This is a genomic window from Sphingorhabdus contaminans (genome assembly GCF_007280415.1).
Lineage (GTDB): Bacteria > Pseudomonadota > Alphaproteobacteria > Sphingomonadales > Sphingomonadaceae > Sphingorhabdus_B > Sphingorhabdus_B contaminans.
On the sequence record NZ_VKKU01000002.1, the window covers coordinates 115344 to 566457 of the forward strand.

At 57.0% G+C, this 451114-nt stretch carries 475 protein-coding genes and 4 tRNA genes (2 of these 479 only partly in view); 225 read left to right on the forward strand and 254 right to left on the reverse strand.

What is annotated here, in order from left to right; genetic code table 11:
• From FOM92_RS08690 to FOM92_RS08715, 6 genes are all read left to right on the forward strand, one after another.
• Positions 1 to 1066, forward strand: partial view of a PQQ-dependent dehydrogenase, methanol/ethanol family gene (locus FOM92_RS08690; protein ID WP_143776480.1) — the end only. Its footprint begins 1124 nt before the window's first position; only the last 1066 of its 2190 coding nucleotides appear in the window; its start codon lies off the left edge, out of view; its stop codon occupies positions 1064 to 1066.
• A gap of 328 nt (positions 1067 to 1394) precedes the next feature.
• Complete coding sequence (locus tag FOM92_RS08695; protein ID WP_125231011.1) at positions 1395 to 1733, forward strand: P-II family nitrogen regulator; 339 nt, start codon at positions 1395 to 1397, stop codon at positions 1731 to 1733.
• Positions 1734 to 1779: 46 nt separating this feature from the next.
• Entirely contained in the window at positions 1780 to 3192 is a 1413-nt protein-coding gene (gene glnA, locus FOM92_RS08700; RefSeq protein ID WP_143776481.1) for a type I glutamate--ammonia ligase, read from the forward strand.
• 120 nt (positions 3193 to 3312) lie between these two features.
• Positions 3313 to 4626, forward strand: coding sequence for a M20/M25/M40 family metallo-hydrolase (locus tag FOM92_RS08705; protein ID WP_143776482.1), 1314 nt, complete (start codon positions 3313 to 3315; stop codon positions 4624 to 4626).
• 12 nt (positions 4627 to 4638) lie between these two features.
• Complete coding sequence (locus FOM92_RS08710) at positions 4639 to 5757, forward strand: AraC family transcriptional regulator (protein ID WP_246087235.1); 1119 nt, start codon at positions 4639 to 4641, stop codon at positions 5755 to 5757.
• 81 nt (positions 5758 to 5838) lie between these two features.
• Positions 5839 to 7332, forward strand: coding sequence for a S41 family peptidase (locus FOM92_RS08715; RefSeq protein WP_143776483.1), 1494 nt, complete (start codon positions 5839 to 5841; stop codon positions 7330 to 7332).
• A gap of 59 nt (positions 7333 to 7391) precedes the next feature.
• On the opposite strand, the gene FOM92_RS08720 is transcribed toward FOM92_RS08715, so the two are convergent.
• The 4 genes from FOM92_RS08720 to FOM92_RS08735 all read right to left on the reverse strand — a co-directional run bounded on the left by FOM92_RS08720 (position 7392) and on the right by FOM92_RS08735 (position 10012).
• On the reverse strand, positions 7392 to 7847 hold the full coding sequence (locus FOM92_RS08720; protein WP_143776484.1) for an ExbD/TolR family protein: 456 nt from the start codon (positions 7845 to 7847) through the stop codon (positions 7392 to 7394).
• 22 nt (positions 7848 to 7869) lie between these two features.
• The gene (locus FOM92_RS08725) at positions 7870 to 8412 is read right to left on the reverse strand and encodes an ExbD/TolR family protein (RefSeq protein ID WP_143776485.1); all 543 of its coding nucleotides are present in this window, start codon (positions 8410 to 8412) and stop codon (positions 7870 to 7872) included.
• Positions 8413 to 8502: 90 nt separating this feature from the next.
• The gene (locus FOM92_RS08730; protein WP_143776486.1) at positions 8503 to 9267 is read right to left on the reverse strand and encodes a MotA/TolQ/ExbB proton channel family protein; all 765 of its coding nucleotides are present in this window, start codon (positions 9265 to 9267) and stop codon (positions 8503 to 8505) included.
• Between the two features lie 79 nt (positions 9268 to 9346).
• Positions 9347 to 10012, reverse strand: a complete 666-nt coding sequence (locus tag FOM92_RS08735) for an energy transducer TonB (RefSeq protein WP_143776487.1) — start codon at positions 10010 to 10012, stop codon at positions 9347 to 9349.
• A gap of 258 nt (positions 10013 to 10270) precedes the next feature.
• On the opposite strand from FOM92_RS08735, the gene FOM92_RS08740 reads away from it, so the two are divergent.
• Positions 10271 to 11125 (forward strand): hypothetical protein, encoded by an 855-nt coding sequence (locus FOM92_RS08740; RefSeq protein WP_143776488.1) that lies wholly within the window; start codon positions 10271 to 10273, stop codon positions 11123 to 11125.
• Between the two features lie 10 nt (positions 11126 to 11135).
• Here FOM92_RS08740 and egtD read toward each other — a convergent pair whose 3' ends face one another.
• From egtD to gluQRS, 5 genes are read right to left on the reverse strand one after another with little or no spacing between them, the layout of a single operon-like run.
• Positions 11136 to 12101 carry an L-histidine N(alpha)-methyltransferase gene (gene egtD / locus FOM92_RS08745; protein WP_143776489.1) on the reverse strand — a complete coding sequence of 322 codons (966 nt, stop codon included), beginning with the start codon at positions 12099 to 12101 and terminating at the stop codon, positions 11136 to 11138.
• Positions 12094 to 13332, reverse strand: a complete 1239-nt coding sequence (gene egtB, locus FOM92_RS08750) for an ergothioneine biosynthesis protein EgtB (protein WP_143776490.1) — start codon at positions 13330 to 13332, stop codon at positions 12094 to 12096. Before egtB ends, egtD begins: the two co-directional genes overlap by 8 nt.
• A complete protein-coding gene (locus tag FOM92_RS08755) occupies positions 13329 to 13910 on the reverse strand; it encodes a cob(I)yrinic acid a,c-diamide adenosyltransferase (RefSeq protein WP_143776491.1) in 582 nt (193 codons plus the stop codon). The genes egtB and FOM92_RS08755 overlap by 4 nt, the downstream gene beginning before the upstream one ends.
• Positions 13911 to 13927: 17 nt before the next feature.
• A complete protein-coding gene (locus tag FOM92_RS08760) occupies positions 13928 to 14155 on the reverse strand; it encodes an HIG1 domain-containing protein (protein WP_143776492.1) in 228 nt (75 codons plus the stop codon).
• Between the two features lie 41 nt (positions 14156 to 14196).
• Positions 14197 to 15081 carry a tRNA glutamyl-Q(34) synthetase GluQRS gene (gene gluQRS / locus FOM92_RS08765; protein ID WP_143776493.1) on the reverse strand — a complete coding sequence of 295 codons (885 nt, stop codon included), beginning with the start codon at positions 15079 to 15081 and terminating at the stop codon, positions 14197 to 14199.
• Between the two features lie 118 nt (positions 15082 to 15199).
• Here gluQRS and FOM92_RS08770 point away from each other — a divergent pair, with 118 nt between their 5' ends.
• The gene (locus FOM92_RS08770) at positions 15200 to 15784 is read left to right on the forward strand and encodes an HNH endonuclease (RefSeq protein WP_143776494.1); all 585 of its coding nucleotides are present in this window, start codon (positions 15200 to 15202) and stop codon (positions 15782 to 15784) included.
• A gap of 35 nt (positions 15785 to 15819) precedes the next feature.
• On the opposite strand, the gene FOM92_RS08775 is transcribed toward FOM92_RS08770, so the two are convergent.
• The 3 genes from FOM92_RS08775 to FOM92_RS08785 form a co-directional block, all read right to left on the reverse strand.
• Positions 15820 to 16359, reverse strand: coding sequence for a (2Fe-2S)-binding protein (locus FOM92_RS08775; RefSeq protein ID WP_143776495.1), 540 nt, complete (start codon positions 16357 to 16359; stop codon positions 15820 to 15822).
• A 31-nt stretch (positions 16360 to 16390) separates the two neighbouring features.
• Complete coding sequence (locus FOM92_RS08780; RefSeq protein ID WP_143776496.1) at positions 16391 to 17155, reverse strand: class II aldolase/adducin family protein; 765 nt, start codon at positions 17153 to 17155, stop codon at positions 16391 to 16393.
• A 71-nt stretch (positions 17156 to 17226) separates the two neighbouring features.
• Positions 17227 to 20226, reverse strand: a complete 3000-nt coding sequence (locus FOM92_RS08785; protein WP_246087236.1) for a TonB-dependent receptor plug domain-containing protein — start codon at positions 20224 to 20226, stop codon at positions 17227 to 17229.
• A gap of 339 nt (positions 20227 to 20565) precedes the next feature.
• On the opposite strand from FOM92_RS08785, the gene rpsU reads away from it, so the two are divergent.
• Together rpsU and FOM92_RS08795 are read left to right on the forward strand one after the other, a co-directional pair.
• A complete protein-coding gene (gene rpsU / locus FOM92_RS08790) occupies positions 20566 to 20772 on the forward strand; it encodes a 30S ribosomal protein S21 (RefSeq protein WP_125231027.1) in 207 nt (68 codons plus the stop codon).
• A 111-nt stretch (positions 20773 to 20883) separates the two neighbouring features.
• Positions 20884 to 21519 carry an FKBP-type peptidyl-prolyl cis-trans isomerase gene (locus tag FOM92_RS08795; RefSeq protein WP_143776497.1) on the forward strand — a complete coding sequence of 212 codons (636 nt, stop codon included), beginning with the start codon at positions 20884 to 20886 and terminating at the stop codon, positions 21517 to 21519.
• 24 nt (positions 21520 to 21543) lie between these two features.
• Here the strand turns inward: FOM92_RS08795 and FOM92_RS08800 are convergent, their stop codons facing one another.
• Positions 21544 to 23067, reverse strand: a complete 1524-nt coding sequence (locus FOM92_RS08800) for a fumarate hydratase (protein WP_143776498.1) — start codon at positions 23065 to 23067, stop codon at positions 21544 to 21546.
• Positions 23068 to 23441: 374 nt separating this feature from the next.
• Between FOM92_RS08800 and FOM92_RS08805 the strand changes: the two genes are divergently transcribed.
• Positions 23442 to 23879, forward strand: a complete 438-nt coding sequence (locus tag FOM92_RS08805) for an EF-hand domain-containing protein (RefSeq protein WP_143776499.1) — start codon at positions 23442 to 23444, stop codon at positions 23877 to 23879.
• A 66-nt stretch (positions 23880 to 23945) separates the two neighbouring features.
• On the opposite strand, the gene FOM92_RS08810 is transcribed toward FOM92_RS08805, so the two are convergent.
• Both FOM92_RS08810 and FOM92_RS08815 read right to left on the reverse strand, forming a co-directional pair.
• Entirely contained in the window at positions 23946 to 24650 is a 705-nt protein-coding gene (locus FOM92_RS08810) for a DUF3142 domain-containing protein (protein ID WP_143776500.1), read from the reverse strand.
• A 4-nt stretch (positions 24651 to 24654) separates the two neighbouring features.
• The gene (locus tag FOM92_RS08815) at positions 24655 to 26781 is read right to left on the reverse strand and encodes a PA5441 family protein (protein WP_143776501.1); all 2127 of its coding nucleotides are present in this window, start codon (positions 26779 to 26781) and stop codon (positions 24655 to 24657) included.
• A gap of 568 nt (positions 26782 to 27349) precedes the next feature.
• Here FOM92_RS08815 and FOM92_RS08820 point away from each other — a divergent pair.
• Positions 27350 to 29296 (forward strand): ribonucleoside-diphosphate reductase subunit alpha, encoded by a 1947-nt coding sequence (locus tag FOM92_RS08820; RefSeq protein WP_143776502.1) that lies wholly within the window; start codon positions 27350 to 27352, stop codon positions 29294 to 29296.
• 70 nt (positions 29297 to 29366) lie between these two features.
• Entirely contained in the window at positions 29367 to 30419 is a 1053-nt protein-coding gene (locus tag FOM92_RS08825) for a ribonucleotide-diphosphate reductase subunit beta (protein ID WP_143776503.1), read from the forward strand.
• A gap of 70 nt (positions 30420 to 30489) precedes the next feature.
• Here FOM92_RS08825 and FOM92_RS08830 read toward each other — a convergent pair whose 3' ends face one another.
• The 7 genes from FOM92_RS08830 to FOM92_RS08860 form a co-directional block, all read right to left on the reverse strand.
• Positions 30490 to 30948 (reverse strand): helix-turn-helix domain-containing protein, encoded by a 459-nt coding sequence (locus tag FOM92_RS08830; protein ID WP_143776504.1) that lies wholly within the window; start codon positions 30946 to 30948, stop codon positions 30490 to 30492.
• Between the two features lie 539 nt (positions 30949 to 31487).
• Entirely contained in the window at positions 31488 to 31664 is a 177-nt protein-coding gene (locus FOM92_RS08835) for a helix-turn-helix domain-containing protein (protein ID WP_246087237.1), read from the reverse strand.
• A gap of 287 nt (positions 31665 to 31951) precedes the next feature.
• A complete protein-coding gene (locus FOM92_RS08840; RefSeq protein WP_143776506.1) occupies positions 31952 to 32377 on the reverse strand; it encodes a nuclear transport factor 2 family protein in 426 nt (141 codons plus the stop codon).
• Positions 32378 to 32674: 297 nt separating this feature from the next.
• Positions 32675 to 33286 carry an outer membrane protein gene (locus FOM92_RS08845; RefSeq protein WP_143776507.1) on the reverse strand — a complete coding sequence of 204 codons (612 nt, stop codon included), beginning with the start codon at positions 33284 to 33286 and terminating at the stop codon, positions 32675 to 32677.
• Between the two features lie 140 nt (positions 33287 to 33426).
• Positions 33427 to 33783, reverse strand: a complete 357-nt coding sequence (locus tag FOM92_RS08850; protein WP_143776508.1) for a hypothetical protein — start codon at positions 33781 to 33783, stop codon at positions 33427 to 33429.
• Positions 33784 to 33872: 89 nt separating this feature from the next.
• A complete protein-coding gene (locus tag FOM92_RS08855) occupies positions 33873 to 34367 on the reverse strand; it encodes a thermonuclease family protein (protein ID WP_143776509.1) in 495 nt (164 codons plus the stop codon).
• Between the two features lie 375 nt (positions 34368 to 34742).
• Complete coding sequence (locus tag FOM92_RS08860) at positions 34743 to 35393, reverse strand: SOS response-associated peptidase family protein (protein WP_143776510.1); 651 nt, start codon at positions 35391 to 35393, stop codon at positions 34743 to 34745.
• 62 nt (positions 35394 to 35455) lie between these two features.
• On the opposite strand from FOM92_RS08860, the gene FOM92_RS08865 reads away from it, so the two are divergent.
• Together FOM92_RS08865 and FOM92_RS15935 are read left to right on the forward strand one after the other, a co-directional pair.
• Positions 35456 to 35764, forward strand: coding sequence for a DUF952 domain-containing protein (locus tag FOM92_RS08865; protein WP_143776511.1), 309 nt, complete (start codon positions 35456 to 35458; stop codon positions 35762 to 35764).
• Positions 35765 to 35787: 23 nt separating this feature from the next.
• The gene (locus FOM92_RS15935; RefSeq protein WP_170226834.1) at positions 35788 to 35952 is read left to right on the forward strand and encodes a hypothetical protein; all 165 of its coding nucleotides are present in this window, start codon (positions 35788 to 35790) and stop codon (positions 35950 to 35952) included.
• A 72-nt stretch (positions 35953 to 36024) separates the two neighbouring features.
• On the opposite strand, the gene FOM92_RS08870 is transcribed toward FOM92_RS15935, so the two are convergent.
• The 5 genes from FOM92_RS08870 to lptF form a co-directional block, all read right to left on the reverse strand.
• The gene (locus tag FOM92_RS08870; RefSeq protein ID WP_143776512.1) at positions 36025 to 36252 is read right to left on the reverse strand and encodes a hypothetical protein; all 228 of its coding nucleotides are present in this window, start codon (positions 36250 to 36252) and stop codon (positions 36025 to 36027) included.
• A 109-nt stretch (positions 36253 to 36361) separates the two neighbouring features.
• On the reverse strand, positions 36362 to 37072 hold the full coding sequence (locus FOM92_RS08875) for an NRDE family protein (protein ID WP_143776513.1): 711 nt from the start codon (positions 37070 to 37072) through the stop codon (positions 36362 to 36364).
• Positions 37073 to 37128: 56 nt separating this feature from the next.
• The gene (locus FOM92_RS08880) at positions 37129 to 38280 is read right to left on the reverse strand and encodes a GNAT family N-acetyltransferase (protein WP_425473377.1); all 1152 of its coding nucleotides are present in this window, start codon (positions 38278 to 38280) and stop codon (positions 37129 to 37131) included.
• Positions 38281 to 38291: 11 nt separating this feature from the next.
• Positions 38292 to 39380, reverse strand: a complete 1089-nt coding sequence (lptG, locus tag FOM92_RS08885) for an LPS export ABC transporter permease LptG (RefSeq protein WP_143776515.1) — start codon at positions 39378 to 39380, stop codon at positions 38292 to 38294.
• Positions 39381 to 39383: 3 nt separating this feature from the next.
• A complete protein-coding gene (gene lptF / locus FOM92_RS08890) occupies positions 39384 to 40616 on the reverse strand; it encodes an LPS export ABC transporter permease LptF (RefSeq protein ID WP_143776516.1) in 1233 nt (410 codons plus the stop codon).
• A gap of 123 nt (positions 40617 to 40739) precedes the next feature.
• On the opposite strand from lptF, the gene FOM92_RS08895 reads away from it, so the two are divergent.
• From FOM92_RS08895 to FOM92_RS08905, 3 genes are read left to right on the forward strand one after another with little or no spacing between them, the layout of a single operon-like run.
• Positions 40740 to 41219, forward strand: coding sequence for a DUF2141 domain-containing protein (locus tag FOM92_RS08895; protein WP_143776517.1), 480 nt, complete (start codon positions 40740 to 40742; stop codon positions 41217 to 41219).
• Positions 41220 to 41229: 10 nt separating this feature from the next.
• On the forward strand, positions 41230 to 42198 hold the full coding sequence (locus FOM92_RS08900; RefSeq protein ID WP_143776518.1) for a diacylglycerol/lipid kinase family protein: 969 nt from the start codon (positions 41230 to 41232) through the stop codon (positions 42196 to 42198).
• Between the two features lie 18 nt (positions 42199 to 42216).
• Entirely contained in the window at positions 42217 to 43140 is a 924-nt protein-coding gene (locus tag FOM92_RS08905; protein WP_143776519.1) for a hypothetical protein, read from the forward strand.
• On the opposite strand, the gene FOM92_RS08910 is transcribed toward FOM92_RS08905, so the two are convergent.
• The 8 genes from FOM92_RS08910 to FOM92_RS08945 all read right to left on the reverse strand — a co-directional run bounded on the left by FOM92_RS08910 (position 43121) and on the right by FOM92_RS08945 (position 49018).
• Positions 43121 to 43789: a YoaK family protein gene (locus FOM92_RS08910; RefSeq protein ID WP_246087238.1), complete on the reverse strand. Its 669-nt coding sequence runs from the start codon at positions 43787 to 43789 to the stop codon at positions 43121 to 43123. The two genes, FOM92_RS08905 and FOM92_RS08910, sit on opposite strands and share 20 nt — an antisense overlap.
• Positions 43790 to 43799: 10 nt before the next feature.
• Positions 43800 to 44999: a serine palmitoyltransferase gene (gene spt / locus FOM92_RS08915; RefSeq protein ID WP_143776520.1), complete on the reverse strand. Its 1200-nt coding sequence runs from the start codon at positions 44997 to 44999 to the stop codon at positions 43800 to 43802.
• A 4-nt stretch (positions 45000 to 45003) separates the two neighbouring features.
• Positions 45004 to 45246 carry an acyl carrier protein gene (locus tag FOM92_RS08920; protein ID WP_143776521.1) on the reverse strand — a complete coding sequence of 81 codons (243 nt, stop codon included), beginning with the start codon at positions 45244 to 45246 and terminating at the stop codon, positions 45004 to 45006.
• A 58-nt stretch (positions 45247 to 45304) separates the two neighbouring features.
• Positions 45305 to 46231, reverse strand: coding sequence for an NAD-dependent epimerase/dehydratase family protein (locus FOM92_RS08925; protein ID WP_143776522.1), 927 nt, complete (start codon positions 46229 to 46231; stop codon positions 45305 to 45307).
• Entirely contained in the window at positions 46228 to 47361 is a 1134-nt protein-coding gene (gene proB, locus FOM92_RS08930) for a glutamate 5-kinase (RefSeq protein WP_143776523.1), read from the reverse strand. Before proB ends, FOM92_RS08925 begins: the two co-directional genes overlap by 4 nt.
• A complete protein-coding gene (obgE, locus tag FOM92_RS08935; RefSeq protein WP_143776524.1) occupies positions 47346 to 48398 on the reverse strand; it encodes a GTPase ObgE in 1053 nt (350 codons plus the stop codon). The genes proB and obgE overlap by 16 nt, the downstream gene beginning before the upstream one ends.
• Before the next feature lie 145 nt (positions 48399 to 48543).
• Positions 48544 to 48619 (reverse strand) — tRNA-Ala (locus FOM92_RS08940).
• A gap of 81 nt (positions 48620 to 48700) precedes the next feature.
• Positions 48701 to 49018: a TIGR02300 family protein gene (locus FOM92_RS08945; protein WP_143776525.1), complete on the reverse strand. Its 318-nt coding sequence runs from the start codon at positions 49016 to 49018 to the stop codon at positions 48701 to 48703.
• Between the two features lie 181 nt (positions 49019 to 49199).
• On the opposite strand from FOM92_RS08945, the gene aroA reads away from it, so the two are divergent.
• The 6 genes from aroA to FOM92_RS08970 all read left to right on the forward strand — a co-directional run bounded on the left by aroA (position 49200) and on the right by FOM92_RS08970 (position 54179).
• Complete coding sequence (gene aroA / locus FOM92_RS08950) at positions 49200 to 50570, forward strand: 3-phosphoshikimate 1-carboxyvinyltransferase (RefSeq protein WP_143776527.1); 1371 nt, start codon at positions 49200 to 49202, stop codon at positions 50568 to 50570.
• Positions 50567 to 51199 carry a (d)CMP kinase gene (gene cmk, locus FOM92_RS08955; protein WP_143776529.1) on the forward strand — a complete coding sequence of 211 codons (633 nt, stop codon included), beginning with the start codon at positions 50567 to 50569 and terminating at the stop codon, positions 51197 to 51199. The genes aroA and cmk overlap by 4 nt, the downstream gene beginning before the upstream one ends.
• A 93-nt stretch (positions 51200 to 51292) precedes the next feature.
• Positions 51293 to 51448 carry a hypothetical protein gene (locus FOM92_RS15940; protein ID WP_170226835.1) on the forward strand — a complete coding sequence of 52 codons (156 nt, stop codon included), beginning with the start codon at positions 51293 to 51295 and terminating at the stop codon, positions 51446 to 51448.
• Positions 51449 to 51828: 380 nt separating this feature from the next.
• Positions 51829 to 53535, forward strand: coding sequence for a 30S ribosomal protein S1 (rpsA, locus tag FOM92_RS08960; protein ID WP_143776530.1), 1707 nt, complete (start codon positions 51829 to 51831; stop codon positions 53533 to 53535).
• Between the two features lie 221 nt (positions 53536 to 53756).
• Positions 53757 to 54035: an integration host factor subunit beta gene (locus tag FOM92_RS08965; protein WP_143776532.1), complete on the forward strand. Its 279-nt coding sequence runs from the start codon at positions 53757 to 53759 to the stop codon at positions 54033 to 54035.
• 58 nt (positions 54036 to 54093) lie between these two features.
• Positions 54094 to 54179: transfer RNA gene (locus FOM92_RS08970), tRNA-Leu, on the forward strand.
• 43 nt (positions 54180 to 54222) lie between these two features.
• Here FOM92_RS08970 and FOM92_RS08975 read toward each other — a convergent pair.
• Positions 54223 to 55731 (reverse strand): YifB family Mg chelatase-like AAA ATPase, encoded by a 1509-nt coding sequence (locus FOM92_RS08975; RefSeq protein ID WP_143776534.1) that lies wholly within the window; start codon positions 55729 to 55731, stop codon positions 54223 to 54225.
• A 189-nt stretch (positions 55732 to 55920) separates the two neighbouring features.
• Here FOM92_RS08975 and FOM92_RS08980 point away from each other — a divergent pair, with 189 nt between their 5' ends.
• From FOM92_RS08980 to FOM92_RS09015, 8 genes are all read left to right on the forward strand, one after another.
• The gene (locus FOM92_RS08980) at positions 55921 to 56583 is read left to right on the forward strand and encodes a hypothetical protein (RefSeq protein ID WP_143776535.1); all 663 of its coding nucleotides are present in this window, start codon (positions 55921 to 55923) and stop codon (positions 56581 to 56583) included.
• Between the two features lie 75 nt (positions 56584 to 56658).
• Positions 56659 to 57300 carry a TetR/AcrR family transcriptional regulator gene (locus tag FOM92_RS08985; RefSeq protein ID WP_143776537.1) on the forward strand — a complete coding sequence of 214 codons (642 nt, stop codon included), beginning with the start codon at positions 56659 to 56661 and terminating at the stop codon, positions 57298 to 57300.
• Between the two features lie 20 nt (positions 57301 to 57320).
• Positions 57321 to 57746 (forward strand): VOC family protein, encoded by a 426-nt coding sequence (locus FOM92_RS08990; protein WP_143776539.1) that lies wholly within the window; start codon positions 57321 to 57323, stop codon positions 57744 to 57746.
• Positions 57747 to 57788: 42 nt separating this feature from the next.
• Positions 57789 to 58511 (forward strand): DUF1428 domain-containing protein, encoded by a 723-nt coding sequence (locus FOM92_RS16240; protein ID WP_143776541.1) that lies wholly within the window; start codon positions 57789 to 57791, stop codon positions 58509 to 58511.
• An 80-nt stretch (positions 58512 to 58591) separates the two neighbouring features.
• On the forward strand, positions 58592 to 59392 hold the full coding sequence (locus FOM92_RS09000; protein ID WP_143776543.1) for a VOC family protein: 801 nt from the start codon (positions 58592 to 58594) through the stop codon (positions 59390 to 59392).
• On the forward strand, positions 59389 to 59826 hold the full coding sequence (locus FOM92_RS09005) for a sugar transporter (protein ID WP_143776545.1): 438 nt from the start codon (positions 59389 to 59391) through the stop codon (positions 59824 to 59826). Before FOM92_RS09000 ends, FOM92_RS09005 begins: the two co-directional genes overlap by 4 nt.
• Before the next feature lie 20 nt (positions 59827 to 59846).
• Complete coding sequence (locus FOM92_RS09010) at positions 59847 to 60320, forward strand: VOC family protein (RefSeq protein ID WP_143776547.1); 474 nt, start codon at positions 59847 to 59849, stop codon at positions 60318 to 60320.
• Positions 60321 to 60378: 58 nt separating this feature from the next.
• Positions 60379 to 60849 (forward strand): SRPBCC domain-containing protein, encoded by a 471-nt coding sequence (locus FOM92_RS09015; protein ID WP_143776549.1) that lies wholly within the window; start codon positions 60379 to 60381, stop codon positions 60847 to 60849.
• Between the two features lie 280 nt (positions 60850 to 61129).
• Here FOM92_RS09015 and FOM92_RS09020 read toward each other — a convergent pair whose 3' ends face one another.
• From FOM92_RS09020 to FOM92_RS09030, 4 genes are all read right to left on the reverse strand, one after another.
• Positions 61130 to 61801 carry a glutathione S-transferase family protein gene (locus FOM92_RS09020; RefSeq protein ID WP_143776551.1) on the reverse strand — a complete coding sequence of 224 codons (672 nt, stop codon included), beginning with the start codon at positions 61799 to 61801 and terminating at the stop codon, positions 61130 to 61132.
• Positions 61802 to 62089: 288 nt separating this feature from the next.
• Positions 62090 to 62245 carry a hypothetical protein gene (locus tag FOM92_RS15945; protein ID WP_158902461.1) on the reverse strand — a complete coding sequence of 52 codons (156 nt, stop codon included), beginning with the start codon at positions 62243 to 62245 and terminating at the stop codon, positions 62090 to 62092.
• Entirely contained in the window at positions 62245 to 66411 is a 4167-nt protein-coding gene (locus FOM92_RS09025; protein ID WP_246087239.1) for a translocation/assembly module TamB domain-containing protein, read from the reverse strand. Before FOM92_RS09025 ends, FOM92_RS15945 begins: the two co-directional genes overlap by 1 nt.
• Entirely contained in the window at positions 66408 to 68657 is a 2250-nt protein-coding gene (locus FOM92_RS09030) for an autotransporter assembly complex protein TamA (protein ID WP_246087240.1), read from the reverse strand. Before FOM92_RS09030 ends, FOM92_RS09025 begins: the two co-directional genes overlap by 4 nt.
• Positions 68658 to 69052: 395 nt before the next feature.
• Here FOM92_RS09030 and FOM92_RS09035 point away from each other — a divergent pair, with 395 nt between their 5' ends.
• From FOM92_RS09035 to FOM92_RS09045, 3 genes are read left to right on the forward strand one after another with little or no spacing between them, the layout of a single operon-like run.
• A complete protein-coding gene (locus tag FOM92_RS09035; RefSeq protein ID WP_143776557.1) occupies positions 69053 to 70054 on the forward strand; it encodes a threonine aldolase family protein in 1002 nt (333 codons plus the stop codon).
• Entirely contained in the window at positions 70051 to 70977 is a 927-nt protein-coding gene (locus FOM92_RS09040) for a DMT family transporter (protein WP_143776559.1), read from the forward strand. Before FOM92_RS09035 ends, FOM92_RS09040 begins: the two co-directional genes overlap by 4 nt.
• Before the next feature lie 59 nt (positions 70978 to 71036).
• Positions 71037 to 72521: a WS/DGAT/MGAT family O-acyltransferase gene (locus tag FOM92_RS09045; RefSeq protein WP_143776561.1), complete on the forward strand. Its 1485-nt coding sequence runs from the start codon at positions 71037 to 71039 to the stop codon at positions 72519 to 72521.
• A gap of 55 nt (positions 72522 to 72576) precedes the next feature.
• Here the strand turns inward: FOM92_RS09045 and FOM92_RS09050 are convergent, their stop codons facing one another.
• On the reverse strand, positions 72577 to 73374 hold the full coding sequence (locus FOM92_RS09050; RefSeq protein ID WP_246087241.1) for an esterase/lipase family protein: 798 nt from the start codon (positions 73372 to 73374) through the stop codon (positions 72577 to 72579).
• 92 nt (positions 73375 to 73466) lie between these two features.
• Entirely contained in the window at positions 73467 to 74267 is an 801-nt protein-coding gene (locus FOM92_RS09055) for an SDR family oxidoreductase (RefSeq protein WP_211347427.1), read from the reverse strand.
• 89 nt (positions 74268 to 74356) lie between these two features.
• Between FOM92_RS09055 and pgeF the strand changes: the two genes are divergently transcribed.
• Together pgeF and FOM92_RS09065 are read left to right on the forward strand one after the other, a co-directional pair.
• Positions 74357 to 75121 carry a peptidoglycan editing factor PgeF gene (gene pgeF, locus FOM92_RS09060; RefSeq protein WP_143776562.1) on the forward strand — a complete coding sequence of 255 codons (765 nt, stop codon included), beginning with the start codon at positions 74357 to 74359 and terminating at the stop codon, positions 75119 to 75121.
• Positions 75118 to 76518: an SLC13 family permease gene (locus tag FOM92_RS09065; protein WP_143776563.1), complete on the forward strand. Its 1401-nt coding sequence runs from the start codon at positions 75118 to 75120 to the stop codon at positions 76516 to 76518. Before pgeF ends, FOM92_RS09065 begins: the two co-directional genes overlap by 4 nt.
• A 496-nt stretch (positions 76519 to 77014) precedes the next feature.
• Here the strand turns inward: FOM92_RS09065 and FOM92_RS09070 are convergent, their stop codons facing one another.
• Positions 77015 to 77425: a hypothetical protein gene (locus tag FOM92_RS09070; protein WP_143776564.1), complete on the reverse strand. Its 411-nt coding sequence runs from the start codon at positions 77423 to 77425 to the stop codon at positions 77015 to 77017.
• A gap of 427 nt (positions 77426 to 77852) precedes the next feature.
• Here FOM92_RS09070 and FOM92_RS09075 point away from each other — a divergent pair, with 427 nt between their 5' ends.
• Together FOM92_RS09075 and FOM92_RS09080 are read left to right on the forward strand one after the other, a co-directional pair.
• Positions 77853 to 78554 carry an acyl carrier protein gene (locus FOM92_RS09075; protein WP_143776565.1) on the forward strand — a complete coding sequence of 234 codons (702 nt, stop codon included), beginning with the start codon at positions 77853 to 77855 and terminating at the stop codon, positions 78552 to 78554.
• Positions 78555 to 78740: 186 nt separating this feature from the next.
• On the forward strand, positions 78741 to 80042 hold the full coding sequence (locus tag FOM92_RS09080; protein ID WP_246087346.1) for a cystathionine gamma-synthase family protein: 1302 nt from the start codon (positions 78741 to 78743) through the stop codon (positions 80040 to 80042).
• Here the strand turns inward: FOM92_RS09080 and FOM92_RS09085 are convergent.
• Positions 80039 to 80725, reverse strand: coding sequence for an HAD family hydrolase (locus tag FOM92_RS09085; protein ID WP_246087242.1), 687 nt, complete (start codon positions 80723 to 80725; stop codon positions 80039 to 80041). The two genes, FOM92_RS09080 and FOM92_RS09085, sit on opposite strands and share 4 nt — an antisense overlap.
• A 78-nt stretch (positions 80726 to 80803) precedes the next feature.
• Here FOM92_RS09085 and FOM92_RS09090 point away from each other — a divergent pair, with 78 nt between their 5' ends.
• From FOM92_RS09090 to FOM92_RS09105, 4 genes are read left to right on the forward strand one after another with little or no spacing between them, the layout of a single operon-like run.
• Positions 80804 to 81916 (forward strand): ABC transporter permease, encoded by a 1113-nt coding sequence (locus FOM92_RS09090; RefSeq protein ID WP_143776567.1) that lies wholly within the window; start codon positions 80804 to 80806, stop codon positions 81914 to 81916.
• A gap of 3 nt (positions 81917 to 81919) precedes the next feature.
• Positions 81920 to 82708: an ABC transporter ATP-binding protein gene (locus FOM92_RS09095; RefSeq protein WP_143776568.1), complete on the forward strand. Its 789-nt coding sequence runs from the start codon at positions 81920 to 81922 to the stop codon at positions 82706 to 82708.
• A gap of 42 nt (positions 82709 to 82750) precedes the next feature.
• Positions 82751 to 83731 (forward strand): MlaD family protein, encoded by a 981-nt coding sequence (locus FOM92_RS09100; RefSeq protein WP_143776569.1) that lies wholly within the window; start codon positions 82751 to 82753, stop codon positions 83729 to 83731.
• A 7-nt stretch (positions 83732 to 83738) separates the two neighbouring features.
• Entirely contained in the window at positions 83739 to 84329 is a 591-nt protein-coding gene (locus FOM92_RS09105; RefSeq protein WP_143776570.1) for an ABC-type transport auxiliary lipoprotein family protein, read from the forward strand.
• Positions 84330 to 84385: 56 nt separating this feature from the next.
• On the opposite strand, the gene FOM92_RS09110 is transcribed toward FOM92_RS09105, so the two are convergent.
• Positions 84386 to 84958 (reverse strand): class I SAM-dependent methyltransferase, encoded by a 573-nt coding sequence (locus FOM92_RS09110; RefSeq protein ID WP_143776571.1) that lies wholly within the window; start codon positions 84956 to 84958, stop codon positions 84386 to 84388.
• Between the two features lie 79 nt (positions 84959 to 85037).
• On the opposite strand from FOM92_RS09110, the gene FOM92_RS09115 reads away from it, so the two are divergent.
• A complete protein-coding gene (locus tag FOM92_RS09115; RefSeq protein WP_143776572.1) occupies positions 85038 to 85466 on the forward strand; it encodes a MarR family winged helix-turn-helix transcriptional regulator in 429 nt (142 codons plus the stop codon).
• Between the two features lie 581 nt (positions 85467 to 86047).
• Entirely contained in the window at positions 86048 to 87721 is a 1674-nt protein-coding gene (locus FOM92_RS09120) for an alpha/beta hydrolase (RefSeq protein ID WP_143776573.1), read from the forward strand.
• Positions 87722 to 87782: 61 nt separating this feature from the next.
• Here FOM92_RS09120 and FOM92_RS09125 read toward each other — a convergent pair whose 3' ends face one another.
• Positions 87783 to 88598: a helix-turn-helix domain-containing protein gene (locus FOM92_RS09125; RefSeq protein ID WP_342778195.1), complete on the reverse strand. Its 816-nt coding sequence runs from the start codon at positions 88596 to 88598 to the stop codon at positions 87783 to 87785.
• 79 nt (positions 88599 to 88677) lie between these two features.
• On the opposite strand from FOM92_RS09125, the gene FOM92_RS09130 reads away from it, so the two are divergent.
• Positions 88678 to 90618, forward strand: a complete 1941-nt coding sequence (locus tag FOM92_RS09130; protein WP_143776575.1) for an alpha/beta hydrolase family protein — start codon at positions 88678 to 88680, stop codon at positions 90616 to 90618.
• A 107-nt stretch (positions 90619 to 90725) separates the two neighbouring features.
• Here FOM92_RS09130 and FOM92_RS09135 read toward each other — a convergent pair whose 3' ends face one another.
• The 7 genes from FOM92_RS09135 to FOM92_RS09165 all read right to left on the reverse strand — a co-directional run bounded on the left by FOM92_RS09135 (position 90726) and on the right by FOM92_RS09165 (position 96145).
• Positions 90726 to 91655, reverse strand: a complete 930-nt coding sequence (locus tag FOM92_RS09135) for an MBL fold metallo-hydrolase (RefSeq protein WP_342778177.1) — start codon at positions 91653 to 91655, stop codon at positions 90726 to 90728.
• Positions 91609 to 91821: a DUF2061 domain-containing protein gene (locus FOM92_RS09140; protein WP_246087243.1), complete on the reverse strand. Its 213-nt coding sequence runs from the start codon at positions 91819 to 91821 to the stop codon at positions 91609 to 91611. Before FOM92_RS09140 ends, FOM92_RS09135 begins: the two co-directional genes overlap by 47 nt.
• A gap of 22 nt (positions 91822 to 91843) precedes the next feature.
• Positions 91844 to 92773 (reverse strand): manganese catalase family protein, encoded by a 930-nt coding sequence (locus tag FOM92_RS09145; protein ID WP_246087244.1) that lies wholly within the window; start codon positions 92771 to 92773, stop codon positions 91844 to 91846.
• Positions 92774 to 92948: 175 nt separating this feature from the next.
• Positions 92949 to 93728, reverse strand: coding sequence for an SDR family NAD(P)-dependent oxidoreductase (locus FOM92_RS09150; RefSeq protein WP_143776577.1), 780 nt, complete (start codon positions 93726 to 93728; stop codon positions 92949 to 92951).
• Between the two features lie 19 nt (positions 93729 to 93747).
• Positions 93748 to 94926 carry a zinc-dependent alcohol dehydrogenase gene (locus FOM92_RS09155; protein WP_143776578.1) on the reverse strand — a complete coding sequence of 393 codons (1179 nt, stop codon included), beginning with the start codon at positions 94924 to 94926 and terminating at the stop codon, positions 93748 to 93750.
• Between the two features lies 1 nt (position 94927).
• Positions 94928 to 95488, reverse strand: coding sequence for an SRPBCC family protein (locus FOM92_RS09160; protein ID WP_143776579.1), 561 nt, complete (start codon positions 95486 to 95488; stop codon positions 94928 to 94930).
• Positions 95489 to 95752: 264 nt separating this feature from the next.
• Positions 95753 to 96145: a PRC-barrel domain-containing protein gene (locus FOM92_RS09165; protein ID WP_211347384.1), complete on the reverse strand. Its 393-nt coding sequence runs from the start codon at positions 96143 to 96145 to the stop codon at positions 95753 to 95755.
• Positions 96146 to 96385: 240 nt separating this feature from the next.
• On the opposite strand from FOM92_RS09165, the gene FOM92_RS09170 reads away from it, so the two are divergent.
• Together FOM92_RS09170 and FOM92_RS09175 are read left to right on the forward strand one after the other, a co-directional pair.
• Entirely contained in the window at positions 96386 to 97420 is a 1035-nt protein-coding gene (locus FOM92_RS09170; protein ID WP_246087245.1) for a potassium channel family protein, read from the forward strand.
• Positions 97417 to 99207 (forward strand): SLC13 family permease, encoded by a 1791-nt coding sequence (locus tag FOM92_RS09175; protein WP_143776580.1) that lies wholly within the window; start codon positions 97417 to 97419, stop codon positions 99205 to 99207. Before FOM92_RS09170 ends, FOM92_RS09175 begins: the two co-directional genes overlap by 4 nt.
• 51 nt (positions 99208 to 99258) lie before the next feature.
• Here the strand turns inward: FOM92_RS09175 and FOM92_RS09180 are convergent, their stop codons facing one another.
• The 6 genes from FOM92_RS09180 to lgt form a co-directional block, all read right to left on the reverse strand.
• Positions 99259 to 100038: a succinate dehydrogenase iron-sulfur subunit gene (locus FOM92_RS09180; RefSeq protein ID WP_143776581.1), complete on the reverse strand. Its 780-nt coding sequence runs from the start codon at positions 100036 to 100038 to the stop codon at positions 99259 to 99261.
• Between the two features lie 213 nt (positions 100039 to 100251).
• Entirely contained in the window at positions 100252 to 100614 is a 363-nt protein-coding gene (locus tag FOM92_RS09185) for a hypothetical protein (RefSeq protein WP_143776582.1), read from the reverse strand.
• Positions 100615 to 100893: 279 nt separating this feature from the next.
• Positions 100894 to 102621, reverse strand: a complete 1728-nt coding sequence (locus FOM92_RS09190) for a putative bifunctional diguanylate cyclase/phosphodiesterase (RefSeq protein ID WP_143776583.1) — start codon at positions 102619 to 102621, stop codon at positions 100894 to 100896.
• Positions 102622 to 102789: 168 nt separating this feature from the next.
• Positions 102790 to 103926 (reverse strand): Kelch repeat-containing protein, encoded by a 1137-nt coding sequence (locus FOM92_RS09195; RefSeq protein ID WP_143776584.1) that lies wholly within the window; start codon positions 103924 to 103926, stop codon positions 102790 to 102792.
• 623 nt (positions 103927 to 104549) lie between these two features.
• Entirely contained in the window at positions 104550 to 105620 is a 1071-nt protein-coding gene (locus tag FOM92_RS09200) for a class I SAM-dependent methyltransferase (protein WP_246087246.1), read from the reverse strand.
• Positions 105610 to 106476, reverse strand: a complete 867-nt coding sequence (lgt, locus tag FOM92_RS09205) for a prolipoprotein diacylglyceryl transferase (RefSeq protein WP_143776585.1) — start codon at positions 106474 to 106476, stop codon at positions 105610 to 105612. Before lgt ends, FOM92_RS09200 begins: the two co-directional genes overlap by 11 nt.
• Positions 106477 to 106552: 76 nt before the next feature.
• Between lgt and FOM92_RS09210 the strand changes: the two genes are divergently transcribed.
• A complete protein-coding gene (locus tag FOM92_RS09210) occupies positions 106553 to 108256 on the forward strand; it encodes a class I adenylate-forming enzyme family protein (protein WP_143776586.1) in 1704 nt (567 codons plus the stop codon).
• Between the two features lie 60 nt (positions 108257 to 108316).
• Positions 108317 to 111076 (forward strand): [protein-PII] uridylyltransferase, encoded by a 2760-nt coding sequence (locus FOM92_RS09215; RefSeq protein WP_143776587.1) that lies wholly within the window; start codon positions 108317 to 108319, stop codon positions 111074 to 111076.
• Positions 111077 to 111217: 141 nt separating this feature from the next.
• On the opposite strand, the gene FOM92_RS09220 is transcribed toward FOM92_RS09215, so the two are convergent.
• From FOM92_RS09220 to FOM92_RS09265, 10 genes are all read right to left on the reverse strand, one after another.
• On the reverse strand, positions 111218 to 112342 hold the full coding sequence (locus tag FOM92_RS09220; protein ID WP_143776588.1) for an OmpA family protein: 1125 nt from the start codon (positions 112340 to 112342) through the stop codon (positions 111218 to 111220).
• A gap of 158 nt (positions 112343 to 112500) precedes the next feature.
• The gene (locus tag FOM92_RS09225) at positions 112501 to 112950 is read right to left on the reverse strand and encodes a DUF2793 domain-containing protein (RefSeq protein ID WP_246087247.1); all 450 of its coding nucleotides are present in this window, start codon (positions 112948 to 112950) and stop codon (positions 112501 to 112503) included.
• A 30-nt stretch (positions 112951 to 112980) separates the two neighbouring features.
• Positions 112981 to 115152: a phage tail protein gene (locus FOM92_RS09230; protein ID WP_143776590.1), complete on the reverse strand. Its 2172-nt coding sequence runs from the start codon at positions 115150 to 115152 to the stop codon at positions 112981 to 112983.
• Position 115153: 1 nt separating this feature from the next.
• Positions 115154 to 115567, reverse strand: coding sequence for an NlpC/P60 family protein (locus FOM92_RS09235; protein ID WP_246087248.1), 414 nt, complete (start codon positions 115565 to 115567; stop codon positions 115154 to 115156).
• On the reverse strand, positions 115557 to 116378 hold the full coding sequence (locus FOM92_RS09240) for a DUF2163 domain-containing protein (RefSeq protein WP_143776591.1): 822 nt from the start codon (positions 116376 to 116378) through the stop codon (positions 115557 to 115559). Before FOM92_RS09240 ends, FOM92_RS09235 begins: the two co-directional genes overlap by 11 nt.
• Positions 116378 to 118702, reverse strand: a complete 2325-nt coding sequence (locus FOM92_RS09245) for a DUF2460 domain-containing protein (RefSeq protein WP_143776592.1) — start codon at positions 118700 to 118702, stop codon at positions 116378 to 116380. The genes FOM92_RS09240 and FOM92_RS09245 overlap by 1 nt, the downstream gene beginning before the upstream one ends.
• 3 nt (positions 118703 to 118705) lie before the next feature.
• Positions 118706 to 119284 (reverse strand): tail tape measure protein, encoded by a 579-nt coding sequence (locus FOM92_RS09250; protein ID WP_143776593.1) that lies wholly within the window; start codon positions 119282 to 119284, stop codon positions 118706 to 118708.
• Positions 119277 to 119468 carry a phage tail assembly chaperone gene (locus FOM92_RS09255; RefSeq protein ID WP_143776594.1) on the reverse strand — a complete coding sequence of 64 codons (192 nt, stop codon included), beginning with the start codon at positions 119466 to 119468 and terminating at the stop codon, positions 119277 to 119279. Before FOM92_RS09255 ends, FOM92_RS09250 begins: the two co-directional genes overlap by 8 nt.
• The gene (locus FOM92_RS09260) at positions 119465 to 119779 is read right to left on the reverse strand and encodes a GTA-gp10 family protein (protein ID WP_143776595.1); all 315 of its coding nucleotides are present in this window, start codon (positions 119777 to 119779) and stop codon (positions 119465 to 119467) included. The genes FOM92_RS09255 and FOM92_RS09260 overlap by 4 nt, the downstream gene beginning before the upstream one ends.
• Positions 119776 to 120183 (reverse strand): phage tail tube protein, encoded by a 408-nt coding sequence (locus FOM92_RS09265; RefSeq protein ID WP_143776596.1) that lies wholly within the window; start codon positions 120181 to 120183, stop codon positions 119776 to 119778. The genes FOM92_RS09260 and FOM92_RS09265 overlap by 4 nt, the downstream gene beginning before the upstream one ends.
• A gap of 46 nt (positions 120184 to 120229) precedes the next feature.
• Between FOM92_RS09265 and FOM92_RS09270 the strand changes: the two genes are divergently transcribed.
• A complete protein-coding gene (locus tag FOM92_RS09270) occupies positions 120230 to 120685 on the forward strand; it encodes a hypothetical protein (RefSeq protein WP_143776597.1) in 456 nt (151 codons plus the stop codon).
• Here FOM92_RS09270 and FOM92_RS09275 read toward each other — a convergent pair.
• From FOM92_RS09275 to FOM92_RS09325, 11 genes are read right to left on the reverse strand one after another with little or no spacing between them, the layout of a single operon-like run.
• Positions 120682 to 121083, reverse strand: coding sequence for a DUF3168 domain-containing protein (locus FOM92_RS09275; protein ID WP_143776598.1), 402 nt, complete (start codon positions 121081 to 121083; stop codon positions 120682 to 120684). The two genes, FOM92_RS09270 and FOM92_RS09275, sit on opposite strands and share 4 nt — an antisense overlap.
• A complete protein-coding gene (locus tag FOM92_RS09280; protein WP_143776599.1) occupies positions 121080 to 121274 on the reverse strand; it encodes a hypothetical protein in 195 nt (64 codons plus the stop codon). Before FOM92_RS09280 ends, FOM92_RS09275 begins: the two co-directional genes overlap by 4 nt.
• A 13-nt stretch (positions 121275 to 121287) precedes the next feature.
• Positions 121288 to 121611 (reverse strand): phage head completion protein, encoded by a 324-nt coding sequence (locus FOM92_RS09285; protein ID WP_170226836.1) that lies wholly within the window; start codon positions 121609 to 121611, stop codon positions 121288 to 121290.
• A gap of 13 nt (positions 121612 to 121624) precedes the next feature.
• Positions 121625 to 122164 carry a head-tail connector protein gene (locus FOM92_RS09290; RefSeq protein ID WP_143776601.1) on the reverse strand — a complete coding sequence of 180 codons (540 nt, stop codon included), beginning with the start codon at positions 122162 to 122164 and terminating at the stop codon, positions 121625 to 121627.
• A gap of 22 nt (positions 122165 to 122186) precedes the next feature.
• Entirely contained in the window at positions 122187 to 122792 is a 606-nt protein-coding gene (locus tag FOM92_RS09295) for a hypothetical protein (RefSeq protein WP_143776602.1), read from the reverse strand.
• Positions 122792 to 123244: a hyaluronate lyase N-terminal domain-containing protein gene (locus tag FOM92_RS09300; RefSeq protein WP_143776603.1), complete on the reverse strand. Its 453-nt coding sequence runs from the start codon at positions 123242 to 123244 to the stop codon at positions 122792 to 122794. Before FOM92_RS09300 ends, FOM92_RS09295 begins: the two co-directional genes overlap by 1 nt.
• A gap of 18 nt (positions 123245 to 123262) precedes the next feature.
• The gene (locus FOM92_RS09305; protein WP_143776604.1) at positions 123263 to 123451 is read right to left on the reverse strand and encodes a hypothetical protein; all 189 of its coding nucleotides are present in this window, start codon (positions 123449 to 123451) and stop codon (positions 123263 to 123265) included.
• Entirely contained in the window at positions 123448 to 123789 is a 342-nt protein-coding gene (locus FOM92_RS09310; RefSeq protein WP_143776605.1) for a hypothetical protein, read from the reverse strand. The genes FOM92_RS09305 and FOM92_RS09310 overlap by 4 nt, the downstream gene beginning before the upstream one ends.
• 51 nt (positions 123790 to 123840) lie before the next feature.
• Entirely contained in the window at positions 123841 to 124908 is a 1068-nt protein-coding gene (locus tag FOM92_RS09315; RefSeq protein ID WP_143776606.1) for a phage major capsid protein, read from the reverse strand.
• A 1-nt stretch (position 124909) separates the two neighbouring features.
• Complete coding sequence (locus tag FOM92_RS09320) at positions 124910 to 125293, reverse strand: HK97 family phage prohead protease (protein WP_143776607.1); 384 nt, start codon at positions 125291 to 125293, stop codon at positions 124910 to 124912.
• The gene (locus tag FOM92_RS09325; protein ID WP_143776608.1) at positions 125290 to 125547 is read right to left on the reverse strand and encodes a DUF6127 family protein; all 258 of its coding nucleotides are present in this window, start codon (positions 125545 to 125547) and stop codon (positions 125290 to 125292) included. The genes FOM92_RS09320 and FOM92_RS09325 overlap by 4 nt, the downstream gene beginning before the upstream one ends.
• 37 nt (positions 125548 to 125584) lie before the next feature.
• On the opposite strand from FOM92_RS09325, the gene FOM92_RS15950 reads away from it, so the two are divergent.
• Positions 125585 to 125740, forward strand: coding sequence for a hypothetical protein (locus FOM92_RS15950; protein WP_170226837.1), 156 nt, complete (start codon positions 125585 to 125587; stop codon positions 125738 to 125740).
• Here FOM92_RS15950 and FOM92_RS09330 read toward each other — a convergent pair.
• The 4 genes from FOM92_RS09330 to FOM92_RS09345 form a co-directional block, all read right to left on the reverse strand.
• Positions 125737 to 126858: a phage portal protein gene (locus FOM92_RS09330; RefSeq protein WP_143777785.1), complete on the reverse strand. Its 1122-nt coding sequence runs from the start codon at positions 126856 to 126858 to the stop codon at positions 125737 to 125739. The two genes, FOM92_RS15950 and FOM92_RS09330, sit on opposite strands and share 4 nt — an antisense overlap.
• Positions 126859 to 127112: 254 nt before the next feature.
• On the reverse strand, positions 127113 to 127793 hold the full coding sequence (locus tag FOM92_RS09335; protein ID WP_143776609.1) for a Fe2+-dependent dioxygenase: 681 nt from the start codon (positions 127791 to 127793) through the stop codon (positions 127113 to 127115).
• Between the two features lie 10 nt (positions 127794 to 127803).
• A complete protein-coding gene (locus FOM92_RS09340; RefSeq protein WP_170226838.1) occupies positions 127804 to 130089 on the reverse strand; it encodes a TonB-dependent receptor in 2286 nt (761 codons plus the stop codon).
• A 203-nt stretch (positions 130090 to 130292) separates the two neighbouring features.
• Entirely contained in the window at positions 130293 to 130931 is a 639-nt protein-coding gene (locus FOM92_RS09345) for a glutathione S-transferase family protein (RefSeq protein WP_143776611.1), read from the reverse strand.
• 171 nt (positions 130932 to 131102) lie between these two features.
• On the opposite strand from FOM92_RS09345, the gene FOM92_RS09350 reads away from it, so the two are divergent.
• From FOM92_RS09350 to FOM92_RS09360, 3 genes are all read left to right on the forward strand, one after another.
• Complete coding sequence (locus tag FOM92_RS09350) at positions 131103 to 131306, forward strand: hypothetical protein (protein WP_143776612.1); 204 nt, start codon at positions 131103 to 131105, stop codon at positions 131304 to 131306.
• 68 nt (positions 131307 to 131374) lie between these two features.
• Positions 131375 to 132025, forward strand: coding sequence for a YqaA family protein (locus FOM92_RS09355; RefSeq protein ID WP_143776613.1), 651 nt, complete (start codon positions 131375 to 131377; stop codon positions 132023 to 132025).
• 50 nt (positions 132026 to 132075) lie between these two features.
• Entirely contained in the window at positions 132076 to 132387 is a 312-nt protein-coding gene (locus FOM92_RS09360) for a hypothetical protein (RefSeq protein WP_143776614.1), read from the forward strand.
• On the opposite strand, the gene FOM92_RS09365 is transcribed toward FOM92_RS09360, so the two are convergent.
• Together FOM92_RS09365 and FOM92_RS09370 are read right to left on the reverse strand one after the other, a co-directional pair.
• Positions 132388 to 132807: a VOC family protein gene (locus FOM92_RS09365; RefSeq protein ID WP_143776615.1), complete on the reverse strand. Its 420-nt coding sequence runs from the start codon at positions 132805 to 132807 to the stop codon at positions 132388 to 132390.
• On the reverse strand, positions 132804 to 133172 hold the full coding sequence (locus FOM92_RS09370) for a hypothetical protein (protein WP_143776616.1): 369 nt from the start codon (positions 133170 to 133172) through the stop codon (positions 132804 to 132806). Before FOM92_RS09370 ends, FOM92_RS09365 begins: the two co-directional genes overlap by 4 nt.
• A gap of 27 nt (positions 133173 to 133199) precedes the next feature.
• Here FOM92_RS09370 and lnt point away from each other — a divergent pair, with 27 nt between their 5' ends.
• Genes lnt through trmB form a run of 3 tightly spaced genes read left to right on the forward strand, consistent with a single transcriptional unit; the run spans position 133200 to position 136882 of the window.
• A complete protein-coding gene (gene lnt, locus FOM92_RS09375; protein WP_211347385.1) occupies positions 133200 to 134882 on the forward strand; it encodes an apolipoprotein N-acyltransferase in 1683 nt (560 codons plus the stop codon).
• Between the two features lie 60 nt (positions 134883 to 134942).
• Positions 134943 to 136154 (forward strand): methionine adenosyltransferase, encoded by a 1212-nt coding sequence (metK, locus tag FOM92_RS09380; RefSeq protein WP_143776617.1) that lies wholly within the window; start codon positions 134943 to 134945, stop codon positions 136152 to 136154.
• A 23-nt stretch (positions 136155 to 136177) separates the two neighbouring features.
• Entirely contained in the window at positions 136178 to 136882 is a 705-nt protein-coding gene (gene trmB / locus FOM92_RS09385; RefSeq protein ID WP_143776618.1) for a tRNA (guanine(46)-N(7))-methyltransferase TrmB, read from the forward strand.
• Here trmB and FOM92_RS09390 read toward each other — a convergent pair.
• Entirely contained in the window at positions 136879 to 137433 is a 555-nt protein-coding gene (locus tag FOM92_RS09390) for a hypothetical protein (protein ID WP_143776619.1), read from the reverse strand. The genes trmB and FOM92_RS09390 overlap by 4 nt on opposite strands.
• 147 nt (positions 137434 to 137580) lie before the next feature.
• Here FOM92_RS09390 and FOM92_RS09395 point away from each other — a divergent pair, with 147 nt between their 5' ends.
• Together FOM92_RS09395 and FOM92_RS09400 are read left to right on the forward strand one after the other, a co-directional pair.
• Positions 137581 to 138726: a sensor histidine kinase gene (locus FOM92_RS09395; protein ID WP_246087249.1), complete on the forward strand. Its 1146-nt coding sequence runs from the start codon at positions 137581 to 137583 to the stop codon at positions 138724 to 138726.
• Positions 138723 to 139466 carry a LytR/AlgR family response regulator transcription factor gene (locus FOM92_RS09400; RefSeq protein ID WP_246087250.1) on the forward strand — a complete coding sequence of 248 codons (744 nt, stop codon included), beginning with the start codon at positions 138723 to 138725 and terminating at the stop codon, positions 139464 to 139466. The genes FOM92_RS09395 and FOM92_RS09400 overlap by 4 nt, the downstream gene beginning before the upstream one ends.
• 51 nt (positions 139467 to 139517) lie before the next feature.
• On the opposite strand, the gene FOM92_RS09405 is transcribed toward FOM92_RS09400, so the two are convergent.
• Positions 139518 to 139838, reverse strand: coding sequence for a UrcA family protein (locus tag FOM92_RS09405; protein WP_170226839.1), 321 nt, complete (start codon positions 139836 to 139838; stop codon positions 139518 to 139520).
• 276 nt (positions 139839 to 140114) lie between these two features.
• The gene (gene thiS / locus FOM92_RS09410; protein ID WP_425473379.1) at positions 140115 to 141110 is read right to left on the reverse strand and encodes a sulfur carrier protein ThiS; all 996 of its coding nucleotides are present in this window, start codon (positions 141108 to 141110) and stop codon (positions 140115 to 140117) included.
• An 80-nt stretch (positions 141111 to 141190) separates the two neighbouring features.
• On the opposite strand from thiS, the gene FOM92_RS09415 reads away from it, so the two are divergent.
• The 12 genes from FOM92_RS09415 to FOM92_RS09470 all read left to right on the forward strand — a co-directional run bounded on the left by FOM92_RS09415 (position 141191) and on the right by FOM92_RS09470 (position 153770).
• The gene (locus FOM92_RS09415) at positions 141191 to 142150 is read left to right on the forward strand and encodes a DUF481 domain-containing protein (RefSeq protein WP_143776621.1); all 960 of its coding nucleotides are present in this window, start codon (positions 141191 to 141193) and stop codon (positions 142148 to 142150) included.
• A 16-nt stretch (positions 142151 to 142166) separates the two neighbouring features.
• Positions 142167 to 142601, forward strand: a complete 435-nt coding sequence (locus tag FOM92_RS09420; RefSeq protein ID WP_143776622.1) for a type II 3-dehydroquinate dehydratase — start codon at positions 142167 to 142169, stop codon at positions 142599 to 142601.
• 45 nt (positions 142602 to 142646) lie between these two features.
• A complete protein-coding gene (gene accB / locus FOM92_RS09425) occupies positions 142647 to 143132 on the forward strand; it encodes an acetyl-CoA carboxylase biotin carboxyl carrier protein (protein ID WP_246087251.1) in 486 nt (161 codons plus the stop codon).
• 2 nt (positions 143133 to 143134) lie between these two features.
• Positions 143135 to 144484, forward strand: a complete 1350-nt coding sequence (gene accC / locus FOM92_RS09430; protein WP_143776623.1) for an acetyl-CoA carboxylase biotin carboxylase subunit — start codon at positions 143135 to 143137, stop codon at positions 144482 to 144484.
• The gene (locus FOM92_RS09435) at positions 144484 to 145173 is read left to right on the forward strand and encodes a M15 family metallopeptidase (protein ID WP_170226840.1); all 690 of its coding nucleotides are present in this window, start codon (positions 144484 to 144486) and stop codon (positions 145171 to 145173) included. Before accC ends, FOM92_RS09435 begins: the two co-directional genes overlap by 1 nt.
• A 144-nt stretch (positions 145174 to 145317) precedes the next feature.
• Positions 145318 to 146133: an RcnB family protein gene (locus tag FOM92_RS09440; RefSeq protein ID WP_246087252.1), complete on the forward strand. Its 816-nt coding sequence runs from the start codon at positions 145318 to 145320 to the stop codon at positions 146131 to 146133.
• A 128-nt stretch (positions 146134 to 146261) separates the two neighbouring features.
• On the forward strand, positions 146262 to 147530 hold the full coding sequence (locus FOM92_RS09445; RefSeq protein ID WP_143776626.1) for a metal-dependent hydrolase family protein: 1269 nt from the start codon (positions 146262 to 146264) through the stop codon (positions 147528 to 147530).
• Between the two features lie 12 nt (positions 147531 to 147542).
• On the forward strand, positions 147543 to 148253 hold the full coding sequence (locus tag FOM92_RS09450) for a prolyl hydroxylase family protein (protein ID WP_143776627.1): 711 nt from the start codon (positions 147543 to 147545) through the stop codon (positions 148251 to 148253).
• 96 nt (positions 148254 to 148349) lie between these two features.
• The gene (locus FOM92_RS09455) at positions 148350 to 150167 is read left to right on the forward strand and encodes a DUF885 domain-containing protein (protein ID WP_211347386.1); all 1818 of its coding nucleotides are present in this window, start codon (positions 148350 to 148352) and stop codon (positions 150165 to 150167) included.
• 44 nt (positions 150168 to 150211) lie between these two features.
• The gene (locus FOM92_RS09460) at positions 150212 to 151747 is read left to right on the forward strand and encodes a hypothetical protein (RefSeq protein ID WP_143776630.1); all 1536 of its coding nucleotides are present in this window, start codon (positions 150212 to 150214) and stop codon (positions 151745 to 151747) included.
• Positions 151748 to 151757: 10 nt separating this feature from the next.
• Entirely contained in the window at positions 151758 to 152651 is an 894-nt protein-coding gene (locus tag FOM92_RS09465; protein ID WP_143776631.1) for an alpha/beta hydrolase fold domain-containing protein, read from the forward strand.
• Between the two features lie 60 nt (positions 152652 to 152711).
• Positions 152712 to 153770 carry a fatty acid desaturase family protein gene (locus FOM92_RS09470; RefSeq protein WP_143776633.1) on the forward strand — a complete coding sequence of 353 codons (1059 nt, stop codon included), beginning with the start codon at positions 152712 to 152714 and terminating at the stop codon, positions 153768 to 153770.
• Here FOM92_RS09470 and corA read toward each other — a convergent pair.
• The 4 genes from corA to FOM92_RS09490 are packed head-to-tail and all read right to left on the reverse strand — an operon-like array spanning position 153748 to position 157281.
• Positions 153748 to 154716: a magnesium/cobalt transporter CorA gene (corA, locus tag FOM92_RS09475; RefSeq protein ID WP_143776635.1), complete on the reverse strand. Its 969-nt coding sequence runs from the start codon at positions 154714 to 154716 to the stop codon at positions 153748 to 153750. The two genes, FOM92_RS09470 and corA, sit on opposite strands and share 23 nt — an antisense overlap.
• Positions 154713 to 155234, reverse strand: coding sequence for a DUF1003 domain-containing protein (locus FOM92_RS09480; RefSeq protein WP_143776638.1), 522 nt, complete (start codon positions 155232 to 155234; stop codon positions 154713 to 154715). The genes corA and FOM92_RS09480 overlap by 4 nt, the downstream gene beginning before the upstream one ends.
• Complete coding sequence (locus FOM92_RS09485; protein ID WP_143776640.1) at positions 155231 to 155719, reverse strand: DUF3291 domain-containing protein; 489 nt, start codon at positions 155717 to 155719, stop codon at positions 155231 to 155233. The genes FOM92_RS09480 and FOM92_RS09485 overlap by 4 nt, the downstream gene beginning before the upstream one ends.
• On the reverse strand, positions 155716 to 157281 hold the full coding sequence (locus tag FOM92_RS09490; RefSeq protein ID WP_143776643.1) for a lysine--tRNA ligase: 1566 nt from the start codon (positions 157279 to 157281) through the stop codon (positions 155716 to 155718). The genes FOM92_RS09485 and FOM92_RS09490 overlap by 4 nt, the downstream gene beginning before the upstream one ends.
• 39 nt (positions 157282 to 157320) lie before the next feature.
• Between FOM92_RS09490 and FOM92_RS09495 the strand changes: the two genes are divergently transcribed.
• Genes FOM92_RS09495 through FOM92_RS09505 form a run of 3 tightly spaced genes read left to right on the forward strand, consistent with a single transcriptional unit; the run spans position 157321 to position 161134 of the window.
• Positions 157321 to 160071, forward strand: coding sequence for an ATP-dependent DNA helicase (locus FOM92_RS09495; protein ID WP_143776645.1), 2751 nt, complete (start codon positions 157321 to 157323; stop codon positions 160069 to 160071).
• Positions 160068 to 160613, forward strand: coding sequence for a SixA phosphatase family protein (locus tag FOM92_RS09500; protein ID WP_246087253.1), 546 nt, complete (start codon positions 160068 to 160070; stop codon positions 160611 to 160613). The genes FOM92_RS09495 and FOM92_RS09500 overlap by 4 nt, the downstream gene beginning before the upstream one ends.
• Positions 160610 to 161134 carry a GNAT family N-acetyltransferase gene (locus FOM92_RS09505; protein ID WP_143776647.1) on the forward strand — a complete coding sequence of 175 codons (525 nt, stop codon included), beginning with the start codon at positions 160610 to 160612 and terminating at the stop codon, positions 161132 to 161134. The genes FOM92_RS09500 and FOM92_RS09505 overlap by 4 nt, the downstream gene beginning before the upstream one ends.
• Before the next feature lie 90 nt (positions 161135 to 161224).
• Here FOM92_RS09505 and FOM92_RS09510 read toward each other — a convergent pair whose 3' ends face one another.
• The 5 genes from FOM92_RS09510 to rpmF all read right to left on the reverse strand — a co-directional run bounded on the left by FOM92_RS09510 (position 161225) and on the right by rpmF (position 164166).
• Complete coding sequence (locus FOM92_RS09510; RefSeq protein ID WP_143776648.1) at positions 161225 to 161584, reverse strand: MerR family transcriptional regulator; 360 nt, start codon at positions 161582 to 161584, stop codon at positions 161225 to 161227.
• Positions 161585 to 161590: 6 nt separating this feature from the next.
• Positions 161591 to 161881, reverse strand: a complete 291-nt coding sequence (locus FOM92_RS09515; RefSeq protein ID WP_143776649.1) for an integration host factor subunit alpha — start codon at positions 161879 to 161881, stop codon at positions 161591 to 161593.
• Between the two features lie 95 nt (positions 161882 to 161976).
• Entirely contained in the window at positions 161977 to 162945 is a 969-nt protein-coding gene (locus FOM92_RS09520) for a beta-ketoacyl-ACP synthase III (protein ID WP_143776650.1), read from the reverse strand.
• Positions 162942 to 163961 (reverse strand): phosphate acyltransferase PlsX, encoded by a 1020-nt coding sequence (gene plsX / locus FOM92_RS09525; RefSeq protein WP_143777792.1) that lies wholly within the window; start codon positions 163959 to 163961, stop codon positions 162942 to 162944. Before plsX ends, FOM92_RS09520 begins: the two co-directional genes overlap by 4 nt.
• A gap of 28 nt (positions 163962 to 163989) precedes the next feature.
• Positions 163990 to 164166: a 50S ribosomal protein L32 gene (gene rpmF / locus FOM92_RS09530; protein ID WP_143776651.1), complete on the reverse strand. Its 177-nt coding sequence runs from the start codon at positions 164164 to 164166 to the stop codon at positions 163990 to 163992.
• A 197-nt stretch (positions 164167 to 164363) separates the two neighbouring features.
• Here rpmF and FOM92_RS09535 point away from each other — a divergent pair, with 197 nt between their 5' ends.
• Positions 164364 to 164762, forward strand: a complete 399-nt coding sequence (locus tag FOM92_RS09535; RefSeq protein WP_170226841.1) for an MAPEG family protein — start codon at positions 164364 to 164366, stop codon at positions 164760 to 164762.
• Between the two features lie 6 nt (positions 164763 to 164768).
• On the opposite strand, the gene FOM92_RS09540 is transcribed toward FOM92_RS09535, so the two are convergent.
• Both FOM92_RS09540 and FOM92_RS09545 read right to left on the reverse strand, forming a co-directional pair.
• On the reverse strand, positions 164769 to 165455 hold the full coding sequence (locus FOM92_RS09540; RefSeq protein WP_281285595.1) for an MBL fold metallo-hydrolase: 687 nt from the start codon (positions 165453 to 165455) through the stop codon (positions 164769 to 164771).
• Between the two features lie 40 nt (positions 165456 to 165495).
• On the reverse strand, positions 165496 to 166134 hold the full coding sequence (locus FOM92_RS09545) for a S24 family peptidase (RefSeq protein ID WP_143776652.1): 639 nt from the start codon (positions 166132 to 166134) through the stop codon (positions 165496 to 165498).
• Between the two features lie 120 nt (positions 166135 to 166254).
• On the opposite strand from FOM92_RS09545, the gene FOM92_RS09550 reads away from it, so the two are divergent.
• The 4 genes from FOM92_RS09550 to FOM92_RS09565 all read left to right on the forward strand — a co-directional run bounded on the left by FOM92_RS09550 (position 166255) and on the right by FOM92_RS09565 (position 167991).
• On the forward strand, positions 166255 to 166461 hold the full coding sequence (locus FOM92_RS09550; protein WP_143776653.1) for a hypothetical protein: 207 nt from the start codon (positions 166255 to 166257) through the stop codon (positions 166459 to 166461).
• A complete protein-coding gene (locus FOM92_RS09555) occupies positions 166458 to 166730 on the forward strand; it encodes a hypothetical protein (RefSeq protein WP_143776654.1) in 273 nt (90 codons plus the stop codon). Before FOM92_RS09550 ends, FOM92_RS09555 begins: the two co-directional genes overlap by 4 nt.
• A 644-nt stretch (positions 166731 to 167374) precedes the next feature.
• Positions 167375 to 167719: a hypothetical protein gene (locus tag FOM92_RS09560; RefSeq protein WP_143776655.1), complete on the forward strand. Its 345-nt coding sequence runs from the start codon at positions 167375 to 167377 to the stop codon at positions 167717 to 167719.
• A gap of 59 nt (positions 167720 to 167778) precedes the next feature.
• Positions 167779 to 167991 carry a hypothetical protein gene (locus FOM92_RS09565; protein WP_143776656.1) on the forward strand — a complete coding sequence of 71 codons (213 nt, stop codon included), beginning with the start codon at positions 167779 to 167781 and terminating at the stop codon, positions 167989 to 167991.
• Positions 167992 to 168038: 47 nt separating this feature from the next.
• Here the strand turns inward: FOM92_RS09565 and FOM92_RS09570 are convergent, their stop codons facing one another.
• Both FOM92_RS09570 and FOM92_RS09575 read right to left on the reverse strand, forming a co-directional pair.
• A complete protein-coding gene (locus tag FOM92_RS09570; RefSeq protein ID WP_143776657.1) occupies positions 168039 to 169019 on the reverse strand; it encodes a hypothetical protein in 981 nt (326 codons plus the stop codon).
• Positions 169020 to 169049: 30 nt separating this feature from the next.
• Positions 169050 to 170273: a TIGR04063 family PEP-CTERM/XrtA system glycosyltransferase gene (locus FOM92_RS09575; protein WP_143776658.1), complete on the reverse strand. Its 1224-nt coding sequence runs from the start codon at positions 170271 to 170273 to the stop codon at positions 169050 to 169052.
• Between the two features lie 101 nt (positions 170274 to 170374).
• On the opposite strand from FOM92_RS09575, the gene FOM92_RS15955 reads away from it, so the two are divergent.
• The 6 genes from FOM92_RS15955 to FOM92_RS09600 all read left to right on the forward strand — a co-directional run bounded on the left by FOM92_RS15955 (position 170375) and on the right by FOM92_RS09600 (position 175846).
• The gene (locus tag FOM92_RS15955) at positions 170375 to 170545 is read left to right on the forward strand and encodes a hypothetical protein (protein ID WP_170226825.1); all 171 of its coding nucleotides are present in this window, start codon (positions 170375 to 170377) and stop codon (positions 170543 to 170545) included.
• A complete protein-coding gene (locus FOM92_RS09580) occupies positions 170538 to 171902 on the forward strand; it encodes a putative O-glycosylation ligase, exosortase A system-associated (protein ID WP_143776659.1) in 1365 nt (454 codons plus the stop codon). Before FOM92_RS15955 ends, FOM92_RS09580 begins: the two co-directional genes overlap by 8 nt.
• A gap of 77 nt (positions 171903 to 171979) precedes the next feature.
• Positions 171980 to 173149: a mechanosensitive ion channel family protein gene (locus tag FOM92_RS09585; protein ID WP_143776660.1), complete on the forward strand. Its 1170-nt coding sequence runs from the start codon at positions 171980 to 171982 to the stop codon at positions 173147 to 173149.
• A gap of 184 nt (positions 173150 to 173333) precedes the next feature.
• Positions 173334 to 173792, forward strand: a complete 459-nt coding sequence (locus tag FOM92_RS09590) for a MaoC family dehydratase (RefSeq protein ID WP_143776661.1) — start codon at positions 173334 to 173336, stop codon at positions 173790 to 173792.
• Between the two features lie 24 nt (positions 173793 to 173816).
• Positions 173817 to 174995 carry an acetyl-CoA C-acyltransferase gene (locus FOM92_RS09595; RefSeq protein WP_143776662.1) on the forward strand — a complete coding sequence of 393 codons (1179 nt, stop codon included), beginning with the start codon at positions 173817 to 173819 and terminating at the stop codon, positions 174993 to 174995.
• A 350-nt stretch (positions 174996 to 175345) separates the two neighbouring features.
• Positions 175346 to 175846, forward strand: coding sequence for a pyridoxamine 5'-phosphate oxidase family protein (locus tag FOM92_RS09600; protein WP_143776663.1), 501 nt, complete (start codon positions 175346 to 175348; stop codon positions 175844 to 175846).
• Here FOM92_RS09600 and dgcA read toward each other — a convergent pair.
• Both dgcA and FOM92_RS09610 read right to left on the reverse strand, forming a co-directional pair.
• The gene (gene dgcA / locus FOM92_RS09605; RefSeq protein WP_143776664.1) at positions 175841 to 176836 is read right to left on the reverse strand and encodes an N-acetyl-D-Glu racemase DgcA; all 996 of its coding nucleotides are present in this window, start codon (positions 176834 to 176836) and stop codon (positions 175841 to 175843) included. The genes FOM92_RS09600 and dgcA overlap by 6 nt on opposite strands.
• 128 nt (positions 176837 to 176964) lie before the next feature.
• The gene (locus FOM92_RS09610; RefSeq protein ID WP_143776665.1) at positions 176965 to 178203 is read right to left on the reverse strand and encodes a polyhydroxyalkanoate depolymerase; all 1239 of its coding nucleotides are present in this window, start codon (positions 178201 to 178203) and stop codon (positions 176965 to 176967) included.
• A 152-nt stretch (positions 178204 to 178355) separates the two neighbouring features.
• Between FOM92_RS09610 and FOM92_RS09615 the strand changes: the two genes are divergently transcribed.
• Positions 178356 to 180167, forward strand: a complete 1812-nt coding sequence (locus FOM92_RS09615) for an ABC transporter transmembrane domain-containing protein (protein ID WP_425473380.1) — start codon at positions 178356 to 178358, stop codon at positions 180165 to 180167.
• A gap of 197 nt (positions 180168 to 180364) precedes the next feature.
• On the opposite strand, the gene FOM92_RS09620 is transcribed toward FOM92_RS09615, so the two are convergent.
• Together FOM92_RS09620 and FOM92_RS09625 are read right to left on the reverse strand one after the other, a co-directional pair.
• Positions 180365 to 180814 carry a DUF1465 family protein gene (locus FOM92_RS09620; protein ID WP_143776666.1) on the reverse strand — a complete coding sequence of 150 codons (450 nt, stop codon included), beginning with the start codon at positions 180812 to 180814 and terminating at the stop codon, positions 180365 to 180367.
• Between the two features lie 133 nt (positions 180815 to 180947).
• A complete protein-coding gene (locus tag FOM92_RS09625; protein ID WP_143776667.1) occupies positions 180948 to 181145 on the reverse strand; it encodes a YdcH family protein in 198 nt (65 codons plus the stop codon).
• A 155-nt stretch (positions 181146 to 181300) separates the two neighbouring features.
• Between FOM92_RS09625 and FOM92_RS09630 the strand changes: the two genes are divergently transcribed.
• The 7 genes from FOM92_RS09630 (at position 181301) to FOM92_RS09660 (ending at position 189630) form a co-directional block, all read left to right on the forward strand.
• Entirely contained in the window at positions 181301 to 181468 is a 168-nt protein-coding gene (locus FOM92_RS09630) for a YdcH family protein (protein WP_143776668.1), read from the forward strand.
• Between the two features lie 76 nt (positions 181469 to 181544).
• On the forward strand, positions 181545 to 183809 hold the full coding sequence (gene ptsP / locus FOM92_RS09635; protein WP_211347387.1) for a phosphoenolpyruvate--protein phosphotransferase: 2265 nt from the start codon (positions 181545 to 181547) through the stop codon (positions 183807 to 183809).
• A 95-nt stretch (positions 183810 to 183904) separates the two neighbouring features.
• The gene (locus FOM92_RS09640; protein WP_246087254.1) at positions 183905 to 184906 is read left to right on the forward strand and encodes a helix-turn-helix domain-containing protein; all 1002 of its coding nucleotides are present in this window, start codon (positions 183905 to 183907) and stop codon (positions 184904 to 184906) included.
• Positions 184907 to 185024: 118 nt separating this feature from the next.
• Positions 185025 to 185960 carry a tetratricopeptide repeat protein gene (locus FOM92_RS09645; protein ID WP_143776670.1) on the forward strand — a complete coding sequence of 312 codons (936 nt, stop codon included), beginning with the start codon at positions 185025 to 185027 and terminating at the stop codon, positions 185958 to 185960.
• Positions 185951 to 186898 (forward strand): tRNA lysidine(34) synthetase TilS, encoded by a 948-nt coding sequence (gene tilS, locus FOM92_RS09650; protein ID WP_170226842.1) that lies wholly within the window; start codon positions 185951 to 185953, stop codon positions 186896 to 186898. Before FOM92_RS09645 ends, tilS begins: the two co-directional genes overlap by 10 nt.
• A gap of 145 nt (positions 186899 to 187043) precedes the next feature.
• Positions 187044 to 188990: an ATP-dependent zinc metalloprotease FtsH gene (ftsH, locus tag FOM92_RS09655; protein WP_143777796.1), complete on the forward strand. Its 1947-nt coding sequence runs from the start codon at positions 187044 to 187046 to the stop codon at positions 188988 to 188990.
• Between the two features lie 25 nt (positions 188991 to 189015).
• Positions 189016 to 189630: a DUF3800 domain-containing protein gene (locus FOM92_RS09660; protein WP_143776672.1), complete on the forward strand. Its 615-nt coding sequence runs from the start codon at positions 189016 to 189018 to the stop codon at positions 189628 to 189630.
• On the opposite strand, the gene FOM92_RS09665 is transcribed toward FOM92_RS09660, so the two are convergent.
• A complete protein-coding gene (locus tag FOM92_RS09665; protein WP_143776673.1) occupies positions 189604 to 190866 on the reverse strand; it encodes a DUF3667 domain-containing protein in 1263 nt (420 codons plus the stop codon). The two genes, FOM92_RS09660 and FOM92_RS09665, sit on opposite strands and share 27 nt — an antisense overlap.
• A 92-nt stretch (positions 190867 to 190958) precedes the next feature.
• Positions 190959 to 191303 carry a DNA-directed RNA polymerase subunit omega gene (gene rpoZ / locus FOM92_RS09670; RefSeq protein ID WP_143776674.1) on the reverse strand — a complete coding sequence of 115 codons (345 nt, stop codon included), beginning with the start codon at positions 191301 to 191303 and terminating at the stop codon, positions 190959 to 190961.
• Positions 191304 to 191473: 170 nt separating this feature from the next.
• On the opposite strand from rpoZ, the gene FOM92_RS09675 reads away from it, so the two are divergent.
• Positions 191474 to 192607: a phospholipase D-like domain-containing protein gene (locus tag FOM92_RS09675; protein ID WP_170226843.1), complete on the forward strand. Its 1134-nt coding sequence runs from the start codon at positions 191474 to 191476 to the stop codon at positions 192605 to 192607.
• Between the two features lie 27 nt (positions 192608 to 192634).
• Here FOM92_RS09675 and FOM92_RS09680 read toward each other — a convergent pair whose 3' ends face one another.
• Positions 192635 to 193174, reverse strand: coding sequence for a GNAT family N-acetyltransferase (locus FOM92_RS09680; RefSeq protein ID WP_143776676.1), 540 nt, complete (start codon positions 193172 to 193174; stop codon positions 192635 to 192637).
• 30 nt (positions 193175 to 193204) lie between these two features.
• On the opposite strand from FOM92_RS09680, the gene FOM92_RS16195 reads away from it, so the two are divergent.
• Entirely contained in the window at positions 193205 to 193336 is a 132-nt protein-coding gene (locus FOM92_RS16195) for a hypothetical protein (protein ID WP_281285596.1), read from the forward strand.
• Positions 193337 to 193393: 57 nt separating this feature from the next.
• Here FOM92_RS16195 and FOM92_RS09685 read toward each other — a convergent pair whose 3' ends face one another.
• Positions 193394 to 193792, reverse strand: a complete 399-nt coding sequence (locus FOM92_RS09685) for a glycine zipper 2TM domain-containing protein (protein ID WP_425473381.1) — start codon at positions 193790 to 193792, stop codon at positions 193394 to 193396.
• Between the two features lie 156 nt (positions 193793 to 193948).
• Here FOM92_RS09685 and FOM92_RS09690 point away from each other — a divergent pair, with 156 nt between their 5' ends.
• Complete coding sequence (locus tag FOM92_RS09690) at positions 193949 to 194170, forward strand: hypothetical protein (protein ID WP_143776678.1); 222 nt, start codon at positions 193949 to 193951, stop codon at positions 194168 to 194170.
• A 21-nt stretch (positions 194171 to 194191) separates the two neighbouring features.
• Here FOM92_RS09690 and pyrC read toward each other — a convergent pair whose 3' ends face one another.
• A complete protein-coding gene (gene pyrC / locus FOM92_RS09695) occupies positions 194192 to 195229 on the reverse strand; it encodes a dihydroorotase (protein WP_143776679.1) in 1038 nt (345 codons plus the stop codon).
• A 38-nt stretch (positions 195230 to 195267) separates the two neighbouring features.
• Here pyrC and ygfZ point away from each other — a divergent pair, with 38 nt between their 5' ends.
• A complete protein-coding gene (ygfZ, locus tag FOM92_RS09700; protein WP_143776680.1) occupies positions 195268 to 196002 on the forward strand; it encodes a CAF17-like 4Fe-4S cluster assembly/insertion protein YgfZ in 735 nt (244 codons plus the stop codon).
• A gap of 70 nt (positions 196003 to 196072) precedes the next feature.
• Here ygfZ and FOM92_RS09705 read toward each other — a convergent pair whose 3' ends face one another.
• Positions 196073 to 196441: a septal ring lytic transglycosylase RlpA family protein gene (locus FOM92_RS09705; protein WP_143776681.1), complete on the reverse strand. Its 369-nt coding sequence runs from the start codon at positions 196439 to 196441 to the stop codon at positions 196073 to 196075.
• 158 nt (positions 196442 to 196599) lie between these two features.
• On the opposite strand from FOM92_RS09705, the gene relB reads away from it, so the two are divergent.
• Positions 196600 to 196821, forward strand: coding sequence for a type II toxin-antitoxin system RelB family antitoxin (relB, locus tag FOM92_RS09710; protein WP_246087255.1), 222 nt, complete (start codon positions 196600 to 196602; stop codon positions 196819 to 196821).
• Complete coding sequence (locus tag FOM92_RS09715) at positions 196822 to 197094, forward strand: type II toxin-antitoxin system RelE family toxin (protein WP_143776682.1); 273 nt, start codon at positions 196822 to 196824, stop codon at positions 197092 to 197094.
• Between the two features lie 42 nt (positions 197095 to 197136).
• Here the strand turns inward: FOM92_RS09715 and gyrB are convergent, their stop codons facing one another.
• Positions 197137 to 199698, reverse strand: coding sequence for a DNA topoisomerase (ATP-hydrolyzing) subunit B (gene gyrB / locus FOM92_RS09720; RefSeq protein ID WP_143777798.1), 2562 nt, complete (start codon positions 199696 to 199698; stop codon positions 197137 to 197139).
• A 156-nt stretch (positions 199699 to 199854) separates the two neighbouring features.
• On the opposite strand from gyrB, the gene FOM92_RS09725 reads away from it, so the two are divergent.
• The 3 genes from FOM92_RS09725 (at position 199855) to FOM92_RS09735 (ending at position 202525) form a co-directional block, all read left to right on the forward strand.
• A complete protein-coding gene (locus FOM92_RS09725; protein WP_143776683.1) occupies positions 199855 to 200253 on the forward strand; it encodes a GxxExxY protein in 399 nt (132 codons plus the stop codon).
• A 243-nt stretch (positions 200254 to 200496) separates the two neighbouring features.
• Positions 200497 to 202062, forward strand: a complete 1566-nt coding sequence (locus tag FOM92_RS09730; protein WP_143776684.1) for a class I adenylate-forming enzyme family protein — start codon at positions 200497 to 200499, stop codon at positions 202060 to 202062.
• Positions 202055 to 202525: a DUF2721 domain-containing protein gene (locus FOM92_RS09735; protein ID WP_246087256.1), complete on the forward strand. Its 471-nt coding sequence runs from the start codon at positions 202055 to 202057 to the stop codon at positions 202523 to 202525. The genes FOM92_RS09730 and FOM92_RS09735 overlap by 8 nt, the downstream gene beginning before the upstream one ends.
• 12 nt (positions 202526 to 202537) lie before the next feature.
• Here the strand turns inward: FOM92_RS09735 and coaD are convergent, their stop codons facing one another.
• Genes coaD through FOM92_RS09750 form a run of 3 tightly spaced genes read right to left on the reverse strand, consistent with a single transcriptional unit; the run spans position 202538 to position 204165 of the window.
• Complete coding sequence (gene coaD, locus FOM92_RS09740) at positions 202538 to 203038, reverse strand: pantetheine-phosphate adenylyltransferase (protein ID WP_143776685.1); 501 nt, start codon at positions 203036 to 203038, stop codon at positions 202538 to 202540.
• Complete coding sequence (locus tag FOM92_RS09745; protein WP_143776686.1) at positions 203038 to 203919, reverse strand: polyprenyl synthetase family protein; 882 nt, start codon at positions 203917 to 203919, stop codon at positions 203038 to 203040. The genes coaD and FOM92_RS09745 overlap by 1 nt, the downstream gene beginning before the upstream one ends.
• A 6-nt stretch (positions 203920 to 203925) precedes the next feature.
• Positions 203926 to 204165 (reverse strand): exodeoxyribonuclease VII small subunit, encoded by a 240-nt coding sequence (locus FOM92_RS09750; RefSeq protein WP_143776687.1) that lies wholly within the window; start codon positions 204163 to 204165, stop codon positions 203926 to 203928.
• 119 nt (positions 204166 to 204284) lie between these two features.
• Between FOM92_RS09750 and FOM92_RS09755 the strand changes: the two genes are divergently transcribed.
• A complete protein-coding gene (locus FOM92_RS09755) occupies positions 204285 to 204731 on the forward strand; it encodes a hypothetical protein (RefSeq protein ID WP_143776688.1) in 447 nt (148 codons plus the stop codon).
• 117 nt (positions 204732 to 204848) lie between these two features.
• On the opposite strand, the gene FOM92_RS09760 is transcribed toward FOM92_RS09755, so the two are convergent.
• From FOM92_RS09760 to FOM92_RS09770, 3 genes are all read right to left on the reverse strand, one after another.
• Positions 204849 to 205724 carry a LysR substrate-binding domain-containing protein gene (locus FOM92_RS09760; RefSeq protein ID WP_143776689.1) on the reverse strand — a complete coding sequence of 292 codons (876 nt, stop codon included), beginning with the start codon at positions 205722 to 205724 and terminating at the stop codon, positions 204849 to 204851.
• 265 nt (positions 205725 to 205989) lie between these two features.
• Complete coding sequence (locus tag FOM92_RS09765; protein ID WP_143776690.1) at positions 205990 to 207291, reverse strand: MFS transporter; 1302 nt, start codon at positions 207289 to 207291, stop codon at positions 205990 to 205992.
• A complete protein-coding gene (locus FOM92_RS09770) occupies positions 207288 to 207611 on the reverse strand; it encodes an antibiotic biosynthesis monooxygenase family protein (RefSeq protein WP_143776691.1) in 324 nt (107 codons plus the stop codon). Before FOM92_RS09770 ends, FOM92_RS09765 begins: the two co-directional genes overlap by 4 nt.
• Positions 207612 to 207744: 133 nt before the next feature.
• Between FOM92_RS09770 and FOM92_RS09775 the strand changes: the two genes are divergently transcribed.
• Positions 207745 to 208371 carry a class I SAM-dependent methyltransferase gene (locus tag FOM92_RS09775; RefSeq protein ID WP_143776692.1) on the forward strand — a complete coding sequence of 209 codons (627 nt, stop codon included), beginning with the start codon at positions 207745 to 207747 and terminating at the stop codon, positions 208369 to 208371.
• A gap of 102 nt (positions 208372 to 208473) precedes the next feature.
• Positions 208474 to 209103 (forward strand): hypothetical protein, encoded by a 630-nt coding sequence (locus FOM92_RS09780; protein WP_143776693.1) that lies wholly within the window; start codon positions 208474 to 208476, stop codon positions 209101 to 209103.
• Between the two features lie 756 nt (positions 209104 to 209859).
• Here FOM92_RS09780 and FOM92_RS09785 read toward each other — a convergent pair.
• A complete protein-coding gene (locus FOM92_RS09785) occupies positions 209860 to 210411 on the reverse strand; it encodes a hypothetical protein (RefSeq protein ID WP_143776694.1) in 552 nt (183 codons plus the stop codon).
• A 93-nt stretch (positions 210412 to 210504) separates the two neighbouring features.
• The gene (locus FOM92_RS09790; protein ID WP_143776695.1) at positions 210505 to 211074 is read right to left on the reverse strand and encodes a hypothetical protein; all 570 of its coding nucleotides are present in this window, start codon (positions 211072 to 211074) and stop codon (positions 210505 to 210507) included.
• Positions 211075 to 211264: 190 nt separating this feature from the next.
• On the opposite strand from FOM92_RS09790, the gene FOM92_RS09795 reads away from it, so the two are divergent.
• Entirely contained in the window at positions 211265 to 211600 is a 336-nt protein-coding gene (locus tag FOM92_RS09795; protein ID WP_143776696.1) for a GFA family protein, read from the forward strand.
• A gap of 38 nt (positions 211601 to 211638) precedes the next feature.
• Here the strand turns inward: FOM92_RS09795 and FOM92_RS09800 are convergent, their stop codons facing one another.
• The 6 genes from FOM92_RS09800 to FOM92_RS09825 form a co-directional block, all read right to left on the reverse strand.
• Positions 211639 to 213816, reverse strand: coding sequence for a prolyl oligopeptidase family serine peptidase (locus FOM92_RS09800; protein ID WP_425473382.1), 2178 nt, complete (start codon positions 213814 to 213816; stop codon positions 211639 to 211641).
• Positions 213817 to 214203: 387 nt separating this feature from the next.
• The gene (locus tag FOM92_RS09805) at positions 214204 to 214521 is read right to left on the reverse strand and encodes a hypothetical protein (protein ID WP_143776697.1); all 318 of its coding nucleotides are present in this window, start codon (positions 214519 to 214521) and stop codon (positions 214204 to 214206) included.
• A gap of 159 nt (positions 214522 to 214680) precedes the next feature.
• Complete coding sequence (locus tag FOM92_RS09810) at positions 214681 to 215085, reverse strand: hypothetical protein (RefSeq protein ID WP_143776698.1); 405 nt, start codon at positions 215083 to 215085, stop codon at positions 214681 to 214683.
• Between the two features lie 1159 nt (positions 215086 to 216244).
• Positions 216245 to 217537, reverse strand: coding sequence for a DNA-packaging protein (locus FOM92_RS09815; RefSeq protein ID WP_143776699.1), 1293 nt, complete (start codon positions 217535 to 217537; stop codon positions 216245 to 216247).
• Positions 217534 to 218244 carry a hypothetical protein gene (locus tag FOM92_RS09820; RefSeq protein WP_143776700.1) on the reverse strand — a complete coding sequence of 237 codons (711 nt, stop codon included), beginning with the start codon at positions 218242 to 218244 and terminating at the stop codon, positions 217534 to 217536. The genes FOM92_RS09815 and FOM92_RS09820 overlap by 4 nt, the downstream gene beginning before the upstream one ends.
• A 113-nt stretch (positions 218245 to 218357) precedes the next feature.
• Positions 218358 to 219461: a winged helix-turn-helix domain-containing protein gene (locus tag FOM92_RS09825; protein WP_143776701.1), complete on the reverse strand. Its 1104-nt coding sequence runs from the start codon at positions 219459 to 219461 to the stop codon at positions 218358 to 218360.
• Positions 219462 to 219551: 90 nt separating this feature from the next.
• Between FOM92_RS09825 and FOM92_RS09830 the strand changes: the two genes are divergently transcribed.
• The gene (locus FOM92_RS09830; protein ID WP_143776702.1) at positions 219552 to 220115 is read left to right on the forward strand and encodes a hypothetical protein; all 564 of its coding nucleotides are present in this window, start codon (positions 219552 to 219554) and stop codon (positions 220113 to 220115) included.
• A 13-nt stretch (positions 220116 to 220128) separates the two neighbouring features.
• On the opposite strand, the gene FOM92_RS09835 is transcribed toward FOM92_RS09830, so the two are convergent.
• Both FOM92_RS09835 and FOM92_RS09840 read right to left on the reverse strand, forming a co-directional pair.
• Positions 220129 to 221019: an alpha/beta hydrolase-fold protein gene (locus tag FOM92_RS09835; protein ID WP_143776703.1), complete on the reverse strand. Its 891-nt coding sequence runs from the start codon at positions 221017 to 221019 to the stop codon at positions 220129 to 220131.
• Positions 221020 to 221671: 652 nt separating this feature from the next.
• On the reverse strand, positions 221672 to 221923 hold the full coding sequence (locus FOM92_RS09840; RefSeq protein WP_143776704.1) for a hypothetical protein: 252 nt from the start codon (positions 221921 to 221923) through the stop codon (positions 221672 to 221674).
• Between the two features lie 127 nt (positions 221924 to 222050).
• Here FOM92_RS09840 and FOM92_RS09845 point away from each other — a divergent pair, with 127 nt between their 5' ends.
• Together FOM92_RS09845 and FOM92_RS09850 are read left to right on the forward strand one after the other, a co-directional pair.
• A complete protein-coding gene (locus FOM92_RS09845; protein WP_143776705.1) occupies positions 222051 to 222479 on the forward strand; it encodes a YybH family protein in 429 nt (142 codons plus the stop codon).
• A gap of 94 nt (positions 222480 to 222573) precedes the next feature.
• A complete protein-coding gene (locus FOM92_RS09850) occupies positions 222574 to 223134 on the forward strand; it encodes a hypothetical protein (RefSeq protein ID WP_143776706.1) in 561 nt (186 codons plus the stop codon).
• Between the two features lie 350 nt (positions 223135 to 223484).
• Here FOM92_RS09850 and rplQ read toward each other — a convergent pair whose 3' ends face one another.
• From rplQ to FOM92_RS10035, 37 genes are all read right to left on the reverse strand, one after another.
• Positions 223485 to 223901, reverse strand: a complete 417-nt coding sequence (gene rplQ / locus FOM92_RS09855; protein ID WP_143776707.1) for a 50S ribosomal protein L17 — start codon at positions 223899 to 223901, stop codon at positions 223485 to 223487.
• Between the two features lie 111 nt (positions 223902 to 224012).
• On the reverse strand, positions 224013 to 225074 hold the full coding sequence (locus FOM92_RS09860; protein WP_143776708.1) for a DNA-directed RNA polymerase subunit alpha: 1062 nt from the start codon (positions 225072 to 225074) through the stop codon (positions 224013 to 224015).
• A 154-nt stretch (positions 225075 to 225228) separates the two neighbouring features.
• Positions 225229 to 225618: a 30S ribosomal protein S11 gene (gene rpsK, locus FOM92_RS09865; protein ID WP_125229604.1), complete on the reverse strand. Its 390-nt coding sequence runs from the start codon at positions 225616 to 225618 to the stop codon at positions 225229 to 225231.
• Between the two features lie 75 nt (positions 225619 to 225693).
• The gene (rpsM, locus tag FOM92_RS09870) at positions 225694 to 226062 is read right to left on the reverse strand and encodes a 30S ribosomal protein S13 (RefSeq protein WP_143776709.1); all 369 of its coding nucleotides are present in this window, start codon (positions 226060 to 226062) and stop codon (positions 225694 to 225696) included.
• Between the two features lie 195 nt (positions 226063 to 226257).
• A complete protein-coding gene (rimK, locus tag FOM92_RS09875) occupies positions 226258 to 227163 on the reverse strand; it encodes a 30S ribosomal protein S6--L-glutamate ligase (RefSeq protein ID WP_143776710.1) in 906 nt (301 codons plus the stop codon).
• Between the two features lie 13 nt (positions 227164 to 227176).
• A complete protein-coding gene (locus FOM92_RS09880; protein WP_143776711.1) occupies positions 227177 to 227632 on the reverse strand; it encodes an ATP-dependent zinc protease family protein in 456 nt (151 codons plus the stop codon).
• A 6-nt stretch (positions 227633 to 227638) separates the two neighbouring features.
• A complete protein-coding gene (locus tag FOM92_RS09885; protein WP_143776712.1) occupies positions 227639 to 228334 on the reverse strand; it encodes a hypothetical protein in 696 nt (231 codons plus the stop codon).
• Between the two features lie 44 nt (positions 228335 to 228378).
• Complete coding sequence (locus tag FOM92_RS09890; protein WP_143776713.1) at positions 228379 to 229029, reverse strand: adenylate kinase; 651 nt, start codon at positions 229027 to 229029, stop codon at positions 228379 to 228381.
• Between the two features lie 35 nt (positions 229030 to 229064).
• Entirely contained in the window at positions 229065 to 230441 is a 1377-nt protein-coding gene (gene secY / locus FOM92_RS09895; protein WP_143776714.1) for a preprotein translocase subunit SecY, read from the reverse strand.
• A 184-nt stretch (positions 230442 to 230625) separates the two neighbouring features.
• Entirely contained in the window at positions 230626 to 231138 is a 513-nt protein-coding gene (gene rplO / locus FOM92_RS09900; protein ID WP_143776715.1) for a 50S ribosomal protein L15, read from the reverse strand.
• 119 nt (positions 231139 to 231257) lie between these two features.
• Entirely contained in the window at positions 231258 to 231434 is a 177-nt protein-coding gene (gene rpmD / locus FOM92_RS09905; RefSeq protein WP_143776716.1) for a 50S ribosomal protein L30, read from the reverse strand.
• Positions 231435 to 231439: 5 nt separating this feature from the next.
• On the reverse strand, positions 231440 to 232132 hold the full coding sequence (rpsE, locus tag FOM92_RS09910) for a 30S ribosomal protein S5 (protein ID WP_143777801.1): 693 nt from the start codon (positions 232130 to 232132) through the stop codon (positions 231440 to 231442).
• A 2-nt stretch (positions 232133 to 232134) separates the two neighbouring features.
• Positions 232135 to 232488 carry a 50S ribosomal protein L18 gene (gene rplR, locus FOM92_RS09915; RefSeq protein WP_143776717.1) on the reverse strand — a complete coding sequence of 118 codons (354 nt, stop codon included), beginning with the start codon at positions 232486 to 232488 and terminating at the stop codon, positions 232135 to 232137.
• Positions 232489 to 232491: 3 nt separating this feature from the next.
• A complete protein-coding gene (gene rplF, locus FOM92_RS09920) occupies positions 232492 to 233025 on the reverse strand; it encodes a 50S ribosomal protein L6 (RefSeq protein ID WP_143776718.1) in 534 nt (177 codons plus the stop codon).
• On the reverse strand, positions 233025 to 233420 hold the full coding sequence (gene rpsH, locus FOM92_RS09925; RefSeq protein WP_143776719.1) for a 30S ribosomal protein S8: 396 nt from the start codon (positions 233418 to 233420) through the stop codon (positions 233025 to 233027). The genes rplF and rpsH overlap by 1 nt, the downstream gene beginning before the upstream one ends.
• 12 nt (positions 233421 to 233432) lie before the next feature.
• Positions 233433 to 233738 carry a 30S ribosomal protein S14 gene (rpsN, locus tag FOM92_RS09930; RefSeq protein ID WP_143776720.1) on the reverse strand — a complete coding sequence of 102 codons (306 nt, stop codon included), beginning with the start codon at positions 233736 to 233738 and terminating at the stop codon, positions 233433 to 233435.
• A complete protein-coding gene (rplE, locus tag FOM92_RS09935) occupies positions 233738 to 234322 on the reverse strand; it encodes a 50S ribosomal protein L5 (RefSeq protein WP_143776721.1) in 585 nt (194 codons plus the stop codon). Before rplE ends, rpsN begins: the two co-directional genes overlap by 1 nt.
• Positions 234315 to 234635, reverse strand: coding sequence for a 50S ribosomal protein L24 (rplX, locus tag FOM92_RS09940; RefSeq protein WP_143776722.1), 321 nt, complete (start codon positions 234633 to 234635; stop codon positions 234315 to 234317). The genes rplE and rplX overlap by 8 nt, the downstream gene beginning before the upstream one ends.
• A gap of 2 nt (positions 234636 to 234637) precedes the next feature.
• The gene (rplN, locus tag FOM92_RS09945) at positions 234638 to 235006 is read right to left on the reverse strand and encodes a 50S ribosomal protein L14 (RefSeq protein ID WP_143776723.1); all 369 of its coding nucleotides are present in this window, start codon (positions 235004 to 235006) and stop codon (positions 234638 to 234640) included.
• 4 nt (positions 235007 to 235010) lie between these two features.
• Complete coding sequence (gene rpsQ, locus FOM92_RS09950; RefSeq protein ID WP_143776724.1) at positions 235011 to 235280, reverse strand: 30S ribosomal protein S17; 270 nt, start codon at positions 235278 to 235280, stop codon at positions 235011 to 235013.
• A gap of 10 nt (positions 235281 to 235290) precedes the next feature.
• A complete protein-coding gene (gene rpmC / locus FOM92_RS09955) occupies positions 235291 to 235500 on the reverse strand; it encodes a 50S ribosomal protein L29 (RefSeq protein ID WP_143776725.1) in 210 nt (69 codons plus the stop codon).
• A gap of 1 nt (position 235501) precedes the next feature.
• On the reverse strand, positions 235502 to 235936 hold the full coding sequence (rplP, locus tag FOM92_RS09960; protein WP_143776726.1) for a 50S ribosomal protein L16: 435 nt from the start codon (positions 235934 to 235936) through the stop codon (positions 235502 to 235504).
• 15 nt (positions 235937 to 235951) lie between these two features.
• Entirely contained in the window at positions 235952 to 236656 is a 705-nt protein-coding gene (gene rpsC / locus FOM92_RS09965) for a 30S ribosomal protein S3 (protein WP_143776727.1), read from the reverse strand.
• Between the two features lie 3 nt (positions 236657 to 236659).
• Entirely contained in the window at positions 236660 to 237040 is a 381-nt protein-coding gene (rplV, locus tag FOM92_RS09970) for a 50S ribosomal protein L22 (RefSeq protein ID WP_143776728.1), read from the reverse strand.
• Complete coding sequence (gene rpsS / locus FOM92_RS09975) at positions 237040 to 237315, reverse strand: 30S ribosomal protein S19 (RefSeq protein WP_143776729.1); 276 nt, start codon at positions 237313 to 237315, stop codon at positions 237040 to 237042. The genes rplV and rpsS overlap by 1 nt, the downstream gene beginning before the upstream one ends.
• 3 nt (positions 237316 to 237318) lie before the next feature.
• On the reverse strand, positions 237319 to 238155 hold the full coding sequence (gene rplB, locus FOM92_RS09980; RefSeq protein WP_143776730.1) for a 50S ribosomal protein L2: 837 nt from the start codon (positions 238153 to 238155) through the stop codon (positions 237319 to 237321).
• A 10-nt stretch (positions 238156 to 238165) separates the two neighbouring features.
• The gene (locus FOM92_RS09985) at positions 238166 to 238477 is read right to left on the reverse strand and encodes a 50S ribosomal protein L23 (RefSeq protein WP_143776731.1); all 312 of its coding nucleotides are present in this window, start codon (positions 238475 to 238477) and stop codon (positions 238166 to 238168) included.
• Positions 238470 to 239096, reverse strand: coding sequence for a 50S ribosomal protein L4 (rplD, locus tag FOM92_RS09990; protein WP_143776732.1), 627 nt, complete (start codon positions 239094 to 239096; stop codon positions 238470 to 238472). Before rplD ends, FOM92_RS09985 begins: the two co-directional genes overlap by 8 nt.
• Positions 239097 to 239099: 3 nt before the next feature.
• Positions 239100 to 239948: a 50S ribosomal protein L3 gene (gene rplC / locus FOM92_RS09995; RefSeq protein ID WP_143776733.1), complete on the reverse strand. Its 849-nt coding sequence runs from the start codon at positions 239946 to 239948 to the stop codon at positions 239100 to 239102.
• Between the two features lie 225 nt (positions 239949 to 240173).
• Positions 240174 to 240485, reverse strand: a complete 312-nt coding sequence (gene rpsJ / locus FOM92_RS10000) for a 30S ribosomal protein S10 (protein WP_022672862.1) — start codon at positions 240483 to 240485, stop codon at positions 240174 to 240176.
• A 147-nt stretch (positions 240486 to 240632) separates the two neighbouring features.
• Positions 240633 to 241823: an elongation factor Tu gene (tuf, locus tag FOM92_RS10005; RefSeq protein WP_143776734.1), complete on the reverse strand. Its 1191-nt coding sequence runs from the start codon at positions 241821 to 241823 to the stop codon at positions 240633 to 240635.
• Positions 241824 to 241914: 91 nt separating this feature from the next.
• Positions 241915 to 243987, reverse strand: a complete 2073-nt coding sequence (gene fusA / locus FOM92_RS10010) for an elongation factor G (RefSeq protein ID WP_143776735.1) — start codon at positions 243985 to 243987, stop codon at positions 241915 to 241917.
• 72 nt (positions 243988 to 244059) lie between these two features.
• A complete protein-coding gene (gene rpsG / locus FOM92_RS10015) occupies positions 244060 to 244530 on the reverse strand; it encodes a 30S ribosomal protein S7 (protein ID WP_143776736.1) in 471 nt (156 codons plus the stop codon).
• Between the two features lie 81 nt (positions 244531 to 244611).
• The gene (rpsL, locus tag FOM92_RS10020; protein ID WP_143776737.1) at positions 244612 to 244983 is read right to left on the reverse strand and encodes a 30S ribosomal protein S12; all 372 of its coding nucleotides are present in this window, start codon (positions 244981 to 244983) and stop codon (positions 244612 to 244614) included.
• A 228-nt stretch (positions 244984 to 245211) separates the two neighbouring features.
• Positions 245212 to 245733 (reverse strand): isoprenylcysteine carboxyl methyltransferase family protein, encoded by a 522-nt coding sequence (locus FOM92_RS10025; RefSeq protein WP_143776738.1) that lies wholly within the window; start codon positions 245731 to 245733, stop codon positions 245212 to 245214.
• Entirely contained in the window at positions 245730 to 246761 is a 1032-nt protein-coding gene (locus FOM92_RS10030) for a type III polyketide synthase (RefSeq protein ID WP_143776739.1), read from the reverse strand. Before FOM92_RS10030 ends, FOM92_RS10025 begins: the two co-directional genes overlap by 4 nt.
• A gap of 320 nt (positions 246762 to 247081) precedes the next feature.
• On the reverse strand, positions 247082 to 248455 hold the full coding sequence (locus tag FOM92_RS10035) for an alkaline phosphatase PhoX (RefSeq protein WP_143776740.1): 1374 nt from the start codon (positions 248453 to 248455) through the stop codon (positions 247082 to 247084).
• A gap of 123 nt (positions 248456 to 248578) precedes the next feature.
• On the opposite strand from FOM92_RS10035, the gene gltX reads away from it, so the two are divergent.
• From gltX to galK, 4 genes are read left to right on the forward strand one after another with little or no spacing between them, the layout of a single operon-like run.
• Positions 248579 to 250072, forward strand: a complete 1494-nt coding sequence (gltX, locus tag FOM92_RS10040) for a glutamate--tRNA ligase (protein ID WP_143776741.1) — start codon at positions 248579 to 248581, stop codon at positions 250070 to 250072.
• Positions 250073 to 250092: 20 nt separating this feature from the next.
• Positions 250093 to 250779 carry a uracil-DNA glycosylase gene (gene ung, locus FOM92_RS10045; protein WP_143776742.1) on the forward strand — a complete coding sequence of 229 codons (687 nt, stop codon included), beginning with the start codon at positions 250093 to 250095 and terminating at the stop codon, positions 250777 to 250779.
• Complete coding sequence (locus FOM92_RS10050) at positions 250769 to 251803, forward strand: UDP-glucose--hexose-1-phosphate uridylyltransferase (RefSeq protein ID WP_143776743.1); 1035 nt, start codon at positions 250769 to 250771, stop codon at positions 251801 to 251803. Before ung ends, FOM92_RS10050 begins: the two co-directional genes overlap by 11 nt.
• On the forward strand, positions 251800 to 252954 hold the full coding sequence (gene galK / locus FOM92_RS10055) for a galactokinase (protein WP_143776744.1): 1155 nt from the start codon (positions 251800 to 251802) through the stop codon (positions 252952 to 252954). The genes FOM92_RS10050 and galK overlap by 4 nt, the downstream gene beginning before the upstream one ends.
• A gap of 37 nt (positions 252955 to 252991) precedes the next feature.
• On the opposite strand, the gene FOM92_RS10060 is transcribed toward galK, so the two are convergent.
• Positions 252992 to 254479 carry a S8 family serine peptidase gene (locus FOM92_RS10060; protein WP_246087257.1) on the reverse strand — a complete coding sequence of 496 codons (1488 nt, stop codon included), beginning with the start codon at positions 254477 to 254479 and terminating at the stop codon, positions 252992 to 252994.
• A 170-nt stretch (positions 254480 to 254649) separates the two neighbouring features.
• Here FOM92_RS10060 and FOM92_RS10070 point away from each other — a divergent pair, with 170 nt between their 5' ends.
• The 4 genes from FOM92_RS10070 (at position 254650) to FOM92_RS16030 (ending at position 257475) form a co-directional block, all read left to right on the forward strand.
• On the forward strand, positions 254650 to 255165 hold the full coding sequence (locus FOM92_RS10070; RefSeq protein WP_211347388.1) for an RNA polymerase sigma factor: 516 nt from the start codon (positions 254650 to 254652) through the stop codon (positions 255163 to 255165).
• 13 nt (positions 255166 to 255178) lie between these two features.
• On the forward strand, positions 255179 to 255940 hold the full coding sequence (locus tag FOM92_RS10075) for an anti-sigma factor family protein (RefSeq protein WP_143776747.1): 762 nt from the start codon (positions 255179 to 255181) through the stop codon (positions 255938 to 255940).
• Between the two features lie 113 nt (positions 255941 to 256053).
• On the forward strand, positions 256054 to 256476 hold the full coding sequence (locus FOM92_RS15960) for a hypothetical protein (protein ID WP_170226845.1): 423 nt from the start codon (positions 256054 to 256056) through the stop codon (positions 256474 to 256476).
• Between the two features lie 81 nt (positions 256477 to 256557).
• Entirely contained in the window at positions 256558 to 257475 is a 918-nt protein-coding gene (locus tag FOM92_RS16030) for a hypothetical protein (RefSeq protein ID WP_211347389.1), read from the forward strand.
• A gap of 72 nt (positions 257476 to 257547) precedes the next feature.
• On the opposite strand, the gene FOM92_RS10090 is transcribed toward FOM92_RS16030, so the two are convergent.
• The 8 genes from FOM92_RS10090 to FOM92_RS10125 form a co-directional block, all read right to left on the reverse strand.
• On the reverse strand, positions 257548 to 258855 hold the full coding sequence (locus tag FOM92_RS10090) for an alginate export family protein (RefSeq protein WP_143776749.1): 1308 nt from the start codon (positions 258853 to 258855) through the stop codon (positions 257548 to 257550).
• Positions 258852 to 261056, reverse strand: a complete 2205-nt coding sequence (locus FOM92_RS10095; protein ID WP_170226846.1) for an aminoglycoside phosphotransferase family protein — start codon at positions 261054 to 261056, stop codon at positions 258852 to 258854. Before FOM92_RS10095 ends, FOM92_RS10090 begins: the two co-directional genes overlap by 4 nt.
• A complete protein-coding gene (locus FOM92_RS10100; protein ID WP_211347390.1) occupies positions 261049 to 262893 on the reverse strand; it encodes an ABC transporter ATP-binding protein in 1845 nt (614 codons plus the stop codon). Before FOM92_RS10100 ends, FOM92_RS10095 begins: the two co-directional genes overlap by 8 nt.
• Complete coding sequence (locus FOM92_RS10105; protein WP_143776751.1) at positions 262890 to 264041, reverse strand: glycosyltransferase family 4 protein; 1152 nt, start codon at positions 264039 to 264041, stop codon at positions 262890 to 262892. Before FOM92_RS10105 ends, FOM92_RS10100 begins: the two co-directional genes overlap by 4 nt.
• A gap of 5 nt (positions 264042 to 264046) precedes the next feature.
• Positions 264047 to 265264: a glycosyltransferase family 4 protein gene (locus FOM92_RS10110; protein WP_143776752.1), complete on the reverse strand. Its 1218-nt coding sequence runs from the start codon at positions 265262 to 265264 to the stop codon at positions 264047 to 264049.
• A 20-nt stretch (positions 265265 to 265284) separates the two neighbouring features.
• Positions 265285 to 266520, reverse strand: a complete 1236-nt coding sequence (locus FOM92_RS10115; RefSeq protein WP_143776753.1) for a glycosyltransferase family protein — start codon at positions 266518 to 266520, stop codon at positions 265285 to 265287.
• Positions 266521 to 266875: 355 nt separating this feature from the next.
• Positions 266876 to 266951, reverse strand: a tRNA-Thr gene (locus FOM92_RS10120).
• Positions 266952 to 267083: 132 nt separating this feature from the next.
• Positions 267084 to 267896, reverse strand: coding sequence for a flagellin N-terminal helical domain-containing protein (locus FOM92_RS10125; RefSeq protein ID WP_143776754.1), 813 nt, complete (start codon positions 267894 to 267896; stop codon positions 267084 to 267086).
• Positions 267897 to 268120: 224 nt separating this feature from the next.
• Between FOM92_RS10125 and fliE the strand changes: the two genes are divergently transcribed.
• From fliE to FOM92_RS10210, 17 genes are read left to right on the forward strand one after another with little or no spacing between them, the layout of a single operon-like run.
• Positions 268121 to 268456, forward strand: coding sequence for a flagellar hook-basal body complex protein FliE (fliE, locus tag FOM92_RS10130; RefSeq protein ID WP_143776755.1), 336 nt, complete (start codon positions 268121 to 268123; stop codon positions 268454 to 268456).
• 3 nt (positions 268457 to 268459) lie between these two features.
• Positions 268460 to 270109 carry a flagellar basal-body MS-ring/collar protein FliF gene (gene fliF, locus FOM92_RS10135; RefSeq protein ID WP_143776756.1) on the forward strand — a complete coding sequence of 550 codons (1650 nt, stop codon included), beginning with the start codon at positions 268460 to 268462 and terminating at the stop codon, positions 270107 to 270109.
• Positions 270102 to 271145 (forward strand): flagellar motor switch protein FliG, encoded by a 1044-nt coding sequence (locus tag FOM92_RS10140; RefSeq protein WP_143776757.1) that lies wholly within the window; start codon positions 270102 to 270104, stop codon positions 271143 to 271145. Before fliF ends, FOM92_RS10140 begins: the two co-directional genes overlap by 8 nt.
• The gene (locus tag FOM92_RS10145; RefSeq protein WP_143776758.1) at positions 271138 to 271698 is read left to right on the forward strand and encodes a FliH/SctL family protein; all 561 of its coding nucleotides are present in this window, start codon (positions 271138 to 271140) and stop codon (positions 271696 to 271698) included. Before FOM92_RS10140 ends, FOM92_RS10145 begins: the two co-directional genes overlap by 8 nt.
• Positions 271695 to 273026: a FliI/YscN family ATPase gene (locus tag FOM92_RS10150; protein WP_143776759.1), complete on the forward strand. Its 1332-nt coding sequence runs from the start codon at positions 271695 to 271697 to the stop codon at positions 273024 to 273026. Before FOM92_RS10145 ends, FOM92_RS10150 begins: the two co-directional genes overlap by 4 nt.
• On the forward strand, positions 273023 to 273451 hold the full coding sequence (locus tag FOM92_RS10155) for a hypothetical protein (protein ID WP_143776760.1): 429 nt from the start codon (positions 273023 to 273025) through the stop codon (positions 273449 to 273451). Before FOM92_RS10150 ends, FOM92_RS10155 begins: the two co-directional genes overlap by 4 nt.
• Positions 273448 to 274731: a flagellar hook-length control protein FliK gene (locus FOM92_RS10160; RefSeq protein WP_143776761.1), complete on the forward strand. Its 1284-nt coding sequence runs from the start codon at positions 273448 to 273450 to the stop codon at positions 274729 to 274731. Before FOM92_RS10155 ends, FOM92_RS10160 begins: the two co-directional genes overlap by 4 nt.
• A gap of 15 nt (positions 274732 to 274746) precedes the next feature.
• On the forward strand, positions 274747 to 275352 hold the full coding sequence (locus FOM92_RS10165; RefSeq protein ID WP_143776762.1) for a flagellar basal body-associated FliL family protein: 606 nt from the start codon (positions 274747 to 274749) through the stop codon (positions 275350 to 275352).
• Positions 275349 to 276227 (forward strand): FliM/FliN family flagellar motor switch protein, encoded by an 879-nt coding sequence (locus FOM92_RS10170; RefSeq protein WP_143776763.1) that lies wholly within the window; start codon positions 275349 to 275351, stop codon positions 276225 to 276227. The genes FOM92_RS10165 and FOM92_RS10170 overlap by 4 nt, the downstream gene beginning before the upstream one ends.
• Positions 276224 to 276550 (forward strand): flagellar motor switch protein FliN, encoded by a 327-nt coding sequence (gene fliN, locus FOM92_RS10175; protein WP_143776764.1) that lies wholly within the window; start codon positions 276224 to 276226, stop codon positions 276548 to 276550. The genes FOM92_RS10170 and fliN overlap by 4 nt, the downstream gene beginning before the upstream one ends.
• A complete protein-coding gene (locus FOM92_RS10180) occupies positions 276547 to 276810 on the forward strand; it encodes a FliO/MopB family protein (protein ID WP_143776765.1) in 264 nt (87 codons plus the stop codon). The genes fliN and FOM92_RS10180 overlap by 4 nt, the downstream gene beginning before the upstream one ends.
• Position 276811: 1 nt before the next feature.
• Positions 276812 to 277564, forward strand: coding sequence for a flagellar type III secretion system pore protein FliP (fliP, locus tag FOM92_RS10185; RefSeq protein WP_143776766.1), 753 nt, complete (start codon positions 276812 to 276814; stop codon positions 277562 to 277564).
• A gap of 4 nt (positions 277565 to 277568) precedes the next feature.
• The gene (gene fliQ, locus FOM92_RS10190; RefSeq protein WP_143776767.1) at positions 277569 to 277838 is read left to right on the forward strand and encodes a flagellar biosynthesis protein FliQ; all 270 of its coding nucleotides are present in this window, start codon (positions 277569 to 277571) and stop codon (positions 277836 to 277838) included.
• Positions 277835 to 278620 carry a flagellar biosynthetic protein FliR gene (gene fliR, locus FOM92_RS10195; protein WP_143776768.1) on the forward strand — a complete coding sequence of 262 codons (786 nt, stop codon included), beginning with the start codon at positions 277835 to 277837 and terminating at the stop codon, positions 278618 to 278620. Before fliQ ends, fliR begins: the two co-directional genes overlap by 4 nt.
• Positions 278613 to 279752, forward strand: a complete 1140-nt coding sequence (locus FOM92_RS10200) for an EscU/YscU/HrcU family type III secretion system export apparatus switch protein (protein WP_143776769.1) — start codon at positions 278613 to 278615, stop codon at positions 279750 to 279752. The genes fliR and FOM92_RS10200 overlap by 8 nt, the downstream gene beginning before the upstream one ends.
• 44 nt (positions 279753 to 279796) lie before the next feature.
• Positions 279797 to 281161 carry a flagellar filament capping protein FliD gene (gene fliD / locus FOM92_RS10205; RefSeq protein WP_143776770.1) on the forward strand — a complete coding sequence of 455 codons (1365 nt, stop codon included), beginning with the start codon at positions 279797 to 279799 and terminating at the stop codon, positions 281159 to 281161.
• Positions 281162 to 281211: 50 nt separating this feature from the next.
• Positions 281212 to 281562, forward strand: coding sequence for a flagellar export chaperone FliS (locus FOM92_RS10210; RefSeq protein ID WP_170226847.1), 351 nt, complete (start codon positions 281212 to 281214; stop codon positions 281560 to 281562).
• On the opposite strand, the gene FOM92_RS10215 is transcribed toward FOM92_RS10210, so the two are convergent.
• On the reverse strand, positions 281559 to 282395 hold the full coding sequence (locus FOM92_RS10215; RefSeq protein WP_143776772.1) for an MJ0042-type zinc finger domain-containing protein: 837 nt from the start codon (positions 282393 to 282395) through the stop codon (positions 281559 to 281561). The two genes, FOM92_RS10210 and FOM92_RS10215, sit on opposite strands and share 4 nt — an antisense overlap.
• A 320-nt stretch (positions 282396 to 282715) precedes the next feature.
• On the opposite strand from FOM92_RS10215, the gene ftsE reads away from it, so the two are divergent.
• From ftsE to FOM92_RS10235, 4 genes are read left to right on the forward strand one after another with little or no spacing between them, the layout of a single operon-like run.
• On the forward strand, positions 282716 to 283429 hold the full coding sequence (gene ftsE, locus FOM92_RS10220; protein WP_143776773.1) for a cell division ATP-binding protein FtsE: 714 nt from the start codon (positions 282716 to 282718) through the stop codon (positions 283427 to 283429).
• 9 nt (positions 283430 to 283438) lie between these two features.
• Positions 283439 to 284335 (forward strand): cell division protein FtsX, encoded by an 897-nt coding sequence (locus tag FOM92_RS10225; protein WP_143776774.1) that lies wholly within the window; start codon positions 283439 to 283441, stop codon positions 284333 to 284335.
• Positions 284332 to 284862: a YdcF family protein gene (locus FOM92_RS10230; RefSeq protein ID WP_143776775.1), complete on the forward strand. Its 531-nt coding sequence runs from the start codon at positions 284332 to 284334 to the stop codon at positions 284860 to 284862. The genes FOM92_RS10225 and FOM92_RS10230 overlap by 4 nt, the downstream gene beginning before the upstream one ends.
• A gap of 1 nt (position 284863) precedes the next feature.
• Complete coding sequence (locus tag FOM92_RS10235; RefSeq protein ID WP_143776776.1) at positions 284864 to 285553, forward strand: lysophospholipid acyltransferase family protein; 690 nt, start codon at positions 284864 to 284866, stop codon at positions 285551 to 285553.
• Between the two features lie 24 nt (positions 285554 to 285577).
• On the opposite strand, the gene FOM92_RS10240 is transcribed toward FOM92_RS10235, so the two are convergent.
• Together FOM92_RS10240 and hisC are read right to left on the reverse strand one after the other, a co-directional pair.
• Complete coding sequence (locus tag FOM92_RS10240; protein WP_143776777.1) at positions 285578 to 286483, reverse strand: prephenate/arogenate dehydrogenase family protein; 906 nt, start codon at positions 286481 to 286483, stop codon at positions 285578 to 285580.
• Positions 286483 to 287580 (reverse strand): histidinol-phosphate transaminase, encoded by a 1098-nt coding sequence (gene hisC / locus FOM92_RS10245; protein WP_143776778.1) that lies wholly within the window; start codon positions 287578 to 287580, stop codon positions 286483 to 286485. The genes FOM92_RS10240 and hisC overlap by 1 nt, the downstream gene beginning before the upstream one ends.
• A 150-nt stretch (positions 287581 to 287730) precedes the next feature.
• Between hisC and metX the strand changes: the two genes are divergently transcribed.
• From metX to FOM92_RS10325, 16 genes are all read left to right on the forward strand, one after another.
• Positions 287731 to 288867, forward strand: a complete 1137-nt coding sequence (gene metX / locus FOM92_RS10250) for a homoserine O-acetyltransferase MetX (protein WP_143776779.1) — start codon at positions 287731 to 287733, stop codon at positions 288865 to 288867.
• Between the two features lie 2 nt (positions 288868 to 288869).
• The gene (gene metW, locus FOM92_RS10255) at positions 288870 to 289457 is read left to right on the forward strand and encodes a methionine biosynthesis protein MetW (protein ID WP_143777804.1); all 588 of its coding nucleotides are present in this window, start codon (positions 288870 to 288872) and stop codon (positions 289455 to 289457) included.
• Between the two features lie 191 nt (positions 289458 to 289648).
• On the forward strand, positions 289649 to 289990 hold the full coding sequence (locus tag FOM92_RS10260) for a flagellar basal body rod protein FlgB (protein WP_143776780.1): 342 nt from the start codon (positions 289649 to 289651) through the stop codon (positions 289988 to 289990).
• Positions 289991 to 289992: 2 nt separating this feature from the next.
• Complete coding sequence (flgC, locus tag FOM92_RS10265) at positions 289993 to 290397, forward strand: flagellar basal body rod protein FlgC (protein ID WP_143776781.1); 405 nt, start codon at positions 289993 to 289995, stop codon at positions 290395 to 290397.
• 2 nt (positions 290398 to 290399) lie between these two features.
• Entirely contained in the window at positions 290400 to 290714 is a 315-nt protein-coding gene (locus tag FOM92_RS10270) for a flagellar hook assembly protein FlgD (protein WP_143776782.1), read from the forward strand.
• 3 nt (positions 290715 to 290717) lie between these two features.
• On the forward strand, positions 290718 to 291545 hold the full coding sequence (locus tag FOM92_RS10275; protein WP_143776783.1) for a flagellar hook-basal body complex protein: 828 nt from the start codon (positions 290718 to 290720) through the stop codon (positions 291543 to 291545).
• Positions 291546 to 291616: 71 nt separating this feature from the next.
• Positions 291617 to 292360, forward strand: coding sequence for a flagellar basal body rod protein FlgF (locus FOM92_RS10280; protein WP_143776784.1), 744 nt, complete (start codon positions 291617 to 291619; stop codon positions 292358 to 292360).
• Positions 292361 to 292372: 12 nt separating this feature from the next.
• Complete coding sequence (gene flgG, locus FOM92_RS10285) at positions 292373 to 293161, forward strand: flagellar basal-body rod protein FlgG (protein ID WP_143776785.1); 789 nt, start codon at positions 292373 to 292375, stop codon at positions 293159 to 293161.
• A 1-nt stretch (position 293162) separates the two neighbouring features.
• The gene (locus FOM92_RS10290) at positions 293163 to 293819 is read left to right on the forward strand and encodes a flagellar basal body L-ring protein FlgH (RefSeq protein WP_143776786.1); all 657 of its coding nucleotides are present in this window, start codon (positions 293163 to 293165) and stop codon (positions 293817 to 293819) included.
• Positions 293819 to 294907 carry a flagellar basal body P-ring protein FlgI gene (locus FOM92_RS10295; protein WP_143776787.1) on the forward strand — a complete coding sequence of 363 codons (1089 nt, stop codon included), beginning with the start codon at positions 293819 to 293821 and terminating at the stop codon, positions 294905 to 294907. The genes FOM92_RS10290 and FOM92_RS10295 overlap by 1 nt, the downstream gene beginning before the upstream one ends.
• A complete protein-coding gene (locus FOM92_RS10300) occupies positions 294904 to 295269 on the forward strand; it encodes a rod-binding protein (protein ID WP_143776788.1) in 366 nt (121 codons plus the stop codon). The genes FOM92_RS10295 and FOM92_RS10300 overlap by 4 nt, the downstream gene beginning before the upstream one ends.
• On the forward strand, positions 295266 to 296597 hold the full coding sequence (gene flgK, locus FOM92_RS10305; protein WP_143776789.1) for a flagellar hook-associated protein FlgK: 1332 nt from the start codon (positions 295266 to 295268) through the stop codon (positions 296595 to 296597). Before FOM92_RS10300 ends, flgK begins: the two co-directional genes overlap by 4 nt.
• A gap of 12 nt (positions 296598 to 296609) precedes the next feature.
• Positions 296610 to 297440 (forward strand): flagellin N-terminal helical domain-containing protein, encoded by an 831-nt coding sequence (locus FOM92_RS10310; RefSeq protein WP_143776790.1) that lies wholly within the window; start codon positions 296610 to 296612, stop codon positions 297438 to 297440.
• A gap of 134 nt (positions 297441 to 297574) precedes the next feature.
• Positions 297575 to 298438, forward strand: coding sequence for a flagellar motor stator protein MotA (gene motA / locus FOM92_RS10315; protein WP_143776791.1), 864 nt, complete (start codon positions 297575 to 297577; stop codon positions 298436 to 298438).
• Positions 298438 to 299292, forward strand: a complete 855-nt coding sequence (locus FOM92_RS10320) for a flagellar motor protein MotB (RefSeq protein ID WP_143776792.1) — start codon at positions 298438 to 298440, stop codon at positions 299290 to 299292. The genes motA and FOM92_RS10320 overlap by 1 nt, the downstream gene beginning before the upstream one ends.
• 168 nt (positions 299293 to 299460) lie before the next feature.
• Complete coding sequence (locus FOM92_RS10325; RefSeq protein WP_143776793.1) at positions 299461 to 300492, forward strand: sigma-54 interaction domain-containing protein; 1032 nt, start codon at positions 299461 to 299463, stop codon at positions 300490 to 300492.
• On the opposite strand, the gene FOM92_RS10330 is transcribed toward FOM92_RS10325, so the two are convergent.
• Positions 300489 to 300758: a hypothetical protein gene (locus FOM92_RS10330; RefSeq protein WP_143776794.1), complete on the reverse strand. Its 270-nt coding sequence runs from the start codon at positions 300756 to 300758 to the stop codon at positions 300489 to 300491. The two genes, FOM92_RS10325 and FOM92_RS10330, sit on opposite strands and share 4 nt — an antisense overlap.
• Here FOM92_RS10330 and FOM92_RS10335 point away from each other — a divergent pair.
• Both FOM92_RS10335 and FOM92_RS10340 read left to right on the forward strand, forming a co-directional pair.
• A complete protein-coding gene (locus FOM92_RS10335; RefSeq protein WP_143776795.1) occupies positions 300752 to 300937 on the forward strand; it encodes a hypothetical protein in 186 nt (61 codons plus the stop codon). The genes FOM92_RS10330 and FOM92_RS10335 overlap by 7 nt on opposite strands.
• Positions 300902 to 300988, forward strand: a tRNA-Leu gene (locus FOM92_RS10340). Before FOM92_RS10335 ends, FOM92_RS10340 begins: the two co-directional genes overlap by 36 nt.
• Positions 300989 to 301265: 277 nt before the next feature.
• Here FOM92_RS10340 and FOM92_RS10345 read toward each other — a convergent pair.
• The 7 genes from FOM92_RS10345 to FOM92_RS10375 all read right to left on the reverse strand — a co-directional run bounded on the left by FOM92_RS10345 (position 301266) and on the right by FOM92_RS10375 (position 311927).
• The gene (locus tag FOM92_RS10345) at positions 301266 to 303599 is read right to left on the reverse strand and encodes a prolyl oligopeptidase family serine peptidase (RefSeq protein WP_170226849.1); all 2334 of its coding nucleotides are present in this window, start codon (positions 303597 to 303599) and stop codon (positions 301266 to 301268) included.
• 212 nt (positions 303600 to 303811) lie between these two features.
• Positions 303812 to 306529, reverse strand: a complete 2718-nt coding sequence (locus FOM92_RS10350) for a TonB-dependent receptor (RefSeq protein ID WP_170226850.1) — start codon at positions 306527 to 306529, stop codon at positions 303812 to 303814.
• 111 nt (positions 306530 to 306640) lie between these two features.
• Positions 306641 to 307756, reverse strand: a complete 1116-nt coding sequence (locus tag FOM92_RS10355) for a FecR family protein (protein ID WP_143776798.1) — start codon at positions 307754 to 307756, stop codon at positions 306641 to 306643.
• The gene (locus tag FOM92_RS10360; RefSeq protein WP_211347392.1) at positions 307753 to 308349 is read right to left on the reverse strand and encodes an RNA polymerase sigma factor; all 597 of its coding nucleotides are present in this window, start codon (positions 308347 to 308349) and stop codon (positions 307753 to 307755) included. Before FOM92_RS10360 ends, FOM92_RS10355 begins: the two co-directional genes overlap by 4 nt.
• Before the next feature lie 391 nt (positions 308350 to 308740).
• Positions 308741 to 309376 carry an RNA polymerase sigma factor gene (locus tag FOM92_RS10365; protein ID WP_143776799.1) on the reverse strand — a complete coding sequence of 212 codons (636 nt, stop codon included), beginning with the start codon at positions 309374 to 309376 and terminating at the stop codon, positions 308741 to 308743.
• Positions 309377 to 309775: 399 nt separating this feature from the next.
• A complete protein-coding gene (locus FOM92_RS10370; protein ID WP_143776800.1) occupies positions 309776 to 311491 on the reverse strand; it encodes a recombinase family protein in 1716 nt (571 codons plus the stop codon).
• Positions 311481 to 311927 carry a DUF2924 domain-containing protein gene (locus FOM92_RS10375; RefSeq protein ID WP_143776801.1) on the reverse strand — a complete coding sequence of 149 codons (447 nt, stop codon included), beginning with the start codon at positions 311925 to 311927 and terminating at the stop codon, positions 311481 to 311483. Before FOM92_RS10375 ends, FOM92_RS10370 begins: the two co-directional genes overlap by 11 nt.
• 527 nt (positions 311928 to 312454) lie before the next feature.
• On the opposite strand from FOM92_RS10375, the gene FOM92_RS10380 reads away from it, so the two are divergent.
• On the forward strand, positions 312455 to 312832 hold the full coding sequence (locus FOM92_RS10380) for an IS110 family transposase (protein ID WP_143776802.1): 378 nt from the start codon (positions 312455 to 312457) through the stop codon (positions 312830 to 312832).
• Positions 312833 to 313666: a transposase gene (locus tag FOM92_RS10385; RefSeq protein WP_143776803.1), complete on the forward strand. Its 834-nt coding sequence runs from the start codon at positions 312833 to 312835 to the stop codon at positions 313664 to 313666.
• On the opposite strand, the gene FOM92_RS10390 is transcribed toward FOM92_RS10385, so the two are convergent.
• The 17 genes from FOM92_RS10390 to FOM92_RS10460 all read right to left on the reverse strand — a co-directional run bounded on the left by FOM92_RS10390 (position 313615) and on the right by FOM92_RS10460 (position 332745).
• On the reverse strand, positions 313615 to 314442 hold the full coding sequence (locus FOM92_RS10390) for a hypothetical protein (RefSeq protein ID WP_143776804.1): 828 nt from the start codon (positions 314440 to 314442) through the stop codon (positions 313615 to 313617). The genes FOM92_RS10385 and FOM92_RS10390 overlap by 52 nt on opposite strands.
• Positions 314432 to 317269, reverse strand: a complete 2838-nt coding sequence (locus tag FOM92_RS10395) for an FKBP-type peptidyl-prolyl cis-trans isomerase (RefSeq protein WP_170226851.1) — start codon at positions 317267 to 317269, stop codon at positions 314432 to 314434. Before FOM92_RS10395 ends, FOM92_RS10390 begins: the two co-directional genes overlap by 11 nt.
• A 338-nt stretch (positions 317270 to 317607) precedes the next feature.
• Positions 317608 to 320823 carry a TonB-dependent receptor domain-containing protein gene (locus tag FOM92_RS10400; RefSeq protein WP_170226852.1) on the reverse strand — a complete coding sequence of 1072 codons (3216 nt, stop codon included), beginning with the start codon at positions 320821 to 320823 and terminating at the stop codon, positions 317608 to 317610.
• A 323-nt stretch (positions 320824 to 321146) separates the two neighbouring features.
• Complete coding sequence (locus tag FOM92_RS10405) at positions 321147 to 322244, reverse strand: FecR family protein (RefSeq protein ID WP_143776807.1); 1098 nt, start codon at positions 322242 to 322244, stop codon at positions 321147 to 321149.
• Positions 322213 to 322731 carry an RNA polymerase sigma factor gene (locus tag FOM92_RS10410; RefSeq protein ID WP_211347393.1) on the reverse strand — a complete coding sequence of 173 codons (519 nt, stop codon included), beginning with the start codon at positions 322729 to 322731 and terminating at the stop codon, positions 322213 to 322215. Before FOM92_RS10410 ends, FOM92_RS10405 begins: the two co-directional genes overlap by 32 nt.
• Positions 322732 to 323055: 324 nt before the next feature.
• Positions 323056 to 323619, reverse strand: coding sequence for a hypothetical protein (locus tag FOM92_RS10415; RefSeq protein ID WP_143776808.1), 564 nt, complete (start codon positions 323617 to 323619; stop codon positions 323056 to 323058).
• 157 nt (positions 323620 to 323776) lie between these two features.
• The gene (locus FOM92_RS10420) at positions 323777 to 324361 is read right to left on the reverse strand and encodes an excalibur calcium-binding domain-containing protein (protein WP_143776809.1); all 585 of its coding nucleotides are present in this window, start codon (positions 324359 to 324361) and stop codon (positions 323777 to 323779) included.
• Positions 324362 to 324711: 350 nt separating this feature from the next.
• Complete coding sequence (locus FOM92_RS10425; RefSeq protein ID WP_143776810.1) at positions 324712 to 325488, reverse strand: PilZ domain-containing protein; 777 nt, start codon at positions 325486 to 325488, stop codon at positions 324712 to 324714.
• Complete coding sequence (locus FOM92_RS10430; protein WP_143776811.1) at positions 325485 to 326096, reverse strand: hypothetical protein; 612 nt, start codon at positions 326094 to 326096, stop codon at positions 325485 to 325487. The genes FOM92_RS10425 and FOM92_RS10430 overlap by 4 nt, the downstream gene beginning before the upstream one ends.
• A gap of 577 nt (positions 326097 to 326673) precedes the next feature.
• Complete coding sequence (locus FOM92_RS10435) at positions 326674 to 328626, reverse strand: tetratricopeptide repeat protein (RefSeq protein WP_143776812.1); 1953 nt, start codon at positions 328624 to 328626, stop codon at positions 326674 to 326676.
• A 51-nt stretch (positions 328627 to 328677) separates the two neighbouring features.
• Positions 328678 to 329256 (reverse strand): JAB domain-containing protein, encoded by a 579-nt coding sequence (locus FOM92_RS15970; RefSeq protein ID WP_170226853.1) that lies wholly within the window; start codon positions 329254 to 329256, stop codon positions 328678 to 328680.
• Between the two features lie 107 nt (positions 329257 to 329363).
• Positions 329364 to 329801, reverse strand: coding sequence for a hypothetical protein (locus FOM92_RS15975; protein ID WP_170226854.1), 438 nt, complete (start codon positions 329799 to 329801; stop codon positions 329364 to 329366).
• A gap of 54 nt (positions 329802 to 329855) precedes the next feature.
• Positions 329856 to 330197: a hypothetical protein gene (locus tag FOM92_RS10445; RefSeq protein WP_143776814.1), complete on the reverse strand. Its 342-nt coding sequence runs from the start codon at positions 330195 to 330197 to the stop codon at positions 329856 to 329858.
• Positions 330198 to 330269: 72 nt separating this feature from the next.
• Positions 330270 to 330827 carry a helix-turn-helix domain-containing protein gene (locus FOM92_RS10450; protein ID WP_170226855.1) on the reverse strand — a complete coding sequence of 186 codons (558 nt, stop codon included), beginning with the start codon at positions 330825 to 330827 and terminating at the stop codon, positions 330270 to 330272.
• 258 nt (positions 330828 to 331085) lie between these two features.
• Positions 331086 to 331994, reverse strand: coding sequence for a pyridoxal-phosphate dependent enzyme (locus FOM92_RS10455; RefSeq protein WP_342778196.1), 909 nt, complete (start codon positions 331992 to 331994; stop codon positions 331086 to 331088).
• On the reverse strand, positions 331942 to 332322 hold the full coding sequence (locus tag FOM92_RS16215; RefSeq protein ID WP_342778178.1) for a pyridoxal-phosphate dependent enzyme: 381 nt from the start codon (positions 332320 to 332322) through the stop codon (positions 331942 to 331944). The genes FOM92_RS10455 and FOM92_RS16215 overlap by 53 nt, the downstream gene beginning before the upstream one ends.
• Positions 332323 to 332475: 153 nt before the next feature.
• Positions 332476 to 332745, reverse strand: a complete 270-nt coding sequence (locus FOM92_RS10460) for a DUF3892 domain-containing protein (protein ID WP_143776816.1) — start codon at positions 332743 to 332745, stop codon at positions 332476 to 332478.
• A gap of 908 nt (positions 332746 to 333653) precedes the next feature.
• On the opposite strand from FOM92_RS10460, the gene FOM92_RS10465 reads away from it, so the two are divergent.
• The 3 genes from FOM92_RS10465 (at position 333654) to FOM92_RS10475 (ending at position 340085) form a co-directional block, all read left to right on the forward strand.
• Positions 333654 to 336524, forward strand: a complete 2871-nt coding sequence (locus tag FOM92_RS10465) for a M16 family metallopeptidase (protein WP_170226856.1) — start codon at positions 333654 to 333656, stop codon at positions 336522 to 336524.
• An 80-nt stretch (positions 336525 to 336604) separates the two neighbouring features.
• The gene (locus FOM92_RS10470; RefSeq protein WP_143776818.1) at positions 336605 to 338929 is read left to right on the forward strand and encodes a hypothetical protein; all 2325 of its coding nucleotides are present in this window, start codon (positions 336605 to 336607) and stop codon (positions 338927 to 338929) included.
• Positions 338930 to 338945: 16 nt separating this feature from the next.
• Positions 338946 to 340085 (forward strand): PLP-dependent cysteine synthase family protein, encoded by a 1140-nt coding sequence (locus FOM92_RS10475; protein WP_211347394.1) that lies wholly within the window; start codon positions 338946 to 338948, stop codon positions 340083 to 340085.
• On the opposite strand, the gene FOM92_RS16245 is transcribed toward FOM92_RS10475, so the two are convergent.
• The 3 genes from FOM92_RS16245 to FOM92_RS10485 form a co-directional block, all read right to left on the reverse strand.
• Entirely contained in the window at positions 340082 to 340435 is a 354-nt protein-coding gene (locus FOM92_RS16245; RefSeq protein WP_425473409.1) for a DUF6491 family protein, read from the reverse strand. The two genes, FOM92_RS10475 and FOM92_RS16245, sit on opposite strands and share 4 nt — an antisense overlap.
• A 46-nt stretch (positions 340436 to 340481) precedes the next feature.
• Complete coding sequence (locus FOM92_RS10480; protein WP_143776820.1) at positions 340482 to 340679, reverse strand: hypothetical protein; 198 nt, start codon at positions 340677 to 340679, stop codon at positions 340482 to 340484.
• 326 nt (positions 340680 to 341005) lie between these two features.
• Positions 341006 to 341902, reverse strand: coding sequence for a hypothetical protein (locus tag FOM92_RS10485; RefSeq protein WP_143776821.1), 897 nt, complete (start codon positions 341900 to 341902; stop codon positions 341006 to 341008).
• Between the two features lie 243 nt (positions 341903 to 342145).
• On the opposite strand from FOM92_RS10485, the gene FOM92_RS10490 reads away from it, so the two are divergent.
• Positions 342146 to 342769: an OmpH family outer membrane protein gene (locus FOM92_RS10490; protein ID WP_143776822.1), complete on the forward strand. Its 624-nt coding sequence runs from the start codon at positions 342146 to 342148 to the stop codon at positions 342767 to 342769.
• A gap of 136 nt (positions 342770 to 342905) precedes the next feature.
• A complete protein-coding gene (locus FOM92_RS10495) occupies positions 342906 to 343118 on the forward strand; it encodes a hypothetical protein (RefSeq protein ID WP_170226857.1) in 213 nt (70 codons plus the stop codon).
• 89 nt (positions 343119 to 343207) lie between these two features.
• Here FOM92_RS10495 and FOM92_RS10500 read toward each other — a convergent pair whose 3' ends face one another.
• On the reverse strand, positions 343208 to 343420 hold the full coding sequence (locus tag FOM92_RS10500; protein WP_143776824.1) for a helix-turn-helix domain-containing protein: 213 nt from the start codon (positions 343418 to 343420) through the stop codon (positions 343208 to 343210).
• A gap of 69 nt (positions 343421 to 343489) precedes the next feature.
• Between FOM92_RS10500 and FOM92_RS10505 the strand changes: the two genes are divergently transcribed.
• Positions 343490 to 344293: a hypothetical protein gene (locus FOM92_RS10505; protein ID WP_143776825.1), complete on the forward strand. Its 804-nt coding sequence runs from the start codon at positions 343490 to 343492 to the stop codon at positions 344291 to 344293.
• Positions 344294 to 344305: 12 nt separating this feature from the next.
• Here FOM92_RS10505 and FOM92_RS10510 read toward each other — a convergent pair whose 3' ends face one another.
• From FOM92_RS10510 to FOM92_RS10525, 4 genes are all read right to left on the reverse strand, one after another.
• Positions 344306 to 345031: an RES family NAD+ phosphorylase gene (locus FOM92_RS10510; protein ID WP_143776826.1), complete on the reverse strand. Its 726-nt coding sequence runs from the start codon at positions 345029 to 345031 to the stop codon at positions 344306 to 344308.
• A complete protein-coding gene (locus tag FOM92_RS10515) occupies positions 345003 to 345380 on the reverse strand; it encodes an MbcA/ParS/Xre antitoxin family protein (RefSeq protein WP_143776827.1) in 378 nt (125 codons plus the stop codon). Before FOM92_RS10515 ends, FOM92_RS10510 begins: the two co-directional genes overlap by 29 nt.
• A gap of 82 nt (positions 345381 to 345462) precedes the next feature.
• Entirely contained in the window at positions 345463 to 345804 is a 342-nt protein-coding gene (locus FOM92_RS16250; RefSeq protein WP_425473383.1) for a YegP family protein, read from the reverse strand.
• 74 nt (positions 345805 to 345878) lie between these two features.
• Positions 345879 to 347054: a PrnB family protein gene (locus tag FOM92_RS10525; protein WP_143776829.1), complete on the reverse strand. Its 1176-nt coding sequence runs from the start codon at positions 347052 to 347054 to the stop codon at positions 345879 to 345881.
• A 103-nt stretch (positions 347055 to 347157) separates the two neighbouring features.
• Between FOM92_RS10525 and FOM92_RS10530 the strand changes: the two genes are divergently transcribed.
• The 7 genes from FOM92_RS10530 (at position 347158) to FOM92_RS10560 (ending at position 354035) form a co-directional block, all read left to right on the forward strand.
• Positions 347158 to 347601: an Lrp/AsnC family transcriptional regulator gene (locus tag FOM92_RS10530; RefSeq protein WP_143777807.1), complete on the forward strand. Its 444-nt coding sequence runs from the start codon at positions 347158 to 347160 to the stop codon at positions 347599 to 347601.
• A gap of 445 nt (positions 347602 to 348046) precedes the next feature.
• On the forward strand, positions 348047 to 348379 hold the full coding sequence (locus tag FOM92_RS10535; RefSeq protein WP_143776830.1) for a hypothetical protein: 333 nt from the start codon (positions 348047 to 348049) through the stop codon (positions 348377 to 348379).
• 8 nt (positions 348380 to 348387) lie between these two features.
• A complete protein-coding gene (phhA, locus tag FOM92_RS10540) occupies positions 348388 to 349290 on the forward strand; it encodes a phenylalanine 4-monooxygenase (protein ID WP_143776831.1) in 903 nt (300 codons plus the stop codon).
• 119 nt (positions 349291 to 349409) lie between these two features.
• The gene (locus FOM92_RS10545; protein ID WP_143776832.1) at positions 349410 to 349616 is read left to right on the forward strand and encodes a hypothetical protein; all 207 of its coding nucleotides are present in this window, start codon (positions 349410 to 349412) and stop codon (positions 349614 to 349616) included.
• 337 nt (positions 349617 to 349953) lie between these two features.
• Complete coding sequence (locus FOM92_RS10550) at positions 349954 to 350736, forward strand: DUF5131 family protein (protein WP_143776833.1); 783 nt, start codon at positions 349954 to 349956, stop codon at positions 350734 to 350736.
• A 15-nt stretch (positions 350737 to 350751) separates the two neighbouring features.
• Complete coding sequence (locus tag FOM92_RS10555; protein ID WP_143776834.1) at positions 350752 to 351999, forward strand: three-Cys-motif partner protein TcmP; 1248 nt, start codon at positions 350752 to 350754, stop codon at positions 351997 to 351999.
• Between the two features lie 155 nt (positions 352000 to 352154).
• Positions 352155 to 354035, forward strand: coding sequence for a DUF262 domain-containing protein (locus tag FOM92_RS10560; protein ID WP_143776835.1), 1881 nt, complete (start codon positions 352155 to 352157; stop codon positions 354033 to 354035).
• A gap of 72 nt (positions 354036 to 354107) precedes the next feature.
• On the opposite strand, the gene FOM92_RS10565 is transcribed toward FOM92_RS10560, so the two are convergent.
• The gene (locus FOM92_RS10565) at positions 354108 to 354449 is read right to left on the reverse strand and encodes a UrcA family protein (RefSeq protein ID WP_143776836.1); all 342 of its coding nucleotides are present in this window, start codon (positions 354447 to 354449) and stop codon (positions 354108 to 354110) included.
• Between the two features lie 903 nt (positions 354450 to 355352).
• Here FOM92_RS10565 and FOM92_RS10570 point away from each other — a divergent pair.
• The 5 genes from FOM92_RS10570 (at position 355353) to FOM92_RS10585 (ending at position 359539) form a co-directional block, all read left to right on the forward strand.
• Positions 355353 to 356039, forward strand: coding sequence for a hypothetical protein (locus FOM92_RS10570; RefSeq protein WP_143776837.1), 687 nt, complete (start codon positions 355353 to 355355; stop codon positions 356037 to 356039).
• Between the two features lie 3 nt (positions 356040 to 356042).
• Complete coding sequence (locus FOM92_RS10575) at positions 356043 to 357005, forward strand: DNA-processing protein DprA (RefSeq protein ID WP_143776838.1); 963 nt, start codon at positions 356043 to 356045, stop codon at positions 357003 to 357005.
• Between the two features lie 3 nt (positions 357006 to 357008).
• Positions 357009 to 357521 (forward strand): HAD family hydrolase, encoded by a 513-nt coding sequence (locus FOM92_RS10580; protein WP_143776839.1) that lies wholly within the window; start codon positions 357009 to 357011, stop codon positions 357519 to 357521.
• Between the two features lie 505 nt (positions 357522 to 358026).
• Positions 358027 to 358629, forward strand: coding sequence for a hypothetical protein (locus FOM92_RS15980; RefSeq protein ID WP_170226858.1), 603 nt, complete (start codon positions 358027 to 358029; stop codon positions 358627 to 358629).
• On the forward strand, positions 358616 to 359539 hold the full coding sequence (locus FOM92_RS10585; RefSeq protein WP_170226859.1) for a Kiwa anti-phage protein KwaB-like domain-containing protein: 924 nt from the start codon (positions 358616 to 358618) through the stop codon (positions 359537 to 359539). The genes FOM92_RS15980 and FOM92_RS10585 overlap by 14 nt, the downstream gene beginning before the upstream one ends.
• A 580-nt stretch (positions 359540 to 360119) precedes the next feature.
• Here FOM92_RS10585 and FOM92_RS10590 read toward each other — a convergent pair.
• On the reverse strand, positions 360120 to 361139 hold the full coding sequence (locus FOM92_RS10590) for a MarR family winged helix-turn-helix transcriptional regulator (RefSeq protein ID WP_143776841.1): 1020 nt from the start codon (positions 361137 to 361139) through the stop codon (positions 360120 to 360122).
• Positions 361140 to 361438: 299 nt separating this feature from the next.
• The gene (locus FOM92_RS10595; protein ID WP_170226860.1) at positions 361439 to 362275 is read right to left on the reverse strand and encodes a LytTR family DNA-binding domain-containing protein; all 837 of its coding nucleotides are present in this window, start codon (positions 362273 to 362275) and stop codon (positions 361439 to 361441) included.
• A 241-nt stretch (positions 362276 to 362516) separates the two neighbouring features.
• Between FOM92_RS10595 and FOM92_RS10600 the strand changes: the two genes are divergently transcribed.
• The 3 genes from FOM92_RS10600 to FOM92_RS10610 all read left to right on the forward strand — a co-directional run bounded on the left by FOM92_RS10600 (position 362517) and on the right by FOM92_RS10610 (position 367778).
• Positions 362517 to 364031: a flavin monoamine oxidase family protein gene (locus FOM92_RS10600; RefSeq protein WP_170226861.1), complete on the forward strand. Its 1515-nt coding sequence runs from the start codon at positions 362517 to 362519 to the stop codon at positions 364029 to 364031.
• Positions 364032 to 364100: 69 nt separating this feature from the next.
• Entirely contained in the window at positions 364101 to 366509 is a 2409-nt protein-coding gene (locus tag FOM92_RS10605; RefSeq protein ID WP_143776844.1) for a TonB-dependent receptor, read from the forward strand.
• A gap of 78 nt (positions 366510 to 366587) precedes the next feature.
• Entirely contained in the window at positions 366588 to 367778 is a 1191-nt protein-coding gene (locus tag FOM92_RS10610; protein ID WP_143776845.1) for a serine hydrolase domain-containing protein, read from the forward strand.
• Positions 367779 to 367813: 35 nt separating this feature from the next.
• Here the strand turns inward: FOM92_RS10610 and FOM92_RS10615 are convergent, their stop codons facing one another.
• Genes FOM92_RS10615 through FOM92_RS10635 form a run of 5 tightly spaced genes read right to left on the reverse strand, consistent with a single transcriptional unit; the run spans position 367814 to position 373178 of the window.
• Positions 367814 to 369007, reverse strand: a complete 1194-nt coding sequence (locus tag FOM92_RS10615) for a CaiB/BaiF CoA transferase family protein (protein ID WP_143776846.1) — start codon at positions 369005 to 369007, stop codon at positions 367814 to 367816.
• On the reverse strand, positions 369004 to 369924 hold the full coding sequence (locus tag FOM92_RS10620; protein ID WP_143776847.1) for a hydroxymethylglutaryl-CoA lyase: 921 nt from the start codon (positions 369922 to 369924) through the stop codon (positions 369004 to 369006). Before FOM92_RS10620 ends, FOM92_RS10615 begins: the two co-directional genes overlap by 4 nt.
• Positions 369921 to 370514 carry a 3-isopropylmalate dehydratase small subunit gene (gene leuD / locus FOM92_RS10625; protein WP_143776848.1) on the reverse strand — a complete coding sequence of 198 codons (594 nt, stop codon included), beginning with the start codon at positions 370512 to 370514 and terminating at the stop codon, positions 369921 to 369923. Before leuD (FOM92_RS10625) ends, FOM92_RS10620 begins: the two co-directional genes overlap by 4 nt.
• Positions 370511 to 371854 carry a 3-isopropylmalate dehydratase large subunit gene (locus FOM92_RS10630; RefSeq protein WP_143776849.1) on the reverse strand — a complete coding sequence of 448 codons (1344 nt, stop codon included), beginning with the start codon at positions 371852 to 371854 and terminating at the stop codon, positions 370511 to 370513. Before FOM92_RS10630 ends, leuD (FOM92_RS10625) begins: the two co-directional genes overlap by 4 nt.
• A 4-nt stretch (positions 371855 to 371858) precedes the next feature.
• Positions 371859 to 373178: an alpha/beta fold hydrolase gene (locus tag FOM92_RS10635; protein ID WP_170226862.1), complete on the reverse strand. Its 1320-nt coding sequence runs from the start codon at positions 373176 to 373178 to the stop codon at positions 371859 to 371861.
• Positions 373179 to 373316: 138 nt separating this feature from the next.
• On the opposite strand from FOM92_RS10635, the gene FOM92_RS10640 reads away from it, so the two are divergent.
• The 5 genes from FOM92_RS10640 to FOM92_RS10660 are packed head-to-tail and all read left to right on the forward strand — an operon-like array spanning position 373317 to position 376810.
• Positions 373317 to 373997 carry an isochorismatase family protein gene (locus FOM92_RS10640; RefSeq protein ID WP_143776851.1) on the forward strand — a complete coding sequence of 227 codons (681 nt, stop codon included), beginning with the start codon at positions 373317 to 373319 and terminating at the stop codon, positions 373995 to 373997.
• Positions 373997 to 374866 carry a polysaccharide deacetylase family protein gene (locus FOM92_RS10645; protein ID WP_143776852.1) on the forward strand — a complete coding sequence of 290 codons (870 nt, stop codon included), beginning with the start codon at positions 373997 to 373999 and terminating at the stop codon, positions 374864 to 374866. The genes FOM92_RS10640 and FOM92_RS10645 overlap by 1 nt, the downstream gene beginning before the upstream one ends.
• Complete coding sequence (locus FOM92_RS10650) at positions 374863 to 375777, forward strand: polysaccharide deacetylase family protein (protein WP_143776853.1); 915 nt, start codon at positions 374863 to 374865, stop codon at positions 375775 to 375777. Before FOM92_RS10645 ends, FOM92_RS10650 begins: the two co-directional genes overlap by 4 nt.
• Complete coding sequence (locus FOM92_RS10655; protein ID WP_143776854.1) at positions 375774 to 376358, forward strand: VOC family protein; 585 nt, start codon at positions 375774 to 375776, stop codon at positions 376356 to 376358. The genes FOM92_RS10650 and FOM92_RS10655 overlap by 4 nt, the downstream gene beginning before the upstream one ends.
• Positions 376355 to 376810: a hypothetical protein gene (locus FOM92_RS10660; RefSeq protein ID WP_246087258.1), complete on the forward strand. Its 456-nt coding sequence runs from the start codon at positions 376355 to 376357 to the stop codon at positions 376808 to 376810. Before FOM92_RS10655 ends, FOM92_RS10660 begins: the two co-directional genes overlap by 4 nt.
• 30 nt (positions 376811 to 376840) lie before the next feature.
• Here FOM92_RS10660 and FOM92_RS10665 read toward each other — a convergent pair whose 3' ends face one another.
• Positions 376841 to 377557: a DUF3108 domain-containing protein gene (locus FOM92_RS10665; protein WP_143776855.1), complete on the reverse strand. Its 717-nt coding sequence runs from the start codon at positions 377555 to 377557 to the stop codon at positions 376841 to 376843.
• A gap of 94 nt (positions 377558 to 377651) precedes the next feature.
• On the opposite strand from FOM92_RS10665, the gene FOM92_RS10670 reads away from it, so the two are divergent.
• A complete protein-coding gene (locus FOM92_RS10670; protein WP_143776856.1) occupies positions 377652 to 378338 on the forward strand; it encodes a hypothetical protein in 687 nt (228 codons plus the stop codon).
• Positions 378339 to 378438: 100 nt separating this feature from the next.
• Here the strand turns inward: FOM92_RS10670 and FOM92_RS10675 are convergent, their stop codons facing one another.
• The 6 genes from FOM92_RS10675 to FOM92_RS10700 all read right to left on the reverse strand — a co-directional run bounded on the left by FOM92_RS10675 (position 378439) and on the right by FOM92_RS10700 (position 386466).
• Entirely contained in the window at positions 378439 to 378795 is a 357-nt protein-coding gene (locus tag FOM92_RS10675; RefSeq protein ID WP_143776857.1) for a hypothetical protein, read from the reverse strand.
• Entirely contained in the window at positions 378792 to 380000 is a 1209-nt protein-coding gene (locus FOM92_RS10680) for a class I SAM-dependent methyltransferase (RefSeq protein ID WP_143776858.1), read from the reverse strand. Before FOM92_RS10680 ends, FOM92_RS10675 begins: the two co-directional genes overlap by 4 nt.
• Positions 379997 to 381052, reverse strand: a complete 1056-nt coding sequence (locus tag FOM92_RS10685; protein ID WP_246087259.1) for a nitrilase-related carbon-nitrogen hydrolase — start codon at positions 381050 to 381052, stop codon at positions 379997 to 379999. Before FOM92_RS10685 ends, FOM92_RS10680 begins: the two co-directional genes overlap by 4 nt.
• Before the next feature lie 37 nt (positions 381053 to 381089).
• A complete protein-coding gene (locus tag FOM92_RS10690) occupies positions 381090 to 382646 on the reverse strand; it encodes an FAD-binding oxidoreductase (protein ID WP_143776859.1) in 1557 nt (518 codons plus the stop codon).
• 2 nt (positions 382647 to 382648) lie between these two features.
• Positions 382649 to 383875: an MFS transporter gene (locus FOM92_RS10695; RefSeq protein ID WP_211347395.1), complete on the reverse strand. Its 1227-nt coding sequence runs from the start codon at positions 383873 to 383875 to the stop codon at positions 382649 to 382651.
• A gap of 101 nt (positions 383876 to 383976) precedes the next feature.
• Positions 383977 to 386466, reverse strand: a complete 2490-nt coding sequence (locus tag FOM92_RS10700; protein WP_143776860.1) for a TonB-dependent receptor — start codon at positions 386464 to 386466, stop codon at positions 383977 to 383979.
• A gap of 114 nt (positions 386467 to 386580) precedes the next feature.
• Between FOM92_RS10700 and FOM92_RS10705 the strand changes: the two genes are divergently transcribed.
• Genes FOM92_RS10705 through FOM92_RS10730 form a run of 6 tightly spaced genes read left to right on the forward strand, consistent with a single transcriptional unit; the run spans position 386581 to position 392091 of the window.
• Positions 386581 to 387261: a hypothetical protein gene (locus tag FOM92_RS10705; protein WP_143776861.1), complete on the forward strand. Its 681-nt coding sequence runs from the start codon at positions 386581 to 386583 to the stop codon at positions 387259 to 387261.
• 47 nt (positions 387262 to 387308) lie between these two features.
• Positions 387309 to 388127 carry an HpcH/HpaI aldolase/citrate lyase family protein gene (locus tag FOM92_RS10710; protein WP_143776862.1) on the forward strand — a complete coding sequence of 273 codons (819 nt, stop codon included), beginning with the start codon at positions 387309 to 387311 and terminating at the stop codon, positions 388125 to 388127.
• Entirely contained in the window at positions 388120 to 388629 is a 510-nt protein-coding gene (locus tag FOM92_RS10715; RefSeq protein WP_143776863.1) for a MaoC family dehydratase, read from the forward strand. The genes FOM92_RS10710 and FOM92_RS10715 overlap by 8 nt, the downstream gene beginning before the upstream one ends.
• Before the next feature lie 12 nt (positions 388630 to 388641).
• Positions 388642 to 389817: an acyl-CoA dehydrogenase family protein gene (locus FOM92_RS10720; protein WP_143776864.1), complete on the forward strand. Its 1176-nt coding sequence runs from the start codon at positions 388642 to 388644 to the stop codon at positions 389815 to 389817.
• Complete coding sequence (locus FOM92_RS10725; protein ID WP_143776865.1) at positions 389814 to 391007, forward strand: CaiB/BaiF CoA transferase family protein; 1194 nt, start codon at positions 389814 to 389816, stop codon at positions 391005 to 391007. The genes FOM92_RS10720 and FOM92_RS10725 overlap by 4 nt, the downstream gene beginning before the upstream one ends.
• Position 391008: 1 nt before the next feature.
• Positions 391009 to 392091, forward strand: coding sequence for a CaiB/BaiF CoA transferase family protein (locus FOM92_RS10730; protein WP_143776866.1), 1083 nt, complete (start codon positions 391009 to 391011; stop codon positions 392089 to 392091).
• A 4-nt stretch (positions 392092 to 392095) separates the two neighbouring features.
• Here FOM92_RS10730 and FOM92_RS10735 read toward each other — a convergent pair whose 3' ends face one another.
• The gene (locus FOM92_RS10735; RefSeq protein WP_246087260.1) at positions 392096 to 392821 is read right to left on the reverse strand and encodes a GntR family transcriptional regulator; all 726 of its coding nucleotides are present in this window, start codon (positions 392819 to 392821) and stop codon (positions 392096 to 392098) included.
• A gap of 32 nt (positions 392822 to 392853) precedes the next feature.
• Here FOM92_RS10735 and FOM92_RS10740 point away from each other — a divergent pair, with 32 nt between their 5' ends.
• The 9 genes from FOM92_RS10740 to FOM92_RS10780 are packed head-to-tail and all read left to right on the forward strand — an operon-like array spanning position 392854 to position 401470.
• Positions 392854 to 394071 (forward strand): MmgE/PrpD family protein, encoded by a 1218-nt coding sequence (locus FOM92_RS10740; RefSeq protein WP_143776867.1) that lies wholly within the window; start codon positions 392854 to 392856, stop codon positions 394069 to 394071.
• Positions 394068 to 395291 carry an MmgE/PrpD family protein gene (locus tag FOM92_RS10745; protein WP_143776868.1) on the forward strand — a complete coding sequence of 408 codons (1224 nt, stop codon included), beginning with the start codon at positions 394068 to 394070 and terminating at the stop codon, positions 395289 to 395291. The genes FOM92_RS10740 and FOM92_RS10745 overlap by 4 nt, the downstream gene beginning before the upstream one ends.
• On the forward strand, positions 395288 to 396655 hold the full coding sequence (locus FOM92_RS10750; RefSeq protein ID WP_143776869.1) for a phenylacetate--CoA ligase family protein: 1368 nt from the start codon (positions 395288 to 395290) through the stop codon (positions 396653 to 396655). Before FOM92_RS10745 ends, FOM92_RS10750 begins: the two co-directional genes overlap by 4 nt.
• Positions 396652 to 397839: an amidase gene (locus FOM92_RS10755; RefSeq protein ID WP_170226863.1), complete on the forward strand. Its 1188-nt coding sequence runs from the start codon at positions 396652 to 396654 to the stop codon at positions 397837 to 397839. The genes FOM92_RS10750 and FOM92_RS10755 overlap by 4 nt, the downstream gene beginning before the upstream one ends.
• Positions 397840 to 397850: 11 nt before the next feature.
• Positions 397851 to 398156, forward strand: coding sequence for an REDY-like protein HapK (locus FOM92_RS10760; RefSeq protein WP_143776871.1), 306 nt, complete (start codon positions 397851 to 397853; stop codon positions 398154 to 398156).
• Positions 398156 to 398953: an SDR family NAD(P)-dependent oxidoreductase gene (locus FOM92_RS10765; protein WP_143776872.1), complete on the forward strand. Its 798-nt coding sequence runs from the start codon at positions 398156 to 398158 to the stop codon at positions 398951 to 398953. Before FOM92_RS10760 ends, FOM92_RS10765 begins: the two co-directional genes overlap by 1 nt.
• Positions 398953 to 399819, forward strand: coding sequence for a polysaccharide deacetylase family protein (locus FOM92_RS10770; protein WP_143776873.1), 867 nt, complete (start codon positions 398953 to 398955; stop codon positions 399817 to 399819). The genes FOM92_RS10765 and FOM92_RS10770 overlap by 1 nt, the downstream gene beginning before the upstream one ends.
• Entirely contained in the window at positions 399816 to 400568 is a 753-nt protein-coding gene (locus FOM92_RS10775; RefSeq protein WP_143776874.1) for an enoyl-CoA hydratase/isomerase family protein, read from the forward strand. Before FOM92_RS10770 ends, FOM92_RS10775 begins: the two co-directional genes overlap by 4 nt.
• A complete protein-coding gene (locus tag FOM92_RS10780) occupies positions 400565 to 401470 on the forward strand; it encodes a VOC family protein (RefSeq protein WP_143776875.1) in 906 nt (301 codons plus the stop codon). Before FOM92_RS10775 ends, FOM92_RS10780 begins: the two co-directional genes overlap by 4 nt.
• Before the next feature lie 22 nt (positions 401471 to 401492).
• Here the strand turns inward: FOM92_RS10780 and FOM92_RS10785 are convergent, their stop codons facing one another.
• From FOM92_RS10785 to FOM92_RS10810, 6 genes are read right to left on the reverse strand one after another with little or no spacing between them, the layout of a single operon-like run.
• Positions 401493 to 401957, reverse strand: a complete 465-nt coding sequence (locus FOM92_RS10785; protein ID WP_143776876.1) for a YybH family protein — start codon at positions 401955 to 401957, stop codon at positions 401493 to 401495.
• Positions 401954 to 402928 carry a quinone oxidoreductase family protein gene (locus FOM92_RS10790; protein ID WP_143776877.1) on the reverse strand — a complete coding sequence of 325 codons (975 nt, stop codon included), beginning with the start codon at positions 402926 to 402928 and terminating at the stop codon, positions 401954 to 401956. Before FOM92_RS10790 ends, FOM92_RS10785 begins: the two co-directional genes overlap by 4 nt.
• An 11-nt stretch (positions 402929 to 402939) precedes the next feature.
• Positions 402940 to 403950: a VOC family protein gene (locus FOM92_RS10795; RefSeq protein ID WP_143776878.1), complete on the reverse strand. Its 1011-nt coding sequence runs from the start codon at positions 403948 to 403950 to the stop codon at positions 402940 to 402942.
• Positions 403944 to 404249, reverse strand: a complete 306-nt coding sequence (locus FOM92_RS10800) for a YciI family protein (protein ID WP_143776879.1) — start codon at positions 404247 to 404249, stop codon at positions 403944 to 403946. The genes FOM92_RS10795 and FOM92_RS10800 overlap by 7 nt, the downstream gene beginning before the upstream one ends.
• Positions 404246 to 404560 carry a DUF1330 domain-containing protein gene (locus tag FOM92_RS10805; protein WP_143776880.1) on the reverse strand — a complete coding sequence of 105 codons (315 nt, stop codon included), beginning with the start codon at positions 404558 to 404560 and terminating at the stop codon, positions 404246 to 404248. Before FOM92_RS10805 ends, FOM92_RS10800 begins: the two co-directional genes overlap by 4 nt.
• A gap of 39 nt (positions 404561 to 404599) precedes the next feature.
• Positions 404600 to 405520: a DUF1838 family protein gene (locus FOM92_RS10810; RefSeq protein WP_143776881.1), complete on the reverse strand. Its 921-nt coding sequence runs from the start codon at positions 405518 to 405520 to the stop codon at positions 404600 to 404602.
• Positions 405521 to 405765: 245 nt separating this feature from the next.
• On the opposite strand from FOM92_RS10810, the gene FOM92_RS10815 reads away from it, so the two are divergent.
• From FOM92_RS10815 to FOM92_RS10835, 5 genes are all read left to right on the forward strand, one after another.
• On the forward strand, positions 405766 to 407193 hold the full coding sequence (locus FOM92_RS10815) for an aldehyde dehydrogenase family protein (protein WP_246087261.1): 1428 nt from the start codon (positions 405766 to 405768) through the stop codon (positions 407191 to 407193).
• A gap of 99 nt (positions 407194 to 407292) precedes the next feature.
• Positions 407293 to 407682, forward strand: a complete 390-nt coding sequence (locus FOM92_RS10820) for a c-type cytochrome (RefSeq protein ID WP_143776882.1) — start codon at positions 407293 to 407295, stop codon at positions 407680 to 407682.
• Positions 407683 to 407694: 12 nt separating this feature from the next.
• Positions 407695 to 409077 (forward strand): 3-isopropylmalate dehydratase large subunit, encoded by a 1383-nt coding sequence (gene leuC / locus FOM92_RS10825; RefSeq protein ID WP_143776883.1) that lies wholly within the window; start codon positions 407695 to 407697, stop codon positions 409075 to 409077.
• Entirely contained in the window at positions 409074 to 409694 is a 621-nt protein-coding gene (gene leuD / locus FOM92_RS10830) for a 3-isopropylmalate dehydratase small subunit (RefSeq protein ID WP_143776884.1), read from the forward strand. The genes leuC and leuD (FOM92_RS10830) overlap by 4 nt, the downstream gene beginning before the upstream one ends.
• On the forward strand, positions 409691 to 410320 hold the full coding sequence (locus FOM92_RS10835; protein WP_143776885.1) for an isochorismatase family protein: 630 nt from the start codon (positions 409691 to 409693) through the stop codon (positions 410318 to 410320). The genes leuD (FOM92_RS10830) and FOM92_RS10835 overlap by 4 nt, the downstream gene beginning before the upstream one ends.
• Here the strand turns inward: FOM92_RS10835 and FOM92_RS10840 are convergent.
• Positions 410317 to 411429 (reverse strand): zinc-binding dehydrogenase, encoded by a 1113-nt coding sequence (locus FOM92_RS10840; RefSeq protein WP_143776886.1) that lies wholly within the window; start codon positions 411427 to 411429, stop codon positions 410317 to 410319. The two genes, FOM92_RS10835 and FOM92_RS10840, sit on opposite strands and share 4 nt — an antisense overlap.
• Entirely contained in the window at positions 411426 to 412292 is an 867-nt protein-coding gene (locus FOM92_RS10845) for an isocitrate lyase/PEP mutase family protein (RefSeq protein ID WP_143776887.1), read from the reverse strand. Before FOM92_RS10845 ends, FOM92_RS10840 begins: the two co-directional genes overlap by 4 nt.
• Before the next feature lie 343 nt (positions 412293 to 412635).
• On the opposite strand from FOM92_RS10845, the gene FOM92_RS10850 reads away from it, so the two are divergent.
• Positions 412636 to 415230 carry a TonB-dependent receptor gene (locus tag FOM92_RS10850; protein WP_143776888.1) on the forward strand — a complete coding sequence of 865 codons (2595 nt, stop codon included), beginning with the start codon at positions 412636 to 412638 and terminating at the stop codon, positions 415228 to 415230.
• A gap of 68 nt (positions 415231 to 415298) precedes the next feature.
• On the forward strand, positions 415299 to 416522 hold the full coding sequence (locus tag FOM92_RS10855) for a c-type cytochrome (protein ID WP_143776889.1): 1224 nt from the start codon (positions 415299 to 415301) through the stop codon (positions 416520 to 416522).
• Between the two features lie 90 nt (positions 416523 to 416612).
• Here the strand turns inward: FOM92_RS10855 and FOM92_RS10860 are convergent, their stop codons facing one another.
• Positions 416613 to 417710 carry a DUF3089 domain-containing protein gene (locus FOM92_RS10860; protein WP_143776890.1) on the reverse strand — a complete coding sequence of 366 codons (1098 nt, stop codon included), beginning with the start codon at positions 417708 to 417710 and terminating at the stop codon, positions 416613 to 416615.
• A gap of 141 nt (positions 417711 to 417851) precedes the next feature.
• On the opposite strand from FOM92_RS10860, the gene FOM92_RS10865 reads away from it, so the two are divergent.
• On the forward strand, positions 417852 to 418733 hold the full coding sequence (locus tag FOM92_RS10865) for an alpha/beta hydrolase (protein WP_143776891.1): 882 nt from the start codon (positions 417852 to 417854) through the stop codon (positions 418731 to 418733).
• Positions 418734 to 418753: 20 nt separating this feature from the next.
• Here the strand turns inward: FOM92_RS10865 and FOM92_RS10870 are convergent, their stop codons facing one another.
• Both FOM92_RS10870 and FOM92_RS10875 read right to left on the reverse strand, forming a co-directional pair.
• Positions 418754 to 419122 carry a hypothetical protein gene (locus FOM92_RS10870; protein WP_143776892.1) on the reverse strand — a complete coding sequence of 123 codons (369 nt, stop codon included), beginning with the start codon at positions 419120 to 419122 and terminating at the stop codon, positions 418754 to 418756.
• Positions 419119 to 420351, reverse strand: coding sequence for a class I SAM-dependent methyltransferase (locus FOM92_RS10875; protein WP_246087262.1), 1233 nt, complete (start codon positions 420349 to 420351; stop codon positions 419119 to 419121). Before FOM92_RS10875 ends, FOM92_RS10870 begins: the two co-directional genes overlap by 4 nt.
• Before the next feature lie 158 nt (positions 420352 to 420509).
• Here FOM92_RS10875 and FOM92_RS10880 point away from each other — a divergent pair, with 158 nt between their 5' ends.
• The 3 genes from FOM92_RS10880 to FOM92_RS10890 all read left to right on the forward strand — a co-directional run bounded on the left by FOM92_RS10880 (position 420510) and on the right by FOM92_RS10890 (position 423768).
• The gene (locus FOM92_RS10880; RefSeq protein ID WP_143776893.1) at positions 420510 to 421532 is read left to right on the forward strand and encodes a DUF1838 family protein; all 1023 of its coding nucleotides are present in this window, start codon (positions 420510 to 420512) and stop codon (positions 421530 to 421532) included.
• Positions 421529 to 422893 carry an MFS transporter gene (locus tag FOM92_RS10885; RefSeq protein ID WP_170226864.1) on the forward strand — a complete coding sequence of 455 codons (1365 nt, stop codon included), beginning with the start codon at positions 421529 to 421531 and terminating at the stop codon, positions 422891 to 422893. Before FOM92_RS10880 ends, FOM92_RS10885 begins: the two co-directional genes overlap by 4 nt.
• A gap of 104 nt (positions 422894 to 422997) precedes the next feature.
• Positions 422998 to 423768 (forward strand): IclR family transcriptional regulator, encoded by a 771-nt coding sequence (locus tag FOM92_RS10890; protein ID WP_143776895.1) that lies wholly within the window; start codon positions 422998 to 423000, stop codon positions 423766 to 423768.
• A gap of 11 nt (positions 423769 to 423779) precedes the next feature.
• Here FOM92_RS10890 and FOM92_RS10895 read toward each other — a convergent pair whose 3' ends face one another.
• From FOM92_RS10895 to FOM92_RS10905, 3 genes are read right to left on the reverse strand one after another with little or no spacing between them, the layout of a single operon-like run.
• Positions 423780 to 424928 (reverse strand): FAD-dependent monooxygenase, encoded by a 1149-nt coding sequence (locus FOM92_RS10895; RefSeq protein WP_143776896.1) that lies wholly within the window; start codon positions 424926 to 424928, stop codon positions 423780 to 423782.
• Positions 424925 to 425839, reverse strand: coding sequence for a polysaccharide deacetylase family protein (locus FOM92_RS10900; protein WP_143776897.1), 915 nt, complete (start codon positions 425837 to 425839; stop codon positions 424925 to 424927). Before FOM92_RS10900 ends, FOM92_RS10895 begins: the two co-directional genes overlap by 4 nt.
• 15 nt (positions 425840 to 425854) lie before the next feature.
• The gene (locus FOM92_RS10905) at positions 425855 to 427417 is read right to left on the reverse strand and encodes an FAD-binding oxidoreductase (protein WP_143776898.1); all 1563 of its coding nucleotides are present in this window, start codon (positions 427415 to 427417) and stop codon (positions 425855 to 425857) included.
• A 149-nt stretch (positions 427418 to 427566) separates the two neighbouring features.
• Between FOM92_RS10905 and FOM92_RS10910 the strand changes: the two genes are divergently transcribed.
• Positions 427567 to 429069: an aldehyde dehydrogenase family protein gene (locus tag FOM92_RS10910; RefSeq protein WP_143776899.1), complete on the forward strand. Its 1503-nt coding sequence runs from the start codon at positions 427567 to 427569 to the stop codon at positions 429067 to 429069.
• Between the two features lie 15 nt (positions 429070 to 429084).
• Positions 429085 to 430095, forward strand: a complete 1011-nt coding sequence (locus FOM92_RS10915) for a DUF1838 family protein (protein ID WP_143776900.1) — start codon at positions 429085 to 429087, stop codon at positions 430093 to 430095.
• On the opposite strand, the gene FOM92_RS10920 is transcribed toward FOM92_RS10915, so the two are convergent.
• Together FOM92_RS10920 and FOM92_RS10925 are read right to left on the reverse strand one after the other, a co-directional pair.
• Positions 430092 to 431243 (reverse strand): serine hydrolase domain-containing protein, encoded by a 1152-nt coding sequence (locus FOM92_RS10920; RefSeq protein ID WP_170226865.1) that lies wholly within the window; start codon positions 431241 to 431243, stop codon positions 430092 to 430094. The genes FOM92_RS10915 and FOM92_RS10920 overlap by 4 nt on opposite strands.
• Before the next feature lie 38 nt (positions 431244 to 431281).
• Positions 431282 to 432817, reverse strand: a complete 1536-nt coding sequence (locus tag FOM92_RS10925) for a flavin monoamine oxidase family protein (protein ID WP_143776902.1) — start codon at positions 432815 to 432817, stop codon at positions 431282 to 431284.
• Positions 432818 to 432987: 170 nt separating this feature from the next.
• On the opposite strand from FOM92_RS10925, the gene FOM92_RS10930 reads away from it, so the two are divergent.
• From FOM92_RS10930 to FOM92_RS10945, 4 genes are all read left to right on the forward strand, one after another.
• A complete protein-coding gene (locus tag FOM92_RS10930; protein ID WP_143776903.1) occupies positions 432988 to 434193 on the forward strand; it encodes an FAD-dependent oxidoreductase in 1206 nt (401 codons plus the stop codon).
• A 9-nt stretch (positions 434194 to 434202) separates the two neighbouring features.
• Positions 434203 to 434949: a maleate cis-trans isomerase family protein gene (locus tag FOM92_RS10935; RefSeq protein WP_143776904.1), complete on the forward strand. Its 747-nt coding sequence runs from the start codon at positions 434203 to 434205 to the stop codon at positions 434947 to 434949.
• Positions 434950 to 435040: 91 nt separating this feature from the next.
• The gene (locus FOM92_RS10940) at positions 435041 to 436318 is read left to right on the forward strand and encodes a lipase family protein (RefSeq protein WP_170226866.1); all 1278 of its coding nucleotides are present in this window, start codon (positions 435041 to 435043) and stop codon (positions 436316 to 436318) included.
• A 142-nt stretch (positions 436319 to 436460) separates the two neighbouring features.
• Complete coding sequence (locus FOM92_RS10945; RefSeq protein WP_143776906.1) at positions 436461 to 438683, forward strand: beta-glucosidase family protein; 2223 nt, start codon at positions 436461 to 436463, stop codon at positions 438681 to 438683.
• A 31-nt stretch (positions 438684 to 438714) separates the two neighbouring features.
• Here FOM92_RS10945 and FOM92_RS10950 read toward each other — a convergent pair whose 3' ends face one another.
• Genes FOM92_RS10950 through FOM92_RS10960 form a run of 3 tightly spaced genes read right to left on the reverse strand, consistent with a single transcriptional unit; the run spans position 438715 to position 439707 of the window.
• Positions 438715 to 439140 carry an ion channel gene (locus FOM92_RS10950; RefSeq protein ID WP_143776907.1) on the reverse strand — a complete coding sequence of 142 codons (426 nt, stop codon included), beginning with the start codon at positions 439138 to 439140 and terminating at the stop codon, positions 438715 to 438717.
• 4 nt (positions 439141 to 439144) lie between these two features.
• Entirely contained in the window at positions 439145 to 439459 is a 315-nt protein-coding gene (locus FOM92_RS10955) for a TraR/DksA family transcriptional regulator (protein WP_143776908.1), read from the reverse strand.
• A complete protein-coding gene (locus FOM92_RS10960) occupies positions 439456 to 439707 on the reverse strand; it encodes an HP1242/YdcH family protein (protein ID WP_143776909.1) in 252 nt (83 codons plus the stop codon). Before FOM92_RS10960 ends, FOM92_RS10955 begins: the two co-directional genes overlap by 4 nt.
• Before the next feature lie 230 nt (positions 439708 to 439937).
• Here FOM92_RS10960 and gntA point away from each other — a divergent pair, with 230 nt between their 5' ends.
• The 3 genes from gntA to FOM92_RS16200 all read left to right on the forward strand — a co-directional run bounded on the left by gntA (position 439938) and on the right by FOM92_RS16200 (position 441452).
• Entirely contained in the window at positions 439938 to 440627 is a 690-nt protein-coding gene (gene gntA, locus FOM92_RS10965) for a guanitoxin biosynthesis heme-dependent pre-guanitoxin N-hydroxylase GntA (RefSeq protein WP_246087264.1), read from the forward strand.
• Complete coding sequence (locus FOM92_RS10970; RefSeq protein WP_143776910.1) at positions 440624 to 441241, forward strand: DUF1989 domain-containing protein; 618 nt, start codon at positions 440624 to 440626, stop codon at positions 441239 to 441241. Before gntA ends, FOM92_RS10970 begins: the two co-directional genes overlap by 4 nt.
• Before the next feature lie 79 nt (positions 441242 to 441320).
• Positions 441321 to 441452: a hypothetical protein gene (locus FOM92_RS16200; RefSeq protein ID WP_281285603.1), complete on the forward strand. Its 132-nt coding sequence runs from the start codon at positions 441321 to 441323 to the stop codon at positions 441450 to 441452.
• A gap of 79 nt (positions 441453 to 441531) precedes the next feature.
• Here the strand turns inward: FOM92_RS16200 and FOM92_RS10975 are convergent, their stop codons facing one another.
• Positions 441532 to 441990, reverse strand: a complete 459-nt coding sequence (locus FOM92_RS10975) for a hypothetical protein (RefSeq protein WP_143776911.1) — start codon at positions 441988 to 441990, stop codon at positions 441532 to 441534.
• Positions 441991 to 442180: 190 nt separating this feature from the next.
• On the opposite strand from FOM92_RS10975, the gene FOM92_RS10980 reads away from it, so the two are divergent.
• Together FOM92_RS10980 and FOM92_RS10985 are read left to right on the forward strand one after the other, a co-directional pair.
• A complete protein-coding gene (locus FOM92_RS10980) occupies positions 442181 to 442450 on the forward strand; it encodes a GlsB/YeaQ/YmgE family stress response membrane protein (RefSeq protein ID WP_143776912.1) in 270 nt (89 codons plus the stop codon).
• Between the two features lie 25 nt (positions 442451 to 442475).
• Positions 442476 to 442781, forward strand: coding sequence for a hypothetical protein (locus FOM92_RS10985; protein WP_143776913.1), 306 nt, complete (start codon positions 442476 to 442478; stop codon positions 442779 to 442781).
• 56 nt (positions 442782 to 442837) lie between these two features.
• On the opposite strand, the gene FOM92_RS10990 is transcribed toward FOM92_RS10985, so the two are convergent.
• The 4 genes from FOM92_RS10990 to FOM92_RS15985 are packed head-to-tail and all read right to left on the reverse strand — an operon-like array spanning position 442838 to position 446075.
• Positions 442838 to 443578 (reverse strand): Crp/Fnr family transcriptional regulator, encoded by a 741-nt coding sequence (locus FOM92_RS10990; RefSeq protein ID WP_143776914.1) that lies wholly within the window; start codon positions 443576 to 443578, stop codon positions 442838 to 442840.
• Between the two features lie 46 nt (positions 443579 to 443624).
• A complete protein-coding gene (locus FOM92_RS10995) occupies positions 443625 to 445301 on the reverse strand; it encodes a sensor histidine kinase (RefSeq protein ID WP_143776915.1) in 1677 nt (558 codons plus the stop codon).
• A 28-nt stretch (positions 445302 to 445329) separates the two neighbouring features.
• On the reverse strand, positions 445330 to 445917 hold the full coding sequence (locus tag FOM92_RS11000) for a sigma-70 family RNA polymerase sigma factor (RefSeq protein WP_143776916.1): 588 nt from the start codon (positions 445915 to 445917) through the stop codon (positions 445330 to 445332).
• Positions 445914 to 446075, reverse strand: a complete 162-nt coding sequence (locus FOM92_RS15985; protein WP_170226867.1) for a NepR family anti-sigma factor — start codon at positions 446073 to 446075, stop codon at positions 445914 to 445916. Before FOM92_RS15985 ends, FOM92_RS11000 begins: the two co-directional genes overlap by 4 nt.
• A gap of 228 nt (positions 446076 to 446303) precedes the next feature.
• On the opposite strand from FOM92_RS15985, the gene FOM92_RS11005 reads away from it, so the two are divergent.
• Positions 446304 to 447110, forward strand: a complete 807-nt coding sequence (locus FOM92_RS11005) for a response regulator (RefSeq protein WP_143776917.1) — start codon at positions 446304 to 446306, stop codon at positions 447108 to 447110.
• 214 nt (positions 447111 to 447324) lie between these two features.
• On the opposite strand, the gene FOM92_RS11010 is transcribed toward FOM92_RS11005, so the two are convergent.
• Positions 447325 to 447780: a PA2169 family four-helix-bundle protein gene (locus FOM92_RS11010; protein WP_143776918.1), complete on the reverse strand. Its 456-nt coding sequence runs from the start codon at positions 447778 to 447780 to the stop codon at positions 447325 to 447327.
• A gap of 309 nt (positions 447781 to 448089) precedes the next feature.
• Here FOM92_RS11010 and FOM92_RS11015 point away from each other — a divergent pair, with 309 nt between their 5' ends.
• On the forward strand, positions 448090 to 449541 hold the full coding sequence (locus tag FOM92_RS11015) for a sensor histidine kinase (RefSeq protein ID WP_143776919.1): 1452 nt from the start codon (positions 448090 to 448092) through the stop codon (positions 449539 to 449541).
• A 6-nt stretch (positions 449542 to 449547) separates the two neighbouring features.
• Here the strand turns inward: FOM92_RS11015 and FOM92_RS11020 are convergent, their stop codons facing one another.
• Both FOM92_RS11020 and FOM92_RS11025 read right to left on the reverse strand, forming a co-directional pair.
• On the reverse strand, positions 449548 to 449964 hold the full coding sequence (locus FOM92_RS11020; protein ID WP_143776920.1) for a response regulator: 417 nt from the start codon (positions 449962 to 449964) through the stop codon (positions 449548 to 449550).
• 92 nt (positions 449965 to 450056) lie between these two features.
• Positions 450057 to 451114: the 3' portion of a 3-hydroxyacyl-CoA dehydrogenase NAD-binding domain-containing protein gene (locus FOM92_RS11025; protein WP_143776921.1), read on the reverse strand. 943 nt of this gene lie beyond the right edge of the window; the window shows 1058 of its 2001 coding nt (coding positions 944-2001); its start codon lies off the right edge, out of view; it ends in the stop codon at positions 450057 to 450059.

The window sequence follows — 451114 nt, forward strand, 5'->3', positions numbered from 1 at the left end:
GATGCTGTCGGCAGATCCCTTTATCGACGGCATCACATGGGCCAAGGGCTATGACCTGAAAACCGGGCGGCCGATTGAAAATCCCGAAGCCCGCTATGAAAAGACGGGCAAGCTCTATCTGGCAAACCCGTCACCTCTTGGCGCGCATAACTGGCATCCGATGAGCTATAATCCGGCAACGGGCCTCGTCTACATTCCGGCGCTTTATATCGGGGGTGCCTATATGCCGCCGGCGGCGCCCAATGAACAGGAACGCAAACCGCTGGGCTTCAACACCGGCGGCGCGATGGCAACCGCCGATCTGCCCGACGATGTCAATTTCGTAAAAGCCGTCAAGGCGGCCATCACCGGCAAGCTGGTCGCTTTTGACCCCAGGACGGGTAAGGCCAAATGGACCGTCGACCATCCCGCATCCTGGAATGGCGGCACCATGACGACGGCAGGCAATCTGGTGTTCCAGGGCACGGCCATGGGCGAATTCAGGGCCTATGCAGCCGACAGCGGAAAGCAATTGCTCAACCTCAATGTGCAATCGGGTGTGCTTTCGGGTGCATCGACCTATATGGTCGATGGCGAACAATATGTCGCCTTCCTGACCAGCAAGGGCGGGGCATTCCCGCTTGTGATCGGCTATGCAGGGGCCACCAGCTCGGCCATACCCAATATACCGCGGCTGATCGTGCTGAAACTGGGCGGCAAGGTCGCCCTGCCCGCGCTGCCCGAAACGCCGCCCTATGTGTGGGACCCGCCGGCGAAATTCGGAACGGCTGCGGATATCGCCGCCGGGCAATCCAACTTCCAGCGCTATTGCCTTGTGTGCCATGGGCCGGGTGCGGTCGGGAACGGTGTGTTGCCCGACCTGCGTAAGTCGGCGGCGATTGCCGATGCCGGTACGTGGAAATCGGTGGTCATCGACGGCGTGCTGAAAGGCAATGGCATGGTCAGCTTCGCCGCGGTCCTCACGCCCAAGGAAGCCGACCAGGTGCGCGCCTATGTCGTCACCCGCGCGCACTATGGCAAGGAACATGACGCTGCTTTGGTCGGGGGTGGAAAGCCCGCGCGATAGGCGCTTGTAATGTAGGATCGGATCGGCTGGACTGGGCGGGGACGGTGCAAACCGCCCAGTGGCTTTTGCGAGCGCGGGACAGGCCCAAAAAATTTTTGCCTTGTGCAAAAAAGTGCGCGTAAGCTTCAGCCGGGTTAACAAACGGGGCAGTGCCGCAAAACTGCTGCCCATGAATCGCACATCTGCCTAAATTTTAGGCAGTCCATTTGCCCGATTTCAAACCAGAATCGCGCAAATCCGTCCATCCCAACTGGCACGATCCTTGATAAACAATTGCCATAATCCGAGCGCGGTTTTCTACGCCGTCCGCGCCAATAAGGGGAAAGTCATGAAGAAGATCGAAGCGATCATCAAACCGTTCAAGCTGGACGAAGTGAAAGAAGCACTTCACGAAGTTGGCGTCTCAGGCATCACTGTTACAGAAGCCAAAGGTTTCGGCCGCCAGAAAGGCCACACTGAACTCTATCGCGGCGCCGAATATGTCGTCGACTTTCTACCCAAGGTAAAATTGGAAGTAGTCGTCGAAGATGGTCTTGCCGACCGCGTGGTAGAGGCCATCGCCGCAGCCGCCCAGACTGGTCGCATCGGTGACGGCAAGATTTTCGTCATCCCCGTCGAAACCGCTCTGCGTATCCGCACCGGTGAGCGCGACAACGATGCCGTCTAAAAAATCCAAATCGTCAAAAAAAGACAAGTCAAAGAAGGAAAGCAACATGGGCACGACCGCCAAGGACATTATCAAACGTATTAAGGACGAAGAAATCGAGTGGGTCGATGTCCGCTTCACCGACCCCAAGGGCAAGTGGCAGCATCTGACAATGTGCGCCGGCGTCATTGGCGAAGACGAACTCGAAGACGGTTTGATGTTTGACGGATCGTCTATCGAAGGCTGGAAAGCCATCAACGAATCCGACATGATCCTGAAGCCCGACCTCGACGCCGTTTATGTCGATCCCTTCTCGGCCACGCCGATGATGATCATCTTCTGCGATATTGTCGAACCGTCGACCGGCGAACTGTACAGCCGCGATCCGCGTTCGACCGCAAAGCGCGCCGAAGCCTATCTGAAGACCACCGGCATCGGTGACACCGTTTATGTCGGCCCGGAAGCCGAATTTTTCATGTTTGACGATGTGCGCTTCGAAAACAGCTACAACACGTCTTACTACAAGATCGACGATATCGAACTGCCGACCAACAGCGGCACGAAATATGAAAGCGGCAATATGGGCCACCGTCCCCGTGCGAAGGGCGGTTACTTCCCCGTTGCGCCGGTTGACAGCTGCATGGACATCCGCGGCGAAATGGTTTCGACCATGCTCGAAATGGGCCTGCCCTGCGACAAGCACCACCATGAAGTGGCCTCGGCCCAGCATGAGCTTGGCCTGACCTTCGGCACGCTGACACAAACCGCCGACCGTATGCAGATCTACAAATATGTCGTGCATCAGGTTGCCCATGCCTATGGCAAGACCGCAACCTTCATGCCGAAGCCGATCAAGGAAGATAATGGTTCGGGCATGCACACCCACCTGTCGATCTGGAACGGCAAGACGCCATTGTTTGCAGGTGATGGCTATGCCGGTCTTTCGGAAATGTGCCTCTATTTCATCGGCGGCATCATCAAGCATGCCAAGTCGGTGAACGCCTTCACCAACCCCACGACCAACAGCTACAAGCGTCTGGTTCCGGGTTATGAAGCGCCTGTCTTGCTTGCCTATTCGGCACGCAACCGTTCGGCATCGTGCCGCATTCCTTATGGCGCAGGCGCAAAAGCAAAGCGCGTGGAAGTCCGCTTCCCCGACGCGATGGCGAACCCGTATCTCGCTTATGCGGCGCTGTTCATGGCCGGCCTCGACGGCATCCAGAACAAGATTCATCCGGGCGAAGCCATGGACAAGAATCTGTACGATCTGCCGCCTGCCGAACTGGCCGAAGTGCCGACCGTCTGCGGTTCGTTGCGCGAAGCCCTGGAAAGCCTCGCTGCGGACCATGACTATCTGCTCAAGGGTGACGTATTCACCAAGGACCAGATCGAAGCCTATATCGAACTCAAGATGGAAGACGTCGCCCGTTGGGAAATGACGCCTTCGCCGGTCGAGTTCGACATGTATTACAGCTACTGATCGAACGCATCCGATCGATAGCTGCAGGCCCGGCGGTTGGGGGACCGCCGGGCCTTTTTGCGCTCTTGCGCCTTGGTACAAAGCAGGGCAATCCTATCGCATCCCCAGCCGGAGCACAGAATGAAACCCCTCCATTATCTCAGCGCCCTCGCAATCCTAGCCTTCGCCACCACCCCCGCCTCGGCCCAGCTTTCAAAACCGGAAGCAACGATGGTGAAAACTGTCGACGCCGAATATGAACGCTCCGTGGCCCTGCTCGAAAAGCTGGTAAACCAGAACAGCGGAACAATGAACTTTGCTGGCGTAAAGGCAGTGTCGGAAATGATGCGTGCCGAACTGGAACCGTTGGGCTTCACGGTCGAATGGATCGATATGGCAAAGGCAAAACGGTCCGGCCATCTGGTGGCTAAAAAGTCAGGAAAAAGGGGTGCGAAAAAGCTGCTGCTGATCGCGCATCTCGACACCGTATTCGAACCCGACAGCCCGTTTCAGAAATTTGTCAGAAAAGGCCAGGAAGCCGAAGGACCGGGCGCGGGCGATGATAAGGGAGGCATGGTCGTGATCGTGGCCGCACTGCGCGCCATGCAGGCAGCAGGAACTCTCAAAGACGCCTCGATCGAGATCCACATGACCGGTGACGAGGAAGACTCGGGCGATCCCATCGAAGTGACCCGGGCGCCATTGATCGCAGCAGGTAAGGTTGCTGATGTCGCGCTCGACTTCGAAGGGCTCTCGATAGAAAATGGAAAAGACATGGGCGTCATTGCCCGCCGTTCATCAAACAGCTGGAAATTGGAGGTGACGGGCGTAACCGGCCACAGCTCCCTGATATTTGACGGGACTTATGGTGACGGTGCGGCATTTGAACTGGCGCGCATACTCCACCGCTTCCGTACCGAACTACCGGAACCGAATCTGACCTTTAACGTCGGCCTTATTGCCGCCGGGCAAGAGGCCGTTGTGGACGGAGACGGAGTGCGGGCGGTTGCCAAGGGCAAAACAAATATCATCCCCGGCGTTGCATTGGCTCGCGGCGATTTCCGCACCCTGTCCGAAGACCAAAGCGCGCGTGTTCGGGCAAAGATGGTTGAAATAGTCGCTGCATCCGCCCCCAAGACATCGGCAAAGATCAGCTTCGATCCCGGCAGCTATCCCGCCATGGCGCCAACCGAGGGAAACAAGGCGCTGCTGGGTAAGTTGAACGCAGTCAACCGTGATCTGGGGCTTGGCGAGCAAGCGCCGCTAGATCCGCTCAAAAGGGGAGCCGGGGATATCAGTTTTGTGGCCAACGATGTTGACGGACTTGTCGGCCTTGGCACTTACAGCCGGGGTGACCATGCGCCGGGCGAAACAGTCGATCTGGACAGCATAAAGCGACAGGCCAAACGCGCCGCCATATTGATGACCCGCCTGTCACGCGAAAAGGCGCAGTAGGTCCTGGGCCATATGGCGTTGCTGGACGGGCTTTCCTTTGGATGGCGTACCGCCCTTCTCCTCGTCATGTTCATTCAGCTCTTGTTGCTGGCCCTGTCTTTGACACGGGCGCTGCAAAACAGGATCGCAAATCGTACAATGGCGGTGTTGCTGTTGGTGCTGGCGGGCATTCTGATTCCGTGGATGATCGGCTTTGCAGGCTTTTACGACAAGTGGATGTGGCTGACATTCGCGCCGTTCCAGATCAGCCTTGCCGTCGCACCGCTGTTTTACCTTTATGCTCATGCCATTGTTACCGGGCAATGGTCTGACAAAGGTTATTGGCATCTGGCGCCGGCCGCACTTCAGTTTTTCATCTACACCGCCAGCTTCCTGTTGCCCTTTACATTGAAAATGCAGTGGGCGGATCTGGCGGCACCTGCGTTTACCTGGATCACCAGTATCGGCATTATGGTGGGCCTCGCTTATTATTGCTACGCCAGCTTGCGCCTCCTGCAACATTATCGGGCTGCCCTTGCTGCGGCCCGCTCCGATGGTCATCGCTATGCCGCATTATGGTTGGGCAATGCTATTTTTGCGCTAGCGCTGCTTCTGCTGATCTGGACGAGTTTTCTGGTGTGGGACCTGCTCTCGCCCTTGGGATATAGCGGCCTGATGTGGCTCTATGTCGCCATTGGCGCATTTGCGCTTTACCTCGGCATCGAGGCATGGCGGCATGCGACCCTCGCTTTCCCCCCGATCGACAGTCTTAAAGCCGTCGCCGATACGCTTCCGCCCCCACGCGACTGGATCGAACTTGGCAAACTTTGGGCCGAAAAAGTAAAGGCAGAGGACTGGGCGGCCGATCCCGATTTGTCACTCGCCACGCTGGCACGAAAGCTGGGAACCAACAGTGGCCATTTGTCCCGGGCCATAAATGAAGGACTTGGCGTCAACTTTGCCACCTTCGTCAACGATTTACGGGCACGCAGCGTGGCCGCAATGATGATGCAAGGTCGTCAGGATGATTTGCTCGATCTGGCGCTGGAGGCGGGTTTCAGTTCCAAGGCGAGTTTTAACCGGGCTTTTGCCGCAACCTTTGGCACAACGCCATCGCAATGGCGCAAGCGGCAGGTCTCAAATCATGAATAAATGAAGGATTCAGGATTCTGAGGCGAATAGCGGGAGAGGAATTGCGAAACAGGATTGTCCATTCGCTGAGAGGATCTTCCTATGTTGAACCGTCGCCACTTTCTCGCGCAAGGTGCAGGCGCCGCTATAGCAACCGCAGCTGCCTTCCCAAACCCTGTGCAAGCTGCCAGCCCTCCGTCCACACCAGGTGATATAGCGCTGGTCCGGGAAATCATAAGCACACTCCACCCGGGCCTCTACAGGTACAATAGCCCGAAGGCGATTGAGCAGGCCTTAAACAATCTTGAGAAGATTTGGTCTGACCTGCCCGACTTGTCTTCGCGTTATCTGAACCTTTCGCGTTTTCTGGCAATGATCAAATGCGGGCATAGCTACGCCAATTTTTTCAACCAGACAAAACAGGTGAAGGCCGATCTGTTTGACCGGCGTACCCGGCTGCCTTTTGCGTTCAGATGGATTGGCAATCAGATGGTGGTGACTGAGGACCAGAGCGGCACAAACAGCCTGCCGCGCGGTACCGTCGTAAAGGAAGTCAACGGCATTGATAGCAAGGCCATGCTCGCGCGATTGCTCCCCTATGTCCGCGCGGACGGCAATAATGACGCGAAGCGCCGAGCATTGTTGTCGATGACAGGTAGCGACGAGTTAGAGACGTTTGATATCTTTCACGGCCTGATCTTCGGTGCTCCGGGCAGCAGCAAGGGAGAGCCCAAAGAAGGCTCTCATCGTCTGCGGATGCGTTTGCCAGGTTCAACGTCTGATGTTTGGGTGGATTTGCCAGCTCTGACTCTTTCAGAACGGCAAGCATATTACAAAGCGCCGAACTATCGTGGCGACACCCCGGTGTGGGAATGGACAATGCGTCCCGATGGCATTGCTGTTCTCAAAATGGATGGATGGGCGCTCTACAACAGTACATGGAAATGGGAAGCTTGGCTGAACGACCGGCTGGACAGCCTATCCGGCGCAAAGGGTCTGATTGTCGATATACGGGAAAATGAAGGCGGGCTTGATTGTGGTGATATCCTGCTTTCCCGGCTGGCCGGTAAGGACATCATCAGACCGCGGGCTGACCGCCTTGTCCGTTATCAGAAGACCCCCGAGCATCTGAACCGCTATCTGGATACATGGGATGATAGCTTCCGGAATTGGGGCGATCAGATCGAGCCGTTTAACGATCGCTTTTACAAATTGAAGAGGTGGGAGGACGATGGAATATTGCCAGCCAGAAGCCCGAGAGTCACCACGCCGATGGCGGTGCTGACGAGCGCTCAAAACAGCAGCGCGACATTCCAGTTCGCATCACTAACCAAGCAACTCGGCCTCGGAACTTTGGTAGGTGAAGCAACGGGCGGAAACCAGCGGGGCATAAATGGCGGTGCCTTTTTCTTCGCCCGTCTGCCGGAAACCGGGATTGAATTTGATGTGCCGCTGATCGGCTACTTCCCGCAGGCTCCGATGCCTGATGCGGGCATATCCCCGGACATTGGGGTCCCCCTGACCGCAAAGGCATTCGCAGAAGGTGTTGATAATCAGTTCAATGCGGCCGTCCACCATCTGTTACGCCGCGCATAAAAAAGGCGGCACCTTTCGGCACCGCCCTTTCCATGTCGATTATGCTGTATCGCGGAGGACTACCGGCCCTCGCGCGCTGCCTTGCCAAAGACGCGATATTGTTCGTTGCCGACAAATCCGAATTTGGTGATCCCGCTGCGCTTAACAGCAACCAGTGCCTTATCGACCGTATCATAGGGTGCGGTCGGAGCTGGCTGGAACTGGAGTTCCGGTTCGGGGTTCATAGAAGTTGTCCGAACCAGAAACTGCTCCATCTGCTGCAGCGTAACCGGCGTACCGTTCCACTGGATCGTGCTGTCCGGAAGAATGATGATCTTGTTGATTACAGGATCAATCGGAACTTCAGGTGGAGGCTGATTGGGATCGTTGACCGGAAGGTCGATGTTTACGGCGTGCGAAACCGGGGGGATGGTGATCATCAGCATGATGAGGAGAACGAGCATGACGTCGATCAACGGCGTCGTGTTCATTTCCATCATCGGCTGGCCATCATCTTTACCGCCACTCATTGCCATGATGATTGCTCCTTAGAAATACTTACTGCACGTTCGCGGTTTCGAACGGCGATGAAATGAAGCCAACACGGGCAAAACCAGCCATCTGCATGGTGTAAATTGCACCACCGATGCACCGATAAGGTGTGTTGATATCACCACGAATATGCGCTTCGGGCAGCATCTCAGGGTCGATCAAGCCAGCCTTGGCTGCCTCTTCGCCACCCAGTTTTTCAAACTCGGCTTTCAAATGCTTCGCTGCACGATCCACCAACTCGGTCGAATCTACTGGCGTTACGTTCCAGTAAATGCGGCATTCGCCATTGGGATTTGCACCCTCATAAGCGGGGTCACCCGGATCACGACCAGCCGTGTCAGTCGTCGTCACCGACAGCAACACGTTTTCACGCTTTGCCTTGGTAGGTTCAAACTTCACGACGGGGATATCCATTTTCACCGTCTGGATAGCGACCGGAATAGCGATAAGGAAAACGATGAGGAGCACCAGCATGACGTCGACGAGCGGCGTCGTGTTGATGTCAGACATTGGCGTGTCTTCGCCGCCGCCTCCTGAACTGATTGCCATTGGCCAATCCTCTCTAAATAAATTGGGTCAAAATCGAGAGCCGGAAAATCCGGCGGACGGGCTGTGCCGAAACACAGCCCTAACCCAATCTTACTTCTTTACCGCGCCGGCAGGTGCAGGCTTGCCAGCAGGTGCAGCAGCCGGAACAGCAGGCTTCACGCGGCCACCCGACGAAATGTAACCAAGTACATCGTTCGAGAAGGTCGACAAGCTACGAGCGATCGTCTTGTTACGAGCCTGCAGCCAGTTATAGGCCAGAACCGCAGGAACAGCAACGAACAGACCAATTGCGGTCATGATCAGAGCTTCACCAACCGGACCGGCAATCTTGCCGATGTCGGCCTGTCCGGCGATACCGATCTTGATCAGTGCCGAATAAATACCGATAACCGTACCCAGCAGACCAACGAACGGAGCGGTAGCACCCACGGTTGCCAGGAAAGGCAGACCGCTGGCCAGCTTGTTGTTGATCGATTCTTCCGAACGGGCCATCGCGCCATGCAACCAGTCATGTGCTTCGACCGGATCGGTCAGCAGGCTGTGCTGCTTCTGGGCTTCGATACCGTCGTCGACGACTTGACGGAATGCACTGTTCTTGTCGAGCTTTGCAGCGCCTTCTTCAAGCGTATTAGCGCGCCAGAACTGCGCACGAACCTGCTTAGCCTGGTTCAAAACCTTCTGCTGTTCGAACAGCTTGGTGAACATGATGTAGAACGAGAAAACCGACATGATAACCATCACCGAGAAAATCGCGATGGAGATCGGTCCGCCTTCTTTAAGTGCGGGAATAAGACCGAACTGGGCAGCGGCCTCAGGAGCTGCGGCACCAGCCGCCGTTAGAAACAAAATCGACATTTTAACTACCTCTCAGAAAAATTTACGTTGCTAGCAAAAAGGCCCGGCGCGAAGGCTCCCCCTTTGCCGGGCCATAGATTTATTTCGGTATCTGCCACCGGACGCGATTCGAATAAGTACCGGTAGTGGGGTTACCACTGCCATCCAGGGCCGGATCGAAACGTGCACGACGCGTGACGTTGCTGCAGGTCGCCTGATCAAGATCGGCATGACCGCTGGATGATGTAATCTGGCAATCGGTGACCCGACCATTGGGGCCAACCGTAACACGGAAGCCTGTGGTACCTTCACGCTCTTGCTGCAATGCCCGCGACGGATAGTCGTTGGTATTGGCCCAGTTACCCGGGTTGCCCTTCGGGATCGGATTAGGCCGCTTCGCCACGGGTGGCGGAGGCGGGGGTGGAGCCGATGGTGCAGGCGGCGCAGCCGTCGGTACGATCGGCGCAGCCGGAGGTGGTGTATCTACCGTCCGCACTGTAGGCGGCGGTGTTACTGTCACAACCATTGGCGGAGGAGAGACAACCGGAGGCTCAATCTGCTTCTCAGGCTCTGGTGGTGGCTCTTCTTCTTCTGGTGGCTCTTCTTCTTTCACGTCGACGACGGTCATTTTTTCCTTGATAGCGACGACCGCATCATAGGCGAGGCCAGTCACCAAGGCATAACCGAGGAACGCGTGAAGAAGGATAACAATGATGACAGAAACCAAACGGTTTGTGCTCATCCCATCTTGATCAGCATATGCCATGCGGAAACAACTCTCCTACCTTCAAAACAAAAAAAGCATTCGGGTCCGCACGTTCTAAAGATGCGACCGAAATACCCCCGCGATATCGAAATATTATCTTTTTTAAACTTCGATTCACCGGAGCAATAGCCAAGGCCTTCGGGCCTAGCAACACGGATTCTGCGATTCAGACGCAATTCATGTATAGCGCTTTCATATGGCACAGAACAGATATGGACCAAAGCTGTGCTTGGCGCTGCGGTCCGAAAGGGAATTGGAATGAAATTGTCGCCTCTGAAATATGTTTTTACCGCAATTTTGCTGGGATTTAGCGCGATCAGCACCGCTCAGACGAGTGAATCTCTGCCACCCGCTCTAGCGGTACCTGCTGAAAGTGCCAGCTATGCCGATGTTGCCGATTTAGTCGTTATTTCACCCCTAATCGTCGATGCCACGATCAAAAATTTACGTAAAATTGCGCCCGAACAGGCCGTCGGAGTGCCTGCAACGCTGCAACGTGTACTCGTCGAAGCGGATATTAGCGCTTTGATTCGCGGACAAGAAGGCGTGACCCCTCGGGTGCGCTTTTTGCTCGACGTGCCTAAGGATGCGAAGGGTAAACTCCCCAAGCTGAAGAAGCAGCGGCTGTTTTTGCTCGGGAGCACGGTAGCAGGCAGGCCGGGCGAAATCCGCCTGTCACGTCCTAATGCATTGGTGCAATGGAGCCCTGCCAACGATCAACTCGTGCGCGCCATTACGAAAGAAGCCGTCCAGCTCGATGCGCCCGAGCGCATTACCGGCATAACCAGCGCATTTTATAGCGCCGGAACAGTGCTGGGCGAAGGTGAGACGCAGATCTTCCTGAAAACCGCCAAGGATCAGCCCTTGTCGCTTTCTGTACTCAGCCGACCGGGAGAGGCCAAAAGATGGGCCGTATCAACAGCTGAGGTCATCGATGAATCGGCCACGGCCCCACAGAAATTCACGCTTCTTTGGTACCGCCTTGCGTGCGGATTGCCACGCGCACTTTCACCGGAGCTTGTTGAGGCCGCCGACAGCGATAATGCAGCACGTGCACAAGCCGACTATAAATATATATTGGACAGTTTGGGACCCTGCGGGCGGAAACGCTGAGCTGGCGTAATCAGGGCGCGTCATAGCGTGGCGCGGCCTCCGCGAGGACTAAGGTAAACCATTGCGCAGCATCGCTGAACTCCGCAACGGGAGTCCAGCCGCCAGCCCTCAATAAAATACGCAGACTGCGCAGGTCGAATTTATGGCTGTTTTCCGTATGAATGGATTCACCGGCGCGCATTTCGAAGTCATGGGCCGAAACCCTGAATTGCACGTCACGAACACATCGCAAATGCATCTCTATCCGCGCTTCACGATCATTCCATTCAACATGATGTTCAAAGGCGTCGATAGGAATGGTGCCGTCCAATTCCCTGTTGATACGCGTAAGTAGGTTCAGGTTGAATGCAGCCGTAACTCCTGCGGCATCCCGATAGGCAGGCAACAGAATATCGGTCGGCTTTATCCGGTCAAACCCGATCAAAAGACGCGCGCCCTGCCCCAGATGGTTTCGCATATGCCGCAAAAGGTCGACGCTGCTGCGCGGAACAAAATTACCGATGGTGGAACCCGGGAAAAAGCCGAGCCTTTCTTCACTTGGTTTCGTGGTCGGCAACCGCATGTCGGTCGAAAAATCTGCCTCGATGGGACAAATTGCCAGATCGGGAAATTGGCGCGCCAGTGCTTGCGCCGACGCCCTGAGATATTCGCCCGATATATCCACCGGGATATAAATGTCCGGATCTATGGCTTCCAGCAGCAAAGGGGTTTTCGTTGCGCTCCCTGCTCCAAATTCAACGACTGCCGAGCCGGCAGGGACGAGCGTGGCAAGTTCATCACGATGCTTTGCCAATAATTCAGTTTCGATGCGCGTCGGATAATATTCCGGCAGCCGGGTAATCTCGTCGAACAGATGTGATCCGTGTTTATCGTAAAACCATCGGGCCGGTATGGCTCGACGCGGTCCCCGCAGTCCATCCAGAACATCGGCGCGAAATTGTGGGTCAGCCTGCGGCCTTAAATCAGCTTCAGACATCGCGGGCCAGCCGCAATCCGGTGAATTGCCAACGCTGGTGCGGATAGAAAAAGTTACGGTAGCTCGCACGCACATGACCGCGTGGCGTCGCGCAACTGCCGCCACGCAGCACGAACTGTCCGCTCATAAACTTGCCGTTATACTCGCCAACTGCGCCAGCTGCCGCACGAAAGCCGGGATAGGGCCGATAGGCGCTACCTGTCCACTGCCAGACATTGCCAAACAGCGAATCCGCTCCATCTGCATTGGGTCGTACAGGACCAGCCGCATCCAGCTGGTTGCCTGCGCTCGCGTCCTCAGGCGCTGCGCACACTTCCCACTCCGCCTCGGTAGGTAATCGCGCCCCTGCCCAACTTGCATAAGCGTCAGCTTCGTAGAGACTGATATGGGTTACAGGCGCGCTGGGATCGACCGCGCGCAGCCCGTCCAGACCGAACGACAGCCATCGGCCATCCCGATCCTTCTGCCAATAAAGCGGTGCTTCTACACGCTCGCGCTGCACCCAGGCCCATCCATCGGACAGCCAGTGGCGCGGCTCTGTATAACCATTGTCGTCTATGAACTGCATCCAATCACCATTGGACACTGTTCGTGACGATAGCGCGAAAGGTTTCAAAAAAACTTCGTGACGCGGACCTTCACAGTCAAAGGCGAAATCCGACCCTGCATGCCCGATACTCTGAACCCCTGTCGGACCCGCCAGCCATTGTGCCGTCCGGGTCTGTTGGTCGGGGACTGCGCGCATTACCGGTTCCGGCCAATAGGCAGGGAAAGTGGGATTTTGCGCAAAAAGATGAAGAATATCGGTCAGCAGCAATTCCTGATGTTGTTGCTCATGCTGGATACCGAGCTCCACCAATTCCAATGCCGTTTCAGGTAAATTGTTCCAATGCGCGTCCAGAGCCGCTTCGACATGGGCGCGATATGTCTGCACGACGGTAAGTGACGGGCGTGTGATCAGACCTCGCGCAGCGCGTGCATGCCGCGCACCTTCGGCTTCATAATAGCTGTTGAACAGATAAGCGAAATCATCGTCAAAAGCTTTGTAGCCGGGAACATGATCCCGCAAAATGAAGGTTTCCAGGAACCATGTGACATGGGCCAGATGCCATTTCGCCGGGGAGGCATCGGGCATGGATTGCACCGTCGCATCCGCATCGGAAAGCGGCTTGACCAGATCGATCGTTAGTTTGCGTGCGGCCAAAAACCGGTCGCGAAGTGCCCGCGTCATCGCGACGCGCCCGGCACCCACATTACATCGCCATTTCGTGAGGCGTTGATCACGCGGCACAATACGAAAAGATAGTCCGACAACCGGTTTATATATTCCAGCGCATTAGGATTTATGGAGACGGATTGCGAAGCCGCCACCAGCGCCCGTTCGGCACGGCGCGAAATCGCCCGCGCCATATGCATATGCGCGGCGGGGATACTGCCGCCGGGGAGGATGAAGCTCGTCAAAGCCGGAAGTTCTTCATTCGCCCTGTCGATTGTGTCTTCTAACCATTTCACCTGAGCCGGAATGATCCGCAGTTCCATCGGCGAAGGCTCGAAACTCGAACCAGGCGTGGCAATATCCGCACCCAGATCGAAAAGATCATTCTGGATGCGACGCAGATCACGAACCAAAGCCGTCGCCTTTGGATCGGATTCCAGACATTCAACCGCAACACCTATCGCGCAATTGGCTTCGTCCACTTCGCCAATAGCATGTAAGCGGGCATCGGATTTGGAAATACGCGAACCGTCGACAAGGCCTGTGGTGCCATCATCGCCGGTCCGCGTGTAAATTTTGTTCAGTTTAACCATGTCAGATCACGCAATGCTTATTGCGCACCTGCCACCAGCAAAAGAACTACGACGAGCATGACCGTAATGGCCTGCCACTTCACGCGTGCAAACATCATCTTGTTTTGCATGGCGAGCGATTGCGGAATTCCGTCCTTGTCGAGTTCGGTCGGACGCATATTCGCAAATGCATGCAGGCCACGAATAAGCGCAAAAGCCACCGCACCTGCCGAGGCGATAATCAAGAGTACCAGCAAAATAGTCATCGGGAGAATGTCCTTATGGGGTTGATACCCCTGCCACCTATCTAGGCGCTCGACAGCGAAATGCCAAGCGGAAGCACCCCTTGACGCAAATTATCGATCAATAGCGGGCCATCCTGCCCGGCAAGCCGAAGTGCCGATAGCGGAGGGGAGGATTTGCTCTTCGCCAGTTTTTGCCCCTTGTCATCCAAAAGCAATGGGTGATGCCAATAGAGGGGCTCCGGAAGATCCAACAGTTGCTGCAAAATACGGTGTATCGCGGTGTAGGCAAACAGGTCCAACCCCCGAACCACATGGCTTATTCGGTCTGCGGCGTCGTCGACTGTAGCCGCCAAATGATATGAGGCGGGCGCATCCTTTCGCCAGAGAACAACATCTCCGAACTGCATGGCATCGGCAAAAAAGGTTCCGGCAACCAGGTCCGTCCACTGGATGGGGCCAGACATCGCCAAAGCTTCAGCCATGTTAATACGCCAGCAGAACGGTTTGGTAGGGTCGATGTCCCTGTTGCGGCATGTGCCAGGATAATGCGGACCGTCAGGACCATGTGGTACCGGCTTCAATACCTGCGCCGCCAGAATATCGCTGCGAGTGCAGGTGCACCGATACAATAATCCAAGCGCGTTCAACCGGTCGAGTGCATGTCGATAGCGCTCTACATTTTCAGACTGGTACCGAACGGGTTCATCAGGAACAAGTTCAAGCCATTCCAAATCCGCAACGATGGCCTGCACATGTTCCGGCCTGCTTCGGGTACCGTCAATATCCTCGATACGAAGAAGGAACTTCCCACGCTGGGCGTGCGCAAAGTCGCGGGCGCAAAGGGCCGAGAATGCATGTCCCAAATGCAACGCGCCATTCGGGCTGGGTGCAAAGCGGGTCCGGACTGGCGTTGCGACACTGCTCTCAATGATCGGTAAAAATACCATATTATGTGTTTTTGCCCTCTTGACGTCACAATATGTGCAAATAGGTTGGCAAATGTCAAAATGCTGTAACGCCCATAGGGTTAAAACGGCTATGACAACAGGGGAGAAGGTCTGACTTATGTTGCATACCGGAACTTTCGAGGCCGCTGGCAGAGCAAGGCATCCTGAAAATTGCCCTGCCCTAGTGCTGAACGCAGACTACACTCCGCTCAGCTACTATCCGCTAAGCCTTTGGCCATGGCAGACTGCAATCAAGGCCGTGTTTCTTGACAAGGTAGACATTGTTTCAAGCTATGAGCGCCATGTCCACAGCCCCAGTCTGGACATGAAAATCCCGTCGGTGATTGCGCTGCGCCAATATGTAAAGCCATCTGAATATCCCGCCTTCACCCGCTTCAATCTGTTTTTACGCGACAAGTTCGAATGCCAATATTGCGGATCGGGCGACAACCTGACTTTTGACCATATTGTCCCGCGCAGATTAGGCGGAATTACAAGTTGGGAAAATGTTACGACAGCTTGTCTGCCCTGCAATTTGAAGAAAGGTGGACGGACCCCGAAGCAGGCACATATGCAACTGAACATGGCAGCTATTCGACCAACAAGCTGGCAATTGCAGGATCGCGGTCGTGCATTTCCGCCCAATCATCTGCACGAAACATGGCATGACTGGCTCTATTGGGACATCGAGCTCGAAGGGTAAGCAGTTTACCCTCCCGGTACGATATTTCGTCTCGGCTATTCCGTAACCGTCAAGGCAGGCACGGCCCGCGCTGCATCCTCAGGCGTGATTCCAGGAGGCGGCGCGGCTGCAATGCGTTCTTCACCGCGCATCACCCGGCCTGCACGTTTAATCGCATCACGTAAGCGGGGATAACTGCCACAGCGACACAGATTAGTGATCGCCGCGTTGATTTCTTCGTCCGACGGATTGGTGCTTTTTTTAAGCAAAACCGAAGCGGCCATTATCACGCCCGGAATACAAAATCCGCATTGCGGCACATTTCCCGCAACAAATGCTTGCTGAACCGGGTGGCTCCGATCGCGACTTAACCCTTCAATGGTCGTGACAAAGCGGCCTTCCGCCTCGGCAATCGTCACTAAGCAGGATCGAATGGCTTCCCCATCAATTTCGACCATGCAAGCGCCGCAATCCCCTGTTCCGCATCCATATTTGGTGCCGGTCAAATTCGATGCATCGCGGAGCGCCCAGAGCAAGGGCGTCTGTGGGTCCATCTTGTACTGAACCGGACGATCATTAACGGTGAATTTTGTCATGTAACCGCGCTAGTGGCTGATGGGCTTGCAATCAATCCCGCCAGCTTTTGTCGATTTGGTCCACCTTGCGCACCATCGCGTCAAATTCAACGCGCCCTGAACCACCCGGGGGCGACGCCATATACAGATCCCGTTGATGGACCGCGATCACATCATCCGGCACGGTAATCGGTTTGCCCATTTGCATCGTTGCCACCTGGTGTTCACACGCACGCTGGAGCGCCCAATATTTGATAAATGCGTCCGGCAAGGTCTTGCCCATGACAACTGGCCCGTGATTGCGCAGCATCAAAATGCGTTTATCGCCCAGATTTTGGACCAAACGCACGCCTTCTTCTTCGCGGACGGTTACACCTTCAAAATCATGATAGGCTACTTGCCCGATGAAATTGCAGGCATAGAAGTTAACAGGCTGCAATCCGCCTTCGAGGGAGCATACCGCAACGGTCGCGGTGGTGTGCGTATGGATGATTGCATGCGCATCGGGCAAAGTGCGGTGGAAAAGGCTATGCTGGACAAAGCCGGCCTTGTTCACATGCCAGGGATTATCGGCATCCAGTTTGTTTCCATCGATATCAATCTTGATAAGGCTGGAGGCGGTAACTTCCCCAAAATGCATTCCATAAGGATTGATAAGGAACGCACCTTCTTCATCCGGAACCTTGACGGTAATGTGATTGAATACAAGTTCGTCCCAGCCAAACATTGCGAATATGCGGTAACAGGCGGCAAGTTCCTGCCGCGCGGCCCATTCTGCTTCGCTATATTTACTGTTCGCTCTCAGCTGGGTTGCCATGCTCGCTCTCCTGTTCATTCCATTTGCGTTGCATTATGAAATGAAAGGAGAGCGAGGGCAAGGCTATGTCGTTACATCGTTACTTTTGCACCGACATAAAGGAAACGACCAACGCCCGATGAAATTGGGTAGCTCAATTGGTCAAAGGCCGGCTTTTCATCAAAGATATTGTTGACGCCACCATAGAAGGTGAATTTGTCATCTACATCGTAAGCAAGCCGAACATCATGCTCCCAACGCTCCTTGAAGTAGAAGTAGCGTGGATCGGACAAGTCGGGATTAGCCGCCAACTGCTCGGTCGTGAAACGGCGGGTCTTGCTGAAATAATTGACACCATAGTTGATGTTGAACCCGCCCAATTGCCAATCAATATTGGCGGATCCACGCCAGCGTGGATTATACGCCTCCAACGTGTCATCATCAACGTCGGCGCCTACAGTCGGAACAAAGGTAATTTTGTCCAGATAGCCACCTGTTAGGTTGAAGTTGAACGTTCCGATATTGTCGGTTGGCATACGGTAATTGATTGTAAAGTCACCGCCGGACGTTTCAAATGCGGCAACATTTTCAGGGCCGACGATAAAGCCGTTGCGCTGTAGTGGATCATTTCCGTCTCCCAGCACAAACCCTGTCCCTTGGGCTCGGAATATGTTCTGACAGAACACGTTGTCGATGGTGGGCTGATCTACGCACAACTCGGCTACCTCGGTCGCGCTCGGCGTATTGATCGCACCCTTGATACGAATATTGTACCAGTCAAAGCTCATCGACAGCCCCGGAATAAAGCTAGGACGCAAAACGACGCCTGCCGTCCACGTCTTTGCTTCCTCCTCGCTCAGATTGGGATTGCCACCAGCCAAGCCGCGCCGTGACGTGGTTGCCTGTGGGTCTGTCGAAGGACTGAATGTTGCAATCTGTGCAGGCGTCAGACCCAAACCGGAAAGAATCGCGGTACAGTTAGCTTGGCGGAACTGTGTACCGTCATTAAGTCGCGTAACATCGCACGGATCGGTCACAAATGCGAAGGTCCCAGATTGGGGAGAGAAAAGCTCTCCAATGTTGGGCGCCCTGACGGCTTGTGAGTAAGACCCGCGAAAACGGACATCAGGGATTGGCGCGTAGATACCATCTACTTTCCATGTGGTCGTTTTTCCAATCGTCGAATAGTCGGAAAGCCGGATAGCTGCCGAGAAGGACAATAGGTTGGCAAAGGGCATATCGGCCAGAATGGGCGCGTTAAGCTCAGCAAAAACTTCTTTTACGTCGAATTTGCCGGTGCTTGGCTGCACAGCCGCAAAGTCCCGCAAATCGCCGGACTGGATCAGAGCATCAGGCGTATCGCTGCTGCTTTCTTTGCGATATTCTGCACCCAAAGCGAAGCCCAGCGGGCCACCCGGCAAGGTGAACAGCGCATCGAAATCACCCGAGACCGATCCCGAGACGACATGTTGCGTAATGCGTGAACGATTGGTGTTATTCGCCAGAACAAAATCCAAAGCCTCCTGCGAGGCTACGCCATTACCCAATATGTTGAGGGGACGGCACGGGCTACCTGCGCCGGGGGTGAAGGTAGATGCAGGCTGGTTGAAGTTATTCGGGTCGATATTGGACAATGGGTCCAAGGTAGAACGGCAAACAATTTGACCTGTTGCAGGATCGCGCACCGCATCAAGTGCGGCAAAATAGCGATCGCCGATGAGGTTGCTCGTTTGTGTACCAGCCGCGGTTGTGCGACCGAATACGTAAGAGACTTCGTATCGTGCGTTATCGGAAATATCGCCTTCAACACCCGCTACACCGCGATAGGTTTCACGCTTGATCGACTCCCCGCGCACGCCGAAATCGAAGTTATCGCGCGAAATGAGCGCTCCGTTCGTGGTGTTTGCAACCCCGAAACGATCATTCAGAAAGGCATTGTCTGGCGCCAGATAGGTGAAAAAGTCAAAGCTTGGCTGCCCGACGGAATAGGCGTTTGTCCGCACATATTTTCCTTCGAGAAACACCTTGAACGCCGGTGAGAACTCATAACTTGCCAAGGCGTTTACCGCATGCCGGCGCAACGACGGCTCCAGATCGCCAAAATATCCTGCGGTGGGTGTATTGGAACCCCCTTGGGCGCGGCCGCCGGACGAGGGAATGGGCAAGCCGCGGTCGTACACAAGACCGCTACCAGTAAAATCTGGAATCCCGTCAAGATCGAGGTCGACGGCACCGTCGGGTGCACTGTCTGCCCAGCTCAAATTATTATACAGAATGCGATCCGGTACATTTGGATCATCCGGAAAATCGTCCCGGTTGCGGAAAAGTCCGCGATTCACCTGCGGATCTCCGCTGAAATCCCGGTCAAAGCTGCTCAAACGATCGCGATCGCTGAACTCATAGGCCAGCGCGATGTTTCCGCGGTCGCCGGCGAAATTCTTACCGGCAACAATGGAAAAAAAGCGTGTGCCTGCATCGCCTTTGTCAGAGATGCCCACTTGGCCACGAGCGGTAACGCCGTCAAAATTCCGCTTCAGAATGAAGTTCACAACACCGGATACACCATCGGCACCATAAATCGCGGACGCACCACCCGTCAGAACATCAACGCGTTCAATCAGATCTTGCGGAATGGAATTGATGTCGACTGACGCGGTATTGGGGATGCCGGCAACATGACGTTTGCCGTTGACGAGCACAAGCGTCCGGTCGGCGCCCAGATTTCGCAGATCGAGGCGGTTCACGCCTGTCTCGCCAAGGCCTGCATCAGCCCCGCCGGATAATGAGCCGCCGATAGAAGCCGTCAGCGCGGGATTACGGATAAGCACGTCGGTTACGTTAACTTGACCCGATTTTTCGATGCTTTCTCCCGATACGGCGACGACAGGGTTTGCAACATTCAATTCCGGGCGCGCGATGCGCGAACCGGTAACGACAATCGCTTCGCCTTCATCAGCTTCAGTAGCTTCGGGGACAGGCTGGGTGTCCTGCGACTCTTGCGCGACCGCCATATTCGGCATCAACACAGAAAAGAGCGCCGCAATTGAGACAGACAGGGAGAATTCGCGCATCCGCGCATTATGATTTTTCATCGGGTACTCCAGAAGATAGCTTTATCGTGATCGCTGTCCCCTGAAACATCGCGACAATATTTGCCCGCGAACAAGTTGAGACCCGCAACCTTGATGCCAAATGAACATGGCTCGCCGCTGTTCCATCAATCGAAACATTCTGCGGAACTGTGACATAAATGCACCAAATTCTGCGGGTCTCGTTTTGGTCGAAGCCGCTTTTTGCTTGAATTTGCCCCATCACACGGTTAAGGGGCCGAGCATAACGCCGCACTCGTTTGCGGCAATTTTCGTTTTTAGCCTTACAAAATGGCGGGTTTAAGCCATTTTGCCGATTCGATACCGGAGTGAAGTTTTCTTATGCAGATCATGGTTCGCGATAATAATGTTGATCAGGCCCTACGCGCGCTGAAGAAAAAGCTGCAGCGTGAAGGCGTGTATCGCGAAATGAAGCTGCGTCGCCATTTCGAAAAGCCTTCGGAAAAGCGCGCCCGTGAAAAGGCTGCTGCTGTCCGTCGTGCCCGCAAGATGGAACGTAAACAGCAAGAGCGTGACGGCGCGAAATAAGCGTTATTTGCTCTGAACAGGGAAAGCGCCGCTCCGGCGCTTTTTTTGTGTCTGGAAACCACCGTACATTCTGCTAGTCAGCGCACAACTTTAGCGATCAGGAAATAGTCCATGTCTGTAACCGCCGTTCCCATTCTACCGATCAAAAAAGGTTCGCTCACCAAGTTCTGGATCGGTGCAGCCTTGGTGCTTGCCACTGGCGGTGGACTTGCCTGGTGGGGCACCGCAGATGTTCGGCACGAATTTGGTGACGTGGTCACAACGGAATCGGGACTGCGCTACAAAGTGCTGAAGGCTGGTGAAGGCCCATCACCCACGGATCAGGATGTAGTCTTGATCAAATATGTCGGCCGCCTGAAGGACGGAAAGATTTTTGACCAGAACCCGCAAGCGGCCCTGCCCGTAAACGGGGTGGTGCCTGGTTTTTCGGAAGGTCTGAAAGTCATGCAGCGCGGCGGACAATATCGTCTGTGGATTCCAGCAAGTATCGGATATGGTTCACAAGACCAGCGTAACCCGCAAACAGGCGAAGTTGCGATACCCGGTGGCAGCGAACTGGTTTTCGACGTCGACCTGCTCGAGTTCAAATCACGCGCCGAAGTCGACGCGATGCAGCGCCAGATACAGGAAATGCAAAAGCAGGGCGGTGCTCCTGGCGGCGGACAGGCAAGCGGTGCTCCGCAAGGCCTGCCACCCGAAATTCAGGCGCAAATCGATGCGCAGATGCAGGCCCAACGGACCCAATAACCCTGACAGTGGCTTCGCCGCTCTTTAGGCGGTCGCTAACAGCCCCTCGTCCCTGATCCGCTTCTGCCAATAGGTTGGGGCAAGCTGGTGCACATTGTTGCCCTCACTGTCGACCGCGACGGTGACAGGGAAATCCTGCACTTCAAACTCGTAAATTGCTTCCATACCAAGATCTTCGAAGCCTACGACCTTGCTTCCCTTGATGGCGCGGGCAACAAGATAAGCCGCACCACCCACCGCCATCAGATAGGCGCTCTTATGCTTGGCAATGGCCTGTGTCGCGGTCGGACCACGCTCGGCCTTGCCGACACAGCCGAGCAAACCTTGTTCAAGCATCATGTCCATAAACTTGTCCATTCGCGTGGCGGTGGTGGGGCCCGCAGGACCTACAACTTCCTCACCCACCGGATCGACCGGGCCGACATAATAGATCATCCGACCTTTGAAACTCACCGGCAACTCTTCGCCTTTGGCCAGCATGTCGGCTATCCGCTTGTGCGCCGCGTCCCGGCCGGTCAGCATCTTGCCATTCAGCAACAGCCGGTCGCCCTGTTTCCATGCCTGCACATCGGCAGCAGTCAGCGTATCAAGGTCAACGCGCTTAGCCGCGGCATCAGGTTTCCAGTCAACCTTCGGCCATTCGTCTAGCTTCGGTGCCTCCAGAAATGCTGGCCCCGAGCCATCAAGTGTGAAGTGGGCATGGCGCGTCGCCGCGCAGTTGGGAATCATCGCGACAGGCTTGCCCGCCGCATGGCATGGCGCGTCCTTGATCTTCACATCCAAGATCGTCGACAGTCCGCCAAGCCCCTGCGCACCGATACCCAGCGCATTTACCTTGTCGAATATCTCGATCCGCATCGCCTCAATGTCATTTTGCGGTCCACGCGCCTTAAGCGGTCCCATGTCGATAGGTTCCATAAGCGCCTGTTTGGCGAGCAGCACGCAATGTTCCGCCGTACCGCCAATTCCAATACCCAGCATTCCCGGCGGACACCAGCCGGCGCCCATTTGTGGCAACATTTCGAGCACCCAATCGACAATATTGTCCGATGGGTTCATCATCTTAAACTTCGACTTATTTTCGCTGCCGCCACCTTTGGCGGCAACGTCAACCGTGACTTTGCCTCCCGCAACCAGTTCGACATGCAACACGCAAGGTGTGTTGTCCTTCGTATTGCGACGGGTGAAAGCGGGATCGGCGAGGACCGACGCACGCAGCTTATTGTCTGGATGCAGATATGCACGGCGTACACCTTCATCGACAACTTCCTGCAGTGATTTGGATGTATCGTCCAGTCGACAATCCATGCCCCATTTAACGAATACATTGACGATACCGGTATCCTGACAAATCGGACGATGCCCCTCGGCACACATGCGGCTGTTGGTCAGTATCTGCGCAATGGCATCTTTTGCCGCCGGCGATTGCTCCGCCTCATAAGCTTCCCCCAACGCGTGGATATAATCCATCGGATGGAAGTAGCTGATATATTGAAGTGCGTCGGCTACGCTTTCGATCAGATCGCTCTGGCGGATTTCTACAGTCATTTACAGTTCCTGTCCGATGGTCAGTTGCCATCGCCCTTAACGATCGAATCGTCAGATTCAACCTTTTGCGCATGTCAGGACTCTGTAACGACGCCATTCATCTCGGGTTAAAGAACTGTTCATTTTAAATTCATTTAATAACAAATCTTTTAAATCAAATTACCTCAATTAGGCTTCTATTATCCGATGAAGTGAGTGACTTCATCGGTCGAATTGAAAATTGATCCATTTTTTAATTGGAAATGTGAAACATAGTTTGCATCTTATGCATTAAGCAATGTGATATTGCTCAGAAGACAGTGATATTATCTATTTTATATATTTATAATATAGAACAACAACTGTTCTATATTAAAACTTGCAGGAGATTTTTTATGTTACGCATTTTAACCGCATCCAGCCTTATTGCGTTGGCAGCAATTCCCGCCATGGCGCAACAGTCGGACCCTATGGCGCCCCCCTCGCCCGCCGATGCAACGGGTACGGTGGAGGCTCAGCCGGTTGCTGAGCCAGCACCTGCACCAGAGCCGGCCCCCGCCCCCGCTGCAACGCCCCAAACCCGCGAACAGCAGGTAGCGCAGCTGGTTGATGCTGAATTTCCTGCTTATGACGCCGACAAAAGCGGCGATCTGGAAGAGCCGGAATTCACGAAATGGCTTCTTGCCCTTCATGCAGCAGGCGGCGATGCTAAGTCCAAGGCAATGGACCAGACCGCGAAACTGAAATGGGCGAAAGATGGTTTCGCTGCAGCAGATACCGATAAAAGCAAGAAGATCAGCAAAGCTGAAATGAGCAAATTTCTTCTCGGTTAAACCGCTCCTCTCCCCAAAGTGAAAAGACGGGTCCTGTCTTCGCGAGATGGCAGGGCCCGCATATTTTCATTCAGGATTGAGAAGAAAAACAACATAGCCTTTAAATTCGGAATCTCGGTTCAGGTCGTCCGGTGCCTTCCAAACACCATTTTGCACAAGACCAATGCGGTAAGGCAATTTCAGCCGCGATAGGCTTTTAAGGTAATTTTCATATCCTGGAATCGTATGCCGCCCTTGGTAAGTTTGCAGCACAACCTCATCAACGACGCCCGCCAACCGGTTCAGGTCGGTACTGTCACCTTGTGCACTCCAGTCGAGCAAGCCGGTAATCCCCAAGCGCACGTCCCCCGGTAAGGAAGAACGCAATTCCGCCAGGAACGATGCATAATTGGCCAGTCCCCGGGTCGCGGCATCGAAATCAATCTGAACTCCGACCACATTGTTTCCAGCAGTTTTCCAATTGGTGATATCATCCTTGATCTGAGGTAAAACTTCTTCACCCCAATCGAGCGTTTCAATACGATAGACAATCCATAAGTCAGCATGCCGCACGGCAGGCGTACCTGGTCGTAGAGAGATCAAGCGCGGATTTTTCGCGCCCCTCAGTTCCCCTTGCAATATGTAGATGGTTTTAGCCTGCGTCAGGACAGGTTGGGGGGCAACGCCAGCCCACAGCCAGTAGGAATCATATTCTGCAGCATCAACGCGCCGTTCCGCGGATTGGCACCCCACCAGTGCCAGCGCGAACAGAACCGTTGCTACGCGCTTCATCACATTACCAATAATAACGCAGCTTCTTTGCCCAAACGGAAGCGGGATATTGCTTTTTCAATTGATCGAACCAGGCCTTACGTTGCGACGTTGGTACGTCGGTCGCATCACAACCATTATAGCCCGCCGGGGCATAGCAATAAACGGCTCGATACAAAGCGTAGGCACGGTTTCCAGCCCCTGCTGCCGGATCGGCTATAACCGCCTTATACGCATCAAGGCGTGAAAACCGCTTCCCGGCAAATTGGCTCGGACTGCCACCCAATTCATCCTTTTCCGGCTGGTCATCAAGCGAACGTGTCACGCCATAATATTCCGGGTCCAATCCGTTTAAGCGGATGAATTCCCCTAGACAAAGCAAAGCGGTCGGGTCCTTTGGACGTACAGCCAGATTGGATGCAATCGTCTTAAGCGCCGGGCAAACGAAATCCGCAGAACCTGACCAGCGGAATAGCGCGATATCCGTATAGAGGGGCGATTCATAATCGTCGGCGGCCCGTCGCTTCGCTTGTAGGGGGATCAGCGGGAGATCCCTTAGAAACTCGCTGTAAAAACCGCGCGTCAGGTTTTTGTATAACAGCGTGTAGATGGCCACTTGCTTCTCCCGCGGTGACGCGCCCGACACCGCCAGATCGCGTAGCAAGGAAGGACCAGCCTGATAGCGCAGCAAGATTTCGCGAATATCGGGATCACGGATGATGCTGTTTGCGGCGAAAACTCTTTCAGCCGATCTGGCACGTTCATCGTGCAGCGCTAAAGCGAGTTCTGCGGCACCGCGTTGTTGCGGCAGTGCTGCGACCGACACGGCAGATACCAGTGCTGCACGAGCAGCGGGATCACCCAACGCATCAAGCGCGAGTGCACGCAGCATCAGGCGGCTAAAATCAAGATATCCGCCCGTCGACTTTGCGGCGGGTATCAGAGTTAAAACTTCGGCCGGATTATCCGCGACATAGAAAGCATGTGCCGCTTGCAAATAGCTAAACAGCTCACCCTTGGCTGCAAATGCAGGTTTGAGCGCATCAAGTGCGGCGCGGGTGACCGGTGGTGTGCCATAGTCGGCATATTTGGGATCGTCGGGCCTTCGCATATCGCGCAGCAGGATCACCGCCAGCAGCATGGGGTCTTTTACGTCTTCGGTCTTTAACTGCATTAAAGCTTTGATATCGAATTCCTGCACCAGATCGGGCAGGCTTACATTCCGTTTGGCGGGGTCGCCTTGTGCGAATTGCGTGGCATATTCTGCTGTGAGATCGTCCTTGCGGTTGCCGAGCCAATAGACGCGGCGAAGCAGGCCTCTTGCCGAGACGGCATATTGCCCCGCGGGATAGGCTTTCAGATAGTTTTTAAACTCCGTCTCCGCCGCCCGGATGCGGCTGTCGTCAGCGCCCTTTTCCGAAATGCCGCCATATTCATCAAATGCAGACAAGGTTGCATCATTAAGGGTCGTGCGGGCGAGCATGTAAGTGGATGCCTCCGCCAGCCAGGCCGACGCTTTTGGATCGACCCGTACGAACTGCGCATGCGCAGCAGCAAAGTCGCCGTCATAAAAAGCCGCCGCGCCGACAAGATAAGATGCAAACGCGCGCCCAACCGGCGATTGCACCTGCGCCAATGCTTCTTCGGCAACGGACGCTGCCTTTGTTTCGCCGGAGCATTCAGGTTTCAGCGCCGTGCGCACGGCCGTCAGCGTCGCCTTTTCGGCTTGGGTCAGGCCTTTGGCGCTCGCCACCGCCGCAATGAAGTCCGCGCCGGCGGCCAGATTGCTCATGCAACGGGTGCCAAATGGAAAATCCGTAGCGGTGTTGTCGTCTTTCCCGTTCGCTGGCGATGGCCCGAGCTTCAATGCAAAGCTTGCCCAGTCGAACGGCTCCGCCTCCCCCCGCCGTTCCACAATTTCATAGCTGTAGCGGCTGGCAGGGCCAACGCTGCCATGCCGGTCGTACAGGAGCATGAGCAGATTGACCCGTGTGTCGTTCCCCGGGCTCAGCAAGGCCGTACTGCTGCACCCGTTATAGTCGGTCTGCTTTACCTTCCAGTCGGGGTAGCAGGACGAATCACCGCTCGCACTGGCAGGCGAGGTGCATAAAAAGGTCAGGGCAATCACCAGCGCGGCCAGCATCTGCTTCATATCCATTCCCCTTTTGATTCCCGCAGTGGAATCAGCATGGCCCGCACCCCATATTTTGACAAGATGATGCGAAGCGCCGATCCGAAATCGGGGGATAAAATTCGTCCGGACCCCCGATGGAAAAAATATTTTCCAACTTTGATTTTCCGTCTTGCGCCCAAAAAAAGACTTAGCACATCCACGCGTCGCGCCCTGCGGCACGCTTGAGCCGTGCGACGAATGGAATCACAATAGCGACGAATTGAATGGTAAATTTACCATTTACCCTCTTGCGTCTCAAAATGATTGAGGCACTATAGGTAGCGGTTGGCCGTAGGGGGCATCACCACAGATTGTGCTTAAAGCAGCGGAACGTGATTCCGCCGAGGGGGAGATTTTTTCCGTCGATAAGCTGGGGACAAGTCGAATTTAGTCCCCTGCAGGGTACAAAAAATGGTAAGAGGGGGTTTCGCCCCTGAGTCGAACAAGACGGGAACATTTTTCCGTCTAAAATAATGGGCGGGTTTGGCCGGTGGGGAAGCACCATATGGCTGGTCAAACCGGATTAGGAATGGAGCAACGGGGTTAAATGGATTTCAGAGATACTGGCCAAGGGGCCGAAGATATGGTCGCAGGAACAACGGACGTGCTCGAAAAATTAGCGGTGGAAACAGAAACCACTACCGAAGAAAAGCCGAAGGCGGCAGCGAAGAAAGCTGCGTCCAGCAAAACGGTGGACGAACGGCGCTTTAACGTTGTCACCGATTCATCGCGTGACGCGCTTCTGACCGAATTCGGCAAAGACACTTTGCAGGATCGCTATCTGCTGCCGGGCGAAAGCTATCAGGATCTGTTCGCCCGCGTCGCGGCGGCCTATGCCGATGACGAGGCGCATGCCCAGCGCCTGTACGACTATATCAGCCGCCTGTGGTTCATGCCGGCAACGCCCGTGCTGTCGAACGGCGGCACCGGACGCGGCCTGCCTATCAGCTGCTATCTGAACTCGGTGGACGACAGCCTGGAAGGCATCGTCAACACCTGGAACGAAAATGTCTGGCTCGCCTCGCGCGGCGGCGGCATCGGCACCTATTGGGGCAGCGTTCGCGGCATTGGGGAGCCTGTCGGCCTGAATGGCAAGACCAGCGGCATCATTCCCTTCGTCCGCGTTATGGACAGCCTCACCCTCGCGATCAGCCAGGGTTCGCTGCGCCGCGGTTCGGCGGCCTGCTATCTCGACGTCTCGCACCCCGAGATTGAGGAGTTCCTCGAAATCCGCAAGCCATCGGGCGACTTCAACCGCAAGGCGCTGAACCTGCACCACGGTGTGCTGCTGTCCGACGAATTTATGGAAGCGGTCCGCGACGGTGCCGAATTCAACCTGCGTTCGCCCAAGACCGGCGAAGTGCGCGGCACGGTGGACGCACGCTCGCTGTTCCAGAAGCTGGTCGAAACCCGTCTGGCAACCGGCGAGCCGTACATCATCTTCTCCGACACCGTGAACAACGCGATGCCGAAGCATCACCGCGATCTGGGTCTGAAGGTGTCGACGTCGAACCTGTGTTCGGAAATCACCCTGCCCACCGGCCGCGACCATCTGGGTGGCGACCGCACCGCCGTGTGCTGCCTCAGCTCGCTCAATCTCGAAAAATGGGATGAGTGGAGCGTCGACAAGGCCTTTATCGAAGACGTCATGCGCATGCTCGACAATGTGCTGCAGGACTTCATCGACCGCGCGCCGGACGAGATGGCACGCGCCAAGTACAGCGCGGCGCGCGAACGTTCGGTTGGCCTCGGCGTCATGGGCTTCCACAGCTTCCTGCAATCGCGGGGCGTCGGCTTTGAAAGCGCGCTGGCCAAGTCGTGGAACATGAAATTCTTCAAGCATATCCGCTCGCAAGTGGATGAAGCGTCGATGATGCTCGCCAACGAACGGGGTGCCTGCCCCGATGCGGAGGAAATGGGCGTCATGGAACGTTTCAGCTGCAAGATGGCGATCGCGCCCACCGCGTCGATCAGCATCATCTGCGGCGGCACCAGCGCCTGCATCGAGCCGATCCCTGCCAATATCTACACGCACAAAACCCTGTCGGGCAGCTTCATCGTGAAGAATCCCTATCTGGAAAAACTGCTGCAGGAAAAGGCGAAGGACAGCACCAATGTCTGGAACAGCATCCTTGAAAAGGGCGGTTCGGTCCAGCATCTCGACTTCCTCAGCCATGAGGAAAAGGACACGTTCAAAACCAGCTTCGAGATTGACCAGCGCTGGCTGATCGAACTCGCCGCCGACCGCACGCCCTATATTGACCAGGCGACCTCGCTGAACCTGTTCATTCCGGCCGATGTGGAAAAGTGGGACCTGCTGATGCTGCACTTCCGCGCTTGGGAACTGGGCGTGAAATCGCTCTATTACCTGCGTTCAAAGAGCATCCAGCGCGCCGGTTTTGCAGGCGGAGTGGAGGCGGACAATACCGCCGAAGCCCCGGTGATCGAACTGGCCACGACCACGGACTATGACGAATGTCTGGCCTGTCAGTAAAGCGATAGCATAACGCCCTCCCCGACGCGGGAGGGCACATGAAGAACCCAATTCCTTTGGAGCCGATCCGATGTCCCTTCTAGAAGCCCGTAACAGCTACAAGCCTTTTGAATATCCCTGGGCCTATGATTTCTGGAAACGCCAGCAACAGATCCACTGGCTGCCCGAAGAGGTGCCATTGGGTGAGGATTGCCGCGACTGGGCGCAGAAACTTTCGGATCATGAGCGCAACCTGCTGACGCAGATCTTCCGTTTCTTCACACAGGCCGATGTCGAGGTGCAGAATTGCTACCACGAAAATTACGGCCGCGTGTTCAAGCCGACCGAAGTGAAGATGATGCTGACCGCCTTTTCCAACATGGAAACGGTGCACATCGCGGCGTACAGCCATTTGCTCGACACCATCGGCATGCCGGAAAGCGAATATAGCGCCTTCCTCGAATATGAGGAAATGGCCGCCAAGGTCGATTATATCCACCAGTTCGGCGTCGACACGGACGAGGATATCGCCCGCACGCTCGCCATGTTCGGCGGCTTTACCGAAGGGCTGCAGCTCTTCGCATCCTTCGCCATGCTGATGAACTTCCCGCGCTTCAACAAGATGAAGGGCATGGGCCAGATCGTATCCTGGTCAGTCCGTGATGAATCGCTCCACTGCGAAGGTATCACCAAGCTGTTCCACGCCTTCTGCGCGGAACGCGGATGCCTGACCAAGGCGGTGAAGGAAGATATTATCGACTGCTGCCAGAAGGTCGTCCGTCTGGAAGACAATTTCATCGACCTCGCCTTCGAAATGGGCCCCGTGCCCGGCATGACGGCAAAGGAAATCAAGCGCTACATCCGCTACATCGCCGACTGGCGCCTGGGCCAGCTCGGCCTGCCCGCCATCTACATGGTCGAAGACCACCCACTCCCCTGGCTCGCGCCATTGTTGAACGGCGTCGAGCACGCCAACTTCTTCGAAACCCGCGCGACCGAATACAGCAAAGCCAGCACCCGCGGCGATTGGGGCCAGGTATGGCAGAGCTTCGACAACCGCAAAAAGAAGATCATCGGTGTCGAACCGGAAGCGGAAAATGACAGCGTGGATATGTTTGAACAGGCCGGGGTTGCGGCGGAGTAGTCGGGAATCTTAGTTGACATTTTGTCACAATTGGCTCTAGGGTTGCCCCGTTGAAGTCAGGTGACGCTAGTCAGTCTGAAACGTCAAAGCTCCCGTTTTCTGCGGGAGCTTTGATCGTTTCAGGACCCCGTTCGTAAAGCGATGGGTTAGCCTTTGCTATTCGCGACACCTTTTCTACCAAAGCACTAAGGTCATAGACATTGCTCAAACGGCCTCGATTGTTTGCCCCATATCGAGCGACGCGGGTAATGATGCCCTTGTTTTCCAGCGATAGCAAAGTCCTCTGGACCTGCCTGCTGCTAATGCCGCTGCGTAAGGCCAATGTTTGCTTGCTTGGAAATGGCATCTGCGATTCTCCCCACCAATGAAAAAGAATTTGGCAAAGGATTACGAATTCAGTTGGGGAAATTTGAGAAGCTTCGTCAACGAACTGATTATATGCAATTAAGTGATTCGGGAGTATGGTAAAACCCCCTTTCGCGACGCCGTCACCCCATTTTTTTTGAGTCGATTGATTGATCTTTGCCATAAATGCACCATTTCTGTCTCTAACCTAATGACATTAATGCCCCTACCTGGAGACTAATATGTCTCCCTATATAGACATATCAGTTAATACGCAACATTGATAAGACGCACGATATGGGCGCATTCAAACTCGTACCTCTTGACATGCGCACGTTATTCTTTAAAAGGCAGCGTCGAAGGGGCGTCACCTGACTTCAACAATCAAAGCGCTCCTTCATTCAACCTACGAATGAGGAATTTTAATATGAGTGATTTGAAAAAGCCTGGAGAAAAAGCTGATCGGTCTGGCCAGTATGAAATTACCGGCCCTCGGGGCGGTGGAACTGGCGCGGAGCGGACAGTCACAAGGGGCGAGCCTTTGCCACCCACGCCGGAAAGGGGTCAGCGTTATCGACTTGTCGATCCTACAAAGCACTAAATAATTGGGTGCCCCGAGCGGTAAGCTCGGGGCATTTTACTTAACGCCACCTCACCCAACTACAACTAGCCGCCAAGGCGACAAGTCTGCGCAACCCTCTCCCAATGGGGGAGAGGGACATGTTATCTTTTGAATAACTCGTCTGGAGTTGTTTCAAGCGCTGCTGCGATCCGCATCAGCACTTCTAGGCTAGGGTTACGGCGGCCACGTTCGATGCCACCCGCATAGGTCAGATCAATTCCGCTATCGACGGCAAGTTGTTCCTGCGTCAGGCCCCTCGCCTTACGCAACCGCTTCACATTCTCCCCGATGATGGCTTTCCAGTCCTCCATACACAAGAGAACAAGACCAGTGGACAGAATTACACTAGGGACTATAGTCCCTATTTTCCGTTCATGGTCGAATGAAGGTCGATGCACCACAATCAATGGATAGGCGCCGATAAGAAAAAGCGAGGTAAAGACGTCGCTTTAAAAATCGAAGCCGCGCTGATCCTTATGCTGCAGTTTTGCGCGCTGCTGGCTCTCTTTTTCTAGGCGTGTGAAACAACCCCCTCTCTCCTTAAAGGGAGAGGTTGGGAATTGATTCAGGCCGACATCTCCGCGCTGTTATCCGCACTAAGCATATGTGCCACCAAAGCCGTGTCGACGGATTCGGCCAGTGAGCGTACTTTACCGGAATCGTCAAACTCCCACATATTCAACAGCTCGGTCAGGTGGACCGGGCCGCCGCCTGTGGACACTTCGACATGCAGCCGGACCACGGCCCTGTTGTCGTCCACCACCCAATCTACCCTTTTGACGGTGTGGAATTTGAATGTGTCAATCAACTCGCCAATCGCGGCGCGGGCGTCATTTTTGGCGCGCGATTGTTCGCCCAGTGTCTGGGGTGCGCCCAGCATTTCATAAGTGGACCCGTCGGCCCAGAATTGGTCAAACATTGCCTTGTCGCCGGCGATGCGCGCGGCATAAATCTGGTCGATGGTGTCGAGTATCTGGTCACGGGAAATCATGCTGGTCCTCCCTCCGACTCGATGGCAGGGGGCGTCGAGTCCGGGACAGGATATAGGAAACGGCCCGCCGCGCCAATTGGGGTGGGGTGCGCTTACCGGCTTAATGCCTGCCGCTGTTGGGAATTTTGATTCCCTAAAAGGAAGAAGACACTATTGCGTGACTTTGCGGCTGGGTGCCTTTTGTCTTCTTTCCCTTTTTCCTTCTGGCGAAAGATAATCGGCCACCGGCCGGGACAAAAAAACCGCCGCAGCTTTCGCCACGGCGGTTCTTTTCAGCCGGTGTTACCCGGCGTCAGACTAGAAGCGTACGCCCACGCCGACGACGGCCTGGTGACGATCGAAGTCGGTCTCAAGGTCAAAATCATCTTCGCCGATGTCGATATTCTTGTAGTTGGAATAGCGATATTCAGCCTTGATGAAGCCGCTGGGTCCGAACAGGTTGAATTTCTGCTCGATGCCAGCGCCCAGACGGTAGCCGTCGGTGGTGACGCCATTGTTGTAGATGGTGCCCGCACCATTGTCGAAGCGGCTTTCGAACTTCGCGTTGGTGTAGCCGCCCTTGGCGTAGATCATGGTCGATGGCGACACGGCAAAGCCGAGACGCGCGCCGACATAGAGATCACGGTCGGTGTTCAGGCTGAAGCTGTCGCCTGTGGTGATCAGGTCGTTCGCCGAACCTTTCACATCGGAATCGGCAAATTCGCCTTCGATACCGGCGATCACGCCACCAAGCTGAAAGTCATAACCTGCGTTGACGCCGTACATCAGGTCGCCCTTGCCTTCGCTGACATCGTCATAACCGACGATCCCTTCGATATGGGGGCCGGTGAAGGGCGCTTCTTCCTGTGCGAATGCAGGGGTGATGGCGGCGGAGGAGAGGAGTGCCGCGCCTAGGAGATATTTACGCATTAGATTTTTCCAATTTTTATCAAACCTACCCTGCTGCGTGCAGGGCCGACAAGAAAACGGACGGGTTCCGATAAGGGTTCATGAATATAAAATAACAAGAATCTGTTACTTTATTGCAACAGTCGGCCTTTTACTCCGGATCAAATCGTGTCGTCGGCGATCGTACGGGTACGCCCGTTATCGTCAAAATCGCCAGGTTCCAGGCCGTCTTCGCCCAGCATGCCAGGTTCGTCATCATCGCTGCGCTCACCGCGATAGGCATCCATGTCGATGACCCCGCTGCGCTCCATCTGCTCCATATGATCAACGACATCCTGTGTGTCGTCCGGGATGATCTGTGCCGGATTAGGGGCGCCGCCATGTTCGCTATCTTCGCCCGACAGGTCCGGCGCGCTGCCATGCGTCATGGCTTCACCCGCGACGGTCTGCGCCTGTGTATCTTCGTCCGCCTGCTCGCGGTTTTCAGGGGCGGTTTTGGGGGTGTCGGATGCGGTCATGGCAAAAGCCTCCTTGGCGTGTCGGGGATGACAGCCAAACGCGGCAACAGGGCGGGTGTTCCCAGCGACCTAAATCAGGATCGGGAGTTTTAGCACCAGGGGCGGCGGCCGCCCTGATACCAGCGGGCAAGGCCTTCATCGACCAGCATTTTTCCAAGACTCTGGCCTCCGCGGGTCAGCACGCGTAACTTGCGGCCATAGCGATCCTCGTCGCGGTCAATGGGTTGCAAGGTAAAGGGGCCTGCATTGGCAAGCTGCAAAAGACGGTGAGTCGCAGCCTTGCCCAGCCGGCCCTCTTCGGCGCAGCGGGGCGGGTTGGTTTCGGGTGTATCAATGTCGGCAATGCGGATTTTGACGCCTTCATAATAGAGCGTGTCGCCATCGACGATGCAATTGATGCGCGGTCCTTCGCCGCAAAGGGTGAAGGATGCGCTTTCTGTGTCGTTGCGGGTTGCGGCGTTGGTCGCAGGGGCGGAGAGCGTCCACACACCCCAAAAGGTCGCGGCGCCGAGGACGAGCGCAAGGGGCAGGATCGGCTTGAAGTCGCTGAAGCCGGTTGATGAACGCTTTGTGGAATTCCTCATGCGCCGACTTTGCGCATGAGGAAGTCAAGATTTGGCTAATGCTCAGTCCGGAGCACCCTTATTTTTTGGCAGGTGCGCCAAATACCTTTTTGTCGACATATTCGACAAAGTCCTTCGAAAACGCATCGCGCAGTTCGGCCTTTGCCCGATCAACATCGTCGGCTGTTTTGGGCGGGAAATATTCCAGCGGATTTTTTTGACCCAGATCAAGGAATGCGGCGGCGCATGGGGTTATCCCAAAGCCAACAACCCAAGGAGCCCGTCATGGATGTTTTGCAAATTCCCTATGTTGCCCTGTTTACCGGCATGGTTTCGGCCTTCGCCCTTGCCATGCTGTACGCAACCATATCGGAAGCCTTGCATAAATAAGGCAGGCTATTCCACCGCCATCAACTGGCTTGGAAATGGTGCGACCAGCTTCGCGGCCTCGTCCCATTTCGCCGTCAGCCAGGTCTTGTAGTCAGCCTCCTGCAAGATAACCGGCATCGCCTTTGGATGCAGCGGTGCGACCAGCGGGTTGGGCTCGCAGGTCAGGAAGGCGAACATTTTCTCCCCCTCGGGCGGCGACACCCCTCCCGTCGTCGCCCTACCCACCCGGCGCCAGATGCCTGCAAAGGCCGCAACCGGACGGTCGGTGACCGTGAACCAATGCTCGGCACGCCCCTGTCCCATTTTCGGCTCGGCAAAGCGGGTGAAGGGTACAAGACATCTCTGTTCGGGCTTGGTAAGCATAGAGCGCCAGAAAGGGCTGGCGAGATTGCGGACATTTGTGACATGCTTGGTCACCGTCGTCCCTGGCCGCTTTCCCGGCAACGACAGCGGTACGCCCCACGTCATCAGATCGACCACCGCCCCACGGGCCGCCACATCCTGACGCACAACAGCCGCCTCGCGCCGCGGCCAGATCTCTTCTTCCAGTTCCGTCGCGCGCGGCGGAACGGTCTCGCTCAAGCTCCAGGAAATATATTCGCGCCATGTCTGTAAAAGTGCCTGCGCGTCCGGGTTATTTGCGTAGTGATTGCACATGGAAATTAGTTTAGGGGCTCACCCCGACAACGCAACTCCTTCACTACCGAGCTGGACCTCCGATGCCCGAAACCGCCTTCAAGATTTTCACCGCTGACCAATGGGCACAGTTTCAGGCCGATGGCATATTCCATGGCGCACCCGTCGATCTTGCCGATGGCTACATCCACCTGTCTGCTGCCGACCAACTGCAAGCTACTCTCGACAAGCATTTTTCAGGGCAAACCGGACTCGTGATTGCCGAGGTCGACCTTTCGGTTCTGGGTGATCTTGTGAAGTGGGAAGTGTCACGCGGCGGTGCGTTGTTCCCGCACATTTACGGGGCCTTGCCTGCCAGCGCAATTATCGGTGAACCGGCATTTACCTCCTGAACGATAGCGCCTAGGGCATCGTTATGGCCGATCTTTATCTCAAAGCACTCGAATCCGAACGCCGCAGCCTGTGGGCGACCGCGCGTCTTAAAGGATTGCCGAAGGATTCGCCGGAACGTTTACGTATCGCGGTCCTCGACGCGGACATTGCCGCGCACAAAGCGAAGAGCAAATCGCCCTCCAAATAATTAGGCCCGCCCCGCGGGTTGACGGGACGGGCCTTCCGCTCCTTGGGCACTGCTAGGGGTGCCGCGGGAACTTCAACGCATCCGGAAAAACTCCCGATCTGCGTCCTCATAAGCCTCTGGCTCTGCATCTTGTGACCGATCAACGGGCCGTTCGTCCGCATGGTCATTATCGATATCTTCGCCCGTCGCGGTCATTGCTGCATCGGTGCCAAACTTGCTCGGCCGGACCGGAGGCGATGCTTTTACATGGCCGGTCCCGGCTCTCTGGGCGATGGGTCGCTCTAACGGGGTGGGGATCATCAAAGGTTCCTTTGCTACTCTCGTACAGGAACCAATGCGTGCCGATAGCTTTCGTTCCGGCCTATTCGGCAGGAATCGATTGCAATTCCGACGAACGCCTATTGTGTATTTATTTGCCCGCTGACCAGTCAAAGGCGATGCGTGTTTCACCTGCGGCGGCGCCCTGGGCGTCAAAACGCCGCTCTGAAATGAAACCCGCACCTTGTCGATTGACGGCAATCACCGTGCTGCACCGTGTTCCATAAACAGGATTGCGGATAAATATCTGCTCTGCCGCCGGACTATTATCCGCTTCGTCGGCCAACAGATCGAAAATCTGTTCGGGATGCCCTGCCCCATTTGAAAGCCAGGTCGCAAAGGCCAGCTCCAACCTGTCCTTTCGCGGCCATGGGTCGCCATCCGGCGCGTTTGAAAAAAGCTGGATCCCCGTACTCAAAACACGCCGTACCGCGGCCGGTCGATTGGCAAAATACTCGGCCTGCGCCATATCGCCTATAATGAGATTGAAAGGATTAAAGCCGTCCAGCCCCTCTGGTCGCGTTCCGTCCGCTAGCCAGTCCGCAACAAGAGCCCCGCGCGATTGCTTTGCCGGGTCCGGACCTTGGGGATCACGGATATTGGTAACAACCGCGAAGCGACCCGCCTTGGAAACGCCCATCCAAGTGCCGCCGGACACCAGGTCCCGTCCGGCGATGATCCCCGTGGCATCGGGCCAGATATGGACAGGATCGGAAGCGCGGGCATGATATTCATCCCGGTTACCGGCAACCAGCAAAGGCCATTCAGGATGAACATCCAATCCAACGACGACGACACACATGGCGGTTCCTTCTGCTACAAGCGCGACACAAAGGCCCGTATGACCAAAGGCGTCAGTTAAAGAGCCTTTTCGTATATCCGGTACACTTTATTCACGGTGCCGCCCACGGCTTCACCAACCGATTTCATAGGACCATTACTGGCGAGGACCCAACCGAAGTCCCCCCGGACCGCGCCAAATTTCGAAACCGAGTCGCGACGGATATATTCGACCAGCATCAACGCCAGCTGGCTTGCCATGCGCGTAGACTGAAGCTTTTTGACGACGCCCATCAAGGGCACGCGCATTGTTGTCACCTTGGGTTTGCGGAGCCACCAAAGCAGTTTGGCCCAGTTGAACGGAAACAGGCTGCCGCCGAAATTCTTCAGCTTTTCATTCAGATCAGGGATGGTCATCATGAACGCGACAGGCTCACCGTCGACTTCGGCAACCCGAATAAGGTCTTCATACACGATCGGCTTCAGCTTTTTTCCGGCATAGGCAATTTCGGCATCGGTAAACGGCACAAAGCCCCAATTGTCACTCCACGCATCGTTCAAGATGCTCAGTAAGAGGGCTGCCTCTTCGTCAAACCGGCTTTTGTCGACGCGGCGTATCCGGATTTTATCGGACCGCTCACCCATTGCCACAATACGGTTGCTAAGCTCCGGCAATCCCTTGTCGATGGGCAAGTCATAGGTCAGCAAATCCTGCACGCCTGCATAGCCTGCCGCTTCGATCCATGGGGCATAGGCAGAACTGTTGAAGCCCATCATGACGACCGGCGGATGGTCGAAACCTTCAACCAGCAAACCGGGTTCATCCCACATTGCAAGGCTGATAGGCCCCATCGAACGCGTCATACCCTTTGCCCGCAACGCGTCTTCTGCGCGCGCAATCAGGGCCGTCGCAACTGCAGCATCTTCGGCTTCGAACAACCCCCAGTTGCCGCATCCCGGTCCCATGCCCTGCTCCGGTGGCTGCTTCAGCGCGAGATGATCAATATGGGCGGAAATACGGCCCACGACTTGCCCGGCCCGTTCGGCCAGGAAAAATTCCGCTTCACCATGTTCAAACCACGGATTCTTGCCGGGGGTTATCAATCCGTGCACCTCATCCTTTAATGGCGGCACCCAGTTCGGATCATTGGCATATAGGCGGAATGGAAGGTCAACAAAGGCTTTGCGATCGGTCTTTGTGACGACAGGTCTGATCGTAATTTCGCTCATTCGGTTTTCACTCATTCTTCGGTCCGCACAAGAACCGTCTCGCCAATCAGCAGGAACAGCAGAAACGGACCCCATGCCGCAATCCACGGCGGATATGCCCCCAGATTCCCCATCGCCAATGCAAAGTTATCGGCAACAAAATAGGCAAAGCCGAGTGCCATACCGATGACAGCCCGCAAAAATAGCGCACCTGACCGCGCAAGGCCGAAGGCTGCGACGGCACCCAGCAACGGCATCAACAGGGTCGATAGTGGCCCTGACAATTTGTGCCAGAGAATACCCTCCAGATTATCGGTCCGGCGACCGGCCGCTTTCAGATCCTGAATTGCACCCATCAAAGGAAAAAAGCCCAGACTGTCACCATCAACCTTGATGTAGTTGAAACGATCCGGCGTGATATTCTGCCCGACCGTCAAAGTGGGAAACTTCTTCTCCTCGGTCGTCGCAACGTCAAATGACGTGGCGTTGACGAGCAACCAGGCATCGCCTGTATAGCGCGCTTCGCTCGCCTTGATCACTTGGCGCAAGCTGCCATTTGCCCGCAGGTACAGGCTGACGTCCCCCAGGCGGGTTGCCGTCCCGGCTCCCGTGACGGTGCCAGCCTGGATGAGATCCTGACCTTCGCGTACCCAGACATTGGTTTTGACCCCGGTATCAACGGGAACCGGCCCGTAATCTTCCGCCTGCCAGACTTTTAAGCGTGCAGTATTGGGCGCGACGACCAGATCGTTAAATGTGAAGGAAAGCCCCGCGACTGCAAGGCTGGCAACAAACATCGGTGCCAGAATCTGGTGGGCTGACAGGCCGGCTGCCTTCATGGCAATCACTTCGCTATTCTGGCTGAGCGTTGCGAATGTAATCAAGGTACCCAGCAGGACGGAGAAAGGCAGAAAACGCGCAATGATCTGCGGCGCACGCATCCCGACATAGCGCAAGACATCGCCCTGATCATTGCCCGGAACCGATAAAATCTTGCCGCTTTCACCCAGCAGATCGAGCGTCATCAGGATGAGCACGAGCATCGCAAGCACGGCGAAGCTGCGCAAGAAGAACAGCTTCGCCATGTAAAGGGTGATGTTGCGCGAAGGGAAAAAGTGCATGCGCTATGACTCCGTTTCCGGCATGCCGATGGTCGCGAGGCGCGATTTGCGGCCGAAGCGGAACGTCTTGCGTATCGTCTTTCCAACCTTGTTTGCAAACACCTCAAGCGCACCAATAGGCTGGCCACCCGGGACGTGCGCGATGACATGATACATCCACAGGATCAAACCGGCAAAAAGCACGAAGGGTAACCATAAGGCGACAAAAGGATCGACGATTCCCATACCGCCCACGCCTTCGGCATATTCATTGATCTTGTGGTAGGTGACGACCATCACGATCGACAGGAATACGCCCAGCGCGGACGTTGATCGCTTCGGCGGCACCGCAAGGGCCAATGCCAAAAATGGCAAGAGCAGCATCATCGCTACCTCGACCAGACGGAAGTGGAAATTGGCCCAGGCCTTGTTTCGCTCTTCTACCGGTTTTTGGGCATTGCCGCCGATACGGACAAGTTCTGTGATGCTATACTCGCGATCTTTGCCGCCGCGGGCCCGGAAATTTTCGATGCTGGGCAACGGGATTGGAACATCGTGACTTGTAAAGCTCAAGACACGTGGCGTCTTATAGTTCGGCGCATCATGCACCAACGTGCCTTTTTCCAGCCGCAATAAAATCGTGTCCGGATCATCGGTGCGCAGAAATTGCCCTTTTTCGGCCGATACAGCGATCGATTGCCCGTTCTTGCTTTGGGCATATACGAACATACCCGACAGGCGATTGCCATTGTCCCGGCTTTCTTCAATGCGGACGGTCAAATTTTCGCCAACTTTGTTAAACTCGCCAACCCTTACCTTTGCGCCGAACGCACCCGACCGCAGTTCGAAACGCAATTCTTCATAGAGGTAGCGGGCGCTGGGCTGGATGAATCCGACGATAGCAAAATTGACGACCGCCAATGTTATCGCAAAGAGAAACGGCACCCGCAGCAATCGGAAATAGCTCATCCCCACGGCACGAAAAATGTCGAGTTCTGAAGAGGTTGCAAGGCGGCGGAACGCCAGCAAAATGCCAAGCAACAAGCCGATCGGGATGCCGAGCGACAGATATTCCGGGATCAAATTGGCCAGCATGCGCCATACGACGCTGACCGGTCCGCCTTCGGCCGCGACAAAGTCGAACAGGCTCAGCATTTTTTCCAGCAGCAACAGCGATGCAGCGATGGCGAGTGTCCCGAGCAGGGGCAACATCACGAGTCGGAAGATATAACGGTCAGTGGCGGTAATAAATTTCAACTTATGGTCGCCCTGTTACCCTAATTTGGCCGCAAACTCACCCGATAGACGCTATCAGGTTCAGGGGCAATATCGATGGCGTGCGTAAAGCAAAATCGCCGGAAATACTGTTCCAGGAGTTTTATGATGAATAAGTATGTTGCCCTTTTTGCAGTTTCAGCCCTCGCTTTTGGAGCGGGCACGGCTGTTGCCGGACAGGAAATCAGTAATGACATGTCGCGCTGCGCAGCAGGTAAGGGCCCTGCTGTTCTCGTGAGCGTCCGCGGCGTGAAAGAATCGGCAGGCAAGGTTCGGGTCCAATCCTATCCTGCGACCGGAAGCGCATGGCTTGCCAAAGGACGGTGGCTGCACCGCCTCGAAAGCCGGGCGAGTGCCGGGACAATGAATTTCTGCGTCCCTGTTCCTTCAGAGGGCCGCTATGGCATTGCTGTACGCCATGATCGCAACGGCAATGGCAAGACGGACATCAGCAGCGATGGCGGCGGTTTCTCGAACAACCCCAGCATCAACATTCTGAACCTCGGCAAGCCTTCGGTGGGCAAGGTCGCTTTTCAGGCCGGCCCCGGAGTAACGCAGATCACCATCAACCTGAAATATATGTAACGGAAAATATTTGGCACTGGTAGCGCTCCTTTCGAACCCCAATTCAACCGGCAACAGGTCGCTGCTGCCGATGGTTCGATCCTATTGCGCAAAAAATCCGGACATCTTCCATTATGAGGTGGAGGAAATCGGCCAGATAGCCAAGGCGCTCGAAATGATCGCCCGTGTGAAACCGAAGGTGCTGGTGGTGAATGGAGGCGATGGAACCGTCCAGTCGGCTTTGACCGAGCTTTACCATGGCGGCCATTTTGAAGGCTCGCCGCCACCGGTTGCGGTCCTGCCTAACGGGAAAACCAATTTGATCGCGCTTGATCTGGGCGCCGAAGGTGATCCGCTGGTTGCGCTGGAACGCATCCTTGAAGTCGCAAAAGGCGATTTGTCCCAGCATATTGTGGTACGTGAATTGATCGCCCTCAGCGATGGCAGCGAAGGTGCGCGTCCTGTGCTGGGCATGTTCCTGGGCGGTGCGGGGCTTGCAGAAACAATTCTCTATTGCCGGAACAAAATCTATCCGCTCGGCCTGCCCAATGGCCTCAGCCATTTCCTCGCGGCGATGGCTGTCCTCGTGTCGACCATCTTTGAAATGAAGGTCAGCTTCCTTCCGGCGCGGGCCAAACCGATCAGCGTGTCCTTTATCCGGCAGGGGGAATTGCAGGGCATCTTCTCGGTGCTGATCGTGACGACATTGGATAAGCTATTGCTCGGCGCGCAAGCCGGTGGAGCGCGTAAAGGGCTGATGAAGTTTCTGGCGGTGGACCAGCGGCCTTGGTCGATGCTGAAGATGATTGCTGCTTCCCTGCGCGGCAAATTGGGCCAGCGCACCATGGATGGCGTGCATTTTCAGGAAGGCGATACAATCCGCATTGAAAGCGAAAAAAGCAGCGTCGTGCTGGACGGCGAGGTATTCGTTGCCAGCAAAGGCAGTCCAATCGTGCTACGCTCGACTCCCCCAGTTCCCTTTTTGAAGCTGGCGGCCTAAGTTCGGCGTTCCTATTTTATGCCCTCGTTAGTCCAACTTGTTGCCGACGAACTGGCGGTTCCCGCCCTGCCCGACGTCCATGCCTTTGCAGCGCATATCGCCGCGCAATATCCCAACGCCGCCCGCGCCGTCCTCTTCTACGGATCCTGCCTGCGCAGCGAACAGTTGGAAGGCCAGATGCTCGATTTTTACCTGATCGTTTCGAGCTATGAAGAGGCCTATACGCAAAAATGGCTGGCTAAATGGAACAGGAGACTGCCTCCTAACGTATTTCCATTTGAATATAATGGTTTAGTAGCAAAAGTTGCGATACTTAGCGAAGAAGACTTCCACAATCTAAACCGGCCTGAAGCGTCAGCCGCGTCAGTTTGGGCCCGTTTTTCCCAGCCATCCCGGCTGGTCTGGTCCGCAAACGACGCCGCCCGCACCACCGTCGCCACCGCAATTTCCGGCGCCGCCCCCACACTCCTCAACGCTGCTCTGGCCTTCACTGAACGAGAAGTCGATGTGCTGGACCTTTGGCAAACTGGTTTCCGGATGACCTATGACGCAGAGCTGCGCGCCGAACGAAACGACCGCCCCGCCTCAGTCGTTGAATTCGACCCGGACCGCTATGTCCGCTTCGGGAAAGCCGCTCTCCCTCACACTCCCATCGCCAACGAACTTCGGGGGGAGAAGGTGCACATCCTTCCCGACCCGCAAGGTCGGATAATGCAGGAGCGAAACCGATGGCCTGCATTGCGCCGCAACGGTAAACTCCTGACCATCGCACGCCTCGCAAAGGCTGCCTTCACTTATGCTGGAGGCATCGATTATCTCGCCTGGAAAATTAATCGCCATGCTGGGACACAGATCGAGATCAAACCGTGGCAGAGGCGCTGGCCATTAGTCGCAGCAATGTTTCTGGTGCCTAAACTTCTGGTCAAGGGCGCAGTTCGCTAGCGCCCCCCTTTCGCTCCGCAAACAAAAACATCACGGCAAAAGACCCTGCTATTGCGGACGGCACCCACAAACTTGATATCCCGAATATATTGTATAGCGCAGCACCTATCGCTGCGCCACTTACAAGGCCGAACCATAGTATAAGATAGGGAATCCACGCCAGGCGGTCCCCACCACTCAGCAACGTTGCGAGACCCTGGCCAACTTTAACCAAAGCGCCGGTCATATAAGTCAACCCGAACGATACCGACCCGTCCCGTTCGAAAAGTGTATTCTCAGCGCCCATACAAAATGCGGACAGGCATAAGCCCAAAAGCAACATATTGTGGAGCGCCATTAACGGCGCAACGAATAACAGAACTGAAATAAGGGCAAGAATGAACGCCTGACGCCGAAAAGGTGAACTAAGGGATTTGCGGCCGATCAATGACCCGCCCACTACACCCAGAACAAAGCTGCCAATTAGGGCAGCTACTATCGCAACATAGGGTGCACTTTCAGCAATACCGACACTCAATCTTGTTGAGTTACCGCTCATAAAGGAGAGGAAAAAGCCACCACTGGATAAAAAGCCGATAGCGTCCACCATTCCGGCCATAGCGGCTAAACCGATCGCCAATAAACGTGTGTTCAGGTCAAGCTTCGTCACAGCAGGACAATTAGATAATCCCTACGGCTTTCCCCGCACGTTCGAAACGGTCGAGTATATCTGAAACTTGTTCACTACTATGTTCGGCGCAAAGCGAGCAGCGTAGCAAGGTCATACCTGCGGGAGTAGCGGGCGGACGGGCAAGATTCACATATAGTCCGTTGGCCAACAGCGCTTCCCACATCGCGGCACCTTTTTCGAGGTCGGGCATGATGACGGCGATAATGGCACTTTGAGCTTCTGGCGTTCCGAGCTGAAATCCCAGATCGCGCAGCCCTTTGTGCAAATTTTTGGAATTCTCCCAAAGATGCGCCCGCTTGTTGCTGTTATGCATCAATTTGCGAATGCTGGTTGCTGAGCATGCAACAACTGCCGGGGGTAAGGATGCAGTAAAAACATAGGGTCGGCAAACAAGCCGCATGATTTCGAATTTTGGATGGTTGGAAACGCAAAAACCGCCAACGGTGCCAACACTTTTGCTGAATGTGCCGATGATGAAATCGACCTGGTCCAGAACACCCTGCTCTTCAGCAACTCCGCGGCCATGTTTGCCGATGAAACCCATCGAATGTGCTTCATCCACCAAAACCATCGCACCGGCTGCTTTCGAAATGCGTATCATTTCTTTCAAGGGAGCAACGTCACCAAGCATGGAGTAGACGCCTTCAAGTACAACCAGTTTACCAGCTTCAGCCGGGAGACGTTTTAACCGCTTTTCCAGTGCTTCGACATCATTATGTCGAAATGCCACAATCTCGGCATCACCCATTTTGCATCCGTCGTAAATCGACGCATGGCTGTCGATGTCGAGAATTATGTAATCCCCTTTGCCTGCAATTGTGCTGATAATCCCCAAATTGGCCTGATAGCCAGTGGAGAATACCATGGCATGATCCATATCATAAAATTCTTTGAGCGCGTCTTCGCACTCTTTATGCCCCTGAAAGGTGCCATTCAGAACACGGCTGCCTGTTGTCCCCGCCCCAAAATCATCCAGCGCCTTTTTACCCGCAGCAATAACGTCATCGTCAAATGTCATACCCATATAGTTATAGGTACCGAGCAAAATGGTTTCTTTCCCATTACAGATTGCAACGGTTGGTGACTTCACTTCCTCCATTACAAGGCTGAAAGGGTCTTTAACGCCAGTTGCCAGCAAGCCCTCGCGCTGAGCAATAAGCGCATCGAATTTGGAAAACAGGTCAGTCATATAATCAGTCCGTCAGCTTCGTTACCGCATCGACTAAATGTCCCACATTTTCGATTTCGGCCTGCAAATTCATACTGATAACAATGTCAAAGCTATCTTCGACTTCTGCCACAAAATCCATAACAGTCAGACTGTCCCATTCCAAATCACCGGCGAAAGTCGTCGTCTCGGTGACTTCAACGCCCTTTTTGTTAAACGGCTCAATCAAACCCTTCAAACGTTCAAACATTTCCGCACGATCAGTCATATGGTATCCTTCTATTTTCGTGGGCTATGGCAAGCGAATAAGGCGGCAAGAGGGCAGTTTATAGCCAGCCTTGTGCCTTGTACCAGCGCACGGTGTCTTTCAATCCTTGTCGTGTTGATATCTGTGGCAACCACAACGCAGCAGGGGGCGTCGCGGTTCGGTCTATCGTCCAGTCGGGATGTGACAGATAACTTGCGCGGTCGGGCGTGAGCTTCGCCTTAGATCCTCGAAACAAACGGTCTAAATGTGCTGCTAAAGTCAGCACAAATTTTGGAGCATGCAATGTGGTTACTCGACGGCCAATCGCCCACCCGATCGCGCGTGCAAAAGCCTGGTGGCTCCAACCCTTTTCCAAGCCGTCATCTGGTTCAAAGATCTGGGCTGTTACGTCTTCGTTTTCGGGCAGCAAGGCAACCAGTAGGCGCGCCAAGTCATCTACGTGAATTATCGAAACATTGCCTCGGGGCGGTAGAAGTGCCCATCCCTTTTGCGCAAGGCGGAACATGTCAAACATTTCCGTGTCACCTGGACCGTAGACACCCGGCGGACGAACTATCGTCCAATCAAGCATGCTGGTACCGACCAATTTCTCCGCGCGATATTTACTAGCACCATAAAATGATAATTGCGGATGCTTTGCCGCCAGCGAAGATACGTGAACAAAACGCTTAATACCGCGGTCCTTCGCCGCAGTAATGATTGAAGCAGTACCCCGGACATTTCCGGCTTCAAAACCTGCTTCATCCGGCGCATTTACAACACCGGCAATATGCAAAACTGCATCCGCGCCTTCACATAAATTATGGAGGCTTTGTATATTGTCGAGGGCACCCGATACCCATGTCACTCCATTTTTCTTAGGCTGATCACGCCGGGTAAGTGCGCGAACTTTCCATCCCGCCTCTACCAGCCGGTCAAGAGTAACACGTCCTACAAACCCCGTTGCGCCCGTGACAGCGACCGTATTTCCAACAGAGGATCTCAAAGCAACACCAGTTGATCGCGATGAACCAGAACAGAGCGTGGAACAGTCCCCAAAATAGCTTCGAGTTCTGCCGAGCGGCGACCGCAGATACGCGCTGCATCAATGGCATCATATTCGGAAAGGCCTCTTGCAAAGGCGATTCCGTCGTCCGCACAGATATCAATTACATCGCCACGTTTGAATTCACCCACCACGCGAACCGCGCCTGCGGGAAGCAGGCTTCCACCTGCTAGCAGTGCCTTTATGGCCCCTTCATCTACAACGACCTGGCCCTTGACGGTCAGCCTGCCACCCAACCACGTCTTGCGGGCAGAAGCACCAGTTCGGGGCGTGAAATAAGTCGCGCGCCCACCGTCTGCGAGGACCTGCAGTGGGTGGTCTATCAAGCCTGATGTGATTGCAAGACCTATGCCTGCGCGTGTCGCAATATCTGCAGCATCCAGTTTTGATGCCATCCCTCCCGAACCCATCCCCGAAGAGGAGCCTGCGGCAACCATAATGCGAACATGTCCGTCAATTCGTTCGACACGCGGCAAATGTACAGCGTCTGGTAAGTGCGGTGCGCGGTCGTACAGACCATCAACATCGGATAACAGTATTACCCCGGAAGCTCCCGCAGCCTGCGCAACACGCGCCGCAAGCCTGTCATTGTCGCCGAAGCGAATTTCTTCGGTTGCAACGCTATCATTTTCATTGATGACAGGGACGGCATCCGCACCGATCAAACGATCCAACGTCGCGGCAATATTCAAATAGCGACGACGTTCCTCAAGATCGTCCAACGTCACTAACATCTGGGCAGCTACAAGATTCTGCGCGGCTAATAGTTCCGCCCACATTCCTGAAAGCAGAATTTGTCCTACCGACGCTGAAGCCTGCGCGTCGGCGAGGCTTGCCCTTCCGCCTTTGTCAAACCCCAGCCGGCGCGCACCGAGCGCGATAGCGCCGGACGTAACGATAATGATGCGTTGCCCCACCTGATGGCGAGCACTGATATCGGCAACAAGTGTTTCCAGCCAGGCACGGCGTACGCCACCGTCGGGTTTCACCAAAAGGGATGACCCGACCTTTACCACCAGTAACGGGCACGACTGTTCCAAAAAGGCGGCAGGATTTAGATCGGCGACCATGTCCCATCCTCGGCTATGCCGTCCGCCTTTGCACCTTCCAGTCCGCTCTTTGCTGGCAATGCCTCTAAAACCCGATCAAGCACAAGATCCACGCCTTGACCGGTTGCACCCGAAATCGCGATGACATCTTGAGCTCCAGCGGCACCCAATTGTGCCGAAATGTCGGCCATTAACTCGGTGTCGAGCAAATCGCCTTTATTGAGCGCCACAATTTGAGGCTTCTCGCTAAGACCAGCGCCATATTCAGCCAATTCTTCGCAAACAATATGCCATGCCTCGACAGGATCGTCTTGCGTGGCATCAATTAGGTGAATCAAAATCTGACAGCGTTCTATGTGTCCGAGAAAGCGGTCACCTATACCCACCCCGTCAGCTGCACCCGCAATTAAGCCTGGAATGTCGGCTAATACAAATTCCCGGCTTTTATGTTCAACTACGCCCAGTTGAGGACGTGTCGTCGTGAATGGATAGGCGCCGACTTTTGCCTTTGTGTTCGATACCTGATTGATGAAGGTCGATTTACCCGCATTGGGCATTCCGACCAATCCGGCATCCGCCAACAATTTCAGCCGCAACCAGACATACATTTCCTCGCCAGGCCAACCCGGACCATGCTGTCTAGGCGCACGGTTTGTCGAACTCTTGTAGGATGCATTACCCCTGCCACCGTCGCCACCGCGCAGGAAAACAACGCGTTGCCCAACTTCTGTTAGGTCAAGAAGAAGACTACGCTCTTCATCGTCCGCCAGAACTTGCGTACCCACCGGAACTTGAATGACCAAATCATCGCCATAGGCGCCGTGCCGGTCACGTCCCATGCCCTGAATACCGCGCATAGCCTTGAAATGCTGAGCATAACGAAAATCTATCAATGTGTTCAGACCGGCGACGGCCTCAAATATAATATCTCCACCTTTGCCGCCATTACCGCCGTCGGGGCCACCATATTGTACATATTTTTCTCGGCGAAAACTAACCGCCCCGGGTCCCCCTGCGCCCGAGCGAATGAAAATTTTTGCTTGATCAAGAAAATGCATGGGGTCGCCTTTACGGAAGGTTGGCCGTTTTGGCCAGTGGCGAGCGATTTAATCGCATAATTGGCGCAATGGTGCGCATTGGAACTTAATCGCACCAATAGCATGATGGCCGGGGAACAGGCCGAACATCTAGACTGTGTAGAATTGGTGGAGCCTAGGGGAGTCGAACCCCTGACCTCTACACTGCCAGTGTAGCGCTCTACCAGCTGAGCTAAGGCCCCATCATACCGCAAGCAGGGCGGCTATTTGGTGAGGAGCGCCACTAGCGGGCGCTTCCTCATATATCAAGCACGAAGTTCGACTTAAATGTCGTCGGGTTCATCTTCCCCACTGGCAACGCCAAGATCATCATCACCGCCGAGATCAACATCATTGTCAGGCGACACATCACCATCAACTGCATCGACATCAATATCGAGATCGTCGTCAGCGAGATCGGTATCGTCCTTCTTCTTTTCCACTTCTTCAAATGGAAGCGGTTGCTTGGACTTCAGGACCGGTTCGGGTGTCCACTGGTTACCGCACTCAATGCACTCAACCGGTTCATCCTTGGTGAGATCGTAAAAGCGAGTGCCGCATTTTGGGCAGGTACGCTTGGTTCCCCATTCAGCCTTAATCATGGCAGGCTCAAATCCTTTATAACATAGCTTGGAAAGGGCGAAACACATGGGTGAATCGCCATCAATTGGCGCGGCCTTTGCCACAGCCATGCGGCGCTGTCAAAAACTTCTCCCCAAGGATGCACTCTATAATGATAAGGCGCGTTGACTTCCAGCAACCATAAAAGCAAAGCAGCCAGCTATGCACAGCGCCGTACCACGCCCCGCCACATTCCAGCATTCCGGCCCGCTTCGCGGGACCATCAAAGTTCCGGGTGACAAATCCGTATCTCACCGAGCGATTATGCTCAGCGCTCTTGCCGTGGGAGAAAGCCGCATTTCCGGGTTGCTTGAAGGCGAAGATGTACTTGCGACCGCAGCCGCGATGCGCGCCATGGGCGCGAAAATTGAGCGTACCGGTGAAGGATCCTGGACTGTCCACGGAGTCGGCGTTGGCGGATTGATGCAGCCATCAGCTACTTTGGATATGGGCAACAGTGGCACTTCAACACGCCTACTCATGGGCCTTGTGTCTAGCCATCGGATTTCCGCCACATTCATAGGCGATGCCAGTCTTTCGAGGCGGCCGATGGGTCGCGTGATCGATCCACTCAGTCTTATGGGCGCTGAGTTTACCGCCAGCCCTGGCGGCACGTTGCCGCTAATGGTCCGTGGCCTTGTTCCGGCAATCCCGATACAATATCGTTTACCTGTTGCTTCGGCGCAGGTGAAAAGCGCGGTGCTGCTTGCAGGTTTGAATGCGCCAGGTATTACCGAAGTCATCGAACCGATCCCAACGCGCGACCACAGCGAGCGAATGTTGAGAGGATTTGGCGCAAACCTATCAGTGGAGCTAGCCAAAGATGGCGTACGTCACATCCACCTCATGGGCGAAGCAGAATTGCGGCCGCAAAACATCGAAGTTCCGGGAGACCCTTCTTCAGCAGCCTTTCCCATCGTCGCGGCATTAATCACCCCCGGTAGTGAAGTCACCGTCACCCATGTTGGAATGAACCCTACGCGTAACGGCATATACAAAATGCTGGAGGCAATGGGTGCGAGTTTGAGTTATTCGAACGAACGGGAAGTCGGCGGGGAGCCTGTGGCTGACATCACCGCTCGGCATTCGATACTGCACGGGATTGAGGTACCGCCTGAAGTCGCACCGAGTATGATTGATGAATTCCCAATCCTCTTTGTTGCTGCAAGCGTCGCTCAAGGTCGCACGACAACCAGCGGATTGGATGAACTTCGCGTCAAAGAAAGCGACCGGCTGGCGTTGATGGCTTCAGGATTGCACGCCATTGGGTCCGTAGTGACCGAAACTGAAGACGGGTTGCTCATTGACGGAAGTGGAGGTGAGCCGCTCGAAGGCGGAGCCGCAATCAAGAGCGCACTTGATCACCGCATTGCAATGAGCTTCGCAGTTGCAGGTCAACACTGCTACAAAGGCGTCATAGTCGACGACGTAACGCCGATAGCTACCAGTTTTCCGAGTTTTGAATCCATGCTGATGATGCTGAAAGGCGTTGAAGGTTCGTCCATATCCTCTGATGACTTCGCGCACTCATGATCATTGCGGTTGACGGTCCTACCGCTTCAGGCAAGGGCACCATCGCTAAGGCGTTGGCTGATCATTATGGCCTCCCTTTTTTGGATACAGGTCTTCTTTATCGAGCCGTAGGCTTTCAACTGCTCCGGAATGGCGGTAATCCCGACTCACCGAACGACGCCCTTAAAGCTTGTGAGTTTTCCGAAGATATTCTTGCATACCCAGAACTGCGGGAGGAAGCCATTGGCGGGCTTGCTAGTCGCATATCAATACACCCCGAAGTCCGAGCTGCCTTGAATAAGCGACAGGTCGATTTTGCTCATCAACCTAGAGGCGCTTTGCTTGACGGGCGCGATATTGGGACTGTGATCGCGCCTGACGCTGATGTGAAACTTTTCATAACGGCTTCTGCGATCATACGTGCTGAACGGCGGTATCGTGAAATGAAAACGCGCGGAGTCAATGTCGAGCTTGAGACTATTCTGGCTGACATCCAGGCAAGGGATGCGAGGGATGCGGGTCGAACCACGGCGCCGCTAAGGCCTGCGGTCGATGCTATTGAAATCGACACCAGCAATATGTCAGTCCAAGAAGCGATCCAGTCAGCCATTGCCGCCGTTGACAGCAAGGTTTATCGCAAGTCGCGATAAACCTCGTAATTTGTAATCCCTCTGTCATATCCGCGACGCGGAGATGTAACGTCTTGGGCGTAGACGCTGGCCTCAATCAAGGGGGCAACCATCATGGCGACTTTTGCACAATCACAGACTTTCCCACAAATCACCGCCAGCCCGTTACGGCGGCGCACCAACTGGACGGCTTGGATCAACCTCCTTTTCGGCTCCGCACCTTTGTGGTGGCGGATTATGTTTTGGGCGCAGCGCAACAAGGCTGCCTGACCGTCCTAAATTGTCATTCACCCGAAATTGCTCCTCTCGACGAGATTTCTTGCTTGATATGGGCCTTTTGACTATAGGCGGCCGCGTTCAAGCCGCGATAGCGTCGGTATAGGCCTACCTTTACCGCTCTTTTGTAGCCGGAGTGTTTGCGTAAAGCGCACGATCACTCTGTTCATGGTACCGAGCCCATTTAGCCACACTGACCGATGGTCAAAGTTGAAAAATGGTTGCTGTAGCAAGTTCAGAAGGTCGCACGTTTTCATACAAATACTCTGTTTTTGAATGCTTTATTGCTATTCGGGCAATAGGGCAGCTCTGGTCAAAGACCATCGGAACCAACCGATTGGCCGGAAAAAATGTACGTAAGGAAACTCTAACCTATGGCAACTTCGCCAAACCCGACCCGCGACGATTTCGCGGCACTCCTCGACGAATCGCTTGGTGGCGCCGACGGCGGCTTTGAAGGCCGCGTTGTAAAAGGCACCGTAACCGCGATCGACAATGACCATGCTGTTATCGACGTTGGTCTGAAATCCGAAGGCCGTGTGGCTCTGCGTGAATTCGCAATGCCCGGCCAAAAAGCCGACCTTAAGATTGGCGACGAAGTCGAAGTTTATGTCGACCGCGTGGAAAACATGAACGGCGAAGCAATGCTGAGCCGTGACCGCGCCCGCCGTGAAGCGGCATGGGATGTGCTCGAAGGCGAATTTGAAGCTGGCAACCGCGTTGATGGCGTCATCTTCGGCCGCGTCAAAGGCGGTTTCACCGTCGATCTAGGTGGAGCTGTTGCCTTCTTGCCCGGCAGCCAGGTCGATGTCCGTCCGGTGCGCGACGTCGCTCCGCTGATGGATATTGCACAGCCTTTCGTCATCCTGAAAATGGATCGCAAGCGCGGAAACATCGTTGTGTCGCGTCGCGCCATTTTGGAAGAAACCCGTGCCGAACAGCGTACCGGTCTTATCCAGAATCTCGCCGAAGGCCAGATCATCGACGGCGTGGTCAAGAACATCACCGATTATGGTGCTTTCGTCGACTTGGGTGGCATCGATGGCCTGCTGCATGTCACCGACATCAGCTACAAGCGCATCAATCACCCGAGCGAAGTCATCAATATTGGCGACACCGTTAAGGTGCAGATCGTCCGCATCAACAAGGACACACAGCGCATCAGCCTTGGCATGAAGCAGCTGGAAAGCGATCCCTGGGATGCTGCCGTCAAGAATTATCCGGTTGGCACCAAGCTCAAGGGCTCGGTCACGAACATCACGGAATATGGTGCATTTATCGAGCTGGAGCCCGGCATCGAAGGCTTGGTCCACGTTTCGGAAATGAGCTGGACGAAGAAGAACGTCCATCCTGGCAAAATCGTTTCGACGAGCCAGGAAGTCGACGTCATCGTTCTCGACATCGACATGGAAAAGCGCCGGATTTCGCTTGGTCTCAAGCAAGCTCAGGACAATCCTTGGGCCAGCTTCGCCGAGAAGTTCCCCGTCGGTTCGACCGTCGAAGGCGAAGTCAAGAACGCTACCGAATTCGGTCTGTTCATCGGCCTCGATGGCGATGTCGACGGCATGGTACACATGTCGGATATCGCTTGGGGCATTTCGGGTGAAGAAGCACTGCATCTTCATCGTAAGGGCGAAACCGTCAAGGCGATCGTTCTCGACATCGATGCAGAGAAGGAGCGTATTTCGCTCGGCATCAAGCAAATCGAAAAGGGTGCCCCGTCGGCAGCCGGAGCTTCTTCGGCTGGCGGCCTGAAAAAAGGTGCAACCACCACGGTTACCGTTCTTGAAGTCCGCGATGGCGGCCTTGAAGTGCAGGCTGGTGAAGACGGCGCAACCGGCTTCATCAAGCGCGCCGACCTCGGTCGTGACCGTGACGAACAGCGTCCTGACCGCTTCCAGGTTGGCCAGAAGTTTGACGCCATGGTCACCGGTTTTGACCGTTCGAAGAAGCCCAATTTCTCGGTCAAGGCACTTCAGCTGGCCGAAGAGAAGCAAGCTGTCGAACAATATGGTTCGTCCGATTCGGGTGCGTCACTTGGCGACATCCTGGGCGAAGCGCTGAAAGGCGTGAAGAAGTAAGCCAAACCGGCCGAACAAAAGCTCCCCATTTGGGACAAAAAAGCCCGCTTCTGGAAACAGGAGCGGGTTTTTTGTTATGTGCAAACGACTGCACAGCAAATGCGTTGTAAAATAAATAATAATCTGGCACCTTTTGCTGCGCTCCCGAGCCCGATCCCTTTGGTCGCATGGCTTCGTAAAAACTCGGGTATCGACTTGATAACAAATGAAGGACTTTGCCCATGATCCGGTCCGAGTTGATTAAGAAACTGGAGAGCGAAAATCCCGAGCTCAAAACCGAAGAAATCGAGAAAATTGTCGATTTGTTTTTCAACCAAATTATCCAGCGACTAGCCGACGGCGGGCGCGTAGAATTGCGCGGTTTTGGCGCGTTTTCGACCCGTGAACGTAGCCCGCGCAAAGGCCGCAATCCGCGAACTGGCGCATCGGTCGAAGTCCCTTCGAAGCGCGTTCCATATTTCAAGCCCGGCAAAGAAGTCCGCGAACAGCTAAACAAGTAACGTGCTTCGCCAAAGCGGCTTGACCACAAGGCAATAATACTGTCTTCGACATTCGCGTGCGGATGTGGCGGAATGGTAGACGCTACAGACTTAAAATCTGTTGTCCTTTTGGGCGTGCGGGTTCGAGTCCCGCCATCCGCACCAACCAATCTGTAGCCTTGTAGATTATGCATCGTATCCGGGTCCCTCAATTCCGGGGCGGAGTGCGCCGGTAACTCAGCGCCTCTGCCACATGAATACGCCCCACTGTTTCGGCACCGGCCAGATCGGCAATTGTTCGGGTAACCCGCAATATGCGCGTATAACCTCTTGCAGAGAGGCGCATTGCTTCGGCAGCTTGCGCCAACAATTTCTGTCCTGCCTCATCCGGTGTCGCCCAATTCTTCAGCATTTCACCATCCAGCTCTGCATTGGTGCGCGCCTTTTCGCCTTTTAGACGGGCATCCTGTATCTGCCGGGCAAGCTTGACCCGCCCTGCTACTTCTGCCGAACCCTCTGCAGGGGGTGGAAGCACAAGGTCGGCAGCGCTGACGGCCTGCACTTCGACATGCAAATCGATGCGGTCCAATAAAGGGCCTGAGATTTTTGCCTGATAATCGGCGGCACAGCGTGGGGCCCGGCTGCAGGCGAGCGCAGCATCGCCCAAATGCCCGCAACGGCAGGGATTCATGGCCGCGACAAGTTGGAAATTCGCCGGAAAGGTAACATGGTTGTTGGCTCGGGCGACGCTGACTTCGCCCGTCTCCAGCGGTTGGCGGAGGCTGTCGAGCACTACCCGCTGAAACTCGGGAAGTTCGTCCAGAAAGAGAACGCCCAAATGCGCCAGACTGACTTCGCCGGGCCGGACGCGGACACCTCCCCCGACCAGAGCCGGCATCGATGCGCTGTGGTGCGGGCTTCGAAAGGGTCGTGTTCGCACCAAACGTCCGCCTTCCAGATTCCCGGCAACGGACGATATCATCGATACCTCCAATGCTTCGGCAGGCGTCAATTCGGGAAGTATCCCCGGTAGACATGATGCGAGCAGCGATTTTCCCGCACCGGGAGGGCCTGTCATACATAAATTGTGGCCACCGGCCGCTGCAATTTCCAGCGCGCGTTTTGCGGTTTCCTGTCCTTTCACCATTTTCAGATCCGGACCCGCCACTGGTTCCTGGACAATGGCTAGCTCGGGCGGACGTAAGTGGGATTGCCCCTTGAGATGGTTGAGCAACGCCAAAAGGTCGGGCGCAGCGGCAATTTCGACCTGTCCGGCCCATGCCGCCTCCGGACCCTGAGCCGACGGACATATCAACCCCATCCCGCGCGACGATGCATGAAGCGCCGCAAGGAGAACGCCCGGAGATCCGGCAACTTTTCCATCCAGACCGAGCTCGCCAACAACCACATAGTGGGAAAGCGTTTCGGCATCGACCAGCCCCATCGCCGCCAGCAACGCCAGGGCGATTGGCAGATCATAGTGCGACCCTTCCTTGGGAAGATCGGCGGGCGAGAGGTTGATCGTGATACGCTTGGGCGGCAAAGCCAGCCCCAGCGAGGATATGGCGGCACGGACCCGTTCACGGCTTTCCGCAACGGCTTTATCCGGGAGACCGACCACCGCAAATGCGACCATTCCGGGGGCAATCTGGCATTGCACTTCGACGCTGCGGGCCTCGAGTCCAAGATAGGCCACCGTCGATACAATCGAAACCACGTTTCATTTCCTTCACAATCCGGCTGGCCGTCCAGTGTGGAAAAGTGCGATCTGCGGGGCAATTGTTGGCGGTTGGTATACGAGACATTCGCACATCCGGATTGCTGTCCCAAAAGCAATATATGGCTAAATTTCATTTAACCCTGCCTGCACATCATTTGGCAAAGCCTGGGGTGGCATTTGGATGCCATGAAGCTAGCCGTTGCTTTACGCATGCTCGCCCTTGGCGTTTTCACCCTTGCGCCATCGGGCGGGCATGCCTTTGACAGCTTCAGTGTCGAAACCACCGTAACCGAGTGGGTCGACGATCCGCAACCTGCTGCACCGGCCCGGGAAGCCATCGCCATTTTTGGCCCGTTCCGGGTTCTGTCGCCGCAGCGGATTGAACTGGTTGGCAGCATCGAAACCGATACCCCGGCACAATTTCGCGCCCTTCTGCGGGCCTTTCCATCGGTGCGCCAGATCGACATGATCGATTGTCCCGGGACCGGCGATGACGCGGCCAATCTGGATTTGGCACGGATGGTCCGGAAAGCTGGGATTGCGACCTTTGTTCCCAATGGCGGGTCGGTGCGGTCCGGCGGGGTGGAGCTGTTTCTTGCCGGGGCGGAGCGCCGGGCGGAGCCGGGGGCCGAATTTGCCGTACATAGCTGGGTCGACGAGGAGGGGCTGGAGCCCGATGACTATGCCGAGAGCGACCCCGTCAATCAGGAATATGTCGCCTATTATCGGGAAATGGGCATGAGTGCCGATAATGCGAAGGCGTTTTACGATCTGACGAACAGCGTGCCCCACGACGAGGCGCTATACCTCAAACCCTCTGAAATTGCAAGCTTTATTCCGTTGAACTGACGGCCATTTGTTAACCTGGCTGAAGCCTCAGCCGCTTTTCATTGACACATACCAACTGGTCGGTATGCTTTCCCCATGCCCCCGAGTCGTGCCACCAAAGCCCCGCCCAGACAGGTCCCCGCCGCCGGTTCCGCGCGCGAGCGACTGATCGCCGCGGCCATTGCCACCGTGCGCTACAAGGGCTTTTCCGCGACCTCTGTTGACGAGATTTGTCAGGCTGCCGGCGTCACCAAGGGCGCCTTCTTCCACCATTTCGCCTCCAAAGAGGCGCTCGCCGTCGAGGCAGCCGGTGCGTGGACCGAAATTGCCGAGCAGCGCATCTTCACCCAGCCCGACTGGACCCGTATTCCCGATCCGCTCGAACGCCTGCTCGGCCATATCGACTTCCGCCTGTCGATGCTCGATGGTCCGGCAGAGGATTTCACCTGTTTCGTCGGCACGATGGTGCAGGAAAGCTATAACAGCAGCGATCCCATCCGCGCCGCCTGCGACGCGAGCCTGCACGCCTATGCACTACGGCTGGCCGAGGATATCCAACAGGCTATCGATATCTACGGGATCGCAAGTGGCGTGAGCGCGGTTAGCCTTGCCTTCCATATCCAGGCCGTCCTGCAGGGCGCGTTCATCTTGGCCAAGGCCAATGGCAATCCGGTCATTGCCCGCGACAGTGTCATGCACCTGAAACGCTATGTCGTGATGTTGTTCACACAGAATTGACGGAGAGAAGGAGAGAGGAAATGGCAGAGGAACATGCACCCACCGGCGGACTGACCCCGCATATCCAGATCGGCGACAACCGCGCCGCCGAGGCGATCGATTTCTACATCAGGGCCTTTGGCGCGACCGAGATCCGCCGGATGCTCGCCGAAGATGGCAAGCGCCTGATGCACGCCCATGTCCATATCAATGGCGCGTCGCTGATGCTGCATGACGAATTTCCCGAGTATGTCGACCCGGCCGAAGCCGATGTCGCAGGTGGCAGCGGCCTGACCCTGCATCTGCAGGTCGACGATGCCGACGCATGGTTCGCCCGCGCCGTAGAGGCCGGAGCGACCGCCACCATGCCGCCTGCCGATATGTTCTGGGGCGACCGTTACGGGCAGATCAGGGACCCGTTCGGCTATCGCTGGTCCATCGGCCACCCGCTTGCGCGCGAGGGATAGCGAAGCCTGACAATTTCGGGGGACAACCGAAGGAGAGAAGAGATGTATATCGAAGGATTCGTGCTCGCGGTTCCTACCGCGAACAAGGAGAAATACAGGCAGCATGCCGAAAAGGCGGTGCCGATTTTCAAGGAGTTCGGCATGACCCGGATGGTCGAATGCTGGGGTGAGGATGTCCCCGATGGCACTATGACCGATTTCAAACGGGCGGTGCAGGCAAAAGAGGACGAGACGGTCGTTTTCAGCTGGTGTGAATATCCGGACAAGCAGACGCGCGACGAAGCCGGCCAGAAGATGATGTCCGACCCGCGTATGGCCGAAATGGCCGACTGTCCTTTCGACACGAAGCGGATGATCTATTCGGGTTTTGCGCCCATCCTGTCCGAAGGCAATGACAAGGGCGCAGGCTATATTGACGGCTTTGTCATCCCGCTGCCCGTGGTCCGGCAAGCCGATTATCAGGCGCTGGCCGAAGCGGCGGCTCCGGTGTTCATCGATCATGGCGCCACCGGTGTCGTCGAAACATGGGGCGAAGACCTGATGCGCGGCGAAGTCACCGATTATTACCGTGCGGTCGATGCCGCCGACGACGAAACGGTCGTTTTTTCGTGGATCGCCTGGCCATCCAAAGAGGTGCGCGACATCGGAAACAAGGCGGCGATGGAGGATGAACGCTTTGCCGCCATGGGTCCGGATTCGATGCCCTTTGATGGCAAGCGCATGATCATGGGCGGATTCGTACCGATCGTCGATACGGCACGCTGACTGGAGGAAAGGTATTTGCATGCCGCGGATGCCGCTGTGCATCCCCGGCGGCAGTGCCGTACGAATGGAGGAGAGAGACTATGGCCAACAATCATGGCGATTTTATCTGGTATGAACTGATGACCAGCGATGCCGCAGGCGCGCGGGATTTCTACGCGAGGGTCATCGGGTGGGACATCGACACGAGCAGCGACGCGCCAATGGACTACCGGATGATATCCGCGTCCGACGGGCCCGTCGCCGGGTTGCTGCCGCTGACAGCCGAGATGCAGTCGGGCGGCGCACGCCCCTGCTGGATGGGATATATCGCGGTATCCGACGTCGATGCCTGTGCTGCGGCCATCAAGGACGCCGGCGGCAGCATCCATATGGAGCCGTGGGATATCGAGGGCGTCGGACGCGCGGCCTTTGTCGCCGATCCGCAAGGGGTGATGTTCTACATCATGAAACCGACACCGCCGGCGGACGATCCCGATGCCCAAAGCACCAGTTTTGCCGCCGAAGCCCCAATTGTCGGGCATTGTGCATGGAACGAGCTTTCCACGACTGACCCCAAAGCCGCCAAGGCATTTTACAGTGCGCAGTTCGGCTGGGTACAGGATGGGGACATGGATATGGGCCCGCTCGGCAAATATGAATTTCTGTGGGACGGCGCGAAACGGTTCATGCTGGGTGCCGTGATGCCCAAAATGCCCGAAATGCCGGTGCCGTTCTGGACCTATTATTTCCGCGTGCCCGATATCGATGCCGCCTGCACCGCCATATCCGCCCATGGCGGCACCGTCCTTCAGGAACCCATCGAAATACCGGGCGGCGATTACAGCCTGGTCGCAACCGACCCGCAAGGCGCGGCCTTTGGCCTGGTAGGAGCACGCACATGAACGTACAGACAAACACAACCACCGCCCCCAAATGGCTTTTGTGGGCCGGAATCCTGTTCCTGCTGTGGAACCTGATCGGCGTGGCGGCCTTTGCCAGCCAATGGTCAATGTCGGCCGACGATATCGGAAAGCTCCCGCCGGAACAGCGAGACCTGTGGCTCGCCATGCCGGGCTGGGCATGGGTCGCCTATGCGGCGGGTGTCCTGCTAGGCACCCTGGGGGCCATCGGGATCGTGCTACGCAAATGGTGGGCGCCGCTTGCCTTTGCCTTCAGCCTGATCGCGATAATCGTCCAGTTCAGCCATCCCTTCTTTTACCTTCAACAAAATAACGGCGACATGGCGATGCTCGGCTTTCCCATCTTCATCATCGTGATGGCGATTATCCAATGGCAGTTAGCCCGCGCCTGGCAACGCAAGGGCTGGCTGGCCTGACCCGCCCGAGGAGAGAGAATATGAACAAGAACACAATCTGTGTCTGGTACGACACGCAAGCCGAGGAAGCCGCGCATTTCTACGCGGCGACCTTCCCCGACAGCCATGTGGGCATGGTCCACCGTTCACCACTCGACAATCCCGGTAATAAGGCGGGCGATGTGCTGATGGTCGAATTCAGCGTGTGCGGCATTCCCTGCATCGGGCTGAATGGCGGGCCCGCCTTTTCCCAGACCGAAGCCTTTTCGTTCCAGATCGCCACTGACGATCAGGAGGAGACGGACCGGTACTGGAACGCCATTGTCGGCAATGGCGGCGCGGAAAGTGCCTGCGGCTGGTGCAAGGACAAATGGGGCGTCAACTGGCAGATCACCCCGCGCGTACTGACCGATGCCATGGCGCAAGGCGGCGAAACCGCAAAGCGTGCCTTCGGGGCCATGATGACCATGCACAAAATCGATGTGGCCGCGATCGAAGCTGCCGTGCGGGGATGAAGCCATGACCTTGTGACCTTTGGGGGCACCCGACAAAGACTGAAAAGGACCATAGAATATGACCGCAACACAAGAAAATGGCTGGGAGCTTTCGGTGAGCACCTACATCGCCGCGCCGCCCGAAAAGGTCTGGGACATCATGACCAACCGCATGGAAGAATGGTGGTGCCCCAAGCCCTGGCGGACCGAAATCATCGAACAGCAATGGCATAGCGGCGGGCGTTCCGCGATGGTGATGAAAGGCCCCAATGGCGAGGAGCATCCGCAGGAGGGCATCTTTCTGGAAGTCGTTCCGGGCGTACGTTTCGTATCAACAGACGCCTTCGTGCGCGGCGCGGACGGCAGCCTGATGCCCTCAGCACCCTTCATGCTCGGCATCTGGGAAATCGCGCCCGAAGGCGACGGAACCCGCTACACCGCCCGTTCGCGCCATTGGGACGAGGCGACGACAAAGCAGCATGACGATATGGGTTTCCAGCAAGGCTGGGGCGCCTGCGCGCAGCAGTTGAAGGAACTGGCGGAGAGTTGAAGGGCGTTGGAAAACAAGGCTCTGCCCCCCTTCAGGGGAGAGGGGGCATCACTTCTACCTATCATCTAGCCGTCACCCTGAACTTGTTTCAGGGTCCATCTGGCAGACCAGTCCTGACATATCGGCGGCAGTCACGGCATTTACGAGCCGTGGCGCAGTCATTGCGGCGGTCGGTCCACGCTTAACGATGGACCCTGAAACAAGTTCAGGGTGACGGTTTGGAGTAATAATGGATCGGCTGAACAGGAAAGGGAAAGATAAAAATCAGACCAGCAAAACCCTAAAAATCCACCTGCTCATAATGTTTCGGCGGGGTGATGACCTCCATGCGTTCGGACAGGAGCGGGCGGAAGCTGGGGCGGGATTTGAACATCGCGTACCAGGCCTTGGTCTGCTCATGCCCGGTCCAGTCGATTCCGCCCAGATAGTCGGCGACCGAAATCTGTGCCGCGGCGGCAAGGTCAGCCATGCTCATCACCGATCCCGCCATCCAGGCGCGGTGATCGATGAGATAGTCGACATAATCGAGATGGCCGTTGGCCAGCTTCATCGCCTCGCGCAGCACGCGGCTGTCGGGGGGCTGGCGATCGATCAGACGCTTTTTCATCCGCTCGTGCAGCAGGGGCTGCGTCACATCGCCGTAAAATTGTTCGTCAAACCAGGCGACCAGACGGCGGATCTCGGCGCGATATTGCGCGGTTCCGCTGATCATCGGGTTGGCCGAGACGGTCTCGTCAATATATTCGGAAATGGCCACGGAATCAGCAAGCGTGATGTTGCGTTCCGCATCGCGCATGACAGGGGTACGGCCTGCCGGGTTCATCTGCAGAAAATCGTCGCGCTGTTCCCACGGATTTTCGCGCACCAGACTATAGGGCACGCCCTTTTCCCCCAGCAGCAAACGCACTTTGCGCGAGAACGGACAAAGCGGATATTGATGAAGGTGCCACATAAAGGTCCTGTTAGGGTTGATTAGCGCGAATGGGAAGGGGTCGAGGCGGTATTTTCGTCAAAATGGACGGAGGAAGGCATGTGTCCCCCGTCCTACATCTTTCCCTCTCCCCTTCAGGGGAGAGGTACGCAGTCTTATGGCTTTAGCCATTAGACGGAGTGGAGAGGGGGAGGTGGCGCATTGCCCTCACCGTCGAAGCCCCTCTCCAACTACGCCTAGGCCTGTCGGCCAAGGCTTCGTATCCTCTCCCCTGAAGGGGAGAGGGAGACATATGGATTTCCCCTCCCCTCAACGCTGCTCCCCTGCCTCCTGCTTTTCCTGCTTCGCCCGCGCCGCGTCGATCTTCGCTTCCGCTGCCTTCACCTTTTTCTCGGTCTCGGCATATTGGCTGTCGAAATCCTGCTGGCAGGCACCCAGCAGCAGGAGAAGGCAGAGCGCGCGCATCAATAATCCTTCTTGTAGCGGACGTTGACGTTCGACGTACCGGTGGTGCCGATCTGGCTCAACACCGAAAGTGCGGGCGTCAGGCTGATTTCCAACTGCGTCGCGGTATAGCCGCGTGCGTCGGTGACAATTTCGACATAGACATCGTTGGTGATATACTGGCCGAACGCCACCGCCATTTCGCGGCCCGTTGTCTGGTCCGCGCCCAATATGCGCAGGCGGTTCAGCCCCGTGGCCGATTGCAGCACGCCAAGCGGGTTGAGGCCGCCCGATCCGCCGCGCAGATTGTTGAGCGAGGCGGCAAGCTGCACCGCCTGTATCGCGCTCAATTCGCCGATGGAATTGCCGAACAGGATGCGCGCCATGATCTCGTCCTGCGGCAGCGCAGGGGTGGAGCTGAAGCTGATGTCGGGATTCTGGCCGGTGCCGCGGATATTGACGCGGACCGTTGTGCCGTCGACTTCGCTGGCGGCGGCAATGCGGATGGACGGGTTGGTGGCCGGGCCGCCGTTGAAGCTGATCCGGCCATTTTCAAGTTCGAACGAGCGTCCCGCAAAGCCGAGCGTGCCGCGCACCAGTTCCATTTCGCCCGCAATGCGCGGGGCGTTGCTGGTGCCGGTGACGCGCAGATTGGCGCCCCATTCGGATTCAAGGCCCATGCCGCTCACATAAAGTTCGTCGGGCGCGGTCAGTTTGATGTCGAGTTTCCAGTTGCTCGGCAGCGTGCTGATCGGGTCGGCATCGCCCGACACACGCGGACGGCCCGATGCCGCCTTGCGCCGCACACCGGTCAGGGTGGCGACCGAGGCGGCGCCCTGGCGGATGATCTTGAACCGCGTTTCAGGCAGGCGCAGGGTCCCGCTGATCAGGGCATCGCCGCCCGGTGTGTTGGTGACGCTGATCTGTCCGGTTGCGGTGGTGGAGATCAACTCGCTGCGCGCGACGCGGGCCTGGTTGAGGTCGAGGTCGAGCTGTAACGGGAAGCCCTTGTCGGAGCTGAGATTGACAAAGCCCTTGCCGGTCACGGTCCCCCTGCCCGCATTGGCGGACAGTTCGGTCACCTCCAGCTGGTCATTGGTGAACAGGCCCCGCACGCGCAGCTTGGTCAGGCGCGTGCCATAGACGTCATTTTCGTAAATCAGGTCGTTGGCGCGCACGACGCCGGTCAGGCGCGGGGTCTGCACCCGGCCGGAGAAATCTGCGGCGACGCCGATATTGCCCTCAAGGCTCTGGTCCGCCAGCGCGGCGAGGGAGAAGAGCGTATCGGCAGGGCCGTTATAGCGGATGCCCCCCGACAGCGGCGCGGCGAGCAGGCGCTCGGTCCAGCTTGCATTGCCCGGCGGCAGGGGCCTCAAGTCGATCTGCAGACGGCCCACGGCGGCACCCAGACGGCGGATGATCGCGCGGGCGTTGCCGCCATCGGGCAGCAGGCGGCCGACAAGGCTGATGTCGACCGGCTGCGACCGGGACCCCAAATTGGTGCGGACAAAGCGTTTGATCTCCAGCCGCGCATCGGCGCGGGGGAAGGCGGTAAGGGAGGCTTGCGACCAGTCGATGCTGCCCGTCGCCCTGCCCCTGATGCCAAGGCCCGGCAGGAAGGGGTTGATGACCGCGATGTTCACATTGTCCAGCCGCGACTGAAGCTCCAGCCCGTCGCCATAGCTGCCGGCGAGCTTTACCGTGCCATTGGCGACGCGGATGGTCGACAGCTTGATCTCATATGCGTCGCGCCCGGGCACGATGCGTAACGGGCCTTCCGTCGAAAAATCGATGCTGTTCGCCCGGCCCTTCGCCGCGATGCGCCACAGTTCGGGCGTCAGATCGGCGTTGGCGGCGATGCGGAACGGCACCTGGCTGCGCCCCTCGGCAAGGATCCGGGCCGAACCGGTGCCGCCGCGATAGTCGACCTTCGCCCGCGCCGCCGCCAGCTCGATATCGTTCAGCAGCGCATTTTCGACCTGAACATCGGCGACGATCTGCGGGCTGTCATACAGAATGACGTCCGCCTTCACGATGCCGCGCCCGATGGCGAGCGTCTGTTCCCCGCCTGTCAGGCTGGCATTGTTCGCAACCGCATCGACGACCGCGCGCTGGTATCTGCCTGCGGCCGACAGCTCGATGGTGCCGTCAAAACCAGCGCCCACGCCGTTCAGCGTCCCCTGGAACGGACCCGACGCCGCCTGCTGCACCCGGCCCGTCAGGCCGATCCCGGCAAAGTCGCCGCGCAATATGTCGATCGTCAGCGGCCCGTTGCCCGACAGCACGTCGATATCCCCGCTAATGGGGCCATAGTCGGTGGACCCCGTCAGCGTGATCGCATAGCCGCGCGCGCTGCGGGTTACGAGCCCGACGACATTGGACAGGCCAACGCCAAAGCCCGGCCGCGCCGCCGTGACGCGGGCAACAGGGCGATCGAACGTGCCGGTCAGTTGCACCGCCACAGGGCCATATTGGTTGGAGTATCCCGCACCGTTGAACACAACGCGGCCGCCGTCTGTCACATAGGTGCCATTGCCGCTGTTCAGCCGGAACTGCGGCGCCGAAACGCTGGCCCGTGTGACGCGCAACACGCCGTCGGTGCCGTAGCGGATGCCGGCATTGACGAACATCTGCCCGCCGAGGAATTTCTGCACGCCGGCGCTGAACAATTTTGTGGAGCGCGCCTTGATCGTCCCCACCAGCGCATAGCCCCGGCCCAGCGTGGTTTCGAGATCGACATCGGCAACCACATTGAACAGCCCGACCGAGCTGACTTCAAATCCGTCCACCTTGCCGTTGAGCGCGCCGGTGTAAAAACCCTTCGCCATATCTCCGATGATCAGCGCGGTCGCGTTGATCCGGTCGGAGCGTATTTTCATGTTGTCGGACAGCAGGCGGCCATTGGCGATAGCGATGTCGCCATTCATTCGGACATTGGTGAGCAATCCGCCCGCAATCTGGTTGATACCCGTGACCCGCCGCGCAATGGCATTGACCGGAATCAGGAACCGGTCCTCCTGCCCTTCCGCCTCGCCCGTCACGCGGACATCTTCAAAGGTGGTCCGGTCAAAGGCCAGCCTTTTGGCCGTCGCGGAATAGGCAATGGTGGGCGCGGCAATGGCCCCGTTCAAAAGGGCCTTGCCCTGCACATTGGTGCCGCTGACATTGCTTCCAATAATCGCCGGGCGCAGCAATTTAAGGTCAAGCGCAAGATCGTCGAACGCACCTTGCGCCATGTCGATCCGCCCGCTCGTTCCCAATATGGCCGAAGCCGAACGGACGCTGCCCTTGATGTCGGCAACACGCTGTTCAAAGGATGCCGACAGGTCGATGGTGGCAACCGGCGACAGTCCGCGGACAATCAGGCTGTCTGCCATCACCTTTGCAGGGGCAGTTTCCCCCCTTGCCGTAAACACACCGTCCCGTGCGGTCAGCGCGACGTCCGCCACCTGTTCCGCACCCATGGTCGCGCGCAGGCGGCCATCCCATTTCTGCCAGCTACCGCGCCCGTCGAGCGCCGCCCGCACCGGCACTTCACGGCCGAGAAGACCGGCAACCAGACCCTTTGCCGGGGCATCGACCTTCAGATCAATGTCAAAGCGGTTGTCATCGGGCACGGCATCCAGCTTGAGCGCCAGCCTGTCGCCCTGCGCTGACCCTGCTATTGCCTCGACCACCGCACGCCGGTCGGCAATCCGTGCCTTGCCATCAAGGCGCGCAACCTGTTCTTCGCCCGTCACCGCCTTTGCAAAGACGATGCGGTCCACCCGCAGCCGGTCAATCCGGATGTCGAGATCGGGCAGCATCGGTTCCCCCCGGTCCGGCACCACATTGAAGGCAGGCATTCGCGCCACATTTAGCTCGCGTGCCGTCAGCGCATCGACATCAACCACCCCTGTCAGATAGGCGAAGGGATGCCAGTCGAGCCGGATTTCCGGCGACCGTGCAAAAGCACCCTTGGGGTCGCGAAACTGCACATCGCGCAGCACCGCGCCGCCATAAATGGACCCGTCAATCTTTCCGATCCGGATATTCAGACCATTTTCCAGCACCACGCCTGCGACCTGCCGCGCCACGAATGCGCGGCCTGATTGCGTATCGAGCCAGACATAGGCACCCAAAAGCACCGCCAGCAATACGCCAAACAGGGCAGCTCCCCCAAGGACAAGGCGCCTGCCGAGCGTCAAAATGCCTGCCCGATCGATACATAGACGCTGATCTTGGACTCCCCTGCCCTGCGGTTCAGCGGTGTCGCGATGTCGAGCCGGACCGGTCCGAAATTGGTGTAGAAACGGCCGCCAATGCCAAGGCCGAAGCGCCAGTCGTCAAATTTGGGAATGCTGCTTTCATAGACCTGCCCCGCATCGACAAAGCCCGCGACCCCGAAATTGCCGAAACGATATCGTGCCTCGATCGCGGCTTCGTTCATGCTGCGTCCTCCAATGGGATCGCCATTCAGATCCTTCGGCCCCAGTTGCTGGTAACCAAAGCCGCGGACCGATCCGCCACCGCCGCCGTAAAAACGCCGCGACGGGGCCAGATCATCGCGTCCGGTTCCACTGATCGTCCCGACGCGCCCGCGCGCGGCCAGCACCAGATTGTCGGTCGGCGAATAATAATAGGAGCCGTCCAATATGGCGCGCGCATAAATCCGTTTCCCGCCGCCCAGCGATGCCTCGGGCGACAGGCGCAGATTCAGGCGGTAGCCTTTGGTTGGATTCAGCAAATCGTCCGAACGGTCGAAACCAATCTGTCCGGGCAATGCCGCCACATAAAAGATCCGCCGGTCACGCAGCCCGCGCGCCACATCGAACTGGTCTTCCGATGTGGCCAATATTTCAACGCCGGCCGACCAGGTGAATTTCTTTTGCCAGATGGGCGTCGATGCATAGCTGTAAAAGGCGGCAACCCGTCCGGTATAGGCCTCGAACGCGTCATAATTGCTGTGCAATGCCGACAGCGACATTTCAAAGGTGCGGTCGCGCCGTCCGGCGTTGGACCGCGAAAAACTGACGCTTGCGGCCTGTTCCTGTGTTCCGATCACACCTGCCGCGGTCAGCGCCCCTTCGGGCGGGAACAGATTGCGATGGGTCCAGCTCCCCTCGACCCGCGGACCCTGGCCGGTGCCATAACCGGCACTGATGGCAAGCGTGCGCGCGGGCCCTGCTTCTTGCCGGACAAGCAAATCCGCATAGGGCATGCCGTCGGGCGCCGTGCCCTCGCCAGGAACAGGTTCGACCGACACCGTCGACAACAGGCCGGTTGCGACCAGCGCCGCGCGCAGATCGTCGACCTTGCGGCTGTCATACAGATCCCCTGTCTTGAAACGCCGCAATATCGCGACATGTTCGGCGTCAAAGGCTTCTGTCCCTTCGCTCCTGATCTGTCCGAACACGCTGCGCGCGCCGGGATCAACCGGCAGGGTATAGTCCCCGAGCCCACTTTCGCTGTCGAGCAATATGTCCCGCTGCCCGACCTTGGCAAAGGGATAGCCATTTTCCGGCAGTTTGATCGAGATATTGGCTTCTGCGGCCAATATCGTGTCGGCAACAATTGGGTCACCACTTTTCGGAACAAAGTTGCTGGTAATGAGGTCGGAAGGTTCGACGGGCTTCGTTTCGAAACGGATTTCGCCCAGATAATAACGCCGTCCCGGAACGACATTCAGGGCGACGTTGAGCGGTTCGGACGCCGCCGACCCATTGCCTTCGGCGGCGGCGGCATTGGTCCGCTCGGTCGCCACGCGCACCGTGGCATCGTAAAAGCCTTCGCTGGTCAGGATATCGAGCAGCAATTGCCGGTCTGCCCGCGCACGCTGGCTGACCACCGCACGCGTATCGGCGCGCCCGCCATTGCGGCCAAGCGCCGACAGGTCGTAAAAACGGCGCAACGTGGTGCGGTAGATATTCCCGTCGGCGTCCTGCGCAACGTCGGCATTGGCGCCCGGATCGAGCCCGTTAATTTTCACCACATAGCGCACCGACTGGTTGCCCTCATTTTCCGCGGCTTCGGTCGGCTGTGGGGGTGGTTCGGCGTCGAATGTATCTATGGACGGCAGGGGTTCATCCAGCAGCGGATCGACAACCGGCGGGTCGCTCAGAACCTCGACCGCATCGCCGTCGCGCAAGGCGGGATTTGCACTTTCCTGCGCCGTCTGTTGTGCCTGTTGCCGGGCTTCCTCGGTTGCGGCTGTCTCGTCACGGGCATCCTGCTCGCGCTGCCACTCCTCGACCGATTCCAGCGGCTTGTCGTCAAGGCTGGGGATCGCGGCGTCAAACTCCTCGTCACTGATAATGGGCTTGTTGCGCTCTTCCGATGATGGCGGCGCAGGCGCAGGCGCAACCTCAACACCCTCCGCCGCGCCCGCCGCATTCTGGGCAAGCACGGGGGCCGTCGCAAAAGCGAGATGCAACAGAGCTATGGATCGGATCAAAAACGCATCTCCAGCCACCCAAACGCACGAAATTCAAAAAGGCTCCCTGTGTTTTTCGATAGCTTGGCAAAAAAGAGATGCAACCGCGAAGGATGTTCCTTTGCGCGGATTGCGGTGGATGGAGGGGTTGCGGGTGATGGGGCAGTCCCCCAACGCACCTTCCCCTCTCCCCTTCAGGGGAGAGGATACGAAGCCTTGGCCGAAGGCCTAGGCGCAGTTGGAGAGGGGCTTCGACGGTGAAGGCAATGCCCCACCTCCCCCTCTCCACTCCGTCTAATGGCTAAAGCCATAAGACTGCGTACCTCTCCCCTAAAGGAGAGAGGGGGAGCGCGCATCTCCCCCTTTCCCCACGCTAACCGCTTGACGCCGGTGCGCATTTCCTTTCTTGCGCAATCATGCGTTTTTTCTCTGACAATGCGGCTCCCGTGCATCCCAAAGTGATGCAGGCCATCGCCGATGCGAACCAGATTGATACCGCCTATGATGGTGACCGATGGAGCGCGCAGCTGGATGCCCGTTTTTCCGAAACCTTCGGCTGTGATGTGGCCGTGCTGTGGGTGGCCACGGGCACCGCGGCCAACTGCCTTGCGCTGACATCCTTATGCCAGCCGCATCAGGGCATCATCTGCCACCGCGAGGCGCATATCGAAGTCGACGAATGCGGCGCGCCCGGATTTTATACCGGCGGCGCAAAGCTGATGCTGGTGGACGGTGAAGGGGCAAAGGTCACGCCGCAGGCGGTGAGCGATTTGCTGGGGACGATCCGCAACGATGTGCATCAGGTGCAGGCCGCTGCGCTCTCGGTGACCAATGCCACCGAATATGGCCTGACCTATCGCCCTGCCGAAGTGGAGGCGCTGGGCGATGTATGCCGTGCGCGCGGCCTTGGTTTCCATATGGACGGGGCCCGCTTTGGCAATGCGGTGGCGTCGCTTGGCTGCCATCCCGCCGATGTGACCGTGCGTGCGGGCGTCGATGTGCTGAGTTTCGGCTTTGCCAAAAATGGCGGCATGGGCGCAGAGGCGCTGGTCTATTTCGACCCGGCCCATGCGGACGCGGCGCGCTATCGCCGCAAGCGTGCAGGGCATTTGCAATCCAAAGGCCGGTTCCTGGCGGTGCAGTTGCTGGCGATGCTGGACGGGGATTTGTGGCTGGACAATGCCCGCGCGGCCAATGCGGCTGCAACGGTCATTGCCAATGCCGCACAGGGCCGCCTGCTCTATCCGGTCGAGGCCAACGAGATTTTCGTCCGTCTGACCGCCGCCGAAGCCGCCGGCCTGCGCGCGCAGGGCTTTGACTTTTACGACTGGGGCGAAGGCGCGGCGCGTCTGGTCACGAGCTGGCACCATACAGAGGACGACGTCGCACCTCTTGCCCGCGCGATTGCCGCCCTATGAGCCGTCATGATCCCGAACCCGTCACCGAACCCGGGCTGCTGACGCCGCGCGTCCTCATTCCTTTTCTGTTCGTGTCGCTGATCTGGGGATCGACCTGGTTTGTCATCCGCGATCAATTGAGCGTCGTCCCGTCAAGCTGGTCGGTCACCTACCGCTTTTCCGTGGCGGCCATCGGCATGTTTATCCTTGCCCTCATCATGCGGCAGCCCTTGCGGATTGACCGGGAATTTCTGGGCTGGGCCGCTTTTCTGGGGCTGGTCCAGTTTTCGCTGAATTTCAACTTCGTCTATCTGGCGGAACATCATATCACATCAGGTCTGGTCGCGGTTATCTTTGCCCTGCTGATCATTCCCAATGCGATACTCGGCAAATTGTGGCTGGGCCGCACGATCGGACGGCCGTTCATCATCGGGTCTGCCATTGCCACGGCTGGCGTCGGCTTGCTGATGCTGCGCGAATATCGTGTTGCGCCGGTCGGCGGAACGGAGGTGCTCATCGGGCTGTCCTTCACTATCGCCGCGGTCTGCTTTGCCTCAATTTCCAATGTGCTGCAGGTGACGCCCCGCATTGCGCGTTTTCCCACCGTGACCATATTGGCCTGGTCGATGCTGTGCGGCGCGATCATCAACGCCGCCATCGCGTTCGTCGTTGCCGGTCCGCCGGTCATCGACCCGCGCCCGGCATATCTGAGCGGCGTGTTCTATCTCGGCATAGTCGGAACGGTCCTCACCTTCCCTTTCTATTTCCGCCTGATCCGCGACATCGGCCCCGGAAAGGCGGCCTATACCGGCGTGCTGATTCCGGTGATCGCGATGCTGATCTCGACCGCCTTTGAAGGCTATGAATGGTCGCTGCTCGCCATTTCAGGCGCGGCGCTGGCGATGATCGGGCTCGTCGTCGCCATGCAAACGCGGAAAGCTTAGGACTCGCCTTCGAAATAGAATCGCGATAGCTTCGCTGCCAAACAAGGCAGGAGAGGGCTATGGAGCAATTAAGCGGGCAGGACGCGAGTTTCGTCTATCTGGATACGCCGAACACGCCGATGCATATCGGGTCGGTCGCGATTTATGACCCTTCCACAGCGCCCGGCGGGTTCGTCCGCTTCAAGGATATCCTGCGCCATATCGAAGGGCGCTTGGACAAGGCACGCAGTTTCCGCCAGAAACTGGTGCGCGTCCCGTTCGACCTTGATCACCCCTATTGGGTGGAGGATGCGAATTTCGATCTGGAATATCATGTCCGCCACATCGCCCTGCCGCAACCGGGTGACTGGCGGCAATTGTGTATCCAGGTCGCGCGTCTGCATGCGCGGGGGATGGACCTGACCAAGCCGCTTTGGGAGTTCAACATTGTCGAGGGGCTCGACAATATCCCCGGCATTCCCAAGGGCAGCTTTGCGCTGGTATCCAAGGTGCACCATGCCGCAATTGACGGCATGTCGGGCGTGGAGCTGAGCGCGGCGGTGCATGATCTGGAACCCAAGGAAGTGCCCGAGCCTGCGCCTTCCACCTGGAAGCCGGAGGATGATCCCAAGCTGGGCGAGATGCTGATGCGGACATGGTTCAATTCGGTGACCCAGCCGGTGAAGTTCGCCAAGACGGTGGCCAACACCGTGCCCGGCATTGCGCGGCTGACGAAGGAAATTGCGGGCGGTGACGTCTCGCTGAAATCCACGCGCATGGCGCCGCAGACGATCTTCAATGGCAAGGTCGGCCCGCACCGCGTGTTTGACGGCGTGGTCTATTCGCTCGCCGATATCCGCGCGATCAAGGACCGGATCGACGGCGCGACGGTCAACGATGTGATTCTTGCCATCATCGGCGGGGCGTTGCGCGAATATCTGATGGGCCACGACGCCCTGCCCAAGCCCAGCCTGACCGCCATGGCCCCCATTTCGGTGCGGGCCGAGGGCGAAAAGGAAGCGCTGGGCAACCTTGTCTCGGCCATGATGGTGCAGCTCGGCACGCATATCGCCGACCCTGCGGAGCGGCTGCGCTACATCCATAAGGAAGTGAAGAACAGCAAGGCGATGACCAACGCGGTCGGTGCGCGGACGCTGACCGATTATAGCCAGTTCACGCCCGCCGCTCTCGCCGGACTGGGCGCGCGGCTGTACACGCGGCTTGGCGTTGCGAACCTGCACTCGCCCGCGTTCAACTGCGTCGCCACCAACGTCCCCGGCCCGCGTGTCCCGCTCTATTTTGCAGGCGCGAAGCTGGTGCGGATGATGGGACTGGGGCCGGTGTTCGACGGCATGGGCCTGATCAACACGATCTACAGCTACGGTCCGGAAATCGCCATTTCCTTCACCAGCGACCGCGCCATCATGCCCGACCCTTCGGCCTATGCCGCTGCGCTGCAACGCTCCTTCGAAGCGCTGCGCGACGCGGATTTCAGCGAGGCAAAGCCGGAAAAGGCAACCAAGCCTGCAAAGCCCGCCAAAAAGGCGAAGCCCAAGGCGAAGTAGTTTCTCGCTGAAAAACGCTCCCTCTCCCCATCAGGGGAGGGGCCAGCGCAATCGCTTAGTGCCCCGAGGACGGATATACCAACGCCCGCGCGCCGGTGCGTTCAAAGGGTTTCCAGCCGTCTTCCGGCTGGGCCAGACGGTCCGCAATTGCCCAGAGCACGGCGGGGTTAGCGCCTAGGCCGCAATGGCTGCCGCGCACTTCGATATTGTCCGTCGTGTCCGACGCAGGCTCGCGCGAGTTTTGCCAGGCGACAACGCCATCGTTGCGCGAGAAAATGGCGGTCGACGGCACCGGCGGCACCGCATGGCCTTCGCTGACCTGTTCGCGCATTTTCGGATCGTCGAGCTTTTGCCCCGTCACATATTGATAGGCGCGCCACGCATTGGTGGACTTGGGCGTGCCCTTGATGGGCGAGCCCAGCGAAATCACCTGCCGGATCTTGTCGGGACGGCGGCGCGACAGCATGCGCGCGAACGAACCGCCCAGTGACCAGCCGACAAGGCTGACCTTCTTGCCGGTCTTGGCGTAGATTTCGTCAAGCCGCGCGATCATTTTCTCGCCTTCCTGCCCCACGGCCTTATGGCCAAGGTTGCGGCCCAGTTCCCAATGATAGGGATCATAGCCCAGCTTCTTCAGATAGCTGTGCAGCGGCTTCATCGAAAATTCCGATGCCATGAAACCGGGCAACAGCATGACCGGATGCCCGTCGCCCTTGGGCGCCTGCAACAGGAAGGGCGCGGCCCAGGGCAGCGATCCTGTTTCCAGCAAAGCGCGGGGCAGTTCGCTCAGGATCAGCAAAAGCGAGGGGGCCTTGACGGCGGCATGCGGGTTTTCCGCGGCGATAGTGGCCAAAATAACTCTCCCGAAAACATTCGAAACGGCTGGTCTGTTGCCAGTTTAACGGGAGGCTAGGCCGATAGTTCCGCGTCGGTCAATCCGCTTTTTTATACAGGCGCGGCCAATAGCGCGCTAAGCCCCTGTTTATAATCGCTATATGTGGGTGCCCAGCCCAGCAGGCGCTTTGCCTTGCCGTTCGAAATACGTCGGTTTTCGGCATAAAAGCCCAGCGCCATCGGTGAAAGCTGCGCCTCGTCCAATGTCTGCAGCACCGGCCAGGGCAGGCCCAAAAGGTCGCAGGCATATTCGATCACAGCATTTTGCGATGCCGGCAGATCGTCCGCGATATTATAGACACCGGGCGCACCTGCAAAGGAAGCCATCACTGCGCCGACAATATCATCGGCATGGATACGGCTGAAAATCTGGTCCGGCAGGGCGATCCGGTGGGCCTTGCCCTCGCGCACACGGTCAAGCGCGGATCGGCCCGGCCCGTAAATGCCCGGCAGGCGAAAGACATGCATATCCGGCCGCACCCCCTGCCACGCCAGATCCGCCTCGGCCCGCGCCGTGCGGCGACCCTGACCAATGGACGCGCTTTCATCCACCCATGCGCCGCCGGTATCACCATAGACGCCGGTTGATGACAGATAGCCCGACCATTGCGCCCTGCTGCCCGCGATTTCCGCGCCATAGGACGCCAGCACCGGGTCAACACCCTCGGCCAGCGGCGGCACGCTCGACAGGATATGGGTTGCGCTTTCCAGCGCGTCGAGCACGGCATAACGGTCGTCAAAGGCCACCGCGCCCTCCCCGCTCATCCGCCTTGTGCCGGTGACCCGCCAACCGGCCGTGCGGAGCCGTTCGGCCAGCCGCGACGCGGTGTAGCCCATTCCGAAAATCAGCATATGCCCTGTCATGGCCTGTGGTTCGCAATCTAATGGCTTGCCGTCAAGCGCCGCACTTGCAATGAAGCCCACAGGGAGAAGCAGAAGCAATGAGCGTCGAACTTATCAGGGCACGGATGCTGGGCGATGTCCCGCACGGTTTTCTCGGGCGTGCAGGGGGCGTGTCCACCGGAATCTATGCCGGCCTGAATGTGGGTCTGGGGTCGGAAGACGAGCGCGAGGCCGTGCTTGAAAACCGGCGCCGTGCCGCAGACGCCGTGCTTGCGGGCGCCGACATTGCCCGCGTCTACCAGATCCATTCGCCCGATGTCGTCACGGTGACCGGACCAACCGATGCGGAAGACCCGCCCAAGGGCGACGCGATGGTTACGAACCGTCCCGGCCTGTTGCTCGGCATTGTCACTGCCGATTGCGTGCCGGTCCTGTTTGCCGATGCGCAGGCCGGCGTGATCGGTGCGGCCCATGCCGGATGGAAAGGCGCGATTACCGGCGTTACCGACAACACCCTGTCCGCGATGGAGGCCCTCGGGGCCGACCGCGCCCGCATCCGCTGCGCCATCGGGCCGTGCATAGCGCAGAAAAGCTATGAGGTGGATACCGCCTTTTACCAGCGCTTCGTCGATGAAAATCCGGAAAATGAGCGTTTCTTTGCCGATGGCAAACCCGGCCATTACCAGTTCGATATCGAAGGCTATGTCGCCGCGCGGCTGGCGCAGGCGGGGGTTACGCAAATCGAATGTCTGGGCGAGGATACCTATAGCCAGCCCGACCGTTTCTTCAGCTATCGCCGCAGTTGCCACAAGGACGAGCCCGGCTATGGCCGCCAGATTTCGCTGATCGGCCTGCCCGCATGACCGCGGCCCGAGTGGGATTTTGGGGCGGCCTGCTGGTCTTTGCCGCGATGCTGCTGGCCCCTGTGCCTTCGGGTATGGAGGCATCGGCATGGAATGTCGCGGCGCTCACCATATTGATGGCGACCTGGTGGATGACGCAGGCCCTGCCCCTCACCGTAACGGCGCTGCTTCCCTTTCTCGCTTTGCCGCTGATGGGTGTGCTGACCGCGCAGGATGTGGCCAAGGAATATTATTCGCCGACCCTGTTCCTGATTTTGGGCGGTGCGTTTCTGGCGCTGACCATCGAACGCACCGGCATGCACCGGCGCGTCGCGCTCGCCATCCTTGGCCGTTCGGGGCATAGTGTTCAGGGGCTGATGATCGCCTTCATGGGGTCGACCGCCCTGCTCAGTATGGTGATGTCCAACACCTCCATCGCGCTTATCATGGTGCCGATTGCCATTGCCGTATTGGCGGCAGGCGGCGTGAAAGAGGGGGAGACTGACGGTCTTCCGGGCGCGCTGATCATGGGGGTCGCCTTTGCCGCGAGCATTGGCGGTCTGGGTACGCTGGTCGGTTCGCCCACCAACGCCATCGCGGCGGGGCTGGTTGAAAAGCAACTGGGTATCCAGATCAGCTTCGTGACGTGGATGCAATATGGCCTGCCTATCGTCTTCCTCGGCATTCCGCTCTGCGCCTTCATCCTGATGCGCGTGCAAAAGGTCAGCGCGGGCAGCTTCGACGTCGACGCCGCCCGCGCCGCCATTGGCAAACCGCAGCCCATGTCGGTCGCCGAACGGCGGCTGGTGCCGATATTCCTGCTGGTCATCGGCGCATGGATTGGCCAGCCGCTGATCGAACCCTATCTGCCCAAGGGTGGCATTACCGATGGCAGCATCGCCATTGCAGGATCGCTGCTGCTCTTCCTTATCCCTGATGGCACGGGACGTCCGCTGCTGCTCTGGCAAGAGGCCGACCGTGCGCCCTGGGGCGTTATCATGATGTTCGGCGGCGGACTTGCGCTGGCGGCGGGGATTACCGAATCCGGCCTTGCCGCATGGCTGGGCGAGGCGCTTGAACCCCTGTCCTCGGTCCACCCGGTCATCATCGCCCTCGCACTGACCGCGCTGGTCATCCTGATCACCGAATTTGCCAGCAATGTCGCGACGGCCAGCGGCGTCCTGCCCGTCGTCGCCGGCCTCGTCACGGCCACCGGTGCGGACCCCTGGCTCATGGCCATGGCCGCCTCCATGGCCGCAAGCTGGGGCTTCATGATGCCATCGGGCACCGGCCCCAACGCCATAGCCTGGTCCACCGGCCACATCGCCCTGCCCAAAATGGTCAAGGCCGGATTCCTGCTGGATATTGCAGGGATACCGTTGATTGTCGGGGTGATCTGGGTGGTTGGGCTGCTTTAGGGGTTTGGGGTTTTTGCTAGAAGGAAGAAGGCGGGGGGCTTTTGCCTTGGGTGGCGATTTTAAGGGAGTTAAACACCGGTGAACTCGCGGACGTCTATCCTTGCCAGTTGTTTGCTTTTCTTGATTTCGAACACAGCATGCACCCCAAAGCGCCCGGAAACATCTTCTTATTTCAAGGAAGTGACGGGCCTAAGCATCTGCGAGAGTTCTACGATCAAAAATACAAAACAGGGCGAACACGACCATGAAAGTGAACCCATATATCAAGTCATCATTGTCGCAGACGAAAAATGCTTGCTCGAACTGAATGACCAAATAGCAGAAAAATTCGATGTTTCTTGCGATCTATCAGACAGTAATGGCTGTACATTCACCGACCAGAAGTCGAATTGGTATAAAATTGAGAAAAATTCCGATGGCTCATTATTGTTTAGATTGTCTTTTACATAGAAGCGACATGTGGTGATATGACCGCTCTCGACAATGTTGCGGCCGTCTATTGCTCCAAATTTACAAGCTGACCGTCTGTTTTGATTGTGAAACGCCCCCAACCATATCCTGTTGCTCCCGTCGTGGTGTTGACTTCATAAATGATGCCTGGTCGGATAGGTTGTGCAGTGATCGTTGGCCATTCTGGCTGGGGCTGGCCAAGGAAGCTGCTTCCATATTTTATCGGAAACTTATTGGCACAATCGTCATCGTAACTAACGCTGGCACGCCATGCGCTTTCTCGCTCATCTTCAGCAATTACTTCGATCCTGCGTAAGCATGATGGTTTGCTGTTCGATCTAGGGTCTATCCCGAATGTAATTTGCCCATTTTCAAGCGTCGCAACAACGCCGTATTCATATGAACATCCGCTAAGGATGATGGTGGACCACAAAAGTAATAGTACTCGACGGACCATTGGCTAGCTCCACCAAATCGTAATCTGGCCGATTATGGACGGTACGAAGATCAACAACAACTATCCACGACATTCCGGTTATAACAGCTAGCCGCTTAGCAGATTGAACGCCGCCTTAAGTTCAGCACATTCGTACCCGCTGTTTGGGCTTGGAAAGGTACAGGGCCACCACAGCTTTGTGCCAGAGGATTAGCTGGAAGAAAGAAGAGAAAGAAGAAAGACGGGCCGGATGCGTGATGCCTTTCAACCTACTTTTTCCTTCTTTCTCTTTCTTCTTCTGACGAAAAATCGGCACGACCCATCCACCAGCGCGCGGCCGACTATAAAAGCATGGGTTAGGGACAGTCTTCGGGTGTCTTTGCGCCTTTGTGCGCGACTGTTCCTACACAGCGTTGCCCAACGCATTGACTCGGGGCATAGTGACGGGATGCCTGACACTTTGGATCTGGACCCCGAATGGGGGGCAATTGACCTCCTCGAGGATATTGAAGACACATTCGGCATCAAGATAAGCGATGATGAGGCAGAGAATTGCTGCACTGTTGGCGACGTTTATAACGTGATTTGCGCGCATTTGCCCCAATGGGATCTTCAGGATGGAAATTGCGGGTCTTCGATTATCTTTTACAGGATCAGAAGCGCCCTGCGTCCATTGGAAAAAAGGGAGATACGCCCAACCACAGCGCTGAGCGCAATGGGGCAATCACCGTCCAGAATGTTCCGAACCATCGAGACCGAAAGTGGACTGCGCCTACCCTCCCCGTCCATGACATGGCGGGGCAATATTGGTGTGGTGATACTGACGGCAGGCGTTATCTTCACCGTTATCGCTGTTTTTGCCGCGCTTTGGCTGACCGCAGTTGTTTTGGGCGTGATTGCAGCGATAGGGCTTGCCATTGTGAAAACGGATCCGTGCCGGTTTCCGAAAGGAGTCGAAACGATCGGCGAGCTTGTGAAACGGGCATTGCCCCTAAATGCAACCTTTCTGGTGGAAGCCGGCGGAAGACCGGCCGACCGCTGGTCCATTCTGACGGCGCTCGCAGGGGAGCATGGAAGTTTGCAACCTGCTGCTATTTCGCCGGATACATATCTTCACAGAAAAAGCCTGCAGGACGCATGTGCGGCTTGAAGTCGACGTTCGGTCGCCTATCTCCCCGTGCCTCGAAACTACCCGCACCCTCCTCCAACGGCACACCCCCCCGCATCACACCTCCTTCCTCCTAGCCCCCGCACGTAATTTAGTTTCAATTGTAACAAATAATGTTATGGCATGGGGCAATAGGAGAATCCCGTGACTGATAGCAAAACACCCCCCATCGCCACCCCCGCCTCGCGTCGCAAACCCAAGGCGGATATTGAAACCATTGGCGGCCGCAGGCTGAAGCCGTCGACGTTGATGATGGGGCATGGCTATGACCCCACCCTGTCCGAAGGGTCGCTGAAGCCGCCGATTTTCCTGACCTCCACCTTCGCTTTTGAAAGCGCGGCGGCGGGGAAGAAGTTTTTTGAACATATCACCGGCAAGCGTGAAGGCCCGGCCGATGGCCTTGTCTATTCGCGCTTCAACGGCCCCAATCAGGAGATTTTGGAGGACCGCCTCGCCGTCTGGGACGAGGCGGACGACAGTCTGGTTTTCTCCAGCGGCATGTCCGCCATTGCGACCATGTTGCTGGCGCTGGTCGGGCAGAATGACGTGATCGTGCATTCAGGCCCGCTCTATGCGGCGACCGAGACGCTGATCGCGCGCATCCTGTCGCGTTTTGGCGTGTCCTTCCTCGATTTTCCGGCAGGCGCAACGCGTGAGGAGATTGACGGCATGCTGGACCGGGCCAAGGCGCTGGCTGCCGAAAAGGGTGGCAAGGTGGCGCTGGTCTATCTGGAGAGCCCGGCCAACCCCACCAACGCGCTGGTCGATGTGGAGGCGGTGCGCGCTGCGCGTGATGCGGCCTTCCCGGGCGAGCAGAAACCCGCCATCGCCATCGACAACACCTTTTTGGGCCCGCTGTGGCAGCAGCCGATCAGGCAGGGCGCGGAGCTGGTTGTCTACAGCCTCACCAAATATGCAGGCGGGCATTCCGATCTGGTCGCAGGCGGTGTTTCGGGCAGCCGGGCGCTGATCAACATCATCCGCCCGATGCGCAATGTCATCGGCACGATCTGCGACCCCAATACCGCGTGGATGTTGCTGCGCAGTCTGGAAACGCTGGAGCTGCGCATGACGCGGGCGGGCGAAAATGCGGCGAAGGTCTGCGCCTTTTTAAAGGCGCATCCCAAGGTCGAGGGGCTGGGCTATCTCGGCATGATTGACGATCCGCGGCAGCAGGATATCTACAACCGCCATTGCAGCGGCGCAGGGTCGACATTCTCCCTGTTCATCCGCGGCGGCGAGGCGGAAAGCTTCCGCTTTCTCGACGCGCTGAAAATCGCGAAGCTGGCGGTCAGTTTAGGCGGGACCGAAACGCTCGCCAGCCATCCCGCCGCGATGACGCATCTGTCCGTCCCGCAGGAACGCAAGGACGCGCTGGGCATCACCGACAATCTGGTGCGGATTTCGATCGGGATTGAAGACCCCGATGACCTGATCGCCGATTTCGACCAGGCGTTGGCGCAGGTTTAGCGCCAGTCCAATATCGTCCACCCGTTCGCCTTCGCCATCTGGGTGAGCGGGGCGTGCGGGTTGGTGGCGAAGGGTTCGTCGGCAAAGCCGAGCAGCGGCGCGTCGGAGACATGGTCGGAATAGGCGCGGATGTGGCAGTCTTCGCGCCTGATGCCCTCTGCCTGCATCCATTGCTTGACGAGGTCGAGCTTCGCCGCGTCATAGCAATTATGTCCGTCGATCCGCGCGAGCACATGGCCGCTGCTGTTGGTGGCAAGGTTGGTGGCGATCACATCGTCGAAGCCGAGCCTTCGCGCAATCGCCTCGACATAAAGGCGGTAGGATGCGGTCGCCATGACATGGCGGTATCCCGCCGCCTTCTCCTCCGCCACCCGTTCGCGCAGTTGCGGGTAGACATTCTTGCCCACCACCAGATCGGCGTGGCTTTCCAGATAGCGCGCGAATTTTTCGGGCGGGACGCGGTGGCCGATCAGCAGCATCTGTGCAAATTGTTTCAACCGCCCCCGATCCCAGACCTTCAGCGCATAGAGCGCCAGACCGACAGGCAGCAGCGGCGAAAGGAACAATCGCCACGGCGACTTGTTCAATGCCATATGCAACAGGAAGCCATTATAGGTCGCGCGGCGGGTGACCGTTTTGTCCATGTCATAAATGGCAAGCAGGGTTTTGGCGGAAGTCGTCATGATGTCCCTTCAGGCACAATCCACGCATGAATGTCTACAGACTTGTTATAGTTCGGATTATGCGCCAGTTATACAGATATGGCTGACGCTGCCGACTTTATCCAAGAAACCCTGCCCGACGGCAGCGAAATCGTCCGTTTTTCGGGCAATCTGGCTATCGCATCGATTGGCGATCTGGATGCACGGCTGCACGCCCTTCCCGATTCTGTGGCGCAGATCGATCTCTCAGGCGTCACCCATATCGACACGGTGGGCGCCTGGCTCGTCTACCGCACCGCGCAAAAGCATGGTGCCAAGATCACCAATGCCGACAAGGACGCCGTCCGCCTGATCGAGGCGGTGAGCGGTGTGGACGATTCCGATCCTGTCGCACCGGCGCATGTGCCACCGCTCAGCCGTTTTCTGGGCGAGGTTGGCATGGGTGTCGTCGTCGCCTTTACGACGCTCCTCCATTTTCTGGGCTTTGTCGGACAGGTGGTCAAAGCCTCCGTCATATTGATGCTCAACCCCAGCCGTTTCCGCTGGCATTCGGTGGTGCAGCATTTCGACATGGTCGGCGTCCGCGCGCTCGGCATTATCGGGCTGATGAGCTTCCTGATCGGTATCGTCATTGCGCAGCAGGGTGCGGTGCAGTTGCGGCAGTTCGGGGCCGAGGTGTTCACGATCAACCTGATCGGCCGGCTCACCTTCCGCGAGCTTGGCATTTTGATGACCGCGATCATGGTCGCGGGGCGCTCGGGCTCTGCCTTTGCGGCGCAGATCGGGACGATGAAAATCACCGAAGAGATTGACGCGATGCGCACCATCGGCGTTGTCCCTGCCGAAGCGCTCGTCGTACCGCGCGTCATCGCGGCGGTGATCATGATGCCCCTGCTCGGCATTTATGCATCGTTGATGGCCATCATCGGCGGCGGCCTGCTGTGCTGGATCATCCTCGAAATCCCGCCCGATACCTTCATCATCCGCCTGCGCGAAGTGACGCCGATGACCGATTTCTGGATCGGGCTGATCAAGGCACCGGTCTTCGGCGCGATCATCGCCATGGCCGGCTGTTTCCAGGGGATGCAGGTCGAAGGGAACAGCGAACAGGTCGGCCTCAAGACCACCGCCGCGGTGGTGCAGGCGATCTTCCTCGTCATCGTCCTCGACGCTTTCTTCGCCGTCTTCTTCAGCGAAATCGGCTGGGACTGAGCGATGGCGGACGGCAACATCATTTCGGTCCGGGGGCTGTGCAACAGCTTTGGCGAGCAGATCATCCACCAGGACCTCGACCTCGATGTCCGGCAGGGGGAGATATTGGGCGTTGTCGGCGGATCAGGCACCGGCAAGTCCGTGCTGATGCGATCGATCATCGGGCTGCAGGAACCGACCGCAGGCGATATCCACGTCTTTGGCGAGGAAATGATCGGCAAGGAAGAGGATGAGGCCACCGACGTCCGGCGTCGCTGGGGCGTCCTGTTTCAGGGCGGTGCCCTGTTTTCCACGCTGACCGTGGCCGAAAATGTGCAGGTGCCCTTGCGCGAATTCTACCCCGATTTCAGCGCCGATTTGCTGGAGGAAATCGCCCGCTACAAAATCCATCTGAGCGGCCTGCCGCCCGAGGCGGCGCATAAATATCCGTCCGAACTGTCGGGCGGGATGCGCAAGCGCGCAGGGCTTGCCCGGGCGCTGGCGATGGATCCGGAATTGCTGTTTCTCGACGAACCGACAGCGGGCCTCGACCCCATTGGCGCGGCGAATTTCGACAATCTCACCCGGAACCTCAAGGAAACATTGGGGTTAACCGTGTTCCTGATTACCCACGATCTCGACACATTATATGCCATATGTGACCGGGTCGCGGTGCTTGCCGACCATAAGGTGATTGCCATCGGTCCGATCGAGGATCTGCTGGCGACCGATCATCCATGGATCAAGGAATATTTCAGCGGTCCGCGCGGGCGGGCCGCACGCAGAGGACATGCAAAGCGCGTCGACAAATAGGTCGTGGACAAGCGGTTGCCAGGGAGGCCATAAGACAGGGCGATGGAAACGAAATCCAATTATGTAGTGGTCGGTGCTATCACCCTCTTGTTGCTGGCGCTGCTCGCCGGTTTCACCGTCTGGCTTTCGCGTGCCGGTGAAGGCAGCAAGAAAGAATATGACATCTTCTTCCAGCAATCGGTCAACGGCCTTGCCAAGGGTTCGGGCGTGTCCTTCTCCGGCGTGCCCGTGGGCGAGATCAAGAGCATCGATTTATGGGAACCCGACCCCGATTTTGTCCGCGTCCGCATCACCATCAAGGACGAGGTGCCTATCCTGCTCGGCACGGTTGCCACGATTAACGGCGTCGGTTTCACGGGCGTGTCGGAAATCCAGCTCGATGGCGCGGTCAAGGGCGCACCGCCGCTCCAATGCCCCAAGGACAATCCCAAATCCGCCTGCCCCACGGGCGTTCCGGTCATTCCCACCAAGCCCGGTGCGCTGGGCGAATTGCTGAACAATGCGCCGCTGCTGCTCGAACGTCTGTCGACCCTGACCGAACGGCTGACCAACATCCTGTCGGACAAGAACCAGCAGTCCATCGAACAGATACTCGACAATGTCGAAAGCCTGTCGGGATCGCTGGCGACACAGGCCCCTGACCTGCGTGCCGCGGTGCAGGAATCGCGCCTAACCCTGCAAAAGGCGGGACTGGCAGCAGATGAGCTGGCCAAGGTCGCCGGTACGACCAACCAGTTGCTCGACAGCGATGGCAAGCCGATGATGGCGGAACTGCGCAAGACATTGCGCGCCGCCAATGGCAGCCTTGCCGCGCTGGAAACCACGCTGAACAACGCCAACCCCGCCATCGAAACGCTGAACACACAGACCCTGCCGGAGGTCACACAACTGGCCCGCGACCTGCGTGAACTGTCGGTGTCGCTGAAATCGGTGACCGAGCGGGTGGACCAGAATGGCCTTGGCGGCGTCGTCAGCGCGCCTGCGCTCCCCGATTACAAGCCCGATGGCCGGAAACGGAATTGAGATGACCATGACCAAGACTCTGCGAAACGCCCTCTGTGTCGCCACCGCCGCCCTCGCCCTGTCCGCCTGCGTCAGCTTCGGCGGCAAGGCCCCGCCTTCGATGCTGGTGCTGACATCCGACAGCAGCGTTGCCGGCGGAACGAGCAAAAGCGGTGCCTCGGGCGAGGCTTTGATCGTCCTCTTGCCGGAAACCCCGCGCAAGCTCGACACGAACCGCGTGCCGGTGCAGGTCGACGACAGCAACATCGCCTATATCAAGGACGCCGTCTGGGCCGACAAACCGTCGCGCCTGATGCAGATGCTGCTGATGGAAAATATCGCGGCGAAGAACAACCGTCTGGTGCTCAATGAAACCGACGCAGGCGGCAGGGCGCAATTATATCTGTCGGGCAGCCTTTTGGAATTCGGTCTTGATGAAGCCGCATCCGAAGCCGTGGTCGTTTACGACGCAGTCAAGATCAACCGCGGCCAGACGGTCGAAAAAAAGCGCTTTGAATCGCGCAAACCCGTCACCGCCATCGACGCCCGCGAAGCCGGCCGCGCCCTCAACGCCGCCGCCAATGACGTAGCGGGCCAGATCAGCGCCTGGGTTGGATAGGGTTACGGGTTCGCACAGGGTTTCGAAGGCAGGGGCAATAATGAGCCCTTTTCGGATTAACGGATCGCTTCGATCAGGATTGCCGTGCCATTTTCCGCATCAGCCGATTTGTCGCTGACCGAAGCAAATCCCGCCTCACGCAAGCCATCGGACACTGTGGCTATGAAATGACGCTCGTCACCATAATCCTTGCGCGCCGCCCATGCGTGCGTAATCGTTACGAGGTGGGCACCGGGGCGCAGGACTTTCGCCAATCGTGCAGCGGTCGGGCCAAATGGCCTGCATATCTGCACTGTATGGACAGCGATGGCGCCATCAAACCGGCCTTGGTCATCCGACAGATCGGCGACGGCACATTTCAGCAGTTGCAACCTGCCCGCGCGAATATCTGCCGCGTTTCGTCTTGATGCAGCATCATGCATCACTTGCGACGGATCGACGCCAACAACATGTTGGACGGGCAAGTTGAGCAGATGTTGTAATCCAACCCCGGGACCAAAACCGATCACCAAAATCTTGGAACCCGGCTGCGGGTCCAGTATCCGAACCGCCTCCTCTTCCGCAGCGGCATTCTGGCGCTCCATAACTTTGGCTGCGACCCAGCCAGAAAATCCGTCAAAAGTTGTCATACGCACTCCAATATTGACAACTAAGTTGACATAAACTCCGCTTGCGGAATGTCAACTTGATTGTCATTATTGCGCGGCTATGCCAAATGATCAAACCCAGTTCCTGTTGAACCTGACACGGGCTTACCACTTGCTTGGCGCACTTTCAGACCAGCTCCATTCGGGTCACGGGCTTTCAACGGCAACACGCTCAATCTTGACCTTGCTCGAATTTCGCGGGCCGCTGACCCTTTCCGAAATCGCCCGTGATCGCGCCGTTTCACGGCAATTCATTCAGAAACTGGCGGGATCACTCCTTAAGGACGGCTTTGTCACAACCATGCCGAACCCGGCCAGCAAAAGATCGCCCAAACTTCAGTTGACCGCCAGCGGCCGCCAGTGCGTCGCCGATATTTTTGCTCGTGAACAGGCTGTGAAAGACCGGCTGGCAAAGGCCATCAGCCACAGCGAATTGCAGCGGGTCAACGCCGTTCTGGCGAAGGTGAACGAAGTTCTTACAACGGGATGATTCCTGTTTTCGCATTGTGAATCGCCTTGTCCATTCACAAGCTTGTGCGCTTTTCGCGAAAAGACCGTTCCTTTTCTTTTGCACATCGGCGTGGCGGTGGAGGATAGGTCGTGCCGATTTTTTCGTCAGAAGAAAAAAGGGAAAGAAGGAAAAAAGTAGGTTGAAATACATCCCGCATCCGGCCCGTGTTTCCTCTTTCTCTTCTTTTTCTTCTTTCTTCCACTTAATCCTCTGGCACAAAGTTGATGACCCTGTGCGGGTGCGACCCGAACCAGCAGGTAGGCGTAAGATTAATGAATGGCTGCTTTGAGCTTAACGACCAGTTATCGGGAATGACCGGAATGTTGTGGATTCTGGAGATGCAAGTTTGGGTCGTGCCCCACGATACGCAAGTATTTAGTAATCAACTGTTCTTGTCGGTATTGCTGCTGACAGCAAAATTTCCCATATCCTAATAGTCGGATATTTAGGCCAAACCCACATAACCAGCATTAGATCACCTGCTCCGTGGTTCTGTCCCATTTACTTGCACTTTGATCACTGTTATATATCAGTAATACACACTTGTAACGGGACTCTGCATGTTCGCATCCCTTTTGTTGGCCATGGCAGCGCAGGCTGCTCCTACGGATCCCTTTGCCGCATTACGGGATGCCTATGCCCGACGGGATGCAGGGCTAGCTGCCGAAATTTACACCAATGAAGCTGAAGTTGAATATCGCTATGAAGGTGTGCCCAAGGAAGTTTATGTCGGAAGATCTGCTATTCAGTCTTCCTTCAATAGCTTGTTTGCAAGCGTCGATGCTGCGGACAGACTGGATCTGAATTTTCGATTCATCTCGAAAACTCCTAACGCAGCGGAAGGATATTATCGGCTGAGAGTGGGACGGAAGAATGCAAGCTACGGCAAATTTACGGTCCGTATATCAGCCGACGGCAAATTTGAGCGCGACCTGAGCACCAGCGCGACACGAGAAGATTTCGAGGAAACGCCCGGGCCTGTCGCACTCGCAGCCGATGCCGAAGACCTTGACCGCGAATATTATGCAGCGCTCACAGGCCGCTATCGGTTGCCGGATGGTTGTGCATTGGTTGTGACGCGGTCAGTCGTCAGGTTGTTTGTGCGAAACAGCTGCACCCAGGAATGGCGCGGTCTATCCAGAGTGAGTGGCAGGGAATGGACAGCAGGCAATTTTGCGGTCGATCCCGCTGTTACAAGCCATTACAGATTTGCAGAAATCGCGGACGGTTATAGCCCTTCCCTCACCTTCACGGACAAAGGGGGAAAGGTGCAGCAGGCCTTGCGGCAAGACAGCTACACTACGCAGAATGTTCGCTTTGTCAGTGAAGATGGAACGCTGATTGCTGGTACAGTTTATTTGCCCCTGGGCAAAAAAGGCAGACGGCCAGCGACAGTAATGGTGCATGGTTCGGGTCCGCAGGATCGTGACGGCTTTGCTTCCGTTATTGCCGTGATGGCCGATGCCATGGCGGCTGAAGGACGGATCGTTCTTGCATATGACAAGCGTGGCTCCGGCCTTTCCGGAGGCAATGGCGACCAAGCTAGTTTTGAAACGCTGGCGAGCGATGCGCGTAGCGCAATGCGGATGCTGGCCTTGCGTCCGGATGTGGAACCTTCTAAAATCGGTCTGGCGGGGAGCAGTCAGGCAGGTTGGGTTATCGCAAAGGCAATCGAAGCTGGGGCTGCGCCTGCCGATGTACTGCTTTTGGGAGCTGCAGGCTCCGCATTGTCCGTGCGCCAGCAGAATCTCTACAATACCGATATTCAGATGCGTTGCAGCAATATAGGTCCGGCGGATCGTCGCGTTGCACTAGACCAACAATCTGCATTTTTTGATTTTCTGGCGGACCCCAAACAAGCCGCACGTCTCGACAAGATTACGAATGATGCCTCAGCACGCAAACCAATTGCCGATTGGCTATTTCCAAAAAGCAGCTCCGTAGACCGGTCTGACGGATCGTGGTTCAATGTTCTGGCTATCGACTTTGATCCTTTACCTGTGTGGAAGAGCTATCGCGGGAAGACGCTGTTCCTGTTCGGGGAGTATGATGATGCGACGCCTACGCCCGTAGCTATCAAAAGGCTCCGTGGCAGCAAAATAGTCACGCGCACGCTCGCCTCGGCCCAGCATCTGGGGTTAGTCGCGCAATCGACATGTGCGGCCGGTTTGTCTGAAGTATCCCGGTTTGCGCCTTCATTTTTCCGCTCGCTCTCCGACTATGCCCGTTATTAGAGAGCGACGCCAAATTGATGGGCGGCAACATCTGCGGATCGGATTTGTCAAAGTTCGCGTTTTATGTCTGAAGTGCCTCATTGAAGCCGTTCAATATTGTGTCGCCCGAGAATTTAAGCCGCTTGTAACCTATCGGTGTCATTCCGGTGAACCGATTAAACTCACGGGTGAAATGGGCGTGATCGGCATAGAGAGCACTCGCTTCCCCGATCGAACCTGTAAGATATAAGGTTGTCCATGCCTGTTCTATTCGGAACAGGCCAAGCAACTCTTTTGGGGCTAGGCCGATTTCGTCACGCAGAATGTTGCGGAATTGACGCTGACCCAGATCCAGCTTTCTAGCAAAATGATCGACGGCGCCAAAGGGCAATGCCCGCATCTTGCTATGTAGAGCGGAGAGCGCTCGTGCTCTGCCACCTGTATCTACGTGCCGCAAACGGTTCCATGCCCAATGTTCAAAAATCTGTAAGCGAGCAGGAAAGTCACCTGCTTTCAGCAGTTCATCGACAAGTTTGTTACTGTCCGGAAGCACTTCTTCCAAATTTGCGTCCGCATTTATAAGCGCCGCAAAAGGACAGCCAAGCAGGGCACGCGCACCCAGCGGGGTCAATTGGACAAGAAACCAATCCGTATATGTCCCTACCCGATGTTGGTAGCAGCTCGTTTTAGGTCCGAATACGGTCGCCGTGCGCAGCGGACGCAAAGCCTTGCCTACAGATGTGTTGACGCAGTGATCTCCAAAATTGAAGAAAATCTCGTAGTTCATGTTCGGAAATATGCGATAGGTGGCGGCAGTGCCATAAGCTGTCCTGCCCATTGCATCGGCTATCCAGGGCCGCAGCGCAGTCTGAGGAGCGCATTGCTGATTTCGTCTCACGATTGCCGATTTATTCAAGACGGAGTGCTTTCGCTTACACTATGATGCCTCATTGTGCCACGTCGTGGAAGAAGACAAAATGATTTTCAGCCTGATCCTTGCTGCAGCATCCTTACCGAACGAAACACTTATCCCTTTTGAAACCCTTGCCCGAGGCCCCGCAATTTCAGCCGTGGCCATTTCGCCCAACGGACAGCGCGTCGCGACCATCGAAATGAAAGATGGGCGCGCTTCCATCTTTGAGGGTAACATCGACGGCGACAGACGTTTGATTTACCGTGATCGCGAGAGATCGATCGACAATGTGCGGTGGTCCGCAGACGGCAAATGGCTTTACTTTCTGCAGGATAGTGGTGGGGATGAGGGCTATCACCTGTTCCGGCTTGATCCGGCATATCCGGACGAAGCGAAGGATCTGACCCCATTTGCCGGCATAACTGCCGAACTGGTGGCGACCCCGCCAGGATATGCAGGTCCCCTACTTGTCGCAATGAACAGGCGCGATCCGCAATATCCGGACGTCTATGCTGTAGATTTGGGTAGCGGCCAGGTTACGGAGATATTCCGGAATGAAGGTAACTACACTGAATTTTTCGCGGATCGTCAGGGTGCCATCCGGGCTGCCGGGCGTATAATGGCTGATGGAACATTGGAACTTTGGGGCCGTGAAAACACATCCGACACGTTGCGTTTGCTCTATTCGGCTCCAACACAGGAGCGGTTCAAAGCGCTGGCTATTCATAATGATGGTCGATCAGTTATCGTCAAATCCAACCGCCAGGCGCAGTTTGAGCGGGCGTTATTAGTTTCCTTTTCGGATGGCCAAGTGCGCCCCATGCCTGATGGCGCATGCGGAAATTACGACCTCGACTCCATTATCCAGGATCAGAATGGACCGATGGCTGCACTTTGCACATATATCGCAAGCGACATCGTACCCCTGAATCGTGCTTTTGCAAAAGATGTGCGATCCGCACGCAGATTTCTGCACACAGACAGCATCAGTTTTGAATCCCGATCCAGCAACGGCGAGGCGACCATGTTGTATAGCGATGCAAGCGATCGCCCCGGTCGCTTCATTCTGGTCCGCAACGGAAAGACATCTGTTTTTGCCGAGACCAGGCCAGAGCTTTCCGCCTACCGGTTTGCACAATCCAAAGCCTTCCGCATGCGCGCGCGCGACGGGTTGCCCCTTCTGGGCTATGTCACACGCCCACTTGGTAAAAACAAAGCCGGACCGACAATAGTCGCAGTTCATGGCGGTCCGTGGACCCGTGACGCGGCAGCTTTTGAACGCGAAACGCAGTTCTACGTCAATCGCGGCTACACGGTGATCCAGGTTAACTTTCGCGGATCAACAGGATTGGGGAAGCATGTGTTCGAAGGAGGAATCGGCGAATTTGGCGCTAAAATGTCCGACGATGTGGATGACGCAGTTCTCTATGCTGTCCGCAAAGGTTGGACAGATGCCAGCCATGTCTGCATTCTTGGTGGCTCATATGGGGGATTTGCTGCCCTTACGGCCATTTCACGGGCAGGAAGTGTCCGTTATCGCTGTGCGGTGGCATATGCAGGCCCTTCGGATCTTGAAACGTTGATGCGTGCTTTCCCCCCCAGTTGGAAACCTTTTCTTCCCCGTTCCTGGTATCGCTTTGTCGGGAATCCGGACGTTCCGAAAGATTCGGAAAGGATGGGCGAACGCTCGCCGCTAACACATGTTGACAACATGCAGGTGCCCCTACTCATATTTCAGGGCGCGAATGACCCGCGGGTTCGTCAGGATCAATCGGACAGGATCGTGTGCTCATTGCGTAATCGCACAATCGATGTCGACTATCTGCTTGCCGGGAATGAAGGTCACAGCTTCGCAAATGAAGAGACTTCGCTTGCCTTGACGAGAGCAACCGAAGAGTTTTTCGGCCGACATCTTGGTGGACAAGTCGGAACTCAGACAACAGCCGCCGCGCAGGACGCGCTCGCCGCATTCCGGGAGGCTGGAATGAAAGTCCAGTGCCTATAATTATTTCAGAGATCACCAACGGCTATGCGCCTATCGCATCCTGCATTTCATTAACGGTACACTGCGCATTAGTTGTTTACTGTCGCGAGACAATTTTCGGGGTACAACTACGCCAGATGTTGCGGGCTGTTGGTACTCCCATCCGTCCTCATTAATGTCGTAAGTCGGGAAAATTCGACGGCATCATGTGCACAAAATATTTTCACTTTTGACAGTTCATCAAGCGAGAGACTGCGCAATTTAGCCTGATTGGCAAGTCGTGATGATCGATCAACCTCCATCATCCTTTGATAGCCTCGCATCCCGGGCGGACATGTTCTGCGTCTGCGGCAGATCTCGTCCCGGAAGAAATAGGCGTCGCCGGCGTGAAGTAACCACCCGTTACCGGTATCTATTGCGACGCCTGCATGGCCCCACGTATGGCCCTGAAGAGGGATCAACAATATCTCAGGCGGCAAGCCTTCCAGCCCCCGGACAGCATCGAAGCCGTGCCAGCGTTCGCCGCCCCCCATCGGGTAAAAGTGCCACTTCTGCACTTCGTCCCATTGCTCAGGCAGATACCGGCGCTTGCCCACGACTAACCCACCAGCGCCGATGTCCGCAGCCTCCTTTTCGCGGAGTGTCAGATGAACCTTCGCATTGGGAAAATCCTCCAATCCGCCAGCGTGATCAAAATCGAGATGAGTTACAATGATGTGCCGCACATCTTGCGGATCGAAGCCAAGGGCTCGGACCTGTGCAATGGCTGTTTCTTCATCTCGGAACTGAATTCCGTTAAGAAGACGGAACATAGTTGAAATACGGTGCGGATTCTGGACGTCCCTTGTGCCAAAACCGGTATCCACCAATACCAAGCCATTGGACGTTTCTATAAGCAGGCAGTGACAGACAATATGGGCACGAGATAGGTTGTTACTTGTTCCGTCAAATAATCGCCCGCCAAGAGGACAGCAGGTACCACAGTTGAGATGATGTACCCGCATAATGCGCTTAAGCGGACTTGCTTTTCGCAGCCCGCCGTCGCCAGTAGCGATCATGGGCTGCGAAAGCGAAGGTCTGAACAAATGGTTCGATCAAGCCGATCGCAATCGCCTGGCGCCAGTCTAACGTAAGCGCATAGGCAACAGCAATGGCAACCAGAAGGTGCATGACGGCATAGCTTCCCGTCTTCATACTTAACAAGTCGGCGCTAAAGCTATGCATACAGTCTGCCATTACAAACCCGTCAATCCACAGGAGTCGTTCGGCCGGCACCAGGACCGGCTCCCAGATCGGCTCCTGTCACGGGATCAATTTCCGGATCAGACTGGGTACGCGCAGAGGATAACGCCACAATGTCTGCATCATCGTCGTCTAACAGAACGCTTGCTGTACCTGGCCCGCCGTCCAAAGCCGGGGTCGGACCATCGTCCCTGTCCCATTGCTCCCCACTATTCCACGGGCCTTCAGCGTCACCTTCGCCTTGCGATGCGTTGACATACAGGCTGGCATATTCCTCCATTCCGGGAAGCTTGCCCGGAGGAAAATTGTTCTCGATGGAATAAAGAGCCTTTTCGAAAGACTTCTGGTGCGCGATTTCTCGCGTCATAAGGAAATTAAGCGCATCCTTTATACCCGGGTCATCTGTAATATTGATGAGTCGTTCATATACGATTTTGGCGCGTGACTCGGCTGCAATATTTGATCGTAAATCAACGGTAGGCTCGGAGCGGCTATCCACATAAGCCGCAGTCCATGGAACACCTGCAGAGTCTACTAGAGCCGGACCCCCGCCAAACAATAACGACTCCTTCGCGCTTGTGCTGCTTTGACCTACCATCGCATAAAGTTCGGCCTCGTCGGCCTGAGCTTCTGAAAGCTGTGCTTTTGCGCCCTTATTGAGCATGGCGACAATTGATCCGATCACTTCCAAATGACTTAGCTCTTCGGTCGCAATATCCAGCAGCATGTCTTTCCTGCCTGCATCCTCTTCACCCAGGCCTTGGGTGAAATAACGCATGGCCGCCGCCAACTCGCCATCTGCGCCTCCAAACTGCTCGAGCAACATGCAGGCAAGTCGGGGGTTAGCCTCTGAAACCCGTACAGTATATTGCAGACGCTTATTGTGCATGAACATTGTTGATCTCCTTCTCCATAAGGACACAACAGTGGCCATGTGGGAAAGGTCCCCCCGCTTCATCGCATTTCCGGTTTTTGCGATAGCCCGAGGCTTCTGAAAATCAGATTGGGATCCGGTTCGGGAAACTTATCCGAAAAAGGAGAATGCCGAGCACAGAAGCAACGGCGGCAATTGAAGGCAAAGCGGTGTTCAGGCTATTATGCGCCTATATCTACTCGCCCGATCCGGGCTCCGCCATTTTACGATGCCTTTCAGCCAAAATGCCGACCGGAACCACACCTGACGCTGCTACCTGAAGCTTGTTTTTCCAACCGGAAATAATACGATCTTCACCCTTCATCATAGCGTGCCAACCGTCACGAGCGACTTTGGCGGGGTCGTCCTTATCTTCGTCCTGGCCCACCATTGTATCCAGCATATCCGCCCGTGCGAAAAATTCAGTGTCGGTCGCACCGGGCATCAGCGTAGTAACAGTAACACCGTCAACATCCTTCAATTCGTTACGCAATGCGTCGGTAAAGTTATCGATAAACGCCTTACTCGCATTGTAGACCGCATTGAAGCTTCCCGGAATGTAACCTGCGATAGAGCCGGTCACGAGAACTTTGCCACTGCGACGGGCGACCATTTGCTTCAAAACCTCCTGCAGCATATATACTGTACCTGTGATATTGGTACCGATCGCATGTGCCCAATAATCGAACTCCTGCTCAAGAAAAACACCGCCCGTACCTGTACCCGCATTGGCGCACAGCACGTCAATTTGACGACCATTTAATTGGTTCAGCACCAGATCTACACCAGCTTTTGACGACAGATCTGCTTCAACCGGGAACACATCGACGCCATGCTGTCTAAAATCGGCAGCGGCGGCGTTGATGAGCTTTTCGTCTGCTGCCACGAGCAGATCATAGCCTTCTTCCGCAGCGATTGACGCCAGCTCAAAGCCAATCCCGGTCGAGGCGCCTGTTACCAGTGCGAGCTTTTTCATGTTCGTCTCTCCGTCCAATTTACACCATGCCCGGCTTGAGTATGATTTTCGTCGCCTGATCCTGCTCGTCGTGAAACAGCTTGTACCCTTCCGGAGCTTTTTCCAGCGGCATACGGTGGCTGATGAGGAAGGTGGTATCGATTTTTCCTTCCATAATTGCCGCGAGTAATGGTGCCAGATAACGCTGCACGTGCGTCTGGCCAGTTTTGAGTGTCAGGCCCTTTTCCATGAAGGCGCCCAGCGGAAACTTGTCCACAAATCCGCCATACACAGCTGGCATTGAGACCCGTCCGCCCTTGCGGCAGGCAATGATGGCCTGCCGAATGGCATGCGTGCGATCAGTTCCAAGAAATGTTGAAACTTTGATCTGGTCGATAACATTGTCGGCAAAGAAGCCATGAGCCTCGAGGCCCACGGCATCGATCACAGCATCCGGCCCAATGCCGCCCGTCATTTCCAGCAACGCCTCTGACGTTTTTGTCTCTTCAAAGTTGATCGTTTCGGCACCAAAACCTGCGGCCAGTTCGAGTCTTTTAGGAAAATGATCAATCGCAATTACCCGTTCCGCGCCGAGAATGAATGCGGACTGGATTGCGAACAAGCCTACCGGTCCACATCCCCATACCGCGACAGTATCGCCAGGTTCGATGTCGCAATTCTCTGCGGCCATCCATCCAGTGGGCAAAATGTCGGAAAGGAAAAGCACCTTCTCATCTTCAATGCCATCAGGTATTATAATCGGACCGACGTCTGAAAAAGGCACCCGCACATATTCGGCTTGCCCACCTGAATAACCACCTGTCATATGGCTATAGCCGAATAGTCCAGACATAGGCTGGCCGTAGAGCTTTTCAGCTATATCCTGATTATCCGCCGGATTGCCATTGTCGCACGCTGAAAACTGCTTCTTGCCGCAGTGAAAACAGTTTCCGCACGCGATTGTGAACGGCACTACGACACGCTGGCCTTTTTGCAATGTACTGCCCGGCCCAACTTCGACGACTTCACCCATGAACTCGTGGCCAAGCACATCGCCAGCCTTCATCGTTGGAATATAGCCATCATATAAATGCAGATCGGAACCGCAGATCGCAGTTGATGTAACCTTGATAATAGCATCCCGTGGATTGACGATGCCGGGATCGTCCACGGTATCAACCCGGACGTCGTGCTTTCCATGCCAAGCGAGTGCGCGCATATTATTTTCCTTCTTCGGCAAGCTGGGCTGGGTTGCGGACATTGGTCGCAATTTCACCGGTTTCCATGAGCTGTTTGAGGCGGCGCAAGTCGCGCCGCAGTTGAACTTCGGGTTCACGCTGCATGATCTTGGCCACTATGCGTCCAACAAAACCTGCTGGAGGATCATAAGCCATAACTGCTGTGACCACTGTGCCGCGCTGTCCTTGTGCCGGTACGAATGTGACACGCCCCTCATTGAAGACATCTGCGTCTTCATCGCTCTTCCACGCGATAAGCGCACCATCAACGTCCTCGGTAACCCGGCTGGTCCATTCGATCTGGGTGCCGCCAGGTCCTTTGGCCGTCCATCTGGAAACATCGTCAAGGACGTCAACCGCGATGATGTTATCCATGACGTGCGGCAGGTTTGTAAAATCCCGCCAGAAATTATAAACATCCTGTGGCGGGCGATTTATTGTGATCGCGCGTGAAAAGTGCGTCAGCCCATCGTCACTGCTTGAGCCTTTCGCCGTCGTAGGCGGCGCGTCATCAGCACGTTCATCGTCAAGCATATCAGGCATCGCGAACAATCCTTTAGAGTAGTGATTACAGCAAACGGGACCGGAGCAGCGATGTTCCGACCAAACATCGGGAAGTGGCAAAACAGGCTGACAACCATTCTTTGAACACAAGATGTTGATCGATGGACTGCTTTTGCTTCGGTTCGAACCCGATGGGCTCTCCGGACGTAGCTAACTTCGCTGCATTAGAACTTTTGCTAAACCGAGCTTCAATTTTGCTGTCTTTGCCCTGCGATCAGCGCACTCACCGGAGCCAAGGACCGTCTACCAATAGGGTTTGGCACCATAAGCTCCATAATATGTATAGAAATCGTCTCTGCTTTCGGTATCGTCCCAGCCACTTAATTCCGATACATCCAGTTTTGGAGCGAGGGCTAACAACTCTTCGGTTATGGGCACGATATAGCCATCATCGCGCTCGCTGTACGTCAAGACAGACCATGGAAGAGGATGAAACTTTTCGCCCAATCCCAAGAATCCGCCAAAGCTTAAAATGGCATAAGCGACCTTGCCAGTGCGCTTATCGATTGCGATGTCTTCAATTCTGCCAATTTTTTCGTGTGCCTGATTGTAAACAGCCGAGCCATTAACACGCTTTGCCGGAATAAGTTGATGCTCCACCGAAATGGTAGGCATTTCTTCTTCAAGATGATTCATGACATTTTCCTTCCACCTTGTATGCAAATGCATGGGAAGCGCACGGTGCTGGAACAAGGAGCCTCTTCAGCCGTTCCGGCTTTTGCATCAAGTATTGACTCAACGAGGGCGCGGCAAATTGGTTCCGCGAAAACAGGCAATGATTGGAATTGGTAAGCCAGATTTCGAGGCTGACTGCTGAAAAGATCACGAAGGAGCTGCACTATCGGTCAGGCGAGAAACCAGGGATCTTTTCATCGAGTGATCGAGACAGGCTATTCATTAAAACGCCAACGTTCTTTGACTATCTTGCAGTCACTTCTGGTGCGTGCCTGTTTGGCTTTCGCACTCATGGCAATCGCATTAGCGGGGCATTGGTTTGACCGGGATGGACTCCGAGACAATGTTGATGGGACCATATCATTTATCGATGTTCTATATTTCACAGCGGTCACAATTACGACTGTGGGTTATGGCGACATAGTACCGGTGACGTCGCAGGCTCGTTTATTCGACACGTTCATCGTTACTCCGATCCGGCTTTTTGTTTGGCTGATATTCCTCGGAACAGCCTACACATTCGTATTTCAAAAGACATGGGAGCGAATAAAGACACATATGATCGCAAACACACTTCAACATCATTATGTCGTATGTGGGTACGGCGCGGGCGGTGAATCGGCTGTGACGGAGTTGATACGACAAGGCGTCAACCCCGATATGATTGTTGTGATCGACAGCGATGCTGAACGGATAAATAATGCAATCAAACTAGGCGTCACCACCCTGATCGGCGATGCCACCCACAACGCAACTCTCGGTGTGGCCTGCATTGAACGTGCAAGCGCACTGCTGGTCTCACTTGGTCGGGACGACACCGCGGCACTGGTTGTATTGAGCGCCAGACAATTGAACAGTACCATCCCCATAAGTGCCAGCGTGCGCGCCGCAGAGAATGAAGCATTGCTCAGTCAAGCCGGCGCAACATCGATTATCAATCCCATAAGCTTAGGCGGTCATCTCCTTGCCAGGTCCTCCACCCATAGGGGGACCGTTGACTATATTCGCGATCTCGCTGCAGCAGATGGTACGGTAGCATTGCATGAACGAGAGGTTGGCGACCAGGAAGTTGGGAAAGCACTGCATTCGCTCCGCCCTGGGCTTGGCGTTAGAATATTGCGAAATGGCGAGCCAATTGGCTTTTGGGAAGACGGCGCTCAATCGATAGAAGCAGGAGACTCAATCATTGAGATTGTACCGCTTCCAAACCCGAACGCGACCGGCTCGGAAAAATGATTGAACCTTCGTCGCACGCAATTGCAGCGATCCTGTTAACCGTGACCATGTTCTACGGATTCATCTCCGGGAAGGTCCGGGTTGAGATCATATCTCTGCTGACCATCAGTGCGATAGCTCTTGGCCTCTACACATTTCCTCTACCCGGACAGGCACCCACAGATGGACTGAAACTTGCGTTTGAAGGATTTGGGCATCATGCACTCATTACAATTTGCGCGCTGATGATATTGGGCCGGGGCCTAGTGACAACGGGGGCCTTGGAACCTGCAGCACGACTGTTGATCCAGATATGGAAATTCAATCGGCAAGCGGGTCTCTTTGTCACGCTGGTGCTGGCGATGGGCATGAGTATGGTCGTCAATGACACACCAGTACTTGTCCTTTTGTTGCCCGTCATGTCAGCTATTGCTGCCAGTGGCGGCATGCCCGCTTCAAAAACACTCATTCCAGTCAACAGTGCCGTGTTGATCGGTGGAATGGCGACGACAATCGGGACGTCGACAAATCTGCTCGTAGTGTCACTTGCAAGCGACATGGGTATGGCCCCGATCAGCGTGTTTCACTTTACACCCATTGTTCTGATGGCGGCAGCGATCGCATTACCGTTCATATGGCTGATCATGCCACGCCTGCTACCTGATAATTCGGTAGAAGCGGGACACGCGCCGCGGCGATTCATTGCCACGCTGCGTTTAGGAGGTTGGTCGGCCGAACGTCATCTCACCATCGAGAAGCTACGACAAATACTGCCCGGGGATGTTGAAATCCGTTCTTCCATTCGTGACAACCGGGTTTCGGTGGAAGCTACCCATGATGATCTTGAAGAAGCGATGCGCGCACTGGGCGCAACAGCCGCGCCAACCTGGCTGATGGATCGACTTAAAAGCGGCTATAGCAAAACGGGAGAGGACCTGACCGTCGTCGAACTCGCGATCACACGTGACTCAGGCTTGGTCGGCAAAGTCGTTACAGATGCCAATCTTGCCGAACGCTATAATGTCGCGCTGCTTGGCGTACATGGCGCGAGGCATAGTTGGCATGCACAGCGTTATCCAACCCAGCTCGATCCATTCACTATCAAATTCGGCGAAGGCGACATAATCCTGGCTACAGGTGCTATGCCCGACCTCCAGAATCTCGCACGGACTGAAAATCTCTTAATCCTTGAGGGCGCCAAAGAATTGCCCCGCACCACCAAAGCCCCCCTCGCAACAGCGATCATGGCAAGTGCGGTGATTCCTGCAAGTTTGGGAATTGTGCCCATTGCGATCTCTGCGCTTGCAGGCGCGATTCTGATGTTTGTGACCGGTTGTGTGCGCTTCGACAGAATCGGACGTGCCCTCTCTGCAAATGTCGTTGTACTGGTTGCGGCAAGCATCGCCATTGGCCGGATCGTACTCGATAGCGGCGCTGCTGAATGGCTCAGCAGTCTGTTGGCGTTAGGCCTGCAGATCCTGCCTCCAGCAGGAGTATTGGCCGCTGTTATGTTGTTTGTAACGGTCCTCACCAATTTTGCTTCGAACACCACAGCAGCAGCGGTTGGCACACCTGTAGCTTTCAGCCTTGCGCAAAAACTGGGAATTCCAGTCGAACCATTGGTTCTTGCGGTCCTGTTTGGATGTAATCTCTGCTATGCGACCCCCGTTGCTTATCAGACAAATATGCTGATTATGTCGGCTGGCGACTATAAATTTGGTGACTACACAAAAACAGGGCTTCCACTGGTAGCGCTCATGATCATCACTCTTTCTGGTCTTCTGGTTTATCAATATGGTCTCTATTGACAGGTGATCCTGAGGATTTGAGGACAGTTGCTTCAATCACCAACGGACGGGTTACACATATCGCCTGGCAATCATTTTTCTCGTTTCGGCAATTGCCTTGGCCGGATTTAACCCCTTAGGGCAAGCGTTGGCGCAATTGAAGATTGTGTGGCAGCGGTACAGACGGAAAGGATCTTCCAGTTCGTCCAGACGTTCCCCGGTCATTTCGTCGCGACTGTCTGCAAGCCAACGGTAAGCCCACAGCAACACCGCAGGCCCCAAGAACCTGTCGCTGTTCCACCAATATGACGGGCAGCTAGTCGAACAACAGGCGCAAAGAATACATTCATAAAGGCCGTCCAGCTTCGCTCTGTCTTCGGGACTTTGCAAACGTTCCTTGCCGGATGGTTCGGGTGATACCGTCTGTAACCAAGGCTGGATCGACGCATATTGCGCAAAGAAATGCGTAAAATCCGTAACGAGGTCTTTTATCACGTCCATGTGCGGCAAGGGAGTAATGGTTATTTGATTTCTACAGTCCTCAATCGCCGTAGTGCAGGCGAGCGCGTTTTTGCCATCAATGGTCATCGAACAGGAACCACAGATTCCTTCACGGCAGGAGCGCCGGAAAGTCAGTGAGGAATCCTGTTCACTTTTAATTTTGAACAGTGCGTCGAGCACCATGGGACCACATTTATCCGTATCTACCAGGAACGTGTCAAACCGCGGGTTGTCACCAAAGTCCGGGTTATAGCGGTATATTTTGAACGCTTTTAATGTGTGGCCTTCGGGGTTCGGAAAGATGCGACCTTTTCGAATTTTACTGTTCTTGGAAAGAATAAAATAGGCCATATAGTTATTCCGTTAATGCACGCCTCAACCCTGCGCTCCCACGAACGCATATCATCGACTCGATTGCATTGAGTCCCCGAGGTTCAGTAAATCGAGATTTTCGAACATTTAACGTGCCATCCCGACAAGTTATGCCAAGTCGACGGCGGGGCATGCGGAATTGAACCCAAGGTCAATTGGGCCACTTCGAAGAGCGGCCCAGTTGAAGTCCACCTATTGTCTGGGGGGGGTCGGCTCGCCCGGCTTGTCGTTACCACCATTGTTACCGTCGGTAGTACCCGTACCGTTTTCACGTCCTAACCGATCGGTTGTAGTATCACTCGAATTACCAGTATTAGGAGCATTGGTTGAACCGTTAGTTTGGCCACTTGTGCCCGTGCCCTGCTGTGCCGCACCCGCAGCGCCTGTGTCTGGCTGCGCCATGCCGGCAGCCCCATCTGGATCTGTCGTGGCATCAACGGATGTCGTTCCATTGGTCATCTCAGTATCATCCGACGTTGAACTGTCTGGGGCTTCGGAAGAACAGGCGGCTAGAATCATCATTGGCGCAGCTACAAAAAACATTTCTTTTTTCATGGCATTTACTCCTTTCACGGAGTATTATGAACCATAATGTACATCTATTGTTCCGAAAAACAAAAGTTGTACTTGATAAATATAAAAATTTTTTTTTAAAAATGAGCATCTAGAGAGATGTTTGCAAATTTTGATTACTTATTATGACAGAATAATTTCTGACTTTTAGATATTTATATTTATGATTCCACAAATTTTCTCTATAATATGGCGCTGCTAACGTTTTTGTTTTTTCAGAGAAAACTCTTCATCAGCTTGTATTCGAGGCTGATATCAATTCTAACGGTTCGCCCGCGCTGCCCTTCTTTGAAAGGATTTTTGCGCTTTTGCCAGCGACGAGCGATTGGACCATTTATCGACAATCTCTACCTCGCTCATCGGTCGACCATAGCGATATCCTTGAACCTCTTCGCATCCCAAGCGTACCAAGGCCGCTTCCTGACGTGCTGTTTCCACGCCTTCCGCGATAACTGCCAACCCCAGACTATCGGCCATGCCAATAACGGCACGTACGATCGCTTCATCTCCTGTTTCGCGGTCGATTTTTGCGACAAAGCTGCGATCAATTTTCAGTCGTGTGAGTGGAAATTTTTTAAGTAAGCTCAACGAAGCAAAGCCGGTTCCGAAATCGTCGAACGCAATGCCCATGCCCAACGCACGGAGCTTCTTCAATTCGTTCACTAAACCGTGATTATGGCGCAATACGGTGTTTTCTGTAATTTCTATTTCAAGGTCGGAAGCTTGCACCCCATGGCGTTGAAGGGCGGAAGTTATCACTGGGTAGAGCCGTCCAGTGCGGAGCTGGGAGGGGAACAAATTTACCCCGACCCGGACAGCATCCAAACCGGAACGTTTCCATCTTGCAGCTACTGCACAAACCTGATCGATGATCCAATCCCCCACTTCCTCTGCAATCATGCTTTCATCAAGAACATCCAGAAATATCTGGGGTGTGAGAATACCGTGGACGGGATGGTTCCACCTTAAAAGCGCTTCAACCCCTGCCAGTTCAAAGTCGCGCGCGGAAAATTGCGGCTGGAACCAGATTTCAAATTCGTTATTTGCCAAAGCTTGCCGCAGCTCGTTACTGAGCCTGCGCTTTTGTTCGGACATATTGTGCATTGCTCGGGTAAAAAATGCGCGCACTCCGCCGCCGCGATTTTTTGCGCTGTATAATGCGAGATCAGCATTGGAGAGTAATTGCTCGACATCCTGCGCGTCATGAGGCGCCATTGCGATACCAATGCTGGTGCCTATAAAAATCGACTGGCCAACCAGTTCAAACGGCGGATGCAGGCGTTCGAAAATTCTCGAGACGACATCGTCGATTTCGATTGGGTTTGCGCAGCCATTTAGCAGCACCGCGAATTCGTCACCGCCCAGTCGTGCAACAAATCCGGATCCCGCTACCGCCTTGGTGAGCCTCTCAGCAACCGCCGCCAGCAGCTCGTCACCCCGGGAATGGCCCAGGCTGTCGTTGACATCTTTGAAGCCGTCCAAATCGAGGAGCAACAGCGAACAAGGTCCGAGGGCGAGCTCTTCGGTTATTTTGCTTTGCATAGAATGCCGGTTTGGAAGCGATGTGAGCGGGTCACAATGAGCAAGATATTCTAACCGTTGCTGCGCGATATGCCGGTCCGAAACGTCTTTTAAAAGCGCGCCGAACATCGGCTCGCCGTCTTCGAACCACATCGAGAGGGACAAATCCACGGAGATCTCGTGCCCATCAGCATGAAGCGCTTGAACATCGATCGACTTGCCGCCCAGTTGCGTTTGACCAGATTTTGCCGCTCGTGCCAAACCGGCTGCATGAGCTTCTCTTCTGTCAAAAGGAATGATGATCGAGAGCGGCTTGCCGATGGCGTAGGTGGCGCTAAATCCGAAAAGACGTTCGGCGCCGACATTCCAGGACACAATGATGTTATCTGCATTTGCACAAACAACTGCGGTCGCGGAATTTGCCAGCAGTTTTGCGTAGCGATCCTGAGACTCAGATTTTTCTACCATCAAATCCCCGTTCTTACGGTGGTGAATTTAGTAAATGATCTGGTCTCAGCCCTTATAGCGCTTCAAATGTTAAAATTTGGCAACTCTCCCGTCGCTTTTAACAATATCATACTCGAACAAAGGCGCTGCGAAACGTCTTCGATTAAGATGGGTAAACCCGCTTCGCCATCACCCTTTGGGCAAATGAATAATCCAACTCTGGTCGGTCGGTTCGATCCGCCCCTCCCGATAGCCGCCGGCGAGCAGCGCAGTATGTGGATCGGCGCGAACTAGCGTCATATAATTCCATTGTCCGCCAAGATCATAATCCAGGCGCGTTCCAGCTCCTCGCGCGACGTCGAATATCTCGGGCGACGTATCCCCCGCCGCGACGAGCACGCGATTGCCGGGGAGTAATAGCAGCCCGTCGGCGATCTTGAACCGCGGATCGACAAGGTTGCCTGCAGTGACAAAGCGCCCGGCTACGACATCGAAGCGCTCGACCGACCGCAGTTTGCCCCCATAGTCGCGTATGTCTGATCCGCCAACAATCAACACGTCGCCGTTCGCCAGCCGGACCGCGCCATGTTTATATCGTTCCTGCGCCATCGCATCGGCATAAGTGAACCGTCCGGTGGCGGGATCAAACAGTTCGGCGCTCGCGAGCGCGCGGCGCGGTTCTCGGTCGGGGCGACCGCCCCCGGCAACCAGCACCCGACCATCGGCGAGCAGTGTCCCTGTCGCGCCGCTGCGCGCGGTGATTAACGGTCCCGTCGGTGTCATCTTGCCTGTCTTGGGATCAAAGATTTCGGCGTCGGCGCGCACATCGTCCCCGTCATAGCCTCCCGCGATCAGGATACGGCCATCGGCGAGCGTCACGACCGTCGGCGCGTTGCGCGGAGCAGCCATCGCCGGGCCCGCAATCGATCGGAGGGTCGCAAGGTCAAATATCTCGGTCTCTGCGCTCACCCGCCCGTTGACCCAACCGCCAAGAATTAGCACCCGGTCTCCAGGCAGCGCGGTCGCGGAAGGCTGAATACGCGCCGTGAGCAGATGCCCCGTCGCGATCACCCTCATGTTCGGCGCAGCGATGATATCGACTGTCGCACTTGCTGGACCCGCTTCGCAGCCTAACTGCACGCATCCACCAATCGCAAGCAGTCTGCCTTCACTCGCCGCCAGGAGTTGGTGCGTCGCCCGCGGCGACCCGAGTCCGGGGCCCTGTTCTATTCGAACTTCAACGGAGCCTTTCTCGGCGGCGCCACCACCACCCATACAGGCAGCAAGCACCAGCGTCACGGCGGACAAACTTAACCTATTGCGCATCGGTATCTCCCTTCAGCGTGGCTCCTGCAAATTCAGAACAACGGTCGATTTTCAATGCATGTCGTGCTCAGTCTAACTGGACAGAATTTTGATTCAATGTGCTTGAGACAAAATGAGCGCCGCGTAGACACCTGTTCATTAAGGGTGGTTATCCCGACCAGTGCCATAACAGTCGCGTTATTGAATCAACTGGGGTGCAATCGAGCGGGGTGAAGCATCATTGTATCGAAAATGTGCAATATATGCTGGAATGCTCGTTTCAACGCCTGCACTGATATGTGCGCCAGCGCATGCCCGTAAAGTGACGTTGTCGACATCTGACCTCAAATACATTGTCAACAATGTCGACGTCTATCTCGCGGCACCCAACAATCCATTGCTCATTATTACTAGTGAATGCCCCAATCCCAATTTTGATGCACATATCGGCCCAGTATCCTCCAAGCAGGCAACGGTTGCTGTTTTCCAAGCAGCAAAGCCACGAATGCATTCAACGCGTGTGATAATGTCCAGTTTTTGTAAGCCAAATTTATTTAACCGCTACTTGATCATTACTGCCGACAGTCCGCTACCAACCTTCTTCGTGCCTTAGTGTCTTCGTGCGAACCACACACCAAAAACGGCTAAGCCAAAGGACCGCCGAAACCTTCCGGGGCGGGCCAGTCTGGGGCGTGTGCGGCGAGGACTTTGAAGAGGGTTCCCATTTCGCCCGTTTTGATCAGGCGGTCGCGGGCGGTGAAGATGTCTTCGCGTCTGTCGGGCGACGCTTCGGCAAGTGCAAGAGCGCGTTGGCCGATGCCGAGCGCGGACAGGAATACACCTTGTGTGGTCGGACCGGCCACGACCAGATTTCGCATCCGCGCAAGGTTGGCGAGTTCGAAGAAATTCACATGTGCGGTCAGGTCGCAAGTACCGGGGTCGAGGAACGGATCGGCATAATCATGGGCCTTTACCGCCTGCAAGGTGCTGCCGAGGCCGGGCTGGGTATAGCCATAGTCGATGACCAATATAGCGCCGCCCTGCGTCGCGATACGGTTGGACAGTTCGTACATGATCGCCGCGGCATCGGGCGAGGATTCGAATATGCTGCCGACAGGGGAATTCTGGAATGCGGCGGGGACCGAGCCGTCCATCGGGTAAGAGCCGGGCATGGCCGCAAATTTCGTGCCCCGGTCGCGCACAACCACCCGCTCGCGCCAGCCGGCATGGGTCAGGATAAGCTGCCGGATGGGAAGCGCATCGAAAAATTCATTCGCGACCACCAGCAACGGGCCATCGGTGGGCAGGCTTTCAACCCGTTCGTGGAACGTAGCGAGGGGGACATTCTGCAACTGCTGCGCGCGCAACGCTTCGCTGGTTTCAACAAAATGGACAGGCGGCGCAAATTCGAATTTCGACATGGCACGCAAGGCGTCTGCGGCCAGGGTGCCGCGGCCCGGGCCAAGCTCGACATAATGGCAGTTGCCCGGGCTGTTCTGGCGCAGGTAAAGGTCGGTCAGCCACATGCCGATCAGCTCGCCGAACATCTGGCTGATTTCCGGGGCGGTTATGAAATCGCCCTCCACCCCGAACGGATCGCCCGCGCCATAATATTCGCCGTTCGACGCGCGCATATATTCGGCGACGCTGATCGGGCCGGAACCCTCAATCTGCTTCGCCAGGCGAAGCGCCAGCTGCCCGGTGTCAGGCGACACTGCTGCTGCCCGAAACAGGCTCTACCCGTTTGCGCCGGCCGGAGGCGGTCGCGATCAGGAACAGGCCGATCAGGATCATCGGTATGGTCAGCCACTGCCCCATGCTGAGCCCGCTTGCCTGCACCAGCCATTGCAGTTGCTGGTCGGGTTCGCGGACAAATTCGACCGCAAAACGTGACAGACCGTAGATCAGCGCGGCGGTTCCGAACAGAAAGCCGGGCTTGTACCGCGCGTCGGTCTTGAAAAAGAGCGGCCACATGATCGCCGCCATCAGCAATCCTTCCAGCGCGGCTTCGTACAGCTGGCTGGGATGGCGCGGTTCGGGGCCGCCATTGGGAAAGACAATCGCCCAAGGAACATCGGTCACCCGGCCCCACAGCTCGTCATTCACGAAATTGGCAAGGCGCACGAGGAACAGGCCGAAGGGGATGACGCAGGCAATATAGTCGCACACCCGCAGGAAAGAGAGCTTGTGTTTGCGCGCCAGCAGCCAGATGGCGATAATTGTCCCCAGCGTGCCGCCATGCAGCGACATGCCCCCTTCCCATAATTTGAAGATATCGACGGGATTCTGAAGGATGGAGGGCTGGTAGAAGAAAATATAGCCGAGGCGGCCGCCGACGATGATGCCCAGCGTTGCGTAGAGGATCATATCATCGGCATGTTCGCGCGACATGGGCGCACCGGGCCTGGCAAGCAGCTTGAGAAGAAGCCAGTAACCCAGAAGGATTCCAGCAAGATAGCCCAGCGAATACCAGCGGATCTGGAAAAAGCCCAAATCCAGTGCAACGGGACCCACGCCCAGATTTTCAAACTGGATATAATCGGCAGCAGTTGCAATAATTTCAAACGGCACGGGAAATCCTCAGTAAATTTTGACATTCCTATAGAGCGAAATAGAAGGTGCACAAAGAGTTTAGGAGAGAATCATAATGCCGACCGAATTGGACCTTGCAATCAACGCGACGATCACGCGCCTGATGGAGAATGATGGTCCGCTGACTGTTACTCATGTTGAAAAATATGGCGTGCAGATGCCGATGCTGGCGAAGGCCCCGGCCAATCTGTCGGACTATTTCGCCTTCTTCTGTGCAACCCATGCCGAAAAGGAATTTCTGGTCGACGGCAATTGCCGCCTGACCTTTGCCGAAACCTATGCCGCGGCCCGCGCACTGGCAGGGGGACTGGTCGAAGGCCGCCAGTTGCAAAAGGGCGACCGCGTCGGCATCGCGGCCCGCAACTCGGCCAACTGGATCGTCGCCTATATGGCCATCATCATGGCAGGTGGCGTCGCGACACTGCTGAACGGCTGGTGGCAGGGCGGCGAACTTTCCGAAGGCATCCGCATGGTCGGCTGCCGCTATGTGCTTGCTGATGCCCAGCGCGCCGCGCGCCTCGAAGGGCAGGATATCGGCGATTGCCAGCTTCTGATTTTCAGCCACGACTGCGCGCCGCTCGACGGTCTGTCGGTGCTGACCTCGCAAGGTGGCGGCGCTGAAACCCCGTTGCCGGCGATCGACCCGCTGGACAATGCAACGATCCTGTACACCTCGGGTTCGACGGGCCAGTCCAAGGGTGCCTATTCGGACCATCGCGCCGTTGTGCAGGGCGCGATGAGCTATGTCGGCCAGACGCTCGTCTTCTTCGAATTGCTGAGCGCGACCGGGCAGAGCATGCCATCGCAACCGTCGGCCCTCGTCAACGTGCCGCTGTTCCACGTCACCGCGTCGGTCCCGCTGGTGCTGCAAAGCTTCGCCATTGGCCGCAAGCTGGTGCTGATGCCCAAATGGGATGCCGAAGAGGCCATGCGCATCATCGAGAAGGAACGGATCAGCTATTTTGTCGGCGTGCCGCTGATGAGCATCGAGCTTGCCACCCACCCGAACCGCCACAAATATGACCTAACGAGCTGCACAGCCTTTGCCGCCGGCGGCGCGCCGCGCCCGGTCGACCATGTGAAGAAAATCCGCAAGGAAATGAGCTGGGGTTACCCGCTGCTCGGCTATGGTCTCACCGAAACCAATGGCGTTGGCTGCGGCAACTTCACCGAAAACTATCTGCTCAAGCCCACCAGCACGGGTCCGGCGACCAAGCCTCTGGTCGAGGTGCAGATGCTGGATGATGACGGCAATCCGATGCCGCAGGGCGAACGGGGCGAAGTCTGCATCCGGACCATTGCCAACTTCAACGGCTATTGGGACAATGAACAGGCAACCCGTGACGCCTTTACCGATGACGGCTTCTTCCGCACCGGCGACATCGGCTATCTGGATGAGGACGGCTATCTCTACATCGTCGACCGCAAGAAGGACATCATCATCCGTGGCGGCGAAAATATCAGCTGCCCCGAAGTCGAGGCCGCGGCCTATGAGCATGACTCGATCGTCGAGCTTTCGGTATTCGGGATTGCCGATGACAAATATGGCGAAGTGCCGGGCATTGTCTATTACACCAAGGATGGCGTGCCGCTGCCGGAAGAGGATTTGAAAGCATTTCTCGCCCCGCGTCTGGCGCCGTTCAAAATTCCGGTGCATTATTGGCAAGCGCCCGAGCCGCTTCCGCGTCTCGGCACGCAGAAGATCGACCGCGTTACCCTGCGCCGCGAATATAATGCAAAGGTCGGCACGACAGCCTGATATCGTCCCTCTGCGCGCATTTTGGTTCGACCCGGGAGAAATAGGGGTATAGGAGACCCTATGGCTTCGACAGCGGATCATATAGTTAAGCAGCGCGATATCATCGACCGGAAATCGCTGGCGGAAACGCTCGACGAAATTGCGTCCGAACGCGAAACGCTGACCCAGCGCGCACGCGTGCTGGAACAGTTGCAGACGGCACTGGCGCATGGCCGGGGCGAAATCGACCGCCGGTTGCAATTGCATCCGTCGCAGGGATATCGCGCGGCGACAGAGCAGGCCTTTTTGATCGACCAGATTGTCCGGCTGATCTACGATTATGTCACGGTCCATGTCTATCCCGCGGCCAACCGCTCATCATCCGAACGGATCGCGGTGCTGGCGGTCGGCGGCTATGGGCGCGGGGAAATGGCGCCGCACAGCGATGTCGACATCGCCTTTGTAACCCCGTTCAAACGCAGCTCATGGACCGAACAGGTCGTCGAGGCGATACTCTATCTTCTCTGGGATTTAGGGCTGAAGGTCGGGCAATCAAGCCGTTCGCTCGACGAGACAGTCAAGATGGCGCAAGAGGATCTGACCATCCGCACCGCATTGCTCGAAAGCCGCTTCGTCTGGGGCGACCGCGAGATTTATGAGCAGGCCAGCCGCCGTTTCTGGAACGAAGTCGTTGGCAAGACGGCGTCGGAATTTGTCCGGCTAAAAATGATCGAGCGCGACGAGCGGCACAAGCGTATGGGCGACAGCCGCTATGTTGTGGAGCCCAATGTCAAGGACGGCAAAGGGGGCTTGCGCGATCTGCATACCCTTTACTGGATCGGGAAATATATCCACCAGGTGTCATCCGCATCCGACCTCGTCAGCGTCGGTCTGCTGACCGCGGACGAATATCGGCGGTTTCGCAAGGCAGAGAATTTCCTTTGGGCGGTGCGCTGCCATATGCACGCTATCACCAATCGCGCCGAAGACCGCCTGACCTTTGACCTGCAGCGGGAAGTCGCCGAACGGATGAACTTCGCCGACCGCCCCGGACGTTCGACTGTCGAGCGGTTCATGCAATATTATTTCCTGAACGCGAAAACAGTGGGCGATGTGACCGGCCTGTTCCTCGCGCATCTCGACGAAGCCATGGCGAAGAAGGGGCGGCGTTTTCTGCCGACCTTCACGCGCAAGCCCCGTAAACTCAATGGCTTCCAACTGGACCGCGGCCGCCTGGCCCTGCCGCATGACAATTTTTTTGAAGAAGACCCGGTCCGGCTTCTGGAGATATTCCAGCTTGCCGATCTGCACGGCCTGGAAATCCATCCCCTCGCCATGCGCGCGGCCCAGCGCGACGCCCGGCTGATCGACAGAAATGTGCAACGCAATGCGCGGGCCAATGCGCTGTTTCTGGATGTCTTATGTTCGCCGCGTGATCCCGAAACAGTGTTGCGCTGGATGAATGAATCGACGGTTTTCGGACGCTTCATTCCCGATTTCCGGCGCGTGGTCGCACAGATGCAGTTCGACATGTACCATCACTATACGGTCGACGAACATTCAATACGCGCTATAGGCCTATTGGCGGAGATTGAATCGGGTGAACTAAAGGCAGATCATCCGCTGTCGACCGCGATCATGCGGCAGATTGTCAGTCGCCGTGTGTTATTTGTGGCGACATTGCTGCACGACATCGCCAAAGGCCGTGGCGGAGACCATAGTGTTTTGGGGGCTGAGGTTGCCGAAAATCTATGCCCGAGGCTGGGGCTTAACCCTGCAGAGACAGAAACAGTGGCATGGCTGGTGCGCTACCACTTGCTGATGTCGGCGACCGCTTTCAAACGGGATTTGGCCGATTTCAAAACGATCCTGGATTTCGCCCAGGCCGTTCAGTCGCCCGAACGTTTGCGGCTGTTGCTGGTCCTGACCGTGGTTGATATCCGCGCCGTAGGTCCGGGCGTCTGGAACAGCTGGAAACGGCAGCTATTGTCGGATCTGTATGAGGCAACCGAGGAAGTGCTGCGCCTTGGCCACAAGCAGCGCGGTCGTGAAGAGCGCATTGCCGCTAAGAAAGAGCAGTTGGAAAAGATACTCAATCTGCCCGCCGCCGAGTTTGCCAAGCTGGCAAAGCGCTTGCCCGATGCGTACTGGATTGCCGAACCATCCGACATCATCGCACGCAATGCAAAGCATTTGCTCGCCAACAAGGACGCCGATCTTGCCATCGATGCCTGCTATTATCCGGAGCGTGGTGCGACACTGGTAACCGTTTATGCAGCGGACCATCCTGGACTTTTCTACCGTATCGCTGGCGCCATCCATTTGGCGGGTGGCAATATTATCGATGCACGAATCCATACAAGCAGCGACGGCATGGCGGTCGACAACTTCCTGATCCAGGATCCGCTTGGCCGGCCATTCCGCGAGCAAGGTCAACTGAACCGGTTGTCACGCACGATCCAGGATGCCTTGACCAATCGCGCAAAGTTGATGGCGCAGCTCGATGCAAAGCCGAAAGCCTTGCGCCGTGCAGATGCCTTCAAGATTGCACCATCCGTTTTCATCGAGAACACGGCATCGAACCGCTTTACGGTGGTCGAAGTCAACGCGCTCGACCGTCCGGCGCTGTTGAATAATTTGGCGCAAGCGCTGTTTGAATCCAAGGTCACTTTGCACAGCGCGCATATTGCGACCTATGGCGAACGGGCGGTCGACACATTTTACGTGACGGACCTATTTGGCGGAAAAATTGAAAGCCGGTCCCGACTGAAGTCGCTCGAAGCGCGGCTGATTGATGCTGCGGCTGGCAACCATCTGACCAAAGGCAAAGCTGCCGCATAATCGCACTGCAGGTGGACAAAATCATGCGTGGGCATGATGTGGTGCAGCTACGTACGCGTTCCGAACCACAGCCTTTAACGTAAAAAAAAGGGCCGGTCTTTCGACCAGCCCTTCTTCTTGTCTTGTTCGGTAATCCGAAGATTACATGCCCGAACCCGGACCGTAGGTGACTTCCACGCGACGGTTTTGCGGTTCACGCTCACCATCAGCGGTCTGTACCAGAGGTGCGGTTTCACCGAATGCTTCGGACGAAATCGCGCCACCGGCAACACCCTTGGACTCAAGATATGCACGGACGGTCGAGTTACGACGCTGCGACAGACCGACGTTGTACGTTGCCGTACCCGACTTGTCTGCGTGTCCAGCCAGCATGACCTTCGCATTGCCGCAATTGGCGTACTGGGCAACGGCGTTGTCCAGAACCGAAGCTGCGTCAGGACGCAGGTTCGACTTATCCCAATCGAAGAACACGATATATGGCCCCGAGTTGCAAACCGGCGCAGGTGGCGGCGGCGGGGGTGGCGGGGGTGGCGGGGGTGCAACATAAGGCGGAGGCGGAGGCGGCGGTGCCACTTCCACAGGCTCCGGTGCGCCACCGAAGTTATAAATCAGGCTGCCCATGATGCTGTGCGAGCGGAAACGTGTGTCCACCGAACGGCCCAGACGATCTACAACATTGACATTATCAGCGTTGAAGAAACGATATTTCAGGCCAACATCCCAGTTGTCGCTGATCGGTGCACGAACGCCGGCAAGAGCCTGCCATGCGAAACCGGTGTCCGAATCGTCGAGCCACGAAGGCGCGCCCAATACGGTCTGGAGATCAACGCGAGCAACACCGACGCCACCGCCGACGAAGCCCTGGATGCCGTCATCATCACCAAAGTCCAGAAGACCATTGACCATGAAGCTCAGTGCGTTTGCATCACCGCCAACGTCATAATTGCCGCCAGGTGCGAGTCCGGTCGAAGCACCGCCAGTGATCTGACGGGTCGCGCTTGCGAAGGTCTGTACGTCTGCTTCACGATACGATACTTCTGATTCCAAACGGAAACCACCGAAGTCGTAACCTACAACACCACCAAAATCATAACCGGTGTCATTGTCGAGCGACGCTGCGTCATTAACGCCAGCGATGTCCAACTGCATATCTTCAACAATCATGGCACCGCCATCAACTCCGACATACCACTGGTCGTCGCGGGCCAAAGCCGGTGATGCCAGAGCAGTAGAAGCGAGCGCCAAACCTATGGCTAACTTACGCATCAACTTTCCCCTTTTCTATCTTAGGAACGGAAATTCGAGAACGCAGGTCTATCGATTCTGTTCCATCGATGCAAGCAACTATGTCGTTATACTGTTGCCGAAATGTCGCTATTTGACGAAAAAAGCCCATTTTCGACAGCCACTTTTTACGCGATAGTTCAACGGGTAACATGCCCTAACGACCTGAAATGGTCCAACAGCCGCTTAATCGCCTGACGCGCTTCTGCATCGACGGTTGAACCGCCGGCGGGGTCCGGGATCGCAGGTGCCGCAATCCAGTTTCCATCGACGTGCACAAGATCCGTTCCCGTTGCATTCAGGCGAACCCGCATTCCCTCCGCCGGACGGGCAAAGCGCCAGTCGGAACCAACCCAGATGGCGAGCTGCCCGGACTTTCCCGACCACTCGCCCGTGGCCCCGTCGTCAATCAGCCAGCATTTGCCAGTTGCATCGTCGTCGAGGTCAGGAACTGCCGCAATGCGATCTGCGGCAACCGCATGCAGTAAAGCATCAATGCGAACCAGCGCCTCATTATGCGTCACTTCCTTTTGCGTCTGGCTTGTGACCAGCAATGGCAGGTCAAAACGTGCGGTTTGCAAGGATGGCATAATCTATTCTCCTTATGCGAATTAAATGGTTCAGACGGGCCCTAATTGCAGAGGCCGGGACTCCGCAAAGCGGCCGATCTGGACAATTTCGACCGTCAATCCGGATGACGCGGGAACAGGCAATTCACCGGCATTCAAAGCAAAGGTGGGGACAGCCATTTCCCACTCGCCGACAAGCGCGGCATCTGCAAACAGGCGCACCCGATAGCGTTCTGTATCTTCGGCAATGATCTGATCGACACCGTCTTTCCAGCCATTGTCGATGCGCGATCGCCTGATCCAGCGCGCCGATACTCCCCCGTCCGGGGTGCGCGCAAAAGTGCCATGAACCGGGGCCAACGGTGTCGTTGCCAGTGCGCGAACTTCGACGGACGATGTAACAGGATGACTGTCACCCAGGCCTAATGCCTCGGCCTTTACTACGTCGCCCGATGCAAAAAGGCGCTCGTCGATGATCCGGGCGGTTTCCGGTTCGACCAGAAGGAAAATCGATCCCGCGGGATGCGGTGGCACAGGTTCATCTTGCCCGTGGCATCCCCGCAAAAGATTGGAAAAGCGGTACATACCGCCCCCCAGATCCACGCAATTGCCATAGCGGATAAATTCGCCCCCCAGCCAGACAAGCGGGGCGTCGGGATCAAGGGGTGAACCTGTGCGGTTGGCGATGTCCATATTGCTGTTGAGCATCCGCACCGAAAATCCGGACCGCGCATCGATCAAATGCACCGGATGCGGCGTGAGCGGGTCGAGCGTTGTGCCCATGATCGCCGGCTGCGCCGTAATGCCCAGCTCAATCTGGTTTCCTGCCATATTCAAGGACAGCGCCGCGCGCCGCCAGCCAGTGTCGGTACCGCTCGCAAACAGGGCCACAAGTGGTCGTCCGGGATCATTCAGTCCGAGCGATGGCAATTCGATCGCGGCCAGGCGTGTTTGCCCGGTTCGAACATCGGGCGTCGCGACATGACGGCCCGGGATTGCGAAAGGTTCCGTCGGGCTGGATGCCCCCGGCTCTGCATGCGCCGTTATGCGCGCGGTTCCAAAGCGGCGCTCGACCTCGTCAATGTGCCAGACTTGCCCAGCCGCATCGGCAAAGCTGTCGCCGGGCGAAACTCGTATCCCGCCCGATGCCACATCGCCCGACCAAGCAAATCGCCCGCTTTGCATATGGCATAAACGCTGCTCAACAATCCGCTTAGCTTCGGTCGCATCCAGAACGGCAGGAAACTCGATCACCTCTTCACCCCGTGAAGACACCCCCCGGACACCCCGTTGTAGGCTGATCTGAAAATCACGCTCTGGATCATAATAGCGCAACGTCATGGCTTGCGGGATGCGACCTATTGGTTCGATTGTCTGTTGCGGCAATTCAAACTCTGCGCTGTTTTCGGACAGCGCCGGCACGATATCCGTCCGCACCGCAACCGCAGCCTGCCGGTCGCGAATATGCAGGTCCCGGTCCTGACGAACGCAGTCCAGCGACAAAATGTCAGCGAGATGCACAAGAGGTTCCCGGGCGGATGCACCGGCCAATGCAAAACCGCGCAGCGTTTGCGTGGCTGTTCCCCCCACAGCGCCGCCCGAGGCGTGCTCGAAAATTTCGGTGACGGGGACGGCATCTTCACGTTCGAACAGTTCGAACGTCAGCGACGGGATTCGGTTGCCATATTCGGCAAGCTGAAGATCCTCGAACATCGCATAGGCGATCCCGCGATAGGCGGGGCAATGGCCTGCACCTTCTGCCGATGCCATGAGCGGATCGAGCGGCTGGTCATCATGTCCGGTATATAAACGCAACTGCGTATCGACCTTCAGGTCGCCCGCAGCGCCGCGCAGCAGATTTCCGTCGGCCCAAATCCGGCCGATCCGCGCAACCGGGCGGCAGGACAGCGCGACCGCCATGCTGACCGAATAGCTGTAATTTACCGTCGAAGGCCGTCCCTTTCCGCCGCCGCTTTTCGTCCGCCGCTCCACCAGATCGGTTGCCCATATGACCGTGCCAGCGACGCGCATCACACCGAAAACCCCAGGAATCTGGGTGCCATAGCTGGATGTCTGCACCTCCAGTTCTTTAAGGCGCGGTCCCTGCCGCGCTTTGGGCGCGAACAATATATTGTCCGCCTGACGCCCCAAGGCCGCGCCAATCGCACCGCCCAGGGGGCCGCCAATCGCAGAGCCGACCGCTGTAAGAACAAGCGTTGCCATTTCAATCTCCCACAAGACGCCAGCGGCCGATGACAGGCCAGGGCAGAGATACAGGGTTCAGTACAACACGCCGCAGACCGGCATGCGCGTGGACCAGGCCATGCCCGGTCACGATTGCCAGATGGAATTGCCATGCGGCGGGCTGGCACAGCAAAATGTCACCCGGTGCCGGATTCTCCTGCGCTAAACGGCGGAAAACAGGGCAATCAAAAAAGGCTGTAATGCGTTCCAGATATTGACCGCGGAGGGTATAGCCATCGGGAATCCGATAGTCCGGAATATGCTCTGCCAGAGCCACAGCCACAACGCCGACACAATCCAGCCCTGCACGCGGGCATCTTCCGCCCAGCTTGAAAGGGACACCGACAAGATCAAGCGCACGGCTTGCCACCGTCGCGCGCGCATCAACTGGCACCGGGAAATCGGGTCAACACATCATTGCCCGGCAAAAAGGGTTCGCCCCGGAAGTTCAGGGCATTTCCGAACCGCATGGCGCAGGTTGCCAGTTGCTTGTCGCATCCCTCAAACAGCAGCATGCGGGTTCCAGGCGATGGAGTTTTGCGCGGTGGAGAGGCCAATGTCACGCAGCTTTCATCGCTGCCCAACAGGTCGAAGCATTGCCCACATTGGGGTCCGTCCATGATCCGCAATGTCCCATAGGCAAATGCATTGCGCTCAAAGTGCGGCATGTCGTCCAGATGCCATCGCGAACCTTCCGCCTGTTTCAGGCGCAGTGGGTGGCGAAATCGCGCAGGGTTCAAGCCGCAGGCCGCATCGCAAAAATGTGCGCGGCAGGATGGCGAGGTATAGGGCGCTACCGATCGTTCGAAGACCTGCTTTGATCCCAAAAATTCGGCCCCGAAGGCACTCCCTGAAAAGGAGACCGAGCCCAGCTCGCCAGAGGCGAGCAATTGCGGTTCCGTTTCGGGTTCCATCCAGTCGAACAGGAAGATTTCAAGATAGGCACCATCCCATCGTCCCGCAGCCAGATCGTCGGCCGTAATCGCATCCGACGTAAGCGCGCCGTGCACATCCAGCCCGTCACCATCCAGTCCCAGATTTTCGACGATGGTCGTGGGCTTCAATCCCGGGCTTGCCCGCAAAAGCAAATCCTGGTGCCAGATATCCTTATCATGCGATGTAAATCCCAATGTAACGCCATCGCTCCGCTCCAGACGCCACCCATAGGCCAGCGTTGTAACGCTGTGCTGCACAGCATTTTCCATCAGGGCACCTCTTTCAATTCGATCAGGGGGACCGAAGGAATGTCGCCTGCACCAAAGGTCGCACGGCTGACCTCAAGCCGGTCTTCCCCGAAACGCACCGGCACATCGAAGTAAAAGCCCGCAGTCACCCGTGCTCCTACGGGGGGAGCGGTTGCAAATTCGATGCTGCCAAAATCCACCAGCGCCCAGTCGTCCGTGCGCTCCCCTTCCAGGGCAACCCGAATGCTGCCGGTCCGCGGCCGTGTGATCCGGCGGATCTGCGCCGCGTCCCCATAATGTTTTACCAACGGAAAGACCGTTCTCACCCCATCGCCGAGCCCAAGAAACTGGTCCGACATTGCGGGTTCATCCGTCATGCCGTGCGAGCTGAAATCAAAAGGATCTTCAAAACGGAACCCGATAGCCGGGCCACGGCGTGCGCGGAAAAAGGCAAGCAGGCGGGACAGTTCCTCCTCCGAACGGACACCGGGACCGACATCGTAACTGAGCCGGGCGTCGGACCAGCTGCTGTTGCGCTGTTCATGCCCGGACAATGTCGTCACGATATTTGTGGAGAATTCGGCCGTTGCCATTGCCTCCCGCCCGATTTCCAAGGGAAATATTACATCGTCAAAGGACTGCATCCCGTCTGCCTCCTGCGCCGTTTCAAATAGGGTGAATCCATCGCGCGCCACCTGGGGCAGCGCCCAGATGAAGCATTGTGCTGCATCCCTCGCCAAGGCGCGCTCCGCCGCTTCGGCAATGGATCGCCATTGCAGCCTGTCCTGCGGGGCGAGCACGAAACCTGCAAAGTAATGCTGCTGATCAGGGGCGTAGCCCAGCCGTGCCGACATAAGTGCGACGGCTCTACCGGTAGAGCCATGGTCACCTTTTGTGACCCAGTCATAATCTTCCAACTGCAGCACATCAAAGGCGGGCGCCGCCCATGCGAGCGGGACATTTGCGCGCATTGCCTCCGGCGCCGCAGGATCCATTACGGTGGGCAGATAGACAAGCAAATGGGTCTCGGCACCCCCTTGTCCCGCAGCATCTTTGACAGCGGCGCACATTGCTTCGGTCGAATTGGCCAGCAACTCTCCGGCACGGTCCAGCATCGCCTTTTGGGCATCTGTTTTTGTGCCCGCCATCTGCGAAATCGAAACCAGCTGGTCGCCAAAAGCAGACTGGGCAGCATCATCATAGAGGCAGATCCGGCCATCGGGCATGATCCACCACCACGGCTCGCCAATCTGGAACTTCACCGGCAAACCCGCTCCGGTCTGGATGGCGACAAAGGCACGTGCAACGCTTTGCAGATACCCCATCGCGCCGGCATGCGCGGGCGAAAGCAGGGTAGAAGGCGGCACCCAGCCGGTCAGTGCCGGGTCGCCATTTTCGGCCCGCTGCTTCCAATCATTCCAGCAATGGGAATCCAGCAATTCATAACTGAGCGAGAAGATCAGCTCATATCCCATCTCCTTTGCCCGCGCGGCAAAATCACGATGCCAGGCGGCGCAAGGCGTATTCAGAACGCCTCCTTCAAGGCTGACATAATAGGCACCGTCCAAGGGCTCGAGCCGGAAATAATGGCTCATCCCGACATAATGGTTGATCACCTCGCGATAACCCAGCGCGTGAATCTGGCGGAGCAGGCGTTCGGGTGTCTGGTTGTAGCCATCGTCATAGCCGGTTGCCATTTTGAACCGGTGCTCGGGCAACAGGACTTCGCCCGTCTGGAGCATGACGCCCGCACCGTCGCAACTTATGCCACTCAATTCGACCCAACCCTCGGCAGGGGTCTCCAGATCTGCTGCCACACCGGTATAAGCGGGCGGGACCAGCGACAGGAACATCCTGTCAATATCCCCCGCATAAACGGGATCAGCCTCAGCCGGCAGCAGAAAGCCGCCATCGAGTTCGCTGAATTTCAGGGTGATTTCGGCATCTTCGGGCGTACCGACGGCATAGTTCCACAAGCGGACATACCAGCTTCGAAGGTTTCCTTCTGCATCGCGGCCCGAAAGCGTCAGCGTGGGACCATTGACCGCATCAAGCGGCATCAGCCCGTGGGACCGCCAACGGAAACGGAGCGTCAGCCGCCGGTAATCGCGGTTCGTTTCATAAGCGAGCAAGGGATGGTCCCACTGGTCCTCGCTTTCCCAGATGAGGCCTGCGAGATCGTCGCCTTTGTAAAAGACGGCGTCGGCGCGCAAGGAATCGGGACCCGATGACACCACCGATGCCATCATGGGGCGGGGGAAATTGACGGTCCAGAAACGGGGGTCGAACCGCATCATCGGACTGGTCCGCTGCCGCCGCCGCTTTTCACATAGCCAGAAAGGCATGGCTTACTCCTGTGTCAGAACCTGTCGCAGGGCGCGGGCGACATGGCGGCTGGACCGTTGCAAGGCGTCCGGTGCGCTGCCGCGACCATGGTCGGACACATGGATTGTCAGCCGGACCGATGGCGCAGGTGCGCCCACGCCACCTGTTTCAATCCTTCCGCTCGTTGTCGGTACGAACAGTTCCGGCCCTCGTTCACCCACGCGATAGGCGCGGCCGGGCGAGACAGGGCCACCCGTCGCCCGTCCCGGCGCGCCCAGCACATTGCCGAGCAAGGCACCCAAGCCGCCCAGCAAACCGCCGGCACCGCCCTGCCCGCCGCCACTAATGCTATCGAGGCCAGAGCGGAGCGCCGCTGCGGCGATTTCGGACAGAGCGGACAGGGCCACGCGGCGCAGATCTTCAAAGCCGAACTTGCCGCGTTGGATCGCACCTGTAAGTCCCCGCTCGAGCGCGGAACCGGCGCGCTCCAGTCCGCTGGCGAACGGCCCGTCGAGTTCCGCCCGCATTGTCGCAATATCGCTGGCAAAAGCACGCGTATCCGCACGGACCGCGACCACCAGCCGTTCAATTTCCTCATCCATCGGGGAAAAGCTCCATCAGTTTCTGCAATTCGGCGGAGACGGGCGGGGCCGTGCATGTGGAGGTCGCCACGTCCAGAATGCCCGACAATTCGCGGGGCGTTGCGTTCCAGAAATCAGCAGGGCGCCACCCCAAAATCCAGGCGCAATGGCCGCCCAGCCGCGCTGCATGTTCGGTGAAGGTCATCGCGCGCCCAAAATTTGCGCCAATATGCTTTTGAGCGCAGGTGTCGCCGCCGCGAGGCCCGCGGCCGCAATCGCCTCTGCGAAGTCATTCCGCGAAATGTCGGGCGTGACGTCATGAAGGCAATGCCAGAACAGCGCCACCATCTCGGTCAGCTTCAGTTGACCGCCCGCCGCGCGCTCCGCCAGAGAGAAGAGCGATCCCAACTCCTCTTCGGCAGCGGCGAGTGCTGCAAATGTCGGGCGCAGCATGAATGCAGCATTTTCGGTGCGCACGACCGTTTCACCGCGCGCTTCAATCGCGGGCGCGATCATAGCGACACCACCGGGCCGGAGCTTTCCAGCGCCAGAGTATAAGTGCGCTCCCCATTGAAATCGCCCGCATAATCAAGGCGCGCCACAAGGAATTTGCCCTGCAGCCGTTCGCCACTTTCAAAGCTGAGCTCATAATCGTCGAGCAGGCCCGACAGGGCATTGGTCTTGATCCTGTTTTCCGACGCGGAACCGGTAAACACACCTGCACCGGATACAGATACCGAACGGACTCCGGCCCCCGACAGCAATTCACGCCAGGCACCGGACCCCTTATGCGTGATCACGACGGCGTCGCCGTTGATCGACAATTGCGTGGTCCGCAATCCGGCGACTGTGGTGAAAACCGGCGGCGTTGCGCCGTCTCCGACCTTCAACAGGAAGGTGCTTCCCTTTTCGGCTGGCATGGATATAGTTCCCTTCATAAATATTGAACCGTGGGAGAGACGATTCATGTTGTTTTTGATGATGTTACTCGGTGCTGCCGATGCCTCGACAACGGCGGCGAGCCCCCAGAACGAAGGCCCCGAAATCGTCGTCTGCCCCACTGAACCGACGAACATTCCACCTTTCGGCGAGTCGTGCGCTGCGAAGGCGCAGGCCAAACGGATTTCAGAAATTCTTGCAACGCCAGTCCCGAAGGCCTCACTGCGCGGACAGCGCTACCGGATATCGGGTGATGGCCGGACGATAGTGGAAGAAAGCGGTTATGTTGTGGCTGTCGCCAGCCCCTGCCTCTTGCCAACCGAAGAAAAGCCGAAAGAGCTGCATGCGAGCTTCGAAAAACCTGAGGACAATAAGACGGTAAAAGAGGCCCCAATTCCGCCGGGTTCCTCACAGTCCATCACCAAATGCAAAAGTGAAAATTTCGCAGTGCAATTTAGTGCAGGGCATGGCGCGGGCAATTAAGGCACCGCCAGCATCCTGATCCGGTGCTCCACCAGAGCCGCCCACGGGCCCGCTGCATCGCGCACGATCATAGACCGTAAAAAGGCAACGCTGCCCACATGCCAGCCGGGTATCTCGCGCGGCAGGGCAGCGATGGCGGCTTCCACATGGGTCATCAGGTCCGACATGCGCGCCGCGTCATCCCCATTGTCCCATAATGTGAGCGGCAGGCGTATCTCCTTTCCGATCGCCGTCTTGGTGCTCCAGTCGGTGACAAGGGCATCGCCGATTGCGAGATAGGGAAAGACCGCGCGTGGGGGCGGGCCATCATATATGCCGCTCAATTCGGCCGAGAGGACGGGATGGGCCTGCAACGCCGCGACGATTGCGGACTGGAGTGCGGCAAGCGCGTTGTTCATTTTCCAAAATTCCTGAGTTGGGGATCATCAAGCATCCGGCGCCGCAAACGGCGGCCGGACAGAAGCACTCCGCCCCCTATCGCCTCCACATGCACACCCCCAGGGACGGGCGTTTCGGACAATTTTGCGATGGCATACGTTACCGCACCGGCGGCAACAGTGTCGCCGGCTTTGGCCAGTTTTTCCAACATGGCTTCCTCTCTTTCAGCGCTGCTCTTCGCAGGTCAGTACCATTTGCGCCGGTTCGCGCGGGTCGGTGATGATGGACCGGATGGCGAGGTGTCGGCCGCGCCAGGTCAGACGGGTATGCATGCCCACAGCCTCCCGCTTGCGCATGGTCACCTGCCACCGCGGCATGGCCGAAATGGCATCGGCGCGGACAAGGTCGGACGGCATCAATGGAAACAAGGCAGCCCAGGCAACACCTTCGTAGACATATCTGGCTTTCGCTGCGCCCCGCCCGTCACGGCTTTCCAGACGCGTTTCGAGCAGCACCCGCTCACGCAGGGATCCGGCAAATTCTGTCATGGCGATAGCTCCCTTAATCCACCCGCATCCGGCGCCACGGCATGAGCAAGGCCCGCACGGCAGCAGGCGGCCCGGCATCTTGCGGGGCGTCGCGATGGCTGTGGAAATGGGCCGTCAGCCGCAGCAGACCCAGCCGAAGAGATTCCGGCAGTTCCGCCCAGCTTTCCGACAAGCCCGCAATGCAGGCAAATTCGACCTGGTTCGCTGTGCCGCCATGCAAGATCCGCACATAGGCCTCGTCCTGCGATCCCGGTTCCTTCTGCCAGGCGTCGGGATCGAGGGGGACGCGTGCACCCTCCAGCGTTACGCCCGTTACCCCGGTTACCGAAACAACAGGTGCCAGGTGCAACCTGTGCCAGCCGGAACGCGCACATAAAGTCTCGCGGGCCGGACGACGGATCAGAACAGTCCGCGTGAAATGTTCGGCGTGCGCGATTGCCGCCAGCAGTGCCGCGCCCAGCGACGGATCTTCGTCGGGCCCATCGACACGCAAAAAGGCTCGCGCCTCGTCCAGCATCGCGCTGTCGAGGCCGAGCGGATCAAGGCTCAGCATGTGGTTTTCCTAAGTTAGTGAACTAGATGGCCCGAAAGCCCAACAAAGTGAGGCCACCGCGTATGGTGATGGCGGAAGCCGCGACCTCGCTGCGGAATTGCAACTGCACGGGCCCGCCTGCCGGACCGCACACAACATGGAAACGGGCGAAGAGGGGCGTATCCTGATTGGCCACGCGGGTGGCGGGCGTTACGTTGGTTGTGCTGTTGTCGGCAATTTGTTCGACCACGCCCACGGTTGTCCCGGTCGTGACGGTTGTCATATGTCCGATGACGGTTCCCGACGGAATGTCGAGCGCCATCGCAAGGCCCGTCGTCGCCGCAGCCGACTGGAACGCGCCGAACACTTCGACGATATAACTGCGATCGGGTGCGGCGATGAAGGACAGGCCGGTCACGGGTGCGAGATTTGTGGTGCTGTTCACCACATCGGCCTGCAATCTTTGCCATGTCCATGGATCGCCGCCTTCGCCTTGTCGCGCGAGCGGCTGGTGGCTGTCGGGTCCGGTTCCGACCGTCAGCCGGTCTTCATCGGTGAGAAGGTAAATCTCCCCGCTGCGGAGGTTATGGGCAAGCGAGGCGGCATCAATTTGCGCCCGCGTCCCCCGTTTGTGCATCAGGCGCGGCATCAGAATGTCCCGCAGTCCACATCGCCCACAGCCAGCGTCACAAAGGCGTTGCCTGTATCCTTGCTCCACTGCAGCGACGGGTTGAGCCGGATAACCCCATCGGTTCCATTTGTGCCAAAAATATAACCGGAAACACCCCCTGCGACGACCGCGACTTTTTCGTCGAGGTCGGACGAGGGGATGTTCAGCGCCGCCTTGAACGCGTTGACGGTAATCTTGCCCTCTTTCTGCCCGGTCGCCGATGCGTCGTGCAATATGAGCAAATCCGCCGCGCCATCGACGGCCGCGATCGTCGTCAAATCATCAATTGGCGGCACGACGGGAAGTCTGCTCGTTGGCCCTGTGGCGATATGGAGCGTTCCGCGGTCGGTCGTAAAATGCGCTTCGCCCGCAAGCATGGCTGCGGTAGGCAAATTGGCCTTGAGGCCGCGCTTCATCTGAATTCTTGGCATATTCTGTCCTTTGAATTTTTACTGGAATGTTCCGCAATCGATGGTTTCCGGCAGCTGCCCTGCGGGGCCCGGCGGGCCGATGACCGTCGGGATCGAAACCGTCCCTTCCGGCAACACAGCCCTCGCGGCAAGGATACGATCGTCAAATCCGCGCCAGCGCAGGATCACCGGCGGTTGGGGCTGGCGCCATTGCAAAACCAGCGTCATGCCGACACGCTCTCGCGCAAGGTGAGCGCAATGCCCTCGGTTATCACCACGCCGCCTGCAACCTGCAGCCGCGCATCGGCGACATAGGATCCCGCCGCCAGCCCCGCCGAAGTCGCTGCATCGATCGTAAGAGTCCAGCCCGCAGGAACCGCATCCTGCGCCGCCCGGGGCGCTATGGAAAAGGCCGCGGCAACAGGGGTCGTGGCATCGACCCCCGAACGTCCGGGCGGCACGGCCTTCATATGCGCCGTCACCGCCGAAACCGCGGCGGGATCACCGGCCACGGCATCCAGGGCAAGCTGGATGGTCTCGCCCCGTTGGAATATGTAGGATGTCATGGTGCTTCTCCTGACCCTCCCCACCGCAACGCAGCGGGGAGCATGTCACGGTTAATTGGCGGCAAATTTCATCAGCTTGATCGCTTCGGAATTGGTCACCGCCCCGCCCAGTCTCTTGGTCGCGTAGAAATGGACATAGGGCTTGTTCGAATAGGGATCGCGCAAGATGCTGGTCTCGGACCGTTCCGCAATCAGATAGCCTGCACGGAAATTGCCGAAGGCAATCGACAGGCTGCCCGCCGCGATATCAGGCATATCTTCCGCCTCGACCACCGGATAACCGAGAAGCATATCCGGCTGCCCTGCCGACAAGCCCGGCTGCCAGATGAAGGCCCCGTCGCTGGTCTTGAACTTTCGGATCGTTGCCAGCGTCGATGCATTCATGACCCAGCTCGCGCCCTGCCGGTAGGGGGCACGAAGGCTGTGGACCAGCTCGATCAGCCGGTCCTGGGGGTTGGCCGAGGCAAAGCCGCCCGCCGCACCAGCGGCCACATATTGCAACGTGCCAAAGGGCCGGGTCGCATCGCCTGCGCTGGCAACCGCGCTGCGCAAAAACCCCTTGGGCTTGTTGATCCCGTCACCATTGACGAAAGCTGCCCCCTCGGCCTTGGCAAATTCGGTCGCAATCTCTGCGGCAAGCCAGCCTTCAACGTCAAAGGCCGCATCGTCGAGCATGGCCTGCGTCGCCGCCGGATTGGCATATAGCTCTCCAAAGCTTGGCACAATTTCGTGGAAGGTAGGGGTCGCGGTTTCGGGACGGGTCGCCGTTTCCGATGCCCAGCCCGACGTAATCCCGTTCTGCGTCACCAGCTTGCGGTAACCTGCCGAGCCGACGCGCACCACATTTGCGATACTGCGAATGGGCGAAATATCACGCAAGGTGGCATCGATCACCGCGTCAATTTCCTGCGGCACAGCATAGCCACCATCAGCAGCGACGGTTCCGGTGACGCTTTTCAGCTCCACCTCCGATCCACGGCGTAGATAGCCGTTCACAAAGGCCGCCTTTCCGGCATCGGCAACCTGCGTTCCGGAAAGCGCCGGTCTGGTGACGGCAGCTTCCACGCACGCGTCTTCAAACACCGCATCCAGCGATGCGGCTTTCACTTCATAATCCATGTCATTCTCCTTGGTTGTGGAATTCCTCAACCGCCAGCACCCGCGCGAGCGGCTGCATGGGGTGGGTAACAATGCTGACCTCGAGCAGATCGAGGTCGGTAAGTTCGCGATATACGCCGCGTTGCATGGCGCGGACGCGATAGCCAAATGACAGGCCGGTACCGGCGCGCACGGCTAAGGCTGCGTCATCATCGACCCGCGCAATCACGCGCAGGCCGCGCCTGTCTTCGGAAAGGCTTTCGATCGTGCCGATGCGGCGGGAACCATCATGCTGCCACAGCAACGGCAATCCCGTTGCCGCAGCCCGCCCGAACGCGCCCTTTCGCACCACATCGCCGCCCCGGTCGGGCGCATCGAAAATGGCGGCGTAGCCTGCGATCCTCATTGCAGGACAAGACTTGGCAGGCCCATCTTGACCGCCAGCCCGATCAGCAACAGCGCCAATCCCATCCGGACCAGCCAGCCTATCGCCGCCTTGCGCGCCGAACGCTTTGCGTCCCGCCAGGCGGAGAGCAGTTCCCGCAATTCGCCCATATCCTTGGCAGCGTGGCTGTCGTCCAGCCCCAGCCCTGCCAGCGCACGACGCGCACCACTTTCGGAGGCTTGCTCCAGCAAGCCCGGTAGATTGTCATATTCCATCTGTGATTCCTCTATTTATTTCGGCACGGATTGGGTTATGTTCCCGCAAATGGGCAGGTGGATCTTCATAATCTTGTGCATCGTGGCGCTGGTGGTCGGCGGCTATTGGTTTCTGCAGCATGAGGGCATCCAAAGCTGCAACAATGTGGGTGGCGATTGGGATTATGCCCGCTGGAAATGCAACACGGGTTAGCTAATCCCCAACAACTCGCGTTTCTCGTCAGGGTTCAGAAATTCCGCATTTCCAATCTGCGTCCATAGCCGCTCGCGATCTTCAGACAGCGCCGACAACGTATTGAGATCGACCTCAAATTTCAGACCTTCGAACCAGGGCCGCAGACCTTGTGTGAGCGCGTCGAGCAGCTTATTTGCCAGGGGCAATATTCCCTGTGTCCACAATGCGCGGTTCGCCTCCCGATAATTGGCATAGGTTGCGTCACCCGGCAGGCCCAGCAACACAGGCGGCACCCCGAAGGCCAGAGCAATTTCGCGCGCCGCGGCCTCTTTCAATCCGGCAAAATCCATTTCCGCAGGGGTCAGCGCCATTGCCTGCCAGCTCAACCCCCCTTCCAGCAGCATGGGCCGTCCGGCATTGCCTGCCCCCTGATAGCTTGTGATCAATTCTTCCTTGAGCCGGGCATATTGTTCGGCGGTCAGGGTTCCTGCCTCCCCCGCTTCATAGACCAGCGCGCCTGAGGGGCGCGCTGCATTATCCAGAAGCGCCTTGTTCCAGCGCGTTGCGGCATTGTGGATGGCCATCGCACCGGCAGCGGCCCCCATGGCGCCCATCCCGTAATGATCGTCCAGCGGATGCAGGACACGAAGATGGATTATCTGTTCCACCGCCAGGCGCGATGTCGACCCGGCCACCCGATAAATATAGGCCATCGGCCATCCCCGACTGTCCGCCTCTATCGCGACACGTTCGGGACGTAACGCATAGAGTTCGACCGGCCGCCCGTCCGCGCCCGGCAGAATTTCGACATAGGCGTTTCCGTGAAGGAGCAGATGGGTTGCCACCGTTTCCAGCAGCGCCTGACCACATGTCCGTGTCCGGATCAGGTCCAGCGCCACCGGATCGCAGGGCAGCAACGGGGCCGATGCGACCCCGTCCGTCACCAGGCCAACCGCCCGCTGGGCAATTGCGTTCGAAAGGTAAAGCTCGCGCACCTGCGTCTCGTAAGAACGGGGCCATTCACCAAGCGACGAAACGCCCGCGGTTCGCACCGCCGGCAGCCTGTCCTGTTGCACACGCATTTTCCCCGGACGCAGCAACCCGCGCCCGGCTGATTTCCAGCCGAAGATATTCATGCCTATTCCTTGAAGCGGCGTATCGCCCGGCACGCGCCAAAGAGCCGGACGCATTTGCCGGCCCCAGCGCCCTTTCCCGGGTGCGAATCGCAATTTTCGATGATGCCTATTTGTACCTAAAGAGCGTTACGCTGTCAATAGTAATTTACCGATATGGTTATTTTGAGCAACATCACCAGGCATCGGGCCCATTTTCCGAGGCTATCGCGTGTGGCGCGACCGGCTGGTCGCCTTTTTGAAGGCAGCGCCTGCGGCTAAAGCGCCCAGCGGCGGATGAGATTATGGTAAAGCTGCGTCAGGCGCAGCACTTCGGCATCGCCTGCGCCACGGTCGGCGGTGAGATGCTGGATACTCTGGTCAAGGTCGAACAGCATTTCGCGTGCTTGCGTATCGCGGACCATGGACTGGACCCAGAAAAAGCAACTGATCCGTTCCCCCCGCGTCACCCCGGTCACATGATGGAGGCTGGACGACGGGTAGAGCAGCATATGCCCGGCCGGTAATTTGTACGATGCCTGCCCGAACGCCCCCTGTACGACCAGATCGCCCCCGTCATAACAGTCCGGATCGGTCAGGAACAAGGTGGCGGACAGATCCGTCCGCATCTGCTGCCCTGTCGCGGGATCGACACGGATCGCATTATCCACATGGTCGCCAAACCCGTCGCCCGGACCATAGCGATTGAACAGCGGCGGATAGATGGCGTGGGGCAAAGCGGCCGAAAGGAACAGGCCATTTTGTGCCAGCGCCCGCTGCACAAGGACGCGCGCCTGACGTGCTGCCGCGCCAGCCTCGGGCAATTGCCGGTTATGTTTGGCAAGAGCGGCACCGGGCCCGCTGGTGGCGTTGCCGTCCACCCAATCCGCTGTGGAGAGGGCATGGCCCAGCTCCACAGCTTCATGGGGGGGAAGGACATCGGGGATCGCGATCAGCATGGCGCGAACCTCAAAAGCTGGCGGTGAGTGACAGTGTGGCGGACCGCCCGGGCGCGATATAGGCAAAGGGACTGCCGGAACGGTAGATGGCATCATAATAGACCTTGTCGGTCAGGTTGAGGACATTGACCCGCGCCTCCAGCCCCTCACGCACCTGCCACCGTGCAACCGCGTCGAAGCGCGTATAACCGGGTACAAAGGCGGTGCCGGCCACCTGTGTGCCGCCATAGATCTTGCTTTGATGATAGACTTGCCCGCCAATTTCGACCCGGTCGGTTAATGCATAGGTCGCAAGCAGGGACGCGCTGTACTTGGGGATATTGGCAAAGGGCCGCCCTTCATTTGCGGCATTTACCGAATTGACCAGCTTGGCATCGGTATAGGTATAGCCGCCGAACAGATGCACCTTGTCGCCCAGATTACCCGCAACACCAAGCTCGACCCCGCGCGACCGCAACTTGCCCACCAGTTCGTAGACGCCGGGAGAGGTCTGCTCACGGGCATTTTGCTTGGTGATCTGGAACAGCGCACCTGTCAGCAGCAACTCGCCATTGAAGAGCTCGCCCTTTACGCCGACTTCCAGATTTTCGTTCCGTTCAGGCTCCAGATTTTGGGTCACGGCAGCAAGGCCGTCATAGGCGATGCCGTTGCCGTCAATCTGCTCCCCGCTCGGGTTGGACGACGTGCTGTAGGACGCATAAAGACTGACCGCCTCGACCGGTTTGTACAACCCGCTTGCCTGCCAGTTGAGGAAGCTGACATTGTTGGCCAGCCGTTCAGGCTGCAATCCCGCCGCGTTGCTGGCGTCGGGGTTGAACAGGGCGATGTCATAACTGTCGTACCGCGCGCCCAGGGTGACCGAGAATTTCGGCCCGAATTTGATGGTATCGATCAGATAGACGCCGGTTGATTCCACCCGCGTTTGCGTAGGCCCGGTGACGCCATCGACATAGGATGTCAGCGTTCCGTTCAACAGCGGATCGGGGTTGAGCAAATTGCGGATGAAGGGCGAGACCGAGAGCACATTGCCATTCGCATCCTCGACAAAGGCGGAGGTCAGCAGGCGATGGGCATCGACTTTTTCCAACGCATATTCCGCGCCGAAGACCAGCGTATGCGAAAAGCCTTCAATGCCCAGGCGAATGGTCGCATCGGCAAGGCTCGCCAGATAGCGTGTGTCGGAATAGCGCCGTTGCGCACCGGGCGCGACGGTGAACTGGTCCTCGGGCAGCAGCGTTCCTGTGGCGGGGCATGCGCCTGTGGCGGTGCGGGTAAAGCGGCAGACGGCGCCGACGGGCCCGGCCAGATAGCGGTTATAGGTCTCCCCATAGCGTGTGATACTGCGCAGCGCGAGCGCGTCTATCGGATCATATTCCACCGCAAAGGTGCCGATATCGGAACCATTATAAAGGAAGTCGCGCCCGATCACGCCGTAAAAGTTATCGCGGTCAACCTTATAGGGTTGCTGCGTCGTGCTGTCGAACGGATGCCCCCAGTCCGGCACACCGTCGAGCCGGAAGTGGTAATAATCCGCCGTGACGAGCAGGCCATTGACCGGGTTCCATCCCAGCGCAATGGCCGTCCCCTTCTTCGTGCTTTCCACATAATCGCGGCCCGGCGTGTCGGCCTGATGATAGAGCGTGTTGACCCGCAGCGCGAGGCTGTCGGTCAGCATGACATTGGCATCGATGGTGCCGCGATAGTGGTTTTCGGTCCCGACCGTTCCTTCGACAACGGCAAAGTCATTGCCGATCTGTGGCCGCTTTGACTGGAGGCTGACCAGCCCGCCGGTCGTCCCGCGCCCACCGAAACTGCCCGAGGGGCCTTTGACAATTTCGATCTGCTCGACGCCGAAAATCTCCCGGCTGGATACGCCGGGGTCGCGCAGCCCGTCGATATAGACATCGTTGCGCGCCTCAAACCCGCGGATGAAGATACGGTCGCCAAAGGCATTGCCCCCTTCGCCTGTACCCAAGGTCACGCCGGGAGTGGAACGCACCACTTCGCGAAAGCTGGTCGCGCCAATATCCTCGATCACCTCTTTCGGGATCACCGTGATGCTTTTCGGCGTATCGCGCAACGGTTCGGTAAATTTGCTGTTGGCCGAATTTTCGACCTTATACGGCGCATTCGGATTTGCGTTGGGATTTGCATCGCCATCCCGCTCTCCCGTGACGACAATCGTCCGCCGATCCTCCGATTCCGCCAGATCATCCTCGGCAAGAGCCGGACCAATAACAGAAGCCGAGAGCGCACCTGCCAAAAGGGCACGCGAAACGAGGGCGGGACGAGACATGAACATTCCTTTAGCTGCTTTATTGAGAACGATTCTCATTAATGTGATGTGCAGTTATTAAGAATGATTCTTATTTGCAATACTTATTCCGGCCGGGAGAATGTTTTGCGACGAACGGACATGAAAAACCCCTGCCGGTCGAGGTGCGCCTCGTCCGGCAGGGGCTATGATTTCAGCGGTGAAGCTCAGTCAGCGCTGATCAGTCAACCCAGACCCAGCATCTTCCGTTCGCGACGGATCCAGTCGGCGAAGCTGGGGCGGCTGTGCATGCTGGCGAGATAGGCGGTCAGCTTGGGATAGGTTGCCGCGTCGGGGACATAGCCTGCATGCGCGGCATTGACGAAGGGGCTGGCGACCGAAACGTCGGCCAGCGTCAGGCTGTCGCCAACCAGAAAGCCACCGTCGTCAATAATTCCTTCAAGATAGGCGCAAATCGGACCCATGTCCGTCTCGCCCTTGGCCGCCGCCGCATCATCGCCGGGCTTGCCGACAAATTTGGGGGAGACGATCCGGTTGAAGAACATGGCCCCTGCGGCGGCTGTCAGTATCGTGTCGGCAAATTCGTCGAACCAGATCACCCGCGCCCGGCTTTCCGCATCCGCCGGGATCAGCGGCTTGTCCGTATATTTGGTGTCGAGATAGGTGACGATGGCGGTCGAATCCGAAATGGCAAAGTCACCATCTGCAAAACCGGGCATTTTGCGAAACGGACTGCAGGCGAGGAATTCGGGATTCTGGTCACCAAGGCCAATCGGCACCAATTCCAGCGCCAATCCTTTTTCGGCGGCGAAGGCCAAAACTTTGCGAACGAAGGGGGAAACGGGGGCACCATATAGCTTCATGAGCAACTCTCCTGAGGAACTGGCCGGAATCGGTCCTGTCACCTACATTGGCATATAGGTTTCTTTTTGCAACTCTTTTCAGGGGCGCGGAACAATTTCCCTTCTGGTTCATTTCCCCCGGCAACACCTACAGTTATTGCGGGCGTCCTTCGAACGTCCGGAGGGATAGTGATGGCGACTTTGCTGGATATTGCTGGAAAACCCCTGCCACCGCGCAACCGCGCCAAACGGCGGCTGCAGCAGCAGGATTTGCGTGATCTGACGAAAATCCTGGTGGTTCTGCTGCTGATAATCGTGAGCTATTTTATGGTTGCGCCCGAACGTGATGCGGCTGCGGAAATTCGTGTGGCGGCCAGCGCCAAGGCGCGCGCCTGAAAATACCGCACCCCCAATCTTCCGAAAAATTTGGACAATAGGAACCGCGACGGCTAACGCCCCGCCTGATGTTAAGACGCCTCTATGACTGGATGATGGAAAAGGCCGCTCACGCGCATGCGGAGCGATGGCTGTTCCTGTTCTCTTTCATAGAATCGAGCTTTTTCCCGATACCGCCGCATCCGCTGCTCGGCCTGATGTGCCTTGCCCGACCGGACAAGGCGCTGCGCTACGGAATGGTGTGCACGCTCGCCTCCGTGCTCGGCGGGCTATTCGGCTATGCGATCGGCTTCTTTGCCTATGAAACAATCGGCGTCGGGTTGTTGAAGGCACTCGGCCTGTGGGAGAGTTTTCCCGCCGCTGCCTGTTACCTGCGTGAATTCGGCGCGGAGATAATCCTGATAAAGGGCGCGACACCCATTCCGTTCAAGCTGCTGACGCTGACGGCCGGATTCATCCATATGGACCTGTGGACCTTCATCTGGGCCAGCGTCCTTTCGCGCGCGTTCCAGTTCATGCTGGTCGGTGCGCTTTTCTGGAAATTTGGCCCGCCCATCAAAAGCTTCATCGACAAATATCTGGGCTGGGTCACGGCCGGTTTTCTGGTGCTGGTCGTCGGGGGCTTCATTGCCTTTTCGATGTTGGCAGGTGGCGGTGCGGAAAAGAGCGATAAATGCTCGAACGTTGCCAAAATGCAGCAAATGTCCCCCCCGGCTTAGGGGCTTGTTAAGCAGCGGCGGCTAGAATCGCAGCGGAACAAGGTGGACTTATGGACAACAGCTCTCGCAACATTGTCAGTTTTATCGCGACCGTTACAATTGCCGCTCTCGTCTTGATGGGTGCCCATTTTTACGCCCAAAGCGGGGAAGAGGCTTCGGCGACCGAAGAGGCGAACCCGACGGCCCAGATTCTGCCGCAAAATGCAGTCCCTGCAAAAGAAAGCGACCTTGCCGAAGCGGCGCTGGACGAGGTTGAGGACGATGATTCAGTCGTTCGCGAAGCGGAAGTGACGATCGAGCCGACCGAAGCGATCACCGGCGAACCATCCGCAGAAGTTCAGCCCGTCAACGCGACACCCTGATCAGCGGGCAAACAGATTGGCTTCGTCGCCAAATGCCTTGAACTCGAGGGCATTTCCGCTGGGATCGTAAAAGAACATCGTCGCCTGTTCCCCAATCTCGCCTTTGAAGCGAATATGGGGAGCAATACCAAATTCTATTCCCGCGGCATCGACACGTTTTGCCAGATCCTCCCATTGCGCCATGGTCAGAACAACGCCGAAATGGGGCACGGGCACATCTTTCCCGTCGACCGGATTATGTGTCGACACCGAACGGACCGCAGGATCAAGGTGCGCGACAAGTTGGTGCCCGAAGAAATTGAAATCCACCCAATGATCGGATGAGCGACCCTCTTCACAGCCAAGAATGTCGCCGTAAAAATGCCGGGCCGCCGCCAGGTCATGGACAGGAAAAGCGAGGTGAAAAGGTCTCAGGCTCATTTCGATTGCACCGGTTTGGGTAAGGGTTGGTCCGCCGCCGATGCCGCGGCCAGTTCGCGCAGCATCTGGCGGGTACAGGCATCAAGCACGGCGCCATCACGCGGCTTGGTGGCGCTGGCTTGCGCGGCTTCCTGCATGGCGAGCGCGACGACTTCGCGGGGCTGGCCGGTTTCGAAGACGATCCGGTCGCCGACTATCCCTGCCCAGCGCTTTCCATTTGCCTGCACATCCGTGCCGCCGGCAATGCCGCGCTTTTGCGCATCGGCCTGCACGGCAATTTCCACAACGCAGGCAATGTCGCGCTGGTGTATTTCCGAAAGGGCAGACGGTGCCGCGGGTGCAAGCAGAAGAGCAAAGATAAGCATGAGGTGGCCCTAGCATCTGCTTTCTGAATGCACAGCAACATTGTGCAAAAAGCCGTCATCACCCTGCCTGCTCTGTTGCTTTTGTCCCCGCCCAGAGGCAAAGACGGCGCCGTGCAGAAAATCCCCGCATTCCTTCTGAAATATCCCCGCTGGTCCGCGTTGGTCGCCGGGGCCCTTTCCGCCGCCGGATTTGAGCCACTGGGGCTATGGCCGCTGACCCTGCTCTGCTTCGCGCTGCTGATCCATCTGGTGGGCCAAGCATCGGGTGCGCGGCGTGCGGCCATGCTCGGCTGGCTGTTCGGTGTCGGCCATTTCAGCGCAGGCAATAACTGGATCGCGGTCGCCTTCACCTTTCAGGCGGCAATGCCGATCTGGCTCGGTTATTTTGCCGTGGTCACGCTGGCGCTGTATCTCGCGGTCTATCCCGCGCTGGCGGCAGGCGGGGCCTGGTGGATCCGCAACCGGGTGCAAAACGCAGCGACATCCGGCGCACTATTGTCCCTGATCCTCGCCTTTGCCGGTTGCTGGACGATCAGTGAATGGCTGCGCAGCTGGGTCTTTACCGGCTTTGCCTGGAATCCGCTGGCGGTCATCTGGCAATCGCAGCTCGAACTTGCCCGCGCGGCGAGCCTGCTCGGGACTTATGGTCTTTCGGCGGTCGTCGTGATGACGTCAGGGTTGCTGCTGCTCGCGCTGCACCGGCAGTGGCGGCCTTTGCTGGCGGGGGGTGCGACGCTCGCCGGATTATGGCTGTTCGGTTTGCTCATTCCCGCAACGCCCGGCCCGCTTACCGGACCGCGCCTGACCATCGTCCAGCCCGATATCTCGCAGGCCGACAAATATGAGCCCGGCTATGAAGCCATCAATTTCGCAAAGCTCGCGATGAACAGCCGTCCCCTGCCCGACCAGGGCCCGCGCCTGCTGCTCTGGCCCGAGGCGGCGTTGCCGGATTATCTGGAGGATGGATATCCCTACCGCTATTACCAGTTCCAGCCGGGCGAAAGCGCTGCAGGCGCGCGGGCACGTCTGACAACCCTGATGCAGGACGGCGATGTGCTGGTCACGGGGGCCAACCGGCTCGTCATTGAAAAGGGCCAGTTGGTCGCCGCCCGCAACAGCGTCAGCGCGCTTGATTCCAACGGCACATTGCTGGGCCATTATGACAAGGCGCATCTGGTTCCCTATGGCGAATATCTGCCTGTGCCCTGGCTGCTCCGTCCCCTTGGACTTGCGCGGCTGGTGCCGGGCGATCTCGATTTCTGGCCCGGGCCCGGCCCGCAGACTTTGGCCGTCAAAATCGGTGGGAAGCGAGTGAAGGTGGGTTTGCAAATCTGCTATGAAATCATCTTTTCCGGCCAGGTGGTCGACAGCACGAAGCGCCCCGACTTCATCTTCAACCCGTCCAACGACGCCTGGTTCGGAACCGTCGGCCCACCGCAGCATCTGGCGCAGGCGCGGCTACGCGCGATCGAGGAAGGCCTTCCTGTCGTCCGGGCCACGCCCACGGGGATCAGCGCGATCATCGACGCCGATGGCCGGATCCTGCAGCATTTACCGTTAGGAACCGCAGGGCGTATGGACGCGCAATTGCCGCGTGCGAAGGCGCCGACATTGTTCGCGACCTATGGCAATGTCCTGCCCATCGGATTTGCCTTGCTGCTCATCGCAGGCGCACTGTTACCCCTTGCCCGCCGGGGCTCTTCCCGCTAAGGGCGCGCTTCGATATAAAGAATTCTTTATACGCAGACACAGCCATAGACTGGAAAAACCATGCGCTCCAATTACCTGTTCACTTCGGAATCCGTGTCCGAAGGTCATCCCGACAAGGTCGCCGACCAGATTTCCGACGCCATTGTCGACCTGTTCCTTTCCAAGGACCCCGAAGCGCGTATTGCGTGCGAAACGCTGACCACCACGCAGCTTGTCGTTCTTGCCGGTGAAATCCGCGGCAAGGGCATCATGGACGAAAATGGTAACTGGGCGACCGGCGTCAAGGAAGAGGTCGAAGCGACCGTCCGCCGGACCGTCAAGGAAATCGGTTATGAGCAGGAAGGTTTCCATTGGGAAACGCTGCGCTTTGAAAATAACCTGCACCCGCAATCCGCGCATATCGCACAAGGCGTCGATGCGTCGGGCAACAAGGACGAAGGCGCAGGCGACCAGGGCATCATGTTCGGCTATGCGTCGACCGAAACGCCCGACCTCATGCCGGCCACACTCGATTACAGCCACAAGATTCTGCAGCGTATGGCCGCAGACCGCCATGCCGGCATCGCACCCTTTCTGGAGCCCGATGCCAAAAGCCAGGTAACCCTGCGCTACGACAGCGAAGGCAAGCCGAGCGCGGCGACCGCCATCGTGGTTTCGACGCAGCATGCCAAAGGCTATGATCAGGGCGAGAAAGAAGCAGAACTGCACGCTTATGTGAAAAGCGTTGTCGCCGACATCCTGCCCGCAAGCCTGCTGACCGAAACCGAATATCATATCAACCCGACCGGCAGCTTTGAAATTGGTGGCCCCGATGGTGATGCAGGCCTGACCGGACGCAAGATCATCGTCGACACCTATGGCGGCGCAGCGCCCCATGGCGGCGGCGCATTCAGCGGCAAGGACCCGACAAAGGTCGACCGCTCGGCGGCCTATATCACCCGCTATCTGGCGAAGAATATCGTTGCGGCCGGCCTTGCAACGCGCTGCACCATCCAACTTGCCTATGCCATCGGCGTGTCAAAGCCGCTGTCGCTTTATGTCGACACGCACCGCACCGGTACTGTTGGCGACGACAAGATCGAACAGGCAATCATGAGCATTGAGAAACTGGGCGGCCTTACCCCGCGCAGCATCCGGACCCATTTGGGCCTCAACAAGCCGATCTACCGCAAGACCGCCGCCTATGGCCATTTTGGCCGCAAGGCAGAAGGCGACTTCTTCCCGTGGGAGCGGACCGATCTTGTCGAGGACCTGAAGGCCGCACTTGCGTAACGCCTGACACCAGTCGCGTCGGCATGACTGCCTACAAACCCGGCGATCCCACCACCCTGAACCGCCTGTACGGGCGGTCCAAGGGGAAAAAACTCCGGTCGGAGCAATCCGATCTGGTGGAAAATCTGCTGCCGCAAATCGCGGTGCCGGACGAAGGCGTGCTGACCAGCGAACGCCTGTTTGGCGATGCGCGTTCCATGCATTTCGAAATCGGCTTTGGCGGCGGGGAGCATCTGGCCTACCGCGCCGACCTGTTGCCTGACCATGGCTTTATCGGGTGCGAGCCCTTTGTGAACGGTGTCGCGATGGCGCTAACCCATATCCGCGACGGTGCGTTACGCAATGTCCGCCTGCATATGGGCGATGCGCTGGAAATCCTGCGCCGTGTGCCTGATGGTTCCTTGAGCTTCGTCTATCTGCTGCACCCCGACCCCTGGCCCAAGGCCCGTCACGCCAAGCGCCGGATGATGAATGACGGCCCGGTCGATATGATCGCGGCAAAGCTGAAACCGGGCGGTGAATTCCGTTTCGGAACCGACCATCCCATATATTTGCGGCACGCTCTAATGGTCATGCAACGACATCGGGAGCAGTTTGACTGGCTTTGCAACAAGGCCGACGATTTTCTGAAGCGTCCGGGCGGCTGGCCGGAAACCCGCTACGAAGCCAAGGCCCGCCGTATCGGGCATGAGGTCTGGTATTTCCGCTATCGCCGGCGCGACGCTTAACGCGCTTTGCTGTTGTCCGCTTCGACCTTTTCAACCCATTCAGGGTAAAAGCTCGGCTGCCGTTTCGACCAGCCGGGGGCCGTAGCCGCCGCTTCGCTGATCGACTGGAGAAGCGCCTTGCGCCGTTCGGGCTGCAGATGCGGCATCGATGCGGCGGCGCAGAAGGCCGACGGCAACCAGGGCCGTGCATCGGCACCGATCAGCCGTTCGTACAGAAAGCGGTAGGCAGCAAAACCGTCGAGACGGCTCTGGCCCAAGTCAAAAGCCGACACGGTGATAAGCTGCGTCAGGAAAGGTTCGGCATCCTCGATCGAGCTGGAGACCGGGATCAACGCGCGAATGTCGGGCAATTTGTCGTAAAATTTGTGCTGGGCCTTGATCGTCGTCGCTTCGACCGCATCGCGGGACCACAGGGCAATCGCGTCTTTCCGGTCAAAGGCGACATCAAGCGAGCGGCGGATATAGCGTTGCGTCGCAGCGCTAAAACTGGCGAATTCTTTGATTTCCGCCAGGGTCATCATGCCCGGCCCGTCACTCTTGCTTTTCGTCATGGCACCAATTCCCCTGTCACCATCGAATACCACCATCGCAGATTCATAGTTAATGAATCGTTTACAGCAGCATTGGCAAGAAAAAGTTTCGACCAACTTGACGGGCAATTCGACGAGAAACGCGCAAAAGGGTGCATCTGCGGGAAAATGGGTTATGTAACATCCATGTATTTTGTTCAGCAGCGAAAGGCCCTTGTCGGCCAGCAAATGGCGCTTTTGACCATTATCGGCTTTTGGGCCTTTTACGCGCTGATATTGTCGCTACGTGCGGCGCTGCTCGACTTTCCGGCCCAGTCGACGCTGTTTGAACGCCGCCTGATGGTGGCCGTCGTCGGCATATTCGTCACCTGGGTCATGTATATCGGCCTCAGGATGGCCGACCGGCAATCGCTCGGATTCCGGGTCAGCCTCGCCTTTTTCGGGGCAATCCCCGCCGCGATCCTGCTCGCGTCTGCAAATTTCTATATCTTCAACCTCTATGATCCCATCAGCCTGTTCAAGGACCCGAATGTCGGCCGCACGGTCGAGGATCTCAAAAACCAGCTCGGCCTGTCCTTCTGGCAGGAAATTGCCGATATTTCGGTTACTCATTATTTCTTCCTGATCGCGTGGGCCTCGCTTTATGTCGCCATCGGCTATGCGCGCGAGGTGCGCGAGGCGGAGCGCAAGACATCCCGCTTTGCGCAGGCGGCGCAGGATGCCGAGTTGCGGTCGCTGCGCTATCAGGTCAATCCGCACTTCCTGTTCAATACGCTGAATTCGCTGTCCAGCCTGGTCATCACCGGCAAGCCGAAGGAGGCCGAGACGATGATCCAGAACCTGTCCAATTTTTACCGGACCAGCCTGTCGTCAGACCCGCTGGAAGATGTGACGCTTGAAGAAGAAGTCGATTTGCAGCGGCTCTATCTGGAAATCGAGGGCGTTCGCCACCCCAAGCGGCTGCGGACCAGGTTCGACATTCCGCCGGAGCTGATGCACCAGCATGTACCTGCCCTCATCCTGCAGCCGCTGGTTGAAAATGCCATCAAATATGGCGTGTCCCGTACCACGCGCCCCGTTACCATCACGATTTCGGCGAAAGTTCAAGACGACCATCTGGTCATCAGCGTCGAAGATGATGGCGAGGCGATGGACGTCACGCATGTGGGTGGCAACGGCATCGGCCTCGCCAATGTCCGCGACCGTCTGGAGGCGCGCTATCGCTCTGCGGCAAAGCTGGAAACAGTGGCTTTTTCCGGCGGCGGTTACCGCGCGACACTGACCGTACCCCTCAGCCATAAGGTAAATATATGAGCCGTTTGCGCACCATGATCGTTGACGACGAACCGCTCGCGATCGAGCGGCTCGAAATATTGTGCAGTGAACATCCGGTTATCGAGGTTGTCGGCACCGCCAATGACGGTGTTGCCGCATTGCGCCTTGCCCAGCAACTGACGCCCGACCTCGTCTTTCTGGATATCGGTATGCCCAAGATGGACGGCATCAATGCCGCACGTGCATTGGGCCTGATGGATAAGAAGCCTTCGATCATTCTGGTCACCGCTTATGACAATTTCGCCGTTGAGGCGTTCGACCTCGACGTGGTCGACTATGTGCTGAAGCCCGTGTCCAGCGAACGTCTAGGCCGCGCGATTGCGCGCGCAACGGCAAGCGATGCCGACACAGCGGCATCCGGCAACGGCACCAGCGGGAACAGCGGCAATTATGCCAGCGAATTCTGGGTATCCCACCGCGCCGAACTCATCCGGATCGCAGCCATGGATATTGAACGGATCGAGGCCGAGCGCGACTATATGCGGCTCTACACCGCCGGACGCAGCTATCTGCTGCACCAGACCATCTCGGCCCTGGAAGAGCGGCTGAACCCCGAACAGTTCCAGCGTATCCACCGCAGCCACATCGTCCGCCGCGACCTGATCACGGGTCTGCGCCATGAAGGTGGCGGGGTGTGGCACGCGCTGTTGGGCGAAGACCTGTCGATGCGCATTGGCCGCAAATATCTAGCCGACGTCAAAAAGCTTGCGGGCAAATAAAAAGGGCCCCGGCCATTGCTGGTCGGAGCCCCCACCGTGAAACGTGGTGCATTAGTCGCGCAGGGCGACGCGGCGGCTTTCGGCATAAGCAGCGATGCGCTGTTCCGCCTTCGGCATGGCGCGGGCCATCGATTCCTTTTCGCAGTTATTCTGGTCGATCCGTTCTTTCAACGTGATCGCCCGCGGGCTGGCGCAGACGCGCTGGACAGCCGATTTGACGCGGGTTTTCAGGCGTTCCTGGCCCTTGGCGGTGGACAGGTCGAGATCTTCATGCTGGACCGCGACAGTCTTCCATTCCGCCATAGCAGGGGTCGATAAAGCCAGTGCCGATGCGGCAATCAGTGCAACGTGAAACAGCTTGGGGGTAGCCATTTTGAACATCCTTTTTTTAAAGGCCGCGACGTTATGCCGTCGGCCAGTGGGAGAGGGTGCAGGCGGGCCGACTTCCGTAGCTGGGGAGCAAGTTTGCAAGCCCGTCCTGCAGTTACGTTTCTACCCCCGCTGTGTTGCCCGGGCATTACAGTTTCGATAAAGTGCAAAGACAGTCGATGGTTCGACCAGCGTCAGGGCGAACGCACATAATGGTTCGACCAACGACATATTTTGCAATTTTATTACAAAAATTCCGGCCAGAATGCCGTTCGACGGCTAGATCAGCCCGGCGAGCGGACTTGACGGATCGGCGTACATCCGGCGGCCCATACGTCCGGCGCGGTAGGCCAGACGGCCCGATTCGACCGCAAGTTTCATCGCCGTCGCCATTGCCACCGGATCTTTTGCCTCCGCAATGGCTGTGTTCATCAGCACACCGTCGCAGCCCAGTTCCATCGCCACAGCCGCGTCCGACGCGGTGCCGACACCTGCATCCACCAGAACAGGAACAGATGCGCCTTCGACGATCAGGCGGATCGTCACGCGGTTCTGGATACCCAGCCCGGAACCAATCGGCGCGCCCAGGGGCATGATCGCCACCGCGCCTGCCTCTTCCAGCTGCTTCGCGGCGATGGGATCATCAACGCAATAGACCATGGGCAGAAAGCCTTCCTTGGCCAGCACCTCGGTCGCCTTCAATGTTTCGCGCATATCGGGGTAAAGCGTCTTCGCCTCCCCCAGCACCTCAAGCTTTACAAGATCCCAGCCGCCCGCCTCTCGCGCCAGCCGCAGGGTGCGGATTGCGTCGTCGGCAGTGAAGCATCCGGCGGTGTTGGGCAGATAGGTGTATTTTTTGGGATCGATATAATCGGTCAGCATCGGTGCCTTCGGATCGGACACATTCACCCGGCGCACAGCCACGGTGATAATCTCGGCCCCCGATGCCACCAGTGCGGCCGCATTTTGTTCAAAGTCCTTATATTTGCCGGTGCCGACAATCAGCCGCGACGAAAAAGTCCGGCCCGCGACGGTCCAGCTATCGTCCTGGCCGCCACCTACGAAATGCACAATTTCCAGCATGTCGCCCTCGGCAATGGACACATCGGCAAGGGTCGAGCGCGGGACGATCTCCAGATTGCGTTCCACCGCAACCTTGGCCGGATCCAGACCGATTTCGCGCACCAGATCGGCAACGCTGATTCCGGCCGCCACACGGCGCGGATCACCGTTTAATTGGATGGAAATGCTGTCGGTCATCTGGGAAAGGGCCATTTCGTCTCGCTTTTTCTGATTTGCGCCATATAGGAAGAGTGCAATTGCAATAGCAACCCGGCTTGCCAAAAAGGCGTCCTATGCGACCACGATATGGAATATTTTCACTATTGTTGGCGGCGATTGCATGCCCCGCACCTGCTTTTGCCGAGTTGCCCCCATCCATCCGGCAGATGATGGAAACCGCAGCGCGGGACGGCAATGCGGCGGAACTTGCCACTATCGTCAAATTTGCGCGCCTGACCTATCCGGCCGAAACTGTTGAAATCGACAATCTGCTGCTGACATTGGAAAGCAACCGCGTGCAGCAGGTTGCAGCAGCCCCGGTCGTATCCGCGCCGCCCGCACCCGTGGCCGTGGCTGTGGCCGAGGCTCCCGCGCCGGCACCTGCACCCCCGCCAGTCAAATGGTCCGGACGGGGCGATCTGGGCGGATTTCACACAAGCGGCAATACCGACAGTTTCGGCGTTACCGTCGGGGCCGTCATCAAGCGCACCGGTGCCGCATGGTCCCACCAGATCCGTCTGCGCGGCGACTATCAGGAGAGCGAAGGACGCACGTCGCGCGAATATCTGAACGCGGCCTATCAAAGCGACTGGACCATCAGCGACCAGCATTATGCCCTGGGCATATTGGAATATGAGCGCGATGTTCTGGCAGGGCTCGACCACCGTGCGACGTCCAGCCTTGGGCTCGGCTGGCGGATCGTGCGCGAGGCCGATGTGGCCATTTCTCTGGAGGCAGGCCCCGCATTCCGCCATGACTGGACGCGTGCGGGTGTCGAGCGGTCCAATTTCGCCGGCCGGGGCGCGCTGACCAGCAGCTGGCAGATGAACGACAAGGTGAAGCTGTCGCACAATATGGAACTGGTGGCTGAAGAGAATAGCAACACCATCCGCGCCGTTACAGGCCTGCAGGCAAAGCTGACCGGGCGGATTTCTTCACAGATTTCGTACGACCTGCGCTATCAGGATCGGCCTTTATTGGGCAAAGAGGAAACCGACACCGTGACCCGTATCGGGCTGACCTATGACTTTTGATGGAAGATAAAGCGTTTTGACCGACCTGATCTTTGTATTGAATGGCCCCAATCTGAACCTGCTCGGCACGCGCGAGCCGGAGATTTACGGACATGACACGCTCGACGACATTGCCGCGATGCTGGATGACCATGCGCGCGAGCGGGGGGCCGAGATTGATTTCCGGCAATCCAACCATGAAGGCCATTTGATCGACTGGCTGCACGAGGCGCAGGCCGAAGGGGCAAAGGCGGTGCTGCTGAACGCCGCAGGCTATACGCACACCTCCATCGCATTGCTCGACGCGATCAAGGCCATAAAAGTGCCGGTATATGAGGTCCATCTGTCCGACCCGCACACACGGGAAGAGTTCCGGCATTTAAGCTATGTGGGGATGGGCGCCAAAGCGGTGTTTGCAGGACATGGCGCAAAGTCCTATCAACTCGCGCTGGACGCAGCGTTACAAGTTTGACATTAGGCGCAGCACATTAAAAATTCGGGGCGCAAGGAGCAAAAAATGGCGGCAAAATCAGGCAGCAATGGTGGAATGCAGGTGGATACCGATCTGGTCCGCGAATTGGCCGAAATGCTGAACGATACCGGTTTGAGCGAAATCGAGGTCGAAGATGGCGATCGCAAGATCCGCGTATCGCGCACGATGACCGCCGTTGCGGCCCCTGTTGTGGCGGCTCCTGTTGCGGCGACACCGGCCGCTGCACCGGCGGCAGCCGCACCTGCACCGGCAGCCGAAAGCGCGCCGGCAGTCGCGGCGAATGCGTTGAAATCGCCAATGGTCGGCACTGCCTATCTGACCCCCGAACCCGATGCGGCACCTTTTGTTTCGGTGGGGCAGCAGGTGAAGGCGGGCGATACCGTCATGATTATCGAAGCGATGAAAGTCATGAATCCGATTGTCGCGCCCAACAGCGGCACCGTGACCGCGATTTATGTCGAGAGTGGGCAGCCTGTGGAATTTGACCAGCCGCTCATGGTTATTGCGTAAATATGGGTATTGAGAAAATCCTGATCGCCAACCGTGGCGAGATTGCGCTTCGCATCCATCGTGCCGCGCATGAAATGGGAATTAAAACGGTCGCTGTCCATTCGACAGCCGATGCCGACGCCATGCATGTCCGCCTTGCCGATGAAGCCATCTGCATCGGACCGCCTTCGGCCACGGACAGCTATTTGAACATTCCGGCGATTATTTCGGCGGCGGAAATCAGCCATGCGGATGCGATCCATCCCGGCTACGGCTTTTTATCCGAAAATGCGCAATTTGCGGAAATCGTGGAAAGCCACGACATCAAATGGATCGGCCCCAAGCCCGAACATATCCGCACCATGGGCGACAAAGTCGAGGCGAAGCGTTCCGCAGGTGCCCTTGGCCTGCCGCTCGTTCCGGGCAGCGACGGCGCAATCGAGGATGTGGCCGAGGCCAAAGCGATTGCGCGCGACATCGGTTATCCCGTGATTATCAAGGCCGCATCCGGCGGTGGCGGACGCGGCATGAAAGTGGTGAACAGCGAGGAAGAGCTGGAAAGCCAGATGCAGCAGGCAGGGTCAGAGGCGAAGGCCGCCTTTGGCGATGCGACCGTCTATCTTGAAAAATATCTGGGCAACCCGCGCCATATCGAATTCCAGGTATTTGGCGATGGCAATGGTAATGCCGTTCATCTGGGCGAGCGCGACTGTTCGCTGCAGCGCCGTCACCAGAAGGTTCTTGAAGAAGCGCCCTCGCCGGTGCTGTCCACGGCCGAACGTGACCGTATGGGCAATATCTGCGCCAAGGCCATGGCCGACATGGGCTATCGCGGCGCAGGTACCATCGAGTTTCTGTGGGAAAATGGCGAATTCTACTTCATCGAGATGAACACCCGTTTGCAGGTCGAACATCCCGTGACCGAGATGATCACCGGCCTCGACCTTGTCCGCGAACAAATCCGTGTGGCCGAAGGCAAGCCGCTTTCGTTCACGCAGGATGAAGTGACCTTTACAGGCCATGCGGTCGAATGCCGCATCAACGCCGAAGACCCTGTGACCTTCATGCCCTCACCCGGCACGGTCAGCTGGTACCACCCGCCGGGCGGGCTTTATGTCCGGGTCGATAGCGGGCTGTATCATGGTTATAAGGTGCCGCCTTATTATGACAGCATGATCGCCAAGCTGATCGTATATGGCCAGACGCGCGAAGGCTGTCTGATGCGGTTACGGCGCGCCTTGGGTGAATTTGTGATCGAGGGGATGAAGACAACCATTCCTTTGCACCAGAAACTTCTGGAAGATCCCGATTTCCAGAACGGCAATTACACCATCAAATGGCTTGAAGAATGGCTGGCGAAGGACGCCAGCTAATGCTTTCCCGCCGGCAGGTGGCGCTGGGGCTGGCTCTTGCGCCACTCGCCGGATGCGCCCCTGCCCGGCCGGACAAGGATGTTGCCTTCATTCCCGCAAAACAGGCGAAGTCGCTGGCGGCGACCGACACAGGCCGTCTGGTTGAACTGGTAAAGCTCGATCCCAGCATCCGCCTCGATATGCGCTATGCGACGACGAATAATTTCACCGGCACCGTTTTATATAGCGAGGCACGCGCTTTCCTGACCGCACCTGCGGCCGAAGCGGTCGTCCGCGCCAGCCGCGTTGCCCGGGCCGAGGGCTTTGGCCTCACCATCTTCGACGCCTATCGCCCCTGGCGCGTGACGAAGAAGCTTTGGGATGCAACGCCTGTTGGTCCCAAGAAAGACTATGTCGCGAACCCGAAGCGGGGGTCGAAGCATAATCGGGGATGCGCGGTTGACCTCAGCCTGCACGATCTGGCCACGGGCAAGCTGGTCGAAATGCCGACCGGCTTTGACGATTTTTCGGAAAAAGCGCACCGCGACTATATGGGCGCGAGTGCCGTGGCGCTTGAAAACCGCGCCCGCCTGGAACGCTATCTGGAGGCCGAGGGCTTTGTCGGCCTGTCCAACGAATGGTGGCATTTCGACTTTACGGGGTGGGAGAAATTTCCGGTGCTGGACATTCCGTTCGACAAGGTGGGGTGAAGGTCCTTTGGATCATTCGCGCAATTCTGTTCATCAAAAGGCTTCCTTTCATGAACATGAACTGCGGGTTCAGCCACGCTTCACAACGACTCGGCCATTAACCACTCATGTCGGGGCATTGGGCGCCCGCATCGGGGAATGATCATGAAGAAGATTATTTTGGCAACACTGGCCGCCGCAACGGTGATGACGCCTGTTGTTGCTCAGGCGGCAACACTTCCGGTCGACACCGGACGCAATGCCCTGCAATTGCAGGATGAAGCATCGTTCCAGCGTGGCGAAGGCCGCGATGGCGACGGACGCAGGGGCGAACGGCGTCGCGGTGGCGACGGGCAGCGCGGTGGCAATCAGGGCTGGCGCACCCAGCAGGACGCACCGCCACAGGCACGCGAGGAAGCGCCGCAACCTCAACGCGCACCGCGCAATTGGGCGCAGGAACGTCGCAATGACGACAGGTTCAATCGCCGCAACGGTGGAAACCAGGGTGGTTACCAGCCGGGCGGCTATCAACCGGGCGGCTACCAACAGCGTGACCGCGACGATGATGACCGGCAGCGCAACTGGAACCGTGGCCGCGAAGGCAGCATTGACCGCAGCGGACAGAATTATGGCAACCGTAACTGGGGCCGTGACAATGATTACCGGGGCAACCGCTGGAACCATAGCTGGCGCAACGACCGTCGTTACGATTGGCGCGGCCATCGCGACCGGTACCGCAACTATTATCGCCCGGGACGCTATTACGCGCCGTATCGCGGCCATAGCTACCGGCGCTTCGGCATCGGCATCACCATAGGTTCGGGCTATTTTGGCGAACGTTACTGGATCAACGATCCGTCCTATTACCGCCTGCCGCCGGCCTATGGCCCCTATCGCTGGGTGCGTTATTATGACGATGTCCTGCTGGTCGACTTACGGTCCGGCCGCGTCGTCGACGTCATCTACGACTTCTTCTGGTAAGAAGCCGGTCGCAAGAAAAAGAAGAACCCGGGCGTCCCAGACGTCCGGGTCTTTTTTTTGCCCGATTTTTTTCTTGTAAGATAACGCCAAGCTGCCCAATCTCCCTCCTGTAAAAGAGGGAGAGAATTATGTTCCGTTCCATGCTTCTGGCCAGCATCGCACTGGCCGCCGCGACACCTGCTCTGGCCGAGACGCAGGCGCTCCTCGTCGGCAACCTGATCCCCGACGCGGCGACGGGGCCAACCGGCCCGGCTGTCATCATGGTCGAAGATGGCCGTATCAAGGAAATCAATCGCGGAACAAACATCCCATATAAGGCCGACGTCGTTGTCGATCTGTCCAATTTGACCGTCGTGCCCGGCTTTATCGACCTGCATGTCCACCTGACCGGCGACCCCGGCGGGGATTTCCGCGACGAAGCGGTGGACCCTGACGAATGGGGCGTGGTCATGGGCGTCAAGAATGCCGCGCTGACCGTGAAGGCCGGATTTACCACCGTGCGTGAGGCAGGATCGGCCCAGAACACCGCATTCGTCCTGCGCCGGGGCACGGCAGAGGGCAAGATTGTCGGACCGCGCATTGTCGCGGCCGGACCTGCACTATCGATCGTGGGCGGCCATGGCGATGTCACCGGCTTCCGCAAGGATGTGCTCGCCGCGCTCGATACCGGTTATACCTGCACCGGCCCGGTCGAATGTGCGGAGAAGGTGCGCAAGGCATCGCGACTGGGTGCCGATGTCATCAAGATTACGGCAACCGGCGGCGTTCTGTCGCAACAGGGCCGCGGGCTGGAAGCGCATTTCACCGATGCGGAAATGAAATCCATCGCCGACACTGCCCATTCACTGGGCCTGAAGGTCATGGCCCACGCCCATGGCGCACGCGGCATCGAAGCGGCGGCAGCGGCAGGCATCGATACCATTGACCATGGCACCTTTGCCGATGAAGCAGCCCTGAAGGTCATGAAGGCCAAGGGCACCGTGCTGGTTCCCACGCTGATGGCACTGGAAGGAGTGCGCGCGCGGATCGGCAAAGGCATCTACACACCGACTGTAGAGGTAAAGGCGCGGCAGGCGCTGGAGGCTGCAGGTCGGCAGGTTACACGCGCCAAGGCGATGGGCGTGACCGTGGCCTTTGGCACCGATGCCGGCGTGTTCGAACATGGCAGCAATGGCAGCGAATTCGCCCTGCTGGTAAAGGCGGGCCTGACACCGGCCGAAGCATTGGCGAGTGCCACGACCGTTGCGGCGAAAACTTTGGGCATGGAAAATGAAATTGGCCGAATCGCGGTCGGCTATTCCGCCGACCTGGTCGCCGTCAGCGAAAATCCGCTTACCAATATCACGACACTCGAAAAGCCGTCATGGGTCATGGTAAGAGGCCGCATCGTTCCCTGATTCGGACCCGATATGCTTGCAGAAACGCCCGCCAAAAAGTTCGACGCCAATAATGATCCGGCAAAGCTTGCCCGGATCGGCGCGCATGTCACCAAGCGGCTGAACGCCAACCCGCTGGTGCAGCAGGTCGAGCATCCCGATGCGCAGCTTTATCTGTACCAGGGTTTTTTGAGCAAGGCCGACTGCAAGACGCTCGTCCAGAAAATCGACGCCGATGCTGTCCCGTCAACGCTGTACAAAGGCACGGAACAGGCGGGTTTCCGGACCAGCTATAGCTGCCACCTGAACCGCTGGGACGCCTTTGTCGCCAAGGTCGAGGCGCGGATGAGCGACGTGCTCGGCATCGAGAATGACTATGCCGAAACAATGCAGGGGCAGCGTTATCAGGTCGGGCAGGAATTCAAGGCGCATCATGATTTCTTCCACCCCAGCCAGAGCTATTGGGAGCAGGAAGGCCCCTCGGGCGGGCAGCGCAGCTGGACCGCGATGATCTTCCTCAACGAACCCGAAGAAGGTGGCGCGACCGAGTTTCCGCATCTGGGTCTGGGTGTCCGTCCGCAGACGGGCATGATGCTGATGTGGAACAATATGAACCTTGACGGCACGCTGAATTACAAGACGCTCCACACCGGCACGCCGGTCATCAAGGGCGTGAAGCATGTCATCACCAAATGGTACCGGCAGAATAACTGGCTGGAAATCAATACCCCCAAAGACAGCTAATTGCTGTCTGTCGAATAATGTTTGCGGCTTGAAGCCGTTGGCCGAAAAGAAAAGCCATTGCGGGCTGCCGTCGGCGGCACCAATGTTTATGGAGAAATGCTTGTGAAATCACTGAAACTCATCTTGCTTGCAGGGGCCGCGCTGACGGCACCTTTTGCTACGGCCGCCGTCGCCCAGACTGCACCTGCCGCTGCGACCACGCAGACCGAAGGCCAGCGTCTGGCCGCTTTATTCGCCGCCGATGATGAAGGCAGCCTGAAGCGCAATCCGCTCAACGCCCTGTTCCGCGGCGACATGCGCTATGCCGACCGCTTCGGCGATTTCATCAGCGACGAGTATTTTGCCAATGAACGAAAGGCTGCCGAGGCCAATCTCGAAAATCTGAAAACGATCGACCGCGAAAAACTGAACGCCACGGACAAGATCGCCTATGATGTGTTCAAGCAGAGCCAGGTTGACGCGCTCAAGGGTCTGTCGAAGGAAATCATGGACCTGACCGTGGTCCGTCCGCTGAACCATTTCTTCGGCTTCCACACTTTCTATCCGACCTTTGCCAGCGGCCAGGGCGCGGCGCCGTTCAAAACGGTCCAGGATTATGAAAACAACCTGAAACGCCACAAGGAATTCATCGTGCTGATGGACCGTTCGATTGACCGGTTCCGTCAGGGCATGGCGTCGGGCGTATTTGAAACCAAATTGACGATCACGAACGTCATTGACCAGTTGAATACCCAATTGGCCCAGTCCACCGAAGAATCCCCCTATTTTGGTCCGGTGAAGAAATTCCCCGAAGGCTTCAGCGATGCCGACAAGGCGCGCCTGACCGCCGAATATCGCGACATCATCGAAAAGGGGCTCTACCCCGCCAACACCCGTCTGCGCGACTTCCTGCGCGACAGCTATCTGCCGCTGGCACGCGAGCAGGTCGGCCTGTCGGCGATGAAGGGCGGCGAGATGCTGTACCAGTACCAGATCGAGCAGACGACGACCCTGCCGCTCAAGGCGGACGAGATCCACAAGCTCGGCCTGTCCGAAGTGGCACGGATCAAGACCGGCATGGAAAAGATCAAGAATGAGGTCGGTTTCAAAGGCACGCTGCCCGAATTTTTCGAGCATCTGCGCACCGACCCGAAATTCAAGCCGACCAGCCGGGAAAGCCTGACCCAAGGCTATTATGACATCGGGAAAAAGGTCGACAGCCTGATTTCGACCCAGTTCAAATATCTTCCCAAGGCGCCGCTCGAAATCAAACCCTATGAAGAGTTTCGCGAAAAATACGAAGCCGGCGGCAGCTACCAGAACGGTACGCCCGACGGTTCGCGTCCGGGCACCTTCTATTTCAACGCCTATGACCTGCCCAGCCGCACCACGCCGGGCATGACCACGCTGTACCTGCACGAAGGCGCACCGGGGCACCATTTCCAGATCAGCATCGCACAGGAAAATGAAGCGCTTCCCGCCTTCATGCGCTTTGGTGGCAACACGGCCTATGTCGAAGGCTGGGCGCTTTATGCCGAAACGCTGGGCTATGATATGGGACTGTTTAAGGACCCCTATCAGCGCTTCGGCACCCTGTCGGACGAAATGCTGCGCGCCATGCGTCTGGTGGTCGACACCGGCCTGCACAGTAAGGGTTGGACCCGCGAACAGGCGATCGACTATATGCTCGCCAACAGCGACATGGGCAAAACCGACGCCACAGCCGAGGTCGAGCGTTACATCGCCATTCCGTCGCAGGCCCTGGCCTACAAGATCGGCGCGATCACCATCCTTCGTCTGAAGGACAAGGCGAAGAAGGCGCTGGGTGCGAAATTCGACGTGCGCGAATTCCACAACCAGGTGCTAAACACCGGCGCCCTGCCTTTGGCGGTGCTTGAAAAGAAAATCGACGACTGGATTGCAGCGTCCAAATAAAGACAATAAGCTCCCCCCATCACAGCACATGTGGTGGGGGGCTTATGAAGACTCGGATTGCGGTTGGTTTATTCTGTTTATGGGCACTTTTTCTGCCCGCTACCGCCCGGGCCGAATGGCATGAAGCCAGCAGCGACCATTTCCTCGTCATTGCCGACCAGAAGGAAAAGGATGTCCGCGAATTTACCGAACGTCTCGAACGCTACCACAGCGGTCTGCTGGGGATTTTGAAGCGGCCAAGCGAAAAACCGAGCCCGTCCAACCGCGTTACCATTTTTATCGTCCGCAGCGCCGGGCAGGTGCAAAAACTTGCCGGAGACAAGAGCGGCTGGCTGCAGGGTTTCTATTCACCCCGTGCCGGCGGATCGGTCGCCTTTGCATCGCGTGTGGATACCGACGGCTCCTATATTTCGCAAAGCGAACAAACCCTTTTCCACGAATATGCCCATCATGTCATGCATGGCGCGAGTGAATGGGCCACGCCGCGCTGGTACAGCGAAGGCTTTGCCGAGTTTTTTTCCACCGTCCGTTTTGAAAAGGATGGCGGTATGGGCATAGGTCTGCCCGCAAACCACCGCGCGGCGGAATTGAACTATGCCGTCGACGTCCCCATCGAGGCGCTGCTGGATTCTGCAACCTACGAAAACCGCAAGGTCAAAGGGTATGACGAATTTTACGGGCGCAGCTGGCTGCTTTACCATTATCTGCAAATGTCGGGCACCCGTCCGGGGCAGTTGACCAAATACCGCGCGGCCCTCGCCAATGGGGCGACCGAGTGGGACGCGGCGCAGACCGCCTTCGGTGACCTCAAAGTTCTGGACAAGGAACTGAAAGCCTATCTGAACAAGGGCAAGATGCGCTATCTGCCCATCGCGGCAGACAAGCTGGCCGTCGGGCCGATTACGATCCGCAAGCTCAGCGAAGCCGAAAGCGCCATGATGCCGGTCATTCTGGAATCCAAGCGCGGCGTGGATGCGGAATCCGCCAAAGTCCTGCTTCCCAAGGCGCAGGCGGTTGCCGCAAAATATCCGGATGATCCCGCGATCCTTGCCGCCCTTGCCGAGGCAGAACATGATGCGGGCAATTATACCGCAGCACTCGCCGCCGCCGACAAGGCCCTGCTCGCTGCGCCCACTTTGGTGAACGCCCATGTGCAGAAAATCTATGCGCTGTCGCGTCTTGCCGAAAATGCAACAAATGCCGATGCAGCCTGGAAGAAAGTGACCCGCGCCGTCACGGCTTTGAACAAGATCGAGACCGATCACCCTATTCCGCTCATCTATTATTACCGCAGCCTGCAAATGTCCGGGAAGGACATTAGCGAAGTTGCCGCGCACGGGCTGGAACGGGCGTTGCAGCTTGCACCCTATGACCAGGCCGTGCGCTGGCAAGTGGTGCAGCAATTGATGGATGAAGAAAATTTCGGCGGCGCCTATCGGACGCTGATGCCGCTGGCCAACGATCCGCACAACCGCAGCGAAGACAATCCCGCCATCCCGCTCCTTGCCGAAATCAAGGAGAAATACGAAGCGCAACTGGCGGCGGCGCAACCGCCAGCCCCCGCCAGCAGCGGGAAATAGGGAGAGCGCCATGCCGAGTATGATCGCACGAATAGCCGCTGTTGTGCTGCGCACGACGGGCATCTACCGCAAGCTGTTTACAGGCGGCCCGCAATTTCAGGAAAATATCGCAAAATCCCGCGCCCAGCCGACGCCTGCGCCAAGCGCCAAGGCGCGCGGCAGCCTGAATGTTGCGCAAACAGAGTTTGGCGGCCAAACCATCTGGACCCTTGCCCCCAAGGACCGTGAACCCACGGCCCACATCCTCTTTTGGCATGGCGGCGGATATATCTATCCCGCAGCGGCTGTGCATTGGGACTTTCTGGCGCATATGGCAAAGGTGCACGGTTGGTCCGTGACGGCACCGCTTTATCCTTTGGCACCCGAAAGCAATGCGCAAGCGACCACGCAATGGGCGATGGATTTCACCCGCAGCTATGTCGAGGGGTTGAACGGCAAGCCCTATGTCATGGGCGGTGATTCCGCAGGTGGCGGGCTTACGGCGGCGGTCGCCCAATCGTCCCGAGACGGGGGCCCCGCAGCGGCACAGGCGCTGATCCTGATCTGCCCCTGGCTCAACCTTGACCCCGTGCATCCCGAACAGGCGCAGATCGAGCCGCGCGACGGTATCCTGACCATCAGCGGTATAACCGACGCAGGGCGTGTCTATGCGGCAGACCTGCCCATCAACGATTCGCGGTGCAGCCCGCTCTTCGGCAATTGGGACGGGCTTCCCCCGATCCTCGCCTTTGGGGGCGGCGACGACCTGCTGGTCACCGACGCCCGTGCGCTGAAGGCACGGCATCCTGCCGTCGTCTACCGCGAGCTTGCCGGGATGCTGCACGACTGGCCGATTTTCACATTCCGCGAATCGCGCGCCGCACAGGCCGAGATGGCCGCCTTTTCCGCAAGCGCGGTAACGTAGCGGATTTGGACGCCTCCCGCTTTTGCGCTATGATCGGACCATGAGAAGTGGAGAGTTCCCATGCCCGCGGTAAAAGCCGCAAATCCCCGCCAGATTTTCGGGGCGGAAAAATGGATGCGCATCACGGCGGTCTCGCCCTGGCGCGGGGTCTGGCTGATCGCGCATGCATGGGCGGTAGTGGCCCTCGCCGCCTTTGGCGCGGCCGCGGCATGGCAATGGAGCTGGATTGCCGGCCTTATCGCAACGCCGGTGGCGCTGGCTGTTCTGGGCGGCCGCCAACTGGGCCTTGCCATATTGATGCATGAGGGCGCGCACGGTTTGCTCCATCCCGATCGCAAGATGAACAATTTTCTGGGCCAATGGCTGACCGGCGCAGCGACCGGCAGCGACCTTCACGCCTATCGTGCCTATCATCTGACGCACCACAAATTCACGCAGCAGCCCGAGGATCCCGACCTGTCGCTGTCCGCGCCCTTCCCCACCAGCCCGGCCAGCCTGCGGCGCAAGGCCATTCGCGACCTGACAGGCCAGACCTTTTTCAAGCAGCGTAGCCACCAGTTCGCCGCCGCATGGCGCGGGGTGAAGGCCATTTGGCGGAACGAAAGCGGGGACGCCGCGGCCAAGCGCGACACGAGCGCGGGGCGGATGCTGAACCTACAGAGCCGGTCGGGCATTGACGCGCCTGTGGCCAATATTGACGGCGCCAAGACAACCGCGCGCACCGTAGGCCGTTTCCTGGCTATCCAGCTTATATTGCTCGGGGTCTCTCTGCTCTTCTGGGGATGGTTGCCCTTTGTGCTTTGGCTCGTCGCGCTGGCAACGACGTTCCAGCTATTCCTGCGGATACGCAACATCGCCGAACATGCCTGCACCACCACGGGCAGCGAAGATCCCTTTTCCCATGCGCGCACCACCTATGCAGGGCTGATCGAACGCACGACCGTTGCGCCCTATTGGGTCAATTTCCACAGCGAGCACCATCTGTTCATGGGCGTGCCCTGTTACAGCCTGCCCTTGGCCCATGCCCTGCTGGGCGAGGGGAATTACCATCACCGGATGACAATCGAACTCGATTACCGGTCTGTCCTGCGCAAAGTTACAGCCAGCCAGCCCGTTTGAACCGGATGTAGAGCGTGAGGCAGATGGTCGCCATCACGCCAACGACGGCATAATAGCCATATTCCCAGCGCAGTTCGGGCATGATGTCGAAATTCATGCCGTAAATGCCGGCAATCGCCGTCGGCACCGCAAGGATCGCGGCCCACGCCGCCAGTTGCCGCGTAATCGCGCCCTGCCGCTGCTGTTCCAGAAGGCCGCTCGTTTCGATAACAGATGTCAGCGTATCACGCAGCCCCGCCACACGGTACATGACCCGCCGGATATGGTCGAGCAGGTCGCGGAAATAGGGATGTATATCCACATCAATCTGCGGCAGGTGGAGGTTGAGGAACTGGCTCGCCAGGTCCTCCATCGGGCCCAATATGCGGTGCAGGCGGAACAGCTCGCGGCGCAGGGTAAACAGGCGCGCGGTTTCCGAACGGTTGAGGAAGCTTTCCACCGCATGGTCTTCCATCGCCAGCACTTTTTCTTCCAGCTCGTCCACCACCGGGAAATAACCGTCGACAACGAAATCCAGTATCGCGTGCAGGACATAGTCGGGACCATGCTTCAGCAACCAGGGCGTCGCCTCCAGTTGCGCGCGCAAGGGGGTATGCGCCCGGTCCGACCCATGACGCACGGTGACAATGAACTGCCGCCCGACAAAGATGGCGGTGTTGCCATATTCGATCCGGTCGCCCTTCAGATGCGCCGTGCGCGCGACGAGAAACAGATGGTCGCCATAGGGTTCCATCTTGGGCAAATGGCGGGGGTCCAGCGCATCCTCGACCGCCAGCGGGTGCAGCCCGAAATGCTCCTGAACCCGCTTTACCGTCCCGTCATCGGGTTCGTGCAGGCCGATCCAGATGAAATCGCCCGGCTTTTCGACATGGGGGATGGGCTTCGCAAGATCGATCTCGGTCAGAACTTTGCCGTCGCGGTACAGACGGGCGGCGATCACGCTCAACGGGGCTGCTCCTCGTCGGGCCGTTTCAAGGCGCTGACCTGTTCGATCAGATGGTTGACCTTTTCATGCAGCCGCAGGATTTCCAGCTCCGCCCGCAAATTGACTTCATAGTCATGCGCGGCCGCGTTGCGGTCCTTGTCCGCCTGCCGGTTCTGGCTCATCATGATGATCGGAGCCTGCACCGCCGCAAGGGTCGAGAGCATCAGGTTCAGGAAGATGAAGGGATAGGGATCAAACGCCATCCCCAGCCGGTTCAAAATTTGCGAATTCAGGATCATCCAGCCGAACAGGACGATGGTGAAGGCGATGATGAACCCCCAACTGCCGCCGACCGCCGCCACATGGTCCGACAGGCGCTCCCCAAAGGTCGCGCTCTCTTCGTGGACGACGCCTATGTCCTGCGTCGTTTCGCGTTTGTGGATACGTTCCAGCACACGCCGTTCCGCCGCCGACAGGGCATCGCTGGATTTGCCAAGCAGCTCCAGCGCCAGATCGTCAACGGTCCGCGGCGTCGTCATGCGCATTCATCCAGAACAGGCGATGCCGCCATGCCATCGGGTGCGGCAAAGGTCTGTTTGAAGGTGAATGCGTCGGGCGTGGGGCCCTGCTGGGCCAGCAAGGCGATCTTTGCCAAACCTTCGGCCACGGTCGGAATGTGCCCCACCGGCACCCACCACAAGGCCTGGTAAACGGCCATTTGTTCCAGCCATTCGCGGCGCCGGCGCATGATCGCCAGATGTTCGGGGTTGCGGTAGACAAATGCGCCCAGGGCCGCGACATCGGTCCACACCGACATGTTGACCGCAAGACGGGGATCATCGGGCACCGCATCAATATCTATCGCGTCATTCCCCTCGCCCACCAGCCGCCAGATAAAGCCGGGCGCGGCATCCGCCAGCGCGTTGACGCCGTCGAGGGCATCCATAAACCCCGCATTTGCAGGGTCGTCCTTGGGCAGGGTGAAACGGGCGATGTTGATTTGCGCGATATGATATCCGCTCATGCAAGCGCCTCCGCAATCAGGGCACGGCTGTTGACAATGCCGTAAAGCGCGATGAAGCTGCCCATGCGCGGCCCCGCGCTGGAGCCGAGCAGCGTTTCGTACAGCGCCTTGAACCAGTCGCGCAGATTTTCAAATCCGCCTTCCTTGCCGATTTCGTAGACGATATTCTGGATATCTTCCGCGCTCGTATCCGCGGGCAGCGCCGCCAGCCGCGCGTCGAGCGTCTGCAAGGCCGCGATTTCCACGCCCTCGGGCTTGCGCTTGTGCAGGGTCGGTGCAACAAAATCACGGTTATAGGCAAGCGCGATCGGGATCAGCTCGGCCAGCTCGGGCGAGTTTTCGGCGTTCGCACCTTCGGCATAATTGCCAAGATAGGCCCATACCTGATCCTCGGTGGCACCCGCACCCATGACCCCGACCAGATTCAACAGCAGGCCAAAGGTAACAGGCGGCTGGCCGGTCGGCACATTGCCATTGTGGATATGGTGCACAGGGTTGCCGAGCCGCTTTTCAATCGGCTGTTCATGCCAGGCACTGCGGAACTGGAAATATTCGTCCACCGCCTTGGGCACGACACCCAGATGCAGTTGCTTCGCGCTTTTGGGCTCGCGATAGGCATAGAAGGCCACGCTGTTTTCCGTCCCGTATTTCAGCCAGTCTTCGAGCGCGAGGCCATTGCCCTTGGACTTGGAAATCTTCTCGCCCTTTTCATCGAGGAACATCTCGTAAATCAGGCTTTCGGGCGGACGGCCGCCGAGCACGCGGGCGATCTTGCCCGACTGCACGCCGCTGTCGGTCAGGTCCTTGCCATACATTTCATAATCAATGCCCAGCGCAACCCAGCGCATCGCCCAGTCGACCTTCCACTGCAGCTTTGCCTTGCCGCTCAGGATGGATTGGGTGACCCGTTCGCCTTCATCGTCAAAGGCAATCAGGCCCGCCTCGGCATCGACCACCTCGACCGGCACCTGCAGGACAATGCCGCTCTTTTCACTGATCGGAAGGACCGGCGAATAGGTGGCGGCGCGTTCCTTGCGCAGCGTCGGCAGCATGATGTCCATGATCGCCTGATAATGGCGCAGGACATTTTTCAGCGCCTCGTCAAAGGCACCGCTTTCATATTTGCTGGCCGACGAGATAAATTCATATTCGAACCCGAACTGGTCCAGAAATTCGCGCAGCATCGCATTGTTATGCGCCGCGAAGCTGTCATATTTTTCGAACGGATCGGGTATCCGCGACAAGGGCTTGCCAAGATGTTCGGCCAGCATCGCCTGGTTCGGCACATTGTCGGGCACCTTGCGCAAGCCGTCCATATCGTCCGAAAATTCGATCAGCCGCGTCGGCGCATCGGACAGCGTGGCAAAGGCATTGCGCACCATCGTCGTGCGCAGCACCTCGTTAAAGGTGCCGATATGCGGCAGGCCAGACGGACCATAGCCGCATTCAAACACCAAAGGCACACCGCCCGGCTTTCCCTGCGGATAGCGTTTCAAAAGCCGCCGCGCCTCTTCATAAGGCCAGGCTTTGGATTGGCTTGCGATCTCGCGGAGGTCAGTCACGTGTTGCTCTTTCGTTCTGTTTGCGCCACTCTTGCGCTTATGCAATCCCCCCTAACCTTTCCAGCGCTGCATGCAAGCCATGCCGGTATCTGGATGGCGACTCCCGATGGCGAAGTGCGCACCGTGGGCAAGGGCGAAGCTGTCGGGCGGGCGGCGGAAACGCCGATGGTCATGCTTAACGCGCCGCTGGTGGCGCAGCGGCTGGGCTATGCGGATTTGTCGGGTCTGGATGTGCTGGAACTGTTCGCCTTTGTGCATCCGGCGCGTTTTGTGGTGCCGACGGCCAAGGGGCTGGCGACCGTTTTGGGTATAAAGGCGGACGCTGAGGATGGGGTGTGGAGCGACCAGAAGGTGCCGCATCTCCTTCTTGCCGCGACGCAAAGGCTTCTTGCCACATTGGCCGACCCCGCATGGCCCGAACGCGAGGGGGCGTGGGACAGTGCGCAGGCGTTGATGCGCGTCCGATGGCCATGGGCGAATATCGTGCTGCGCCATCTCGCCAAGCCCGAAAAGCCGGAACGCTGGCTGTTCGCGCGGCTGCCCGAATGGGAGGAGGCAGCACCGCGCACCCCGCCGCGTGTGGTCACGCTGGATCCCGATGCGGTGCAGACGCAACTGGCGTCCCTTGTCGGCAACGGCGCCGAAACACGGCAGGGGCAGCGCGATTTTGCGCAGGCCGCCGCCCGGATCTTTGCGCCCCGTGCGCGCAAGGGCGAACCCAATATGGTCCTGGCCGAGGCCGGAACCGGGATCGGCAAGACGCTCGGCTATCTTGCGCCTGCATCGCTCTGGGCACGCAATGCCGATGGCGCGGTGTGGATTTCGACCTTTACCAAGGCCTTGCAACGGCAACTGGTGCGCGAAGCGCGGCGGATCTACCCCGACCCCGAAACCTTCAGGCAAAAGGTGGTGGTCCGAAAGGGCCGCGAAAATTATCTGTGCCTGCTGAATCTGGAAGATGCCTTGCAAGGTGGCTTTGCCGGTCGTGCGGCGACTTTGGCGCATCTGGTGGCACGCTGGGCCGCCTATACGAGCGACGGCGACATGATCGGCGGCGACCTGCCCGGCTGGCTGACGACATTGTTCCGCCGCAATGGCTCGACGGCACTGACCGACCGGCGGGGCGAGTGCATCTATGCCGGATGCCCCCATTACAAGAAATGCTTCATCGAACGGGCGGCACGCGCATCGGTACAGGCGGATATCGTCATCGCCAACCATGCGCTGATGATGGTCAACGCCGCACGCGGGCGTGACGAGGTCAGCCGCCCGACGCGGATCATCTTTGACGAAGGGCATCATCTGTTTGACGCCGCCGATTCGATGTTCGCCGCCGCACTGACCGGACAGGAAACGGTTGAATTGCGCCGCTGGGTTATCGGCCCCGAGGGCAAGGCGCGGGGACGCAGGCGCGGGCTGGCGGCGCGGCTCGCCGATGTTGCATCCTATGACGAGGAAGGGGGCCTTGCGATCGAGATGGCCCGTATCGCGGCCGAAGCCCTGCCCGGCGATGGCTGGCTGGGCCGTGTTGCCGAAGGGGTGCCGTCCGGGCCGGTCGAGCGGCTGCTGCACGCCATCCGGACGATGGTGTTCGCCCGCGACGAGAGCAACCTTGCCGAAAGCGGCTATGGTCTGGAAACCGAACTGGCCGATCCGCCGCCTGCGGTTGTCGATGCCGTTGCCGACACACAGGTCGCGCTGGAGGCGCTGGCGCGGCCGCTGACCTTGCTGGGCGCGCGGCTGGAGGCGATGATTGCCGATCCGCCCGAATGGCTGGACGGCGGCGCACGGGCGCGGGTCGAAGGCGCGATGGCAAGCCTTGGCTGGCGCATCGATACCGTGCGGGCGTGGATTTCGATGCTGGCGCGGGCGGTTGGCCCTGTTGATGCGGATTTTGTCGACTGGCTCGCCATCGACCGTTTCGAAGGGCGCGACATGGATATCGGGATGCACCGCCATTGGCTCGACCCGATGAAGCCGGTGGCCGAAATCGTCCTGAAACCCAGTCACGGCGTGCTGGCGACTTCGGCCACATTGCGCAGCGGCGGCGACTGGGCCAATGCCGAGGCGCGGACCGGCGCGGTACATCTGGACCACGCGGCTGAACATTTCAGCGCGACCAGCCCCTTTGACTATGCCGCGCAGGCCGAGGTGCTGATCGTTACCGATATAAAACGCGGGGATATGGCGGCGCTTGCGGGGGCCTATGCCGCGCTGATCGGTGCGTCGGGTGGCGGGGCGCTCGGCCTGTTCACCGCAATCCGGCGGCTGCGGTCGACCTATGCGCGGATTGCCGACCGGCTGGCGCGCGATGGCCTGCCGCTTTATGCGCAGCATATCGACCCCATCGATACCGGCACGCTGGTCGATATTTTCCGCGACGATCCGCACGCCAGCCTTTTGGGCACCGATGCCTTGCGCGACGGGGTGGACGTGCCCGGCGCGTCGCTGCGTCTGGTGGTCATGGAACAGGTCCCCTGGCCCCGTCCCGACATTTTGCACCGCGCGCGGCGGCTGTCCTATGGCGGCACCGATTATGACGACCGCATCATCCGCGCAAAGCTGGCGCAGGCCTTCGGCCGGCTGATCCGCAGCGCAGGCGACAAGGGGCATTTCGTGCTGCTGTCCTCGGCCGTGCCCTCTCGGCTGCTGACCGCCTTTCCTGCGGGAACCAGCATTAGGCGCGTCACATTGGAACAGGCGGTTGCGGCGATAAAATCAGGTCTTTCCCCCGTCACAAATATCCGGCAGGACGATGCAAACACCCTGCAAGAAGGTAATCCGATTTGACGCTGACCCTGACCCTGTTCCGCCATGCCAAATCGAGCTGGGACGACACGATTCCCCGCGATTTCGACCGGCCCCTGAACAAGCGCGGTGAAAAGGCGGCGGTGACGATGGGCAAATGGGTCAAGGACAATGGCCTGACATTCGACCATGTCGTCGCCAGCCCCGCCGTCCGCGTCATCGATACTATCGACCAGTTCGTCAAAGGCACGGGCGAGCGGATCGACCCGACATGGGACCGGCGGATCTACCTCGCCTCCTCCGCCACGCTGATGGATGTGCTGCGCGACCAGTCGGACGAGCATAAGGAAGTGCTGATGGTCGGGCATAATCCGGGGATGGAGGATCTGGTTTTCGACATCGTCCCCGACGACGGCAGCTCGCCCTTGCGCGATCTGGTGTGGGAAAAATACCCCACCGCCGCGATTGCTCGGATGGAACTCGACATTGATAGCTGGGCCGATATCGACCGCAAATGCGGGAAGCTGACCCACTTCATCCGCCCCCGCGACCTTGATGCCGAACTGGGGCCCGAGGACGAATGACGCCGATATTCTGGCGCAAGGCCGGACCTGACGATGCCGCGGCGCTCGCCTATCTGGGCGCGGCGACCTTCCTTTCGACCTTTGCCTTCGACCATCCGGGCAAGCCGCTGATCGAACATCTCGATGCCGAGCACAGCGCAGATTATTATGCGGCGAAGCTGGCGCGTGACGATGTCGATATCATACTCGGCGAAACGCCGCTGGGTGCGCCGGTGGGCTATGCCCTTCTCCTGTCCCCGGAACATCCGCAGTACCAGCGGGAGGGGGATTGGGAACTGAAACGCTTTTACCTACTCGGCCCCTGGCAGGGCGGCGGCAATGGCCGGGACCTGATGGCCCGGGCAATTCAGGTCGCCCGCGACCGCGGGGCCCAGCGCCTGCTGCTCGCCGTCTACGAAAGCAACACCCGCGCGGTTGCCTTTTATGAACGGGCGGGGTTCGTCCATATTGGCGAAACCGTGTTCATGGTCGGCGATGTGGCGTTCCAGGACAGGGTGTATGCGAAGGATCTCGCGGGGTGAGATTTGGAGGGTTGGCCGGTGTCCCCCTCTCCCATGGGGAGAGGATACGGAGCCTTGGCCGACAGGCCTAGGCGAAGTTGGAGAGGGGCCTCAGGCCGCCTGTAACGCGGCGTTCAGACGGTCGCGGACGGCGCGCAGGGCGGACAGGTCGACGGAAATGCCCGCGGCGGGTGCGGGTGCGGCCACGGGTGCAGGCGCGGCTTTTGCGCCGCCGGATGTCAGGAACTTCCGCGCGCCCTTGATCGTATAGCCTTCGCTGTGCAGCAAACGGTGGATGGTGTGCAGCAATGCCACATCCTCCGGCCGGTACAGGCGGCGTCCGCCGGCGCGGGTCAGGGGTTTCAGCATCGGGAACTGTTCTTCCCAATAGCGCAATATATGGGTGCGTACGCCCAGTGCCTCGGCCATTTCACCAATGGTGCGAAAGGCGTCCGCAGACTTTTCCGTCATGGCGCTTTACTTGACCTTTTGCCGCATACCCTGGCTGGCGCGGAAGGTCAGCACGCGGCGCGGGGTAATCGGCACTTCGATTCCGGTCTTGGGGTTGCGTCCGATACGCTCGCTCTTGTCGCGCAGGACAAAGGTGCCGAAGCCGGAGATTTTGACATTCTCACCATCGAGCAATGCGGCCGTCATATGACCGAGAATCGATTCAATCATCGCCGCAGCATCCGTGCGAGACAGACCAACCTGTCTGTTAAGCACTTCGGCCAAATCTGCGCGCGTCAATGTACCTGCATCTGCCATTGTACCGTCTCCCGACGTGCGACCCGTCTGTTGAGAAGCAACAGTTATATAACAAAAATATGGTGATGTAAAACGACGATCGTCGAAAAAATGTCCTACATCCGGACGACGGAGGCGCCCCATGTAAAGCCGCCGCCCATGGCTTCGAGCACGACGATATCATCGGGCTTGATCCGTCCGTCCCGCACGGCGACATCCAGCGCGAGCGGAACCGAAGCGGCGGATGTATTGGCATGCTGGTCAACCGTCAGGACGACCTTGTCCGGATCGAGGCCCAGCTTCTTTGCGGTCGCATCGATGATGCGCGCATTGGCCTGGTGCGGCACGACCCAGTCGACATCGGACGGCGAAAGGTCGGCGGCTTCGAGCGTTTCATGCATCACATTGGCAAGATTGGTCACCGCATGGCGGAAAACCTCGCGGCCCTTCATGCGCAGTTTGCCGACGGTCCCTGTCGTCGACGGTCCGCCATCGACGTAGAGAAGCTCATTATGCTGGCCATCGGCGTGCAGCCGTGTGGCCAGTGCACCGCGTGTCCCCACCTCGGCACTCAGCACGATGGCGCCTGCCCCGTCGCCGAACAATACGCAGGTCGTGCGGTCTTCCCAGTCGAGGATGCGGCTGAAGGTTTCGGCGCCGATGACCAGCGCATTTTTCGCCGATCCTGCGCGGATCATGCTTTCGGCAACCGAAAAGGCATAAAGAAAGCCCGAGCATACCGCCGCCACATCGAATGCCACCCCGCCATTGCAGCCAAGCGCATGCTGCACAATGGTCGCCGATGCGGGAAATGTCTGGTCCGGTGTTGCCGTCGCCAGAATGATAAGGTCGATGTCCGCTGCCGTCATCCCCGCCGCATCCAGCGCGTTGCGCGAGGCGAGCGTGGCAAGGGATGCGGTTGTTTCGTCCGGCTCGGCAATGTGGCGGAACCGGATGCCCGTACGCTCGACAATCCATTCGTCCGATGTGTCGACCCGTGCGGCGAGTTCGGCGTTGGACACGCGGTGGCGCGGCAAAGCCGACCCGGTGCCCTTGATCACGGCGCGAAGTGCGGTCTCTGTCACCCGATCTGCACCCGGGCCAGATCCTGCGCGATACGCGCCGTAATATCTTCTTCGACCAGACGCGCCGCCACTTCGACCGCGTTGGCGACGCCCTTGCTGGTCGCGCTGCCGTGGCTTTTGACGACAACGCCGTTCAGGCCCATGAACACCGCACCATTATGGTTGTTGGGATCAAGATGGTGGCGCAGCAACTCGGTCGCGGGACGCGAGACGAGAAAACCGAATTTGGACCGCAGCGAACTGGTAAAGGCGCGGCGCAAAAGATCGGTCACAAAGCGGGCCGACCCTTCAATGGCCTTGAGGGCGATATTGCCCGAAAAACCGTCGCAGACCACAACGTCGCATTCGCCTCGATTTATCTTGTCGGCTTCGATAAAGCCCTGGAAATCCATGTGCAGGCCGCTCGCGTCACGCAGATATTGCGCCGCATCGCGCAGCTCGTCCGTGCCCTTCATTTCTTCGGTGCCGATGTTCAGCAACCGCACCTTGGGCCGTTCAAAGCCGAAGATGATCCGCGAATAGGCAGCGCCCATGACCGCAAATTGCGCGAGATTCTTCGCATCGCAATCGGTGTTGGCGCCGAGATCGAGCACCACCACATCGGTATCCTTCAATGTGGGAAGCAGCGCGGCAAGTGCGGGGCGGTCGATACCGGGCATGGTGCGCAGGGCCAGTTTGGACATGCCCATCAATGCGCCCGTGTTGCCCGCGCTGACGGCGGCACTGACATGGCCTTCCTTCACCGCGTTGATCGCGAGGCCCATCGAGCTTGTCTTGGCCTTGCGCAGCGCCTGGCTGACCTTGTCGTCGCCGGTGACGACATCTTCGGCATGCAGGATTTCGGACGCGGCGCGCAAATTGGGATGGTTGTCGAGCGCGGCCTTGATCGTGGGTTCGTCACCCACCAGCAGGAATTTGAAACTGTCGTGCCGGTGCCGTGCCAATGCCGCGCCCGCCAGCATGACAGGCACGCCTTCATCGCCGCCCATCGCGTCTATGGCGATACGCGGTTTCATCGACACCAGCAATTCTCCCGATTAAGGATTAGGCGACTGCCACCACTTCGCGGCCGTTATAATGGCCACAGGCATCGCACATATGGTGCGGACGCTTCAGTTCGCCACAGTTCGGGCATTCCTGAAAAGCTGCTACAGTCAGCGAATCATGGCTGCGGCGCATGCCACGCTTCGAAGGGGTCGTTTTTCTCTTGGGGACAGCCATCTCGGCACCTGTTCCATTTCAAAATCAATAAGTTCTGGCGCATGATAGGCCAAAAGGCTGGTCGTGGCAAGCAATCGCCAGAATCGGCCTTCATAAACCGCACATGTCCGTGTGAGCGGCGCGCTATACCGCTTTTTCTGTGCTTTGCAAGCCGAGAGATAGCAGTTAAGCGGATGCATCGAACAGGGAGAGTATAGATGCTGAGTTTACCCGTTACACTGACCATCGCCGCCGGCGCTGCTTTTGTGAACCTCTGGCTGATGGTCCGCTGTGGCCAGGCCCGCACCAAAGAGAGTGTTTCGATTGGTGATGGCGGCAATGAATTTGTCATCCGCCGCATGCGCGCGCACGCCAATTTCGTCGAAAGCGCCCCCTTCGTCCTGATCCTTCTCGCCGCGCTGGAACTGACCCAGGGCAGCAGCAACTGGCTCTGGGGTATCGGTATTGCCTATATCGTCGGACGTCTCGCCCACGGCCTCGGCATGGATGGCGGCACCTTTGGTAAGGGGCGGATGGTCGGTACGCTGATCACCATGCTGACCCTGCTCGGCCTTGCCGGCTGGGCCTTGTGGACGGTCTACGCCACCGTCCTTTAAACTGATTCAGCGCGCGGCCAATATGTCGTCGGCGACGAACATATTGGTCTTGCGTTCATAGCCGAACTGGCTGGTCGCGCCATGCCCCGGAATGAAGGTCACATCATCGCCCAGCGGCCATAGCTTCTGCGTGATGGCGTTGATCAGGTCGGCATGGTTCCCGCGCGGAAAATCCGTGCGGCCTATCGACCCCTGGAACAGCACATCGCCCACAATCGCCAGACGGCTGGGCGCGTGGTAGAATACCACATGGCCCGGCGTATGCCCGGGGCAGTGGATGACGTCGAGCGTCAGATTGCCCACCGTTACCGTATCGCCATCCTTCAGCCAGCGGTCCGGCTCGAACGTATGCGCCTCCATCCCCCAGCGCGGTCCGTCGTCGTCCAGCTGGGCGATCCAGAAACGGTCCTCTTCATGCGGCCCCTCGATCGGCAGGCCCAGTTCCTGCGCCAGCATGCCGGTCTGACCACAATGGTCGAGATGCCCGTGCGTCACCAGCAGCTTTTCAAGCTCCACACCCGTTTGCGCCACCGCAGCCTTCAGCTTGGGCAAATCACCGCCGGGGTCGACCAGCGCCGCCTTGTTGGTTTCGGTGCACCAGAATAATGTACAATTCTGCTGCAGGGGCGTTACCGGAATGATGGCGGCTTTCAGGGGCGGCTGCTTGCCGCCGGAGGAAGTTACTGTGGTCATATCCGCCACTGTGGCGAAGCAGCGGACGGCTTGCAAGCCTTCACAGTCGCCGTCCTGCCCAGACAACCCGCCCGATCACCGAAACGGCAGAGCCTTTGACATCGGGCCAGTCCGGATAGGCGGGGTTATCCGACAATATCGATAACCGCCCCGCCGGACCAAGGGCGAGACGCTTGACCATCAGGACATCGTCCAGCCGGATCACATGGATACCGTCGCGCAGGCCGGACATGGCGGCCTGCCGGTCGACCATGATATCATCCCCGTTATTGAGGGTCGGCGCCATGGAATCGCCATCGACGCGGATCAGCGACAGGCTGGCCGGGTCCAGCCCCTGTTTGCGCAGCCATTTTTCGTCAAAGCCGATCTTGCCGGCCAGCGTCTCCCCCTCGTTAATGGCGCCCGGTCCGGCCGACGCGCCGACGGCCAGCTTGGGAATCAGGCACATGCCCGTCTGCGAGGGGCGAGGTGCGATTCCGCCCAGCAAATGTTCCTCGACACCGAAGAAGCGCGCCAATATTCCGCGCTCGATTTCCGGCAGGCGCTTGGGCGTCCCGCGTTTGATATATTGCTGAATATAGGCCGCATTTCGCCCGATCAGTTTGGAAAGGCGGGCATAGTCCTGCCCGCTTTCGATGATCAGGCGATGCAGAACTGCTCGGGGTTCTTCATCAACCATATTTGCTCCACATCGGAAGGAAATTTCCTAGACTTGTAGGATTTCTCCTATCACAAATGTTCTATATTTGTTCCATTTGATTCGGGCAAGGAAAACCCGGTCGCACTCGGAGGAGAATCCATGCACATCAACCGCCTTGTAGAATGTTTCCTGCGCGAAAAAGGCATCGCGCCGACCAAATTGGGCCGCCTTGTCGCCCGCGACCCGCGGCTGGTGCTCGACATGCGCATGGGCCGGGAATTCCGCCCCGAAATGGAGACAAAAATACGGCGCTACATCGCCGCCAACGCCCCCCAACTCGACAGCGGCAAGGATGTACCCGCATGACATTCCAGAAACGGCTGCTGCGCGAACTGGACCGGCTGCTGCCGGACGGCCAATGGCGCGTGGCGCAGGAACGGCCGTGGTTCAGCCTGACCTTTTCCGGCGTCCAGATGACGTTCACGACCACGTCCGGCTGCGCTTACGACGCGCAAAAGGCCGCGGCGGTGCTGGAGGCGCACGAATTCACCCTGCCCGGCCAGATCGTGGCCGACATCGCGGTGGAGGAGGCGGACGGGGAATTGCGGGTGCTGCTGCTGGTGCTGGAGGGGTAGGGGTAAAGTTTTTTCGCTGGTAGGAAGAAGGCGGCATTTTTTCCCAACCCCATGACCCTGAATTTCAAAGCCCCGTCACCCTGGAGCCGAAGGCGTGCAGAGCACAACTTGTTTCAGGGTCTTAGTTTTCAACGTCGCTGGACGAAGACCCTGGAACGTAGTCACCGAAGGTGAAACGAGTTGTGCTCTGCACGCCTTCGGCTCCAGGGTGACGGCTGTATTAAAGTTGAACACCCCCTCTCTCCTTTAGGGGAGAGGATACGAAGCCTTGGCCGAAAGGCCTAGGCGCAGTTGGAGAGGGGCAACGACGGCGAGGTTCGTGCCCGACCTCCCCCTCTCCACTCCGTCTAATGGCTAAAGCCATAAGACTGCGTACCTCTCCCAACGGGAGAGGGGAATATGTCTGCCATTTGGGAATCTAAACCGAAACCGGACTATCAGGACACGACAACGTTGCTGCCGGTCAGCATCCTCGACTTGTTGGAAAAATTTGATAGAGCAGTTCCATGCAATCTGCGCGGCCGACGTCACCGAAATGCTTCTTCACAGCGTGGGTATTGGCTTGGGCGACAGCGGTCTACCTGCCTAGTCTAGTGATTGCGCTGCTATCACTCTCGCCGCTAGCATCCGGTGGAAACCTGTTTTTGGACACCTTCAAAGTGGCGGACGAGGTTTCGCCGGCGGCGAAGCTGACATATGGCTCCCTCTTCGGCGCCTTCTTGATGTTGGCGCGCGCGGGCGGTGCGGGATGTAAGCTGTCAGTCAACGTATTGATCGGTGTGGCCAGTATTGCTCTGGTTGTGGCCCTGCTTCCCGAATACTGGTCGCGTGGCTTCGGTATCGGTTTGACTGGAGTGAGGTTTGACCCGCTCCCGACTGCCATCTATCTGATTGGCGGCGTCGCAAGCGGCGTCGTTTTCTCGCTAACCGAAAAAAAATGCCAGTCGCGCGAGCAGGATCGTGCAATGCGACTGTCACGCAAGGATTGATTGAAACGGCAGGTAACCACAACATTCCAGTCATTCCCGCCTACCGCCCGGCACCCTAAATGCGGCCATTCAGCTCAGGCCTGACCACAGCTTGGTGCCAGAGGATTAAGTGGAAGAAAGAAGAGAAAGAAGAGAAAGAAGAAAGACGGGCGGGACGCAGATCGCATTTCGACCTGTCTTTTTTCCTTCTTTCTCTTTTTTCTTCTGACGAAAAAATCCGCACAACCCATCCGCCCGCGCACGGCATCCGGGGCAACTACATCGCAGCGTGAGGAGCGGCGGGGGGAGCGAGAGTGCCCTGTCGACAGGGCCGGAACGCTTAGCGCGCGGTTCCGTTCATCCGTTTCAGCGTTGCAAGCGCCGCGGCCAGGGCGGAGTCCATATTGTCATCTTCCACGGCGGCTACATCATGCACCACTTCAAGGGCCGGGCGGCCGTCGCGGGTGGGTTCGATGCTGATATCGGCGTCGGCGACATCCTGGATATGCGCGTCTTCGTCCGCTTGGGCGGCGGGCTGCGGCATCGAAAGGATCGCGGCGACGCTTTCCAGTTCGGCAAGCTGTTTCTGCCGTTCGGCAACGGCGGCCTCCAGTTGGGCGACCATTTCGGCGAGTGTCGGCTGCACATCTTCGGCAGCGACGGGGGCCACAGGTGCCACCGGTTCGGGCGCGATTTCGGCGAGGGCCATATCCGCAACAGGCTCCTGCGTCCCGATTTCCTCAGCAGCGGGCTCTTCAGCGGCTGGCGCCAGAGTGACCTCGGTTGCAACATCTGCAAGGTCGAGCACCGGCAGATCCTGTGTTGCGGACAGCGGGCGGCGGGGCGGGGCGTCGGGATGGGCATCGCCGTTGCGCAGCTTGGGCAAATCGGCAAGTTCGGTAATGGCGTCTTCGTCATGCTGCCAGGGCATTTTCGGCAAGGAAAGGGCAGGCATGCGGAAACGGGCGAGACGGTCGGCAAAGCCGGGCTTTTCGTCTTCCTCGTCAATTATCCAGTCCGGCACGGATGGCTCTGCGACGGGAGCAGGTGCGGGACGATGCTTTGCTGCGCCATCAAAGCGGAGCAGCAGATAGGTCAATGCCGACAGGGTGAAGGCACCGGTGCCAAAAGCGATCAAGGCGCGGGCCGTGTCGCCAAGAGGCGCGCGTGCGGCAGGAACCAGTTCGGAAAGTCCGGTCGCGCCGGTCACCGATTCGAGCAGGGTAACAGGTACAAACATTGTCGCAACGGCGGCCATTGTTGCACCCGCCATTGCAATCGCAACGGCTTTAACCTGGCTGTTTGGCACGCTTTTCGGCATTTTGTACTTCCTGTTGGTCCACCCTTGCGTTCACGCCGCTCGGGCAATTGCCTTATCCCCTATCAGCAAATGGTAAACAGGATCGTAACGATAAATATTCTTCTGCCAACTGCGTTCATTCCGGACATAATGCCGCGCCCGGTCGCGCATCGCGTCCCAGCCGGAGCGGTTGGCAAACAGGCGGTCCAGCGCGGCGGCAAGGTCGGCCGGATTATCGGCAGCGAACAGGGTGCCGGTGTCGCCATCCCGGATCAGTTCCCGGTGCCCGCCGACGTCCGATGCCGCAACCAGCCGCCCCTGCGCCATCGCCTCCAGCGGCTTGAGCGGGGTGACAAGATCGGTCAGGCGCATCTTCTTGCGCGGATAGGCCAGCAGGTCGACAAGGCTGTAATAACGCTCGACCTCCTCATGCGAGACGCGGCCGACAAAATGGATACGGTCGGCCCAAGGCGATGCCAGCGATTGCGCGCGCAGTGCCTGCTCCATCGGCCCGCCACCGACCATTAGCAGATGGGCATCATGCGCCATTAACGGCATGGCGGCGATCAGGTCGTCCAGCCCCTCATAATCGTAGAAGCTGCCAATATAGCCGATGACATCCTTGCCCGTCAGGCCAAGCTCGGCGGCGAGCGCGGCGTCGGGCGGCGGCGGTGATCCGAACAGTTCAAGGTCGACGCCGTTCGGGGAAATGGTGATTTTCGACGGCGGCACACCGCGCCCGACCAGATCGCTTTTCAACCCTTCGCAGATGACCGCGACCGCATCGGCATGGCTCACCACATAATTTTCAAGCGCGCGCGTCAGGCGGTATTTGGCCGAACCTTCGCTGCCCGTGCCATTGCCGACCGCCGCATCTTCCCAAAAGGCGCGGATTTCATAAACCAGCGGCAGGCTGAGACGCTGCGCCGCGCGAAAGGCGGCGAGACCGTTGAGGGCGGGCGAATGGGCGTGGAGCAGATCGAACGGCCAGCGCGCGTGCAGCGCGACGATCGCATCGGCAAGCGCGGCGATTTCCCGCCATTCGCGCAAGGGCGAAGGTCCGGACACTTCACCCAAAGTGCGGTGGAAGGTCAGGCCCTCGACCGTCTCTTGCGCGGCATCGGGAAGCTGTCCGTGCTGATACTGCCGCACACCAGTGATTCCGGCGACATCCCACCCGGCGGCAGCCTGCGCCTTCATGATGGCGCGGGTGCGGAACGTGTAACCGCTGTGCAGCGGCAGGCTGTGATCGAGAATGTGGAGTATGCGCGACATGGGCCAAATCCCTGCCAGAAAAGGATTAACGTCACGTCAACCCGGCGCGGATATAGGCAAGCTATGACAGGCGCCGCCCGGCCAAATGGGACATATCCCCGGTGATCGACAATTTTTCGATCCTGCTGAGTCACGCCCTGCTCGCATTTGCGTTGTGGCATCTCATGAACCGGCCCGACCTCGACGTCGAAGATCCGCCGGCACCGGACGAAAAGCCAACCGGATTTGCAAAGCCCCGGCGGCCGGGGCCCGGGGGTACGCCCGATGCGTGACCTGATCTTCGTCGGCTATATCGCGCTCATCATGCTGATGGCGTTCAAGCGGCCATTCCTGTTCACGCTGGTCTACGCCTATGTCGACATCGTGTCGCCGCAACGGCTCAGTTATTTCCTGCTGAACTCGGTGCCGCTGTCGCTGATCCTCTTTGCTCTCGCCTTTCTGGGATTTGCGCTCGGCGATGATAAAAAGGACGTGCGCGTGTCGCCGCGCTGGTTCCTGCTGATCCTGCTGCTCGGCTATTGCGGCTACACCACCTCGGTCGCGGCGGAACCCGTGGCGGCGCTCGACAAATGGAACTGGGTCTGGAAAGCGCTGGTGTTTGCGGCCTTCCTGCCGCTGACATTGCGCACCAAATTGCGGATGGAGGCGACCATTTTGACGATGGTGCTCTGCGCGTCCGCCCTGATTGTGACCGGCGGAATCAAGACCGCGGCGGGTGGCGGCGGCTATGGTTCGCTCGTCATCCTGATCGACGACAATAGCGGCCTGTTCGAAGGCAGTATCGTGTCCTGCGTCGCGATCACCATCATCCCCCTCATCCTCTGGCTCGCCAAACACGGGACGATCTTCAAACCCGACTGGAAAGTGCGCGCCTATGCCGCTTGCCTGATTTTCGCCTGCCTTCTTATCCCTGTCGGGACGCAGGCGCGCACGGGTATTGTGTGCATTGCGGTGCTCGGCATCCTGCTGCTGCGCTATGTCCGGCACCGGATGCTGTATCTGGGCGCGGTCGCGCTGGTCGGGCTGGCCGCCGTGCCGTTCCTGCCGTCCAGTTTCACCACGCGCGCGGACACGATCAAAAATTACAAAGCCGACGAATCCGCCTCCACCCGCCTCGCCGTCTGGGCGTGGACCTGGGAATATGTGAAGGAGCATCCCCTGGGCGGCGGCTTTGACGTCTACCGGCAGAACCGCATCCGCTATGACATGGAACAGCGCAGCAATCCGGACCAACCCGCCGATTTTGACGCACCCGCCGTGCGCGAGATCGTCGACGAAGGCCGCGCCTTCCATTCCAGCTATTTCGAAATGCTGGGCGAGCAGGGCTTTCCGGGCCTGCTGATGTGGCTCATCATCCATCTGGGCGGCGTCTGGCGGATGGAGGTCATCAGCCGGATGTACCGCAAACGCAACCGCCCCGACGAACAATGGATCGCCCCGCTCGCCACCGCCTTGCAGAACAGCCAGATCATCTATCTGGTCGGCTCGCTGTTTGTAGGCATCGCGTTCCAGACCTTTTTCTACATGCTGATCGCGCTGCAGATCAGTTTCGACACCTATCTCGCCCGCCGCCGCAAGGAAGCGGCGTGGCGGCCCTTGACGAGCCGGCGGAAACTGGCCGAGGCCTAAAGGCGAAGGCAGCGCCACGGGAACAAAGCCCCATCAGGCGCATTGTGTGCGGCGAAGAACCCCCTTAAAGCCGAAGCATGACCAAAACGACGCCGACCCCTGCCCCCCGCATCAATCCTGACGCCATTCTCCCCCGCCTCGAAGCCTACTGGACGACACTGGTCACCTGGGTGGAAGGCAATGTTGTCGAGCTTGGAATAGCCGTCGCCGCCGCGGTGGTAGTGTTCCTGTTACTGAGCTGGCTCAAGCGGATCGCGGCCAAGGTCGCGCGGGAAAGCGAGCATCGCGCGGAGCTTAAATCCATCATCGCCCGCACACTTGCGCGCACCAGCAAATTCTTCCGCGTGATGGTCGCGGTCGAGGTCGTCAACCGCTACGCCAACGCGCCCGACATGCTGACGCGCACCGTGGACGTGCTGTTCACCATCGCGGTCACGATCCAGATCGCGGTATGGCTGCGCGAAATCATCTTGGGCCTGATCGAACGGCGGGTGAACGAAGGCCAGCATGAGCGGGACACGCTGGCGAGCGCGATGGTCCTGATCCGCCTGTCCGTCAGCTTCGCCCTGTTCGCCATCGCGGCCATCGTCATCCTCGACAATCTGGGCGTGAATGTCACCGGCCTGATCGCCGGGCTTGGCGTCGGCGGTATCGCCATCGGCCTTGCCGCGCAGGGCATATTTTCCGACCTGTTTGCCGCCATCTCGATCATTTTCGACAAACCCTTTCGCCGGGGCGACACGGTCACCTATGACACGACGACCGCACGTGTTGAAAAGATCGGCATGAAAAGCACCCGCCTGCGCGCATTGACGGGGGAGGAGAAGATCATTGCCAACAGCAAGCTGCTGGAAAAGGAAATTACCAACAACACGCTGACCGTCTATCGCCGGATCACCTTTCCGCTCAGCCTGGTTTACCAGACACCGCCCGAGGTTGCGGCCAAAGTGCCGGTGTTGTTGAAAGAAATCGTGGAAGAGCATGGCTATGAATATATCCGTGCAGGTTTCTTCACTTTCGGACCAAGTTCGCTCGATTTCCAGCTGGTGTTCGATGTCACCAGCGATGACGCCGAAGAGATGTTCGACGCACGTCATGTGATCGGCATCGCAATTGTCCAGCGATTTGCCAGCGAAGGCATCGAATTTGCCTATCCCACGCAGACAACCTTCACCGCCGCCCCGGACGGCACGCTGGTGATGCCTTATGCGCCTGCGGCGGCACCGAAGACCCGGACGAAGAGTTGATGTCTGGATAACGGGCCAGTCCCCACCGACCGACATTTTTTGAGAGAATCACCCGGCCTCCCGCACTGGCCATTTCGCCAGTTGCCGCAACATCCAAGCATGCCGTAACGGCAAATGCGCAGGGGTTGTAAATCGCCGCCAATCGGGCCACGATAGGGCAAAATCAAGCTTAGGAGGAATGCCGATGACCACCATAACCCCCGCCGAACTCGCCACCAAAGTGGGTGAAAAAATCGGCACATCCGAATGGATTCTGGTTGATCAGGAGATGATCAACAAATTCGCCGATGCAACAGGCGATCACCAGTTCATCCACGTCAACGAAGAAATGGCCAAAATGACCCCCTTTGGCGGGACCATTGCCCATGGCTTTCTGACGCTGTCGCTATTCCCCGTCATGTCCGCAAAATCGGACACGCCCCGCGTCGAAGGCGTCAAAATGGGCGTCAACTATGGCGGCAACAAAACCCGTTTCCTTGCACCTGTCCGTTCCGGCAAGCGGGTGCGCGGCCATTTCAAGCTGCTTGAGCTGGTCGAAAAGCGTCCCGGCCAATGGCAGCAGACGCTCGAATTCACGGTCGAGATTGAAGGCGAGGACAAGCCCGCCCTTCAGGCCGAATGGATCAGCCAGTTTTTCGTATAATCTTCTATTCAAGGAACCACTCCCATGCGTGATGCAGTTATCGTTTCCACCGCCCGTACCGCCATTGGCAAAGCCTATCGCGGCGGGTTCAACGCAACCACCGGCCCGACCCTGGGCAGCTATTCACTGAAGGCCGCGGTCGAACGCGCTGGCATCGAAGGCGGCGAAGTTGACGACGTCCTGTGGGGCGCCGCGTTGCAGCAGGGCACACAGGCAGGCAACCTTGCGCGTCAGGTGGCGCTGCGGGCCGGACTGCCGATCTCGGTATCGGGCATGACCATGGACCGCCAATGCTCGTCGGGCCTGATGTCCATCGCCACGGCCGCCAAGCAGATCATCGTCGACAATGTCGACATCATGGCCGCCGGTGGTCAGGAATCGATCAGCCTTGTGCAGACCAAAGAAATGCGGGTGCAGCCCGACCGTGAACTGATCGAAATGCACAACGCCATTTATATGCCGATGCTGCAGACCGCTGAAGTGGTTGCCAAGCGCTATAATATCAGCCGCGATGCCATGGACGAATATGCCCTCCAGTCGCAGCAGCGCACCGCCGCCGCACAAGCCGCCGGCTATTTCGATGCTGAAATTGTTCCCGTCACCACCACCATGAATGTGACGAACAAGGAAACCGGCGAAGTGACCCAGAAAGAAGTCACCATTGCCAAGGACGAAGGCAACCGCGCCGACACCCAGTTGGCCGGACTCCAAGCGCTCCAGCCCGTGCTTGGCCCGGACATGACGATCACCGCCGGCAATGCCAGCCAGTTGTCCGACGGATCGTCGGCAAGCGTGCTGATGGAAGCCAAGGTTGCCGAAAAGAAGGGCCTCAATCCGCTGGGCCGCTATGTCGGCATGGCCGTCGCCGGCACCGAGCCCGACGAAATGGGCATTGGTCCGGTTTTTGCCATCCCGAAATTGCTGCAGCGTTTCGGCCTGAAAATGGACGATATCGGCATCTGGGAACTGAACGAAGCTTTCGCCGTGCAGGTGCTCTATTGCCGCGACAAGCTGGGCATCCCCAATGAACTGCTGAACGTTAACGGCGGCTCGATCTCCATCGGCCACCCCTATGGCATGACCGGCGCGCGCTGCACCGGCCACGCCCTGATCGAAGGCAAACGCCGCGGTGCCAAATATGGCGTCGTCACCATGTGCGTCGGCGGCGGCATGGGCGCAGCAGGGCTGTTTGAAATCTTTTAAGGCGCAATGTGGAGGCGGGCCTGTTTGGGCCTGTCTCCTCCTCCGCTTTGGCGATCAATATGGAATAGGGTCTTGATTTATAAGGCAACTTCCTAAATTAGCCAAAATACAGTCTGGAAGTCATTCCATTTCTTTCTAGAACCCGGTCGCTGTAACGGCCGGGTTCAACCTTTTTTGGGACTGCCTGTTTGGAACGTAGTCACCAGGGTGACGGTCGTTTCGAGTTTCAAGGGCTCCGGGCGGTATAAGCGGATGTCCGATGACCGCCCCCTCTCCCAACGGGAGAGGGGGTCAGGGTGACGGAACCCAAACGCCCTGAGCAGGTTTGCTCTCCTGAAAAGGAGACGAACATGACAAACCATACCGAAATCAAGGAAAAATTCTGGAAGGCGCTGAAGTCCGACCGGACCATGTTTCTGGGCCTTGCCGAGGGCGAAGACGGCCATGCGCGGCCGATGACGGCGCAGCTCGACGATGAAGAGCTGGAAGGTAATCTCTACAGCGGGCCAATCTGGTTTTTCACCTCGACCGAAAACGGGCTTTACCAGAAGATCAACCAGGACGCGCGTGCCATGGCGCATTTCACGTCCAAGGGCCATGATGTGTGGGCGACCGTGCACGGCACGCTGACCACGACACGGGACCCGGTGATCATCGACCGTCTGTGGAACCGCTTTGTTGCGGCCTGGTATGACGGCAAGGACGATCCCAAAATCGCACTCATCCGCCTGGAACCGGAAAGTGCTGAAATCTGGATCGACGCGTCCAGCGTGGTTGCCGGTATCAAGATGCTTCTCGGCATCGACCCCAAGGAAGATTACAAGGACAAGGTTGCCGAAGTCAGCCTATAAAAAGCTTGGCATCGGGGCGACTGTCCCGCCGTCAAAACCGAAATGGTCGGGCCGGTCTTCGGCAAGAAGCGCCGGTCCGTCCAGATCCACCCAGTCCGCCCGTTGCGCGACCAGAAAGGCCGGGCCGACAGCAAGACTGGTGCACAGCATACAGCCGACCATGACCTTAAGCCCGCGTTCCTGCGCGGCGTCCGCAATCTTTAACGCCTCGGTCAGGCCCCCTGCCTTATCAAGCTTAATATTCACCCCGTCATAATAGGGTGCCAGCCGCGCAACATCGGCGGCACTGTGGCAGCTTTCGTCCGCCAGCAACGGCAGGCAAGCCTGCACATCCGCCAGGAGCGCGTCGCGTCCTGCAGCGACCGGCTGTTCGATCATCTCCACACCCAGACCGGCCAGCGCCGCTGCCTCGGCCGCGATATCGAGGTCGCCCCAGCTTTCATTGGCATCGACAATCAGGCGCGCATCCGGTGCACCTGCGCGGACTGCGGCCACGCGGGCGACATCGCCATCCCCTGTCAGTTTTAGTTTCAAAAGGCCGAAGCCGCGGGCGGCGGCCTTGGCGGCGTCCGCCTCCATCACATCCGGTTCGCCGAGCGAGATCGTAAAGGCGGTGACCAGCGGCGCGGGCGCAGCCTCCAGACCGGCATAGCGCCATAAGGGCACGCCTGCCGCCTTGGCCGCCAGATCCCACAGCGCACAGTCGAGCGCATTGCGCGCCGCGCCGGGCGGAAGGAGGTGCTGCACCGCCTCGCGCGCGCCATCCGCGTCCATTGGTTCCAGCTGCGGCAACACGGCCTCGACCTCGGCAAGGCAGCTTTCGGCCGTTTCGCCATTATAATAGATGGCCGTACTCTCGCCTAACCCGAAATGCGCCCCGTCGCTGACGGCGACGACCAGCACATCGACATAGGTCTTGGCCCCGCGCGCGATAATGAATTGCCCTGCAACCGGCCAGCGTTCGACAGCTGCACTTATACGTAGCGCCATGGCCCCACCCCATCTTATCCTCAAGCAGACTGGCCAACTATCGGCGGCAATGCAAGCCGGGTTTCAGTGGGGAAGGTTTTGATTTTTCGTCAAAAGGAAGAAGGGGGGGTATGTATACACCCAACCCCTCAACCGCTATGCGTGGCGATCCAGTCTTCCAGTACGGGCGCAATCCGCTCGCGCCATTTGCTGCCGTTGAAGATGCCATAATGGCCGACTTCGGGTGCCATATGGTATTTTTTGTGGCTGTCGGGCAGGCCGGTTGCGATTTTCAGCGCGGCTTTGGTCTGGCCAAGGCCGCTGATATCGTCGCGCTCCCCTTCGATGGCGAGCAGGGCGATGTCCTTGATGGCGCCGGGGTCGACCAGCTTGCCGCGATAGTTGAATTCGCCCTTGGGCAGCAGGTGGCGCTGGAACACGGTGTCGACCGTCTGCAGGTAGAATTCGGCGGTCATGTCGCACACCGCGCGATATTCGTCGTAAAATTCCTTGTGCCGGTCCGCACTTTCCCCATCCCCTTTGACGAGGTCGGAGAACATGGACCAGTGGCTGATCATATGGTTGCCAAGGTTCATCGACATGAAGCCCGACAATTGCAGGAAGCCCGGATACACCCGGCGCCCCGACCCTTTATAATAGGGGGGCACGGTCGCAATCACATTCTGCACAAACCAGTCGTGCGGACGGCGTGTCGCGTGATCGTTGACGGCGGTGGGCGCTTCGCGGGTGTCGATGGGACCGCCCATCATGGTCAGCGTGCGCGGGCGCAGCGGATGGTCGTTCGCGCTCATGATCGCGGCGGCGGCATAGGCGGGAACCGACGGCTGGCACACGGCTAGCATGTGCGCGCCGCGACCGCCCGCATCGGGACCGATGAATTCGAGCCACTCGATCAGATAGTCGATATAGCTTTCCAGATCGAAGCCACCGCCGGTCAGGGGCACATCGCGCGCATCTTTCCAGTCGGTGATATACACGTCATACACGGGCAGCATCCGCTCCACCGTGCCGCGCAGCAAGGTGGCAAAATGCCCCGACATGGGCGCACAGATGAGCAGACGCGGCTTTTCGGTGCTGCCTTCATAGGTAAAATGCTTGAGCTGGCCGAAGGGCTTGCGCGCTTCGTTGATTTCGGTGACGGGCAGATGCTTTCCGTCAATATCGACAAAATCGAGTCCGAAGGCGGGCTTTCCGCGCGGCATGACCGAATGGGCAAAGACGTCAAGCGCGGAGGCCGCAATGGGGGCAAGGCCGCCATAGCTGAACGGGCCGGTCGCAAAATTGTTCAGGAAATCGGCTTGCTTCTGCGCAATCCAGCCTGCGCCTGCGAGCCAGCTGCGCTGAATATCATAACCGGTGTAAAGCATCAGTACGTCCTTAAAAATATCCGCCGGGCCGTTGCCGGCACCTGCATATCGGGCCCGACATAAGCCTTTATTGTGCATTGCACCATAAAAAACTTAATACTTCCTCCCTCTCCGCAATTGTTTGCCTGTCTGCGCACTGCTAGGCGCTAGGCATGACTGAACAGACCCTTGCGACGGCGAAACCCGCCGAACCTGCCGAAAAAACAGCCCCGGAAACGCCGCAGCCCAGCCGCAAACTGGCGCAGCTGCGGATGGTTGCCCGTTTCGCAAGCCATTATCCCCGCCAGATCCTTTATGCGGCGGTGGCTCTGGCGGTGGCGGCAAGCGCGACGCTGGCGATCCCTGCGGGTTTCCAGCGGATCATCGACAAGGGCTTCATCGCCAATGGCGGCGATATCGACCCCTATTTCCGCTATCTGCTGATGATCGTCGCCGTGCTCGCCGTGGCGACGGCGCTGCGTTTCTATTTTGTGAGCTGGCTGGGTGAGCGCGTGGTTGCCGACATCCGCGTCGCGGTGCAGAAAAACCTCCTCCGCCTCGCGCCGCGCTTTTTTGAAGAAAACCGGCCCGCCGAAATTGCGAGCCGCATGACCGCCGATACCGCTGTCATCGAACAGATTGTCGGCACGACCGTATCGGTTGCCGCACGCAATCTGGTGATCGGCATTGGCGGCATCATCTATCTGTTCACCCTCGCGCCCAAACTGACCGCGGCGCTTCTGATCGGCATTCCGATTGTGGTCCTGCCGATCGTTGTGATCGGCCGGCGGCTGGAAAAGGCGTCGCGTTCCTCGCAGGACCGTGTTGCCGATATCGGTACCATCACCTCGGAAAGCCTGGGCGCGCTGAAGATCGTGCAGGCCTTCGGGCAGGAAGGGCGCGAACATATCCGCTTTTCCGACGCGGTTGAAAACACCTTTGCCGCGGCCAAGCGCCGCATCGGCCTGCGCGCCATGCTGACCGCCATTGTCATCGCCCTGATTTTCAGCGCGATCACCCTGCTGATGTGGGAAGGTGCGCAAGGCGTCGCCGAAGGCACGATTTCGGGCGGCACCATTGCCGCGTTCGTGTTGACAGGCGGGCTCGTTGCCGGTGCGTTCGGGGCTTTGACCGAAGTCTATGGCGATCTGGTCCGCGGTGCAGGGGCCTCGGGCCGTCTGGCCGAGCTGCTGGCGGCAGAGCCCGACATCGCCCCGCCTGCCAAACCCGTCGCCCTGCCCTCGCCCCCGCGCGGACAGCTTGAGTTCCAGAATGTGAACTTCCGCTACCCCACCCGGCCCGAAATATCCGCGCTCGATAATTTCAGCCTGAAGGTCAGCCCCGGCGAAACCGTTGCCGTGGTCGGCCCATCAGGTGCCGGAAAGTCGACGCTGTTCCAGCTGGCGCAGCGTTTCTACGATCCCGAAAGCGGCGCGATCCGCATCGACGGCGTTGCGCTCACCAGCGCGGACCCTGCCGAAATCCGTCTGCGCATGGCCTATGTGCCGCAGGACACGGTCCTGTTCGCCTCCTCCGCGCGCGACAATCTGCGCTATGGCAACTGGCTGGCGGATGACGCGGCCATCTGGCACGCGGCCGAACAGGCGAATGCGGCCAGTTTCCTGCGCGAATTGCCGCAAGGGCTTGATACCTATCTGGGAGAAGGCGGCGCCCGCCTGTCGGGTGGCCAGCGGCAACGCATCGCCATCGCCCGCGCGATCCTGCGTCAGGCACCGATCCTGTTGCTCGACGAGGCGACCAGCGCACTCGACGCCGAAAGCGAACGTCTGGTGCAGGATGCGCTCGACCATCTGATGAAGGACCGTACGACCATCGTCATCGCGCACCGCCTCGCCACCGTGCGTTCCGCCGACCGGATCATCGTGATGGACCAGGGCCGCATTGTCGAAGAAGGCGACCATGTAAAACTGAGCGCCGCGGGTGGCCTATACGCGCGATTGGCGAGTTTGCAGTTCGACGCGTGAGGGGCAAATTTTTGACCTCTCACCTTTAGGGGAGAGGATACGAAGCCTTATTGCTTTAGCAATTAGGCGAAGTTGGAGAGGGGGAGGTCGCGCCCGCACCTCGCCGTTTCTCCCCTCTCCGCTGCGACTAGGCGGCAAGCCGCCAAGTCTCGCTCCTCTCCCCTAAAGGAGAGAGGGGGGGCGAACCCAACAAAACCTCAAAAAGAGGCGCGCAGTCTTTCGATCATCGCGAGCGGCTCGGGGACCGGCATATCGGCGCTGCGCATTTTCTGGCTGAGGCGCTGCAGGCGGAAATAGAGGTCTTCGCTTGCCGCGATCAGGGTGCGGGCTTCTTCGGGGAATCGTTCGACCTGGAACGAGTCGCTGGCCGGCGAATAGCCCAGATCGCGCGCATCGGTCAGGCTGTCATATTGGGAAATTTCGCCCGCAAGAATTGCTTTCTGGTTAAGCAGCCACGCAATGCTGTGCATCAGGCGGGTCGTCACCTTTAACGATTCGCACGAAAAGGCGACGGATACTTCCGGCGAAAGATTGACGGTCATCTGGTCACGGTCAAAATAGGAACGCGCCTCGTCAGCCAGAATCATCGCTTCGGTATAGAGCGATTCCAGCAGTTTCGGGGTGAGTTCGTGATGCAGACTTTCCATCTGCGACCTTATGCCACCGACACTGCGAAATTGTTAGCGCAAATCGGCGCAAAAGCGGGTCACGGGCACAACTGTACCGGGATGAAACGCCTGATAGATAAATGTAAAATGGTTAAAATGGCGAAAAGGCCAATCAGGCAATGATATCCGGCACAAGCTGGTCTTCCAGACGCATGATGCGGTCTTTAAGGATCAGTTTCTTTTTCTTCAGCCGGGCAATCTGCAACTGGTCGACGATCGTCTGCGATGAAAGCGCGCGGATTGCATCGTCAAGGTCGCGATGCTCAACTTTTAACTGTTCAAGCTGCTGCTGGTAACCTTCGTCGTTCATAATCCCCTCTAACCTTATTGGGGTTAACAAGTCATCGTCAAAATAAGACCCATCATCCCAAAGCTACAAATTGGACCGAATTGGGGGAAGACATCGTTAAGCTTTCATGATTTACTCTCGTTCCAAGTCGTCGAGTCTCTTGAAAGGAGAATGAGGTGAACAACAGTCACATGTCCGCATTGCGTTTGAAACATGCCGAACTGGAAGCAAAGCTGGAGCGCGAAACGAACCGCCCGCTGCCCGATACCGGGCTGATACATTCCCTCAAAAAGCAGAAACTCCATTTGAAGGATATGCTCACGCAGGAATCGCTTCCTGCCTGATCCACGGGCTTTTTCCTGGAATAAAATTTGAGCGGGGGTATCGCTTGCGCATCGTGCATCTGCTAGGTGCCGAATAATGGAAAGCGCTACCCGTTCCGCCCGTAACATATTGACCGGCCTGCACGAAGTCATGGCATCCAAAAACCATGCACAGGGCAAGCTGAACCATGTCGTCAATATCATTGGCGAAGCGCTGACAAGCGAGGTTTGCTCGATCTATCTGCTGCGCGACGGTGCGCTGGAACTGTTCGCCACACGCGGTCTGAACGAGGCCGCCGTGCATGTCACCCGTCTGGGCCTGGGCGAAGGTCTGGTTGGAACCATTGCCGAAAATGTCGAGACGCTGAACCTCGACGAGGCCGCCGCGCACCCCAATTTCCGCTATGTCCCGGAAACAGGCGAAGAACGCTTTCACAGCTTTGCAGGGGTCCCCATCGTCCGGTCCGAACGCGCCGTCGGCGTGCTTGCCGTTCAGCATGTCGAACCCCGCAAATATGAAGAGGTCGAGATTGAGGCGTTGCAGACCGTGGCGATGGTCCTGTCCGAACTGATCGCCAATGCCGACCTGATTGACGATCCCGAAGTGGGTTCGGGCATCGAAACCGGCACGATCGTGCTGACCGGCCTGCCGCTGGTCAAAGGGGCCGCCGCCGGTGTCGCCATTTTCCACCAGCCCAATGTCCGCATCGAACACACCGTCGCCGAAGATATCGAGGCCGAACGCCAGCGCGTCTATTCCGCATTCGACAAGATGCGCGAACAGATTGACCGCATGGCGAGCCAGATCGATTTCGGCACCGGCGGCGAACATGAGGAGGTCATCGCGACCTACAAGATGTTCGCCTATGACGAGGGCTGGAGCCGCCGCATCAACGAAGCCATCGACAGCGGCCTGACCGCCGAAGCCGCGATCGAACGGGTGCAGCAGCGCACCCGGATGCGGATGCGGCAGATTGACGATCCGTTGCTCGCCGACCGGATGCACGATCTGGAGGATCTGTCGAACCGGTTGCTGCGCATCGTGTCGGGACAGATGAGCACGGCGGCGCAGCTCGGCCTTAAAAAGGATTCCATCCTGATTGCGCGCAATCTGGGTCCTGCCGAACTGCTGGAATATGACAAGCGCCGGTTGCGCGGGGTCATTTTGGAAGAAGGATCGCTGACCGCGCATGTCGTCATCGTCGCGCGCGCCATGGGCATACCCGTGCTCGGCCGCGTGCGCGGAATCCGCCATAAGGTCCGCGATGGCGAGATGATCCTTCTCAACGCCGATGAAAAAAGCGTCATCGTACGACCATCGGCCAGCACCGAGGAAAGTTTCCAGCACCAGCTGGTCGACCGGCAGAAAAAGAAAGCCCGCTATGCCGCGATGCGCGACGATCCGGCGGTCACGAAGGACGGGCTTCCGATCACCCTGATGATCAACGCAGGGTTGCGCGACGATATGTCGGCGCTGGCAACCACCGGGGCGGAGGGTGTCGGCCTGTTCCGCACCGAATTCCAGTTCCTGATTTCCGCCACCCTGCCGCAGCGCGAACGGCAACAGCGTTTCTACCGCGATGTGCTGGACGCCGCGGGCGACAAGCCTGTGATTTTCCGTACGCTGGACATCGGCGGGGACAAGGCCCTGCCCTATCTGAAGGACGAAACCAGCGAGGAAGAAAATCCGGCGCTCGGTTGGCGCGCATTGCGGCTGTCGCTTGACCATGCAGGGTTGATGAAAACACAGGCCCGCGCCCTGATCGAGGCGTCCGCCGGGCGCACGCTGAACGTCATGTTCCCGATGGTGTCCGAACCCTGGGAATTTGATGCGGCCAAGGCCATTTTCGAAGGGCAGATCGAATTTCTGGGCAAGCTGAAAAAGCAGTTGCCGAGCAAGGTGCGCTATGGCGCGATGCTGGAGGTTCCGGCACTTGCCGAGACGCTTGATGTCCTGCTGCCCAAAATCCAGTTCCTGTCCATCGGCACCAATGATCTGACGCAATTCCTGTTCGCCGCCGACCGTGCCGACCCCCGTCTGGCCGAGCGTTATGACTGGCTGAGCCCTGCGATCCTGCGCTTTATAAAGCGTGTGGTCGACGCCACGGAGGGCTATGGCGTGGATGTCGCCGTGTGCGGCGAAATGGGCGGACGCAGTCTGGAGGCGCTGGCGCTGATCGGACTGGGTATCCGCCGCCTGTCCATCACGCCCGCCGCCGTGGGTCCGGTGAAGGCCATGATCCGTTCTGCCGAGCATGCGGGCATCCAGGCGAAGATGACCGAGTTGCTCGCTTCACCGCCGCAGAATCTGCGCTCTGCCTTATCCGTCTGGGCTACGGCTCAGGGTATCGAAACCGGCTGAATTTACACCCTTTATCGATTGACTTTCATCGGCACGATGCCATTGTCCGGCATCCGCCCGGAGAGGTGGAGGGAAACGGGCCGTGGAGATTTGCAGTGGGTGACGATTCACCGAGCGAGGAAGAATTTCGTTTTCAAACCGTCGGCGAACAGCTGAAGGCGGAGCGTGAGCGTTTGGGCCTTAGCCTTTCCGACCTCGCTGCAAAGACACGGGTGCCCATGCGGCATCTGGAATCCATTGAAAAATCAGACTTTGCCGCACTGCCCGGCTCTACCTACACACTCGGATTTGCCCGTTCCTATGCGCGCGCGGTCGATATGGACCCTGCGAAGGTCAGCAGCGAATTGCGGACCGAACTCGCCCAGGGTGGGCATGAAGGATATCAGGCACCGCTGCAAAATTACGAACCCGCTGACCCGGCCCGCGTCCCGTCGCGTGCGCTTGCATGGACGGCTGCGGCGATTGGCGTTACGCTGGTTATCGCCTATTTCGTCTGGCGCAGCATGGCATTGGGCAGTGGCGGCGACATTTCGATGCCCGCACCTGCCGCCGAAAAAACGGCATCGGCCGCCACCGCCCCCGCCGCATCCTCCAATGCCGAAGGCCCGGTTGTCCTGACCGCGACCGACAATGTCTGGGTGAAGGTCTATGATGCCGACAACAAGCGGCTCTATGAAAAGGAAATGGTGAGGGGTGACAGCTTCACCGTGCCGCAGGATGCCAACAAGCCGATGATCGTGACGGGACGCCCGCAAGTGCTGACCGTGACCGTAGGCGGCAAGGAAGTTCCGCCGCTTGGTCCGGCGGACAAGACCGTTGCCGACCTTGAGATCAGCGCCAAAGCCCTGCTGGCGCGTACTGCGCCGGAAAGCACGGCGACCGGCACGCCCACGGCGACCACAACCACAAGCAGCAACAGCACTGGCAGCAGTACTGGCACCGGCAACCGAAACAGCGGCGCGACGCGCGAACGCCCCGCCGAACGCCGCGCGCCTGCGTCCAGTCCGCCCGCCGAACGCGTCACCGAAAAGACCGTTGAAAAGGCGGCAGAAGCCCCTGCACCCGCAGCACCGGCGGCGGAGAATAGCGGGAATTAAGGCCGATCCTGCATTATCGGATGCCAATCTTTACATTGCCTGTTGCGTTCGGCCTTTATTGCGTGAATCGGGCAAGCTATAGAAAACTGCTTTGGTCGACATTCTGGAGGGTAGCCCGATGATAATGAGAAACCTGCTGTTAGGCAGTGCCGCCTGTATGATGAGCGTGTCCGCACTGGCGCAGGATGCCAATCTGGACGGCCGCGTCGGCAAGCTCGAAAAGGAAATGCGCGCGGTCCAGAGGCAGGTCTTCCCCAATGGCGCGGGCAAGTTTCTGGAGCCCGAGATCCAGTCCCCGACCGCCCAGAAGCCGGCGACATCCTCCTCCTCGACCGCGACCGCCGACCTGCTGGTGCGTGTCGACGCGCTGGAAACCCAACTGGCCGCGCTGACCGGCCAGTTTGAACAGCATGACAATGCCATGCGGCAGATGGAAGCCCGGCTGAAGGCGGTTGAAGCGCAGTTGAAGGCGCAGGCCGATCAGGCCGCCGCAGGGACCGCTTCGGCAGCGCCTGCTGTCACCACCCCTGCCCCGACGCCCGTCGCCACGGCAGCGGCAGCCAAGCCCAAGCCGGCAACAGCCGCACCGGCGGCCGCCACGACCGCCAAGCCTTCGGCCGCCCGGACGGCCGCTGTGGCTGCGGTGGAAAAGCCTGCGACCGGCGATACTTTTGAAGATGGCTACACCTATGGTTTCCGCCTGTGGGAGGCGAAATTCTATCCCGAAGCGCAGGTGACGCTCGAAGAAACGATCAAGAAGCATCCCAAGCACAAGCGCCTGAGCTACGCCCGCAACCTGCTGGGCCGCGCATGGCTTGACGACAAGAAACCGGCGACCGCGGTCAAGGTATTTTACGACAATTACAAGAGCGAACCGCGCGGCGATCGTGCGCCTGAAAGCCTTTTCTTCCTGGGCTCGGCCCTGACCGATCTCGGCAAGACCGCCGAAGCGTGCGAAGCGTTTAGCGAGCTGGCGAAATCCTATCCGGATGTGGCCACAGGGCGCCTTGCCGACCGGATTGCCGGCGGCAAAACACGGGCCAAGTGCAAATAAGCCAGCCGCCCGAATATCTCGACCGTTTCCGGCGGGCGCTGGACAGCTTCGCGCCGGAACCGGATAGCAAAATCCTTCTGGCCATTTCCGGTGGCCCTGACAGTCTCGCGCTCCTGCTGTTGGCGGCAGAGGCGCGGCCGGGGGCGATTATTGCCGCGACCGTCGACCATGGCCTGCGCCCCGAAGCCGCTGAGGAGGCCGATTTTGTCGCGCAAATCTGCGCCCGTATCGCGGTTCCGCACCTGACCCTGCGGCCCGAAACGGCGATTACCGGCAATCTCCAGTCGCAGGCCCGCGCGGCGCGCTACCGCCTGCTGGAACAGGCCGCCGACGGTCAGGGATGCGCCCTGATCGCGACCGCGCACCATGGCGATGACCAGTTGGAAACGGTCCTGATGCGGCTGGCGCGGGGCAGCGGGATTGACGGCATGGCGGCAATCCGCAGCCGCAATGGCCGCATCATCCGCCCCATGCTCGCCTTTTCCAAGGCGGAGTGCGAGGATATTTGCGCCCGCGCGCGTCTTGACCCGGTACGCGACCCCAGCAACACCAATGTCGAATTTGACCGCGTCGCCATCCGACAGTGGCTCGCGCAGGCACCGCATCCCTTCACAATCGCACGTACCAACCGCACCGCCAGCGCCCTGCACGATGCCTCCGACGCGCTCGCGTGGATGGTGCAGAATTTGGTGCAGGAACGGATAGTGGAGGATGGAGACGCCCTCAGCTGCGATGCGTCGGGCCTGCCCCGCGAACTGAGGCGCCGCCTGCTGCTTGCTTGCATCACACGCCTCGATCCCGCGCTGCAGCCAAGGGGGGAGGCCATCGACCATCTGCTCGCCGAACTGGACGCGGGCCGGACCGCGATGATCGGCAATTTGCTGTGCAGTGGAGGGGATCGCTGGACGGTCGCGCCCGCGCCGCCACGGTCGGCATAGCCCCGCACGAGGCAAAGCACAGGAAAGACCGCTTTTCCGTGCAAAATTTGCGCTTCGTTATATTGTCATTCACGCATTCGCGCTTACATTGCCACCATGTCCCCTCGCACTTCGCGATAGGGTTAAGATAATCAAGGCGTAAATGATGAACGACGAACCGGAGTCCAAAGGTAATCCGCTTTTGCGCAACATGGCCATCTGGTCGGCAATCATTGTCGCCATTTTGCTGGTTGCGTCCGTATTTGGCGGCACTTCGGAACCTGCAAAAGGCATCAGCTATTCGACTTTCCGCGAAAAGGTGGAAGCGGGCGAGGTGAAGTCTGTCGCGATTGCGCCCGAACGGATTACCGGCAAGCTTCAGAATGACGAAACCTTCGTCACCATCCCCATTCCCGCCGACAGTGGCCTCTACCCGCTGCTCGATGAAAAGGGCGTCGATGTACAGGGCAAGGCCGAAGAACAGCCCAGCCTGTTGCTGATCCTGCTCTATCAGGCGCTTCCCTTCCTGCTGATCCTCGGCATTGCCTTCTTCGTTCTGCGCCAGATGCAGAAGGGCGGCGGCGCCGGTGGTGCGATGGGCTTTGGCAAGTCCAAGGCGAAATTGCTGACCGAAAAACATGGCCGCGTCACTTTTGAAGATGTCGCCGGCATCGACGAAGCCCGCGAAGAGCTGCAGGAAATTGTCGAGTTCCTCAAGGACCCGCACAAATTCTCGCGCCTTGGCGGTAAAATCCCCAAGGGCGCGTTGCTCGTCGGTTCGCCCGGCACCGGCAAGACCCTGCTCGCCCGCGCGATTGCCGGTGAGGCAGGTGTGCCCTTCTTCTCCATCTCCGGTTCGGACTTTGTCGAAATGTTCGTCGGCGTCGGCGCAAGCCGCGTGCGCGACATGTTTGAACAGGCCAAGAAAAACGCGCCGTGCATCGTCTTCATCGACGAAATCGACGCCGTGGGCCGCAGCCGTGGCGCAGGCCTTGGCAACCAGAATGACGAGCGCGAGCAGACGCTGAACCAGCTTCTCGTCGAAATGGACGGTTTTGAGGCGAATGAAGGCATCATCATCGTTGCCGCCACCAACCGTCCCGACGTGCTCGACCCCGCCCTGTTGCGTCCCGGCCGTTTCGACCGCCAGGTCGTCGTGCCGCGCCCCGACATTGATGGCCGCGTCAAGATCCTTGAAGTGCACATGAAGAAAGTGCCGCTCGCACCTGATGTCGACGGCCGTGTCATTGCCCGCGGCACCCCCGGCTTTTCCGGTGCGGACCTTGCCAATCTGGTGAACGAAGCCGCCCTGCTCGCCGCACGCCGTGGCAAGCGCCTTGTCGCCATGCAGGAATTTGAGGACGCCAAAGACAAGGTCATGATGGGCACCGAACGCAAGTCGATGGTCATGACCGAAGACGAAAAGAAGATGACCGCCTATCACGAGGCCGGCCACGCCATCGTGTCCATCCACGAACCGGCATCGGACCCGATCCACAAGGCAACCATCATCCCGCGCGGCCGTGCGCTGGGTATGGTGATGCGCCTGCCCGAACGCGACAGCTACAGCTACCACCGCGACAAGATGCACGCCAACCTGTCGGTGGCGATGGGCGGCCGCGTCGCCGAAGAGCTTATCTTCGGATATGACAAGGTGTCGTCGGGCGCGTCGAGCGATATCCAATATGCCACCAGCCTCGCCCGCGACATGGTCACCCAATGGGGCATGTCCGACGAAATGGGTCCGCTGCAATATGAAGAGCGGCAGGACGGCTATCTCGGCTATGGCATGTCGCAACGTTCGGCCATGTCGGACGAAACCGCGAAAAAGATCGACGCCGAAATCCGCAAGCTGGTCGAAGGCGGCCATAAGCGGGCGACCGACTTGCTGAAAAAGCATAACAAGCAGTTGCACTTGCTGGCCAACGCATTGCTGGAGTTCGAAACCCTGTCGGGCGACGAGATCAAGGAATTGCTGGCAACCGGCAAGTTCGAGCGGGACGATGGCAAGATCGCCAAGCCGACAAGCATTCCGCAGATCGGCACCGCCATACCCAAGGCCGGCCGCCGCAAGTCCGGCGTTTCGGGCGAACCTAACCCGCAAGGCGCATAAGCACCGACCGGGGGGGTCCGGCATCATGCCGATCTATTGCGATGAATCAGGCGGTGTCGGCCGGGGTGTCATGACCCTAGCCGGCCTGTCCATCGAAGCGGCGGATGCCGAAAGAACCCTCGCCCGTTTCCGCGAAGTCACCGGCCTGACCGGCGAACTGAAGGGAAGCCGTATCGACCTTGCCGAACGCGCCCTTCTTTTAGAAATCCTCGACGACGCCGACTGGTCCGCCACGGTCGGCATTGCCATCTCCGCGCTCGTCCCTGAACAGGGCAGCGACCGGGGCGACCATGATGTCGCCATTTATGTGCAATTACTCGAAGATGTGATCGGCGCCATGATGCCCGCCACCGACGGCTGCGTCAGCGTTTTCATGGACGATGGCCGCTATGGCCCGGAAACACTCGCGCTGGTGCGCAAGGATATCGCGGCGATCATCGGCCCCTGTGGTCAGGCGCAACTGGAACTCAGCCACCGCCTGCCCGGCCTGCAGATTGCCGATGTCATTGCCAACACATTTTTCAACCGCGCCATGGTCACCGACCGGCAGGCGCGCATGGCCGCCATTGTCGCGCCCTATCTGGAAAGCGGAAAAGTCCGCCTGCGCGTTCTGTCAGGTGACGCCCAGACTGACGATTAGCATCGTGAACAGCATCAGGGCCGTCATGGCGAAGACAAGCAGAAAGCACATACGCCAGAACGCGCCGAAGCGCGACGTTTCATAGGCATGGTGGATTTGCCGGTACATGTGGATCGGCGGATAGAATGCGAGCAATACGCCGCCAAAGGGTTCCGTACCCGGCATGCTGATCAATATCGCGCTGAGGCTGCACAGCAGCATCATGAAGGTAATCGAATAGGTCACGAAAACCGCATGGTCGAACATCTTGAACCGCCGCCGCCAGAAAAAGAGCAGCCAGACAAAGGGCACCGAAATGGGGATCAGCGACCAGCTATATTTATAGGCGTTGGACTGGATCTTGTAGAGCAGCAGTTGCGGGTTCTTCTGCGCCGTTTTGACCGCCTTGTTCAGCGCGCCCGATCCGGGGAAATTGAGGTCGGTGAAATTCCAGTTGGCTTCATCCTCAAACCCGTTTTCCAATCCGCCCGCCGCCGTACGCATCACCCGCGCCGCCATTTTTGCACCACTTAGATCGTCTTCCAGTTTCTTGGTCGGCTGGCCGGCTTTGCGGGCCTTTTCAAGGTCATCCTCCAGACGCGCTATGTCCGCATCGATCTTGCGGCGTTCCGCGAGGAGCTGTTCATTGGCGGCTTCCTTCTCCCGCAATTCCCGGCCCCGCCCGTCTTCAAGACTCTGCAGCCGTTCCCGGTTGCGCGCGATCTTGGCGTCGATGCGCTCGGCATCCGAAGGATCAGCCTTTTTCTCCGCCTCTAACAGGGCAATGGCATCTTCGATTTCTTTGCGGTCCGTCTGATATTCCTTGCGAACCCGTTCAATAGACTGCGGCGCGGTGGCCGACGACCCGCCATCGGGGACCAGCCAGTTGAACGTCGCAAAGGTCAGGAACACCGAAAAGAGGAACAGAGCCAGCGGGGAAACAAATTTGGCCCGCTCGCCATGGACATAGCGGCGCGTCAAATCCCCGGGTTTCCACAACAACATCGGCAATGTACGCCAGATCTTGCCGTCAAAATGCAGCACGCTGTGCAGGATATCATGACCGAATTCATGCAAGGTGCGGTGCACATGGGCCTTTTGCCCGCACATATGGCAATGCGCCCCCATCAGGGTCGCGCCGCAATTCAGGCAGACGCGCTCCGTTGCGCTGCGCCCTTCGCCTGCCTCTGGTTCCACGGCGCGGGCAAGCGCCGCACCTGCGATAATATCTGCTGCCCCGGCCAATTCCCCGCTCATGCGGTCTGTTTATCAGCGCGTTCCGGGAATGCCAAAAAGAAAAGGCCCGGACAATGCCGGGCCTCTTGAACTTTTTTTACGGATGGACCGTCTTACCGGTCGTAATCGCGCTGCATGCCAGCGCCCCGTGCGGGGGCGGCTGCGGTCAGGCGAAGTGCCTCTGCCGACAGGCTGATCGAACCGATTTCATCGGCTTCTTCATCTTCGTCCACCTGCACCTTCTGCAGCGACTGGACCAGACCTTCTTTCAGATGTTCCGGACGGATGGTCTCTTCGGCGATTTCGCGCAGCGCAACGACCGGATTTTTATCGCGGTCGCGGTCCAGAGTCAGTTCTGCACCACCGGAAATTTCGCGTGCGCGCTCAGCCGCCAGCAATACGAGGTCAAAACGGTTGGTGACCTTATCAATACAATCTTCAACGGTAACGCGTGCCATGCTGGCTCCTGATTCTTCACAAATTTCGGAAAAGTAGAGCGCACCTAGGGTTTGCCGGTCAAAATGTCAATGAAAACGGCACGTCCCTTGCCGTGGAGAGGCCGAGGCACTACCTCAGTCGGATGGAGGGCCCTTCCCCAGCCGTGCGATTTCCGGGAACGCCATTTCATGTGGCGGACCATGACCTGCATGTTGTCCATGCCCCTGAAGAGCGGCTGGCGGCGATGCATGCGCTGATATCGGCGGCACAAACAAAGCTGCGCATATTCTTCTACATGTTTGCCGACGATGAAACCGGCCGGGAAATATTGGCAGAACTGGTGGCGGCGGCGCAGCGGGGTGTTGCGGTCCACCTCATCATCGACAGTTTCGGTTCGGGCGATATCAGCGACGCCTTTTTCGATCCGCTGGTGCAGGCGGGCGGCCATTACCATTGTTTCAGCACGCGTAAGGGCCTCGGCTATTTCATCCGCAACCACCAGAAAATGCTGATCGCCGATAATGCCCATGCGCTGATTGGCGGGTTTAATATCACCGACCAGTATTTCGGGCGAAAGGGCGATGAAAGCTGGGAAGATCTGGGTCTGGTCGTTTCGGGACCGGAGGTGGAACATCTTGCGGGCTATTTCGACGAACTCGACAGGCTGTCGCAGGGCGGGAAGGTCCGGTATCTGGGCCTGCGTTCGATCATAAGAAGCTGGCGCCCCGGCATTGGCGAGGTGCAGTGGTTGCTGGGCGGGCCGACAAACCGCATTTCACCCTGGGCGCTGACGCTGAAACGCTCGCTTCAGGTGGGCAAAAGGTTTGACATCGTATCGGCTTATTTCTCCCCGTCCCAGACGATCCTGCGCCGGATTGCGCGGGTGGCAAAGCGGAACAAGGGTTCACGCCTGATCATGGCGGGCAAGACCGACAATGGTGCAACCATTGCCGCGGCGCGCGTCCTGTACCGCTATCTCATCAAACGCCGGACGCACATCTACGAATATCAGACCCGTCCGCTTCATATGAAGCTGATGGTCATCGACGATGCGGTCTATATCGGGTCGGCCAATCTCGATGTGCGCAGCCTGTTCATCAATCTGGAAATCATGTTGCGTGTGAAGGACCATGCGCTGGCGACCCATATGCGGGGGCTGATCGACACGCTGGTCGCACAGTCGGAACAGCAGACCACAGCGCTTCTGTCCCGCCGCGACAGCTGGTGGAGCCGTTTCAAGGGCGGCCTTGCCTATTTCCTCGTGAACTCGGTGGATTATACGGTGGGCCGGCGGATCAAATTCGGGTTGTTGCGGAGCCGGTAGTCTGGGCGTTGGGGACAGTCCCTTTTATCACCCCGCACGCGCCTTCCACTCCGCCTTGCTCTGCCCCCACGCACGCACCGGGATATCCTGAAACGGATCGGGCAGCCGCGTTTCGCCCTGGTCATAGGAGCCCAGCCGTTCTGCGAGCGCCACCGATGCGGTGTTTGCAGGGTCGATGGTGTGGATGACATTGTCCCAGCCCAGCACATCGAACGCATAATCGATGCTCGCCACCGCCGCCTCATGGGCATAGCCTTTGCCGGCAAATTCCTGCGCCACGCCCCAGCCGACCTCGGTACCGGGCCAGCCTTCGGGCATCCACGGGCCTGTGCGGCCAATCCATTGGCCGGTATCGCGCAGGATCATCGAGAACATGGCATAGCCGCGCACCTGCCATGCCCCCACCATGGTGCACAGCATCCGCCAGCTTTCGCCGCGGCCTTTGACACCGCCCAGATGGGTCATGGTCACAGGGTCGGCGCAAAAGGCGGCCCAGCCTTCAAAATCTTCGGCAGATGGCGGGCGCAGGATCATCCGTTCGGTGATCAGAAAAGGTCCGGCGCTCATATCTACTCTCCTGCTCGACAGGCGCGCTCTATGCAGCGCGCATCGGCGGCGCACAAGAAAAAGCGGCACCGCCTGTTGAAAGGCGATGCCGCGATCTTCTGCACCGGGCAGATGGGGAGGGGGAATCCCGGTGCAATCTCTGCGGGGGGTTGCCTCGGTTGAAACAACCCCCTCATGAAGCGTCCTGCTAGTGCGACCCGTAGGACTCTTCTTTAACTTTTAACGGCAGCGCGAACCGCCACGGTCGATTTCACGACCCAGCAATGCGCCACCTGCGGCACCCAATATGGTGCCCAATGTCTTGTCGCCACGTCCGGCAATCTCGTTACCGGCAAGGCCGCCTACGGCACCACCGATCAGAAGACCGGTCGTTCCGTCCTTCTTGCGGCAATAGGCACGACCGTCTTCACCGCGCCATACGCGGGTGTTGCGGCTGACACGCTCGTCACGGCGGCCTTCACGATAGCCACGGTTGTAGGCACGTTCGCGGCGGCCATCAAAGGCGCTGCTTTCGGTCACAGTGGCGTGGGCCGACTGTACCTGGAATTGCGGGGCCGCATGTCCGACGGTAGGAATTGCCAACGTTGCGGCGACCAGTGCGATCATTGTTTTCTTCACATTCATTCTCCTTCGTGAACCTTCCGGATCGTAAACCGGCCAACCTGAACATTGGTTGCACGGCTTTTCGACGAAGAGACGAGACGTGGCCACGAAGCGGCCAGAGGAGATTTTTTCGCGCTTGCACCTGCGGACATGCTGTCCCTAAGATGCGTCATGGCTAATGTTATTGCTTTCCTGTTCGGAACCATCGCCCTTATCCTTGCCATTATCGGCTTCATCCCCCTGCTGGGATGGCTCAACTGGCTGATCATCCTGATTGCCGGTGTCGGTGCCGCCTTCGGCGCCGCTTCGGACAAGAATTCGGGGCGCAATTTCTGCTTTGTCGTCATGGGCATTTGCGCGCTGCGCCTCTGGATGGGCGGCGGCATCATCTAAGCTGCCGCGACCGGGGCGTGATCAGCCCCGATAGACCCAGCCCAATATTTCCCCTGCGTGGAACGGGACAATCGTGGTACCATTGGCATCGACCGTATCGGGCACGGTGGTTTCCCCGCGCTCCAGCGTGATCGTCCCCTCATTCAGCGGCAGGCCGTAAAAGCGCGGGCCATTCTCGCTGGCAAAGGCCTCGAACCGGTCGAGCGCGCCTTCTTCGTCGAACACCGTGACATAGCTTTCCAGCGCATAGGGCGCGTTGAAAATGCCCGCACAGCCGCAGGCGCTTTCCTTGGCCGACTGGGCGTGCGGGGCGCTGTCGGTGCCGAGGAAATATTTCGTGCTGCCCGATGTCGCCGCCTTGCGCAGGGCCAGCCGGTGCACCTCCCGCTTCGCCACGGGCAGGCAATAGGCGTGCGGCCTTATGCCGCCTGTGAACATGGCATTGCGGTTGATGTGCAGATGCTGCGGCGTGATCGTCGCGGCGACATTCGGGCCTGAGACATCGACAAAGGCCGCAGCATCGGCGGTCGTGATATGTTCGAACACGATCTTCAGTTCGGGCAGATTGCGGACAAGCCCGGTCAAGGTGCGCTCGATAAACACCGCCTCCCGGTCGAAAATATCGACATGGCTGTCGGTCACTTCGCCGTGGATCAGCAAGGGCATCCCCACGGACGCCATTTTTTCGAGCGCGGGCATGATGCGGGCGATATCGGTCACGCCATGCGCGCTGCCCGTGGTGGCGTGGGCCGGATACAGCTTGGCGGCAGTAAACACGCCCTCGGCAAAGCCCCGCGCCAGTTCGTCGCCCTCAACATCATCGGTCAGATAGGCGGTCATCAGGGGCGTGAAATCGACGCCCTGCGGAACGGCGGCCCTGATCCGGTCGCGATAGGCGGCGCATCCTTCGACGCTGGTCACCGGCGGCGACAGGTTGGGCATGACAATCGCACGGGCAAATTGCCGGGCGGTAAAGGGGACGACCCCCTTCATCACGGCGTCATCGCGGAAATGGAGGTGCCAGTCATCGGGGCGGCGGATCGTCAAGCTGTCAGTCATCTCTTCCCTTTAGGCGAAGCGGACCCTATCTGTCACCCATGTCCAGCCCCCGTTTGTTCGATCGTGCCGTCCTCCGCCTCTCCCCCACCGAGGAAGGCGAAGATGTGCGCGGATTTCTGCAAGGTCTGGTGACCCAGGATACAAAGGGCCCCCTGCCCGCATGGTCCGGCCTGCTCACCCCGCAGGGCAAGGCCCTGTTCGATTTCATCCTGTGGGACGATGGCGCGGATATCCTGATCGATTGCGAGGCGCGCGAGGCCGAGGCACTGGCGCGGCGGCTCTCCATCTACCGCCTGCGCCGCAAGATCGCGATTGGCGTGGACGAAAGTCTGGGCGTCTTCTGGTCGCCGGACGGCACGGGCGACCCGCGCCACGCCGCACTCGGCCGCCGCTGGATCGCGCCCATCGGGGCCGACGATGTCGACGCAAGCGAAGCCTTCCGCCGCCACCGGCTGGCGCTCGGCATCGCAGAAGGCGTGGCCGAACTCGGCAGCGACCAGACGCTCTGGCTGGAAACCAACGCGGCCGAACTGGGCGGCGTGTCTTTTTCCAAAGGCTGCTATGTGGGTCAGGAAAACACCGCGCGGATGAACTGGCGACAAAAGGTCAACCGCCGTCTGGTGGTTGTCCCGCTGGCCGACGCCGACCCCAAAAGGCAGCGTGTGGCCTATCCCGAACTCGGCCTGTCGGTCGAATTACGGCGGGTGGAGGATATGGCGGGGCTGGCTTTGCCGGAGTGGTTGGGGGGTGCTTTGGACCCGGGCGAGGTGTGATTTTTTGGGTGCGGAATTTTTTTCGTTAGAAGGAAGAAGAGAAAAAGCCGCAACCTCGAAGGCACAAACCCTAATCCAGCAACTCCAGCTTCACCCTAGCCGTCCCGCTCCGGTGCATGCCGATCTCGCGCGCTGCGGCGTAGCTTATGTCGATAATCCGCCCTTTGCCCCAGGGCCCGCGGTCGTTGATACGGACGATGACTTCCTTGCCATTGGCCAGATTGGTGACGACCACGCGGCTGTCAAAGGCGAGCGAGCGGTGCGCGGCGGTGAAGCCTGCGGGGTCGAAACGCTCCCCGCTTGCGGTGCGGCTGCCGGCGAATTCATTGCTGTAATAGCTGGCCATACCATCGCCGACATGACGCCTGATGTCCCCCGCCTGCGCCAGAACCGGCAACAAAGCGAGCGCCAGCAACGGCGTGCGAAATCGTGCTTTCATGGACCCCTCCATCGATTCGTCCAATTTACGCCCAAAGCCCCAAACCCGCCAATCCGCCTATCGATATGGCGCGCCAATATTAGGCCGAGGTGAATTGGGGAAATTGCCCGGTGGACGTCCATCCTGTCAGATGCTATACATGTATAGCAAAGGAAATTATGATGTTGGCAATACGGCTAGATGCCGATCTGGAAAGGCGGCTTACCGAGCTGGCCGCGAAAACCGGTCGCACAAAGACCTTCTATGCGCGTGCGGCGATTGAGGCGCATCTTGAGGAATTGGAAGACTATTTCCTCGCCGAAGAGCGTGTCGCCAACTTCCGGCCGGAAAAGTCTGTTTCGCTGGAATCCCTGAAAGCTGAACTGGACAGGAATGTTTGAGTGCCATCTGCCAAATGGACGGTGGCATTTGATCCGGCTGCTGCAAAAGAACTGAAAAAGTTGGGGCGCGAACCTGCGCGTCGCATAATCGACATCCTTGAAACGCGTATCGCAACATTGGATGATCCGCGTGACTTGGGCAAACCCCTTCTTGGCGAATGGAGCGGATACTGGCGTTGGAGGGTCGGTGATTACCGCATCATTGCGCGTATAGAAGACGAACGCATTGTCATATTCGTGGTGCGCGTGGCGCATCGGCGGGAAGTATATTAAATTTCCCGTCTATCTGCGACACACGCACCAACAATCATCTCATCAAACGTCCAGATTGGCCACGTTCAGCGCATTTTCCACGATGAAGTCGCGCCGTGGTTCGACCACTTCACCCATTAATTTGGTAAAGATGTCGTCGGCCACGTCGGCTTGGTCGATTTCGACCTTGAGCAGGCTGCGATGGTTGGGATCGAGCGTTGTTTCCCAAAGCTGTTCGGCATTCATCTCGCCCAGACCTTTGTAGCGCGAGATCGACAGGCCTTTGCGGCCTGCGGCGAGCACGGCGTCCAGCAGTTCGGACGGGCGGGTGATGGCGCCCTTGTTGCCGATGCCTGCTGCGGGCGTCACGGCGCGTTGTGCCTGATCGCCGACGGCAACGATATCGTCGCCATCGCTATCCGTTTCGCTGTCCGGCTCGGCCTCCACCACGGCGGCGTCGCCTGCTTTGACCAGACGTGCCGGCACTTCGTAGCTTGCGCTTTCCTCACTTGCCAGCTTGTGCAGCTTGCGCGCTTCGGCAGACAGAAGGAAGGCCGCCTCGATAATGTGGTGGTCGGTCACGCCGCGCCACAGCCGTTCGAAATGATAGCCGCCATCTTCGGCCACGCGTCCGGTCCATTTGCCCTCGACATCCTGCGCGCCCATCCAGGCGGCGGCCTTGGCAACGGCGGCACTGCGGTCGCTGGCATCGGGGTCGAGCGCACCGGTCAGGGCCATCGCCTCGACAATGGTGGGATCATAACGACGCGGGACAAATGCCATCAGGCTGCGCATCCGGCGGGCATGGTCGACCAGTGCGCCGAGATCCGCCCCGGCACGTTGTCCGCCCGGGCCTTCCAGAACAAGGCCGTTCAGCCCGACCTCGACCAGATGGTCGTCCAGCGCGCGGTCGTCCTTCACATAGATTTCGCTGCGCCCCTTGGCGACCTTGTACAGCGGTGGCTGCGCAATGAAGAGATGGCCGTTTTCGATAATCTCCGGCATCTGGCGGTAGAAAAAGGTCAGCAACAGGGTGCGGATATGGCTGCCGTCGACGTCAGCGTCGGTCATGATGACGATCTTGTGGTAGCGCAGTTTTTCAATGTTGAAATCCTCACGCCCGATGCCGGTGCCCATCGCCTGGATGAGTGTGCCGACTTCCTTGGAAGACAGCATCCGGTCGAAACGCGCGCGTTCGACGTTCAGAATCTTACCCTTTAACGGCAATATCGCCTGATAATGCCGGTCGCGTCCCTGCTTGGCCGAACCGCCTGCGGAGTCCCCCTCGACCAGAAACAGTTCCGATTTTGCCGGGTCCTTTTCCTGACAATCGGCCAGCTTGCCGGGCAAGGACGCCACGCTCATCACCGATTTGCGGCTGGCCTCGCGGGCCTTGCGCGCGGCTTCGCGCGCGGCGGCGGCGTCGATGACCTTCTGGATCACGGTGCGCGCATGGCCGGGATTTTCCTCCAGCCATTCGCTCATCCGGTCGGCCATCAGGCTTTCCAGAGGCTGGCGCACTTCGGACGACACCAGCTTGTCCTTGGTCTGGCTCGAAAATTTGGGGTCGGGCAATTTGACCGAGACAATGGCGGTCAAACCTTCGCGCATATCGTCCCCGGTCAGGGTGACTTTCTCTTTCTTCAGCACGCCCGATTTTTCGGCATAATTGTTGAGCGTACGGGTCAGTGCGGAACGGAAAGCCGCCAAATGCGTACCGCCGTCGCGCTGCGGGATGTTATTGGTGAAGCACAGCACATTTTCATAATAGCTGTCATTCCATTCCAGCGCGACGTCGATGCCGATGCCGTCGCGGTTGGACGAAATGGCAATGGGATCGGCCAGAAGCGCCGTCTTGTTCCGGTCCAGATATTTGACGAATGCCGCAATGCCGCCTTCGTAATACAGGTCATGCTCCTTGATTTCCTCATGCCGCTTGTCGCGCAGCACGATGCGCACGCCGGAATTGAGGAAAGCAAGCTCGCGGTAGCGGTGCTCCAGCTTGTCAAAGTCGAATTCAAGGACATTTTTGAACGTCTCGCCCGACGCCATGAAGGTTACGCGCGTCCCCTTCTTGCCTTCCGGCGCATCGCCCATCACCTTTAGCGGGGCAACGGCGTCGCCATGTTCGAAACGCATCCAATGCTCTTTCCCATCCCGCCAGATGGTGAGTTCGAGAAATTCGGACAGCGCATTCACAACCGAAACGCCCACACCGTGCAGACCGCCCGACACCTTATAGGCATTGTCGTCGGATGTGTTTTCAAACTTACCGCCGGCGTGCAGCTGGGTCATGATAACCTCGGCCGCCGACACGCCCTCTTCCTTGTGCATCCCGGTGGGAATACCGCGGCCATTGTCCTCCACGCTGACCGACCCATCGGGGTTGAGTTCGATCAGAACCAGATCGCAATGCCCGGCCAGCGCCTCGTCAATCGCATTGTCCGACACCTCGAACACCATATGGTGCAGACCCGACCCGTCGTCGGTGTCACCAATATACATGCCCGGCCGCTTACGCACGGCATCAAGCCCTTTCAGCACCTTGATGCTGTCAGCGCCATATTCATTCTGGTTGGGGGAAGCGGCGCTATCGCCGGTACGTTCTTCAGGAGTATCTTGCATCGCAGCACTATAGGGCATGCGGCACCAAAACCCAAGCTAATGCGACCGTTTTCCACATCTATTTGACGTTTAAAATCAGGTGGTTGGCATATCGCGAATGTTGTGCCAGTTATTTCGCTAGAAGAATGAAGAAAAAGAAGAAAAAAGGGTTGGAATATGGGTGGCAATCCGCACGAGCGGCTATTCACCATCGCCTATGATGCAGGTCTTCAGGTACATAAGGAACTTGGACCCGGATTGATGGAATCGGTATACGAAACCATCCTTGCGAACAGGCTGGCGCGCGCGGGACACAAGGTCGAACGACAAAAGCCGATAACAATCGTGGTTGATGGCATTACTCTTCCCGATGCGTATCGGGTGGATTTGTTGATTGACGGCAGTCTCGTGGTCGAATTGAAAGCGCTGGAAAAAATTGCAAATCTGCACATCCGCCAAACATTGACTTATGTGCGATTACTCAATCAGCCGCTGGGAATATTAATGAATTTCGGCAACGAAACTTTCGCTGAGAGCACGCGGCGGATCATGAATAACCACTTCATGGGACGCTGATAACGATTTTTTTGCAGCCCCCGGGTGCAATTTATTTCAATAAAAGAAAAAAGAGGAAGAAGAAGAAGATAGAGAGACGCAGATTATGGAATCTATAATGTTGGGGTAGCGCGAACCAGCTTTTTTCCTTTTTATTCCTTCTTTCTTCTATCCAAAAAACTGGCACTACCCCAGAATTTTTCCTTCTTCCTTCTGACGAAAAAACTGGCACAACCAGACATCCGAAAAACAGCAAGGCATCCAATGACCTTTGATCCGCAGGCCGAACTTGAAAAACCCTTTGGCTCTTACCCCGATCTGATTGCCCATTGGGGGCAGGACCGGCCGGGGCGGGTTGCGCTTGATGACGGGCGGGAGAGTTTGACCTGGGGGGAGGTGTCGGCGCTGGTCGACCGGATGGCGGCGCAGTTGCAACGGGACGGATTGCAAAAGGGGCAGGCGGTTGCGATTCTGGGGACGACCTCGGTCCGTTATGCCCTCGCCTATCTGGCGGCGGTGCGGGCGGGTGGCTGTGCGGCGCCGCTTACAACCTCTGCCGCGCCGGGACAGCTAAACGCCATGATGCGCGACAGCGGCGCGATGCATCTGTTCATCGACGCGCCCAAGCGCGCCGATCTGACCGGGGAAGATCTGCCGTCGCTCAAAACCATCATGCTGGATGCCCCGTTGCCGGATGCGCCCGATATCTTTGGCTGGATGGCAGAGGAAGGCGCGGTGCCGGCGGATAGGGGCTGCACCGCCAGCGACCCGTTCAACATCATCTATTCCAGCGGCACGACCGGCACGCCCAAGGGCATTGTCCATTCGCGCGGGATGCGCTGGAAACATGCCGCCGTCGGGCCCAATGCGGGCTATGGCGAGCCGGAGCAGAAATCGCTGATCTCCACCCCGCTTTATTCGAACACGACGCTCGCGCTCGTCATGCCGACGCTCGCTTATGGCGGCAGCCTCTTCATGATGCCCAAATTCGACGCCGCCCGCTATCTGGAGATTGCGGCGGGGGAACGGATTACGCACACCATGCTGGTGCCCGTGCAGTATAAGCGCCTGATGGAATTTGACGGGTTCGACAGCTTTGACCTGTCGGCCTTCCAGATCAAATATTGCACCAGCGCGCCCTTTTCCGCCGCATTGAAGGCCGAGGTGGTCCGCCGCTGGCCAGGCGCGCTGATCGAGATTTATTCGATGACCGAGGGCGGCGTGGTCTGCCTTTTGCACGCGCATAAATATCCCGACAAGCTGCATACCGTGGGCCAGCCCGCACCGGGCAGCGAGGTGTTCACCATCGACGAGGATGGCAACCGCCTGCCGCCGGGAAGCATTGGCGAACTGGTCGGACGGTCGCCGACGATGATGTCCGGATACCAGAACCAGCCGGAAAAAACGCAGGAAGCAAGCTGGTACGACGAAGAAGGTGGCCGTTGGCAGCGGATGGGCGATATTGGCCGGGTCGATGAGGACGGCTTTGTCGAGCTGGTCGGCCGGGCCAAGGACATGATCATTTCGGGCGGGTTCAACATCTATCCCGTCGATCTGGAGGCGGTGCTGTTGCAGCATCCCGATGTGGAGGAAGCCGCCGTGATCGGCATGCCGAGCGAGCAATGGGGCGAAACGCCCGTCGGCTTTGTCACCCCGGCAAAGGGCGCCACGCTCGACACCGGCGCCGTGCTGGCCGCGACCAATGCGCAGCTTGGCAAAACGCAGCGCCTGTCCGCCCTTTACGAAATTGCCGAAATGCCGCGCAGCCATATCGGCAAGCTGCTGAAAACCGACCTGCGCGATCTGGCGGCGGAGAAGCAGCGTGCATGATGAATTCGGACCCAATCTGACGGTTGTCATCTCGGTCCTTCAGACCGCATTGACCCCGGCATTCCTGCTGGTCGCGGTGGGCAGCCTGCTGAATGTCCTGACGGGCCGGCTTTCCCGCATTGTCGACCGCAGCCGCGATTTGCAGCAACTGCACGGCGTTACCGAAGGCGCCGCGCATCAGCGGGTGGTGAGCGAACTGCGTATCATCGAACGGCGGATGCAGGTTGTCGGGTCATCTATCCTGTTCGCCGTGCTGTCCGCGATCACCGTATGCATCATGATCGCGCTGCTGTTCCTGATGGGGCTGACACAATTTTCAGCGCCGTGGATCGCCGTGTCGGTCTTCATGCTCTCGCTGGCGCTGCTGGCGACCTGCCTGCTGCAATTTGTGCGCGAAATCCGGCTGGCGACGCATGCGATCCATGTGCCGCAGGAATATCTGGAGCTGCCGGAAAAGGGGTGAAGGGACTTCCCCCTACCCCTTATTCTTCGCCACCCGCGCGACCACTTCGTCGCGGATGGTGGGGGTTACGAACTTGCCGATCTCTCCGCCATATAGCGCGATTTCCTTGACGAGGCGCGAGGCGATGGGCTGCAGGGCGACATCGGCCATCAGGAACACGGTGTCGACGCGGTTGTTGAGTTGCCGGTTCATACCGGTGAGCTGATATTCATATTCGAAATCGGTCACGCCGCGAATGCCGCGGATGACCGTGGATGCGCCCACCGATTCCGCAAAATCCATCAGCAGCGAATTGAAACCCACAACGCGGATCGTGGCATCGCCGATGCTCGCCACCTCGCGTTCGACCATCGCGATGCGTTCATCGTCGGAAAACATCGGCGACTTGGCGGCGTTGGTGGTGACGCCAATGACCAGCTCGTCCACCAGCTTCGCGCCGCGGCGGATAATGTCCATATGGCCCAGCGTGATGGGGTCAAAAGTGCCGGGATAAACGCCGATGCGATGGGTCATTAACGGTCCCTCTCCGTAATATAATTGGCAATGGCGCGCAACAGGTCGGCTTCGCTGCCATAGCTTGCCAGATGCTCATTCGCCTGTGCAACCAGCATGGCCGCCTGCTGCTTGGCGCGGTCGAGGCCCATGAGCGAAACAAAGGTCCCCTTGCCCGCATCGGCATCCTTTTGCAGCGCCTTTCCGGCGAGTTCGGGATCACCTTCCACGTCCAATATGTCGTCGGCAATCTGGAAGGCGAGGCCGATATCGCGGGCATAGCCTTTCAAGTGCGCGCGGCCTTCGGGCGGAATATGGCCGAGGATCGCGCCCATCTCCACACTCGCGGCGATCAGGGCGCCTGTTTTCAGCGCCTGCAACCGCGTCACCGTCGGCAGGTCAAAGCTCTTCTTTTCCGCCTCCAGATCCATCATCTGCCCGCCCGCCATGCCGTCAGGACCGCTTGCAAGGGCAAGGGTCGCGATCAGCTCGCTGCGGATGAAGGGGTCGGTGTGGGTGCGCGAGCTTGCGAGGATTTCAAAGGCCAGCGCATGCAGGGAATCGCCGGCCAGCACGGCGGTCGCCTCGCCAAAGGCGCGGTGCACGGTGGGCTTGCCCCGGCGCATGTCGTCATCGTCCATGCACGGCAGATCATCATGGATCAGCGAATAGACATGGATCGCCTCCACCGCCGTCCCCACGCGCAGAGCGACATCGCGGTCGACATGGAACAAAGCGGCGGTCGCGGTGACCAGCAAGGGCCGCAATCTTTTGCCCCCGCCAATCGCGGCATGGCGCATCGCGGCATAAAGCGGGTCGCGCGCATCGCCAGGCAGCGCGAGCAGCCGGTCAAATTCGGCGTCTACATCCGCAGCAATCTGGCTGAGCGCGTCGTGCAACATATCCGGTCAGCCGGCGTCGAAGGGCGTGGTGCCGGCGGGCGTGCCATCGGGCCCCAGCGTGATCGCCTCAATCCGCGCCTTTGCCGCGTCCAGCCGCTGCTGGCACAGCGCGCGCAACTGGTTGCCGCGTTCGTAGAGCGCAATCGATTCGTCGAGCGGCGCTTCCCCGCTTTCCAGCTTGTGGACGATATCCTCAAGCGCACGCAGCGCCTGTTCGAAATTCAGTTCGGGTGCTTCGGAAGACATCCTTCTGCAATGGCGCTCCCTGTTGTTCGGGTCAAGCTTTTCGGGCATTTGCAAAATTCTTTGGCCGACGCATATTTTCGCTTTTCAATGGCGGAAGGCTGCGGCAAACGGGCCGCCTTATGAAAACACCTCTCCTCATTCTCGCCCCGTTGTCCATGCTGGCGTTAGCGGCATGCAACCAAACCGAAACCCCTGCCGCCGGTGAAGCCGACGCAGCCAAAACCACTGCAGCCGCAGAAGAAATCGAAATGCCGCCCGCAATCACCGCATCCGGCACCTATCGCTGTGCCGACAACACCATCCTTTATGTCGACTTCCTCGGCGCGAATGAAGCCGCCGACATCCGCGTCGGCGACAAGGCCGCGACCGCTGTCCGCGTCACCGCCCCTGCCCCCGAAGCGCCCGCCGCCGACGCCGCAGCAACCGACGCCGCGAAGCCCGCTGCCGAAGCGGCCCCTGCTGGCCCGCTAAAGTCCGCCGACGGCGAAAGCACGCTTTCGGGCGCTGGCAAGGAAATCAAGGTCAAGCTCGCCGGAAAAGGCGAACAGACCTGCAAAGGCAGCTAAGCGCTTTTAACAAGATCCACACAACCACGGGGTCGTTCCAACCGGAACGGCCCCTTTTTTATGGGTTGAGGCTATACGGGTGACGGTATTTACAAAAGGAAGGTGGGCAGAGCCCCCTTAAACCCCGGCCTTCAACAGCCAGTCGTGGAAAATCTTCACCGCGCGCTGGCGCAGGGCGCGGGGGCGGCAGACGAACCAGTAGCTGTAGGGGCTTTCCACCTCTTTATCGAACAGCCGGGTCAGGCGCGGGTCGCGGGCGTCGGAAAAGTGGCTGCCATGCATGATGGCAACGCCAAGTCCGTTGGCCGCAGCCTCCAGCATCAAGGGACCACTGTCGATATGGTCGATGGCCAGCGGTTTCAGGCGGGGTTCGCCCATCGCCTCGCGCCAGGCGTCGAATATCATCGGCATGTCGCTATGGACCATGACCGTATGCTTGGTGAGGTCGGACGGGGTTTTGATATCCTGCTCTTTCGCCCATTCTTCCGAAGCGATGGCGTAGACGACATTGCTGTCCAGACGGACGCTGTACAATTTGGGATCAACCTCCGCCGCAATGATGATCGCCGCGTCCACCACATCGCCCAGCAGATTTTCGGCATGGCCCGAGGTATCGACATCGATATGCAATTTGGGAAATGCCTTGCGCAGGGCGGGCAGTTTCGGAATCAGGCGCTGCGTCCCGAACAGCGGCAGCACACCCAGCCGCAGGCGGTATTCACCGCCACGCCCCGCCAGTTCCTCAACCGCCTCGGCCATCGCGTCCATCGCGGGTTCGATCGCGGCCAGCAGGGCTTCACCATCGGCGTTGATGACCATCGCCTGCGCGCGCCGGTCAAAAAGCGGCTTGCCGATGAAATCCTCCAGACCCTTGATCCGGCGGCTGAGTGCAGGGGGCGACAGGGCAAGCTCGCTCGCCGCCGCCTTGGCCGAGCCAAGCTTGGCCACGCGCAAAAATGCTTCCAATGAGCGCAGGGGAGGTAAACGACGCATCACATACTCCTAGGGTCCTGACCCTATTCATTTGTCGCGGTGCAACAAATACGGGTTTTTCATCGCATCCGCCGGAACGGCACGAATTTCATTGCAAAATGACTATTTGATAGTTGCAGAATATGCAACAGTAATTGCGTTGTTCGCACTTGCACAAAAATAAGGTGAGGCGCATATCGGACATGCCTTATAGGCATCCTCTCCTAAAGACTTTTTCAGGGTCGGCTTCGGTCGGCCCTTTTTTTTGCGCTGCAACAGGGCACGGTCAGGCCGGCAGGGTGAGCGTCCGGCGACCCCAGAGGATCAAAAACAGCAAGGCCGCACCGATCAGCAAAAAGGTGGCAGGTTCCCATATGCTGAACAGCGCCACACCCACCGCAGGGGCGAATATATAGGCCGCGCCGTTGATCGAGGCGATCTTCCCCGCGACATCGCCCTGTTCGTGCCGCTGCACCGCGAGCGAGGCGCCTGCGGTAAAACCGGGGCGGAACAGCCCGAAACCGAGCGAGGCAATCGCAAAGCCGGTACTGATACCGTAAAAATCATGGCTGACGCCGGTCAGCACCACGCCAATCAGCGCGAGGACCGATCCCAGCAGCACCGAACTGCGCGCGGCGAGAGACAGCATGGGGATCAGGCCCCATTGCGCCAATAATGTTGCCATCGCCCCGATCAGCATCACCGATCCGCTGGCCTGTACCGCTTCCCACGGTTTATCGTGCAGGCCGAGCCGGTCGCGCACCAGAAAACCGACGACACCCAGCAATATTGCCTGCGCATGGCCACCAATCAGACCCGCCAGCAGCCAGGACAGCATCCGCTCGTCGCGCCAGGGAAGGCGAACCTCGTTTGTGGGCAGCGTCGAATCCAGTGCCTGCCCGTCTTCCTGTTCCGCGTCGGGTGCGTTCATCGACCCTGCATTGGGATAGGCCGCAACCGAACCGCGCGCCGCGAATTTGGGGGTATCGTTGGGCAATTGCACATGCAGCGCAATCAGCACGGCAACACCGAAGACCGCGAACATGATCAGCGGCCCTGCAAGGCCAAATGGCGGGAAAAGCAGATAATGCGCGACCGCCGGGCCGATGACCGTGCCCACGCCAAAGGAGGACGCAAGCATCGACAAGGCCTTTGTCCGCTCCTCCCGCTCGGTTCGTGCCGCGACATAGGCCTGAACGGCTGGCGGCGCGGCAGAGCCGAATCCGCCGTAAAGACTGCGGAACAGGGCAAAAAGGATAAAGGTCGCAACAGGACCGATCCAGCCGGCCAGCCCCATCCACAGCACAAGGCCGCATAATCCCATTGAGGCGACAAAGCCGACGATGCCGACACTCATCAACTGTTTCCGGCCGCGCCGGTCGGACAAACGCGCCCATTTGGGGGCGGTAATGACCCAGAGCAGCGCGGACCAGCTAAAGGCAAGGCTGACCCAGACATCGGGCATGTCGAGTTCGCTGGCGATGGCGGGCAGCGCCGATTGCATCGCTGTATTTCCGGCGGCAGCAACCAGCATTACCAGAAACAGCACGATCACGCGGCTACCCGGAATGGCGGGGACCGCGCTCATGGCTTTACCCAGTCATAGCTGCGCACGACTTCGGCGACGTGCAGGCTGTAATGCGTGTACCAGCGGTCCCGTCCGGCATCACGGATGGCGGCATGGTCGGGATGGTCGCGCCACGCCTTTGCATCGGTGTCGCTGGCCCAGTAACTCACGGTAATGCCAAGGCCATCCGCGCCGCGCACCGACTCCATGCCAAGATAGCCCGGTTGCTCTGCCGCAAGCACGTCCATCGCGTGCGCCGCCTGCGCATAGCCATCCGCATCCGCATCGCTGCGCTGCGCGATAAAAATGACAGAAGTGGAGCCGATGGGAAGCCGTGCCATAACAAGTGCATAGAACCTATTTGCGGAACGGTGCAACCCGCACGGAACATAATCTTGCTTAATGCTGTTGCATAAGCCAGCCTGATTTGCGAGTGCAATGCAACTGTCACAATAGCGTCGCGGAACCCCCTCTATGACCTCATCCACCCTGGCCAAAGCACCGCTGCTGACGCGCGCAAAGACCCGTATCAGCCGCTTTTTTGGTCCCTGGGGCGTGTTTTTCAAAGGTTTTGTGAAGCATCCGGTGATGGTCGGATCGATCATTCCCTCCTCCCAGCGCACGGTCGCCAAGATGCTCGCACCCGTCGACTGGGAAAATACCAAGCTATTTGTCGAATATGGCCCGGGAATCGGCACATTCTGCCAGCCGGTGCTGGACCGCATGCGTCCCGATGCGACCCTGCTGGTGATCGACCTGAATGAGGATTTCATCGTCTATCTGCGCAAGACCATCCGCGACAGCCGCTTTATCGCGGTGCACGGATCGGCCGCCGATGTGAACGAGATTATCGCGCAATTCGGTTTCAAAAATGCCGACTATATCCTGTCCGGCCTGCCTTTTTCGACGCTGCCCAACAATCTGGGCCCGGTGATTGCCGAAAACACCGCCAAGGCACTCCGCCCCGGCGGCGCCTTCCTCGTCTACCAATTCCGCGCCCGCGCCCGCGATTTCATGGAACCCCATTTCCGCAAGATCGACAACGGATTCGAACTTTGGAATGTCCTGCCCTGCCACCTGTTCTGGGGCTGGAAGGAATAGGGCGGCCGGATTTTTGGTTAGGGCTATGAAGCAATTGTTGAAACCGGACTGACCGGACACGACAACATTGCGGACTAATGCTGTGTCCGTTACCTATTTGCAATGAAGCTTATCGGCAAGTCTGGCTTAAACACCGCTTTGGAGGCATGCTATCTGACATTTGCCGCGCCAACCCCTTCTATAATCGAAGGCTGCCCGTGCTGCATTTCAAACCGCGGTGTTGATGTTCTGCTCACTACTCCATTGCGCGAGCTAACCGGCCAGCAATTATGGAAGTATGTGTCAGGCGCGTTCCTCACGATCGGCGGTGAGGAAGACTTCCGTTATTTTCTCCCTCGAATCTTCGACATCTCGGTGCACGACCCTGCTAACGCCAATCATCCCGAAATCGTTATAGGCAAGCTGCAATTGTCTAACTGGCGGAAATGGCCAAAGACTGAGCAGAGTGTAATCGAAGAGTTTTTGAATGTCTGGTTCGATTGGGCAATGGCAAACGACTTGGCAGAGATTGAAGAGGGATGGCTCGGTACGGATACGGAAAGTGTGCTTTGCGGTGCTGCGCGAGCGGGGATACCGCTAAGAAGTTGGTTAGCTCGCTTAGAAGCGCCGTTCGCTTTGCCTGTGCTTTCAGATTTGAAGAAGAGATTTCCGGGTGAACTGTCGGCTTTTTGGGAAGACGCCCCCTCCGGTCTGGCCGAGTTGTCTGCTTTTCTCAATCAGTCGAAAAACTAGCGCCCGCTTCCCACAACAAAGCAGACATTCAAGCAATCATTTCACGCCTTCGATAGCTGCCGTCTGTTTATCGGGTCAACCAAAGGCAGCTTTCCAACGATATGCCATAAAAGCGGACTATCAGGACACGACAACATTGCGGACGTAATCGGCAATGTTATGCTAGTAAGCATGAAGATATTTCGACCATTCGGCGACACTAACAAAGCGTTGCTCTTGATTGGGATTTCGGGAGGTGTAAGTTTTGCGCTTCTTAGCGCACTCATGTTTGCTTTTCGCGCGCAATGCGAGCCAGTCCTTCGTCTCATCTTGGAGCTACTTCCTCGTAAGAGAAGCTTCTACCAATACAATTCTGAAAGCTATTACATTTGGGCGGTTTGTGCTGCTGGGATGTCCCTCATTTGGATTATGCTTATGGTCGTCGCAATCCTCAACAAGCCGCGAGTTGATCGCAGAATTGATAAAAATCTAAAGAGTAAAATAAATCAATCTGCACGAGGTGCGCCGCTCGAACCTCGCTAAATAATATTGCGTAGTAAATTATGATAGAATGCCCGCAAACCACAACATTCCAGACATTACCGTGAGTTTATTGACACACTAAAACCGGACATTCATTCAGGCAAATTAGCAACGCGAGCCACTGTGGTCATCGTTCGACCAATTCCGCACTATCGCTATACCCCCTGACGGCAGCTTGGATTATTTGGGGGCGGCAAGGGGACGGCCTCTTAAAGGAACCGCCCCCGCCTGTCTTCAAATCTCGCGGTCGCCGAACTGGACGAAGTCGACTTCGCCATTGGTTGCGCCGCAGGTGAAATCATCATCCTTGCCGCCGGACAAACGGCCCTCCACCCGCCAGCCTTCGCCGTCGCGGGTGACGTTGCGGATTTCCTCGACGCGCGCGCCGTCGCGTTCGGCGGCGCTGGAGCAGGCCTCTACCGCGCTGGCCACATCATTGCGGCCGGCGGCGTCGGGAATGGTGTCCCGTGTGCTGCTTGGTTCCTCGTCATAGGGTCGGTTGTCAGGATAGTTATCGCTGTCGCGGCGGTTCTTGCTGCCCTTGCTCGCGGCGTCGGCAACAATGGCTATTCCGGCAAGGATTGCGATCCCGGCCAGAATGTCACCGCCATCGACACGGTCGCGATGCCGATAGCGGTGACGTCGGCCCCAGCCATTATATTCGCCGGCCGATTTCAATACGGAAGAACCGCGATCAAGCGACACCGCCGCAAAGGCGGGTGCTGCCGACGTGGCGACGACTGCCGCTGTGCCCACGGCCAGCGCTGATTTCCGAAAATACCCCATATTTGCCTCCTGTTTGGGGGTGCGAAACTCCCCCCTTCATCCGCGCTTAAAGGGTCCAGCCTGTCGCCAGGCTGAACCCCTTTTTGCCTTTAGTTACCGCCAGCGGTCGAGACCGCTATAGTCGATATCGACCACCCGTCCGCGTTCGACATAGCAGGTGAACCGGCCCTTGTCGTATCCGCGTCCGTAACCGCCGCCATAGCCATCCCGGTCATAACGGTCATACCGGTCATAGCCACGGTTGTTGCCGCGCCAGCCGTCCTGCACAACAAGGTTGCCCTTGACGCGGTAGCCATAGCGGGTGCGTTCAATGTCGCGGATCTGCGTCACGTCCGACCGGCTGTAACGGCTGGCCCAGCGCTCGACGCTGTTGACGCACTGGTTCACCGCCGCACGGCCACCGCCGTAACGCGGGCCATAGCCGTAACCGGCGCGGTTATAGTCATAGCGGTCACCGCGGTCATAGCCATAGCGGTCGCGGTCATTGTCCGATGCCGCAATCACCGCAGCAAGTCCGCCGAGCACAACGGCCCCGGCAATGACTTCGCCTGCGCTGATGCCATCGCGATCATAACGGTCGCGGGCCTGTGCGGGGGCGGATACGCTTACCAAAGCTGCAGCAGCAGCCCCGGCGCCTAGCAAGCTTTTGGTTACAAAATTCATCTTCAGTCTCCTGTGCCGTATCGGGCTGTTTCCCGTGCGGACAGATGCTGAATAGGTGATTCGTCTTGACCGGATCCTGAATTGACTTGTCAGCTTTTGTTCAGGAAAGTAATGTGTTTTATGAACAACTCTGTGAAGCCTGCCTTCTATGATGGTTGCACCCCTGCCCAAATACCGATAGCCTGCGGGCATGAGCGTACAGGGAAGCTGCCATTGCGGTGCGATACAGATCAGGGTGCCACACGCGCCGGAATGGGTGGCGGATTGTAACTGCTCGCTGTGCCGCCGCACCGCCTGGCGCACGGCCTATTTCCCGCCGGAGCAGGTGACGGTATCCGGCGAGACCAAGGCCTATATCTGGGGCGACCGGATGATCGGAATCCACCATTGCCCGACCTGCGGCTGCGGCACGCATTGGGCTACGCTTGGCGAGGACTTCGGCAAAATGGGCATCAACGCGCGCCTGCTCGACGATTTCGACGAGGGCGCTGTCGAGGTGCGCAAGCTGGACAATGCAGGGGATTAGGGAGGCTGTCAGGTGACAGCACTCCGCAGGCATTAAATCTACTTCAACTCCAGCCCCGTCCATTTGGCGAGGAAGGCGTAGATGTCGGAATATTCCTCGATCAGCTTGTCCGTCGGCTTGCCCGAACCGTGGCCTGCGCGGCTTTCGATGCGGATGATCTTGGGCCGCGATCCGGTCTTTGCCGCCTGCAGCGCGGCGGTATATTTGAAGCTGTGCCCCGGCACCACGCGGTCGTCGGTGTCCGCGGTGGAGACGATCACCGCCGGATAATCGACGCCCGACCGGATATTGTGATAGGGCGAATAGGTGAGCTGCATCCTGAGGTCCGCCTCTTTTGCCGGGCTGCCATAATCGTCGACCCAATAGCGGCCCGCGGTGAAGCGGTCGAAACGGGTCATATCCATCACGCCGACGGCGGCATGGCCCGCGGCGAACAGGTCCGGCCGCTGGTTCAGCGACGCACCGACCAATAGACCGCCATTGGAGCGGCCCTCAATCGCAAGCTTGCCCTTGGCGGTGTAGCCCTTGGCAATCAGATATTCGCCCGCCGCGGCAAAATCGTCGAACACATTCTGCTTGTTCATCAGACGCCCCGCATCGTGCCAGGGCTTTCCATATTCGCCGCCCCCGCGCAGATTGGCGAGCGCGAAGACGCCGCCCGACTGGATCCACGCCATGCGCGTCGCCGAATAGGTCGGCGTCTGCGAAATGTTGAACCCGCCATAGCCATAGAGCAATGTCGGCGCGCCCTTGCTGAGGTCGAGGCCCTTTTTGTGGACGATGAACATCGGGATCTTCGTGCCGTCCTTCGACGGGTAGAAGACCTGCTCGATTGCAAAATCCGCCGGATTGAAGCTCAGCTTCGGCTCGGCAAAGGGGCTCGACTGGCCCGTGCGGCTGTCAAAGCGGTACACCGCGCCCGGCTGGTTGAAGCTGGAAAAGCCGTAAAAGGTTTCGGGATCCCCCGGCGTACCGGAAAAACCGCTCGCGGTGCCGATGGCGTTCAATGAGATTTCCTTGGCCGGACCACCGGCAAGATTGGTCATCATCGCCATCGATTTCGCGTCCTTGATATAGGACAGGATCAACCGCTCGCCCACAATCTGCGCACGGGTCAGCGTTTCGGCGCGTTCGGCGACAATATCGGTAAAGACCGGCGTCTTGCCCGACAGGTCCACCGACACAACCTTCAGGCGCGGCGCATCCTTGTTGGTCACGAACCAGAGCTTGTTGCCCATTCCCTCGACCAGTTGCCATTCATGCTCCAGCCCCTTGACCAGCGGCGTCGCCTTCCACGACGGTTTCTTGCCGAGCGGCATGATGTGCAGCTCATATTTCTCGTCCGTGCCCTGCGCCGTGGTGATCAGCGCCCATTTGCCGTCATGCGTGACTTGTGCGCTATGGCCATATTCGGGCTTGTCGGGGGTCGCATAGATGGCCTTGTCCTCCGACTGGGGGGTGCCGATCTTGTGGTAATAGATGGTCTGGTTGTAATTGAGCTGCTGGAAAGCGGCGCCTTCCTTGGGCTCGGCAAAGCGCGAATAGAGGAAGCCGTCATTGCCCACCCAACTGATGTTGGTGAACTTCGCCCATTTGATCTCGTCGGACAGGATCTTGCCGGTCGCGGTGTCGAGCACCCGGATCGTCCGCCAGTCGGAACCGCCATCCTGAATTGAGTAGGCGAGCAGCTTGCCATTTTTCGACGGCACCCACGCGTCGAGCGCGGTCGCGCCGTCCTTTGCCCATATATTGGGGTCAATCAGGACACGGTCCTTGCCCGTCAGCCCCTTGCGCACATAGAGCACCGACTGGTTCTGCAGCCCGTCATTTTTCGTGAAGAAATAATTGCCGCCCGCCTTTTCCGGCAGGCCGAAACGTTCATAGTCGAACAGCTTCTTCATCCGCGCGGCCAGCACATCCTTGCCGGGCAGCGTGTCGAGATAGGCATCGGTCACCTTGTTCTGCGCCTTGACCCAATCGGCAACGGCGGGGTTGACGCGGACATCATCCTCCAGCCAGCGATAGGGATCGGGAATTTTGATGCCAAAGGCGGTGTCGACGACATCGACCGTCTTCGTCTGCGGATAGGTCAGGCCGGCCGTCACATCCGCCGCCATATCTGCCCCCATTTCCGCTGTCGCCGCATCATCGGCAAAAGCGCCCTGCGACCCCGCCATCGCCATCAACGCAACCCCCAACCAAAGTGCTTTACGCATTTTTTCATTCCCTATCTCGCAAGAATCTGTCGCCCCACGCCTAATGCGTTGCGCGGCGAAGGCCAATAGTTTCCTTTGGCTTTCCGATGGGGACGGGCTGGTGAACACCCTCTCCCAACGGGAGAGGGGGTGAGTTAACAGTCGCTGCCCTGCGCTGGCGGATAGGTCGTGCCAATTTTTTCGTCAGAAGAAAAAAGAGAAAGAAGGAAAAAAGGAGAGATCGAAACGCATCCGGCCCTTCTTTCTTCTTCTTTCTCTTCTTTCTTCCATATAATCCCCTGGCACTAACCTATAGTCAGGCCCGAACGGGATGAATGGCCGCTTTTATTGTACTGGGCGGGCAGCGGGAATGTCTGGAATGTTGTGGAAAGCGGACTACCCCCGCTTTCAAGTTAGGCAGCCAAACACAGCGTCGTGCCAAAACATTTGTGGGTCGCAAAACCAGTCTCGGTTGGCTTCCGTCTCGAAGCGAGCGAATGGGCGCATATCGAGGCTGTAACGAAAGCCCAGAGCCAGCAGTTGCCAGAGGTCATCTTTCTCTGGATGGCAACTCAAACGAACGACTAGTCCCCGCTCACCTTCACCGTTCACGCTAGAAACGCTGGGGATGCGTTCAAGCCATTCAAAATAAGCGCGCTCATCGGCTTCATGATAAAAGACAACACCGGAGTTCATGTGTTCGAGTGTGAGTAGATCTTCAGTCATTCGCTCAGGTAACAGACCTGAACCGATGTCCGCAATGTTGTCATTTGCCGACAGTCCGGTTTAGCGAATTTGCGGTGTTAGCTGACGTTTCTTGATTCACACCGACTTTTGAGGATCACCAGACCGCCGCCTCCACGAAACAGAATCCAGATTAATTGCTCAATTTTGTGTAGCCCTTCGGCTTCCACCTTTTAAAAGCCTGTCTTCCCAATAGGTTATGTTAGCTTCGTCCTCATGAACAGAATAATATTGGAGAAGACGGTCCGCAGCTTTCATGTCACCGGCCTCAGCGCGCTTCGTGAGCGCGGTAATTTCCTTTTCTGACCACTGCCAGCCGACGCGAATGTCCGGTGCAACTGCTAGATCGCTCTCAGGCATGGCCTCTCTAGCCTTTTGAAGCCGCTCAAGCTTCATTGTCGCTTCTTTATCTCCTGACTGTGCTTTAATCGAAAGCTGTGCCTCTTCTGTTGCACTAAGGTGCTGGTTTTGCGTGGTGCGGTCCGAACAACCAAATGTCGCACTCGCCAATAGCGCCATCGTCGCAGTGGAGTAGAATCGCCTCATGATTTGAACTTCCTCCATCGACCCGGGCCGCGCACGATAGCATACTATAAGTCGTGAACGAACGTCTGCTTTGTTGTCGTTTGCCGACAGGCCGCTTTTATCTCAATTTGTCGAAAAGCTGCCTTTCATTCAGATGATTAACCAACGACAGGTATTGACGGCGTGAAATAGTTGCCTGAATGTCTGGAATGTTGTGGATTTCTGACGTTACATTCGACCGTTTCATGGCTATTCATTCCTAAATGCAGAACCGACCCTACAAACTCAGCAAACATTCAATTTTGGTCGCGTTAAGATTGCTTGCGACTGCAATAATAACTGCATTCATCGGAGCGGTCCTAAACTTCTTTTACAGGAAGTTTTTCGATCCTGAAGCTTACGCCGCAGAGCCGAACGTCATCCGGGCAATCTTCTCATATGCTTTGACAATACCTTTCATCCTATTCGCGTTGATAATCTTAGGCCTGCCTACCTCCTACTTGCTGCGTCGTTTCAGCTTGGAAAACTGGCTAATCTATGCCCTTTTCGGAGCCGCCCTAGGTGTAGGTTTTCTCTACGCGGTGCTTTCATACCTCACTCCTTTCGGAATAGTTGCAGGCGCGATTTACGGTAGCATCTGTGCCATCATTTGGTTTGCCTTGAGCCGAAAGTTCTGATGTCCGCTTTGTTGTCGTGTCCTGATAGTCCGGTTTCGGTTTAGATTCCCAAATAGCAGACATATCCCCCTCTCTCCTTTAGGGGAGAGGTACGTAGTCTTACGGCTTTAGCCGTTAGACGGAGTGGAGAGGGGGAGGTTGGGCATGAACTTCGCCGTTGGAGCCCCTCTCCAACTGCGCCTAGGCCTTTCGGCCAAGGCTTCGTATCCTCTCCACTGAGCCGCAGGCGGCCGGAGGCCAACGGGAGAGGGGAGTCTCACACAAAGACACAAAGGCGCGAAGAAGAGCATCTTTTTTGATCTCCAGCCGTTCCCCTGGAGCCGAAGGCCTGAAGAGCACAAGTTGTTTCACCTTCGGTGATTACATTCCAGGGTGACGGTGCTTTTCTAAGTACTTCGCTTCTTATGACTTCCCTTTGTGCCTTCGTGTCTTTGTGTGAGCAAAATTATCCCAACGTAGCAGCTCCCAGACAGTCTCGAACGCGTTCCCGTTGCCCCCGCGTCCTAAAGCACCCTGATCCGCGGCGTCCGGTTTTTTCCGCGCAGCAGCAGTGCCCAGATCGCCCAGACCATGGCGTCGGCGCGATCGGGGCTTTTGCCTTCGCCTTCATAGCCGCCGGGGACGAGGCCGCTGAGTTCCGTCTCCAGCTCGGGAAATTCACCGGCGAAACAGGCGCGGCCATTTTCGAACAGGGCGGCGACGGGTTCGGCGCGGGCGGCCTTGCCCACTGCGGCATGGACCAGATCCACCGGCAGGGTCGCCGACGCGGCGAGCAGGACGGTGCGGACCATCGCCCCGCCCTGGTTCCGTTCGGCCACCACACGGTCGGCGTCATAGTGGTGCGCCGCCTCGGCCACCGCCCGCGCCCACCCCTCTGGTGAGGCACCGGTCACTGAATGGTCGGCCAGCACATAGGCGATGCCATCGGCGGCAAGTGCGCATACGATGATGCCGCAGGTGCCATTGGCCGAAGTGGGCGGATCGACGCCGATGACGGTGCGGACAATCTCGTGGGGCAAGGCCGCCACCCGGCACCGGGCGATCAGTTCCAGCGGCCACAGGCTGCCCTCGACATCGTCGAACAGACGCCCCTCCAGTTCCTGCAGCGCCAGCCGCGTTCCACCATAATGCGCCTTCATGGCCTCGATAAAGCGCGGGGGCAGATGCGGATTTTCCGACGTTGCCCCGCCCGTCCGCACGCTGTCCGCCGCCTCCAATATCCGGCGCAGCAAGGGTAGCGCGCGGGGCGTGGTCGTGACCGCCGCGCGGGGGAACGTCCCCATGCGCAGGCCCATCTGCATATTGTTCCAGCTATCGACCGGATGTTTCCATTTGGCGAGCTCGTCGGCCCAGGCGAAATGATGCTCCGGCCCGCGCAGCCCTTCGGGATTGGCACCCGAATAGAGTGTCGCCTCTGCGCCATTGTTGAACCAGAGCGTGCGCTGCGCCGCGGACCATTGGGCGATCTCGCCTTCGGACGCCAGCCGCTGCAGGCCGGACGGCCCTTCGACCATCACCCGTCGCGCCTCGTCCAGCGTGGCGGCGACCAGCGCGATGCGGCATCCGGGATGGGCACGCATCTGCGCCAGCACCCATTCGGCCCCGGCCCGCGTCTTGCCAAAGCCGCGCCCCGCCATGATCAGCCAGGTTCGCCAGTCGCTGTCGGGCGGCAACTGCCCTGCATGATGAAAGGTCCGGAAATCGCTGTTGAGCGCCAACGTCGTGCGCTCGTCGAGATGCCCGATCGCGGTGGCGCCATAGGGGCCCTGGACGGCGTTGAAAAAACGCTCGCTCATTTCTGCGCAGCCCGGGCCATGCGTTCGCACTTCTCGATGATTTCTGCCTTCACCTTCTCGACATCGACCGGCGGACGTTTCCGGTCGTAGCGGCGCAGGCGGCCATTCTGACGCAGACGTGCCTCGTAAAGTTGCGCCACACGGATCGCCTGATCGACTGACATGTCCGCAAATTCGGGCAGCGGCGGTTCCTGTTGCGCCAGCAGATTATTGGCCGAGGTCAGCAGCGACAGCGCCAGCCGTTCGGTGGCAAGGGCCACCACCTCGTCCCAGCGCTGGTCAAAGGCGGGCCAGATCTTGCGGCGGTTGTAGAGCGCCGTGGTCGACATGCCGATTGCCCGCGCGGCCTCCCGCACATTGCCTGTTTCGGCGAGCCGAGTGAAAAATTTCTCCTCCACCTCTTCGTTCCAGCGGCCTTCGCCGGTCGCCATGACGCAGGTCTTCCCGCTGCGCGATGACCGGATGGTGCGCGGGCGACTGTCGTTCAGCGCGACATCTTCGGGCACGCGCCCCGCCGCCAGCGCCGCCCGCCCTGCTTCGAGCGCGGCGGCCCATAGTTGGGCGAAATGGGGATTGCGTTTGCGGTACTGATAGGCGGTGGCGTGGTCGATACCGGCGATCCGTGCCGCTTCGCGGACATTGGCGCAGCGGCCGAGCGCACGCAAAAACGCCCGCCGCCACTCAGGTGGCGTGGTTTTGGAAGGCATGGGATTTCCTTTGCTTTTTTGGGAAAGTCAAAATGCGGACGCTGTTGGTCCACTTTTCGTGCGCTTACCTATTTAGCGTCACCATGTCAAGTTTTTTTAACCTATCTGGTTATTCATTCGGATCGGTCGGGATCGCTTCGTCGGTCCATCTGCCGCCATGCCAAAGCCATGGCCCAGACCACGCCTACAACGAACAGCAGGCTTTCGAGCGCACCGGACACCATCGCGCTGACCGGGCCGAAGCCATTTTCGCCCACCAGCGCGCCAATCTGGTCGGGCCGCAGTTGTGATTGCGGCAACATCTGCGCCACCGCGATCAGACTGCCCCCCAGCAATCGTCCGCCGAGCGCGGGGATCGCCACCCCGATCCCGATGCCGATCAACGCGGCGGGCCACAATCTGATCGGTCCGGAACGCCGCGTAAACCACATGCCGAGTCCGACAGCGGCACCGATGACTACACCTTCGATACCGCCGGTGATTGTCACAGGCGAACTCCCGTAGATCAGGCTGAATGCGTCCAGCCCGAGAAGCTTGACCGATCCACCGATGATCATACCCCCCATGGCGCCGGCTGCCATATGGCCGGCCCAGTTCGCCCGCCGCTGCACCGCGGCGGAAAGCCCGAGGCATATGCCTGCCGAACCCAGCATCGAAAACAGAACCGTCAGCGCCGTCATGACCAGGACGACGGCGCTATCGTTCTGGGCGGTCTGGCCCGCTGCGACAAATCCGTAAAAAAGCCCGCCGATGACACCGGCCACGCCGCCCCCGACGACACCCGCGCCCGCCAGCAGCCAATAGCGCGCCCAGTCGAACCTGTATAAAGGCGGCGCCTCAAGAAGCGCGGACCCCGAAAAACCGACAGGCGCAGGGGCGACCTGTATGCTTTCGGGCGCGCCTTCGCTCACTTCGGCGATGAAGCGATAGCCATATTTGGGGACCGTCTCGATAAAGCGCGGGCGGGTCGCATCGTCACCCAGCGCGCGACGCAGCGCCTTGACACATTGGGTCAGCGCCTCATCCGTCACCGGCACGCCGCGCCAGACTTCTTCCAGAAAACGTTCCTTCGACACAAGCGCGCCCGGCGCGCCGACCAGCAGGGCCAGGGCGTCGAAATACCGTCCGCTCAGATCGACCGGCACCCCGTTTCGGGTCAGCAGCCGATTTTCCCGATCAAGCCGGAAAGTATCGAAATATAGGTACGCCGCATCCATTTTTCACCAATTGCTCATGGGCCCATCATGCTGCTCACCCCCTAGTGTGCCATTCCTTTGCCGACAATCACCAAATGGGGCAAAAATTTGATGAACAAGATCGGCGTGGGGGGTCCCGGTCCGGGACGGATTCCAATCTGGCGGATTTTGGGTTGGGGTACCGCAGCGTTGTCGATCTTGACGCCCTGGCTGGCCATGCGGTTCAACCCGGAACTGGGGTTGGAGGCGCATGACTTCATCTTTGCCACCGTTGTCATTGGCATCACCGGCGCCCTTATCGAGCTGACCATTCTCCTCACCGCCAATTGGTTTTCGCGCGCGGGCGGGTTCGTCGCGATCCTTGCGGGCTTTCTGGTCTTCTGGTCGAACCTCGCCGTCGGCATGATCGGCACAGAAGGCAATAGCGTGAACCTGTTCTTCGGTCTCGTCCTGCTGATCGCCATCATCGGCGCATGGCTGTCCAGCCTCCACCGCAATGTCCTGCCCGCCGCGATGCTCGCCGCCGGGACCACGCAATGCGCCATCGGCCTGCTCGCCGGCATATGGGGCAGCGATTTCAAGGGCGGGGTGCTGACCGTCGCGATGTCGACATTATGGTGGATTTCCAGCCTTCTGTTCGCCATCGCCGCCAAGCAAAAGGCGGCGGCGGATTAGGCCCACCCCGCCGTCACGACGCCAGAAAGCGCGCGAGCGACGAGGTGTCGATGGCGCAATGGCCGCCATAAAGCGGATGCCACTCCACCGAAACGCCCCGCTCCGCCGCCTGGGTAGCAAGCTTTTGCGACCCTTCGAAATTGCCATAGGCATCGTACAGACCATTTGCGAGATAGAGCGCCGGATAGGTCGCATCGGCCCGCTTCACCAGTTCCAGCGGAGAAATCCGCTTCCACTCCGCCTCGTCGGCGACATAGCTTTTCGACAATAGCCACACGCCAAAACCGATTTTGGGATCGGCACCCGTCCGTACAAGTGCGGCGCGCATGGCGGACAGGGACGCAAAGGGCGAGATGGTATAGACCCCGGGGCAGAGCGCGGCGACCTTCGCAAAACGCTGCGGATGGCTAAGGCCCGCGATCAGGACATTCAGTCCCCCCATGGACTCGCCCAGCAACATCCGCCGCCGCGGCACGCCGGTGTGCGCATCCATCTCGGGCAACCTCGCCATGAAATCCGCGAGCAGCCCGCTCTCCTCTTTCCTGCCCTTGGGGACAAGCAGCCAGGTCGGACCGTAGGAGACAACCACAACCACCGGCGGCACCATCCCGCTCTGCTGCCAATAGGCCTGCACCATCGCGGTCCAGTAAGTGTCGTCGTTCCAGATATGCGCCTCCAGCTTGCGGCCGTGCAGATGATACACCACATCCGCGCTCGTCCCTCCCTTCGCGCGGTAAATGCAATATGTCATGGACCCCGCCACATGGCAGCTTTTCTTCGCGGGAATATAGGCAACCTTCTGGCTGCCCTGCGGCGCCGTGATTTTCGTCCACGCATACCAGCCGCCAAGAAGGAGCAGCAGAAGGATAAGCCATTTCCGATAGGGCTTGCGCAGCAATTGCATCTCGGCACCGGACCCCTGTTGAAAATGGCGTGATGTGTGACGGCGGATGCTAATGCGTTTGGGCTTTCGCGGCAAGGCAGGGCGGTGCCGGGGCGGGGCGGGGCGGGTGTGGGTGATTTTTTCGCTCAGAAGGAAGAAGGGGAAAAAGGAAGAAGGCGTTGTGGTGTTTCTTGGGCGTCAGGCCCCGCAAAACACATTTTCCCCAACCCGCCGCAAACCTACCCGTCCCGCGTGGATTATTGCGGAGCCGATGCCATCAATCTAATGGCTATGAAATGACGCAGGGCACTAAACCGGTTCAACTTCATCCTCCCGTAGTGCGGTCAAGGTTCATGCAAGTCACCTGCTTCTCAATTGGTGGGATAATATTCTTACTATCCCCGATTTTCCTCGCTGATTGGCGTTTAAGGTCGATGATAGACTGGAAAGAGTTTTGGATACTGCTGGTCGTTTTTTGGGCAAACAGCGCGATGCTTATTCGCTCAGGATATTCTCATCGTCGCCTTAGAGCGCAAGAAATGAGCATGTTGGCAGAGCATGATCGACGCATAGCCGCCTTGTTCGAGACAAGCGATAATTAGCCTATGCTCTAAATGTTGTCATTTCTAACCAGTCCGCTTTGGCGAATGTGTAGCGGAATTGCGAAGTTCAGTTATGTGCCACTGTTTTTGAGTACATCTACATGGTGCCGCATCCACTCTCTCTTGAAGGTTGCATAAGTCTCATTTTTTTGGCGAATGTCGGCATCATCTGCCCAGTGGCTTAGTTGTTGCCACGCAGAAAATTCCACCGAATTAAGATCGAGCGGGTTCGGCACAGCCGCATCCAATTCATCTGGATCAACGTCACCACCGTCTATGACGTGCTGGAGTGTTTCCAGCAAATAAGATTTCACAGCAGTCATTGCGCTAGCATATTAAACTACCGAAGGTTCGCAATGATGACGTTCAATTGCAGTCCGGATTGGCCGATTTGTTGTGGCTAGCTGACATAAAGATGGTAGGGTCCAGTTGTCCGAAGGAGTGTTCCAGATGATTGGTGTACTTACCGCTCTTTCTCTTGTTGCTGCCCCGCTGGCTCCGCAACCCACAGCACCAGAAGCTACTGCCGAATCATTCCTGAAAGCGTTCAAAGAGATGGATGAGGTGCGTTTCGACAATTTCTTCGCGCCGGACGTAACTATGTTTTTTCCTGAAGGCCCATTTCCCGATGACCGGATTGAGGGGCGAGATGCAGTGCTTGCGGCATTCCACAGCTTCTTCAAATTGGTGAGAGAGCGCGGCAGAACCTCTCTTAACATCGCTCCCGTCGAGCAGCAGATGCAAGTATTTGGCGACGTTGCCGTGCTCACCTTTGAACTTCACGGCGAAGAGACGATTGGACGGCGTTCCATTGTATTTAGCAGGCTCGGCGGCGATTGGCGCATCGTTCACTTTCACGCTTCGGCAGTGGATAAGTAGCCTCGAGAACGTCCGCAATGTTGTCGTATCCGGAAAGTCCGGTTTGGCCGCTTTGTTGTGGAAAGTAGACGTTCGCACGGGTAGGCCTCTGCTTATGCGATACATCCTTCCTGCCATCTTGACCTGCACCGTCTTCGTCCTGCCTGCTCAAGCTGAGCCAAACCTTGAACGAGGTTTCGACGGCGCGCTTAAAGGGTGTGAGGAATGGCTGTTGAATCCCGCAAGTTGGATCGACGGAACGGGTCCCTTCATCAAGGCTGTAGGGCTCGGGGAGCAGATGGGCCGTGTTGACAAAGTAGAAGAGGTAAACCTTCCGCCGAAGCCAATGCGACGAGCGAACCACTATTGGCGCATCAACTCCACTTCGACTGCTGGCTATGTTCTTGTGGTGTCCGATCAACTGCCCATGTGTCATATCACGGGCGGCGGCGGCACGGATCTGCAGCCGAGTATCCAGACCGTTTTGTTATCGGCGAACTTCAACGGTCGCTGGGAGCAACTAAAAACCAATTCAGAAGGTGATTTGGTATCGACAACGTTTCGCAACCGGCAAGAGCCCGCACTGTCCATGATCATCAGTCGAGCAAAGCAGGCGGGCCAGAGGCTGGATAGAGTTCAGGTGATCGCAACCGCCACTTACCAAGTGGGTAAGTGACCTACATCAGAAAGCTAGGCTAACGTCCGCAATGTTGTCGCGTCCTGATCGTACGCTTTCGAGCCGGATTTCCCATTAACAGACATCATTCCACTCTCTCCTTCAGACGGAGTGGACAGCGGGAGGTGGGGTGGTCGCTTCACCGTCGCGGCCCCTCTCCAACTGCGCCTAGGCCTTTCGGCCAAGGCTTCGTATCCTCTCCCCTAAAGGGGAGAGGGGGCAAACGACGCCTTCTTCCTTATTCCCTTCTTCCTTCTAGCGAATCCAAAAACCCCCACCGGCCGGCACAACAAAAAAGGGCGGCACCCTTGCCGGATGCCGCCCTTTAAATTCAGTCGTTGAAGCCGGGATTATTCGGCGTCGTCGTCCAGCATTTCGACCGGACCGCTGTCCTGGCCCTTGGCGTCGACATTGCGGTCGACCAGTTCGATGACGCCCATCGGGGCGGCGTCGGAGCCGCGGAAGCCGGCCTTGATCACGCGGCTGTAGCCACCATTACGGTCGGCATAGCGCGGAGCCAGTTCGTCGAAGAGTTTCTTGAGCTGCGTGTCGTCCATCAGACGGCTCATCGCCAGGCGACGGTTGGACAGGCCACCCTTTTTCGCAAGCGTGATCAGCTTTTCAACATAGGGACGCAGTTCCTTTGCCTTGGGCAAGGTGGTCTTGATCTGTTCATGCTTGATCAGCGACGCCGCCATGTTGCGAAGCATCGCGGTACGGTGCGCGGTGGTGCGTTGCAGCTTACGTTGGCCAACTTTATGGCGCATAAATACTTCCTTCGTTTGTAGGGGGGCCGTGTCAGGTACCCCGATCCAGGCCCGCTTGAGGGGGAGCCCATTGCCCTGTTCCCTCTCCCGCAAAGGGAGAGGGGAATTGGTTTAGCCCAGCAGTTCCTGCTCGAGCTTCTTGGCCATTTCCTCGATATTTTCGGGCGGCCAGCCGGGGATGTCCATGCCGAGGCGCAGGCCCATCGACGACAGCACTTCCTTGATTTCGTTGAGCGACTTGCGTCCGAAATTGGGTGTGCGCAGCATTTCGGCTTCGCTCTTTTGCACGAGGTCGCCGATATAGATGATGTTGTCGTTCTTGAGGCAGTTTGCGCTGCGGACCGACAGTTCCAGTTCGTCGACCTTTTTGAGGAGGTAACGGTTGAGCTGGTTCGCGTCCGATTCTTCCGACGATGCCGATGGGGCGGCCATGCCGATCATCGGCGAGCTTGCGGCCATCGAATCTTCGAAGTGGACGAACACCTGCAACTGGTCCTGAAGGATGCGGGCGGCATAGGCCACGGCGTCTTCGGGGGTGACGGTGCCGTCGGTTTCGATCGTCAGGCTCAGCTTGTCATAGTCGAGTTCCTGACCGATACGCGCATTGTCGACCTTGTAGGCGACCTGGCGGACGGGCGAATAGAGGCTGTCGACGGGGATCAGGCCGATCGGCGCGTCGGCCGGACGGTTGGCAACGGCAGGAACATAGCCCTTGCCGGTGTCGGCGGTGATTTCCATGTTCAGCGTCGCGCCGTCGTCGAGATGGCAGATGACCAGATCCGGGTTCATCACCTGGATGTCGCCGGAAACAGCGATATCGCCTGCGGTGACCGCGCCGGGGCCGGTGGCCGAAAGCTGGAGCCGCTTGGGGCCTTCGCCTTCCATTTTCAGGGCGACCTGCTTGATGTTCAGTACGATGTCGGTGACATCTTCACGGACGCCGGCAAGCGACGAGAATTCGTGCAGCACGTTCTCGATCTTGATCGACGTGATCGCTGCACCTTGCAGCGACGAGAGCAAGACGCGACGCAGCGCATTGCCCAAAGTCAGACCAAAGCCACGCTCCAAAGGCTCGGCGACGAAGGTAGCTTTACGCTTCGCATCGCTGCCGGACTTCAGTTCGAGGGCGTTGGGCTTTTTCAGTTCCTGCCAGTTCTTGATATTGACGGACATGGATTTCCCCTAGCTAGGTTGGGACTGAACCGGTTCTTGGTGCACCGTCCGGTCAGGCCGATTGAAACTTGTTTTAAGAACTGCCCCCTTGTCGGGGACCGTCCCTGTGGAGTTTGGGGCCGACCTGTGCGAGCAGGTCCTCCCCAAGCCGAATTCAGACGCGGCGGCGTTTCGACGGACGAACACCGTTGTGCGGGATCGAGGTGACATCACGGATCGAGGTGATCGTGAAGCCCACGGCCTGCAGTGCGCGCAGAGCCGACTCACGGCCCGAACCCGGGCCCTTGACTTCGACTTCGAGCGTGCGGACGCCATGTTCGGCGGCCTTTTTGCCGGCGTCTTCTGCTGCAACCTGTGCGGCATAAGGGGTCGACTTGCGGCTGCCCTTGAAGCCCATGGTGCCGGCCGACGACCAGCTGATGGCGTTGCCCTGGGCATCGGTGATCGTGATCATCGTGTTGTTGAAGCTGGCGTTGACATGGGCAACACCGGCCGAAATATTCTTGCGTTCCCGCTTCTTAATGCGCTGTGGTTCGCGTGCCATAAACTGTGTATCCTAATCTTACAAATCCGTGGAAGCCTCCGGCGGAGAAATAAAATTCCGTCCCCCGGACGGTTTTTATTTCTTCTTGCCAGCAATTGCCTTGGCCTTGCCCTTGCGGGTGCGCGCATTGGTGTGCGTGCGCTGGCCACGGACCGGAAGACCCTTACGGTGGCGCAGGCCACGGTAGCAGGCGAGGTCCATAAGACGCTTGATGTTCATCGACCGCTCACGGCGGAGGTCGCCCTCTACCGTATAACCGGCGTCGATGGTTTCGCGGATTTGCAGAACTTCGGCGTCCGAAAGATCCTGCACACGGCGGCTATGATCAATTCCCAATTTGTCCGCGATCTCGAGCGCCTTTGTGCGACCGATACCGTGAATATAGGTAAGCGCAATGATCACGCGCTTATTCGTTGGAATGTTAACCCCGGCAATACGAGCCAATTTACTTACTCCTGCTCCACAGGTGCCCCGAAAGACTAACCCTATCTCTACGCTGATGATATTCCTAAACTAAAAAATCCAGCGGGCGCAATAAAGCGCTGCTGGCTATACCAGATGTTTGGAATGTCATCGCCACTAACGCGAGTCTCTCAAACTGTCAAGCCGACGATGACATTTATGCAATCCAGGCAGTGCCTATCCATTGCCTTTTGTCTTGGTTTTTCCACGGACCGCATTTTCTTCGATAAACTGGATGATCTTGGTCGCGATATCCTTGCCACATGCCTTTTCGATTCCTTCAATTCCCGGACTGCTGTTGACTTCCATTATTACCGGTCCGTGATTGGATCGCAGCATATCAACGCCCGCCACATTCAGCCCCATGGCCCTTGCTGCTCGGACCGCAGTCGACCGTTCTTCGGGCGTGATCTTGATCGCTTCGGCCGACCCGCCGCGGTGCAGATTAGATCGGAAGTCACCTTCGGCACCCTTGCGTTGCATGGCGGCTACAACCTTGTTGCCAATGACAAAGCATCTGATGTCCGTCGCGTTCGCCTCTTTGATGAATTCCTGCACCAGGATGTTCACATTGGCACTGCGGAAGGCTTCGACTACCGAACGCGCCGACTTCTCTGTCTCGCCCAGGACGACGCCAATACCCTGTGTTCCCTCAAGCAGCTTGATAACGACCGGGGCGCCACCGACCATCTTGATCACTTCGTCGGTCTGCTTGGGGTCATGCGCGAACGCGGTGACGGGCAGGCCGAGGCCCTTTTTCGCGAGGATCTGCAAGGATCGCAATTTGTCCCGCGACCGTCCGATCGCGACGCTTTCATTGAGCGACCAGACATTCATCATTTCGAACTGCCGCAACACGGCGAGACCGTAGAAGGTGATGGACGCACCGATGCGCGGGATGACCGCATCATATTTGCCGAGCTTTTCGCCCTGATAATAAGCCTCCGGCCGGTGGGACGTGATATTCATGGTCACGCGAAGCGTGTTGAGGACATCAATCTGGTGCCCGCGTGCAACCGCCGCTTCCACCAATCTTTGGTGGGAGTATAGGTCGGCGTTTCGCGCCAACATTGCAATTTTCATGTAAGGTTATTCCTTATTGCACTGGCTTGCCCAGCATCCAGCGCCGTTCACTATTTACCAAAAAGCCGCGCCTTAACGCCCGACGCCCAATAAGCAAGGGAAACGCCATTGAACGTCGATTTGCCAAGGTGAGCTGGCCATTCCAGCATAATGTACCGAAACAAAATGTCGCCGATATTACATAACGTTCCTGCCGGTCACCGTTTGAGCTGCGGACAAGGCGCTTATCGATCAATGGTGCTTCGTAACGTTTGGGCTTCTCCCCGGCGTTCAGCCGGAACCAGAATTCTACCCACTTTTCCCCATCCCGGACCAGCGGCTTGACCCGGGTCGCATGGATGGATGACGTCGCAGCTCCGGTGTCCATCTTCGCGTGCACATGGCGGAGGCCGAGGCTCGGGATATCGACCATTTCACACCAGCCAATTTCGACTTTCGCATTTTTCCGAAGTTGACGCCCCCCGACCATATTTCTTTATTTTGGCGCAGGCGCTTGTTCGTCGCCGGTATCATTGTCGCTTTTGACTTCCAGCGCTTTTTCCGTCCCTTCGGCCGGCCCTTCATCCTTCAGATTTTCGACATCCAGCGAAAAGCCATCGACGCTGGCTGTGTCTTCGGTGGCCGAAGCGAAGGGTGTCAGCAGGCGCCGGAACTGGTCACCCAGAACGCTATCCACAGCAGGCGCGATTTCGCTGACCTTGTAGCGCATATAGCCGCCGACCACATAGGAGAAGCTGATCTTGGTGGACTGCCCGTCCTTTGACGGTTCCATGGCGACGGTTAACGTCCCTGTCACCGCCTCGGACTGCAGCGGCCCCAGCCCGCCCTGCATCCGCAGCACTTTCCCGGGCTGGGAAAAAATGACACGCATATGCTCCACGCTGCCGACGGTCTTCACTTTCCCGTCAGCGCCCTTTTCCTGAAACAGTTCGCAAAAGCAGCCATTGGCCTGCGCATCGATATAAAAACCTTCGGTCGAGCCGGACCAGCTGTGCGATTTGTTCCACCAATCTTTCGGCGCAATCAAGCGCTTCCAGATTTCGTCCGGCGACGCCTTGACCGATGCGATATGGACGCTGTTGAATCCGGCATCGGAACTAGTTTTGACCTCTGCAAAGGCGGGCGCCGTAAACGCCAGGTAGCCTGCAGCACATGTGATGGCTTTTCTCATAGTGCAACTTTGCCGCGCCTGATTACGCACGGCAATGGCAAAAATTACTTCTTGCCGATGATTGCTTCTATTTCTTTTGTCACTTCATCGATGGACCGCATGCCATCAATACGCCGGACGAGACCGCGTTCGTCGTAGATGGGCAGGATCGGCGCCGTTTTGGCGCGATACTCCGCCATGCGCGTCCGCACCGTTTCTTCATTATCGTCGGGACGACGCTTGAACTCGGTCGAGCCGCAATTGTCGCAGACACCTTCGACCTTAGGCAGTTTATAACGGTCGTGATATCCCTCGCCACAGGATGCGCAGGTGAAACGGCCGGTGATGCGATCCACCAACGCGTCCTCATCCACGTTCAGTTCAATTACAAAATCAAGGGTGCGTCCACGATCGGCCAGAATCTTGTCGAGCGAATGGGCCTGCGCCGCGGTCCGCGGATAGCCGTCGAAAATCGCGCCCTGTTCATCCGGCATCGAATCCAGCTTATCACAGATCAGATCGTCCACAATCTCGTCGGACACGAGGCCGCCCGAATCCATCACCGCCGCAACACGTTCGCCCAATGGAGTTCCCGCCTTGCGGGCGGCACGCAGCATGTCGCCGGTCGAAAGCTGGGCCATGCCAAAATTATCAACCAGGTTACTTGCCTGTGTACCTTTTCCCGCTCCCGGCGGACCCAACAGGATGATATTCATGAAACGTCTAACCCCCAATCGTTCCGATGGCCCCTTTAGCGGGCGCGACCACCTTTAAGTTTCGCCTTTTTAAGCAAGTCGCCATATTGATGGGCGAGCAAATGGCTCTGGATCTGTGAAATCGTATCGATCGTCACATTGACCAGAATGAGCAGGCTGGTTCCGCCGATGGCAAAAAACTGCTGCTGACCTGTTTGTGCCATCACATAGTCGGGCAGCAAGCAGACAAGTGTCAGATAGGCAGCGCCTAACACGGTAATGCGCGTCAACACATAGTCGAGGTAGGATTCGGTGTTCTTGCCGGGCCGAATGCCAGGAATGAAGCCACCTGCCTTTTTCAGATTTTCCGATGTTTCTTCGGGGTTGAACACAACCGCAGTGTAGAAGAAGCAGAAGAAGATAATGCCCAGACCATAAAGCAGCAGATAAACCGGCTGCCCATGGGCGAGATACTGGTTCAGGGTGATCACAAAATCGCCCATCGCGCTTTCACCGGCGACCTTGTTGCCGCCCAGTTGCGTGATCGTAATCGGCAATAGCAGCAGTGACGAAGCAAAGATTGGCGGGATAACGCCAGCGGTATTGATCTTCAGCGGCAAATGGCTGCGGTCCGCCTGCATCATGCCACGCTGTGTCGCGCGCTTCGGATACTGGATCAGAACGCGGCGCTGGCCCCGCTCCATGAAGCAGATCAAAAGGGTCAGACCGACGAACATGGCGACAAAACCGATAATGACGAAACCGCTGATGGAGCCGGTGCGGCCACCCTCCAGCAGGTTGGCAACAAGCCGCGGAAGCTGCGCCACAATACCCGCCATGATGATCAACGAGATACCGTTACCGATACCGCGCGACGTAATCTGTTCACCCAGCCACATCAGGAACATGGTGCCGCCGATCAGGCTGATCGTGGCGACGATCCGGAACATGAGGCCGGGTTCGACAACCGCGCTGATGCCATTGGCCGCGGCCAGGCTTTCCAGCCCCGCGGCAAGGAAATATCCCTGCAACGCCGTCAGGAAGACGGTGCCGTAACGGGTATATTGGTTAAGCTTCTTGCGTCCGCTCTCGCCCTCTTTCTTGATGGCGGCCAGCGTTGGCGACAGCGAAGCCGCGAGCTGAACAACAATTGATGCGGTAATGTAAGGCATGACACCGAGCGCGATGAGACTCATGCGCTCCAGGCTTCCGCCCGAGAAAGTGTTGAAAATATCCAATACGCCGCCCGCGGCGTTGTTGGCGTAAAGTGCCGCCTGGGCAACAGGGTCTACGCCGGGCAATGGCACAAAGCTCAGCAAACGGAAAATGATGAGCGCCCCGATCGTGAACCAGATACGGTTCTTCAATTCTGTCGCTTGCCCGAACTTCGAAAGATTGAGGTTCGAAGCCATTTGGTCGGCCCGAGATGCCATGTGTTACTTTCCTTATTCCCGGATCAGACGGGCATCGCATTTATCGCGCTGCACCGCCGGACCCCAAATTTCGCCTGACATTCATCGGCTATCCCCCGGAAATGTCAAACCCCGCCAGCCCATATCGGGAAGCGGGGCTGGCATGACAAGAGCGAAGTCGTCGCCGCCTGTCTTATTTTATGCTTTAGGCGCTTTTCGCCGACGATTTTTTCGCCGCCGCTTTCTCGGAAGCCGAAGCCTTCACGAGAATTTCGACCTTACCGCCTGCCTTTTCAACTGCCTCAACAGCAGCTTTCGAAGCACCGGCAACCGCGAAGTTCACCTTCGACGTCAGTTCGCCCTTGGCGAGCAGACGGACACCATCCTTGCCACCACGTGCCAGGCCAGCGGCCTTCAGTGCGGCATGATCGACAACAGCCTTGATGTCGATCTTCTTGGCGTCGATGAATTTCTGGATCATGCCCAGGTTCACTTCGGCATGGTCCTTGGCAAAGATGTTGTTGAAGCCACGCTTCGGGATACGCATGTGGAGGGGCATCTGGCCGCCTTCAAATCCGTTGATCGAAACACCCGAACGGCTGGTCTGGCCCTTTTGGCCGCGACCCGAGGTCTTGCCCTTGCCCGAACCGATACCACGGCCCACGCGCATACGGCGATGGCGGGCGCCTTCATTGTCTTTAATGTCATTCAGTTTCATGTGTTGCACTCGCTTTCGCTTTAATTCGCGCTGGTCCCTGCAAAAGGCAGGGGCGGCGTGCCTTGCGGCACTATTTTCAACAAATCAAGCCCTCCGGCAAAGCGGAGGGCTATGATATTTCAGTTTTGCACTTCGACCATGTGCCGAACTGCACGGATCATACCGCGCACTTCAGGCGTGTCTTCCAGTTCGACAACGCGGTTCAGCTTGTCGAGGCCAAGGCCCTTCAAAGTTGCGCGCTGCGATGCAGGACGGCGGATCGGCGAACCGGTCTGCTTGATTTTAATCTTCGCCATGTCAATTACTCCGCAATAGCTTCGGCGTCGGCTTCAGCAGACTTGCTGCCACCGCGACCCAACAGATCGGCGATTTTCTTGCCACGACGTTGCGCGACCGATTTCGGGCTGGTCTGGTCTGCCAGAGCGGCAAAGGTTGCGCGGATCATGTTGTAGGGGTTCGACGTACCGACCGACTTGGTCACAACGTCTGCAACGCCCAGCGATTCAAATACGGCGCGCATCGGACCACCGGCGATGATACCCGTTCCGGCAGGTGCCGAACGAACGGTTACGTTACCGGCACCGAAATGGCCACGGCCATCATGATGCAAAGTGCGTCCGTCCTTCAGGGGAACGCGGATCATGGCCTTCTTTGCAGCCGCAGTTGCCTTGTTGATGGCTTCCGGCACTTCGCGCGCCTTGCCATGGCCAAAGCCTACGCGACCCTGTCCGTCACCAACGACGACCAGTGCGGCAAATCCGAAACGCTTACCGCCCTTAACGGTCTTCGAAACGCGGTTGATGTGGACGAGCTTTTCGATCGTGCCATCATCTTCTTCCTGTGCAGGACGACGCTCGTCGCGACGGCCACCACGGCCACGGCCTTCGCCGCCACCGCGTCCGCCACGTCCGCGACGCTGACCTTCACCGGCTGCGTCTACGGGTGCGCCGCCGTCAACGACTGGTGCATCTGTCTGGGTATTTTCGTCAGCCATCATCAGAACTCCAATCCGCCTTCGCGCGCCGCATCGGCAAGCGCTTTGACGCGACCGTGGAAGAGGAAACCGCCACGGTCAAAAACTACGCTGGAAACGCCAGCTTTCTGGGCAGCAGCCGCGACGCGCTTGCCAACTTCGGCAGCCGCTTCGGCGGTCGAGCCGTTCTTTGCCTTGGCGCCCTTGTCCAGTGTCGAAGCCGAAGCAACGGTCACGCCCTTGCTGTCATCGATGATCTGGGCATAGATATGCCGGCCGGTACGATGCACCGAAAGACGCGGACGGCCAGCAACCTGGGCCCGCAATTTCGAACGAACGCGAAGGCGCCGCTTTGCAAAAAGAGATAGTTTCGCCATGGCTTACTTCTTCTTTCCTTCTTTGCGGAAGATATACTCGCCGCGGTATTTGATACCCTTGCCCTTGTAAGGCTCGGGCTTTCTCCAGCGACGAATTTCGGCAGCAACCTGACCGACCTTCTGCTTGTCCATGCCCGAAATTTCCACCGTGGTGTTATCGGGCGTCTTGATTTCGATACCTTCGGGAACCGCGAAATCGACATCATGGCTGTAGCCAAGCTGCAGTTTCAGCGTCTTGCCCTGAACATTGGCACGGTAGCCAACGCCGGTGATTTCCAGCACCTTGGTAAAACCTTCAGTCACACCGGTGACGAGATTCTGTACCAATGTACGCTGCATACCCCAGAATGCACGAGCTGCCTTGCTGCCATTTGCAGGCATGACCGACAGACCTTCGTCCTTCATTTCATAGGAAATGAGGTCGCTCATCGGCATCTTCAGTTCGCCCTTGGGGCCTTTCACCGACAATGTGCCTGCATCCATGCTGGCGGTCACGCCGGCAGGAATGGGAACGGGTTTCTTACCAATGCGGCTCATCAGAATACCTCCGCCAGGATTTCGCCGCCAACGTTCTGGGCGCGCGCTTCGGCGTCGGACAGAACGCCCTTTGGCGTCGAAACGATGGTGATACCCAAACCGTTACGGATAACGGGCAGCTCCTGGCTTCCCGAATAGACGCGACGGCCTGGCTTCGAAACGCGGGCAACATGCTGGATCGCAGGCGCGCCTTCGAAATATTTCAGTTCGATACGCAGGCCCAGATGCTGGCCAATGGTTTCTTCGCTGTATCCGCGAATATAACCTTCGCGCTGCAGAACATCGAGAACATGGGCACGCAATTTGGATGCGGGAGAAACGACAGAGTCTTTCTTCGCCCGCTGGCCGTTGCGGATACGGGTGAGCATATCACCCAAAGGATCGGTCAATGACATCTTCTTCTATCCTTACCAGCTCGACTTTGTGACGCCTGGGATCAGGCCCTTATTGGCCAGATCACGCAGTTGGATACGGCACAGCCGGAATTTACGGTAATATGCGCGTGGGCGACCTGTGGTTTCACACCGGTTACGAACGCGATGCGGGTTCCCGTTACGCGGAATTTCCGCCATCTTCAGACGCGCAATCAGGCGTTCGCTTTCGTCGAGCGAAGTGTCCTTCGCCATCGCCTTCAGTTTCGCATAACGACCGGCATATTTCTTTGCCAGCTTCTTGCGACGCTCATTCTTGTTTATGGAGCTCAGTTTAGCCATTATGCAGCCGCCTTTTCTTCAGCTTCTTCTACAGGGAACGGGAAGCCGAACAGCTTGAGCAGTTCGCGCGCTTCGTCGTCCGTGTTTGCCGAAGTCGTTACGATAACATCCATGCCGCGCACCGTTTCGATGGCGTCATAGCTGATTTCTGGGAAGATGATCTGTTCCTTCAGGCCCATGGCGAAGTTGCCACGTCCGTCGAAGCTCTTCGGGTTCAGGCCACGGAAGTCGCGGATACGCGGCATCGCAATGGTGACCAGACGATCAAGAAATTCGTACATCTGGGCGCCACGTAGGGTGACCTTCACGCCGATCGGCATGCCTTCACGCAGCTTGAAGCCGGCGATCGACTTCTTCGCCTTGGTGATGACCGGCTTTTGTCCGGCAATCAGTTCCATTTCGGCAAGAGCGGTCGTAACCTTCTTCTTGTCCTGCGAACCTTCGCCCACACCCATGTTGAGTGTGATCTTTTCGATTTTCGGCACAGCGAAGCGGTTGGTGTAACCGAATTTGTCGGTCAACGCCTTGACGATCGTGTCGTCATAACGCTGCTTCATGCGCGGTGTGTATTTCTTATCAGCCATTGATCGTCTCCCCGGACTTCACGGCCACGCGGACCTTTTTGCCGTCCTTGGTTTCAACGCGAACGCGCGTCGGCTTGCCCGTCTTGGGGTCGGCCAATGCAACATTCGAGATGTGCAGCGGAGCTTCAAAGCGGTCGAGACCACCCTGCGGGTTAGCCTGGCTTGCTTTGCGGTGACGCACGGCAACATTGACGCCGGAAACGACGACCTTGTTGTCCTTTGGCATCACGGCGGTCACTTCGCCCGACTTGCCCTTGTCCTTACCGGCGAGCACGACAACCGTGTCGCCCTTTTTGATTTTAGCGAGAGCCATTGTTATAGCACCTCCGGTGCCAAGCTGATGATTTTCATGTGGTTCTTGGCGCGCAATTCGCGAACAACCGGTCCGAAAATACGGGTGCCAATCGGCTCCTTGTTGTTACCGATCAGAACGGCAGCATTGGAGTCGAAACGGATCACCGAGCCATCGGCACGGCGGATGTCCTTGCGGGTGCGAACGATGACGGCCTTGTGGACGTCGCCCTTCTTCACCTTGCCCCGCGGTGCGGCTTCCTTGATCGACACCACGATGATGTCGCCAACGCCGGCAGTACGACGCTTGGAGCCGCCCAGCACCTTGATGCACTGGACGCGCTTTGCACCGCTGTTGTCTGCGACATCGAGATTGGATTGCATCTGAATCATGGGATCAATCCTCCGTCGTTGCAGCAGCGACCGGAGCCGCGGCAGCGTCAGCTACCAGGCGCCAGGTCTTGTTCTTGGAAATCGGCGCGCACTCTTCGATGCGGACGACTTGGCCTTCCTTGACGACATTGTTTTCGTCATGGGCATGATATTTCTTGGTGCGACGAATGATCTTGCCGTAAAGCGGGTGCTTCACTTTGCGCTCGACGAGAACGACAATGGTCTTGTCATTCTTGTCGGAGACCACGGTCCCGGTGAGAATACGTTTTGGCATGGGTGGCTCCTTATGCCGTCTTTGCAGCGGCGCGTTGGCGCTCGCCCTGCAGGGTTTTGATGCGGGCGATGTCACGACGCACTTCACGGACGCGGGCCGGCTTTTCCATCTGGCCGGTGGCCGATTGGAAACGCAGGTTGAATGCTTCGCGCTTCAGTTCGCCGAGTTGAACGGCGAGCTGGTCGTCTGTCTTGACGCGCAGATCTTCAGTCTTGCTCATCTTATGATGCTCCCAGATGCGAGGTGTCGCCGAGACGCGCCACGACCTTGGTCTTGATTGGCAGTTTCATCGCAGCGCGCTGGAAAGCGACCGCCGCGATCGGGCCAGGAACGCCGTCCAGTTCGAACATGATCCGGCCGGGCTTGACCTTGGCGGCCCAATATTCGACCGAACCCTTGCCCTTACCCTGACGGACTTCGGCAGGCTTCTTCGTGACCGGAACGTCCGGGAAGATGCGGATCCACAAACGTCCCTGACGCTTGATGTGACGCGTAATCGCGCGGCGGGCCGCTTCGATCTGGCGTGCGGTAATCCGCTCGGGTTCCAGTGCCTTCAGGCCGTAGGAGCCGAAGTTCAGGTCCGAACCGCCCTTGGCGTCGCCTTTAATGCGGCCCTTGAACTGTTTGCGGAACTTTGTTTTCTTTGGTTGCAGCATGTCTAGTTCCTAAACTCAGCGGCGATCGGACTGCGGACGGACGCCGGAAGTCTGCGCTTCCATCATCAGCCGGTCGGTTGCCATCGGGTCGTGACCCAGGATTTCGCCCTTGAAGATCCAGCACTTGATGCCGATGATGCCATAAGCGGTGAGCGCTTCGGCTTCGGCATAGTCGACGTTCGCACGCAGCGTGTGCAGCGGAACGCGGCCTTCGCGATACCATTCGACGCGGGCAATTTCTGCTCCGCCCAAACGGCCACCGCAGGTGATCTTGATACCTTCCGCACCCAGACGCAGCGCCGACTGAACGGCACGCTTCATAGCGCGGCGGAATGCGATACGGCGGATCAGCTGGTCAGCAACGCCCTGTGCCACAAGCTTCGCATCGACTTCCGGCTTGCGGATTTCGACGATGTTCAGCGAAACGTCGGCGCTGGTGAACTGGTTGATCTGCTTCTTCAGCTTCTCAATATCCGCACCCTTCTTGCCGATGATCACACCGGGACGAGCTGCGTAGATCGAAACGCGGCAATTCTTTGCCGGACGCTCGATCACCACCTTCGAAATGGCAGCCTGGGGCAGCGTTTCAAAGATGAACTTGCGGATCTTGATATCTTCCAGAAGCATACGGCCATAGTCCGCACCTTCGGCGTACCAGCGGCTGTCCCATGTCCGGTTAATCTGCAGGCGAAGCCCGATAGGATTTGATTTTTGACCCATGACTTATGCCTCTTCTTGGCGCTCGCGCACAACGATGCGCAGGCGGCTGAACGGTTTGAGAATCCGGCTCGACTTGCCGCGGCCACGGGCCATGAAGCGCTTCATGGTCAACGCCTTGCCCACGCTTGCTTCGGCGACGAACAGGCTGTCGACGTCAAGATTGTGGTTGTTTTCAGCGTTGGCGATGGCCGAAGCCAAAACCTTGCGAACGTCCGAAGCCATGCCCTTTGTCGAAAAGGTCAGGATATTCAGCGCGTCTTCGGCCTTCTTGCCGCGGATCAGCGCAGCAACGAGGTTCAGCTTTTGCGCGGAACCACGGATGGTGGTGCCAACGGCCAAAGCCTCGTTGTCAGCGACGCGACGGGGTGCAGATGCCTTACCCATTAGCGTTTGCCCTTCTTGTCTGCGCCATGGCCGTGATAGGTACGCGTAGGAGCGAACTCACCCAGCTTGTGGCCAACCATGTCTTCATTCACCGAAACGGGAATGAACTTGTGGCCATTATAGACGCTGAACGTCAGGCCAACGAATTGCGGCAGGATTGTCGAGCGGCGCGACCAGGTCTTGATCGGAGCAGCTTTCCCGGAATCCTGGGCGGTTTCTGCTTTTTTCAGCAGATAGAGGTCAACAAACGGACCTTTCCAGACGGAACGAGACATGAGTTACCTCTTCTTCTTAGCATGCCGCGAACGGATGATCATCCGGTCGGTCGACTTGTTGCTGCGGGTACGCGCACCCTTGGTTGGCTTGCCCCAAGGCGTAACCGGATGACGACCACCCGAGGTACGGCCTTCACCACCACCATGGGGGTGATCGACAGGGTTCTTTGCAACACCGCGGGTCAGCGGGCGAATGCCGCGCCAGCGGTTACGGCCAGCCTTGGCGAGCGTGGTGTTCGAATTGTCCGGGTTCGAAACGGCGCCAACGGTACCCATGCAGGTGCCGAGGATGTAGCGCTGCTCACCCGAATTCAAACGCACGATAACGCGTCCGCCATCACGACCGACGAGCTGCACATAGGTGCCTGCCGAACGGGCGATCTGACCGCCCTTGCCGGGCTTCATTTCGATATTGTGGCAGATGGTGCCAACCGGCATCTGGCTCAGCAACATGGCGTTGCCAGGCTTCACGTCGGTCTTTTCACCGGCAACAACGCTGTCGCCAACGGCGAGGCGCTGCGGCGCGAGGATGTAGGCGAGTTCACCGTCTTCATATTTCACAAGCGCGATGAAAGCCGACCGGTTGGGGTCATATTCCAGACGCTCGACGGTTGCAGGCATATCCCATTTGCGACGCTTGAAGTCGATCAGACGATATTTCTGCTTGTGTCCGCCACCGATGCCGCGCGAGGTGACATGGCCTTTGTTGTTACGGCCGCCGGTCTTTTTCTTGCCTTCGGTCAGCGCCTTGATCGGGCCGCCCTTGTAAAGGCTGGAACGATCAACGAGCACAAGGCCGCGACGGGCGGGGCTAGTTGGTTTGTAGCTTTTGAGTGCCATTATCCTGCCCTTAAATTCCGGTGGTCACGTCGATGCTCTGGCCTTCTGCCAAAGTAACGATCGCTTTCTTGACGTCCGAACGCGTGTAGGGCTTGCCCTTCCAGCGCTTGGTCTTGCCTTTTTGCACCAGCGTGTTGACGTTCAGAACCTTGACGTCGAACAAGGCTTCAACAGCTGCCTTGATCTGCGGCTTGGTCGAATTGCCGTTCACCTTGAAAACAACAGCATTGTTTTCGGAGAGCAGCGTCGCCTTTTCGGTGATGTGCGGGGCAACGATCACGTCGTAATGACGTACGTCGATTGCTTCTTTTGACTTAGCCATTGAACCGTGCCTCCAGCTTTTCAACCGCAGCGCGGGTCAGAACCAGCGTTTCATGCTTCAGAATGTCATACACATTCGCGCCAACAGCAGGCATCACGTTGATGCCGACCAGATTGGCAGAAGCCATGCGGAAATTGTCATTGACGGTATCACCGTCGATTACCAGCGTGGTCTTGCCGAAGCCGAGCTTGCCAACCTGACCCTTGAGAGCAGCGGTCTTGGCTGCCTTCAGTTCCAGATCTTCCAGAACGATCAATGTGCCGGCCTTGGCTTTGCTCGAAAGCGCCATTTTGAGGCCGAGGCTACGGATCTTCTTGTTCAGCGACGGGTTGAAGTCACGCAAACGGGCACCATGGGCCTTACCACCACCGATAAATACCGGAGCAGCGCGGTCACCGTGACGGGCCGAACCGCCACCCTTCTGGTTGCCGAATTTCTTGCCGGTGCGGGCAACGTCCGAACGCTCACGCGTTGGGCGGGCCGTTCCGCGGGCTTTTTCACGCTGCCAGGTCACAACGCGATGCAGAATGTCGGCGCGCGGCTCAATGCCGAACACATCATCATTCAGATCGATATCGCCCTTGGCTTTGGCGTCGAGGGTTTGAACCTTGAGCTTCATGGTTTAGCCCTCCTTCTTTTCTTCGCCGGCGTCGGCAGCAGGTGCTTCTTCAGCAGCAGCTTCGACAGCGGGAGCAGCTTCAGCGGCAGGCGCTTCGGCTTCTACAGCGGGAGTGTCGGCAACGACTTCCTCGGTGGCGACGACGATTTCTTCTTCCACGACGGGAGCTTCATTGTCGTTCTTCAGCGCGCCGGGGAAAGGAGCGCCTTCCGGGGTCGGAACCTTGACGGCATCACGAACCAGCAACCAGCCATTCTTCGCACCGGGTACCGAACCCTTGACGAAGATCAGGCCGCGTGCGACGTCGGTGCGGACAACTTCCAGATTTTGCTGGGTGCGTTGACGGTCGCCCATGTGGCCGGCCATCTTCTTGTTCTTGAACACCTTGCCGGGATCCTGACGGTTACCCGTCGAACCATGGGCACGGTGGGTGATCGACACGCCGTGCGATGCACGCATACCACCGAAACCCCAACGCTTCATGGCACCGGCAAAGCCTTTACCCTGCGTGTGGCCGGTGATGTCGACCAGCTGACCATCGACAAAATGGTCTGCGGAAAGAGATGCGCCAACCGGCAGAAGGCCGTCGGCATTTTCAACGCGGAATTCGGCAACGCGAGCCTTGGGCTCGACCTGTGCCTTGGCAAATTCGCCACGCTGCGGTTTGTTTACATTTTTCGCTTTACGGGCGCCGGCACCAAGGCGGACAGCAAAATAGCCGTCCTTCTCTTCGTTGCGGGCTCCAACCACTTGGCAGCCTTCCAGCGCCAAAACGGTCACAGGTACGTGACGGCCATCTTCATTGAAGAGGCGCATCATACCCATCTTTTTCGCGATCACGCCAGTGCGCATGATCCATACTCCAACTTATGTCAGAGGCCCGGCTGGCAGGATTGCCAGGAGGGCGTGACGCCTAAATCCAGCCCTGAATTTGAAGCATGCCCCGTCCGGGCTAGGCACCGTTGGCTCAGCATGTGAGCCTTTCGGTAAGACGGGGAACGCAGCCCGGTCAAATCCTTGGAGGATTCTCCGGCGGTATTCCTAATGTCTCACTCCGCACATTGCGGAGGTATCGGCTTACGCCAATTTGATTTCGACATTCACACCGGCAGCAAGGTCGAGCTTCATCAGAGCATCAACCGTCTGCGGCGTGGGTTGCACAATGTCGAGCAACCGCTTGTAGGTACGAACTTCGAACTGCTCGCGCGACTTTTTGTCAACGTGAGGTCCACGGTTCACCGTGAACTTTTCGATACGGGTAGGAAGTGGAATAGGTCCACGGATGAGCGCGCCGGTGCGGCGTGCGGTGTCTGCGATATCGCCTGTCGCCTGATCGAGGACGCGATGGTCAAATGCTTTCAGACGGATGCGAATATTCTGCGTTTCCATGGGTTCACCAAATTCCAAATTCTATCAATATCAAAGAGCCGAAAAACAGCATGTCCGACTTGCCTTTTGGAAGCCGGAGCAGCTGTTTTGAATTTCTTAAAACCGGCCCGCCCGAATCAGAGACCCGGGCGGGATGCGCGGCCTATATTACTTCGAGATTGCGCTGACAACCCCTGAACCGACGGTGCGGCCACCTTCGCGAATTGCGAAGCGGAGACCCGGGTCCATAGCGATCGGTGCAATCAACTTGACCGAGATGGTTACGTTGTCGCCAGGCATAACCATTTCCGTGCCTTCGGGAAGGATAACTTCGCCGGTTACGTCGGTGGTGCGGAAGTAGAATTGCGGACGATAGTTCGCAAAGAACGGCGTGTGACGGCCGCCTTCATCCTTCGAAAGCACGTAGATTTCTGCCGAGAACTCGGTGTGCGGCGTAACCGAACCGGGCTTGCAGAGAACCTGACCACGCTCAACTTCTTCACGGCCTACGCCACGGATCAGAGCACCGATGTTGTCGCCAGCTTCACCCTGGTCGAGCAGCTTGCGGAACATTTCAACGCCGGTAACGGTGGTCTTCTTGGTGTCGCGGATGCCGACGATTTCAACTTCTTCGCCAACCTTTACAACGCCGGTTTCGACGCGGCCGGTCACAACGGTACCACGACCCGAGATCGAGAACACGTCTTCAACTGGCATCAGGAAGGGCTTGTCGACAGGACGCTCGGGCTGCGGGATGTAGCTGTCAACAGCTGCCATCAGCTCGAGGATCGAGTTCTTGCCGATTTCGTCGTCGCGGCCTTCGAGAGCGGCGAGAGCCGAACCCTTGACAACAGGAATGTCGTCACCGGGGAAATCATAGCTCGACAGCAGTTCGCGAACTTCCATTTCAACCAGTTCAAGGATTTCAGCGTCGTCGACCTGGTCAACCTTGTTCATGTAAACGACGAGCGAAGGAACGCCAACCTGACGTGCAAGCAGGATGTGCTCGCGGGTCTGCGGCATGGGGCCGTCAGCAGCGTTCACAACCAGGATCGCGCCGTCCATCTGCGCAGCACCGGTGATCATGTTCTTAACATAGTCAGCGTGGCCAGGGCAGTCGACGTGTGCGTAGTGACGGTTCTCGGTTTCATATTCGACGTGTGCGGTCGAAATGGTGATGCCGCGCTCGCGCTCTTCCGGTGCCTTGTCGATATTGTCGAAGTCGACCTTTTCCGACAGACCCTGGTCAGCCAGAACCTTGGTGATCGCTGCGGTCAGCGTGGTCTTACCATGGTCAACGTGACCGATGGTGCCGATGTTGCAATGCGGTTTCGTCCGCTCAAATTTAGCCTTTGCCATTTTTTCAAACCTTCTTTCGAATAGGGTATAATGTGACCAGTTGGGACGACGCCTGCTGAATCAGGCGCCGCCCTTAATCCTGTTTTGCCAATCAGGCAAGCTTCTCCTTGATTTCAGCCGCAACGTTCGACGGAACTTCATCATAATGATGGAAGATCATCGAATAGTTGGCACGTCCCTGTGTGAACGAGCGGAGCTGGTTCACATAGCCGAACATGTTGGCCAGCGGCACCATGGCTTCGACAACCTGTGCGTTACCGCGGCTGTCTGTACCCTGGATCTGACCACGACGTGAATTCATGTCGCCGATAACGTCGCCAAGATATTCCTCGGGAGTTACAACTTCAACCTTCATGATCGGCTCAAGAAGCTTGATGCCTGCCTTCTGTGCAGCTTCGCGCATTGCGGCACGACCTGCGATTTCGAAGGCGAGGGCCGAAGAGTCGACGTCGTGATAGGCACCGTCATAGAGGGTGATCTCGAAGTCGATGATCGGGAAGCCGATCAACGAGCCTGATTCGGCTGTCTCGCGCATGCCCTTTTCGACCGACGGGATATATTCCTTCGGAATGTTACCGCCCTTGACTTCATCGTTGAAGATGATGCCCGAACCGCGCTCGCCCGGCTTGACCGTGAACTTGACGCGACCGAACTGACCCGAACCACCCGACTGTTTCTTGTGGGTGTAGTCGATGTCGACTTCACGGGCGAGATATTCACGGTAGGCAACCTGTGGTGCACCCACATTTGCTTCCACTTTGAATTCGCGGCGCATGCGGTCGACGATGATGTCGAGGTGCAGTTCGCCCATGCCCTTGATGATGGTCTGGCCCGATTCATGGTCGGTCGACACGCGGAACGAGGGATCTTCAGCCGACAGACGATTGAGCGCGATGCCCATCTTTTCCTGGTCAGCCTTGGTCTTGGGTTCCACCGAAAGCTCGATAACCGGCTCGGGGAATTCCATACGCTCCAGAACGATCGGGAAACGTTCGGCGCACAGCGTGTCGCCGGTGGTGGTTTCCTTCATACCGGCAAGCGCGATAATGTCGCCGGCAAATGCCTCGTCGATATCCTTCCGCTCGTTCGCATGCATTTCGAGCATACGGCCGACCTTTTCCTTCTTGTCCTTGACGGAGTTCAGGTAGGTGCCCTTGGTCAGGGTGCCGGAATAGATACGGATGAAGGTCAGCGAACCCACGAACGGGTCGTTCATGACCTTGAACGCCAGAGCCGAGAACGGAGCATCGTCTGCAGGCGGACGGCTGTCCTTTTCGTCGCTGTCCATCTTCACGCCCTGAACATCGGGAATGTCGAGCGGCGAAGGCAGATAGTCGACAACAGCGTCGAGCAGAGGCTGGACGCCCTTGTTCTTGAACGCCGAGCCGCAGCAGACGGGAACGAACGACTGGTTCAGCGTGCCCTTACGGATTAGCTTCTTCATGGTCGCAACGTCAGGCTCATTGCCTTCCAGATAGGCTTCCATGGCGTCATCGTCCTGCTCGACAACCAGTTCGATCAGTTCGTTACGATATTTCGCAGCTTCGTCAGCGAGGTCGGCGGGGATTTCTTCGTAGAAGAATTCGGCGCCCAGGCTTTCATCCTTCCAGATGATCGCACGGTTTTCGACCAGGTCGACAAGACCCTTCAGATCGGATTCAAGGCCGATCGGAATGTAGAGAACAGCCGGCTTCGCGCCCAGACGGTCGATGATCGACTGCACGCAATATTTGAAGTTCGCACCGGTACGGTCGAGCTTGTTGATGAAGCACATACGCGGAACGCCGTATTTGTCGGCCTGACGCCATACGGTTTCCGACTGCGGCTCCACACCGGCAACGCCGTCGAAGCAGGCAACCGCACCGTCGAGCACGCGCAGCGAACGTTCGACTTCAATGGTGAAGTCCACGTGGCCGGGGGTGTCGATGATGTTGATGCGGTGGTCGTTCCAGAAGCAGGTGGTTGCAGCAGAGGTGATGGTGATACCACGCTCCTGCTCCTGCTCCATCCAGTCCATGGTGGCCGCACCATCGTGCACTTCACCGATCTTGTACGATTTGCCGGTGTAGTAAAGGATACGCTCGGTCGTCGTGGTCTTACCGGCGTCGATATGCGCCATGATACCGATATTGCGATACATATTGAGTGGATGGCTGCGTGCCATGGTCTTTACTCCGAAGTGTGGGCCGCCAATACGGTCCTGTTTAGTTTCCCAGCGTTGCGAACCCGCTGATTATTACCAGCGGTAGTGCGCAAATGCACGGTTGGCTTCGGCCATACGGTGCGTATCTTCCCGTTTTTTGACAGCGTTGCCGCGGTTCGACGCAGCATCCATCAATTCGCCGGAAAGACGGGCAGCCATGGTGGTTTCGCTGCGGTTACGTGCAGCGCCGATCAACCAGCGGATAGCCAAAGCCTGCGCACGCTCGGGACGAACTTCGCAAGGCACCTGATAGGTCGCACCACCGACGCGGCGGCTGCGGACTTCGATACCGGGCTTTACGTTGTCCAGTGCTTCATGGAAGGTCTGCAGCGGATCTTTCTTCGCGCGTGCTTCAACGGTTTCCAGGGCACCATAAACGATACGCTCTGCTGCGGACTTCTTTCCGTCCAGCATCAGGTTGTTCATGAATTTCGAAAGCACGATATCACCGAATTTGGGATCGGGAAGAATGATGCGCTTTTCGGGACGACGACGACGTGACATATTAAATTTCCTTTGTCTCTTTGGACCGTCTGGCTGCGCCGTTGCGCGCCATGCCGGTCCGCCAATGGAAAGCGGGCCGAATTACTTCGGACGCTTTGCACCATATTTGGAACGCGATTGCTTGCGGTCCTTGACACCCTGCGTATCGAGTACGCCGCGAAGAACGTGGTAACGCACACCGGGAAGGTCGCGTACGCGGCCGCCGCGGATCAGCACAACGCTATGCTCTTGCAGGTTGTGGCCTTCGCCAGGGATGTAGGAAATAACCTCGCGCTGGTTGGTCAGACGGATCTTCGCAACCTTACGCAAAGCCGAGTTCGGCTTTTTCGGGGTCGTCGTGTAAACGCGGGTGCAAACGCCGCGCTTCTGTGGGTTTTGGTCCATCGCAGGGACCTTCGACTTGGTCTTCTGCGGCGTCCGGCCCTTGCGGACCAGCTGGTTAATCGTTGGCATATCTTCACCTTAAAAGAAGCGGTTACTTTATGTAGCAAGGCGTTGTTGCGGTGGAGGCGCAGCCTTTAACCCACCCGACCTGTCACATAATGTGCTAGCTAAATTGAGTTTTCACGACCCATGCGAGAATCACACTCATAGTATCGCGAAGGCGCGCCATTAGCGCCGGACCGGCCGTGGGTCAAGGTTCAAGAAAATAATTGCAATTGAAACCTTCCGGCCGCTTCGTCACCCGTCCGATTGCCGTTCCGACAACACCGCCTCCTCAATCCGGATCCGCCACCACAAAAGCGCGGCGTTCAGGATCGAAAAGGTGATCGCCATGGCCGGTGCGCCCAACAACAGGGGTAGCAATGCGATTTCCACCACCACCAGCGCATAATTGGGATGCTTTATATAACGGTAGGGCCCTTTTTTGACCCTCGGGAAATGCGGTGCACTGATGATGCGGGTCGTCCACCAGCGGCCAATACTCGCCAATGTCCAGAAACGGAAGGTCTGGCTGGCAATAAAGGCATTTAAAAGGATGAGGTCAGGCTGCGCCGATGGCACGGCAAACAGCGCAATGGAAATCAGCCATCCGCTATGCAGCACGATGAACAGCGGATAATGGTCCCGCCCATGTTCGCGCCCGCCTTCGCTCAACAGGCGGCGGGTATTGGCATTGGCATAGGCAAGCTCGGCCAGCCGCTGCACCACGACATAGGCCAGTACAATCTGTGCCCAAAGTGGCCAGTCAAGGGGTGTCATGGCCGCAATACCCCCATCGCGCCCACAAAGCCCGGCCCGAGCGCGGTCATCAGCATGGGTTTGGAAACCGGTCCCTTGGCCAGAACCCGTTCCAGCACAAACAACACGGTGGGCGAACTCATATTGCCATTCCTGCGAAGCACGGCGCGGGTTTCGGTCAGGTCATCTTCCAGATAATCGGCCAGGGCATCGACAACACGGCCACCTCCGGGATGGCAGGCGGATTCGCCCAGATCCCCCTTGGCCAAAGACTGGCTGTCCAGAAAAGCATCGCACACCGGCGCAAAGTCGCTGTTCACAAAAGAAGGGATATTCCGGGCGAGCACCAGGTCAAAGCCGGTTTCGCCAATTTCCCAACCCATCATGTCCAGCGTCTCGGGCCAGATATGGCTGGCAAAGGCCGACAGCTCCGGCCCCTCCCCTGCTCCCACAATCGCTGCTGCGCAACCGTCGGCAAACAGGGCCAGCGCCACCATGTCTTTCTTGTCCATGCGGCTATGATCATAGGCGATACTGCACAGTTCGAGACTGACGAGCAGAACGGGCTTTTCCGGCGCGGCGCGGAACAGGTCGGCGGCCACACCAAGGCCGATCGCCCCGCCTGCACAGCCATAGCCGAACAAGGGGACACAGCGCGTGTCGGGCGCAAAACCCATTATGGCAATCATCCGGCTTGGCAGGCTGGGTGTCATCGTGCCCGTGGTCGATACAAAGACAATCTGTCCGATATCGGCAGGACACAGTCCCGCACGGTCGAGTGCCATGTTCGCCGCATCCTGAAACATCCGCGCCGCCGCATCTTCATAGACCTGCGCCCGTCCCGACCAGGACCGATCGCCAAAATAATATTCCGGCGGCATGGCAATGTGGCGCTGTTCTATTCCGGTATTGCCAAGAATATCCGCGAGGCGCGCCGGCAAAGCCTTGCCCTTATCCTTTGCCAATATATCCAGCACCTGTTGCTGGGTCAGCAGATGATCAGGCAGCGCCGTGCCAATGGCGCGAAGACGGGGGGAGAGGTGCGACATATTGTTCAACCGATACACAGGGCCAGGGGAAAGAGCCAATCATTATATAGCATCCGGATGAATAAACATAGTAGTGCAATGTTTGATGTTGGGGGAGCGTTTTGTGAAGTTATTTCTCTCCACCCAAATCCGTCACCCTGAACTTGTTTCAGGGTCCATCGTGCAGCAGCACCCGATGGTGTATGACGCACGCAATCGTGCGTCACTGTGCGGTGGAACGCAGCGACAGCGGAAGTAGCTGAAAAATGGACCCTGAAACAAGTTCAGGGTGACGTGGAAGGGGAGGTAAAACGAGCGGTTGGAGACTGTCCCCAACGTCGCTACCCCCGCACTTTGTGCCAAGGCCCCCGGATCGCCAGCGTCATGGTCGGCGCGTAGAAATTCACGAACATGGTCGATCCGTCGGGCGAAAAGCAGGCGCCGGCAAATTCGGTCTGCACGCGGCTGCGGGCGAAGACATAGGCTTTGCCGTCGGGCGTGATGCCGCGCAGATGGTTGTCCGCAATATCGGTATACTGGTCTTCACAGACCATCAGATGCCCGTTCGGCATGACACACAGATTGTCGCCATAATTATAGGCCGCGGCATCCTGTGATTCATAAAAAAGCTCGATCCGTCCCGGCGCGTCAGATTCGCCGGGGAAGCCCTCGTTCACCGCAGGCACATAGCGGAAGATCTGGCCGAGTTTCATCGCCCCGCCATCGGTGCAGGCAAAATAAAGCTCGCCCTTGCCCCACCAGATTCCTTCGCCACGTGCAAACAGCGTCGCGCCAAGAGCATGGCCGCGCAGCCGCAGATCGTCATCGGGACTTTCGGGATTGTCGAGCGGTATCCAGTTGGCACGCAGCGGTTTGCCGCGCAGCACAGCCGCCCCGGTCCAGTTCCGGCTATCCTTAATTCCGGCCTCACCCAAGGCCAGCGCCTCCAACCGGCCACCTTTGGCAAGTTCCCCGCGCACATTGGGGATGAAGCGGTAGAGCAGGCTGTCGTCCCGGTCTTCGGTCAGATAGACAATGCCGGTGCGCGGGTCGACGCAGGCGGCCTCATGGTTGAACCGGCCCATTGCCTTTAACGGCACAGGGTCGACCAGGCCCTTATGGGCCGAAGGCACTTCAAAAACATAGCCATGATCCTGACCCACGCCCTGCCCGGCGCGCGTGACATTTTCTTCGCAGGTCAGCCAGCTTCCCCATGGCGTGATGCCACCTGCGCAATTGCGGATCGTTCCCGACAGGCTGAGCCATTCGGCCTCTTTCCGGCCGGACTTCAGGTCATATATCAGCGTCGTCGTCCCGCCGGGCAGCGGCATGCCGCCAGCGTCCGCCATCCGGTCATAGGCCCGAACCTCGGCACCAACCTTCCCTGGAAACGGCCCGAAACGCAGATCACGGGGGCTGAGTTCATGGTTGCGGACAAGTGCGACCTTGCCTTTTCCGGCTGCAAAAGCGCCCATTCCGTCTCCGGCATTGGGAACAACAAAGCCGTCGTCCATCACATTGCCGAAACGTGAAATCACCTGATAGGTAAAGCCTTTCGGCAGATCGATCAGATGATCGGGATCGGGCAACAGGGCACCATAACCGGACACCTCGCTGCGCGCCGCGGGTGGCATCTGGGCAAGCGAACGTTGCGCAAGACCCGCAAAGGCGAGACTGCCCAGACCGAAATTGAAACTGCGACGGCTAAATTGCATGATATAACCTCTTGGTTGACCCAGGATCAGGACCTCGGCTTCATGCTATTCGTTGCGAAAGATGACAAGCGTGTTGCACCTTGGTAGAGCGCGGCACATTTTCAATTGAAGGCACTTTTTTCCATGACCGTTCGTACGCGCGTTGCGCCCTCCCCAACCGGTGATCCCCATGTCGGCACAGCCTATATTGCTCTGATAAATTACTGCTTTGCCAAAAAGCATGGCGGCGAATTCCTGCTGCGTATCGAAGATACCGATCAGGCGCGCTCCACCCTGCAATCGGAAAAGATGATCCTGGATTCGCTGCGCTGGCTGGGTCTCAGCTGGGATGAAGGCCCCGATGTCGGCGGACCGCACGGCCCTTATCGCCAATCGGAACGCAGCGCGATCTACACCGAACATTGCGACCGACTGCTGGCCGATGGCCATGCGTTCAAATGCTACTGCACCTCGGAAAAGCTGGCCGCGATGCGACGGCACCAGATCGCGGCAAAGCAACCGCCCAAATATGACGGCACCTGCCTGTCACTGACCGATACCGACCGCGCAAAGCTGGATGCCGAAGGCGTCAGCCATGTCGTCCGCATGAAAATCCCGACCGAAGGGACATGTGTGGTGCACGATACGCTGCGCGGCGAAATCGAATTTGAAAATGCCGTCGTCGATATGCAGGTGCTGATGAAATCGGACGGCTTGCCGACCTACCATCTGGCGAATGTCGTCGATGACCATTTGATGGGCATCACCCATGTGATGCGGGGCGAAGAATGGATTTCGTCCGCACCCAAACATCTGCTGCTCTACCAGTATTTCGGCTGGGAACCGCCGGTGCTGACGCATCTTCCGCTGTTGCGCAATGCCGACAAATCGAAATTGTCGAAACGCAAGAATCCAACGTCAATCCTCTGTTACCAGCGTGCCGGTTACCTGCCGCAGGCGATGCAGAATTTCCTCGGCCTGTTCATCAAGAGCGCGAGCGAAGAGGATGAAAAGACCAGCCTGCAGGAATTGATCGACGGTTTTGACGTCCACAATATCTCGCTCGGCGGGCCGGTGTTTGACACGTCCAAGCTGGACTGGCTCAATGGCCGCTATCTGCGCGAAGAACTGGATGTTGGCCAGTTTCTGGACGCGGTAAAAGCATGGGCATTGAACGATAGCTATCTGACCCCGATTGCCGAAATGGCGCAGGCACGGATTACCAAATTGTCGGATCTCGGCAGCCTGACGGGCATGTTCTTCATGAACCGCATCGACGGCCTGACTGCCGATGCCTTGCGTGACGGCGTGAAGATTGATCAGGACCAGCAGCGCGCGGCCTATACGCTGGCATTGCAGCAATTTGACGGCCTGGTCGAATGGAACAAGGAAGGCGTCGAAACAACCCTGCGCCGTACCGCCGAAGTGCTGGAGGCCAAGCTGAAGGATGTCATCCGGCCGATGTATATCGCGATCACCGGCCAGCCGCAGGGCGTTCCGCTGTTCGATGCCATCGTCCATCTCGGCCGCGACATCATCCGCGAACGCCTGCGCCACGCAATGGAACTTCTGGGTCCCGCCAGCAAGAAAGAGGTCGAGGCCTGGACAGCGTTGCTGGCAGCTGAAAAGACCGATTGAGCGCGGGGTCAGGACCAGCCATGCCTGACATCCAACTCCATGAAAGCTGGAAAGCGCCGCTTTTGCCCGAATTTACTTCGGACTATATGGCAGCGCTCCGGCAGTTTCTGGTGTCGGAAAAGGCAGCGGGCAAGACCATCTATCCCAAGGGCAGCGAATGGTTTCGCGCGCTTGATCTCACCCCGCTCGACAAGGTGCGCGTGGTCATCCTCGGGCAGGACCCCTATCATGGTCCGGACCAGGCGCATGGCCTGTGTTTCAGTGTGAAGCCCGGTGTCCGTCCGCCGCCCAGCCTTGTGAATATCTACAAGGAACTGGAAAGCGATCTTGGCCTGCCCCGGCCGCGGCATGGCTTTCTGGAACATTGGGCGCGGCAGGGCGTGCTGTTGCTGAACAGCGTGCTGACAGTTGAGATGGCCAAGGCCGCATCGCACAGCCAGAAAGGGTGGGAACGTTTTACCGACGCTGTTATCCGGCTGGTCAACGCCAAGCCCGATCCGGTCGTGTTCCTTTTGTGGGGCAGCTATGCCCAGAAAAAGGCCGCCTTTGTCGACAGTTCACGGCATCTTGTTCTAAAGGCCGCGCATCCATCACCTCTGTCGGCCTATAACGGCTTTCTGGGGTGCCGCCATTTCTCGCAAACCAATGCCTTTCTCGAAAAGCACGGACAACCCCCGATAGACTGGAGCCTGCCTGATGTCGTTTGATGACCAGCCGCACCGGCGGTTCAATCCGCTGAACGGGCAATGGGTGCTTGTTTCCCCGCACCGTGCCAAGCGGCCCTGGCAGGGGCAGCAGGATGCACCCGACAACAGCGAGCGCCCCGCCTATGATGCGGGTTGCTATCTGTGCCCCGGCAATGAACGGGTCGGCGGGGTGGCGAACCCGGACTATGCCGATGTGTTCGTTTTCGACAATGACTTTGCCGCGCTGATGCCCGGCAAGGACGCGCCGCAACCTCCGGGCAATCCCCTGTTTCAGGCCGCGCCCGCCAACGGGACCTGCCGCGTCATCTGTTTCTCGCCCGACCATGGCAAAAGCCTGCCGGAACTGGACGTGACCGCGATCCGCCGCGTCGTGGATGTCTGGGCCGCGCAGGAGGAGGAACTTGCACAAGGCCATGCCTATGTGCAGATTTTCGAGAATAAGGGCGCAATGATGGGCTGCTCAAGCCCGCATCCCCATGGCCAGATCTGGGCGACAAACCATGTGCCTGTGGAACCATTTCAGGAAAATATAACGCAATTACAATGGTTTGAAGAACATGAGGCGTCGATGCTGCTGGCCTATGCCGAGGCGGAACGGGCTGACGGCAGCCGCACCGTCGTGGCCAACGACCACTGGCTGGCGGTCGTCCCCTATTGGGCAAGCTGGCCTTTTGAAGTCCTTCTCCTCCCTCTTTTTGCCGCTGCAAGCTTCAGCCAGGTTAACAACGAAAGGCGGGACGCCCTTGCCGATATCCTGAAGGCCATCACCACGGCTTATGACAATCTGTTCCAGACCAGCTTCCCCTATTCCATGGGCTGGCACGGTGCCCCGTCGGCAGAACGCAACGCACCCCATTGGCAACTGCACGCCCATTTCTATCCGCCGCTGCTTCGGTCCGCCAGCGTCCGAAAATTCATGGTCGGCTACGAAATGCTCGCCGAAGCGCAACGCGATCTGACCCCAGAAACAGCAGCGGCACAACTGCGCGCCCAAAGCCCCATCCATTACCGGAGTGCCCCATGACACCAATCGATGCCGATCTCCGTCAACGGGTTACAACGGCCTTTGAAAAGCATTTCGGGACGAACGCCGCCCATGTCATCCGCGCACCGGGCCGCGTCAACCTGATCGGGGAGCATACCGACTATAATGACGGCTTCGTCCTGCCCTGCGCCATTGGCCCGTCGACCATGGTGGCAATTGGCGGCCGCAGCGACGAGCAGGTCCATGTCGTCGCAACCGATTTTGGCGATGCGACCGATATGTTCGACCTCAAAGATATCCGCTCTTCCGAGCAAGGCTGGGCCAATTATGTGCGGGGCATGTTGGATGCCGTTCAAAAGGCGGGGTTTCAGCTTCAGGGGGCGAACATTGCCATTGCGGGCAATATTCCCAAGGGCGCGGGACTGTCGTCCTCCGCATCGCTGGAGGTTGCCGTCGGGCAGGCGATGCTCGCGCTTTGCGAAACGGACATTGACCGCACCCGGCTCGCCCAAATTGCCCAAGCCGCGGAATGCGATTTTGTCGGCACAAAATGCGGCATCATGGACCAGCTCATTTCAGCGCAGGGAAAGGCTGGCCATGCGCTGCTGATCGATTGCCGCAGCTTGGGCTTGACCGATGCGCCCGTGCCCGCCGATCTGGCTATCATGATTGTGCATTCCGGCGTCACCAGGGGTCTGGTGGAAGGGCATTATAACGAGCGCCGCCGCCAGTGCGAAGCCGCGGCGAAGGCCATGGGAGTATCGGCATTACGCGATGCCGACATGGAGATGCTGAATGCGGCAGGGCTCGATCTCGTCACCCACAACCGCGCCCGCCATGTCATTGGCGAAAACCGGCGCACGGTGGAGGCGGCGGCCGCTCTGGAAAAAGGCGATCTCCAACGGCTTGGGATATTGATGGCGGAAAGCCACCAATCCATGCGTGACGATTTCGAAATAACGGTTCCCGCGATAGATCGTCTGGTCGATGTGCTGCAAAATGCCATAGGAACCGAGGGCGGCGCGCGCATGACCGGCGGCGGATTTGGCGGCGCATGCGTGGCACTGATGCCGGTATCGCGTGTTTCCGACGTGCGGGCTGCGGTCGAACGCGGTTACCAGACGCCCGATGGCAAGACAGCAGAAATCATGGTGGAAACAGCAGGTCCGGGCGTCAGCCTGATCGACTGACAAGCGCGGCGGGCAACGCCAGATTTTTGCTCAGAATTCAGGAAATATAGCCCAGCCCGTAGATTTCATCCTTGCCGGGCGCGCCGAGATCTTTGGCGCTTTTGGCGAGAGCAGATATACATTTCGAACGGGTCGTGCTGTTGACCGATTTTGCACAGCGCGCGAGCCATGCGGCAATATGCGGTGTTGCAAAAGAGGTCCCGCTGTAGCTGCCAATGCCGCCGCCCGGTGCCGCCGCCGCGACATCGACACCATGCGCGGACACCGTGATATAGCCGCCCTGATTGGCGTAACGGTAGACCTGCAGTTTTCGGTCGACCGCCGTCACCGCGACGACATTCGGTAGCGCGGCAGGATAGGCGGGCGGAGCCGTCGGGCCGCCATTCCCTGCTGCGGCGACGATGACATGGCCTTTGCCCACTGCCCGCGAAATGAGTTTGTCCAGAATTTTGTTGCGCGGCCCTGCCAGGCTGATGTTGATGACGGGCACATCCTGCCCGACCATCCAGTCAAGGGCACGCACAATGGCATCGGCGGACGTAAAGGGCTTGGCAGAATTGCCGCGGAAGATGTTCGCCGCATAAATCTGGCTGGCCCCGTCACGAGCAAGCAAGGACGCGATGGCCGTTCCATGTTCGGTTGGGCTGCTGGCCTTGCCATCTCCAAAATCCCGCTGTTGCAGGCTGGTGGCGTTCAACACCCGATGTGCGGTTACACCTGTGTCGATCATGCCAATTTTCAGATTGCCCTTGCGGCTGGCAATCTTGCTCTGCTTCGCACCGGCTCCACTTCCCTGGGTGGCGAACTGCATGGCGTAATAATGGGTGAAGTCGAACGCGCCGTCGGCATCAATCGCCCGCATGGTTGCCAGAGCAGTCGCGGCGTCCATGTTTTTGGGAATCGAAAGCCGCGTCACAATGCTGTTCAGGGCAGCCAGCGGCGTGCGCTCAATAACTGCAAAGCCCTTTGCCTGAGCGCTCGTGAGAGTCGTATCACGCAGATCGAGCGCAACTATTTCTCCACGGCGAACCGGGAACCCATGCCGGTCCTGCTCGGGACTCTCCGAACTTGCAAGGTCGCGCATGGATTGGGACGAACCGCGAAGTTCTTCGGCAGCTTCGGCCGCTTCTTCCGCAGCTTCGGCTGCCTCTTCTGCGGCTTCCTCGGCAGCCTCCGCGGCCTCTTTTGCGGCCTCTTCAGCTTCTTTTGCTGCTTCTTCCGCTGCGTCTTCTGCATCCTTTGCGGCGTCTTCAGCTTCTTTCGCTGCGCGTTTTTCCGCGTCGGTCACATCTTTGGCGCGATTCTGTTCGTCCTTGGCTTCACGGCTTTGTTTGCCGGAGAATTCCTTGACTTTCTCTTCTGCGGCGCGCTGCTGCGCCCGGTCAAAATCCCGCTGTTCATTGTGGTCGATGCGGTCCATCCGATCTTCCCGCGAGCCGCCACGCGCATGCAGGTTTGTGCAGGCCAAGGCACAAAGCAACGTCATGGTAATGAGGCGACGTGGTGAGCGTTCGGGATGTGTCATTGTTGCTGTCCGTAAACGGGTGAATGTCTAGCCCCACAACGCTTTATCATAGCAATTATTCCACTGGCCAACGAATAAATAAAAGTCTTATTATCCATGCGCCTAGTAACATTTAATGCCTAACAAGGAATAAAATACACAAGGCGGCGTTTTGGGGAGTGAACGTTAGAGTGCAAAGCAGCAACGGAACCGATCTGGACGTTAAGCCGCGCATAATAGCGTTCCTGCCGCGTTTGCGCCGCTTTTGCATGGCTCTCACCGGCAACAATGACAGCTGCGACGATCTGTTGCAGGAAACAGTAGAAAGGGCTTTGACACGGATAGAGCAATGGCAGGAAGGGACCAGTCTCGAAAGCTGGATGTTCCGCATCGCGCAAAATCTCCACATTGATGCCGTCCGGAAAGGAGCACGGAGGGGTCAAAAGGTGGATATCGACGAACTGGCCGGCCTTTCAGGTGAAGACGGGCGGACAATCGTCGAAACGCGTTCCGAACTTGCGCATGCACAAAAAGCTATGGCGGCCTTACCCGATGAACAGCGTATTGTGCTGGCCCTCGTGGTAATTGACGGACGTTCCTACAAGGAGGTTGCGGATATACTCGACCTTCCCATGGGGACGGTAATGAGCCGGGTTTCAAGGGCACGTCAGGCTATCGACCTCTATCTGAATGGCAAAGCTGCATGAGCGGGGCAAGGACATGAACAGCAAAGAGGACCGGGTGAGCGCCTATCTTGGCGGAGCTATGACACCCACCGAAGCGGCAGCGTTTGAGCTGGAGATGGAAGGAGACGCGGAATTGATTGCGATCGTCGAAAGATGGCAGCGCAATGACGCGTTGCTCAAACAGGCATTTTCAACGCCCGAGGCAGAACAGGTTTCGCCCGCATTGCTGGACCGCCTTGGCCTTGGCGATGCTCCGACAGAGAGCAATGTGATCGCGATGGGCATTCCGGAACCGTCACCGGCAAAGGCGCATAACGATAATGTGCCGTCACCCCGGCGGCGCTGGGCCATCGCAGGATCGATCGCCGCAAGCGTTGCAGTGGCAATTGCCGTTGGTAGTTTCTGGACTGCAAAACCCGAAGGCCTCGGCAGCGAACCCCAATTCCAGACCGCGCTGAACGGGTCCGCATCAGGAACATCCGTCGCATTGAACGACCAGAAAAAGCTGACGCCAATTCTGTCTTTCAAAGCGGAAGATGGCCGTTTTTGCCGTGAATTTGCGTTGGAAGGCCAAGGCGGTGGCGAACAGGGCGTGGCGTGCAAGACCGGCAATACATGGGTGATCGAAGCGCTGGTCAAAGGTGGCGGAACGCTGCCTTCGAACAACGAGATCCGCACAGCCGGCAGTCAGGATGCGGCTTCGCTGGATGCGGCCTATAGCCGCCTGGGCGCGGGCGATCCCCTCAATCGTGAAAATGAAATGCAAGCAATTTCAGAAGGTTGGGCAAAAAACTGAATTTACCGCGCATCAGCGGGAATAATGCCTGACCTTGCCCGTTGTTGATCCGTCGGCACTTTCGTCGACGGTAACAAGCGGGAGACGAAATTTGAAAACACTTTGGAAAATGAGTGTTTGCGCGGCAGTCGCTGGCGCCACCCTGTTTACAGCCAGCAGCCTTTCCGCACGCCGGGGCGCTGACGATCCGGCAGGTCATGTGCGGCAATGCCGCGGTTGCGATGACGGACCTGGCGATGATCGCCGGAGCCGTGGTTCGGATGACAAAGCGGTCAAGGATCGGGGCGACAAGCTGGATCGGACGCAAGATGACCGCAGTGGGCGTCAGTCGCGTCGTTCCGATGATGCAGCTGCAGATGATAGACAAGGACGAGGTCGAGAACGTGGACGTGGTCGCGGTCGCGGTGGTGATGACGCCCCCGGCGATGACCGTCGCGGACGAGGTCGCGGCAGCGACGATCCGAGCTGAGTTTCGGGTCGCCGGGCGGCCCTGGAAAGATAGCTACTTTTCAGGGCCGTTTGACACCAAGGGGTGAGAACCCTTTTTACTTTTTTCTAATTCTTCGACATGAGATGAAGCAATTAAGTTTCAGAACATGTCGTCCGGGGGAATTTATATGATTATGAAGCGTTTCAGGGCCGCCTTGGTGGCGGCTACAGCATTGGCACTTTCCGCTGCCGTTTCCGCGCCCGCATATGCCAACGAACAACAAAAGGCAGATGAGGATTCCTCGCCCGAAAGCTGGCGATTATCGACGGGCCTGAATTATTCGTCGAGAAGCTATGGCGAGATTGACGACACGAAGGTCGTATCGGCGCCCGTCGGCCTCAAATACACCAAAGGCAATTTCAGCATCCGGGTTTCGGTACCCTATGTCCGGGTGGACGGGCCGGGCTCGCTTGTTCAAACGCCCGAAGGTTCAGGCAGCGGCTCCAATAGCGGCTCGGGACGATCGGGGAACAGCGGTCATGGAAGCTCCAATTCGGGTTCCGGAAATTCCGGTTCCGGTGGCGTTGAAATTGACGACAGCACCGGCGTTCCGGTCAGCTCCAAGCGAAGCGGTTTTGGCGACGTTGTTATTTCGGCGACCTATTCCTTTGATCTGGGTTCGGATTTCTACATTGATGCAACCGGCAAGGTCAAAGTACCGACCGCATCGACGGCAAAGCGACTGGGTACGGGCGAAGTTGATGTGACTACCGGTCTTGATTTTGTGAAATCAATCGGCCCGGCAACCTTCTACATTCACGGCCGCCGCAGATTTGCCGGAAAGCCAACCGGCTCGCTGATCCGCAGCACATGGGGTGCAGGTGGGGGAGCGAGTATCAAGGCCGGCGATACCATCACGCTGGGCGCGGACTATGACTGGCAGGAGGCTACTTTTGCCGGCAATCCCGCAAATAGCGATGTGACCGCCTGGGCCAGTGCGCGCCTGAACAGCAAGATGAACCTGTCCATATTCGGTTCCACCGGGCTCAACAGCAACAGCGCCGATTTCGCCGGCGGCATCGGGTTGAGCATCAAGCTCAACTAAACGCGCGCTTTCGGGCACAGCAAAAAGGCAGCTGGCAACGGACATGTTGCCAGCTGCCTTTTTTGTGCCGGTTCAGAAACGGAAGACGACACGGATCTTGGCAAGGATGGCGTCTTTCGATCCGCTTTCAAAACCCTTGCCGGGCATGAACCAGCCGACCTTTGCCTCCAACGCCAAGGGCTTTGCCAGGCGGGTGGAAAAGGCAAGGTCGATTTCGGTGCCAATATCGCGGTCGTCGCCGGTAAGCTCTGCCGAAATAGGCGAACCGCGGACATCATCATCGTCGCGCTTGGCCTGACGGTACCGGTGACCGATAAGTTCCAGGGAGCTGGAAGCGGTGGGCCGGATACCCAGCCCGAGCGTCAATATCTCGATGTTCGACAGGTCGGGATCAAGCGCCTCACCATAATAGCGCACGTTGCCGAGGCCGGTGATGCGGTCTTCATTGTCCTGCAGTCCCGTCTGCCGGAAGGAGCGGTCTGTCGTCGCATCCCCACCGCCTGTTGCGTGGGCGTAGCCGGCAAACAGCGACGGTTTGGCCGGAAGCGGAAGGTGCCAGATCAGTCCGGCGTCTATCGCACGGGCGCGCAGCTTGCGCGTGCCGGAAGTGCCGCTCTGCCGGGCGAGTTCCAGCCAGTGTCCGATCTGCCCCGTCCGCCCTTCGGACTGGATGCCGATGGTCAGCGGGCTGAGGTTGGTGGCCCGCAGGTCGTTCTGCTTGATGGCATAGGCAGACAGATCCCAATCGCGGGTGACTTCATATTCGGCGTGGAATATCCAGTTATCGAACTTGCGCCGCACCGGTTCCTTTTTCAGCAGATTGGCCCGCAGCAATTCCTCCCGCCCCCACATGGCCTCGATCCGCCATTGGCGATGGTCATAAGCGACGCGGATACCGTCAAGGCGGCTGTCATATAGCCATTCGCGGCCATCCTCGACATCCTGCCGGCCAAGCTGAAGCTGGAAATCCTTCGCGAGGAAATCATCGAACAAAATGTTCAGTTCGCGTATTTCCAGCCGCTCGATCGAGTTCCACTTTCCCGTCCGCCGGTCAAGGTCGAAACCTGCCTCGACCGATGCGACAATCTCGATATCGTCATCGGGTGTATACAGCATGTCAACGCGCGCCTCCGGCTGGATGCGGGTCTCGGAATCATTGGTCAACCGGTCGAGATCGACATCATCCAGAAAACTGCCTTCAATCGTCAGCCGGGCACTCAGCTGCAGATCATCTTCTTCGTTCAGCTTGACCGTGTTGTCGCCAAACAGGCTTTCGTCCGGAACCGTCGCCTTGGTCTGGGCCTGCGCGTCGGAAATGGGCAAGAAAGTGGCGTTGGCCATGCAAAAGGCAAAGCCCATGCCGAAAGATTTGCGGATCATTGGGGACTCCTGCGGTAAAGGGGTAATGTGTGAACATGTGCCTGGCACAGCTCCAGCAAGGCGGGTGCGCTTGCCTGGCGTTCGGGCATGCGGTCGCTGATTTCGAGCAAGCGGACGAACGAGAGAAATTCGTAGATGGCTATATTTTCAGGCCGGATGGCGGGATTTTCCCGGCAGGCGCTACGGACGAACTGCCTTTGCCAATCGGCAAATCTTTCGGGGTCATTCCATGCGCGCAGTGCCCATTCTGTCAGGTGAGCGTTGAAATTTCCGATATCGAGTGCGGGGTCGCCGAGGCACAGCAAATCAAGATCGATAAGATAAAGATCCGCGCCATCGTGAAGCAGATGATCGTGATAGAAATCGCGGTGTATGGGCCCGTGGGCAACCGGCAAAAGGCATCCCGCCCGCGCTTCTGCGGCATGGCGTATGTCGGCCACAGCCGGGGCCCATTCGGGACGCCGTTCGGCCAGCATGGTCAGGCGCTGGTCCAATATAGCGAGTTCATCGGCAATCATATGACGCCGCAGCGGACGCACGCCGGACTTGTGCAATGCCGCAATGGCCCGCGCCGCATCCCCTGCATCGCAAGTCAGCGTTGAAAAGGCTTTGCCGGGAACCTTTGCCTGTATCCACATGGCGAGATGCGGAACAAGGGCGATGGGTTCTGCCACCCGGGCGCCCGATTGTCCGTCCGGACCAAAGCCATTGTTCCAAAGTTCCTGCTGCACCGCAAAGCTGCGGCTGTCGGCACCCTTTGCGCGGATTTTTCCGAAAGCGGTGAAGGCACGACCGTCAGAATCGCGCAGTGCATAAGACACCAGACAGCGGCGGCCGGGCTTGTGCCGGACGAGATGTGCCGCCTCGACACGCCCGCCATAGCCCGCCTGCGCCAAGGCGCGGGTGACCGCGACCGGATCCAAAGCTGCGCCAAGTTGCGGCATGGCAGGGTCATCAGGACAGTCTTGCAGGGCAGCAGTAACCGGACACAAGGCCTCTGCCTGAGCCAGCATCGCGGCTATCGCCGTGGGCCAGTCCGCCTGCCGTTCGCGGAATGGCCGTGTGGCAAGGCGGAGCAACCCCAAGGCCATTTGCGCATCCAGATCACGCATCGAAAGCGAACCGCCCTGTGCGCGGTAGCCATCCACCAGCGCATCGCGAAAGGCGTCGCATGCGGCTTTGGGCAAGCCGTCCGCCATCAGATGGGCGAGCATATTGCCGAGATCCCATGCAGCGGGACCAGACACCGCCTCGTCAAAGTCGACGCAGATCGTGTCGGTCCCCTGCAACAAAAATTGCTCCAGATGGCAGTCGCCATGCAGCGCGACCGGTTCGGTACCGGTGTCGAGGGCCGAGGATATGGCATCGGCAAGCGCAAGGGCGCGTTTCCCAAGCCCAGGGCGAAGAGCCGCAATATCAGAGGCCAGAAAGCGTGCGCTCGCCTGTTGTTCGCCGAGGGTGAGGCGGCGAAGGCCGGTGGCCGGCTGGCGATGCAGGGACGCAAGCGCCCATCCGATCTGGCGGGCATTTTCCGGCGTTGCTCGCGCAGCAACGCCGGATACCCAGCGGCTGACGACAGCGCCATGCCGGTCCGAGCAGGAAAGAAATTCGGGAATTTTGAGCGCGCCTGACGAGGCAAAAATCTGCGCCGCATCAAGCGCGCGCGCATAGCTTTCGGCGCTATGCAGTTTCAGCACCGCAACAGGCTGGTCCTGATACCGGACTTGCGCGACAAAGCGACGGCCCGGGCGATAACGCAAGGGAATGATCGTGGCCTCGCGCGGCAGTCCGAGTTTCGCCAGAAGCGGGCCCTGCGCCTCTGCACTCGCCACACGCCACAGCCGTTTCAATTGCGGGTCATTGGGAAAGCACGCCATGCTCAGCGCAAGTTCGGGAAAGAGGATACGGCCCGCGCCAAAGGGCCCGTCAATGCCCTGCTTTTGGGTTACCTTGGCCAGCTTGTCCGCAGCATCCCTTGGCCGCGCGGTAAAGGTGAGCCAGGTCGGCGTGCCATTCACCGACAGGGCAAAACCGGCAACGCAACTGGTTCCGGGTTTGTAGCGCAGATAGATGGACGTCAATGTATCCAGCACCAGATGCGCAAAGCGGTGGCGCAGGAAATCAAGCAGGGCCGCAGGGTCGAGCAGCAACTCCAGTCCGGGCAAGCCCGGGTCGCGATCGACCAGTTCCCGATCAGCCATAGAGAGCATGGACGCCTCCCCTGCCGAAAGGACTGCGATCGGCCTGCATCGCGGAAAATACGCCGCCTTTCGCCAACAACTCCTGCGGCGTACCCTGCTCGGCAACCCGTCCGTCGCTGAGGACCAGAATACGGTCGGCATTGGCGGCAGACGCCATGTCGTGCGTAATCATGATGACCGTCGCCCGCCGGGAAAGGCGGTGGATAGCCTCATTGATCAGCGCTTCATTGTCGGGATCGAGACCATTGGTCGGCTCGTCAAAGACAAGGATCGGGCAGCCACGCAGCGCGGCGCGGGCGATAGCGATCCGCTGCCTTTGCCCCATCGACAAGGATGCCCCGCGCTCGGCCAGTACCGTGTCATAGCCTTCGGGCATCATCGATATGAATTCATGGGCACCCGCCAATATCGCTGCTGCCGTGATATCCGCACTGCTCGCATTGGGGCGTGCCAGCGCGATATTTTCGCGCACGGTGTCGGCCAGAAAGAAATTGTCCTGCTGCACCACCGCAACCTGTCCGCGCAGCGACGCGAGGGTCAGATCGGAAATATCATGTCCGTCAATCTGGATCGTGCCGCCCGACGGCTGGTAAAGGCGCAGCAGCAGGCTGGCGATCGTGCTTTTACCCGTCCCCGAAGGCCCGACCAGCGCAACCAGTTCGCGAGGCGCAATGTCGCAGGTAAAGCCGTTTAGTACCTTGCGGCCATTGGGGTAGGCAAAGGAAATCTGGTTGAAGCTTATATGCCCGGAAAAACGCGGTGCCATATAGGCGTGGGGAGCTTCACAAATCTGCGGTTCTTCCTCAAGCAGATCGGCAATACGTTCGCCTGCCGCGGTTGCTTTGGCGATGCGGCTGGAATTTTTGGCAAAGTCGCGGACAGGGCGGAAGGTGTTTTTAAGATAGGTCAGAAAGACGACCAGATCGCCAGCCGTCAATTCACCCCGCAACACGAGCACCGCGCCATACCACAGCGTCAGGGCGGTTGAGAGCCCAGCGATCAGATCGGTTGCACGCTCCAGACTCGCAGAGAGCCTTTTGGCCTTCACCCCGTCGGTCAGCGCACCGTCATTTTTTGCGGCAAATGCTCCGGCCATCCGGCTTTCGAGCGACAGGGCCTGCACTACGCGAATACCACCCAATGCCTCGGCCGTGGTTGCCGCAATACTGCCTTCGCGCTTGCGCTGTTCACGGCTGACCTGCTGTATCCGGCCGCCGAGCCGGACGGTTGCAAGGGCGAGCAGCGGGAGCGGCGCCAGTGCCACCAGCGCCAGCCGCCAGTCCAGAACCAGCATCACCCCCGCCATGCTGACAAGGATCAGCACATTGGTGGCAAAGGGCAGCATGGCGGTCACCATCGCCTCGCGCATCGAGGATACATCGTTGACCACACGCATTGTGAGATCGCCCGTCCGCGTGGTTTCATGGAAGGCCAGCGACAGGCGCTGCAAATGGCAATAAAGATCGTGCCGCAACTGGCCCAGAACGCGCGACCCCGTCAGCGCAAAGCCGACCGTGGCGAGATATTCGCATAATGCGCGAAGGCCGACGCTGAGCAGGACAAGTCCAGCGCACAGGACCAGCAACGTCATCGGTGCAAGTGCGTCAAGTGCGGCAATTCCGCTGCTAGCCGCAGGGGTGCTTGCGACCACATGGTCGATCACGATTTTCAGCGGCCAGGGTTCCACAAGGCGCAGCACGGTCGCACCGATCAATGCGAGGCCCGCGCCCAGTGCGAGCCGACGTTGGGCACGCAGATAGGGCACGACATGGCGGTACACGCGCGCGAGGCCGGTGCGCAATTCGCCGAAACGGACGGGAGAACGCCGCCGTTTCAACAGGCGACCCTTTCCCCGGCCTGTGCCAGAATCCGGCGCGCGACACTATCCCAACCCAGTTCGGCCAAGGCATGGTCACGTGCCGCCGACCCAAGACGCGTCCGGCTGTCAGGAGAGCGGATGAGCTCGGCCAATGCATGGGCAAGCGCATCCCTGTCACCCGCAGGGCAGAGCAGGCCCGTCGCGCCATGCCGAACCAGTCCGTCAATATCGCCGATCCGGCTGGCAACGACCGCCCGGCCAGCGGCCATATATTCCATGACCTTGAGCGGCGAGAAATAGAAGTCAGCAAGATCGGGATAGGGCGCGACGGCGATATCCATCCGCGCAAGCAATGCCGGTATCGCGGCCGGTGCCACGGCACCTGTCAATTCCGTGCGGTTTGCAAGGTCGCGTTCGGCCAGAGCACGTTCCAGGCCTTCGCGTTCTGGGCCATCACCGACGAGCAATAGACGGAATGGCAAATCCTGCGCTTTCAACATGGCGGCGGCATCGACTAGGATATCCAAACCGTGCCAGGGCTTCAGCGTGCCGACAAAGCCGATGACCGGTTCGGCATGGTGCGGGTTGAACGAAGGCACAAAGCGGGCAGCGTCCACGCCATTGGCGATGATGTCGATTTTCGCACTTTCGACGACTTCGCGTTTCAACCAGTTGGCAACACCGGTGGATACCGCAACAATCCGGTTCGCGGCACCAAAGGCTTCACCGGACAGCATTTCGGCAAGTTCGCGGTGGACCAGTGCACGATGTGTTGCCTGTTCTTCCACCAGCGGGGCGTTGACTTCCAGCACGGAAGGCACCGCATTTTGTTGCGCCCACTTTACCGCCGCGCTGCTCCACAGGGCGTAGCGTTCATACAGCATGTCGAACGGACCGTGGGCATCAAGAAGCGGTGCAATGGCGGCATCCAGATGGACAAGTTCCAGTTCGCGCTCGGACCCTCCGGCAGAGATTGGCTTTGCGAGCTCGACGCAGCGTAAACCTGCAAGATCGGCCGGTGCCTCTCCGCCCCAGCGCCGGGCAAAAAGGGTCACGCCATGGCCGAGCCGGCTTAAAGCCCGGACGATTTCCTGGACGTGGATGGAGCATCCCTTCGTCCCGAATACCGGCACGCCGGGATCGGCGCAGATATAGGCGATGCGCATCGCTGTTATCCCGCCACGCGCCGCAATGCGACCGTTGCGGCGCGGGCGGAAAAGAAATTACGAAGATAGGCGGCATTCTGGTCAACGTCGAAATCACGCTCGATCATTGCACGGGCCTGGGAAGCCAGCCGTTCGCGCATTGCCGGATTTTCAAGGACGAGACCAAGGGCCTCGGCAAGAGCCTCGGGGTTGCGCTGTTCAATGCAGAGGCCGGTTGTCCCGTGTTTCACCACTTCGGGAACGCCGGTCACATCGGTCGACACACAGGGCGTGCCCAGTGCCATTGCCTCGACAAGCACGGTCGGCAGACCGTCACGGTCGCCATCATCGGCAACGATGCAGGGCAGCGCGCTGACGCCGGCGGATTGCAGGGCTGTGATGACATTCGGACGGGGCAAGGCGCCTGCGAGCCGGACCTTGCCGGTAAGGCCGCGGTCTTCGATACGTTGCTCAAGGTCGGCGCGTTGCGGGCCGTCGCCGATAATCTCGCAGGTAAATTCCTGCCCCCGGGCGTGCAGCAGGGCGCAGGCTTCGACCAGCGTGGCAAAGCCCTTTTTTTCAACAAGGCGTCCCACGGCAACAATATGCTTGGGACGGGCCACCGGAGACGAATAGGGAAATTCATCCAGCCACAGGCCATTGTAGATGCGCTGCACATGCGGGGGGTGGAACCCGTAGGTGGTCGCAAGATAGTCCACATTGAAGTCCGAGACCGTCACCACCGCTTCGGCATCCGCCAGTTTCGGATGCAATTTCAGGGGGTCGATATCGGCGTGGAAAATGTCCTTTGCATGGGCGGTTACGCTATAGCCAATGCCGGCAAAGCGGGCGGCCATGCGGGCAACTGTCGTGGCGACGGTGGCAAAATGGGCGTGCAAATGGGTTATACCCGCCTTGCGGGCGGCGATTGCCAGATGGATCGACTGTAGCACGTCAGGCAATTCTTCGCTGCGGAACGCTTCCAGATTTTCCCAGAAACGCGGCAGCGACTTCGCACCATCCTTCAGCGCCGACCACAGACCTTCCGCCTTGGGCGTGCTGTCCGAAATATAATGCACCGGCGAACGCACCTGGCCCAGGATCGACTGGAAATAAGGCTCGTTCACCCGCCGCACGGCAAAGATTTGGACCGGAACCCCTGCCCGTTCATGGGCCAGAATCTCGTTGACGATGAACGTTTCCGAAAAACGGGGATAGCGTTTGACGACATAGCCGATATGCATCGGGTTGATTCCTTTCCGGTTCAGGCAAGCCCGACAGATGCGAGCTGAAGAGGTGGCAGAGCGGTATGTTCGCAGACGCGGCCGCTGGTGATTTCCCCGGCCCATGCGACGATGGCGTCCAGTCCGCCAAAATCGATGCTGGCACGCGCATTGGGCCGGGCTGTGGGCAAGGCCAGCCACCGTCCGATCGCATCGGACGAGGCCTGCGCATCGGGCAGGCAGGTGGCGAGCGCCAGTTCCTCCAGCCGGCGCGCACGGATGAGCTGTTCGGTGCGGGGTGTGGAACGGGGAACGAACAGGGCGGGCAGCCCGGACGCGAGAATTTCATTTGCCGTATTATAGCCCGCCATGGCCACAACCCGGTCCGCACGTCCGAGCAGGGGAACAAGATCGCACACCCCCTCGACAAGCTCCATATCACCCCGTGGCGCGATCATGCGGAGCAGGGCTTCCCGGTTCTCGCCGGGCATCAGGGGACCTGTTACGATGAGACCGCGCATATGGGCGGGCAATGGAGCGGCGGCGAAATGGCAGGCCAGCGCAAAGCCGTCCTGCCCGCCACCTACCGAACACAGCACCGTCTTGCGCGCATCCACGTCGCCACTTTGCGCAGGCAAGCGGCTGGCCGACGACCGGAAGGGGTCGAGATAGCCGGTGTAGCTGGTGATCGCTTTCAGCTCTTCGGGGAAATCGTAAATGTCGGCGGTGGGGTAAACGGACGGATCGCCATATACCCAGATCGCATCATAAAGACGGGATAGTGTGCTGAAATTCCGGCGGCGTTCCCATTCGCGGCGGATCGTTTCGGGATCGTCCAAAATGTCACGCAGGCCGAGCACGCAATGCGTGTTGCCGTCGCGCCGCATCCGTTCCAGCGCGGGCAAAAGTTCGTCCAGCGCACCGCCCGGCACATTATCGGCAATGAAAAGATCAGGCTGGAACCGCTTAAGCGCAAGGTCGATGAGGTCCGCCCGGAAGCGCGTTAGCTGATCGATGCCGATGTTGAGCGACCGCGACGAATATCCGCCGTCCGCATCCTTGCGGTAGGCAGGAAGGACAACGGAATCGATGCCCTGCGGCATCGGAAAGGCACCGCCCTCCCGCACGCCGGTGATCAGAAGCACCGTCGCATTCAGTGGCGGCGCGGCAAGTGCCATCGCAATCAACTGGTTCCGGCGGATATGGCCGAGACCCATGGTGTCATGCGAATAGAGTGCAATGCGCGGATGGGGGAGGCGGATCGGGCTGACGATCATGACCCGAGCCCTGCATCAACCGAGGTCCGACGCGCAGCGCAGCGATACGGGTCCGAGCGCAAAAATGGTCCAAACAGCTTGCCAGCCGTGCCGTTCGCTAAGTCCAGAAGCAAAGGTCGCCCTCCCGCGTTGAAGATTGAATTCGTCAGAATAACAATGCGACAACGAAGGCCCGGATGGATTATTCCCGTAATTTCAAAAGGATCGGGAAATAACTGTCATCAAATTGAAATATTTGGATAGTTTTTCAAAATCGCGCAGGAAATTTGAAACAAAGCAACTGCGTAACGATGCGAAGACGATCCCGGCCGAATGTCGGCCCCACAGCATCTGTTTACGGCAATTGGCTGGAAAATGGTGCCGCCTATAGGATTCGAACCTACGACCCCCGCATTACGAATGCGATGCTCTACCAGCTGAGCTAAGGCGGCGATGGCTGTGTGGCCAAGGCGGCCCGCATAGACATGTGTTCGGGTGAATTCAAGCCTCCATTGCGCACAAGAAAAACCCCGGTGGCACGCCACCGGGGTAGTTTGTTTTGCTAGTTACGTCCCGAGGGCTAATTAACGCAGCAGGTTCAATACGCCCTGCTGGCTCTGGTTGGCCTGTGCCAACATCGCGGTCGATGCCTGGCTCAGGATCTGTGCAGATGCGAGCTTGGTCGATTCTGCCGAGAAATCTGCGTCCTGAATACGCGATTTCGATTCCGTCAAATTGGTGGCGGTCGATGTCAAATTGTTGACAGTCGCGTCGAGACGGTTCTGTACGGCACCGATTTCGGCACGCTGCGTAGCAACGGTGTCAATCGCGGTGTCGAGCAGGTTCAGGGCCGTGCTGGCGCCTGCAGCAGTCGACAGGTCGACAGCGCCAATACCAAGGCCAGCCGCCGTCATGGCAACCAGGTCGATATCAACGGTTTCACCGCTTTCAACGCCAGTCTGGATGCTGATGGTCTTCGCAGCGTCGATCAGAACGGTGCCGTTGAAGTCGGTGCGTGCGGTGATGTCGCCGATCTGTGCGATCAGGGCATCGGCTTCGGCGTCGATGGCAGAACGGTCAGATGCAGCGGCCGTGCCGTTGGCAGACTGAACAGCCAGTTCGCGCATACGTACGAGGATGTTCGAGATTTCGCCCATCGCGCCTTCAGCGGTCTGTGCGAGCGAAATGCCGTCATTTGCGTTACGTACAGCCTGGTTCAGGCCACGTACCTTGGCGTCCATACGGGTCGAAATGGCAAGGCCGGCTGCGTCGTCTTTTGCAGCGTTAATGCGCTTACCGCTCGACAGACGCTCCATTGCCTGGCCCAAGTCACGGTTGGCCATACGCGAAGCGTTCTGAGCGCGCAGGGCGCTTGCATTGGTATTGATTACGGTCATGATAATTCCTTTGCTGTCTCTCAAATGGGGCAGCCCGATTGGTTGAGCAGCCACGCAAAGCAGTAACGGCGGAACCCGCCACAGCTTTAACCTTAACTTGTCGGATTATTGGCGGAGATGATCCCGAAGCCTCTGAAAACCACGTATTTCCTTGGCTTTTCCCGATTTGGCACGAGCATTGCTTATATACCCGCAAAGGCAATTCCGCCTTCGGACCAAAGCATATGTCGACCATTGACCAGAGCCGGTTGCTGCAAATGCGCTCCTCGATATTGAGCCAGAACGGCGCGTTGCAACGTGCTGCCGGGCGGGGTGTGGATACGGGAGAAACCGTCGCCAACGCTCCTTTTGCAAAAACCATGACCGATGCGCTGCAGATGGTGAACGCGCAGCAGGCAAAGGCAAGCGAGCTTTCGGCCGCCTATGAACGCGGCGAAACGCACGACATCGTCTCGGTGATGGTCGAACGGCAAAAGGCGTCCATCGGCTTTGAGGCGACCATGCAGGTGCGCAACAAATTATTGTCCGCCTATCGCGACATCATGAACATGCCGGTGTAATCGATGGCCGATAACCAGATCATTTCTGCAGATGCCGTGCCCGCGGGCGGACAAGTAAGCCGCTTTACCACTCCTTCTTCGATGGGTGGTTTTGGCGCATTGCGCGACATCACCAGCCAGCCTGCCGTGCGCAAGGCGCTTCCTGCTCTGGCCTTGACCGGCGCGATCGGTATCGCCGCCATTTCCTATTTTGCTTTGAGCACCCCTGCACAAGCCCCGCTTTATCAGGGGCTGGCCGAGGGCGACAAAGCCGCCGTAGCAGACGCGCTTCAGGCATCGGGTATCAATTATACGCTCGACCCAGCCACAGGCGCGCTTTCCGTTGATGCGGGCAAAGTGCACGAAGCCCGGATGCTGCTGGCAGGCCAGGGCCTTCCCAAAGCCATGCCGTCGGGCGATGCCGTTATTGCGTCGCTGCCTATGGGATCAAGCCGCGCGGTCGAAGGTGAAACCCTGCGCGGTGCACGCGAGGCCGATCTGGCACGTACGATTGAAGCAATTGATGCGGTGAAGACCGCGCGGGTCCATCTGGCGATGCCCGAACCCAGCGTGTTCGTCCGCGAAGCGCGCGAACCGGCCGCGTCGGTGATGCTCACCCTGCAACAGGGCCGCAGCCTTTCCGAAGCGCAGGTGCGCGCCATCCGCCATCTGGTCGCGTCGTCCGTTCCGGGCCTCGCTGCCGATGCGGTTTCCGTCATCGACCAGAGCGGCGCGCTCATTTCTTCACCCACGGGCAATGCCGATCAGCAGATGTTCCAACTGCAGATGCAGATGGAAGAGCGGTACCGGCAGGCGGTTATCACGCTGTTGACCCCCATTGTCGGCGCCGGCAATTTCTCGGTTGAAGTCAGCGCGGACATTGATCCCAGCGAAACCCAGTCGACGCGCGAGACCTATCCCAAGGATGACCAGGCCCTGCGCAGCGAAACGGGTAACAAGAGTTCCCAGAATGCAACCACGCAGGGTGCCGGCGGCATCCCCGGCGCGCTGTCGAACCAGCCGCCGCCTGCAAGCCAGCTCGCCAACACCCCTCCCGGCCAGAACACGCCACCTGCCAATGGCGAGACGCAGAGCGAGGAAACCTATACCCGCAATTTCGATGTAGGCCGTGAAATCGCCGTCACGCATCAACCCCAGGGCAATTTGCGCCGTCTTTCCGTCGCCGTCGCCCTGCGCGATGTCAAAGGGCAGAAAAAGCCCGGTGCCGCCGACGTTGCCGCATTGGAAGCACTTGTAAAGGGCGCAGTCGGTTTCAACAGCGAACGCGGCGACGTTGTTGCCATTTCGTCGCGCCCCTTTGCCGAGAACCCCGAAGCGACCGTCAATTTCTGGGATGAACCCTGGTTTTTCCCGCTGGTCCAGCAGGTTGGCGCGGTACTCGCCGCCCTTCTCGCTTTCCTGTTCATCGGCCGCCCGATGATCAAGGCCGTCAAGGCACGAGCAGCTGAAGCCAAGGAACAGGCGGAAGTTGAGCAGAAATTGCTTGCCGCCACCGGCCAGTCGCGTGCGCCCGTCCCGGTCACCATTGAAATGATCGAAGCCGCGCCAAGCTATGAAGACCGCGCAAATCTGGTGCGTTCGTTCATCCGCCAGGACCCCGAGCGGGCCGCGATGGTTGTCCGCCAGATGATCCAGGAGCGCGCCGATGGATGAGGATCTGGATTTTCCCGATACCGCTTCCGCCACGCCAGCCCCCCCTGCCATTAGCGGGGAGCTTTCAGCCGCGATTTTGATGATGCTGCTGGAAGATGACGACGCGACGGCAATCCTGCAGCATCTCGCCCCTGACGAAGTCAAGGCACTCGGCAAGGGCATGTTCGAAGCATCCAGTGCCAACGAAAATGACGTAGAGCGCGCGCTGGAAACTTTTGTGTCGAGCAATCGCGACCTGTCGGCACTGGCCGTAGGCGCGCCGGTCCGTATCCGTGAAATGATGCACAAGGCCCTGGGCAATGTGCGCGCCGGCAATATATTGTCGGAAATCGAACCCCAGTCGAGCGCCCCTTCGCTCGATATCCTGCGCTGGATGGATGTGGCGTCGATTTCGGAACTCGTTGCATCAGAGCATCCCCAGGTTGCCGCCGTCATCCTGTCGGTGTTGACGCCCGAAGTGTCGGCTCAGGCCATCGCCGCGCTGGATGAGCCGACACAAACCGACCTTTTGTTCCGCTCGGCAAATCTTTCCTCCATCTCCGCCGATGCGATCGAAGATCTGGAAGCGATCCTGATCAACTATACCAGCCGCAAGGCACATGCACCCGATGTATCGCTGGGCGGACGCAACGAAGCTGCGCGTATCGTCAAAAATCTTCCGCGTCCGACCGCCGAAAAGCTTCTTCGTGCGCTGCGCAAAAAGGATCGCCTGCTGGCCGACGCCATCGAAGAAGAAATGTTCGTCTTCGATGATCTGGCCGCTCTTGATGCCAAGACATTGGGCACCATCCTGCGCAATGTCGACTCCGACCAGATTGCCCTTGCGGTCAAAGGCGCGAGCGAGCTGCTGGGCGAGAAGATGCTCAGTACGCTTTCCGCCCGCGCAGCCCAGACAATCCGCGACGATATTGCCGATATGGGTCAGGTCAAGCGGACCGATGTGGAAGCGGCACAGAAGGCCGTTATCGCGGTCGCACGCCAGATGGCGGCATCGGGCGAAATCCAGATGGGCGGAAAGGGCGACGACTATGTCTGATACCCCCAAACGCGTATCCTTGCTGGCGGCGACGGCACGCGGCACCGGTTTCCGGACCAGCACCATCTGTACCGCACCGCCGCAGGCGGAACCCCGTCCGGATGAATATGCGCGCGGCCTGGCCGATGGTCAGCAAATGGCAGAGGCTGCTTTTGACGCCGAGCGCACCGCATTCCAGAAATTGCTCGCCAATGCCCAGGCTTTCCAGAGCGAGGCCGGCCCCGAACTGTCCCTGCTGCTGCGCGAAACGGTTGTGCGTCTTGTCGGCCAGATCACCGATGGGGTTGTCATCGACGAAGACCTGCTGAACCGGCAGATTGCGCGCGCCGTTGAAATTATCACCGAAGCCGACGAGGCCCGGCAAATCCTGCTTCACCCGGACGACGCCGCGCTTGTCGGCAAATCGGTCGGAAAGCTCGCCGTGCACAGCGACCCGACATTGAGCCGCGCGACCATCCGGATCGAATGTTCGCAAGGCTGGATCGAACATGGCGTTGCCCTTGGCATCGAACGTTTGCGCGAAGCGCTGCATTGCGAGGGGATGGCCGCATGACCTCCCGCCTCGCCCACGCTGCCCGCGCCATATTCCAGTCGCTCAATCTCGAAACCGCCACACCGCGGCGCGTCGGTTCCCTGACCGCTTGCAAAGGCCAGTTTCTGGAGGCAGCCGCCTTCCCCTATCCCGTCGGCACCGCCGTCCGCATTTCGCAAACCGATGGTGGTTTTGTAACCGGCGAAGTTGTCGGCTTTCGGGGCAACAAAAGCATCATCCAGCCATTTTCGCAGCGTCTTTCGGTTGCCACAGGCGCGCGCGTGGTTCCCTGTGGCCGTCATGATCATATCGCCTGCGGCGATGGCCTGCTCGGCCGTATCATTGATGCGCAGGGCGTTCCTCTCGACGGACGCCCGCTGACGGGATGCCATGAAAGCTGGCCGATTTCGGGTGTATCGTCGAGCCCGCTGGTGCGCGGCCGTATCACCCGTCCGATTGACTGCGGTGTCCGTGCGATCAACGGCCTTCTCACGATCGGCGAGGGACAGCGCGTTGCCGTCATCGCCGGATCGGGCGTCGGAAAATCCGTCCTGATGGGGCAAATTCTTGAAGGCATTGATGCCGATGTCATCGTCACCGGCCTGATCGGCGAGCGCGCACGCGAAGTGAGCGATTTCATCGAAACCAAGCTGACCCCGCGCATTGCCGCCAAATCGGTGGTTGTTGCCGTTGCCGCCGATCACTCGCCTTTGCTGCGCCTGCGCGCCGCAATGCGGGCAACGGCGATTGCCGAATATTTCCGGTCGCAGGGCAAGAAAGTCCTGCTCCTGATCGACAGCCTGACCCGGGTTGCCCATGCACAGCGCGAAATCGGCCTGGCCCTGGGCGAGCCGCCAACGATGAAGGGCTATACGCCGTCGTCACTCGCGCTCATCCCGCAACTGGTCGAACGCGCCGGTATCGACAGCCGCACCGGCGGTTCGGTGACTGCAATCTATACCGTGCTCGCCGATGGCGGCGACCTCGAAGACCCCATTGTCGATGCGGCACGTGCCATTGTCGACGGACATATCATCCTGTCGCGGACGTTGGCCGAAAACGGGCTGTTCCCCGCAATCGACGTTGCCCGTTCGCTGTCGCGCATCATGCCTGACATCGTCGATGCCGAACATATGGCCGCAGCCGCCCGGTTCCGCCAGCTCTGGTCCACCCACGAACAGAATCGCGACCTTCTGTTGATGGGTGCCTACACCGCCGGGAATGACATGGTTCTGGACGATGCCATCGCCATGCATGGCGACATGCTGAATTATGTCGGCCAGCCGATGCACAGCTCCATTGATTTTGACGCCTCGCGCTATGCGCTTCTGGAAGGGTTTGGCAAATGACCCAGAATGTCGACCGCCGCGCCCGTATCGTCCGCGTCCGCACCGCCGAAAGCCGGATTGCGCAGATGGAACTTGCCAAGGCCAAGGGCAGTGCCAACCAGATCCGTTCGATCGTCGATCGCATCGTGGCGCTGAACAATGAAAATGTCACAACCTCGGGCGCGACCGATGGCATGTCGCTGGCCGCGATTGCCGAAACACGCGTTCGTCTGGACGCCGCGCTGCGCGCGACGTCAGTGCCGCTGGAACAGGCCATGCAGCGCGTGCAGCGCCAGCAGAAAAACAGCATCCACACCGAACTGCGCGAACAGGGCGCCCGCCGTCTGCTCGAAAAGGCCGAGGTGGAGCGCGCCAAACATATCGAACGGAAGGCCGCCCATGCGCGCTGCCATCCCGGTGCCGGTAACAAAGGGGAAGAATTATGAATCTCGCATCTGTCCTGAATGTCAGTGCGCCGGCAGGTGCCGTGATCCAGAATGCCCATGCGGCCGAAGGCAGCACCGGTTTCGACGCCCTGATGGAAACGGCGACACCTTCTGTTGCGCCCTCCCTTCCGGCGGCAATGCCGAAGGGCGATGCGGCACCGGAATCGCAAAGCCCGGTCGATGCGCTGGTCGCCCTGATGAACAGCCGCGACGCAGGGGCCGTGAAAATGCCGACGACGGCCGCGGCGGCAGCCCTGCCGGCAACGTTGGCCGCGACCGGATTGACGACGGAAGCGGACGCACCGGCTGCCCAGCCTCAGCCAGCCATGGACGCGCCGCCCGCCGTCCGGGACCTCGCCCTGCGCGCGGCGGCCAAGGTCGGCAAGGACGGAAGCGCGGATGCCGAAAAGCCCCGCACCGCTGAACCCGGAAAGGGTCTGGCCGCCGCAAAGCAGGATGGCAAACAGGTCAACCGGCCCGTCACTGCCGCGGTCGCCATGGCTATATCCAAGGATCTCGTCACGCAGACGGACGAAGGCGATGAGGAACTGGCCGAGCCCGAAACGGCAGCCGCGCCGGCCGACGCACCATCCGACATGGCGCCCAAGGCCCAGATCGCGGCCCCCGTCGCCCAGCCGGTCGAAGCCTTCTTCAAGCCCGAAACCGCCCCTGACCGCCCCCGCCCAGAGCTCGGGACCGAAGCCCCAAAAGCATCGGAAGCTTCAGCCAAGTTAACAACGCCGATCAAAACGGTGCAGGTCGAACCATCGGTCCAGGCATTTACCTTGCCAACGCCAGTGGTGGTTTCGGCTGCATCAATGACGGCACCCATCGTCATGGGCCCTGAAAACTTCACCAACCACCAACTCGACCTCGCCAATGACGGCCAATGGATTGACCAGCTAGCCCGCGACATCGTCGCCGTCTCAGGACAGGACGGCAAGCTCCGCTTCGGTCTTTCACCCAGCAATCTTGGCCAGTTGGAAGTTTCAGTCGAAACACAACAGGATGGTGTCAACATACAGCTTCAGGCCAGCACCGAAGCCGCCGCCCGGATTTTTTCGGCAGAACAGCCCAAATTGATTGAAGAATTGCGGCAATCCGGTGTTCGGGTCGCAAATGGCGACCTGCTGGGCGGACAGCAGATGCAGGGTCAACGCGACCAGTCACATCCCCAGAATTCGGCCAGCCGCATACCGACAGACCTGACATCCAACCTCGTTTCCAAACGCACCTCACCGAATAATCAGAATACATCGCCCAATGGGCGTTTTGCATAAGAAGGACCCGAAGAGATGAGCAAGACCAAAGAAAAAGCAGAGGGCAAAGGCGGCAAAAGCAAAAAGATGCTGCTGATTGGCGTCGGCGCTACATTGCTGACAGCAGGTGGCGCCGCAGGCGGCATGTACCTGTCGGGCGGTGTGACCGGAAAGGAAGCGGAAGAGGATCCGAACCGGCCGAAACTGGTCGAACGCAGCGACGAGCCTGCCGAAGCCCCTGCTGAAGGCGAAGAGGGCAAGGTTGTGCTGAAAGAAGGCACGGTGTCCGTCAAAAGCGACAAGCAAAAGGTAGACCCCAAAAAGTTTGAGGTAACCTACGTCGCTTTAGACCAGAGCTTCACTGCAAATCTTGCCGACGGCGCTGGCTTTGTCCAGTTGGGGATCAGCCTTGCCACCTATTATGACGGCAAGGTCGTCCAGAATATCGAACGGCAGTCCGTTCCCATTCGTTCGGCTGTTCTCATGGTCTTGTCGCAACAGGACGCTGCGGTTCTGTCGACGCCACAGGGCAAGCAAATGCTGCAGCGCGACCTGACGCATGCCATCAATGACGTGCTTCGCCAGAAAGAAGGCTTTGGCGGAATCGACAATGTCTACTTCACCAACCTGGTGATCCAGTGACGGCAGTAGCCCCTCAGGCAGTGCATCTCACGCGGAGTGCCAACGAAGCGGCGGAGCTTACCCAGCTTGAGCCGCTGGCGCAGCGCGTGTCGCAGGCTATGCAGCAATTGCTGGCCAACTTCACGAAAGGTGCGTTTACCATTTCGGCCGGTACCGCAAACGCGGCACGCTATCCGGAATGGCGGATTGCGCAAAATCCTTTCGGTGCCGTATTGCGTTACCGCCTTCCTAAACGTGGTGATGAAATGCTCGTTCATCTGCCGGGTTTCCTGATCTGCCAGATAGTCGACGTCTATTATGGCGGCACCGGAAATGTGCAGGCTCGCGGCGAATTTTCCTCCGCCGAAATGCGTTTTGTGGACAGCTTCGGATCGCAACTGGCGCCGCTGTTAAAGGCGGAAATCGACCCGGACCCGGGTTCGGTCATCGAATATACAGGTGCCGAAATTGATTTGCTGCAGCTGAACTGGCCGCGATCGCGTGACGCCATTGTGGTGCAGTCCTTCTTTGCCGAAAGCGAAAAGATCAAACCGACTCCTGTAGGCCTCATTCTGACCACCGATACGGTACGGCTTATGGAAAACCGTCGCAGCGCTGACGAAAATCCCGTCGGCCCGGCCGACGCCGCCTGGAGCGAACGTGTCCGTTCGGCTGCCATGCGCGTCAAATTTCCGGCACGTACCGTGCTGACCCACTGCAACGTGCCGTTCAGCAAGATGCTGACGCTCGCGCCCGGCGATATTTTGCCGCTGTTGCTGCCTGCACAGGTTCCGCTGATCGTTGCCGGTCGTGTTTTTGCACGCGGCACCTTGGGGGAATCCAATGGCCGCGCCGCTTTAATGATTGAGAATATAGAAAAGGAAATGGACCAATGAGTGATATGACTGAAGCCCCAAGCATGAGCGCCGTTGCAGGAGCCATGAGCATGGGCGACAATATGGATCTGCTTGCCGGAATATCTTTGCGGATCTCTGTCGAGGTCGGATCAGCCTCGCTCACCCTTTCCGAATTGCTGCGGCTCGGGGAAGGCAGCGTTGTCGAACTGGATCGTCAAGCCAATGATTTTCTAGATATATTTGCCAATGGTACCCTGATTGCGCGGGGTGAGATTGTCGATGTTGACGGCCGCTATGGTATTCGCGTTGTGGACGTTGTCGCTGCAGACCGCCGTCTCGCAGGGTTGGAGCGCCGGTCATGATCCTGGAATATCTCCTTCGCCTTTTCCTCGTCGTCCCGCTGATCGGTGGTCTGGCCTGGGGCTCCCTTTGGTTGTGGAAGCGTCTTCAGCTCGGACTGCCGGTGAAGCCCGATACAAACCGCCCCGTGCGCGTCGTGGACGCAGTGACATTGGGGACGAACGGCAAGTTGCTGGTTGTGGAGTTTAACGGCGACACCCTTTTATTGGGTGTATCGCGCAACGGCATAAGCAGATTGGCATCGAATTTGCATAGCGAGTAGTATGCGTAAACTCATACTACTCCTCATCGTCGTCTTCACGCTTTTTTCAAGCGATGCCGCCTTTGCCACATCGACGGGCGCAGGGATAGAAAAAGCCCTGCAAACCGTCTCGGGCGACGGTCGTCCGCTGTCCCTTTCGCTGCAAATATTGCTGTTGATGGGGCTGCTGACGGTTTTGCCGTCTCTGATCCTCATGATGACCAGCTTCACGCGGATCATCATTGTGCTGTCAATTTTACGACAGGCGCTGGGATTGCAGCAAACACCGCCCAACCAGGTATTGGTGGGACTTGCACTGTTCCTCAGCATTTTCGTGATGCAGCCTGTGTTCTCCACGATAAACACGCAGGCACTCGAACCCTATGGGCGGGATGAGGTGACATTTGAACAGGCGCTGACCACATCTGCCAATGCCATGCATGGGTTTATGATCAAACAGACGCGCAAGTCCGACCTCGCCCTGTTCAGTCGCATCGCCAAGGCCGGGAAATTTGCAAAGCCGTCGGATGTGCCCTTTTCCATTCTCCTGCCCGCCTTTGTGACGAGTGAGCTCAAAACCGCGTTCCAGATCGGCTTCATGATATTCCTCCCTTTCCTGATAATCGACCTGATCGTCGCCTCGGCCCTCATGTCCCTAGGTATGGTGATGCTGTCCCCGACCATCATTTCCATGCCGTTCAAGCTGCTCCTGTTCGTCCTCGTCGACGGCTGGGCACTGACCATGGGATCACTCGCAAGTTCGTTCGTGAGCTAGAGCCGTGGATCAGGATTACTTCATCGGTATTGCGCAGCAGGCGCTTTGGATATTGGCGCTGGGCTCTGCACCCATATTGATTCCTGCGCTTATCGCCGGCGTGGTGCTGGGCATGGTTCAGGCCGCGACATCGATTAACGAACAAACACTCAGCTTTGTCCCTAAATTGATAATCGTATCCATCGCGCTCGCGATTTTCGGATCGAGCATCATGATATTGCTCGCCGACTTTACGAAAGATATTTTTGCGCAGATTCCGCTGCTTGTCCGATGATCCCACCCGGCCTTGAAAATGTGGAGCAGCAACTCCTGATCTGGATGTTAGCGATGATCCGGCCGGGAGCTGCGTTCATTGCAGCGCCCATGTTCGGCGCAGGGGCTGTACCAATTCAGCTCCGCCTTGTTCTTGCTTTGGCAGTCGGCATTCCCTCCGCAGCGGCTGCCAATATGGCGCTTCCGGCGGCCGGCATTATTTCGGTTCCCGGATTTTTCATGATCCTATCCGAAGTCATCACTGGGCTTGCTCTAGGTTTTGTCATTCAGATCGGTTTCGCCGCTGCGTTGGTGGCCGGCGAAGCGATCAGCAATGCCATGGGCCTTGGTTTTGCATCTATGGCCGACCCCGCCAGCGGACAAGCCAGTCCTGCAGTCGGCCAATTTTTATCGATGCTCGCCATGTTTCTTTTTCTCGCAGCGGACGGCCATCTGGCGCTCGTGTCAATTATCGCGGAAAGTTACCGAGCGCTTCCTCCGGGACAATCGTGGATTTCCTTTTCGGCTATCGGTGGCATAACCAAATTTGGCGGCCTTGCCTTTTCTGCAGGCCTGAGCATCGCGCTACCCGTCGGTTTCGCATTGGTGCTGGTACAAATCATCATGGCCATGATTGCCCGGTCTGCGCCTACCCTGAACCTGTTTGCTGTCGGCATGCCAGCCGCCCTGCTCGCGGGAGTCATATTGTTAGGCATGGCCACTCCAGTCATGGCCGATACCATAAGCCACACCATCCGTATGGCGCTGGAACAGGCAGAATTGCTGGGAGGCGGCGGTGGCTGAGACTCCCGACAAGGACCAACAAACCGAAGCCCCTACCCAGAAGCGCAAAGCCGACGCGTTAAAAGACGGCGATGTCCTCGCTTCCAAAGAGCTTGCAACTGCCGTTATGATGGCTGCAGGCGCCGCGTGGATGGTCGGACTGGGCGGCTGGTTTTTCTCGGCCAGCAAAGATCTGCTTAAAAGCGGATTGGAACTCGACCTTACGGATCCCGATCGCTTTGAACCACTTGACGCACTGGCGGGCCCCCTGACCAGCATCGCAGTCCCGTTTTTCGGGTTACTTGCACTTAGCGTTCTGGCCGCCTTGGCTGCGCCAGCGATGCTTGGATCTCTCGGTATGCGCAGCAAGGCTATGGCCTTTAAGGGTAGCCGAATTAATCCGCTTTCGGGCCTAAAGCGGATTTTTGGAATGCAGGGCCTGATTGAACTCTTCAAAGCAACGGCGAAAGTCGCGGCGCTGGGCTATGCGGGCTACTGGGTCATGGCGACTGATATCGCTGGAATGCCGGGACTTGCGGCCACACATCCGGCTGCAGCCGTTGAAATGCTGGGCGACAAGCTGGTATGGACCATAGTCGTCCTGACTGTGGGTCTGGTTCTTATAGCGGGTATCGACGTTCCTGTTCAATGGCTGCGCCGCAACCAGCGTCTGCGTATGTCCAAGCAACAACTTAAAGAAGAGCTGCGGCAAAGCGATGGCGCTCCCGAACTCAAACAAGCGCAAAGGGCGCGTCAGCAGGAAATGGCGATGTCCTCTGCACGCAAGGGGATGACAGAAGCCAGCGTAGTGCTGACAAACCCGACCCACTTTGCCGTCGCCTTGCGCTATCGTCCCGGGCTCGACATCGCGCCGGTTGTCGTTGCGAAGGGTCGGGGCGAAGTCGCCCAGGCGATCAAGGCCATGGCAAAAGAGAACCATGTCCCCACATTGGAATATCCGCAACTCACCCGCGCCATTTACTTCACTACCCGCACAGGTCGGGTCGTATCGGAAGATCTGTTCGTCGCGGTTGCCGCGATCCTTGCCTTTGTCTTTCGGCTTGAAAGCTCACTTGCGAGCGATCTGGTGAAACCGGTCGTTGAAGTACCGCCTTCGAAACGATTTGACGCAGACGGGCGGCCTTCGGCCTAAATCCTGAAGGTCGGAAGCCGTATTGAAATGCGAAGGATAAGGATATGATCTCGAATATTGCAAATAGCCTAGGCTTTGGTTCGGGCATCGACACATCGCAACTCGTTAAGGATCTTGCGGCCGCTTCGCGTACACCGAAGGTCCAGCGCTTTGATGCACTTTCGCGTGCCAACCAAGCGAAGGTAAGTGCGTTAGCGCAGGCACGCAGCGATTTGGACAGCTTTGCCGACTCGCTCGCCGACCTGTCTGCAGGTGGCACTTTGCGAAGCAAACCCGTCACATCGGACGACAGTGCACTCGCCGTGACCGCCAACCCCGGAACGCTACTGGGCAATTATGCAGGCGAGATTGTCGTGAGTACTCTGGCCCGCGCACAGACAAATTATTCCGGCTACATCGCATCGAGCACTGATCCCGTTGGACAGGGCGGAATGACCTTAACCGTTGGCACAACGACTTATGCCGTGACGATCGACGCAACCAACGATAGCCTGACGGGTCTCGCCAACGCAATCAACGCCACCGGAAGCGGGATAAGGGCGAGTGTTATCAATGATGCAGGCAATTTCCGTCTGGTATTGAAAGGGGAAAGTGGCGCCGCCAAAGCATTCACCCTGACGGCCGATGCGGGTGCCGCCCCCGGTCTCGCGCAATTCACGACGACAACCATGACCGTCGGGCAAACCGCCAGCGACGCGAGTTTCACCGTAGACGGTGTCGCCTATACGCGCGCCACGAACAACTTCAGCGATGTTGTACCCGGCCTGACGATTACGCTCAAAAAAGCGGATCCGCTTGCGCCCATTACGATCGGTGCAACCCGGCCCATCGACACCCTGAAACAAACGCTGAACGATTTCGTTTCGGTCTTCAATACATTGAAAAGGGATACAGAGGCGGCGCGGCAGGCCAATAATGGCAATGCTTCGCTCCGCGGTTTTGAACGTCAATTGAGTGCTTTTATCGCGCAACCGTTGACTACTGATCCAAATATACAGTCACTTTCGGATGTCGGAATTTTCACAAACCGCGATGGGACCATTTCGCTGAACAGCGCAAAGATGGAAGCAGCGCTACGCGACTATCCCGATGCGGTTGAAGCCCTCTTCAATCCACCCCGCGACGGAGTTCGGAACGAAACGACCGATCCAGGCATCACATTTGCGCTTGATGCCCTTCGCGACGCAGCTGTTGGCACAAGCGGGCCCCTCGAACAGGTCCGGGCATCATTGCAGCGCGAGGCAGACGCGATTGCGAAAAACCGCGAGCGTATGGAAGTTCGCGAAGACGCTTATCTTACGAAACTTGAAAAGCAATATGCCGGGATGGACGCACGTATTGCAGCGTTGAAGGCGACGCAGAGTTACCTCGAACAGCAGATCAAGATGTGGTCAAGCAGCGATAATTGATAGCCATGCAGCCACGAACTCATCCCGCAATCGCGAGTCAGCATTATCGCATGCTCGAGCTTAAAAGCCGAGTCGAAAGCGCGAGCCCGCATGGTTTGGTTGGACTCCTCTATGAAGAGTTGATCCGCTCACTCGATCTGGTGCTCCATTCGGTACGGAAGGATCATAACCTTGCCGGAAACAGCCATGTGGCAAAGGCTGTATCTATAATCGTCGCCCTTGAAGGCAGCATCGATTTCGACGCAGGCGGCGATCTCGCGCCGACGCTGGCACGTGTTTATGCGGCATGCCGCAAGGAACTGAACGAAGCGGCCAAAAAGAACGATGAGGCAAAACTGACCGAAGTACGCGATGCGATTAGCGACATCTATTACGCATGGCAGGCACTACAACCCGGTTAGATTACCCAGCCGACACTGATTTGCGAAGCTGCTTGCGGCACATCGAGCCGCGCTTCGCTGAAATCGACTTTTGCACCAGGAGCCAGCGTCCGCACTTTGGCTTTCATTTTCCAGCTATACACCGGTCGTCCGCCGGCATCCTTTAGCGTCACCAGCATTTCCGGAACGGTTTGCGCAGTACTAGTGGGATTGACGATGCTGCCGCTTGCAATAAAGAATGGCGTACCATCCTCACGCTCATTCAATTCCAGATTTTCATTGAGCACAATCTTCAAATCGGGTTCGGAGCGCGCTATGTTCAACTTTGCGCCGAGATCCGGAATACCAAAATACCATGTGAGCCCACCGGCCGTAGCAACAAGCAATGCAAATGCGACCGCTGCTATTGTCCAAAGTTTTGCCGGATTTCGTCGCGGCCGGAACGGTGGCTCATGCGCAAAATGGCTTTGCTGCGACGTATCTTCGAAATAGGAGCCCGCAGCCCCGTATGGCTCGGCAAATTCGCGTTTGCTTTCGGTTTCCTCGTTTGATGCCTCTTCAAAGCGGGTAAAGCTCGGCGGGATTGGCTGGTCAGGTAACTTAGCTGCAGGCGCGAAATCTTCCACAGCCTCTTGCGGCATCGCGCTTGAAAAGGCTTCGGCAACCGGCGTTGAATTCATCGGCGCAAAAACAGGAGGAGCAACTACCGGAGGAGCCGGAGGCGCGGGCGGGATAATGCCATCCTGATACCAGCTATGTTTGCAGTTGGCACAACGAACCTGACGACCGTCTACCCCAATGGCAGAATCCGGAACGACATAACGTGTGCGGCACGAAGGGCAAACAAGCAGCATTACCCCCCATAAACATGAGAGGCCCGATACTTGCAACCCTACTGTCATAAAATGCTGTGGACGGTGGACAAGAATAGTCGAATTTGGCTCCTGTTTTATGCCCCTGCCAGCCTGTTTGCACCCATTCTGCCTTTCCCGACCGGCTGCGGATCAAAACGAAGCAATGGACAAAATCGATCAAATCCTTAGGACGCGTATATGGGCTTTAACCACATGCAGTTCACTTCAGGACAGGATGCCGCCGCAGCCGGTGGAAAGCGTCGTTTCTGCGGCACATATTCCCATCTTGACCGCCAGACATGTGGAGAGTGTTCGGACTGATGCAGAGCGTCGTCGAATTCGACAATGTGGGACTACGCTATGGTACCGGGGCGGAAACGCTGACCGACCTCAGCTTCACGCTTTATCCCGGCAGTTTCTATTTTTTGACAGGGGCTTCAGGTGCCGGGAAAACCTCCCTCTTGAAACTTCTATACCTCGCTCACCGCCCAAGCCGGGGCGCGATCCGGATGTTTGGGCATGATGCAATAACCTTACCGCGCGACCGTTTACCCGGTTTCCGGCGGCGCATCGGCGTTGTCTTCCAGGATTTCCGCCTGGTTCCCCATCTGTCGACGTTCGACAATATCGCGCTCCCCTTGCGGATTGCCGGCATACAGGAAAAGGATCTGAAAAGTCCGGTCACCGAAATGCTGGACTGGATTGGCCTCACCGAACGAGCAGATGCCCGTCCCGCGACGCTTTCTGGTGGCGAGCAACAGCGTGTTGCCATTGCGCGCGCCGTTATCGGCAGGCCAGAAATGCTTGTTGCTGATGAACCTACCGGCAACGTTGATCCCGAGATGGCGCGCCGCCTTTTGCAATTATTCGCTGCGCTGAATAAGTTGGGAACGACCGTTGTTGTGGCGACCCACGACATTCATCTGCTGCAGGAAATCCAGGGTGCACAAATGATGCGCCTCGACAAGGGCCGCCTTTCCGACCCGACCGGCTCGCTCCGTCATCCCCCCCGCCCGCTAGTGTTGAAAAACTAGGCGCCCGCGATGTTGCTTGATTTCGCCCTTCCCGCGCATGATCGCAAATTGATACCTGAGGGCCGCTTGTCCGGACCCATGCCATGGGTAATCGCTATCATGCTATTTCTGACAATTTTGATTGCAGCAATGGGATTAAGCCTTGCTTATGCCATACGTGACGGGGGCAACGACTTGGCTCAGCAGGCGACGGTGCAGATCATAGAACCTGACCCGATCGAGCGCGCCACCCAAAAGGTCGCTGTCAGCAGGCTTTTGCGTGAAATTCCCCAGATAGACTCGGTGAATTCGGTCCCGGATGGCGAGGTTCGCAATCTTTTGAAGCCGTGGTTGGGCAATGATGTAATCGATGCCGATATCCCTGTCCCGGCGTTAATCGACATTCGTTTCAAAAATGCACCGGACGGCGCAACGGTCAGGGCACTTAAACTCCGGCTGGAGGAGGCTGCACCCAAGATACGCATAGATTCCCACAGCAGTTGGATGGCACCCTTTTTCGATCTTATGTCTTCGCTGATCCTCCTCACCTTAGCTATTTTCATGCTTTTGCTGGTTGCCACTTCGGCGGTCGTCATACTCGCTGTGCGCAGCACGTTGAACACGCACCGTAGTACGATAGAAATCATGCATATGATGGGCGGCACAGATTTGCAGGCCGCACGTCTGTTCCAGCGCCGCGTCGCGCTCGACGCGCTGTTGGGCGGCGTGGTCGGTTTTGGTGCGGCCGCTGCGGTCATATTAACTTTGGGTGGACGCATTGCCGCTGTCGAACCGGCTTTGCTGGCCGATGCCACCCTGCCATGGTATGGCTGGCTCATATTGGCGATTATTCCACTTGCTGTCATGTGCCTCGCCATGCTTATGGCCCGTTGGACGGTGGTGTCGGCACTCAAGAAGATGTTATGATCAGACGGATTGTTTCTTTTATTATCCTGGCATGGGTGCTGGGCTTTGCATGGTTTGCGCTGCTTTTGCCGCAGCCCGCCGCTATTGCCGAAACTGATGCTGTTGTGGTGCTTACAGGTGGACCAAACAGGATCGATCGCGGCTTGGAAATTTTGAAGGCGGGCAAGTCACGGAAAATGCTGATTTCGGGCGTAGACCGCGATGTAAAACCAGCCGAACTGGCCGCACAATATCCCGGTTCAGCGCGCTATTTTACCTGTTGCATAGATTTGGGTTTCCAGTCCGTTGATACTCGCTCTAACGCTTTGGAAACCGCACGCTGGGCAACACGAAACAAAGTCAAAACGCTCCGGCTCGTCACGCACGACTGGCATATGCGCCGCGCCCGTTTTGAACTCGACCGCTCCTTGCCAAATGATATCATTGTTACCAACGACGCGGTGTCGACCCAGCCGTCGTTAAACGCGCTGTTCAAGGAATATAACAAATACTGGCTTCGTGCGGTCGCATCGCTTGCGGGAATATGACGTGATCGCAGCAATCCGGACGATCTTCTTTACAATCATCTTTTTCGGCGGCTCCAGTTTTTTTGCCGTCACAGCATTTTTTGGCAGTCTCTTTCATCAAGGATTGATGCGTTGGGCCGTCCGCGGATGGGCGCGTTACCAGTATTTTTGTGCGAAATGGATTTTGGGTATTGATGTTCGGATAGAAGGTTCGTTGCAAGACCGGCCCGTATTATACGCCATCAAGCATGAGAGCATGTACGAGACCATTGATATGCCGAGGGTGTTTGCCCGCCCTTCCGTTGTTGCGAAGCGGCAGTTGTTTGACATTCCTTTTTGGGGAAAGGCGGCGCTTGCTTACGGGATGATCCCTGTCGACCGGGAAGGTGGCGCCTCCGCGCTGCGGGACATGCTCGCCCGTTCTAAAGCACTATTGGCAAATGGCAGGCCCATCATAATATTTCCGGAAGGCACTCGGGTGCGTCATGGTGAAATGCCTCCGCTGCAATCGGGGTTTGCCGGACTTTACAAAATGCTCAACGTGCCTGTCGTACCTGTTGCGGTAAACAGTGGCCGGTTGATGCCCCGCAACCATTGGCTCCGGACATCCGGGACTATTACCTATAAGGTCGGTGAGGAGATCCCGGCCGGTCTTCCGCGTGCCGAGATAGAGGCACGGGTCCATGCCGCGATCAATGCCCTGAATGGTTGATATTCAAAAGGCGCTTTAACGCCTTTAATGCTTACGTCCGAAATCAGGAGCATCGTCGTCCTGACCTTGCTCAACAATGGAGCGCCGGATGTCGCGTGTCCGCGTGAACAGCGCCTCCAATTCGTCGCCCTTGTCATAACGTATAGCCCGTTGGAGCGCGGACAGATCCTCGGAAAAGCGCTGGAGCATTTCCAACACGGCGTCTTTGTTAGACAAGAACACGTCACGCCACATAACGGGATCGCTTGCCGCAATGCGGGTAAAGTCGCGGAAACCGCCGGCAGAATATTTGATAACCTCGCTTTGCGTCACGCCCTGCAGATCATCTGCAGTCCCAACGATCGTATAGGCTATCAGATGTGGAAGATGGCTTGTGACCGCCAGGACCATGTCATGATGCCGCGCATCCATGATCTCGACCTGTGCACCCAGCCTTTGCCAAAATGTCCGAAGAGCCTCCACCGCTGCTTCGGGGGCGCGCTCCGCTGGTGTCAATATGCACCAGCGACCCTTGAAAAGCGAGGCGAAACCTGCATCCGGACCGCTCTTCTCAGTCCCTGCAACCGGGTGGGCGGGTATGATTGTGGCGTTGGGCAGAACCGCCGCCAGTGCTTCTGCCACACTTTGCTTGCACGATCCCACATCGCTTACGACCGCGCCTTCCGGCAAGTCTGCGGCAAATTCCTCGGCAACACGGCCCATCGCACCCACGGGGACGCACAATATGACTAGATCCGCGTCGATAACTGCCGCGCCTGCCGTATCGGTAATGTCGTCGCAAATCGCCAGTGCGTCGGCACGCGCGCGCACCTCAGGATCGGCATCATAGCCTATGATACGCACCGCAGGCATATGCGCCCGCACGGCGCGAGCAACAGACGATCCAATCAGACCGAGACCGACGATAGTCAGGCGCGCGAAAGGCAGCATCAGCCATGCATCTCCAATATGGTGCGCAGCGCCTGAACGAGCCCGCGATTTTCTGCTTCCGTGCCGATGGTGATGCGCAGCCCGTTGCCCAATCCCTGCCCGGGTAACCATCGGACGATATAGCCCGCATCCATCAGTGCCTTGTATACCGTTTCCGCACCGACTTTGCCTTCAAACATGACCATCAGGAAATTCGCCCAGGACGGAACCGCTTTCAAACCATGGTTTGAAAGGGAGGTAATCTCATTTCCCATCCAGTCACGCCATTCACGATTATGTGCGCGGCTGTTCTCGACAAAAGCCTTATCGGACAAGGCGGCGATGGCCGCCGCCTGTCCGGCAGCGGTCACATTGAAAGGCGCGCGGATCCGGTTCATTGTCTCGATCAGATGGGGCTGACCATAGGCCCAGCCGATCCGCTCTGCAGCCAGACCGTAAATCTTCGAAAATGTCCGCGTGATTAGGACATTGCCATGCTGACGAGCGAGATCAAAGGCGGCGGGGCCATCGTCTTCCAGATACTCGCCATAGGCCTGGTCGAGAACCAACACACAGTCCGACGGCAGGCCGGCATGCAAACGAGCCATTTCTGCATCATTGCAATATGTACCGGTCGGATTGTTTGGGTTGGCCACAAATACAACGCGGGTCCGGTCAGTCACCAACGCCAGCAGGGCATCGACGTCCGTGCCAAAATCGCGGTCAGGTGCAACGACCACCGTGGCGGCACATTTGCGTGCTGCAATGTCGTAAACCGAAAAACCATAGCGGACATAGATGATCTCGTCCCCCGCACCGGCATAGCCCATAGCGGCCAGATTCAGCAATTCGTCGGACCCGGTCCCGCAGACGATACGGTCGCTTTCCAATTGATAATGTGCACCCAATGCCTCGCGCAGAGCGTTGCTGGCGGGGTCGGGGTAGCGGGCGAGAGAGGATTTCGCCTCGACCAGTGCAGCAGTTGCATCGACGCTGCATCCCAACGGATTCTCGTTGGCGGACAGCTTGATCAGGACACGTCCGTCGTCGGACTTCGCCTTGCCGGGTGTATAGGCGTGGATTGCATTGATCCACGGTTTGGCTTCTGGATTGTTCATGCGCGCCGCCATAGACGTGGCCGCGCGGGAGCGCAACGCCCTGCCCGACGGATAGCTATTGGACGGATATGCTATCCGCGCTGGAATTTGTCCCGTGGAAAAGTGTAGATATAATGTTGTCACCAGTGTTTACGCTGATATGGCATCCCCATGCATGGGGATGAGCGTTTCGGACTCGATAGGAAGATTCGCCTGCTGGGACCAGTCAAGCTGGACAGTGGTGCCGAATTTGCGCCGGTCGACTTTGCCTATGAAACTTACGGCACTTTGAATGCGGACAAATCGAACGCAGTACTGATTTGTCACGCACTTACCGGCGATCAATATGTAGCATCCAAACATCCCATAACGGGCAAGGATGGCTGGTGGACCCGTATGGTCGGACCGGGAAAACCTCTTGATCCCGCACGGCATTGCATCATCAGCATCAATGTCATGGGCAGTTGCATGGGTTCGTCAGGTCCCGCCAGTATCGATCCGTCTACAGGCGGTCCTTACGGGATGGCCTTTCCTGTTATCACCATTGGCGACATGGTGCGGGCACAGGCGATATTGCTCGACCATCTGGGAATTGAAACATTGTCTGCTGTTGTTGGCGGATCAATGGGAGGAATGCAGGCGCTCAGCTGGGCCGCACTCTACCCCGAGCGTGTCCGTTCTGCCGTCATCATTGCATCCACCGCCCGCCATTCTGCACAGAACATCGCTTTTCACGAAGTAGGGCGGCAGGCAATCATGGCTGACCCGCGCTGGAATAACGGCGCCTATTATGGCCGTGAAGCACCTGCCTCCGGTCTTGCCGTGGCGCGTATGGCGGCACATATTACATATCTGTCCGAAGCCGGATTGACCGAAAAATTCGGTCGCCGTCTCCAGAATCGACCGGACGGAACAATGGGATCCAAAAGTTTCGGTTTTGATGCGGATTTTCAGGTGGAAAGCTACCTGCGTTATCAGGGGCTCAGTTTCGTCGACCGCTTTGACGCGAATTCCTATCTCTATATTACCCGGGCGATGGATTATTTCGATCTGACCGAGCCGCATGACGGCGTGCTGGCCAAGGCCTTTGCGGCTACCAAAGCGCGGTTTTGCCTGATCAGTTTTGACAGCGACTGGCTTTATCCCACATCGGAATCGCGGCGTGTCGTCCATGCGCTGAACGCGGCAGGCGCAGCGGCTAGCTTTGTCGAATTGTCGAGCCCCTTCGGCCATGACAGTTTCTTGCTCGACGCCCCTGAAATGAACCGGATTGTCGACGGGTTTTTACGTGCAGGGGAAAATCTGTGACCATGTTGCGGTCCGATCTTGCGATCATTGCCCGTAACGTACGAAGCGGTTCGCGCATTTTGGATGTCGGCTGCGGCGACGGCCAGTTGATGGCAGCCCTGCGCGATCATAAGCAGGTGGATGCCCGCGGGCTTGAGATCGATCCGGTCAATGTTGCGACAGCAGTTTCGCGCGGTCTTTCCGTCGTGCAGGGAGATGCTGACAGCGATCTAGTCGACTATCCGGATGGCTGCTTCGATTACGTCATTCTCAGCCAGACGCTTCAGACAACAAGACGGCCGGACTTTGTGCTCGACCATATGTTGCGGATCGGCCAGCAAGCCTTTGTTTCTTTCCCCAATTTTGCCCAGTGGAAGATCCGGATTGCCCATATGTTCGGCGGCCGGATGCCCGTGACCGAACAACTTCCGCACCGCTGGTACGATACGCCAAATATCCATCATGTCACGATCGACGATTTCCGAAGCTTCCTGAAAGATCGCGGTGTCGTGATTGAGGGGCAGTGGTTCCTGTCCGGTAACAAGCCACGGAAAAAAGCGCTTGCCAATTTGATGGCGGAACATGCTGTATTCCTGCTGCGCCGGGGATAGCAAAACACGGTCGGCACTTGGCAAAATCAATCCCGAATCAGGCGGTGTCGGTTAATTGACAGTCGGACTTTTGACACCAGAGCCTGACAATATATCCATCTGAAATTATTGCATAATCTGTAAATTGGCACGGCAATTGCTCTACTTCCATCGTGCGCACCCGATTGGTGCACCGATGAAAGGAAACGGTCATGCCGTCATTGGACAATATCTTTGGCATCCATGCCACCGCCCTAAAGCTGCGCGAACAGCGTATGTCGATGCTCGCCTCGAACATCGCGAATGCAGCGACGCCTGGCTATAAGGCACGCGACATCGAATTCTCGTCCGCTTTGAAACTCGCGGAACAGGGGCAATCGTCTGAAGCCGCCATTCAATATCGTATACCTGTCCAACCCTCTTTGGACGGAAACACAGTCGAACTGGCTACCGAACAAACTGCCTTTGCAGAAAACGCGCTCGCTTACCGGTCGAGCCTTTCCTTTCTGCAGGGCCGCATCGGCACGCTGACCCGCGCGCTGAAGGGAGAATGAAGATGGCCGAGAATCTCTCCATCTTCGATATTAGCGGTCGGGCAATGGCAGCACAGCTTGTGCGTTTGAACACCACCGCATCGAACCTGGCCAATGTCGGAACGGTGTCGGGCAACGAAAGCACGGCCTTCCGTTCGATGAAACCGGTGTTTCGCACCGTCATGGGTGAAGCCGGCAAAGCTACCGTGCAGGTTGATCGTATCGACAACAGCAAAAGCGCGCCGGTCAAACGTTATGAACCCGACCATCCGCTGGCCGACAAGGACGGCAATGTTTGGGAAGCTGCTGTCGATAGTGCCGCCGAGATGGTCGAGATGCTCGAAACATCACGCCAGTACCAAAACAACGTGCAGGTCCTTGCAACCGCCAAGGGTCTGATCAGCGAAACCTTGCGGTTGGGACAATAATCATGACGAGCTTATCTGCTGTAAACTCCCGGAACCTGCCGGTCCTGTCCAAGGACATGGCAGAGAAGAAACTGGGCCAAACCGATTTTCTGCGCCTGATGACCACCCAGTTGAAGGAACAGGATCCGTTCAATCCCGTCGATAACCAGGCCATGGTGGCGCAAATGGCGCAATTTTCCAGCGTCGCCGGCATATCCGAAATGAACACCTCGCTGAAATCCATCTCCGACAAGATATCAGCGCAAACCGAACTGTTGGCCAGCATCAAGGCTGCCACCACCCCCGCAGCAACTGCCGCATCTAACCAGGGAGTTTAACCCATGTCTTTCTACACATCACTTTCAGGCTTGAAGGGCGCACAAACCGACCTTTCGGTTATTTCGAACAACCTTGCCAACGTTGGTTCCACCGGTTTCAAGAAAAGCCGTGCCCAATTTGGCGATCTGTTTGCAAGTGCCCCCACCCAGACAACTAAGATGATCTCTGGTCAGGGCACGCGTCTGAATGCTGTGGTTCAGCAGTTCACACAAGGCACGCTGGAGGCATCGGATAAAACACTTGATCTGGCCATTGCCGGTGAAGGCTTTTTCGTATCGCGCGGTGATCCCCCCCGGGCCGCAGTGACCTACACCCGCAATGGCGCATTTCAAGTGAATGCCAACCGGCAGGTCGTGGACACAATCGGCTCAACCCTCCAACTGCTTCCTGTGGATGCGGCCGGGAATGTTACCTCTACAGCCCTTTCAAGTGCCTTTGACTTTGTTCTGCCTGCCAATGCGCCAGGTAATCCAACGGTTGCTTTGGTGAACGTATCGGTCGGGATCGACGGTTTGGTAACCGCGACCTATGCGGATGGTTCGGACGAAGTTCTGGGTAAAGTGGCCATGGCCAGCTTTACTGCGCAGGAAGGTCTGCGCCCGGTTGGCGACAGCCATTGGCAGTCGACCGGCGACAGCGGCCCGCCAGCCATTGATGCCGCAACAAATGGCCCGCTCGGCACCATTCGTTCGGGTGCTCTGGAACGCGCCAATGTTGATGTGACCGAGGAATTGGTCGCGCTTATTTCGGCACAACGTAACTTCCAGGCAAATGCGAAGGCGATCGAGACCGCGTCGAACATGACACAGGCCATCGTGACCATCCGTTGATTTTTTGTCCTCCCGAAATCGTCATCCTGAACCTGTTTCAGGATGACGAACCCGGGACGAAAGGCTGAACTATGGACCGTTTGATCTACACCAGTCTGACCGCGATGCGCGGATCAATGGCCCGCCAGACGGCGATCGCCAATAATCTTGCCAATGCGAACACCCCAGGTTTCAAATCCGATTTGGCCGAGGCCCAATCGCTTTGGCTTGATGGACAAAGACTGGACACGCGCGCTTTTGCCTCGGAAGAGGTGCTGGCAGCGGATATGGTTGCCGGTACCGTCGTGTCGACCGGCCGGGATCTGGATATCGCGATGTCGGGCGACTCCATGCTGGCCGTACAGGCCGAAAATGGCGAGATCGGCTATACCAAAAGGGGCGACCTTCTGCTGTCGTCCAGCGGTCTTCTAACCACAGGTGACGGCCGGCCGGTGCAAGGCACACAAGGGCCCATTACCCTGCCCCCAGCCGACAGCATCAACATCGATGAACAGGGTAACATCTGGATCGTGCCGCAAGGCGGCGATGCCAGCCAACCGCAACAGGTCGACAAATTGCAGATTGTAAGTCCGGCTGGTTCGGATGTCGTCAAAGGTCTTGATGGCCTGTTTCGCGTCAAGGGCGGTGGCGTTCTGCCCGATGATCCAGATGCACGTATAGTCACACGCAGCCTTGAAAGCTCAAATGTTAGCGCCACCGAGGCCCTGGTCAAAATGATCGAGGCAAGCCGCTCGTGGGACACACAACTCAAATTACTGGGCGATGCGCGTGATATGGACGCCGCAACCGCCGATCTCATGTCATTACCGCAATAAGGATTAACGACTATGTCAAACGGAGCCCTACACGTCGCCCGCACCGGTCTGGATGCTCAGAATATGCGCATGCAGGTCATCGCCAACAATCTGGCCAACGTTAACACGGTTGGCTTCAAACGCGACCGCGCAAGCTTCGAAACGCTCGCCTATCAGGCAATGACCGTTGCGGGAGCCGCATCCTCTGCGGAAAACAAATATGCGATCGGCCTGAATCTCGGTACCGGCGTGCAAGTAAACGGTACAGCGCGCATTGATACGCAGGGAACTCTGACGACCACCGGAAACGCCCTTGATGTCGCAATTGAAGGCGTCGGTTATTTTCAGGTGCAGATGCCCGATGGCCGTATCGGATACACGCGTGCCGGCGACTTCAACATGTCTGCCGAAGGAACGCTGGTCACACCGGATGGTATGCCCGTTCAACCCCAGATTCAAATCCCCGAAGGTGCAACTTCCGTGTCCATTGGGGCAGACGGCACCGTGTCGGCCCAGATTGCCGGACAGGCAGACCTCACCGAAGTAGGACGTATTGAAATCGCGCGTTTTGCGAACTCTGCCGGTTTGCAGAATATCGGCAACAACCTGCTTGTTGAAACCCCTGCCTCAGGCGCTCCCCAGGTGGGCGGCGCGGGCGAGGAAGGTCGCGGATCGCTGCGTTCGGGCGCCTTGGAAGCCAGCAATGTCAATGTCGTCGAGGAATTGGTCGACATGATCGAAACGCAACGTGCCTATGAGGTCAACAGCAAGATGATCCAGTCCACAGATGAAATGATGCGCAATGCTACACAGAGCCTCTAAAATGCGCTGGCCCATTGCTTCCCTGCTGACGATCCTCGTCGCGGCGATGCCTTCGGCAGCCAAGGAACGTAAAGTTGTGGAAAGCTTCACGCCGACCGCACCGTCTGTGCCGGCAAATGCGCCTACCAACGGCGCGATTTTCCTTTCGGAAAACTATAGCCCCCTGACATCGGGCGCCCGCGCCAGTCGGATCGGCGACCTACTGACCATCGTTCTGGTCGAGCGTATGAGCGCCACAAAAAGCAATAGCGCCACGACCGGACGTACCGGTAGCGTGGGGTTGACGCCGCCTACGACGGGACCGCTCGGTCTATTTAATCCAAGCGATGTAAATATGAGCGGCGACCAGTCGTTTAAAGGCAAAGGTGAAGCCTCGCAATCCAATGCCCTGTCCGGAGAAGTAAGTGTGACTGTTGCCGCCATCTATCCCAATGGCACGATGCTGGTGCGGGGCGAAAAGCTTGTCACATTGAATCGCGGCGACGAAAAAGTGCAGTTTTCCGGAATTGTCCGTCTCGCCGATATCGGCGTCGACAATCGCGTTCCATCCACCCGCGTTGCTGATGCCCGCATCCGCTATACCGGCAAGGGCGAGATCGCCCGTGGCAGCCAACAAGGCTGGCTGCAGCGCTTCTTCTCCAGAATAAGTCCGTTCTGATGCGCGCGCTGTTCATCCTCATCGCCCTTTTCTTGTCCTGCGCGGTCCAGGCCGAACGGATTAAGGATATGGGCCAGTTCGAAGGCCTGCGCGCCAACCAGCTCACCGGCTATGGTGTCGTCGTTGGTCTCGCCGGAACGGGCGACGACAGCCTCGATTATGCGACGCAAGGGGTCAAAGGCGCGATCTCGCGCTTTGGCGTAAACCTTCCCGCCGGTATCAACCCGGCATTGAAAAATGCCGCCGCGGTCGTCATCACGGCCGAGCTTCCGCCTTTTGCCAAGCCGGGGCAACGTCTTGACGTCACCGTGTCTGCACTGGGTAAAGCCAAATCGCTTCGTGGCGGCACTCTGGTGATGGCCCCGCTTTATGGGGCCGACGGCCAGATATACGCGATGGCGCAGGGCAATCTTGTTGTCGGCGGACTTGGCGTGGATGCAGCTGACGGATCCAAACTGTCGGTCAACATCCCGTCCGCAGGTCGTATCGGCAGCGGTGCGACCGTTGAGCGCAGCGTTGACACAGGCTTTGCAAACAGCCCGCACCTTATGTTCAATCTGGCGCAGCAAGACATCAGCAATGCAGGTCTTGTGGCGGATGCCATCAACCGGCAACTGGGGGGCAATATCGCCCAGGCCGTTGATGGTGCATCAATCCGTATCAACGCCCCCGTCGGGGGTGAAGCACGGATCCGGATGATGGGGATTATCGAGAATATTGAAATCAAGAAGGCGCAGCCACCTGCACGCGTCATTGTCAACGCACGGACAGGTACTGTTGTCATCAATGGAGCCGTCCGCGTCGGACCGGCAGCAGTCAGCCATGGCAAACTGACGGTAAAGGTCGACGAGAATCCCACCGTTGTCCAACCCGCGCCATTCAGCCGCGGACAGACAGCGCTGGAACCATCAAGCGACATTGCCATCCAGGAAAATACAAACCCCGCCTATTTGTGGGACAAGGGTGCTTCCCTTTCGGACATCGTGAAAGCGATCAACAAACTCAATGTCTCGCCGGGTGATCTGGTGGCGATATTGGAAGCCCTGTCACAAGCTGGCGCCCTAAGTGCGGAATTGGTCGTCATATGAAAATTGCGCTCACCCAGGCCAAGCCCGTCAGCCCTGTCGCAAAGCCGGATCCGGCTTTGCGTAAGGCTGCAGAGGCATTTGAGGCGGTAATGCTTCGCCAGATGATGGCCAGCATGCGTCAGGCCAAGTTGGGCGATGATATTTTCGGATCGAGCGCAACCGACAATTTCCGCGAAATGTCGGACGCGAAACTGGCTGATCAAATGGCAGGTCTTCGCCAGTTCGGCATCGCCGATATGATAGAACGCCAGCTGACCAAGGCTGTCCCGGGACAGGCTACACAAACGGTTCCGGCTTCCACAGGCACCAAGGGCGGCGCACTTGCGGCTGCATCTGCCGATAATAAAGGAGCGATCAGATGAGCGATCTTCTCGCCATTGGAGCGTCGGGCATCAAAGCCTATGGCCAGGCCTTGTCTGTTGTGGGCGACAATATCGCCAACGCTCAGACCGAAGGTTATGTCCGCCGTAGCGTCCGGCTGGCGGAAGCCCCTTCCGGGGGTGATATTGTTCTTTCGCGCAACAGTATTCGTCCGGGTGGCGTCCTTGCCGCCGGGGTTACCCGCGCAACAGACCAGTGGTTGATCGACGATGCGCGTATCGCGGGTGGCGAAGCCTCCCGCCAAAGCGCCAAGCTTGATTGGGTCACCGCAACCGAAAGCGTGCTCGCCGATGGCGGCGCCGGTATCGGAAATGCGGTAACGGCGGTTTTCACCGCCGCCGAACAGCTGAGCGGAAATCCCGGCAACGACACTTTGCGACGCCAGTTTCTGACCTCCGTCGATGAAAGCGCGGCCAATTTCCGCCGCACGGCCAGCGCACTTGGTTCTGCCGCCACGGGCGTTGCGACCGAAGCACAGGGCGCTGTCACCCAGTTGAACACCGATCTTTCGGCTCTTTCGCGGATAAATGACGGGCTACGTCGCGCACGTCCCGGATCCAGCAACGAGGCCACCTTGCTCGACGAACGCGACCGCTTGATCGGAACGATTTCAAACGCGACCGATGTCGCAATATCCTATGACGCCCGCGGTGCTGCCATTATCAAGACGGCATCCGGTGATACCCTTGTCGACGGTACAACTACCGCTACCGTTTCGGTCAGTGTGGCCGCAAATGGTACGTTGAGCTTTGGCATCAATCCGGGCGGTACAACGTTATCGCCGGGATCAGGCGCACTTGCAGGGTTACGTGATGCCGCTGACCATATCGCGGATCAACGCAGCGCTCTCGATACTCTTGCGGCCCAGTTTTCGACGGAGCTGAACGCAGCCCATCAGGCAGGCCTCGATGCCAACGGAAATCCTGGCGCAGCGCTATTGAACCTGAACGGGGGTGCCGCCGCTATGGTTGCTGTGGCGCTGACGCCCGATGACGTGGCGGCCGCAAACGGAGCCAGCTTGAATGGCAATATATTGGCATTCAACAATTTGCGCGGCCCGGGTGGCGTTGAGCAGAATATCTCGGCCATGATCGCTGCGCAGGCACAGACAACCGCCGCGGCCCGCGCGCAGGAGGCCGCCGCAAGCAGCCGTCGCGACGGTTCGTTTGCCGCGCGTGATGCCATTGGTGCCGTCGATCTGGATCGCGAAGCCGCCGAACTACTCCGTTTCCAGCAGGCCTATGAGGCTGCCGCACGTACGATTCAGGTGGCGCGCGAGACTATGCAATCCCTTTTGAACATCTTTTAAGATGAGGCCGTGATGATCAACGCAACTGGCAACCGAATGACGCAAGAGATCCAGCGGCAATCCCGCATGGCGAAGCGCATCGCGGACAAGCAAGTCCAGATCTCGACCGGCAAACGCCTTCAACGTGCGTCCGATAATCCGGTGGCAACCACCCGTATAGCCGATCTTGCACGGTCGCAGGCAAATGATACGGCACGCGCAGCGAATATCAGTCTGGGCATTTCCCTGACCTCGCAAGCAGATGTCAGCCTGCGTCAAATGTCAAATCTTCTCGCCCGTGCCAAAGAACTGACATTGGCGGGCGCAAATGCCGCGACCTCGGCGGCAGACCGTGGAACGATTGCACTTGAACTCGCTTCCCTGGCCGATGAAATTGACTCGATGGCGTTGGCAAAGGCAGCAAATGACCAGCCATTGTTTGCAAGCGGTGCCAATATGGCAATCAGGTTTGATGACAATAGTATCTTTGCACCCGTGCCAACGCGCGCAGAGGTCTTTGAAGTCGGCGGCGTGTCCATTACCCAGACCTTGCGCGACACCGCCACCGCAATCGCAGCCGGAAACATGGCGCAAGTCGCAGCCGGTAACACCGCGGTCGATGGCGCGATAAACCATGCTGCTGATATGATCGCTGCGGTGGGTCTGAACGCCGCGCGCCTTGACCGTCTGAACGAGAATAGCGCACAAAGGGCAATAAGCACTGCGGAAGAACGCTCTTCCCTTGAAGATACCGACCTCAGTGCCGCAATTGCGGAACTTAACGGCATGACACTGACGCTCGAGGCAGCACAGGCAGCTTTTGCCCGCATCAACCGCCGCACACTTATGGACTTTCTGAGTTAAGCGCTGGACCGTCAGCCGGCATCGGCATCGGCATTTTGCGTAAAATTGGCATTTTACCTAAAAAAACTACTTAATATCCGACACCTTTCGCCGTTTACCATGATTGATAAACGCGTATAGGGGCCAGCCATTTCATGTTTGCAATAATCGGTATCATTGTCCTTTTGGTCATGGTGTTCGGCGGTTTCGCCCTCACCGGCGGCAATCTCGGGCCAGTGATGCATGCGTTACCGCATGAAATGCTGATTATTGGCGGCGCCTGCATGGGCGCACTCATCATCGGCAATTCGGGTAAAGAGCTGAAAGCTCTGGGCGGTGGTCTGGCAAAGGTCTTTAAAGGCCCCCAGTATAAAAAGCAGGATTATCTGGACTGCATCTTTTTGGTGTCAAAGCTCATGAAGATGCTGAAGACCGAAGGCCCGGTTGCGGTAGAACCCCATATCGAGGATCCCGCAAACTCGACGCTATTTTCCGAATATCCAAAGCTGCTGAAGGACCAGACACTGGTTCACTTGATCTGCGACACATTGCGGCTGGTGGTCGTTTCTTCCGGAACGCTCGACCCGCATGCGGTCGAAGAAGTCATGGATAACAGCATCAAGAACCACCATCACCATGTCGTCAAACCGGCCGAGGGCCTGCAGGGACTTGCAGATGCCTTGCCTGCGTTGGGGATTGTTGCGGCGGTTCTCGGGGTTGTGAAGACCATGGGATCGATCGACAAACCGCCTGCGATCCTGGGCGGTATGATCGGGTCGGCGCTCGTCGGAACCTTTTTGGGGGTTTTGCTGGCCTATGGTCTGGTCGGCCCCTTCGCGAACCGCGCAAAGCAAGTCATCGAGGCCGATGCCGCCATTTATCATGTGGTCAAACAAATGATCATTGCATCACTTCACGGCCACCCGCAGCCGCTCGTCATCGAAGCGGCACGGTCGGGCATAGAACACAGCAACCAGCCGAGCTTTGCCGAAGTGTTTGACGGAATGCGGGGTCGGTAATGGCAAAGTCGAACGAACCTATTCGCCCGGTCATCGTCAAGAAAGTATATGAGGCACCCCATGGCGGTCATCACGGTGGCGCCTGGAAGGTGGCTTATGCCGACTTCGTGACCGCCATGATGGCATTCTTTCTGCTGATGTGGCTATTGGGTGCGACAACTGAAAAGCAACGTAAGGCTCTGGCGGACTATTTCTCCCCCACTTTGGTGGCCAGCAAACAGGACAGCGCCGGTTCGACCAGTTTCTTCGGTGGCGACTCCATCACATCGGTGGACAAATATCCCCACCGCGCCGGCCAGACTGGCACCCGCAGCATGACCATTCCACGTGACGCGACCGGTGGCCCCAAGGAAGCGTCGGGCATTGGACAGGATCGCGCCAAGTTCCAGGAAGTACGCAAATCGATCCTCAACAAATTGGGTGAAAAGAAAGAAATTCGCCGCATCGCAAAAAGCCTGCGCTTCACTGAAACGCGCGAAGGCTTGCGGATCGACATGATTGATGAAGCGAATTTCTCCATGTTCATTTCCGGGACGGACATCCTGACCCCGGATGCGATACGTCTGTTGACCGAAGTCGGCGGAACATTGGCCGAACTGCCCAATGGCCTGATCATACGTGGCCATACCGATGCGCAGCCAACATCCAGCAGGCTGGGCGTCAATAACTGGCAATTGTCAGCAGCACGCGCTGAGGCGACCCGGGCTGCGCTTACACGATCCGGGGTCGCGCAGAACCGGTTTGTCCGGATCGAGGGGGTTGCCGAACGCGAACCCTATATCCGCGAGAACCCTTATGACCCCCGGAACCGGCGTATGTCGATCACTCTTGGATGGCGTACGGTCGCCGAATAGAGCAGAAATGAAATCCAAAATGGATATATCAGTTTACAAAATTTGACACTTTGCAGTGCTTTTAGTCCGTTTCGGATTCGTTAACGCTTGGCGCCGGTTTTGTTAGGATTTCGTTTACCATGATTGACAACAAACGGGGCCAAGGCATTCATCCGACAGGAAAAAAGCATGGTAACGTCAACAGCACAGGCTCCGGCAAAATTTGAAAAGCCGCTCTCTATAGAAGAAATGCTGATCGGCAAGAGTCCTATCATGGGTACCCTGCGCGACATGGTTCGCCGTGTGGCAAATTCTTCGGCGTCGGTCATGATCTGCGGTCCGTCAGGATCGGGTAAAGAGGTCGTTGCCCGCGCAATACATAATGCCAGCCCACGTGCCGCAAAGCCCTATGTTGCCCTGAATTGCGGCGCCATTCCGGCCGAGCTGATTGAATCGGAATTGTTCGGCCATGAACGCGGCGCATTTACCGGTGCACAGACACGCCGCACCGGCCATTTCGAAAATGCAGACAAGGGCACGCTGTTCCTGGACGAAATCGGTGACATGCGTTTTGACATGCAGGTCAAGCTGCTCCGCGTTCTGGAAGACGGTCTTATCTCCCGCATTGGCGGCAACAGCAACATCCCGGTCGATGTCCGCATCATTTCGGCGACCCACCAGAAAATCGACAAAGCGATCTTGGAAGGCCGTTTTCGCGAAGACCTGTTTTTCCGTCTGGGCGTTGTCGTCCTGCAGGTGCCGGATCTCGCCCAACGGGTCGAAGACATCCCCCAGTTAATCGCACATTTTCAAAATGGTCGCACTGGTCAAATCTGCCATTTCGATGCGGATGCTCTGCAACGCCTGTCCATGCACGACTGGCCGGGCAATGTCCGCGAATTGCGCAACGTTATCGAGCGCGCCAACATCCTGTTCGGCGGCGAGACGATCGACGCTTTCGGTGTTGACCAGTTGCTCGGCAAAAGCATGCCCAAGCTGGCACCGTTACCCGTTCTTCCTGCCGCCGAAAGCGCGCCTGTGTCGTTCAATGCACCCATTGACCTGAAGGCTCAGGTTGAGCGGATGGAACTGGAACGTATCCAGATGGCTTTGCAGCATGCCGAAGGTGTCATTTCCGAAGCAGCACGTCTCCTGACCTTGAAGCGCACCACACTGATCGAAAAGATGCGCAAATACCGTCTGGAAAAAATTGCCGCCTAGAAAAATTCGACCAGCGGCACCTGATCCCGTCGCCGATATTGCCGGTCCGGCTGTTTGGTATCGGGCTTACGCGGTTCGGCTGAAACCGGCTCTGCCCGAATGATCTGGACAGTTGCCGTGCCCACGCGGGTCACGCGCGCCGACGATGTCGGTGCATCAGCCGGTGTCGCGGCCAGAAGCAAGGGCAAAAGAGCAAACACCGTAAAAGGTAAACGCTGCTTTAACCATGCTGCGCAAGTGGAATGGCGGGTGAAAGCCCTTGTCATACCCCGAAACAAACGACCGGGCGGATGAAATCTTTAAACTGTTCCGTTCTGCGACAGACTTTCCAGCCTATTTGGGTGCACAAAGCCTGTTGCGTGCGCAGGACCGCTTTGCTAGGGGCGCTCTCCTACCTGTCGAGGCGCGTGCGGCCATGGCGGAATTGGTAGACGCGCAACGTTGAGGTCGTTGTGGGCGAAAGCCCGTGGAAGTTCGAGTCTTCTTGGCCGCACCACATCTAAGCCACTCTTTTTATGTGACTTCTTTTTGAAAAATTGAATGGGATTTTTCGAGGAGTTTTGCGCCCTTTGGCGAAGTGGTTATAGATAGTTGTGGACAGAGAAGGCCCTGCTTTGAACTATTTTCCAATAAATGATGACTTGATTCTCTGGTGGGCGTTTTTCAGGCAAAACAATTGATCTCGCCGCTTCGAATGATTTTGATTATGAACAACCTCTGTACGAAACTACATCGTCATTTGGAGAATCTGCACCAACAGACGCATGAATGAGTCAACATAGTGCCTGGCTCACCTGATTGGCGGCACAAGCCTTGCTCCGCATCGATCTCCAGGATTCATATTGACCCGCCTTGTCAGGGCTATTGTCCTCGACGCCCTGCAGCCAGAAGCGAAACCAGTCGAACGTGGTGCCTTGAGAAGCAAGGCGCTCCAATGGATTCTGCAGGACGTGTTGGCCGTCGGGAATATAAAGAAACGTCACAGGTTTGCCCTGTAGCTTCAGAGAAGCATAGACTTCCCACTCCATAAGAACGGATCCCAGTGTGATCGCTGTCACCATCAAAGGAGCCTTCACCCGATGAAGATTGAAGCCTGGCGCTTCTTCCATCCATTTCTTCAGACCAGGACCGTAAGGCTGAGTGCCATAAACGACCGGCGCTTCACCGTTGTTCCAGATCAGTTCTTGCATATAACTATGGTCGATACCGTCGGTAATCGCTGCGACGGCATAGCGGTCAGGAGAGCGAACCAGCACCGATCGGACATGATGAGCAGTTCGGCTAAAGCCGATCAATCCGACCCGCGCCGCATCCACCAGTCCCATATCCGCCAGTTTATCGATCGCAGCATCCAGTCCGGCCTGAAAGGCCGGAATTTCCTGATCGGTCATCCAGGTCTCAGACCGGTTGTGCATTTGCAGAACAACAAACCCTGCATCCGCCAGTGGGCGACCTGCATAGCCCGACGTAAAGGCGCCATCCGTGAAGAATTCATTGGGAATATAGCCGCTGTGCGTCTGAACGATGAGGGGATATTTGACCCCGCGCTCATATCCTGGAGGCGTCAGCAACGTCCCTTTCCATTGATGCCCCGTCGAATCGCTCCAGACAAATTCCTTCGCGACCGCAGATTTCGACAGATCAACGTCGGGCGTCGGCGTCCAGAGAAACTGATCCGGTTTTCCTGCTTGCTTGAGCCAGAGCGCAGGGGGAACATTAAAATCTTGCTTCAGGACGATGTCGAGCTTGGCAGGAGCCTTTTCAGCCAGTGCGGCCGCGGCGGGCACTTTATTCCACTGCTTGTTCTTCCTCTCGTAAACCAGCCTCGTAGCTGCTGCTCCTTTTGCGGACCACATGACCTCAAGCTGCGCCTTGCCGATAAAGCGGACGCCCGAGACGTACTCAAACGGCTTATCGTTAAGCCCGCTGCGTGATTCCAAGAGGCAACTAAATCCCTTATTGGCGACCTCCACAATCGCCACGGCACAGGGCCGTCGATCCTTCTTAGCATGATCGCCATTCGCTTTTAGAGGGTGGTAAAGGCCCGTTATTACGACCCATTTTCCGTCCTCGGACCAGGATGCAGCAGGTAAATCCCTATAACCAAGGAGCTGAGTGATCGGCGCATTCGCCAGCGGTTCGAACGTACCCTTCTCAAGATCTGCAATGGCATAAATGATAGGCCAACTAAAATGGGGTCGTACCCCTTCCTCCGTCGCCGGCCCGGTAGCAAGCGTCGCACCGGGAATGCGTTCGTAATTCTGCCATTCGGGCGGTGAAGCCGGGGCGGTCGCAAGAACGATCGCATGACGCCCGTCTTGCGAGATCGCCGGATCGAGCAATTCCGTATACTTTGCCGGGTACATTCCTGCGCCAGAGATCGGCCCGACCAATGACGGCCCGCCGTCGGCTGCTAAGATGTATAGATCCGGGTTCATTTGTCCGATCTTGTCCCACTGCTGCGGAACGATAAGTTGCGCCATGTTCGCGCCCGTGATGTCGTAGGCCGATGCATTGACTTGCCTGGTGTCCGGAACGCCCGGACGCTCAACATAGGGCGGGATTGAAGCGAAAACCAAACGGCCGCTGCGCTCCCCAAAAGATGCAACGCCAGACTTCCCATCACTGATCCGTTCAGGTGAACGATCCTTATCGACGTTCAGCCGATAAAGGTCGCGCCTCCCGCCCTCCGCCTCGGCAAGATAATAGATGGCACCGGGGCGGGAACCCCATTTGACGGAACTAATGAGCGAACCATAGTCGCCAGCATAAACTCGGACCTTTCCGGAAACCGTAACCGATCGAATTGGCTGAAACGAATCCGGTTCAAAAGACTTGCCCCCCTTGGCCAAGCCGCTCAAATCGAAAATCAGTAGCTTGGATTCGAGTTGATCCGATGCAATCACACCTCGGGTGGTGACGACCGCGAGATACCGGCCGTCAGGGGATATATTGAGCTTCGCCTCACCGCGACCGCGGGGATAGGGATCGCTGAATCGCGCAAGCTCAATGGAATCCTCCACTGTAAAACTCTCTTGAGCGTTGGCTGCCCCAATGGCACTAATGGAGCCTGCTTGAAGTAGAGTTATAACCAATGCAGATTTCATAGATCTCCGTACATGGCCGGATCCGCCTCTGAAAAGCGGCGCCCGTTCGCCTGTAATGAAACGGATTATCCTGTGCATAACTGTGACCTCTCTACATGAACTATAGTTCTAATTTGTCCGCATGAAACACTCCCTCAAAGGGTGGTGGTGCAGGGTACTGAGAAAGGCGAGTCACGTGTACGAGCGACAACCTGACTCGCGTTTTTCTAGCTCTACCAGTTCTTGACCAATCGAACTGAAAACGTCCGACCAAATGGTGATGCGTTTATATGATCATATGTGGTCGAGCTTGTGCTCTCGAACCGCGGTGGCCGAGCATCAAATAGGTTATTGATGTTCAGAGTGAAACGAAGCCCCTTAGACACAGGGCCTTGCCAAATCTCCCCGAGGTTCACGGAGGTTGAAATGTCCACAGTCGTGAAAGAATCTATCGAACCCACAGGATTAACAAACGAGTTCCGATAGCCGTCAGTGTAATTCACAATCGCGTTGAGAGAATATGCCTCTCTCGTCCAGTTCACCTGACCTTGCAATTTAAAGTCCACGGGCTTGCCAACATCATTCAGCCGTGAAACAAACGGGGCATTGAGGGTGATTTGCCGGTTATGCTTTAATACATAGGCTCCGGACGCGCTAATGGATATATCCCCTATTTCCGTAGCAAATTTGCCTGACACGGAAAAATCAATTCCCCGGATCTTCTCCGACGCTACGTTCGATGTTTTGACATCAAGCACAATAATATCGGGGATGGCGTCCAGTAAATTCTGCGTTGCGGGGTCCCAGGCAATACCAGTAAAATTACCTGAATTTTCTGCAGTTTCGAGAATTTCATTAATTCGCGCGGCACTTGGCGTACGTTCTATCTGATCGACATATATGTCCGGATTAAAAAAGGCATTGAAGACATCAGTGAATGTTGGAAACGCCCGATCTATACGATCATCATAGTTTACTGAAAAGTAGCCAGCGGACAGCGATAACCAGGGAGCGAATTCCGGTTGATAGGCTGCGCTGACTGTCCACGTTTCCGCGCTTTCTGGGCGAAGCCCAGAAGCGTCTCCCTGCCAAACCAGTACATTTGAAAATCCGGTACTTGATTGCGGATCGGGGAGTGGGAATATTTGAAATTCACTATTCGCGCCAAGGTTGATCACGTCGGGCGCGCGAAACGCTGTCGAATATGCCCCTTTTATAGTCAAACCTGCTATTGGTGAATATATGACACCAAAATGCGGGTTAAATGTGTCGCCAAAATCGCTATATCGATCAAAGCGGCCGGCCAAAGAAATATCTAGCGACTGCGAGCCTTGCATAAGTGGAATATTAAGTTCCAGAAAAGCCGACTGCACCGAGCGGGATTGTTTCTGGAACGGCGTGGTTACCACCGTATTGGTAAAGCCTACTCGTTCTAACGCTTCGCTGCGCGCTTCAATTCCAAATGCAGCCTTTGGTGTAATTCCGCCAATCGTGAATAATGGTCCGTCCACGATCGCGGAGAAATCCAATATATCCGATTGTCGTTCACTCGCGCGAGTTTCTGTTCCTGGGCCGAATCTATTAAATATTGTAAGTGTGTCTGATTTTTCGTTAACACGGGAGATTGTGCCTGATATATCGAGCTCCCAATCACCTGATAAAGCTGTACGCGCTCCGCCTGTAATTGAGTATTGCTCTGAAGTAATGGTGTCCTGGGTCGTATCAGGTTTACTTGCCAGAGTGCTTTGAATTGAGAAAAATGAATTACTACGTCGAGTTGAATAAAGGCCGCTCACATAGATTTGCAAAACATCATTTACCGATAATTCACCAGCGACATATGCCGAATGACGGCGCGACGGCTGCTGAGCCTGAAGCGCAAGAAAAGTCTGCGTATCGAACGGGCTAGTGAGCGGTTGCGTATACCCGGCGTTGACAAGGTCGTATTCCCAATCTTCAGAATAATCGTATGCTGCGACAATATTACCAGCGTCGCCGTTTACCCCTACCAGTTGACTGGCCTGAAAGCGTTCACCGCCCTTTTCAGTGGTGCTAAAAAATGCTGTTGTTTCTGCGCCCTCAAAATCTTTGCGGGTTACGAAGTTTACAACGCCGCCAACGGCATCTGAGCCGTAGACTGCCGAACGCCCACCGAAAACGATCTCAATGCTTTTTATAAGGGAGATCGGAAGTACTGATATGTCGACCACGCGACCGCCGATGCTGCCGGCTCGTCGCTTGCCATCCAGCAGTACCAGGGTTGAGTTGGCGCCAAGGCCCCGGAGATTTACGCCTTCGCTGCGACTACTGGCGTTTGCACTCGACAACGGCGTTCCGATATTGGTTCCGAGTGAGCCTGTGCCTGCACTGATGTCCGTAAAATTTTGCGGCACCCGCTGGAACACTTCCGCGACAGAAGAATAACCTGTCCGCTCAAGTGCCGAACGATCTATTGTGATCGAAGGTGCCGCAGTATCAACACCGCGGATGTGAGAACCCGTGACCACAATGTCGTTCTTATCATCATGGTCGGATGATAGCGCTGCCCCTCCGGCATTGGGCGAGGCTTCCCCATTTGAAGACACAGATTCTTCCGAGCCAGCGGCAGCCGCTCTAAACCCGGAACTACTGTCGCCGCCGTTTCCCATTTTCGCAATGGCAATGGCGCCCATTGTGTCAATACGCGCCTGGAAACCAGTCCCGGCTAAAATCTTTTTCAGCGCTGCATCAGCAGATAGATTTCCACGCGCGCCCTTGCTCCGCTTACCCTTTACCTCATCGACCTTATAGATCAGCTGACGGCCGGATTGACGCGCATAGTTATCGAGCGCCGTCTGCATATCGCCTGCCTGAATATCATAGCTCCGAACCTGCGCCTGCGCCGGCATAGCCATTGCAACGATGCATGTCGTAGTTGCAAGTAAGCCGAGAAATTTTTTGCTATCGGTCATTTTCAATCCCTCCCCCGTTAATTTTGGCATTTTGCCATCCTCAATCGGGTCAGACAGGTAACGAGGTAAAAGCCGTAACAAAAAATTCACATAACCTGCATTTTCTGCTCTTCATTCGCCTGAAATAACTATTTGGCCGTCGTGCTCTTCCACATGCAAGCCATAAGCATTGTCGAGCAGGCGAACAAAAGCATCGACATTGGACGCGCGGAATGTGCCACCGATGCGGATTGCTGCGGCCGAAGGCTCGACGATGATCTTCTGATCATTATAGCGATTAAATTCGGCGGCCGCTTCGCCCAGCGACATGCGGTCGAACGACAGCATGCCGTCCCGCCAAGCCAAATTGCTTTCGACGCGTGCGGCCTGCTTGGCGGTTACCAGGGTTGACAGCCCTTGTGCCACAACCATTTCACCGCCGGTAATGATCGTCGTGCGCGGCGCTTCGCCTGATTGGCTCTCATCAACCCGGACACGTCCCTCGACCACTGCGATATAAACCTGATCGCCGTTTCGCCGTACCGAAAACTTGGTTCCAAGAACGGTAACCGTCCGATTGCCTGCATGTACGATGAAGGGAAGCTTGTCGGCGCGCTTCACCTCAAAATAGGCTTCGCCCTTTTCGAGCCAAACTTCACGGCGCTGGTTCGTAATATCGGCGCGAACCAAAGTTTGGGTGTTAAGCTCGATGCGGCTGCCATCTGTCAGTCGTACCATTTTACGCCCGCCTATTGGCGTAGTGAGGGCCTCCGCATCGGGCGGCGGGGCGGAAGAAATCGAAGCCGAGGTATCCGAAAAGACCGCGATGGTGGGATCACTGTTAAATGTCCGTTCCCAAAGTTGCGGTGCAAATGCTACTGTAGAGCCAAAGAGCGCAAGCGAGGCGGCGATAGCCGCTGGGCGCCATAGACGGCGCGGCGATGCCGTTTCCTTTGCTTTTAATGCGACAATATCGGCCGTAGGCGACACCATGTCCCTAGTTTCTGATATAACAATGTTATCGTCAGAACCTTCGCCAATCCCGTCTGATTCGCCAGAGGTCAGTCCCAACGCAGCGATACGGTCTGCTTGCCGCCATGCATGTTCCAGACGCCAATAGGCCGCCTTGTGCGCCATACCGGCATCCATCCAGGCTGCAAATTCAGCTTCCTGCTCAGGCGACCAGTCCGGCTCCTCGCGCCGCATCAACCAGACCGCAGCCTGTTGTTCGATCAAAGCCGCACTCATGGCACGTCCTTTGCCGGCGTGGCGCTCGAACTTGTCTCGGCACGCGCCGTATTTGCTGCGGGTCTCTTGATACGGCCGGAGCCACCCAACATGAAATCCGCTATAGCGCGCATGCCGTTGGTAAGCTGCTTTTCGATTGTATCGATCCCTACGCCCAGATGATCGGCGGTTTCGCGCGTCGTATAGCCTTCAACTTTGCGCAAACGTACAACCTCGCGGCAGCGCGGCGGTAACTGCTCGAGCGCGGCCATTGCACGCCGCAACTCGTCCCGTGCGTTTAAATGGCGTTCGGTTTCCAACATATCCACTTCGTGCCTTACGTCCTCCAGTTCTGCAACATGCTCAATCGAGACTATCTGTGCCCGTCGCGCCGTATTGATCAGCAAGTTACGCGCGATCGTGTAGAGATAAGCCTGCGTATTTATAGGCAGGTCTCGGCGCGCGCCGAGCAGCGCACGCTCGTATATCTCCTGGCGTACATCAGTTACGGCATCGGGATCGCGCAGATTGCGCCGAATATAGTGCGTGAGCGCCCGTTCGAGAGGGAGCACCTCCCGGCAGAACCAGCCATGCAACGCAATATCATCGGACATTTTTATACGTCAATCTTCTCCCAGACTTCCCACATTGGGCAAGATATACCCTTATCTTCCCGGAGTTCACCGCTTTCGTAAATGTTAGACAATCGGCGACGATAAAGCCGTAACATGATCTGCGCGAGGCCTACATCACCAACACCCGATTCAACATTTGTACGCTTGCCCGATCAGACAAAAGGCGCTGGACATTTTCGCTACTGCCCGCCTGTGCACGGCAATTACCTCTATCCCATTGAAATCCGCTACCACGCCTCGTTCAGTGCCGCGTCAGAAACAGCATCAGCGGACCGTGCGAATATATTTTCGCGGCAAGTCTTTGGCGTTTTTGGGGTTTACCTTCCGGGGTCTCAGATCGGCTGCCACGCGGCAGCTGGCTCTTTAAGTTCTAGCAAATATCTTCGTCCGACTCTTCCAGAGCCGCACGCGCATGGCGCACGGCACGGCGCAAATCTTTTTCAATCGCACTTACGCTCACTCCTAATATTTGCGCCGTATCGCGTTGCGACAGGTTTTCGTGACGACGCAATCGAACCACTTCCCGACATCGTTCAGGCAGCTGCTTCAAAGCCTGTTCGATGAGGTCTAATTGCTCGCGCCCTTCTGCCACACGATCCTGAAGAGGCTCAGTTGCATGTAATTCCATACACTCCAGATCATCACGATAGTCGATACGTACTATCTTACGCCGCCTAATGCGGCACAGCACTATACTTGTAGCCGTTTGGCCAAGATATGCTTTCGGATTATCGATAGGAGCCGTGTTTGCGACGCAGAGCAGTCGCTCGAAGCTTTCCTGCACGACATCATCAAGGTCGCCCTCCTTTGGGAACCGGCGTGCGATCCAGTTCTGTAGCCAGTCTTCATAGGGTAGTATTTCTGCAACCAACCATTCTGCCCGGCTCCGGCTCTCTTCACCCGAACAATTGAGGCAATCCTGCTCTCTGTTGTTACTTGCTCCATCTGCACTCGATGCAGCTTCGATGAAGTCATCTTCATTGCGTGCGCTATTGTCCCACGTCATTTTGTTCCTCCCCGGCGACAAATGACCGCCAAAAGGGAAGACACCTCAAATGCGATTTTCCGTTACGGCAACTTGGGGTGTTTCGACCAAATCGCTTTGATGCCCGACAAACGTCGCGGCTGAAAATCGATCGGCGCTGTCCGGAAAAACCACCGATCTCTTAATGTGGGTCTCGACTATTACTTGAAAATCCTAAATGCGCTCTCCTCTCGGTTTGAGCCACAAAGCGCAAACACTGATGATATTGGGCCGGGCGAGTTGAAGCATCCGTTCCCGTTGACGGCAATATTTCCGTCGGCAATCCTAGACCCCAAAGTTCAGGTCGAATACAAACGTGCTGATGGCTGTTAGCCTAGGTGAGCTTTCCGTTTCTTTCCTTTTCCCTTTCTATCCCGAGATTCAATGGGCCGAAGTTTGTGAGGTAAACCCCAGAAAGACCCTTTGATTCTTCCAGCACATCGGAAGCTCCTTACTCAACAAATCACTCTTTTTGAGCGTAACCGGCTGCGTGCCTTCCATAATTGCAGAGATGATATCAGGAGCAAGGCAGGTGATAGCGATGAAGCGTGCCATGTGCGTTCGGCATTTGCCATGACTGGAGGCGAGAGACGACAGCGACTGTCGGGGATTCTCATACACAATTTGCAGTATTTGATGCGCTTCTCGGATTAAACTGACAAGCCTTTGGTTTCTGGGCCGTTGATCTGTCATAGCATCCGAAGCAGGTATAACCAACCTTATGGCGTGGCCTTTACGAACCCTATCAACTTCGCAAGACAGAGTGATTTCTTCCAATTGGGTATTGTGACTTTCAATCTCGAGTAGTTTGAAAAGATCGATTGCGGATAGGGATAGTTCTAGCCGTCGATCGTATATCTTGACCTTGTCGATTAAGTTGGTGACTAACCTTGCGCGATCGATCGCGTTGCCACTCCGAATAATTGCTGCCGCAATATCGGCCTTTCGGAAGACGCGCTGGATAAGCTGTGCGTCGGCGTTGGTCCGCTTTAACAATGCATGGATTTTGGATTGGCTAGACAGAAGCGCGAGGACTTGATCATATACCAGCTTTTCAATGTCCGTCGCCGTAACGCGCCATAACGGCTCAACTGCTTCCCCCGCGCCGTCCACTACGCGGCTGATATAATAACGATAACGCTTAACACCCTTTTTGCTGTGAGTCGGGGTCATAGGTCGGTCGAGACCGTCGAATAACTTGCCAATCAACAGACTTGGATGCGTTTTCGATTTTTTGCTCGCTCCGCCGCTGCTCCGGCTTGCGACGGTGTGTTGGACCGCGTCCCAAAGATCTTCCGGCACGATTGCTGCATGCTCACCGGGGTAAGCGTCGCCTTTATGGACGATCATCCCACGATAAATGCGATTGGACAGTAGATGGTAGATGGTTCCGCGCTGAAACGTGCAACCGCCTTTATGCGGACCACTTGTCCCTTTCTGCACTTTGGTGCGGTAACCCTGCGCGGCAAGCTCTTCGACCAAATCTGATACCGACCCCAACTTGATATATCGACGCATGATATGTCGCACGAGTTCGGCTTCATTCTCATTTACGACCAGTCGGCGGTCTTTAACGTCGTAGCCGAGCGGTACATTGCCGCCCATCCAGATGCCTTTCTTTTTGGAAGCCGCGATCTTGTCCCGGATACGCTCCCCGGTGACCTCGCGCTCAAACTGGGCAAAGGATAAGAGCATATTGAGGGTGAGGCGGCCCATGCTCGTCGTTGTATTGAACGACTGGGTGATCGAGACGAAGCTTGCGCCTTTGCGATCCAGCACATCAACGATCCGGGCGAAATCGGATAAAGATCGGGTGAGGCGATCCATCTTATACAGCAAGATTATATCGACCTTGCCCGTCTCGACATCTGCCATAAGCTTCTTAAGGCCGGGTCTCTCCATGTTTCCTCCGGAGAACCCGCCGTCATCATAACGTTCGGATAATAGTGTCCAGCCTTCATGGCGCTGGCTTAAGGCATAGGCAGCACAGGCGTCATATTGGGCATCGAGACTATTATACTCTTGTTCAAGGCCATCTTCCGTCGATTTCCGTGTGTAAATCGCACAGCGCACCTTCCGTTTTGCGTCAGCCGCCATGTTTTTGCCCCAGTCCAAAGAACCGTGGCCCTGACCAGCGTGTACCTGTTACCATCCGAGCGATCTCGCTCAGCGACCGAAACTTCTCAGCCTCCCATTCGACCGAGCCGTCCTCTGCAACAACCACCGATATGGTTTTGCCCCGCCATTCACGAATAAGGCAGGTTCCGGGGGAGAGTTCAGAAGTTGCATTCTGACCTTGCTTGCGCGCCGAATGACCTTCGCTTTCCATGACTGCTTTGCGCAAGGTGAGTGGCAGGCCACCATAGCGCCGCTCCTGAATCCGATACGCGATCAGACGTCGTTGCAGGCGCACAGGCACCTGTGGCAAGGGAGCATCGCTGAGCTCCGCCCAACGGTCGCGAAGAGCTGAAATACCCATTGCCTCGAGTTCGACAAGCTTGGCTTCGATTCCATTTTTTCGGACACCAGCCATCAAAAACGCTCCGGTCGGCTTTTCAGTAAATAGTACCACATTTCATCGAGGCGTTTGCTTTCAAGGCCAATTCCTCGTTTGCGTAATCCGGCAAATATGCCGTGGGAGCTGTCAAGCGGCCGATCTGTCGCTGCCGGAATATCGGAGATGCTTGCGCCTTCTGGCAACGAGAGTAGGACGAGCGCAGGAGCGTGCTGTATCGGGCATCGTGCGGTGGTCATCGGCGGTCTCCAAGATCAAAGCAGAATTTCTGCTTTTACCACCTAAAACCCGACTGCTTTTTTGCAGTCAGGGCGACTCCATGACTTTGTTTTACTGCTATATTTTTAAGGAAGCAAGTGAATCTTTATGTTCGAGACTCACTTGCAATCCAGACCGCGTTTAAGCAGATACGAATTTATTTTGATCCGCGTTTTGCCTCGGCAGAAAATGGGTCATTTGCATATTTCGCTTGAATGAAACGTATGGAACATTTATAGAACGTCATAGGTAAGAGTCGACATTGGCATAACCAGCAGGAGGTTTCGATGTTCGACGTTATCGGCGTGGATACCGCGAAAAATGTATTCCAGCTTCATGGGGTCGACCATGATGGTGCGGGCATTTTACGCAAGAAGATAACGCGAGAAGAGTTTCTACCCTATTTTCAGGCTCTACCCCGTTCTTGTGTTGGAATGGAGGCATGCGCTGCTTCGCATCATTGGGCACGGCAGCTCACCGCCTTAGGTCATGACGTTAAACTTATACCGGCTCAGTATGTAAAGCCGTTTGTCAAACACGCCAAAAACGATGCTACTGACGCAGCAGCTTTTTGCGAAGCGATGCGTAGGCCGGATATGGCATTTGTTCCCATGCGATCTGCGGAAAACCAGGCTGCTCTGGGCCTGCTGACGATGCGCGACTGATTGATCCGCCAGCGCACAGAATTTATGAACGCCGCATGCGGTTTTATGGCCAAGTTTGGTATTACTGTGCCTCGCGGTCACTGTTACATCGAACCGCTGCTGGAACAATTCGATCTTGATAAAAATATCCCCGATATCGCACGCGAGCTGGGCCATAAATTGTACGACGAATGGAGCGAGCATGAATGCAGAACCAAAGCTGCCGAAGAGCAATTAAAATATTGGGTAGCGCAAAATGAATGGATCCAGCGCCTTGTTGCCATACCAGGGATTGGTCCTGTTGCGGCAACTTTGCTGATCCTTAAAGCCCCCGACCCTCATCATTTTCGTTCCGGCAGGGATTTGGCGGCTTGGGTCTGCGACCGAGACACGAAATACAGCGCTGCATTTGTTCAAGCCCTTCGGGCTTGTTCTACTCCTTACAGTCGCATCCGCAATGCTTTAAAGGCTGAAGGCATCACAACGGTTCAATTGCCGCCACGCTGCATCAATCTTAATGCGTTTGCCGAACGCTTAGTCCGCTCGATCAAGCAGGAGTGTCTGAGCAAGATGATTTCTTCAGTCAGCGACAGCTTCGCTATGTCATCAAGCAATATCTTGAACATTATCACCATGAACGAAACCATCCGGGCCTCGACAACCGCCTTCTGGTGCCATTTTCGGAAGCAACAATTGAGCGAACCAATGTCAAACGGCATCAACGATCGGGCGGTTAGCTCAATTTTTACTATCGGCGGCCTCTCTAACGTCGCCGCGTTTGAGTTTTTGGATATGACGAGGTCTTACAATCGAACATTTTCGAAAAGAACAAAAATGCGTCCACCCTTAGTGTAAAGCAGACTAAGCTGGCTGTCCGTATCGACCAAATAGACGATGAGCTCACCACCCTGGGATTTAGCGATCTGACGAGCATTTGCAGGAAGTGTCAGGACTGGGACGGTCGCTTGCTTTATCGGCGGCGTGCGAGATCCATGGCCCTGACCACAGTTGTGACAGACATCCGACACACCGGTAGACACATTGAGCAGCGCCCAACCGCTATCTAAAGAAGGGTACATTAGCAATTCATCCGTTAGCCATCGGGCCGGGCGGTTTAACTGCTCTCGATTTAAAGGCACATCAAACCATACTGGCCTCCGGGGTTTGGGTCCACTTAAGGATACTATACCTAATCGGACCTTTGCATCATCCCGGTCTAACTCATAAAATGAGAGAATCGAGCCATCAGGTGAAAGGCCCCCTAAATAATAAGTCGCACCAGCATTCGCGGGGAAAACAGATTCTGCAAACGCGGTCGTGCTGAAATCACCCACTGCGGGAATTTTGACTAGGTATAGAAATGTCTGTTGTCGAGCATGATCCGTCTTCGATAGACCACGACGAACTGGTACCCAATTATATGGGCGCGACCATTCGAATACGAACTGACTTGCATCGGAAGTGATCTCTACTCGTCCAACTTTTTGGAATTTCCGGACTTCTTCATAGGTTGCACCTTGCCTTTGGAGAATAGCCCGCCCAAGTCTCTCCTCCTCCTTTGCAACTCCCATCGAAGCTTGCTGGAGAAGCAGAACCCCAAATATTGCGCTAAAAGCCGTTCTAACACTCATGTCTACGTCTCACTTCAGTAGATTTAGATTGCTGAGGTTGCCGAACGCAAAGCCCCCCGGCTCCTCCGTTTTGGAACCGCTTAGTGAGTTCTATCTGGAGATCGTAAATGAACTCCGGATCCTGCTTCAATTGGTCGATTCTTTCCGCGATTGTAGGTTGCAAATTTGAATCAAGATGAAGAGCTCTGGATAAATATTTGATCGCCAGATCTCTATCGGAAGTTTGCACGTAGGCTTCTGCGAGACTTACATACAACTCTGCCTGGTCGGGGAATAATGCCAAGTTCCACAGGAAGTATTTAACTGCTTTTCTAATATCCCTGTTTATATAAAGTTCCTCATAGCCCATTGTGTCAAGCGTTTCGTAACCTCCACCAATGACGCCGATGTCATCCTTTTTCATCTCTAACAGTGCGTCATCTCTCGATGTCACACCTGGCTCGCTGAGAATCGAAACCAGTTCTACTTCATAGCGAGCAGTATTGCTGAGTCCAATCTTGCTCCGATCACCCTGAGGAACGAGTTCCCTGGGCATAACGAAAGTAGCTTTCTCTCCTACATGGAGCAATGCAAGGCCTTCATTCAGACCTTCGCCAACGGCTGCTAATGATCGGTTTCTCCATTTTGGGATAAGAAACAACTTCTGAGCATCAATCGTCGAACCCAACCTTAGTGTAATCGGTCCCGCTCCACCGTGCCGCGTGCTTGCAACCAGCTTACCGTCGTCAGTATAAAGTGAGTAGTGGACTACAACGGTTTCTCCAACGAACGGTTCCCGACCAGTTTTTCGAGAGCGAACCAAGTAAGATAGGCCCGACCTCGTTCTGATAAAGTGCCCTTCAATGGGTGGAGTATCTCTCGCACCCTCAGTAATCCAATTTGTACGGAGCTTTCGCCACCTCTGAAACTGCATTGCTTTTGCGGGGTCCGGATCTTCATGCCCCAACAACCAAAACGACATCCAATCCACCACCGCCTCGATATTAGCGACGCGTTGCTGTGGCAATGCCAATTGATGAGGGGCTTCTGGAAACAGTAGATAATCAACTGGCTTGGCATTCAACATGAAGACACCCATGGTTTGGATGTCTATGGGGTTATATTCTCCCGCCTCGTTGACAACCTTCGGTACATTATTTCGTGAGAAAAGGACAGGCGTCGCAATTCTATCGGCATTGAGGCTGACATCATGTTCCAACCAATATTTCGGGTCATCCCAGGGACTGCGCCTCATAGCGCCTGTCGTCATCGCTGAATATTGAACACCCGTCGCACCCATTATCAAATAATTTGCAAAGCTGTTATCTAAAGAATCGGCGATGAATGCTGCAGACAGCCTGGTCCGGGCGGGATGGGATATGGCGTAGTAGGTATGATAGCCACTACGCGAGAATCCAACAAGGCCAATTCGCGGTGCCGCTTCGGCAATACCTTGATTGATAAGTGCGTCTACTACCGCGTCGATTCGCCGGACAACTTCCGGACCCTCCATCGGCGTACTAAGGGAACCGCCAGCCACTCGAGGTGGAACACGCATCAGGTCCGATGTTTCGATCGTCAGGACAGCCATTCCACGCGCAGCTAGCGCCTGGGCCGCGAACGCTGTGCGCGTGAAGCCATCTGGTAAAAAGAGTTGAGGCAGGAAGTGATAAGGCTGGATAACTACCGGCACTGGCCGTCCAGACCTATATGTCGCCGGAAGTAGCAGCGCACCTTCACGCTCTCTACCATCAAAGTCCCGCCAGCGAAAGCGTTGCGACTGGATAAGATTGACACCTAATAAGGCAGGATCTGGCGGCGTCAGCACTATCTCGCGGCCTGCCTCCGACGCTATCAGAACTGGTGGCGTATTCTCACCTTGCCTAATCCTGAGCTCGAGCGTACCCAGTGGGCTTGTAGGTTCTGATGCTTCCGTAGCATTCTTATCAGTGACGACCTCCCATCCTTTAGGCCGCCGGACCACTTGAATATGTTCTTTTGCTCCTGAACTCTTTACTAAAGACAATATGAGCGTACTTTTGCGCTCAATCCAGACAACAGATTTGATTTTATCACCGGGATCCAAGGAATAGATATTCCTCAGTCCTCCATCCACCATATTGAACACGCTTATGAATTCATTGCCTTCGGAAACTGCCGCACGAACACCCACTAGGATAACCTGAGATCCGTCGCCCGACCAAAACATCCGACGCCCTTCAATGGACGAATGAATGGCAGGCAGTTCTATCACCTCAGTGGGCGCGCGGTCGTGATAAAATTTCTGGATTTTGAATGTTCCTGGAGAGTAAATGGCTGCAACGCTTCCACCCGGCGCAATTGCCGCTTCCTCGTACGCGCCAATTGCATCCCGGCGCCCAGTTTGTTCGCTAACCGAGAAATAACTGTCTACCTGAAAAATGTTGTTGCGTGTCGCAACACTGCCGTCAACCTTATTGCGGCGTATGGAAGCGACGGGATATTCATCAGGAGTAATGCCTTTTGCTCGACTTCTACCAAATAGGAGACGTCCATCTTTGTAGTCAAAGTGCCCCACCCCCTCCGGAGTGTTGCTTAAGTTTGCAACTCGACCGCTCGCAATGTCGAGGCGATACACGTCTCTCTTGCCAGAATTATTCGTACCCAAAAAAAGCACCCCACGATCTCCGTCCCAGCGGGGTCCTACGAGTCCAGAAGTGCCCGTGGTCGACCCGAGAACATCGATCTTTAAACGAGGTATGACGGTTCTTACAGTTCGATTACCGAGAGCAGCGCGCACATCTGCAGTTTCAAACACCTCTAGTGTTGTACGGACCTTGTCTTGTTGAAGATCGCCACTGCTCTGCATCCAAAGAAAGTAGCGCCCGCTCGGGGACGGCAGGATGCCCAATCGCTCACGTCCGGGACTACTAGCCCAAACCTTCTCAGGTGGGTATGCCCAAACCTGCGGGCTGTTCAGGTCCCAAACACCATATCTTACCGCAGCTGAATCCGCCGGCTCCCATGGTCGGCTGGCCGATACATCCACAACTCTGGATTGGTTTGCGCGTGGGGGGTCAGCAAACGCGTAAGTACTCACCAAGCCCAATGCAGGCACGAACCAGATAAAACCCGACCCCTTCCGAGGTTTTGCTTTGCTTTCCATTTTTTCCAAATCGCTGCTATGACGAGAGTTGAACGACGCCCTCAGCGCCCGAAATGCTTTGAAATGCCGAAGCTAAAGCGGCGGAGCCTAGAATCTCCGTAAGGACTGGAGCCACCTATAAAAGACAAAGTCGCTAGCGCTGGTGGTTTCGTATCAAAAATATTCTGGACGCCTCCGTAAATTGTGACCCCATTCCATAGACTATTTTTATTTGTTCGAAGCTGATATCGGAAGCCAATATCATGGTAAATTTGAGACGGAATACGTTCGGAGCCCTGACGTTGAACGGTGATCGTGGCGAGTGAGGGTGTATATAGTGGTGAGCGAACGTCGTAAGACGACGAAACCTGCGAATTCCAATATATGGCCCAGTTGTCATGAGAGAAATCAAAACCGAAATTGCCCCGCCAGTTGAGCGGCCCCCCACGATAACCAACTGAATCAGTTGAAGGTAAAGTCGGGGCATCTTGACGTTTCGAGTCAATATGCTTCGTAAACATTCCGTACATCCGAAGGAGGCCAAATTTAGTCTTGGCTGAATAGTCCACTTGGATATCGATCGCCTTAACTGATGATCGGGCTATATTGATCAAAGACGCATCAATCACCTCAATTAGTCCCCCCTCATATCCCAGCGCGCGATCGGCGTCAGTTATGGGTGCTCGAGTTATGCGCCCGTCAAACAAATCCTCGTTATTGAGGAGGGAGACTATATCAATGTTTCCGATTTCCCTGGTCTTTTTTATACGAAGGAAATCGAGCGAAATTCGGAAGCCAGCAATCCATGGGGGAGCAACGATCGCGCCCAGCGAAATACTCTTTGATTCTTCGGGGTCCAAACTAGGGTTGCCCCCCGTGCGGATTATGAGCGCTTGTGAAAGAGGTGCGTTTTGACGTCGCGGGTCTTGAAAAAATGAGTAGCTCCCTGCTGAGGCGGTGTTTTGATATTGAACAAGTTGATTGATCGAGGCAGGTAGGAATCCAGTCGAATAACTTGCGCGAAAGTGCAGGCCTTTAGCGGGAGACCATTTTACAGCCGCCGTGTAATCAGTAGAGGCGATCTGGGTTGAACGATATTCGACCTCTGAAGGCGGCGTTGAATTGTTGTACCTGTTGGGCACTGCATAGCGAGTCTTGTAGTCATCATGTCGAGCTGATACTTGCAATTCAACCTCCCGCATAAGCGGAATATCATTATCTTCACCGAGAATCGGGAACATAAGTTCCCCGTAAGCGCTTAGGACTCTTTGCGATCTTTCCGGTACAATTTCGGTCGTGATGGTTCCTGTGAAATCATTAGGCGTCGAATCCTTAAATTTCTTCGCTGCCTCCTCCCTTCGCTCGAGTAAAAGTGTGGCTGTGCCGCGCCCCCCTGGCAAAGAGATCGTCTTCCCAGATGACTTCAGCGAGAATAGCTCTTGGGTAGTGCGCGACGGACCAAACTGAGCGATGGCGACGTCTGGAAGATAGGAATCGTAGTTCAGTGGGAAATTTTCCACGTCAGCGATCGGATTAAGCCGCCCATCCCGAAGGGCGGCGATTAGTCCTGATTGGGCTGTGAGAATAGGATACTTTGGGAAGCGGGTGTCGCGTTTAGTATCGCTCCAATGATATTCCCCTATCGCGCTCCATGACGAACCCAGCTTCGCAATGACGCCTGCTGACGCTTGGCGTGAAGTAATCGTAGTTTTCGAATCGCCCGCGAGGCCAAACACAGGTATGGCTACAATGACCGCTTGCTGGAAGGGGTTCGTAGCGGCCGCAGCCGGCAAGGTTATGTTAGCGACGCCGGTGCCAAACGAACTTCTTGAATTATTGGATTGTAGGCCAACATCGGCAAATAGATCGAGGCCAGACTTCAATTCATGACGAATATTCAAGTTTGCCGACCATACCTCAAACCCTCCAGCAAGCGTGCCTTGGCGACCAGCGATGTTATTAGGGATATCGAGGTTAAAGGATCCAGCATTACTTACCAGGGAAGCCGCAGTCGCAGCGTTTCCGCGAGAGAAACCCCCATAACCTTCACTGACGTGCGTGAAAGGTGCATTGAGCGATGCGCCGCCAAGGTCGATATCGAGCACCAAATTGGGAAGGATCGCGCATTGATTGAATGAACCTCCCGCAGCTCGGCAAGCTGCGTCCGAGCCGATGGGAAGGGCGATGATATTGGGAGTAGCTCCAAGCGGAACACCCAGTATCGTTTCCCCGCCGTATCCTAGATTTTTGATCCATAAATTCCGGCCGCGTCGCCATAATTCGTTTTCGTCGACATGTAACGGCTCGGCTTTTGCATACGAGCCGCTTGCCGAAATTCGCGTTCGATTGTCATTAAAGCCGAAGCCACCATTCGCCTCAATCCTGACGCTTTCGCCACCTCCTCGAAATGCGCCTTCGCCGCTCACGCGAACGTCTAGCGCCTCATAATTTCGTTTTCGGATGACGTTGATGACACCCCCCACCGCACCTCCGCCATAGATACCCCCTGCCGTGCTTGGCAGCACTTCTATACGCTCGATCGATGATAGCGGGATCCCATTTAAGTCCCCTTGCGTGAAGACACTTTCGATCCGTGCAGTTTGCTGACGGGGCACGCGTCTACCGTCGACAAGGATTAAGGTTTGCGCAGTGCCCAACCCACGGAGGTTTACCGAACTAATATTGTTTCGGTCCAATCCAATGTCCGATTCGGAATTTTGACTCGCTGACGTGGCCGCAGTATTCATCGGCAGGCGTCGCCGGAGAAATTCGTCCAAGTTCGTAGCTTGGCTATTTTCAATCTCCTCAGATGAAAAAACTACGTAAGGCTGCGCATCATCTTCCGTGCGTCGAATATCTACGTTCTGCGATTTCGACCCCACCACCAAGATTTCTGAAATGCCGCTACTCTGAGCTTCATCCGCCTCAGCGGTTACCGCGACGGGTTCGGGGTCGTTTCCCTCCGCGCTCGGGCCGATTTGCCCAGCCAACGTAAAGGTGCGACCATCGCCCGAAGTGACCCGAATGCCGGTCCCTGAAAGAAGTTTGCCCAGGGCCTGGCGCACCGTCATTTTGCCGCGCACCGCTTTGGTGCGCTTACCCTTGACCACACTCTCGCTCACAAGGATCTGAACATCTGCTTGGCGCGCCAATTCCGGAATGGAGGTCACAGCCGTTTGCGCTGGAACATCGAAATTGCGCTCCTGCGCCACGGCCACGCTTGGTACAGCGATAGCCGAAATGGCGACAGTGGATGCCAAGGCAGTGCGTAAGTTCATGGTCCTCATATCCTATCCCCCCTCAGAGATTTTTCATTTTCTGTTAGGGACGACGCACGGCAAAATCTTATCCGTAAAATGCTCGCAAAAAAAATTTCATCAAAGCGAAATTTCATTAATTGCCGTTATCAAGCTCATGTACTGGACACATCAAGTCTACGAATAGTTCATCTGAAACGATATGCGACACCGCAAAGACGCGTCATAAATCAGACATAGGCGCAAAATCCGGTGCATGTCCTCTCAACCGAAATCATCTTATGGCAGACACGAGGCGGCGAATGGCCTCCCTTCGACGAACAGCGAACTTAGGTGCACCGGACTTAACGCCGGTAGAGCCTAATCTCACCACCTACAAACTGAACATCCGCATCTAATGTCGTCGATGCGGCCCGCGCAAAAGCATCCGGTTCGTCAGTGCGAAAGCGCCCCACGAGCTTTTCAGAAGCAAGAGCCGGATCATCAATACGGATTTGCACCCGGTTATACCGATTGAACTCTTGCGCTGCTTCGCCGAGTGTATCGCCATCAAAGGCCAGTTCGCCTTGCCGCCAGGCGAGACTCCGATTGATCGCCGGAGGATCTTCACTAATTTTGGTTTGGGGCAAGACCGCCGCCACAAAAGCGCGCGAGCCTGCATCAACATAGTCGACATTGTCTTCATCGCCCACACGCCACACGGCGACACGGCCTTCGGTTACTTGAACCGTCACACCTTCGTCGGTCTTCCGCACCGAAAAAGCTGTCCCCACCGCACGTGCGCGCACATCGCCAGCCTCAACCACGAAGGGGCGGTCCGGGTTTTTGGCAACGCGGAACCACGCTTCGCCCTTGGCGAGCGCTACTTTGCGCTCCTTGGGCTTATATTCGACAATAATCTGGCTTTGTGTGTTCACCGAAGCCAGAGAGCCATCAACCAGCGGTACCCGCCTGATTTCGCCGATACGGGTCGCTATCACTTCGCCGCCCGTATTATCTCTCTTTGTTCCCGGCCCCAAGACTGCGCTGCCCGTTACACCGGCCACAAGCGAAGCCGCTAGTGCACCGCCACCCCACCGGAATGCGGCACGCCGGCTGATCGAGGGCCGGACGACTTCGGAAACTTGCATTTGATCATACCGTCGATACTCATCATCGAACTGATCGTCATCCCATTCCTGCCATGAGCTATCACCGCCCGAAAACGCGTCATCCTTCGCGCCGCTTGCGGCACGGCCTAATATGCTGGCACGGTCGAGCATGGCCCAAGCGGACGCCGCTCGGAAATAAGCTCCCCTTCGGCGAACATCATCCCCAAGCCACGCTTCAAGGGCGTGCCCTACATCGGCGCGCGCAACCGGATCATCGCCCGCGCGGTCAAGCCGGGCGACCCAACGCGCCGCCTTGATCTCAATCGCTTCTGCTGTTTCGGTCTTTTCCATGTCGTTCCAATTCAATGCCGGAGCCTTCCCCGGCAGGTTCACTTTCGGCAAGAGCCCGCAAGATTAGCCGCAGGCCCTTTGCTACATCATTTTCCACCGCATGCTCAGCGATGCCGAGACGCTCGGCCACCTGCCGCTGCGGCATATCTTCAATTTTACGCAAACGGACGACTTCCCGGCAACGTTCAGGCAGGGCCTCTATGAGGCTCATGACCCGCGCCAGTTCACGCCGCCCACCAACGATCCGTTCAGGTGAGGGCTCATCGGATGCGTTGCAGTATATATCCAGATCCGCCACCGCCTCGATACTGACTATACGGCTTCGGCGTACACGCTCGATGACAAGCGACCGGGCGGTGGTAAAAAAATAGGCTCGGCCGCTTCGTATGTGATCAACGTCATCAAGTGCGGATATCCGGCAATATGACTCCTGTATCACGTCTTCCAGATCAGCGGGCCCTAGGCTACGACGGAGCCACGCGCGCACGGCTCCTTCATGGGGCAGAATTTCTGCTCCAACCCACGCCATAATTTTGTGGCGATTGGGTCTTTCCACCTCGATCCGCCTCTCCTTCCTACTGAAGTCGACGAATAAGCGCCGGGTTTCCGTAGAATGCGTGCAAATTTTTTTACCCGCCATTCGGCAAGGTGGCAACATGTGCTTAAAGGTCAGAGCGCTTTGCGTATGATTATGGCGACGAAGGACAAACGATTTCACCTCACGAATGAGGAATGTGGTCCCGTCATATATTTTGGATGGCGACCGCAACGCCTGAAATGGGCGATTTTCGGCGCCCAAATTTGGTGGTGGCTAGCTTGGCGAGTTGGCATCCTCTCCAGTTGCAGCTTCATTTGCAGTCGCTTCGTTTTTCTTGGGCTTGATCTGTGCCTCAAATTCGGCAGCGGTTGCAGCTATGCGCGGTCCCTTCGGGCCTTTCGACAATGCAGAAACAGGAAGCGTAGCGTTCTGCTCACCAACTTTAATATAGACGGTTTTGCCTGCGACATTGTCTACCGTGGCAACGACCTGACCTGTGCGGTCATGGATGAAAGCACCCGGAACCAGCAGGGCGAGCAACTCGCCATCGCCTTTGGACTGGACGTCTGCAGCGCGGCTTTCGAGTTCACTCTTGCTCATCATCACTGTGACTTTGCCCGACCGCGTGACAAAGGACGTTCTACCCAAGGTGACTTTGGTGGTGCCTGTATGAATAACGGCAGCGTCTCCAACCAATTTGCGAACAACGCCCAGTTGAGCACCTTCACTGTCGAAAATGACATCGCCTTCGCGCAATTCTGGAGGTTGCGCATAGAGCGGAACGGCGATCGCAAATTTCACTGTGGCCAACGCGATTCTGAAGTTTCTCATTGCCATGTTACTACTCCTCTCTTGGATGGCAGATTCCATTTTCTGCTCTGCCACGCGAACTGTCAATTGCAACTCTGCCCCCTTCAACTTGGAGCGCGTGCGTGAAGGAAACCGATCCCGTTTCCCGGTCTTTCGAATGCTTGGTGTCCAGACGATGCGGTGTTTAGCAAATGCTTTCACAAGGCACTCCGTCATGATCGCGGTCCAGACGCGACAAGCCGCATTGGTTGAGATAAAAATTGGCTTCGCCGCAGCTCGCCATTTCGCCGCAGGTTCGTTTTGTACCGCAAGAGCATGCGGGTGAAGGCAGAGCGCGAAGCGGACCTCCTGTGGGGCGGCGTTCCGGTACACTGCCAAAAAGGGCCTGCGGGCGCGTTACCTGTGGCGGCAGGTGATCACGCACCAGGCTTTGCTTGACCCAGCATTTTTCGAAAGGCGCCCGATCAAGCGCTATCCACGATGCGCTCGTTACCCGCGCACGGACCTGATCTCCGTAGCGGAGCTGCGCAACGACAGGACTATCGGGGTTGGGGGCGCTGCGACAATTGAGCGTCTCGACAGCGACGAAACGAGCTCTTGACGGCATCGCTTCACTTAACGATCCGGCCTCTGCACCGACATCGGTATCGATCGACGCATCCGCGCTGTCGCCTTTATCCGCCCCGGAACCGCATCGACCAATAAGATAGAACAGTGCAAGAGCAGTCAGGACACAACCTAAATTTGCTTGTCCAGACTTTGCCACCATTGGTCCTCCCTTGTTAGTTAGATGCATTAGCGCATCAAATCCGTATTGAGCGATGCTCACGATCATCTGAGCCAGTCCCTCAGGCGAGCGGCAAATACCGTTCTATTCAAGGTTCAGAATGTTGAGTGTTTTTCAAGCTAGAGGAAAGGCGCTGGTAAAGGCCATCAACGCCCAAAAAAGGCTGGCATGTCACCATGCCAGCCTTGAAAGGAGAGGTAGCCGCACCGGACAAGGCGCGGGGTGTTGCAGGAGATGTCCGATGTTGCATGAAGTTAGATGCACATCGCAGATTCTTCCGCAGCAATTTTACCAATATATCTGTGAAAGAAACCCAGTTTTATAAAAGACTTTCAATCATCCGGTGCTTTGGACGAATTGTTTCCATCGCCGTTCAACCAACCCGCCAGTTCTTCAGGAGACAAGGTGCGGTGAAACTCAATCCCAATAAGCTGATCGACCTGCCATTTGACGCTGGCGCTTACAGGTCTCAGCGCCCCCAGTGAAATCTGGACGCGGCTGTCGATCGCCAGATTTTGACGGAAGCAAATTTTGGCGCCACGTTGCGAAATGTCGCATAACTCCATATCCGCCATATAGCCGCCAATGCGAATGACGGCTTTGCGGCTAACCGCAAGCCGGGGAGGGCGTACACGCAAACCTGCTTCATCGGTCCGCGGCTTGGCAAGCAAATGATCAATCGTCATCCAGCTGGCAAATTTGACACCGATGGTATTCCCGTCTTTCCATACCACCTCGCCCTGGACCCTGTCGCCGTCGAGCAAGGAAACCGCGATGAGTTCGCCTACCGAAAAATTCTGGTGGGCATCAATCATCATCCCGCCTTCGGAGATATTGCGTACCACTCCCAGCCCTTCCACTTGGTGTACACGGCTCGACAGGCGGGCTGCACGCATCACGGTTAGGTATCGCTCCTGTCCGCGGCGGTCCGAAGTCAATCCGCTTTCAGAAGCGGCGGATCCGCCCTCAGGCATCGCAGCATAGCTATGCGGCACAGGCGGGGCATTCTCGTCGTCATGGCATGCCCAAGGCACAGCAATCCGGTCCCGATCAGGCCCTTGTTCATGCGACAAGTCATTCGGCTTTTCAAAATGGGGAGGCATAGTCATTTCACCTTCATTCGATAGCGGAGGACAAAAGAGGAAGGCTGGAGAAATGCAGGAGCCATGCTGCCGTTTGGCCGAATGCGAATATGTGTGATAGCTGCGTCACACCCGTCGCTATTGGGCTGAGGTTGATAAGTAAAAGTCGCACCGCCGTCGGACGAAAATTCGAGGCAGTCGGTACCATCGGCATAGCCACCGAAGGGACATTGCAATTGGCTCGCGCGCGGACCTTCTGAAAAACTAACGGGTCCAGATCCCGGCACTCCAAGATCGCCCACGTAGAGGCTCATATGCGCAGGGATGGGATTGGTGATCGTCAGACTGTTTGCGGTCAACCAGAGCAAACCTGCATTTTCGACGCGGGTTTGATATTCAACAAGTGCTGCAGGAACAGCTTTGGCATTCGCAATACTATATCCATCTGCGACCGTTTGGCTCGAAACATGAACAGAAACGTTCGAAAGAAGCTGCGCTTCGGCCGCTGCTCCTGGCAAAAGCAGGCTGCCCAGTAAAGTACCAAGCCGCCGCAGTCCAAGGGACCGAGTGGAACGCGATATCTGGTGACTGCCGTACGGGTCGGAGTGCATCGCCAGATCATCGATCGATCGCATTAGGGCAGGTCCACGATCCATAGCTCACCAGAAGGTGAGCCATTTGGAGCGCCAATAGAACGACGTTCCGACTTTTCGGGGACTTCCCTGACCTGCCGGCGGCGCGGAGTGATGTTTAGTGCGCCAATTTCTCGTAAATGGCGGAGCTCATCCGCGCGCGAGGTAAAAACGGCCGCCCGCAAAATAGTCACTTGAGCGTCGCCATTCTGTTTAGCAGGCGGCCGCGAATTTGATTTTCCAGAGACAAAAAAAGTCTGCGCCGGCAGATCTGGGAGTAGGCCATATGCCGGCGCAGACAGGACAGCCACCACACCCGGGATGGGGGTGGTCAGGACCAGAAATGACCATGGGTGAAATTGGCTGGCTTCCATGAGAGCAAGAATAGCCCGATTGCTGTGGCAAGGCAGTTTGACACCGTTGCACCTTGTCCTGGTTAAAATTTGCAACGTGCGCGCAAGGGTTTGCGCCGTTTCGCTCAATATGAGGCGTAACAGAGTTAACGCGCGTTAACTCTGTTACAGACGAACCAAGAAGCTGTTACGGCTGAATAGAAATGGGAATACGAGATGCACCGAACCTAACGTACGCCGCTTCGTTCCAATAAAGAGAGCACACGTTGCCGTATCTCAGGCGACATGATGACGCTTCGCAACATTCGCTCGTCGCTGCTTCGATCTGCATGGGGCGCTTGTTTGAAGTTCGACCACGACTTGCGGGCTTCGCTTGTCTCTCCAAGGGCTGCGGCTATGAGTGTTTCACACAGGTGATGATATGCCGCGCTTGTTCCGTTTGCATTTTCACTATCTTCGCGAAGGGCATCGAGCCGGTCGGGTCGTCTTTGCCAAATCGCTGCCAGAATGAGCGAAAGCCGCGCATGTGATTCTCCGGGCGTCCGATAGGCAAAAGCCTTATCCAAAATGGCATTGCCTTCCACGTAACCGCAATTCGCTACAAAATTGCCCAATATGGCGAGCAATATCGGATCGAATGGATTGGCTTCCAGCGCATGCACGCTGTGCCTTTTTCCTGGGGCGCACCTTCGGGACACAAAATAAATGCGGGCTAAAGCAAAATGTGCATAAGCTTCTTTCGGATCAGTCTTAACCGCCTGACGCGCGATTTCGAGTGCGTGTGACAATTGGGCGGAGGATGGCCCTCGCCCGCGCTCGGATTCCAGGATATAAAAGGAGTATAGCGCTAAGCGAACAGCATCGAGACGCGCGTCGGATTGCGCTTGGGTTAGGCAACGTGCCAGCATAGCATACACCTTCGCATTGCGGGAAACGAGATAATCCAGATAGCCCAAGAGGCAGCTATATCCCGGACCATAGCGGCCGCCGATCTTGCGTGTTTCGCGTGCGGCAATAACCCCAAACGGCCCAGACAATTGGGCGAGCGATTGCCCTAAATTGTCAGCGAGAGTTTTATCAGATTGAAGCTCTACCCGGGTCGACCAGAACAAATCGGATGTCCGGGCATCGGTCAATCTCAGATACAGCAGTTTACCGGCACTACTATCCTCACTGAGTTGGCCATCGAGACGATATGCCGGCTCGATGGCATCGGCGGTTAACGCGCTCGGATCAGCAAGACGTAACCTTACGATCCACGACCGACCAATAGCATCAGCAAGCTGAGCGTAGACACCGTCAGCTACCGCAGTTGATTGCGGATCAGATGCCGAAAACACCGGCTGTAGCAATAAAAGGGGAGCATCTTTTTCTACCGCAAATGCTTGTGAGGGCTGTGTCCCCGGTCTTTGGATAGAGAAGAGTGTGCTTGCGATGAGGCTCGTGAGGACGAGCCCGCCTGCCAAATATAACCAAGGCCAAAACTTCATCCATATATGATATTGGCTGGGCTGTGGGTTTGGTGCGCTGGCATTTTCGGAATCGATCCGAACATCATATGGAGAGCCAGTAGGATAACCGGCTTTGGTCTGAACGCCCCCTTCGCCCTGACTTTCAAACTCGGAAATGGGCAGCAACTTTCTGCCAGTTCCAGAGATAACATCATTATCAAGTTCGATGTCGTGAGGCATATGGAGGCCAGAGGAAAGAGGACCCTGCTCGGGAATAGTCGATGCCGCAATATGGCTATGGGCGTGTGCAAGTTCCGGATAAGCCTCCTTTAGCGGCCCGAGCCGGACCCTGTAGGAGCCTGGCTTGAGATAGATGCACTGACGTTCCAGCAATCCTTGCCGTGCATAAAAGGCCTCCAACAATTTACGCAAACGTAATATCTGGACGCGGGGATAACTGTCGACTTGAGAATCAAAATCAGGATCACGCCCTAATCCGTCCACGGCGACGCTGTAACTTTTGAGCTGATCGCCAAGCCCTGTAAGCGTCTGCTCAACCAAAAATTCCAAGAGCCGCAATAAAGTCGACGCTTTGGAGAAAAAGCCGCTGGCAACAAGAAAGTCTTTCTCTTCGCGGAGCGCCGCTGCAAATTCTGCCCGCGGTTGCAAATGCGGCTCGGCCCGAGAGAAACTCAAAGGTTCGCCTCCTGGCGTGTCATCCTTACCCATCGTCCTGCCCCTTACATTTATTTTTTAAATCCTGCTTTTGAATTACCCCGGCTAGCGTTTCATCATGCTTAGCACTCCGCTGCGGGTAACGATCAGGTGGTCGTGCACCTTGATGTCGAGTGTGTTGCAGGCAGCTATGATGTTCTGTGTCATCAGGCGGTCATCGGCGCTAGGATGCATCCGGCCCGACGGATGATTGTGCGCCAAGATGATGGCAGTCGCATCATTCAGCAACGCGACACGGACAATTTCACGAGGATGTGCCTGCACGCAGCTAATAGTGCCCTCCCACATGATCTGGTCGAGCAACAGGCGATTGGCAGCATCGAGATACAGCACCCGAAAACACTCCCGAGAGCAACCTGCCATATCAAGTTGCAAGTAACGCCTCAGCGCCTGCGAAGACGACAATATCTGTCCTTGTCGAACCTCGCTGGCGCATGCGTTTAGCAGTAAATCGCTCAAGTCGAGGATCCGCATTGTTGCAGCTTCAGGCAATTCGACCTTCAGCTTTTTTTGGTGGCGGATGTCGAACAGCAAAGCCGCGAGCGACCCGTAGCGCTCCAGAAGTGAATGACTGAACGCTTCCGCTTTACCCCCGCTACTGCTGCGCAGAAGATCAGTTAGCAATCGAATTTCATTGTGGCGCGAGCAGACATCGTCAATTTGCTTTTCCGACGTTGCCGGATCGAGCGTGGCAAAGGTTCGCTCCAAATGCTGAAGGGCTGAAGGCGAACCTATCGAAACGGATCTGGCGGCGCGATCTGCCGGTGTTGGTGCTGTCGGTAAAAGACCACGGCGACGAGGATCAGTAATTGTGGATAAGCCCACATGCCCTGCATGACGCCCATCGCATAAGATAGCAGATCTTTTCCTGCAAAAGTTGCAAGGGGGGTCAGCAATGCCAGCATCTGAAATGCCGCTATCGGGATTGGCCAATATTCTTGACTCCTGAATGTGACAAAAAGAATGACGAGCGTCACTGCAAATTCATTGGCGAACAAAGCCGCGTCGACCGAAAGCCAGTTTCCATCGCTCCGTGCGTGAAACACTGGGGTGAGGAGCGACCCAATTGTTAAAGCAGCGATTATCGTGCGCTCTTCCCATCGCCCTTTCCAGACGATGAGAATGCCACTCGACACCAGCAGAGCTAAATAGATCCATTTAAATGGCATCAGATTTACCCGCCCTGCGCGATGTCGAGGACACGTCCATCGAGCCTATGCGGCTCAAGCAACCTGCGTCAGCGCTGGCTGTTCACGCGCAGCATCTACAAACTTCCACAGATCGCCCGTCATCGAAGGCTTGATACCAATAGCATCACGAAGGCTGGCAAATTCACCATGGGCGGCTACGCTCTTCGCCCGGGCCGCATGAAGTGCAACCATGACGTCTCCCACCAGGGAGACAGCTTCCTGGCCCACCACTGGCGAAAGCTTAGCGCGCTTGCGTGCTACCGGCGTGGCAGCCGTTAATTCGGCCGCGCAGGTCAATGCTTCGTCAATTGCACTTTCAAGTGCGGAAATTTTCTCGGCAACCATTTTGGCTGCAGCAAGGCGGTCATTCAGCATTTTCTTTCTTCCTTTTCTGCGCGAGTTCCTCGCGGCATTGTGACAGACAGAAGCGTAAGTACCGAAAAATCACTAAAACAGCCGTGAAAGTCCCTCCGCTAATCCGACCAACGCACCCATCACCAGAAGTGTGAGAAACATGGTCGCTAATATGCAAAGTGCTCGTCCCCAAACGGTCAGGCGATTTTTACGGTCAGCTTCCAGAAGAACCGAAAAAACGGAACGGGCAGGTGGGGCAGAAACATCGCCGGCAAAATAATGCGCCTGGACTTCCTGAAGCCGCTGCCCGGTTCCATCAGCCGCCGGGTTCCATTCACCAGCTGACGGTTCCTGTTCGCTTAAAATGGCTCCATCGACGAGATGCGGAAATTGATATGCGGTATCTTCGTATATCAACTTTTCGTCTAATGGATTCCGACCAAGAAAGGCGACATAGGCGCGCGCCGCATCGGCCCTAGATTCAACACCCAATTTTTCAATAATGGTACGAAGTCGCTGGTCCACCGTATGATGCGAGATCCCCAACTCACGGGCAATCTGCTTGGAGGATTTTAGTTGCGCAACCCGTACTAAGACATCGATCTGGCGCTCGGTCAGCTCTTCCAGCCCGCCGGGCGTGCGGGCTTTCACAGCAATTTACCTTTGCATGTTGAAATCGGGGTTCCACGCGAATGGCCGACCTGCGCGCAATAATCCTGCAAATTAGAGCTCGATATGGTCATGGATCCGCTCTCCCCCCACAATTCTAGATGCACAAGGTCAAAAGTTCCGTAAGGGCGATGCTCGTGTGTGCTAATTCGTAAAGGGATGTAACACGATTTTACTGTAGGAAACGGTGCATCAAGAATCCGCGCTGCTGCGGCCTATCAACGTCGTTCAATTGGCGCTCTAGAGAGTCTTGGCTTGAATGGTAAAGCCTTCCCTTTCCATGGCGGCGAAGATTCGGCTGCCATGGTCGCGGTCCTCGGTTTCAATCACGATATCGAGCGCCGCGCGCTTGGCATTCAGGGCAAGTGATAGCCGGTCGTGCGCAACATCGACAACATTTGCACCCTGCGCTGCGAGCAATTGTGCGAGCTCAGACAGCGCACCTGGCTGATCAGAGATCGCCACTTCGAACCTCTGCAACCGACCGCTGCGTATAAGTTCGCGAAGCGCAACCGACGAGAGGATCCGAAGATCAATGTTACCACCGGTAAGCGGTGTTGCTACACGCTTGCCTTCAAACACCTGAGGATGTGCCAATATTGCGGCAAGCCCGGCCGCACCAGCACCCTCGACGACCGTTTTCTCTACAGAAAGCAGCAGAGCAATCGCTTGCTCAATTTCGGGTTCTGCAACGATCAGGATGCCGTCGACATTGTGACGGATGATCTGCGCGGTCAGCTTGCCGGTCGTCTTAACCGCAATCCCTTCGGCAATGGTGATGCTGTCGGCCTGATTATCACTATGATCGAGATCGTAGAGCGCATTATACATAGAAGGGTAAGCTGCCGACTGAACGCCAATTATTCGGATTGCAGGATTTATTTCTCGAGCGGCAATTGCCATCCCCGAGATTAGACCCCCACCGCCTATCGGCACCAACAATATATCCAAGTAACCCAGCTGGTCGAGCAGCTCGAGCGCAAGCGTTCCCTGTCCAGCGATGACATAGGGGTCGTCGAATGGATGGATGAAGATCGCCCCGGTTTCATTCGCGTAGGCTTGAGCAGCAGCGTTTGCACCGTCGATGTTAGAGCCCTCAACCCGGACCTCTGCCCCCCGATTGCTGCGTGCGCGAAATTTTGGTTGCAGGTGTTCCTACAGGCATGAAAATCGTCGCTGAAATGCCAAGCCGCGCTGCGTGGTATGCCACACCTTGGGCATGATTACCGGCCGACATTGCACACACTCCGGCCCGGCGCTCGTCCAGACTGAGGTGCAAAAGACGGTTGAGTGCGCCGCGTTCCTTAAACGAGGCTGTAAACTGAAGATTTTCGAATTTGAGGAAGAGTTCGCAGCCCGTGATTTGCGATAAAGTCTCACTTGCAACACAAGGGGTTTGCATAATCTCGCCCTTAAGCCGCATAGCTGCGCTTTCAATATCAGCGAACGTTGGAACGTGGCTCGTACTTGCAAGCATATGATGAATAATCCTGAATAGTTCAGTTGAATAATGGGGTGTCGGCGAGCCCCCAAAAAAAAACCTGCATGTTGAGCCGGGTCGATTTTCACGTCGCGCTGTGCCGCCGGATTCGAACCGAAATGTGAAATCAGCATCCCCGCTTCTGCGGTGTCACAAACAGTCGATCAAGCTCAACAGATGATTATGCGGATAGATGTCGCGCACAGTGGCAAGATAGGTACGGTTACTTTCAGGATGGCGTCGCACCATAACCTCGGTTCGCAAATCATAAACCTGCGTCCAATAAACATGCTGTTCGTTTTCGATTTCGGAAATGACTTCCTCAATCGGCTTGATCCAGCCGGGCCCGCCCAATCGGGCAATTCGTCGATCATTATCTTCTGGATCGCTCCGGATGCAGGTTACTTTATACTCCGCCATCTACTCAACCTAGCATTGTGTCTTCCACACCTAGATGTACGAACGGTCCTGTTCCGCAGCAGAATGGCAAATATTTAGTCAGGCAATTCACAGCGAGGAGATATGCTGGTCGAACACATTTATGCGAATCGAGTCACAATGGCCCGAAGAATGGTTTCTGACACAAAAAATCGAAGTGCTTCATATTTACGTTACGGAAATCCCTCCTACGCGCATCTTAAGGGGTGCCAGCAACTCTTTCCTATTATTCTGGCAAAACCAGAAACGGCAATCGCACTACCTGTCAGATTTTGCTCCCCAGCTCCTCTGCTTGTTGCGCGATTGCCGTTTCGACCTGTCTGGAAATTAAGTTCGCGATTATCCTGACAGGAACTACTATACATCCGCACTACTCATCCAAAATTTTCTTCGTTGAGCGCACCCTTCTTGCGGAAATAGTCCCGACGTGCATCTTCTTCTCTACGGCGACTTCCCAATGCATCAACTGGGAACGCCGGGGACGGCAGGTTTTGGGGTCGCTGGCCCACGGGGGGCATCCTGTATCCCCTGCCACGGAAGGGAACCCGCCGTCCCATCTGGTACCCAATAGCCTTTGCACCCTATCGGACTTCTTGCGGTCATCCGCTACCGACGCCACGACGCTCATCGAGCCTGAATGGCTTTTTGTCGAACCACCGCCTCCCAAGACTGCTTCGCCCAACAACATATGATTTTACAAACAAATCAAAAGCATAACTGCAATTTATGTACGTATGTTTTGCGCGCAAGACAAAATGTTCAAATGATCCGCCGGTACGGAATGCCGCTCCTAGCGCATCTTATGAGCGAAGCCGCAGCGTTGCGCGATGCGGCAGGGCGCTCTTGCTCAATCATCCAAGGGGAATGACCTAATGGCCTGCAATAAAGGCATGATAGCATTATATCTGACAAGCAGCATGGCTTTAGCTGCAAGTCCGGCGCACGCGATGATGGCGGGGCGTCTTGCGAGCTCGCATTTTCCAGGGTCAGAGCGGTTCCACCAAGAAGATCGTGTCGAAAAGTTGGTCTCCAAGGCCGATGTCCGCAGCGCACGGCGCGCAGCGCGCGACGATGCAGGCGTAGCTAAATCAAGCTCCGATGACCCACTTGCCAATCTGGAACTCGATGTCCCTGCGACGAAATTTACACTCAAAAACGGTCTGACACTTATAGTTCACGAAGATCGCTCCGCTCCGCTGGTCGCAGCGCATATCTGGTACCATGTTGGTTCCAAAAATGAGCCCAAGGGCAAGTCGGGCTTCGCCCATCTGTTTGAGCATCTGATGTTTAACGGCTCTGAAAATTTCAACGATGACTTTTTCAAGGCAACACAAAAGATTGGCGCGAGCAATCAAAATGGCACCACTTGGTGGGACCGGACCAACTATTATCAGACGGTACCCAAAGAAGCATTGGACAGCATCCTGTGGCTGGAATCCGATCGCATGGGGCATTTGTTAGGCGCGATTGACCAAGCCAAGCTCGACGAACAGCGCGCTGTTGTCAAAAACGAAAAACGGCAGGGCGACAATCGCCCCTATGCCAAGGCAGACGATCTGATCATTCGTGCGACAACGTCCCAAGGCCACCCTTATGACCACAGCACTATAGGTTCGATGGAAGATTTGGACGCAGCAAGCCTCGATGATGTCAAGCAGTGGTTTCGTGATTATTACGGGCCATCCAATGCCGTCTTAGTGCTTGCAGGCGACATCGATCCTCAAGAGGCGCTTGCCAAAGTCGAGAAATATTTTGGCGACATTGCCCCCGGAACGCCGGTTTCGCAGCCCAAAAGCTGGGTTGAAAAAAGAACCGGAACCGTCCGCGAAACAGCCTACGATCGGGTATCGCAAGCGCGGCTTTACCGCGTTTGGAACGTGTCTGATTATGCGTCTGCTGATACAGACTATTTGCAATTTTTCGGCTATATTCTTGGAAGCGGTAAAAATAGTCGCTTATACAAGCGCTTGGTAGTCGAAGAACAGCTTGCGACTTCCATCGAAGCCGGAATCGATAATCGTGAAATTGGCGGACAATTTCAAATCAACGCGACCGTTAAGCCGGGCGGTAATCTCGCACGGGTCGAAACAATCGTCGATCAAGAATTAAACCGGCTGATCACCGAAGGACCTTCGCGCGAGGAAATGGCGCGGGTGCGTACGAGCGTGCTCGCAGGTTTTGCCCGGAGCCTTGAAAGCATTTCGTCCAAGGCCGCCCAACTTGCCGAAAGCCAAACCTATCTGGATAGCCCTGATGGCTGGAAGGCAGGCTTCAACCGGTTCAAGAGCGCGACCGCTGCCGATTTGCAAAAAGCTGCCAAGACCTGGCTTACCGATGGCGATTATGTCCTTCATATGCTGCCATTCGGAAATCTGACCGCGAGCGCTACGGCAGCTGACCGTAGCAAGATGCCCGAACCCGGCGCTTCTACGCTGGCAAGCTTTCCGTCCATAGAGCGCGCAACGCTCGCCAATGGTCTGAAGCTTATAGTGGCCAATCGTCCTGGTATTCCGCTCGTCAACATGACCATGCTCGTTAAGAGCGGACCGTCCGCGGATTTTGCTAGTATTGTTCCCGGGACTGGTAATCTCGCTGTCAGCTTGATGGACGAAGGCAGCAAAACGCGTAGCGGTGAGAAGATCGCCGAGGATCTTGCCTCGCTTGGTGCAACGCTTGGAACGGGCGGAGGCGGCGATACTTCGACAGTATCGCTTTCCGCCTTGAAGCCGGCATTGGATAAAGCGCTCGATATTTATGCTGATGTCATCCGAAATCCTGTTTTCGCTACCAAGGATGTGGAGCGGGTCAAAGCGCAATTTGCCGCCAACATCACCGCGACCAAGCAAGACCCACGAGGCGCTGCGGGACGCATCACACCACGACTTGTTCATGGCGCGCAAAGTCCATATGGCAATCTCATTAACGAAGCCGATATTGCCAAGCTCGACGCCCCTCAACTAAGAGCGTTCCACGACCGCTGGTTCAAACCTAACAATGCGGTACTGGTGATAGCTGGTGATACAAGCCTTGCTGAGATCCGGCCGCAAATCGAAGCGGCGTTCAAAAATTGGAATGCAGGGGATGTGCCCGCTACCATCGCCCCCACCACGCCTAAGGTGGCCAAAAGCATTGTCTATCTCATCGATAAGCCCGGCGCGCCTCAAAGCGTCATCCGTGCCTCACAAGTAGCCCCTGTGCGATTGACGGGCGACGAAGTAGCACGTGATGCCTTCAATACGGCTTTTGGCGGGTCGTTCACGTCGCGTTTGAACATGAAATTGCGCGAAGAAAAAGGCTGGGCCTATGGCGCAGGAAGCGGCGTAAGTGGCGGCAAGGGCTCGCGGTTATTCTCGGCATCGGCATCGGTGCAGGCCGACAAAACCGCAGAATCGATGGCGGAAATAGCCATGCTCATTAAGTCGGCGACCACGGACAGGAAACTCGATGCTGCCGAACTCGCAAGTGCCAAGGATAATATGGGCCTTGGGCTTTCGAGCGACTGGTCCACTGGCGAAGGCATCTCCAGCTACCTTCTCGACGAGGCCGCAAGCGATTTGCCGACCGACTATTATCGCGGCTATCCCGAGCTGATTTCCGGTCTCAATCTGCCCCAAGTTCAGGCCGCGGGACAGGAGTTGCTTGCAGGCCAGCCGTTAATCTGGGTTGTGGCGGGCGACGCAGCCAGGATCGAACCCAAAATCCGCGCGCTGAATTTAGGACCTATTGAACGGATCGACCCCGACGGAAATCCGGTTCGCTAACACCCATTAGGCAAGCTGGTGCGTACGAGGGGAAGTACTGCGCCAGCTTACCTGATCTTTGGGGGCCGAGGGAAAATCGCATGTACAAAAGCTTCAGCACATACAGCGTGCTTCCGGGCGCGCTCCTGAAATCTGCGTTTCTTTGTGCGCCGCTGTGGGCACAAGACACAAGTGAGCCTCCGCCCGCTGAACCATCATCTGAGGCTGAAATTGTCGTAACCGCACCAACCGAACGCGGCGGTGTAAATGGACAGGGCGTTCCCGATGTTCGGCTCTCGCCTGAAGATATAGCGGCCTATAGCGCGCCTGATATTGGCAGCCTGTTGTCCGAACTTGCTCCGCAAAGCGGCGAGCGCCCCGTACTACTTGTCAACGGCAAGCGCATTTCAAGTCCTAATGAGATTGCCAAACTGCCGCCTGAGGCCATTGAGCGCGTTGACATCTTACCTGAAAATGTAGCCCTCAATTTGGGCTACCGGGCCGACCAGAAGGTCGTCAACATCGTACTTAAGGTCAGTTTTGCGGCGGTCACGGCCCGGGGCTCGCTCACGACACCGACGCAAGGAGGTCAGCTCAGCCATAGCCTTGCGGCCAATATAGTCCGAATTAATCAGGACGGCCGCATGGCGCTTGATATCGAACGCACCCAAAATGATGCCCTAACCAGCGATGAACGAGCCCTTGCCGGCCCCCGCACGCTTGTTCCTGCGCGCACCAGCCTCGCACTTGGCGCCGCGATTAGCAGGCCGGTCGCCGATAATATCAATGCCACCGCAAGTCTGCGTCATCAGCGTAATGAGAGTGATGGCTTCAATGGTCTCGATCCATTCGCAGCGACGCTGCTACGTGGCACTAGTCGCTCGCGCAGCACCGATGCGGCAGTCAATATAAACGGCAAAGAAGGACGCTGGAGTTGGACATTCAACGGCCAAATAGGTCGCTCGGTCACGCACAGTCTAACGGCCCTGCCCGCAACCGGTGCTGGCACTTCTAACATTTTCGCGGTTGCGTCAAAAAGCCTTTCGGGTGCGGCTGACCTCTTCGTCCAAGGCCCGCTGACTGAACTTCCCGCCGGACCCTTAGGCCTGGTTATTCGCAGCGGACTATCGGTAACCGACACCCAGAATTACACTACGAGCGGGGACTTACGAAGCCAAAGCGATATCACCACCCAGATGGGAACCAGCTCTGCTAATTTCTCTTTTCCGGTGGCGAGCCGTGGTAACGAGGTGCTTACAGCGCTTGGCGATCTCATGCTCAACCTCAATTTGGCGCAAGAGCGCAATTTCGGCATCGGTCGGTCGCAAAGTTTGGGTGGAGGATTCAGCTGGGCACCGACGCCTAGCTTACGTCTTTCTGGCACCCTCACGCGTGCGGGTGGTCTGCCTCCTGTAGTTCAGCGTAACGATCCACTCCTCCTTACGCCTAATGTACCGATCTTTGATTTTGCCCGCGGCGAGACGGTGCTGGTCTCGCTCATATCGGGAGGAAATCCTAATCTACGTGCGGATGAACGGCGCAGCTTCGCTCTAAGCGGCAGCTGGAAACCCTATTTTGCGCCCGGCTTATCACTCAATTTTTCTTATAATGCTACAACGGTAGCTGACCCGGTTCGCATTCTAACCGGACCCAGTCCTGAATTTGAGGCCGCCTTCCCAAGCCGCTTTGTACGCGATGCAAGCGGACGTCTGACGAGCATTGATATGCGTGCGCTAAATTTTGCGAGTGCCGCACAGCGCTCGATTAACACGAATGTTTTCTGGGCGCTCCCACTCGGCGGCGACACCATTTCCAGCAAGTCACCTAATGACTTTGATGAGGTGATGGAAATCAACGAAGCATCATATGGCGACGGCCCTAGCCCCAAGCAAGGCATCGGCCAAACCAGAATGACCAGCAATGGGGGCACCAATGGGCGGCGCGGGTTGAGTGGCGGAATGCGAAGTGGACGCTTACTGCTCTCGCTCCAGCATGTCTGGCGGCTTGAAGACAGCCTCACGATCGCAAACGGATTGCCTCCGATCGATCTGCTTGAAGGTTCCGCGCTCGCCGGGACCGGCACCGGACGTCACCAACTAAATGTCCAGGCAAGATTGCGCGTGAGCGCTTTTGGCGCAACGCTTGACGCAAAATGGCAGCAGGGTGGAAGCCTCATCGCTGGTACCGAACGCCTCGACTTTGCTGATCTCTTAAAAGTGAATGCCGGGCTCTCTGCTAATTTGGGCCAAATGGTGCGCGGCCAACATTTGGCCAAAACCCTCCGCGCTGAAGTTCAAGTCAGCAATCTTTTCAATGCGCGCCAGCAGGTCACAGATCGCCTAGGGGCAACCCCCCTGGCCTATGCGCCTGCACTCATTGATCCTGTAGGCCGCAACGTCATGCTGAGCCTGCGCAAACAATTTTAAGCAATAGGAGCCGCTCGTGGAACTAAGCAACGAGATGGGCGATCGAATCTCAGGTAATATTGGCAAAGAGGCAGCGTCAATTAGGCCCGCGATCGATCGTCACTGGGTGGCAGAAGCAATGCGCTGCCTCCATGCAATCCGCGTGGCGGCAGCGCCAACGCCGCTTTTCTCCTTAACGCTCACAGGATATGAAGACAGCCCTATTCTTATCAAGGATGAAACCTGCCATCCATCCGGCAGCCTCAAACACAGACTTGCCCATTCTCTATTTGAATATGGCCTTTGCAATGGCTGGATTGGTCCCAATACGCTGATCGTTGAAGCGTCCTCTGGTTCGACCGCCATTTCAGAGGCCTGGTTTGCAAAAGCGTTGAATCTTCCTTTTGTGGCCGTGGTACCTGCATCGACTTCCCCTGCGAAAATAAGGGCGATCCGCGAAGCAGGCGGACGTGTTGAACTCGCTTGCACCGATTCCGACATGTGTGATGTCGCACGCTTTCTTGCGCAAAGCGAAGGGGGCTATTTTATCGACCAGTTTACTCATGCAGCCCACGCGAGCGACTGGAGAGGTCCGGGCAGTATCGCTCAGGAAATCTGCGATCAGGTCGCGTTGCTCGATTATGCGCAGCCAGCATGGATTGTCACAGGAATCGGAACCGGCGGAACCTGCACTGCTTTTGCACGACACTTCCGCTATCGACCCGGATTTGCCGACAGCAAACTCTGCGTCGTCGATCCGGAGGGGTCCGCGCTCTTCGAAGCTTATTGTACCGGCGACAGGCACGTAAGCGGTCGTAGCAACACAATTGTGGAAGGTATTGGCAACGCTAAAGTACGACCGGGATTCAAGCCTGAAGTGATCGACCATATGGTCGCGCTTAACGATAGCGTCATTGTAGCGACGACCCGCTGGCTGCATCGAACCTTTGGCTTATGCTATGGCCCGTCAACAGGCGCCCATGTTGCCGGCGCATTGATGATGGCTCAGTCCATGCGGCGTAAAGGCGAGAAGGGCTGCGTGGTCGCGCTCGCAGGTGATGCGGGGGACCGCTATGCAGAAACCATTTATCGTGATGCCTGGCTTGAACAGCGTGGAATCAATCTGGACGGTTGGATCAATATCCCTTCCCGACTAGCCGAAATCTCCCTACCCTAAGGCGCAGGTATTCGGCGGATTTCGGTAATCTGGCAGCGCACGGGGCGGTTTCCTGCAGGACTGCGAAAGCGAAGCTCAGCATCATTGGCCAGTGATCCCGTACATAAAGTACGTCCCGAGCGCGTCGTGAGCGCAACCACATTGGTCCAGTCGGCATCGCATTGTCCCCCTGCAAGACTGAGATCGTAACGCTCACCTGATTGGAGTCTTACTCTTACGCGATTTTTGTCCAGCGGTTCAAAGCCATCAACGGTAACGGCGTCGAAGCAACTGCGGTCCGCGACCGAGGTTCGTGGCGGATCGTCGGCAGGTATACAACCTTGTAATAAGGCGAGGCAAAATCCGGGCAGTAACCACGCTCAGCGCATAACACATCGTAATTGACCGCTATGCGCACTATTTGGGCGCACGGCCCCAATGGACATCCGGTACTTCCTTGCACCTCCTGTGTACAAATAGCAGCTTGTCGTTCCACTGACCGTCGAGATGGGTCGAAAGATAAGGTCCGGTTGGCCCTTCGGCGATCCCGATTTCATAGCGCCTTCCTTCCACATAAGTGTGATATTTAAACCGGCCAGACCTGAGTCTCGCCATTATTTCGTCTTGCGTAAATGACCACTCTGGAAAGTCTTTCCCACCATTCCAAAGATTACCGCCAAGCCGCGAGATCCGTTGGCAGGGGTCCTTTTTCCGGCTTTTAGTAACGCATTTAATGCAGAGATTAGGTACTCCATCGACTTTACCAGCGCGCATAAGGGGCGAATTTCAAGATTCAGCTTTAAGGCATCCGGCACAGAAATTACCGGGCCCACCTATGCAAGATGCGCCAACCGCAATTTTCCGTAATCACGTATAAAAAAATCGGGACGATCACACTTCCCGCATGACCATCCCGACTTCTCATATTTGAAAATGTTAGATCAAAAGATCATGATGAACCGAAGCGTCGGTCCTGCATCCCAAACCGAATAATCCTTAGCGATCCGGTCGGATGTGTTGCGTTCGAAAGTGACGCCAATATCGAGCACTCCGCTTTCGGAGACTGCGTAACTTAAAGCTAAGGTCGTCGCCAGGTTGAGATCTTTCCGGCCTTGATTGACCCCGCCTGTATACCATCGGTGCTGGGCGGATTGCTCGGCAAGCCAACCTAATTTTTCACCAAATTGACCCGACAGTGCAACAGCCGCAGAAACCCGGTCCTGCTCAAGAGCACGGAAGCTAGCTTCGCGGCGCGTCGCCGAAAGATCCGATGTCAGCTGCGTGCCACCCCCCAGTTCTAACGTGTTGCCGAGGCCAATCGTAATGTTATGCAATGTTGCCTGCTTGTCGGTAAAGCCGCCGCCATAAACGATCAATGGACTGTAATAGGCATAAGGGCGCACGCCGCCAAGGCTATCGTCAACCAGCCGCATGCCGATACGCGCGCCTAATGTCGAAGCGTCGTAGTCGGACCCTTGGGTGTAAAAATCATGATCGGCATTAAAGCCTGCAAATATCTGGACTGCCCCTGCGCTGCGCCATTCAAGACGAACCGCCGGATTGATATGAACAGATGCCAGTTTAGGGCCATTTTCCACGAGATCGATATTGTTGTTCCATGTAACAGGAGCGGCAAAGTTGAAGGCGATCGTGGAACCATCATTAGCTTCCAGCAGGAAGGCTTGAGCGGCGCTTCCGGGAATGTTGATGTTCCGGTCAATTCGGTCTTGGCGTTGCTCGGCCTTGTCAACTTGATCATCAACGCTTTGCGCAAAGGCAGGCATCGCCGAAAAGGCAAACGCAGCAGCCGCTGCATAGAGTGTGAGCTTATGGTTCAATGGAGAAAATCCTTATCGCGATTTGAATATGATTAGCTACTGGCGCGAAGTTATGGGCGCCGTTGCCAGCAGTTAGATGCATAGCTCTTGGTTTGCCGCAGACTGGCTGACCGAATTGGAAACTGCCGTGACAAATATGCAACGTTGAGCAAGTTGCACTTCCTGAACGAACAAAATTGCGGAATTGATGATGTCGATCGTCTTGTGTTCGGGAAGTAATCACAAGATTGGGGTAGAACATATATGCATCGCATCGTGCGCGCTCTTGTTTGGACAAGCTTATTTGTATCAAATGCACCTATTCTAGCGCAAACGGCAGAAGCGCCGCGAAATGTGGCGATCGCAGATATGCAAGAAGCTGTAGCTCGGTCTTCTGCGTACACGGCTGCCATTGCCCAGATAAAAACGACTTATGCGTCGCAGATCACCCAAGCAGAAACCCGCAGTAAATTATTGTCTGCAGAATTGCAGCCTCTCTTCGCGGCCTATCAAGCGGCCGCCAAAGCCCCTAATCCCAATGAGGCCACACTCTCCAAACAGCTCAACGATCTTCAAAAACGCGAACAGGCAGCTCGCGATGAAATCGCCAAGTTATCGGCTCCTATTGATCGCGCCAATGCATATGCGCAGGAGCAGATTTCAGCGCGCCTCGAAGATGCTGTCAACGCGGCCATGTCTAAAAGGCAAGTCGGCCTTTTGCTGCAGCCGCAAGCAGCTATCAAATCTACAGCAACATTTGATCTCACTAGCGACATCTCTAGCGAACTGAATGCATTGCTTCCCAGCGTCAGTATCACACCGCCGGCAAATTGGCAGCCGGGCAAAGGGGACAGTTCTCAAAACGCAGGCCAAGAAGCAGTTCGTTAAGGCTTACTGATTTTAACACACATAAAGCGACGGGAACTTTTTCACGAGCCATTTGTCTCAATCTATCGCATTACCAAAAACGCACGCGGAGACTGAAATGTCGGACAAAGACGAAATGTACGATTACCATCGGAGAATGACCGATGCCGTGTCGGAAATTTCTGGTGATCCCGATGAGTATGTTTGGGTGATGAATGAAGAGCACCGTCGTCGCTATCGTTATTTCCTCGAGAACATCATGGGATGCTACCCTGACGACAGCGAATCTTTCGGAATCGGGATTATGACCGGTGAACCGGAAAACGGCGAGCCATTTGCTCTGGTAAGGCGTTCCTGGCTGTTTGAATAAAAGTCCGAGCCCCACGCTGGCTCAGATCAACCATACCGATAAACTGACGCCATCTGCAATTTCTCATTGCAAATTGAGCAATATGGATTTCACTCTTCAGGTTTGACCAATTCCATATAATTTACACCCAGAGCCACCGCCAATTCATAAATGGCGACGATTGTTGGATTGCGTCGCCCGTTTTCAATGCCGCTAATATATTGTTGGGTTAAGCCCGACAGTTCTGCGAGCTGCTCCTGCGTCAAACCCTTTTCCCTCCGGATACGGCCCATGTTGTTTCCGACGAGTTTTCGCATGTCCATGCAGAAACTTATGGCTTCCGACGGCATCCGAGTTTATCAACTATAGTTGATATTCTAGAGGAGATGCTTATGCGGTTAGCAACATTTTCGTGGGTCGTCCCCATGCTAGCTTTAGTGAATGTGGCAAATGCGAAGCCTAAAAGCTCAGCTTCGTCACCAAGCGTTTGCGCATCCTATGTCGGTCAGAATGCAACATTTGCGGATTTCGCGAGCGTGTACGCTTCGCTGCCAGAGTTCGAACCAATGACCGAGTTTGAAACAGCGGCGCAGTTCGAAGCGCGAAAATCGAGGTCTGCTCAAACCGGCGCTGCTATAATGTTGAAGATATCCAGAGCCGACAATTACGACGGTTTAATGTACGATGCCGAGAAGCAAACTCTCAGAGTAACGGACGCTACATTTGGTCGTAACAACCATGATTACCAATCACTTCGAAATAAAGTTGAAAGCAAACCCCAATCATTAGCCAGCGACATCGCGTTTGACGTAGCGACAGTCAAAACTCTGCGTGAAACTTATACGGCGGCGAATGGTTTTGGCGCTGCTGTTCTAGTCGAACGAACTATATTCGATACCGATGTCGTTTATGAAGCTCAGACTAAATGGGATAGTGGAGCTTTCCTCGGTCAAAAAGGGTTCACGATTTCCCAGATCCCGCTAGATTCTGCTTCTGCGAAAAATTTCGTCGAAGGTAGCTCGGCGGCGCTTCTGATCATTCCCAAATTCAAAACTACTGGGAAGAGTGTTTCAGGCCCAACCTTCCGTGTCCCAATCGAGAGACACTATAATCAGAAAGTCATTGTCGGAGATATTCAGTGCGGCTTTTTGCTTCGCAGCAATAACACCGTGGCCTTTGCCTTCGCCGCCAAGTGAGCGAGCCGATGTCTACAATTCAATTCCGAAATCAGCCGGGTCAAAAACATAGCGACCACCGCCGGGGAAAGCAGATAGCGCAAGCAACTTCCCGTTATCGTACCGCAAATGCCACGTTTGCCTGAGCTTAGGTTGGCTGGCCTTAAATACTGTCGGATCTAATATGACGATGTTGGCTCCTGCCTTTCGATCACGGGCGGATATAGTTCGAATAAGCTCGGTGCCCGCTTGCCTTGCTGCTCCAGCCAACTCCTGACATCCGTCATAGTCTTTGGGATGCGTCCAAACTTTTATGTCGCTTGCGAAAGGCTCCTGAGTCAAATCGATGGCACACTCGGCACCTACCGCTATGGTAAAGCTCAGATGCTCGCTTGTCGTCGATGGCGGATGCAGCCCCGGTGAACGCGCAAAGAAGCGCAAACGCCAGTAAGCTGTTTCTGCTATCGCAGTGGCTTCATGCTCGCTGCTATAGAATAAGCCTGGCCGCTCATTTGCTCGTCGGAACCGGCTCGCAATGCTGTGCCCATATCTGAATGGTGCCGCTAAGAGATAGTGAAGTCCGCGCGCCGTTTTCGGAAGATTTGGCTTAACTTCATCCGCCAACTCTTCGAGGCGTTGTTGATCTTCCAAATTATCGGTGAGCCTGTTTGTGGAAATCCGATGCTGGGCTTCCACCACCCGCCAGACCACACCTCTATATTCTTGGAACTCAGACGCGAGCGCGGTAGGCGTCCACATAATCACATACCGCGATCAAACCTTTAAAGCTGTCGATCAGTTCAATCGGCTTTGCGTCCAGATCCATATTATATGTAGCAAGCCAACTCTGCGCCGCCGTGTCGTCACTTCCGACGACAGAGTCCAGGCTGCGAAATAGCCGCAGCAAAAACTGGCCTGCTTCAAACGACTTGGACGAAGGATCAAGTTTGGTTTGACCCGACCGGAGACGCGATACTGTGGCTGCAGACAAACCCAAAACCGTGCCCATCTTACTATTGCTCAAGGCCCAAAGATCCGCAATTTTTGCGACTGCGGAACTTAGCAGCACTCCATCGTTATGCTTCTTCGCTGCGATTTGAGGCGTCATAGCAAGCTCCATTTGCACAAATATACTTAAGATTGTTCAAATGAATTTGCAAGTTTTGTGAAGTTTAGAGCGCATATCAGCTTTATCGGCGGCGTCGATCCGTCACTTCCTGCGTTTCCCAAGTCGGATAAGTAGCCGATTTTTGCACCAGACTTATGCCATGCTCGCAGTCAGAAAGATTGTGATAGCCTTCGCCACAATTGGCGATGATTTTTCCGTTGGCGGCTTCAAGTTTCCATCGAAACTGCCTGTTGGCGTCTAAGTAGATTAGAAAGCTTGGATACGGACGTTGAGCCACAATACTTCTCCCCATATTGCTACAAGGACGTAGATGTCTCGAAAGCAAACTTCCGTAATTTAGCTTAGACGACATTGGAGCGACGGTTAGACCGCAGCCGGTGCAACTCCCTATCTTTCGAAACATGGAAACCCAAGAGCATCGAAATATTGAGGGTTTTTAGCACCAGATAAGCGCATGCGCCCCAGATCGAGCTACTACTATGCAGTCAGCAACATTGCCGCCGTTTCATCACGATGCTTCTTCAAATATTTCATAAATGGCGTGCCACCTGTGCCGACTTCGGTATCGTTACCTGCAGATCGCCCACCCTGCTTATGAATATAGCTCGCTGCATATTCGAGATGACGGCTGCGAAAATCAGCGACGGACTGGATCGTCGCGTTGTAAGCATCGACGAGGCCTTTCGAACGATCTTGGCTCACGAAATCGCGCAAAGTTGATTGCGTGCGGACATCATCAATAAACCGCCGATGCGCCGGCGGCCGATAGATATGGAGCTCATCAAGATAGGCACGTAGCGGATCAGCTGCATGGCCGACGCCCAATAAGGCATCCATCGATGGTACTATCGAAGATTGTGATCCTGTCTGCCCGCGAAAGACTTGGGGAGCTCCACCGAACCGGGCGACTCCTTCATAAACAAGTCCATCCTTAAGCGCAGGATTGTCCTTCCAGCCGTGGATATAGGGTCGCACCCTGCGGAAATAGATATAGGGGTCACATTGCTCGGGCATCCGATCAAAAATCGCGTTGATCTCGGCCCAAATCGTGGCCATTTGCTCTAACAAATTCCGCGCCTGATTTGCATCGCTAGCCGCTGCCGCTTCGATAAGCTGCCCGAATAACGCTAAGACTTCCCCCGCCTTAGCTTCGATGGCCACATGGATGAGTACAAACCAGGCCTCGTCTGTGCCTCCGGCGAATTTCTGGATCATGAAAATATTGTCGAGCGCGATAGGTCGCGCAGAATCCATCATTCCCCAATTGTCGAGTACATAACCGCTATACTGCAATAAGGGTTGCTGCCCGAGCCGATCAGCTAGTGCCACGATCGGCACGGCAAGCGTCTCGGGTAACGATGACACTGGCTCTGCAGCCCCCCAAATATAGGATTGCACCAGAAAGGAATAGTGCACCATCGCCATGGTTGCTTCAGCCTCCCCGAGTGTCATGGCATCTTCAGGGGCAAACTGAGGCAGACGATCCCGGAGCACCTCGCGCACCTTGCCTGTCGGAAGAATTTCAGGGAGCCTAAGCGCAATGTCACGGCCCTCACCGAGAACGCCTTCCAACACGACACGTGCGGCATCGTGCGCACATAGGAATCCCCGCTCCGGTGAAATAGTGTAGGACGAAAGATCAGAAAGGCTCATGGATTGGTCTCCGAATTAATTCTGTGCAATAATAGCTCGCTGTTTGTCGAATGTGCTTGCGTATTGACGCGCATTATTTGCTCTGCCACAATAATTGACAGCCATGGATGCGATTGACGACAAGATATTGCGCGCCCTAGAAGCGGACGGACGCATCAGCAATCTGCAACTGGCAGAGCGCGTCGGGCTTTCGCCTTCGGCCTGTCTTCGCCGGGTGCAGTGCCTCGAATCCGAAGGGATTATCGTCGGCTATCGCGCGATATTGGACCGTACCAAGCTTGGCGCCGGCCTGGTCATTTTCGTAACCGTTGGGCTCTCCGGGCAATTGAAACGCGATTCCCAAGCTTTCGAACAAGCGATGATGAACGCGCCCGAGGTCCGTGAGTGCCATAATGTCACGGGTTCAGTGGAATATTTGCTTCGGGTCGAGGTCGCCGACCTTGCCGCCTACAAGACATTTCATTCCGATACGCTCGGAACGCTCCCGCAAGTGAGCAGCATAACATCGCATGTTTGCCTGGCATCATCCAAGGATTTACGTGCGTGATAATTCAGTCATCAACACGGGACGGTATATAGCACAAACAAGGACTCCAGCTTGTCCGCCCCATTCGTACGAGTGGTCCACTGTTACGGAATCCAATCCTCCGACCATCTAAGTTCTTGCCGGGTAAGTGAACCGATCCGGTGGAAGCGGCATTTTCACCTCCTAGTTGGATGCCGCTTCCTTACCCGGCCGAGCCCATAAATGCTGCAAATTTGACATTGCGCAACCAAAGCGAAATTTCGGTTAGCGTGACCGCCGATGTACGATGCTGCAATTTTTCCTCAATCGCTCGTTACGGATTTTCCTTTTTCAAGCATCTAAGCCTTTGAGATGAACACTCGCGCATATCTGAACCTAAGAATTACCATCTGCCGGACATAATCCCGGCTCGTCGTGTGCTGCCATCCGAGCAGCTTAGGTAAAGACATTCGCGAGTAAAATTTTCATGCACAACTACTCTCGTCGCGTACAGCGCCCGCATCCACTGAAAACACCGCGCGATCAATTGATGGATTTCACCATTGAAACGCATATCTGCCCGCAAGTTACGTTACGAGTCCTCGGCCTGCTCACGCAGCAAAATGTCGAGTACGGTACATTGAGTGTCGATCATCAAAAACGCGGCATCGTTATCCAGTTCACAACCAAAGTGCTGCAACCAGAGCACCTGGAGAAACTTCGGGCCAAATTGGAGGCTATCGTGATGGTGCGGGAGGTGACAGTCACGACAGGAATTATTCATGCGTCGGCTAACATGCAATTTCCAAAAGTGGGTTAGGGATTTAGATGGCCGATTTTCAGCACGTGCATGAAGTGCCGCCTGAAGGCGCTAACGCCGATTGGACAATCCCGCAAAATTGGGAAGCCTTCAACGCCGATAATCATCGGATGTGGGATAGGTTGTTCACAAGACAATCTGAATTGCTACCCGGCCGAGCAGCTGACGCCTTTCTGCGTGGAATTGATATGCTAAAACTATCGAACTCAGGCATTCCAGATTATCGCGAACTCAACGCAAGACTGGAGGCAGCGACAGGCTGGACAGTCGTTGCCGTCCCAGGGCTCGTTCCTGATGCGGTCTTTTTCGACCATCTCGCTAACCGACGCTTTCCGGCCGGCAATTTCATTCGATCTCCCTTACAGATGGATTACCTTCAAGAGCCGGACATATTTCACGACGTATTTGGCCATGTGCCCATGCTGACCGATCCTGTCTTTGCCGATTACATGGTTGCATATGGCAAAGGTGGGTTGCGCTCATTGAGGTTTGGTGCTCTCCATCATCTGGCGCGGCTTTACTGGTACACGGTAGAGTTTGGGTTGATTGAGCAGCCCGATGGACTTCGCATCTACGGAGCGGGTATCGTCTCAAGCTACGCTGAAAGCATCTTTGCACTGGATGATCCGAGCCCCAACCGCATTGATTTTGACCTAGTGCGCATCATGCGCACACATTACCGCATTGATGATTTCCAGCAGAATTATTTCGTAATTCCAAGTCTGGAATTTCTACTCAAGGTCACGCTCGAAACTGATTTCGCGCCCCTTTATGCCAACCTCAAAGCTTTGCCGGATATCGCCGTTGCTGACATCGTACCGCAGGACTCAATTGTAACAAGAGGTACCCAAGAATTTGCTGCTTCCCGCAATAAGAAAGTCTGGTTCTATCGTTCAAAGCATGGGCTTTAGGTCATCTTGAACGGCGTCGATGTTGGAGCTGCTCGCAATCCTGATTGCGACACCGACGAGAAACGATAGGATGCGAAGCGAACGAACGACGTGAAACATAATACAGTGAAGGAAACACGATGACTAATTTTTACGAAGCGGTTGAGATACTTAAAGAGACTCTGACGGCGATCCGGAGGGCAGATAAGTTAATTGAAAAGGCGCTTGAAACAAATTCTCACCCTAGCGCCATTAGCGACATGGCGGAATCTTGTTCTCGCTTGAAAGCGAAGCTCGAAGAAGAAATGGAAGAGCTGCAGTCAGCAATTGACACCGGAGGAAGATAAGGCCTCGCGCGACGATCGCCCATTTACGTCTGCGTTTATCGCTGTCCCCTGCAACCATATGTACTCGGCGCGTTTAGCGCTTTCCTAAGGGCGATGTGCGACACTATATCACACCAAATTCCTGCAAGATGCTCGATGATCTGGAAGCGCACTTTGCTAGTTCTGAGCCGACTCCTGCCTGAGTTTCTATTTTACGGAATCAATTCTCTGATCCATCTAATCATCTGAAGGACCGTCCCCTCCCTAACCGATTGACCCATATCTTAGTTTTTGTTCACTTTGCGTTCTAAAGATGCTATGGCTTGATGAGAGTAGAAAAAGGCAAAGTGGTAGGTTCATGGCAGAAACACAGATTGAATGGACCGACGCCACCTGGAACCCGGTTGCAGGTTGCTCGATCGTGAGTGCAGGCTGCACTCACTGCTACGCGATGGACATGGCTCGCCGATTGGAAACAATGAATGTTGCCAAATATAAAGGACTTGCTCGAAAAAGCGGCAACCGATCAGTTTGGACTGGTCTTGTTCGAGAAGATATGAACGCGCTAGATTTGCCACGACGTTGGCGTAAGCCTCGAAAGATATTCGTAAATTCTATGAGTGATTTGTTTCATGAAGGTGTGAGTGACTCCTTCATAATGGAAGTGTGGGAAGTCATGCGTGAGACGCCACAGCACCATTATCAAATACTTACGAAACGTCCTGAGCGCATGGCAGAGGTAGTAAGCAAACTGATTAAAGATGTTTTGCCGAATGTGTGGCTTGGAACAAGTGTTGAAAGCTCTGAGGTGGTAGATCGAATTACCCATCTTCGGAACGTATCGGCAGCTATTCGTTTCATCTCATTTGAACCCTTAATTGGTTCGGTAGGCCAGATAGATCTGACGGATATACATTGGGCAATTGTCGGAGGAGAAAGCGGCCGAAATGCACGACCTATTCGTGAAGAATGGATCGATGAGATCCATAATCAATGCCTAACATATGATACGGCATTCTTCTTCAAGCAGTGGGGGGCGTGGGGCAAGGACAATAAGCGGCGATCTAAAAAGGCGAACGGTCGAGAATACCGTGGACGGATCTGGAATAACATGCCGAACAATTTGTCCGTTACTGCCTAGGTCGGCTTAAGGAGGATGCCTGAGAAAGAATATAAGTGGGTCGAAGGCGCGACGCTAGACGATCATTCCAAGCGAAAACACAAGATTCTGCGCGAGTACTTCTCCAACTATCTCACCGTTCGATGCCAAATTCCGCAGATGAACAGATTTCGTTTGGCAGTCGTCGACGGGTTCGCCGGAGGCGGGCGGTATAAATGCGGTGCGGCCGGCTCACCATTAATTTTTGCCGAAGAATTGAAGCGGTCGTTAGAAGCCGTGAACCTTAAGAGATCAGTCCAAGGACTAGGTCAAATCGACATGGAATGTCTGCTGATAGTAAATGATTTCAGCCGTGACGCAATAGAAACGCTAAAGGCAAACTTAGCGCCAATACAAGCCGAAATAAAATCTGAGGTTCCCAAACTTCATTTGCGAGTTGAATATCTGAATGATGCTTTCGAGACCGCATACTCAACTATTCACCAACTCTTGACAGACGGCTCATATCATAATGTGATCTTCAATTTGGATCAGTGCGGTCACAGTAAAGTCAATCACTCGACTTTGACGCAAATTATGAGATCGTATCGTTCGGTGGAAATTTTCTACACATTCATGATCACTTCATTGCTTACCTATCTGCAAGCGAATGATCCCAAAAAACTTGCTGCGCAATTAAGGCCTTTTGAAATCTCAGTTGAAGAAATCCAAACTCAGACAATTGGAATGAATAAGCAACAGTGGCTAGGTGCAGCTGAACGGATCGTATTTGAGTCGTTCAACGGATGTGCAAAATATGTCAGCCCGTTCTCCATAAATAATCCCGAGGGATGGAGATATTGGCTAATACATCTCGCCAACTCTCACCGTGCACGCCAGGTTTATAACGACCTCTTGCACAACAATAGTTCGGAGCAAGCGCACTTCGGTAGATCGGGATTAAATATGCTATCCTATGATCCTCGACACGATTCCGGGGCACTGTATTTGTTTGATATATCAGGACGAGCCTCAGCTCTCGATCGCTTAATGACTGATATTCCTAGACTCGTTTCTGAGTTTGGAAATGTTGTCCCGGTTGGAGAATTTTACGAGGGTATTTACAATGCTACTCCAGCACACAGTGAAGATATTCACCGGGCAATAATTGATAATCCAGATCTAGAAGTTGTTACGCCAACGGGAGGCGAAAGACGAAGCGTCAAGACAATTTCCGTTGGAGATATCATTCAATTGAAGAGACAAACCAGTTTTTTTCCCGTCTTTTTCGACAAACAGTTTTGATTAGCTCTTGATCGCTGAAAGAGCCTTCAAAGTTGCAATGTTCCGAAGCGATATCACACGCCCGCAGCAAGGAAAAATCGGAAAGTAAGGTATCGTGATTGTGGTCAAAGTGCTGCGATCGCCCTAGAAGAGCAGCAGATTATAAGGAGACCAGCGTGCGCAAGGATACCATTGATTCTGAAGACCTTAGTCTTTCGAAGTTCTTCCAGTCATTCTATCGAGTACCCGACTATCAGCGCGAATATGTCTGGGGTGAAAAGGAAAACAAAGGGCAACGCGGCGATGAGGTTGAGCAGTTTCTTGCTGATATTTACAGCGAGTTTGATCAGCTTTCTGAAAACTATGCGCCCGAATACTTCATCGGAACCGTTGTCGTTTGCGAGGGCAAGGACGGCGTTTATGATCTCATCGACGGGCAACAACGATCCACAACCGTATTCCTCACGCTTTGCGCAATAAGAGATGCACTATCGGATCTGGGTGCTGAGGTTCCAGACACGCTGACTAGTCTTATATCAGCAAGTAAAACTGACCATGTCGGGCAAACAGTAAAACGCCTTCGACTTGATTTACAATATGAGGACGCAAGCAACGTTCTCGTAGAATATGGATTGAATCACGGAGCAAAAGCTCGCCGTGAGGAAACGCGATCTATTCGAAATCTCGCCAATGCATATGAGGCGATCCGGGATTTTCTGCGGGATAAGTTCGGCACCGATGCTGCTGCACACACCCGCTTTTATGGCTACTTCACAAACTTAGTAAAATTGATCCGGATCGAAACTCCGAGCGTCAGCAGAGCTCTTAAAATATTCGAAACGATCAACGATCGGGGTGCGGGCCTGGACGCGATGGACCTACTTAAAAACCTTTTGTTTATGCATGCCAAAGAAGAGCAGTTCGATAAACTCAAATCCGAGTGGAAATCACTCACACAAGAAATCTATGAAGCTCGCGAAAAGCCACTTCGGTTTTTACGTTATTTCATTCTAGCCAATTTTGATGTTGGCGTCTCGAAGCTTCGCGAAGAAGAAATTTACGACTGGTTGATCGATAATAAGCACCAAACCCACCATGAGCAAAATCCGATAAACTTTGCTACGAAGCTGAAAGAGGCTGCACGAGCTTATAAAAACTTCAACTCAAACGAAAGTCCAGCCGGCCGCTTTGAACATGGCTTAGCTAACACCCGCGCACTTGGCGGACCTGCTATCAAACAGCATTTCATTTTATTGTTAGCTGGCCGCCATTTGAGCCAGGAAAATTTCGAACGCTTATGCTTTGGAATCGAAGAAGTTATGTGCGTCTGGTTGATCGCTGGCGTTCCCGCAAAAGAGTATGACGGGGCCCTGATTAGAGCTGCATCGGAACTAAACAAAGTAAGCTCTGATCAAGAGTTCTCAGTGTTCATGGAGAATTTTGTGGATGCGGAGAAATCTCGGCACCGGGTCAAGTTTGTGGAGAAAATGAATACGCTCAAGGCTGGAGATGTTCGTCAATTTCGTTTGAAATATCTGCTCGCTAAATTCACTCAGTTTTATGATCTCGAAGCCTACGGCGAAAATGCCGGTAAAGACAAATTGTCGGACTATCTCGTCCCCAAGATCGAAATTGAACACGTTTTTCCGGAGAATCCAAGTGCGGGAGCGATCGCGGAGTTTGGCGAATTTGATCCCGACGACAACCCCACGCAGCGTTTAGGAAATTTGATACTGCTGGAGAAATCTCCAAACGTAGTCGCGAGTAATGAAGCATATTCGGTGAAGTCTAAAATCTACTCCACGTCCGCTATGCTGCTTACCCGATGCCAAGCTACGAAGCTGTTGGTTGGAGAGAACGACCGAATTACGAAAGCGGTATCTAAGATTGACATAGCTCCGCTCTGGAACCTCGAAGCGGTAAAACGTCGGCAAGATTGGTATGCAGAAGCCGCTTTGGATGTTTGGAATGTGCGGAACGCAAAGGCACCGGTTGCCAATACTGATGCCATGCCGGCTGAGCCAGGCGGTGACGTTGGTATTACCAGCCTCATCTGACCCTACTGATTCAAAGAGCGGCGAGAATATTTGATATCCTCGCCGCAACATTTCCAAACATCTAAGTACAGATTAGCGCTGGTTGATTGCCCGTCCCGCAGCTTTGCCACTTCCACTCCCGGTTTTTCCTGACATCGCCAACCGGACCTGCTCGGCAGCATCCTGACGTGCGGTGCGGCGGCAGTTATTTTCGTGCGCAATTTCGGGCAACGAGCGGCCATTTTGGCGACAAACACTGCGGATTGCGCGGCTAACGCGTTTTTCAAGCTCGGTTGCTCCAGCATCTGTCTGGATATTCAAGTCATCATGATAGACCTTGAAGGTCACGGTTTCTGTTGCATTCGCCGACACGGGTCCGTGTGCAAAGGCGAGCACTGTGGCGCAGGCCACAAGGGTACTGTGAGAGAATTTCATAAGATACTCCAAGTTCGGTGAAAGATTGCGACCCTTAAGATCAGCGTTCCCCACCGCCGTCCCCGACCATAAGATGCGCGAAAGTCTTATTTCCGTAACGTCAATCCAATAAACTATTGTTTGCGCAGATTAGTTACGTGGCTCTTCAGCCGCGACCGGGTGAGCCCGAACTTGCATGTCGATTTCGGTCGCATTTTCCACGGAGTAATTTGTAGTCGCGAACTAAACGACAATCCTCTGACTCAGCTTTTTATAAAAAAAGATACGGGTTGCTTGCGGCTTTTCTATTTCCACTCGTCTTGCCTTGTGTCCGGTCGAAAAGCGATCCGTTCCGGGCGAAAAGGGAAGCGGCGGGCATCTCGTATTTTATTGATTCCTCCATATCAATGATGCCCGTCGTTTCCTGACTTGCCCTCGTCTGAGAACGTAAAAGCAGTTGGGTCGCCCGACGGTAACTTTACGGAGAACGAGTTCTTCTCTCATTGAGGACTGGATGCCAATCTTTTATACCCCGAGAAAATTTGTGACGGTTTTGTTACGGATCGCACACGTTTGTTCATCTAAATACTGCCGGATACGTTAAACGCATTCGGTATAATGGCGGCGCCTCACTACTGGGTCCCTTTCTGTCATCGGCAGTTCCGAGTGCGAGGCGCCGTTTCTTGTTTTGTTCTGAATCTATCATATCAACGACGAAGTCGATTTTTGTCGTATTTGGCCACTGGAGAGTTTCAAAAACTTTTCATTAACGTTGCTAGATTTAGAAAAATCTACAGACAGCATGTCAATTTACGGGAAGTTCATAGATTAAATGCTGTTTCTAGATAATTGGCCGCGGTCACTTGCATTTTAGATAATGAATCACCAAATATTTTCACCAATAATAATTTGAAAAAGTAGAAAATGATCCAATATAATACAGTTGCCGGGTGGATGGAGTTTCCATACCTTACAGTTTCACACGGGCTGACCGCAACCTATGCTATAGCTTACAAGCTGAAAGATAGGAATGGAGAGCACTGGACCGCTCGGTTCAGTCGATTTAAAGAAAAGCGCAATATAGCAGAGTGGGGTGCTGCGACGGTTTTATACAAGGCCGTACCAGCGCTCATCGAACACTTAGCGGTCGATGTTAACCGCACAATTTTTCTTCCCGCGCTGTCTTCAGGAGAGACGCTTGCGGATCCCAACCGTGCAATTCCTTGGATCGCAAAGGAGTGTGCACGTGTTTGTGGCGCAGGATATTCAGACACATCTCTTTCAAAAAACCCGCATCAGAAGATACACACAATTTACAATGCAGATGGACGAACGGCCGAACTAGACAAAGCGAACTATCGAGCGGCAACTATGCCAGCGGACACATTTTTTGTATTTGATGATATTGTCACCCGAGGCGATACTCTATCTCGGATCGCACTCGCAATTCATGCCGCTAATCCTAACAGCACTGTATATGGAATAGCGCTCGCGAAATCCGAAAGTGTAGGTTATTGTCCAAACCCAGATAACAATCAGGTTCCTACTTTGTGGAATAATCTGTGGGAGCAAGGCGAGCAGGCGCACAAAGAGAAATTTTCGAAGGTGTAGAAAATGGCTAGCCTCACAACATCAACGTCAGCAGTCGCTTTTGCAGCACTACTAAGGCTCAAAGGTATTGGTCGTCGTGCCGCGCTACGCATTGTTGACAGTCCAATGCCTGAGATCGATGCACAACAATATCTATTACAGCGAACGCGTGGCGCGAAATTGTCAGAGGATGATGTTATAGCCGCATGGCATAAAGCAGAAGATGACTTGGGATGCTCCGCAGACCATGGAATTAAAGCATTGTCGATTCACGACGAGGGCTACCCCGAACGGCTAAAAAACATCCCTGATCCACCAGTTATTCTCTACGTAAAAGGAGATGTTGCGGGCCTCAAAAGCGAACGAAGCTTAGCGGTAATCGGAACAAGAGAGCCCACGCCATATGGCGAGAAAGTAGCTAAACGCTCGGCCGCTAGTGCTGTTGAAGAAGGCTATGTTATCGTCAGTGGCCTCGCACATGGTTGTGATACGTTGGCCCATGAAGGCTGCCTCGATCAGATGGGGATAGGCATTGCCGTAATGGCACATGGGCTAGACAAGGTTTATCCTGCGGCCAATCGCGGGCTTGCCGCGCGGCTCTTGGATGCAGGCGGTTGCTTGGTAAGTGAATACCCGCTTGGTATGACTCCTATGCGCACTGCCTTCGCGGAGAGGGATAGGATTCAAAGTGGCTTGTCTGACGCTGTGCTTGTTATCGAAACTGACGTAAAAGGCGGCACGATGCATACCGTACGTTTTTCGCGAGACCAAAAGCGCGCTTTAGCCTGTATTAAACACCCCGACATCTGGCGTCACGAAGACAAAACACGCGGTAATCAAATGCTAATCGCAGATCGCTGGGCTGAAGCCATTCCCGATGGAGAGGCGTTATTGAGTTTTCTTCGGAAGCTGTGTGTTCAAGGTTCGGTACGATCAGAGGAACCTTGCCCCACCATACCCAAAACACAGATGTGTTTGGATTTCTAAACGATGGTAATTTTTGACTTCGACCAGACCCTTGTAGATACATCATCCGTTGAAAAATTTCGATCTACGAAAAACTGGGGAGCCGTCATGGCTCAGGCATCTTCGTTGCCTGTCTATGGCGGTATCACCGAATTGCTCGCCGAACTCGACGGTGCAGGCCATACACTCGCTATCGTGACAAAAAGTCCCGACATGGTGCCAAGAGCATTTATTCGAGCGCATAACTGGCCGATCAAGATTGTAGTTGGACACCATCAAGTGCGGGTTAAAAAGCCCAACCCGGAGGGACTTTTACTCGCAATGTCAAAAGCCAATGTCACCCCCAACACAACCTATCACGTTGGGGATCACTCTCAAGATACTGAGGCTTCGAGACGCGCCGGTGTCGTCGCGCTTGGTTCAGCTTGGGGATGCAGCGACATTAGCGACTTGGTGAAGTCCAAACCTGATCGGCTATTTCATACTGTAGACGAACTCGGCGCCTTTCTGAAGAGCGCTGCAGTCTCTATAAGCTAATTTAGCAAATGCGTTGGGGTCAAACACTAGCGCAAATGTTGGTTGAGAAATCGGACCAGTTTCGGAGATGGCCTCATTCTCATTCCTGGCAATGAAATAGTCTTTCCCGCAATTTGATATGAAATCGTATTTGCGTCTTCTTGAGATTGAGAAAGGTTGCCGACAGCTTCCCAAATATACATGTTACGCCAAACGCCATCTAGCCATATACGATCCAGACCTAGAGCAACTGGATTAACCGGTCGCCAGACAGCAACACCACTTCTTCTGTGCTCCACGAATCCGGTTTCGATCCCGAGCGACAGCATTACGTGATGGTTTCTGACCACCCTATCCAATCGCTCTTCGCTGTCACCAATTTGAATTTTATGCCTCGTACTCCGCACGTCAATCTCCGCTTTTTCTCCTTGTATACTTCACTTTGAACAAATAGTGAACTAGGCACTTATAAAAGGTGACAAAATTTTCACACTCATGAGTTTATCTGCAGGATGTGCATAACGATATGCAGTTTCGATTACCGGCATCGTTGATCATTTTTGCAGGGTCATATCTGCCCTTGAGCGTAATCCTGCTTGCCCAAGATTTCGATTACTCAGCTATTGACCGACGGTTGTGTTTTCCAGGTCAGCTGGAAAACTGTATTTTGCCGTTGTCAAATCCAACATTTGCGATCGGCATTTTCGTCGTCACATTGGTATGTTTCATCGCGACATTATCACTACTGAAGTTAGTTGTTCCGAAGCATGACGTGGAGATTACTGAGGCGGAGTATGTTCCGGCCGATCTGATAAATTATACTCTTCCTTACATTGTGTCATTTATGAGCATCGACTATCAAGACTCTGGCAAGTTGGTCGGCTTATGTGTTTTCCTCGGTTGGATGTTTTGGATTACCCATAAGTCGGGCCAGATCATATTAAATCCCGTACTCATTGCACTTAATTGGCGACCGTATAACATTTCCTTTCATTATGTTGGAGCCCCACAAATTCGTCAAACTTTGGCGTTGGTAAATGGAGAACTCGAATTGGGACCACATAAACTGTGGCCCGTACAGAGCATTCAAATCATCAAACCTGCAGGACCTAGCGATGCCGATTCCTGAAAATTTTGCTAACTTTGATATTGATAATGCTGGAGTAACCGTTTGGCTTTTTAAAAAGTCTGGCGGTGGCGCAGGAGCTGCCCCGACATTCTCTGGTCGGTGGATCGCAACAACCGACGAATTGGATGCAGCGTTAAAAAATGCAGTTTTCGATGCACGTGCGCGCATTGAGGAAGTACTTGAGTATGGATTGCTTGCTCAAAACCACGAAGCAAGCGTTCTTGCGATCGACACTTTGGAGACTTTTGCAGACCGTATAATAGCGGCCACGGCCAATCCTTTACCGCAACGCCAGATTCGTAATAACGCCCAAATTAGAAACTCGGAGTTTTATGTTATCAGGCTAACAAGCAACGGCGAGATATTACACGCGATCCATAAAACAGACGCGAGCTGGAAATCTCGAAAGCAATTTCAAGCTATTCAAGCTTTCTTTCATAATGAGACCATGGGTTTACAGGAGGATCCACCTGTCACCCTTTCCCGCAAAGTCGATTTTTTCATTTTTGGCGATCGCATTTATATTGAAAACAAGCGTAGTTTTGAATCAGTATTAAGCTATCGACAGGCGCACGAAGAGGAGTTTGCGGCATTAAGGGCAGAAGAGCCGTTTGCCGCTTTGTTTACAGATATCGCACCGCTCGTGGCATTTGTGGGCACAAACAGGATTCAATTGCGTAGGGTGTGTGCGATCCGTCAAAAAGGTCACTATCGGAATCAAGATTTTATGCAGCGTCTACGCGCGCAGTTTGCAAATTATAACCTGACCATACATTTTGACGAAAATGGTCGGGTTAATCCGACCCTCGAAACATGTGCTGATATCATCACTGCGCTTTTGGACCACCGTCTAACATCCGCATTCTCCGAGAACATTTACGACGTACCAGATGCAACTCGCGTTAACTAAGCTCTGAATATTTGCGGCCATGTTATTTGCTTATTTTAAAAACGGACTTTGGCAACGGTAGGCTTGCCAAGCATCCCACTGAACACATTTTTTGTCGGCCGTTTGCACAAAAGTTTTCTGCCCCCACCGTCGGGGCTGCAAACCTTTCGTCGCTTGCTCGATAGTCAGGGGACCAGATGTGGTCCGCAGCGTCATCGCAGTTCCCACTGCAATCGGCTTCGTCAAAGGTGCCCAATATCAGGTTAGTGGGCAATGCTGAAATGCCGGTTCAAATGACTGGTATCGATTATCAACTTGCCCATGCCCGGAGATGTCAGCCGAGTGGTTGAACGCTGTGCCTATTCTCGCTCAACTTAATTGCAGATTAGACTTCAGCATGCCAAGTCTCGATGCGTGTGAAGAGCATTGCTGAGCGCTTTGTCGGATTCTAAGTTTTGGTCAAAATTGACCGTAATTAAGTGGGGCAAGGATCGCTTCGCGCTCCGCTGAAAATATTGCGCCAAAACATTCTACTTGTCCTGTCGTAGCACCGCTCCTCACTTCAGCATTGATCCTGAAGCTCGAAAAGCCATGTCCTGATCTACAGTTGTTTCACCCAAGTTTCGATTTCCAACTCCGCCCCCGCAATTTTTTGAGGCTCTTTAGCGGCAAATGTCCAGCCGAGCGTTCGAAATACGTTCGGCCAAGCGATGTTGTTAGGAATACGTGCGGTAACATTGATACACCCCGCCGACGCCGCTCTTTGCATCGCCAGTTTGACCATCCCTGCGGTACTTTCAATATCTGTGAAGCCGATTGCACCCCAGAGTCCATTAAGACGCGCCGACGCTTTCTTTTGATCAACAAAAAGCAGGATAGATCCTACCACGCAGCCATGTCTTTCGTAGACAATGATATGGTGATGGGTTCTGTCACACACTTCCGCAAACTGTCGCAGTACGTAACCTTCGATCTGGCTATTGAATCTGAAAGGGAAGGGGCCCCTATAGAAATCAAGCGCATTGCTAATTATTTGCGACACCTCACCAGGATAAGCTGTTCGCCAGCGTTCAGGTTCGTCAGTACCTGCATCAACGAAACGCAGTTTTCCCAAATTCTCTAACGCATCGATAAAAGCTTTCCGCTCAGGACGCAGCATTTGCCCTAGCAGTCGCGAAATGGCATCGTATCGAGCTCTTTCTACCCGCAAAAGCTGTTTCCAGCCCCGTTCTGTCAGCTTGTACGCGGGCCAAGGGCCTTGTGGCGGTTGGCTGATCTCAATTAACCCCTTGGTCTTGAGACTTTTGATGGCGCGACTGAGCTGCCCTCTTTCAATCTGTGTAACTTTACGCAAATTTGCCTGCGTCGACGGACAACCGCGCAGTCTGTGCATTATGCGACCTTCAGCCGGCGCGTATCCATACTGGCTTGTCTCCCGCGATATGGAGTGCATGAGGCCATCGTATTGCGCAGAAAATGAGGCAATGGCAGCTACGGGATTTTCGCTGAACATCATAATTCCCTCGTGATCAATCGTGTTGCTATCAATGTTGATAAAGTCAACGATTTGATAAGCCTTTAGCCGAATAATTGTACAAGTTACGAATTTTTTGAGCGGCAATGGTATTGACCGGCTGCGCAGAAAGTAGCGGCTGACGAAAACTCAGTTTCTGATTATCATTCAAGTGCTTAATATGGTTTTGTAAAGCCGCTAGACTATTTGTATCATGCCAGTCTATACTGCTCCTCGCGCGGTCGCGCGTGCGCGCGCGAGGATTGCGACTCGTACTATAAATGGGAAAATTTTAGAGAGACGATTTTGCACCGGATTGCGCGCCGCACCAAAATCCAAAAACAACTTCATGCCAATGCTGGAGCACAATGCGGAAATGCGTGTCCAATCGCCGCGCGAAGCGGTAGTCACATCAGCGCGCTGGAAACATTTCTCTGGTAAGCTCTTCCGATCGGCACAGTGAATCCATTGCGCAAGGTCAATGATCGTGCGCTGTGGTTTGCGACTTCCTGAGCTGTTACGCACCAGGAACGGTGAACCTGGATACCGCCCAGTCTTTGCATATCTGTGACGGCATCGCGGAAACGATACAGAACCAGATCTTCCCCATGCTCTGTAAAGACACGCACATAATGCAACTCGGCATTCACCGCGATAACCCGGCCGCGCAAAGCGGGCCGAACCTTCTTCATGAAGGCTGGTTGATATGAAACTTGCGGTGCCGAAGGAATTGAAAGGGATGAAGCGTCCGGCTCGGAATGCCAGACAATTCCAAACAGCTTTCCGCCATTACTGCGGCACGCCACCAGATTTATCGTAAGCCACAGCAGTAAAGGGGCAATAGTACTGCTGGCCATCTGCCCGAGTGACAGGTGGGTCAGCGAGCTCAATCCATTCCGTTCAAAACCCCATAAACGGAATACATCGCCAAATGACAGATTGAGAAGCACACTGAAGGGGGCTGACAATCCGAATGCGACCAATAGCACAATGATCAACGGATAACCCCGACGGTGGAGCGGTGCGGCTATCGGCCGCGCTGCCAAATCGTTAAGGAGCCAGCTTGTCACCGACAGAACAGACCAGATGCAAGCCGAAGCTACGCGACGTTCCCCAATGGCTCCTGTCCAGCCAATGATAAAACCGATCGCCGCTGGCGCTACCAGCAAACGGTAAAATTCGGACCGTAGCCGTTCGATATCCGACCCTTGGCCCCCTTGAAAAGGAAAGAGCGCGTTGATCATTCGCCTTGGATAACATCGCGCACCACACATAAGCAATAGCTGCACGAATCTGTGACCGACGAGTGGATAAAATAGTCGTCCGTGCGCCAACACGACGCTTCATGCCGGTGCTTTGGTTGTTCGTGCACACTATGCTGCCGTTCGTGCAATCCCGGTAGTGCAAAGGTTCGGGGACCGTAAAGTCGGACCACAGTTAGGCAATATTGCCCATCTAATATTGCTCTTTAACTGGAGATTACCCTTGTTGACTTCGCGCCGCCAGATTCTTGCCGGATTTGCCGGACTACCGCTAGCACTTAGCGGCCACGCCCTCCGGGCTGAAACTGGCGGCGCTGTTTTCAAGTCTGCTTTGGCGAGCGAACCCCGAAAGGTTGTGATTATAGGCGCAGGCCTCGCAGGGCTGCAGGCTGCACTTTTGCTGAAACAGGCAGGGATTGATGATATCGTCGTTCTGGAGGGTAGCAAGCGGATAGGCGGTCGCGTTTTTACCGCGGACTGGCTGGAAAATGCTCCCGAATTTGGGGCCAGCCAGATCGGTCGCTCTTATGCCCGCGTTCTTGATCTGTGCAACCAGTTCAATCTGAAGCTGATCCCTGAAGACCGCAATCTGCTGACCATGGCCAGCCATATCCGCGGGCAATGGGTCAACGCAGCCGATTGGGCAAATTCGCCGGTCAACAAGATGGTCGGCGAAGAACGCAGCATTCAGCCTGCTTTGACCGGATCGCAATTGATGGGGCGCTATAATCGGCTGAAGGACCCGGTTGACTGGCTTGACCCGGCCTTTGCGGATCTGGATGTGTCGCTAGAGCAACTGCTGAAGCGGCACGGACATTCGGCAGAGGCACTGCACCTTGCCAACTTATCATCGACAGGCAATGATGCTCTCTCCGCATCCTGTCTGTCGATGATGCAGGAGCAAGCGCGTGCACGCATTGACGCACGCTTCGGCAATATAGAACTGGGCAAGGAACAACGGCCTTACGGCTTCGACAATGTTCGTAACGGCACAGGACTTGCCCTCATCAACAATATTGAGGGTGGATGCGAAAGGCTGCCCAAAGCCATGGCATCGGCCTTGGGTGACATTGTTCGAACCGGCAAGACCGTAGGGTCGATAGACATGACCGGCACCCGGGCAGTGATAAACTGCTTGGATGGAAGCAGCTTTACTGCGGACCGCGTCATATCGGCCATTCCCTTCACCAGCCTGCGCAAGATTGCGATCAATCCCCTGCCCGAAGGTGCCCAAGCGGAGGCCATTTCATATCTAGGCTACGCCCACACGACACGTGCCTTCGGTACAATAGTGGAGCCATTCTGGGACGACGGGATTGATCCCTCCTTCTATTCGGATGGTCTGGTCAAAATGTTCTGGGCCCTGCAACGCCGCAATGGCGATAGCCACCATCGTTTCATGGTCGTGATGACCGGGGCAGCGGCGAGCCGGATCGACCAGTTTGCACCGGACGAAGCACTCGCGATGATCGAGGCGGAAATTGCACGTATCCGGCCGTCGACGCGAGGCAAGCTGCGTTTCAGCGGGATTTTCGGATGGCAGAATGTGGGCCTGATAGGCGGATGCCGCCATATGTTTGCGCCCGGCCAGGTCACGCGCTTTGGCAATGCGATGATTGAACCGTTCCGGCAGCTTCATTTTGCAGGCGAACATACGCGCCGGGCCGATTTCGGCATGGAAGCCGCCCTCGAGAGCGGAGAGCGGGCAGCCATTGAGGTCATGGAAAAGGTCGCGTGACGCGGTTCGGGGAACGCGTGACGTGCTTTGCGTACAGAGGTGAATAACTTAATATCCAGGGAGGTTTATGTGAAAAAGTTTAGGGAAAATTATCGCGTCACTGCCGGTATCGGCATTTCGCTTTTGGCCATGATTTCAAGCAATGCGGCGTTTGCGCAAGACGCGGACGCTGAATCCGACGAAACCGAAATCGTGGTGACCGCGCGCAAGGTCAGCGAGAATGTTCTGGACGTACCGCTGGCAATTTCGGCCGTCACAGCGGAACAACTGGAACAGACAGGTGCGCGCAGTCTTGACGAAGTATCCCGGCTAACGCCCGGCTTTAACTTTGAACGCACAATCGGCACCCTCGCCCAGCCGACAATCCGCGGCCAGGCCCAAACCCGCATTACGAACCCGGTGCAAAATGTCGCGACCTTTTTCAACGGCGTCTATCTGCAACGCTCTTATCAGGTCGACAGCGACCTGCTCGATATCGACCGCGTTGAAATCGTAAAGGGTCCCCAGTCCGCACTTTTTGGACGCAACGCCTTTGCCGGTGCCGTCAGCATCGTTACAAAGCGCCCGGATCTGGAAGATTTCCGCGGCCAAATAGAAGCAACGATCGGCAATCATGAGCGGCGCGAACTTCGCGGATCGCTTTCGGTGCCGCTTGGCGGCATTGCAGCCGTCAGCGTTGCCGGATCAATTTCCGATTTTGATGGCACCTGGCGCAACGACAATGTCGGTTCGGCCGCACTGTCCGGCGCGACGCTCGTGACAAAAGGACGGCTGAACGGTTACAAAAATCGCTCGATCCTCGCACAGGTTGCGATTGAACCCATGGATAATGTCCGGATCGACGCTTTCTGGAGTCATCGCAAAATTTTCATCGAAAGTGCTGCAACCTACCAACTTTCCAGCACCTTTGCGATCAGCCGGGGTAACGGCATGAACTGCACACCTTTTGTTGCCCCCCTCAGCCCAGCCCGGAATGGAAATGATGCGCTGTTCTGTGGCGCTTTACCCGCCAGTCCGCCGATTGGCGCAGGCGATCCCCGACTTCCGGGTCTGCTGGTTGACCGCCGGTCTTATGGCCAGGATGGACAGTCCGATGTGGCAGGTGCAACCGTTGCCGTCGATATCACCGATGCGTTGTCGCTGACCTACCAATTTGGGTACACTGATGCCGATGCAACCAATATCGCGACGTTGTCTGCTGACCCGCTAAACGGATCGGCATTCCCGTTTTTCCTTGGCCAAGTGTTGTTTGACGCACGTGGCAATGGTTCCATTACGTCCAAGACCCACGAGCTTCGCGCCCAATATGAAACAGACAATTTCCGGTTGCTCGTCGGTGGATTTGCAGGAACTGTAGACGACTTCAGTTTTGGCGGGACTGCGTTTCTCGCGCCCAATTCAACGACAGACGTTTTCGCGAACATCACCACGCCACTTTCGGGATACGGGGCTACGCAGCGCGATGAGCGGAACCGGGCTGTCTTTGGCCTGGTTTCTTTCAACCTGGCCGAAGGCCTGCGGATCGCGGCCGAGGCACGGCAAAGTTGGGAGCGTGTTACGCAGCAAGGCGTGAATGCCGCCGGCGTACTGACCGGAACTGTTTTCCAGAGAGAGTTTAAGGCATTCACACCGCGCTTTACCGTCGATTACCAGCCCGATGACAACTGGCTGATTTATGCATCGGCCGCCCGCGGGGCAAAGGTTGGCGGTTTCAACGTCCCGACGGCAACAAATCCGCTTACCGCTGATCAGCAAATCTTCCAGCCTGAGTTCAACTGGACTTACGAATTGGGTCTGAAAGGAACCTTGCTTGACCGTGCACTAACAATTGAGGCTGCGGTCTTCCATACGGACTGGAGCAACCTGCAAGGCAACCAGTCGGTCAATCTGGGCCAACCGGCGATCGTCCGCAATTTGGCCGGCGCAAAAGTGGACGGTGTGGAATTTTCCGCCGTCATCCGACCCAGCAGTGCCTTCACCTTCAATCTTGGGGTTGCCTATGCCAATAGCCGTTTTGCCAACGGTACTGTAGACGACACCATCCCGCGCGCCCTTTGTGCGTCGCTCGCCACCTGTCCGACAACCGGTGTTTACTCGAGCAACATTTCCGGTCGCAAACTTCCGCGCGTACCGGAATTGCAAGCAAATGCGGGCGTCCAGTTTCGTCAGCCAATCGGAAGCATTTTTGGTACCGAGGTCGATCTGGTAAGCCGTCTCGACCTGTCTATCACCAGCCGTCAATATACGGATAACACGAATACGGCCTATGTGCCTTCGCGCGAACTGGTAGATGGCAATATCGGATTGAACAGCGATCCATGGTCACTTCGGTTCTGGGCCAAAAATCTGTTCGATCGCAAATATGCAGCTTATGCATTCACGACATTTGCCGGTTCTGGAGCGGGCTCAGGGGTCACATATGGTACTCTGCTTGGAGACCGCAGAACCCTAGGGGCAACAATGTCCTTCAAATTCTGAACCTGACACAAATGGACAGGCGGCCGCACAGGCACGGTCGCCTGTCCAATTCTCATTTTGTAATTCGTTAGGCGGCCGATGACCTCAACCAAAGTTGCTGTTTGGACCTCTTCACTCATCCTGATGGGTCTACCGGCATTCGCAACCGCTTTCGCCGAGCCTGCGGGACCTTCTGAAGAGCAGATCGCTCTGGTCACCGAACGGCGCGCAACATTTCCGGTCCGCACGATTGTTCAATCGGTTGATTGGTACAAGCCGCTGGAACCTGTCGCCGGTCAGCCGCGCCCTTTTCCGAAAGCACAGTCCCTGTCGCCCGCCCAGGCACAACAGCTCGACGAATTTGCCACCAAGTCAGATAGCTTCGCTCTGTTGGTCGCACGGCATGGCAAGCTGGTGTACGAATATTATGCATCCGGCTTTCAGGCCAACAGCCGTTACGACACCGCTTCCATGCACAAGGCCGTTGTCGCCCTGATGGTGGGTGTGGCCGAGAAAGACGGCTTTATCAAATCGGTCGATGACCGTCTCGACCGCTATTTGCCAGAGCTTTCGGCTGATCCGCGTGGCGCAATCACGTTGCGCCAGATGCTGGAAATGAACAGCGGCCTGAAAACGCCACCAATTAGTGACAGTTCCGCAAGCCCGTATTGGCAAACCTATTTCGGAGCCAATCTGACATGGTCAGTTGGCCAGTGGCCCTTTGAACGCCACAAACAAGATGAATTCTATTATGCCAACGCCAACACCCAATATCTGCTCTGGGCGATAGAAAGGGCGTCCGGGCAAAGATATGCAAGCTATCTCTCCGATCGACTCTGGCGACCTATCGGAGCGGGTGAGGCACGGGTTTGGCTGGACAAAGAAGGTGGAAATGTCCGCGGCTTTTGCTGTTTGCAAGCCAGTGCCCTTGATTGGATGCGTGTTGGCGAACTGGTCCGCAATGGTGGAAAATGGCGCGGCACGCCTATTGTCTCGTCAAATTGGGTCGCCCAGATGCTCGCGCCTTCAAAGGCCAATGCGAATTTCGGCTGGAACGTCTGGCGTGGTTCGCCTTACAATCCAAAGCGAACCTATGGCCCCGGAATACCGGCCATTGTCGAAGCGCGCGCGCCGTTCAAACGCGCCGACACCTATTATTTCGACGGCTCCGGCGGACAACGCGTCTATATTATTCCAAGCGAAAAAATGGTCATCGTCCGGATCGGAACTCCGAAAACCGACTGGGACGATTCCTATTTGCCAAATCTTCTGCTGACGGAAAAAAGGTGATGCGTCATATGGTTGGTATCAACACCGGCAACCCATCAGGCAGCTTCTACCGCCCCTGCCGTGACGAACTCCTCAATCTGTTCTTGCGCATAGCCTAGCATTGCGAGAATTTGCCGACTGCTCTTGCCCCACGGCTCTATCTTGTTTTCCGAATTGGGCCGTTTTCCGTTCATCGATAACGGTATTGTAGGCAATTCGGTAATTGTACCATTTTCGAGAGCCGTTCGTTCCAACCCCTTCGAGGCAACCAAATGCGGGTCGTCAAATAGCTCTTCGGGACGCCCGATGGGGGCAAACGGCAAACCGGTTCCTTCCAGCTTCGCAATGATTTCGGAACGGGTATATCGGGCAACCAGTCCGCGGATTTGCGGCATGATCCGGTCGCGAGCCAGCACGCGGTCATTATTCTTGCGCAGACTTTCATCGGCCCAAAGCGCGTCCAGTCCGAACAAGGTGCAGAATTTTTCCCATAAGGCGTCGGTGACGACGCCTATGAAAACCGGATCATCCCGGGTTTCAAACACGTCATAAATCGCCCATGCAGAAATCCGTGCCGGCATGGGTGCAGCCGCTTTTCCGGTCACGGCAAACTGGGCCATATGCTGACCGACCAGATAGACGGTGGTTTCGAATAACGAGGCAATAATCTTTTGCCCCTCACCCGTCCGATGCCGCTCTTCCAGGGCAGCCAGAATGCCGATGACTCCGAACATGCCGCCGGTAACGTCGATGACACTTGCACCTGCCCGAAGGGGTTTGCCCGGCGGGCCAGTCATATAGGCGAGACCACCCATCATCTGCGCAACTTCGTCCAATGCCGTGCGTTCTTCATACGGACCGGGAAGGAAACCTTTTTCCGAACAATAGATCAGCCGGGGGTTACTCTCCCGAAGCCGCTCATAGTCCAGCCCCAGTCGATCCAGCGCACCGGGGCGATAATTTTCTACGAGAATATCGGCACTGTCGCAAAGTTTCCGCGCGATTTCGATGCCGGCTTCGGATTTGAGGTCCAGACAGATGGATTGCTTGTTCCGGTTGTACATCGGGAAATAGCCAGCGCCCGATCCGAGCAGGCGGCGCGTCTGGTCGCCGCCAATCGGTTCCACGCGGATAACTTCGGCGCCAAGACTGGCCAGAATATGACCAACCGCCGGCCCCATCACCATATGCGTAAACTCGACAACGCGTAGCCCGGTAAGCGGCGTTGGTCCTGAGATGGTATCGGTCATGCCTTCCCTCTTGTGTCGTAATCGAGTGTGAGCCCTGCATCGGGCGTGAAACCGTAGAGCGGTTCGTCAGGAAGCGCGGCGGCAACAATCTTGCGAACCTCGAGCAGCTTTTCGAGATCGACGCCGGTGTCATATCCCATGCTGTTGAGCATGAAGACGAGGTCCTCTGTGACGATATTGCCTGACGCGCCCGGGGCGAAAGGACAACCGCCGATGCCGCCCAACGAAGCATCAAGCGTGGTAATGCCTTCTTCCAGCCCGGCAAGGGCGTTCGCCAATCCCAGGCCCCTTGTATTGTGGAGGTGGAGCGTGGTCAGTTTTTCCTCACCCACGGCAGCCTTGACCTTGCGGACCAGACGTTTGACCTGGGCCGGATCGGCATAGCCAGTCGTATCGGAAAGACTGAGTTCTCTGGCGCCAGCAGCTACGGCGGCTTCGGCTAATCGGACCACCCGGTCTTCCGGCACAGCACCTTCCATCGTGCAGCCAAAGGCCGTCGACAGTCCGACCGCAAAATGGATGCTGGCGTCGCCGGCTATGCGCGCAACTTCGGTAATCTCGGCAATCATTTCGGCATGGGTCTTGCGGACATTTTTAATGCTGTGCGTTTCGGACATGCTGAACGGAATCGACATGCCATGCACGCCTGCTTCGGCGGCACGAACGGCGCCTTTTGCATTCGGCACGAGCGCCACCACATTCAGGCCCGGCAGCGCTTTGGCATAGGCGACCAATTCAGCCGTATCGGCAAGTTGCGGCAGAAGGCTTGGCGGTACGAAACTGCCGACTTCAATTTCGCGTACGCCTGCTTCGGCCTCGGCCTTGATCCAGGCCTTCTTGGCGTCGAGCGGCATGATACGGTGCGTTGATTGCAAACCGTCGCGCGGTCCTACTTCCGAAATCAGGATTGCTGTCACGTCCGTTTCTCCAGATATACAAAGGGGCGCGCTATGCGGTCCGCAGCCAGCCAGTCAGCAATCGCTGAGCGATGTTTAAGTGTCAGATCGATCGCATCCAGACCTTCGACCAGCATTATTTTTGCTTCCGCGCCGATGTCAAAAGGATGACCGTTCGCCAACTGATGTGTCAGGTCCACATGAACCATTTGTCCGGCCATCGCGCGAATATCATCCCTGCCCAGTTGCACCGGCAGCACGCCGTTCCGGATACAGTTATTATAGAATATCGGGGCGAAGCTTTCTGCAATAATGCATAAAATCCCCCATTCTTTCAGCGCCCAGACGGCATGTTCACGGCTGGAGCCACATCCGAAATTTGCGCCGGCAAGCAAGATGCGGGCGTCGGCAAACTGCTCCTGATTCAGGACAAAGTCCGGATTGGCCGTCCGTGTGTCCGCATCCAGATAACGCCATGGCGCAAAAAGACCGTCTGCCAATCCCGATTTCCCCGTCGACTTCATTTCGCGCGAAGGAATGATGGCATCGGTATCGACATTATCGATGAAGAGCGGCGCCGCAATGGACGTAACCGATGTAAACGGGGTCATGGCGCAGCGATCCTTCCTGCAAGGGCGCTGGCTGCTACCACCTCGGGACTGGCGATATGGGTGCGAATTCCGGGACCCTGCCGTCCTTCGAAATTTCGATTGGTGGATGAGATCACCCGACTGCCGGCCGGAAAACTTTCGCCGCCTGCGTAAAAGCATAGCGAACAGCCGCTCATCCGCCATTGGAAGCCGGCATCGGTGAATATGCGGTCCAGCCCTTCAGCTTCGGCCGCGCGTTTGACCGCACTGGAACCCGGCACAACCAGCGCCAGCACACCGTCGGCAATTTTCCGGCCCCGGACGATGGCGGCGGCGCGCCTTAAATCGGACAGCCTGCTATTTGTGCAACTGCCGATGAAGGCGACATTGATGGGCGTATCTGCGATCATTTGACCGGGCTCAAGTCCCATATAGTTGAGGGCTTTTTGGTCCGCATCGACGGGGACCGATGCGTTGACAGCAATGGTCTGTCCGGGCGAGGTGCCCCAACTGACCATCGGCGAAATTTCTGTGGCATCAATCCGGATTTCGCTATCGAAACGGGCGCTGACATCGCTGAACAAGTCAGTCCAGTCCGGCAATGGATCGGGTGCGAAGCGACGTCCGGCCAGATATTCGAATGTGACTTTGTCGGGCGCAATAATGCCACTAAAGGCAGCAAATTCGGTCGCCATATTGCACAGCGTCATTCGGGCTTCCATGTCGAGTGCGCGGACCGCATCGCCTGCAAATTCGATGATATGGCCGGCCCCGCCGCCGGCGCCATAGCGTGCCAACAGGGTAAGGATCATGTCCTTTGCGGTGACCCCGGGCTGCAATTGTCCGGCATAGCTAACGCGCATCGTTTTTGGCTTGGACACGCGCAACGTACCCGTGGCCATTGCATGTTCGGCCTCGCTGGAACCGATGCCCCATGCCAGCGCGCCAAATGCGCCTTGGGTACAGGTGTGGCTGTCGGGCGCGATCAGTGTCAATCCTGGCAGGACGATGCCGAGATCCGGCGAGATGACATGTGTGATGCCCTGATCAGGATCGTTAACATCGAAAAGCGTGATACCCGCCTCGCGGCATGCGGATCTGGTTTCAGTAATGAAAGCCTCGCCACCCTTCATCAAAGTGCCGTCGCCGCGTCCCGGACGGGTGTCGACGATATGGTCCATGACCGCAAATACGCGCGCCGGATCAACCAGCTTTCGCCCAGCCTCCGCCATTGATTTCAGCGCTGCGGCACCGGTACGCTCGTGTAGGAATATCCGGTCGATCGCAATGAGTGCGCTGCCGCCCCCTAAGTCAATGATGACATGGCTGTCCCAAATCTTGTCGAAGAGCGTCTGCGTCATGGGCTCAAATCATCCGTTCCGACAGACGGGCAATATGCAGCGCTTTGGCCGCGCTCGAACGGATCAGCGCCAGATGCTCTCGGGCCAATTTGTCGGCGGCCATCGCCGCGGTGTCGATGGAGACCGCATTATCCCGTGCGGTCGCATACCAGGGTTCAAAAACATGAGCCGCGCGGACAATTGCCCATGCCTTCACAAGATGGCCACCGAACCGGTCTGGATTCAAATCGGGATAGAGCAAGTCCGGCTCGCCTTTCGGAAGCGGTTCGCTCTCGACATTCTCCACATTGAAGTGCGCGCAAACAACCGAAATGACCCTTTGCCATGCGTCGTAATCGACAGGTGGCTCCCCTCCCCAGGGGTCGGAGAGGCCGTGACCCGGCAAATCGATTTTCAACCGGCCGGATGCGGACAGCACGTCAAAGCTGCGGCCGGGGGCATGGAGGTGCAGAGTTTTCCCGGCACCTTGCCAATGGATCAACCCGTCAAAACCGCCTGCGGACACATGCAGAAAGCCGGCATCTTCATCGGTCGCGGGTGTAAAAGCCGGTGCGGGATGCTTTTCCAGAAAGTCCGCATTTGCGGCAAAATGGGAAGGCGGGTCGGATTGTTCCTGCGTCGTCCAGCCCGATGGCAAGGCCGGGAAACGCTTCATATGCGCGGTCATCGGATCGCCATGATAACTCGACAAAAACGCCGGCGGCACCGAAGCAGTTGCGGCTGGAACATCAAAGCCGGCCGTCAACGCCGCGCGATATCCGTCGCGATATGAATCGCCGGACGCCAGCAAATCCATGACCATATTCTGGAGGGCCATGGGATCGGCGTGCGGGTTTGGCAAACGGCGGCTATTCTCCGGTTTGAACCATGGAAAATACCAGCTCTGCTCCAGCATCCGGTTCCATGCCCAGACCAGATGCTCTCCAAATTCTTTAGGGGCGAAGGGTGGCAAATAATCTTCGCCGACATCGGCCAGTTCATCCTCGCGGAAACAGGGATAGCCCCCAACGCCCAGGGCCACGAATTTTTCCGGATAACGCCGCAAAGCGTTCATCAGGAAGATGCCCCCGGAATGAAAGCCATAAGCTGCAATGCCCCGAAAGCCTGCCGCGTCGGCAAATGCAATGATCGCATCGGCATAGTCGGCCGTGGACGGTCTTTCGACAGGCAAAGGATCGGATTGTCCGAAGCCCGGAGAATCCGGCGCTATGCAGGTGAAACGCTCGCCCCACTGGCGCATGACCGTTTCATATTCGGCGGATGATCGGGGACTTTGATGAATCAGCAGCACAGGCGGACCATCCCCGCATTTGCGATAATGCACGCGCCTTTTGCTTTCCGCGTTTTTTATGGTCAGATAGTGGCGCGTAATCTTCATAGCGGTAAAGTTGTCCGGACAAATTTCACTCGACAAGCCAATAGTGCGCCTTAAATGTAAGCGCAAGCAAGGGAGTTTTCATAGATGATGCTTTTAGGGACAAGGATGGTCTGTGACGGAAAGACCGCCAGGCAGATATTTGACGAAGTAATGGCAAATCCGGCCCGGAAGAAATTCGGTTTCGGCGAAAAGATTGCCATTGTGAATGTCGATTTCCAGCAAGCCTATACCGCGCTCGACCGTTTCGCGACATCCTATGAAACCGACCCGCGCCAGATCGAATATGCCAATAGCATTTCCCGCCTTGCGCGCGCCAAGGGGATGCCCGTCGTGTGGACTCGCGTGGCCTATATGGAGAATGCCGATGATGCCGGCATCTGGGGCACCCGCACCAACACCCCGGACAGCCTACAAAATATAAAATATGGCTCGGATCGCCATGCTTATGACCCGCGCTGCGAAATTGACGCCAATGATCTGCAGTATACAAAGCGCATGCCCTCGGCCTTTTTCGAGACGCAGCTTGCCAGCTTTCTTGTCTGGCACAAGGTTGATACCGTCGTTGTCACCGGCGGCAGCACATCAGGCTGTGTACGGGCGACCGCCGTGGACTCGCTCAGCCACGGGTACCGTACCATTGTCCCCATCGAAACCTGCGCCGACAAGCATGAAAGCTATCATTTTGCCAATCTGACCGACCTCCAGCTGAAATATGCGGATGTCGAGCCGGTGCAAACCGTCATCGACTGGCTGGAGGCGCGCTGATGCAGGAAGGCGCTTGCGATCCGGGGCTTTATGATTTCCAACCCTATCGGGGCCGCGCCCCGATCCAGTGGCCGGGGGACAAGAAAGTCGCCGTTTGGGTCGCCCCGAATCTCGAATATTATGAAATTGATCCACCCGCCCATCCCAAGCGCAAGGCCTGGACAAAGCCTCACCCCGATGTCGTCGGCTTTGCCCATCGCGACCATAGCAACCGCGTCTCTCACTGGCGTATGGCAGACGTAATGTCCAAGCACGGCTTTCCGGGATCGGTCAGTCTTTCCGTCGCGCTTTGCCAGCATCATCCGGAAATTGTGGCGGATGCACAGGCGCGCGGGTGGGAGTTTTTCAGCCACGGCATCTATAACACCCGATATGCCTATGAAATGGACGAGGGCCAGGAACGCGCCATCATCGAAGACTCAATCCGGACAGTGCGCGAGGCAACCGGACAAACGATCCGCGGCTGGCTGGCCCCGGCATTGACCCACACACCGCGTACTTTGGACCTGATCGCGGAATATGGGCTGGATTACACATGCGACCTCTATCATGACGACCAGCCGCAATGGGTGAAGGTGAAGCAGGGCGAGCTTGTCTCGATTCCCTATAGCCTGGAGGTCAACGACCATTATGGCTTCTTCGTCTATAATATGTCGGGCCGGGAATATGCCGACACGCTTATCCGTCAATATGAACGTCTGGCGGCCGAAGGCGGGACGGTCATGTGCATACCGCTTCATGCCTATCTGATCGGACAACCACACCGCATCGGACCGTTCGAAGAAGCTTTGCGGCACATCGCCGAAGACGGCCGCGCATGGATTGCCCGATCAGGCGAAATAGTCGACGCATGGAGGGCACAACAATGAGCCTTGATCCTTCCTATCTTGACTACCCCAAGCGGCAATATGGTTACGATCATGATCTTTATGGCTGGTCGGCGCTGCACGAACGCTCCCCCATTTACTGGCCGGACGGCAAATCGGTGGCGGTCTTCCTGTGCGTCAGCCTCGAATGGTTTCCGATTACCCCAAGCGACACACCTTTTCGGGCGCCGGGGCACATGCAAACAGCCTATCCCGATTATCGCCATTACACCGCACGCGACTATGGCTCACGCGTTGGAGTTTACCGGCTGCTTGATGCCTTCGCCAAGGCAGGGATCAAGGCAAGCTTTGCGACCAATAGCACCATCGCCGAACGCTACCCTGCGCTGGTTTCGGACATTGTCCGCGAAGGGCATGAGATTATCGCGCATTCCACAGACATGAACGGCACAATTGCGTCCGGCATGCCGGTTGAAGAGGAAAGGACGCTTATTACCACCACGCTCGATACTCTTGAACGGGCGACCGGCGCAAGGCCTTCTGGCTGGCTATCGATCGCGCGGTCGCAAAGCTGGTCCACGGTGGACCTGCTCAAGGAAGCAGGCACCCGTTATTGCTGCGACTGGGTGAATGACGAATTGCCTTACCGATTTCGAAACGGCCTCATAAACCTGCCGCTGAATCATGAGCTTAGCGACCGGCAAATCATCACAGTTCAGCAGCAGTCGGTCGACAGCTACGTCCAGTCAATGGGTGACGCCTTTAGCTGGCTGGCAGGAGAAGCAGAACGGTTTGGCGGGCGTATGCTGCCGCTGCATATCACCCCATATATCATGGCGCTCCCCTACCGGATCGATGCTTTTGAACGATTGCTTGTGGATCTTTCGAACCGTCCTCAATCCTGGTTTGCGAAGGGTAATGCGATTGTCAACGCGTGGGAACAGCAGTCATGAAAAAGGCCTTTTTGCTTGCTATGATTTTCCTGCTGGGCAGTTGTGTCGTTATAAACGAGCCTGCGCGTGTCACGGCAGCATCACCGGGAGTAAAGACGTCCAACGGCGATCTGCCCACGGATATACGCCGTGTAACGATGATTGTGCGCGATATGGAGAACAGCCTGAAACTCTATCGCGATGTCATGGGCCTTGAGGTCAATTATGACGCGGTACTTCCCATGTCCGGCGTTGCACTTCCGGCGGGCGAACCCGGTGCGAAGGCGCGACTGGTGCTCTTAAACGGGAATGATCCTTTCATTGGCTGGATTGGCTTGATGGAATGGGTCGATCCGCGTCTGCCCGACCCGGGGCCCTATCCGGTGCGGATGGGCATCGGAGGGCATGTCATTGTCACACATACGGCCGATGTGGACCGTCGCTGCGCCGAGGCGGCACTTGTTCCCGGTGTTACGGTCACGAGCCCGCCACGCGATCAAATCTACCCCGGACGCAATGGTGCGCCGCCGATCCGCGTCCGGGGATGCAATTTCTTCGATCCAGACGGAACGCTGATCGAACTGAACCAGATGCAGAAATGAGCAACCGTTCCGCCTTGCGGCAGGTCATGCCTGCGATGTTCGCCCATGAAGGTCATTGGGACGGATTTTACCGGCATTTCAGTGCCGATGGCGATCTGCTGGATCAGCACCGCACCACAACCTGGTGTGAACTGCCGGACAGCGGCCCATGGAGTTATATCCAGCACAACAAGCTTTTCTGGGAGGACGGACGTACCGCAGAATATGAATTCGGTGGTGCTTTGGTCGGTGATCGTCTTGTTTGGGATACGGACAGATTTTCAGGAACTGGCTGGCAAAGCCACGAAAACACGATACTTCTGATGCTTGATCGCAAGGATGTGCCGGACAGCTATTATATCGAACTGATCACTCTCGCGCCGGACGGACAAAGCCGTGCACGAACCTGGCAATGGTTCCTGCAGGGCAAAGCATGGAAGCGGACATTATGCGATGAATGGCGCACCGGATAAAATCGAGGCGCCTTAGGGTCAGGACCCTTGTTATCGACGCAGTTCGACCAACTCATACCAGGTCATCATATATCCGCCGACACCGCCTTTCAGAAATATGCAATCCGCATCGTCGGTGATCCACAGATCATAAGGCGGGTGTTCCCCCGCCATTCCACTGTCGCCCGGATCGACAAACTGGAAATGCCGCGCTGCAAATGTGCCCGCTTTCACGGTCACTTCTTCCTGGCCAAGATAGATGCCGTCAATTTTGACATGGGCAATCATGGGCGGGGTTGCGCCGCGATGGTCGGGCGATGGCAGATAGCAGTTGAACTTGTGTCTTTGCCCGACATGGGTCCAGTTGTGCGATCCCAGCATATATCCGTCCGACACAATGGGATGCGTTCCAAACCCGTCGAGCGGCAATTCGGCAATTACCTGCTGTGACAACCGGCCGATCGAGGGGCCGTAACTTTCGCATTCGATGGTCTTGCCGTCAAAACGCATCCAGCCCGTACCCATGAACGCATCGCCTACGGTCAGACGGACATGCAGGTCCATCGGCTGACCATGTTCGTCGATCGAATAGATGATGTCGCGCATGACGGTCGGTTCCGGCTCGTCAATTTCGCAATGGGCGCGCATGGTCACCTTGCCGTCGCTATGGTGGGTGAACATGAATGTTTCATATCCGCGCACCTCATCCAGACGCTCCGGCTTCTTCGACGTATAAACTAACCGACCTTCGACCACCCGATGTTTCATGGTTCGTCTCCTTTGACTTCTTCCTTATCGTGCATTTTTAGCTTGCCAAGCGAAAGTTGTCCGGACAAATTCCGGAAAATTGTCGGAGGAATATATGACGTTTGCAGAATTGGATGTTCTCCGCTGGGTACATATCCTGGCTATGGTCTATTGGCTGGGGGGTGAATGGGGCGTTTTCCAGACCAGCTATAATGTAACAAACTCGGCACTGAGCCTGGAAGAACGTAAACGGCATATGGAAACAGCCTACCGTATCGACATTCTGGCCCGGACCGGGATCGTGCTGCTTTTCCCGCTGGGATTGCACATGGGAAAAATCTACGGCTTTGTTCCCTTTCTGGAAAGCGGCGGCGCTTTGACGGCGATGTGGGTATTTTTCATCGTCTGGCTGGGCATGACCTGGGCGGCGTTTATCAAACGCGAAACAGATATCGGGATCAAGATCACGCGAACCGAGGAATTACTGCGCTATCCATTGATCGCTGGCATCGTCATCTTGTCGGTTATGGCGTTCCTCGGCAACGGTCCTATTTTGTCGACAGAAGGTACATTCTGGTACCCCACCAAAATGATCCTCTATGCCTTCGCGCTTTGCATTGGATTGTTCCTGCGTTTCGTTATGCGCCAATGGACGGTTTATTTCCGTGAACTGGCGGCCGGTCCCAATGCGTCGATACAGGCCAAGCTCGACAAGGAAATCGCCCAGGCACGGATTGCGGCCTATATCTACTGGATCACCATTTCGGGCATCTGCTTTTTGGGCGCTACCAAACCATTTTAATGCGGAGCGGGGGACGCCACCCCGCTACTGTGGGAATCAAAAAAGGGGGACGGCAACCATGGTGCCGTCCCCCTTTTGATTCCAGAGATAGAACCTGCGCTTAGCCGGCTTCCATTTCCTTGACGACATCTTCAATGGGCGGCTCGATTTCCGATAAAGCCTGCATATCCTGCTGAACACCACGCATCACACGGGCAAGATATTCGCGTACGATAAGGTTACGGTCGCGACCCGTTTCCAGATCCGGTACATAGGATTCTATATCGGCGCGGCTGATGGTGCCTTTGGCATCCAGCAACCGCTCCACGGTATCCAGCCGTTCTCGTATGACCGAAACCTCGCCGACCAGAGCCATCAGCATGGAGAGCAGACGGTCATCTTCAGGAGCGAGAAATTGTGGTCGCTTGCCCTTGGCCTTTAACCCCGAACGCGCAATCCAATCTATATCGTCGTTCATTGCGCAGCCTCCGGTTTCCATGCGCCATAGGCGTTCCAGATGGCGGCACGGCCATAATCTTCTGTGGCTCCCTCTGGCGAAGGCGGGAAAATATTCTCATCCACCACGGCCTTCACGCCAACAACAAATTGTCCTTCCCGCGGCAGACCGTGGTCCGCCATAATTTGCTTCAGGTCCAATGCATGCATCGCCGACCAGAAGGGCTCGTTATTGTTGAACGCATCCCAGTCGCGCATGAACTGCTCGAACAAAGGCATTTCATCCGAATATTGGGGTTGCTCGATGTGGAACATCAACCCGCCCCGTTTCAGGACGCGTGCTCCTTCGCCAATGATCTTTGGCAATGCCTTGTTCGAAAGCTCGTGCAGGAACATGGTCGTTTGCACCCAATCAAAACTCTCGTCGGCAAATTCGGCCATTTCTTCGGCGTTCATTTGTTTGAACGTGATGTTCTTGACGCCCAGAGCCTGCGCCCGGGCATGGCCATAACGCAAACTCGGTGCTGCCGTATCGATGGCTATGACCTCGGCATCCGGAAAGGCTTGCGCAATGGGCACGGCATTGTGGCCAACCGTCGCCCCGATATCCAGAATCCGCTTCGGGTTCCAGTCAGGCCGCTCCTTCTTGATCCATGCGGCGACCGCCTGCCCTCCCCCGTCGTTAAGCGCGCCTAGGGCGCCACCCGTTGTGGCAAACAGGCCGCAATCATAATTGGCACCTGCCGACACATCGCCGGGGCGTTCCTCACCATGGTAGCTGCCGGGCATGCAGTGGATATCAACCGCCGCCTGGTAACGCGGCACTTCGACTGCGGGATCAAGCTGCAGGGTTGCGCGGCCTTCATTATACTGACGCGCCATGGAATCGAGTTCATCCAGCTGACGCAGCACGACGGCACGGCCATTTTGCTGCCGCATCTCCATCGAATTGCGCTTCATCGCCGACCAGAAGCGGTGCCAACTGTCTCTGTTCATGGCATGACGGATTTCGTGCCGGTCCACAGGTTCGCGCCCATGCTCCGCCTTGAACGCCGGCAGAACCCTGCGTTCATAGGCAAGTCTGTTTCCGGCCCCCAAATCACCCGAAAGATAGCGGTTGAGATTTGCCAGAAAATTGAACCGTGCCGCCTCGTCATGATTGGGCTTCGGGAACATCTCATGCTGTGTGACCGCGGTATAGGGCGGCGGGACGTCCATCTTGCTCATATCAATCCATCCTTTGCCAGACGCGCAATTGTCGCCTCACTGATTTGTTTAAAATGATCACGGTCGGGTATCTTAATGCCACCGTCCTCGATCAAACTGTTCGACTGGTGGTGAGTATCGGCGGCGTAGACGGCGCTGAACAATGCGTTGCGCTGCCGGCTCAGCATATTGGTCATCCCCGGTTTGCGGCGTGCAGCGCGGAGCGCGCCGAGATCAATATCCGCGAAAGCCGTGAATGTTTCGCCGCTATTCGATTCCGCCAGCACTTTACCCTTCCAATCGACAATCATCGAATTACCGTCCGCCGAAGCTTCGGGCAGTGACGTATTTACTATGCCTGCCGTGTTCGCCGATATGACATAGGTCAAATTTTCGAAGGCCCGTGCCTGTTTTGCGATCATCTTTGGCGTTCTTTGCGGCGATCCGATCTCGGATGTGCTGTGCAGAAAAATCTCGGCACCGCGCAAAGCATGCGCCCGCGCAATTTCAGGGTAGAGGATTTCTTCAGAAGCAATCGCGGCGAGATTGCCTATCTCGGTTCTGGCAACGGGAAACACGCCGTCTATTCCGTAAATGTCGAGATATTTCGACCACACGTCATGCGGCGTTGGGGCGAACATTGAGTTCAGCCGCCGATACCGCAATATGACGTTGCCGTTCGGACCGATCACGAAACAGGTCTGGAAATAGAGCGTCGGGAAATGGGGATCGGTTTCATAGGCATTGCCCGCCAGGAACAATCCCTGGTCTTGGGCAATTTTGCCCATCGCTTCATATTCGGGACCATCGATTTCGAGCGCGGCACGATCGGCAAAATCGGGGATCGATATCCGGCCGGGATAGCTGGTCAGGACATATTCCGGCAAAACGGCAAGCCGGACGGGACTGCCGCCAAATTGCTCGATAAACACAGAGGCCGCGCGGATTTTGGGGCCGATCGATGCGATTGTCTCCATCATCATGGCGCGTGCCGCCGCGCGATCCGGCGCCTGCTCTACCGAACGCGCCGAAAGCTGCATTGCGACGGCGGCATAAGTCGGGGGGGTGTTCACACCATCTGCTCTCCGTATCTGCGCAACGACAGCATCACTATAATCCCAGTGCCCCGGGGTTCATCCGGTTTTCCGGGTCAAGCTGACGCTTCAGTCCACTGAGAAGGGCACGTGCCGCAGGGTCCAGGCTATCCATATAGCGATAGGTTCGTGCAATCTGGAAATGCCCTGCCCCATGTTCAAAGAAGAGGTCGACCAAGCCCTTTTTCAGCTTCCACATCAAGGCATGTGCAGCAGCGTTGTTCTCGCCCGGCGGCAGCTTGGACAAATGCGCGTCTTCCACCAGATGCTCTATCCAGGGGTTGCGTGCATCCGGCCAGTAGATGCACGGTTCGATGATGGCGCCCGCGCCGCCGACGGCAGAGAACAGGGTTCCTGTATGGACACCCAAGGCATCCATTTCTTCGCGGTGCTTATCGAAAAAGGCTTCAATGGCGTCGTAACATTCGACGGCACGGCTATGCGGTAACAGCCCGTGCACCGGTGCCCAGCGTTCGCCTTGCGGACCCAGCACGGAATTGGGCGCAACAAAGGGATTGGCGCGGACAATTTTCGGAATGGTATTGTCGGTCTCTGTTCCGCCATTTGCTTTTGCGATAGCACAGGCCTCGACCAGATCGGCGTCCGCCGATGGCTGATTGCGCCCCTCTGTCAGGATATGGAGCGAGAATTTGGCATCGCTGAGAAAGCTGCGTCCGGCCGCCACGACCTTGACGCCTTCTTTCAACGCCTTGAAAACCGACCCCTGGGCTTTCATCATACCCACCAGTTGCTTGGCATCGGTTGCAAGGCTGTCGCGTTTCATCCGGATCGCATTCAGCTTGGGATCAAAGCCGAAGCATTCTGTCGCCACGCCGGCACGCTCAATGGTGGCAAGCGCGGTCATGACTTCGGCATGGGTTTCGAAGAGAAAACTGGCATAGCCATGGGCCTTTGCCTCGGGGACAAGGCGGAGCGTTATTTCCGCCTTGATACCCAGAGCCCCGGTATCCCCACAGAAAAGTCCGGTCAGATCGGGGCCATAGGATCGAGCAAATTTGGCACCTGTATTGAGGATGGTCCCGTCAGCCAGCACCACATCCATCGAGACGCAGCTGTTGACGCCCATGCCATAGCGCGTTGAACCCCAGAAAATGCAATTCTGGCTCATCCCGCCACCCACGGTTGCGTAGAGTCCGGAAAGTGTGCCCCACATGGGCGTCCGCAAACCCAATGGCTTCAGCGCCTCATATAGTTTTGCCCAGGTACAGCCAGCTTCAACCGTCACCGTCATGTCGGCTTCGCTTATCGCGACGATACGGTCCATCGCCGCAAGATCGAAAAGGACGGCGTTCGGGTGCGGGCTGGTAATGCCACCTGTGTAGCTCATCCCTCCACCACGCGGAATCGCCACCATGCCCGACGCAGCGACGGCGGCCATTGCGCGCGCAAGTTCCTGTTTGTTGTGCGGGCGCACGACCGCCAGCGGCTCGGCGCCGCGTTCGAAGACATCATGCGCATAAAAATCGAGCGAGGCGGAATCGGTAAGCGTCTCGACACCACAGCCCAGCAGCGGTGCCAGATTGTTATGACCCAGAGTCGCAATTGATGCCATGATCAGGATCCTTTCTTGTCCGGATATGGTCCGAGCGCCAGCAGCAGTGCTCCACCCAACACAAAGAGAATCGAAGCTGCCAGCAATGCCGGATCATAGCTGCCCGATTGTACCTTTATCGTGCCGTAAATCACGGGTGAAATTGCCGACATCAGACCAAAGGGCATATAGAGCATCCCGTAAATGCGCCCGAAATGGGCCATGCCGAAATAGCGGGCCGCCAGAAATGCGATCAGGTCGCTTTCCGCCCCTGCCGCAAAACCGAGAAAGAATGCCGCCAGATTGATCATCATCAAATCACTGTCGGTACCCGTCAGCAAATAGCAGGCGATGGCTGGCAAACACAGGACCGGAAAGGCCACCAAAGGCCCCCAAAAACGGTCGAGCATGAAGCCGACACCGATACGACCGACCAGCAGTCCGATACCGACGATGCCCATGATGCCGGCCGCAGCGTTGCGGTCGATCCCATGGTCGGCGACAATGCTGGGCATATGGATATGGGCCCCGCCATATGCCAGTGCGATGAGGAAAATCGAAAACCAGAGAAACCAGAACTGACGGGTACGCACCGCCTCACCAAAGGTCATACCGGCCAGGGTTCCGCTGGCTGTATTCAGTTCGGCGGGCCGTTCATGGGGAGCAGGCTCCCTGAAAAACAGCAGGGTGAAGGGCAGCGCCACGAGCAATGGCAGCAAGGCCACAATCGGAAACATCTCGCGCCAGCCAAATGAGTCGATTGCACCCACGGCAATCCTTGGAACGATCAAGGCGGCGGCACTGGTGCCCACAAGCATGATCCCCAGCGCAAGACCCCGCTGGCGCACAAACCACAAACTCAGTCCGCGGCTCCATGTGACCGGGGTCGACCCGATGCCGACAAGGCCCACGAGGAACCAGAGGAAATAGAATCCGGCGAGTACCGGCGGCGTCAAGTATAGGGATGAGAATGCGAGGACAAAACCGACCAGCGACCAGATTGCAACCTTTCGCACGCCAAACCGGTCGGCAAACCATCCGAAAACCGGTGCCAGAAGCGAAGCCGTAATTCCGAAAATGGTAATTCCGACGCTGACCTGCTGAACATTCCAGCCAAATTCAGCCTCAAGCGGTTTAAACAAAAAACCCAATACATTGAAGGGCAGCGGGGACGCGCCGCACATCGTGCCCAAGAAACCCGCAAGCAGTACTTTCCAGCCTAAGCGGAATTCCGAACGTTGTTCCTGCAAAACGCATCCCCTTGCAAATCGGACTTTACGCTAGCGCAATCTTGTAGCGGCGCAAAGGATGAGGGCGAGTCCGGTACAAACTCGCCCTGGTTGGTATGTGGTCAGAAGTTATAACGTGCCCGGATCATCCATTCCATTGGACGGTTCAGATAGGAATAGTTGGACAGAGCATTCTGGACGAATGACTCGTTGAAGCAGTTTGAACATTCGACCGAAAAGGACATCGCATCCTCCGGTGCTTTCAGCGTCAGGCCGGCATTCACCAGCCAGTGCGCCGCGCTATAAGAGCCAGCGATGAAGTCACCCGAAGTCAAATTGGCCGGGAAGGTTCCGTTGGTTCCCGTAACGCTTCCGGTACGTATGGTGACATTGCTGGTTCCGACTTCACTTTCCGAAGCATAGCTCGCGTTGACAGACGGTGTCAGCGACCAACCACTTGCCCCCAGATCCAACTTGTAGCTGGCTCCCAAGGCGAAGGTCCAGTCGGGCGTACGCACGGGTTCGGCGATGGAGCCATCCGGCGCAACTATGCCCGCACCGCAGTTTGTGGTGCTCGGACCACCGGCGATGCGACCGGCCGCAAGTTCGGCCAGGCAAAGTGCCTGCTGGGCGGCGACGCTACGAACGCCAAAGGCATCGACCGCCGGTGCATTGCGGTCAATCTTATATTTGTCGTCCTGATAACCACCGTTCAGGAACAGCCGCAGATTGTCGACCGGTTCCCAGGTAAGCTCCAGTTCGGCTCCCTTATTTTCATAGTCGGCAAAATTGCGGGTGATGAATGCGAGGCTGCCATTTGCGCGAATAAAGGCGGACGGCGTCTGAAGATCCGTTGTATCCTGATAAAATAGCGTCAGGTTTGCACGGACCTTGCGATCAAACAGGTCGGACTTGATCCCTGCCTCATAACTCCAGACCTTTTCCGGACCGAAAGGAAGCAGCTCATTCGTGGCCGTTCCGCGCGCATTCCAGCCACCCGATTTGAATCCGCGTGTCGCTGATACGAACAGCAGCATATCATCGCTGGGCTTGTAGTTGAGCGCGAATCGCGGCGTCCAAAGCTTTGTCCGCTGTGTCTCGGGAATCGTGACCGCTGCAGGCACGATGGGGGGATTGATGACCAGATTGATGTTGTTGAGGCAGGTCGCCTCAATACTACCATCGTTACAGGACGGGCGGTTGTCGGCAATGTTGAACGTCTTTTCTTCGTCCGTATAACGGATACCGGCGGTCAGCTTAAGCTGGTCGCTGATATTGTAGTCCAGTTGCAGATAACCGGCCCAGGCTTCGGTTTTATTCCGGATAGTGCGGTCGGCCAGCAACAAGGCTGCAGCAGGCGAGAGCGAAAATATATCCGCAAAATCGGTCGTATTGCGTTCGTTGATATAGAAGATGCCGCCAACATAATCGAGCGCACCGCTGCCGACGGAGCCCGACAGTTTCAGTTCCTGGGTAAACTGACGATGGCTGCCATCGTTCAGAATAACAAAACCGCCACGGGTATAACCACGTACCGCCGGGAACGGGGTCGAGATGCTCGGACCACCGCGGCCGTCGAAAAAGTCGACCGCGAATTTCTGGGTCAGGTCGACTACACCGGTAATGAAATTGAGTGACGTATTTTCACCCAGTTCCAAGCCGAGGTTCGACGTGGCGATGGTGGTTTCGGTCCTGTTGCCATGGCCGAAATTTCCCTTGGGACCTTTGATGACCAGCGGCGCATAAGGGGACGGATTGACCGTCTTCGCATCTGCCAGACCGGTCGTTGCAAACCGGCCTTTGCAGTCGGTGGGGTTTAACGGATTGCATTCAAAGTTCAGGATATTTTCGGCATTGCTTACAATATAGGCGGCAGAACCGCGCCATGTCAGCTTGCTATCCCCGCCGATCTTGAATCCAAGGCGGAAACCGCCGCCATCATCGTCGTTGATATCCTGCCCGCGCATGACATTCCGGACATAGCCATCGTCATTCTGCAAGAATCCGCTAATCTTTACGAGGAAGCTGTCCGCTATCGGCAAGTCGATGGACGCGCGAACCAGCCGCCGGTCGTACCGGCCATAACCAATTTCGGCAAACCCGCCCACTTCGGTCCCGGGATCGCGCATGATGACGCTTATGGCACCACCTGTGGTGTTGCGGCCGAATAAGGTTCCTTGCGGCCCACGCAACACTTCCACCCGTTCGACATCAAAGAAGGACAGGTTATTGGCATTCTGCCGCGACAGATAAATGTCATCGACATAGGTTCCGACAGCAGGATCAAATGTCGCAATCGATTCGGTATTCCCCAAACCGCGCAGATAATAGCCGTTTGCGGACCCAAGGCCTGTGTTGTTCATCGCAAACAGGTTCGGCACATATTGCGTCAGTTCCAGCGTGTTGCTGATCCCCTGCGCTTCCAATTGTTCCGAAGAAAATGCCGTGATGGCAATCGGCACATCCTGCACGCTTTCGCTGCGGCGCTGTGCGGTAACGATGATTTCGTCGATACCGGACTGTTCTTCCGCTTCGCTGGTCTGGGCGAAGGCCGGGGTAGCCGACATGACAACCGCGATGGCTGTGGACGCAAATATAGAACGACGAATCATGCTTGTATCTCCTCCAGAACAAAGATTGGCTTGTTCATCCCTGCAATTTATAATTTGTCCGGACAACTTTGATGGAATAAAGCTTTCTGTCAAGAGGTGGATGGGAGATTTAAAATGACGCTCTTGGATTATGCTTACCCGACACTGATTTTTGCGCACCTGTTGCTCTTCGTCTTATGGCTGGGGGCCGATGTCGGCGTTTTCATCCTTGGCCAGCACTTTCGGAAGCGAAACATTTATTCTCTCGACCAGCGGATAGTTTTGTTAAAGTTGCTCGTTCTCGTGGACCTCGTACCGCGCACTGCCTGGGCACTTATGGTCCCGATATCGCTCTCGCTTTCCTATGCCGGTGGCTGGTGGGACTTGCCAATTTTGATAGTGATTTTTGCCTGGGTGATTGCCGCCATCTGGTTGTGGCTGATCTTTGACGCGCACGCGCATGACATGACTCCGAGAGCAAGCCTAAACAGAAAATGGGAGGGTTGGCTGCGCTATTTTCTGTGCGCCGGATATCTGTTTCTTGGGCTTGAATCCTTGCTTACAGCGCATCCGATCGCTGTCGGGTGGCTGGCCGCAAAGGCATTGATGTTCGGTCTGATCTTCGCCGCCGCCATCATGATTGATGTCGCCTTCAAACCGGTCGGGGGACAATTGGCTACCTTGCTGGCCGAAGGCTCAAACGACCAGACAGAACTGCCTTTGCTGAAGACAATGAACCGAACAAGGATCTGGGTTTGGTGTGTTTATCTGTTGCTGTTGGCCACTGCGTGGCTAGGCGTCGTTAAGCCATCGTGATTCAAAAACCGCTTGACTAAAGTTGTCCGGACAAATTTAGGGAAGACATGATTTCGTTTCAATCCATGCTGTTCGTCCCGGGCAACCGACCCGAACGTTTTGCCAAAGCTCTGGCAAGCGGTGCTGATTGTGTATGCATAGACCTTGAGGATGCGGTTCCGGCGGCAGAAAAGGAAAGCGCGCGCAATGCCGCTCTGGCGGCTTCGGCGGATAGTCCGCGTTTTGCCATTCGCATAAACGCCTTGTCGACACGGGCCGGACTGGCCGACATACTGGCGCTTGCCGAAGGTGCCCAGCGTCCCGGACTGCTGTTCATACCCATGGTTGAGTCGCCGGCCGAAATCGCCATTGCCCGATCTGCGTTGGCGGACACATCCGTACATTTTGTACCGCTTATCGAAACAGTGGCCGGATTGGAAAATGCTGGAGCCATCGCGGCCGAGCCGGGCGTTGTTGCTCTCATGCTGGGGGGCGGTGATCTGTCGGCGCAACTGGGCGTATCGTTGAGCTGGGAACCCCTGTTTCTTGCCCGCAGCCGGCTGGTGATGGCGGCAGCGTGTGCCGGCAAACAGGTTGTCGACGTCCCCTTTATCCATATGGACGACGAAGCTGGTCTGATTGCCGAATCGCAGCGGGCAAAGGCGCTCGGGTTTCATGCCAAGGCTGCGATCCATCCTGCCCAGATCGGGCCGATCCATTCGGTGTTCCGTCCCACGGCAGAAGAAATTGCCGAAGCCGAAGAGGCCGAGGCTGCTTTCGCCGCCGCCAATGGCGCAGCGGTGCGATTCAAAGGAAAGATGCTGGAGACCCCAGTGATGGAGCGATATCGTCAAATATTAAAGTTGAAGGATAAACTGGATGCGTGATGGAGTTATCGAAGTAGGCCCGCAACGGTACCGGGAAACCTATGGCCGCTATTTTGAAGAATTTCATGTAGGCGACATTTACGAGCATCGTCCCGGCAGGACCATTACCGAGGCCGACAACACTTGGTTCACCCTGCTGACGATGAACCAACATCCGTCGCATTTCGATGTCGAGTTCGCAAAGCAAACCGAATTTGGCAAATGCCTTGTCGCCTCCCCGCTGACAGTCGCGATCATGACCGGCCAAAGCGTATCCGACGTCAGCCAGAAGGCGGTGGCGAATTTGGGCTGGAAGGAAATCCGCCTGCTGAAGCCCGTTTTTGTTGGCGACACCCTTTACTCGGAATCCGAAGTCCTTGAAAAGCGGGAGAGCGAAAAACGGCCGCAGCAAGGCATTGTGACGATCGCCACCCGCGGAAAGAACCAGAGGGGCGAGGTCGTGTGTGACTTTACCCGGGTCATGCTCATCTGGAAAAAGGGCTTCGGCCCGATGGAATCATAAGGACGCGAACCGATGGCCGAACCCAGTACCGCCCGCCCGGCTCTTGACCCTTACGAGGAAGCCGCGCTTCTCGATGGTATCCAGAAATGGATCGACAAAGAGGTCAAGCCGGTCGTCTTGCATCACGACCATAATGACATCTGGCCAGAAGAACTGGTGCAGCAAATGGCCGAAATGGGCTTGTTCGGCGCCACCATAGGCACCGAATATGGCGGCCTTGGCCTGCCTGCGCAGACCTATGCCAAGATTGTCATGATGATCAGTTCCTACTGGATGGCACTGACCGGCATTTTCAACTCGCACCTCATCATGGCCTGCGCCGTTGAACGCTTTGGAACCCCTGACCAAAAGGCAAAATGGCTTCCCAAATTTGCGAGCGGTGAAATTCGCGGCGGCCTTGCGCTGACCGAACCCAATGCCGGAACAGACCTGCAGGCCATCCGAACCGTCGCCGTCCGGGACGGGGATCATTACGTCCTCAACGGCACGAAAACCTGGATATCCAATTCGGTTAACGGCAGCTGTTTTGCGCTGATCGCCAAGACCGACCCCAAAGCGGAGCCCCGCTATAAAGGCATGAGCTTCTTCATCGCGCCCAAGATGGAGGGCATGTCCGTCGGGAAGAAGTTCGACAAATTGGGATACAAATCCATCGACAGCGCGGAACTGGTTCTGGAAGACTATCGCATCCCGGCTGAAAACCTGATCGGTGGTGTGGAAGGACAGGGTTTCTTTCAGGCAACGGGCGGATTGGAACTCGGGCGGATCAATGTCGCGGCGCGCGGTGTCGGTCTGGCTGAAGGCTCGCTACGCCTTGCAACCGAATATGCCCAACTGCGCCAGACAATGGGTAAGCCGATTTCCGAGCATCAGGCTATCCAGTTAAAGATTGGCGAGATGGTCACCCGGGCGCAGGCTTCCCGCTTGCTCACCATCGAAGCTGCCAAGGCCTATGACCGTGGCGAACGGTGCGACATGGAGGCGGGAATGGCCAAATATTTCGCTTCGGAAAGCGCGGTCGCAAACAGCCAGGAAGCCATGCGCATTTATGGCGGATATAGCTATTCGAAAGAATATGATATCGAACGCTACTATCGCGACTCCATGCTGATGTGCATAGGGGAAGGCACCAATGAAATGCAGCGCATCATCATTTCAAAACAGTGGGTGAAACGGAATCCGGCGTGAGTGTTCGACTACCCCTGCAGGGATTCCGGATCATCAGCGCCGAGCAATATGGCGCGGGTCCGTACGGCACCTTGTTCCTGGCGCAAATGGGGGCAGACGTCATCAAGATCGAACCGCCCAAGGGCGGCGACACGGCGCGCGGTGTAGGCCCCCATTTCCTGCGCGAAGGCGAAAGTCTGTATTTTCAGACATTCAACCTGAACAAGCGGTCTCTGACGCTCGATCTCGCGACGGATCAGGGTCAGGAGGTTTTGCACAAACTTGCCAAAAATGCGCACGCGGTCGCCAATAATCTTCGCGGCGATGTGCCTGCCAAAGTCGGCTTGACCTATGATGCGTTGAAGGAAACCAATCCCGCAATCGTCTGCGCGCACGCGTCGGCCTATGGACGGGACAATGCCCGGGCAAAATGGCCGGGATATGATTATCTGATGCAGGCCGAAGCCGGATTTTGCGCGCTGACGGGGGAGCCCGACGGTCCCCCAGCCCGTATGGGTCTGTCGATGGTCGATTTCATGACCGGCACGCAAATGGCCGTCGGCCTGCTCGCCGCGCTCCTTGATGCGCAACGCACCGGCGTGGGTTGCGATGTCGATGTCGACTTGATGTCCAGCGCGGTTCATCAGCTCACCTATCCGGCGCTTTGGTATATGAACGAAAATGACGTGACCGAGCGGACGCCCCGATCGGCACATCCCTCGGCCACGCCAAGCCAGATGTTCAAGGCGGCGGACGGCTGGATGTTTGTTATGGCGCAGATTCCGAAATTCTGGCCGATTTTGTGCGAACGGATCGGGCATCCCGAACTCATCGCCGACGACCGTTTTGCAAGTCCCAAGGCGCGGCTGGCAAACCGGGCCAAACTTACGGACATTTTGGACTCCATTTTTGGCCAGCAACCCATGGCGCACTGGCAGGCTTTACTGGAAGGATTGGTGCCCGTGGCGCCTGTTTACGAGCTTGACCAAGCGCTTGACAATCCGTGGCTCGATACCATCGGCATGAAGCAGAATGTATCCCATCCGGACCGTCCGGAAATAAAGGTTCTTTCCAGTCCTATCCGGATTGATGGCGAGCGGCTGCCGTCACGCGCGGCTCCTTTGCTCGGTGCGGACAGCACGGCCATCCTGCAAGAGCTGGGATATGATCTGGATGTCATCGCCGACATGCGGCAGGCCGGAGTGATCTGATATGGGCAAGCTGTCGGGCATCAAGGTTATTGACCTGAGCGTATTTCTGCCCGGCCCGATGATGACAATGATGATGGCCGACCAAGGCGCGGAGGTCATCAAGATCGAAACCCAAGCAGGCGACCCCGCCCGGGAACAGGCGCCGTTCGAAGCAGGGCAATCGGTCTGGTTCCGTAATCTTAACCGGGGCAAGAAAAGCATTGTTCTGGATCTGAAAAGCGAGGCAGGCAAAGCGCGACTCTGGGATTTGATCGCGAGCGCCGATGTTTTTGTCGAAGGTTTCCGGCCAGGTGTGATGCAGCGACTGGGCTTCGATTATGAAAGCGTTTCGGCGCGTTATCCCCGCATCGTCTATTGTTCGATTTCCGCATTCGGCCAGCACGGTGCCATGGCCCATCACCCTGCGCATGACATGGCAACACAGGCGCTTGCCGGCTTTCTTTCGGTCAACGATGGTGCGGATGGAACCCCGGTCGTGCCGGGAACGCCCTCGGCTGACATGGCAGCAGGGCTGACCGCGCTGTCGGCCACGTTGATGGCGCTGATCGGGCGCCAGACAAGCGGTAAGGGTGACTACATTGACTGCGCGATGTTCGACAGTCTGCTGCCCTGGTGCGCCCATATCGCAGGCAGCGCCATCATGGGCGGGCCATCGCCGGTTTCATCGCATCAACGTTCGCTTGGAGGTGCCGGTTTTTATCAGGTCTACAGGACAAGCGATGGCAAGCATGTTGTTTTGGGTGGACGCGAAATCAAGTTCGCTGAAAATCTGCTGGGCGCGCTGGGCCGTCCGGATCTGATTGCGCATGCCAGCCGGGAGGCTGGGGAACAGCAGGAATTAATCGCCTATTTGCAGGGTGTTTTTGCAACGAAGAGCAGAGACCAATGGGTGGACTGGTTCGCCGACAAGGATGTCGCTTTCGCCCCGGTACTCAATTTCCGCGAAGCGCTTGACGAACCCCATATTGCCGAGCGCGGATTATGGATCGAGCATGATGGCGCCCACCATATTGCGCCCGCCATCCGTTTCGCGTCGGAGACATGGCATCCCGCACCGGCCCCGGAACTGAATAGCGATGGCTAGCAGATCAGCCGTCAACCTCGATATGCATCGAATAGGCGAACCGGTCGCCGGGATGATGGTTAGCCGAAATTTCGAGGATGTTTCCATCGGCATCCTTGTAACAGCGCACGATCAGCAAACAGGGCGACCTTTTGGGAACGCCCAGGCGTTTGGCGACTTCGCTGCTGGCTGCGACAGCCTGAATATCCTGGGTCACAACCGCAATCCGGATACCGGCCAGCCGCTCCAGTTGCCGGAAGATAGTCTCTTCGCCCGGCGCCACTTTTCTGGCGGCTTCCGCAAGACTTTCGTGGACATAGGCCTCGGTTGTCGCGATCGGCTGGCTCGATCCGCCGCTGGTCCGCAATCCTTTAAAGCGGGTCCAGCGACCACCGGCGACGATACCCGCCTGTTCCGCAATCGCCTTTGGCAAAGGGGCCTCGCCCATTCGTTCGAACTTTGCCTGGGTGTCGCGCGCATATTGCTGGATTTCGCCCACGTTGGACAATGGCTGGTGCAACGCACCGCCGCGCGCAACGGCCGGCTGGATGATGGTTCCCGAACCCCGTTTACGCGCGATCAGTCCTTCGGACTGCAACGCCCGAAGCGCCTCGCGCACAGTAAAGCGCGAGACACCATAGCGTTTGCACAGGTCGCTTTCTGTTGGAAAGCTGTCTTCGGAATATTCACCGGCCAGAATTTCGGCACGCAATTCCTCAGCCAGTTCCTTGTACCGCGGTATACGGGCCAATTCGCTTCTCCCAAATTTGCGGGAGCGCCCGCATGAGCGTTTCCATAAGCCTGATTGAGCAACTCGCCAAGCATTTGATGCGCCCGATTGATGCAGCAACGCGGCACAAGGCACGATTGCATCTGCTCGACTGGCTTGCCTGTGTGGCTGGTGCGCGGGGGAGCAGATTTCGTTCGATGAGCCTGCGGGCCTATCATGGAAGTGAAGACTGGCTGGGAAATGTCCTGGAAATGGATGATGTCCACCGTGAAGGGCGGCTGCATCCGGGGCCGGTAATCTGGCCGGCGGCCCTTTCTGACGCCGATATGGATGACGTGTTGAATGCCGCTATAATCGGCTATGAAGCGATGATTTCTGTCGGCGCGACTTTCGACAACCATCATTATGCGTACTGGCATCCAACCTGCACGGCAGGGGTTTTCGGGGCGGCGGCGGCCTTTATGGCGGATGCAGGGCCTTTGGATACGAACACACTCACCCAGGCGCTTACCTTTGCCGGAACAACTACAGGCGGACTGTGGCAGACCCGACACGAAAATGACGACGCAAAGCAATTCCATATCGCACGCGCCATCGCGGGCGGCAGCGATGCAGCCGGTGTTGCATTGAGAGGCTTACGGGGTCCCCGATTCATTCTGGAAGGCCCACAGGGGCTATATGCCGCCACCTGCCGTGACCCAAATCCCATGGTCCTGACCGAGCAGTGGCGCATTCACGAAGTCAGTTTCAAACCGTGGGCCGCATGTCGGCATGCACATCCCGTGATCGACTGCGCCCTTGAACTACGCGCGGTGGGGAAGCTGCACCCACCCTTCCACGTCGAAACCTATGCCGACGCCATAGCCTTTTGCGATAAGCCCGACCCGGCCAGCGAACAGGCCGCCAAATTTTCGTTGCAGCATGCCGTCGCCGTCATTGCCGCCGGGCGAAATGCGGCCCCTGCCGATTTTACGCCGGATGCGATTGCGGATCTTGCGCCATTGCGGGCGCAGGTAACGGTCAAGGAAGCGCCCGAAATTTCGGCGCGCTACCCTGCGCATTTCGGCGCGCGTCTGAACGGGATGGAACTGGTCGACACACGCGGCGATCCCGAGCGTCCCGTTAGTGAGAGCGACATTATTTCGAAAATGCGCATGCTGGCAGATTGGGGCGGCCTCGACACGGGTGAAGCAGATCGTGCCACAGAACTCGCGCTGACCGGAAATGATGGCGGTGCTATTGGCAAAATGCTGGATAGGTGGCTGGCATGAAACACAGCACGGCCATTCTCAATTTCGCCGCCGCGCCGCATGTCCTGACATCGCTGGTGCGCGCTGACACGCTGCGTCTGCTGACCGATACACTGGCGGTAATGGCCGCTGGCGCTGCATCTCCCGAAGCCGCGCACCTTCAAAAGGCCGGGGTCGACCCGTCATTTGCAAAGGGTTTTGCGGTGCATTGTCTGGAATGGGATGCCGTTCACGAACCGGCCGTCGTACATGCGCTGTCGGTGGTGACCGCAGCGCTTTTGGCCACCGCCGAACGGAATGGCGGAAGCGATCCGGAGGCATTTCTGACCGCACTTGCGGTGGGTGTCGATGTCGCCAGCGGCCTTGGACTTTCCGCAACAGGGCCGATGAAGTTTTTTCGCCCGGCGACGGCTGGCGTTATCGGCGCAGCGCTGGCGGTCGCCCGGCTTGAACGCCTGCCTCGCGCACAGTTCGACGATGTTCTGGGCCTCGCCTACAGCTTTGCAGGTGGTACGATGCAAGCGCATGTTGAGGCATCCATCGCCCTGCCCTTGCAGATCGGGCGCGCGGCGCAGGCAGCGATACAGGCCGTCGACCTTGTGAAGGCGGGGCTCGATGGCCCGCATGACGCACTGGAGGGACCATTTGGCTATGCGGCGCTGCTGGAGCCACTCGATCTTGCACGCTATACCGCCGACCTCGGCAAGGTTTGGCGCATTAGAGAAGTAAGTATCAAACCCTTTCCTTCGGGCCGCGCAAGCCATGGCGCCCTCGGCGCATTGCAGACACTGCGCAGAGACGGTGCCGTCACGATTGAAGCCGTGGCAGCGATCGAACTGTTTGCACCGCCGCTAATCCACAGACTGGTTGGCAGACCTTATAGGTCCGGCGCGGCAATGAGCTATAACCGCTTGTGCCTTGCCTTTCTTGCCCCGCTCATGCTGCGGGACGGGCACATCGATCCGCGGTGCACCGAAACAATCCCTGTGCTCGCTGAAAAAGTGGCGGTGCATCTGGACGGCAATCCCGACGGCAATGCGCTTTCGCCGCAACGGCTGGTCGTTACCTTGAATGACGGGCGCACAATTGAACAGCAGATCGGCGCCAATCTCGGCAGCCCGGATGCGCCAATGTCGCCTGACCAATATGCAGCAAAATATGCTTTATGCCGCACGCTTGCCGGCGCGTGTGATGCCCGCCTTTTTAATGACCCACTCTCCTACATAACGGACCCCAGATGAGCTTTCCGACTTATTTCGAAGCCCTTGATATCAAACAGTTGCTCACGGATTATCCCGTCGGCGACGCCTTTACCGCACGTTACCGGAACATTTCGCGCGACGAACTGCATGCCATGCAGGACAGGCAATTTCGCAAACTGGTGCAGCGTGGCTGGGAAATCGGATTTTACCGTCGGCTATGGGGCGCGCAAGGTATTGAACCGGGCGACATTCAGGGGCTGGAGGATATCACAAAGCTTCCGGTTTACGACAAATCGGATCTGATGGCCTCCATTGCCGACCATCCCCCCTATGGCGATTTTGCAGGACTGGGCGGCAATGACCGGCCGCCTGCAATTCTCCACACCACGTCGGGAACGACGGGACGGCCGCAAACGCTTCTGTTCGGTCCCAAGGGACGGGAGGTCGGCAATCTGCTGGTCGGCCGCATGTACCGCTGGTTAGGACTGTCGCCCGATGACGTTGTCCATTCGGTTTACGGGCACGGGATGATCAATGGCGGGCATTATATCCGCGAGGCGGTGACCCATTTTACCAATTCGATTTTTCTGTCCGCAGGAACCGGAATAGAAACCCGGTCGGTCAACCAGGTCAATTTGATGGCCGATTTCGGCGTCACCGTGATGGTCGGTTTTGTCGACTATATCCGCAAGCTTGCAGAAGTAGCGGAAGCCGAGGGCCTGTTCGACCGGATAAAGCTGCGCATGATCATAGGCCATCTTGGTACGGAAGATCGTGCCTCGACCGAAGCGGCCTGGCACGGGGCAAAGGCCTATGACTGGTATGGGGTCGGCGATACCGGAAGCATCGCGGGCGAAGGTCCGGACCGCAACGGCCTATATGTCTGGGAAGATGCCCAATATCTTGAACTGCTGGATGTCGATAGCGGCAAGCCGGTCGCACAAGGGGAAACCGGCGACATGGTAGTTACCTGCCTCTACAAGGATGAAATCGCGCCCTGCATTCGTTTCAACACCCATGACATCACATATGAACTGGGTGGAAGCGGCGAGATCGCCTTCAAACGGATCGCAGGGTTCAAAGGGCGCAGCGACAATATGGTCAAGCTACGCGGGATTAACCTGTTTCCGCACGCCATCGGCGCCCTAATCGAAAACAGGGCGGACCTGACGGGGGAATATGTTTGCACTGTCGATCGTGATCCGGCCAGCCAGCGTGACGACATGACCGTCCTGATCGAAAGCCGGGGCGGAACCGACAAGGACTTACTGGCCGACATGCTACGCCGCGGCCTTGGCGTCGAGGTGCTGGTTGAACTATGCGCACCCGGCGAAACAGCGGCGCTGACGCAGATCGATGTCCGGCAGAAGCCGATCCGCCTTATCGACAAGAGGGGCGTGTGATCGATTTTGACGCCCTTGAACGCGCCAACGCACCACTGAACGCCTTCACGGATTTTGACCGGGCGGCGGTTGGCGGCACAGGGCCGCTGGCCGATCTGACAATCGGCATAAAGGCCAATATCGCCACGAAAGGTCTGCCTTGGACGGGCGGGATGGCCCTTTTTCGAAACCGCATTGCGGAACGTGACGCCGTAGTTGTTGCCCAGTTGCGTCAGGCCGGGGCTGCGATAATCGGCAGCCTCAATATGGAAGAAGCGGCGCTGGGGGCGAAAACCGACAATCCATGGTTTGGTGCCGTTCAAAATCCGCATCGCCTGAACTTTACCGCAGGCGGGTCATCCGGCGGCAGCGGGGCTGCGGTCGCGGCGGGACTTTGCGATGCGGCGCTGGGGACCGACACCATGGGCTCGATCCGCATCCCGGCGGCTTATTGTGGCATATTTGGGTTCAAACCTGCCTTTGATGCGGTCTCGCAGGATGGTCTGGAAATGACGGCACCTTCGCTGGATACGATAGGCCCCATGGCGCGCGATCTGGAAACGCTGGAACGTGTTGCACGCATTATATCGCGCTTTGGCGAGGAAGATGGCGAAGGGCCTGTCGCGACATTATCGGACTTGGGCCATGTTGCCTGCGAGCCTGCGGTACTGACGGCCTATGGAGCGGCTGTCCGAGCGATTGGCGCACGCGGATCGGTCAACTTGCCGCATTTACCGACCCGCATCCGTTTCGCAGGCTTTATTGCGGCCGCGCGTTTTCTTGCAGGGCATCTGGGACAGGCGGGACCAGAGGACATTTCCGAGCAATTGGCAAAACTGATTAGCTACGGCCCAAAACGCACAGCGGACGATCTTGCCGAAGACGCCCACGTCATGGACGAGACAAAGGCGGCGCTGTCCGATGCCCTGGAAACATATTCCGCAATCGTGCTGCCAACAGCACCGCAGACGGCGTTTCCGCATGACCAAAAGGCACCGGCCAATCAGGCCGACTTTACCTGCCTTGCCAATATTGCAGGGCTGCCATCCATCAGCGTGCCGGCGGGCTGGAGCGCGGACGGACTGCCGGTCGGGGTCCAGTTGATCGGCAAGGCAGGCCATGAAGCCGGGCTGTTCCGGCTGGCACGTGCGCTTGACCATGCGCTTTCGGCCTACCGGCCACCTTCCCATTTTTTTCATCGCTAAGGAGAGAGACTATGCGCATCATCTGCCTGTTTAATCTGAAAGAAGGGGCCAGCGCCGAAGCCTATGAAAACTGGGCGCGGGGCACCGATATACCGGGTGTGAACGCATTGGCTTCGGTCAAGAATTTCACGGTACACCGGGCAACCGGCCTGTTTGGTTCCGATGCGAAACCGCCCTATGACTATATCGAGGTCATAGACATTCATGGGATGGACGGTTTCGTGGCCGATGTGTCCGATCCCGAATTCCAGAAAGTCGCCGCCGCCTTTGGCGAGTTTACGGACAATCCGGCATTCATCCTGACCGAGGATTTGTAATGGCACGTTTCGTAGGCAAAACGATCGTCGTCACAGGCTCCGGAAAGCAGAAAGGGCTGGGGCAAGGGATATTGCAGCGCTTCGTCGACGAGGGTGCCAATTGCGTGGTTTCGGACATTGCCATAGATGCCGAAGCGGAAGCCGTAGCCGAGGAGTTACGCGCCCGCGGGGCAAAGGTGGCGACGATAGCTTGCGACGTCTCCGATCCGGCGCAATGCAATGCCCTGGTCGAAAATACGGTTGCCGCAATGGGGTCGGCTGACATTTTCGTCAACAATGCCGGCATCGGCTTCATGATGAAACCAATGCTGGAGGTAGACCCGAAGGACTGGGCAACGGTTATCGCGGTCAACCTGTCGGGGGCCTTTTACTGCACACAGGCGGCGGCAAAGGCGATGATTGCGGCCGGGAAAGGCGGGCGGATCATCAACATTGCATCGCAGGCCGCGAAGACCGGCTTTCCCCATCTGCCCGCTTATGTATCTTCAAAACATGGCATGGTCGGCCTGACACGCGCATCCGCGGTGGAACTGGGGGCGCATGGCATAACGGTGAATGCAGTTTGCCCCAATCATGTGACCACGGGGCTGGGCGCTCAACAGAATGAGTATTTCTCCAAATTGCTCGGATTCGATACCGTGGAGGCCTATCTGAAGAATATGGCGGCAAAAAATCCGATGGGCCGGCCCGGCCTGCCTTCGGACACCGCAGCGGCCTGCGCCTGGTTGGCGTCGGATGACGCCTTTTATGTTACAGGCGAAGCCATTAACGTGTCGGGCGGGGAGGAAATGCACTGATGCAAGAGGAACGCATCGACTGGCCCGATGGCGCAAAAATGGCGCTTTCTGTTGTCGTTAATGTGGAGGAAGGCAGCGAACAGACCATTGCACGCGGCGACAAGGGGATGGAGCCGGTCGATGAACTGGGAATCTTCATCAAGGCCCCGATCCGCAACTACGCCAATGAGAGCAACTATCTTTACGGGATCAAGGCGGGTGCCCCCCGTGTTGTCAAGCTGCTGCGCGAATATGATATCATGACGAGCTGGACAGTTGCCGCACTCAGCCTTGAAAACCATCCCGAGATTGCGCGTGCGATCGTCGATCTGGGGCATGAACCTGTCAGCCATGGCTGGCGCTGGATCCACCAGTTCAAGTTGAACGAGGAACAGGAGCGCGAGTTTATCCGCAAGGCCGTCTCGTCCATAGAAAAGACCTGCGGAGTCCGGCCCTATGGCTGGCTTTCGCGCTATATGTTGACCGACAACACGCGCCGCCTGCTTATTGAAGAAGGTTTTTCCTACCATATGGATGATTATTCCGGCGACGTGCCCTTTTGGGACCGGGATACCGTGCCCGACAGGCCAATGGTGATCGTGCCCTATCAACTCGACAATAATGACATGAAGATGTGGACCGATCCGGCCATGACGCCCGAACAGTGGCTGGCCTATGCCAAGCGGAATTTCGACCAGGTCTATCGCGAAGGGGAAGAAGGCAGTCCAAAAATGATGAGCCTTGGCCTTCACCTGCGCATTATCGGGCGGCCTGGCCGCATATGGGCACTTGAAGAATTCTTCAAACATGTGCGCAAATTTGACGGCGTCTGGATCACAACACGCAAGGCAATCGCAGATCACTTTGCACAGGCGCACCCCGCATGAGCCTCAGGCTTGAACGCAGTGGCGCGATTGGCCGTCTGCTGGTGGACCGGGCCGACAAGCGCAATGCCTTTACGCAGGCAATGTGGACCCAGATCCCCCTGCTTCTGGACGAAGCCGCACAGGATAAGGAAATCCGGGTGCTGACCCTGCAGTCGGCGCAGCGGGGGATTTTCTGCTCCGGGGCGGACATCTCCGAATTGATGGCCAACAAGGAAAATCCGGACTGGCGCGCCGCAAACCAGGCGGCAATCAACAAGGCACAATATGATCTCGCCAGGTTTCCAAAGCCGGCAATCGCCTTTGTCGACGGGGATTGCGTCGGTGGCGGATGCGGACTGGCGCTTGCGTGCGACATTCGCGTTGCTACCTCCCGTTCGCGTTTCGGGATTACCCCGTCCAATCTTGGGCTGGTCTATCCGCTGCACGATACCAAGCTGCTGGTCGATCTGGTGGGTCCGGGACAGGCAAAGCGCATGTTGTTCAGCGCGCAATTATTGTCCGCTGACGAGGCATTGCGGATCGGACTGATTGAGGAAATCGCCGAAATCAGCGATCCCCTTGCTGAAACCATCGCCGCCAAATCGGCGCACAGCACACGGCAGATCAAGCATTTCGTCCGGCGCATTCTTGACGGTCAGGTTGAAGACGATGCGGCCACACTGCACGTCTTTGCCGATGCCTTCACCGGTGCCGATTTTCATGAAGGTACAAGTGCTTTTGTCGAAAAGAGAAAGCCACGATTCCGATGAGCAGTTACCTGACGCATGGCCGCATCATGGGCGGTGTTGTCGCGACACCCGATTTGCAGGCAGCGCTTCGTGATTATCACCAGCGCCTTGGCTTCCGCCTTGTTGAAACCACAGTTGTGCCGGACGAACTTGCCAGCAGCTGGGGGATTGCAGGACTGGCTGGCAAGCCGATGGCGGTTTTGCAACCGACCAGCGGTGCACATTGCTTTCTCCGGCTTGTGGAACAGCCGCTTCCTCCACAATTTGTTCCCACCACCACATTTGGCTGGGCATCCTATGAGATCACGGTTCAGGATGTATTTGGTTGGCCGGCAAAGCTGGAAGGGAGCGGTTTCGACATCATCGGCCCACCCAAGGAGATTCCGGGCCTGCCGTATTTCGTTGCGATGCAGGTCCATGGTCGCGGTAAGGAAATGCTCTATTTTAACGAGACACGTTCGAACACGCCGTCCACCGATCTGCCCTTCGCCCAATCGCCGATGGATCATATTTTCATCGTTATACTGGCCACGCCAGACCGGGAAGCCACCGTGGCCTGGTACCGCGACCGGCTCGGCCTTGACGTTGGCGACAGCTACACAATCGCCTATTCGATGATCAACAATGCCTTTGGATTGCCTGCCGATACGATGTCATCGTTGACGATGGTCCAGAAGGGCCGCCTGCCAATTGTCGAGATTGACGACTATCCCCCGCAAACCCGTCATCGTGTGGCCGACGCCGGCTGCCTGCCCCCAGGAAATGCGCTTGTGACCGTGGCGGTCGACAATCTTGATGATCTTGATCTGGCGTGGATTGCCCCGCCGCAGAGCCTGGCGGGTCCGCTCTATGGCGGACGACGGTCGGCGACGGTTCACGGTGTTGCGGGCGAATTGCTCGAACTGGTCGAAATCGGGCGATAGTCGGGCCAAATGATTTTAAGGCCTAGCCGGGTCGTTCCGCGGTCACGTCCGGCGTCGTGTTATCCATGTCCCGCCACAATTTCCACCGCCCGTCTATCAGCCGATAGATAAGGAGGCTGCGGCCAGCGGAATAGATTTCGGGCCGCCCCGGAATCTGTGCCCGCATCCAGTATTTCGCGACAACGGTGCCAAGCTTGCCATCCACGCGGATATCTTCGGGCTCGAACCGGAAGGTGACTTTCGCGCCCATATCGCGATAACGGCGCAGATAGGCGATGATAGCGTCCGCACCCTTGGCGGCAGGTGCCTTGTCGCTCATCAGCCATGCATCATCGGCATAAAGTTTCCGCAAAGCGGGCCAGTTCCCTGCGGCGTACAGACTGTTCCAGTTATCGCCTGCGGCAGCCAGTTCGGCCTTTTGGTCCTTGGCGGGTGACGGCGCGGCGATCAGTAGCGCCACAACAAGGGTAAGGGCGTATTTCATCATGGCATCAACACCGTCGATCCGGTGGTTTTCCTGCCTTCAAGATCGATATGGGCCTGCGCGGCATCTTTCAATGCATAGCGCTGTCCGATCGTCACAGTCAGGATTTCGCGCCGCAGCAAGTCCCAGACCCGATCGGCACCGGCCGTGCGTTCTTCGGCCTCGGCATAATAGTCGAACAGCGTCGGTCGCGTATTGAACAGCGACCCCTTCTGGGCGAGGATGCCGAGATTCACGCCCCCAACCGGCGCGTCGGCATTGCCATAATTGACCACCAATCCACGTCGACCGGTGCTGTCGAGCGAGGCCTCCCATGTGGACATGCCAACGCCGTCAAATGTGACGCGTACACCTTTGCCTGCCGTTATTTCGCGCACCTTCGGGGCGACCTGTTCTTGTGTGTAGAGAATGACATGGTCCGCGCCTGCCGCACGGGCTGCATCTGCTTTTTCTGCTGTGCTGACCGTTCCGATTACGGTGGCGCCGATATGTTTGAGCCATTGCACCAGAAGCAGTCCGACGCCGCCGGCTGCGGCATGGACCAGCACTGGCCATCCCGCCTGAACCTTGGCGCATCGCTCCACAAGAAATTCGGTTGTGCAGGCCTTTAGCAAAGCCGCCGCGGCAAGTTCGTCACTGATATCGGCAGGCGTCGCAAACAACGAGGCGGCCGAAACATTCCGCGCTTCGGAATAGGCGCCCATGGTGGGACCGAAGCAGCAAACACGATCTCCCTCGCGCAAATGGCTCACCCCTTCTCCCACAGCTTCGACAACACCAGCCGCTTCAAGACCCAGTCCGGAAGGGAGCGCAATGGGATAGATTCCGCGCCGATGATATGTGTCGATAAAGTTGAGGCCAACCGCATGATTGCGCATCCGTACCTCGCCGGGGCCGGGCGCGGGCAGATCGATGTCGATCCACTCGATAACTTCAGGTCCGCCATTTTCGGTTATTTGCGCGGTAAGAGTCATGTTCCTGGTCCTTAGAAAGCTTCGTAAAATTCGGTGAGGTTGCCATCCGGATCGCGGACGGCAAAAATATTCACCCGATCCCCGGGTGCAATAGCTTTTACCGGAACCGCGTCGGCAGAATAGACCGTTGCTACCCCATTGCTTTCCAGCCGGCTGCGGTAAGACGACAGGCCTTTGACAGGATAGCGGACGGAGATGATGCCGAGATTGGGCGGGCTCGCATATTGCGAAACATCGCCGCCGGAAAAACCGTCAATCTGCATCACTTCAACGCGACCGGTCTCACCCTGGACAGGCTGCAGCGCCGCGGCCGCGCGCCTTATTTCCGGTGTATAGTTGAGCGGGATACCAAAGTTGGAACGGGCAGGCTCAGTAGGTTCGGTGGCGCTGTCAAACAGGATCTGGAACCCGAGCTGTTTTGTATAAAAGTCCCGCGCGACAGCCCGATTTTTGACCATGCGCATAGAATTGAAAGCCTGACTTATGCGCCCGACCCGAAAGGCATCAAAAGGCGGACTGATCCGTTCATATACGGCCAGATTTATGCCATGCGGCCCGGTCAGTACCACATTGCGCAGATCGGACTTTCCAAAGGTGAACCGTACGGGCTCGCTTTCGGCCCACCAGCCGAGTTTGATCGCTGTGTCGAACAATGCCGGCACATTATCGCTGCGGACCATGATGGAATAGATTCCGCCCGAATCCCATGCGCGGGTCGCAAGCCGGATGGGGCGTTGTTCGACGCCCTTGAACGAAACGAAGCGGATGCAGCCCGTTTCCACCTTTGGCGCGCACCAGCGTTCAAATGTCGCCGACGCCTTGTCCGGCAGCTTCCAATAATCGAGTTCCGCACGCGAAACGCGGCCCTTATGTGTCATTCGCCAGCCACCGGCGACTTTGAAAAGCTCCGATGCTTTGTCGATGTGCGTGACGCTTATGACGGCTTCGCTCCAGGGTGCTACCTCCTGCGCGGCGACCGGAGTTGCCATTGCCGCGAAAAGGGCAAACCGTAATGCTACCATGTTTTGCCACCCACCCATTGACCGGCAGCAGCGAGGAAGGGAAAAATCTCCCACTTATCCCAAACGCCGCCTGCAAAATAGGGATCCGAACGCAGCAGCGCCTCTGCCGCGTCCCTGTCCGGCACATGGGCAACCACCATGGATCCGACGAAATTGCCCTCATCGTCCTTAAGCGGCCCCGCCAGGGCGATTTTCTCCATCACCGTTTCGATATGTGCAAAATGGGCGGCCCTGTGCTCTGCTCTTTTTGCTGCGCCCTGCGCGCTGTCCCAAGCCAGAATGGCGAATGTCTGGTTCATGCGTCCGATCCATCAATACGCGGCGCTTCGATCAGGACCACCTGGACGTCGGCGATACCTTCGCGAAGTTTGCGAACCTCGGCATATTCGGGTGAGTTCCAAAAGCGCAGGGCGGCGGCTTTGTCGTTCCATTCGGAAATAACGACCGAGCCGCCATCACCAAATTCTCCTTCCAGCAATTGCGCGCCCGGCGCACGCAGAACATAGCGGCCGCCAAACTGATCGACCAGCTTGGCCGCCGCGACGCCATATCCGCTGATGAATCTGTCGCGATCGGAAATCTTGGCGGATATAATCAGATAGGCGGCCACGCTATTCTCCTCGCATTCCGGTCATTCGCGAACCGATCCTCAATGGGATGTCTTCGGCTTTTCGCCCGTCTTGGCGCGATTTTCATCGACCATTTTCTTGAAAACGGTCCAGGTCGTCTCGTTTGGCCGGGCATCATCACCCGGCGGCGGAGCGATATAGGCCGGATAGTTGAGGCGGATTTCGTCCTTCAACACGGCGGGCAGTTCATCAAAGCTTTTCAGCTTGTTGCCCATGGCGTTGAACACCATCTGCCCCTGCCTGCCCCGCATCTTCATCCAGGGCATCCAGTCCGAAATACGGACCCAACTGACGATGGGGTAAGCGGTTGGATATTTGGTGTTCAGAATTTCTTCCGCATCATAGGCAAAATCGAAAATCTCCATCGCGTGATATTTGCCGCCAATATAATCCTGATAATCGCCCGCCAGAACATTGTGGTAGAACAAGGGCGCTTCAAACGGCGCGAAAATCCAGCGGCCTTCGCGGCGTCCGATGAACTTGTAAGTGGTGCCATCGGCATTGGTGGCAAATTGGGGCCGCTGGTTTACCGGATCATTGGCGATGTGCATCACGTCCACGGTTTCATCTGTCCATGGATTTGTCCATTTGCGCAAAACCTCGCCCGTCTTGGGGTCGAGATACAGCATGATTTCACGGCTGACCAACCGCCAGCCTTTACCGCGCTTGGGATCGTCCACAGTCACGCAGGTGCGGATATTCATGCCTTCACCAAGGAACAGCATACGGTCCGGCTCTCCGGTGACGCGGGAATAGACTTTGCCGGACCAGTGATACACGGCCGGCTTGCCGTCAGCTTCGCCACACTGGGCACGCTTTCCGACTTCAAGAGCATCTTCCGCTTTGCTGAGGTCGAGCATACGGGGCTTTTCCTTCGCCGCCGCAGATGGTGCGACAAAGGCCAAAATTGCCGCGCCAAGCAATAGTGATTTCGATTTCATGCCACTCTCCTCTTTTCCGTTTGCCGGTACAGGCTTTTCCACTCCACACTGGATAGGCGATAAACGCTAGACCAAGACGCAAAAAAAGCAAATATGTCCGGACAACTTTTTATTTGGATTCGAATGGGCCTATGCCATCATAAGCTAGTGTCCGAAGCCCGGAGAGTTTTCGGACAAGGCAAGCCCGGCCTGGGACGATCAGGTAGCAGGCAGGTCGGATTGAACAGGATTGAGGAGTAAAGCCGTTGGCCATCGATGTCGTAAACCCGCGCACGGGGCTCGTCGATTACCAGATTGACGCCACCAGCCGGCAGGCTGTCGCGGACGTGGCCGCACGATTGCGGGCGGCGCAACCGGCATGGAGCGCATTGGGAAGCGCAGGGCGCGCCGCCATTCTGTGCCAATGGGCCGATGCGATCGACGCCAGCAGCCAGCGTCTTGTGGAGAAGCTGAGCGTCGACACAGGACGTGTCGCCATTGCCGGTATCGAAGTGTTCACGGTTGCCAACATGCTGCGCCGCTGGGCCGATATTGGTCCCGATATCATCGCGTCGCTGGATCAGGCCAATGTGCCGAGCGCCATGCCCGGCATCATGATCGGCAGCCGTCATGTCCCCTATTGCCTGTTCGGGGCCATTACCCCATGGAATTTCCCGCTCCTGCTCGGGCTGGTCGATGCGATTCCGGCGCTGATGGCGGGCTGTGCCGCGCTGATCAAACCGTCCGAAATCACGCCCCGTTTTGTGCCTGTCCTGCGCGAAACAATTTCCCGGGTCCCGGACCTCGCCCAGATTCTGGAAATTGTCGAAGGGGGCCCGGAAACCGGCCAGGCGGTTGTGGAGCATGTCGACTATATCTGCTTCACAGGCTCGGTAGCGACAGGGCGCAAGGTCGCCGAAGCAGCGGGCAAGGCGTTCATTCCGGCCAATCTGGAACTGGGCGGAAAGGATCCGATGATCATATTGCCATCTGCCGATCCGGTGAAGGCATCCTCCATCGCCCTGCGTTCATCGGTCGCTGCCAACGGACAAGCCTGCCAGTCGATCGAACGTGTTTATGTCCATCGTTCGATTGCCGAACCGTTCCTGATATCGCTGGTCGAACAGGCCAAAGCGGTGCAACCCAATTATCCGGATATTAGCAGCGGCCATGTCGGCCCCTTCATCTTCCCGCCACAGGCCGCAAAGGTGCAGGCCCAACTAGACGAAGCCATCGCGATGGGCGCAACCTTGCATTGCGGAGGTCAGGTCGAAACGCTGGGCGGCGGCAAATATCTGCGCCCCACCGTGCTGACAAATGTGACGCCCGAAATGGCGGTCATCCGCGACGAGACATTTGGCCCTGTGATCCCTGTCATCTTTTATGACGATATCGAAGATGCCATCGCCCAGGCCAATGACAGCATCTACGGACTGTCGGCCGCCGTAATCGGAGATGTTTCGGAGGCCGAGGCGGTCGGCGCGCGTTTGGAAGCGGGAGCCATTTCGATCAACGACGGATCGCTAACCGCCTTTGTATCGGATGCCGCGAACGAAGCGTTCAAACAATCCGGTCTGGGACCATCGCGCATGGGGAACCCGGGACTGACACGCTTTTTCCGGACCCAGGCGATCATCCGGCAAGACGCCGTCGCCGCAAGCATCGCCGATTTCGCGGAAAATCCGGGGCATTAGACGGTGGCGGTTATCCGACAGGTGATTATCGATTCATTTCCAGCCCATGGCGATGGATCGAACGCCTAATTGGACAAGGTAACGATTGAAAGGTTGACTATGCGCGTCGGACTAACGCTTGGCACAATTGCATTCATTTCGGGGATTGCCGCTTTGACCTCTGCACAAGGCGCGCCCGCCCCCAACAATGCGCTGGGAAAGCGCATGTTCATTCGTTGCGCGGCCTGCCACACGGTAAGCGCGACAGGTCCGCGTAAAGTCGGCCCGCATTTGCAGGGCATTGTCGGACGCAAGGCGGGAGCCGTTGCCGGCTTTAGTTACTCGCCTGCCCTGAAAGCATCCAAGGTCACATGGTCGGAAGAAAGTCTCGATAAATGGCTGCAACGGCCGCAGGCCGTCATTCCGGAGACAACAATGGCATTTGCAGGCATGGCGAAGCCCGAAGAACGCAAAGCCTTGATCGCCTATCTGAAAAAGCCGTCTCCCTGATCTGGAAGGGTAATGGCGCGGACACTTTACGAGAAGCTTTGGCAGAGCCATGTGGTTCGCCATGGCGAAGATGGTCCGGATTTGCTGTATATTGACCGGCAACTTGTCCATGAAGTGAGCAGCCCGAAGGCGTTTCGCATGCTCGCCGAACGCGGATTGCCGATGCGCCGGCCAGCCACGCATCTTGCCGTTGCCGACCACGCCGTGCCGACCGCCCATCGTGGCAAAATGTTCCGGGACAAGCAGGCGCAGGCCCAAGTTGCAGAACTGACCCGGAATGCCCAGAAGTTCGGAATACGCGAACTGGCTCTCAACAGCAGGGAACATGGCATTGTGCATGTGATCGGGCCGGAACTGGGGTTCACCCTTCCGGGTATTTCACTGGTTTGTGGTGACAGCCATACAACCACCCACGGGGCCTTTGGTGCACTCGCCTTCGGCATAGGCGCCAGCGAATGTGGAACTGTCATGGCCACACAGTGTCTCCCCCAATGGCGGGCAAAGACAATGCAGGTCAAACTCACCGGTGCCTTCCAGCCCGGCATATCGGCAAAGGATCTGTCGCTGGCCCTGATCGCCCAAATCGGTTCGGAAGGCGCAAAGGGCTATGCCGTCGAATATTCCGGTCCTGCTGTCGCGCTTATGAACATGTCGGCACGTATGACACTGTGCAACATGACAATCGAGGCGGGTAGCCGCATCGGCCTTGTTGCACCGGATGAGGTAACGTTCGGCTATCTCAAGGGACGCCCAATGGCACCTGTGGGGGAAATGTGGGACCGTGCCGTCGCCTATTGGAGCAGTCTCGTATCGGACCCCGATGCCGAATTTGATCGCGTCCTATCGATTGATCTGGACAGCATCGCTCCGCATGTGAGTTGGGGAACCAGCCCGGATCAGGCCGCTCCGGTCAATGCCGTGATCCCTGCGCCGCGCCATGAAAAGGACCTGAAAGCGCTGGAATATATGGCGCTTACGCCTGGCCAGATGCTGTCCGACATTGGCATAGACCGCGTCTTTATCGGCAGCTGCACCAATGCCCGTATCGAAGATTTGCGGTCGGCAGCTGCCATTTTGCAAGGCCGGAAAATAGCGCCAAGGGTAAAGGCACTGGTTGTGCCGGGTTCTGCCGCCACAAAAGAACAGGCGGAAAGCGAAGGGCTGGACATAGTGTTCCGGAATGCCGGTTTTGAATGGCGCGATGCCGGATGTTCCATGTGTGTGGCCATGAACGATGACCGTCTGGCACCCGGCGAGCGGTGCGCATCGACATCAAACCGGAATTTTGAAGGGCGGCAGGGTCCCGGTGGACGGACACATCTGATGAGTCCTGCTATGGCGGCCGCTGCGGCCGTTTCCGGCCACATTGCCGACGTACGGACGCTGTTGTCATGAAACCTTTTTCACAGGTGCGTGGGCCGGCCATTTCCTTACCCGAAGCCAATATCGATACCGATGTGATTTTCCCCGCACGCTTCCTTGTGATTACCGCGAGTGAGGGGCTTGGACGCTATGCCTTTTATGATCGGCGCTATGACACCGCCGGAAATCCGCAGCCAGATTGCGTTTTCAACCGGCCGGAAATGGATGGCGCACCCATATTGGTTACAGGCGCGAATTTCGGCTGTGGATCAAGCCGCGAACAGGCCGTGTGGGCCATCATGGGCATGGGTCTGACCTGCATTATAGCGCCGAGTTTCGGTGAAATATTTGCGGCCAACTGCATACGCAACGGCATTTTGACCGTCTGTCTCGACGACAAGGAGATCGCGAAACTCCACCTATATGCGGCTGCGGGTGCGGCGCTGAGTGTTGACCTGCAAGGCTGCGCCATCTCGGTCGATGGCGCCATATTTCCTTTTGCCATTGCCGAGCACCACCGGCAGGCCCTGTTGAACGGCTGGGATGAAACCGACACAATTCTCGCCCAGGATGCGGGCGCCATCGCAGATTTCGAGGGAAGGCAAAGGATGACGCAGCCCTGGCTCTATATCCAAGGGGAAAGTCGATGAGCGACGATCTTACCGCCAATTATGCGAAAGCCTATAATGTCAGGGTCGGCTTCGGAGTGCGCCCTGCGTTGATCCTTATCGATTTTTGCGAGGCCTATTTCGATCCGGAATGTGATCTCTTTGCCGATGTCGACGATGTCCTGGCGAGCGCACTCCGCATAAGGGAAGCGGCGCGTGCCGCCGCCATACCTGTCATTCTGACCAATGTCGTCTATCATCCGACTGGTATCAATGGCGGGCGCTTCTTTGAAAAAGCCGCCCCTCTCAAAAACTTCATTCAGGGTTCCCCAATGGGGGCCTGGCCGAAGGGCCTTGTTCCCCATGCCGACGAACTGGTCATTTCAAAGCAATATCCAAGCGCCTTTTTCGCGACCTCCCTTGCATCCACGCTGACCGCAATGGGCGTCGACAGTGTCCTATTGACCGGATTGACGACGAGCGGCTGTGTGCGGGCCTCATGTGTAGATGCGATGTCCCATGGCTTTCGCACCGCGGTCGTGGCTGATGCCTGCGGCGACCGCCATCCTGCACCGCATGACGCCAATCTGTTCGACATGAATGCAAAATATGCCGATGTTGTAAGCGAAGCCGAAACGCTTGAATTTCTGGCTGGTTTACGCGCTTAAGGGACGACCACCTGCCGGATTGCATTGCCGTCGGCCAATATGTCCATCAAAGAATTGATGTGCGACAGCGGTTCGACCGAACTGAGCAGACGGTCGACGGGCAATCTGCCCGCCCGCCACAGGGCAATATAACGCGGGATGTCCCGGCTGGGGATTGAGGAACCCATATAACTGCCCATCAGGGTTTTGCTGTCCGCGACAAGCGATAGCGCAGGAATAGACAGCATCTCCGAAGGATTTGGAAGACCGACCGTCACAATGCGACCACCCCGACGGGCGGCGCCATAGGCCTGGGCAAGTACGGCCGCCTTGCCGACCGTTTCAATCACAATATCGCATTTCGGAAGGTTTGCGGCCTCATCCGGCGCGACCGCAACGGCGGCCCCAAGCTCAAGCGCCAGCGCTCGTTTCTCAGGAGAAGGGTCAACGGCCAGAACAGGCACGCATCCGGCGGCAACCGCACCGAGCAGCGCCGCAAGGCCAACGCCGCCTAATCCGTAGATCAGCAGGGATTCGCCGGGACGGGCCAATGCGGTATTCATGACCGCCCCGACCCCTGTTAAAACCGCGCAACCGAACAGGGCGGCGATTTCCGGCGGTATATCGGCATCTATTTTGACGGCCGACCTTTTGTCGACGACCGCATGGCTGGCAAAAGCGGACACACCCAGATGATGGTGGATATCGCCTGTTTCGCACGACAAGCGCCGCCCGCCTGCCAGCAGACGCCCTTCTCCATTCGCCGCCGCGCCGTGCGGGCAAAGATAGCCCCGGCCCGCATGGCATTCGGGGCATTGGCCGCAGGCAGGCAGGAACACCAGCACGACCCGGTCACCGGGCTTGAATTCCGGATCACCGGCAGTTCCGGTTGCAATGACTGTTGCCGCAGCCTCATGCCCCAGAGCCATCGGCATAGGCCGGGGACGATCGCCGTTGATGACCGAAAGGTCCGAATGGCATATGCCGGCCGCATCGATCCGGACCAGCAATTCCCCCGACCGGGGATGCTCGAGATAGAGTGTTTCCAGCGACAAAGGGGCGTGCTCGGCATAGGGACGCGGCTGGTCACCGCTTTGCCGCAATACCGCCGCGACTGTTTTCTGGCTCATTCTGCGTCCTTCCCCCATTTGCGTTCGAACGCCCAGACATCTTCAAAGCCAATCAGCGAGCAGAATTCGCTGAAGCTGAATAGTCCATCGGGCTGGCCAATGCCCTTTTCCTTCAGATCGAGTAACGCCGTTTCCATTGCCTTGGCTGCGGCCAAGGAGGTCAGCGAAGGATAAATGGCGTAGGCATAGCCGATTTCCTTAAGAACCGATGCCAGCGGCACGGGGCTTGAGCCGCCATTGGACATGTTCGCCATCATAGGCTTGCCAAACAGGCTACAGGCCTTTGCCATTTCCTCTTCGCTTTCCAACGCCTCGGGGAACAGGACATCGGCGCCTGCCTTTTCATAGGCCTCAATCCGGCGCATGGCGCCATCAAAGCCCTCGCTTTGCCGCGCATCGGTCCGCGCAATGATCAGAAAATTTTCCTTGTCCTCCCGGGCATCGGCAGCAACCTTGATCTTTTCGACCATCTCTTCGACCGGGATCAGCCGCCGATAAGGAGTATGACCGCACTTTTTCGGAAATTCCTGATCTTCCAGTTGGATTGCGGTGACACCGGCGGCCTCATAACCCTTTACCGTATGGTGCACGTTCAACAGACCGCCATAGCCTGTATCGCCGTCCGCAATCACCGCCGCATTGCTGGTCTTTACCAGCGTCTCCATGCGGTTCTTCATTTCGGTATAAGTGACAATTCCGGCGTCCGGCAGACCCCATGCCGAAGCGGTCAGCCAATAGCCCGTGCCATAGACCAGATCAAAACCGACCTTGTTGGCCACCACCGCAGCAATCATGTCCTGAATGCCGGGAACGACAAAAAATTTCCCGGATGCGAGTTTGTCACGAAAAATTGTTCGGGCCATTTAGTCGTCCTGTCCATCTCCGGGATTGCCCATAACCAGTTCACTTAGTCTTTTTCAATGCGCGAGCCCGATCTTGCGTCGCTCTAATGCGACGGGAACCGCCTGCAGACTGCGAATTTCGCAGACTATCCGACATGCGGTCGACGCGCGATCCGGCAGTTCCGGTGCCAAAAAAATGGTCGATAGGTGGATATTCACCGGCTAGAGTTGTCCGGACATTTTGATTGTAGATTAGTATCGATCAGGATTAGTATGGCCTAATCCCAAATAAGAATCTGAACATACAATGGGTAATTAATCAAAACACAGAGGGTAAATTTCACAGCAATATACGGAGGGTTAGATGGGAAAAGTTAAGCAAACGGGAGCGCGTGCCTCCTGGCTTTTGGCAGGCGCGGCCTTGGTGTCGGTTCTGCTCGCTTCGCCGGTTTTTGCACAGGATAACGAAGCGGTCGCCGAAGAGGGCGAAGGGGAAATTCTGGTTGTCGGCGTTCGCAAACGTGATGAAGAAATCCAGACTGTTCCCATTTCGATAACGGCATATTCGGCCGAAGGTCTTGCCGAACGGAATATTTCCAACTTTGCCGATCTGGGTAACGCGACCCCCGGTCTGAACGTTACCAGTATCGCTGGTGGCACGACACAACAGATATTTGTCCGCGGTCTTGCGCCTGCAAATACAACCACTGACCTGAACGTCGAGGCGAATGTCGGCACGTTCATAGACGGCATTTATCAGACAAGCCGCAATACACTCGACATGATTTCCGTGCTGGACGTCGGCCAGATCGAAATTGCCAAGGGGCCGCAAAGCGCGCTCTTCGGCCGCTCGACCTTTGCAGGGGCCCTGAGCATCGCGACACGTCGTCCGGCCCGGGATTTCGAAGGAAATATCTCCGCTACCGTGGGTGTCGACGAAGATTATCGCATCAGGGGGTCCGTATCGGTGCCCTTGGGCGACAAAGCCGCGATCCGGATCAGTGGTGGTTATCTCACCTATGATGGCTGGGGCAAGAATGCGGCCGATACGTCCGACAATCTTGGCGGCACCGAAAAATATGCCATCAGCGGTTCCTTGCAGCTGAAGCCGAGCGACAATTTTACGGCAACACTTTCCGGCTTTCTGACGCATTCGGAAACGGAAATGACACCGGTCACACAGGTGCCCATTACCGCCTTCAACTGTGGCACAACCAACGCAACCCTGGGATTGCGGCAGCAAGTTTGCGGCGGTCTGACGGCCAGCAAGGTGAGCAACCTTTCAACCGACATTCCCGATACCCTGGCTAAGGCACGCCAAGTTTCGATGGAACTCGATTGGGAACTTGATGGCGTCCGTATTGTCAGCACCACCGGTCTGACGCGTGCGTCGAACCGGGCCTATAATGACTATGACGGCACTTCGGCAGGGGTCACCATGGGTGTGTGCGGCCTGGGTGCCGGATGCCTGGCATTTGCGCCCTTCTTCGGTGCGCCGGTTCCCTATACCCGGCTGACCAGCGTCAACCTCTATTCAACCGGCCTCGAAAAGGTAAAAACCTTCAGCCAGGAAATCCGTCTGCAATCGGCAAATGACTCGCCATTCCAGTGGATTTTGGGCGGCAATTATTTTGAGCAGAAGATCCCTGTAGCGGCAGGCGGTATCGGTGCGGACTCGCGTGGCCTCGCCGCCAATGAGCGGCTGGTTCAGGTCAATCCGCTCACCTTCCCGGCAACCGGCGTGGGTGGCTATGATTTCACGGCCAACGGCTTCCTCACCACCAACCCCTCATCGGGGCAGCTGTTCTCCAGTTGGTCAAAGGCAAGCACCAAGACGATGTCAATCTTTGCATCCTTGGGCTATGAGTTTGGCAACCTCAGGGTCAATGCCGAAGGTCGTTACAATATCGACCGCAAACGGGCACAGGTCTTTTCGGTCAGCAACCCGACCGTCGCGCCCAATGTCAACCAGTTGATCGTTGGCACCACGGTTCCTGCCGCCGGCCTGTTCCCCGTGACGGGTCCGCTAATCGCCAAAACCTTCGAAAGCTTTGCGCCGCGCGTGACGCTGGATTTCAAGGCCGCCGATGACGTGCTGCTTTACGCGTCGGCGTCAAAGGGTGTTCGGTCGGGCGGTTTCAACACTGCGAACGCGGTCAGCACCACCGGCATTCTGGCCAGCGAAGTTGCCTATGACGAAGAAGCCAACTGGACCTATGAAGCCGGTATCAAGAGCCAGTGGATGGACAAGAAGCTGCTGGTCAATCTCTCGGCCTTCTATGTCGACTGGACCAATGCCCAGGTCTCCAGCTTCACCGAAAATCCGACGGCTGTGAACCCCGTTCGTATCATCCGGAATATCGGCGGCATCAAGACCAAGGGCTTTGAAGCGTTGGTCGAGGTAAAGCCCATCGAGATGCTGGGCATCGGCGGCAGCGTCACATTCTCCGACGTGGAGTTTGGCGCAGGAACATATGACGGCGGCACCGTGACGCAGTGCGTTATCGGTACCGGTGCAGCGGCTACTGCTGCGCCGGGTTGCCCGCCCGTTATCGTTGTAACGACGCCGAGCGGCGCGGTCCGTGCGGTTCCTTCGATCGAAGGCCTGCGCCCCGCGCGTTCGGTGGAGCTGCAATGGAATTTGCACGCAACACTCGATGCGCCGATTTCGGATGAGTGGAACGCATCGGCGCGTGTCGATGTTAATCACACCGGCCCGTCCTTCAACAACATCATCAACACGATTACCTTTGGCAATCGCACGTTGACCAATGTTCGTCTGGGCTTTTCGAATGACCGGTTCAGCATCGCCCTGTGGGGCAATAACATCTTCAATAAGGTGTATGCTGCAAATGCGATCAACCAGCCTCGTGCCGGCCTTCCGGTATCCTTTGTGGTACCGGAAGTTTATCTTGGCGAACTGCGCCGCTTTGGCGTGACCGCTTCCGCCAAATTCTAAGTCTGAAATGGGCGCGCCATAGACCCTATGGCGCGCCCATTTTCTTTTTTTCGGGAAGGGCAAGGGCAGTGACGGAAGCAATATCGGGTCCATCATCCGTTTCGAAACGAATAGAATGGTCCATCATCGCGGTGGCTTTGACCATCGACTTGACGACCATATTCCTGCCCCGCGCCGACAAGGCACTTCCCTTACGCGAAGATCTTCGCAACATTCATATGTTTCTGGGCACGATCCTGTTCATCCTCGTTGCATCGCGGCTGATCCGCTGGATCCGGGGAGACCTCCCACAAACACCGCAGGGAATATCGACTGGAGCCGCCATCTGGGGCATGGTCCTGCTGGCATCCGTTTACATGCTCCAGATTGCCAATCCCATCGTCGGCTTCGTGACGGCATGGGCGCAGTCCGACCTGCCCCTTCAGGCAGGAGGCCATGGCGACATCCTGCATCGCGCAACCTGGCTGTTTTCCGGCTATATGCATTCGGCGATTGCATTCGGGATTACGCTGCTGAAGGTTGCGGTTGTTCTCACCATGCCCTGGCTGCTTTTCCGGCATGGCAAGGGTGCACTGTCCGGACTTCCCGCCGGCCTCGGTTTCTGGGGACTGGCGAGCATGAGCAGCACCGTGTTCGCATTTTCGACCTTCAAATCCTATGAAAATGGTCCGACGGCGGTCGGCATCTTCTGGCTTTTATGCTTTGCCATTTGGGGCCTCGCCCGGCTGTTTCGCCGAAACCGGGCAACTGCGAATGACACGCCCGAACTGGCAAAGGGATGGAAACGCGGCCTCGCTGTCGCGACCGCCGGCGCGATAGCCGCATTTGGCCTTTACGGCCCCTACGCCATGTTCCGCGTCTCGCCCTTTGAAAAGCCGGTCAATGTCGCAGCGGCGGCTGGCGTAACCTCGCACGCTGCTCCCGCAAAAACCGAGATTGTCCAGCCGGAAACCGATTTTGAACGCCAGGTGCGGGCCGAGACATTTAAATGGTGCACCTTCTGCCATTCGATGAAAAAGGGCGGTGCCCATATGGCCGGCCCCAATCTTTATGGAATTTACGGACAGACGATCGCGACCGTTCCGAATTTTCCTTATGGCGACGCTCTGGTTGCACGCGGGAAGCGCGGGGAAAAATGGGACGATGCCGCTCTGGACGCTCTGCTCGCCGATCCTGACAAATTTGCACCGGGAACGACGATGGTCATTTCATCCGGCAACATCACCGATCCGGCACGCCGCAAGGCCATCATCAATATCCTGAAGCGGGAAACAGGCGCAGCGGCGCAATGATGGGATTGAACGGGACCATATTCCTGGACCACGGATAGGTCGAGGTCATAGCGGTTCCGGGCCCTGGCCAGCCCAGTTAGCACTTGCAGACTATCGGCGGTGCGCTCTGGACCAGGCCTTAATCCGCTGCATCACATTGCCGCGGATATCGGCATAGAAAAGCCCGAACTCATGATAATGCAGACTTCCCCCCGGCAGCGGTTCCAGACCAAGTGCCGGATCGGCCTTTGTGACCAGAAAACCATCCTTGCATTCGGCAGCAACGCTAGCGGGCACAAGCGGCTTTAACGCGCCTTCGCCCGCTCCACCCGGAACGGCGCCCTTGCTGGCGCTGGCAATGGCCGCAGGCTTTTTGCGGTCAAAGGTCAGGGGATTTACACAGAGCGGGGTCCGTCCCTCGTCCGTCCCATATTCATGGGCGTAGCGGGTGCCGGCGAAGCGGCGCAACATGGCAAGATCGGCGTCTGTAGTCACGGCATTCCATGCAAGAACGCAGCCTGACTGGTCCGGCCGGTCGCAGGGCACGAGCGATTTGAACGTCCGGCCAAATGCACCTTCGGTAATATCAAGGCCAATGACATAAGCGGCCACCATCCGCTTTTGGACTTTCTGTCCATCAATACGGTTCCGCAGCAAACGCATTGTCATTTCCGCACCTTGGCTATGTCCGGCAATGATGAAGGGCCGCCCCTTGTTTTCATGTTCGATGAAATAATCAAATGCCCTTTCGACATCAGAATAGGCCAAAGCATAGGCCTTGCCACCATCCCCCTGCATCAACCTGTCCTTGGTCGCCAGAAACGAGGCCTGCCGGTATCGCGGGGCATAAATGCGGCAGCATCCGTTGAATAGGGCGGCCTGCCGGCGGATAACGCTGGTGTCCGTCCAGTCGTTCACACTGTTATTGGCAATATCCTGATTCCAGCGATCGGGTGTGCGGTAGGTGGTGGGGTGGATGTAAAAGACATCGACATCCTTCCGCTTCAGTGCCTTGCTCGCGCCCGGCGGAACGGCAGTGCTGACACCCGGAGCATCCGGGCGTGCGGCCCATGCCGCCGGATTGCGATAATCGGGGACGGGGGGTGCCTCCTGACTGTCAAATGCCGGAGCGGTTTGCTGCGCGGGTGATGCCGGGGCGAGCGCGGCCAACAAAATGCCGAAAGAGAGCATCTTATTTGGTATCGACATAGCTTTACCCTCACCGTAATTTTCAAATAGCAACCAAGCAGATTGGACCTGACCCGTTTCATGTGCCAGCGCGAATATCCGATAGATGGATGATCAAATTGTTGGCGCACCGTTGGAAGATTGTAGAGGCACGCTACCGCAATGCACTCCCTTTTTGAACGCCGACAATTTCTGACCGCTCTGCTTGCATTGGGCGCAACTCCTTTAATGGGTGCCGCTCCCCTGTCCTCGCCGCGTAAATCGTCCCTTAAGGTGGCGGGGGACCGAACGGTCGATATCTGGACCTGGAAGCCGCAAAAAAGGTCGCGGGGTGTAATCCTGTTTTTTCACGGCGCTCTTTCCGCACCATGGAAATATGAACGCCTGATCGCATTTTGGGTTGATGCGGGCTTTACGGTTCACGCACCGCTTCATGTTGATTCCAGCGATCATCCCGACAGGGCAAAATATCCGGGCATGGCCAGCTGGCGTTGCCGGATCGAAGATATGCACGCCCTTGCCGATACATATGGGAAGCGGGGCTTTGTTGCTGCGGGCCATAGCTATGGAGGGCTCGGTGCCCTGACGCTGGGGGGCGCGCTGGCCAGCAGGCCTGAGGGCGTGAACAGGCCGCTGGCGGACAGCCGGGCCAGAATGGTTCTGGCATTTTCGCCTCCCGGTCTCATTCCGGCACTTATCGATGCGCCTGGCTATGCTGGTATTTCCGTGCCGATGCTGCTGCAAACCGGAACATTGGATATTCCGCCCGGTGAAAAAAGCTGGGAAGGGCATCTTGCCGCTTATCATTCGGCCCCTGCAAAGGGCGACAAGTTCGCTCTCGTCCTTGAAGGCGTCGATCATTATTTTGGCGGTGGCATATGCCGCCCCGAACTGCCCGGTCCGGTGCAGATGGACCAACTGACCGTTGCCGGCGCCATTTCCGTGCAGATGCTCGACGCCTATATGGCGGGCAACAAGTCCGCCCAAAAGGCACTGCAAAGCCGGTTGGCGGATCGGGGACCGGTTTTATTCAGCCGGAAATAACTAGGGTCAGGACCTGACCTTTAGCCGACGGCAATGTCCGCAATGGTGGACCGATAGCTTTCTTCACTTTCCGCATTGGCCGCTTCATTGGCTTCCTTGCGCGCCAGATAAAAGAGCCGCTCAAGAAAATCCTGTCGCCATGCCTCGCGTGCCTCGAGCGCTTCTGTGTCCAGAACCAGCACCTCAATTTCTTGCGCCATATTGATGCCATGCGCCTTTGCGACCCGTTCCTGGCTGTCCAGCCGGTCGTGCAGCACCGCGATTTCATTCGCGAGGACCATGATCATGGACATCGCCTGATCGAGCCCTTCTGTCGGAAAAAACGCCGGGCGCTTGCCCTTCACGTTCTTGATGACATGCGGCCGGTCTTGTGCTGCTCCCCCCATCATGCCGCTGCCGCCAGGGTTACGGGCTTTTCGCCGATCAACACTTCCCAGCCGCCGCCCGGGGCATATTCGCCGGCCGCGAATTCACGTTCCGCCACGGCTTCTGCTGCTTCATTGGAATAGCCCGGATCTTGCCCGGCAAATTCCATGACCGCCATCGGGGCGGTGTCGAACCGGATTGTCTCGGTCGGAAAGCCTGCTTTCTTCGCCAGTTCGATCTGGTCCATATCGCGCATTGCACCCCAAAATGGCTCATTATTATACCATGTTTCATTGTCCAGAATGAACTGCGTGAACGGGTCCATCAGGTCGAACGGCGGCAGGTCGGCATGGATCATCAATCCGCCCGGCGCCAGCAGCCGCCAGCTTTCGTTGAATATCCGGGGCATCGCCTTACCGCTGGTTTCGTGCAGCAGGATGTGGCTGACAACCAGATCGAAATAGCCATCTTCGAACCGGGTTTCTTCCGCATTCATCTGGGCAAAATTGACATCGAGGCCCATCGCGGCCGCGCGGGCATGGGCGTAGCGCACAACAGGCGCGCCCACATCGATGCCCCACACTTCGGCGTCGGGGAAATATTCCTTATAGGGTAATGTCGCGTGACCGACGGTGCAGCCCATGTCCAATATCCGCTTGGGCCTGAAATCGGGCCGGTTGCGCTTGAGATAGTTACAAACGGAACGGCCCATATCGTCATTATGCGGGCCCATATAACCCATGGCGTACAGATATACGCCGCGATCATACAAGATGCCGACGGACACATCTTCCTGCGTCACTTCCGACGTATAGCCGCCGGGCATGCAGTGGATGTCGAGCGCGGTGACGTAACGGGGCGGGACGAACCCTTCCGGAATATCCAGCGACGCCTGCGATGCCGCGCTGAGCTGCCGCGCGCGTTCAATCAGTTCGGGAAGCTCGCGGTCCACACTGATGTTGGTTGCCTCCCACAGCAGTTCCTGAGCGATTCTGTTGGTCGCCGCATAGGTCTGGAAATAGGAATCCTTCACCATGGCTTTGCGAATATCATAGCGGTCTTTGGGGGGTGATCCGGTTTGCCGTTCGAATGCCGGGGCTACCCGCTGGTTATAAACCGGGTGAAGACCGGGCAAAAGGCGCTGCTGGATAAAGCTTTTGAGGCTTTTTGCGAACTCCTGGCGCGCTGCCTCATCGTGCGTCGCGGTGGGGAGCATTGCATGCTGCGCTTGCTGAAAAGTGTTAAGCATCATCGCCTCCTGAATTTGGCTTAATAGACAATTCCCCGGCGGGGAATGCAAGCGCATGACACCGTCCCTATCCATCCATCGGATAACTGCACCCGGCATGTCTTGCAAATCTCCGCAAACATCGCACTATCCCCGATGACGAGGCATCAAGGGAGAAGCAGATGAGTAATGATCCTACAGGCAGGGGTTTTTCGCGTCGTGAAAGCCTGGGCCTTGCCGGTGCAAGTCTTGCTCTTGCGGCAGCTCCCGCCATCGCGGCAAAGCCCAAAGTCAGCTTCCTCACCAAGATTGATCTGAAAAACCCGCAATGGAACCGCGATACCTATGCGCGTATTGACGGGGAACTGGATGTCACCAAACAGAAGGTCAGCCGTATCAAGGGCAAAGTCTACGGCGTCAGGGACAATGAAAAGATCCGTCCGCTGTTCCAGATGGACGGTTTTTCGGTGGTGCGCACCCTGCGTTTGCCCGATGGCAACTGGCGCCGCATTCTCAAGGAAGTTGTGTTCTACCGCGACCTTGAAACGGGCAAGATCATGGATCGCTGGCGCAATCCCTATACCAATGAAGACGTCAAGGTTGTGCCGATTGCCAATGATCCTTTCAACTATGACATTCGGGACACAAAACCGCAGCCTCCCAGCTATGGCGGGCTGAACAAGGACCAGCGCGCGCCGGAACCGTTTCTGCTCGACTGGAGCGACGGCCCGGAAGGCACGCTGATTCTGGAAACAGGCATCGACCTCTTTTATCCGGCGGCGCTGCAGCCCGACAAATGGCCGCGCGAGTCGGCAGGGGCCTTCAACCGTGTTTCCGAACATTTCCTGTTCTTCGTGCAGCGCAAGGATATCGAGAATCCAAAATTGACCGCCTTGCCTGTCACCGGCAGCTGGTCCCGTATCACCCCATGGCTTCCCTGGATGCTGATGGGGCAGGCGCCGGGCTGCATCAATTATTTTGCCTCCTTTGCCACCGTCTCCAATGGCATAGCCGGCCTGCCCGCCGATCTGGTGGCCGCCGCCAGGGCCATCGATCCCAAATATCTGGAAGCCCCGACGGAGGATTATGGTCCCTCGCTCTCCAGTCTTGAAAATTATGTGAAGACGCAAAAGCCGGCGCCCGTCCCCGAAGGCTGGTCACCGCCGCAACCGCCTGCCCCGCCATCCTTTCCGCCACGCAAGTGAGCATAGCCACAGCCACGGCGGCGGGGTCCAAAGCTAGGATCTCGCTCGGAAGACAGGTCGGCTATGGCGCAGGCCAGATAGCGGGCCAGATTTTCCGCGATGTTCCCTCGCTCTTGCTGCTCTTCTACCTCACCACCGTGGTCGGCATCGATGTCGGAACCGCAGGCGCGGCGATCTTTGTGCCCAAAATGGTGTTCGGGGTCGGCTCCGATATGTTGGTAGGTGTATTATCGGATCGCTGGCGAAACAGGCTCGCCCGGCGCTGGTGGTTGCTGGTCGGTGCCCTTCTGTCGCCGCTTGCAATGATTCTCCTGTTTCATATCCCCCAGGGGAGCGAACTTTTCCGTGTCACCTATGTAGCTGTCAGTTTCAGCCTCTATATGGCTGTCTTCGCTTCATTTTCCGTGCCTTATCTCGCAATTGCCGGTGAATTGGCAGGCAGTGCGCCCGAGCGCACAAAGTTGATGGCATGGCGTCTGGTGTTCACTTCCATCGGCGTTCTGCTGGCCGGCGCGTTGGCACCGATGCTGGCGGAACGGTTCGGCGGTGGTGCGGAAGGATATCAAACCATGTCGCTGGTGCTCGCCGCGATTTGTCCCTTATCCCTGCTCATCGCCTTTTTCGGCATCGGGAAGACTGAGCCGGTTGCCGATACCGGCCTTACCCAAGACAATCTTTTGGCAGCGGCCGCAGGGTTGACTTTCCGTCAGGCTCTCTCGGTTCTGACCCGTCGCCGGTTCGCGATACTTTTCAGCGCCAATTTCCTGCAACTGGTTGGAAGCGGCATGGGTTACGCGTCGCTGCTTTACTTCATAGCCTATAATATGGGCCGGACCGACGCCCTGTCTGTCGTGGGCGGCGTCGTGATGGCAGCCTGTGCCGGCATCATCATGGCACAACCCGTCTGGGTCGCGGCCGCCGGCAAAATCGGCAAAATCCGTAGCTATGTCATCGCCTCGGTGATTTACTCGGCCAGCTACTTTATCTGGATGTTCTGTGCCGAACTCGGCGTTTGGGTTGCCTATGTCCTTGCCTTCACGGCGGCGATCGGAAACTCCGGCTGGGCCATGCTGAGCTTTGCGATGCTCACCGATGTTTCGAGCGACGATGAAGAGCATGCCGGTCTTTACTGTGCGGCGTGGGTTGCTGCCGACAAAATTGCTTTCGCTCTGGGTGGGACGCTTTTGGTCGGCGGCGTTTTGGCTGCATTCGGATTTGACGCCCAAAAGGCTATGAACGGATTGCCGCAAACGGACCAGGCTCTGCTCGGCGTTGCCATCGCATTCGGCCTGTGCCCTGTCTTGCTCAATCTTACAGGCGCTGCGCTTTTGGGGTTCAAAGGCGAAGAAACCCGCGATTAATCGTCAGGTGGATAGTTTATCCGTCAGGCGGATAGAGATGGTAACTGCGCCACTCTTGCGCCAAAATCAGCAATATCACATCATTGCTGAGAGGAGGCGGCAGCATGAAAGGCGTACCCATACAATCCTTTAGCCGGGCGATATCGGCGCTGAAGGCGATAAACCGTCATGGTTCGATGACGATGATGGAGATTTCAAGGGCTGCCAAAGTGCCCTATCCCACCGCCCACCGGATCGTGCAGACATTAATCTACGAGGGATTGATTGAGCAGGAGCCGGCCCGAAAGCGCTACCGGCCGACAGGCTTGGTGCAAACCCTGTCCAGCGGATATCAGCATGACGGCCGGCTGGTGGAGGTTGCACGACCATTGATTGTAGAACTCACACGCAAGGTGGGATGGCCGGTTTCCATCGCCATTCGTGTCGGCAAGAATATGATGTTGCTTGATAGCACCCATGCCAACACCTCGCTGACCTTCGCGCAATATTATCCGGGATTTACTCTGCCCCTGCTTGATAGCGCATCCGGCAAATTGTCGCTCGCCTATGCGGAAGAAGATGATCGCGAGCAGATTTTGAAATGGATGAGTGCGGATCAGGATATCGACCCTGAATATCTGGCCGAGGCGAAAGGTGCGCTTAATCTGGATGGCGTTCGGGAACGAGGTTATGCGCTGCAGGGACGCAATTACTTCAATCACACTCCGGGTAAGACATCGTCGATCGCAGTGCCCATTTTCGCCGACGGCAAATTTGAAGCAGCGATGACTCTGGTGTTTTTCGTATCAGCTATGAAAATCGAAAACGCGTTACAAAGCTATCTGCCGGAGATGCTCGCAACAGCCAGCGCTGTAAGCGCCGAGCTGTCTCAATAATATTTATCACGTCAGACCGGCACCGAGCGGCAGTCATAATCAAACAGCCCAAGTGTTTCCTCGTTTCGAAGATTTGATATCCCGAAGAGATCCGTATCATCGCCTTGCATGCGATCGGCATTGGCGTTGGATTCAGCTTGGATAAAACTCGTCCGCTCGTGACGCGCCTGTACATAGCGTTTCAGTCCTTGGGCTATGCTTGCACTGTCGGAAAGTGCGCGGGCGAGGACAACGGCATCTTCAACCGCGCAAGAAGCTCCCTGACCGAGAAAAGGCGTCATGGCATGCGCGGCATCGCCAAGTAATGTGACACAGTCATCCAATACCCAGTTATCCAGCGGTGTGCGTGCATTGATCGCCCATTTATAATGCGGAACACTTTCCGCCGCCGACACCATTGCCTGGGCCTCGTCGCACCAGCCTTGATAAGTCGCCGCCAAATCGCCCGGCTGGGATTGAATTGTCCAGCCATCATCCGTCCAGCCGTCCTGTCGGGCAAAAAAGACGAGATTTAGCATAGTCGAATTGCGTACCGGATAGCGCGTTATCATGCGGCCGGGGCCGATATGAACACCCGGCCAGTCGGTCACATCACGAAGCCTGTCGGTCACCCGCACAACCGCACGCCAAGCGACATGGCCTGTAAAGTGGGGAGCTTTGGATTCGAATATTTTCCGGACGACCGATTTTACACCATCTGCGCCGACAAGAATGTCGGAAGCAATCCTCTCCCCGGATTCCAGAATTGCTGTTGAACCATCAACTGCCGAAACTGGGGCATTTGCCTGCAATTTCACACCCGCATGCACAGCAGCATCTACCAATATGGCATGGAGGTCGGCGCGATGGATATAGACGTAGGGCGCGCCATATTTTGCACGCGAGTCCGCACGTTCCAGTGTGAACATCGCGCGGCCATCTTCCCAATGCTGTATACGCTGTCGTTTCGGCTCCACACCCGCTTTTGCAATCCGTTCCATTTCGCCGATGAAATCGAACGCCCGCATGGCGTTGGGTGACAAGGTAACTCCAGCCCCGACTTCGCCAAATTGAGGCGCAGCTTCCAGAACCGTGACCTGGAATCCCGTCCGCGCTAAAGCGGTCGCAGCGGTCAATCCGCCAATGCCGCCCCCGACAATACAGATTGAGGACCCGTTCATGCCAATTGCCCCGGGATATGTTCTTCGTGGTGCGCAAGGTACCAATCCGCGATTTCCTCACGAGTGGCCCACCAGACGCCGGGCAGCGATTGCGCATGTTCGATAAACTCACGGATAGCACGCACCCGATGCGCCCGGCCCGAAACGTGAGGATGAAGGCCGACATTCATGATCCGCCCCGTCGTTGCACCCTCTTCATACAGAACATCCAACTCTTCTATCAAAGCCTGGGCGAACTGGTCGGTGGTAAAATTTTTCCGAGTTATGAATGTGAAGTCGTTGATCTCGTTCGAATAGGGCACCGATACGATAGGACCATGCGGGGTGCGCAGCAAATAGGGCTGATCATCGTTCATGATGTCGCAGTAAAATGTGCAGCCCTGCTCTGCGAGGATGTCCGCGGTCTGTAGCGTCCCGCGCAACGATGACGATAGCCACCCCTTAGACTTCCGGCCGGTATGCTTTTCAAATTCGGCTAGTGACGCCAGAATGATGTTACGCTCTTTTTCGGGATCGTGGGCGAAATTGGAAAGTAGTTCGCCCTGTTCCCAATTATGGGTCAGCAACTCCCAACCACGGTCCAATACCGCATCAGTCATTGCTTTTCGCCGCTGAAATGTCACTGCATTCGTCGTGCAGCTCGCCTTGGCGCCCATTTTGTCGAACAGTTCAAAGAGCCGCCAGATACCGACACGCTGGCCATATTCCCGCCAGGTGTAGTTGGGAAAATCAGGCACATTGCCGGGAAGGACATCCGGCAAAATCGCCGGTCCACCCGCATAGTAGGGCTTGTCAGTGTCTTTGGTGAGATCCCATGTTTCCAGATTGAAAGTCAGGATAAGAGCCACACGCGCACCGTTGGGCCATTTCAGCGGATTGCGTTGCGGAAGCGGAATATAATCATAGTCCATGGTAACCAGCCCTATTCAATCAAGCCCGAGTGCAGTTGGATTCATCAGATTATGCGGGTCGAGCGCGGCCTTTGTCGCCAAAACAAGCGCGCGCGCCGTCGGATCCAGCCGATCAAAATAGGGATAGGCCCGGCCAATCTGGAAAAAAGCAGCATCGTTGAGCCGCAAGAGATCGATAAGTTCCTGCTTGAAGCGATGTACTGCGGAGCGCTTTTCATCTGATGGGGGATAGGCGGGAATGTTCGACAGATAATCCGCATCCAGTACCGTATCATGAAACGCCGTTCGAGCGTCCGGCCAGTAAATGGCAACTTCATACAAAAAACCCGTTGCGCCGACGCTGCTGAACATGGTTCCCACCCATATGCCATTGGCTTCCATGAATTCCCAGCGATCGGAAAGAAACTGCACAAATTGTTCATGAAAGGCGCTGACGCGGTCATGGGTCAGAATACCATGTATAGGAACCCAACGTTCGCCCTTGGGACCCAGAATATTGTAGAGAGGCGCAAAGGGCATCGCCCTTACAAAGGCCGGGGTTGTATTCGCGATCTCGGTCGAATGCGGCGCGGCAATCTGCCGTATCCGCGCTGCCTTGGCCGCAACCTCGCTAGAATCTGTTCCTTCAACGATGAAGTGCGCCATATAGTTGGCGGCACGAAGTGCATCTTCGCCCGCCGCTGCCATTCGGAGCAATTGCTTAAGCCCGGCATAGAGGCTGGGTGCAGTCCGGATGATGCCGCGCGCGATACCGATCTTTGCACTGATCCCGGCTTGCTTTCCGATCTGCCCCTGCGACAAAGCCAGATCGACGCCGAAGTGCGAGTCATCGAGCTGCTCCAGCGATGCCTTGCTTACCAATGCGTGATAGTCCTGTAAGGTCGGGCACGCGAAGGAGATAGCTTCAAAGGCAGGCTGCGCCTTCAGCAGCGGCAAGGTCACCGCGGCTTTCAACCCGAATGCCCCGCAATCACCTGTGAACAGTCCCGTCAGGTCCGGGCCGAAAAAACGTGTAGCTTTCGACGCGGCGGTATTGAGTAACTCCCCATCTGCCAGCACGACTTCGATGCCGAGTACCGATTGCGCGGATATACCGTGCCGGCCACTGCCGTGGCTGATGGTATTCTGACTGATGCTGCCGCCTACCGTTGCGGCAATTCCCGAAAAGGGACCCCAAAAAGGCGTTCGCAACCCCAAGGGGTCGAGCGTCGCCTTCAGATTGGCCCAGGTTGTTCCACTTCCGACGCGCACCTGTGCGTTCACATGGTCAACTTCGATGAAATCCAGCCCCGCCAGATCGAACAGGACATGCCCGCCCCGTGGAAAAAGATAGCCGTCTGTGTAGGATGCGCCACCGCCCCTGGGGACCATAGGAACGTGCGCCGCCGCGCAGATTTTCACGGCCTGCTGCAGCGCGGCTATATCATGCGGTCGTACGATACAAATGGGAGCCGCAGCAGATGTGAAAACATCGTGCCGTACAAGTTCGAGCGCAGCGTCTTCCGTGACGACGGAAGCAGGGCCCAGCGCAGACGTCAGAGAGTGAATGACAGCGTTGATGACGACAATCCTTACCAGCTAATCCTGCTTGCGCAGACAGCACAGTCGAGCACGGCACGGCATGCATTAGCAAGAAAATATCCACCCTGCGGCTGTGCCGTGTGATTTTCACTGACTCCGATGCAATTGCTTCATAGATTGCAGGCAAATTCTAGGAGCGCGGAGCGATGACCATAGCATGTCCACCCCTGTCCGAAAGTGTTCGGGCATTCCTTGCCCGACAGGCCGGCGGAACAAGGTTGCTCATCAACGGGGAATGGGTTGCAGCCGGAGGGGAGGCATTTGCGACGGTTGATCCTGCTACCGGTTCGCAACTCGCCATGATTGGCCGATCCACCGATGCCGATGTGGATGCCGCAGTCGCTGCGGCAAAGTCTGCCTTTTCCGCGTGGTCCTCGACCGTACCGGTCGAAAGGGCGCGGATCCTCTGGAAAATTGCAGACCTGATCGAGCAACATGTCGACGAACTGGCCGAGCTGGAAACACTCGACCAGGGCAAGCCTCTTTTTGTGGGGCGCTGGGCCGAAATCCCAGGTGCCATCAACCAGTTCCGTTTCTTTGCCGGACAAGCGATGGCGATCGAAGGAAACACCATCGAAAGTTCGATCAACTACCAGCCGCCGGGCAAGCAGATTTCGAGCTGGACAGTCCGTGAGCCTGTCGGCGTTGTAGCCGCCATCGTACCTTGGAATTCTCCGTTGGTGCTGACCGCGATGAAACTCGCGCCCGCGCTGGCCGCCGGTTGCACTATTGTGCTCAAGCCTGCGGAAGACACGTCACTTACCGCAATCCGTCTCGCCGAACTTATGACCGAAGCCGGTTTGCCGGCGGGTGTTCTCAATGTCGTAACGGGACTGGGTGCAGATACCGGTGCGAAACTTGCCAGCCACCATGATGTCGCAAAGATCGCCTTTACAGGCTCGACAGCGACGGGACGTGCTATTCTTGATGCTGCAAAGACCAATTTCAAGCGTGTAACCCTGGAACTGGGTGGCAAATCCCCCGTAATTGTTTTGCCCGATGCCGATCTGGACCTCGCCATTCCCGGCGTTGCCAATGCCATCTTCTTCAATGGCGGCCAGGTCTGCATCGCAGGTTCACGCGCCTATATACACCAGTCCATCCATGACCAGGTCATTGAAGGTGTTGTTGCCTATGCACAGAATCTGAAGCTGGGCCACGGTCTTGATCCGTCGTCACAAATGGGCCCCCTTGTATCCCGACGCCATGCCGAGAAGGTTGAAAACTTCATCAACGGCGCAAGAACCGATGGCGCCGACGTGCTGACCGGCGGCAAACGGACCGGCGAGGCTGGCGCCTTTGTCGAGCCTACCGTGCTTTCCGGCTTGCGGTCCGATATGGAAATCGTGCGTGAAGAAGTGTTCGGCCCGGTACTTGCCGCACATAGCTTCAACGACACCGATGAAGTTGTCGCTGCAGCAAATGATAGCCCTTATGGACTGGCCGCAAGCATCTGGACACAATCGCTTTCGGACGCGCATCGTCTGGCAAAAGTCATGCAGGCAGGGACCGTGTGGATCAATTGCCACGCCATGTATGATGCGTCTTTACCCATTGGCGGCACCAAATCCTCCGGTTGGGGTCGCGACAGCGGCAAGCTCGCCATGGACAATTATCTTGAATGGAAAACGGTAACGGCCGTGTTTTGAGCAAAGGGGCCTGTCATGTTCTATGAAGCCTTTCATGAAACCGTCAGCAGACGTTCATTTTTTGGTGCTGTAAGCGGAGCGGCTATTTTCGCAGCGGTAACGCCGGCAGTTGCAAAAACAGCTGGAAATGTCCGTCCCCTCGATATCCATGACCCGCGGGAAAATCTGTATGGTTTTGCGAAGATGTGGGGCACCATCGGCGACAAGGCGGTGTTGTCAGGCTACCAGGGCACCCAATATGCGATTGTAGGTGATAAACGAGCAAAACCCCTTTTTGGCTATGCGGGTTTTGGCAACATCCGGAATATCATCCAGCCAGATGGCAGTGTCAAAGTCATGGGAAAAGAATGCGGCTATTTCACCGACCTCAAAAGTGGAGAAATACTGGACCATTGGGACAATCCCTGGACCGGCGAACGAGTGGATGTCTTTGCCTTTCTGAATGACAAGTTTCGAGGAACGCTGGGGCTTGAACGTAAGGTCTTTAAAGTTGGGGATGGCGAAACCGCCAATAACGACACCGGTAACGCCAAGAAGGGAGACCCGTTTCTTCTCCCTTGGCAAATTGTGGGGGACCAGTATCTGCTTGGGTGGGATTATGCCCATGAATACACAAATCCGGTGACACCCGAGGGATGGCCAAAAGCTTCGACTGGACACCGTGTTAATCCTTCTGAGCATTTTACGCTTTTTACGCCGCGCAACGAGATCGATGATCGTTCTATTCTATCGGCCCGTTACCACGCTGGCTTTATGCGCCAAGCTCCTTGGTGGCCTTGGATGCGAATGGGGCAGAGCGGCGTCAAAGGTGTTCTGATGGGACGCATGCACAGTTACAAGATTACAGGAGGCATGGACGATGTTCCCCCGGCTGTGCGCAAACGTGTCGAAAAGGACCGTCCGGACCTGTTCGAAGAACCGACAGATGGCCCTGACTTGGGCGTTATCGGGACGCTGGAACGTTATGCAGAAGACGTACCTCCCGAAGTCCCGGGATATGTGCCAGCCGCAAGACCGCACATTTAGCGCGCGGAAAGCGCTTTCATAATCATGTTGGGAAGCTTCGCATTATCCCATTCGGGACTAGGCGGAGGCGTATCGCCCATGCGCAGGATCGCAAGCTTGTATTTGGGTGACAGATACAGGGTCTGATTGCTGTTGCCGTCAAACAGGAAGAGATCGGGATCAAGATAGGCTTCGCTATGCAAGACCTGCGGACCCGGCCTTCCCGGCGCGCCAAATCCCCGACGCGGCTGCCAGGGGGACCCAAGCCAGATCCCGAGGCCATAATGCGGGTTTTGCGCCGTTCCGGTCCGCATCGCTTTGACATATCCTTTAGGTAGCAATTGCTTGCCCGATGCCTTGCCGTCCGCCAGTAAGAGGAGGCCAAGCCGCAACCAGCTTTCTGCGGGCAGCATCATGCAACAGCCTGAATGCGCGAGCCCGCCGTCACGGTTAACCCAGACAGTTCCACCTTTGGCCCCGATCGGCGCCAGAACATGGTCGCCCACGAATTGCGCATAGCGCATGCCGCTGGCCTTTTCGATCACCAGCGCCACCAGCTCGCTGGGCGCATTGGCGTAAGCGTAGCGTGTTCCCGGCGTGTCGGTCAGCGGATAGTGATCGACGATGTAGCGGCCATGATCCGGATCAAGATAGGCCCGGTTCCAGGGATGATCCGGATCTGGGCTGAACCCTTGATCCAGCAAGCCCGAGCGCATGTCGAGAAGATGCCGGATCTTCATCGCCGCTTTCGCCGTCCCCCGCCATTCCGGAATAAAATCCGCAACAGATTGATCCAGGGACTGGATCATCCCCAGCTTGATCGCCCGTCCGACCGCAATCGCCGTCAGTGGCTTTGCCATCGACTTGGACACCAGAAGGCTGTCCTTATCCTTTCCGCCGAAGAAACGCGCCAGTTCGATTTTTCCGTCGCGCCAGACCAGCAGGGTGGACGATCTGTTTGCCGCAGCATAGGCCTCCGCCTCCGACAATATGGAAGGCGGGATTTTTTTACCGGACGGCCGTTCCGGCAACACGTGATATTCGCGGGCACCTTCAACGCGCTCCAAGGGAGAATAATCAAAATTGGTAGGCGCTCTGCTGAAAGCTTCGAACCGCTGTTTGTAGACAGTCTCTTGATCCGCGTTTCCGGCCGCAGCATGCGCTGGCAATAGTAGCGCCAGAATCGCTATACGGTTCCGCAATTTCCTCATATCTTTTCAAGTATCTCGAGCGCCGCGATTTCGGCCGTCTCCATGGCCGATTCCATGCCTGGTTCCATTCGGCGCAAATGTTCACCCGAAAAATGAACGCGTCCGTGCGGCAGCGCCATATCCTTGGCAAACATCTTGACTTGCCCTGCGGCAAAACAATGTTTGTTTCCGCCCACAAACGGATTTGCTTCCCAACTATAGTTGAAAAGAGGTTGCAAAGCCCCCTTCATCGATGGCCGGCTTTCCTCGAGTTCGCGCATGACAAAGCTCAGTTGATCCTCCGGCTTCATGGCGTGCAAGCGTGTTGCTCCATCACCGTTGAGCCAGACAATGAACGCGCCATGGTCACCTGCGCGGTTGCTGATGACAAAGCCGCGTTCGAAAAAGCGGTCGGTCCAGATCGAGGGAGGGAGGCCATCCGCTTCCCAAAAGGGTTTGAGCACGCGGAAATGGAACTGGGTCGTCGCCGAATAAATCGCGCCGAAGACAGCATTGGCCTGCGCAAGTGGTAATCCCGGGTTAAAACGGATGCGCCGGAGCGCCGAAAAAGGTGCGGCCATGACCATGAACCGGCTGCGCAGACGTTTGCCATTTGCAAGGCGTGTTTCGACTTCATCACCGGCCTGCTCCACGGCGACCACCGGGCTGTTCAGCCTGACGCCGCCCTTGATCGATGCGGCCATCGCCCGTGGCAAGGCATCGGAACCACCCACAATATAGCTTCGGGTTACGGCATTGCCGGCGCCATATTGCGGTTTGGTCGGATCGCGATAGCCTTCCACCTTTATCCGGGCCATGTCGCGAAATATGCTCATGGCAGAAACTGAAGCCAGGCTTGGTCCGTTCAGGTCGACATCTGCCAACCGGATGGCCGCCTCCGAAACGCCGCGCGCGCGCATATATTCAGCCGCCGAAACATCATGCGGGAAATAATCCGGATTCAACCATTCCGCCGGATCTTCGAATGGCAGCCAGTCAAAGAACAAGCGGTTCTGCAGAAGATAGGGCAGGATTTCCCGCTCTTTCCCTTCGGTATGGTTGGCATCGGACCCCGCCCAGTCCTGCGGTAGGATCAGCTTTCCTCCGATATCGAGAACAAATGGTGTGGATTTTGCGCCATCTTCGGTCAATCCGACATTCAGGCGGGTACAGGCATCCCGGATACGTCCATAATAGGGCCCCACCTCGCTGCCACCCAGTTCCGCGGTATAGCCTTCTGCCCGGCCAGTCCGCAGACGCCCGCCAACACGGTCGGATGCTTCCACGACGACGACCTTCAGACCTTGCTGCTCCAGCAACTCGGCGGCGTGCAAACCCGAAAGGCCGGCGCCGACGACAACGACGTCCCATTTATCCGGCGTACCACCTGCCTTTGTTTTGGCGAGCGCAGGTACGGTCCACGATCCTAAAGCGAGAGCGCTGGCGCCAAGAACGGCCCGGCGTGATATATTTTTGGTGTCTATTCCCATAACGACAGCTCCCGCCAAAATGCCATCCGGGCTGTCGCCATTCACCATAGTGGCATGCCGCAACCGGGATATCCCTTACCCGAGACGGTTGTGCATCTCTTACTGTGCTGATTCAAGCGGGATGAGGGTCATGTCTTCGCAAGGCGGATAGATTGGCGAAGCCTTTCCACGTCCGGAAAATACAGTCGCATATTGAAGACTGCTAATTATCCAGAGCCACGGAGCGTCTAATCATGTCTGCAACCGAGCGTTGCCAAGTCGTTATTGCAGGGGCGGGACCCGTCGGAACTGTCATGGCAACATTACTTGCCCAGGCGGGCATTGATACGATCGTGCTGGAGGCAGGCGCGGATTGCGCGCAGGATTTGCGCGCATCGACATTTCATCCGCCTACGCTGGAGATGCTCGACCAGATCGGTATCACGCCGATGCTGATCGAGCGCGGCTTGAAAGCCCCCATTTATCATTGGCGCGACCGCCATTCTGGTGAAGTCATCGAATTTGACCTCACCGAGATTTCGGACGTGACACGCTATCCCTTCCGAATCCAGTGCGAACAATATCATTTGTCGCGGGCACTGGCGGAAGGACTTGAGCGCTATACGTCTGCCGACATTCGTTTTTCCAACCGCTTGCTCGCGTTTGAACAGGATGACGAAGGCGTGTCGGTCCATGTCGAAACGCCCACGGATATCCGGCACATCCGGTGCGACTGGTTAATCGGGGCGGACGGAGCGAACAGCATTGTGCGGAAGTGGCTGGGGATCGAATTTGACGGCTTCACTTATCCCGAACGTTTTCTGTGCCTGTCAACCGATACGGAACTAGGCGATTATCTGCCCAATCTCGCGCATGTAAATTATGTGTCTGACCCTGATGAGTGGCTGGTACTCCTCCGTGTTCCTTCCGTGTGGCGGGTGCTCCTTCCCACAATAGTAGACCAGTCGGACGACGAGCTTCGCTCGGATGAAACGAAGAATACCGTGTTTGACCGTCTTATCGGCAATGGCGCCGCCGTCCGGACATTTCATAGGACCCTGTACCGGGTGCATCAGCGCGTGGCGCAGTCCTTCGTGCAAGGGCGCGTGATGCTGATCGGCGACGCGGCCCATCTTAATAATCCACTTGGCGGTTTCGGGATGAATTCCGGGGTGCATGATGCGTTTAATCTTTTTGAAAAGCTCCAACTGGCCATCAAGGCCGGCAAGCCCAATGGCAGTCTGGCCCAATTTGACCGCCAACGCCGTCAGGTAACACATGCCTTTACGCAAGCGCAAACCATCCAGAACATGGCCTACATGCGGGGCGGCGCGGGTGAAGAACATGCGTTGCGGCGCGCGGACATGCTGGCGCTGCACGATGATGATGACCGCCGGCGCCGATATCTCCTGCGGCAGGCGATGTTCGAAAGTCTCGATCAGGCAGCGGCAATTCAATAGGATCAAATCATGACAGATGTACTGGGCTGGCGAAAACTGATGGGCATAATTGCGCCGTCCACCAATACGGTGGTCCAGCCCGATATGGAAAAAATGCGGCCGGAGGGCGTAACCAACCATTTTTCCCGAATTTATGTGGAAGACCCGGTCGCACTGTCGAATGAGGATTTCATTGCCGGCACGACCGCAATTGCCGAAAATACGATGGATGCAGTCCGATCGGTTATGACATGCAAACCGGATTATCTCGTGCTGGGTATGTCGGCGATTACATTTTACGGCGGGCTGGAAGGAAGCCGGAGCTTCAAGCGCAAGATAGAGGATTATTCAGGTATCGGCGCAAGTACCGGCGCTGAATCCATTGCGGCTGCTCTCAACGCCTATGGCGGCATCAAAAGCGTAAGTTTCGTCTCGCCTTATTATCCCGTCGCCAATGCCGAGGTCCGACGTTTTCTGGAAGAATCCGGCTTTACCGTAAAGCGCGACGTGCCTTTGCAGTGCAGATGCTGGACCGATATCGCAAAGGTCACACCCGACCGGTTGCGCGAAGTTATCGCGCATCTGGATGGTCCCGATGTGGATGCCATCGTTCAGGTTGGCACAAATCTCAGCATGGTTGATCTTGCTGCCGAAAAAGAGGCTGAGCTTGGAAAGCCGGTTATTGCGATCAACAGTGCAACCTATTGGCATGCTCTGCGTGCGTGCGGAATACAGGATCGGATTGACGGTCTCGGAAGATTGCTCTCCGATTTTTAGACTGCAGGTCCGGAATTTCGGCCTCGCGGCTCGATTGGGAAGTTTGACAGGACTTTCGCGAGCTTCAGGTGACTTTGGAGAGAGGCATAAAATGACGCACGGGTTTGGAACACGAACTACCTTTCGGCTCGCATTGGCGGGTTGCCTGCTATCATCGCTGGGAGGCGGCACTTCTTGGGCACAAAGCTTAGGAGACATCCAGACCGCAAAAGCCGGAGAGACAGCAATACCGGCGCCCGACCCGATGCTGGGCGATGGAGGCACTGGTCCTTTTTACCAATGGGATGGTGCCATACCCAATGGTCCGCCGCAGATTATCAAGATCGAACGGTTCCAGTCCAAGCATGCCCTTGCTGAAGCGGCGTTGAGCGAACGCATCATGTATACCAGCCTGGGTGGCCCGGACGGGAAGCAGCCTATCATCGTCACCGGTGCAGTTTACCTGCCCAAAGGACCAAAGCCGGCAGGCGGCTGGCCCATCATTGCATGGGCGCATGGCACAGTCGGTCTGCCCGATACATGTGCGCCATCGTTTAACGGATGGTCCGCGCGGGATGTGGAATATCTGAACAACTGGCTTCGGCAGGGCTATGCAGTGGTCGCATCGGACTATGAAGGCATGGGGACGAACGGACCGCACCCTTATATGATCAGCCGTTCCGCGGCGGTCGGCACGCTGCACGCCGTATTGGCAGCCCAACCGCGCTACCCCCTGTCTAACAATGTCGTGATCGTGGGGCAGTCCCAAGGCGCCCATACGGCTGCAAATAGCGGTCTGATCCAGCAGGAAGTGGCGCCATCGATCAAACTGCGTGGTGTCGTGCTGACCGGCTGGCCAGGCACCATGGAAATGCCGGCCTTGCGGATGGATCAATATGATCCTTGGTCGGTATTCTACATGCGCGCCTTACCCACATATGCTGCAATCGATCCCGACTTCCGGCCCGAAAGCGTCCTGACGCCGGAAGGCCGCAAGACATATGAGACCTTCCTTGCCGGTTGCGGATCCGCCGCAACACGAACGTTCATGGCGCGTGGTCCAGTCGTCAACACCTTGTTCACGCGCGACATCACGCCTCTGGAAACACGCGCTCAACCTTTGCGCGCCTATCCGCCCTTGCGTTTCAAGGTCCCTGTTTTCCTCGGGATCGGTCTGGCAGATGAGCAGACCTTCCCCCGCCCGACATTTGATGCCGCCAAACGCGCCTGTGCGCTGGGCAGTAACATCGCCATCCATATGTATCCCGGCTTCAACCATGCAGGCACCGTCTTGCGTTCGCAGGAGGATTCCCTGGGCTGGGTGAAGGCAGTGTTCGGCGGGAAAAATCCGAAAGGACAGTGCGAAAAAGCGGTCTTCCCGAATGAATGATGCTTATCTGCGTAAGGTTGCGGGCGCAGACAAAAACATTGCCGCGACGGCGATTCCCGATACTAAATAGGAAGGGAAATCTCTGTTGCGTCTGCTTTGTCGGACCGCTCTGGGATTAATGCAATTTGGGGAGGTGCAGCCAATGGCTTTTTTCCGTTCAATGTCGGCTGCATTGCTGGTCATTGCCACCGGCGTTTCGGTTCCCCTGCACCATGCGAACGCCCGGGAGGCCGATAACCGCGAAGCGGCGGCGCAGGAACGCGCTCGCGAAACGGTCAGGAAAATGACGGCGGAAGAAAAAGTCATACTGACACACGGGATCATGGCATTGCCCCTTGGTCCCAACACTCCCCCCATGCCCGAAGATGCGGTTCCGGGCGCAGGATATATAGCGGGCATACCGCGCCTTGGCATCCCGGCCTTACGTGAAACCGATGCAAGCCTCGGCGTTGCCTATGCGGCGGGTCTCCGCAAGGATGATGCAACCGCTCTGCCCTCAGGCCTCGCCATGGCCTCCAGCTGGGATCGCGCACTGGTTGAAGCCGGAGGAAAAATGATTGGCTCCGAAGCGCGGGCCAAAGGTTATAATGTGATGCTAGCAGGCGGCGTTAATCTGATGCGCGATCCGCGAAACGGACGTAATTTCGAATATCTCGGCGAGGATCCTCTGCTGGCCGGCGTTCTTGTCGGGCACGCTATCCGCGGCGTCCAGTCCAACAATATCATTTCGACAATAAAGCATTTTGCCCTGAACGGGCAGGAAACCGGCCGGCATTTTTCCGACATACAGATCAGCGAAGCCAATGCACGGGAAAGCGATCTGCTTGCCTTTCAGATCGGGATCGAGATTGGCCGGCCGGGTTCGGTCATGTGTGCCTATAACCGGGTCAATGGTGAACAGGCATGCGCGCACAACTGGTTGCTCAATAAAGTCCTCAAGGAAGACTGGAATTATCCGGGATTCGTGATGTCCGACTGGGGTGCCGTTCCCAATCTCGACTCTGCCCTTCACGGTCTGGATCAGCAGTCCGGTGAGCAACTGGATGCCGAGGTTTTCTTCGGAAGCAAACTGGCCGATGCGGCCCGGAAGGATCCCACATGGGCGGCGCGGCTTGATGATATGAATGTGCGGATTCTGACGGCCATTTATGCAGCGCAACTGGACAAATATCCGGCGAGCAAGGGCGGCCAGATCGACTATGCGGCCAATGCGCAGATAGCGCAGGAAATGGCGCAACAAGGAATGGTGCTGCTGCGAAACCAGAACAACGTCCTTCCCCTTGCCGCCAAAGGAAAGAATATCCTGGTTGTTGGAGGTTTCGCAACGACAGGGGTCATGTCCGGCGCAGGGTCAAGCCAGGTCATCGGTGCTGGCGGACCGGCGGCCACAATCCCGGTTGGCGGCACCGGTCCTTTTGCCGGTTTTCAGAAGATGAATTTGCATCGCTCTTCCCCTTTTGCGGCATTGACCACCATGGCTCCGCAGGCAACGTTCCGGTACCGTAATGGACGTTCGGTGTCGGAAGCGGTTGCAGAAGCCCGCAAGTCAGACATTGTCCTTGTTTTCGCCAATCAATGGGCAAGCGAAGGTTTTGACCAACCCGACCTCGCGCTTCCCGACGGGCAGGATGCGCTGATCGATGCGGTCGCCGCCGCGAACCCCAACACAATCGTTATACTGCAAACGGGTGGCCCCATTTTGATGCCCTGGCTGAACAAGACGGCCGCCGTTCTGCAGGCCTGGTATCCCGGTATCAGGGGAGGCGAAGCTATCGCATCCATCTTGCTGGGTGACAGCAACCCGTCCGGACGATTGCCAATCACTTTCCCGGCCAGCGAGTCGCAATTACCGCGACCCAAAGTAGACGGCTTTGACTGGCTTGAACCCGACTTTGTGGGACGCGCACCCAAGGGAGCGAAACCATTGCTGGTTGATTATGACATTGAAGGATCCGACCTGGGATATCGGTGGAATGCCCGCAAAGGGCACAGCGCACTTTTCCCCTTCGGCTTTGGCCTCAGCTACACCCGGTTTGAAAGTTCCGATTTCAAGATGAAGGGAATGACGGCCAGTGTTACCGTTCGCAATATAGGCGACCGCGCTGGTTCAACCGTCGCACAACTTTATCTGACCGACACTCCTTCTGGCCCACAGCGCAGATTGGCGGGATTCGAGAAAGTCTCTCTGAAGCCCGGAGAGAGCCGCAAAATTGACATCAGCGTCGAACCGAGAATTGTGGCGGAGTTTAAGGACAAGCACTGGATTATCGCGTCCGGCACCTACACTTTCGCTATCGGGGAGAATGCCGAACAGTTGGTACTAACGGACTCGGTTAAGCTGAACCAGTCAACATTGAAACCCTGAAATCCGCTTAAGTCCGGTTGCGCCTTAGCTGTCATGTCCGCCCCAACCGCGCGACGATCGTTACGAAGAAGGCCGTTGACCATCCCAGTAACAAAAGACCGTTGATACCTTCGATTGCGGCAACCAGACGCCAGCCCGGATTGATGTAACGATCATCAAAGCCGATACCGGCATAGCTGATAGTCGAAAAATAGACGGCGGTTTCAATGTCCGTCACCGCGCCAAGTGCTTCGAACAGAAAGGCGTAGAGCCATATTTCGATGCCGTGCAGCGTGAACAGCCCGACCACCAGCGCAAGCGTGAACAGCATGGCTCGAGCGGACATGGCGGCCAGATGGTGGGCGCGTTCCACCTGGATTTCGTTACGCAAACTGCGTCCCAGCAAGGCAAGACCCGCCCCGTGTATAACCACGGTCAAAAGGACGATAAGTGTCGAGACGAGCAGTTGGGCGAACATCGCCCTACATGCAATCCGCGCACAATGTCGCGGTCGGCATCAACGCCAATCTCGCCGCCGAAATCGGCTCGCCGCAGGACAGGCATTCGCCATAATGCCCCTGGTCCAGACGCCCGAGCGCGGCCCGGACCGATGCCATTTCCTTAAGGACCATGGCGTCCTCAGCCGCCAGTGTATCTTCATTTTCGATCTGGATGGCCTGTTCCTCGGAATCGGCGCTCATAGGTTGTGTAAGCTGCGATTCTATTCGCCCGGCACGCGATTCCAGTTCCCCCAGACGGGCGACAAGTCGGGCGCGAACCTCTGCCTCCGCCGTCATGACAACATCTCGCCGGCGGCAAGTGTGCGTTGTACCCTATCCAGCAGCGACAGGCGTTCTTTCTTCAACTCCTCGGTTCTATCTTCAGAGGCAGGCTCAATCCCGCTGTCGATCCGGTGGATTTCCCGGTTGAGCACATGGTAGCGTTCGGCAAGTGCGGCGAACCGCTTGTCCTGCGTCTTCAACGCATGGATCTGGGCGGCGGCGTGGGGGAATTCGTCGTGTAATTCATGCGGCGTATGGGACATGTGATCTTCCTCTGTTGGAGTAGCTTGGATCATATTGGCCGATCATCCGGCGGCATGCATTGCGCTAGATCAACAACCGACGCCGCAGCGGAATGTTTCGCCATTTCGCGATGGATCGAGGCTCCGCAGCAAGGAACAATCGGCACCGTCCGGGCTTTAGAAAGCTCCAATTGCATAAACAGCCATCCCGAAATCCATTCGGGTCGCAATGAGCCGAACGGAGAAACACGGTGCCTCTTGCTGAAATTGAACATTCTACAACCGAGATTACGGATTTATTCGAAGATTTCGTCCGCGACGCGAGCTTTCCGTGCGTGGGCGCAAAGTCTGCACTGAATAAGGGACAGATGCATTTTGTGGTCGCAGATGACATTCGTTCTGCGTGGGACGACTTACGGATCTGGCCCAAAATCGTCTCGCTTGCCAACTCCTACCGCAATGATCCGGTGCTGTTCCAAACGCTTGTTGTCATATTCCGCAACCAAGACCCGCTCAGCGAACGGCGCTTTGAGCGGGCAATGTGGGACAGATTACAGTCGTTGAGCGACAAGGACGACTGGCTTGGCCAGACGGTCGACCCGCGGATCAGCACGGACCCGGACGACCCGCATTTCGCCGTCAGCTTTGGCGGTGAGGCCTTTTTCGTTGTTGGCCTGCACCCCAATGCCAGCCGGCCCGCACGGCGGTTCAGCCATCCTGTGATGGTATTCAATCTGCACGACCAGTTCGAACAATTGCGCAGCGCGGGACGTTACGACCCGTTGCGCGATACCATATTGAAGCGTGACAAGGCCCTTGCCGGAACGATCAACCCCATGCTGGCGCAGCATGGCGACGCGTCCGCAGCCCGCCAGTATAGCGGCCGCCGCGTCGAAGATGGCTGGGTCTGCCCATTCAGCCGGAAAGGGGGGGCGGCATGAGCAATCTGGAAATCCGTCCCCGGTCCGGCGTCGCGTTTACGATGAACCGGGGTGACATTCTTACCGTCATTGACCCGCTGGGCGAACAGGTTGCCGATCTGGTGGCCTATGCCCAAACGGATATACGTGAAGTGATCTCATCGGGACGGACACTCGACTATGCATCGCGTCTGTTCCTGACCACCGGCGACCCGCTTTATTCCAACCGCAGCAATGTGATGCTGACCATTATCCACGATGATGTCGGTCGTCATGACTTTCTGCTGACCCCCTGTTCGGAAGATACGTTCCGGATCATTTATGGCGATACGCACCCCCATCAGGGATGCTTTGGAAATCTCGCCGACGCCCTGCGGCCTTTCGGCATCGAACCCGATGCCATTCCCGTTGCATTCAACTGTTTCATGCACGTCGCTATCGATGGAAAGACAGGCGAAATTTCGGTGCAGCCGCCCCTCAGCCGCGCTGGCGAAGAAATCCGTTTCCGCGCGGAAATGGATCTGATTATCGGATTGACGGCCTGTTCCGCACTGCAGTCGAACAATGGCTCGTTCAAACCGATATGCTATTCGGTAACACCTGCCGAAGAACTGGTACCAAGCCAACACGCTTAGTCATCGTCCGTGCTGGTTCGGTCTGGTGCAACCTTTTGCTGTGGGTGGAGTTTCCTCTCAATAGCCAGAGGAGACAAAGATGATCCAAGACCCCAAAACGCCCCAACGCCCGGTGGAGGAACCCAATGATTGGCCCGACGAGGTCCCGCCGGACGGGGGTGATACGGACTTTCCGGGCGGGGCCCCTAATGAGCAACCCGACGAAATCTAAGCATTGCTCGCGAGCCACAGAAAAACCCCCGAGAGCACGATGCCCTCGGGGGTTTTCTTTACGCTGCAATACGTGCCTGTTATGCGCGTCCGGGCGTGAACGAAGGCGGATCACTTGCGGGGAAGGATGCGTCCGACATGTCGTCAATATCCTCCCAATCGTCGCCGGGATGGTCCCGCATTGAATCTACGCCGGCATTGCGGGTCTGGTCGAAATTTTCATAATCGGTTTCATCATCCGCAAAGGCGGCAGAGAAATCATCTTTCCATTCATTCGCCTTTGGCAGCCATTGATGCCGTGTCGCGTAAAGACCTGCACCTACGGCAACACCCACCCCGACTGCCGAAACGACAGCAGTCAGCCAGGTCGGCGTTTCCGACGAACGGGCCTTGCCAAAACGGCCGTCACTTTTGCGCTTTTGATTTGTGCGATGCGATTTCGCACTCGAATTCCGGGCGCCGTTCGAAGACTTTCTGGCATGTTTGCTGCCGGTTTTTGTGCCGCTGGAATCTGAATTTGTTCGGGTCGCGGTTACCATTTCTGCTCTCCTACTTTCTGATGGATGGGGAAAAGAGGAAAGCGATGCACGGCCACTTAAGTTCCCGCATCCAGCACCTTTATTGCACGGTCGGTCGCCAAACATGGCATCAATAATTTTCGACTTTCACCCTTAACGGGAACCTAATGCTTCATTGCGGGTTCCCCCAACACCCAAAGGGAGAATGCAAATGAACATCATTATTTTATTGGTAGTTGGCGGCATTATTGGCTGGCTGGCTAGTATTGTTATGCGCACAGACGGGCAGCAGGGTATTTTCCTGAATATTGTTGTCGGTATTGTCGGTGCAATACTTGCGGGTTTCATCATCACACCGCTCATCGGTGGTGCACCTATTACAGAAGGCGCGTTCGACATCATGTCGCTGATCTCGTCTTTCCTTGGTGCCGTCGTCCTTCTCGCGATCGTAAACCTCTTCCGTCGCGGTCGGGTTCGGTAAACATTTCAAACGGAGTGAATTGGCTATGAAAAAGAATATTTTGATCTTGTGCGGCGCAGTTTCCATGCTGGCACTTGCAGGTTGCGATACCCCTGCGGAAAATGCCAACGAAGCGGCCGCTGAAAATCTGGACGCGCAGGCCGATGCCACACGTGAGCAGGCCGACGCGACAGCCGACGCGATGGAAGACAAGGCTGACACCTTGGACACCCAGACTGACGGTGTGGATTCTGCCGCTGAACAGAAAATGGAAAATGATGCCCAAGCTGTTCGCGATAAAGCAGAAGTAAAGGCTGATGCCATGGAAGACAAGGCAGACGCGAAGGACTAATTATCCGGTCTTTCCCTAACTTTCAAAACCCGCTGGCTAAGTCAGCGGGTTTTTTGTCAGTCATCCCGCAGATGGTGGAGATAATTCGGGTTGAATGCGGCCAGTTTTTTAAGCCGTTCAAGATCCTTCACCTCCAATTGTCCCCGACGCAGGATGACATATCCCGTCCGATTGAGTTCCGCGATCGTTCGGCTGACATGGGGTTGCGTCATGCCCAGGGCGTCCGCAATGTCGAGCTGCGTCAACGGGAAATCACATAGCTGTCCCTGCACAAGCCCGACTGTCTTTAGCCGCAGGAAAAGTTCGCAGGCCAAATGGGCAACACTTTCCAGTGCATCGCGTTGCCCCACGCTGACTAGCCATTCGCGTTGGATCGACCCGGTCACCAGCGATTCCCACCACAGCGCGCGCAGCAATTTCGGGTGCGCATCGCTTATCTCTTCAAACTCTTTCGGTGCCAGTCGCGCATAGCGGATCGGCGTGATCGCGGCGATCGAATGGTCCATCGCATTGAGAATATAGACATGCAGGTCGGCGAGATCGCCAGGCAGAAAGAAGGCCAATATCTGGCGTCGGCCATCTTCCATCATTTTGTAACGGCATGCCCATCCATCAAGGAGCAAGTTGACTGTCCGGGGTTCGTCACCTTCGGAAATAATATCCTGTCCCCGGTCGGCATAGGCGACCCGGCGGGACGCCATCTCGTTGATGGCATCCTCGCTGCCGCTGGTGGTACGCATGAATGCGTTCAGTTTGGCGATCAGATACCGTCCGGGATTTTCAAGATTCTCGTCCATGCCGTCCCCTGTTGAGTCTGTTCACCGACCGCGTCCAGAGAACCGGTCAGGACAGCGCGGTCACGGGAAAGTGCAGCGTCGTCGAACTCCCCATGTTGCGGTCGCTGATAAATGTGACGGTGCCATTTAACTGGCTTGCGAAACCCTGCATCAATTGGGTTCCCATGTTACGGGCAAGACCGGCATTCACGTCATATCCCTGGCCATTGTCTTCAATTGACAGAATCGCCTTGTCCCCCACCAAAGCGAAGGTCATTTCGATCTTGCCGGGTGCATTTGTGGGAAATGCGTGACGGAAACTATTGGTGACAGCTTCCACAATGAAGAGAGCCAGTGGAACAGCCGAGTCGACAGGCAGCGAACAATGATCCGCGCGAAAAGACAGGTCGACATGCTGGTTTTCACGATGGGCGTAGCGCAGTTGCTTGCACAATTCCCCCATCAACGTCTCGACGGTCACCGAGGGTTCGGCGCTGTCATTTTCCTGTTCATAGGAAAGCCGGTGGATCAATGCGAGCGCAACGATGCGGGCGCGCGATTGCTTCAACGCCGTCTGCGCCGCGTCATCGGTAACCCGCGACGCCTGCATGGTCAGCAGGCTCGTGACAATCTGGAGATTGTTTTTCACACGATGGTGGACTTCGCGGGTCAGCTTGGTCTTGGTGTCGAGCGCCGCGGTCAATTCTGCGGTCCGGCTATCGATGACCTCGGCCATTGTGTGCAAATCGTCGCTCAGGCCGCGCAATTCACTTGGTGCGGTAGCAAAAGCGGTCCGATTTCCGCTAAAATTGCCTTTGGTGAATTCCTCGCTCAATTGACGCAAACGCGTCAGCCACCGGATAACAAGCCTGTTGGTCCCGAACCAGATCGCGCACAAGGTCAGCAATATGGTCACCAGGGGCATGATGATGCTTGCACGAAACTGGGTGAGCGCAGCTTTCATGATGCGCGCGCGCGGCTCGGCATAGAGTACAAACAGATCGTCACCGCTGAGCTCGACCGTCTGGTACACCCATTTTTCGTTCCCCTGTGTCCGGATCACACCGGAACTGCCTGCCGAAAGTCCTGGCGGAACGGTAAAGGGCATCTTGTCCGTATCGCTGGTAACGAGATTGCCTGAGCGCGATATGATGGCGATAACACCTGTTCTGGCCTCCGGCGCGTCTGATATCGACCGGGCCAGTCGTGAAATATCCAGACCTGCACTGATGGTGCCGTCAAATTCACCCTTATCGTTCAGCACGGCAAGGGCACTGATGATTACAGGTTTGCGCGATACCGTCCCGAAAGTCGGCTGGCTGACCGTTACCACCCGGGACTTTTTGGTATCTTCCCACCATGGCTCTCCGACAAAGGAGAGGCCTTCACGAAAGGGAATGATCGAACATCGCGCCCGGCCGGACGCATCGGTCCGCACGAAATTTATGACCGGATCATGGCCACGAAATCCGGTCCGCAATACTGCGTCGCACCGGTCGGTCATATTACGGATATCCGGATTTGCCGAACCCACCATCAACAGGCGGTTCGAAACCAGAAAAGCATCCCGCTCCCGTTCCGCGACGGCCTTTGCATTGGCGCCAAGCGTCGCCATCGCGGCATTCTGCATGGCGCGCCAGTTCGCAATACTCTGCAGCACGCTGGTGACGGTTATAGGCAGAAGGGCCGCAAGCACGACCATTAGCAAACCCTGTTTCAGGCTGATTGAACGCCCAAAAAACAAAAAATTCCCCTCCACCGATGGCCGCAATTTAGGCGGCCGAAGTCATGGCACCCCTGCCCGCTGTGATATGCCGGTTTTCGACCTGATCGCCTTCATCCAGCCCGTTAATGATGGCCGCTAACGCGGTCCTGCCGCGCGCGAGACGGCTTTTGACTGTCCCCAAGGCACAGCCTGCAATTTCGGCAGCCTCTTCATAGCTGGCACCGCCGGCACCAACCAAAAGCAACATTTCGCGCTGCTCCACCGGAAGCTGCTGCAAAGCCTTTTCGACATCCGACATGTGGATTACGTGCTGTTGCGCGGGCTCCTGAACCAAAATCCGTTCTGCGGCTTCCGGGTCCCAACTGGTCATACGGGCGTTCTTGCGGATGGTCGTATAGAAATGGTTGCGCAGGATCATGTAGATCCAAGCGCGGAAATTGGTGCCGGGTTCAAAACTGTCCCGCGCCGCCCAGGCGCGCATCATGGCTTCCTGCGCGAGATCGTCTGCCAGTTCCCGGTTGCCGCAAAGACCACGCGCAAAAGCGCGCAGCGACGGAATTATATCCTGCAATTGCTGTCGGAATTCAGCGGTCGGCGGTTTGCGTCCGCCATCCTGTTCAACCGGATCGGTCATGATGGCTTTTTGGCCTTTTCTGCCATACGGCTTTCGAGCTGGTCGAGCAGAGAGAGGAAATCATCGGGTACAGGCTCGCTGGCGATGCCATCATGCATCTGCCTCAACGCAGCAGCAATGGGATCGAAATCCGCTTCTACGGCATTTCCTAAGCGCATGGGCTTGCTATCTCTTTTCTTAGAATCCGACAATGCACACTCCACCACCAGTTAAACGGATGGAGCCAGTTGCCATATTCAGGCTTAAAGTTATACAACTGATCGTCATTCCCGCCCCGTATTCGCGCAGTCATCTGGGGCTGTTAATGCGCGGGACAAAAAAAAGTTCCCGCGCATGGAACAAAAAGCGGCGAAATGTGTATTCTCGTTAATAACCGTGGAGGAATCATGTCATTACGTGAGGCGTTAGTAGCCGAATTGCCGTTTTTGCGACGTTATGCCCGCGCACTAACCGGATCACAGTCACTCGGTGACGCAGCCGTTCGAGAAGTCCTTGAGGCTTTGCTCGAGGCTCCAGAAGAGCTGCAGTCGGATAAGCCTGTACGCATCGAATTATTCCGCATCTTCCACCGCCTTTGGCAACCTGCGATGGTCGAACCGCTGGCGTCCAAGGGTCGCAGCGGGGTGATTGCGCAATTTCCGGTCGTCATGCGACAGAGCTTGCTGCTGACCGCGGTGGAAGGCTTTAGCGAAGAAGAGACCGCCACAATCCTCGGGCTTAACTCGGGCGACATTGGCACCTATGTACGCGACGCGCGCACTGCGATTACGGACGCGCTGGCGGCGGATGTCCTGATTATCGAAGATGAATCGATTATCGCCCTCCACATCAAGCAGATTGTTGAATCGCTCGGCCATAATGTCGTGGGCATTGTGCGGACACATAGCGAGGCGGTCGCTGCGGCACGTGAAAAGCATCCGGAACTTGTGCTGGCGGATATCAGCCTGGCAGATGGATCAAGCGGAATTGATGCGGTGAAGGAAATTCTGACCGAGCAGGATGTTCCGGTCATTTTCATCACGGCCTTCCCCGAACGTCTCCTGACCGGCGCGCGCCCTGAGCCGACCTATTTGATTACCAAACCATTTGAGCCGGAAACGGTCATTGCGACCATCGGCCAGGCGCTGTTGCTGCATCGCCAGCAGGGTGATGAAAAAATTACTAGCGATGCCGGAACATTTTCGGAGGCCTGACGTTATACCGCTATATCAACAATCCCCCGCTGGCTACCCACCCCCCCCTCGAAGTTGCCAGCAAATCCCACACCCCGGCTTTAACAGCCGGGGTGTCTTTTTTGGTGTCCCCTATTTTTCGTCTGCGCTCCCATGAAAAACCCTCCCCGCCTGCCGGGCGGAGAGGGTTGTGCTGTGGGAGGCTGCCGGAGAGGTCCAGCGCCTGCCGACGCGGTTAGCGGGCCTGAGTGGCGTGCTTCAGATTGCTCATCTGGTCATGACCCTGCTTCACCGACTGGTAGCAGCGTTCGATGACGGCGCGGGTTTCAGGACTGAAATCGCGGTCGATCAGGGCTTCTTCAAACTTGTGCTTGATATGGTCTTCGCCACGTTCGACTTCTGCAATGATGGCATTGTCGTCATTGCCGGTAATTGCGCTCTTCAGATCCAAGAACGCGCGGTGTGCGCCGGCCAGAACCGACCCGTCTGTTGTCGGCTCGCCGCCCAGTGTGCGGACGCGTGATTGCAGTTCTTCCGTGACGGTTTTGCGTTCGTTGGCGCGGTCGAAAAAGATCGACCGGTACTGGCTCTGCTCCGCATCTTCAGCAGCCGAGCGGTATCCGTCGACACTGTCGATTGTGGTTTTGATAAGATCGTTGAGGGTATCAACTTCGCGTTCATTGGGGGTCATTGTGATATCTCCAAAAGAGTGGGGCTGAGCAGAACGAGCAATCAGGGAACTTGTTTCGTCCAAACGCATTTATTCTATCGTGACCGCAACACATGCTGGAGTGGCACGCCCTCTCAACGCCCCAGCGCATTGGAAAGCTGCGCCTTTTTCCAAAAAGGTTTGTTATGATGAAGACCCTTCATGCGCGGTGACGATTTTGCCAAGGCGCCCGAATATGCCCCAGTCATAAGCAGGCCGCCCTTTATCGTCTATCAGCGCCCGTCCGTAGCAACGGCGAATGTTTCGCCGACGGATGAAGGATAGCATCATATGCTCCATAAAAGGCCCTCGCAAAGCAGTGTAACACCGCACAGCTATTGGCTGGAGCCTGTAAACAGCGCTACGATCAAAGCGACAGATGCTCCCGAAACGCCGGACAATGATGATTTTCGCCTGATCGCCGACAGCATGCCTGCCTTGTGCTGGATGGCCCGCAGTGACGGGTATATTTTCTGGTACAACCGCCGCTGGCACGACTATTGCGGCACCACGCCCCAGGCCATGGAGGGCTGGGGCTGGCAAAGCGTGCATGACCCAGCCGAACTTCCCGGTGTAATGGACCGATGGCAGCAATCCATTGCGAGCGGGCGACCGTTCGAGATGCTGTTTCCCATACGGGGGTCGGACGGCGTGTTCAGGCGTTTTCTGACGCGCATCATTCCGGTGACGAATAACGAGGGCAATGTCGTCCGCTGGATCGGCACCAACATCGAGGTGGAAAGCCAGCTGAACGCCGAAGCGGCCCTGGAGGTGAGCGAAGCGAAGCTGCAGGTCTTGACCGATGCCATGCCGCAGATGGTGTGGTCTACCCTGCCCGACGGCTATCACGATTATTTCAACGCTCGGTGGTACGAATTTACCGGTGTTCCCTATGGTTCCACCGACGGAGAAGGCTGGAATGGCGTATTCCATGCCGATGACCAGGAGCGCGCCTGGGGTCTGTGGCGGCATAGCCTGGAAACAGGAGAACCTTATGAGATCGAATATCGCCTGCGCCACCATAGCGGTGTTTACCGCTGGATTTTGGGCCGCGCGCTGCCGGTGCGCGATGCACAAGGATCTATCACACGCTGGATCGGGACGTGTACCGACATTGATGATGCCAAGCGCAACGCGGCGCTTGCCGAGCTGGTCAGCCGCGAGCTGAGCCACCGCATCAAGAACATCTTTGCCGTCATTGCCGGCCTGATCGGCATCTCGTCGCCCAAAAATGCAGAGGCCGCCGCCTATGCAAAGGAAGTATCGGGACGTATCGCGGCGCTGGGACGTGCGCATAACTTCGCACGGCCGCACGGACCGGAATCGGCAATATTGCAAAATTTCGGTGGTCTGCATGGACTATTGGCGGAATTGATGTTGCCCTATGACCATGCTGAAAAACGGCGCTATGTGATCTCGGGCGAGGATATTGAAGTTGGCGACCGCAGCGCCACGCCATTGGCGCTGCTGATCCACGAACTTGCCACCAACGCCGTCAAATATGGTGCCCTTTCCGACAGTCAGGGTCGCGTCACCATAACGACAACAGTGCATGGCGACCGGGTGGTGATTATCTGGTCCGAAAGCGGCGGCCCCGCAATCAAGGGCGTGCCTGTGCAGAGCGGGTTCGGCACCCAATTGTCCGACATCAGCATCATCAGCCAGTTGGGCGGCGCGATTGACCGTGCCTGGAACAGAGAAGGTTTAAGCGTGACCATTTCGATCCCGCGGGCCCATCTCTAAGCTGCGTCAGTTATAGGCACTCGGAAAAAGACGGAGCGCGGGCGGTGGACTGACGGGTTCCCCGACGCGATGTTTGACGAGGAAATCCAGTACGGTGCCGATGGCATTTTCGTCTACCGGCTTTGAAAGTACGCCAATGGTACCTTTGATCCCGTCGCGCAATTGGGACGCGTTGGCGGTCAGGAACAAGACGGTCGTTCCATATTCCTCGCTCAGTTTTGCGCCAATTTCCGGGCCTGTTGGTCCATCGCGCAGGTTTAGGTCCACCAGCGCGATATCCGGCCTGCGCTGCGCCAATTGCTCGGCGCTCGCCGCGTCCGGGGCGATGCCGATGACTTCGAAACCCATGTTCGACATGATCTGCCGTAGGTTCAAAGCGACGATAAATTCGTCTTCTACAATAAGGATGCGGTTGTCTGTCATAATGGTTCTCAAGCCAATAACGGCGCAAAACCATGTTGGTTCCGCAATCCGGCCCATTTTGCGATGAGAAAATGGGCCGGTTTATTTCGGGTTCAGGCTTTGGCTTTCAGGCTTTCTGCAACTGCGACGCCGTGGCGTTCCAGCGCCTCGACAATCTTGCCCGCGCCTTCAAGATCACCCCAGAACATCGGGCCGCCGCGGTAAATCGGCCAGCCATAGCCGTAAATCCAGACGACATCGATGTCGGATGCCCGTTGTGCTTTGCCTTCTTCGAGGATCTTATACCCTTCATTGACCATCGGATATAATGTCCGCTCGATGATTTCCTGTTCGCTGATTTCGCGTTTGGGCAGGTTGGACGTTGCCCGGAACTCTTCGATAATAGCCAGCGCCTCCGCACTGGGCGTACCGACGCGTTTCGCGTCATAGTCGTAGAAACCCTTGCCGTTCTTCTGGCCAAAGCGACCTGCGGCACACAGGGCATCACGGATTGTTTCAACCCGCGATGGATCACGGTGCCAGCCGATATCAAGTCCGGCCAGATCGCTCATCTGGAATGGCCCCATGGGCATGCCGAAATCGGTATGCACCTTGTCAATCTGTTCGGGCGTCGCACCTTCGAGCAACAATTGCATAGCGGGCTGTTGGCGTGTCGACAGCATCCGGTTTCCGATAAAGCCATGGCAAACGCCGGCAACAACCGCCACCTTGCCGATCTTCTTGCCGATGGCCATTGCCGTTGCCAGCACATCAGGTGCCGTCTTCTCGCCGCGGACAACCTCAAGCAGTTTCATGACATTGGCGGGCGAAAAGAAATGCATGCCCAGCACATCCTGCGGACGGGACGTTGCCGCGGCAATTTCATCGACATTCAGATAGGACGTATTGGACGCCAATATTGCCCCTGGCTTGCAGATCGCATCAAGCTTTCCGAACACTTCCTTTTTCACGTCCATATTTTCGTAGACAGCCTCAATTACGAGGTCGCAATCGGCCAGCGATTCAAGGGTCAGCGACGGGGTCAGCAACGCCATCATCCCTTCGACCTGTTCTGTAGTAAAGCGCCCCTTTGCCGCGCTGGCTTCATAGTTTTTCCGGATCACCCCGACGCCGCGGTCCAGATTTTCCTGCACCATTTCAACGATCGTGA

Bases quoted from the DNA above. Each gene is read 5' to 3' on its own strand.
- FOM92_RS09555 (WP_143776654.1), top strand. From the start codon at position 166,458: ATGACATTCCAGAAACGGCTGCTGCGCGAACTGGACCGGCTGCTGCCG.
- FOM92_RS09790 (WP_143776695.1), bottom strand. From the start codon at position 211,074: ATGAATTTTGTAACCAAAAGCTTGCTAGGCGCCGGGGCTGCTGCTGCA.
- FOM92_RS10990 (WP_143776914.1), bottom strand. From the start codon at position 443,578: ATGGACGAGAATCTTGAAAATCCCGGACGGTATCTGATCGCCAAACTG.
- FOM92_RS10510 (WP_143776826.1), bottom strand. From the start codon at position 345,031: ATGTGGACGCCTACCGCGCTCGCGTCTGAGTTCCAAGAATATAGAGGT.
- FOM92_RS10505 (WP_143776825.1), top strand. From the start codon at position 343,490: ATGCGGTTAGCAACATTTTCGTGGGTCGTCCCCATGCTAGCTTTAGTG.
- FOM92_RS10140 (WP_143776757.1), top strand. From the start codon at position 270,102: ATGGATGAGGATCTGGATTTTCCCGATACCGCTTCCGCCACGCCAGCC.
- FOM92_RS08810 (WP_143776500.1), bottom strand. From the start codon at position 24,650: ATGAAGCGCGTAGCAACGGTTCTGTTCGCGCTGGCACTGGTGGGGTGC.
- FOM92_RS09190 (WP_143776583.1), bottom strand. From the start codon at position 102,621: ATGGTAGAAAAATCTGAGTCTCAGGATCGCTACGCAAAACTGCTGGCA.
- FOM92_RS09765 (WP_143776690.1), bottom strand. From the start codon at position 207,291: ATGAGCGCGGTCCCCGCCATTCCGGGTAGCCGCGTGATCGTGCTGTTT.
- hisC (WP_143776778.1), bottom strand. From the start codon at position 287,580: ATGAACAATCCAGAAGCCAAACCGTGGATCAATGCAATCCACGCCTAT.
- FOM92_RS09575 (WP_143776658.1), bottom strand. From the start codon at position 170,273: ATGTCGCGCATACTCCACATTCTCGATCACAGCCTGCCGCTGCACAGC.
- FOM92_RS10835 (WP_143776885.1), top strand. From the start codon at position 409,691: ATGAGCGACGATCTTACCGCCAATTATGCGAAAGCCTATAATGTCAGG.
- FOM92_RS09415 (WP_143776621.1), top strand. From the start codon at position 141,191: ATGCGACCACGATATGGAATATTTTCACTATTGTTGGCGGCGATTGCA.
- FOM92_RS10760 (WP_143776871.1), top strand. From the start codon at position 397,851: ATGCGCATCATCTGCCTGTTTAATCTGAAAGAAGGGGCCAGCGCCGAA.
- FOM92_RS08705 (WP_143776482.1), top strand. From the start codon at position 3,313: ATGAAACCCCTCCATTATCTCAGCGCCCTCGCAATCCTAGCCTTCGCC.
- tuf (WP_143776734.1), bottom strand. From the start codon at position 241,823: ATGGCAAAGGCTAAATTTGAGCGGACGAAACCGCATTGCAACATCGGC.
- FOM92_RS10940 (WP_170226866.1), top strand. From the start codon at position 435,041: ATGACGCACGGGTTTGGAACACGAACTACCTTTCGGCTCGCATTGGCG.
- FOM92_RS10950 (WP_143776907.1), bottom strand. From the start codon at position 439,140: ATGTTCGCCCAACTGCTCGTCTCGACACTTATCGTCCTTTTGACCGTG.
- FOM92_RS08805 (WP_143776499.1), top strand. From the start codon at position 23,442: ATGTTACGCATTTTAACCGCATCCAGCCTTATTGCGTTGGCAGCAATT.
- secY (WP_143776714.1), bottom strand. From the start codon at position 230,441: ATGGCATCTCGGGCCGACCAAATGGCTTCGAACCTCAATCTTTCGAAG.
- FOM92_RS10390 (WP_143776804.1), bottom strand. From the start codon at position 314,442: ATGAGTGTTAGAACGGCTTTTAGCGCAATATTTGGGGTTCTGCTTCTC.
- FOM92_RS09020 (WP_143776551.1), bottom strand. From the start codon at position 61,801: ATGTGGCACCTTCATCAATATCCGCTTTGTCCGTTCTCGCGCAAAGTG.
- FOM92_RS08775 (WP_143776495.1), bottom strand. From the start codon at position 16,359: ATGACAAAATTCACCGTTAATGATCGTCCGGTTCAGTACAAGATGGAC.
- FOM92_RS09620 (WP_143776666.1), bottom strand. From the start codon at position 180,814: ATGGAAAGTCTGCATCACGAACTCACCCCGAAACTGCTGGAATCGCTC.
- FOM92_RS09295 (WP_143776602.1), bottom strand. From the start codon at position 122,792: ATGCCGCGCCTGATGCACAAACGGGGGACGCGGGCGCAAATTGATGCC.
- FOM92_RS10225 (WP_143776774.1), top strand. From the start codon at position 283,439: ATGTTGCTTGATTTCGCCCTTCCCGCGCATGATCGCAAATTGATACCT.
- FOM92_RS11015 (WP_143776919.1), top strand. From the start codon at position 448,090: ATGCTCCATAAAAGGCCCTCGCAAAGCAGTGTAACACCGCACAGCTAT.
- FOM92_RS09780 (WP_143776693.1), top strand. From the start codon at position 208,474: ATGAAGCTTATCGGCAAGTCTGGCTTAAACACCGCTTTGGAGGCATGC.
- FOM92_RS09270 (WP_143776597.1), top strand. From the start codon at position 120,230: ATGTTGTTTTTGATGATGTTACTCGGTGCTGCCGATGCCTCGACAACG.
- FOM92_RS10785 (WP_143776876.1), bottom strand. From the start codon at position 401,957: ATGATGAAATACGCCCTTACCCTTGTTGTGGCGCTACTGATCGCCGCG.
- FOM92_RS10435 (WP_143776812.1), bottom strand. From the start codon at position 328,626: ATGGGTAAGGATGACACGCCAGGAGGCGAACCTTTGAGTTTCTCTCGG.
- FOM92_RS10415 (WP_143776808.1), bottom strand. From the start codon at position 323,619: ATGGCAATGAGAAACTTCAGAATCGCGTTGGCCACAGTGAAATTTGCG.
- FOM92_RS09325 (WP_143776608.1), bottom strand. From the start codon at position 125,547: ATGGAATATGACAATCTACCGGGCTTGCTGGAGCAAGCCTCCGAAAGT.
- FOM92_RS09690 (WP_143776678.1), top strand. From the start codon at position 193,949: ATGGCTAATGTTATTGCTTTCCTGTTCGGAACCATCGCCCTTATCCTT.
- FOM92_RS10790 (WP_143776877.1), bottom strand. From the start codon at position 402,928: ATGACTCTTACCGCGCAAATAACCGAAAATGGCGGACCTGAAGTTATC.
- FOM92_RS10680 (WP_143776858.1), bottom strand. From the start codon at position 380,000: ATGAGCAAGATGGACGTCCCGCCGCCCTATACCGCGGTCACACAGCAT.
- FOM92_RS10970 (WP_143776910.1), top strand. From the start codon at position 440,624: ATGAGCAATCTGGAAATCCGTCCCCGGTCCGGCGTCGCGTTTACGATG.
- rpmD (WP_143776716.1), bottom strand. From the start codon at position 231,434: ATGGCGAAGATTAAAATCAAGCAGACCGGTTCGCCGATCCGCCGTCCT.
- FOM92_RS10595 (WP_170226860.1), bottom strand. From the start codon at position 362,275: ATGATCAACGCGCTCTTTCCTTTTCAAGGGGGCCAAGGGTCGGATATC.
- rplD (WP_143776732.1), bottom strand. From the start codon at position 239,096: ATGAAGCTCAAGGTTCAAACCCTCGACGCCAAAGCCAAGGGCGATATC.
- FOM92_RS09750 (WP_143776687.1), bottom strand. From the start codon at position 204,165: ATGTCTTCCGAAGCACCCGAACTGAATTTCGAACAGGCGCTGCGTGCG.
- rpsQ (WP_143776724.1), bottom strand. From the start codon at position 235,280: ATGCCAAAACGTATTCTCACCGGGACCGTGGTCTCCGACAAGAATGAC.
- FOM92_RS10645 (WP_143776852.1), top strand. From the start codon at position 373,997: ATGCAGGAAGGCGCTTGCGATCCGGGGCTTTATGATTTCCAACCCTAT.
- fliE (WP_143776755.1), top strand. From the start codon at position 268,121: ATGTCGACCATTGACCAGAGCCGGTTGCTGCAAATGCGCTCCTCGATA.
- FOM92_RS08875 (WP_143776513.1), bottom strand. From the start codon at position 37,072: ATGTGTGTCGTCGTCGTTGGATTGGATGTTCATCCTGAATGGCCTTTG.
- FOM92_RS09335 (WP_143776609.1), bottom strand. From the start codon at position 127,793: ATGCTGATCGCGATCCCCGATGTCCTTCCCCCCCATGAAGCTGTGGAG.
- FOM92_RS10660 (WP_246087258.1), top strand. From the start codon at position 376,355: ATGAGCAACCGTTCCGCCTTGCGGCAGGTCATGCCTGCGATGTTCGCC.
- FOM92_RS08780 (WP_143776496.1), bottom strand. From the start codon at position 17,155: ATGGCAACCCAGCTGAGAGCGAACAGTAAATATAGCGAAGCAGAATGG.
- FOM92_RS09755 (WP_143776688.1), top strand. From the start codon at position 204,285: ATGAAAACACCTCTCCTCATTCTCGCCCCGTTGTCCATGCTGGCGTTA.
- FOM92_RS10400 (WP_170226852.1), bottom strand. From the start codon at position 320,823: ATGAACTTACGCACTGCCTTGGCATCCACTGTCGCCATTTCGGCTATC.
- FOM92_RS11000 (WP_143776916.1), bottom strand. From the start codon at position 445,917: ATGACCGATCCGGTTGAACAGGATGGCGGACGCAAACCGCCGACCGCT.
- FOM92_RS10430 (WP_143776811.1), bottom strand. From the start codon at position 326,096: ATGCGATCGATCGATGATCTGGCGATGCACTCCGACCCGTACGGCAGT.
- FOM92_RS09165 (WP_211347384.1), bottom strand. From the start codon at position 96,145: ATGAATCATCTTGAAGAAGAAATGCCTACCATTTCGGTGGAGCATCAA.
- FOM92_RS10910 (WP_143776899.1), top strand. From the start codon at position 427,567: ATGACCATAGCATGTCCACCCCTGTCCGAAAGTGTTCGGGCATTCCTT.
- FOM92_RS10875 (WP_246087262.1), bottom strand. From the start codon at position 420,351: ATGATGCTTAACACTTTTCAGCAAGCGCAGCATGCAATGCTCCCCACC.
- FOM92_RS08720 (WP_143776484.1), bottom strand. From the start codon at position 7,847: ATGGCAATGAGTGGCGGTAAAGATGATGGCCAGCCGATGATGGAAATG.
- FOM92_RS10150 (WP_143776759.1), top strand. From the start codon at position 271,695: ATGACCTCCCGCCTCGCCCACGCTGCCCGCGCCATATTCCAGTCGCTC.
- FOM92_RS09315 (WP_143776606.1), bottom strand. From the start codon at position 124,908: ATGGATTATGAAGTGAAAGCCGCATCGCTGGATGCGGTGTTTGAAGAC.
- FOM92_RS10460 (WP_143776816.1), bottom strand. From the start codon at position 332,745: ATGGCGGAGTATAAAGTAACCTGCATCCGGAGCGATCCAGAAGATAAT.
- FOM92_RS08870 (WP_143776512.1), bottom strand. From the start codon at position 36,252: ATGATCCCCACCCCGTTAGAGCGACCCATCGCCCAGAGAGCCGGGACC.
- FOM92_RS09400 (WP_246087250.1), top strand. From the start codon at position 138,723: ATGAGCCGTTTGCGCACCATGATCGTTGACGACGAACCGCTCGCGATC.
- FOM92_RS08830 (WP_143776504.1), bottom strand. From the start codon at position 30,948: ATGGCAAAGATCAATCAATCGACTCAAAAAAAATGGGGTGACGGCGTC.
- FOM92_RS10525 (WP_143776829.1), bottom strand. From the start codon at position 347,054: ATGAGCCTTTCTGATCTTTCGTCCTACACTATTTCACCGGAGCGGGGA.
- FOM92_RS16250 (WP_425473383.1), bottom strand. From the start codon at position 345,804: ATGTTTCGAAAGATAGGGAGTTGCACCGGCTGCGGTCTAACCGTCGCT.
- FOM92_RS10210 (WP_170226847.1), top strand. From the start codon at position 281,212: ATGCTCGAGCTTAAAAGCCGAGTCGAAAGCGCGAGCCCGCATGGTTTG.
- FOM92_RS10555 (WP_143776834.1), top strand. From the start codon at position 350,752: ATGCCTGAGAAAGAATATAAGTGGGTCGAAGGCGCGACGCTAGACGAT.
- FOM92_RS10895 (WP_143776896.1), bottom strand. From the start codon at position 424,928: ATGAACGGGTCCTCAATCTGTATTGTCGGGGGCGGCATTGGCGGATTG.
- FOM92_RS10745 (WP_143776868.1), top strand. From the start codon at position 394,068: ATGAAACACAGCACGGCCATTCTCAATTTCGCCGCCGCGCCGCATGTC.
- rplB (WP_143776730.1), bottom strand. From the start codon at position 238,155: ATGGCACTCAAAAGCTACAAACCAACTAGCCCCGCCCGTCGCGGCCTT.
- glnA (WP_143776481.1), top strand. From the start codon at position 1,780: ATGGGCACGACCGCCAAGGACATTATCAAACGTATTAAGGACGAAGAA.
- FOM92_RS08865 (WP_143776511.1), top strand. From the start codon at position 35,456: ATGCCCGAAACCGCCTTCAAGATTTTCACCGCTGACCAATGGGCACAG.
- leuD (WP_143776884.1), top strand. From the start codon at position 409,074: ATGAAACCTTTTTCACAGGTGCGTGGGCCGGCCATTTCCTTACCCGAA.
- FOM92_RS09260 (WP_143776595.1), bottom strand. From the start codon at position 119,779: ATGATCGCGCCCGCGATTGAAGCGCGCGGTGAAACGGTCGTGCGCACC.
- FOM92_RS09840 (WP_143776704.1), bottom strand. From the start codon at position 221,923: ATGACTGCTGTGAAATCTTATTTGCTGGAAACACTCCAGCACGTCATA.
- FOM92_RS10320 (WP_143776792.1), top strand. From the start codon at position 298,438: ATGGCAAAGTCGAACGAACCTATTCGCCCGGTCATCGTCAAGAAAGTA.
- FOM92_RS09815 (WP_143776699.1), bottom strand. From the start codon at position 217,537: ATGAGCGAGCGTTTTTTCAACGCCGTCCAGGGCCCCTATGGCGCCACC.
- FOM92_RS08755 (WP_143776491.1), bottom strand. From the start codon at position 13,910: ATGGTTAAACTGAACAAAATTTACACGCGGACCGGCGATGATGGCACC.
- FOM92_RS09550 (WP_143776653.1), top strand. From the start codon at position 166,255: ATGCACATCAACCGCCTTGTAGAATGTTTCCTGCGCGAAAAAGGCATC.
- FOM92_RS10350 (WP_170226850.1), bottom strand. From the start codon at position 306,529: ATGACCGATAGCAAAAAATTTCTCGGCTTACTTGCAACTACGACATGC.
- FOM92_RS08825 (WP_143776503.1), top strand. From the start codon at position 29,367: ATGTCCCTTCTAGAAGCCCGTAACAGCTACAAGCCTTTTGAATATCCC.
- FOM92_RS08905 (WP_143776519.1), top strand. From the start codon at position 42,217: ATGCCCTCGTTAGTCCAACTTGTTGCCGACGAACTGGCGGTTCCCGCC.
- spt (WP_143776520.1), bottom strand. From the start codon at position 44,999: ATGACTGACCTGTTTTCCAAATTCGATGCGCTTATTGCTCAGCGCGAG.
- FOM92_RS10425 (WP_143776810.1), bottom strand. From the start codon at position 325,488: ATGACTATGCCTCCCCATTTTGAAAAGCCGAATGACTTGTCGCATGAA.
- FOM92_RS08945 (WP_143776525.1), bottom strand. From the start codon at position 49,018: ATGATTAAGGCTGAATGGGGAACCAAGCGTACCTGCCCAAAATGCGGC.
- pyrC (WP_143776679.1), bottom strand. From the start codon at position 195,229: ATGACTGACAGCTTGACGATCCGCCGCCCCGATGACTGGCACCTCCAT.
- FOM92_RS10960 (WP_143776909.1), bottom strand. From the start codon at position 439,707: ATGTCCCATACGCCGCATGAATTACACGACGAATTCCCCCACGCCGCC.
- FOM92_RS10580 (WP_143776839.1), top strand. From the start codon at position 357,009: ATGGTAATTTTTGACTTCGACCAGACCCTTGTAGATACATCATCCGTT.
- FOM92_RS09215 (WP_143776587.1), top strand. From the start codon at position 108,317: ATGGCTTCGACAGCGGATCATATAGTTAAGCAGCGCGATATCATCGAC.
- fliP (WP_143776766.1), top strand. From the start codon at position 276,812: ATGCGTAAACTCATACTACTCCTCATCGTCGTCTTCACGCTTTTTTCA.
- FOM92_RS10380 (WP_143776802.1), top strand. From the start codon at position 312,455: ATGTTCGACGTTATCGGCGTGGATACCGCGAAAAATGTATTCCAGCTT.
- FOM92_RS09250 (WP_143776593.1), bottom strand. From the start codon at position 119,284: ATGGATGAGGAAATTGAACGGCTGGTGGTCGCGGTCCGTGCGGATACG.
- FOM92_RS09480 (WP_143776638.1), bottom strand. From the start codon at position 155,234: ATGACGACGCCGCGGACCGTTGACGATCTGGCGCTGGAGCTGCTTGGC.
- FOM92_RS09665 (WP_143776673.1), bottom strand. From the start codon at position 190,866: ATGAGCGGGGAATTGGCCGGGGCAGCAGATATTATCGCAGGTGCGGCG.
- FOM92_RS10405 (WP_143776807.1), bottom strand. From the start codon at position 322,244: ATGGAAAAGACCGAAACAGCAGAAGCGATTGAGATCAAGGCGGCGCGT.
- FOM92_RS10365 (WP_143776799.1), bottom strand. From the start codon at position 309,376: ATGACGTGGGACAATAGCGCACGCAATGAAGATGACTTCATCGAAGCT.
- FOM92_RS09535 (WP_170226841.1), top strand. From the start codon at position 164,364: ATGCTGAGTTTACCCGTTACACTGACCATCGCCGCCGGCGCTGCTTTT.
- FOM92_RS09355 (WP_143776613.1), top strand. From the start codon at position 131,375: ATGTTAAGACGCCTCTATGACTGGATGATGGAAAAGGCCGCTCACGCG.
- FOM92_RS10670 (WP_143776856.1), top strand. From the start codon at position 377,652: ATGACGTTTGCAGAATTGGATGTTCTCCGCTGGGTACATATCCTGGCT.
- FOM92_RS10575 (WP_143776838.1), top strand. From the start codon at position 356,043: ATGGCTAGCCTCACAACATCAACGTCAGCAGTCGCTTTTGCAGCACTA.
- FOM92_RS09045 (WP_143776561.1), top strand. From the start codon at position 71,037: ATGGAGCAATTAAGCGGGCAGGACGCGAGTTTCGTCTATCTGGATACG.
- FOM92_RS10775 (WP_143776874.1), top strand. From the start codon at position 399,816: ATGAGCCTCAGGCTTGAACGCAGTGGCGCGATTGGCCGTCTGCTGGTG.
- FOM92_RS09985 (WP_143776731.1), bottom strand. From the start codon at position 238,477: ATGGCTAAGTCAAAAGAAGCAATCGACGTACGTCATTACGACGTGATC.
- rimK (WP_143776710.1), bottom strand. From the start codon at position 227,163: ATGAAAATTGCAATGTTGGCGCGAAACGCCGACCTATACTCCCACCAA.
- FOM92_RS09150 (WP_143776577.1), bottom strand. From the start codon at position 93,728: ATGAAAAAGCTCGCACTGGTAACAGGCGCCTCGACCGGGATTGGCTTT.
- FOM92_RS09195 (WP_143776584.1), bottom strand. From the start codon at position 103,926: ATGCGCAATAGGTTAAGTTTGTCCGCCGTGACGCTGGTGCTTGCTGCC.
- rplC (WP_143776733.1), bottom strand. From the start codon at position 239,948: ATGCGCACTGGCGTGATCGCGAAAAAGATGGGTATGATGCGCCTCTTC.
- FOM92_RS09140 (WP_246087243.1), bottom strand. From the start codon at position 91,821: ATGCATAGCTTTAGCGCCGACTTGTTAAGTATGAAGACGGGAAGCTAT.
- FOM92_RS09725 (WP_143776683.1), top strand. From the start codon at position 199,855: ATGGGTGGCAATCCGCACGAGCGGCTATTCACCATCGCCTATGATGCA.
- FOM92_RS09135 (WP_342778177.1), bottom strand. From the start codon at position 91,655: ATGATCGCTACTGGCGACGGCGGGCTGCGAAAAGCAAGTCCGCTTAAG.
- FOM92_RS10330 (WP_143776794.1), bottom strand. From the start codon at position 300,758: ATGACAAGGGCTTTCACCCGCCATTCCACTTGCGCAGCATGGTTAAAG.
- FOM92_RS10765 (WP_143776872.1), top strand. From the start codon at position 398,156: ATGGCACGTTTCGTAGGCAAAACGATCGTCGTCACAGGCTCCGGAAAG.
- FOM92_RS09350 (WP_143776612.1), top strand. From the start codon at position 131,103: ATGGCGACTTTGCTGGATATTGCTGGAAAACCCCTGCCACCGCGCAAC.
- FOM92_RS10610 (WP_143776845.1), top strand. From the start codon at position 366,588: ATGACCTCAACCAAAGTTGCTGTTTGGACCTCTTCACTCATCCTGATG.
- FOM92_RS09360 (WP_143776614.1), top strand. From the start codon at position 132,076: ATGGACAACAGCTCTCGCAACATTGTCAGTTTTATCGCGACCGTTACA.
- FOM92_RS09160 (WP_143776579.1), bottom strand. From the start codon at position 95,488: ATGCCTGATATGCTTGACGATGAACGTGCTGATGACGCGCCGCCTACG.
- FOM92_RS15975 (WP_170226854.1), bottom strand. From the start codon at position 329,801: ATGCCATTTAAATGGATCTATTTAGCTCTGCTGGTGTCGAGTGGCATT.
- FOM92_RS09595 (WP_143776662.1), top strand. From the start codon at position 173,817: ATGCGTGATGCAGTTATCGTTTCCACCGCCCGTACCGCCATTGGCAAA.
- FOM92_RS09585 (WP_143776660.1), top strand. From the start codon at position 171,980: ATGACCAAAACGACGCCGACCCCTGCCCCCCGCATCAATCCTGACGCC.
- rpsE (WP_143777801.1), bottom strand. From the start codon at position 232,132: ATGGCTGACGAAAATACCCAGACAGATGCACCAGTCGTTGACGGCGGC.
- FOM92_RS09440 (WP_246087252.1), top strand. From the start codon at position 145,318: ATGAAGAAGATTATTTTGGCAACACTGGCCGCCGCAACGGTGATGACG.
- FOM92_RS08740 (WP_143776488.1), top strand. From the start codon at position 10,271: ATGAAATTGTCGCCTCTGAAATATGTTTTTACCGCAATTTTGCTGGGA.
- FOM92_RS10860 (WP_143776890.1), bottom strand. From the start codon at position 417,710: ATGTCGATACCAAATAAGATGCTCTCTTTCGGCATTTTGTTGGCCGCG.
- FOM92_RS10705 (WP_143776861.1), top strand. From the start codon at position 386,581: ATGACGCTCTTGGATTATGCTTACCCGACACTGATTTTTGCGCACCTG.
- gltX (WP_143776741.1), top strand. From the start codon at position 248,579: ATGACCGTTCGTACGCGCGTTGCGCCCTCCCCAACCGGTGATCCCCAT.
- FOM92_RS08815 (WP_143776501.1), bottom strand. From the start codon at position 26,781: ATGAAGCAGATGCTGGCCGCGCTGGTGATTGCCCTGACCTTTTTATGC.
- FOM92_RS09175 (WP_143776580.1), top strand. From the start codon at position 97,417: ATGATTGAACCTTCGTCGCACGCAATTGCAGCGATCCTGTTAACCGTG.
- cmk (WP_143776529.1), top strand. From the start codon at position 50,567: ATGATCATTGCGGTTGACGGTCCTACCGCTTCAGGCAAGGGCACCATC.
- FOM92_RS09835 (WP_143776703.1), bottom strand. From the start codon at position 221,019: ATGCAATTGCTGCGCAAGCCCTATCGGAAATGGCTTATCCTTCTGCTG.
- rplP (WP_143776726.1), bottom strand. From the start codon at position 235,936: ATGCTGCAACCAAAGAAAACAAAGTTCCGCAAACAGTTCAAGGGCCGC.
- FOM92_RS16215 (WP_342778178.1), bottom strand. From the start codon at position 332,322: ATGCTTGCAAGTACGAGCCACGTTCCAACGTTCGCTGATATTGAAAGC.
- FOM92_RS09120 (WP_143776573.1), top strand. From the start codon at position 86,048: ATGTTCGCATCCCTTTTGTTGGCCATGGCAGCGCAGGCTGCTCCTACG.
- FOM92_RS09800 (WP_425473382.1), bottom strand. From the start codon at position 213,816: ATGCGTAAAGCACTTTGGTTGGGGGTTGCGTTGATGGCGATGGCGGGG.
- FOM92_RS10780 (WP_143776875.1), top strand. From the start codon at position 400,565: ATGAGCAGTTACCTGACGCATGGCCGCATCATGGGCGGTGTTGTCGCG.
- FOM92_RS10445 (WP_143776814.1), bottom strand. From the start codon at position 330,197: ATGCTGAATGACCGCCTTGCTGCAGCCAAAATGGTTGCCGAGAAAATT.
- FOM92_RS10585 (WP_170226859.1), top strand. From the start codon at position 358,616: ATGCCGATTCCTGAAAATTTTGCTAACTTTGATATTGATAATGCTGGA.
- FOM92_RS09105 (WP_143776570.1), top strand. From the start codon at position 83,739: ATGACCAAGACTCTGCGAAACGCCCTCTGTGTCGCCACCGCCGCCCTC.
- FOM92_RS09505 (WP_143776647.1), top strand. From the start codon at position 160,610: ATGACGCCGATATTCTGGCGCAAGGCCGGACCTGACGATGCCGCGGCG.
- FOM92_RS11010 (WP_143776918.1), bottom strand. From the start codon at position 447,780: ATGACCCCCAATGAACGCGAAGTTGATACCCTCAACGATCTTATCAAA.
- rplO (WP_143776715.1), bottom strand. From the start codon at position 231,138: ATGAAACTGAATGACATTAAAGACAATGAAGGCGCCCGCCATCGCCGT.
- lnt (WP_211347385.1), top strand. From the start codon at position 133,200: ATGCACAGCAACATTGTGCAAAAAGCCGTCATCACCCTGCCTGCTCTG.
- FOM92_RS10810 (WP_143776881.1), bottom strand. From the start codon at position 405,520: ATGAAATCGAAATCACTATTGCTTGGCGCGGCAATTTTGGCCTTTGTC.
- rpsG (WP_143776736.1), bottom strand. From the start codon at position 244,530: ATGTCACGTCGTCGTCGTCCCGAAAAGCGCATCATTCTTCCCGATCCC.
- FOM92_RS09775 (WP_143776692.1), top strand. From the start codon at position 207,745: ATGACCTCATCCACCCTGGCCAAAGCACCGCTGCTGACGCGCGCAAAG.
- FOM92_RS08860 (WP_143776510.1), bottom strand. From the start codon at position 35,393: ATGTGCAATCACTACGCAAATAACCCGGACGCGCAGGCACTTTTACAG.
- FOM92_RS09225 (WP_246087247.1), bottom strand. From the start codon at position 112,950: ATGCCATCCTTGCAAACCGCACGTTTTGACCTGCCATTGCTGGTCACA.
- egtB (WP_143776490.1), bottom strand. From the start codon at position 13,332: ATGACGCGGGCACTTCGCGACCGGTTTTTGGCCGCACGCAAACTAACG.
- FOM92_RS16195 (WP_281285596.1), top strand. From the start codon at position 193,205: ATGCAGCGCGCATCGGCGGCGCACAAGAAAAAGCGGCACCGCCTGTTG.
- FOM92_RS10465 (WP_170226856.1), top strand. From the start codon at position 333,654: ATGATAGCATTATATCTGACAAGCAGCATGGCTTTAGCTGCAAGTCCG.
- FOM92_RS08735 (WP_143776487.1), bottom strand. From the start codon at position 10,012: ATGGCATATGCTGATCAAGATGGGATGAGCACAAACCGTTTGGTTTCT.
- FOM92_RS10530 (WP_143777807.1), top strand. From the start codon at position 347,158: ATGGATGCGATTGACGACAAGATATTGCGCGCCCTAGAAGCGGACGGA.
- FOM92_RS09155 (WP_143776578.1), bottom strand. From the start codon at position 94,926: ATGCGCGCACTCGCTTGGCATGGAAAGCACGACGTCCGGGTTGATACC.
- FOM92_RS10290 (WP_143776786.1), top strand. From the start codon at position 293,163: ATGCGCTGGCCCATTGCTTCCCTGCTGACGATCCTCGTCGCGGCGATG.
- FOM92_RS16030 (WP_211347389.1), top strand. From the start codon at position 256,558: ATGATTATGAAGCGTTTCAGGGCCGCCTTGGTGGCGGCTACAGCATTG.
- FOM92_RS10105 (WP_143776751.1), bottom strand. From the start codon at position 264,041: ATGCGCATCGCCTATATCTGCGCCGATCCCGGCGTGCCGGTATTCGGG.
- rplQ (WP_143776707.1), bottom strand. From the start codon at position 223,901: ATGCGCCATAAAGTTGGCCAACGTAAGCTGCAACGCACCACCGCGCAC.
- FOM92_RS10180 (WP_143776765.1), top strand. From the start codon at position 276,547: ATGATCCTGGAATATCTCCTTCGCCTTTTCCTCGTCGTCCCGCTGATC.
- rpsJ (WP_022672862.1), bottom strand. From the start codon at position 240,485: ATGGAAACGCAGAATATTCGCATCCGTCTGAAAGCATTTGACCATCGC.
- rpsN (WP_143776720.1), bottom strand. From the start codon at position 233,738: ATGGCTAAACTGAGCTCCATAAACAAGAATGAGCGTCGCAAGAAGCTG.
- accC (WP_143776623.1), top strand. From the start codon at position 143,135: ATGGGTATTGAGAAAATCCTGATCGCCAACCGTGGCGAGATTGCGCTT.
- FOM92_RS08725 (WP_143776485.1), bottom strand. From the start codon at position 8,412: ATGGCAATCAGTTCAGGAGGCGGCGGCGAAGACACGCCAATGTCTGAC.
- FOM92_RS09615 (WP_425473380.1), top strand. From the start codon at position 178,356: ATGACTGAACAGACCCTTGCGACGGCGAAACCCGCCGAACCTGCCGAA.
- FOM92_RS09035 (WP_143776557.1), top strand. From the start codon at position 69,053: ATGCGTTTTTTCTCTGACAATGCGGCTCCCGTGCATCCCAAAGTGATG.
- FOM92_RS10125 (WP_143776754.1), bottom strand. From the start codon at position 267,896: ATGACCGTAATCAATACCAATGCAAGCGCCCTGCGCGCTCAGAACGCT.
- FOM92_RS09300 (WP_143776603.1), bottom strand. From the start codon at position 123,244: ATGCCAAGAATTCAGATGAAGCGCGGCCTCAAGGCCAATTTGCCTACC.
- FOM92_RS10395 (WP_170226851.1), bottom strand. From the start codon at position 317,269: ATGCAGAGCAGTGGCGATCTTCAACAAGACAAGGTCCGTACAACACTA.
- FOM92_RS09770 (WP_143776691.1), bottom strand. From the start codon at position 207,611: ATGGCACGGCTTCCCATCGGCTCCACTTCTGTCATTTTTATCGCGCAG.
- rplV (WP_143776728.1), bottom strand. From the start codon at position 237,040: ATGGGTAAGGCATCTGCACCCCGTCGCGTCGCTGACAACGAGGCTTTG.
- FOM92_RS09705 (WP_143776681.1), bottom strand. From the start codon at position 196,441: ATGAAAGCACGATTTCGCACGCCGTTGCTGGCGCTCGCTTTGTTGCCG.
- rpsS (WP_143776729.1), bottom strand. From the start codon at position 237,315: ATGTCTCGTTCCGTCTGGAAAGGTCCGTTTGTTGACCTCTATCTGCTG.
- FOM92_RS09435 (WP_170226840.1), top strand. From the start codon at position 144,484: ATGCTTTCCCGCCGGCAGGTGGCGCTGGGGCTGGCTCTTGCGCCACTC.
- flgK (WP_143776789.1), top strand. From the start codon at position 295,266: ATGAGCGATCTTCTCGCCATTGGAGCGTCGGGCATCAAAGCCTATGGC.
- FOM92_RS09220 (WP_143776588.1), bottom strand. From the start codon at position 112,342: ATGCGTAAGTTAGCCATAGGTTTGGCGCTCGCTTCTACTGCTCTGGCA.
- FOM92_RS09540 (WP_281285595.1), bottom strand. From the start codon at position 165,455: ATGACCACAGTAACTTCCTCCGGCGGCAAGCAGCCGCCCCTGAAAGCC.
- FOM92_RS09000 (WP_143776543.1), top strand. From the start codon at position 58,592: ATGGCCAACAATCATGGCGATTTTATCTGGTATGAACTGATGACCAGC.
- FOM92_RS08980 (WP_143776535.1), top strand. From the start codon at position 55,921: ATGAAGCTAGCCGTTGCTTTACGCATGCTCGCCCTTGGCGTTTTCACC.
- FOM92_RS10930 (WP_143776903.1), top strand. From the start codon at position 432,988: ATGTCTGCAACCGAGCGTTGCCAAGTCGTTATTGCAGGGGCGGGACCC.
- FOM92_RS09510 (WP_143776648.1), bottom strand. From the start codon at position 161,584: ATGACGGAAAAGTCTGCGGACGCCTTTCGCACCATTGGTGAAATGGCC.
- fliF (WP_143776756.1), top strand. From the start codon at position 268,460: ATGGCCGATAACCAGATCATTTCTGCAGATGCCGTGCCCGCGGGCGGA.
- accB (WP_246087251.1), top strand. From the start codon at position 142,647: ATGGCGGCAAAATCAGGCAGCAATGGTGGAATGCAGGTGGATACCGAT.
- FOM92_RS09760 (WP_143776689.1), bottom strand. From the start codon at position 205,724: ATGCGTCGTTTACCTCCCCTGCGCTCATTGGAAGCATTTTTGCGCGTG.
- FOM92_RS08710 (WP_246087235.1), top strand. From the start codon at position 4,639: ATGGCGTTGCTGGACGGGCTTTCCTTTGGATGGCGTACCGCCCTTCTC.
- FOM92_RS08855 (WP_143776509.1), bottom strand. From the start codon at position 34,367: ATGAGGAATTCCACAAAGCGTTCATCAACCGGCTTCAGCGACTTCAAG.
- FOM92_RS09005 (WP_143776545.1), top strand. From the start codon at position 59,389: ATGAACGTACAGACAAACACAACCACCGCCCCCAAATGGCTTTTGTGG.
- FOM92_RS09305 (WP_143776604.1), bottom strand. From the start codon at position 123,451: ATGACGCTGGTTTTGCAATGGCGCCAGCCCCAACCGCCGGTGATCCTG.
- FOM92_RS09330 (WP_143777785.1), bottom strand. From the start codon at position 126,858: ATGAATATCTTCGGCTGGAAATCAGCCGGGCGCGGGTTGCTGCGTCCG.
- FOM92_RS09230 (WP_143776590.1), bottom strand. From the start codon at position 115,152: ATGGCAACGCTTGTTCTTACAGCGGTCGGCTCTGCGATTGGCGGCCCC.
- FOM92_RS10115 (WP_143776753.1), bottom strand. From the start codon at position 266,520: ATGATCGTCAGCCCGATCCGCCTCCCCCATCCGCGCATTGCACTCTAT.
- FOM92_RS10165 (WP_143776762.1), top strand. From the start codon at position 274,747: ATGAGCAAGACCAAAGAAAAAGCAGAGGGCAAAGGCGGCAAAAGCAAA.
- FOM92_RS08760 (WP_143776492.1), bottom strand. From the start codon at position 14,155: ATGACTATTTTGCTGGTACTCTTGATTATCGCCTCGGCAGGTGCGGTG.
- FOM92_RS10215 (WP_143776772.1), bottom strand. From the start codon at position 282,395: ATGCTGCTTGTTTGCCCTTCGTGCCGCACACGTTATGTCGTTCCGGAT.
- FOM92_RS09455 (WP_211347386.1), top strand. From the start codon at position 148,350: ATGCTTGTGAAATCACTGAAACTCATCTTGCTTGCAGGGGCCGCGCTG.
- FOM92_RS15935 (WP_170226834.1), top strand. From the start codon at position 35,788: ATGGCCGATCTTTATCTCAAAGCACTCGAATCCGAACGCCGCAGCCTG.
- FOM92_RS09465 (WP_143776631.1), top strand. From the start codon at position 151,758: ATGCCGAGTATGATCGCACGAATAGCCGCTGTTGTGCTGCGCACGACG.
- FOM92_RS09075 (WP_143776565.1), top strand. From the start codon at position 77,853: ATGCCTGACACTTTGGATCTGGACCCCGAATGGGGGGCAATTGACCTC.
- FOM92_RS09115 (WP_143776572.1), top strand. From the start codon at position 85,038: ATGCCAAATGATCAAACCCAGTTCCTGTTGAACCTGACACGGGCTTAC.
- FOM92_RS10980 (WP_143776912.1), top strand. From the start codon at position 442,181: ATGAACATCATTATTTTATTGGTAGTTGGCGGCATTATTGGCTGGCTG.
- FOM92_RS09370 (WP_143776616.1), bottom strand. From the start codon at position 133,172: ATGCTTATCTTTGCTCTTCTGCTTGCACCCGCGGCACCGTCTGCCCTT.
- FOM92_RS10955 (WP_143776908.1), bottom strand. From the start codon at position 439,459: ATGACGGCGGAGGCAGAGGTTCGCGCCCGACTTGTCGCCCGTCTGGGG.
- FOM92_RS10890 (WP_143776895.1), top strand. From the start codon at position 422,998: ATGAAAGGCGTACCCATACAATCCTTTAGCCGGGCGATATCGGCGCTG.
- FOM92_RS10515 (WP_143776827.1), bottom strand. From the start codon at position 345,380: ATGACGCCTCAAATCGCAGCGAAGAAGCATAACGATGGAGTGCTGCTA.
- FOM92_RS09515 (WP_143776649.1), bottom strand. From the start codon at position 161,881: ATGGCAGATGCAGGTACATTGACGCGCGCAGATTTGGCCGAAGTGCTT.
- FOM92_RS10295 (WP_143776787.1), top strand. From the start codon at position 293,819: ATGCGCGCGCTGTTCATCCTCATCGCCCTTTTCTTGTCCTGCGCGGTC.
- FOM92_RS09395 (WP_246087249.1), top strand. From the start codon at position 137,581: ATGGGTTATGTAACATCCATGTATTTTGTTCAGCAGCGAAAGGCCCTT.
- FOM92_RS09145 (WP_246087244.1), bottom strand. From the start codon at position 92,773: ATGGCCACTGTTGTGTCCTTATGGAGAAGGAGATCAACAATGTTCATG.
- rpmC (WP_143776725.1), bottom strand. From the start codon at position 235,500: ATGAGCAAGACTGAAGATCTGCGCGTCAAGACAGACGACCAGCTCGCC.
- FOM92_RS09100 (WP_143776569.1), top strand. From the start codon at position 82,751: ATGGAAACGAAATCCAATTATGTAGTGGTCGGTGCTATCACCCTCTTG.
- FOM92_RS10675 (WP_143776857.1), bottom strand. From the start codon at position 378,795: ATGAACGACGATATAGATTGGATTGCGCGTTCGGGGTTAAAGGCCAAG.
- FOM92_RS09600 (WP_143776663.1), top strand. From the start codon at position 175,346: ATGACAAACCATACCGAAATCAAGGAAAAATTCTGGAAGGCGCTGAAG.
- FOM92_RS10915 (WP_143776900.1), top strand. From the start codon at position 429,085: ATGTTCTATGAAGCCTTTCATGAAACCGTCAGCAGACGTTCATTTTTT.
- FOM92_RS10545 (WP_143776832.1), top strand. From the start codon at position 349,410: ATGACTAATTTTTACGAAGCGGTTGAGATACTTAAAGAGACTCTGACG.
- rpsU (WP_125231027.1), top strand. From the start codon at position 20,566: ATGCAGATCATGGTTCGCGATAATAATGTTGATCAGGCCCTACGCGCG.
- FOM92_RS09015 (WP_143776549.1), top strand. From the start codon at position 60,379: ATGACCGCAACACAAGAAAATGGCTGGGAGCTTTCGGTGAGCACCTAC.
- FOM92_RS10260 (WP_143776780.1), top strand. From the start codon at position 289,649: ATGCCGTCATTGGACAATATCTTTGGCATCCATGCCACCGCCCTAAAG.
- FOM92_RS10090 (WP_143776749.1), bottom strand. From the start codon at position 258,855: ATGATCCGCAAATCTTTCGGCATGGGCTTTGCCTTTTGCATGGCCAAC.
- FOM92_RS09730 (WP_143776684.1), top strand. From the start codon at position 200,497: ATGACCTTTGATCCGCAGGCCGAACTTGAAAAACCCTTTGGCTCTTAC.
- FOM92_RS10730 (WP_143776866.1), top strand. From the start codon at position 391,009: ATGGGCAAGCTGTCGGGCATCAAGGTTATTGACCTGAGCGTATTTCTG.
- rplE (WP_143776721.1), bottom strand. From the start codon at position 234,322: ATGGCTGATAAGAAATACACACCGCGCATGAAGCAGCGTTATGACGAC.
- FOM92_RS09040 (WP_143776559.1), top strand. From the start codon at position 70,051: ATGAGCCGTCATGATCCCGAACCCGTCACCGAACCCGGGCTGCTGACG.
- FOM92_RS09785 (WP_143776694.1), bottom strand. From the start codon at position 210,411: ATGGGGTATTTTCGGAAATCAGCGCTGGCCGTGGGCACAGCGGCAGTC.
- FOM92_RS10975 (WP_143776911.1), bottom strand. From the start codon at position 441,990: ATGGTAACCGCGACCCGAACAAATTCAGATTCCAGCGGCACAAAAACC.
- FOM92_RS10355 (WP_143776798.1), bottom strand. From the start codon at position 307,756: ATGAGTGCGGCTTTGATCGAACAACAGGCTGCGGTCTGGTTGATGCGG.
- FOM92_RS10270 (WP_143776782.1), top strand. From the start codon at position 290,400: ATGACGAGCTTATCTGCTGTAAACTCCCGGAACCTGCCGGTCCTGTCC.
- FOM92_RS15985 (WP_170226867.1), bottom strand. From the start codon at position 446,075: ATGCGCTTAGGAAATGCCGTAGAAGCGGATTTCGATCCCATTGCTGCT.
- FOM92_RS09880 (WP_143776711.1), bottom strand. From the start codon at position 227,632: ATGGTCGGGGGGCGTCAACTTCGGAAAAATGCGAAAGTCGAAATTGGC.
- FOM92_RS09645 (WP_143776670.1), top strand. From the start codon at position 185,025: ATGATAATGAGAAACCTGCTGTTAGGCAGTGCCGCCTGTATGATGAGC.
- rpmF (WP_143776651.1), bottom strand. From the start codon at position 164,166: ATGGCTGTCCCCAAGAGAAAAACGACCCCTTCGAAGCGTGGCATGCGC.
- FOM92_RS10060 (WP_246087257.1), bottom strand. From the start codon at position 254,479: ATGACACATCCCGAACGCTCACCACGTCGCCTCATTACCATGACGTTG.
- metX (WP_143776779.1), top strand. From the start codon at position 287,731: ATGCATGGGGATGAGCGTTTCGGACTCGATAGGAAGATTCGCCTGCTG.
- FOM92_RS09180 (WP_143776581.1), bottom strand. From the start codon at position 100,038: ATGGCCTATTTTATTCTTTCCAAGAACAGTAAAATTCGAAAAGGTCGC.
- FOM92_RS09745 (WP_143776686.1), bottom strand. From the start codon at position 203,919: ATGTTGCACGACGCGCTCAGCCAGATTGCTGCGGATGTAGACGCCGAA.
- FOM92_RS09545 (WP_143776652.1), bottom strand. From the start codon at position 166,134: ATGGTTGATGAAGAACCCCGAGCAGTTCTGCATCGCCTGATCATCGAA.
- FOM92_RS16200 (WP_281285603.1), top strand. From the start codon at position 441,321: ATGATCCAAGACCCCAAAACGCCCCAACGCCCGGTGGAGGAACCCAAT.
- rplF (WP_143776718.1), bottom strand. From the start codon at position 233,025: ATGAGCCGCATTGGTAAGAAACCCGTTCCCATTCCTGCCGGCGTGACC.
- FOM92_RS09405 (WP_170226839.1), bottom strand. From the start codon at position 139,838: ATGGCTACCCCCAAGCTGTTTCACGTTGCACTGATTGCCGCATCGGCA.
- gyrB (WP_143777798.1), bottom strand. From the start codon at position 199,698: ATGCAAGATACTCCTGAAGAACGTACCGGCGATAGCGCCGCTTCCCCC.
- FOM92_RS10550 (WP_143776833.1), top strand. From the start codon at position 349,954: ATGGCAGAAACACAGATTGAATGGACCGACGCCACCTGGAACCCGGTT.
- FOM92_RS09310 (WP_143776605.1), bottom strand. From the start codon at position 123,789: ATGACATCCTACATATTCCAACGGGGCGAGACCATCCAGCTTGCCCTG.
- FOM92_RS09130 (WP_143776575.1), top strand. From the start codon at position 88,678: ATGATTTTCAGCCTGATCCTTGCTGCAGCATCCTTACCGAACGAAACA.
- gluQRS (WP_143776493.1), bottom strand. From the start codon at position 15,081: ATGGTATTTTTACCGATCATTGAGAGCAGTGTCGCAACGCCAGTCCGG.
- FOM92_RS10795 (WP_143776878.1), bottom strand. From the start codon at position 403,950: ATGGTAGCATTACGGTTTGCCCTTTTCGCGGCAATGGCAACTCCGGTC.
- rpsA (WP_143776530.1), top strand. From the start codon at position 51,829: ATGGCAACTTCGCCAAACCCGACCCGCGACGATTTCGCGGCACTCCTC.
- FOM92_RS10720 (WP_143776864.1), top strand. From the start codon at position 388,642: ATGGCCGAACCCAGTACCGCCCGCCCGGCTCTTGACCCTTACGAGGAA.
- FOM92_RS10480 (WP_143776820.1), bottom strand. From the start codon at position 340,679: ATGGCGAGACTCAGGTCTGGCCGGTTTAAATATCACACTTATGTGGAA.
- FOM92_RS09285 (WP_170226836.1), bottom strand. From the start codon at position 121,611: ATGACAGAATTTGCCGGATCCCTGCGTGAGCGGGTGCTGCTCGAAACG.
- FOM92_RS09795 (WP_143776696.1), top strand. From the start codon at position 211,265: ATGAGCGTACAGGGAAGCTGCCATTGCGGTGCGATACAGATCAGGGTG.
- FOM92_RS10700 (WP_143776860.1), bottom strand. From the start codon at position 386,466: ATGATTCGTCGTTCTATATTTGCGTCCACAGCCATCGCGGTTGTCATG.
- phhA (WP_143776831.1), top strand. From the start codon at position 348,388: ATGGCCGATTTTCAGCACGTGCATGAAGTGCCGCCTGAAGGCGCTAAC.
- FOM92_RS09825 (WP_143776701.1), bottom strand. From the start codon at position 219,461: ATGGATGCGGCGTACCTATATTTCGATACTTTCCGGCTTGATCGGGAA.
- rpsL (WP_143776737.1), bottom strand. From the start codon at position 244,983: ATGCCAACGATTAACCAGCTGGTCCGCAAGGGCCGGACGCCGCAGAAG.
- FOM92_RS09245 (WP_143776592.1), bottom strand. From the start codon at position 118,702: ATGCCTTTCTGGCTATGTGAAAAGCGGCGGCGGCAGCGGACCAGTCCG.
- FOM92_RS10025 (WP_143776738.1), bottom strand. From the start codon at position 245,733: ATGACACCCCTTGACTGGCCACTTTGGGCACAGATTGTACTGGCCTAT.
- FOM92_RS08695 (WP_125231011.1), top strand. From the start codon at position 1,395: ATGAAGAAGATCGAAGCGATCATCAAACCGTTCAAGCTGGACGAAGTG.
- FOM92_RS09485 (WP_143776640.1), bottom strand. From the start codon at position 155,719: ATGAGCGGATATCATATCGCGCAAATCAACATCGCCCGTTTCACCCTG.
- FOM92_RS10640 (WP_143776851.1), top strand. From the start codon at position 373,317: ATGATGCTTTTAGGGACAAGGATGGTCTGTGACGGAAAGACCGCCAGG.
- aroA (WP_143776527.1), top strand. From the start codon at position 49,200: ATGCACAGCGCCGTACCACGCCCCGCCACATTCCAGCATTCCGGCCCG.
- FOM92_RS08730 (WP_143776486.1), bottom strand. From the start codon at position 9,267: ATGTCGATTTTGTTTCTAACGGCGGCTGGTGCCGCAGCTCCTGAGGCC.
- FOM92_RS08990 (WP_143776539.1), top strand. From the start codon at position 57,321: ATGGCAGAGGAACATGCACCCACCGGCGGACTGACCCCGCATATCCAG.
- FOM92_RS10280 (WP_143776784.1), top strand. From the start codon at position 291,617: ATGGACCGTTTGATCTACACCAGTCTGACCGCGATGCGCGGATCAATG.
- FOM92_RS08795 (WP_143776497.1), top strand. From the start codon at position 20,884: ATGTCTGTAACCGCCGTTCCCATTCTACCGATCAAAAAAGGTTCGCTC.
- FOM92_RS09210 (WP_143776586.1), top strand. From the start codon at position 106,553: ATGCCGACCGAATTGGACCTTGCAATCAACGCGACGATCACGCGCCTG.
- rpsC (WP_143776727.1), bottom strand. From the start codon at position 236,656: ATGGGTCAAAAATCAAATCCTATCGGGCTTCGCCTGCAGATTAACCGG.
- FOM92_RS10615 (WP_143776846.1), bottom strand. From the start codon at position 369,007: ATGACCGATACCATCTCAGGACCAACGCCGCTTACCGGGCTACGCGTT.
- proB (WP_143776523.1), bottom strand. From the start codon at position 47,361: ATGGTCGCCGATCTAAATCCTGCCGCCTTTTTGGAACAGTCGTGCCCG.
- FOM92_RS10840 (WP_143776886.1), bottom strand. From the start codon at position 411,429: ATGAGCCAGAAAACAGTCGCGGCGGTATTGCGGCAAAGCGGTGACCAG.
- FOM92_RS09590 (WP_143776661.1), top strand. From the start codon at position 173,334: ATGACCACCATAACCCCCGCCGAACTCGCCACCAAAGTGGGTGAAAAA.
- FOM92_RS10325 (WP_143776793.1), top strand. From the start codon at position 299,461: ATGGTAACGTCAACAGCACAGGCTCCGGCAAAATTTGAAAAGCCGCTC.
- FOM92_RS10800 (WP_143776879.1), bottom strand. From the start codon at position 404,249: ATGAACCAGACATTCGCCATTCTGGCTTGGGACAGCGCGCAGGGCGCA.
- ftsE (WP_143776773.1), top strand. From the start codon at position 282,716: ATGCAGAGCGTCGTCGAATTCGACAATGTGGGACTACGCTATGGTACC.
- FOM92_RS09570 (WP_143776657.1), bottom strand. From the start codon at position 169,019: ATGCCGAAAAGCGTGCCAAACAGCCAGGTTAAAGCCGTTGCGATTGCA.
- flgG (WP_143776785.1), top strand. From the start codon at position 292,373: ATGTCAAACGGAGCCCTACACGTCGCCCGCACCGGTCTGGATGCTCAG.
- FOM92_RS15940 (WP_170226835.1), top strand. From the start codon at position 51,293: ATGGCGACTTTTGCACAATCACAGACTTTCCCACAAATCACCGCCAGC.
- FOM92_RS10655 (WP_143776854.1), top strand. From the start codon at position 375,774: ATGAAAAAGGCCTTTTTGCTTGCTATGATTTTCCTGCTGGGCAGTTGT.
- FOM92_RS10845 (WP_143776887.1), bottom strand. From the start codon at position 412,292: ATGGCCCGAACAATTTTTCGTGACAAACTCGCATCCGGGAAATTTTTT.
- FOM92_RS10145 (WP_143776758.1), top strand. From the start codon at position 271,138: ATGTCTGATACCCCCAAACGCGTATCCTTGCTGGCGGCGACGGCACGC.
- FOM92_RS08985 (WP_143776537.1), top strand. From the start codon at position 56,659: ATGCCCCCGAGTCGTGCCACCAAAGCCCCGCCCAGACAGGTCCCCGCC.
- FOM92_RS10850 (WP_143776888.1), top strand. From the start codon at position 412,636: ATGGGAAAAGTTAAGCAAACGGGAGCGCGTGCCTCCTGGCTTTTGGCA.
- FOM92_RS10470 (WP_143776818.1), top strand. From the start codon at position 336,605: ATGTACAAAAGCTTCAGCACATACAGCGTGCTTCCGGGCGCGCTCCTG.
- FOM92_RS10880 (WP_143776893.1), top strand. From the start codon at position 420,510: ATGAGTAATGATCCTACAGGCAGGGGTTTTTCGCGTCGTGAAAGCCTG.
- FOM92_RS10360 (WP_211347392.1), bottom strand. From the start codon at position 308,349: ATGTCCGATGATATTGCGTTGCATGGCTGGTTCTGCCGGGAGGTGCTC.
- leuC (WP_143776883.1), top strand. From the start codon at position 407,695: ATGGCGCGGACACTTTACGAGAAGCTTTGGCAGAGCCATGTGGTTCGC.
- fliN (WP_143776764.1), top strand. From the start codon at position 276,224: ATGAGTGATATGACTGAAGCCCCAAGCATGAGCGCCGTTGCAGGAGCC.
- motA (WP_143776791.1), top strand. From the start codon at position 297,575: ATGTTTGCAATAATCGGTATCATTGTCCTTTTGGTCATGGTGTTCGGC.
- FOM92_RS10095 (WP_170226846.1), bottom strand. From the start codon at position 261,056: ATGGCTGATCGGGAACTGGTCGATCGCGACCCGGGCTTGCCCGGACTG.
- trmB (WP_143776618.1), top strand. From the start codon at position 136,178: ATGACTGCCTACAAACCCGGCGATCCCACCACCCTGAACCGCCTGTAC.
- rplX (WP_143776722.1), bottom strand. From the start codon at position 234,635: ATGGCTCTCGCTAAAATCAAAAAGGGCGACACGGTTGTCGTGCTCGCC.
- coaD (WP_143776685.1), bottom strand. From the start codon at position 203,038: ATGACCCATCGCATCGGCGTTTATCCCGGCACTTTTGACCCCATCACG.
- relB (WP_246087255.1), top strand. From the start codon at position 196,600: ATGATGTTGGCAATACGGCTAGATGCCGATCTGGAAAGGCGGCTTACC.
- FOM92_RS09450 (WP_143776627.1), top strand. From the start codon at position 147,543: ATGCTTGCAGAAACGCCCGCCAAAAAGTTCGACGCCAATAATGATCCG.
- FOM92_RS08880 (WP_425473377.1), bottom strand. From the start codon at position 38,280: ATGAGCGAAATTACGATCAGACCTGTCGTCACAAAGACCGATCGCAAA.
- FOM92_RS08845 (WP_143776507.1), bottom strand. From the start codon at position 33,286: ATGCGTAAATATCTCCTAGGCGCGGCACTCCTCTCCTCCGCCGCCATC.
- FOM92_RS10750 (WP_143776869.1), top strand. From the start codon at position 395,288: ATGAGCTTTCCGACTTATTTCGAAGCCCTTGATATCAAACAGTTGCTC.
- FOM92_RS09660 (WP_143776672.1), top strand. From the start codon at position 189,016: ATGCCGATCTATTGCGATGAATCAGGCGGTGTCGGCCGGGGTGTCATG.
- FOM92_RS10375 (WP_143776801.1), bottom strand. From the start codon at position 311,927: ATGGCTGGTGTCCGAAAAAATGGAATCGAAGCCAAGCTTGTCGAACTC.
- FOM92_RS09680 (WP_143776676.1), bottom strand. From the start codon at position 193,174: ATGAGCGCCGGACCTTTTCTGATCACCGAACGGATGATCCTGCGCCCG.
- ygfZ (WP_143776680.1), top strand. From the start codon at position 195,268: ATGTCCAGCCCCCGTTTGTTCGATCGTGCCGTCCTCCGCCTCTCCCCC.
- FOM92_RS09070 (WP_143776564.1), bottom strand. From the start codon at position 77,425: ATGGTCCGTCGAGTACTATTACTTTTGTGGTCCACCATCATCCTTAGC.
- FOM92_RS10160 (WP_143776761.1), top strand. From the start codon at position 273,448: ATGAATCTCGCATCTGTCCTGAATGTCAGTGCGCCGGCAGGTGCCGTG.
- FOM92_RS16240 (WP_143776541.1), top strand. From the start codon at position 57,789: ATGTATATCGAAGGATTCGTGCTCGCGGTTCCTACCGCGAACAAGGAG.
- FOM92_RS10345 (WP_170226849.1), bottom strand. From the start codon at position 303,599: ATGAAATCTGCATTGGTTATAACTCTACTTCAAGCAGGCTCCATTAGT.
- FOM92_RS09580 (WP_143776659.1), top strand. From the start codon at position 170,538: ATGCGTGACCTGATCTTCGTCGGCTATATCGCGCTCATCATGCTGATG.
- rpoZ (WP_143776674.1), bottom strand. From the start codon at position 191,303: ATGGCACGCGTTACCGTTGAAGATTGTATTGATAAGGTCACCAACCGT.
- FOM92_RS10865 (WP_143776891.1), top strand. From the start codon at position 417,852: ATGCACTCCCTTTTTGAACGCCGACAATTTCTGACCGCTCTGCTTGCA.
- FOM92_RS09805 (WP_143776697.1), bottom strand. From the start codon at position 214,521: ATGACTGAAGATCTACTCACACTCGAACACATGAACTCCGGTGTTGTC.
- ptsP (WP_211347387.1), top strand. From the start codon at position 181,545: ATGGAAAGCGCTACCCGTTCCGCCCGTAACATATTGACCGGCCTGCAC.
- FOM92_RS09460 (WP_143776630.1), top strand. From the start codon at position 150,212: ATGAAGACTCGGATTGCGGTTGGTTTATTCTGTTTATGGGCACTTTTT.
- FOM92_RS10420 (WP_143776809.1), bottom strand. From the start codon at position 324,361: ATGGTGGCAAAGTCTGGACAAGCAAATTTAGGTTGTGTCCTGACTGCT.
- FOM92_RS09110 (WP_143776571.1), bottom strand. From the start codon at position 84,958: ATGACAACTTTTGACGGATTTTCTGGCTGGGTCGCAGCCAAAGTTATG.
- FOM92_RS09320 (WP_143776607.1), bottom strand. From the start codon at position 125,293: ATGAGGATCGCAGGCTACGCCGCCATTTTCGATGCGCCCGACCGGGGC.
- FOM92_RS10870 (WP_143776892.1), bottom strand. From the start codon at position 419,122: ATGATGGGGGGAGCAGCACAAGACCGGCCGCATGTCATCAAGAACGTG.
- rplN (WP_143776723.1), bottom strand. From the start codon at position 235,006: ATGATTCAGATGCAATCCAATCTCGATGTCGCAGACAACAGCGGTGCA.
- thiS (WP_425473379.1), bottom strand. From the start codon at position 141,110: ATGGCCCTTTCCCAGATGACCGACAGCATTTCCATCCAATTAAACGGT.
- FOM92_RS09390 (WP_143776619.1), bottom strand. From the start codon at position 137,433: ATGACGAAAAGCAAGAGTGACGGGCCGGGCATGATGACCCTGGCGGAA.
- FOM92_RS09830 (WP_143776702.1), top strand. From the start codon at position 219,552: ATGAACAAGATCGGCGTGGGGGGTCCCGGTCCGGGACGGATTCCAATC.
- FOM92_RS15950 (WP_170226837.1), top strand. From the start codon at position 125,585: ATGTTCCCGCAAATGGGCAGGTGGATCTTCATAATCTTGTGCATCGTG.
- FOM92_RS10935 (WP_143776904.1), top strand. From the start codon at position 434,203: ATGACAGATGTACTGGGCTGGCGAAAACTGATGGGCATAATTGCGCCG.
- lptG (WP_143776515.1), bottom strand. From the start codon at position 39,380: ATGCACTTTTTCCCTTCGCGCAACATCACCCTTTACATGGCGAAGCTG.
- egtD (WP_143776489.1), bottom strand. From the start codon at position 12,101: ATGTCTGAAGCTGATTTAAGGCCGCAGGCTGACCCACAATTTCGCGCC.
- FOM92_RS08715 (WP_143776483.1), top strand. From the start codon at position 5,839: ATGTTGAACCGTCGCCACTTTCTCGCGCAAGGTGCAGGCGCCGCTATA.
- FOM92_RS09280 (WP_143776599.1), bottom strand. From the start codon at position 121,274: ATGTTGGAAAAACTGGCCAAAGCCGGCGACACTGTTGCCGCCGGTGCG.
- FOM92_RS09565 (WP_143776656.1), top strand. From the start codon at position 167,779: ATGCGGCCATTCAGCTCAGGCCTGACCACAGCTTGGTGCCAGAGGATT.
- galK (WP_143776744.1), top strand. From the start codon at position 251,800: ATGACACCAATCGATGCCGATCTCCGTCAACGGGTTACAACGGCCTTT.
- FOM92_RS09885 (WP_143776712.1), bottom strand. From the start codon at position 228,334: ATGAGAAAAGCCATCACATGTGCTGCAGGCTACCTGGCGTTTACGGCG.
- FOM92_RS10110 (WP_143776752.1), bottom strand. From the start codon at position 265,264: ATGCATATCGGCTATGTCGTCAAACGCTATCCCCGTTTTTCGGAAACG.
- FOM92_RS10945 (WP_143776906.1), top strand. From the start codon at position 436,461: ATGGCTTTTTTCCGTTCAATGTCGGCTGCATTGCTGGTCATTGCCACC.
- FOM92_RS10230 (WP_143776775.1), top strand. From the start codon at position 284,332: ATGATCAGACGGATTGTTTCTTTTATTATCCTGGCATGGGTGCTGGGC.
- FOM92_RS10300 (WP_143776788.1), top strand. From the start codon at position 294,904: ATGAAAATTGCGCTCACCCAGGCCAAGCCCGTCAGCCCTGTCGCAAAG.
- FOM92_RS09890 (WP_143776713.1), bottom strand. From the start codon at position 229,029: ATGAATATCATCCTGTTGGGTCCGCCGGGAGCGGGAAAAGGTACACAG.
- FOM92_RS09340 (WP_170226838.1), bottom strand. From the start codon at position 130,089: ATGTCTCGTCCCGCCCTCGTTTCGCGTGCCCTTTTGGCAGGTGCGCTC.
- FOM92_RS09290 (WP_143776601.1), bottom strand. From the start codon at position 122,164: ATGCTGAGCCTTGATCCGCTCGGCCTCGACAGCGCGATGCTGGACGAG.
- FOM92_RS15945 (WP_158902461.1), bottom strand. From the start codon at position 62,245: ATGCGCGCGCTCTGCCTTCTCCTGCTGCTGGGTGCCTGCCAGCAGGAT.
- rpsK (WP_125229604.1), bottom strand. From the start codon at position 225,618: ATGGCACGCGAACCACAGCGCATTAAGAAGCGGGAACGCAAGAATATT.
- obgE (WP_143776524.1), bottom strand. From the start codon at position 48,398: ATGCATTTTCTTGATCAAGCAAAAATTTTCATTCGCTCGGGCGCAGGG.
- FOM92_RS08770 (WP_143776494.1), top strand. From the start codon at position 15,200: ATGTTGCATACCGGAACTTTCGAGGCCGCTGGCAGAGCAAGGCATCCT.
- metW (WP_143777804.1), top strand. From the start codon at position 288,870: ATGTTGCGGTCCGATCTTGCGATCATTGCCCGTAACGTACGAAGCGGT.
- FOM92_RS08895 (WP_143776517.1), top strand. From the start codon at position 40,740: ATGATGAATAAGTATGTTGCCCTTTTTGCAGTTTCAGCCCTCGCTTTT.
- FOM92_RS09095 (WP_143776568.1), top strand. From the start codon at position 81,920: ATGGCGGACGGCAACATCATTTCGGTCCGGGGGCTGTGCAACAGCTTT.
- FOM92_RS10665 (WP_143776855.1), bottom strand. From the start codon at position 377,557: ATGAAACATCGGGTGGTCGAAGGTCGGTTAGTTTATACGTCGAAGAAG.
- flgC (WP_143776781.1), top strand. From the start codon at position 289,993: ATGGCCGAGAATCTCTCCATCTTCGATATTAGCGGTCGGGCAATGGCA.
- FOM92_RS09495 (WP_143776645.1), top strand. From the start codon at position 157,321: ATGCAATCCCCCCTAACCTTTCCAGCGCTGCATGCAAGCCATGCCGGT.
- FOM92_RS10630 (WP_143776849.1), bottom strand. From the start codon at position 371,854: ATGACGCAGACGCTCTTCGACAAGATTTGGGACAGCCATGTCATCATT.
- ftsH (WP_143777796.1), top strand. From the start codon at position 187,044: ATGAACGACGAACCGGAGTCCAAAGGTAATCCGCTTTTGCGCAACATG.
- FOM92_RS09625 (WP_143776667.1), bottom strand. From the start codon at position 181,145: ATGAACGACGAAGGTTACCAGCAGCAGCTTGAACAGTTAAAAGTTGAG.
- FOM92_RS10310 (WP_143776790.1), top strand. From the start codon at position 296,610: ATGATCAACGCAACTGGCAACCGAATGACGCAAGAGATCCAGCGGCAA.
- FOM92_RS10500 (WP_143776824.1), bottom strand. From the start codon at position 343,420: ATGGACATGCGAAAACTCGTCGGAAACAACATGGGCCGTATCCGGAGG.
- FOM92_RS10370 (WP_143776800.1), bottom strand. From the start codon at position 311,491: ATGGCGGCTGACGCAAAACGGAAGGTGCGCTGTGCGATTTACACACGG.
- FOM92_RS10985 (WP_143776913.1), top strand. From the start codon at position 442,476: ATGAAAAAGAATATTTTGATCTTGTGCGGCGCAGTTTCCATGCTGGCA.
- FOM92_RS10565 (WP_143776836.1), bottom strand. From the start codon at position 354,449: ATGAAATTCTCTCACAGTACCCTTGTGGCCTGCGCCACAGTGCTCGCC.
- FOM92_RS10740 (WP_143776867.1), top strand. From the start codon at position 392,854: ATGAGCGTTTCCATAAGCCTGATTGAGCAACTCGCCAAGCATTTGATG.
- FOM92_RS10770 (WP_143776873.1), top strand. From the start codon at position 398,953: ATGCAAGAGGAACGCATCGACTGGCCCGATGGCGCAAAAATGGCGCTT.
- FOM92_RS09085 (WP_246087242.1), bottom strand. From the start codon at position 80,725: ATGACGACTTCCGCCAAAACCCTGCTTGCCATTTATGACATGGACAAA.
- FOM92_RS10495 (WP_170226857.1), top strand. From the start codon at position 342,906: ATGACCGATGCCGTGTCGGAAATTTCTGGTGATCCCGATGAGTATGTT.
- FOM92_RS09810 (WP_143776698.1), bottom strand. From the start codon at position 215,085: ATGAGGCGATTCTACTCCACTGCGACGATGGCGCTATTGGCGAGTGCG.
- rpsH (WP_143776719.1), bottom strand. From the start codon at position 233,420: ATGTCATTGACCGATCCTTTGGGTGATATGCTCACCCGTATCCGCAAC.
- FOM92_RS09010 (WP_143776547.1), top strand. From the start codon at position 59,847: ATGAACAAGAACACAATCTGTGTCTGGTACGACACGCAAGCCGAGGAA.
- FOM92_RS09820 (WP_143776700.1), bottom strand. From the start codon at position 218,244: ATGCCTTCCAAAACCACGCCACCTGAGTGGCGGCGGGCGTTTTTGCGT.
- FOM92_RS09845 (WP_143776705.1), top strand. From the start codon at position 222,051: ATGATTGGTGTACTTACCGCTCTTTCTCTTGTTGCTGCCCCGCTGGCT.
- FOM92_RS10690 (WP_143776859.1), bottom strand. From the start codon at position 382,646: ATGGCATCAATTGCGACTCTGGGTCATAACAATCTGGCACCGCTGCTG.
- FOM92_RS08785 (WP_246087236.1), bottom strand. From the start codon at position 20,226: ATGAAAAATCATAATGCGCGGATGCGCGAATTCTCCCTGTCTGTCTCA.
- FOM92_RS09185 (WP_143776582.1), bottom strand. From the start codon at position 100,614: ATGAAAAAAGAAATGTTTTTTGTAGCTGCGCCAATGATGATTCTAGCC.
- FOM92_RS10900 (WP_143776897.1), bottom strand. From the start codon at position 425,839: ATGGACTATGATTATATTCCGCTTCCGCAACGCAATCCGCTGAAATGG.
- fliR (WP_143776768.1), top strand. From the start codon at position 277,835: ATGATCCCACCCGGCCTTGAAAATGTGGAGCAGCAACTCCTGATCTGG.
- FOM92_RS10535 (WP_143776830.1), top strand. From the start codon at position 348,047: ATGCACAACTACTCTCGTCGCGTACAGCGCCCGCATCCACTGAAAACA.
- fusA (WP_143776735.1), bottom strand. From the start codon at position 243,987: ATGGCACGCAGCCATCCACTCAATATGTATCGCAATATCGGTATCATG.
- FOM92_RS10650 (WP_143776853.1), top strand. From the start codon at position 374,863: ATGAGCCTTGATCCTTCCTATCTTGACTACCCCAAGCGGCAATATGGT.
- FOM92_RS10820 (WP_143776882.1), top strand. From the start codon at position 407,293: ATGCGCGTCGGACTAACGCTTGGCACAATTGCATTCATTTCGGGGATT.
- FOM92_RS09265 (WP_143776596.1), bottom strand. From the start codon at position 120,183: ATGCCAGCCGAAAAGGGAAGCACCTTCCTGTTGAAGGTCGGAGACGGC.
- FOM92_RS09345 (WP_143776611.1), bottom strand. From the start codon at position 130,931: ATGAAGCTATATGGTGCCCCCGTTTCCCCCTTCGTTCGCAAAGTTTTG.
- FOM92_RS08850 (WP_143776508.1), bottom strand. From the start codon at position 33,783: ATGACCGCATCCGACACCCCCAAAACCGCCCCTGAAAACCGCGAGCAG.
- FOM92_RS09240 (WP_143776591.1), bottom strand. From the start codon at position 116,378: ATGGAAAATGCTGTGCAGCACAGCGTTACAACGCTGGCCTATGGGTGG.
- plsX (WP_143777792.1), bottom strand. From the start codon at position 163,961: ATGAAACCGCGTATCGCCATAGACGCGATGGGCGGCGATGAAGGCGTG.
- pgeF (WP_143776562.1), top strand. From the start codon at position 74,357: ATGAGCGTCGAACTTATCAGGGCACGGATGCTGGGCGATGTCCCGCAC.
- dgcA (WP_143776664.1), bottom strand. From the start codon at position 176,836: ATGGCGCTACGTATAAGTGCAGCTGTCGAACGCTGGCCGGTTGCAGGG.
- FOM92_RS11005 (WP_143776917.1), top strand. From the start codon at position 446,304: ATGTCATTACGTGAGGCGTTAGTAGCCGAATTGCCGTTTTTGCGACGT.
- FOM92_RS09090 (WP_143776567.1), top strand. From the start codon at position 80,804: ATGGCTGACGCTGCCGACTTTATCCAAGAAACCCTGCCCGACGGCAGC.
- FOM92_RS15980 (WP_170226858.1), top strand. From the start codon at position 358,027: ATGCAGTTTCGATTACCGGCATCGTTGATCATTTTTGCAGGGTCATAT.
- FOM92_RS09065 (WP_143776563.1), top strand. From the start codon at position 75,118: ATGACCGCGGCCCGAGTGGGATTTTGGGGCGGCCTGCTGGTCTTTGCC.
- FOM92_RS08920 (WP_143776521.1), bottom strand. From the start codon at position 45,246: ATGACTGATCGTGCGGAAATGTTTGAACGTTTGAAGGGTTTGATTGAG.
- FOM92_RS10155 (WP_143776760.1), top strand. From the start codon at position 273,023: ATGACCCAGAATGTCGACCGCCGCGCCCGTATCGTCCGCGTCCGCACC.
- FOM92_RS10275 (WP_143776783.1), top strand. From the start codon at position 290,718: ATGTCTTTCTACACATCACTTTCAGGCTTGAAGGGCGCACAAACCGAC.
- FOM92_RS10030 (WP_143776739.1), bottom strand. From the start codon at position 246,761: ATGTCGCACCTCTCCCCCCGTCTTCGCGCCATTGGCACGGCGCTGCCT.
- FOM92_RS10710 (WP_143776862.1), top strand. From the start codon at position 387,309: ATGATTTCGTTTCAATCCATGCTGTTCGTCCCGGGCAACCGACCCGAA.
- FOM92_RS08820 (WP_143776502.1), top strand. From the start codon at position 27,350: ATGGATTTCAGAGATACTGGCCAAGGGGCCGAAGATATGGTCGCAGGA.
- fliD (WP_143776770.1), top strand. From the start codon at position 279,797: ATGATCTCGAATATTGCAAATAGCCTAGGCTTTGGTTCGGGCATCGAC.
- rplR (WP_143776717.1), bottom strand. From the start codon at position 232,488: ATGGCGAAACTATCTCTTTTTGCAAAGCGGCGCCTTCGCGTTCGTTCG.
- FOM92_RS09055 (WP_211347427.1), bottom strand. From the start codon at position 74,267: ATGCTGATTTTCGGAATGGGCTACACCGCGTCGCGGCTGGCCGAACGG.
- FOM92_RS09850 (WP_143776706.1), top strand. From the start codon at position 222,574: ATGCGATACATCCTTCCTGCCATCTTGACCTGCACCGTCTTCGTCCTG.
- ung (WP_143776742.1), top strand. From the start codon at position 250,093: ATGCCTGACATCCAACTCCATGAAAGCTGGAAAGCGCCGCTTTTGCCC.
- FOM92_RS08840 (WP_143776506.1), bottom strand. From the start codon at position 32,377: ATGATTTCCCGTGACCAGATACTCGACACCATCGACCAGATTTATGCC.
- FOM92_RS10570 (WP_143776837.1), top strand. From the start codon at position 355,353: ATGATCCAATATAATACAGTTGCCGGGTGGATGGAGTTTCCATACCTT.
- FOM92_RS10240 (WP_143776777.1), bottom strand. From the start codon at position 286,483: ATGCTGCCTTTCGCGCGCCTGACTATCGTCGGTCTCGGTCTGATTGGA.
- FOM92_RS08800 (WP_143776498.1), bottom strand. From the start codon at position 23,067: ATGACTGTAGAAATCCGCCAGAGCGATCTGATCGAAAGCGTAGCCGAC.
- FOM92_RS11020 (WP_143776920.1), bottom strand. From the start codon at position 449,964: ATGACAGACAACCGCATCCTTATTGTAGAAGACGAATTTATCGTCGCT.
- FOM92_RS10035 (WP_143776740.1), bottom strand. From the start codon at position 248,455: ATGCAATTTAGCCGTCGCAGTTTCAATTTCGGTCTGGGCAGTCTCGCC.
- FOM92_RS10075 (WP_143776747.1), top strand. From the start codon at position 255,179: ATGAACAGCAAAGAGGACCGGGTGAGCGCCTATCTTGGCGGAGCTATG.
- FOM92_RS09275 (WP_143776598.1), bottom strand. From the start codon at position 121,083: ATGAACAACGCGCTTGCCGCACTCCAGTCCGCAATCGTCGCGGCGTTG.
- FOM92_RS09365 (WP_143776615.1), bottom strand. From the start codon at position 132,807: ATGAGCCTGAGACCTTTTCACCTCGCTTTTCCTGTCCATGACCTGGCG.
- FOM92_RS09470 (WP_143776633.1), top strand. From the start codon at position 152,712: ATGCCCGCGGTAAAAGCCGCAAATCCCCGCCAGATTTTCGGGGCGGAA.
- FOM92_RS10490 (WP_143776822.1), top strand. From the start codon at position 342,146: ATGCATCGCATCGTGCGCGCTCTTGTTTGGACAAGCTTATTTGTATCA.
- FOM92_RS09255 (WP_143776594.1), bottom strand. From the start codon at position 119,468: ATGACCTTCACCGAACATGCAGCGCGGCTGGGCGGCCATTGCGCCTGG.
- leuD (WP_143776848.1), bottom strand. From the start codon at position 370,514: ATGACCCCGTTTACATCGGTTACGTCCATTGCGGCGCCGCTCTTCATC.
- FOM92_RS08965 (WP_143776532.1), top strand. From the start codon at position 53,757: ATGATCCGGTCCGAGTTGATTAAGAAACTGGAGAGCGAAAATCCCGAG.
- metK (WP_143776617.1), top strand. From the start codon at position 134,943: ATGCGCTCCAATTACCTGTTCACTTCGGAATCCGTGTCCGAAGGTCAT.
- FOM92_RS09610 (WP_143776665.1), bottom strand. From the start codon at position 178,203: ATGCTTTACACCGGTTATGATATTCAGCGCAGCTGGCTCGCAGGCGCA.
- FOM92_RS09445 (WP_143776626.1), top strand. From the start codon at position 146,262: ATGTTCCGTTCCATGCTTCTGGCCAGCATCGCACTGGCCGCCGCGACA.
- FOM92_RS10715 (WP_143776863.1), top strand. From the start codon at position 388,120: ATGCGTGATGGAGTTATCGAAGTAGGCCCGCAACGGTACCGGGAAACC.
- FOM92_RS10050 (WP_143776743.1), top strand. From the start codon at position 250,769: ATGTCGTTTGATGACCAGCCGCACCGGCGGTTCAATCCGCTGAACGGG.
- FOM92_RS09860 (WP_143776708.1), bottom strand. From the start codon at position 225,074: ATGTCCGTCAATATCAAGAACTGGCAGGAACTGAAAAAGCCCAACGCC.